This is a genomic window from Pseudomonas viridiflava, assembly GCF_900602065.1.
Classification (GTDB): Bacteria; Pseudomonadota; Gammaproteobacteria; order Pseudomonadales; family Pseudomonadaceae; genus Aquipseudomonas.
Genome location: NZ_UWFN01000116.1, coordinates 57672 through 513194 on the forward strand (window position 1 = coordinate 57672; position 455523 = coordinate 513194).

A 455523-nucleotide genomic window follows, 5' to 3' on the forward strand; every position below is an offset into this window, starting at 1 on the left:
ATGGTCACCGGCTTCCTCGGCGTAATCAGGCTTTTGAGCAGAACACGAAATGGGACATGAAGAAGTACAAGCAAAGAACTCAGTCGTGGCGCGGCCCCTTGAAGCCTTACCGGTGAAGAGTGTCGAAAACCCCGAAGGCGCGTTCGTAAATATCTCACCCATTGACTTATCTCCACCCGTTATTCGGTCGCCCACCGAAGACAGTGCCAGGAGCCAGCGAGCGCCAGGCACTGTAGAGGAAAGGCTACGAGCGTTGAGTGGACAAATGAAACGACCGGCTGGAGCTCAAGCAAAATCCGAGTCCATCCCCCCTGCAAATCCGGCTGACATTGTATGGCGCAGTCTGATGCTCGATCCTTAACAACACATCTTTAGCGCGATCAACTGCCGTATTCGTGGACCCAACTACGAGAGCGCACTCTGTGGAGACAGAAATGAACTACAAAACGTTCGGCAATACCGGGCTCAGTGTTTCAGAGCTGGCCCTCGGCACCGGGAATTTCGGCACTGGCTGGGGCTACGGAGCGGATCCCGACTCCAGCAAGGCGATATTCAATGCCTACGCTGAAGCCGGTGGTAACTTCATCGATACCGCAGACGTTTATCAATTTGGCCAGTCCGAGGAGTTGCTCGGGACGCTGCTTGAGGGACGACGCGACGATTTCGTACTCGCCACAAAATTCACCAACAGCGCGGCTGCCAGTCCCAATCGGCTTGCCACAGGCAACAGTCGCCGGGCTTTAGTGACATCGGTAGAAGCCAGTTTGAAGCGCCTCAAAACAGATCGCATCGACATTTACTGGGCACACCACCCGGACGGCGTGACCCCGGTAGAAGAAATTGTCAGAGGCTTCGAAGATCTGGCACGTGCGGGAAAAATCCTTTACGCAGGTCTCTCCAACTTCCCGGCGTGGCGACTTTCCCGCGCGGTCACATTGGCCGAGCTCACTCACGCACTGCCTATCGCAGCCGCTCAATTTGAGCACAGCCTGGTACATCGTGACCCCGAAGCTGATCTCTTCCAGGCGTCAAACGCTCTGGGCCTTGGCATCGTTACATGGTCCCCGCTGGGAGGCGGCATGCTGACTGGTAAATATCGGCAGGGTGAGAAAGGTCGGGCCGAAGGTTTTGGTGGAAAAGTATTCCAGGCGGAGAACTCGGCACAGCGCACGCTTATTCTGGATACATTGCTGGAGATTGCGAGTGAACTCGGCGTCAGTGCGGGCCAGGTTGCTATTGCATGGGCAAATACCCACGGGGCAGTCCCGATCATAGGGCCGCGCTCTGAGCAACAACTTGCCGATAACCTCGGCGCATTGGCCGTAGACCTTTCATATGAACAGGTGTGCAAGCTGGATGCGGTGAGTCGTCCGGTCGATTGCGCGCCATCGAGACTGTCGGCTTATGAACCGAACAAGCTCAACAGCAGGATCATTGCCTAGCAAGTACAGCAATCACGATCACGGTCTGATGCTGGTCAGTTAAGCTGACTGGCATTTTGATTTGCCTCATGAGGCAGGGGCGCTGTGCTCAGTTGGCCGCTCCGTGACGCCGTGGCGAATTGTGGTCCTCACGCTGTTTCACGTTGGGCGATGCGCGCACCTCACTCGGTGTGCGGCTGTAGTAGGCTTTGAAGGCCTTGGCAAAATGTGCCTGACTGCTGAACCCGTGCCGATAGGCAATCTCGGCAATATCCAGTCCCCTGTCCTCCCCTCTGCTCAACAACTGGAACGCCCGCTGCAAACGCATCTCAAGAATAAAACGATGGGGCTTGGTGTCCTCCAGCGCAAACAGTCTCGCCAGATGCCGTGTGGATATTCCTGTCTGAGCCGCAACACGCTCACAACTCAACGTAGGGTCAGCTAACTGCTTGAGGATGCATTGTTTGGCAGCCAACAAGTAGGACGTACCCAGTGCGTTGATTCGTCGGTTGCCAACCTGTCCCGCAATGATATTGGCCAATAGTTCAAGCGTGTCCTGTTGAAAACAGTCCGCCTCCTCGCTGCGCGGCTGCTCAAAAAAAGCGCTCGCCCGCTCGCTCAGTGTACGCAGAAGTAATCGCTGGGTACCGGTCTGTGCGCTAATCTTCAGAGCTTTATCGAAGCTGCGTAAACAGTGAAGAGCAAAGACATCCTGCGGTATGTCAAAGATAAACTTGTGCATCGCCCCGGAAAAACCAAACAGGTAAGGCTTATCGGTGCGATACACCATCAACTCGCCGGGATCGAGTAAATGACAGGTGCCGTTTTGAAAGAAAAACGAAGCACTGCCCATGACCAGCGACACGAATACCGACTCCTTTGGGGCCAAGCGGATCATTGAAACATCACGCTCGATAACGTGTTGGTTGCCCTTGATATGAGCGACCCGCAGTCGATCCAGACTGAGATTATCTTCCCGCGCACTGAAGCCGGTTTCACTGAAGGAGGAACACTTCAACCCCACCAGCGTCGACGCGTTGTACTGCTCCCAAAAGGCCAGGCGCTGGTCCAGGGGAATATTGTCGGTACTTGCACGCCGGGTACCGAGCAAAGGGCTGGTTCTGGTCATTTTATTATTCTCGTTTTAGTAACTGCGCAACTCCCTCGCAAGGCTGTTCCATGGCATGCCAAGGCCAGTTATCCGTCCGTTCAATCTCTCTGTCAACCCGTGGCAAACACAAAAACGCAGCCAGCAGACAGCGCTTAAATTTTGGTCTGATGCGGACAACAATGACGTCCGTTTCGACCAAACGGCCCAACCGTTCTCACTTTAGAGTGGCCTCTGTATCCCAACGAATGAGAGGCCGAACATGCCCGAATTAGCCCGCACCGAATTTTGGAAAGACCTGCAGCCTATTGCGAACTGCTTCAAGCCCGACGCGAAGCCTGAGGTTTATCTGCCTGATGCCGCCAGTGATGATTTGCGGCTCTATGTCCCTTTCACTGAAACAGTGTCTTCAAGGCCGCTCTGGATATCCCCAAGCGAAAACCGCTGGTGCGACATCCTGATGTCAAGCCGTGCTGGCCTGGTCAATCGGCATTATCACCCGCACGAGGTATTCGCCTACACGCTCTCGGGAAAATGGGGCTACCTGGAACACGACTGGACCGCGACCGCTGGCGATTTCGTCTATGAGACGCCCGGTGAAGGGCACACCCTGGTGGCTTATGAGCACGAGGAGCCCATGCGGGTGTTTTTTATCGTCAAAGGTCCGCTGATCTGGCTCGATGATCAAGGCGAACCCACCGGCTATTTCGATGTGCACTCCTACATCGCCCTGTGCCGCGAACATTACGAAAAAGTCGGCCTGGGGGCTGACACGGTAGATCGTCTGTTCCGCTAACCCGTGCCTCGGAGAACCAACATGGCTCAAAAAAATAATAAAGCCAGTTATGAAAATACCTTGCTGTGCGTGTTGTTCCTGACGTTTGGTTTTGTGTTCTTTGATCGTCTTGCTTTGTCCTTCCTGTTTCCGTTCATGGCCGACGAACTCAAACTGACTAATAGTCACTTGGGCATGCTGTCCTCGATACTGGCGTTGGCCTGGGCGGTTTCAGGCGCGCTGGTTGGGGCCTGGTCCGATCGGCGCGGTGTGCGCAAGCCGCTTCTGATTGTGGCGGTTATCCTGTTTTCCCTTTGCTCCGCCTTGTCTGGTCTGGTTTCCGGTTTTCTGAGCTTATTGCTGTTTCGCGGCATTATGGGGCTGGCCGAGGGGCCAATCCTGCCCTTGTCCCAATCGTTGATGGTCGAAGCTTCATCGCCACACCGGCGCGGCCTCAACATGGGGCTTTTGCAGGGGTCGGCAGCGGGACTTCTGGGCGCAGTGATTGGTCCACCGGTCTTGATTCACCTTGCGGAAGCTTACGGCTGGCGGCACGCATTCATTGTTTCGCTGTTGCCCGGACTCCTTATCGCCTGGTTGATTTGGCGCTATGTGCGCAAAGACGAGCCCCGCCCTGCCCCGATGGTGGGCGCCAAGCCCACAGGCCATCATCGTCTGACATTGCTCAAGAGCCGGAACATCGTGCTGTGCACCTTGATCAGTTGCGTGTTTTTAACGTGGTTCGTCATCCTGATCTCCTTTACGCCCACTTTCCTCGTCAGCGTCCGTGGGTACAGCCCGCCGAGCATGGGCGCGATCATGAGTTGCCTGGGCGCTGCATGGGTAATATGGGGTTTTGTAGTGCCCGGTATTTCCGATCGGATAGGTCGCCGACCGACTCTGGTGCTGTTCTCTTTGATCGCCGCCTGTTGTCCTGTAGCACTTTTATACGCGCCGTCGTCGCTCGTGCTTGGGGTACTGATGGTGCTTACTTACACAGGACTGGGCTGCTTCACGCTGTTCATGGCGACCATTCCCGCAGAGACCGTCCCGCGAGAAGTTATGGCTACCGCCTTGGGCATGATCATGGGTATAGGCGAGCTGATAGGCGGTTTCGTAGCGCCTACTGCCGCAGGGTTTGCCGCCGATAAATTCGGCCTTTCCATTGTGATGTGGATCTCCTGCATCGGCGCTTTACTGGCCGCGACGCTGTCTCTTTTCCTCAAGGAGACGGCACCCGCCGTGCTGCAACGCCGAGCACTGGCAGCAACAACGACCCACGTGCATCCGCTGTAGGTATCCCACTCGATGTAACGCTGTGCAGGCGTGGCTTTCGGTGCAAGTCGCCAGCACGCCGCACCACGGCATTGACTCACCACAACAACAATAAAATGAGTACCGGATCATGAGCGCTCTTATCCGTTTCTGCGTGTGTGTATTCATGACGTTTGCGTACCCACAAGTCTGGGCCCTGGACCGTGAAGGCCCGCTGGCTGGACTAGGCGAACAATTGGCTGGCTATGGCATCCAGCCGCATGTGCAGTTCACGAACCTGTCAATGAAGAATCTGGACACGGGGCCTCGCCCCCATAGCTTCGGTAATAGTGGAAATCTGTACGTCGGCGCGGACCTTGATCTGGCCACACTCATCGGGCTGGATGGCGCTGCACTGCATTTCGAACAGACCCTGTTCATCCTCGATAAAGGCACAGGCCAGCCTACCTCGGGTGAATGGCAAGGTGCTGCGGGCAGCTATTTTGGTGGGGCACCGTTGCACAACGATATCGCCAGCAACCAACTGAGCCTGCTGACCTACGAACAGAAATGGTTCGATGGTCAACTAGACATGCACATCGGGCGTACCAACGGCCGGAGGTACTTCTATATCTACAACTGTGAAACGGCCGTCACTTGCACAGATCCGATCCTGGATGCTTCGAGCGGGATGTTGCCACCGCCTTTCGGTGCCTGGGGCGGCTACTTGAAGTACCAGATGAACCCCTATTTCTACTTACATGCGGGCGCGTTCGAATCCAATCCAGTGGATTACCTGAAGAAGCGTAAAGGTCTGGATCTCAGTACCGATGACGCCAGTGGCACGAGTTTTCTGGTCGGCATCGGCAGCAAGCCCGGTCTGGACACCACCCAATATGAACTCAACGCTTATTTCAATTCGTCCCGGCAGGTCGACCCTCTGACAGGCGCAAGCGACCACGGCACAGCCGGTGGATTTTTCAAATTCCGCCAGACGTTGTGGCGTGAAGGGCAAAAGGGTCTACAGGTATTCGGCTCGCTGTCGGCGGCGGCTGACGAGAAACAACCCTTCAGTCACTTCGCCGAAGCCGGGTTGACCTACCTTGGCCCATTTGATCGAGCTCGAGACAAACTCAACTTCAAAACCAGCTACCTGCAGGTCAACTCTCACCAACTGCAGTTTCAGCAACGCTTGCGCGTTGCTGCCGGTGGCGATCCGCAAATGGGCGAGCGCAATGTCTACGCACTTGAAGCCAACGGCCATTTCGCGTTGACCCGTCATCTGGTTATCGAACCAAGCGTTCAGTACATCATCAACCCAGATAATTTCTATAACCCCGGCGCGCCGCAACTAAGCAACAACGGCTTCGTTATTGGCCTGCAAGTGGCGCTCGATGTGGGCTCATTCCTGGGTCTGTAAGCACCCGACGTCAACGTACGGTAACGAACCACTTATCTGACCTTATGAGGCAATGATCAGTATGTTTATCAGCAACCTGTTTGAAGGAAAGGTGGCACTCGTCAGCGGCGGGACCTCGGGGATCGGTCTCGCGACAGCTGAATATCTGGCCCGGCACGGCGCAACGGTCGTGGCTATCGGGCTAGGCGCAACCACAACCGTCGTGTCTGAGGGCGTTCAGCTCGATCTTCGAGAAGTGAACGTCACCGATGATGAAGCGTTAAGCAACGTCATCAAAAGTCTTGATCGCCTCGATATCCTGGTGCCCGCCGCTGGCGGCACGCTGGGGGAAAAGGAACTGGAATGGGAGGCCTTCAACCAGGTGTTGTCGGTTCAACTCAACGCCGTTTATCGACTCATCAACCTGGCGTATCCGTTGCTGGCAAAGCAAGGCGGATCAATCATTAACATCGCGTCGATGTTTGCTTACTTCGGTGGCGGAAAAATGGTGGCCTACTCGGCAGCCAAGGGGGCAATCGTTCAGATTACCAAGTCCCTTGCGGAGGCCTACGCCCCCGCTAACATTCGGGTCAACGCAGTGGCACCGGGATGGATTACCACACCGTTGCTCGAGAAAATCGATGATCAGCCCCGGATTGACCGACTGCTGTCGCGCACGCCCATGAGGCGCTTTGGAAGTGCAGAAGAAGTCGCCAAAGTGATTGCCTTCCTGGCCAGTGACGCGGCCTCATTTGTAACCGGCGCGGTTCTGCCAGTGGATGGCGGTTACCTGACCACTGCAATTTGATATCACTACTCTCAAACGCATGTCTAAAGGGAGCGCAACCACCCGGCTCCCCTTTATGATCAGCCCGCGTTTACGATGGCCGGACCGCACAATGAACTTGAAGCCACACCCGCACCCCTCCGGTTCGGTGCAAATGCCCCCACGAATGCATGTGGGGATTGCCCACTGGCGCCCACGCTTAACGACCAAGGCAAGCGGTTACGATCTTGCTCGCAATCATTATCGTCATCGATTAGTTAGGACACGTCGCCGCTACTGGCCGCACCCTCTGTCCAGGACCATCAACACTTAAGTACATTCGAAAACTGCTTAGACATGGAGCCCACGGGCCTGCACACTCTGTCGAGACTGCCTCCCGGCAACGAGCATAGCCAAAGGAATTGTGTTTAATGTTTCACCTCATGTTCAGCCTGCCTTGCCTGTACGCCATCATCCGTTTTATCTGGCCAATGCCATGGGCTCTTTCAGCAAGAATTGCAGTCGCACTGCTGTTGATACTTGCCTCGCAATACCATCTCTACAGTCGGCTATCTTCCGGAAGCGTTTTCTCGCCGGAGTTTCCGCGCAGCATCGTGATGCTTTTCAACTGGGGATTTGGCGCAATCCTGTTGATCGCGGTGTTTCAGATACTGGTCGATCTGGGCACGCTGCTGACGATGCTGATTAGACGTCATTGGCTGACCGTCCCGACTGGCCTGCGCTATGGCATTGGCGCTGCTGCGCTATTGCTGTCAGCAATCGGCGTCAATCAGGCAGTCCGCGTGCCGCCGCTCAAAGATATCGACGTCGCAATCCGCAACCTGCCTCCGCAATTTGAGGGTTATCAGATATTGCAGCTCACGGACCTGCATATCAGTCGGCTTTTTGACCAGCCGTGGACACGCGACGTCGTCAGCAAATCAAACGAGCTGGGCGTCAACCTGATCGTCGTAACCGGCGATTTGATCGACGGTTCAGTCAGCGACCGGACGCTGGATATTGATGCCCTGCGTAACCTGCATGCTCCGGACGGGGTGTACGTCATCCCCGGCAATCACGAGTATTTCTTTGATAACGAAGCCTGGATGCAGCACTTTGTCTCGCTAGGCATGATTCCGCTTGCCAACAGTCACACGCTGCTCAAGCGTGACGGCGCGCAGATTGTATTGGCTGGCGTCACCGATGTAACTGCGCCCAAAACCGGCTTCCCCGCGCCAGACCTGCAACAGGCGCTGAAAGGATCACCAAAAGATACACCGATCATTCTGCTTGATCACCAGCCGAGGAATGCTCAGCTCTCAGCCAATCAAGGCGTGGACCTTCAGCTGTCCGGCCATACCCACGGCGGAATGATCCTGGGACTTGAGCGGGTAATCGCCCTCGCGAATGAAGGCTTCGTGTCCGGTTTTTACCAGGTGGGCGACATGCAGCTATACGTCAACAACGGCACGGCCCTGTGGCCCGGCTTCGCCCTTCGGCTGGGCGTACCGTCGGAGCTGACGCGCATTACTCTGCGACGCGCAAGCGGTTCGGACAAGCCATAGATGACTCGTCGGGGCATCCGCCCCGCAGCAGGGGCTGCCCGAAGCCTCCGCAAATAAAGGTAAGCTTCAGGAGCGTAAGCGTAAAAAGGCGACGAGTCATGCATGAAGCGCTAGTGGGCGCCCATGCATTTTGTCCTCGTATAAAAAACAAGAGAGAGAAGTCCTTATGAAAATGAAACAGGCCTGGTTGTCGCTGGCCCTGATCTCCACGCTTTTCGCCGTATCGGCTCAGGCTCAAACTGACAATAAATGGGTATCAGCATGGTTGGGTGCCATTCAGGGGCCCTACCCGGTCGGCAACCCCTCGGCACAGCCGGATCTGAGTCTCGCTTTTCCTGCGCCGAATCAAGGCGCACAGGATCAAACCTTTCGCCTGATGGTTCGGCCAGACATCTGGACGGGACAAACACGGATTCGCCTGTCCAACGAGCTGGGCACCCGGCCCATTACGTTTGACGGTGTGTACGTTGGCTTGCAGCAAGGCAGCTCGGCAGTCATGCGCGGCACTAACCAGGTGGTGTCTTTTGCAGGCAAGCCCAGCATTGAAATTCCGCCGGGTGCATCGGCCTGGAGTGATCCCGTCACACTGCCGTTTGCCCAGGCAAAAGACTTGTCACTCCTTCAAGGTCGCAGGCTGGCTGTCAGCTTCCATGTAAAAGGTCAGAGCGGCCCGATGACATGGCATGCCAAGGCACTGAACACTTCTTATGTAAGCCGGCCTGGCGCGGGCTCGGTAGGCCATTCCGAGGACGAAAACGCCTTCCCGTTCAGTACCACCTCCACCTACTTTCTGGACGCGGTCGACATGATGGCGCCGAAAGACACCAAGGTCGTGGTTGCCTTCGGCGACTCGATCACTGATGGCACCGGTACGACTTTGAACGGCGATGATCGCTGGCCAGATATCCTCGCCAGGAAGTTGCATGCTGTTTATGGCGACAGGGTCTCAGTCGTGAACGCAGGTATTGGAGGCAATCAAATTGCCGGCCCTGCGATCTATTCGCCGCAAACACCTTTTGCTGGCGGCCCGTCAGCAAAAATGCGCGTGGAAAGAGATGTTCTGGGCGTTTCTGGCGTGACGACCGTTATCTGGCTGGAAGGCATCAACGACCTCAGCAAGAACGGCAATGCCTCGGTTGAGACGGTCAAGGCTGCGATGACCGAAACGCTAAGCAAAATAAGATCGCAGCGACCAGAGATCAGAGTCATTGGCGCGACAGTGATTACCGCCCTTGGCAGCACCAGTGCTGCGCACGGTCATGCTGAACAGAATACAAAACGTGAAGAGCTGAATACCTTCATCCGCACATCCGGTCTCTTTGACGATGTGATCGATTTTGAAGCTGCCACGCTCGACCCTGCAACCGGTGGCATGCGTGCTGAATTTGTGCCCGACAGTACGGTGGGCGGGCCTGGCGACAAATTGCATCCCAACCGGGCGGGCTATCAGGCAATGGCTGAGAAGATAGACATTTCACGGCTGTTCAAGGCCGAGCCCAAATAAGGACCGGACAGTAGCGGCTCTTTGGTTGAGCCGCTACTTCTGCGAAAAATCTACGTTGTTCAACAACTCAACGTCGCCGCCGCATTTTCAAAGCTTGAACTTGCCCACCAGCGTATTGAACGAGATCGCCAGACGAGACAGCTCCTGACTCGACGCATTGGTCTGGTTCGCACCTGCCGAGGTTTGAGTCGACAGGTCCTGAATGTTCACCAGGTTGCGATCCACCTCACGTGCAACCTGCGCCTGCTCTTCTGCTGCGCTGGCGATGACCAGGTTGCGTTCGTTGATCTGGCTGACACCCGCGCTGATTCGTTCCAGAGCCAGGCCGGCTTCGGTTGCCAGCGACTGCGTGCTTTGAGCCATCGACTGGCTTTTGCCCATCGACTGCACGGCTTCATCAGCACCGGCGCGTACGACCTTGATCATCGCTTCAATTTCGCCGGTAGAGGCTTGGGTGCGGTGGGCCAGCGCCCGGACTTCATCCGCTACAACGGCGAAGCCTCGGCCCTGTTCGCCAGCACGGGCGGCTTCGATGGCAGCGTTGAGAGCCAGCAGGTTAGTCTGCTCGGCAATGCCGCGGATCACGTCGAGCACTTTGGTGATGTCACGAATCTGACCGGCCAGGGTTTCAACGCGCTGCGTGGAGTCATTGATGTCCACCGCCATGGTGTTCATGGCCGTCACCGCCTGCTGCACTTGATGCTGCCCCTTGATCGCATCTTCGGCGGTCTGGCTGGATACTTCGGACGTGCTGGCTGCGTTACGGGCAACCTCCTCTACCGCTGCGGTCATCTGGTTGACCGCCGTAGCGGCCTGCTGAATCTCATCATTTTGACGAACCAGACCCTGGGTGCTGTCTTCAGTAACTGCCGTCAGTTCTTCAGCGGCTGAGGCCAACTGATGAGATGCATCGGCGATTTGCTGCACGGTGCCTTTAAGGTCTTTCTGCATGTTGGACAGTGCTTTGAGCAGTTGCCCGGTTTCATCCTGGCTGCCTGCTGCTATCTCTTTGCTCAGGTCGCCCTGGGCAATTCGGATTGCGCTTTCTACAGACAGGTAAAGCGGCCTGGTGATCATGCGTGTCACCCACAAGCCGAGGGCCACTGCAGCACCGGCAGCAATGAGCGCCCCGATGATCAGTGCCCACGTCACACGGTGGTTGGTGTCTTCACCTGAGGTCGCCACATCAAGCGCCTGGCGGGCATTGGACTCGATCATGATTTTGACTTCGCCAATGGTCTTGCGATACGCAGGCGTTGCAACGGTATCACCTAGCTTGGCTGCCTGATCGACATCGCCACTTTTTAGCACCGCGAATACGTTTTCTGCGGCTGCGACATACGCTGGCCAGTCGCGCTCGAAATCATTACCTGCGGCACGCTCATCAGCTTCGAGCGGCGTGGCGCGATAGATTTTGAACTGTTGTTCAGCCTCGGCCTGATTGTCCCGGAAAGACAAAACCGCAACGTTTATTTCCTCAGGCGTGGCTTTGCGTAACCCCAGATTGATCGCCCTGAACATGTCACGGTGGGTAGCGATCACGTTTGCCTTGACCGAGTCGGTTTTCTGAATCGACACCAGGTCATTGCTGACTGTGCTCTGCAACTGGCCATAGATCGTTGAGATCCCACTGTATCCCAGCCCCGCAACACCGACCGTGATGACGGCACAAAGACCAAAAGCAGAGAGCAGTTTTGATTTGAGCTTCAGATTCAGGAACTGGGACATGGGAAGCACTCGGGTCTGGAATTGTTAGAGTCGAGAGCTAAACGGACCAACGCCCTCTCTAGCCGCGTTATCGACTGGGAGTGAGCAAACTTTATTGTTGTTGTAATACTAAGTTACAACGCCAATGCCTTGATAAACGTCATGGCCGCGAGGCGATTTCGTCCAGATGCTGAAGCAAGTCTTGTGGGTCTTCATACACCCTCAATGCGCCGGCGCGTTCAAGTTCAGCGATGTCATAGCCGCCCGATAACAAGCCGATGCCGGTGGCCTTGCAGCGTCGGGCGGCAAGCATGTCCCAGATCGCATCGCCGATCACCAGACACTCATCAATGGCCACGTCCATCTTGCGCGCAGCAGCGATGAATAAATCCGGATCAGGTTTGCCGTACTTCACGTCATCGCGGGTGATGATGTCGATGTCATTGATGTCCAGCTTCAGCGCTTTCAGATTGATGGTTGCTGTATCTACTCCACCGCTTGTCGCGATACACCACTTGAGGTTGTCTTTGCTGAGTGCATCCAGCAGTTCAACAGCGCCAGGCAAAGCGATGATCTGCCCCTGAAGCCGTTTGTAAGCCTGCGCATGTTTATCGCTGAGGCGTTGCGCTTGTTCGTCCGAGATATTCAAGCCGGTTTCTCGTGATAAAGACTTGAGCATGAGCCCGCCACTCATGCCGATTTTTCTGTGAATGCGCCACATGGCAAGAGGAATATTTTCTGAGTCCAGCGCTTCTTTCCACGCTGCGACGTTCTGGTAGACGCTGTCGGTCAGCGTGCCATCAAGATCAAAGATAAATGAAGTCTGGGGGCGCATCAGGCGGTTCCTTTAGTTGAGTCATATGGCTACCCATGTTTCGAGTGCCTTGTAGCCCGTGCGTTCGGTATTTCGTCACGCACCCCTGTTCTCCAGACGTGAGGGCATCCCGTCACAAAAAACCTATGAATAAGTTGTACAAGAAACTACATTGGTACAAGAAAATGTGACTGTTTGCCGTACATCACGAGGAAAATTCCGTGAATAGAAGGTTTGGATGAACAAGACCCGCCGACTGTGTCTGATCCTGGGTGACCAGTTATCTGAAGACCTTGCCTCGCTGGCTGAACTGGATGCCGAGCACGATGCTGTCCTGCTGGTCGAGGTCATGGAGGAAGCCAGCCACGTTCCGCATCACCCGCAAAAGATCACGTTGATTTTCAGTGCCATGCGCCATTTCGCCGAGGCATTGAAGGCGCGAGGTGTTTGTGTGCACTACGTCAGGCTCGATGACCCGCAGAACAGCAGCTCGGTACCTGGCGAGTTGCATCGTTGGCACTCGTTGTTGCAGCCAGAAACGTTGCACCTGACCGAGACCGGTGACTGGCGTCTGGAGCAATCGATCAGGCAGTGCGGCTTACCGGTCCAGTGGCACAGCGACACGCGCTTTCTCTGCAGTCGCGCCGAGTTCTCTGACTGGGCTCAAGGTAAAAAACAGCTGCGGATGGAATTCTTCTACCGCGAAATGCGCCGCAAAAGCCGGTTGTTGATCAATGGTGACGGCACACCGGTCGGGGGTGCCTGGAACTTCGACGCAGAAAACCGCAAGGCGCTGCCCAAAAACGTGCGAGCCCCCTACCCGGCTCGTTTCTCTACGGATGCAATCACTCAGGAAGTGATCACGCTGGTTCGGGAAAGGTTCTCCAGTCGCTACGGTGCTTTGGATAATTTTGATTACCCGGTGACTCATGCCGAGGCCCAGTCTCTCTGGGAGTACTTCCTGGACTATGGCCTGGCAGGCTTTGGCGATTATCAGGACGCAATGGCCAGCGATGAACCGTTTCTTTTCCATGCGCGCATCAGTGCGGCCCTGAACATTGGTCTGCTGGATCTGCGCCAGTTGTGCAGCGATGTGGAGTCGGCATATTGGTCGGGCAGGATTGCGCTGAATGCCGCAGAGGGTTTCATTCGTCAATTGATCGGCTGGCGCGAGTATGTCCGCGGCGTGTACTGGTTGCAGATGCCGGATTACGCCAGCGGTAATGCTTTCGGTAACAGCAGGCCGTTGCCAGAGTTTTACTGGACCGGCAAAACCAGAATGAACTGCATGCGCCAGGCCATCGGCCAAAGCCTGGAATATGCCTATGCCCACCATATTCAACGGCTGATGGTGACGGGCAACTTCGCGTTGCTGGCAGGCATTGCGCCGCCTCAGATATGCGAATGGTATCTCGCGATTTATATGGATGCGTTCGACTGGGTCGAATTGCCTAACACGCTGGGCATGGTCATGCACGCCGATGGCGGCTATCTCGGCTCAAAGCCTTATTGCGCCAGTGGTCAGTACATCAAGCGCATGTCCAACTACTGCGGCGATTGTGCCTACAAAGTGAGCGAAAGTACTGCCGACAATGCGTGCCCTTTCAACGCTCTGTATTGGCATTTCCTGATGCGTCACGGCGATGTTTTGCGCGGTAATCAGCGCATGGGCATGATTTATAAAAATCTCGACCGCATGGACGAATCCAAACAGGAAGCACTCTGGCAGCGTGGCGAGATGTTGCTTGCCAAACTGGATGCGGGTGAGTTGGTTTGACACGACTTCTTTGTCCGGGCGGCCTGACAGCGGATCATGGAATTCACGCGTTTCTTCTGTAGGAGTGAGCTTGCTCGCGATAGCGGTAGAACTGTTGAGAAATTATCGCCTGACCAGACGCTATCGCGAGCAAGCTCACTCCTACAGGGCCTAAGTTTCACTGCTCGACAGGCGCACTCCTAAAGAAGTGCATTTCAATGCAAAGGACTGAGATTTTCATGCGAGCAATGCGTTGAAGAAGAGTGAACTGCCAGTAAAAGCCTGCGTTGTCTGTGGCTTGCCCTTTACCTGGCGCAAGAAGTGGGCTCGCTGCTGGGATGAGGTTCGTTACTGTTCGGAGCGTTGCCGGCGGCACAAGCACGCCGCTCATTAATATCGCGTCCATGTCCGAAAGCGTCCTGCATACGGCCGAGCGCTGTCTGTTGCCGCATTTGTCTGGCCCATACCATGACCTCTGAAGCTCACACACCATAGAAGCCAAGAGGACAGACCATGAGCAACAGAGCCCTGATTGTCATTGATGTACAACATTCCTTCCGCCACTCCGCCTATTGGTCCGAAACCGACCTGCCGGGCTACCTGAAAAATCAGCAGGCGTTGATTGACGGCTGTGTCCAGCAAGGCATCCCCGTGGTACAAGTCTTCCACGTTGAGGAGCAGGGACACTTTTCCCTGGCTTCGGGCCATGTGAAAACCCTGGACGAGGTATCAATCAACCCTGACGTGATCATTCACAAGCGTCAGCACAGCGCTTTCGCAGGCACCCCACTGACTAGTTGGCTGAGGGAGAGAAACATCAATTCATTGATCATCAGCGGTATCCGTACCGAGCAGTGTTGTGAAACCACTACGCGGCACGCCTCGGACAGTGGCTTCAATGTCGACTTCGTCAGCGAGGCGACGCTGACGTTCCCCATGACTCACTCACGCACGGGCCGCACTTATAGTCCGGCGGACATTCGTGAGCGTACCGAATTGGTGCTGGAAGACCGCTTTGCCCGGATCACCACCGTCGCCCAGGCACTGGCAGGTTAAACAATGATCGTTCCGGTGCTGTTTGTACTGCTGCCCAATGTACTGATGCTTGATCTCGCAGGCCCGGCGGAAGTACTGCGCCTGGCCTCGCAACTTGAAGGCCCGAACGGGCTGGATTTTGATTTGCAGTACGTCAGCCCGGTGCCCTCACTGCAATCATCAATCGGCCTGCCACTCGCAGGTCTTGCGCCCTTGCCGGAGACCCTGGTGCCGGGGACGATGGTCGTGCTGGTGGGTTCCACAACAAACCTGTCACCTGCTGGCCAACTGGAATTCGAGTCAGCCAGCGCCGCAGTCACTGACTGGTTGCGCCGGGTATTCGAGCCGTCAGCAGAGCGGCTGGTGTGCATTTGCGCCGGGGCGTTAAGTGCCGCAAGAGCGGGTTTGCTGGACGGCCGGCAATGCACCACCCACCACTCCCTTTGCGCGACGTTGCAGGTTCTCGCGCCAACGGCACGAGTCCTGGAAAACCGCCTGTATGTGACTGACGGTCAAATCAGCTGCAGCGCTGGCGTCACGGCGGGCATAGACCTGATGCTGCATCTGCTCGCCGAACTGGCAGGACCACAACTGGCCTGCGCGGTGGCTCGGGACATGGTCGTGTACATGCGGCGTGGCGGCGCAGACCCGCAACTGTCGCCCTGGGTCAGCGGCCGCAACCACTTGCATCCCGCGCTGCACCGGGTGCAGGACGCACTCACCGCAGCACCGTGCGATGACTGGAGCGTGACTCGCATGGCAAGCCTGGCCTGTACCAGCAGCCGACACCTGGCGCGTCTTTTCCATGAGCATGCAGGAGTCAGCCCGCTCGATTACTTACACCGGCTACGGGTAAGCGTCGCCCGCGAACTGCTGGCCCAGTCAAGCCTTGATATGGAAGCGATTGCTGAACGCGCAGGTTTCGGCTCGGCCAGGCATCTACGCCGTATCTGGGGCAAGTACGAAACCGCTCCGCCATCGGAAAGCCGGTGCGTTTAGGCCCCCACTCCGGAGTCAGTTGCAGGACGTATATAACGGGGTGATTGATGTACTCATGAACCTCACTCAGCAGTCTTTGCTGATTTATCAGTCTAGTGCGCGCTACACATGGCTTTTATATTGATGCCCGGATGCATCAGGGTCGCAAGCGCTTGAGTAAGCGCGATATCGCTTTCCTCTTCCCCTCCCCGTCACGGTGCTCCGCTCCCGATCAGGCTCATCTATCTGGAACTGCAGAGAGCGCTATGACCGACACTTATGACCCCACACGCCGCGCAGTGATGATTGCGCTTGCCGCGCTACCGCTTAGTGGAACTGCGTCCGCATATAGCCAGTCGGGCGAAGTCCAGCGCAACGGATCGCGGACCCTCGTGGCGTACTTCTCCCGCTCTGGAAATACGCGTGTCGTCGCAGGCTTGATCCAGCGATCGCTGGCCACTGACGTGTTCGAAATCCGGACCGCCTCGCCCTACCCCGAGGATTATCTAAAGACTGTGGAGCAAGCCCGGCAGGAGCGTGACGCGGGTTACGAGCCGGAACTGGAAGTGAAGATTTCTGACATACAGCACTACGACACCGTGTTACTTGGCTTCCCTGTCTGGGGAGAAACCGCTCCACCAGTGATTCGCGCATTCCTGAGCGCACACGACCTGGCCGGTAAAACACTGATTCCGTTTATCACCCATGGAGGCTATGGCCTGGGTAATAGCTTGAAGGTCCTTTCAAGCCACGCCCCTAAAGCCCGACTGCTGGAAGGTTTCGTGATGCAGGCCGATCAGGAAAGGCAAACCATGAACAGCGTCGAGAGTTGGTTGAGCGAAGCAAAGCTCAAGGGCTGAACGCTTCAGAATTATCACTTTGAGGAAGCAGGCATGGATCAGGTAACCGTCGTTATCGGCGCAGGCTCGATTGGTCAGGCGATTGCCCGACGGGTCAGTGCGGGCAAGCATGTATTGCTGGCCGATTTGAAGCAGGAAAACGCCGACGCCGCAGCTAAAGTATTGAGTGATGCGGGCTTTGAAGTCAGCACTACCCTCGTCGATGTGTCTTCGCGCGCATCGGTGGAAGCCTTGGTAAAAACCGCCACAGGCCTTGGGGAAATCACTGGTGTGATTCACGCGGCCGGGGTCTCTCCTTCCCAGGCGCCTGCGGCCGTCATTCTGCGGGTTGATCTCTACGGCACGGCGCTGGTGCTTGAGCTGTTTGGTGAGGTCATCGCCAAAGGTGGCTCGGCCATCGTCATCGCCTCACAGTCCGGGCACCGTTTGCCTGCGCTCACGGCAGAAGAAGATAAAGCGCTGGCATTGACACCGGTAGAAGAACTGCTTGCGCTGGACATGCTTCAGCCGGACAAAGTGACGGACCCACTCAACGCGTACCAGATATCCAAACGGGCCAATTCATTACGTGTCCGGGCGCAAGCTATTCGCTGGGGTAAACGCGGCGCGCGGGTCAATACCATCAGCCCCGGCATCATCTTCACGCCGCTGGCCAAAGACGAATTATCCGGGCCGCGTGGCGAAGGCTATCGGCGGATGATTGAAACCAGTGCCGCCAAACGCGGCGGCACCCCCGATGAGGTTGGGGCCGTGGGCGCGCTGTTGATGGGGCCGGAAGGCACATTTATCACCGGCAGCGACATCCTCATGGACGGTGGTGTTACAGCGCAGTACTGGTATGGCGAGGATAGGGGCTGAACGAACGCCCAAACCACAGAGTTGCAATACCCCCTGTAGGAGCTGCCGAAGGCTGCGATGGCGGTGTATCAGGCATAACTGATCGCAGCCTTCGGCAGCTCCTACAGAATATGCATTTCAGGCTCCACCTGGGGCCTAGCGGATCTCATTGACGTACATGAAGTGCTCGGTGCTCGCACGCTGGTGGGTCATCATTACCGGCGTGGCCGCCTGATCGAATGACACTGCATCAATGATCATCAGCGCATGGGGCGCAGTCAGTTCCAGCAGACGGCAATCCTCTTCATTGGCAAGGCCAGCGGTCAGTTGCTCGCGCACGGCGGCAACTCGCAGACCGTACTGTTCCAGCAAATAGCGATAGAGCAACTCTGGCAGCTCATCCGGGCCCGGGAAATCCGGTACTTTGCTGGCCACAATCGTGAACTGCTCGTGCATGGCGGCCACGCCGTCGATGCTGCGCAGACGGTGCAATCGATACACCGGGCTGCCTGCTTCGATCAGGAGCTTTTCGGCGTCCTGCGCACTGGCTTCGCCCAACTGATAATCGAGCAATACAGTTCGCGACTTGAGCAGTGCCCCTTCCTTATTGTGCAAACGGAAGTACTGGAAGAAATAGCGCAGGTTGTGCAGTGGCGCCCAGCCAGTCACCACGGTGCCCGTCTTGCGACGGCGCATCAGCATCCCTTCAGACACCAGTTCGGCCAGTGCGCGGCGGATGGTGCCAACTGACACGCCGAAATCAGCGGCCAGCGCGTTTTCGCTGGGTATCACCGTACCGCTGGTCCACTCGCCGAGCAGAATCGCCTCGGATATCTGCCGTTTGACCACTTCATAAAGGGGCGCACTGTCGTTTTCGCTCAGCCGCGAAAAATTCCCGGATGCGGGCGGCGAATTGCTATCTGTCATCTTTTTTCCTTGACGGGCCGTGCGTGGATACTTAACTATAAACTATATAGAAATACATCGAGAGCAAAAATGACGACGAATGCAGCGCTGAAACAGGCACTCCAGTCGATCGAAGCGGATCATGATTCGCTCATCAGCGATCTGCAACGAATGATCGCCGTGGACACCTGTTTTCCTCCAGGAGCAGGCTATGGTGCCTTTGCCGACCTGATGGAAGAATTGGTTACGCCACTGGGCCTGAACACCCGACGCGTCACGGTGCCCGAGGCGCTGTGGCAGACCCGCAGTGGCGAAGCCTATGGTGAGCGGGTCAATCTTGTCGCTCGTCAGCCTGGCGATCAGGAAGTGTGCAGCCTGTATTTCCACGTCGACACGGTACCGCCCGGCGACGGCTGGACCCAGCCGCCACTGCAACTGACCGAGGTTGACGGCAAGCTCATCGGACGCGGCACGGCTGACATGAAAGGCAGTATCGCCTCTACCCTCGCCGCCTTGCGCGCCGCGCAGCGTTTCAATTTGCCGTTGCGCTACTGCCCCTCGCTGCTGCTGTGCACTGATGAAGAAGGCGGGTTGTACCCCGGCATTCGATATCTGGCTGAACAGCAACTGGTCGAAGGTCATATCCTCAGTTTCAACGGCGGCGCGGCTCCGCGCATCTGGGCGGGCTGTTTCGGCAGTATCGATGTGAAGATTACCGTCAAAGGGCGGTCTTCTCATTCGGGTGAGCCGGTCAACGCGATCAACGCCATCGAACAGAGCCTGCCGCTCCTGAATGCGCTGCACAGTCTTAAGCAGCAGGTGCAACAGCGGGCCTGGCCGATGCCTGCACCTCCGCACTACAACGGCGCCCCGCTGATTTCACGCATGACGCTGGCCGCTGCGCACGGTGGCAGCAAGGGATCAACCGTGCCGGCGCAATTCGAGATCCTGATCAATCGCCGCTATGCGCCGCAGGAGCCATTCGAGCAGGTCATGGCGGAACTGCAGCAATGCATCGATGCCGCCATGGCTGACAGCGAAGCGTTGTCCGTTGAACACGAAATCATTGGTCATCTGGCGCCGGTTGCCGACCCTACAGGCCCGCACTGGCCACGCTGGCAGGCGGCACTTGGGGTTGGTTTTGGCTTCACTGAAGAACAATTCCAGTGCTATGGCTCATCGAGCAGTTCGGACATGGGCTGGGTACAGCAAGCCGGCATTCAGGAGATTCTCCTGGGGGGGCTGATCCGTCCGGAAAGCCGGATCCATGCCGCTGACGAATACACCACGCGCGGCGACCTGGTCGCGCTGGCGCAATCGATTCTGGCTTATCTGGCAGCGGACTTCACCCCGCCAGCTCAGCCCGACTGAACACTGTAAGCCCCGAAGACCGGCATCAAGACTGGTTATCGGCTTAGTTTTACCTTGGCTGCCCTACGTCCACTCATTACCCAGTGAAGTATCGCCATGAATACAGTTTTCAGGCTCAACCGCCGTCGTTTCCTGACCACCTCCGCCATTGTTACCGGCGCAGCGATGCTGCCGTTTTCCAGTACGCTCTGGGCAGCCGCCGCTGCACGCAAGGGCGGCACCCTGCGGATCAGCGTCGATCAGGCGGTTGGCATGCTCAATCCGCTGCTGGCGCGGGTCAATCCTGAGTATTTGCTCAGCGAATTGCTTTACAACGGGCTGACGCGTCTGAGCCAGGACATGCAGGCCGAACCCGACCTGGCTCAATCCTGGAGCCATAACGATAGCCTTACGGAGTGGACGTTCACGCTGCGCAGCAACGTGCTCTTCCATGATGGCAGTACTTGTACGGCCAAGGACGTCGCCGCCAGCCTGCAGGCGATCCTTGATCCGAAAACGGCCTCACCCGGCCTGCGCAACATCGGCCCGATCCAGAGCGTAGAGGCGCTGGATGATTTGCGCGTCAAGCTGACCACCAGCGCACCGTACGCCGACCTGCCGGTAAGCCTGGCTTACCCGGACGCCAAGATCGTCCCGGCTGCCATTGTGCAAGGCGATCTGAACCGCCTTTCCCGCGAAGCCGTGGGCACCGGTCCTTTCAAGTTGGTGTCGTTCGAACCTGAGCGCATGGTCGTGGTTGCCCGCAACGAGCGTTTCTACGACCCGCAGCGTCCGCATCTGGACCGTGTCGAAATCCGTGTATACCCCGACCCGTCTTCAGAAAGCTCAGCGGTGATGTCCGGCGACATCGACCTCATGCTTTCCGCGCAGGCCACTGAGTTCAGCCGTCTCAGTGAAGCCAGCGGGGTCAAAGGCCTGCGCGTCGCGTCCGGTCAATTCCTGAACATCAACATGGCCTGCGATCAACCGCCGTTCAACGACGTTCGCGTTCGCCAGGCACTGTCCCTGTGTGTTGACCGCGCAGCGCTGGTGGATTTTGTTGCTGAAGGCTTTGGTACGCCCGGCAACGACACCCCGCTCAATGCCGCGTACCGCTACCACAGCGACATCGCCTTGCGCGAAGCCAACATTGAGCAGGCAAAAAAACTGCTGGCCGATGCCGGTTATCCCAACGGGCTGGACATCACACTGGTTGCCTCGGACAAACCGTCCACACGCACCCAGCTCGGCATTGCGGTACGCGAGATGGCCAAGCCTGCCGGTTTCAACATCAATGTGGCGACCATGGCCAACAGCACCTATCTGGATCAAGTCTGGAAGAAGGGCAACTTCTACGTTGGCTTCTACAACATGCAGCCCTCCGCCGACGCAGTGTTCTCGCTGCTGTACACGTCGAACGCTGCCTGGAACGAAACCCGCTGGAACAACGCCGAGTTCGACGCGGCGGTGGCTGCTGCGCGTGGTACCGACGACCCGGTCAAACGGGCGGCCCTTTACGCCACCGCGCAGCAACTGATGCACGAGCAAGTGCCTTCACTGATCCCGACCTTCTTCGATGTGCTCGCCGCTCAGCGCAATTACGTTCAGGGCTATCAACTGCACCCACGCGGTGCGGTATTCCGCCTTGATCAGGCATGGCTGGATGACAGCGCGCCCAAGCGTGGATGAACCGAGGATAAACCTGTGACTGCTGCTTATCTGACCAAGCGTTTGCTGTTGGTCGTGTACACCCTGCTGATCGTTTCACTGCTGGTCTTTGCCATTACCCAGTTGCTGCCCGCCGATGCCGCGGTGACGCTGCTGGGCCAGAGTGCCACGCCTGAAGCCCTCGCCGCCCTGCGGACAAAACTCGGGCTTGATCAACCTGCCTGGCTGCAATTCAGTCATTGGCTGATGGCTGTGTTGCAGGGGGATCTGGGCGTGTCGATGCGCAATGGCCAGCCGGTGCTCGGTTCGCTGCTTGATGCGCTCGGCCGCTCGCTGCTGTTGGCGGCCTGCTCGCTGCTGTTGATGCTGGCAGTGGCGATTCCATTGGGGATCATTGCCGCGGTGAGGCGTGGCCGTCCGGTCGATCTGATCATCGGCGTGCTCTCCTATATAGGCGTGTCATTGCCGGAGTTCGTCACCGCAACGCTGCTGATCCTGCTCTTTGCCGATGTCTGGCAATGGCTGCCAGCGACCGGTTATGTGCCCCTTGGCGACAACTTCGTCGAAGGCATCCGCCACCTGATTCTGCCGACGCTGACGGTGTCGATGATCATGGTCGCCCACGTCTCGCGCATGGTGCGCTCGGAAATGGTCGATGTACTCGAAACCGACTATATCCGCGCTGCCCGCCTTAAAGGCCTGACACGGCGGCGGGTATTGCTGCGTCACGCGCTGCGCAACGGCTTGCTGCCAACCATCACCATCGTCGCTCTGGACGTGGGTTACCTGCTGGGCGGCATCGTCGTGGTCGAGGAGATTTTCAACATCCCGGGGATCGGCCGCGAACTGCTGGTGGCTGTCGCTGCCCGCGACTTGCCGGCGATTCAGGGCGGGGTACTGATCCTTGCTGCTACTTATTGCGTGGTCAACTTTGTGGCTGACCTGACCTATGCCTATCTCGACCGGCGAATTCAATATGCGTAATGTTTTTTACCGGCTGTTGGCGACGCCTCAGGGCGTGCTGGGCAGTCTTATCCTGCTGCTCGCCGTGGTGCTGGTGGTTGCCGGGCCAGCCCTGGCGCCATTCGACCCGGAAGCCATTTCGATTCTTGCCCGCTACAAAGCGCCGAGCCTGGAGCATTGGCTGGGCACCGACCAGATGGGCCGTGACATCCTCAGCCGTGTGCTGATCGGCGCGCGAGCGACCATTTCGTTATCGGTCTTCGCGACCGCCATGGCGATGCTCATCGGCGCATTGCTCGGCACCGTCAGCGGTTATCTCGGCGGACGCATCGACGAAGCGCTGATGCGCACGCTGGATGCGGTGATGTCGATCCCTACCCTGCTGTTTGCGTTGTTGATTGTCAGCACCCTGGGCAGAAGCGATTTCAACGCGGTACTGGCAATCACCATTGCCTTCGTACCCGGCATGGCAAGGATTGCCCGCAGCGTCGCCCTCGCCGCTCGCCGTCAGGACTATGTGAATGCCGCCATTGCCCGGGGCGAATCCACCGCCTACATCGTCGTGCGGGAGATGCTGCCCAATATCGTGGCGCCGATCATTGTTGAGGCGACCATTCGCGTAGCCTTCGCCATCATGCTGTTCGCGACGCTCAGTTTTCTGGGCCTTGGCGCGCAGCCACCGCAACCCGAATGGGGCTTGATGGTGGCTGAAGCGCGACGCTATTTCTTTCAAGCACCGTGGATGATGCTGATGCCCGGTCTGGCCATCGCCATTATTGCGATCGGTTTCAACTTGCTGGGTGATGGCTTGCGCGATGCCCTTAATCCGAAGGGGCACCGCTCATGAGTACAGTCTTGCAAGTGGCTGACTACAGCCTCGACTATCAATTGCCTGCGGGCGCTCTGCACGTGTTGCAGAACATCGATTTCAGCGTTGCTGCGGGCGAAGTTGTCGGTCTGGTCGGTGAGTCCGGCTCGGGCAAAACCACGTTGGGCTGGGCAATCATGCGTTACCTGGCAGGCAACGCCCGGGAGATTGGCGGAAGCATCAGCCTGCAGGGCGAGAACCTGCTGCAAATGCCCCAGCGCCAGGTGGAAACACTGCATGGCGGGCGGCTGGGGATGATCTTTCAAGACCCCAGTGCCTCTCTGAATCCGACCCTCAGCCTTGGCGAGCAGGTCGTGGAAGTGCTGACCCGCCACCGAAACCTCGGTTACCGCGAAGCCTGGGCCTTGGGCGAGCAATTGCTGGCCGACGTCGACCTTAAAGACCCGGCCGCCATGATGAAGCGCTTTCCCCATGAAGCCTCGGGCGGTGAAAAACAGCGCGTGCTGATTGCTACCGCCTTCGCCTGTCGCCCGCAATGTCTGATTTTTGATGAGCCGACCACGGCGCTCGACGTGATCAGCTCGGCGCAGATCCTGCAGTTGTTCCGCCGTCTGCGCGAAGAAACCGGGGTTGCTTCTTTATATATCTCCCATGATCTGGCGCTGGTATCACGCGTCGCGGACCGGGTTTGTGTGCTCAACCAGGGGCGCATTGTCGAGCAGGCACGCGGCGGGCTTATTTTCAGCGCGCCGGGCGATCCTTACACGCAACGTTTGGTCGCGGCCGTTCCAGCCGCCGACAAACGTCTGCTGGATGAACAACAAGCCACGGGGGCAGCGCTGCTGCAAGTCAGCGACCTCAACGTCCGTTATGGTCGCCCCGGCATGCTCGACAGTCTGTTGCGCCGCAAATCCGTGACCTCCATGGGCGCGCGCGACATGAACCTGAGCATGGCGCGCGGTGAGATCCTCGGCATCATTGGCGAATCAGGCTCGGGCAAATCAACCCTGGCCAAGGCCCTGACCGGTCTGACCCCGTTTACGGGTGCGGTTTATTTCGACGGCACGCCGATCGCCGGCCCCGCACAAATGGATCGCGACTATCGGCGCAAGGTGCAGATCATCTTTCAGCACCCCGATGCGTCCCTCAACCCAAGGCAAACGATCGGTCAGATTCTCTCCCGACCACTGCGCCTGTATGGCTTGAACGAGGGCGAAACCGAAACGGCCGCCATCGCCCGTCTGCTCCGCGAAGTGCGTTTGCCTGAAGACTTTGCCAGCCGCTATCCCCACGAGTTGTCGGGTGGACAAAAGCAGCGTGTGGCCATTGCACGCGCCTTCGCCGCCCGCCCGGAACTGGTCATCTGCGATGAAATCACCGCTGCACTGGACGTTTCGGTGCAAGCAACGGTTATCGAACTGCTGCTGGAGCTGCGACGCCAGCACGGCACTGCGTACCTGTTCATTACCCATGACCTGAACCTGATTCGGCAGATCGCCCACCGGATCGCCGTGATGTACCGCGGCGATTTGCTGGAAATTCTGCCCGCCGTCGACATGGCCGCACAGGCAACTCACCCCTATACCCGCGCCCTGCTCGATGCAGTGCCACAGCCTTTGAATGAATTGGAGCCCCTGCATGACGCCTGAAGCGCTACTCGAACGCATTGACGAGGCGTACTGCCTGGATTTTCTGGCGCGCATGGTGCAGCACAAAAGCTACAGCGCCACCCCCGAAGAAAGGCAATTGGCTGAGTACATGGCGGCACAGATGCAGGCACTGGGTCTGGATTCGCAGTTGATGCCGGTTCCGGGCGAGCGCCTGAACGCTATCGGCACGCTCAAGGGTCAGGGCGGCGGTCACAGCCTGTTGTTCAACGGCCACCTGGACACCAACCCGGTGACCGAGGGCTGGACCGTGGATCCTTGGGCCGGAAAGATTGATGACGAGTTCATTTATGGCATCGGCGTCTCCAATATGAAATCGGGCGACGCTGCCTACTTCTGTGCGCTGAAAACCTTGATCGACGCCGGTATCAAGCTCAAGGGAGATGTCATTCTCACTTATGTGGTTGGCGAACTGCAGGGTGGTATCGGCACCATCGCGGCTATCGAACAAGGCGTGAAAGCGGACTATTTCATCAACTCTGAACCCACTGACTTGCAGGCCGTCACCCTGCATGTGGGCTCGTTGATGTTCGTCATTGAACTGACGGGCGATACCCGTCACCTGTCCAAACGTGAAGAATCCGTAGACGTGATTACCGCTGCGGTGCAATTGATCCCGCAGATCAACGGCATCACCTTCAGCGGTGCCCGCTCGCCGGAACATGAAAAGGTCAACCGCGGGCACATCGGCGTGGTGCGCGGCGCGCTGGGCCGCGACCTTGAAGAATGGCGTCCGCCGCAAGTCGCGGACTTTCTGCGCTTGCGCGGTTCGGCTCGCTACACCCCTGGCCAGACAGTGGAGTCGGTGCTGGCAGACATACAGCGCCTGCTCGATCAGCTATGCGAACAATTCCCGGGGCTGCAGGCAACCTTGATCAACGACAGCGATAACCAGCCGTTGATGCCGCCCTTCGAAGTGTCCCACGACTCGCTGATCGTCAAGGCGGTCAACGCGGCTTATCTGCAGGTACGTGGCGAGCCTCAGCCAACCGGGATCATCACCCCGCCCGCCTATTTCGGCACCGACGCTGCGCACTTTTACCAGCGCCTGGGCATGCAAGGCGTGGTCTGCGGCCCCGGCGGCAAGTTCAACACCATGCCGGATGAACGCGTGCATAAAGTCGACTATCTGGACATGGTGCGCGTCTACATCCTGGCCATCCTCAGTGTGTGTGAGGTTGCCGAATAATATTTAACGCATAACAGGCATTCATAAGTAAAAGGCAAGGACGCCCACAATAAAAACAGCGTTTTTCAACTTCGCATCTGCTGATTATTTTCGATAAGGGTTTAAACCATGCGGTCAGCTTTCATGCTTGGCAGTGCAACGCTGTGCGCGGCTATCTCCGGCGCGGCGTTGGGGGATGATGTTCTCGGCAATCCGTTTTTCAAAGACAGCACCACACAAATCGTGGCGCGAAACTTCTACTTCAATCGCGACTTCCGTAATGCGGCGTCCAATGCACAGAGCTATCGCGAGGAGTGGGCGCAAGGTTTCATCGGCACCTTCACCTCGGGCTTCACCCCCGGGACCGTAGGCTTCGGGGTCGATGCGATTGGCCTTTACGGCATGAAGCTCGACAGCAGCTCGGACCGAATCGGCAGCGGCTTGCTGCCGAGCAGTGGCAACCATGTGGCGGGCGTCGACCACGCGGCAGACGACTACTCGCGTGCCGCCGGGGCAGTGAAGGTGAAGATTTCAAAGACCGTGTTGAAGTACGGTCAGCAGACGCTGAACTTGCCGGTCTACTCCACCGGTGACAGCCGTTTGCTGCCTGAAACAACCGAAGGTTTCTACTTGAGCAGCAAGGAAATCGACAACCTGCGAGTTGATGTTGCACACCTGACCTCGTTGAGTACCTACAGCCAGAGTGCTCACAACGCCAGTGGCATGACCAAGGCCGATGTAGTGGGTGCTACTTACAACTTCACGCCGAATCTGACCGGTGCTATTTACGCGTCGGATGTTGAAGACTTGTGGAAGAAGAAGTATCTGGGCCTCAGCTGGGTTAAACCGATCGACTCCAGACAAGCCTTCACTGCTGATTTTCGCTTCTACAACCAGAAGAGTACCGGTGCAGAAAATGGCGGGGATATCGACAGCAATTCGTTCAGTATCAAGGGCGCTTACGCATATGGCCCACATAAGGTAACGCTGGCTTATCAAGCGATCACTGGCAAAAACGGCTATGTGTTTTACACCGATGGCGGCAACACCGACTACATGGCCAACTATGTGCAATATGCCGAGTTCACCCGCGAAGACGAGCGCTCGTGGCAAGCTCGCTACGACTTCAACTTCGCGGCCTTGGGTGTGCCGGGGCTAGAAGTTTTTGCCCGCTACATCAGCGGTGACAACATCAGCCTGGCTAATGGCTCGCGTAATCAGAACGAGTGGGAGCGCGATCTGGAAGCGTCATACGTGATTCAAAGCGGTCCGCTTAAAGACCTTTCGTTCCGGGTGCGCCAGGCAACCTATCGCAACTCGTTCAGTGGTGACGTCGATGACGTAAGGTTTATCACCCAGTATCCGATCAATCTCTGAGGCAGCGGCTACCTGAAAGGTCTTGCAGCATGATCTTTTGAACTGAAATGTTGCGTTCTGTAGGAGCAGAGCTTGCTCGCGATTCAGGCACCGCGGAGTGCAGGTGAACCAAGTTGTTTTTTATCGCGGGCAAGCACAGCTCACAGACTGACAATAGTCTCAAGCACGACGGCGGCCCCGTTGGACCGACCGGGGTGGCGCTCCACTTCATTCGGGAAAACTGATTGCCAAACGCTTGATATGGATTGTCTGGACCGGCCCCTTCGCGAATAAATTCGCTCCCACAGGGAGTTTGAGTTTGCAGGCTAATATAAAAGCTCTGCCGAAGCGCTCCGAGATCACGATCTGCGAATGATCTTGATCGAGTGTGTCAGTGTCGGTTTACGCGTCACGCTAATGGCTCTGCGGGTCACGGTATCGATGGTGATGTTCCAGTAGCCACTGCTTGGCACAGTGATTTTGGCTGGAAAGGTATCGAAAGCACCGCCGTGATAAGTGTGGCGGCCACCGTTCTTGAAGCTGCGAAAGTTCGCATCGCTCATGAGGCGGATGTTGCAAGTCTGTGAAGCCTGAATGACCACAATGTCGTCTTCATTGAGGTGTTCACGCTGGTGTATGAATTTCATTTACGGCTCCGGCCATATCTTTAAGGCCTTTGTATCGTTGAAAGCTTTTCAGGCTTTTTGGGCAAGGATCGTTGTCAGCAGTCCGGGAAAGCGACTGTCGATGTCGTCGCTGCGCAATGAGTTCATGTGCGTCGTGCCCGCGCTTTGCGTCATGACCAGGCCTGCATCTCGCAATACCCGAAAATGATGGGACATACTCGACTTGGGGCGGCCACCGTCCAGCTCGCCGCAAGTTGCCTGAGGCACGCTGCCCAGATGCCGGACTATCTCCAGACGAACCGGGTCGCTCAACGCATGAAAGATACGTTCAAGTTCGAAGTCGCTGGCTGGGGGATGTTTGAATGGTCGCATGGGGCGAATCATACACGGGGCTTTACCGAACAGCCATTGTTCGAATAGTATCGAACAAACGAAACGCCATCTTCGAGGTACGCTCAATGTCTGCCCTGTTCCAACCCTATACCCTGAAAGACATCACGCTGCGCAACCGTATCGCGGTTCCGCCTATGTGCCAATACAGCGCTACTGACGGCCTGATCAACGAATGGCACCAGGTCCATCTGGCCGCAATAGCCCGTGGTGGCGCCGGTCTGGTGATCGTCGAAGCCACAGCTGTGTCGCCTGAGGGGCGGATCACACCAGGCTGCACCGGGATCTGGAACGATGAGCTGGCGCAAGCGTTTGTGCCTGTGGTCAAGGCCATCAAGGCGGCTGGTTCTGTACCTGGCATTCAGATCGCTCACGCGGGTCGCAAGGCCAGCGCCAATCGTCCGTGGGAAGGCGACGATCATATCGCTGCCGATGATGCGCGTGGCTGGCAGACGATTGCCCCCTCCGCCATCGCCTTTGGCGCCAACCTGCCTAAACAGCCGACGGCCATGACCCTGGATGACATCGCTCGCGTCCGCGAAGACTTTGTTGCCGCAGCCCGTCGGGCACGGGATGCCGGTTTCGAATGGCTGGAACTGCACTTCGCGCATGGTTATCTGGCTCAGTCGTTCTTCTCCGAGCACTCCAATCATCGCGAAGATGCCTACGGCGGCAGCTTTGAAAACCGCAGCCGGTTCCTGCTGGAAACCCTGGCGGCCGTGCGCGAGGTCTGGCCAGAGCATTTGCCGCTGACCGCCCGTTTTGGCGTACTAGAGTTCGACGGCCGCGACGAGCAGACGCTGGTGGAATCCATTGAGCTGACCCGTCAGTTCAAGGCCGCAGGCCTGGACATGCTCAGCGTCAGCATCGGCTTTACCATCGCTGAAACCCAAATCCCATGGGGCCCGGCCTTCATGGGGCCAATTGCCGAGCGAGTACGTCGCGAAGCAGGCATCCCGGTTTCCTCAGCCTGGGGTTTCGGTACTCCAGCTATCGCCGAGCAGGTGGTCAAAGACGGTCAGCTTGATCTGGTCATGGTCGGCCGAGCTCATTTGGCCAACCCGCACTGGGCGTATTACGCAGCCAAAGAACTGGGTGTCGATCGGGCGTCCTGGACCCTGCCTGCGCCTTACGCTCACTGGCTTGAGCGTTACTAAGCACTTGCGTCAACCGCAACAGGCATAAAGCAGAAAGGCGACCCACGTGGTCGCCTTTCTGTTTTCCGTCACTCGTTCGCCAAGCGCTGTTTATCTGGAGTCGTTATCCCAGATCCAGCCCCACATGCCTGGCAAGTGAACGGCGACGGCACTGGTCGGCACCGTTCGTGATGTCGCTGCGCGTAGCAACTCGGCGCGGTCGTCGTAGAAAGGCTTGGGGGCGACCTTGAGCCCGGTTGCCTGAGCGCTGTCCAATAGAATCTGCAGGTACTCGCGGGTGTGCCGTGCCGTATAGCGATTGAGGTCATGAAACGTCACCACAACCGGGATGGCGCCATCTACCGCGTGAAACTCACCGTTGGCAATTCGCTCGCGCACCTCGGACATCTCTCTGAGCATGTGCGCGCGTCGACGCGGGCTGGCATTGAAACCCCAGATCTTGCCGTCATTGGCGCTGATGTCCGTCAACAAAACCTGCATGCCATGACGCTGATAGGCGGCGAATGTACGGCTGTCGTAGTTCCAGAACGGCGGGCGCAACAACGTCGGCGGGCTGCCCATGCTTGTCGCTATGATCGAACTGCCTTGCTGCAGGGAGAGCTCCAGCTCTTCAGGGCTCAATGAACGATGATTGGTATGGGCAGGCGTTGCCGAGTGAAAACCGAGGATATGCCCTGCCTGGCTTTCGCGGCGCATGATCCTGCGGCCACGGTCGCTGTTGCCCGCCCGCGAAACGCCGGTCTGAACGAAAAAGATCGCTTTGATATCGTTTTGCACAGAATTCTGCGCAAGGCTATGCAGCACTTCCAGGGTCGGGTTGGCGAGGCTGGACGCACTAGGGCCGTCGTCGAAAGTCACAACGAAGCGGATGGGCGCTTGCTGGCTCAAACGTTCCGAGGTGTGTTCACTCAGGGGGATGGGCGCTGCAATACAACCCGCAAGCGCTGCCGAAATGGTCAGCCCGGATAAAACGCTACAGATACTTCTCATTACTTGGGTTTTCCGGGTTACAGCCGCAGGGTATGGCGCAGGGTCTCTTGAGGCACCCTTGCGTAGACGCTATTGGACGTTTAACGAGAGAGGCAGCAAGTTCGCCCTATCCCGGTGATTCAAACCCGGATGTGCTGGTTGCTCGCAAAAGCGCGAGTGTATACGCAGGTCATTTAGCTGTGTAGTGCTCGACGCCTTTGCAGTGAGTTATCGCAAGGGCCGCCATCGCGGCCTCGCGTTGCTCGTGCGCTCCTGCACAAACCGATGTTTGACACGAGACAGTGCGGTGTAGGGACACGGTGCACGCCTATAGGGAGTTCATTTAGCGTAAATAATTTTGCCCGATTCTGACCGTGTTCACAGGTCCGCGCGCTTGGGCTTTATTTACTGACTCTGGAACATTCCAATCGTGATAACTTCCCTGCCAGGCTGGCTTTAAGGCATCAATTGTCCTTTTCAAGCATCGCTGAACCTGCCGGTTATCTGCAACTCGTCGTTTTTTATAAAAAAATGAATTTTTTCGGGTTTGTTTTGTTCAGATATCGGGGAGCAACAAAATGGATCCACGTTGCTGTGCTTCCCGATTTTTAATGTATGAGGCTGAGGAAAGGAAAAATGACTCAATCACCGCAGTATGAAGAGTCCTCACAAGACCAGGATCTGATCTTGATCGTCGAAGACGAACCGATGATCCGGGACTTTGTGCAAGAGATTCTGGAGTTTGAGGGCGGCTTCAGGACTGAGTCTGTGGAAAATGCCGATCAAGCGGTTGAGTACCTCGAAAAGCATGCCGGTGATGTTTCGCTACTGCTGACCGACGTGCGTATGCCTGGCAGCATGGATGGCATCGCGCTGGCTAACCTGGTTGCCACCAAATGGGGTATTCCCATTGTGGTTATGTCTGGCCATGGAACACCGGGTAGTGATCAGCTTCCTGCCGATATCCTGTTTATCGCCAAGCCCTGGACTATCTCCCAGTTGCTTGATGGCGTTAACAACACCCTCAGTGCCAGCAAAACACCGTTAAGCGTATCCGCGACCGAGACGCGTTAAGCGTCACTACGACTCCTGAATTGCCTTTTTGATTTCAACTCATCAAGGCTTCTGCGCTACACAGCGATGACAACAGACCGTGCGGTCGGCGTCAGTCGGCAGCAGGGGTCGGTATCCACAGTCGGCTGGTCGGTCATTCAAGCGCTGGATTCCAGAGCTATCTATCCCGGGACTATCTTTCGGGGCTATCTTTCGGGGCTATCTAAAGTCCCGGCTGCGGACATCCAGGCCGGTCAGCAAAGGCGTCAGATCATAGAGCCGTTGTGCAATCAGATGGCGTACGCCACTTTGTGATTCCAGACGGCCAAATACCTGTAGCAGCTGCGAACTCACCAACACTTTGCGTTGCCGCTCGGCAAGGTCACGCCAGACCACCACGTTAACCATTCCAAACTCGTCCTCAAGTGTCACAAAGGTCACGCCGCTGGCCGTTCCTGGACGTTGGCGACCGACCACTAACCCCGCGACGCTCAGAGTCCGGCCATGTTCAAGGTCGAGCAGGTCTTTTGAGCTGCGAAAACGTTTTGCAGCCAGTTGACGGCGCAGCATGGCGAGTGGATGCGGGCCCAGCGTGGTGCCGGTCATGGCGTAATCGGCCATCAAGTCTTGCGCAACAGTGGGCAACGGCAGAGAAACCTGTGTTTCTTCACTGCGCTGCTCGGGACCAAACAAGGGCCGTTGCACTTCAACCCCAGCCACTTCCCAGCGCGCCCGATGACGATGCCCGATCAAACCGCGCAGCGCACCTGAATCAGCCAGTTGCTCCAGCACCCTGCCATCAAGCCCGGCACGCTGACTCAAATCGGTGGCATCGCGCAATGCGCCCCGCTCCCTGGCCATTTCGATACGCCGGCCATCGCCCTCCCGAAAGCCCTTGATCATGCGTAACCCCATGCGCAAGGCCAGCGAGCGATTGCGATCGGTGTGTTCGACAGGCTCAAGCGAACAGTCCCAGTCGCTATAGCGCACATCTACCGGGCGTATTTCGATGTGGTGGCGACGGGCGTCCTGCAGGATTTGATCCGGGCTGTAGAAGCCCATTGGCCAACTGTTGATCAACGCACAGGCAAAGGCTGCGGGTTCATGGCACTTCAGCCAGCAACTGGCATACGTCAGCAAGGCAAAACTGGCGGCATGTGACTCCGGAAATCCGTAGCTGCCAAAGCCCTTGATCTGCTCGAAGATGCGTTGAATGAACGCTGGCTCGTAACCATTGGCTTTCATGCGCTCGGCAAGGCGAACGCGATGCGGCTCCAACCCGCCATGACGCTTCCAGGCCGCCATGGAACGACGCAGTTCATCCGCCTCACCGGGCGTGTAATCAGCGGCAATGATCGCCACTTCCATGACCTGCTCCTGAAACAACGGCACGCCCAGGGTTCGCTTGAATACTTTCTCCAGTCTGGGCGGATAGGTCACTGCCTCCTCTTTATTGCGCCGGCGCAGATAAGGATGAACCATGTCGCCCTGAATAGGCCCCGGCCGGACAATGGCCACCTCGATCACCAGATCGTAAAACTTCTTGGGTTTCATGCGCGGCAGCATGGCCATTTGCGCCCGGGACTCAATCTGGAACACACCCACGGTGTCGGCACGGCCGATCATCTCGTAGGTGAGCGGGTCATCTTCCGGCAGCTTGGCGAGCGTCCATTCATCACCCCGGTAGCGACGCACCAGATCAAAGGTTCTACGCAACGCGCTGAGCATGCCCAGGGCGAGAATATCGACCTTGAGCAAACCGACGGCATCCAGATCGTCCTTGTCCCACTGAATGATGGTCCTGTCAGCCATGGCAGCGTTTTCCACGGGCACCAGGGTGTTGAGCGGGTGCTCGGAAATCACAAAGCCGCCGGGGTGTTGTGACAAATGCCGGGGGAAACCAATCAACTCGCGGGTCAGGGTCAGCACACGATGGAGTATGGGCGTTTGCGGGTCGAATCCACTTTCACGCAGACGCTCCACCGTGGGTAATTCATCACTCCAACTGCTGAAGCAATCCGCCAGGGCGTTGATCTGGTCGGGCGGCAGGCCCAGCACTCTGGCGATATCACGTACAGCCCCCGTGCCGTGATAAGTGCTGGCCACCGCCGTCAGCGCCGCCCTGCCCCGGCCATAGCGCTGAAACACGTACTGCAAGACTTCCTCGCGGCGCTCGTGTTCGAAGTCCACGTCGATATCGGGCGGCTCGTTCCGCTCTTTGGAGATGAAACGTTCGAACAGCAGATTACTTCTTTCCGGGTTCAGCTCAGTAATGCCAAGCGCAAAGCAGACCACCGAGTTAGCCGCAGAGCCACGGCCCTGACAAAGGATGTCCCGCCCGCGAGCGAACTGGACAATGTCGTGAACCGTCAGAAAATAACTGTCGAATTTCATTTCACTGATCAGGCCCAGCTCTTTTTCTATCTGCGCCCTTGTCTCTTGCGTAGGCCCACATGGCCAACGCTTGCGCGCCCCCTCCTCGGTTTTCTCCCGCAACCATGAAGTGGACGTGTGCCCGGATGGCACCAGTTCATGGGGGTACTCGTACCGTAACTGGCTCAGATCGAAGCAGCAGCGCCGGGCAATAAGTACAGTTTCAGCCAGCAGCGTTTCAGGGTAGAGCGCAGCCAAAGCACTGGGTGAGCGCAAATGGCGTTCGCCATTGGGGAACAAGTGATGGCCTGCTTCGGCTACCGTAGTGTGATGGCGGATAGCAGTCATGGTGTCCTGCAAAGCCCGCCGACCTCGGGCATGCATGTGGACATCACCGCTAGCCACGGCTGGAATGTTCAGGGTTTGCGCAAGACCCCGTAGTTTCTCCAGACGATGCTGGTCATCAGGTCCGCGATGCAACTCGACGGCCAGCCACAACACATCAGCAAACTGGCTGGCCAACCAGCGCCCGTGCTCAAGCAGGTCACTGTCCGGGAGCTCGATGTCGGGCACCCACAAGGCCAGCAGTCCTGGCATGGGATGGCTGAAGTCTTCGCGAAACAGTTGATACTGACCTTTTTTAGCTCTGCGCCGGGCGACGGTTATCAACTGGCAGAGCGCTTGATAGCCCTGCAGATTCTCCACCAGCAAAACCACCTTGGGCCCATCGTCGATCTGCATTTCGCTGCCCACGATCAGTGGCAGGCCGGTTTCTTTCGAGGCCTGCCAGGCGCGAACGATCCCTGCCAGCGTGCATTCGTCGGTGATCGCCAGCGCGGCATAGTCGTGGGCTTTAGCCCGTTCAAAGAGTTCAAGGGCGCTGGATGCTCCCCGCTGAAAACTGAAGTTCGTCAGGCAGTGCAGTTCGGCATATTGATCTTTCATGCAAACCAGCCATGCAATAACAGATCACCCTGCTCGCCAACAGGTCGATACGCCCAGCCACGCTGACCGGTCCGGGTCTCGACCAGATAATAGTCACGACGCACATCGCCACCGTCCCACCAGCCGGATTCAATACGCTCGGGCCCGGCAAGAATCCGCGTCCCGACACCCTGCAAAGGCTGTGGCTCAGGCAATAACCAGCCAGGCCTGGGGACTGTCGGTGCACGAGGCCTGGCCTTGATTACAGGATTGCGCTGCCAGGCGCATTCAGGACGATGATCGGCGTGCATCTGCACTGCATTGACCGAATCGTCGCCCAGACGCGCGCGCAAGCGTTCGCGCAGTTGCTCCCAAGGCAATGCCTGTTGTGGACGCTCGTCAAACAACTCTCGAAATACCGGAACAAAAGCGGGCAAGTCGCGCGCCAGCAAACGCACAGCGCGTACCGGTGATGTCACCTGTATCTGTTCAAGCCTGCCTCTGGCCAGTTCAAACAGCATGCCCGCTTCGCGTTCGGCACTGAGCAAGCCAATGGGCACGAGGCTGTCGGGTCCTTCGTTATGTTCCAGATACAGGCCAAAGCGCTGCACGCCGCTGTCGCGTCCAGCCAGGAATGCAGCCAGATCGGCGATCAGTCGCTTGAGGGGGAACAGCAACGCCTGATGTGACTCGACATCGAAGTTCAACTCGATACGCACATCGAAGTAGTCCGGTGGTGCGTAACACTCCAGCGCAACCGGACGCTCGCCCAGCAGGTTATCCAGATGCTGCAACACCTGCGCGGGAAAGCGTCGCGCCAGAGTGTCGCGTGGCAAGCTCAGGACCTGACGCAGGTTGCGCAAGCCCATACGGGAAAGTGCCAGGGCAACCTCACGACTCAGCCCCACCCTGTCCACCGGCATGTGCTCCAGTCTCTGGCGCAACTCGTGGGGACAGGTGACGGCAAGTCCATCATGGGCGTTTGCCAGCATACGCGCAGCCACAGGGTTGGGCGCAACGACAATGCGATGGTTGAAGCCTAACGCACTCAACTCCTGACGCAGGCGCGCTTCGAATACAGGCCATGGCCCGAACAGGCCGAGGCTGGACTCGACTTCCATGAGCAAAACCCGTGGGTACCTGAGGCTGACTTGCGAGCTGAAGCGATACGCCCAGGCAGCCAGCAATCGGTGCAGGCGCTCGGTCTCGGCAGGGTCATATTCGACCGTGGCAAAGTCCCTGACCAACACCTGCGCGCTGGTCAGAGATTGGCCAGCCCGTAACCCCAGAGCTCGGGCCGCCGGGTTAACGGCTTGCAAGATACGTCGTTGCGCGGTGCCGCTCAGCAACGCGAGCGGCTCATCAGGTTCGGCACGACGGCGCATGACGCCGTCCAGTGCCATTTGTGGCAACAGGACACAGGCCCACAGCATAGGAACCTCAGGCGTCAGTTGAAAAAGGGATAGGGGAAACAGGGGCCAGGCCACCACGGCATTTCAGTACCCGTAATTGCTCGGGTCTGGTATCGATTGCAATGCGTAACGCTGCGGGCGATGGATTGTGCATGGCAGTAATGGGGCGGCAGGCGAAAGCCAGGGTCTGCCCCGTTTCAGCGGCCACCTGCAAGCGACGCAATGCCCGATCATCTGCCTGGCGTGGCCAGCACAGCACGGCGCCGCAACTCCCGGAACGCAGGCATTGCTCGGCCGCCCACAATGCATCGCGTTCGCTGGCCTGAACCAGACTGACCTGACGCATGTCTACGCCCGCCGCCAGCCAGGCCTGCGGATATGGAATATAAGGAGGAGCCACCAGCACGACACGCTCACCGCTGTCGGTCAGCCTGGCCAGGGTCGGCCACAGCAGGCGCAGCTCGCCACTGCCATCGGCCGCCACGAGAATTTCGCTGAGTGCGGAGGCTGGCCAGCCACCCGCTGGCAATACCTTGTCCAGCGCAGAATGGCCAGTAGGCTGCAAGCCGACGGGCACTGTGGGCTGCCGGCCTTTCCAGACCCGGCGCTCGTCCAGCAGCGCATCGAGACTGACCACGGCGCCCATCATGCACGCCTCACCAGACCACAGAACACACCTTCAATGGCGAAGTCCTGATCCGGTTCTACAACAATGGGGGCATACGCCGGATTGCGCGGCAGCAGAACAAAGGTATCGCTGCCCTTTTGTAGACGCTTGATGGTCACTTCGCCATCGAGTCGTGCCACCACGATTTGCCCGTCATGGGCATCGCTGCTGCGGTGCACGCCCACCAGATCACCATCGAGGATACCGTCCTCGATCATCGAGTCGCCCTGCACAAGCAGCAGGTAATCGGGTACGCGGGAGAAAGTACTGCGATCCATCAGCAAGGTGTCGTGGTGGTCCACGTCCGGACCGATCGGCACGCCTGCGGCGACACGGCCCATGACCGGAATGGCCAGCATTTCGGGCCGGGGTGCTGCCTGAACCAGACGAATCCCCCGGGCCTGATTGGGCAGCACTTCGATCAGCCCGGCTTCGGTCAGGGCAATGATGTGCTTGCGGGCGACGCTACGCGAAGCAAAACCAAAGGCTTCGGAGATTTCGGCCAGGCTCGGGGATTGACCTTGCTGCGCGATACGATCACGGATGAAGGTCAGGATGGCGCTACGTTTGGGAGATAATGTGCTCATGGAGCACATTTGTACTCCATTGTATTATTTCTGGCTAGAGCATTTGGTCGCCGCGCCGCTCAGCGATCAAAGAACTCAGGACGGGCAACCCTCGGCACCGTCGTTGAGGCCTTGCTTGTAGTTCTCGTATTCAAGCGTCGCCTTGCCATTGACCCACTTGAGGGTCAGTACCAGCACTGAATCGAAGTCATCGCCCGTCCAGTCATCAAGCAAAGTGATTTTCTTACCAGAGGCTTCTTCGGCAACCTTGTTGATCAGTTCCGGCAGGTAGCCGTGGGACCAGGCGGTATAAATAGTCGCGTCGTGGTATTTGTCTCGCATCAACTCATCAGCCAGCGCACCCGTGTCATTGGCGCCATAGTCAATATTGACCGGCAGGCCAAGCTTGATGGCGCTCGGCCCGACCGTCATCAACGGACGGAGGTAGCTGTAAGAGTGATCGCCCTCACCCTCCTCCACATGACGGCTTGGGTTGGCGGCAAAAATGAAATTGGCTTTGCCAAATTGTCGCGGCAGTAACTCGGAGAGATCAATGGCGCGGTTCAGGCCCTGGCAGTTGAGCTGACCAAGCCCCATGGACGGTTTCTCCGCATGGCGCATGAACACTAATGTTTGAGTACCGTTCTTGGGTTCGGCATGTACACCTTTACCCAGGCTGAACAGTGCGATGGACGATGCAACCAATGCCACGGGAACAACAAACCAGGCACAGCGCCGCTGCAGGCGGCTGAGGATAGGGAATCGGAAAATTTTCATGAGTCTCTGATTTTGGCGTGCAGTAGTGAGGTGCGTAGCATGAAATGCTTCCCTGACTGGGTCAGCTACCCCGTACAACTTCCTTTTTCGAGCACTCCGAAGCGTGTCCCTGAAACGCCCCACAGCCTAACGCGCATATATTTCGATCTTGTTGACGTGCCCATAGGAGTCAAAATTGACCTTAAGGTTGCACACGATCAGACCGAAAGTCGGAAAAATCAAAGACTAAGGTGTAATTGGATGTGTGTTTTCTCCTGAATAAAACACTTTGGCCTGCTCACGCCCATTACTTGCGAAGGCCACAAAACACGGCACTGAGCGCGACTGCCAGGCCCGCCAGAGCATACACCCATACGGCAGAAGTAACAGGCAACAATAAGCCAGCCAACAAAGGCCCGATGCCTGCACCTATGTCTCGCCATACCGCATTGGCGGCGAGCGCCTGCACACGCTCAGGACCAGGGTTGCGCTGGGCAACAAGCGTCGTCACCAATGGCAGTTGCACGGCACGCAGAACCAATACTCCTCCGGCGCCTAATATCAACCAGTGAGAGCCGAACGCGATCAGTGCAAGACACGTCAATACAGAGCAGACCACCAGCATGCGAACCGCGCCGAAATAGTCCGCTGCCCGCCCGCCCACAGGGCTCAGAACCATCTCAGAAACATAACGCAAGGCCAGTAGAACGCCGGCCACAATAACGCCATTTCCGCCCATCACCGTCTGCGCCTGTAACGCGAGACTGAAGATAAACAATCCGTCCAGCGCAACGCCTTCGATAAATGACCAGGTGGCGACACTGTCTGGAGCCTTGAAGCGGCGGCCCGTGGGGGCAGGCATGGCATGCGGGCTGTCAGGCAGGCGCCGTGCAAGCCACCAGCCGATCAGTGCAGCAACGGTCAGCAACATGAATATCACACGTGGGCCAAACTCAATGCTGACGAGCGCGCCCAGAGGCAATGCGATCATGGGGCCGATGGCTATAAAAGCCCTTGAACGACCCGAGCGATGTGCGGCACCTGCTGCTTCAGACGTAGCCAGCACTTGCGTTGAGAGGTTCATGGCCGCATAGGCCAATCCCCATCCCAGACGCAGAATCAATAGCCACCAGAAACCTGAAATGAAGGCATTGCCCAACGCGCAGACCGCCGCCGTCGCTGCGGCAAGCATGACGGTAGGACGATCCCCATTACGTGCGTAATAGCGCACCACGTAGCTGTAACCGAAAATTCGCACCAACCGATTTGCCGCCAGCAAGATACCCGCCTGTGTCAGGCTGATACCAAAAGCTTCAACGTGCATGGGTAACAATAGATACAGCAAGACATCGCTGGGTAGACACAGCGCCAGAACTATTGCGGAACGCCGGGAAGCAACATCAGCAGTGCGCGGAGCCGAAGCCATATCCAGAAAAATCCGGTTACAAAGCGGACCCGAAGCATGCCGCGTCAGGGTTGGTCATGACAAGCCTGTGACGGGGAAATAGCCTTTTCGACGTTGCGGCGCGATCGAAAGAGCCTTTAGGAATAACGGGTATGACTCACATCAACAAATCGAAATATTTTCCATTTACGGTAAAAAAATCTCGGCTGATGTGCTGTGGGAGTGCTACTTTTGGTCTTCGTAAGGACTGTTCAGAAATACTGCAGGAAGGCGCCTCGGCTGACGTAGGAATCTACTGATTTCATACCAAGGCCTCTCAGCTTTTGCTGCCGTCTCGACAGCTCCCTTGCCTCCCATTTGAGCTATGGAAGTGCTCGTTTGAAAGAGGTGGGTCTCATGAATAAAGTCACGTTCCCCAATGCTTGTCAGCTAATGCGCTGGTATTTCCATCCGGTAGGCTTTGAAGCCACCATGGACGCTCCCAGCAGCATGGTGGCCCGTCTGTTTGATCGGGCCAGTGGCGAGACGGTCATCGCCGTTGCCGGTCTGCGTTGCGCAACCGTCATGAATGCGACAGAGGTGGAACTGATCATCGAGGCCATTGAGGCGGAGCTTGAATCGTTCGTGCCTCTGCGGGCTGTAGGGCTCTGAAGAGACAATCTCCTGCACGATCGATAGAATCCCCCACATCAGCGTTACTCGGGCTGATAACCTCGCCTATCCTCGAAAAACGGTTTGTCTGCCGGTATCCGGTCTGACGCTCGGGTCGTGTTCACCCCCTCCTTGGCGCTGCCATCGATATACCAGTAGCAGTGCCGCACCGCCCGGGTAATCGCCACGTAAGCGAGACGCAAGACTTCATCTTTTTGCGCATTATCGAAGGCATCGGCGTCTCCTGGACTGCCCAACCCGGCCTGACGATAAAGCTGATTCTTGTACGGTGAATGAGTCAAATGCTGACAGTCGCCCAACAGGAACACCGCGTCCGCTTGCAAGCCCTTGGCGCTGTGGTACGTCAGCTGTTTGAAGCGTCGCGCCTGAGGCGGTAACGCATAATCAGCATTCACTAACGCCTGTAACTTATCGGAAAGCAACGCTTTATCGCTGCTCTTGCGATACAGCAACAGGATCGAATCGCCGTCGTTGTAGTGCTCGATGAGACGTTCCGTCAGCGACTCGTCATTGCGCTCCAGCACTCTGACTGGCAGTAATTCCTGCACAGCGCCGCTGGCCTTGGCTTTCTTGCCTGCGATGGCAGGTGCCGCACGCACGATATGTTCGGCAGCATCAATGATGTGCTGATGACTGCGGTAGTTGTCACTGAGCATGACTTTGGTGGTCGCAGGCGCTGGAAACTCCTTGGGGAACTCCATGAAGAATTTCGGCGAGCTGCCACGCCAGCCATAGATCGATTGCCAGTCATCGCCCACACACAATAACGAGGCGTGCTGGGCGGTATGGCCTATATGCAGATCGGAACCCCGACGACGGATCTCCCGTAAACAGGCGCGCACCCACGAAACGATCTGTGGCGAGACGTCCTGAAACTCATCGATCATCAGGTGCGAAAGCGGCCTGAGCTGATGATCACCCACAAGCTTGAGATTCTCCGGCGAATTTTCGCCAAACAGGGCAAACATCCGGTTATAGGTCATCACTGGCGGTGTTTGAGTGAGCAAGTGATTTTCAAACGCCTTCCAGAACAAGCTCAAGGCTTCAAAGAAGTAACGGTCGGGATCGTTACTGGCGAAACTCATTTCGGCCACCGCGGCCGGTACATCCAGCCCGAGGTTCTCGATAAAACCTGCTGCCGCTACAAAACTGTCCAGTAATGGAGCTGCGCTCAGGTCTCCCTTGACCTTGTAATCAAACCCTGGCCCGGCAACGGCGGCTCCAGACAAAGACTGCAGAACACGGCTACCCGCCTCGTAGCTATCCAGCCATATCAGTGGCTTGCGGCAGAATGCTTGAAACAGTGTGCGTTTGATTACCCATTCAGCCCAGACAGGTAACTTGGCACCCTGGCGCTTCATCTGCTGGTCTTCGGACGGATCGAAACCCAGTACCACCCAGGCGTCGAGCTCTGCAATGTACCCGTGTAGATGGAAGCCAAAGCCATTGATCTCGACAGTCTGTCGCATCGGCTCGATGCCTTTGATGGGCCAGGCTTTGGCACGTATCCACAGATCTTCGATGATGTCGCACAGTTCTTCATCGCGCCGCGCCGACAGTTCGGTAACGGTCACCCGCTTTTGTACATCGGGATGATCACGCTCCAGCTCCTTGAGCTGCAGCGCCTGACGGTAAAGAGGTGCCATGACGTCGCGGAAACGCTCATCGCTGGCGTACAGGTCGCGATAACACAGGTTGAGTTGCTGACGCTGGGCGTCGTTGATGCGCAGATCAAATGGATTACTGTCTGCGCCCTCTTCCAGCCCGGCTATGGATTGAGTTCCGAGGTTTTCGAACGCCGTCAGTTTCTCCAGGCCCGGCATGCTGCGCACCAGCGGCAAAATACGCGAATGGAAGGTGCGTACTACTTCGCGTGCCTGTTTCTGGTCAAGCGAGTGCCCCCAGCAGGCAAACACCTCGACCAGTTTGTTGACAAAGTCCTTGCGAGATTCGCGAGTGAACGTCACCACCGTCATGGAACCCAGCTCGAAGCCCAGGTAGTGGTGAAGCAGCAAAATGCGCAGCACCAGCGACGTCGACTTGCCTGCCCCGGCGCCGGCGATGACATAAGTTGACGGGGTATCGCTGAAGATCATCTTCCATTGCGCAGCGCTGGGCTGTGCATGAGCAGTCAACTTCTGGCCAACGTCGGCTTTCATGCGTTTTTTGATGTCGGCGGTCAGCGGAAGTCGCCAATCATCGAACAGATGGTCATCCACTTTTGGCCCACGATGTTCAATCGGACGGGTATCCCGGATCACCAGGACCTTGCGGCCTTCTTCGATGCCTTCCAGATGGCCCTCTGCGTAGCCCTCTTCCACACCGTGCATATGGCCATTGAGATAGCCGTCGGCATGACCTTGTGTCCAGGACGGCGCATGTTGCGAACCCAGGCGGCTCAAGCCCCGGCCCAGCAGCCGCGAGAGCAGACGTTTGATCAGGGGTAGCTGATTGAGGGGGCGCAAATCGGATTCGGCATCGACGGGAACATCAACAGGCAGTTTGTCTGGCACGCAGGCTCCAGGGCACAGATAAGCAAAAGTGCCCTATGGTCGCCCGATTCAGCCCTGAGCTCCAGTAAATGCTTTGCGATCAGTTGATTAGCCGATCAAGTGCAGGTTGAGTGGAGAATAAGCCCCTCATAAACATCTAACTAATCGATCGGTTAAAGCGATTATTTACGCTTTTTATCGATAATTATTTGATCAATCATAGCTGCCATCAACAACCGAACAACGTTCAGCAGCCCCGGGTAAACATTCACTGCCCGCTTCTGCACAGGAGGCCACACCATGCTGCAATTACGACCTTTCAACACTTTGGGCGGCGCCAACCACGGCTGGCTGGACGCACATCACCATTTCTCGTTCGCTGAGTATTACGACCCGAAACGCATGAACTGGGGTCAACTGCGAGTCTGGAACGACGACGTGATTCAGGCCGGAACAGGCTTCCCGAAACACCCGCACCGGGACATGGAAATCATCACTTACGTTCGTGAAGGCGCTATTACTCACGAAGATAACCTGGGTAACAAAGGCCGTACCGAGGCTGGCGATGTTCAGGTCATGAGTGCCGGGACAGGCGTCGCCCATAGCGAATACAACATGGAGCCAACGGCGACCAAGATCTTCCAGATCTGGATCATGCCCAACGAAACCGGCGCAGCGCCTTCCTGGGGTGCCAAACCGTTTCCAAAAGGCGACCGCGAAGGCTTCGTGACCCTGGCCAGCGGCAAGTCTGGTGATGATGTGAGCCTGCGGATCCGCGCTGATGCACGTCTGGTAGCCGCTAACCTGAAAGCCGGTGAAACCGCCGAATACCACATGGATGCGGGCCGACGCGCTTACCTGGTACCCGCTACCGGCAGCATTGAGGTCAATGGCCTGCAAGCCAACGCCCGAGACGGCGTTGCAGTAGAAGAAGAGCGTGTGCTGCGGGTAACCGCCATCGAAGACAGCGAAATCGTGCTGGTCGACGTGGCTTGAGTCTTGAGTAAACGCTGCACCACGAAAAAGCCCGGACTCTTACGAGTCCGGGCTTTTTTGTACATGCGCTATTGATCAGCAATCACTCAGCCTGCGTCTTGCCCAGATTACCGGTGGGAGCGAATTCATTCGCGAAGAGGCCGGTACATCTGCAGCCGATGTCTCGCCTGAAACACCGCCTTCCCGAATGAATTCGGTCCCACAGGTTCAACGTACATCAGACGATCCATGGACTCCGCGCCCTTCCTGTAGATCACTTATTGCATCAAGCAATCGCTGCATCCACCAACACCTGAGCTTCCGCGACCAGACGCTTGAGGTGGTCCTCACCGACAAAACTCTCGGCGTAGATCTTGTAGATGTCTTCAGTACCTGATGGGCGCGCTGCAAACCAGCCATTCTCTGTCATGACCTTGAGGCCGCCAATCGCCTGGTTATTGCCTGGAGCGTGGCTGAGGACACTTTGAATCGCCTCCCCTGCCAACTCGGTCGACTTGACCTGATCCGGCGACAATTTACCCAGTGCTGCTTTCTGCTCAGGGCTGGCCTTGGCTTCAACGCGCGTGGAGAACGGTTCGCCCAGCTCCTGAGTCAGGGAATGATAGATTTCGCTCGGGTCGCGGCCTTTACGGGCGGTGATTTCTGCGGCCAACAGCGCTGGAATCAGGCCATCCTTGTCGGTGGTCCAGACTGTACCGTCTTTGCGCAAGAACGAAGCACCGGCACTTTCTTCACCGCCAAAGCCCAGCGAGCCATCGAACAGCCCTTCGGCAAAGAACTTGAAGCCCACCGGCACTTCATACAGACGGCGCCCCAAGCGTGCGGTAACCCGATCAATCATGCCGCTGCTGACCACGGTTTTACCGACAGCAGCATCGGCGCGCCAGTCAGGACGATTCTGGAACAGGTAATCAATGGAAACGGCCAGGTAGTTGTTCGGCGCGAGCAAACCACCGCTCGGCGTCACGATGCCATGGCGATCGTGGTCAGGGTCGCAGGCGAACGCGACCTGATACTTGTCCTTCAGGCCAATCAGGCCCTGCATGGCGAAGTTCGACGATGGGTCCATACGAATGCGTCCGTCCCAGTCAACGCTCATGAAGCGGAACGTCGGGTCAACGAACTGGTTCACGACGTCCAGGTTCAGACCGTAGTGTTCACCGATTGCTGACCAGTAACGCACGCCTGCGCCGCCCAGAGGGTCGACGCCAAGACGCAGGCCTGCGCTGCGGATCGCGTCCATGTCGATCACGCTCTTAAGATCGGCAACATACGTGTTGAGGTAGTCATGGCGATGCGTCGTGTCAGCACGCAACGCTTTTTCATGGCTGACGCGGCTGACGCCGAGTACTTTTTCAGCCAGCAGTTCGTTGGCCTTGGCTTCAATCCATTTGGTGATGTGGCTGTCAGCCGGGCCACCGTTTGGAGGGTTGTACTTGAAGCCGCCGCTTTCAGGCGGGTTATGCGACGGGGTAATGACAATACCGTCAGCCAGGCCGGATGTGCGGCCACGGTTGTAGCATATGATCGCGTGGGAAACCGCCGGGGTCGGGGTGTACTCATCACCTTCGGAAATCATCACCTGCACGCCATTGGCGGCAAGGACTTCCAGAGCGCTGGCCGCGGCTGGCGTCGACAAGGCATGCGTGTCGGCACCGAGAAACAATGGGCCGTCAATGCCATTGGCCTGACGGTAAAGGCAAATCGCCTGACTGATTGCCAGAACGTGCCACTCGTTGAAACTCAGTTCGAACGAGCTGCCACGATGGCCGGAAGTACCAAATGCCACGCGCTGGGTCGAGATCGACGCATCAGGCTGACCGGTGTAATAGGCGGTTACCAGTCGCGGAATATCGACCAGCAACTGAGCCGGTGCCAGCTTGCCGGCGAAGGGACTGAGACTCATACAACCTCCATGAAAAACGGAATAGAAATAAAGCTGGCTGCTGTACTGGCTATAAATAATCAGCGGCGCGGCAGTTTACTGGCAGTTTGACCTCGTTGCTTGGCTATCGATCCATAAGCCCTTGTTCAATCACAACTGCCACCAGCCAGGCAGTAACTGTCGGACCCTGGGCTCGGCAAAACGATCATCGATAAGCATGACCACTCCTCTGTCTTGCTGACCACGAATCACTCGCCCCGCCGCCTGCACAACCTTCTGGATGCCCGGATAAAGGTAGGTGTAATCGTAGCCCGCGCCGAACAACACAGCCATGCGTTGTTTGAGTTGTTCATTGACCGGGTTGAGTTGAGCAAGCCCCAGTGTCGCAATGAACGCGCCAATCAGACGCGCGCCGGGCAAATCGATACCTTCGCCAAACGCACCGCCGAGTACCGCAAAGCCGATCCCCTGGCTTTCGAGGGTAAAACGATCCAGAAACCCCTGGCGTTCGCTTTCACTCATGCCTCTGGCCTGGTGCCACAGCGGAATGTGCGGATAGCGTTGCTGCATCAGATCGGCGACTTGTTGCTGATAATCAAAGCTGCTGAAAAACGCCAGATAATTGCCCGGCCGCGCTTGAAACTGCTCAGCCAGCAGTTCGACGATCGGCGCCAAAGACGCCTGACGGTGAGTGAAGCGCGTGGAAATCCGGCTGATAATCTGCACGTCCAGTTGCTCCCGACTGAACGGCGATTCGACATCAACCCACGCGGTATCTGCGGGCAAGCCCAACAGGTCGGCGTAATAGTGACGGGGGTTGAGGGTTGCCGAAAACAACACGCTGCTGCGCGCCGCCGTCAACCTCGGCCGAATGAACCGGGCGGGTACCACATTGCGCAAGCACAACCTGGAGCTGCTGCGTTTGCTGGTCAGCGCCCTTTTGCTGATATCAAACACAAAGTGCTCGTCGAACAACTCGGCAATCCGCACAAACGCGATCACCTCGAAATAAAAACTCTGCAGCGTGCCAGTAAGCGCATGTGGGTGATCGTTGAAATAATCACCCATGGCCGCCACGCACAGGTTCAGGGTGTGCAGAAACTTGCCTGGGGTTTCGGGGTAAGCCTGATAAGGCGCAAGCTGCTTTTTATGCAGCGCGTTCCATTCACGGTTTACCCGCTGCAGCACTTTCTGCAAAGCCTCGGGTGCCGTCTGGCGCAGCGCGCTCAGGTTCTGCTGATCAAGGCTGGCGCTGTACATCTGCCGTGCACGCTCGACCATGTTGTGGGCTTCGTCCACCAACACCGCCACACGCCATTGGTTGAACTGGCTGAGGCCGAACAACAACGCGCTGAGATCAAAGTAATAGTTGTAGTCCGCTATCACCACGTCCGCCCAACGAGCTATCTCCTGGCTCAGGTAGTAAGGGCAAACCTCGTGGGCGAGCGCAGCCTCACGCATCCCTGCCTGATCCAGCCAGGGGGCAGACAGCGCCGCGTCTCGCGCAGCAGGCAAACGGTCGTAGAAACCTTTGGCCAATGGACAGGAGTCTCCATTGCAGGCTTTGTCCGGGTGTTCGCACGCCTTGTCCCGGGCGACCAGTTCCAGCACGCGCAATTTCAGCTCCGGTGCGCTGGTGCGGATGACCGTCAGTGCATCCAGCGCTAACTTGCGGCCCGGGGTTTTAGCCGTCAGAAAGAATACTTTGTCCAACTGCTGGGTCGGCACCGCCTTGAGCATCGGAAACAGCGTGCCAATCGTCTTGCCGATTCCGGTAGGCGCCTGCGCCATAAGACAACGCCCGGTGCTGACGGACTTGTAAACCGACTCGGCCAGATGACGCTGCCCCGTACGAAAGCTGCCATGGGGAAACTTCAGCAGGTTCAATTGCTGATTACGCTCAGCGCGGTGCTGCAGCTCCTGCTGGGCCCAGCGCAAGAACACCCCGCAGTGATGTTGAAAAAACGCCTGCAGGGTGGGCGCGGCGAAGCGCTCCCGAATCAGCGTTTCCTGCTCGGTGTCGACATTGAAATACACCAGCGCCAGGTTCACTTCAGATAACTGCAACTTCTCGCACAACAGCCATCCATAGACCTTCACCTGCGCCCAATGCAGTTGTCGATGGTTGTCCGGCATAGCCGCCAGATCACCGCGATAGGTCTTGACCTCCTCCAGTTGATTAAGCGCGGGGTCGTAGCCGTCTGCCCTGCCGCGAATTCTGAGTTGTTGATACTCACCCGAAAGAGAGACTTCGGTCTGGTACCCAGCGCCGCGTCGAGCAGCCACGCTGCGATGCCCGGCGATGCCTTCGAGGGCGGTAGGCGAAGGAGTAAAGCGCAAATCGAGATCACCGGTTTTGGCGGTGAATTCGCACAGAGCCCGCACAGCAACGAGATAGCAGGCTTGATCAGAGGGATCAGGCGCTAACGAGCGCTGGTCTTCAGCGCTGATCTCAAGCTTCCTTTGGGATTGGTTAGATGAAGAAATGACGGTCACAACCTGAAATACGAATACTGGATGGGCGTACAGATACCAGCACCGTTCATCTCTGGCAAACAGAAATGGATCGGCGGAGCCTTCAGCATCAGATCCGCCTTACCAGAATCTGCCTCGCCTCATACCAGGCAATGACAGGAGAATTAGCGCCCCGAAAGTATCTCCGCGACCGCACCACCAGTTTGCGGGTCAACCGTCATGACGCGGCCCTTGTCAGGGTCAGACGCACGTACGCGGGCAATGATCGATTCCTGATCGTCAAATTCAACCCGGCGTTTGCGATACAGACTTTGCAAACCCTCAAGCGTCAGGCCGCTTATGTCGCCCAGCCATTGCAAAACCTGATCAGGCGCTGCCGAGCCCTGCAAGGCTTTGTGCAAATCGGGCAGCGCCACCAGCATGCCTGGATGCAGCCGTCGCAGAAAAACTTCGAGATCCCGTCCTTCATTGACGAAGGGGGAAAACAGCAGGCAGATCAGCTGTGCTTCGCTGACACCAAAGCCTTCCTGCGCAAAGGTGGCAGCCAGCTCACGACGCGTGGCAATGCCCTCCTCGCTGGCATAGGGCTTCATGGCCTGATCGATCAGGCGCTTGGGCATCCCTTTGCGGCACATCAACGTTTTGGCCAACTGCAGGTATTCAGCAACCCCCTCGGCGTAACTGCGGCCCTGAACGTATTGCACTTTCAGACCGCGCATATGCGCCATCAACAGAGGATTAGCGCAATCGGACTCGCTGAAGCTGAAGGCCAGATCATCAAAGCGGAAGCCCAGAAACTCGGTGAGCAGCTTCCAGTGTTCCTCGGCATTACTGACGATCAAATCGGAGATGGCAATAAACGCAGGCGCACTGGCTTTGCTGGTAACACTCACGGGAGCGCTCATCGGCTCCGCTAAGTCGTCATTCGCTCCATACAACTCCTGATGGTAGGACTCGCTGATGCTGCCAATGACGCTCAGCATGGCATTGAAGCTCTGGCTTGCCCCGTCCTTGAAACGATACGCCGTGCGCGGCGCAAGACGCATCACCCAGGTGACGTACTGTTTCTGCTCTTTGCGAGAGTCGCCACTGACCACGGCATCCACCCCGCTGCCCCAAGTCGTGGCTCGCTCAAAGAAGCCGGCGAGCCTCAGGTAACAGCTGTTGCAGAACGTGGTTCGACCGTCCCCGGCCGAGACATGGCCGCTGACCAGCATGTCGGAACGGTTCTGCTCCCGTCCGGAATAGGAAATCGGCGCATCGGGTTCGAATACCCTGACAACCTCGTGGTCGACCTCCAGTAATTCCACCCTGGGATCGTCGTGCAGGAAAAGTGCGGAATAGGTGCGCTGAATATTCCCCAGAACCGCGGGCGTAACGCCCGCGTGACGCATGGTCGCTACGCGCAGATTAAACGTCGCAGGCGAGCGCCCGGCGATGCTCAACTGGGCTGCGCGCAGGAGTGCCACGGTATAGGCGCTGTCCTTGCCACCGCTGAAGGGGACCATCACGTTGAAACTGGAAATACGCTCAATACCACCAGCCGCAACGATCAAACGCTGGATAAGCAACTGCAACGCTGTGCGCTCTGCCCGACGAAAATAACTCAGCAAGCGTTGCAGGACTTGCTGGTAGACGTAATTCATTGCCTGTTCGTGAATAGAGCTCATGCCGTTTCACCTCCTTGTTTTCCACAACGCCGCACGCTGCAAGCACGGATGTTCAAATCGGGCAGCATTAAAAAATAATTAGCGACCATGACTCATTCCCTGAGTGGTAAGTACCCAACTATTATCGATATTAACAACACAATTACAAGACAGCCGCCCGGAATAAAAATAACGGCGTTAGTGTGTTTAATAGGTATTTTATTAAACGCGTTAGTTTAATGAGATGTTTATACACGCCGCTGTCCGGCGCCGTCCTGAGCGCCGCAAATGCGCGGTGCTGCCTCGCGAACACGCGAGGTATAGCCGTTCATACAGGGTCCAAAGCAGGCAGCCATTAGTTTTCCGAATGCAATGCGTGAGTTCATCTTGCAAATCGCCCTCGAAGGGGACGATGCTGACGGGATGTTTAATAATAGATAGTTCCAGCTGTTTTGGATCCCTGACTGTTTAAGCCGGCAATAGTCTGGCCATCTCCTCTCGTCTAAAACCAAAGCCCGCAACGAAAAATGCCCTCCAGAGTGGAAGGCATTTTGAGTGCAACTGCATTAAAGCGGGTCTATCAGACCTGAGAATCTTCCACTTCAAGGACCGCGCGCCCACCAATTGGACACCCATCCATGTAGCGATGCGCCTGAACCACTTCACTGAGCGGGAAGACACGGGTCTTGAGCGGTGCCAGCACTCGATCGGCCGTCAGTTGGTTAATGTCACGCAGCGCACGTTGCAACGCGGCCTCATCCTGAGTGATACCCAGTTCCGGTTTGCCGGTGAAGTTGCCCAGGCAATGCACGAAAAACTGGATGTTCTTCTGGAAAGCTGCGCAGGCAGGAAATGGCGTCTGATTACCGCCTTGCAGGCCGTAAAGCACCAGACTGCCACGCGGCGCCAGCACATCACCCATGATCGACATTTGCGGGCCACCCAGACCGTCAAGCACCACATCGACACCGCGGTTATCGGTGTACTTGTTAACGGCCATCAGCAAGTCCTGCTCTTCAGTCACCACCACCTTGTCGGCGCCCAGAGAGAGCAAGTACTCACGAGCATCATCCGTTTTGGTCACAGCGATAACCCGTGCACCCAGTGCTTTACCCAGCTGTACGAACGATGGGCCTGCGCAGTGACTGGCATCCGTCACCAGTGCCGTCTGACCTGGCTTGATTCGCGCCAGATCAACATAAGCAAAATAAGCCACCAGCAATGGCGTGTAGTGCACGCTGGCCTCAACCGGCGTCAGGACGTCGGGATAACGCGTCAGAGACGTACGGGGCAGGACGATCAACTCGCCATAAACCGGATGCTGGTTTGGATCGGCCGACGGGAAGCTGGCAACCTTGTCACCAATCTTCAGATCGTCCACGCCGTCGCCGAGTGCGGTGACCACACCGGCCATCTCGTGGCCGAGGCCAGCGGGAAGCCGTGCCTGGGAAGGAGCCAGATTTTGCCGCCAAAGCACGTCGTACCAGCTGATACCGATTGCCTGGACACGTACCTGTACCTCACCGGGTGCTGGCAACGCGACCGGATGCTCTTCGACCTTGAGCACCTCGGCTGGACCAAACTGATGAAAACGAATCGTGCGGGACATTTCGAACCTCGCCTAGAAAACCTTGATGCCATGAACTCTATCCGGGCTCTGCCGGTAACACTATCAGTGGCTATTAATAGTCGACATGTCTGTCATCGATTGTCATAGGTTTCGCAGGGGTATTCCCGATCAATCCTGCGACGCTTATGCATCCATGGGCGGCCATTGTTCGCATGTCAGCCATACAATGCAACCCATAGCGCTGCCGTACACGTCACCTCACAGAGCCTGCCCAGACAAAATCGCTGTACTGATTCTTAGGCGCGTCGGCGAGCCGCTCGTTCCATCGACCTGCCGTGCGGCGCCGACGCTGAAAGCGATGGGTCTGGCTCGAGGTTAAATTTATGAATGCGTAAACGTAGCATTTGCTCGTATTATTCACGCCACAGATGTGTAGGAAAATTGCCGCTGGATTGTCGGCATCATCCGCCCCGCTTCACTTAACGCTGATGAATGTCAGCTGTTTGCACACCATCGCATTGATCAACGGCTGAGATCTCCCGCCATGAACCGCAACGACTTGCGTCGCGTCGACCTCAATTTGCTCATCGTTTTCGAAACCCTGATGCATGAGCGCAGTGTTACGCGGGCGGCCGAAAAGCTGTTTCTCGGGCAGCCGGCAATCAGCGCGGCCCTGTCACGACTGCGTGGCCTGTTCGACGACCCCTTGTTCGTACGCACCGGACGCAGCATGGAGCCAACCGCCAGGGCGACAGAGATTTTTGCCCTGCTTTCACCGGCTCTGGATTCGATTTCAACGGCGGTCAGTCGCGCATCGGAGTTTGATCCGGCGACCAGTACAGCCGTATTCCGGATAGGCCTGTCCGATGACGCGGAGTTCGCCCTGCTGCCGTCATTGCTCAAACGTCTGCGCTCGGAATCGCCGGGTATCGTCCTCGTGGTCCGCCGGGTCAACTACATCCTGATGCCCGCGTTGCTGGCGTCGGGCGAGATATCCATTGGCGTCAGCTACACCAACGACTTGCCCGCAAACGCCAAGCGCAAAGTCTTGCGCAGAAGCAAGGCCATGCTGCTACGAGCCGATACCATGCCCGGCCCGTTAAGCCTGGAAGACTTCTGCTCACGCCCCCATGCACTGGTTTCATTCGCCGGCGACTTGAGTGGCTTTATCGATGAACACCTGGAAAAAATCGGCTGCAAACGCCACGTCGTCCTCGCCGTACCGCAATTCAACGGCCTGGCAACCCTGCTCGCCGGTACCGACATCGTCGCCACCGTGCCGGACTACGCGGCCGCCGTCCTGGCAGCCGCTGGTGGTGTAAGGGCCGAGGCATTACCGATCGAAACCCAGACATTCGAACTGCACATGGCCTGGCGTGGGTCGCAGGATAATGATCCGGGTGAGCGATGGTTGCGGTCGCGGATTCAGATGTTTTTCGGTGACCCTGACAGCCTCTAGACGTCGTCTGGAAGGCTGTTGATCTTCCTTGAAACAAAGCACCATTAAAGGTGCAACGCAGGCTTGGGCTGGCGAACGCCATGAGCAGAAGGTACGCGGACACGTAGCGCAATCAGCAACGCGGCCAGCAGCATCAGCACGGCCGCCGCGACGAATACGCCTGCGCTGCCACCTAGGCTGAACATTGCACCGCCAGCGGCGGCGCCTGTGGCGATGGCTGACTGCACAGACGCCACTACCATGCCTCCGGCGCTTTCCGCCTGATCAGGTACCGCGTTGGCGACCCAGTTTGACCACGCCACCGGCACGCCACCAAAGGCCAGCCCCCAGATCGCCAGGAGTACCGCCTGCCCCGGCACCGATGCCGGCAACAGCACCAAGGCCAGTGCTGCAACACCGACCAGTGCGGGCATCAGCACCAGCGTGGCCAGCGGGTGGCGCTCCAGCAGCTTGCCGGCCAACAGCGTGCCGACGAAATTCGCCACACCGAACCCCAGTAGCATCAGCGACAGGCCTTGCGAGCCAATCCCGGTCGTCCCTTCAAGGAAAGGCCGAACATAGGTGAACATCGCGAAGTGGCCGCTGTGCACCAGCACGCAACCGAACATCCCCATGGCGATGCCCGGGCGCTGCAACACTTCGAGTACGGTGCGCAGTCTTGCCGGCCGGCGCGGCGCGAGGCGCGGCAGAGTGAACGACTGAAAAGCCAAGGTCACCATGCCCACCGCCGCCGCTGCATAGAACGCGCTGCGCCAGCCATATAACCCGCCCAGATAGCTGCCCATCGGCACCGCAACGACCGTGCCGATGGCGATGCCGCTGAAAATGATCGACAGCGCCCGGGGCAGCAGAGCACTCGGCACCAGGCGCATCGCTACTGCGGCCGCCATGCTCCAGAAACCGCCAAGGGCAATGCCGAGCAAGATGCGCATCAACAACAGGACCGCGAAGCTGGAGGAAACGGCGACCAACAGATTGGAGGCGACCATCAACGTGGAAAAGCCCAACAACACCCAACGTCGGTCGATGCCTTGGGTCAGGCCTGGCACCAACAAACCAGCGAACAGCGCCACCACTGCGGTCACCGTTACCGCCTGGCCAGCCAGCGCTTCGGACACTCCCAGGTCGGTAGCCATCAGGGTCAACAAACTCGCCGGAAGGTACTCAGCGGTCAGTAATCCAAACACCCCCATCGCCAACGAGAAGACGGCCATCCACGCGGGCGTCGCAGGCTCTACGTCCGCGTCGATGCCGGAATGGCGCTCGGATATGGCGTTACATACACAGTCAGTCATTGCACGGATCTCCCAATGTTCATTACGAGCCGAAGTCTAGGCGCCGAAAACTGGATGATCTATGATCCAAAGTCTCTACTTTTTGACTGAAACACCTGAACCATGCCTGCTGATCAGTTTGCTCTCTCCTCGGACCTCATCAACGAGCTGTTGCGCGGCATGCGCTTGCGTGGCGTTGAATACCGGCGTATCCAGGCGGGCCCAACCTTTGGTTTGGGTTTCGCGGAAAAACCTGGGCACGCCTGGTTCCACTTCATGGCCGTCGGTAATGCGGTGCTGCAAATGCAAGACGGCAGCACCTACGCGCTGTCTACCGGCAACGCCGTGTTCATTTCCCATGGCGCGGCCCATCAACTTCTTTCCCATCAGGACGCGCCTGTCCAGGACATCGACCGTCTAGACGGCGCGCCCTTGGGTGACACCGTCAGCGCGGTGGATACCGGAACCGATGCGAGCCCCACGCCGAGCACTATTTTGTTCAGTGGTTGTATGGAGTTTGAGCTGGGCAGTATCCATGGCCTTGGCCGACTGATGCCGGGCCTGATGCTGATCGATGCAGGCGGTCAGCGTTACCCCGGGCTGGTACCGATCCTGATCACCATGGAACGCGAGGTCAGCGCTGCCCGTGTCGGCTTCGCCGGTATCCTCGCGCGGTTGGCCGACGTAGTGGCTGCCATGGTCGTTCGCGGCTGGGTCGAGTGCGCCTGCGGCAACGCCTCTGGCCTCGTCGCCGCCTTGCGCGATCCACGCTTGGCCGGCGCACTGCTGGCGCTCCATCAACAACCGGGCCGTGACTGGACCGTTGCCCAGTTGGCAGAGCACTGCAATACCTCGCGTTCAGTCTTCGCAGACCGCTTCCAGTTGACGATTGGCATGGCGCCGCTGCGCTATGTCACCGAACTGCGAATGCGGCTGGCAAGCCAGTGGCTGACCCTCGAAAGGCTACCGATTGAAGAGGTGGCGCAGCGTTTGGGTTACACCTCCCAGGCCGCGTTCAGCCGTGCGTTCAAGCGGATTACGGGCAAGACGCCTGGATTGAGTCGTAAGGTGAGGCAAGCCGAACGCAGCTAGTAGTTGATGCCTGCCCCAGACTCATTTACCCCCCGTGACATCGAGGAATGTACCGGTAACAAATGATGCCTCCGCGCTCGCCAGCCATAGAATCGCGCGTGCGACCTCCTCCGGCTGACCGCCGCGCCCCATGGGGATCGAGTCCTTGACGCGATCGACCCGACCCGGCTCTCCGCCACTCGCGTGCATTTCGGTATAGATATGTCCGGGGCGAATACAGTTGACGCGTATGCCTTCCCGGGCCACCTCCTTTGCAAAGCCAATGGTGAAGGTCTCCAACGCCCCCTTTGACGCCGCATAGTCGACGTACTCATTAGGACTGCCAAGGCGCGCCGAGGCCGATGAGACATTGATTACCACGCCTCCCGGGCCGTTGTGACGGTAAGACATGCGCTTCACCGCCTGTTGGGCACAGAGAATTGGCCCAATGGCGTTGACCGCAAAGATGCGCTGCATCCGCTCGAAGCCGAGGTCTTCCAGACGTGACTGAGGTGATAGCATCCCGGCGTTATTGACCAGAACGTCAATACGTCCGAACGTGCGGTCGATGGCCTCGAACAAATCGGCCACCTGTTGGGGATCCGCACTGTCGGCCCGCATCGCCAACGCCCGGTGCCCCAATGCCTCCACATCCGCAACCACAGCCAGCGCTGCGGGCTCGTTGGCGACGTAGCTGATCGCGACGTCATAACCGCTTGCGGCCGCCAGCCGGGCCGTTGCTGCCCCTACTCCACGACTTCCACCCGTAATCAGAATCAGCGGTGCCTGCGAGACGTTGACCATTAAACATAACTCCTGAGCCGTTGGCTGTATCAGCCGATGATGAGGATGCCGCTGGCGATCACTGCGCACGCCAGTATCCGGCGGGCGGTAAGCGTCTCGCCTAGAAACACGTAGCCGATCAACGCCGCAAACAGCACGCTGGTTTCGCGCAATGCCGATACTGCGCCCAGAGGCGCTTCGTTCATGGCGTAGATGACCATTCCATAGGCCAGCAAGGAGACCAGCCCGCCGACCACAGCGGTCACTGTTCCGGACCGGACGCAGAACAAGCTACGGGCGTCACGCAGGCCGATGTAGACCATCGGCATCAGCACGCCCCACAGGGCGCACATCCACACCGTGTAGGCAAGCGGCGCGCCGGAGAGCCTGGCACCGATGCCGTCGACCACGCTGTAGGCCGCGATAAAGCCGCCCGTTCCCAGCGCATAAGGCAGGCTGGGAACCGACAGACTGCGCCCTCTGAAAGCCAGCGAAATAATCCCGCCTGACACCAGCGCAATACCCAGTAATACGCCAGGCGTGATGCTTTCTCCGGCAAACACGGCGGCCCCCAAAGTGATCAGCACCGGCGACGATCCACGTGAAATCGGATAGATCTGCCCCAGGTCGCCAACCCGGTAACTGCGCACCAGAAACAGGTTGTAGCCGACATGCAGCACCCCCGAAAGCACCGCGTAGCCCCAGCTCTCAATCGCCGGGGGCACCATGAAAACTGCGGCGACGATACTGGTGATAGCGATGGCAATGCACATCACTGTCATGGACCACAGCCGATCGGCACCGCTACGTAACAGCGCATTCCAGCTGGCATGCAGGAGCGCGGCGAAAAGCACGAGGAGGATGATATGAATAGGCATGCGCCACTTTAGGCAATGCGGCACCGGGACTAAAGCGAAGCCTCCTCATCCCAGCATGAACGGATACTCATAACTCACTCATCCAGCCGTTGGACTTTCAGTGCCTCGCTGACCAACCATTGGCGAAAGCTGGCGATGTGCGGCTGTGATTCGATGCCCTTGGGGCAGACGAAGTAGTAAGCCAAAGGCGATGGAAGCGCCACATCAAACAGCCGCACCAAACGGCCATCGCTGATTTCGTTCTCGACATGCCCGCTGCGCACCAATGCAACGCCCTGGCCGAGCAAGGCTGCCTCAACTGTCATGTTGGTATCGCCAAATCTGACGCTCTCCTTGAGCGGCAAATAAGCCAGCCCGACGGCTTGAAACCATACCTCCCATTTTGGCACCAACTCGGCACCATCCCGCGTCAGCAGCGGGAACTGCAACAGTTCTGCAGGGCTCTGCGGAATCCCGACGCGGCGCAACAGTTCAGGGCTGGCCACAGGAAATACCTGCTCCCCAAACAGGAACTCAGAATGCAGACCGGGGTAATTGCCCTTGCCGAGCCTGATCGCAACATCAGCCTGGCCGCGAGAGAAGTGGATGACTTTATCCGTGGTGTCCAGCGAGACCAACAGCTCGGGGTGCTGCCGAGAGAGACGCGGCAAGCGTGGCAGCAGCCATTTGAGCGCGAAGGAATAGGTGGTGCTGACGCTGAGTCGAACCCTGTCTTTTTGCTCGCGCAAATCACCCAGAGTCGCCTCCAGGCTGATGAAAAATTCCCGCACGATGGGCGCCAGCGCAGCCCCCGCCGCTGTGAGGCGTAACGCCTTGCCACGCTCGAATAACTGCACTCCCCAGAGAGCCTCAAGATGCTTTAGCTGATGACTGACCGCGCTTTGAGTTACATGTAGCTCTTGTGCGGCCGACGTAAAGGTCAGGTGCCGGGTGGCAGCTTCAAATGCGCGCAAGGTCGCGGTGGGCGGCAGGTCTCTCATAGGGTGCAGTATCCAGCGAGTTATCAGAAAGGCGCATGCATGAGTGCTGGCTCATGATAGAGCTAACTCACTCGAAGCGTAACTCCGTCACCAAACAACCGCCCCCGTTGCCCCTCCCTGTTCAGGCCTCGGCAACGGCCTCTAGTACGAAGTCTTCGTAGGTGCGCAGCGGATGGCCAATGATCGTTTGCAACTGCTCTACCGTTCCGTCAACGGCTTGCATACCGAATGTCTGGATACCGGACATCATCAGGCGCATGTCGTAGGCCAGCCAGTTGGGGCCGTACGAAGCCAGCTGTGCTTCGAAAGCCGCCACGTCATCACCGCCGTAGGCGACTTGTTGTTTCAGCGCCGTACTCCAAACCTTCGCCACCGCGGTACCGGTAAGTGCTTGCGGCCCAACCAACTCAAGAGTGACCCGATCCAGCGCAGCAGGTGCCTTGTCGCGGCGCAGCAATTCGGCCACCGCAACATCGGCGATGTCGCGCACATCAATCATCGAAACGCCTGCCGAGCCAATGGGCATCGGATACACCGAGTAATCCTGGATAGTCTGCTGAACCATGCGGTCGTTCTGCATGAAGTAAGCCGGACGCAGAATAGTTGTGGGTATGTCGAGGCTGTCGATCATGCGCTCCACGGTGTGTTTGCCGGTGAAGTGCGGAACATTGGTGAACTTGTCGGCGTGAATAACAGACAGGTAAACAATGCGCTCGATACCGGCCTCGCGAGCGAGGTTCAAGGTGATGAGGGCTTGCGTGACCTCATCAGGCGTGACGGCATTGAGCAGGAACAAGGTACGCACTGACGAAAGCGCGAGGCGCATCGAGGCAACATCGGTGAGGTCTGCAACAACTTCAGTCACGCCAGCCGGGAATGCCCGCTTACCTGCCTGGCGCACCAAGGCTTTGACATCAGCGCCTGCCTCAGCGAGGCCCTGAGTGACGAGGGATCCGATAGTGCCCGTGGCACCAGTAACGAGAATACTCATGGTGAAACTCCTGCATGGGGGTTGGGCTAAATCAGCGCGTCATACAACCGGATCAACACAGCGCGTTGAATGTTGCTCATGTCGTCTTGCGATGAGGGGACAGTATTGCGTTGCACTTACAAAACGAAGACCACAATATGTAGACACCTCGTTTCATATTTGGAACACCATGAACCTGAACGCGCTTATCGACTTCATCCTTGTCGCAACCAATGAAGGGCTGGGTAAGGCAAGCCGTGCGAGCGGTATTTCCAAAGCGACGTTGTCGCGGCGGATCAGCGACCTTGAAGAACAACTGGGTGTAAGGCTCATCGAACGCAGCGCCCGCGGCCTGAAGCTCACCGAGGCTGGTGAAAGGCTGATTTCTCGAACTGAAGGGCCGTTGAGTGAGGTGACTGAAGCGATGACTGCCGCCCGTGAGGGCGTGTCCGTTCCTCGCGGGCTTTTGCGAGTTGCCGCTCCGGTCTTGTTCTCCCAGCTCGCGATGGGCAGCATCGGCGCTGAATTCTGTGCGATCTATCCGCAAGTCGAGATCGAGGTCGTGGCTGAGGATCGTCTGGTCGACCTTGTCGAAGAACAATTCGATGTCGCGATCCGGATCAACCCGAGCCCTGACAGCAGCCTTGTGGGTCGCTGCTTCGCCAGGGACCGACTGGTAGTCGTGGCGGCGCCTGAAATCCCCAAGCCGCTGCCCGGCGAAATCCGCCCTGTTCCCGGCATCGTGACCTCCTCATTCCAACCCACGCACTGGAGTTTGGATGGAGGGTTGTTAGTCCTTGAACCCCTCCCTAGGCTAAGGTTCTCTTCGCTGCTGATGGTTCGCGATGCGGCTATCGCCGGTGGCGGTGTTGCCCTCATTCCACAATCCATCGCCTGGAGCCAACTGGAACGTGGCGAGTTGGTGCAGTGGGGCGCCGTATCCGGTGTGGAACCAGCGCTTTGGGTACTTCACACCTCCAGGCGTCTGACGGCACCGAAGGTTCGCGCATTTGTCGACTTCATGTGCGCCAGGTACCCGGACATGTCGCTAACGCTCAGAGGGTAGAACCCCCTACCCTTATTCGTGCAGCCGCTTAAGCCTGCACAACACGTCGACCTTTGGTCCGTCATCCCGATCAGACCGGCAGTAACGAAGTCGAACATCTCACATACCCACTCAGGAGATGCCAATGAAAAGCTTTATAACCCCACTGGCCTTGCTGCTTGGTATGGCGGGCAGTCAGGCGATGGCCGACGCTTCGCCCAATCCCCTGGATAATGAGCGCTGGCAATCCCGGCCGCTGATCGTGGTGGCGCCCAACGCCAGCGATGCAACCTGGCTGCAGTTCAAGCGAGACCTGATGCAGCCAGCCAACCGTGAAGCCTTCATCGAGCGCGAAATGGTGCTATACACCGTGGTCGATGGAGTCGGCAAACGCAACGACCAGGCCCTGGATTCGCGCGCTACCTCAGCACTGCTGAGCACCCTTGGCGTTAATCCCGACGGCCCGACCCGGCTGCTTCTGGTAGGTAAAGACGGCGGCACCAAGATTGACCAACACGCACCGCTGGATGTCAGCGTGGTGTTCGCGACCATCGACAAAATGCCGATGCGTCAGAATCGCTGACTCGGCGATTTCTCGACCTGTCGTACTCTTTTTTTGGGGTGGCCAGGATTGATAGCACAAGCGTCCCGAAGTGACGATCACGTCCGGTTAGAACCGGTAGCAATCACTTCCACTCTCCCGCTACCCCTTACCCGACGACCCATTAACGCCTGCGCAAAAGAGTACCCAATGGATTATGCAATTCGAAAAGCAGTGAGAGCGGACGCCACAGCGATAAGCCTTGTTATCGTGACCACATTGCGCGAATCCAATGCTCAGGATTATTCGCCAGACATCATTGAGTCCGTGCAGCAAAGCTTCTCACCTTCGGCGATCCTTAGCTTTCTAGCCAGCCGTCAGGTGTATGTGGCGAGCATCGACAGCCATGTCATCGCAACGGGCAGCCTCGATCAAGACACTGTCCGGAGTGTATTCGTTGATTCGGCCCATCAGGGGAAAGGCATAGGGACGCAACTGATATCGACACTCGAGGCAGCAGCTGCACTGAACGGAGTGAAACGGTTGCGGGTCCCATCCTCGATCACTGCAGAAGGATTTTATCGCTCGCTGGGTTTTCAGAAAATCAGGGACGAGTTTCACGGTGCCGAGCGCACCATCATCATGGAAAAAGTTCTGACCAGATGATCCACGTCCCCGATCAAAAACCCTCAACTCAGCCTTTAAATGCCAGAATCTGCGCACTGGATCGTTTTGGAGACCACCATGCTTCGCGCGTTTGAACAATGGCTCGACCCCTTCCCGCCCGATGAAGTACCGCCACCGCCTGATGGCCTGGCCCGTTTCCTGTGGGCCTGCACACGGGGCGCACGTGGCTATATCCTTGCCCTTGCGTTACTCAGTGCCGGTGTGTCGATTTACGAAGCCTGGCTCTTTTCGTTTCTCGGCCAGGTCGTGGACCTGCTGTCGACCTGGCAGGCTGGCGGCGATGCGGCCTTACAGGAAAGCCGCGTGCTGTGGGGTATCGGCATCGTATTGCTGACCAGCATCGGCCTCGTAGCGTTGCGCACGATGGTTCAGCATCAGGTATTGGCGATCAACCTGCCCTTGCGCCTGCGCTGGGATTTCCATCGACTGATGTTGCGCCAAAGCCTGTCTTTCTTTTCCGATGAGTTCTCCGGGCGAGTCACTACGAAGGTGATGCAGACTGCCCTGTCTGTGCGCGATGTGCTGTTCACGATCATCGAGATCGCACCGGGGATCGGGGTTTACTTCATCGCGATCATCGCGCTGGCCGGTGCTTTCGATCTGAAGCTGATGCTGCCTTTTATTGCCTGGGTGGCGTTGTTCGGTCTGGCCATGCGTTATTTCGTGCCTCGCCTGGGGAAGGTCGGCCAGGAGCAGGCCAATGCGCGGTCATCGATGACCGGACGTATTTCGGACGCCTACACCAACATCACCACGGTAAAGCTGTTCTCACACTCCAAACGTGAAGCGCACTTCGCCCGCGCCGCCATGGAGGACTTCAAGCTTACCGGCCTACGCCAGATGCGTCTGGTCAGCCAGTTCGAGATCGTCAACCAGGCATTGGTAGTGGCGTTGATCATGGGCGCAGGCGGTTATGCCCTGTGGCTGTGGCATCAAGGCCAGGTCGGTACCGGCGCGGTTGCAGCAATTACTGCCATGGCGCTACGCATCAATGGCATGTCGCACTGGATCATGTGGCAAATGACTTCGCTGTTCGAGAACATCGGCACCGTACAGGACGGCATGGCCACTCTGACCCGCGGCCCCAAGGTACAGGATGCGCCGGACGCGGACGCTCTGGTGACCACCGGTGGCGCGGTCAGCTTCGATAATGTCAGCTTCAACTACAACGGCGAGCGCCAGGTGCTTGATGGCCTGAGCCTGACTATTCGTCCGGGTGAAAAAATCGGTTTGGTGGGTCGTTCCGGCGCTGGTAAATCCACACTGATCAACCTGCTGTTGCGCTTCTACGACGTCGACAAAGGCGAGATTCGTATCGACGGGCAAAACATCGCGCACGTCACTCAGGACAGTCTGCGCAGCGCCATCGGCATGGTCACTCAAGACACGTCCCTGCTGCACCGCTCCATTCGTGACAACATCGCCTATGGCCGTCCCGATGCGACTGACGAGCAAATCCATACGGCGGCGGCCAATGCCCAGGCTGATGGATTTATCAGCCAGCTCAGCGATAAACAAGGTCATAGCGGCTACGACACGCTGGTGGGCGAGCGCGGCATCAAGCTTTCCGGCGGCCAGCGTCAGCGCGTCGCGATTGCCCGGGTGATGCTCAAAAATGCCCCGATCCTGCTGCTTGACGAGGCCACCAGCGCGCTGGACTCGGAAGTCGAGGTGGCCATCCAGGAAAGCCTTGATGAAATGATGCAGGGCAAGACTGTCATCGCCATTGCCCATCGTCTGTCCACAATTGCAGCGATGGACCGGCTCATCGTCATGGATGACGGACGCATCATAGAACAAGGCACCCACGCCGAGCTGCTTGGCAAAAATGGTACCTATGCACGGCTATGGCACCACCAGAGCGGCGGGTTTCTGGGCGAGGATCAGGGCGTGGTTGAACCGATTGAATAGCGCGCCCGTCATTTGATCTTGACCACAACTTTGCCTCTGGCACGCCCTTTGGCCAGGTATTCGAGCGCGTCTTTTGCTTGCTCGAAGGCAAAAACCTTGTCGATCACCGGACGAACCCGTTCGGATTCAAGCAACTTGCCAATCTCGCCGAGTTGATCGCCGTCGGGCCGAACGAAGAGGAAGGAATAGGTCACCCCTCTGCTTCTTGTGAGCCGCATGATCTTGCGGCTCATAAGACCAAAGATGAAGCCAAGCAAGCTATTCAATCCGCGTGTCCGGGCGAATGCTTTATCCAGAGGGCCAACCAGCGAAACGATCTTGCCGCCAGGCTTGAGGATGTCGACAGACTTCTCGATCACATCGCCTCTGAGTGTGCCTAGCACCAAATCATAGTCACGCAGCACGGTCTCAAACGCTTGCTTCTTGTAGTCAATCACCTCATCTGCCCCCAGGGCGCTGACGCTTTCGACATTGGCCGTACTGGTATTGGTCGCCACTTTCGCACCGAGATGTTTCGCAAGCTGGATAGCGAAGCTGCCAATGCCGCCAGATCCGGCCGGAATAAACACCTTCTGGCCCGGTTGAAGATCAGCACGTTCCTTGAACGCTTGCCACGAGGTCAGCCCGACCATCGGAATCGACGCCGCTTGCACAAAGTCCAGGTTGGCTGGTTTTAACGCAGCAGCAGTTTCCGGCACGACCGCAAACTCGGCGATTGAACCGTTGCCGAGGTCGAACAGGCTGGCGAAGATCGCATCCCCAACCTTGAAGCGAGTCACGCCGCTACCGACCTCGGTGATCACGCCAGCCAGGTCACTGCCCTGAACGGCGGGCAGCTGGAACTTCAGGACGGGCTTGAAGAGGCCGGTCGGGATCATGTTGTCGATAGGATTGATCCCGGCAGCATGTACTTCGACCAACACTTCATTGGGTTTCAACGCTGGAAGGGAAACCTGAGCAAAGCCGACATCAGGGGATTTACCGTAGCGTTTAAAAACAAGCGCTCTCATGGTGCTCTGATTCCGAATGGTGTGCGGGGAGTTCCCGGCAGGCTAAGCGCGTCCCCTGTACGCGGTTCTTGAAAGCGCCCTGCCGCGTGCTCCCCGCAAACAACTTCGCAGGGAGCCTGTACGTCACGAAACCAGAACCATCAGGCTTTCGGCTGATAGCGCTCAGCGGCATGGGCCTGGCGGATGTCAGACAGCAAGCCCTGACGCGCTGCATCCAGTGCATCCCAGCGCTCTGCGACGTGCAGCGGTGGAATAGTGACGAGTTCACGGCGGTCGAAACCGACCAGTGCAGCATCGACCAGTTCATCAACCTCCATCACATCGGCGATGGTATTAACGTCGATTCCGGCCCTCTCCCATATCTCAGTGCGCGTCGCGGCAGGCAGAACGGCCTGCACATAAACACCTTTGGGCGACAGTTCCAGGTTCAAGCCTTGGGACAGGAACAGCACGAAGGCCTTGGTAGCACCATAAATCGTCATGCCGAACTCGGGTGCCAAGCCTACTACCGAGCCGATATTGATGATGGAGCCTGTACCTGACTGTGCAAAACGCGGGGCTACTGCGGCGGCCAATCGGGTCAGTGCGGTAATGTTAAGGGTGATCAGGTTCTCGATCGACTCGGCACCCTGCTGAACGAAACCGCCCGACTGAGCCATGCCAGCGTTGTTGATGAGAATGCCGATATCAGCGTCGTCGCGCAGGCGAGCTTCAAGTGCAGAGAGGTCCGCAGCGCGGGTCAAGTCTGCTTGCAGCACGTCTACTGCAACGCCGTTCTCTTCGCGCAAGTGCGCTGCCAGCGCGTCAAGGCGGGCCTTGTCACGTGCCACCAGCACCAGGTTGTGACCACGGCTGGCGAAGCGTTTGGCGTAGGTGGCGCCGATACCGGTAGAGGCGCCGGTGATGAGTACAGTCGCAAGCTTTGTCATGGGGGAATCCTTCAAAAATGGGTGTCGATGTTGGCTGGGTAGATAAGCGCTTCAGCCGGAAATGGTCGGGTAGTCGGTATAACCTGCCGCGCCGCCGCCATAGAGCGTGGCCGGGTTGAGCTGCGCCAGTGCTGCTCCGGTTTTCAATCGCTCAACCAGATCCGGGTTGCTGATGAAAGGACGACCAAAGGCAACGAGGTCAGTCTTGTCAGCGTTCAAATGCTCAGTGGCGAGTTTCAGGTCGTAGCCGTTATTGGCCAGATAGGTCTGCTTGAAGCGGCTGCGCAGTGCGGCATAGTCGAACTCGGCCACATCACGCGGGCCACCCGTTGCGCCTTCAACCACATGCAGAAAAGCCACGCCCAGGGCACTGAGCTGCTCGACGATGTACTCGTACTGCGGTTGCGGGTCGCTGCTGGAAATTGCATTGGCAGGCGAAACCGGCGAGATACGCACGCCCGTGCGCCCTGCCCCGATCTCTTGAACCACGGCCGTAACCACTTCCAGCAACAGGCGTGAGCGATTTTCAATCGAGCCGCCGTAGGCATCAGTACGCTGGTTGGCTCCATCCTTGATGAACTGTTCCAACAGATAGCCGTTGGCCCCATGAATTTCCACACCGTCAAAACCAGCAGCAATGGCGTTGGCCGCTGCCTGACGGAAATCGTTGACGATGCCAGGCAGCTCCGCGAGTTGAAGCGCGCGCGGCTCGGAAACGTCAGCAAATTCATTGTTGACGAAGACCTTGGTCTGCGCCCGGAGCGCTGAAGGCGCGACCGGCGCTGCGCCACCCGGTTGCAAGTCAACGTGAGACACGCGGCCCACATGCCAAAGCTGCACAAAGATCCGTCCGCCTTCGGCATGCACGGCATCGGTAACTTTGCGCCAGCCCACGATTTGCTCAGGCGTATAAAGGCCTGGGGTGTCCTGATAGCCCTGAGCCTGCGCTGAAACTTGTGTGGCCTCGGTGATGATCAGCCCTGCCGAAGCGCGTTGGGCATAGTAAGTGGCAGCCAATTCGCCGGGGACCAGACCCGCACCGGCACGGTTGCGGGTCAATGGCGCCATGACAACACGATTGGCGAGGGTCAGGTCGCCAAGGGCATAGGGTTCGAATAACGTTTTGTCGGACATTTGATTTGGCTTCTGCTGTGTGGATGAAGGCAATGATTACGGTCGCAATCTAAAATGTCAACGGTTTGATGTCGTTCAACATCAATGTATAGTGTCCCACTCATATCGGTACAAACCATGTTGGATAAGCGATGAAAGTCACCAGGCAACAGGCCCAAGCGAATCGCGCGCACATTGTCGAAACCGCATCGGCCCTTTTTCGGGAACGCGGTTATGACGGGGTTGGCATTGCTGATCTGATGGCGGCGGCTGGTTTTACTCAGGGCGGTTTCTACAAACACTTCCGCTCCAAGGCTGATCTGATGGCCGAATCAGCCAGCTGCGGCATCGCCCAGTCCGCAGCGCTGACGGCGGGTGCGTCAGTTCAGGAGTTCATTGAGGTTTATCTTTCCCGCGAGCACCGTGACAACCGCTCCACCGGCTGCACGATGGCAGCGTTATGCGCAGATGCTGCGCGTAAGGAGGAAGAGGTTCGGGCTACGTTTGCGGCCGGAATCGAAACCCAATTGGCGACGCTGCGAGAAGGTGCCGGGCATCCGGACGATACGGACTCTGCCCAATTACGCAAACGCCGTCTTGCCGTAATGGCGCAGGCACTCGGGGCAATCGTCCTGTCTCGCGCCTGCCCGGATGACTCAATACTGGCTGATGAAATTCTCGCCGCCAGCCGCGAAGCCATTCTGGGGTCAGTGACTCCCTCTTCCGCTCCCGACAAGAAAATGTAAACCCTTGAGTTGAAACGCATGGCAAGGAGCTGCCGAAAGCTATTCGCTTGCTGCGCTACGGCGCCGCGTCAAAGCATGAGAGCAACACTGCTGGCGAGGTCCATCACGCCATGCATAGCCGGTCACGACCCGCATGCTTGGCAGCATAGAGCGCAGCGTCGGCGGCACCAATCAACGCTCCGGCACTGACTTCAGGCGCGACTGCAACCGCCAGCCCCAGGCTGATAGTGACTCGGGCACCATCGCCCAGTACGGGGTGGGGAACGTTGAGTTTGGCAACTGCCGCCCGCAGAGCCTCGGCTAACGTGCTGGCTTTGTTGGCATCCGCATTGATCATCAACACCAGAATCTCTTCGCCACCAAAACGGAACGTCAGCGCTCCTGTGTTTTTTGCGGTCTGCTGAATAGTTTCGCTCAGCAATCTTAAGCAGGTATCGCCCTGCGGGTGGCCGTAACTGTCGTTGTAGACTTTGAAGTGATCAATATCCAGCAGGATGACGGCCACCTTGGTGGGCGTCTTCGAGGCGTGCTCCCAGACCGATGTCAGTACTTCGTCCTGATAGCGCCGATTGAACAACTGGGTGAGCGCATCAGTGCGCGCCATTTCCATCAATTGCACCTGTAACAGACGTCCCCGCAGGGCGAACAGGTAGCTCATGCGGCTGCCCCGCTCCAGGAAATAAGACGCCATTAACAACAGCGCCACTGTCGCGACAAATAACAGCGCATTGGCTTGCCAGATCAGGAAGTCCGCGAAATCAGCGATGTAGGTCGTCACCAACTGAATAATCAACATGACGCTCATGGCCAGTGCAGCAAACCGCACCGGTAGCTGCTGGATCATCGTGCAATACACCATGAGCAGCAGCATCCCCAGTTGGTAATGAAGCCGATAGGGGCTGTCGCTGTAGATCATGACCACCAGCGGCATCAACGAAGCCAGTACTGTGCCGGTCGCCGCAACAGTTTCCAGCGCCCAGCGTTGCCTCAGACGCTGAACCAGCAGCAAAAGCACGATGAACAAAGGGGTAATCAAGCACAAGCGTCCGACTGCGACGTAGGTGAATACATCGCGCAGTGTCAGCCAGTCGCTGATCAGGAACAGGTTGTAAACCAGCCCTCCTCCAATACCGACGATTGTGATGAATTGACGCCGCTGCTCAAGTGTTTCTGCTTCGTAGCGTTGCTCAAGATCTTCGCTGAAGCGCAACGCACGCACGCCTGAGACGATGGTCTGTTCGACCTCGATCAGCGTTTGAGGATCTTTGGAGCTGGGGCGATCCAGGAGGGTATTCAGCATGCGGCACCGCAACGGCAAAAAGGAATCGGTTGGGATAGCTCGATTGAAACCTCTTGCTATCCAGATAAAGGCAGCGACCGGCAAAAGCGATCGCTCCGTTTACGCGTTATGAGTGCCAGTGGTCACGTTCTACATCTTGAAACGTGACACCACCATTCGTAGCTCGCCAGCCAACGTCGACAACTCGTTAGCGGTGACCGCGTTATCTTCGATCTCTTCCCTGAGTGCCTCGCTCCCGTTACGAATCTCAGTCACATTGCGGTTGATGTCTTCAGACACAGAATGCTGCTGCACCGCAGCACTGGCGATCTGGGTGTTCATGCCGACAATCCGGTCAACACCGTTATTGATTTCATCAAGGCTGGCCGCCGCCAGGTCAGCAGACGCAATACAATCCTGAGCTCTGTGCCTGCCCGCTTTCATTTGCTCTACTGCCGCCGTCGTTGCAAGTTGCAACTCTTGAATAATCCGACGAATTTCTTCGGTCGAGTTCTGCGTACGCGATGCCAGGGTCCGGACCTCGTCAGCAACCACCGCGAAGCCGCGGCCTTGCTCACCGGCGCGGGCAGCTTCGATGGCAGCATTCAGCGCCAACAGGTTGGTTTGATCAGCGATGTTGCGGATCACCTCGATCACGCCGCCGATTTCCTGGCTGTGCAGGGCAAGCGCAGAGACTTTCTCAGCGCTTGCTTCAACTTCACTGGCCAGCTCTTCAACCGTCAGCCGGGTGTCGCGCATCACCGCTAGACCAGTATTTGAAGCCTGACTGGCTTGCTCCGCTGCCCGAGCGGCGCCCTCGGTATTTTGCGCAACGTCTGCGACGCTTGCGGTCATCTCATTGATAGCAGTGGCCACTTGCTCAGTCTCACCCTGCTGCGAACTCATTGACTGCCTGGCACGATCAATCGACAAGCCAAGGCGCTGAGCGGCATCCGACACCGAATGTGAGCTCTGTTCAACCTGAGCCAGCGAGGTGCTGAACGCTTGCGCCATATGGTTGAGGCCGTTACCGATGTCTGCCATCTCATCTTTACCCTGCACTTTCGCGCGGGCCGTGAGATCGCCTTGGGCAATAAGCTGCGTTGTACTCAGCACACCGTCGATGGCACGACGCATTGAGGTGTAAATACCAGCGAATGAATAGATCAGCAGCAGCCCGATAAGGGCCAACCCACCCAATATGAACGCTCTGTCTACTGATTTTTCGCCGACTCGCTGTTCCAGCAGTTCAGACAGTGACTCCTGAAGCATGTCCTGCGCCTTGTACAAGTCGGCAACAACAGCGTTGCCTTTTGCTGGCAGGTCTTGCACGCCGCTGATAGTGTCGCTCGTCGAGCGTATCAACGCTTCAATGTCGTTGCGAAAACTGTCCAGATTCGACAGCGCGTTGGTCACAGGCTGTTGAATGGCGTCAGCGAGAGCGGGTTCCTTGCGGCGCAACAGAGCGATGCTCTGCTGAAGCTCTGTGCGTATCTGGGCTTCTTGCTTTAGCAGCGACTGCAATGAGGAGCGGGTGCTGTCACTTAATGGTTGCCCATTGCGCAACCCACTGGCCAGGCCTCGTAGCTGCCCGACGATATTGATTTGTCGAGGCAACCTGAGCGTGCTTTGGTCAATCATGAACAGCGACGCGTAATCTTCATCCAGCACCATGCCGGAAGTGGCTGAAACGAAATAGATGAAATTCAACGTCTGAGTCAGTTGATCGTTCCACTCATCGAACGCTTTCACCTGACTGGCATCGGGTTTGGCCTGATCGACGAGTCGCTGAGCCCCCGAGCGCAACCGCTGCACGCGGTCGCCTGTTTCCAGCGTCACATTGTATTGCCGGTCAGTGGATTCAAGCTTTGAAAAAGCGTCCTGAAGTTTCGTCTGGTTGGCTGCGAAATCAGCCTGTGCAGTCGAGTCACCACTGAGCAGTCGGTTGGTCAGCGCACGCTGCATCATCGACAGGCGAAGAACAGGCGTGACATCCATCAAGTAGCGCTGGCCTAGTTGCTCCGAACGAACCCCATCAATGCTGTCATTGATCTGGTGAACTATTCGTGCAGCAAGGAGGGAAAGCGCAATCAGGACTATGAAGGCAAGCAGTGCGAATTTTGCGGGAAAACGGAGGCGGCTAGACAGGTACACGGCAGGTGCAAGGATGTTCATGGAATTCTCACAGCCCTAGTGGGCAATATTTTCTTGATGGGGGTGAGAACAATCCGTTTCTCTAAACAATCAGGGACTTCTTTGGCCCCTTGCAGCACACGTCAAACAATGACTCCACAAGCGCAATCAAATAATGGCTATGCGACATCATCAGAAGTAAAGCTCCGACTCATGGATTCTGCAAAAAGTTGCGCGGCTCATTTATGTTTCGGCAAAATTTCGATTTCTATTGAGTTTAATCGACGAATGGCTATGTGCCACTAGCGCTCGTTCTTATGAAAAACACCTGCCCCCACGCATAAGAACCCAACCTGAAAGGTCATTTCACCCCGCCTAATATCAGGTTAATTCATATACCAACTTCGGGTCATGCCGATAAAGAATAATATCAATATTCCAAAATGGCATTTCCAACGTATTTATTATGCAAATAACATCCAGCGCAGACGACCTCGTTTCAGGCATCACACCCTTCTATCAGGCTAACTAATCTGCACCCTCACCACGGGCCAGTGCCAGTTCAATGGACACCGCCCGACATGACAAAGACGCTTGCAGCAAGCGCTGCCAAAACGTTTCCACTTTCAACACTCACCGCAGCTTTGTTGTTCGGAGCATTCTCGCCGCTCGTCGAGGCCGACACTGACGAATCCAGGCTCAGCACGGTTACGGTGATCTCCACCGGCGTTCGTGGACAACAGCGGACGGTGGCAGACAGTCCTGCGCCCATCGACATCATCAACAGTGATCAATTGCTAAAAACGGGCCGCGCAGAACTCTCTGAGGCGATAGCCAAACTGCTGCCCTCCTTCAATTTCGGCACCAATATCGCGGGCTACAACTCGGTGACCCGGCCGCTGAGTAATCGAAGCCTGGGACCGGCTTACACACTGGTGCTGGTTAACGGCAAGCGGCGGCACAATGGTGCAGTGGGTCAGCGAGGCTCAATCGATAACAGTGGTGCCAACGCAGTGGATATCGATCTGATCCCGGTCAGCGCCGTGGACCACATCGAAGTGCTCAAGGACAGCGCTGCCGCTCAGTACGGTTCTGACGCAGTTGCCGGGGTGATCAACATTATTCTCAAGTCCGGTGATTCCGGCGGGCACTATGAAAGCACCTACGGCAAGCTATTCTCGGGCGCGGGAGAAACCCTGAAGATCGCAGGTGACCAAGGCTTTACTCTGGGCGAAAAAGGCTTCTTCCACTTCTCGGCAGACGCCCGCAAAAGAGGTGAAGCCTCGTGGAACGACAAGGCGGACAGTAGCGTCCGGGCGTTCAGCGACCCGGCAAAAGAAGCGGCCTGGGATCGCGTAGCCATCAAGAACGGCGATCCGGATCTGAAAGCCTTTAACCTCGCTTACAACGCCGAATTGCCGCTGGAAGACCTGACGCTGTATTCCTTCACCACTTATGGCGAGCGGGACGCAGAGGCGGCCAACTATTTTCGCCTGCCCACCGGCACGGCCTCGGTACCCGAAGTGTTCCCCGACGGTTACTACCCGTTGAACAACATCAAGGATACCGATTACCAGTTTCTGTTCGGTGGCAAGGGCGAGGCCGCCGACTGGAACTGGGACCTGAGCACTACCTACGGACGTAACAATGTTCATCACTCCAGCGACCTGAATATCAACCCGTCACTGGGCACGGCGTCGCCGACCAAATTCGACAATCTGGCGACTTTCCGCTTTGAACAATGGGTTAACAACCTGGACTTCACCCGTCGCTACGACAGCCTGTTTCAGTTGACCCCGCCGGTTCAGGTATCAGCAGGGCTGGAACATCGCTGGGAACGTTTCAGCACCTTCGCGGGCGATCCGGAGGCGTACATTACCGGCACCTACCCTGCTGCTTCGGGGGCTCAGGCGGCCGTGACCATACGTCCGGAGGACGAGGTCAACCTGATTCGCAACAACTATGCGGGCTACCTGGACCTTGGCTTTGATTTGACGGATCGCTGGTTTCTCGACGTCGCCGGACGGATTGAGCATTACGACGATGACTCGGGCAATACCTTTGGCCTGAAAGTGAACTCCCGTTACGAACTGACCGATACCGTGGCCGTACGTGGCACCGTCGGCACCGGTTTTCGTGCGCCCTCCCTCACCCAGATCGGCTATACGGTTGCGGACAATCGGGTCGCTGTCGATGTGAACGGCAACGTGGTCCCGGCCGTCACCCGCCTGACCCCGTCAGACAGTAACCTGGCCGCTGCGCTAGGCGGCGATGACCTGAAACCGGAGAAATCGCGCAACCTGGGGCTGGGGTTGACCTGGCAACCGGCACCGCGAACCAGCGTTACAGCGGATGCTTACCTGATCGACATTGATGATCGAATTGCACTGACCAGCAACATCTATGATCAGGGCAACGGGGTTATCAATGGCATCCTTACTGCTCAAGGCGTGCCCAGCGGAACGTGGGTCAACTATTACACCAACGCGTTTGACACCCGCACGCGGGGTCTGGATATCGTTGCCGACCACACTACCCCGCTGGATGCCTGGGGAGAAGTACGCTGGAGCCTGGGGTTCAACTGGAACAAAACCACTATTGAAGGCGTGCGTGATACGCCTGCTGCGCTGGCCAGCTCCGGCGTCACTCTGGTAGGTCGTGATCGCGAAGGCGATCTGACCGAAGCGTCACCCAAAACCAAATGGATACTGGGCGCCAACTGGAAGGTCGACGACCTGGCGGTAAACCTGCAGACCAGCCGTTACGGCGCAGTCAAGACGCTCGCCGTCAACCCCAGTGGCGACCGCAGCTTTGGCGCCAAGTGGATAACCGATCTGGACGTCAGCTACACCTTCATTGATCAACTGACGGTAAGCATCGGCGGGACCAATATCTTTGACGTGCGGCCATCGAAAAACGCGGTCTACAGCAACCTCGGCCTGGCACCGTATGGCAACCCGCCGTTCTACCCCGGTGGCGGTTACTGGTACACCAAGCTGGCTTATGATTTCTGATTTGATGGGCTGATAACAGACTGCGCCATCCTCGTTGTAGCGAGGCTTGCCCGCGAAGAACGATTTCCCGGTAAAGCTGATACACCGCAGCGACTGATTCGCGGGCAAGCCTCGCTCCAACGGAAGAGCCGGTCTATATGGGAGATTCGATGTCTGCCTGCAATCCCGAAGGACCGGCCGGGCCGCGCTCCGCTTTAACCGGTCCTACGCAAGAGCGCAATCTCCTGTGGGAGCTGAGCTTGCTCGCGATGAACGATTACGCGGTGTGGCTACTGGTTGCGTCTCATGCATCGCGAGCAATATCAGCGCCTACAGTGAATGGCTTGCAAATTTCCGCCGTGCAGCGCAATGCTGTGAGCCGCTGGATTATTACTCCCGGCGAGATACTCAATATCATTCCGAATGATATTAACTTTTGTTTCATTCGATTCGTGCAATACCACCCTCAAGAACAGAATCCGCCCATCTTAATATTCCGGCGGACACTCCCATGGCTCAGAAATTCAATCAATTGCGCTTCCCACTCGCCGCGTTGGCGCTGGTGGTGATAAGCGCTTGCGGCGGAGCGCCTGAAGCGACGGTCGCGCCTGCGGCAGCCAAAGTCAGCGTTGCCAAGGTTTTGGAACAACCCGTCAACGAGTGGGATGAGTTCACTGGTCGCCTTGAAGCGCCCGAAACCGTTGAAATCCGTCCTCGGGTATCCGGTCAGATCGATGCCGTAGCCTTCACTGATGGCGCGCTGGTCAAGAAAGGCGATGTGCTGTTCCAGATCGACCCCCGCCCGTTCCAGTCAGAAGTCCGCCGCCTGGAAGCCCAGTTGCAACAAGTTCGCGCCACCGCAACCCGCAGTGACAACGAAGCCCAGCGCGGTGAGCGCCTGCGTACCAACAACGCCATTTCCGCCGAACTGGCTGACTCGCGCACCACCACTGCACAAGAAGCGCGTGCCGGTGTAGCGGCCATTCAGGCCCAGCTGGACCTGGCAAAACTCAACCTGAGCTTCACCCGCGTGACATCGCCTATCAGTGGTCGTGTCAGCCGCGCCGAAATCACTGCCGGTAACATCGTCACCGCCGACGTGACTCCGTTGACCAGCGTGGTTTCCACCGACAAGGTTTACGCCTACTTCGACGCCGATGAGCGTGTCTTCCTTAAATACACCGAGCTGGCTCGCAAAGGCCAACGTGGCCAGACCACTCCGGTGTACCTGGGGCTTTCCAATGAAGTCGGTAACCCGCATCAGGGCCAGATGAACTTCGTCGACAACCAGGTGAACCCGCGTACCGGCACTATCCGCGGTCGCGCCGTGTTCGATAACAGTGATGGCAGCTTCACCCCAGGCCTGTACGCACGGGTCAAGCTGGTTGGCAGCGGCACCTATTCCGCGGTGCTGATCAACGATGAAGCCGTCGGCACTGACCTGGGCAAGAAATTCGTGCTGGTTATGGACAAGGACAACAAGCCCTCTTACCGCCCGGTTGAACTGGGGCCAAAAGTCGAAGGCTTGCGCATCGTGCGTAGCGGCCTGACCAAGGACGACACCATCGTGGTCAAGGGCCTGCAACGTGTGCGTCCAGGCCAACCGGTTACCCCGGAAGTGACCCCGATGGCCAGCGCCGAGACCCTCGCCGCGCTACTCAAACAACGCCAGGCTCTGGAAGCCAGCAACTTGCCGCAAGTGAAGCCTAAAGCACCTGAAAAAGTTGCCGGCATCTCCGCGCCACGCGGTTAAGGGAAACCACTGATGAACTTCTCTCAATTCTTTATCTCGCGTCCGATCTTCGCGGCAGTGCTGTCGCTGTTGATCCTGATCGCCGGGTCGATTTCACTCTTCCAGTTACCGATCAGTGAATACCCTGAAGTCGTACCGCCAACCGTCGTCGTTCGTGCCAACTTCCCCGGCGCCAACCCCAAGGTCATCGGCGAAACCGTAGCCGCCCCACTGGAACAAGCCATCACCGGCGTCGAGAATATGCTGTACATGTCCTCGCAATCCACCGCCGACGGCAAGATTACGCTGACGATCACCTTCGCACTGGGCACCGACCTGGATAACGCGCAGGTGCAGGTTCAGAACCGGGTCACCCGAACCGAGCCGAAGCTTCCCGAAGAAGTGACGCGCATCGGCATTACCGTGGACAAAGCGTCGCCCGATCTGACGATGGTGGTCCACCTGACCTCGCCGGATAAACGCTACGACATGCTTTACCTGTCCAACTACGCCATCCTCAACATCAAGGACGAGCTGGCTCGCCTTGACGGTATCGGTGACGTGCAGTTGTTTGGTATGGGCGATTACTCGTTGCGCGTCTGGCTGGATCCAAACAAGACTGCTTCGCGCAATCTGACCGCGACCGATGTTGTAAACGCTATTCGCGAACAGAACCGTCAGGTCGCTGCGGGTCAGTTGGGCGCACCGCCCTCGCCTAGCGCTACCAGCTTCCAGATGTCAGTGAACACTCAAGGCCGTCTGGTCAGCGAAGAAGAGTTCGAAAACATCGTGATTCGCTCCGGCGCCGATGGCGAAATCACTCGTCTGCGTGATGTGGCGCGTATCGAGTTGGGTTCCAACCAATACGCCTTGCGCTCACTGCTGGATAACCAACCCGCTGTGGCGATCCCAATCTTCCAGCGCCCTGGCTCCAACGCCATTGACATCTCTAACGACGTTCGGGCGAAGATGACCGAGCTGAAACAAAACTTCCCTGAAGGCATGGATTTCAGCATCGTTTACGACCCGACAGTCTTTGTTCGCGGCTCGATTGAAGCGGTTATCCATACCCTGTTCGAAGCATTGATTCTGGTTGTGCTGGTTGTAATCCTGTTCCTGCAGACCTGGCGCGCTTCGATCATCCCGCTGGCTGCGGTGCCGGTATCGCTGATCGGTACGTTCGCCGTCATGCACATGTTCGGCTTTTCACTCAACGCGCTATCGCTGTTCGGACTGGTGCTGGCCATCGGTATCGTGGTGGACGACGCCATCGTGGTAGTGGAAAACGTCGAACGAAACATCGGACTTGGGCTGACCCCGGTCGAAGCCACCAAACGGGCCATGAAAGAAGTGACCGGGCCGATTATCGCCACGGCACTGGTGCTGTGTGCGGTGTTCATCCCGGCTGCGTTCATCTCCGGATTGACGGGGCAGTTCTATAAGCAGTTTGCCCTGACCATTGCGATTTCCACGGTGATTTCCGCCTTCAACTCCCTGACGCTTTCGCCGGCGCTTTCAGCCGTGCTGCTCAAGGCTCACGACGCGCCAAAGGATCGTTTCTCGCGCGGCCTCGACAAAATATTCGGTGGTTGGCTGTTCCGGCCGTTCAACCGCGTGTTCGAACGCGCCAGTAACAGCTATGTGGGAATCGTCGGTCGCGTAATCCGCAGCAGCGGCATTGCCCTGGTGCTTTACGGCGGCCTGATGGTGCTGACCTACTTCGGTTTTGCCACCACACCGACTGGTTTCGTGCCGCCTCAGGATAAACAGTACCTGGTGGCTTTCGCCCAGTTGCCGGACGCCGCCAGCCTGGACCGTACCGAAGACGTCATCAAACGCATGTCCGACATTGCCTTGAAACAGGAAGGTGTTGAAAGTGCGGTGGCGTTCCCTGGCCTGTCCATCAACGGTTTCACGAATAGCCCGAACGCTGGCATCGTGTTCGTGACCCTCAAGCCTTTTGAAGACCGTAAAGACGCCAGCCTCTCGGCAGGTGCCATCGCGGGTGCATTGAACGGCAAGTTCGGCGACATTCAGGACGCCTACATGGCGATCTTCCCGCCACCACCGGTACAAGGTCTGGGCACCATCGGCGGTTTCCGCCTGCAGATCGAGGACCGCGGCAACCTCGGCTACGACGAGCTGTACAAAGAGACGATGAACATCATCGCCAAGAGCCACAGCGTGCCGGAGCTGGCCGGGCTGTTCACCAGCTACACCGTGAACGTGCCGCAAGTCGATGCTGCCATTGACCGTGAAAAAGCCAAGACCCACGGCGTGGCCATCAGCGACATTTTCGACACTCTTCAGGTGTATCTGGGCTCGCTGTATGCAAACGACTTCAACCGTTTCGGTCGTACTTATCAGGTCAACGTTCAGGCTGAACAACAGTTCCGTCAGGATGCCGACCAGATTGGGCAACTCAAGGTACGCAACAATCTGGGCGAAATGATTCCGCTGGCGACCTTCATTAAGGTCAGCGACACCGCAGGTCCGGATCGGGTCATGCACTACAACGGCTTCATTACCGCAGAGATCAACGGCGCTGCGGCTCCGGGCTACAGCTCGGGACAGGCTCAGGCCGCCGTGGAAAAACTGCTCAAGGACGAACTGCCTAACGGCATGACCTACGAGTGGACAGAGATCACGTATCAGCAAATTCTGTCTGGTAATACCGCGCTGCTGGTCTTCCCGTTGTGCGTACTGTTGGCCTTCCTGGTACTGGCAGCCCAGTACGAAAGCTGGAGCCTGCCATTGGCGGTGATCCTGATCGTACCGATGACACTGCTGTCGGCCATCACCGGTGTAATCCTGTCGGGTAGCGACAACAACATCTTTACCCAGATCGGATTGATCGTACTGGTCGGACTGGCCTGTAAGAACGCGATCCTTATCGTCGAGTTCGCCAAGGACAAGCAAACCGAAGGCATGTCGCCGCTGGAAGCCGTACTGGAAGCGTGCCGCCTGCGTCTGCGTCCGATTCTGATGACCTCCTTCGCGTTCATCATGGGGGTTGTGCCTCTGGTGTTCTCCAGCGGTGCCGGTGCAGAAATGCGTCATGCCATGGGTGTAGCGGTGTTCTCGGGCATGCTCGGGGTGACGTTCTTCGGTTTGCTGCTGACACCGGTGTTCTACGTGCTGATTCGTAACTTCGTTGAGCGCAAAGAGGCCCGCAAGGCGGCCAAGGCACAGAGCCTGCAAAACCTGAACCCGGAGGCGCATTGATGAATTCGTTAAAGCTGTTCATGCCGAGCCTGCTGGTTCTCGCGCTGGCGGCCTGTGCTGTCGGCCCTGATTACAAGGCACCTGATACCGCAGCAGCCAAGGTCGCTTCGGCGGAGAAAGGTAATTATGACCGCAGCCATCAGCAAACCGTGTGGTGGCAGCAATTCGACGACCCGACGCTGAATAAGCTGGTGGCAAAGTCGCTCAACGACAACCGCGAACTGCGCGTTGCCTTCGCCCGCCTCAAAGCGGCCCGGGCGATCCGCGATGATGTCAGCAACGACGCCATGCCCGTGGTGACCAGCCGGGTCAGCAGTGATCTCGGTAAAGGTCAGCAACCGGGTATCACAGAGCGTCGGGTCAGCAGCGAACGTTACGATCTGGGCCTGGACATGGCATGGGAACTGGATCTGTTCGGGCGGATCCAGCGTGAACTGGAAGCCAGCGAAGCCGATCAGGACGTTGCCGAGGCCAATCTGTATCAGCTTCAGGTCACCTTGATCGCAGAAGTGGTCGATGCCTATGGCCAGTTACGCGGTGCGCAACTGCGTGAAGGCATTGCCCGGGAAAACCTGAAAAACCAGCAGGAATCCCGTGGCGTTACCGAACAACTGCGCGATGCCGGTGTGGGCAACGAGCTTGATGTCGTGAGAGCGGACGCCCGCCTCGCCGCCGTCGAAGCTTCGGTTCCACAACTACAGGCTGAACAGGTTCGTCAGCGCAACCGCATTGCAACTCTGCTCGGTGAGCGTCCGGAAAGCCTGAGTGTTGATCTCAGCCCGGCGAAACTGCCAGCCATTGCCAAAGCACTGCCGATTGGTGATCCGACTCAACTGCTGCGTCAGCGTCCGGACATTCGCTCAGCCGAACGTCAACTGGCCTCCTCCACTGCGCGTATTGGGGTGGCAACAGCTGATTTGTTCCCTCGCGTCAGCCTGAGTGGCTTTCTGGGCTTCACGGCGGGACGTGGATCACAGATCGGCTCTTCCGCCGCCCGCGCCTGGTCCTTGGGGCCGAGCATTTCCTGGGCAGCGTTTGATCTGGGCAGCGTGCGAGCGCGAATCCGGGGCGCCGATGCCGATGCTGAAGGCGCACTGGCCAACTATGAGCAGCAAGTATTGTTGGCGCTGGAAGAGTCGGAAAATGCGTTCAGCGACTACGACAAACGTCAGCAGCGTCTGGTCTCTCTGATTCGCCAGAGTGAAGCCAGCCGTGCGGCGGCGAATCTGGCGTCGATCCAGTACCGCGAAGGCACAGCGGACTTCCTGGTCTTGCTGGATGCGGAGCGCGAGCGCCTGGCAGCAGAGGACTCGCAGGCTCAGGCAGAAATCGAGCTGTATCACGGCATCGTTTCTATCTACAAGGCATTGGGCGGAGGCTGGCAGCCACAGGCTTGATGGACTGAGCGTTGGCCAAAAAGCCCCGTTACCGGGGCTTTTTGGTGTCCATGGCACCGCGCGGTCTTGTAGCAAACACTGGACCTGTGGGACCGGATTCATCCGGGAAGAGGCCAGCACCATCCGCTACATCATCGTCGCCTGAAATGCAGCCTCCCCGGATGAATCCGGTCCCGCGGGCTCTGCGTAGATTCAGAGAATGCAGTGCTGTTTGATAAGCGTTGTCGGAGATTGCGCCGTGCTGTCCATGGTCCCTCACGGTTTCGCGGCAAACACTGGACCTGTGGGACCGGATTCATCCGGGAAGAAGCCAGCACCATCCGCTACATCATCGTCGTCTGGAATGCAGCCTCCCGGATGAATCCGGTCCCACGGGCTATGCGTAGATTCAGAGAATGAAGCGCTGTTTGATAAGCGTTGTCGGAGATTGCGCCGTGCTGTCCATGGCCCCTCACGGTTTCGCGGCAGACACTGGACCTGTGGGACCGGATTCATCCGGGAAGAGGCCAGCACCATCCGCTGTATCATCGTCGCCTGGAATGCAGCCTTCCCGGATAAATCCGGTCCCACAGGCTATGCGTAGATTCAGAGAATGAAGCGCTGTTTGATAAGAGTTGTCGGAAGTTACGAGCGCGCAGATCGACTTTACGGAACATCTGCCGATACCCACCCACTCAACATCCACTGTTTGACAGCAAGCCATCGGTCCACGAAGCTGCAAGCCGTAAAGAAATGGATATCGGTGTGCTCATGCCTGTTCGAGGCTACTTCTCTAAAACCACTGCCCGTCGCCGTATCGGACTGGTAGCCGCTTTAATTCTGATCGTGCTGGCAGGCGCCGTTTACCTGACACGACAATGGTCAACCCCGCCTGCTCCACCGGTGCTTAGCCAGACCTACGGCGAAGCCCTGGAACTGGCACACAACGGCAAACCTGGCGCTGCGAGGGTTCTCTACCAACACCTGGCCCGCACCGACCTTTCCGATATTCGTCGCGCCAGCCTGTTGGCCGAACTCGCAAACTACCCAAGCCCTCAAGCATTGAAATTGCTGGATGCGGCACTGCAGAATGATTCGGTGCTGGTTCGCGAGGCAGCGATTGGCGTCACGCAAAAAATGCTGCCTGACGGCAAGCGCAGTATTCTGCTGGGGCCTCTGCTTGAGGATCCGGAACCGTCGGTTCGCTTCGACGCCACGCTGGCGCTGCTCGACCTCTCGCCGGACGAGCTGGGCCTGTATTACGCAGCCTTGCAACACAGTGTCGAGCTGTGCGTGACAACCCTGCAAGCACAACCCCCTACGGGCACCAGCCAGGTACAGCTGGCGCGGCTGCTTGCGCATGGCGGCGACAAATCTGCTGCGCTGGCCGCCTTGCAGATTGCGATAGACCTGGAGCCCAAAAATCTCGAAGCGTCCATCGCCTATCTGGAGCTACTCGACCAACAAGGTCAAACCGAACGGGCACGCCAGTTGCTGGCTCGCCTGCTGGCCCAAAATCCTCAGTCTTCCAGGCTACAACATGCCTTGGGCATGTGGCTCCTTGATCACGAACAGAGCGAATATGCTCTGCTTGCACTGGCCAAGGCCGTTGAGCTGGAACCAGACAACACGGGTTATCGCTATGATCTGGCGGTAGCGCTGCACGACCTTGAGCAACTTGAAGCAGCGCAGAAACAACTGGCTGAAATCCTCCAGCGCCAGCCCGCCAATCGCCAGGCCCGAATAATGTTGATTCGATACTGGAAGGAAACCGGGCAACTGCAAAACGTGCAGATACTGCAAGCCGAGCTTGAGCAGCAAAACCCGGATGACCCTGCGCTGCAACAGGGGCTCTAGCCTGAAAAACACTACCGCGTGAACAAAACAGACTGTTTGCGTGAGCCGCTAATATCAGAAATAACTTACAGCCGAGTTCATGTGTTAAGACAAGCCGAGTCGCGCGATCGCCGACTCTAATCATCCTCGCCGCTAGTTAATTGCATCAAAACTATTTTCTAACACAAGAAAAACGTGCATGATTTACACGCTACTGATTAAAACTACCTTTTTTCATCAAAGCGAAGCGACAGGAAAGCGTTAATTCCTCAGGAGAAAACGCGACCTTGGGTTCGGTTACGGCGCCTTCAATACACGCACTCTTCCCAAGCGCTTGTCTTATCGTTTTGTGACGCTGGTAACAGCCAATCACCGTCGGAGTATGTTATTTGTCCAGACTTGCCGAGTTTCGCGCAGCAGAAAAAGCCCTTCAGGAACAGCTGGCTCAGCTGGAGTCCTTGAAGAATGATGCGGGCCTGAAAAAGGAGATCGAGTTCGAACAGAAGCTTCAGGCTTTGATGAGCAGCTATGACAAAGGTCTGCGCGACATCATTACGATCCTTGATCCAAAAGGCTCGTCTTCCCTGCCTGTAGCAGGCGGGCCAAAGCGCCGTCGCGCACGCGTCGTCAAGGTCTATCAAAATCCACACACCGGTGAACTGATCGAGACCAAAGGTGGTAACCACCGCGGCCTGAAGTCCTGGAAAGAGCAATACGGTGTTGAAACCGTGGATTCATGGCTTCGCGCCTGATCAAACTCTGCTTGTTAAAAAGCCCTGCACCTGCAGGGTTTTTTTATAAACGACAACTCTCTGACGCCAGATATAACTCTTTACCAGCAAGCGCTTTTTACGCGTAGCTTCCCCTACCTTCAATATAGTTTCGAAAGAGTTACGACGACCCACGGTGTACTACTGTTCCCTGCTGTCTACCCTACGCATGTATATGCCCGGCGCATAACCCGGACCGACAGGCATATGCCATAAAGGGCATCAGCAATCGCTGCTAATAACAACCAGCATTATCGTTGATACTTGTCAGAATATTCCGATATTTATAAGTACGGACGTTCCAGATTTTTCTCATGAGCTTCACGTTTTTTTCACAGACCCTATTCCACTATAGAGGCTGCTAAAGGATTAGCGCCCCATGCCCGCTTCGGCGGGCCTCTTTTTGCCTGAAATTCGTGCTCGCCGCAGGTTCACTGCGCCCCGCCCAACCGTAACGTATTGCGAATCTGCAGGGCCTCATCTCGGGTAGCCGCGTAACCGGCAGCAGAACCTGCGTATGACAGTGACCATGCAGTATCAGCAGTCGCCGCAGCCACCAGCGTCTGAGTCATGACGTGAACCCCGTTCTGAGTGATCGTACAACTGGTCTCCATTGCTGGAAGCTTGCTGAGCTCTGTTGCATGTATGCGAGTACACACACTCTGGAAGCCGCTTCGCGCAAAATTCATCTGCACAGCCTTGCGCATCTCCAGCAGCACGCCCTCGACGTTCACCTGATGGCCTGACTGCAGGCGCGATTCAGTCAACTCCATGACCATCACCGGGTTACCAGCCTCGTCATTTTTGGCAGCCCGCTGCCGGGACTGTGGCGAAGGCTGCCCGGCAGCGGGCTGAGTAGTGTTCAGTTCCTCAACCTGCCAGCCGCTGGGCCAGATGATGACCGCGTCAGCAGCGTGAGCCGCTCCGACGACCAGCGCCAGACAAAAGCCAATGAATGAATATCTGTATCGCGGGTCAATCATGAAGGCACCACCCAAACACTTAAGCAGCAAAGTCTGAACGCCCGCCGCCTCGCGAACAAGGGTTGTCACGCATCAATTGCGTCGCAGGTTTGGCTTCGACGCGGACGGCCCGTATCATTTGCCCATACCGAAGACCTCAACCGGAGATATCCATGAGTTTGCAAGACCTTAATACCTTCCCTGGCGTAACTGCAGAGCCTGAGGTTGCGACCCGGCAATTCGTGTTCAACCACACCATGCTGAGGGTCAAGGACATTACCGCGTCACTGGACTTCTACACCCGGGTATTGGGTTTCAGCCTGGTTGAAAAGCGTGACTTCCCTGAGGCCGAATTCAGCCTGTACTTCCTGGCACTGGTCGACAAAAGTCAGATCCCTGCAGATGATGCCGCGCGTACAGTGTGGATGAAGTCGATCCCCGGGATTCTGGAGCTGACTCATAACCACGGCACCGAAAAAGATCCGGCCTTCACCTATCACAACGGCAACACTGACCCTCGCGGCTTTGGCCACATCTGCATTTCCGTGCCTGACGTGCATGTTGCTTGCGAACGCTTTGAAACACTGGGCGTGGACTTCCAGAAGCGTCTCGCTGACGGGCGTATGAACAGCCTGGCATTCATCAAGGATCCGGACGGTTACTGGGTAGAGATCATCCAGCCAACGCCACTATAAGCACAAACAAAAAAGGCCTCATGAATAATCATGAGGCCTTTTTTATTGCCTGAACATTATGTGCTTACGCTGGCGCAGAGGTCCGGATCAAGTGATCGAACGCGCTCAGAGAGGCTTTGGCACCCTCCCCCAAAGCAATGATGATCTGCTTGTAAGGCGTAGTGGTCACGTCGCCTGCAGCGAAAATGCCAGGAATCGAAGTTTCACCACGCGCATCGACAATGATCTCGCCACGAGGCGACAGTTCGATGCTGTTCTTGAGCCAGTCGGTGTTAGGCAGCAGACCGATCTGTACGAAGATACCTTCCAGCTGTACCGTGATTTCTTCGCCATTCACGCGGTTCTTGTAGCGCAAGCCGTTAACTTTCTGCTCATCGCCAGTGACCTCTGTGGTCTGCGCGCTGGTGATAACCGTAACGTTAGGCAAGCTGGTCAGCTTGCGCTGCAACACGGCGTCAGCCCGCAATTGCACATCAAACTCCAACAAAGTGACGTGAGCCACGATACCGGCCAGATCAATCGCAGCCTCGACGCCGGAGTTACCGCCGCCAATCACCGCAACACGCTTGCCTTTGAACAACGGGCCATCGCAATGCGGGCAGTAAGCCACGCCTTTGTTGCGATATTGCTGCTCGCCCGGAACGTTCATTTCCCTCCAGCGTGCACCCGTGGCGAGAATAACGGTCTTGGCCTTGAGGCTCGCGCCGCTGGCAAACTTCACTTCGTGCAGAGCGCCGTCCTTGCCGGGAGTCAGTTGGTCTGCACGTTGCAGGTTCATGATGTCCACTTCGTATTGCTTGACGTGCTCTTCAAGCGCTACAGCCAGTTTCGGCCCTTCGGTGTGTTGCACCGAAATGAAGTTCTCGATAGCCATGGTGTCCAGCACCTGACCGCCGAAGCGCTCAGCCGCGACACCGGTACGAATACCTTTACGCGCGGCATACACGGCCGCTGCTGAACCTGCCGGGCCGCCGCCCACTACCAATACATCAAACGCTTCTTTGGCATTGAGTTTCAGTGCCTGACGATCGCCAGCACCGGTGTCGATCTTGGCCAGGATTTCTTCCAGGCCCATACGGCCCTGACCAAACAATTCACCGTTCAGGTAGATGCTTGGCACCGACATGATATGGCGGTCGGTGACTTCGTCCTGGAACAGCGCGCCATCGATAGCGATGTGCTTGATGTTCGGGTTGAGCACTGCCATCAGGTTCAGCGCCTGCACGACGTCCGGGCAGTTCTGGCAAGACTGGGAAAAGTAGGTTTCGAACGTGAATTCGCCTTCAAGCGCGCGAATCTGTTCGACGGTGTCCGCGCTGGCCTTGGATGGGTAGCCGCCAACTTGCAGCAGTGCCAATACCAGCGAAGTGAATTCGTGGCCCATCGGGATACCGGCGAAACGCAGGCTGATGTCTTGTCCCGGGCTGTTGAGCGAGAACGACGGGGTACGCACGTCGGTGCCGCTGTCATTAAGGGTGATGCCTTTCGAAACACTGATCACGTCATTGAGCAACGCCAGCATTTCCTGGGATTTCGCGCCGTCATCGAGGGACGCGACGATCTCGACCGGGCGGGTAAGACGCTCCAGGTACGATTTCAGCTGGGCTTTAAGATTGGCGTCCAACATGCGGGCGATTCCTTTAGCAATTAGAAAAACAGGAAGTAGAAAAAACAACGCCCAGGCGATAGTCGCCCGGGCGTTTTTTGGGGCGATGCGGTTTACGTGCTTAAGAGCTCAACGCCCCTAGCCGATTGACTCGACCGAAATGCATGCGGCTTAGATCTTGCCAACCAGGTCCAAAGATGGAGCCAGAGTGGCTTCGCCTTCTTTCCATTTAGCTGGGCAAACTTCGCCCGGGTGTGCAGCAACGTACTGAGCAGCTTTGACTTTACGCAGCAGTTCGGAAGCGTCGCGGCCTACACCACCGTCGTTCAGCTCAACGATTTTGATCTGACCTTCAGGGTTGATCACGAAAGTACCGCGGTCAGCCAGGCCAGCTTCTTCGATCAGTACGTCGAAGTTGCGGGACAAGATGTGAGTCGGGTCGCCGATCAGTGGGTACTGGATTTTGCCAATGGCTGGCGAAGTGTTGTGCCAGGCAGCGTGTGCGAAATGGGTGTCAGTCGACACGCCGTAGATTTCAACGCCCAGTTTTTTGAAGTCGGCGTAGTTATCAGCAAGGTCTTCCAGTTCGGTCGGGCATACGAAGGTGAAGTCTGCTGGGTAGAAGAAGACGACAGACCATTTGCCTTTGAAGTCAGCTTCAGACACGTCTACGAAAGAGCCGTTCTGGAATGCAGTGGCTTTGAACGGTTTTACCTGGCTGTTGATGATAGGCATCGGTGAATCTCCTAGTGGGTTGTTAATTCGATGAAACAGAGCTTACGCATAATGGCCTATGTAGGCTCATTGGCAAACCTCATGTGCACGATTGGTTTTGACTATAAGGGAGGCTTATTAATAGAAGGAAAGGTAATTTCGCTTTTGAAGGACTACTGCTCCGCCAAGGCTCAAGCTCGGCACTTTGCCTGCCTCCCCCTCCCCTGATCTCATGCCTGGGCGAACTTACGATTCGCGGCCAGCTCGCGAGACGCCGAAAACAATGCCCTGAACCTGAACCTGCCAATAACCTGCTCAAAAAATCAATTCGCCATAGTGACTTAAATAGTATGTAATTACAGGGTACATACCACAGTATGAAATAAAGGATCACGCAATGGCTCGCGGCGGCATTAACAAGGCTTTGGTACAGACAGCAAGACTCGCGCTGCTGGCCCGCGGCGAGCACCCCAGCATTGACGCAGTACGCATTGAAATGGGCAATACGGGCTCAAAAACCACGATCCATCGCTATTTGAGAGAGCTGGACGAAAGCGATCGGGCAGGCACGACACCCTCCGACATCGATGATGAGTTGACCGAGCTGGTCACTCGCCTCGCCCATCGCCTGCAAGGCAAGGCCCAGGAAACTGTCGATGAAGCTCAGTCGCGATTCGACGCAACGTGTCATCAGAAGGATGAAGCGCTGCTCCAGGCAAACAACCAGCTCGCGGAAATTACCGCACGGTTGAATCGCAAGACCGAGCAGCTGAAGGAACAGGCAGCGACACTGCTTGCCACCCGCGAACGACTGCAGACGGAGCAAACCCAGAATGCTCGCCTGACTCAAGCCAATCAGGACCTGACGAATCGACTCGCAGACAAAGACGAGCAGATTCGCTCACTGGAAGAAAAAACCCTGAAGGCCCTCGAATCCGCAAAACAACAACGCGAGCAAGAGCAGCGACGGTATGAGGAACACGCTCAACAGCTGCAGACAGAGTTGCGTCAGACGCAAAGCCTGGCAACGCAACATCAGCAGGACATCACCCGGCTTACGCGGGACAATGAGCGACTATTGGCAGAGAACCGCAGCGCTCAGCAGGAGCTGAATGCTCACAATGACCAGCTAACCAAAGCCTCGGCTCAAGCTGCCAGCACCCTGGAACAGTTACAGCAGACGAAAACCCGCTGCACCGTGCTTGAAGAACGCACGCGCCTCGCGCAACAGGACAGCGCGGAGGCCCGTCAACAGCTGACTGACCAGCTACAGCAGAATCGGGTATTGGAGTTGATACTGATCAAGACCGAACTGGCGCTTGAAGGCTTGCGAAACGAAAAGTCGACTACCACCTCAGCCTCAAAACAGCACCCCGATCAGCGCTGATCGGGGTGTTCAAGCATGGTCCTGACGCGTAAGCCCAGCTCATCCACGGTAAACGGCTTGGTCATCATGTCCATGCCGCACCCCAGGAAATCGCCACGCACCTGAGCCTCTGGCGCGTAACCTGTCATGAACAGCACACGTAAATCGGGTCGGTACTGCCGGGCTATTTCGGCAAGCTGACGACCGTTCAGACCCGGTAGCCCTACATCACTGACCAACAAATCGATTCGTTCCTGACTCTGCAGGTATGGCAATGCAGCCTTGCTATCGCCCGCCTCCAGAGTGGAATAACCCAGCTCGTGCAGCACATCAACCACCAGCATGCGTACGGGCTCTTCGTCTTCAACCACCAACACACATTCACCACTGACCGCACGCGGCGCTTCCAGTCCCGCGACGATTGCGGTGCTGCGCTCGTCAAGGTCTTGATGACAGGACAGGTATAGATGAACAGTCGTGCCTTGCCCCTCAACACTGTCAATCACCACATGCCCACCCGTCTGCTTGACGAAGCCGTAGACCATCGACAAACCAAGACCCGTTCCCTGCCCGATGGGTTTAGTGGTGAAGAACGGATCAAAGGCTCGATCCAGAACATCATCAGACATGCCTGCCCCGGTATCGCGAACGCTCAGACGAACATATTCACCGGGCGAAACCTCTCCCGAACGCCCCTCGACCCTGACGTGCTCACTGGCAACGGTTAACTGACCACCATCAGGCATGGCGTCCCGGGCATTGATGACCAGATTCAACAAGGCGTTTTCCAGCTGATGTTCGTCAGTGCTGGTGCGCTGCAACCCCTCGCTCAGTTCGATGCGCAACTCGATGCTTTCCCCGGTGGTTCGGGCCAGCAGTTCCTGCATGGATGCCACCATCTGATTCACATCGACAGCGCTGTTGTTGAGCGATTGTCGGCGGGCAAAAGCCAGAAGCCGATGGGTCAGAGCTGCAGCACGGTTGGCAGAGGTCATCGCTGCGCTGATGTAGCGATCGATTTCCCCTGTCCGGCCGGCAGCAATGCGTCGCTGCATCAGGTCCAGAGCGCCAAGCACGCCGGTGAGCATGTTGTTGAAGTCGTGAGCGATACCGCCGGTTAGCTGGCCAATGGCGTCCATCTTTTGCGCATGGCGCAGGGTTTCTTCCGCCTGTTCACGCTCAGCCATTTCGATTTGCAGCAGTTCATTGATACTGGCCAGCTCACGGGTACGCTCGGCCACTCGTAACTCAAGGCTCTCATTGAGCTCACGAAGCGCTTCTTCTGCATTGACCTGGGCGGTAATGTCAGTGTGAGTACCGAGCCAGTGGGTGATATGCCCATGCTCATCGCGGATCGGCAAGGCGCGAGCCAGAAACCAGCTGTAGCCACCATCCTTGCCGCGTAGCGGGAACGTGTCTTCCCAGATCGAGCCCGTTGCGAAGCAGTGCACCAGCCGAGCGGTTACCCGATCAACATGCTCCGGGTGATGAACCGAGCGCCAGCCCAGCGCCCGCATGGCTTCCAGAGATGCCCCGGTATAGTCATACCAGCGCTCGTTGTACCAATAAATATTGCCCGCGGAGTCCGCAGTCCATGCCAACTGACTCATGTTGTCGGCCAGGCTGCGGAATTGACGCTCGCTCTCCAGCAACGCGTCAATGTTGCGCATAGGGCCTATATCTTGCTCATCGAAGGTCAATGGCATTGCCGCCCAATAGTATTGACTGCTCATCGCAGGTGTCCTTCCTGGAATATATGATCTACCCGGCCTTCATCCTGAATCCCGGGCATAGCTTCATTTACACAACCGGCGCCTAACGATCAACCGGGGAGCGCATGGTGACAAACTCTTCAGCGAGTGTCGGGTGCACACCGACAGTATCGTCAAACTGACGCTTGGTAGCGCCAGCCTTCAAGGCAATGGCCAGCCCCTGAATGATTTCACCCGCCTCCGGACCAACCATGTGGCAGCCCAGCACAACGTCAGTGTTGGCGTCGACCACCAGCTTCATCAGGGTGCGTTCCTGGTTTTCAGTCAGGGTCAGCTTCATCGGACGGAAGCGACTTTCAAAAATCTGCACGTCATGACCCGCTTTCTTCGCTTCTTCCTCGGTCAACCCAACGGTACCGATATTCGGCAGGCTGAAAACGGCGGTCGGAATGTGCGTGTAGTCCACAGCGCGATAATCTTCCGGCCTGAACAGGCGTCGGGCGACAGCCATACCTTCAGCCAGCGCTACAGGCGTCAACTGGACTCTGCCGATCACATCACCGATAGCCAGAATCGATGGTTCGCTGCTCTGGTAGTTATCGTCGACCTCGACAAAGCCATTCTTGTCCAGTTTGACGTTGACGTGCTCAAGACCGAGATTGTCGAGCATAGGTCGACGTCCGGTGGCATAAAACACGCAATCGGTGTTCACCTCTTCCCCGTTCTTGAGGATGAGTTGCAGGCTGCCATCGGTTAACTTCTCGATGCGTTCGATATCGGAATTGAACCGCACATCCATACCGCGCTTGGTCAGTTCCTCGTGCAAATGGCTGCGCACACTGCCATCAAAACCGCGCAGGAACATTTCGCCGCGGTACATCAGCGTCGTATCCGCTCCCAGACCATGGAAAATCGAGGCGAATTCGACGGCGATGTACCCGCCACCCACGACTACGATGCGCTTTGGAAGCTGTTTGAGATAAAACGCCTCATTGGAGGTGATGGCATGTTCGCGCCCCGGGATATCCGGCACCTGCGGCCAGCCTCCGGTAGCAATCAGAATATGCTCGGCACTGTAAGTCTGGCCATTGACCTCAACTTCATGAGGTCCCTTGAGCGCCGCATGGCCTTCGAGCAACGTAACGCCGCTGTTAACCAGCAAGTTGCGATAAATACCGTTGAGATGCTGGATCTGCCGATCCTTGTTGGCAATCAATGTTGCCCAGTCGAAGTCGGGCTCACCGGTTGACCAACCGAAGCTTTTGGCCTGCTCGAAATCCTCAGCGTAATGGGCGCCATAAACCAATAGTTTTTTTGGCACACAACCTACGTTGACACAGGTCCCCCCCAGGTAACGGCTTTCGGCAACCGCCACCCGAGCACCAAAACCTGCAGCGAAACGCCCGGCGCGCACACCGCCAGAACCGGCACCGATTACAAAGAGGTCGAAGTCGTAAGCCATGTAAATCTCCTAAGCAGAGCTACAGCATATCAGCCAGAAACGACAAAGCCACCCGAAGGTGGCTTTGTCCTACAAGCAAGTCTGAAGAATTCTCAGAGGCTTAGCTGCCTTTCTTGTAGAAATGCTCGAAGCAGAAGTTGGTTGCTTCGATGTAACCTTCAGCGCCACCGCAGTCAAAACGGGTGCCTTTGAATTTGTAGGCCAGCACGTTGCCTTCTGCTGCCTGCTTCATCAAAGCGTCGGTGATCTGGATTTCACCACCCTTGCCAGGCTCAGTGGCTTCGATTTTCGCGAAGATGTCCGGCGTCAGGATGTAACGACCAATGATCGCCAGGTTGGAAGGCGCATCTTCCGGCTTTGGCTTCTCGACCATGTCGGTTACACGGAACAGACCTGGCTTGATTTCTTCGCCAGCGATAACGCCGTATTTCTGCGTTTCGTTCGCAGGTACTTCCTGAATGGCGACAATCGAGCAGCCATAATGCTTGTGCAGCTTGACCATCTGGGCCAGCACGCCTTCGCCTTCAAGGTTCACACACAGGTCATCTGCCAGTACGACGGCAAACGCTTCGTTACCGATCAGTGGACGACCGCTGAGGATTGCGTGGCCCAGGCCTTTCATTTCGGTCTGGCGAGTGTAGGAAAAGCTGCACTCGTCGATCAGTTTGCGGATACCAACTAGGTATTTCTCCTTGTCGGTGCCTTTGATCTGGGTTTCCAGCTCATAGCTGATGTCGAAATGGTCTTCCAGTGCGCGCTTGCCGCGACCGGTGACAATGGAAATTTCGTTAAGGCCCGCAGCAAGAGCTTCTTCCACGCCGTATTGGATCAGTGGCTTGTTGACCACTGGCAGCATCTCTTTAGGCATGGCTTTGGTCGCTGGCAAAAAGCGAGTGCCGTAACCGGCTGCGGGGAACAAGCATTTCTTGATCATAAAAGTCCTTCATGAGGGCTATTGGCGTTAGCGGCGCAGTCTAATCAGGCGGCGATCACCTTACAATGCCCCGCCTCTGGCCTTTCGATGCCATGGTAGAGGAATCCTCGAGCAGATAGTTCCACTCGATTTCAGATTTAAGAACATCAGAGAACCCTTTAACGCTCAATGCCATACCCGCCGAACACACTTCATTCGAGCTAAAGTCCCCGTCCTGGCGGGTTGATTCACCCAGTCGGGACTGCATTCAATGGCCCATGCAAGCGTAGCCCAACACCATGCGGCGCGTAGGACTATTCCTTGACTGATATCACGCAGACTCCCTCCCGACACGACGCAGGAGACAGTTATACAAGCCGGGCTTTATGATGTGCGGCTGCACACACGCCAAAGAGACTGCTGCAATGTCACAAGAAAAAAACGTAAATGGTTACCTGATCAAAAAGCTTCAAGACGGCCAGTGGTGGGCCTGCTCTGCGGAAGGGGAAGCGATAGCAGGCCCATTCGCCAGCGAAGACGCCGCAGTTGAAGTCGCCGCCGTCTTGCAAGACCAGCCCAAAGCCGCACGTCGACGCCCATCAAACAAGGCCTGATCGCAAAGCGTTGAATGATGTCGGAACGATGGCTCTCTTATTCAGTCATAGCACCAGCGACGTTTGACGCAACCTACTCCCCGTCTCCCTCAAGAAGTACGAAAAACATGATCAGAGTCTTGTCCATTATTGCTGTACTGGGCCTTACCGGCTGTGCGACCGCCTCCAATACCTACCTTAAAAACGGCCGACAAGGCCTGAACATCGACTGTTCGGGCGAGGCAATGTCATGGGCAAGCTGCTACGAAAAGGCAGATGCGTCTTGCGCCGGTACTGGCTATGAAATCGTGGGCACCGATGGCACGCCGCGCCCTCCCGAAAGTGACAAGACCCTCGGGGTTGACGTAGGCAACTACAAAAATCGCAGTGTGCTGGTGGTGTGCAAATAAAAGCAGTTAGCCCGAGATGCAGAATGTCGCTGCGTGCTGCACATCCTTGGGCCGGATCGGCACATTGGACAGTCGCTCGTAAACCTTGATGGTGCTGCCGCCTGAACGGTTTTCGACGTCCAGAACTGCAGCAGGATCCTTGCTGAACTTCTGCGCGACAATGACTCGCAAGCCGTCATGATGAGGCTCAATCAAAGGCGGTTTACGGCTGTCGGCAATCTTGCCAACGAAGCACTCGGTGTATTCCTTGGGAGTTTTGCCCGACATCACGTTCATGGTCGCTGGGGTATGTTCGATATCTGCGACGGTGGCACAGCCAGTCATCGCCAGAGCCAAAATTACGACAGCCAATTTCATACAATCCTCCCGGTAAAGGTCCTACGACAAGCCTGGCGGGAATTAAATCCCGGATAAAGTCGTTTTTAGCGCCAAGACTGCATTAAAACCTTAATCGCTGATAAATGCCGACCCTCGTCATGCTATCGTTTTGATTTTTCGAAAAAAGCCTTACGCCGGAGACACCCATGAAATTTGTACACCAGCGCGAGCACCTCAATGAAGACGATCTGGTCGTCATCGAGTGTTCTCAGCTCTGCAACATTCGCCTGATGAATGACTCGAACTTCCGCACCTTTAAAAACGGCGGACGCCATACCTATCACGGCGGTGCGTTTGACAAATTTCCGGCCAAGATCGCCGTCCCCAGTACCGGATTCTGGAACATCACCATCGATACTGCGGGGCGCAAGATGGATTCCAACGGTGGGCGCAAGACCAATTTTACGCACTCAATCAAAATTGTCCGTCGTTCAACGTCTCGACTGAGCTGATCGTCCCCATACTGAAGGAGCCAACGTGAACACGCCTGCCCCAAGAACTACCAAGTTTGCTGTCAGCTACAAACTCAACGGCGAACGCCGTTTCGAGTTCGCTCAATTACAGTCGGCATCCGTAGAAGAAGCAAGAAACGCCCTGCAAAAAATGCACGGTGACAGTGGTGATGTGATTAGCGACGTGAAGGTCAGCAAAGCGCTTTAATTCCAGCCCATCCAGCTGCGCTGGTCGGAATTCGTCGTGGAAGCTGCTTCAACCGTCAGGGCGGTATTTCGGCTGGGAAATATTCAACGTCTGCTCCGCCCTCTTCCCGGCTAAAGCCAGCCCCTCGTCGCACATCAGCGTGTGGGGACGATTGAATTCCTGCAGAAATGGCATTCCGGTTCAGGCAGTGCTGAGTATTGAGGAATCCATAACCCCATGAAACGGGAAAGTACAACGCCGACCACCTTCGACCTGTTCGCCGAGGAGCCTGCGCAAAGCAACGCCACAGAACAGATCGGCCCCTGCTCCTGGGTATTGCGCGGCCTGGCGTTACCTGAAGTCGATACATTGCTGGCAGCACTGGAAGACATTCTGATCAGAGCACCTTTCAGGCATATGGTGACGCCGGGTGGTTTCACCATGTCGGCGGCGCTGAGCAGTTGTGGCAGCTTCGGCTGGATGACTGACCGTACAGGCTACCGCTACACCCCAACCGACCCCCAGAGTGGTTTGCCATGGCCGGACATTCCACAGGCTTTCATGGTGCTGGCCCAGCAGGCCGCGCAGCTGTGCGGCTTCAGTGGCTTCGCTCCGGATGCCTGCCTGATCAACCAGTACATTCCCGGCGCCAAAATGTCCCTGCATCAGGACAAAGACGAAAAGCACTACGAATGGCCGGTGGTATCGGTGTCTCTGGGGCTGCCTGCAATCTTTCTGTTTGGCGGACACCAGCGCAACGAAAAACCTCAACGAATAGCGCTCATGCACGGGGACGTGGTGGTCTGGGGTGGCGAGGACCGACTGCGCTTTCACGGCGTGCTGCCTGTCAAACCCGGTCATCACCCTTTGCTGGGGGAACAGCGCATCAACTTCACCTTCAGGCGGGCGTTTTAACCTCAGCGGCAGCGCGGGACTTCACCGGGCAGACCACCCGGTGCAAGTTGAGCGCAGTATTGATAATGCCAATATGGCTGAACGCCTGAGGGAAGTTGCCCAGCATGCGCTGTTCGCGAGGGTCGTATTGTTCGGCAAGCAGCCCCAGGTCGTTACACAGTCCGCACAGCCGATCAAATAATGCAGCGGCTTCCGGCTCCCGCCCCATGAGCACATAGACATCCGCCAACCAGAACGAACACACCAGAAACGTCCCTTCGTGCCCCGCGACGCCATCAACGCTGTGCTCGGTGTCATAGCGCAACAGCAAGCCGTCCTGAATCAGGCTTCTCTCGATGGCCGCAACAGTACCCACCACGCGCGGGTCGTCGGCCGGCAGAAACCCAGTCAAAGCGATCTGCAGCAGACTGGCATCCAGCGCGGGTGAGCCATACGTTTGGGTAAAGCTGCCGATGACCGGGTCGTAACCGTTAAGGCACACATCAGCATGGATGTCGTCAGCCACCTTGCGGTAATGCTTCGCCAGCGCACGATCCTCATCGCTTTGCGCGGACTCGGCAAGTAGCGTGGCATTTCGATCAAACGCCACCCAGGTCATGACCTTGGAGTGGGTAAAGTGGCGAGGCTCGGAGCGAATTTCCCAGATGCCTTTATCCGGCAAGTGCCAGACTTTTTCGAGAAACGGCATGATCACTCTGGAAATGGCAATGCTGCGGGGCGGTCGCGGCAACCCGCCTTTGATCGCCTGAATCATGGCGTCGGCGACTTCGCCGTAGACGTCCAGTTGCATTTGCGTAGCAGCACCGTTGCCGATGCGTACAGGGCGCGAAGCCTCATAGCCGTCGAGCCAGGGCAACTCGAACTCTGGCAGGCGCCTTTCACCGCCAAGCCCGTACATGATCTGGATCTGCTCGGGATTACCTGCCACCGAGCGCATCAACCATTCACGCCAGGCCGCCGCCTCTTCGAAATAACCGAGATTCATGAACGCCAGTAGCGTCATGGTCGCGTCGCGCAACCAGCAATAGCGGTAATCCCAATTGCGCTCACCTCCCAGTTGCTCAGGCAGCGAGGTGGTGACTGCCGCAACGATGCCGCCTGTGGGCTGATAGGTCATTGCCTTCAACGTGATCAGCGAACGCTTGACCTGTGCGGTCCATGGCCCGACGTCGGGACAGCGGTCGGAGAACTCAAGCCAGAAGTATTCGGTTGCCGCCAGAGCAGACTCGGCGTCGATCCCGTCATGAACAGGTTCATAGGACGCCTGATGACTCAAGACAAACGCCTCGCGCTCGCCCTCGTCAATACGGAAGTGGCAGCCGGTGTGATGGTCCAGCGCCTTCAGGGGTTCTGGTGCCCGCAGCACCAGCATTTCCGGCCCTGCTACTGCACTCAGGGTCTGACCGCCCTTGTTTTCAACCCAAGGCACGCTGCTGCCGTAGTCAAAGCGAATAGCCAGATCCATGTCAAAAAACACATGCCCGCTCAGGCCGACGACGATACGTACAACATGACTCCCCTCGCCTTGCGGCATGAAATCAACCAGCATTGCGCGCCCGGTCGAGGTTTCAAACACGGTCTCGAGAATCAGCGTGCCTTCACGATAGCGCCGCTCGGTATTGATCAATGGTTCGCTTGGGGCTATTTTCCAGCGCCCGTTATCCGTGTCGCCGAGCAAGGCGGCGAAACACGCAGGCGAATCAAATCGAGGGAAGCACAACCAGTCCAGCGAACCATCCCGGGCAACCAGCGCGGCCGTCTTGCAGTTGCCCAGCAGTGCGTAGTCTTCGATCAACGCGGCCATGAACAAGCATCCGTAATCAGTTGAGCATCAACAGCCAATCAGCGTGGCAACAGGTAGCGCTCGATAGCGCTGGCAACTCCATCTTGCAGGTTGCTACCGGTGACGACGTCCGCCTCGCTGCGCACGCTCTCTTCAGCCTGACCCATGGCGATTGAAAGCCCGGCTTTATGGAACATGGCAACATCGTTGCCCCCGTCGCCAATTGCCGCAGTGTGGACCATGTCGACACCCGACTGCCCGGCCAGAATGACCAGAGCATTGCCCTTGTTGGCGTCCAGAGCTGTTACATCGAGGTAATACAACTGTGAACGTGCGGCATGCGCCTGCCCCGCGATCAACGGATTGAGCCGACTTTCAAGTTGCTTCAGCAGTTCGAAATCGGTGCTGGCGGCGACAATTTTGTCGACGCGATCCAGCCACGGCTCGAAACTTTCGACCTGGACCGGCTCATAGCCCAGCGTCGTGCGCTCATGCTCGACGTAAGCACCTTCCGGGTCGATCAAAAACCACTGATCATCAGCAAATACCCATACCGCCACCTCGTACCGGGAAAACAACTCGATACAGGTTCGGGCGGCCACTGGGTCGATACGGTAGGCAAACAGCACACGCCCATCAGGGGCTACGATATTGGCGCCGTTGAACCCCGCAGTAGGTAACTGAACGCCCAACGCTTCAATCTGTTGGCGCATGGCGCGCGGTGGGCGACTGCTTGCCACCGTAAAGTGGATTCCGGCATCACGCAGCCGGGCCACAGCGTCGATAGTCGCTTGGCTCAAACTGTGATCGGGTCGCAGTAATGTGCCGTCGATATCCGACAGTACAAATCGAATGTTTGATTGATGCGCTTCAGGCATTGATATCCCGCCATTCTCGACCGTCTTTGCCCAGCAACGTATCCGCAGCGGCGGGTCCATCCCCTCCCGCAGCATACAGCTCGACCTGAGGGTTGTTCTTCCAGGCATCCAGAAATGGCTGTACGGCACGCCATCCGTTTTCAATGTTGTCAGCACGCTGGAACAGGGTCTGATCTCCGGTCAGGCAGTCGTAGATCAAGGTTTCATAGCCAGTAGATGGCTGCATCTCGAAGAAATCCTTGTACTCGAAGCCCAGTTCGATGTCTTCCATGTGCAGGTTGGGCCCGGGACGCTTGGCGTACAGGTCAAACCACATGCCCTCGTTGGGCTGGATCTGAATGCGCAGATAGTTGGGCTTTATGCGATCAATCTCGGTATCACGAAACTGTGCATACGGCGCAGGCTTGAAGCAGATAGCAATTTCGGTGCTGCGTTTACTCATGCGCTTGCCGGTGCGCAGGTAAAACGGCACCCCGACCCAACGCCAGTTGTCGATCATGACCTTGAGTGCAACAAAGGTTTCAGTGGTGCTGTCAGGATCAACCTTGTTTTCCTGACGATAGCCCGGCACCTCCTCATCACCCTTGCGGCCTTGCGCGTATTGGCCACGGACAGAATTGGCCAGAGCCTCCTCTTCACTCCAGGGCCGAATCGCGCCGACAACCTTGGCTTTCTCACCTCGAACAGCATCTGCACCGAAGGCAGCCGGCGGCTCCATGGCAACCATGGCCAGTAGTTGGAACAGGTGATTGGGCACCATGTCGCGCAGTGCGCCGGTATGTTCGTAGAAACTGCCACGCGTTTCGACCCCGACAGTTTCCGCCGCAGTGATCTGCACGTGGTCGATGTAATGGTTATTCCAGAACGACTCGAACAAGGCGTTGGAAAAACGACTGACCAGAATGTTCTGGACTGTCTCTTTGCCCAGATAGTGGTCAATCCGGTAGATCTGCTTCTCGGTCATGACCTTGAGCAGGCACTCATTGAGTGCGACAGCGCTGGGCAGATCCGAGCCAAATGGCTTTTCGATCACAACCCGGCGAAACGAACCAGACTCCTCGCTCAATAACCCGGAGGAGCCCAGCCGTGTAGCCACTTCGCTGAAAAAACGCGGAGCAGTGGCAAGATAGAAGACGGCGTTGCCGGTACCGGTGCTTTTGATCTTCTCGGCAATATCGCTATAAGTGGAGTCATCGAGAAAGTCGCCCTGTACGTAGCTGATCCGTCCTGCCAGCTTGCGCCAGAGTTCTGGATCGAGAGGATCCTTGCCGTCATCGGCGACCTTGCTGGCGGCCTCCTGACGGATGAAATCCTCAAGCTTCTTCGCAAAATCGACGTCGCTGATCGCGTTATGGTCAACGCCGACGATATACAGGTTTTCATCAACCAGACCGTCCCTGCTCAGGTTGTAGAGCGCCGGCATAAGCAGGCGCTTCACAAGGTCCCCATGGGCACCGAACAGGAACAGCGTGGTTGGTGGCGCAACTTCAGGCTTTTGCCGGGTACTGCTGCGCGATAATCCCATTACTTGGGACCTTCCTTGTGACCACCGAAGCCAAAGCGCATTGCCGACAGCATCTTGTCTGCATAGGAGCTCTTCTGACGGGAGCGGAAACGGGCAAACAAAGCACTGGAAAGGACCGGAACGGGTACCGCCTGCTCCATCGCGGCTTCGATTGTCCAGCGACCTTCGCCACTGTCGGCCACGGCGCCGGAGTACGCATCCAGCTGCGGGTCGGTGGCCAGGGCGTCAGCAGTCAGATCCAGCAGCCATGAGGACACAACGCTGCCCCGACGCCAGACTTCAGCGATATCAGCCATGTTCAAATCGAAACGTTGCTCGGCAGGAAGGTTCTCGGAGTTCTTCTGCTTGAGGATGTCGAAGCCTTCGGCGAAGGCTTGCATCATGCCGTATTCAATACCGTTATGGATCATCTTCACGAAGTGGCCAGAACCTGCCGGGCCTGCGTGAATATAGCCACGCTCGGCACGGTCATCGGCAGAGGTGCGACCTTTGGTGCGTTCTACCGACCCCATGCCTGGGGCCAGCGTGGCGAACAACGGATCGAGGCGCTGAACCACGTCTGCTTCACCGCCGATCATCATGCAGTAGCCACGTTCAAGCCCCCACACGCCGCCGGAGGTACCCACGTCGACGTAATGAAGGCCCTTGGCTGTCAGCGCCTGTGCGCGACGCACATCGTCTTTATAGAAGGTGTTGCCGCCATCGATGATCACATCATCAGCGTCCAGCAATTCACTCAGAACATTGATGGTCTCTTCAGTCGGCTCACCGGCTGGCAGCATGACCCAGACGGCGCGGGGCTTTTCCATGGCCGCTACCAGCGCGGGCAGATCGGCTACGGCAATCGAACCTTCCTTGGCCAGAGCGCTGCGCGAAGCTTCATCACGATCGTAAACCACGGTAGTGTGGCCATTGAGCATCAGGCGTCTTGCAATATTGCCGCCCATGCGGCCCAGTCCGATGATTCCAAGTTGCATGCTGGTGCTCCGTAATTCGCAAAAACAAAAAATGTTACCTCATTGTACAGCTCACTTCGTTGTGAGCCAGCCATGAGCATGATTTTTAAAGCCCTGTTTTGCCGCTAGACCAGAGCCTGCGGGGCCTGTAGGATGGCCAATAGACACCAGCGCGAATGTGACGATTATTGAGATCAAGAAACGTTCGCGACAATTGAAAATAAAAAAGTTCCATTTTCCCGCAAAAGAAATCAGAATTGCTGCCGATAGAGAGGTAAGCAGAGGCGAGTCGGCGCATCGATAGTCATTTGCCAGGACCTTTCATGTTGAATCCGCCATTTGCGAGGTGAGCAATGGGCACTGTACTACCGGCAACTGCACCACAAACTCTCTATGTCACCATCCGTCGTGACGAACTGCGCCAGCTTAAAGAAGAGCGCGAACAATTGCTCAGCAAGGTCGCTCATTTGAGCCTCATGCTGCAACAAGCGCAATTGATGCACTCCGGCACTGCCCTGCAAGCCTGAGCCCCATCCGCTCGTTGCCTCTGCGTAACGTAGCATTACGAATAGTGGCAAGCCCGATCAGCTGGCTTGCCCCTGGCAATACCCTCCTCTGAATTCCTTTCTTATATAGAGCCCACAAAGCGCTTCTCGCTTCGTGTTTTCACGCATTGGCCTCCATCTGCGCTGGTAAACATTGACCACAGGATCTGCCAAAGGCCACAAAGCTTTTGTACAGACACTCCACCATCGCAGCCCTCGGCAAGTCCGACAGGTTCAACGCTCGCTGCGCGACAGCGCATTCGCTGCAGAATGTCAAAAGCTCCGACCCGACACCCTGTCTAACGTTCAAACCTGCCAGTGGTTTAGCGCAAAGGTGATCAGGCCGGCCTTTGCATTAAAGCGCCTTCTGCCAGAACATTGCCTTGCCCATCTGCGGATCCAGCTCGTAACCCGCAAAACCAAGCTTGCGATAGGCGCCCTGGGCAATCAGGTTACCCTCGAGCACTTCAAGCGTCAGTTTGCAGCAGCCACGCTGGCGCGCGATTTCTTCGACCTTGGCCAGCATCTTCTGACTGATACCCAGGCCACGGTACTGACCCAGCACCGCGACATCATGAATATTCACTAGCGGGCGACACTGGAAGGTTGAAAAGCCCTCGAAACAGTTGACCAGCCCGACCGGTTCCCCGGAAATAAAAGCCAGCACGCTGAACGCATGTGGTCGCTTGGCCAATTCAATTGCGACCTGCTGCTGGGTATCAAGTGACAACGATTCACCGCCCCCCATGACATCTTCGGCGTACTGATTGAGCACAAAGCCAATCGCTTGCGCGTGCACCGGGTTGGTGTAACTGGCTTGCAGTACCAAAACTTCAGGGCTATCCATTACGTCCTCTTGCAACTGCGTTGATCACAGGCATTGCTGGCTCGACCGAGCCGGGTCGCTGATTCTATCCCGCCATGCGCGAAAATGTTTCGATCAACTCTCAGGAAAATTCTACGGGCGCCCTACGATCAGGCGACCCATGCACCATGAAATAGCGTTTCCTGTTGTAGGAAGCCATTCTTGCCTCACGTAGTCTCCTTCAACGCACTGACTGGAGGCGTGTACAGGATCATCGTCAAACAATCCGACGATCGGTATTTCTCGTGCTCCACGACAGGTTTTTCGCTCTAACAAAGAGCATTGAGTCACCTGGCCACTCGTTTTTCTGGATTATCACGCGTCGCACTCCCGCCTCTGAAGCCCATTCCAGACATTTCCCACAAAAAAAGTCGAAACTTTCCGTTGCGCGCACAGGTCATCTCTTAAGAGCGCCTATGCTGTTGGCTATGCCCGCATTTTGGCGCTACCAAGCTGTCCGTGAATCACGCAAACAGTAAATGGGTACTGATCTTGCGTAGCGCATGTGTGCTCGGCCATAGGACATGGCCAATAACAAATCTAATGCAGTACCAACACTGTATTGAATGGGAGAAATCGATGATTAGCGCCGCTGTCAAAACCCAGAAGGGAGAGAGTTTTAATCAGCCGGCCAGCGAGCTGACTCATCTGCCGGTCTTCGCTACGACGAGCGTTCCACAGCTGCAGCTACCTGCCGTTTCACAGCCAACAATAGTGTCGAGCAATAGACGCAAAGTCTTGTTTGTCACTTCCGAGCTGGCTGACCTGGTGAAAACCGGTGGTCTTGGTGATGTTTCTGCTGCACTGCCGCGAGCCATGCGTCACCTGCACGACGTCCGAGTGCTGATTCCCGGCTACCCGCAAGTGCTGAATAGTGGCAACCCGATCCATGTGATCAGTCAGTTGGGCGGTCATGCTGCCCTGCCACCCTGCAAGATCGGCCGTATGGACATGAAAGACGGTCTGGTGATTTATGTGCTGATTTGCCCTGAACTGTATGAGCGCGAAGGGACGCCTTATGCGGACAATCAAGGGCGTGACTGGTCCGATAACCATATTCGCTTCGCCCGTCTGGGTCTGGCTGCTGCAGAATTCGCTGCGGGTGCGGTAAAAACCCAATGGTGTCCAGAGCTGGTTCACGCCCACGACTGGCCAGCGGGTCTGGCTCCTGCCTACATGAAGTGGCGCGGGCAGACTACTCCAACCATCTTCACCATCCATAACCTGGCGTATCAAGGCACCGTCAGCACGGCGTCCAGTCGCGAGCTGGGTATTCCGGATGAAGCGCTCAGCGCGGACGGTATGGAGTTTTACGGCAAGCTTTCGTTCATCAAGGCCGGCATGGCCTACTCCAGCCATATCACGACGGTCAGCGCGACTTACGCCAAAGAAATTACCACCCCCGAGTTCGGTTGCGGCCTGGAAGGCTTCCTTCAGCACAAAGCCAATCGCGGCCAGCTCAGCGGTATCCCGAATGGCATCGACGCCAGTTGGGATGCGGCAACTGACGAGCACCTGATTTGCCACTTTGCGCCCAACGAATGGCAGCGCAAGGAGATCAACGCTGATCACGTCCGAGAGTTGTTCGAGCTGGAGCCGTCTACCGGCCCGCTGTTCGCCGTCGTTTCGCGACTGGTTTATCAGAAAGGCCTGGACCTCACCATCGGTGTCGCCGAGCACATCGTCAACAATGGCGGCCAGATCGCAATCATTGGTCGTGGCGAGCCTGAAGAAGAAGACGCCATGCGCGCCTTGGCGGAACGCTTCCCTGGCCAGATTGGCGTGCGTATCGGTTTCAACGAGACCGACGCCCGTCGCATGTTCGCTGGCAGTGACTTCTTGCTGATGCCTTCGCGTTACGAGCCATGCGGGCTGAGCCAGATGTATGCGCAGCGTTTCGGTTCGCTACCGGTCGCCCGCAACACCGGCGGTCTGGCTGACACCATTGAAGATGGCGTAACCGGTTTCCTGTTCGACGAGTCAACCGTCGAAAGCTACACCGAAGCATTGAACCGTGCCTTCAAGGTGTTCTCCAACCCTGCACTGATCAACGCCATGCGTTGCCGGGCAATGGCAGCCCCTTTCAACTGGCATCAAGCGGTAGAGCCCTACGCAGAGCTCTATCAGGACCTGCTGAAGAAAAATGTGGGTACTGCACTTCACTATTGATCAAGGAATAACGGATGCCTCTGCGTACGGACGAGAGCTGGCGCCACGGCGCCGTCTTGCTGGATTCTGGCTATACGCGGTTCGCCCTCTGGGCGCCCGACGCCTACTACGTCAGTGTTGAACTCGAGGGTGGCCAGTCTCTGGCCATGCTCCCCCAGAACGAAGGATGGTTCATTCTCGAGGCCCGCTGCCCAGCCGGCACTCGATACCGCTACAACATCGACGGGGAGCTTGAAGTCCCCGATCCCGCCTCACGCGCTCAATCCTCAGACGTCCACTCGCACAGCGTGGTCGTCGACCCTCTCGCTTACGACTGGCAAAACACTGCCTGGCAGGGTCGTCCCTGGCATGAAGCGGTTATCTATGAGCTCCATGTCGGTGCGCTGGGCGGTTATGCCGGGGTTGAAGCCCATCTGGAGCGTCTCGCCGAACTGGGTGTCACCGCCATCGAGCTCATGCCGATTGCGCAATTCCCCGGCACACGCAACTGGGGATATGACGGTGTTTTGCCTTATGCGCCGCAGTCCTCGTACGGGACGCCGGAGCAACTCAAACACCTGATCGACACCGCGCACGGTTACGGGCTGATGGTGATTCTGGACGTGGTCTATAACCATTTCGGGCCCGACGGCAATTATCTGGGTCGCTACGCCAAAGGCTTCTTCCGCAATGACGTGAAGACGCCGTGGGGCGACGCCATCGACTTCCGCCGTCGTGAAGTACGCGACTTCTTTATCGACAATGCGTTGATGTGGCTGCTGGAGTATCGATTCGACGGCCTGCGTATGGACGCCGTACACGCCATCAATGACGCAACCTTTCTTCAGGAATTTGCCCACAAGATACGTGAGCAGATCGACGCCCCAAGGCACGTCTGGCTGAACCTCGAAAACGAGTTCAACCAGGCCAGCCTCCTCGAACAAGGCTATGACGCGCAGTGGAACGACGACGGGCACAACACGTTGCATGTGCTGTTGACTGGCGAGACGGACGCTTACTATTCGGACTTCGCCCATCAGGCCACTGACAAGCTGGCCCGGCTGCTGAGCCAGGGCTTTGTCTATCAGGGCGAACCCACCCGTCACGGCCACACCCGTGGTGAGTCCAGCAGTCATCTGCCACCCAGTGCTTTCGTGTTGTTCCTGCAGAACCATGATCAGATCGGCAATCGTGCCTTTGGCGAACGCCTGCCACAAATCTGTCATGGCCCTGCGTTACGTGCGGCCACCGCACTATGGCTCCTCTCCCCCATGATCCCGCTGATGTTCATGGGCGATGAATGGGCTGCCAGCGAGCCTTTTCTGTTTTTCACCGATCATCACGGCGGACTGGCTGATGCCGTGCGCGAGGGGCGGCGTGGCGAGTTTGCCGACTTCGCGGCCTTTGCTGACGAAGAAAAACGCCACCACATTCCTGACCCGAATGACCCGGCGACATTCGAAGCGTCCAAACCGGCCTTTGACGCGGTGTACCTGGAAACCGACAAGGGCAGCGATCACCGAAGCTGGCTGGAACTCTATCGCCAGCTGCTGGCAATCCGTCACCAGCAGATCGTGCCCCGTTTGCCCGGCAGTCATGCCCTGGGCGCAGAAGTGCTAAGCGAAGGTGCGGTTTCCGCTCGCTGGCAAATGGGCGACGGCGCGGTCCTGCGCATCGACCTCAACCTGACAGAACATGCGGTCAGCGCCTCCGAGTGGAAAGGCGGCAATGTTCTTTTTGAAACCCTGCCACATGCGGCAGAACTTTCCCGACGAGGCATCCTCAATCCATACACGGCCATTGTCAGCCTGATAGCAACCGATGTTCTGGAGGAACAGGATGAGCAATGAGCAATTGGAGAACCTGGCGACCGAAGCAGGCTTGTCGGTCGACTGGATTGATGCAAACGGCCGCGCGCAACGCGTCAGCCCCGAAGTACTGAGCAAAGTGCTGGGTTGCCTGGGTTTTGCGGCTGATGACAACCTGCAGATCGACGCCAGCCTGCAGCGCCTTAAGAACGCTCATCATCAACCGACACCACCGCCATTGCTGACCGTAGACCATGGTAGCAATCTCGACTTGAGCGCCTGGTTCGAACCCGGCACCCCGTTCGTGCTGCATCTGGAAGACGGTGCAACCATCGACGCCAACCTGACCGCCAACGCCGCACTGCCTGGCCTGGCTCCGGTCGGCTATCAACAACTGAACATTGCTGGCCAGCACCTGACGATTGCCGTAGCACCGGCAAGCTGCTTCAGCCTGGCCCAGGCGAAAGACAGCCGGGTGGCTCGCGCGTGGGGCCTGACGGTGCAGTTATATGGCTTGCGTCGCGAAGGCGACGGCGGCTTCGGGGATACACAAGCCCTCGAAAGCCTGGCCCGCGTGGCGGGTGAACGCGGTGCCGACGCGCTCGCGATCAGCCCGGTGCACGCGATGTTTGCCAATGACCCGCACCGTTACAGCCCCTACTCGCCGTCGAGTCGACTGTTCCTCAACAGCCTGTACTGCTCGCCAGGCACGATTCTGGGCGAGCGCGCCTTGCGCATGGCTATCGATGAATCAGGTCTTGGCGACGAGCTCAAACGCCTTGAAGAGTTGCCGTTGATTGACTGGCCTGCTGCGGCCAGCGCCAAGTGGAAAGTACTGCACAAGCTGTATGACGCTTTTAGCGGCAGTGATCACCCATTGCATGAAGACTTCAACAGCTTCCGCCACAACGGCGGCGAAGCACTTGAAAACCATTGTCGCTTCGAAGCCATTCGTGATGAATGTCCACGTCTGGGCATGAGCGACAACTGGCATGAATGGTCTGAAGAATTCAAGAACCCGCGCAGTGAGGCAATTGCCCGCTTCGCCGCCAACCACAGCGAGCAAATCGGCTTCTATGCCTTTACCCAATGGCTGATGGCCCGCGGCCTGGAGCGAGCGCAGACCGCTGCTCGCAGCAGCGGCATGAGCGTCGGTCTGATTGCTGACCTGGCCGTTGGCGCTGATGGTGCCGGCAGCCAGGCCTGGAGCCGTCAGGATGAATTACTCTCGGCGCTCAGTGTCGGCGCACCGCCAGACATCCTCAACCGTGCAGGCCAGAGCTGGGGGATTTCCGCGTTCTCGCCCGAAGGCCTCAAACGCAATGGCTTCCGAGCCTTTATCGAAATGCTGCGGGCCAACTTCGCTCACGCGGGAGGCCTGCGCATTGACCACATCATGGGCTTGCAGCGCCTCTGGGTGGTGCCGCTGGGCTCACCCGCCAGCGAAGGCGCGTACCTGAACTATCCGCTCGACGACATGCTCCGCCTGTTGAGCCTCGAATCGTGGCGTCACAAAGCAATCGTGCTGGGCGAAGACTTGGGTACGGTTCCTCCAGGACTGCATGAAAAACTGGCCGCCCGGGCAATTCTCGGCATGCGGGTGCTGCTGTTCGAACAACACAACGCACACTTCAAGCCGATTCTCGATTGGTCCGATCAGGCGCTGGCCACCACCAGCACACATGATCTGCCGACACTGGCGGGATGGCTGGCTGAAAACGATATTGACTGGAACCTGCGCCTCGGCATGGTCGACGAGCAGCAGGCGCAACACTGGCGAGAAGACCGGATGCGTGAACGCGACGGGCTGCGTCAGGTATTGAGCCTGAACTCTACTAATTTCAGCGACGGACGTCCGGATGCCGAACAAATGATCGACGCCAGCATCCGCTACATCGGCCACACCCGGGCACCTCTGGTGCTTTTGCCGATGGAAGACGCCATGGGGCTGACCGAACAATTCAACCTGCCCGGTGATACTCCGCAACACCCGAACTGGCGCAGACGTATTCCCGGAAAAAGCGCGACACTTATGGATCATGAAGCTGTGGCTCGACGCGTTGAACTGCTTTCTCAGGCTCGCCTGCAGGCTGCGGAGCGTGACCAATGAACCCGCGTCTGGATACCCTGCGGGCCACACAGCGCCTGCAATTTCACAAAGACTTCACCCTGGATGACGCCGTAGCGCTGGTGCCCTACTTCGCCAGTCTCGGCATCAGCCATATCTATGCGTCGCCGTTGCTCAAGGCTCGCGCTGGCTCCATGCATGGCTACGACGTTGTGGACCCACGCGTGATCAACCCGGAACTGGGTGGCGAACCCGCGCTGCGTCGGCTGGTCAGTGCCCTTCGCGAAAAAGGCATGGGCCTGATTCTGGACATCGTGTCCAACCACATGGCCGTCGGTGGCGCCGACAACCCATGGTGGCTGGATCTGCTGGAATGGGGACGCCGCAGCCCTTATGCGGATTTCTTCGATATCCAGTGGCACTCACCGGATCCGCTGCTTAAAGGCCAGCTACTGCTGCCTTTTCTCAGCACCGATTACGGCACGGTGTTGCAAGCCGGAGAAATCCCGTTGCGTTTCGACCCCGAGCATGGGGTGTTCTACATCGAGCACTATCAACACCACTTCCCGATCAACCCCGGCACCTACGGCCCGCTGCTTGAGTCCGACGAGAATCCTTTGCTGGATGAACTGAGCAAGCGTTTCGCAGCGCTCGATCAGTTCCCTCAGGCGTGGGAACGCGCCAGACAGGCACGTGCCGACCTCGTCGAGCTGGTCAAAGACAAGTCGATTGCCAAGGTCATTGACCAGGCATTGCAGCGCTACGATTCACGTCAACCAGAGGGCTTTGACCGTTTACATCGCTTGCTGGAGGCCCAGCACTATCGCCTCGCGAGTTGGCGTACTGCGGGCGATGACATCAACTGGCGGCGTTTTTTCGACATCAACGAACTGGGCGGCTTGCGGGTCGAACGGCCTAACGTGTTCGAGGCCACCCACGGCAAAATCTTCGAGCTGATCAGCGAAGGTCTGGTGGACGGTTTGCGTATCGACCACATCGACGGCCTGGCGGACCCTCGCGGCTATTGCCGTAAATTGCGTCGACGGGTCAACGGCCTGCTCGCGGCTCGCCCTGCGGGCGCTGAACTCGCGCATTTGCCGATCTTCGTCGAGAAGATTCTCGGCCCTGATGAATCGCTGCGCGAAGACTGGGGTGTCGATGGCACCACCGGTTATGAGTTCATGAATCAGGTGTCGTTGTTGCAGCACGACCCGAAAGGCCAGGAACCCCTGGCTGAACTCTGGAGCCGCATCAGCGAACGCACCGCCGACTTCGACCAGGAAGTACTCGAAGCGCGCGACCTGGTACTGCACGGTACGCTGGCAGGCGACTTTGAAAACGTCGCCCAGTCTTTGCTGCAAGTAGCGCGTAGCGACCTGATGAGCAGGGACCTTACTCTGGGTGCGATTCGCCGGGCCTTGCTTGCACTGGTGGTGAATTTCCCGATCTACCGGACCTACATCAGTGTCTGCGGACGCTCGGCCGAAGATGAGCGCTTCTTCCAGCAAGCCCTGGAAGGCGCGCGCGGCATGCTCAGTGAAGGTGACTGGCCAGTGCTGGATTACCTGCAACGCTGGTTGGGCGGCGAACCGTGGCGCACATTGCCACGAGGCAAACTGCGCAAGCTCAACAAAAATGCTTGTGTGCGCTTCCAGCAATTGACCTCCCCGGTGGCTGCAAAATCGGTAGAAGACACCTCGTTCTATCGCAGCGCGGTGCTTCTCTCGCGCAACGATGTCGGGTTTCATCCGCAGCATTTCAGTGCGCCGGTTCAGGCGTTCCATGACGCCTGTATCGCTCGCAGCGAAGCCTTCCCGGACAACCTGCTGACCACCGCAACCCACGACCACAAACGTGGCGAGGACACCCGTACACGTCTGGCGGTGCTCAGCGAATGTGCAGGATGGTATGCCGAGCAGGTGGAGCGCTGGCGCCAGTTGGCGATTCCGCTCAAGGGCGAAGAAAACCCCATCAGTCCCGGCGATGAGCTGATGCTGTATCAGGCGATGCTCGGCAGCTGGCCGCTGGACATGCAGGAAGATGCGTTCGAGAACTACGCTGAACGTCTCGTCAAATGGCAAGAGAAAGCCCTGCGCGAAGCCAAACTGCAAAGCAGCTGGAGCGCGGCCAATGAACCCTATGAGCGATCCTGCCGTGAGTTTCTGCAGGCTATTTTGCTTAGCCCTCAAGGACTGGCGTTGCGTCAGTCGTTGGGAGCCACGGCCAATCGTATTGCCACCACCGGCGCGCTGAACAGCCTGGCGCAAACCTTGCTTCGTATGACAGCGCCCGGTGTTCCTGATCTGTATCAGGGCACCGAGTACTGGGACTTCAGCCTGGTGGATCCGGATAACCGCCGCCCTGTTGATTACGCGGCCCGCCAACGAACACTGAATCAGACATCCACCGTCAGCGACCTGTTGGGCGCCTGGCAGGATGGCCAGATCAAGCAGGCACTGATCCATCAAGTGCTTGACCTGCGGGCCAGACACTCTGCGCTGTTCAGTCGCGGAGAGTATGTGCCGCTGCAGGTAGTCGGTGATCACGCTGAGCAGGTGATGGCATTTGCCCGTGTCCTTGACGGAGAACAGGCTATCGTTGTTGTGCCACGTTTGTGCAATGAACTATTGGGTACAGCCCAAACTCCATTCATCAATGCTGAAAACTGGGGGGATACGCGGGTCGTTCTACCGTTCGCGGAGGCAAATCGAAGTTGGAAGGGACTTTTTTCAGACGCCGTAGTCACAACAGACAAGGAGTTGCTGCTTAGCGCAGCGCTCGAGGAATTTTCTGTAAATCTGTTTATTCAGTCTAAGTAATTGGGGAGTGTCGAGATGAGTGCCGACGAAAAGCGAATTCGCGAGTTTGCGTATCAGATATGGGAATCCGAAGGGAAACCTTCGGGCCAGGATGCACGCCATTGGGAAATGGCTCGCAAGCTGGCTGAAGCCGAGGCGTTGGCACCCGACAAGTCCACGGCACGCAAGGCTGCCAAGCCGAAGTTGCCCAAGGTTGACGGTGCTAAAGATCCGAAACCGGCTGCCAGCAAGGCTAAGGCGCCAGCGGCCAAATCTGCACCCAAGCCAGCACCGAAGGCTGCAGACAAGCCTGCGGTAAAACCGGCTCCTGTAAAAAGCAAACCGGCAGCTACCCAGGCCGAACAGCCTGCAAAACCTGCTGCCAAGACAGCGCCTGCTAAACCTGCAGCAAAGCCGGCAGCAAAGTCATCACCCAAAAAACCAGGTAAACCACCCGCGCCTTGATTCCTCCAGGACGCTGCTTGAACCCCGTACCGCAGGGATCACCGTCGCATCGAGTGTGACCTGCGGTAATCCAGACTTATTTCTTCGACTTGTTGAAGCGCCTTTGCTTCGACTGCGGTCTCGGCCGCGCCGAAAAAACACCAGCCGTCAGGAACGCACAATGAACACGCAGTCCAAAAACGCAAAAAAAGAAAGTCAAAAAAGTGCATCCGCACAGGCTGATCAGGTCGAAGCCAGCGTTTCCCGTATTCGCGAAGGTCTTCCCTTCCCGCTGGGCGCCAGTTGGGACGGTCTCGGTGTCAACTTCGCGATCTTCTCGGCTAACGCCACCAAAGTTGAGCTGTGCCTGTTTGACCCGAGCGGCGAAGTTGAACTTGAACGTATCGAATTGCCGGAATACACCGACGAGATCTATCACGGTTACTTGCCTGACGCTCACCCTGGGCTGATTTACGGCTACCGTGTTTATGGTCCTTACGACCCGCAGAACGGCCATCGCTTCAACCACAACAAACTGTTGATCGACCCGTACGCCAAGCAACTGGTGGGCGAACTGAAATGGTCCGAAGCGCTATTCGGTTACACCATCGGCCATCCGGATGGCGACCTGAGCTTTGACGAACGCGACAGTGCGCCATTCGTACCCAAGAGCAAAGTCATTGACCCGGCCTATACCTGGGGCCGCGATCAGCGTGTCAGCGTGCCGTGGGACAAAACCATCCTGTATGAAACCCACACCCGCGGTTTCACCATGCGTCACCCGTCGGTGCCTGATGAATTCAAAGGCACTTTTTCCGGGTTGATGGTGGCCGACGTGATCGACCACATTCGCAAGCTGGGTGTGACTTCGGTCGAGTTGCTGCCGATTCATGCGTTCGTCAACGATCAGCATTTGCTGCAGAAAGGCATGACCAACTATTGGGGCTATAACAGTATTGCGTTTTTCGCCCCTGATCCGCGTTACCTCGCACATGGTAAAATTGCCGAGTTCAAGGAAATGGTCGCGCATATGCACCATGCCGGCCTGGAAGTGATTCTCGACGTGGTTTACAACCACACCGCAGAAGGCAACGAGCTAGGTCCGACCCTTTCCATGCGGGGTATCGACAACGCCTCGTACTACCGCTTGATGCCCGATGACAAACGTTTCTACATCAACGATTCCGGGACGGGTAACACCCTCGACCTCAGCCACCCTTGCGTACTGCAGATGGTCACCGACTCCCTGCGTTACTGGGCATCGGAAATGCACGTCGACGGCTTCCGTTTCGACCTGGCGACCATTCTCGGCCGTTACCATGACGGCTTCGACGAGCGTCACAGCTTCCTCGTTGCCTGCCGTCAGGATCCAGTGCTGCGTCAGGTGAAACTGATCGCCGAGCCGTGGGACTGCGGCCCGGGCGGCTATCAAGTGGGTGGTTTCCCACCGGGCTGGATGGAATGGAACGATAAATTCCGTGACACCGTTCGTGCATTCTGGAAAGGCGATGAAGGCCAGTTGGCGGATTTTGCCGGGCGTATGACCGCCTCGGGCAACATGTTCAACCAGCGTGGTCGCAGACCCCAGGCGTCGGTCAACTTCATCACCGCACACGACGGTTTTACCCTGCACGACCTTGTCTCCTACAACGACAAGCACAACGAAGCCAACGACGAGAACAATCAGGACGGCAGCAACAACAATCTGTCCTGGAACCACGGCGTCGAAGGCCCGACTGACGATCCGCAAATCAATGAACTGCGTCTTCGTCAGATGCGTAACTTCTTCGCCACCCTGTTGCTGGCACAAGGCACGCCGATGGTGGTGGCAGGTGACGAGTTCGCACGCACCCAGCACGGCAATAACAATGCCTACTGCCAGGACAGTGAGATTGGCTGGGTCAACTGGGACCTGGACGAAGACGGCAAGTCGTTGCTCAAGTTCGTCAAACGCCTGATCAAGCTTCGTCAGACCTACCCGATCCTGCGTCGTAGCCGTTTCCTTGTGGGCGATTACAACGAAGAGATCGGCGTCAAGGATGTTACCTGGCTGTCCCCGGATGGCAACGAGATGGGCATCGAGCAATGGGAAGATGCTCACGCACGCTGCCTGGGCATGCTGATGGACGGCAGGGCTCAAGAGACCGGCATTCGTCGGCCGGGGGCCGACGCGACCTTGCTGCTGGCAGTCAACTCGCACCACGACGGGGTCAACTTCACCCTGCCGCAAGTACCGGAAGGCGCACACTGGACCTGCCTGATCGATACCAATCAGCCCGACATGAAAGCCAAGGAGCAATTTGGTTTTGGTGAGCACTACACCATCACCGCCCGCTCGCTGTTGCTGTTTGAATTGCAGCACGATGAACAGCCATGAGCCAGGCGCTGAGTGAGTTTCTTGCCTGGCGCAAGCACGGCTATGCCGATACGCGCGCGCTGGGCGAATGCTTACAGGCGTTGATCGACGAAGGGCTGGACCAACTGCCCTCACCTGCCAGCGGCCAGATACTTGAGCGATGGCAGGCGTTGGCGTGTGTTGCCGGGCATGATCTGGGGCTGTGCAAACTGTATGAGGGCCACACCGACGCGCTGGCCATCATGCAGGAAGTCGGCTTTGGAACTCCGCAGGCGGGAACCAGTTGGGGCATGTGGGCGGCTGAGCCGCCCCAGGCTCGGGTCAACCTACAGCGCAAGGGTGATGTGCTGCACGTCAACGGTCGCAAAGCCTGGTGCTCGGGTGCAGCGGTACTCAGCCATGCATTGATGACGGCTTGGGATGAAGATGGCCAACAGCAGTTGGTCGCCGTCGACCTCAGGCAGTCCGGCGTCAATATTACTCAGGAAGGTTGGCGCGCCGTGGGGATGGGCGCTACCGGCAGCGTCGAGGTGGAGTTCAGCCGCGCTGAGGGCATGGCCGTCGGCAAGCCCGGCGATTACCTGGCCAGACCCGGCTTCTGGCAGGGTGGCATCGGTATCGCGGCATGCTGGTACGGCGCTTCCCGAGCCTTGGCGCAGCGCCTTTTAACGCAGGCCTGCAAATCTCCCGAGCCTCATGCCATGGCCCATCTGGGTGCTGTGGACGTCGCGCTCCACAGCGCATGGACGACTCTGCAGCATGCGGCCCGGACCATTAACCAGTCACCGACCGCTGACGCGCAGCTTTTGGCACGTCGCAGCCGGGCGGTGATAGAACACAGCGCCGAGCAAGTCATTCTGCATGTTGGTCATGCACTCGGTGCAGGTCCTTACTGCAAGGATGCGCATTTTGCCCGACTGATTGCCGATCTGCCGGTCTTCCTGCGCCAAAGCCATGCCGAGCGCGATCTGGCAGCGCTTGCAGATCTAACCACTACGCAAGCATTACCTGCGCCATCACGGATGTGGCAACTATGAGCAAAGACAACCCTATCGTTGGCAGAGGCACATCTCTACAGGCCTGGAATGGCTCAAAGAAACTGGCCGGCCTGCCATCAATCAGCGCAGGTGAACTGGTCCCGGTCAATTCCCGGGCGGTGATCATCGCGCCCCATCCGGATGACGAAGTACTCGGTTGCGGGGGCCTGATGCATCAACTGGCACAACTCGGGCGACCGCTGAAACTGATTTCCGTGACTGATGGCAGCGCCAGCCATCCCGGCTCGGCAACGTGGCCGGCCGAACGTTTGAGCGTGGTTCGTCCGCAAGAGAGCGCTGAAGCCTTGCGCCGTCTTGATCTGCCCATGCACAGCCTGAAGTGGATCCGGGGTGGCTTTGCGGATACCACCGTCGCTCAGCAGGAAGATCAACTCACGGCCTTCATCACCCGCTATCTGCAGCCTACTGATGTGGTGTTCACGACCTGGGCGAGTGACGGACACGCTGACCATGAAGCGGTGGGCCGTGCCAGCGCACGGGCCGCTCATTCTGTCGGCGCATGCCTGCATGAGGTGCCCATCTGGGCCTGGCACTGGGCGTCCCCCGAAGATGAGCGCTTGCCTTGGGAGCGGGCACGCAAAATCCCGCTGCCACCTCAGACCATCGCCCGCAAACGACACGCTGCCCACGCCTTCGCCAGCCAGCTGGAAGGTGACCCGCAGATCGGCCTGGAGCCGGTTCTGGCGGCTGATGTCCTTGAGCGTTTGATGCAACCCTTTGAGGTGGTTTTCCTGTGAGTGTCGATGACCGCTATTTCGAACAGCTTTTTCAGGAAAGTGATGACCCTTGGGCGTTCAAGCATCGCTGGTATGAACGCCGCAAAAGGGCGCTAACCCTGGCCGCCCTGCCCCGCGAGCGTTATGCGTGGGTATTCGAGCCCGGCTGCGCCAATGGTGAACTCAGCGCAGATCTTGCCACCCGTTGCGACCGGTTACTGGTCTGCGACACCAACCGCTCAGCGGTTGAACTGGCACGTCATCGGCTCGCAGCGTTCAACCATGTGCAGGTCATGCAGGCTCGCCTGCCTGAGCAATGGCCGAAAGCACGCTTCGACCTGATCGTGTTCAGCGAACTGGGTTATTACCTGGATGAAAACGATCTGGATCGCTGGATTGATCATGCGTTGGCTTCCCTGACAGAAGACGGTCAAGTGCTGGCCTGTCATTGGCGGCCAGCCATCGAAGGTTGCCCGCTCAATGCGGAGAAGGTTCATGCAATGCTTGCAGCCCGTCTGGACATGACCCGGCTTGTCAGCCATCACGAAGCAGACTTTCTCCTGGAGGTATGGAGTCGTGATGGAACATCAGTCGCAGAAAAGGAAAAGCTACGATGATTGGCGTACTCATTCCGGTTCACAACGAAGATCAGTTGCTAGGGCAATGCCTGCAAACCGTATTAAAGGCGGGAGAGCATCCTGCGCTGGCAGCCGAGCAGGTTGTTGTCCTGGTAGTGCTGGACAGTTGCACGGACGAATCCTCCGCGATTGCGCGGCAATACAACGTCCAGACCGTTGAAGTCAGCGTCCGCAACGTCGGTCAGGCGCGCGCTGCCGGAGCCGCGTTATTACTGGAACAAGGTGCCCGCTGGATTGCCTGTACCGATGGCGACAGCACCGTCGCCGAAGACTGGCTGGTGGAGCAATTGGCGCTGGACGCCGACGCCGTGTGCGGCACCGTGACGCCGGGCATCTGGCAGGACAACATTCCGCTTGAGGCGCAGATTCGCTATCAGCAGGGCTATCAACATCGTGACGGCCATCGCCACGTGCACGGCGCCAATCTGGGCATCAGCGCAGCCGCATATCGACTGGCAGGCGGATTCCCACCGCTGGCCTGTCATGAGGACGTGCATTTGATTCGTCAACTGGAACTGAGCGGTGCCCGCATCGCCTGGAGTTGCCGCCCCAGAGTCACCACCAGCACGCGACTTGAAGCACGTGCCACTGGCGGTTTCGCGGACTATCTGCGGGCACTGGTGGCGGAGCCGGGCTAACGCTCACGGGCCAGGACTGATCAGCGCTTGGCGAAACGCGATCAGGGTTCTTGATGGGCAGTCTGCAAACCACTGTTGCGCAATTCAGGCATGCCCAACGCTTCTTCGAAGAAGCGCACGGCCTCTGCACTGAGGTTGCGATGGATATCTTCCCGGTCGACCCCTTCACGGTCATTGCATATCACCGGCGCTGTCGCGCGTAGCTCATCGCTGCACGGCGCCATGAACACGAAGTGCCCTGCCCCGGCCAATAGCTTGTACTCCGGCGTCTGCGGTAATTTACGCGCCAACGCCTCTGCATTTTGATCCACCGCGAGCAGCTCATCCCCGTCACCGCTATACAGCAACACCGGGACATGCACGTCTGCCAGCGTATGGCGGCCGAACATCAATGTCAGCGGTGCCATCAACATTAGCGCGCCCACTCGCGGATCGGCCTGGGGATGCAGATCGTCGCGATCCAGCAGCAACTCGCCTCCGGTCTTGCAGGCATCCCGATCGTCCGGGCGTTCAGTGCAGTAGTTTTTCAGACGCTGGAGGTCAGGCTGCGCGCCAGCGAGAATCAGGGCGGTTTCGCCTCCTGCCGAGTAGCCAATGACGCCGACCTGATCGGCACTGATGTAAGGCGCCAGTGCCGGATCAAGCAGCGCATTGGTAATCGCTTCGGAGATTTGCAGGGGGCGCCCGTACAAATTGCTGACGCTGCCCAGCCTGCTGTGGTCGTTGGTGTTGTCGCCGGGATGGATGACTGCCACGACGACGAACCCTTGCCTTGCCAATGAAGTGGCCAGGTCATGCAGTGCCAAGGGGGTTCCGGTATTGCCATGGGACAGCAGCACGAGCGGAAAACGGCCCAATGCTATGGGTGCTTCGAGCCCTGCCTCTACGGTGTAACCTTGAATGCTGCTCGACTGCTCAACGGCTGTGGAGGGATAGAACGCGATTGCCTGCATCGGCTGGGAGTCGAGCGGATCAGGGAAGCTGAGGCGGTGGTAGCCGACACTCCAGGTGTCGTCGGCCTGAGCCTGCACTGAAATCAGGCTTTGGGTCAGGCACACCAGCAATAGTGCACAAAGACGTACCATCGGGCGATCCAACCTATGCAGGTCCGAAAGGAAACCATCCAGCGGCGTGACCCGGTCTGGAGCGAGCGTCATGCTCTGTCGCCAGCACTGGTAACAACTGCTTACAGGTATCAGAGTCGCGACTTTGAAATTAGTGCACAAGTTGGGCCAAAAATTGGCGGGAAATTTATGGCTTGGCGCACCAGCGGTGATTGGTCTTGCCTATGTGGACATGATAGTCGTGCTTTGTGTTACAGCTGACCTATGTACATATCCGTTTCCGCGGTAACGGCTGCTTTATTGTTCCGCCCTTACGGCGGGTCACTTTCGAAAAGCGCGAAAGTAACCAAAGCGCTCTTGCCCCACCACTCGGTCCCTCGCCTAGGCTCGGAATTCCCGCCCGAAGATCTAAAACCGTGGGCCGCCGCAACGGGCCATCCATGGCCCAATGCGGCTAACCCGGCGTCCTGCCGGGTTACCCACGGTTTCAGATCTGCGTTCGGCCAGCGTGGTTTAACGGGGCGCCTGAGATCAAAATCAAAAGCGCGGCGGCCTGGCAGCCGACCTGATTGTTCGAACTTGCCGGGCTTCTGTAGGAGCTGCCGAAGGCTGCGAAGCAGTTCATCAGACGACGAAAAGCGTTGGCCGTGATGACGTCTCGCGAACAAGTTCGCTCCTACCGGTCCGCGGTGCAACCGCTGCTTTTGATTTTGATCTTGGGCGCCCCGCTAAACCACGCCGGCCGGAATTCGATACTGCTGCGTTTGCTTACTTTTGGCTGGACCGGCTTCCGGAATCAAAAGTGACGCGCTGTAAAAGCGCCAATAGCAGCCATCACTCCAATAACGGATATGCACGCAAAAACCGCTCACCCACCCACCGGCAACCTCTTCAGCACTTCAACCACCTCATTAGCTGCATTGGACAGCAACGACCCCGGCCGGGCGACAACACTGATACTGCGCTCAACCGCAACCGGCAACCGCACGCACTCGTACAAAGCGCTCGGTTCCGGTAACAAACGACTGGGCAAAATAGTCATGCACTGCCCCTTGCCAACCAGATCAAGCAACGTCGCAACGCAACTGAGCTCACCACGGTGACTCAGACGAACCTGAGCAGCCGCCAACTGACCGTGCAAACGCTCCACACCGGCATGACGCCAGGAAACATAACGGACGCTCTCGCACAGCTCATGAAACGGACGCGGCGTCAGCGAACGGCTTCGCGCAGCCACCAACACATAAGCATCTGCCCATCGCACGTGTTCAACATGATGCTCATCCAGCACAGCACTCGGCAAAATAAGGATATCCGCCGCCTCCCTGCGCAGCAGGTCCAGGCCTGGATGCTGTTCGCTGCCATGCACAACGTTCATATGCACACCGGGATGCAAACGGGTCATGGTCTCGATACACCCGGCCAGCGACGTCTCGTCTATATGATTGCAATAACGAATCGTGACGCTGCCGCTGAGCTCATTTTTTTTAGTTGCTCCAGGGTCGCCAGCAGACTGTCCAGCGTCCGGCTGATGACCTGACCTTCAGGGGTCAACGTGCAACCGGCACGGCTGCGGATGAACAGGCGCTTATTGAAATAGTCTTCGACTTCTTTGATGGCATAACTGATGTTCGACTGGCTGCACCCCAGAATCGCCGCAGCTTCCGAAAAGGAACCGTGGACAGCAACGGTCTGGACGACTTTGAAGAAATGGGTATTCATTATTTCCTGCACTCTAGCGTAAGCGTTGAAGGCTCTGGACTGCACGTTGGAGGGAGATAGTGGCGCGCCGCAAGCCTGATGTGCCAGCTTGTTGCGAAAAACGGTGGGAGGTCTGGCGTGTATCACGAAGGTCAGCAGGCAGTCATCTGGCCGACCACGTCAGCCAGATGTTTAACGCAGTCAGCGTCAGTCGTTTTCAGTCCAGTCGAAATCCATCTGCAACGCAGTACGCTCCGCCAGCTCGCGACTGTGCAGACGCTCCACCAGATGCAGGCTCATGTCGATGCCAGCGGAAATACCGGCCGACGTCACGAACGCGCCCTCATCGACCCAACGCAGCGTGCTGAGGACGTCCACCGAAGGAAACATCTCCTTCAAGTCGTCAATGTCCTCCCAGTGAGTGGTCACCTGCTTACCGGCCAGCTTGCCGGTCTTGACCAATAGAAAGGCACCCGTGCAGACTGCCGCCACGACGCGCTCAGGCGCGCATTGGCCGGTGATCCAGCGAATCACGTCAGCCTTTTCCAGTTCGGCATTGACCACGCCTCCCGGAACAATCAGGCAGTCGATCACGGGGTGGTCATTGATCGAGTGGTCCGGGTCGACTTTAAGTCCGGCACGGGCCCGAATCGGGTCGGTTGTGCGACCAATGGTAAATACGTTGAACAACGCCCGGTCATCGCGGCTTTTGCGCAAATGCATGCGGGTCGCGGTGGTGAAGACTTCGTACGGACCTGCGAAGTCAAGAACTTCAACGTCGTCATAGACGTAGATACCGATGTTGATAGACACGAACGTACTCCCTGGATCGCACCGGCGACCGCTGGCAAATGTTGAGGCAACCGCCTGATTTCAGGGCTTCAGGTTAACCAGTACATTTGCACCGCACTACTGGCGGAAATGCCAATATCCGGTAACATCGTGCCATGAAAAATCATCTCGTCGTCGCCCTCATCTACAACCAGCTGTGCACCTTTGAATTTGGCTGCACGGTAGAAGTGTTCGCCCTGAAGAGGCCTGAGCTGGGAGTCACCTGGTACGAGTTCGCCACGTACCCGGTGGATGAAGGCGAGATTACCGCCGCAGGCGGCATTACCATCGTGCCTACTCCGGGCGAAGTGCTGCTGGAGAATGCCGACACGATCATTGTGCCCGGCTGGCGCGGCGTCGAATCGGAGGTCCCAGCCAGGCTGATTACCCAGTTGCAGGCCGCTCATGCCCGAGGTGCACGCATCTGTTCGATCTGTACCGGTGCATTTGTACTGGCCGCGGCAGGTTTGCTGGAAGGTAAACGCGTCACCACCCACTGGCGCTATACCGACCTGCTGGCCAGCATGTACCCAGAGCTGACGATTCAGCCCAATGAGCTGTATGTCGATCAGGGGCAGATCGTCACCGCAGCGGGTTCTGCTGCTGGCCTGGACATGATGCTGCATCTGGTACGCAACGATCATGGTGCCAAGGTCGCGAACATGGTTGCACAGCGAATGGTGATCCCGCCCCATCGCGAAGGTGGTCAGTCGCAATACGCTTCACGCCAGTTGGTGTCGTCCAGCGAAGGGCCAATTTCCAAGCTGATGGACTGGATTCGAAGTGACCTTAAACGCCCGCACAGTATCAAGGAGATGGCCGACCACGCGGCCGTCAGCACCCGCACGCTGCATCGCAGTTTCATGGAAAGTACCGGCCTGACCCCCAATGACTGGCTGCTGGGCGAACGTATCGCTTACGCCAAGGAACTGCTGGAGTCTTCCAACATGCGCCTGACCGAAGTCGTGGACGTCGCGGGGTTCGGTTCCGAGGAGTCATTCCGCCGCCACTTCCGCAACATGGTGGGTATCAGCCCCAGCAGCTATCGCAAGCAATTCACCCGGGCTTGATCAGTCGCGGCGATAAATCGCCGCGACCAGCGCATCCGGAAACTCGCCCCAGGCACCGGCGACGGCGGTGTTGGTCATCGCTATCAAGCTCACCCCAGCCTGCGGGTCGACCCAATAATGACAACCATACACGCCACACCACGACCAGGTTCCAACCCCCTGTAGTTGCCCGGCCTGAGCCGGATCAGTCAATAACAAAGGACCGAGGCCGAATTTCCAGCCGGGTCCCCTGCCCTCGATGAGCACATCGCCAATCGCATTACTGAGCAATCCCGACGTGCTCGCATGGCTCAATAACGGCGCGCCCCCTTGTCGCAAGCACTCCAGCAACCGCAAATAATCATCGGCACTGCCGACCATGCCTGCACCGCCAGACGGCCACGCTTGCGGGTTTGTATGACGGCAGGCCGAAACTCTGGCCCTGCCGTTTTCCAGAAGCAGTTCATCAGTGCGCCCCATACGTGTGGGCAGATCCGCATGATCCTTGTAGGCACTGGCGAGGGCTTGCGGACCTGCGACGTGGAAACCGCTGGCGCTCATACCCAGCGGCCGGGTTACCCAATGGGCAATTGCCTCGGGCAACGTCATGCCGGTGACACGTTCGATGACCACCCCCAGTACATCGGTGGCGACTGAGTAACACCATGCACTGCCTGGCTCGAACAGCAAAGGAACGCTGGCCAGTCGCTTGAGGTTTTCAGCCTGGTCAAAGGCCACGATGTCCAGTCCGTCACTGACTCCGGCCTGCTCGTAGGCGTTGCCGCGAGGCAAGCCGAAGCCGTACGCCAGCCCTGAGGTGTGGGACAACAAATGGCGCAATGTGATGATCGGGGCCACGCCATTGACCAGCCTTGGCACAAAATCCGGCAGCCAGCGTGTTACCGCATCATTCAGGCGCAGCATGCCGTGCTCTTGCAGGCGCAGAACACAAACTGACGTGATCAGTTTGGTCAACGACGCAAGCCTGAAACGGTGCTCACGGGTGACGGCAATCTCTGCCTCGCGATCTGCCCAGCCCCGGGCAGATGCATAACGGACCACCCCATCCTGCGCCAGCAACAACACGCCTCCGACAATCCGCCCCCGCTCGACAGCGCCCTGCCAGACTGTATCGAGGCGTTTGATCGTTGCCTCATCGATGATCAAACGCTGATCAATGGCCATGAACGGCCTTGCAGAATATCTTTGCATACGTCTGCGCTGAGTGGCGGATCGGATTGGTATGCGAGCAGCCGTCGGCAAACGCCATTTCGCCAATCAGTTCCGCGTCACGTTCATCGATACCCAACTCGCCAAGGGTATGCGGGATGCCGATCTGCTCACGCAACGCCAGCAGCCATTCCATCACCCCATTAAACCCGGGCTTGGAAAGACGAAGCGCCAAGGCCAGTTCCTCCATTTGCGGACCGAGCGCGGGCTGATTGGCCTGTAACACATAAGGCAGCAGAATCGCGTTGAGCAACCCGTGGTGGTGGTCATACAACGCGCCGAGTGTCTGGGCAATGGCGTGCACACCACCAAGTCCGCGCTGAAAGGCAGCGGCGCCCAGGCAGGAAGCAACGAGCATTTCCTGCCGCGCCTGTACATCACGGCCGTCAGCCACAACCTGTGGCAAGAACTGCTTGATCATCTGCATGCCCTTGACCGCCACCGCTTCGGCCATCGGGTGATAGACCGGCGAACAGTACGCCTCCATGCAATGAGTCAAGGCATCTACACCGGTTGCAGCGCTCAGGTGAGCCGGCAAACCGAGGGTCAGGTTGGCATCAAGAATGGCCACTCGCGGCATCATCCGGATATGCAGAATGGTGCGCTTGACCCGTGCCTGCTCATCGGTGATTACTGCAGCACGGCCTGTTTCCGAGCCAGTCCCGGCAGTGGTCGGCAGCGCAATAATGGGGGCAATACCGTGCGGGTCAGCACGCAAGTGGTTTTCACCAATGTCTTCAAAATCCCACAGCGGGCGCGTCTGCCCGGACATCAGGGCGATGGCCTTGGCGGCATCCAGCGCAGACCCACCGCCGAAAGCAATCACCCCGTCGTGCCCACCCGCCTTGTAGGCGTGTAGCCCTTCAGCCACGTTAGTGCCGGTTGGATTGCCTTTGACCTGATCAAACAGACCGCAATGCCCAAGTGCTCCGCGGCAGTCGGCCAGCGCCTGTTGAATCATGTCGGTACCACCGAGGAATCGGTCGGTCACCATGAGTGGCCGCCGGATGCCGCTGACTTCGCAAGCCTGAGCCAATTCCCTTACCCGGCCAGGCCCCACCCGAATTGAAGTGGGATAGTGCCAATCATTGCTTTGCATGGTGTTCGTCCTTGTTCAAATGAATGAGAGTCCGGGAAGGCGGCATTCCTGACGGCAAAAAGGCGGCGAATTTAATGGCCTCTTCCCGAATAAATTCGGTCCCACGGGTTCTGTGTGAAATCCGCTGATCAGACCGGCCACAGACCAATCAGCAAGCGCAGACCAAAAGCGACCATGAACAACCCGGTAATGATGTCGATGGTCTTTTTCATGCGCTGATAGCGGGCTTGTACGGCGGGAATGGAAAACAGCGTGGCAAGTAGCACGAACCATGAAATGGCCAGCACCGCGATGATTGATACCCCGGCAACACGCACCCACGTCGGCAACCCAGGCGTCGACACTGTGGTGAAAACGCTGGTGTAAAAGGCCAGCGCCTTGGGGTTGGTCATGTTGGTCAGCAAACCGAAGCGGTAGGCCCTTCCCAGGCTGCCGATGCCCAGTTCGCCAAGGTTGCGCGGCTTGGGTTGTGCGCCAGCATTGCGCAGGCTCTTGCTGCCCAGCCAGATCAGATACGCGCCACCCAGCAACTGCAACGCGGGTTGCGCCCATGGCAATTGCTGGAACACCAGACCCAGGCCGGTACAGGCCAGCAACGCCCAGATAATGCTGCCTGACGCGACGCCCAGCCCGGCACAGATCCCCTGTTGCCTGGACTGGCTGAATGACAGTTGAGTAATGACCAGAAAGTTCGGGCCGGGGCTGATAATCAGCACGATAAAAGCGCCAGCGAGCGCGGTCAGCAAAGTGATCTCGACCATGGAGATAATCCTTTTTTAACGGAGAGTTTCAAGTGATGGCGTTCAACCGCCGGGGCTAATGCACAGCGCAACCGGGGGCTTCGGCATGCAGCGCCCTGAGACAGGCCTGCACCGCAACATGCGCCTCCAGCGGCGCCTTGCAGGCCGGATCGGGTGTCGGCACGTAATGGTTGTAGAAACGGCTGCCTTCGACTGCGGGCCCCAGCACCCAGAGGTGCTGGTTGACGGTCCCGTCACGCCGTATGGCGCGGTTTGAGGTATCAATGGCGACGCCATCCGCCGGGTACGGATGAGCCATCCTGATCAATCCCTGCCTCAGCAAGTCGTCAATCAAGGCGCAACGGTTCTGGCTCAAGCCGCTGTGAGCATTGCGGGCCCGGACCAGGCTATCGACCTCAAGGTTATCGGTCTCATTGATAGCCATCGGCGCTAGCAGCCTGACCACTCCGGCATCGATCAGCGCCAGCAAATCCTCGTAGCGCTCCTTCTGCGGTCCGCCCACCAGACGATTGCCGAGCCTGGCCCACTCACCGTAAAACGCCTGGGTCGAGCAATCACTCAGGCCGTTGTGATCCACCGCCAGGCGCAACAGGTCGCGGCAATCACGCCAGACCTCCAGCGCCTGCGTGAGCGGGCTGTTTTCGATCCCAAGGCGGCTGCGGGCCAGATCATTGGCAATCCATTCGCGAAACCAATGCGGGTAAGTGTGCGGATCGCCCTGCCAGCCTTGGGTATTCAAATAGTCCTGCGGATCGAACCCGCCAAACGCCTCAGCCAGCGTTGCGAATACTTCGGACCGTGCTTCAGCGCTGCTCGCCCCCTGAAGTACCCGGCGAACGTCCTCTGCTCGCTCAGCTTGTTGCAGACGAGCCATGGCGACATAAAAAGCCCCGCGCATTTCATCCTTGATCAGCGGCAGCACATGGTGAACGAAGTCCAGCCGGCCATCGCAGCAGGTTTCACGCTGCACTGCGATGGCCTGAGCGGTGAAGAACATGCGCTGCGGCACAACCGCTGACGGAGTCCATTGCGGTCGGCAATGAAAGGGCAGGCCCGAACGGGAAAACAGCTCAATCTGCGGCTCCAGCCCTGAAGGCGTGTAACGCCAGCCCGCCAGGCTGTCGTCCCGTTCGAAGCGCCCGCCCCGGCCTTCGGTCAGCGCTGCAATGCAGTCCATTGCGCTCAATCCCAGCCCCTCAACCGCGACGCGATCACCCGTACATTGCACGGCAGGTTGCGGCGTATGTCCGGTCGTCACGAAAACCGCATCGGCCTCACAGCGCTGCCCGTCAGCGGTGTGCAGATAAAAGCCCCGATCACCAGGCGTCGGGCAACAGCCAGTCACAATGCCCCGGTGATGGCGGACGTCCACGTGCGCCGGGCATAACCGCAACAGGTAGCGGTAGCAATCACGCAGGTAACGACCGAGCAACTTGCGCGGTACGAAGTCACCAAACCCGATGGGCCTTCCCGCGTGGCTGTTGCTGACATGGCCACGCTCATCCAGTCGTAGCTTCTCAGCGGTGCACCATTGCAAGAACGTCAGGCCAGGAGGATCACCGGCTTTCCACACTGGAAAGGCCGAGGAGAATGCCGACAACTGGCCCGCCATGGTGTTGAGCATCAGGTAGTCAGGCTGCTCGGGCGCATGTAGACCGCTACCGGGCGGCTGCGGGTCGAACAGCTCGATAACCAAAACCTCTTGGGGATTGATTCGGGCCGCACGGATCAATTGCTCCAGCACACTGAGGCCTCGGGACCCCATGCCGATGATAGAGATGCGTTTCGCGTCGATGTTCATTGGCATGGGCATCACCAGCGCTTCGATTCGAAGAAGAAGTTTGCGACCGGCAATGCGCTGCCCTGCTCCAGCGCGCGCTCATAAACGCGCTTGCCCACCGCCAGATCGAGCACGCCCAGCCCGAATGGCGAGAAGATCGTAGGCCTGTCCGGGCTGACCTCCACATCACCGAGCATGAGTTGCGCCAGCGTACCGGTGATAAACGAACGGCTCTGATAACGCTGCACGGCGAGATCCGGCGATGTCCCGGCCTTCAGACAATGCTCGACATCATCAACAATGTTATTGGCCTCGGCGATGATTTCCGGGCCAAGATCGCGCAGGGAAATGTTCAGCAGAATCTGCTCAGGCCGAAATCGCTGTTCGATCACATAAGGACTCGGTGCGGTGGTGGCGAACACCACGACGTCGGCCTGCAATGCCGTATCAAGGTCTACTGCCTGGCAGGCCAGCTCATGCTGCACAGTGGCATGACCGATCAGCGCGGCCGCTGAACCGGCATGCACATCGAAGACGTCAAGCGTATCGATCTGCCAGCCATCGCTGACGAACATGTCGAGGATTGTTCTGGCAATGAATCCCGCCCCCACCACAGACAGGCGAGCGATCTTTCTGTGTTGTCTGCTCAGCCAACGGGTGGCCAGTACTGCCGACGCTGCCGTGCGCATCGCACTGATCCGGGACGCTTCCAGGCAGGCGTAGGCGTATCCGGTACGGGCATGGTTGAGCAGCAAAACCGCCGAGGCGCGTTGCAGGCCGGTGTCGATGTTGCCGGGGAAGCTGGAAATCCACTTGATGCCACTGACCGGCTGCTCCCCGGACAAGCTGGCGGGCAAGGCGATAATTCGATTCGCCGGGGCGTGCGGGAAGCGCAGGAAATAGCTGTCGGGGTTAATGCTGCGCCCGGCGTGATGCTCCAGATAAGCCTGCTGAACGTCGTCGATGCACGCCACCGGATCTTCAGCAAGAATCTGCGCAACGGTTTTGCCGTCGACCACATGAAACGCCGATTGCTTGAGCCGCTCGCTACGCAGATCGGTGGTCAGCGAGGGTTCAATCGACAGGTCGTCCAGCTTCATCTGCAGAACCTGACCGCCGAAGCGTTGCTCCACCCACAAGTCATCGTAGAGCGTGTCGAGATATCGCTCCCCCCAGTCAGGCGACAACGCGACCACTACAGAACCGGGTTCAATACGCTCGCGCCAGGCGTGTACTGCGGCAATGACCGTGGCGGTGGATCCACCCACCAACAGCCCCTTGCTGCGCGCCAGCACACGGCACATGGCGATGGTTCGCTCTTCGGGGACCATCTCCAGATAATCGATGCCCTCGGCATTGAAAATCGGCGGCCGCTGACTGGTGCCCAGACCCGGAATAAAGCGCTTGCCGGGCGGCGTATCGAAGGTCACCGAGCCGACGCTGTCCACTGCAACAATCACCGTGGCCGGGTGATGGCGGCGGAAATACTGCACACAGCCCATCAGCGTGCCTGTGGTGCCTGCGCCGACAAACAGATAGTCCACGTGGCCAAAATGCCGGCCGATGGACTGTGCTGTCGTTCGCGCATGCGCACGAGGGTTGGCAGCGTTTTCGTACTGGTTGAGCCAGACGTAACGCGAGTCAGCCGCAACCTTCTGACGTATCAGCGCGATGCGCGTACCGAGGAATCCCCCGTTGGCATCCGGCTCATCGACTTGAATCACTTCGGCACCGTACGTGCGCATCAAGCGGATGTTGTGATTGGAGCTGTTGGGGTCGACCACACAGGTGAACCTGATCCCGCGCTCAGCGCAGATCATCGCCAGCGCGACACCCAGATTGCCCGACGACGACTCGATCAGAACCGTATCCGGGTTGATCTGGCCACGAGCACACAGATCATCGACCAGGCCAACGGCGGTCTTGAGCTTGATTGAGCCCGCCGGATTGAGAGATTCCAGCTTCAAAAAGAACTCAGGCCCAACGCCTTTGACGTTGAGAAAGGTCTGGTCGTGGACGATATCGGAAATGTTGTTGTAGGTAGGGGTCATGTCATTCAGCCAGAAGCGGTTTGTGGGTTTGCGCCTGTACAGCCCGTTCAAGGCCTTGAGCAATGCGCCCGGCGCGCAATGCCATCAGCGAAAAAGACTGGCTGTCGCTGATGCCATGGCTGCGTTCCGAAAGGCCGTTGACCCACACCCTCACGTTGCATTGCCCTTGAGTGGCCACGCGATAATCGCGATCGATCACCAGCCCGCCATCCAGATCGGCCTTGAGCCAGGGCTGCAGGTTGCTCAACAGCGGCGGCAGCACAGGCTGCTGATAGCCAGTGCCCAGCACGATGACGTCCACCTCCACGACCTGACTGAGCAAACTGAAGGTATCGGTCAGGGTGACCCGGTAACCGTCAGGCGTTTTTTCCAGTTGACTGATTTCGCTGTAGGCATGGGTTCGCAGACGCTGACGCCCGGCAATGCTGTCCTCGTAAATCACGGAAAACAGCTTCTGGCTTTCATCCGGATCAATCCCGGCGTAATTGGTCGAACTGCTCCACTGCAAAAACTGCTGGCGGGCCTCAGGGGCCAGGCTGTGGAAGTAATCGACGTGGTCCGGGGCAAAAACCCGATTGGGGAACTGGCCCAACTGGGTCAATTTGAATCCCGCAGAACGGTGCACCGAATGCACGAGAAGATCGCTGTCACGGGAGATCAGCTCCAGCACCGACTCGCTGGCGCTCTGCCCCGAACCGAGTACCAGCCAGCGCTTGGGCAGGGAGTTACCAAACGCCTGCAAACGGGTCAGAAACTGCGAAGTGTGAAACAGCGTTGCCCCCGGCAAGCCGGAAAACTGCTCGGGTATGCGCGGCGTGCTGCCGCTGGACAGCACGATGTTACGGGTCTCGAAACTGCCCTTCTGCGTCTCGATCCGCACGAGGCTGAGGCGGCCATCGCGGATCACCGGCAGAATTTCCCTGACCGGTGCGTTGAAGTGTGTGTGGCTGTCCACTTGCGCCGAGACCCAGCGCAGATAGTCCGACCACTCATGACGGCTGGCGGGACGCCCGAGCAAGCCGAAATCGAACAGGCGGCCTTTGTCCTTGAGGTACATCGCAAACGAAAACCGACTGCGCGGATTACGCGGTGTCACCAGGTCACGAAAGACGTGGTGGTTGATGTCGGTGCCACTGAGCAACAACTCACGATGCCAGTGAGTCTCGTGAGCCGCTTCGAGAAAACACAGGGAGAGGTCGCCTGGCGGCGTGCCAACTTCCCGTGCGTCTTCAAATACGCACGACAGCGCGATCCCTGCCGGGCCAAAGCCGATGCATACGGCGTCTGCGTGAGCGACTCCGGGTGTTGATGCGTTCATTTGCGTTCCATCCATAGTGTTGAAGGCATGAGGGTTGAGGGCGTTGTCGAATCGCTGGACCCGTTTTCAGCGCACGATCCGGTTACCGCGCGCAGACCGTGGGGACCGACCTGCCATAGCCGGTTACAGGCGCCTCTGAGCTCACCTTGATCGAAGCTGACGTCGCCCAAGGGCGTGCTGAACGTTGTGTGATTGAGGGCCTGAAGCAGATCGGCGCGGCGCCACTCACGGTTCGCCAGCACTCCCAGCACGTGAAACAGCAGCAGGCTCTCCCGGTAGTAGGTTTCGGGGGCCGTCTCGAACAGCGCCTGGTGCTGGACGGTGCCGTGGCAACGATCTGAGTCATCATCGGGATGGCCGAAACCGATAACCCAGGTCGTGGAATCGTCGACGGCGGCGTTACCCAGCCAGCGCGAGGCCGCGTCATCAGTGAAAATCAGCGGCCTCAGGCTGCCGCTGGCGCGACGTTGCCGCCAATGGTCACGGCTGCTGCGCAGGCGTCCGGCAAAAACCTCCACCTGCGCCTGTTCACGCTCATCGGTCTGCGCTACGCCGTAATCGCCTGCCACCTGAGCGATACCCTTGGCAAGCGCCCGCCCATGAGCACTTTGATCGGCGACGACATGAAGGGTTTTCCAGCCTTTGGCCCTGATCCAGCCCACTAAGTCCCTGGCCAGTTGGCGATCCGATGGGCAGAAGCGAAACACGTTGTGGTGGTCACGCGTCAGGCAATCGATGGTCGCCGCAGGGGTCAGCAGTGCAATACCCGCCTGCCGATAAACCGCCGCCGCACTGAGCGCCGCGTCGGATGAAAAATGCCCAACCACCAGATCAACGCTGGCCGCGACCATTTCACGGGCGACCTCTTCGGCACGCACAGGGTCGGCACCGTCATCCAGAAAGTGCCACTGCACGTGCGCGAGGCCCGGAATGAAATTGCGCGCCACACACAGCGCCCGCAGAAAGGTCCGGGCGTGCGGAGTGTCAGCAGGATCGAACAAGGCAGACACGCCGACCTTGAGCCTCTTCATGGCTGCACCCCAACCGCTGCGTCAGGCAGCATGGCTCGCAGTGGCGAGAGTGCCGACCAGTCTTGATCGAGTGGTGTATTCAGCAGATGTCGCTGCACCTGTTCCAACGCAATACAGGCAATGCCCGGAGCAAACTTGAAGCCAAGGCCGGACATGCCCGTGGCCAGAAACAGCGGGCTGTCTTCGCCAATAAATCCAAGCAAAGGCCTGCCATCAGGGCTGTAGCTATCGAACCCCGGCAACACATCCAGCACCTGTGAATGAGTGCAGCCGGTCAGTTGGCGTACTCGCCTCGCCGCATCTTGTTGATTACGCGCGTCAGTGGGCGGCAGCTCACTCGGGGACACTCGAATATCGCGAAAACCGCAACCGGTCTGCGCGATATGCCGCGTCAGCGGGATCAGATAACTCTGGCTGACCGCGTCTATGATCGGCATATCGCAATCTGCGTCGGTCAGCACCCTGGCCAGGGGAATCGAGCGGGTCTCCAGCGTCAACTCCGGCACCCATTGACGACTCCACCCGCCCGCCGCCACCACCAATGCACGGCAGCGCAGCGTACTGGCGCCCAGCCCGATATGAACCTCGTGTCGGGAGTGGCAAGCAATCGATTGCACCTCGCAATGCTCCAGCAACAAGCCGTTGCTGCGCACCACGTCAGCGAGCAGATGCGTCGCCAGCCGTACATGACCGACGCAGGCATGGGGTTCGAAAAGAATGACCCGCTCACCTTCCGGAACCGGCGCGAATGGCATGCCGTTGAGTTCCTGAGTTGCAATCAGGCGCATGGGGTATTCAGCGCTGGCGTGTCGTTCAATTGCGCGCTGAAGCGCGTCCGTCTGCTCGGGCGCAGCGCAGTAAATCGCACCGCTACGCTGCAACGCTCTGGCGTAAGTACTCGCGAAAATACCGTTGTGTATCTGGCCGATGGAAAACGCTGCGAGGTCCATCAACAACGGATCAGGGTCGTACAGGCGCACCAGACCACCCGAAAAGCCACTGGCCCCGCCAGCACCGACCACGCCTTTTTCGATCAGGGCAACCGCCATTCCGGCACTGCTGAGCCGGGCCGCAATACTTGCGCCGATAATCCCGGCGCCAATCACTGCGACGTCATAGTCCATAAACATGAGTGATGAGTCCGTTCAGATGCAGTATTCAGCGGCCGAGCCGGTAAGAATCGTCGCGCTGACTCTGTCCAGCGGCAGCGAAAATGCCTCGGCAACACGCGCCGCCGTGTCGGGAATCAGGGCCTGCCCCGTTACGGCGATGAAGGCAGCGAAGTGGTCGACCTGCCGCCCTTCGCTCAGGCGGGCTGTGGCGATGGCGATCACGTCGAGTAGCACCCCCGCCATGCTTTTCATCGAGAACAGTTCTGGCTGAACGGCCTTGATCCATTGCAGGCGCAACGCTTCAAGCAAGCCTGCGTCAGGGCCACACATCCCGTTCCACCAACTGCTGCCGCCCTGCCGCGCACCGGCCTCCAGCAACGCCGGGAAAAAATCATCGAACACCTCCGCGCGCCACTGCAGGAAATGCTGCAGACGGAAATCGCCTTCACACTCCTCCGGTGCAACGCTGGCCAGATACAGGCGAGCGCTGTCGGCGCATGCCTGAGCGACCAGATCAGCGACCCAGATCGCATGGTTACGGCTGGTGGACAGGTTGAGGCCGTCGAGTTTGAGGAACTGATTGGGCATGAACAGTTGGCGTGCGTCTAACTCATCAAGCACCGATAACAGGGCCGGATAGACCACTGCGTGGCTGAACACGCAGTCGAAACCAAGAAAGTGCACCAGCGTACCCTGCCCTGATTGCCAGTACTGCTGGAACAGGTGTGGCTTGCCGATCTGCGCCGCATGTTCACGAAACGCAGCCATGTAACCGGCCAGCCCCATGAACCAGGTATGGACACGACACGAATCACCCTCGGCCAGGTCCAGTCCGGCATCGCCGGGCCGTGTGACGCCCCAGTCGTGCAAGTGCTCAAGGGTCTCGACCAGCCAGTTATTCAGCGGCTTGCGCCATCTGCGATTAAGCAAACGGTCGCGCAACACCGGTTTGAACAGCGCCAGTTTGAGAAATGCGCGATGGCTGTTGCGCCACTTCACAGGCTGGCTGCAGAGTTTGCAGTGCAGCGCGGTCATGAGTATCGAGTCCGGTGCCTGAGCACAGTTTTCGCACTGACTAGCGTCGGATTCGGCACCGCAGTAATTGCACAGTCCACGGGCAAAGGCTTCGTAGCCCCAGACATCACAGCTCGCGCAGTACGCTTCACTGGCATCACGAAACTCGATGACTCCCGCATCGCGTGCCTTGTCGAACACCTCACGCACTGCGTCAGCGAAGAATGCATTGCCCTGCGGCCGCATCCAGTTATCGGGCCTGATATTGATCGCCGCCAGTGACGCTTCAATTCGGTCCGAATTGCGCACCGCCAGCTCGACAGGGTCAACGCCCTGCTCCAGGCCTTTGCGCAGCATGTAAGACTGGTAGTCATCGGAATAGGAAACCAGTACGCAGTCATGACCTCGCTGGCGTTGCACACGGGTGAACACGTCAGCGCCCAGAAACGGTCCGGCGATATGGCCGATGTGCAAGTCGCCGTTGGGCGTCGGTGGGGTGATGGTGACCACGAACCTAGTCATTCAGGCACCCCGTAGTCTCGTTGTGCTGAGCGACGAAGTCGTTGACGTAATTCATGTCCCACCAGACCACGTATAAATGAAAGTCCTCGGGTGAATCATTGATGATGTAATGATCGGTGTGCTTGGGAATCGCCGCGATATCACCCACGCCAAACTCCAGCTCTCGCTCGCCAATCACCAGCCGTGCGCGGCCCTTGATGGCGATGAATATCTCCTGATCGATCTGGGTATGCGGCTCACTGCGAGTGCCGGGCCGCACCACACACCAACCGCCGGCAAACGGCATCGGGTAGCCTTGCCAAGGGAGCAAACGACTGCCGTCCAGACCGTATTCATGAACCAGATTGTCGAAACGGGTTGAGCGAAGTATTTCGAACTTTTGCATGGCCAGCCTCCGTGGCGAAGTGATGGCCAGGAGCATGCAATCGACGATGGAAGTTGGCTATCTGATCCATTGATAGAATAAATGTTGCGCATCGAATTTTTAGATTTCAGAAGCGTTTTATTACGCCTTTACTTATCGCGCCCGCCAAGTATCAGTTGCAGTGATGGCGTCTATCGACAGCCTCCATTTTTGCATGACCCATAACGCGCCTAGAATTCATTTCAACAGCAAAGCAAACCTTGAAGCTTTGCAGGTATTCCGAATTAATACTCAGTGGAGATTCACATGAAAAACTTTGCCCTGTTCGCCGCCCTTTCGTTTTTCTCGGTGTTTGCTTCGGCTAACGACTCCGTCAATAACAACGCACCAGTGCCCCCTGCAGTGGATTACAACTACTCGCAAAATCTGGATATTGCCAAAGTCCTCAAAGTGACTTCTGCCGAGAGCACCACCTGCGGCCCCGTCCAGGCGCACATGCTGTATCTGGACAGCAAAGGCGTTGAGCACAACCTGCAATACACCCGCATCAGCGGCGGTAACAATTGCCAGAATGGTTGATCTCATGAGCCCTGACTCATGTTTAGCGACGCAAGAAAAGGCCGCTGCAGTTCCCTGCAGTGGCCTTTTTCGTGTTGGGTTTAATTAAGCCACCCACTGCACGTTGTGAACAATAATGGCCCGCCCTTCATAAGCACTCAGATGAAGTTTATTAACCAGGGCCGTCGGCACACTATTCCCTTGCCCGGTATTAGTGGGGCCTGTTTATCTCAACCGGATCAAACCAAGGTATACAAGGAACACACTCAGGCGCTAATCCGCTGACTGCAGGTAGCACAGACCGTGCGAGAACTTTTAATTAATCTGCGTACTTCAGCACTATAAACGCGCAGGAGTTGAGCATGACGAACGCAATGAATCACGAACGCACTCACTGGACCGACTGTCGTGTCAGCGCATACGGCGCACACTTTTCACTGAGTCGAGTCGCCCGTATTGAACTGGTTGATTTGATGCGTCGGCACCTGAGTACGCATGTCGAGTTGCTCGATCAGTTGAAAAATATTCAGCATCATCTGCGTAACCCGGGCTTTACCGTCATGAAGCAGCCGTTTGATCGCTTGGCCGAAGCGACCACCACTCACATTGAGTACCTGTGTGCACGTATCAAGGATTTCGGTGGTATGCCGGAGCGCGTGCTGCTGGCTTCGATGCGGGCACCGATTCAGCATTGTGCTGAGGTGCCCTTTGCAGACGGACTGAATAACATACACAGCCGCGCGCAAGAGCTGGGGTCATTTGCCCGACAGCTTCAGCCTGTGACTCAGCGCGCCAGCCGCTATGGGGACTACGCGACAGCCACCCTGGTCACCGAAATTCTCGCCCAGGCGCAAACGATCATTCACGCCATCAAGCTGAATATTCCCGCCAGCCGCGCGAATGCCGTGCCGCCAGCGCTCTATCAGCAAACGCCGAAGCCTGTAACGCACAGTGCTCGCCGCTGACATGAGTGAAAGACCAGACCGATAAAAACCAGGCAGACGCTACGGCTGCCTGGCGACAGGTACCGGGTATCAGAAGATATTGATCGGGTAGTCAGCGATCAGACGGAATTCATTGTTATCGGTATCGCCCTGATCGGCATTTGCCCGGTGCCAGGACTGACGCAGACGCAATGCGAGGTCCTTGGCAGGTCCGGTCTGGACCACGTACTTGGCTTCGACATCGGTCTCGTGGTGCTTACCATCTTCACCGTAACCGCCATACTGGGTATTGGCGGGCATGTTGGTGCCGTCGATGTCATATCCCTTGACGTAACGGACCATGAAGCCAAGGCCGGGTACACCATAACTCGCCATGTTCAGGTCATAACGCGCCTGCCATGATTTTTCTCCCGGACCGTTGAAGTCCGAGTACTGCACGGAGTTGTTGAGGAAGATCGAATCCGCTGTATCACCGGCCGAATTATCACCGAAAGCAACATAGTCAAATGGCGTATCGCCATTAACTTTTTGGAAGGCCAGTGTCACTGTGTGAGCCGTCAGGAAAGAATAAGCGGCAGCCATCGACCATGTAGTGTTGCTGATATCACCCGCTTTGGATTGGCCCGAATCGGTGGTGCGATAGATATTGAAATCAAGATTCAGCGACTGCTCATCAGCAAGCGGCAGCGTCAAGTTGGTGTTGGCATAGTACTGATGCCATACATCCTTGAGATCCGAACCGTAGAGACTGACCGTCAGATTGTCGTTAATGGTGTACTTGCCACCTGCGTAATCAATGCTACTTGACTCGACATCTGCGTAGGCCGCATGCAAACCGTGATCATTGTTGGTCGTCACCGGGCCGTTACTGCCGGTGAAGTGCCCGACATCCAGATCAAGGCCATCGATTTCACTGCTCAGCAGATTGAAACCGGTTGCTGTTTGCGGGAACAGTCTTGTCCCGCCAGCAGCGAATACCGGCGCTGTTGGCTGCAGGTTGCCGTAGCGCAATTCGGTTTTGGAAATGCGTAATTTCACTGCGCCGCCCGCAGTGCCGTATTCATTCTCTGGTGAATCATTGCGGTTCACCGGCAGGTTCCCGGTACCGCTGGTCCCGGCGCCGCCGTCCAGCTTCAGGCCCCAGTATCCGTAGGCATCGACCCCGAACCCCACAGTGCCTTGAGTAAATCCGGAACTGAAATTACCCAACACGGCCTGGGTCCAGTCCTTCTGATCGCCTACGCGATCGCCATTGCGGTTCTTGCCATCACGATTGAAATAATAGTTTCTGAGATTGAGGTTGAGGCTACTGCCTTCCACAAATCCGGTGGCTTCAGACTGATCGCTGACGGTGGCCGCCGATGCCAGTTGACTCACTCCCAGTGAGACCGCCAGCGTGATGAGATTACACTTCAGAAACTTCATTTCTTTCCCCTGTTTCAATATTGCTTATCGTTTTTCGCGCAACAAGGCTACAGCAAGAATGGCCAGTCTTGGGACATGAGGCCCGATAAGCGATGAGATACGGCAGAAACAAAAATGAGTACAAACATTATTGACATACAGGAATGATCAAGAATTCTGACGATTCTGTTCAAGCTCCAGAGGCCCATTCGAAAGGACAGGTTTGCTCACCTGCCCGCGAGTTTTTAACACCTTTGAAACTTCCGGCGCCTCTTCGTTTGATGATAGTCACTATCAATTATCGTAATAGTCTGAATCTTTCCAGCGATGATAGTGTGGGCGGCGATGAAGAACGTATTCGATCGCTCTCTGAATCCGCATCAGAGGGCGCCAGATTGATGCTCCCACTTCATCATTCCTTTGGTTAAAACTTTATAGCCACCTCACTTTTGTGCGGTGGCTTTTTTTTGATTTTTTATCCTGATGGGGTACTCAACGCTGGAGTCGCCGGGCAGTTTCTGGTCTATTGGGCCCTTGAATGCCGATCAACAGCGCATAATCCAGCTTCCGCAAACAGGTAATTTTTTGATGTCTGCCCAACCGTTCAAGCACCTCCTCTCGACTCTGACCCTTCTCGCTTCCCTGACCGCGGCCTCCAATGCAATGGCTCACGCGCACCTGGAGAGCCAGTTGCCCGCTGCCAGTAGCACCGTCAGCAGCCCCAAGGAGCTACGCCTGCATTTCTCGGAAGGCGTTGAAGAAAAATTCACCAAAGTCAGCATTACCTCAACCACCCCGGGTGGCAAAACTCTGGTTGAGCCGGTCCCTGGTATTGCAACTGATCCCGCCGACAAGAAAACCCTCATCGTCACGCCAACCTCGCCGCTGGCGGCTGGAGACTACAAGGTCGAATGGCACGCAGTATCCGTTGACACGCACAAGAGCGAAGGCAGCTATAGCTTCACCGTAAGCCCCTGATTCATGCAGACCGCACTCATCCTGTGTCGCTTCGTGCACTTCTGGGTGCTGCTGATGCTGTTCGGGATTTATCTTTCACAGCAGCTCCTGTTGCGCACTCACCTGGCTCGCGCAGCTCACCTTCAGCCGATCAAGGTCCTGCGATGGCTTACAGCGCTCGGGTTGGCCAGCGCCATTGCCTGGCTGATGCTGACCGCTGCGAGCATGGCCGGCAGCTGGGCGGATAGCGTGGCCCCGACAACCTTGCTACTGGTCCTTGGCCACACGGCTTTCGGCAAGTTGTGGGTCTGGCACATGGTTTTGAATCTGGCGCTGCTGCTTTTACTGGTCCGCAACCAGCGCTTGCCATGGTTGTATCTGCTGCTCGCTACCTTGCTGCTGGCGACATTGGCCCCCATTGGACACGTGGCGATGTTCGACGGTGTATACGGTCAGTTGCTGATCCTCAACCAGTTCGTTCATCTGTTGGCGGTCGGAGCATGGCTGGGCGGTCTAGGTCTGTTGCTGACGCTGCTGCGTAAACCCTCGGATGTCGATATGCGAGGGGTATTGCTGCGCTTTGGCGGCTTCGGTTATGTCATGGTGGCGCTGATTATCCTGACTGGATTGGTCAACGTGCGGGTCATGAGTGGTGCGCCGTGGCCGACGCCCGCTTTGTCCGGCTTTGGCCTGGTGCTCGGCATCAAAGTGGCCATGGTGTTGTGCATGCTCGCACTCGCACTGTTCAACCGACTGGCGCTCAATCGCGGCACGGTGCGGCTAGACCGGGTGCGTATCAGCGTAGCGTTTGAATGCCTGTTTGGTATGGCCGCACTGGCGGCGGTTTCTCTGCTGGGCACCTTGCCGCCGATGCTTGCCGACTGAATCGAATTTGACCGCAAGACCCGGAGTGCAGGCGGTCCACTCGCCCAATAAGCTGAGGCTCATCGTATCCGTGCAAGGTATCGGCTCATGACACGCAACAAATCATCATCGTCGGCAACCGAAAATGACCCGCGCTGGAAAGCGGTGCTGACCCGCGATGCCTCAGCAGACGAGCAGTTCGTCTACGGCGTACGGACCACTGGCGTCTACTGCCGCCCGAGCAGTCTGTCGCGCCTGCCCAACCCCGATAACGTTGTATTTTTTGACAGCGTCGAGCAAGCCGAAGCGGCCGGGTATCGACCCAGCAAACGTGCCGCAGCAGACCAAAGCCATGTCGCACGGATGCACGCCGCCCTGGTCTCCTGCGCTTGTCGTCGCATCGAAGACGCAGATATTGCTCCCAGTTTGAAAGAGCTTGCCGAGAGTTCGGGGCTCAGCCCCTATCATTTTCATCGGGTGTTCAAGGCGGTGACGGGGTTGACGCCCAAAGCGTATGCCAATGCACACCGGGCCAAAAAGATCCGCCATCAGTTGTATTCGGGAGGCTCGATCACCGACGCCCTGTACGACGCCGGCTTCAACTCCAGCAGTCGTTTCTATGCGGCGTCTGACGGGTTGCTGGGCATGAAACCGGTGCAATATCGAAAGGGTGGCCATGACACCGAGATACATTTCGCGATTGGCGAATGCTCGCTGGGCTCGATTCTGGTTGCCCAGAGTCAGCTCGGCGTGTGCGCCATCCTGCTGGGTGACGATCCGGAGTTGCTGGTGCGTGACTTTCAGGACCAGTTCCGCCACGCAACCCTGGTCGGTGCGGACGACGATTTCGAGCAGATGATCGCTCGGGTGGTGGGTTTTATTGAATCACCAAACCTGGGGCTGGACCTGCCTCTGGATATGCGCGGCACAGCCTTTCAACAGCGGGTCTGGCTGGCACTCAAGGAGATACCGCCGGGCAGTACCGCGAGCTACGCGGAAATTGCCCAACGCATCGGCGCGCCCACCTCCTTTCGAGCAGTAGCCATGGCCTGCGGCGCCAACAAGCTGGCAGTGGCCATTCCCTGCCACCGAGTGGTGCGCAGTGACGGCGGTCTCTCTGGGTATCGGTGGGGCGTAGAGCGCAAGCAACAATTGCTGGATCGGGAGAGTGAGTTGGCTCAAGCCCCCGGTGGCTCCCACAGATGAAACGCGGTTTTCCTGTGGGAGCCGGGCTTGCCCGCGATATCGGCACCTCGGTACATCTGACAGACCGTGTCGCCTATATCGCGAGCAAGCTCGGCTCCTACAGATCGAATGCAGCCAGGCTATGGCTCAGGTACCGCTGATGAAACGCGGTTTTCCTGTGGGAGCCGGGCTTGCCCGCGATACCGGCACCTCGGTACATCTGACAGACCGTGTCGCCTATATCGCGAGCAAGCTCGGCTCCTACAGATCGAATGCAGCCCGACTATGGCTCAGGTGCCGCTGATGAAACGCGGTTTTCCTGTGGGAGCGGTGCTTGCCCGCGATACCGGCACCTCGGTACATCTGACAGACCGCGTCATCTATATCGCGAGCAAGCCTGGCTCCAACAGATCGAATGCAGCCCGACTATGGCTCAGTTGCGGCTAGCGGTTTACATCCACGACTACCCTGCCCCGGACCTCACCCGCCAGTAGTCTGGGCGCGATGTCGATCACGTCGCCCAGGCCGATTTCACGGCTGATCAGCGGCAGTAACGAAAGATCCAGATCTGTCGCGAGCCTGGCCCAGGCAGCCACTCTGTCCTCGCGAGGCCGGGTGACGCTGTCGATGCCCGCGAGGGTAATGCCACGCAAAATGAACGGTGCGACCGACGCGGGAAACTCCATGCCCTGCGCCAGGCCACACGCGGCTACCGTGCCGCGATAACGAGTGGCCGCGCAGATATTGGCCAGTGTATGACTGCCAATCGAATCGATGGCACCCGCCCAGCGCTCTTTGGTCAAGGGCCTCCCGGGTTCCGATAACGTGTGCCGATCAATGATCTCGGCCGCCCCCAGTTGCTCAAGGTAAGAGGTTTCATTCAAGCGCCCGGTGGACGCCACTACCCGGTAGCCCAGTCGGGCAAGGATGGCCACAGCAAAACTTCCCACGCCACCATTGGCTCCAGTGACCAACACTTCGCCTTTGTCCGGCGTCACTCCGTTGTTTTCCAGCGCCATCACCGCCAGCATCGCCGTGTAACCTGCCGTCCCGATCGCCATGGCTTGTGCGGCACTGAATGCCTCAGGCAAAGGGATCAACCATTTGCCTTGCAGGCGGGCTTTCTGCGCCAGCCCACCCCAATGCCCCTCTCCAACACCCCAGCCATTGAGTAGTACCTGATCGCCGACCGCAAAATCCGCATGGCTGCTGACGGTCACCGTTCCGGCCAGATCCACACCGGGCACCATCGGAAAGCTGCGTACGATAGGTCCTTCGCCCGTGATCGCCAGCCCATCCTTGTAGTTCAGGGTGCTGTACGACACGTCAACGGTCACGTCGCCTTCCGGCAGCGATTCCTCGCTGACCTCAGCCAGCGTCGAGCGATAACCCGTGTCGTCTTTTTCGATCAAGATGCCTTTGAACATGCTTGCCTCCAATTTAGACCGATCGTCTTTTAATACTTGAAAAGGTTCATTGCGGCAGCCCGCGAAGAAACCCCGAAATATAGGTGTTAAGCGGTGCATCACTGGCAACCAGACGCGCACGTAGCACGGCACCTTCCCAGCCAATCCAGAAGAACGCCGCCAACTCATCGCAATCAGCATGACGCGCCAGCTCACCTTGCACTTGAGCCGCACGAAAACAAGCGCTCAAGCGCGTTTGCCAATCGCGAAAGATACCCTCCAGAACCTCCCGAAAACCTTCAGGCAGCATGCTGACTTCCTGCCCGAGATTGCCCACCAGACAGCCACGCCGATAATCATGACGCGCCATGCCCGCTTTGGCGTTTTGCACAAATCCCACCAGACGCTCAAGGGGCGTCAGCGTTTCATCGAGCAGCCAGCGATCCAGCTTTTGCGAGAAGTAATCGGCGTAGCTCTCCAGTACGGCGTGGCCGAACGCTTCCTTGCTGGGAAAGTAGTGATAGAAAGAGCCCTTGGGCACCCCCACCCGTTTGAGGATGTAATCGATGCCGGTAGCGGTAAAACCCTGCTCAGTCAGTACTTCAGTGCCGCAGCGGATCAGCACTTCGCGGGTTTCGAAATTTTCCCTGTCGACCTTGGGTGGCCTGCCTGGGCGGCGTTTCAATGCGGGTATAGTCATGGGAGGCAATATTAGACCGATCGTCTCTTATGTCAAATACGCTCAGTGACCGGTTGCCAAATGCCGCTCACACACGCTCAATAGCGTTTCCCCAAAAAACCGCACGGAGCCTTTATGAACGCCTGGCCTGATACGCGCTTCCTTGATTTGTTAGGGATTGAATTGCCCATTCTTCTCGCGCCAATGGCGGGCGCAGGCGGTTCCGCGATGGCCATCGCGGTAGGCAGCGCTGGCGGTCTCGCCTCCCTCCCGTGCGCGATGCTGACCCCACAGCAGATCCGCGACGAGGTCGCGCTCATACGTCAACACACCAAGGCACCGCTGAACCTGAATTTCTTCTGCCATCAACCGCCTCAGGATGATCCGCAAAGTCACGAAAACTGGAAGGAGGCACTGCGGCCTTATTACCTTGAGCTGGGCGCTGACCTTGATGCCCCTACCCCGGCGTCCAGTCGTGCGCCTTTTGATCTCGCCAGTTGCGAACTGGTCGAAACGTTGAAACCCGAGGTCGTCAGTTTCCACTTCGGCCTGCCGGAAACCGGGCTGCTTTCAAGAGTCAAGGCAACCGGTGCCAAGGTCATCTCGTCAGCCACGACGGTTGCTGAAGCCGTCTGGCTAGAGGCAAATGGTTGCGACGCCATCATTGCCATGGGCTACGAAGCTGGCGGGCATCGGGGGATTTTTCTCAGCACGGAACTGACCACACAGATCGGCACCCTGGCGCTGGTGCCGCAGGTCGTGGACGCGGTCAGCGTACCGGTGATTGCTGCGGGTGGCATTGCTGATGGGCGCGGGATCGCCGCGGCATTCATGCTCGGCGCTTGCGCGGTACAGATCGGTACAGCCTATCTGTTCTGTGCCGAAGCCAAGGTCAGCAAGCCTCACTACAAGGCGCTACGCACCGCGGATGGCAGCCAGACGGCGCTGACTAACATTTTTACCGGACGTCCAGCGCGGGGCATCATCAATCGGGTGATGGCCGAACTGGGTCCCATGAGCCCACTGGCACCCGCATTCCCGTCGGCGGGTGGTGCGCTGATACCTTTGCGGGCAATCGCCGAACCTTTGGGCAACGGCGACTTCATGAACCTCTGGGCCGGACAGTCGGTGGGGATCAAACATGAGCATGGTGCTGAACAATTAACCCGGCTGATTGCACGCCAGGCGCTGGAAAAACTCATCCGGGCATAAACTTAGCTTCCCACGGAACAAGGCATCGCTATATATTTCTATATATAGCGAACGACCGGTACCCGGTCGTTTTATGCCCTGCCTTTACATGGAACCTTTCAATGCCCTCGTTCCCTCGTCATCTCGCCTTCAAATCCCTGGCAGGCGTGATCGCCGCAGTGGCGATGAGCTCTGCCTTCGCTGACGAAGTACAGGTCGCCGTTGCCGCGAACTTCACCGCGCCCATTCAGGCCATTGCCAAGGATTTTGAAGCGGACACCGGCCATAAACTGGTCGCGGCATTCGGCTCCACCGGGCAGTTCTACACCCAGATCAAAAACGGCGCACCGTTCGAAGTGTTCCTTGCCGCCGATGACACCACCCCGGCCAAGCTGGAAAGCGAAGGCGACATCGTCAAAGGCTCGCGCTTTACCTACGCCGTCGGCACGCTGGCCCTGTGGTCGGCCAAAGAAGGCTATGTCGACGCTAAAGGCGACGTGCTGAAGAAAAATGAATACCAGCACCTGTCCATCGCGAACCCCAAAGCCGCCCCTTATGGTTTGGCCGCCACCCAGGTACTCGCCAAACTCGGCCTGACGGATGCGACAAAAGCCAAAATTGTCGAAGGTCAAAGCATCACCCAGGCGTATCAGTTCGTGTCCACCGGCAATGCAGAGCTGGGTTTTGTCGCCCTGTCGCAGATTTATAAAGACGGCAAAGTGACTGGCGGCTCGGCCTGGATCGTACCGGCCGAGTTGCACGACCCGATCAAGCAGGACGCCGTGATTCTCAACAAAGGCAAAGACAACGCTGCAGCCAAAGCGCTGGTTGAATACCTCAAAGGTCCAAAAGCAGCCGCTGTGATCAAGTCCTTCGGATACCAACTGTAAATGCCGCTCGACAGTACCGACTTCGCTGCAATCTGGTTGACCCTGAAACTTGCGTCGCTGACTACCTTGATTCTGTTGGTGATCGGCACGCCTATCGCCTTATGGCTGGCCCATACCCGCTCCTGGCTCAAAGGCCCGATCGGGGCCATTGTCGCCTTGCCTCTGGTGCTACCGCCCACGGTCATCGGGTTTTACCTGCTGTTATTGCTCGGCCCTAACGGTACTGTCGGTCAACTGACTCAAAGCCTGGGTTTGGGAACGCTGACGTTCACCTTTCCTGGTTTGGTCATTGGTTCGGTGCTTTATTCCATGCCCTTTGTTGTGCAGCCTTTGCAAAACGCCTTCTCTGCCATTGGTACACGCCCGCTGGAAGTGGCGGCGACGTTGCGCGCCAACCCTTGGGATACCTTTTTCAGTGTGGTATTGCCGCTTGCCAAGCCTGGCTTCATCACCGGCGCGATTCTGGGTTTCGCGCACACGGTCGGCGAGTTTGGCGTGGTGTTGATGATCGGCGGCAATATCCCGGACAAGACCCGCGTGGTTTCCGTACAGATCTTCGATCATGTGGAATCCATGGAGTACCTGCAGGCGCATTGGCTGGCGGGTTCGATGGTAGTGTTTTCTTTCCTGGTTCTTCTGGCGCTTTACTCAAGCGGCAAGACCAAAGCGGCCTGGAGCTGATCCATGACTTCCGAGATCCAGGTGCGGTTGCAGATGGAATACCCGGCCTTCAGCGTAGACGTCGATCTACGCTTACCAGGGCGCGGAGTGACTGCGCTGTATGGCCACTCGGGCTCGGGCAAGACCACTTGCCTGCGCTGCATTGCGGGGCTGGAAAAACCTCGGCAAGGGTTCATTCAAATCAACGATGAGGTCTGGCAGGACACTGCCAAAAGCCTGTTCGTGCCCCCGCACAAACGCGCACTCGGTTATGTTTTTCAGGAAGCGAGCCTGTTCCCGCATTTATCGGTGCGGGGCAATCTGGAGTTTGGCCTGCGCCGTATTGCGGCCGATCAGCGCCATGTCGACCTGCACCACGCCACACAGTTACTGGGCATCGAACACCTGCTGGAGCGACGCCCTGACAAGCTCTCCGGTGGAGAACGACAACGGGTGGGTATCGCCAGAGCGCTGCTGACCAGCCCGCGCCTGCTGTTGCTCGACGAACCTCTCGCGGCGCTGGACGCGAAACGCAAAAGTGAAATTCTGCCGTATCTGGAACGCCTGCACGATGGGCTGGAGATCCCCATGCTCTACGTCAGCCATTCCCAGGACGAGGTGGCGCGTCTGGCCGATCATCTGGTCCTCATGAGCGACGGCAAAGCCTTGGCCAGCGGTCCCATTGGCGAAACCCTGGCGCGACTGGACTTACCCATGGCCATGGGCGACGACGCTGGCGTGGTCATTGAAGGCTCTGTCGTTGCCTACGACGCCGAGTATCAATTGCTCAGCGTCGCCCTGCCCCACAGTGACCTGCGCATGCGCCTTGCCCATACGCCACTGCCGTCAGGCAAGGTTTTGCGCTTCAAGGTGCAGGCCCGGGACGTCAGCCTCAACCTGCACCCGGACGACCAGAGCAGCATCCTCAATCGGCTGCCAGTCACCGTGATCAGCGAGATCCCCGCAGACAATACGGCGCACGTGCTGGTCCGCCTGGACGCGGCAGGCACGCCTTTGTTGGCGCGGATCACCCGATACTCGCGTGATCAATTGCGGCTAGTGCCGGGACAGCAACTCTGGGCACAGATCAAATCGGTGGCGGTCCTGGCCTGATCACAAATACTGGGCACCCCTGAGAACCGCTGCGGTCAATCCACATAACTGCCCTGTGGATTGCTGCCATGCCTGATTCGACTGTCGTTGACCAACTGCCTCCAGACCTGCATTACGTTGAGGATACGCAAGCCGGTTTTACCCGAAAGATCCTGCGAGGCAAGTTTGTCTATTTCGACAGAGACGGCCAACGCATTCGCGACGAAGCGGAAATCAAGCGCATCAATGCACTTGTCATCCCCCCGGCTTATACCGACGTCTGGATTTGCCCTGACCCGCGCGGACATTTACAAGCCACCGGACGCGATGCACGTGGCCGCAAGCAATACCGCTATCACCCACGCTGGCGGGAAGTGCGTGATCAGAACAAATACTCACGCATGATCGAATTCGGCCTGGCGTTGCCCAAGGTCCGGAAGAAAATCGAAGCGCAGCTTGCAGAGCCCGGTATTGGCCGTGACAAGGTAATGGCGACTGTAGTTTCGCTACTCGATGCGACACTGATCCGCATTGGCAACAGCCAGTACGCCCGGGACAACCGTTCCTATGGATTGACCACCTTGCGCAACAAACACGTTGAGGTGCGTGGCAACGATATTCTGTTTGAGTTTCGCGGCAAGAGCGGCGTCGAGCATCAGATCAGCGTCACCGACCGCCGACTGGCGAAGGTCATCAAACGCTGCATGGAGTTGCCTGGCCAGAACCTGTTCCAGTATCTGGACGACAAAGGCGAACGCCATACCGTGAGTTCTTCGGATATCAACGCGTACCTGCATCAGCTCACAGGCGCGGACTTTACGGCCAAAGACTACCGTACCTGGGCGGGCAGCGCGTTGGCATTGGCCACACTGCGCAAGCTGCATTGGGAACCTGAAGCAGACGCAAAAAAACATATCGTCGAGATGGTGAAGGAGGTCGCCCGGCAGTTGGGGAACACCCCTGCGATCTGCCGCAAGTGTTATATCCATCCGGCGGTACTGGAAGGCTTCCTGCTCGGTGAGCTCGCCCTGTTACCGCGAACCCGGCAACGTAAAGGCTTGCGCCTGGAAGAAGTTGCCCTCGCAACTTATCTGCAGAATCTGGCGGAAAAAGTCGCTATTGAGTCATCGGGCAAAGCATGACGCGCAACCGGCGCTTGAAAGGATGCAAGTCAGCGACAGAAGCATGTCGCGTTGTGATCAAGGCTTTAGCTTTTCAACCTCGGTGCGCCTGTCTTCAGTTTCGTAGCCGCTGGACAGCTCCTCCAGGGTCGACACGAAGTGCCGGACGGCATGCTGGACTTCAGCCAACAACAGTTCCGGGCTGGCCGGTCCATCATCAAGTTTGCCTGGCGCGCTGTCTGTCTTGACTCGTGCTGCCCGACGATTAGTCAGGACGTACTGAACATCAACACCAGCCCGGGCCAATGCCGCGAGATAATCCGCTCTGGGTGCACGCTCACCGCCTTCATACTTGCCTTGGGCATTGGCTGCGACGCCCCCCAGCAAACCAAAATCACGCTGGGACAGCCCTAGCCGCCCGCGCTCCTCACGGAGCCTTTTACCTATCTCTTTCATGGATCTGCTTGCTCCACACAAGGTCCGTTAGTTCATCAGACATCACGGAATTAAACCGCCAATACCGAACTCGGCACAACAGGCGAAGAGACTGTAGGACCGGTCCTACATGAAAAACCAACAACTCTGACATATGTAACTGGCTGCAAAACATCTACGCCTGAGCACTCCAGACGACTGCGAGACCACGCCGGCCAAAAGCAAAACCCACACGTCGATGACCCCTCTCAAGCCGACAGGTTGCCTTGTCATTGCGTGCGAACCAGCCGACGAAGTGCGGCTGCGTGCATTGCCACGTACCCGATTGAACGATCCGCAGTCTTGCCTGATCGTATTCTGTAACTGACGGAGATCGAAGATGCCCCATGACAAACGCACTAATCGCGGCAACAATCTCAACGACCCGGAGCAAAGCCCGGCTGACATTGCCGACCATCAGCAGCGCACTCGAGAGTCCAGAACCGAAGAGGCGCAAACGGGCAATCAGCAGGACGATCAGGGCCATGCCCCGAAGGTCCCGACACAGCCCGACACCGACAAGCTCAAACCCTGATCTGCTCCCTCCTGCAACAGGCGCGCGCCCTGCCGTCGCCATTTTGAACGACAAGGCTGGACGATGACTTCACAACACACGCCCCCTGACCAAAAGCCGCTTTCATCCGCTGAACCACTGCAACACAGCGGTTTTGTCAGGGTCCGCGGCGCACGCGAACACAACTTGAAGAACGTCGACGTCGACGTTCCCCGTGATGCCCTGGTTGTATTCACGGGAGTATCGGGTTCGGGCAAATCCTCGCTGGCTTTTTCGACGCTCTATGCCGAAGCCCAGCGCCGCTACTTCGAATCGGTCGCACCGTACGCCAGAAGGCTGATTGATCAGGTCGGTGTACCTGACGTGGACTCCATTGAAGGATTGCCGCCCGCAGTCGCGTTGCAACAACAACGCGGCACACCGAGCACACGCTCTTCAGTAGGCAGTGTCACGACACTGTCGAGCCTGATCCGCATGCTCTACTCACGAGCGGGCAGCTACCCGGCAGGACAGCCCATGCTGTACGCCGAAGACTTTTCGCCCAACACGCCGCAAGGCGCGTGCCCGCAATGTCACGGGCTCGGCAGGGTTTATGAAGTCACCGAGCAGTCGATGGTCCCGGATGACTCGCTGACCATCCGCCAGCGCGCCATTGCTTCATGGCCAACGGCGTGGCAGGGCCAGAACCTGCGGGACATCCTGGTCACTCTGGGCTATGACGTGGACATTCCATGGCGAGACCTGCCCAAGAAGCAGCGCGACTGGATCCTGTTCACTGGTGAACAACCCACCGCCCCGGTGTATGCGGGCCTGACACCTGCGCAAACCCGTAAAGCACTGAAGCAGAAGCTGGAGCCGAGCTACCAGGGCACCTTCACCGGCGCCCGAAAATACGTGCTGCACACCTTCACCCATTCCCAAAGCGCACTGATGAAAAAGCGCGTCGCACAGTTCATGATCGGCAGCCCATGCTCACTCTGTGACGGTAAGCGCCTCACTCAAGCCGCGCTCTCGGTAAAATTCGCCGGTTTCGATATTGGCGAACTGGCGCAAATGTCCCTCCTGCAGCTCGCAGAGGTGCTGCGCCCGGTTGCCGCGTCAGACGCACCGCTCAAAGATGACCTTTCCATTGAAAAGCGTATCGCGGCACAGCGTATTGCTCAGGACCTGTTGGCCAGAGTCAGCACGCTGACAGATCTGGGCCTCGGTTATCTGGCGCTTGAGCGCAGCACACCCACGCTTTCGTCCGGCGAATTGCAACGGCTGCGGCTCGCGACCCAGCTCGGCTCCCAACTGTTTGGCGTCATCTACGTGCTGGACGAACCATCGGCCGGACTGCATCCCGCCGATGGCGAGGCACTCTTCAACGCATTGCAGCGCCTCAAAGATGCGGGCAACTCGCTATTCGTGGTGGAGCACGACCTGGAAACCATGCGGCGCGCCGACTGGCTGATCGACGTCGGCCCTGCTGCTGGCGAACACGGCGGGCGCGTTCTGTATAGCGGGCCGCCCGCTGGCCTGGCCGACGTAGAGGCATCACAAACCCGCCTGCATCTGTTCGCGACGGGCAAAGCCAGCAAACCCAAGCGACGTCAGCCCAGGGACTGGTTAAAACTGGAAGGCGTCACCCGCAATAACCTCAACAATCTGAGCGCCGCATTCCCGCTCGGTTGCTTCACTTCCGTGACCGGCATTTCCGGATCAGGCAAGTCGAGCCTCGTCAGCCACGCCTTGCTGGAGCTGGTAGGCGGCCATCTGGGGCATGCCACTGAAAACAACGACGCAGAAACCCCTAGCCTTGAAGACGATGCGCCACAGTCTGCCAGCGGCAGCGTCATCGCGGGCCTTGACGCCATTCGCCGACTGGTCAAGGTTGATCAGAAGCCTATCGGTCGTACGCCCCGTTCGAACCTTGCGACCTACACCGGGCTCTTCGATCAGGTTCGCAAGCTTTTCGCAGCGACCCCGCAATCCCGCAATGAGGGCTACGATGCAGGACAGTTCTCTTTTAACGTGGCCAAAGGCAGATGCCCGGTGTGCGAAGGCGAGGGTTTTGTCAGCGTTGAGTTGCTGTTCATGCCCAGCGTTTATGCGCCCTGTTCTACCTGCCATGGCGCACGCTATAACCCGCAAACCCTGACCGTCAAATGGCAAGGCTTGAACATCGCCGAGGTACTGCGGCTCACCGTAGATGACGCCGTTGAACGGTTCAAAGACCAACCTGCCGTATTGCGGCCGCTGACCGTGCTCCGCGATATCGGCCTGGGCTACCTGCGTCTTGGACAACCGGCGACCGAACTCTCGGGCGGTGAAGCGCAGCGCATCAAACTGGCCACCGAGCTGCAACGCACCCAGCGGGGCGCCACCTTGTACGTGCTGGATGAGCCAACCACCGGCCTGCACCCCACTGACGTCGACCGTCTGCTTAAACAGCTCAATCACCTGGTGGACGCCGGAAACAGCGTCGTAGTGGTCGAGCACGAAATGCGCGTCGTGGCGCAGAGTGACTGGGTCATCGACATCGGCCCCGGCGCGGGCGATCAGGGCGGCCAGATTGTCGCTGCGGGCACGCCTGAACAGATCATCAAGGTTAAGGCGAGCCGCACAGCGCCATTTTTGAAGCAGGTCGTTAACACGTAATTGATCACCGCCACTGGCGCAACCAGGGGCCTCAACCAACCGCAGAATAGGGCCAGCCGTTTTTTTCCAGCCGCAAAAGCAAGATCTTGTCTTATTTCAATATCTTGCGGGCTTGCTTCAAGGGGGTTGGATGTATATATTCCCTGCTCTTCAGCGCTACCGCCCCGATGGCGAAATTGGTAGACGCAAGGGACTTAAAATCCCTCGTCCTTTGGACGTGCCGGTTCGACCCCGGCTCGGGGCACCACATTTAAAACAAGGGCTTACCGCGATTTTATCGGGTAAGCCCTTGTTGTTTAAATTGCCGCAATTCCAGATTTCCACACCTATCCCGGCGTCCTGCCGACTCGAAAAAACCAGCTCAGCTGCATTTAACGGTCCAGAGCTGATCGAGCCCTGTTGTGAAGCTCTGGCTAATCAGTACTTGGGCTTTACTGATTGAAATCCGGCCGGAACAGCCAGTTGACCGCCTCAGTCACAGCCTTGGCTGTTAACCACACGTCATTGGTGAGGTGCTTGAAGCCCCTCCCATACATTGGGCGAGCTTTTCTCAGCCCACTAATCGTCGGGCTTTTAATCGGAAACAGCCTGGTCCTATTAGCATGTTTCATTTTTTCGTTCTTGTGCGCCGCAGTTTTCAAATCCATGACTGAAGATCAGTTGCTTCAGGGGGCACAGGATTTTCTAAGGGCGGAACATCCATCCGTAGAGTTCTCTCCAGCGCCCCATAGTCTGAGATCTTTACTAAGCGACATCATGCCCCCTGAATATCCCGCATCCGCTCCGCTTTTACTGAAGGTTCAGGAAAGGCTGTTCAATACTTATGGGGTATGGATTGCGGCAGACCATAATCTTCTAGAAAAAACAAGCTCAGTACCGCCCGAGAAACAAGTGCAAGCTTAAAAGCAGACATCTAGTCACCCCGTGACTTCGCTAGTTACAGATAAATCCGCGACACAAAAAAGCCCAGAGGTCAGGCCGGGCTTATTACAAAACTATCGCTAATCGGCTACCTCTGATTCGCGGCAGGTCCACGTGCTAGCCAATACAAAACGCCTGCCGCTGAAATCAGCGAAAGAACGAGTGCAGCGAAGCCAGCCATTGAGTTCAGGGCGTAGGCTGCACTTACCAAAGCGGTCAGACATGCTGACAGTAACAACGGCGAATAACACAGCAGCCGCAGGACTATGTTCTTACCGCTACCCAGTGTCGACTGACGCTCTAATAGCTTGCCGAGGCCAGCCAGACACAGTGAAAAAGTACCCACCGCCATCAACACGACGAAATACATTACAACAGGTGGAAGCCCATAGGCACTTGATGCATCCGCAGGATTATCCCGGAATCCTTCAACGGAGTAGCCCAGTGCGGCCAAGGACAAGGGAAATAAGATAAATACAAGGTTTCTAGCTAGCGCTGGCATTCCTGATTCCGTGCTCGGTCATTGATCTCAGTAAGGTAGCACGCAACGCTAACGCTCTCCGAACGACACAGGGTGTTTAGAGTACCTAAAGACAAAAATAACCGCCCAGATTGCGGGTTTCTTGAAGCAGGTTGCCGCAGGCACGGTCGTTCATGATCGAGTCAATGCCCGGCCCTTACGCGCCGCCGTCATGACACCAGAGCAAGTACGGAGGTAGAGGGTTGTCGAGCATGAAGCTCGACAGTCAGTCAGGTACTTTCGATTCGGCAGCACTGTTCCAGATAAAGGCTCTACGCACCATCTCTCTGGCATTGGGCAGATCTATCGAATAGGTCGACGGACTCGTGAATGAAAGCGAGCTTTTCTTGAAAATCAGTAGAGGTTCACCTGTGCCGTTTTCAGTCACAACTCGCGCCTTAATGGAGGTGAACTCATCCCTCGCATTTAGTTTTTTAGCGCTCACCGTGCGCTGCGTCGTGGGTAGATCAGCCCAGGCAATAAATTCTGCGATGGGTTCTAAGCCCGTCGGAAATGTCTTTCGCTGTAAACGGTTGCCAAAAATAATGTAGCCGCCGCGCTTTTCAGCGGTGAAGTCCATCCATTCATCATTGTCTGCAATCCTCAACGGCAGCATCGCTGGCTGAAAATTCCCGGCCAGGCGGACGCCAGTTTTTTCGTCAAAATATCCGTACTTAATGTCTGTACGGTAGAACTCCCAGGCACGCAGGGTGGCGAATTTATCAATTTTTTGGGCAGTAGAAGCGCTGCACCCTGCCAACACTACCAAAGCTGCCGTTACTACGGTTCCTGCCCAGAAACGCATTGTGATCTCTCTTCGAAAAGCCCGAGGATAGCATCGGGCTGTGCATGTTAGTTTTTGCAGACCACCTGCGGCGGCTCTGCAGGCGTCAGCCTTTTGGGGATGACAATTGAAGTGCCAGGTAAAGGCAAAAGTTCGATAACCCCGAGCATGCAAACAACCGCTTGCCCGCCATTTTTGTTGGGTCTGGTACCCACCCCGACCAACGCTTCGTAGTCTTTACCAGGTTCCAGTTTGTAAACGAGCGCCTGGCCCCCACAGGACGAGTAAGTGCTGCCATAGCTGCCAATGGTTGCGCCCAGAGTTGCGATCTGGAATGGCTTGTCAGCCCTGACGCGGTACTCGGTGACTATCTCTTTGTACACGCCCTCGCCCATCCGTATTGCCGGGACGTATTCAGCAAGAGTGGGCGCAACTCTATTGGGCATGCCAATGTTCGCCGACTTGAGAGGGAACTGCGGATAGTTGATGTTCGCTGTCCCATCCCGTCCGAAACGTCCGGCGTCAGCCATCATATGCCGGGTAGTCGGGGCGCAGCTGCCAGTGATGCTGTCTCCATACACGCTGGAGTTAGTGATAACGCGAACACGCGCCACGCCCTCTGATTGGGCAGGCTCTTCGTATGGAACAGAAGGAATTCCAGAGCAACCAGCAAGTGCTACAGCAAAAAAAGTTACGAACGAGACAACCCGCATGACCATGTCCTTATGCACTCGACAACTAAAAACCCGACGCTATAGCCGGGCTTTTTGTTCACTCCGACCACGCAGGCGCGACATGATGGCGTGATAATGCCAATTGGTCCACTGCCCTAGAGCAGCCAGTACGCCATGCCTGTTCAGCCGCCCTCCTCTTGATCTTCCTTATGAAGATCTACCACTAGATTCGCCGCTTCTTCGTCGGACTCCAGATAATGAAGTGATCCGTCATGACTTTGCACAACGATCAAAGCATCAAGGCCTGGACGGCGATGTTCGGTGGGGATTTCCTCACCCGTGAGCGTTTTCAGTGTGACTGCCATGAGCTTTCCTCCCTAAAAGAAAGCTGACAGGGAGAGCTGCCGACAATTCAAACTGACTGGTCAAATCCTGATAATCAGAACGATGCCGGTCGATCCGTAGAGATGACGGCTGGGACAGATCCCCCCTTTCCTGATTCGATTGGCTAATCACTTATTCCGCTGCTTCCACCCAACGAGCATGAAAACCAGTCCTGGAATCAACAGGCCTGGCGCCATGTATGCAAATGTACGCTCTGCCAGCAATCCATTCAGCCCAAATACGAACCCGCAGATTGTCAGCGGTATTCCAACGATAAACATCGGTTGGCGAAAAGCTTTATCCATGATCACTTACTCCTTCTGAAAAACGGCTCTATTAAATCACAAAGCCTGCCAGAGATTAGCGAAGGCGGTGGAAGGACTATCGCGTCGCCATTTCTCGCGCAGGTCCTTGTTGATTTCCGCTCGGTAACTATCCTGACTATTCGCAATTCCAGTCAGACGGAGTCTTTTCCATTTACACAGGGAAGCAATATGAACACGGTCAAGGACAATCAGGAACTTCGCGAGGCGCTGATTTCAGCGGCATTTCTGCTCAAATGGTCGGCTGCTGATCTGCACGGGAAGGCCAACGCCCTGGCGGAAGCGGGCAATCAGGCAGAGGCGGACGCGATGCAGGAGATCGTGAATAACTATCAGACCTCAGAAGCCAGCTTGCTGGGTTTTGCGGATGAAGTGAAGACTGGGCGAATTGTGCGGGGGCGGTTTGAATAACGCCTGTGGGCACCGGCTCATCGCTATCTGCGCCCTTGAAATAGGGCACAAATAACGACGAATAGCTGATCGATCAGCAGGCGCCGGGCGGGATCCCGCCCTTATTGAAGTCCTTCAGGCGTTCCCGCTCTTCCTGGGTGGAGTGAGCCGGTGTGTCGTCTTTCTTGGTTTCTTCATTAGGTTCTTTCTTTTCTTCAGTCATCACGCTGTCCTCATGGGTGTTCCTGTTTCGGCACCTTGAGGTTGCAGCAGTTCAAATCATCTGCCGCTCATCCTGAAACAGTAATATCAAGCCGAACCACTACTGCACCGGCAGGAAATTCATCAGCAACAAGCTCTGAGCGTAATTGAGACCGATGCGCCGGTAGCGCTCATCGAGAATCTGCGCAAGCAGATCAAGGCGCGCGACGATCTTGCCAAACTCGACAGCAAAACTGAGATTGCTGGATTGGTCCGATATCTCATTGGAAAACAGCAGCAACACGCCATTGGCATCCTGGCGCTGACTGAGTAGCCAGGTGGCTTTCTCGATATTACGCGCGGCGTTGCTGACGAATTGTGGATTGATTGAGTCAGTCACGTAAAACTCGGTGCGTCCGCCATGCGCCGTGATAAGCATGCTGCCGATCGCGTAGATGAAAGCGCCAACACGGTCGCCACGAAACTCTGGACTGAGGGAATAGCTAAGTGCTGCCAGATCACGGCGGTCCCCAAGCGCAGGGAGCGGCTGACGCTGCTCGATGGCCTGACGGATTGCCCGCGCAGCACTGACGGCATCGGTATAACCCGACTGACGCCACTGGCTGGGGTTGCGCAGATAGAGCTTGTTCATAAGCAGATACAGGCTTTGCAGGTTGTCGTGCATGCCTAGCGTAGCCATGCGATCAACACTGGTCTGGAAAATTTCGTCCGGCTTGCCTTTGCTGAACTGACTGGCAATATCGCGGCTCTGTTGCTGGCTGCAACCGCCGACACCCAGTAAAAAAATCGCCGCCAACAACAGTGGTCGGCGCATCCATCGAACGAGAAATACAGGTAACGGGCGATCCATCGGCACCATGTCTTGCAGTTGTCCGCGCAGGAAATCGGCACGGCCGGGACAGACATAGATCGGGAAAACGGGAAAAAGTGCGATATCGGCGGCGAGATTGTCGCGTTATCCGCAGACGGCTCACGCCAGTGCGATGACGTGAGCGTGTTAACCAATGTCAGCCTGGTGCAAACAGCGACCTGATCATATGAAGCTCGGCCGCATGCGTCATGGCCTCAAGGTCTTCAAAAGTCATGGCGTGGCCACAGCCTGCGCACGGCTCACCTACCAAATCCTCAATGCCGTAAAGGCCGCTGAGGGTTCCTTCACTCGGATCAAAGGGTCGACAGTCACAAACAACACACCGGAAGTCCTCGAAATACTGCTCATCCATTCTCATTGTCTGACAATCCTGAAAATTCGACGGCATAAAACACCATATACCCCATCTTTTCCAGACCGTCCCGACGGCCGACACGCCGCCTGGCCCTTTCCTGCCTGAGCAAAGCGTGAGATAGCCTTGTGACTTTAGGCACTGAATTCACTACGCCCGACATGAGATCGTCGCTGTAAGTCAGCTCTCAGTACTGGATGCAGCCCCCGCTTGAGCGCCCGTACCAAATAGCCGGTCAGCTATCTCTCGGCCCCGCTCGCGGCCTTCGGCCGTTAACCAGACCGATTTCTTTTTACCAACAGGATCATCGATGAAACTATGCTCGTGTAGCCGGTTCATGATCTCGTAGTCGAACCCTTTCCATGCATTGCCGTTGTTGAAACTGAAGGTTGCCAACAGTGCGAGCACGGCCTCTTCAATTAATTTTTCGTCGTACTTCATAATCATTTGTCCTCTGACGTTCACCATGATAATTCGCTGTCTCGTCCAGCCCTCTGGCAGTGAGCCAGAGGGCACGCGACTGCAAGACTCATGAACGAGTCAACTCAAAAGCCTAAAAATACAAGGAATGGTTTTATCGTGGGCAATAAAAAACCCGAAGACGTTAATCTTCGGGTTTTTTAATAGTGGAGGCCGAGGTCGGAATCGAACCGGCGTAAGCGGATTTGCAATCCGCGGCATAACCATTTTGCTACTCGGCCTCAAACATTCAGTGCTTAAACCGCAAACACTCAATGTGTACAAACTTGGAGCGGGAAACGAGACTCGAACTCGCGACCCCGACCTTGGCAAGGTCGTGCTCTACCAACTGAGCTATTCCCGCGTCTTGGTGACGGGCGCTATTCTATAGATTCAAACCGCGCCGTCAACCCTTTGTTTTAAAAACTTATTTTTTATCTGCCGTGGTTTTCAAGTGCGGCCACGCGGCCCTCAGGTATTGCAGCATTGACCACAAAGTCAGGCCGGCAGCGAGAATCAACAGGACGTAACCCAGCACCACCCAGAACGTAAACGCGGGCGGATTGGCCAGCAAGATGACCAGCGCCAACATTTGCGCAGCTGTCTTCCATTTGCCAAGGTTCGACACCGCAACCTGCGCCCTGGCACCGAGTTCGGCCATCCATTCGCGCAATGCGGAAATAACGATCTCACGGCCGATAATCACCGCAGCGGGCAATGTCAGCCAGAGATTGGCGTGGGCCTGAACCAGCAAAACCAGTGCAACTGCAACCATCAGCTTGTCCGCTACCGGATCGAGAAACGCGCCAAACGGCGTGCTCTGCTCCAGACGACGGGCCAGATAACCATCGAGCCAGTCGGTCGCCGCTGCGAAAGCGAAGACGCTACTGGCTGCCATGTAGCTCCAATGGTACGGCAAGTAAAACAGCAGAATGAAGATCGGAATCAGGAGGACACGTAGAACGGTGATCAGATTAGGGATATTCATCGGCACAACTTGCTACGAGGTGAGCGGGCATTCTACTCGCTGTGCAGGTTTGCATAAATCGACTCTGCAAGCTTTTTACTGATTCCGGGTGCTTTTGCTATTTCTTCGATGCTCGCACGGGACAATTCCTGCAAGCCACCGAAGTGTTTGAGCAGGTCTCGACGCCTTGTAGGCCCTACCCCAGCGACACCTTCAAGGCTTGAGGTGCGCCGCGTCTTACCGCGTCGCGCCCGATGCCCGGTGATCGCAAAACGGTGAGCTTCGTCACGGATCTGCTGAATGAGGTGCAGCGCCGGAGAATCTCCCGGCAAGGTGAACTCATGGGCAGAGTCATTCAGATAGAGGGTTTCGAACCCGGCCTTGCGGGTCGTGCCTTTGGCGACACCCAACAGAATCAGGTCAGGCACCGCCAGTTCGTTCAACACATCGCGGGCCATCGACATCTGTCCTTTACCGCCGTCGACCAGCAGAATATCCGGCAGCTTGCCCTCGCCGTCCTTGAGCTTGCTGAATCGCCGGGTGAGCGCCTGATGCATGGCGGCATAGTCATCGCCGGCAGTCACACCTTCAATGTTATAGCGGCGGTAGTCCGACTTGATGGGGCCTTCAGGGCCGAATACCACGCAGGATGCAACGGTGGCTTCACCGCTGGAATGGCTGATGTCATAGCACTCAAGGCGCAGCGGCGGCTCATCGAGTTTGAGGACTTTTTGCAATGCATCGAAGCGAGCCGCCACATGCTGACGATTGGCGAGCCGCGCCGACAGCGCCTGCTCCGCGTTAGTCACCGCCATCTGCTGCCAGCGCGCACGGGTGCCGCGCACCCGGTGGCTGATCACCAGCTCGCGACCACGGGACTCTTCGATGGCATCAATTAACGTCGGAAAATCGTCATGCAGCACGTTGACGATGACTTCCGAAGGTAGCTCACGGTCGACACCTCCCAGGAAATACTGCGACAGGAAGGCCGACATGACTTCGCCCACCTCCTCCTCGATCCCGACCTGAGGGAAGAAATTCTTGCTGCCCAGCACCCTGCCACCACGCACGCTGATCAAGTGCACACAAGCGCCGCCTGGATTGACGAACGCCGCCACCACATCAACGTCACCGGTGCCCCCCTCCATGCTTTGCTGATCCTGAACCCGGCGCAGCAATGCAATCTGGTCCCGCAACTCGGCAGCCTGTTCGAAATCCAGACTCATGGCGGCTTTTTCCATCAATGCGTTCAACTCGTCGGTCAGGGTGTTGCTGCGACCTTCGAGGAACATCACCGAGTGGCGCACGTCTTCCGCATAAACCTCTGGCTCGACGAGCCCGACGCAAGGACCTTTGCAGCGCTTGATCTGATATTGCAGGCACGGCCGGGTGCGGTTCTTGTAGAAGCTGTCTTCGCACTGACGAACCAGGAAGGTCTTCTGCATCAGACTCAGACTCTCCCGCACCGCGCCAGCGCTGGGATAAGGCCCGAAGTAACGGCCTTTGGGTTTCTTGGCGCCACGATGAATGCTCAGACGCGGAAAATTGCCTTCCGACAGATAGACATAAGGGTAGGACTTATCATCACGCAGCAGAATGTTGTAAGGCGGACGCCATTCTTTGATCAGCGTCTGCTCTAGCAGCAGTGCCTCGGTTTCGTTGGCAGTGATCGTGGTTTCAATCTGGGCGATCCGCGAAACCAGCGCACTGGTCTTCGGCGCGTGACCGGTCTTGCGAAAGTAACTCGCCAGACGGTTTTTAAGATTTTTGGCTTTGCCCACGTATAACAGACGCGCTTCGGTATCGAACATGCGATACACACCAGGGCGGCCACTACAGGTTGCAAGAAAAGCACTCGGGTCAAACGGTGGGTTCATTTCAGGCGCTGGCATCGACCATGCCGTGACGTACCGCCAGCAAAGCCAGCTCGACATCGCTGCCAATCGACAGCTTCTCAAAGATACGGTAACGGTAGGTATTTACGGTTTTAGGGGACAAACACAGCTTGTCAGAGATGGTCTGGACTTTCTGGCAGCCGACGATCATCAAAGCAATCTGGATCTCACGTTCCGAGAGTAGATCGAAAGGCGAGTTGTTGACTTGAGGCTGGAACGACTTGAGGGCCAGTTGCTGGGCAATCTGCGGGCTGATGTAACGCTGCCCCGCAAATACCAGACGAATGGCCTGCACCATTTCGGCCAGACCGGCACCTTTGGTCATGTAGCCAGCAGCACCGGCCTGCAGCAGACGCGTCGGAAAAGGATCTTCCTCGCACACTGTAACGGCCACTACCTTAATCTCGGGATGACTACGCAACAGCTTGCGTGTGGCTTCAAGACCACCAATGCCCGGCATCTTGACGTCCATCAGCACGACGTCCGGTTTCAGTTCCCGCGCCTTCTTCAGCGACTCCTCACCGGAGTCGGCCTGGCCGACCACCTGAAGCCCATCGATGTCAGCCAACATGCGCGTAATGCCTGTCCGGACAAGATCATGGTCATCAACAACTAGCACCTTAATCAAGCAGACACCTCGCAGAACGGTCATAACGAATACGGGTCACCATAGCAAAAACAAAAGGCCAGACCCAGCTTTACGCAAGGCCTGGCCTACATTGATTCTGCGATGGCACTAAGGACACGCTATCACCGATGCCCATGAATCATGAAATTTTTTACCAGGCGATTCTATGACTTAGTAGAGCGTCAATCTTCCTTGCGGTTAGCGATCTTGCCCTGAATCGCATATGAAGCAGATAGCTCCGCCATGGTCACAGTCAATCGCTTGATAGCGTCTTGATCTTCCTTGCTCAGGGTACGGTAGCTACCCAATACTTTCTCCTCGGCAGTACTCAGATTATCGACAAGGATCGGTGTGGGGGTGGCTGTCAGCACAAAAAGAACATCCACGCCTTTAGCGGCGACGGCTGCCAGGTAATCGGCCTTGGGAGCGCGATCACCACTTTCATATTTGCCCTGAGCGTTAGCTTCCACTCCACCGATTTCTCCAAAAGCACGCTGAGACAAGCCCAGACGCTCTCTTTCTTTTCTTAATCGGGAACCTATTCCACTCATTTGAATGCTTAATCCTGTTGACCCCACCCTTACGAATGGTAGAATCTAGATAAATTTAAACTGATTTGAACGGTTTTGAACTATGCCCGGAATACGCACCGCTGCACAAGCCAAGGCATGGCTTGAACATCAAGGGAAATCTGTTCAAGAGTTTGCCCGAGAGAATTGCATTGATCCGGCTACCACTTACCAGGTGCTGGCCGGGCGCAAGAAGGGTCGTCGTGGAGAAGCGCACAAAGTGGCGGTTTTGCTGGGGATGAAGGATGGCATCATTCCATCCGCACCTTCGCCTGAAGCCGGGACGACGCCTGAGTGATCCCATTCAGCGTCAGCAAAGACGCCGTTGCTTGTAGGACTCACGCACCTTAATAAGCAGGATGGTGCGCGGATCGGTTCGCAACACTAAACATTTGGTTGCGAATTTCCGGTGACAATACGCGCCTATAAACAGCCATCAATACAGACCTGTCTCAGAGGCACCCGTCGCTCGATTTGACGGTTCAGCGCAACGCAGGGAAATGCTGCTTGCGCTCGGCCAATCAGACGGCGCCCCCTTCCCTAAAATGCACTGCGATGCAATAGCCACCTATGGCCTTGATTGATTTTTCTGATTGAATTCGTCCGCGTGGCTGAAGTAAGCTCGCATCACTTAACGGAGACATATCATGTTGCCACTCACCTCACAGCCACTGTTGCAGACCAGCGTTAGTCGCTTGGTTGCGCGTGCAGTCGTGCGTGGTGAATCGGCAATAGTTGCTCCGCAAAACACCGTTTATTTTGGGTATTGGTTTAGCCACTGGCGCGCCTGATACCCATCCGGCGCCCACTTCAAGGGGACGCCAACCAGAGAATTCTCTACCCCCGGTCGGCTTCCCGACCGGGGGTTTTGTTTTTTAACGCCCCTGAAAATTTGAATTCAATCGAGGAACAGAACATGAACTACAGCACCTATTACCGCACCGACATCTGCACTGCCTGGCGATTTAGCAGCCTCCGTACGGGACAGCAAGCCGCCTCCGTTCGGTCACTGACAGGTGGCAAATCACTCCAGAACGCCAACCCGGCAAATTGTCGAACACCCCAGTAGGGCTTGAGCGGGCCAGACCCGCCAGCCCAGGAAGCAGAATCATGAATTCGTCTATCGCCGTAAAACCGTCTGACCTGTCGACCCGCAACCTGACCGTGCTCGACAGCATTCCCGCCCCGCAGCGCCTGCCAGGCAGCTTGCAACTGAAAGCCCAGTTGCCACTGGACCTGACACTCAGCGAACAGGTTGCAGCCCATCGCCGCGCCGTTCGCGCCATTCTTAACGGCGAAGACTCGCGCCTGCTGGTCATTGTCGGCCCCTGCTCTCTTCACGATCCGCAATCAGCGCTTGAATACGCCGAACGTCTGGCGACGCTCGCCGGTGAGGTCAGTGATCAGATGCTGCTGGTCATGCGCGCCTATGTAGAAAAGCCCCGCACCACCGTCGGCTGGAAGGGTCTGGCTTACGATCCGCAACTCGATGGCAGCGACGACATGGCCGCAGGCCTGACGCTCTCGCGCCATCTGATGCGCGAAATGCTGCGTCTCGGCCTGCCCGTTGCGACGGAAATTCTGCAACCGATGGCCGCAGGCTACTTCGACGACCTGCTCAGTTGGGTCGCCATTGGCGCGCGCACGACTGAATCACAAATTCACCGGGAAATGGCCAGCGGATTGCCAATCCCCGTCGGCTTCAAGAACGGCACCGACGGGGGCATTACGGTCGCCAGTGACGCCATGCGGTCAGCCGCTCACGGCCATCGTCATTTTGGACTGGATCGTCAGGGGCATCCGGCAGTTATCGAAACCGCAGGCAATCCCGACACCCATATCGTACTGCGCGGTGGTCACAAAGGCCCCAACTACGACCGTCAACATGTTGCGCAAGTGCGCGAGAGCCTGGCGAAACAACGGATCGCCGAACGCATCATGGTTGATTGCAGTCACGCCAACAGCGGTAAGGACCCTTTGCGCCAGCCTGAGGTGTTCAATGACGTGCTTGCTCAGCGCTTGCAAGGCGATTCATCGCTGGTGGGCATGATGATCGAGAGTCATCTATTTGAAGGCTGCCAGCCGATCAGCGCGTCAATGCGTTACGGCGTGTCGGTGACTGATGGCTGCCTGGGCTGGGATGCGACCGAGCACTTGCTACGCGACGCAGTGAGCAGGCTGCGGTACAGGTAATGAGATCAGAAGAGCGGCGAAAAAGCGCCGCTCGCCCCGTCCATGGGATATCAGCCTGAACTTTATCGGGAAATGCGTTCCTTAATCCGGTAGGCTCTTTCTTTTTTTTGACAGGAGTAATTCCCAATGGCTAAAGCCACTGCCCGCCACATCCTTGTATCCAGCGAAGAGAAATGCAACGAACTCAAAGCTCAGATCGAAGGCGGTGCTGATTTCGCGGAAGTCGCCAAATCCAACTCCAGCTGCCCATCCAGCCGCCAAGGTGGCGATCTGGGTTCGTTCGGCCCAGGCCAAATGGTCAAGGAATTCGACACAGTCGTGTTCAGCGCCCCAATCAATGTGGTGCAAGGCCCGGTGAAAACCCAGTTTGGTTATCACCTGCTGGAAGTGACCAGCCGCCAGGATTGATTTCTCGCTGCTGACATTCAAAACGGCTCGCCTCAGGTGGGCCGTTTTTGTTTGTGGAATACCAACCAGCATCTGCAGGTTCGGTGCCGAGGTCCTGACACCGTCAGCGCAAATCCGGTACAGACTGTGTGAAAACTACTGCAGGCTGGGCACCTTCGGTGCTACGCGCACAATACTGCGTTAAAAACAGGCGAAAAATGCTCATTTAGAACACCTAGAGTCGGACGCGACCCCGGCCGTTTTTCGCCTGTTTTGATTCGCTTCGCTCACCCTCCGGGCCAGCCTGCGGCTGTTACTCGCTCCGCTCGTTGCGCCTTGTCTTGCCGTCGCTCGCTACGTTTTCACACAGTCTGGGTAGGAGCGAATTTATTCGCGAAGAGGTCCGAAGAGTCGACAAACCTGCATCGTCAGAAACACCGCCCTCCCGGCTGAAGCCGGTCCCACCTGTATCTGCGTGCCTCGCGAAGGCGTTTATCAGCAACACAACGCTACAGCGGCAAGCAAATTGCTGTGTTTTGGCACATAACCCGTTTGTGCGCTGCGCATCATCCGGTTACAAACATGCCCGGGTTCCGGTACCTTGTTGAAGCCTGTATTTACCGGTCAAGAACATTGCCTGGCCGTGCCTGTCGTATGACTTTAATCATCGCCACTCTCAACCCTGGTGCCCACCCGAAAGCATCAGTCAGGATTCCAGTAATGCGTTTTGTTTCTTCATCGCTGATCGCGGCAATGCTGGTCCTGTTTTCCGGCCCTCAACTACTGTGTGCTGCACCACAACATGCGCTAACGGTGTATGGCGAAGCCCCACGGTATCCGGCCGATTTCAAACATTTCGATTACGTGAACCCGGATGCGCCAAAAGGGGGCAGCATGCGCCGCTCGGCGCAGGAAATAGGTCAGTTCGATCACCTGATGCCGTATCTGGATAAAGGCACCGGCGTTTCGCAACTCAACGGCATGGTCTATTCACCGTTAGCGGTACGCTCGCTGGACGAGCCCTACACCGTTTACGGTCTGGTAGCCGAACGCATCGAGCGCGGTGAAGACGGCCTGTCCCTTCGATTCTTCATTAATCCCAAGGCCCGCTTTGCCGATGGCGTGCCTATTACCGCTGAAGACGTGCGCTACACCTATGACTTGCTGATGACCCAGGGCAGCCTCTCCTACCGAACCCAGTTTCAGGACATCAAAGGTGTCGAGGTCGAATCACCGACGCAGATCCGTTTTGACTTCAAGACCAACGAAAGCCGGACGCTGCCACTGGACCTCGCTTCGCTGCCGGTTTTTCCCGAGCACTGGTGGAAAAGTCGCGACTTCGCCGGTGGTGGCGGTTTTGAAATACCGGTGGGCAGCGGCCCCTACAAGGTCGCCAAGGTTGACCCGGGGCGCAGCATTACGTTTGCTCGTGATCCGCAATGGTGGGCCAGGGATTTGCCGGTCAATCGTGGCTTCTATAACTTCGACACGTTCAGCGTCGAGTACTTCGGCGATACCGATGTAGCACGCCAGGTCCTCAAGGGCGGCGCTTATGATTACAACCGCGAATACTCGGCCACTGCTTACTCGATTCTGTATGACAGCCCGGCGCTGAGCGAAGGCCGCTTGCAAAAAGCACATCTGGCCAAGGGTGCTGTGCAAAGTTCTCAAGGGTTTGTGTTTAATCTGGACCGGCCGATGTTTCAGGATCGCCGGGTACGCCAGGCGCTGTCGATGCTTTGGGATTTCGAATGGACCAACCGGCAGATGATGCGCAATACGTACATCCGCCAGAACAGCTACTTCTCGAACTCCTCCCTGGCAGCGACCGAACTGCCGACCCCGGCCGAGCTGAAAATCCTCGAACCACTGCGCGAGTCAGTGCCACCGGAGGTCTTCAATCAAGTATTCCACACCCCTAAAACTGACGGCACAGGTTATATCCGCGACAAGCAGCTTGAGGCACTGAAGCTACTCGAAGCAGCAGGATGGACCCCCGAAGGCGACCATCTGGTCAACGCCCAAGGCGAGCCGTTCACCTTCACGTTCCTGAATGGCCAGGCCGGATTTGAAAAAATACTGCTGCCCTACAAGCGCAATCTTGCGCAAATCGGCATCGACTTCGAAATCCGCCGGATCGATGCGGCGCAGTTCCTGAACCGGGTCATGGCCCGGGATTACGACATGATCGTCACCGGCTACACGGTCTCAACCTCACCGGGCATGGAGCTGTACAACAACTTCGGTTCCAGAGGTGCGCGGGACCCAGGCTCCAACAACTATATGGTGCTGCAGAACCCTGCGGTCGATAGCCTGATTGCCGGACTGGTCAGTGCCGACAACAAATCAACCATGGTCGACTACGCTCGCTGCCTCGATCGGGTACTGCAATGGGGCTATTACTGGATCCCCAACTATTACCCGCCCGGCGCCTCGACGCTGTGGTGGAACCGTTTTGGTATTCCGAAAATCCAGGCCAGCAACGCCGAGGCCATCGATACGTGGTGGGAAGTCAGCCCAACCCCGCTGACCAACGAGCAATTCGCAGAAAAACGCGGTGCGTCTGCCATCGCCTCGGAGATGAAGTGAATGCTCGGCTACTTATTGCGGCGCCTGTTACTGATCATCCCGACCCTGCTGTGCATTCTGCTGGTCAACTTTTTCATCGTACAGGCAGCGCCAGGCGGCCCGGTCGAGCAGGCAATTGCTCGCCTGCAAGGCATCGGCGGCGCAAGCGCCAGTGCGGGCAGCGCGGCTGCCGAATCCGTTAATAGCAACCCATCACGCGCCTCTCGGGGCCTTGACCCCAAGTTGATCAAGGAAATCGAACATCAGTATGGCTTTGACAAACCTCTGCATGAACGACTGTGGCTAATGCTGAAAAGCTATGCGCAGCTGGATTTTGGTAAAAGCTTCTTCCGGGGCGCGACGGTCACCGATCTGATTCTGCAGAAAATGCCGGTGTCCATTTCGTTGGGACTATGGGCAACGCTCATCACCTATCTGGTCTCGATCCCGCTAGGGATTCGCAAAGCGGTCAAGCACGGCAGTCATTTCGACATCTGGAGCAGCACTGCAATCATCATTGGCTATGCAATGCCCGCATTTCTGTTCGCGATGCTGCTGGTGGTGCTGTTCGCCGGGGGCACGTCCCTTAACTGGTTCCCGGTACGCGGCCTGGTGTCAGAAGACTTCGAACAGATGACAACGGTAGGCAAAATCGCCGACTACTTCTGGCACCTGGTGCTGCCGGTTTCGTCACTGGTCATTGGCGGTTTCGCCACCCTGACCATTCTGACCAAAAACTCTTTCCTCAATGAAATCACTCGCCAGTACGTTGTGACCGCCAGGGCCAAAGGCTTGAGCGAACGTCGCGTGCTATACGGCCATGTATTTCGCAACGCAATGCTGCTGGTGGTAGCGGGTATCCCTCAGGCATTCATCAGCGTGTTTTTTGCAGGCTCGCTGCTCATCGAGGTGATTTTTTCGCTGGATGGTCTCGGGCGCATGAGCTACGAAGCCGCCGTTTCGCGTGACTACCCCGTAGTGTTCGGCTCGCTGTTTATCTTCACCCTGTTTGGCTTGCTGATAAAACTGGTGGGAGACATCTGCTACACCCTGGTCGATCCGCGAATCGACTTCAGCGCGAGGAATGCCTGATGAGCAGACTTTCTCCGCTGGCCCAACGACGCCTGGACCGCTTTCGTCATAACCGCCGCGGCTGGTGGTCACTGTGGCTGTTCTGCGGTTTGTTCTTGCTGACACTGGGTGGCGAGCTGATCGCCAATGACAAACCATTGGTGCTCAGTTACCAGCATTCGCTGTATTTCCCGGCGCTCAAACGCTACACCGAGCAGGAGTTTGGTGGCCAGCTCCCGTTCCAGCCGGACTACCGCAGTGATTACGTTCGGGACCTGATCGACAAGGGTGATGGCTGGATGCTGTTTCCGCCCATCCCGTTCAGTGACAACACCCCTAACTACGAACTTAACCGCCCTGCCCCAAGCCCGCCAACGGCGCAGAACTGGTTAGGTACGGATGACCAGGCCCGCGACGTGCTCGCCCGGGTGATCTTCGGCGCCAGGGTATCCATTCTGTTTGCCTTGGCGCTGACCGCAATCAGTGCCCTGATTGGTATCGCCGCGGGCGCGCTACAAGGTTACTACGGAGGTTGGGTCGACTTGATTGGTCAGCGCCTGCTGGAAGTCTGGTCAGGTTTGCCGGTGCTTTATTTGCTGATCATCCTGTCCGGCTTCGTTGAACCCAATTTCTGGTGGCTGCTGGGCATCATGGCGCTGTTCTCATGGCTGGCCCTGGTGGATGTGGTGCGTGCGGAGTTCCTTCGCGGGCGTAATCTGGAGTACGTCAAAGCCGCACGCGCGCTGGGCATGAGTGATCGCAAGGTCATCACCCGGCACATCCTGCCTAACGCGATGAACGCAACCCTGAGTTACCTGCCATTTATTCTCACCGGCGCCATCTCGACGCTTACGGCGCTGGATTTTCTTGGCTTCGGCATGCCGGCGGGCAGCGCGTCGCTGGGGGAACTGATTGCCCAGGGCAAACAGAACCTGCAGGCCCCCTGGCTGGGGCTGACAGCCTTCTTCACCCTGGCGCTGATCCTGTCACTGCTGGTGTTTATTGGTGAGGCGCTGCGTGATGCCTTCGACCCGAGGTCTTGATATGTCGGACAACCTGATTGAAATCCGTGACCTCAGCGTCGCCTTCAGCGGGCAGACGGTGGTCAAGAACCTGAGCCTGGACATCCGCGCCGGTGAATGCCTGGCGCTGGTCGGTGAGTCCGGCTCCGGGAAGTCCGTAACCGCGCATTCGATCCTGCAACTGCTGCCCGCCAGCGGCACGGCAAGTACCGGCAGCATTCTCTATCGGGGCCAGCAACTCCTAGGCGCAGACAGCCGCACGTTGCGCCGTTTGCGCGGCAACCAGATCGGGATGATCTTCCAGGAGCCGATGACCTCGCTGAACCCGCTCCACACGCTCTCCAAGCAAATCGGTGAAACCCTTCTGCTGCACAAGGGTTTGACTGGCCGGGCCGCGCAAAAACGCATTGTCGAGCTGCTCGAACTGGTGGGTATACAGCAGCCAGAGAAGCGCCTGAAGGCTTATCCGCACGAGCTATCCGGTGGTCAGCGGCAACGGGTGATGATTGCCATGGCGCTGGCCTGTGAGCCGGAGTTACTGATTGCCGATGAGCCGACCACAGCCCTCGACGTCACTGTCCAGCGTAAGATCCTGCTGCTGCTGAAAGAGCTGCAACAGCGCCTGAACATGTCGCTGTTGCTGATCAGTCATGACCTGAATCTGGTGCACAGCATTGCTCAGCGAGTCTGCGTGATGCGCGCGGGAGAAATCGTCGAACAGTCCAATTGCCACTCTTTGTTCAAGCAGCCGCAGCACCCGTACAGCAAGCTTTTGCTCGATGCCGAGCCAGCGGGCGAACCGCTGCCTCGTGACAGTCGGGAGAAGGTGCTTGAAGTGGACAACTTACGCGTATGGTTCTCGCTGAGCGGCGGTATTTTCCGTCATCACAAGGAATACCTGAAGGCGGTGGATGACATCAGTCTGAGCATTGAGCGTGGCAAAACCCTTGGAATTGTTGGCGAATCAGGCTCGGGGAAATCGACACTTGGTCAGGCAATCCTGCGCCTTCTTGAATCGCGTGGCAGTATCCGGTTTCAGGGGCAGAGCCTGAATGACCTCAATCAGAAGCAGATGCGTCCCTGGCGCAAGCAGATGCAGGTGGTTTTTCAGGACCCTTACGGAAGCCTGAGCCCACGCATGTCAGTGGCACAAATCATCAGCGAAGGGCTTGAAGTCCACAGCGAGATGGACCCGCTGCAGTGTGAAGTTGAAGTCATTCGCGTGCTGGAAGAAGTCGGTATCGACCCTCAAAGTCGACACCGTTACCCCCATGAGTTTTCCGGTGGCCAGCGTCAAAGGATCGCTATTGCCAGGGCACTGGTCCTCAAGCCAGCGTTGATCCTGCTTGACGAGCCTACGTCTGCACTGGATCGGACAGTACAGAAACAAGTCGTGGCCTTGCTGCGCCAGTTACAGGAAAAACATGGCCTGACGTATCTGTTTATCAGTCACGACCTCGCCGTGGTCAAAGCATTGGCCCATGACGTCATCGTGGTCAAAGACGGCAAAGTCGTCGAACGTGGCGCCAGTCACGATCTGTTCGACGCGCCCCAACATCCTTACACCAAGGAATTGCTGGCGGCGGCGCACCCTGGATTCAGTTGAAAAAACGGGCATTCTGTACGGCCAGACGCCGGTGACACACCACGGAACACCCTATGAAAGAGAGCCATAGCCTTAACGACTACCGCAGCGTTCGCCAACTGGCGATTCGTTCGCTGTTCGAAATTATCGAGCAGTCGAGCGAAGGCACAGTGATTGTCGATAAAGACGCGAAGATTGTCTGGATCAATGAACGCTACGCCCGCCGTTTCGGGCTGCAGGACTCAAGCCTGGCGCTGGGCCAGCCCTGTGAAAAGGTAATCCCGGGCAGCCTGCTGCGTCAGGTCGCAACCAACGGTCGCCCTATCCTGCTGGACATGATGGACACCGCAAAAGACCCGCTGGTGGTCATGCGTTTACCCATCCACGATGACTCAGGCGGGTTGATCGGCGCTATTGGCTTCGCGCTATTTGATGAGTTGCAGTCGCTGTCACCGCTGCTCAAACGGTATCTGAGCATGCAGGAAGAGCTTGCCTCGACCCGTTCCTTGCTGCGCGCCCGCCAGGCGAAATACAGCTTTGCGCACTTCATCGGCACCAGCGCCGCCAGCCTGGAAGTCAAACGCCGGGCGCGACGCAGTGCCAGTGCCGAATCACCGGTATTGCTGCTGGGCGAAACCGGTACCGGCAAAGAGTTATTGGCGCATGCCATTCACAATGCTTCTCCACGTGCGCACAAGGCGTTTGTCAGCATCAACAGCGCAGCCATTCCCGAGACGTTGCTGGAGGCCGAGTTTTTCGGCACAGCGCCGGGCGCGTTTACCGGGGCTGATCGCAAAGGGCGCCCCGGGAAATTGCAGATCGCCCAGGGAGGAACTTTGTTTCTCGATGAAATCGGCGACATGCCACTGCCGTTGCAGAGCAAACTGCTGCGCGTCCTGCAGGAAAAAGAGTACGAACCTGTTGGCTCCAACGAAGTACACAAAAGTGATATCCGGCTGATTGCAGCAACGTCCACCGACCTTGAAGCGGCCATCAAGCGCGGCCAGTTTCGCGCGGACCTTTATTACCGTTTGAGCGTGCTGCCCATTCAGGTGCCGCCGTTACGCGAGCGGCTGGACGACCTGCCAGCACTCAGTGAGTCGATCCTCGAAGAGTTGCGCAGTCAGCACGAACTGGAGCCTGGCGCTCAGGCGTTACTGGCACAGCACGCCTGGCCAGGCAATATCCGTGAGTTGCGCAATGTGCTGGAGCGCGCGGCCCTGCTCAGTGATGACCTGATCCTCGACGCCAAGGAGATTCGTGCGGCGATTGGCAGTCTGGTGCCTGTCAACCAGCAGCCCGGTGGGGCTTGCCAACCCGGCCCATGTGAGACTTTCAGTCAGGCACGGCAGCGCTTTGATCGCCAATTGATCGAGCAGGCGCTGGTGCAGTGCGCGGGGAATGTCGTGGAAGCAGCAAGTCAGTTAGGGCTTGGCCGCTCGACCCTGTACAAGAAAATGGCCGCGCTGGGGATTGCCGAGTCTCCATAGTGAGACTTATGTCTCTTGATAGAGACTGCCAGGTTGCCTGCAATTCCCATGGGCAGTCGCGGTCTCTGTGGGAGCGGTGCCCGTTCGCATACGGGATATCAGGAGTGTCATCCGCAAAGGCCTCATGAAAAGTCTCTTTATAGAGACAAAAACCCCTTACCAGCGCACCGAAAAATTTAAAATCCATATAAATCAACCAGTTAAAATCTGGCACGATTCCCGCTAAAGCACTCCTGCGGCACGACCGCAGCCGAAAACAATAACAATATGCCGACAGGATTCAGCGATCCATGCAGAGCGCTTTCGGCGGCCTCTGAGTTCGCCGGATTCCCAGGCCAGGAGACACTCAATGAGTGTGATTATCGCCTTGGCAGCCCTCGCGCTGTTGATGCTCGCAGCCTATCGTGGTTACAGCGTTATCCTCTTCGCCCCCATCGCCGCCCTCGGCGCTGTGTTGCTGACTGATCCATCCGCTGTCGCACCGGCCTTCACCGGTGTGTTCATGGACAAGATGGTCGGCTTCATCAAGCTGTATTTTCCCGTGTTCCTGCTGGGTGCCGTGTTCGGCAAGCTGATCGAATTGTCGGGTTTCTCCCGGGCTATCGTCGCGGCCGCCATTGGCGTGCTCGGTACACGCCAGGCCATGCTGGTGATCGTACTGGTCTGCGCCCTGCTCACCTATGGCGGCGTTTCGTTGTTCGTGGTGGTGTTTGCGGTGTATCCGTTTGCTGCGGAGATGTTCCGCCAGAGCAATATCCCCAAGCGCCTGATACCGGCAACCATTGCGTTAGGTGCGTTTTCTTTCACCATGGACGCCCTGCCCGGCACGCCGCAAATACAAAACATCATCCCGACCACGTTCTTCAACACCACCGCGTGGGCGGCACCATGGCTGGGCGTGATTGGCACGATTTTCGTCTTCTGCGCCGGCATGCTTTACCTGCAGCGGCAACGCAACAAAGCCCAGCGGGCCGGTGAAGGCTATGGCACCGAATTGCGCAACGAGCCGGAGACGCCCGAGGACATCAAGCTTCCCAATCCCTGGATTGCGCTTTCCCCGCTGCTGCTTGTAGGAGTCATGAACTTGCTGTTCACCTGGTGGATTCCCCAGTGGTACGGCAAGACTCACACCCTCGCGCTGCCAGGCATGGCCACACCGGTACAGACTGACATCGCGAAACTGACCGCCATCTGGGCCGTCGAAGCCGCGTTACTGATCGGGATCCTGATGGTTCTGGCGTTTGGCTTTAAAGCGATTCGCAGTCGCCTGGCCGAAGGCAGCAAAAGTGCCGTCAGCGGTGCATTACTGGCGGCAATGAACACAGCCTCGGAATATGGCTTTGGTGCGGTTATCGCGTCGTTGCCGGGCTTTCTGGTCCTGGCAGACTGGCTCAAGAACATCCCGAACCCGCTGGTCAACGAGGCGGTCACCGTGACGTTGCTGGCCGGTATCACCGGCTCAGCGTCCGGAGGGATGAGCATCGCTCTGGCGGCCATGTCGGAAACGTTCATCAGCGCCGCCAATGCCGCCAATATTCCTCTGGAAGTGCTGCACCGAGTAGCCTCGATGGCCAGCGGCGGCATGGACACGCTGCCGCACAACGGCGCGGTGATTACCTTGCTGGCCGTCACCGGCCTGACCCATCGCGAGGCTTACAAGGACATTTTCGGCATCACCATCATCAAGACGCTCGCCGTATTCGTGGTGATCGGCACCTTCTACGCCACCGGCATTGTGTGAGGCAAAAAGTATGAGTCTTAAAGGCAAGACCGCATTAGTCACCGGTTCCACCAGCGGCATCGGGCTGGGTATCGCCCTCTCGCTCGCGCAGGCCGGGGCCGACCTGATCCTCAATGGCTTCGGCGACGCATCAGTGGTGATCGCCGACGTCGCGAAGTTTGGTGGCAAGGTGGGTCATCACCCCGCCGATGTCAGCAAGCCCGAGCAGATCGTCGAAATGATTGAATACGCCGAACGAGAGTTCGGCGGCGTCGACATTCTGGTCAATAACGCGGGCATTCAACACGTCGACGCGGTGGAGGACTTCCCTGTCGAGCGCTGGGACTCGATCATCGCGATCAACCTTTCCTCGGTATTCCACAGCACGCGCCTTTGCCTGCCGGGCATGCGCCGTAAAAACTGGGGGCGCATCGTCAACATTGCTTCGGTACATGGTCTGGTCGGGTCTACCGGCAAGGCGGCTTACGTTGCTGCCAAGCACGGGGTCATCGGGCTGACCAAGGTCGTCGGGCTGGAAACCGCCACGACTAACGTCACCTGCAATGCGATTTGCCCCGGCTGGGTGCTGACACCACTGGTACAACAGCAGATTGATGATCGAGCCGCGGCTGGTGGTAATGCGGATCAAGCCAGGCATGACCTGCTGGCCGAGAAGCAGCCGTCGCTGGAGTTCGTGACACCGTCACAGTTGGGCGAACTGGTGTTGTTTCTGTCCAGCGAGGCTGGCAGCCAGGTGCGCGGCGCGGCGTGGAACGTGGATGGCGGGTGGCTGGCGCGTTAGTACCTGATTAACTCGCGTTTCTGACAGCGCGCTGTCGCGCAGCAAACACAGGACCTGTAGGGGCTGCCGAAGGCTGCGATCGCGGTGTGTCAGGATAAAAGCTTCGCAGCCTTCGGCAGCTCCTACAGTCCATTACATGCTCCCGGTGTACGGGTAAAGACTCAACTCTGCCCGCCACCCTCATCGCGCTCGTCCACCAACCCCCAGTCCGACACATTCACGCTGGAGGTGCCGACAGGGGCACTGGGCGCCGCGGTCGGGTTGGCTGTCACGCCTTCACCGTGCAGCTTGAGCCGCAAGCGCACGTTGTTCTGGGAATCGGCGTACTTGAGCGCTTCTTCTTCGCTGATCACGCCCGACACGGCAAGGTCGAACAGCGCAGTGTCGAACGTCTGCATGCCCAGATTTCCGGATTTTTCCATAATGCCTTTCAGCTCAGTGAGCTCATTGCGCTGAATCAGGTCGCGAATGGTCGGCGTGCCCATCATGACCTCTACGGCGGCCCGGCGTTTGCCGTCCACGGTCTTGACCAGTCGCTGAGAAACGAATGCCTTGAGATTGTTGCCCAGATCCTGCAGCAATTGCTGGCGCCGCTCCTCCGGAAAGAAGTTGATGATCCGGTCCAGCGCCTGGTTTGCATTGTTCGCGTGCAGCGTCGACAGGCATAGATGGCCGGTATCGGCGAAAGCCAGCGCATGTTCCATGGTCTCCCGGTCGCGGATTTCACCGATCAGGATCACGTCCGGCGCCTGGCGCAGGGTGTTCTTCAGCGCAGCGCGGAAACTGCGAGTATCCACGCCGACCTCACGCTGGTTAATGATCGACTTCTTGTGGCGGTGAATGAACTCCACGGGGTCTTCGATGGTGATGATGTGCCCGCTGGCATTGCGATTGCGATGGTCGATCAGCGCCGCCAAGGACGTGGATTTACCGGAACCGGTGGCCCCGACAAACAGCACCAGGCCGTGCTTTTCCATGATCACATCAAGCAGCACCGATGGCAGGTGCAGGTCTTCGAAACGCGGAATATCCAGCTTGATGTTGCGCGCCACAATGGACACTTCGTTGCGCTGCATGAAGATATTGATCCGGAAGCGCCCGATTCCGGCCATCGACACGGCGAGGTTCATTTCCAGCTCGCGGTGAAATTCCAGCTTCTGCTCGGCATCCATCAGCCCGTCGGCGACCAGCGCGACCTGGCCGGGCTTGAGCGACTCAGTGCCCAGCGGTTTGAGCACCCCATTGAACTTGGCGCAGGGCGGTGCTCCGGTAGACAGATAAAGGTCCGATCCATCCTGGCTGGCCAGAATCTTCAACAACGCCGGGAAATCCATAAGCAACACCGCACACATGATTTGACTGAAAGATGCCGCATCGCATGCGACATTCATCCCGGATGACGATTCCCAGGATGAATGTGCATAGCTTGGCGGTAGAACGCCCCGGGAAGCAATGATAGAGATGATTGGTTGTGCCGCAATCTGCGTATTTCTTCCGATGGGATCATGGCCTGAAAACTAAAACGGCGGCTGTGTGATAATGGCCGCCGATTTTTCTTCAGGCTCCTGACTCATGAAAGCCCAAGCCCGCCACATTCTGGTGAAAACCGCCGAAGAGGCCGAACAACTCAAACAACGCATTGCCAAGGGCGAAGCGTTCGACGTTTTGGCCAAGAAGCATTCAACCTGCCCGTCCGGTAAACGCGGTGGTGATCTGGGCGAAGTCCGCCCCGGACAAATGGTCGGTGCGATTGATCAAGTCATCTTCAAAAAACCACTGCGCACGGTGCATGGACCGATCAAGAGCAAGTTTGGCTATCACCTGGTCCAGGTGTTTTATCGGGATTGAAGGTTTCTGTGCACAACTGCGTCTTATGAATGCAATGCAGTCTGCAGGACTGGCTTTAGCCGGGAGGGAGCCAGCACATTCCCCGCATGCTTTGTCAGGGGTATAGCTCTCCCGGCTAAAGCAGGTCCCACTTCGTCTACAAACCCGGCATCACGCTCTTGGGAATCAAAGCCCCCGGGTGCTGAATCACCACGCTGGCCAGCCGATGGCCTGCTTCGGCAGCCTGGACCGGGCTGCCGCCGCGCAAACGTATCGATAAATAAGCCGCACTGAACGAATCCCCCGCCGCCGTGCTGTCGATCACGCGCTCAACCGGTAGCGCAGCAATCTCATGGCGCTCGCCGCCGGAAACCACCAGACAGCTCCGCGACCCGCGCTTTATCACGACCTCACTTATCTCCAACTCACGATAAGCGTCCAGCAATTGCTCACTCTCGGTATAGCCGAATAGAGCCTGCTCGTCGTCCTCGGTGAGCAATGCCACGTCAACATGAGCCAGACACGCACGATACGCCTCACGCGCCTGTTCGACCGAAGCCCACAAACGTGGCCGATAGTTATTGTCGAAGGCGACCCTGGTACCTGAAGCACGCGCCTGAGCCAGGGCCGAAAACAGCCGTAGCCGGCCCTGTTCGCCCAGCACCGCCAGGGTGATACCACTCAGGTAAAGGAGATCATAATCCGCCAATGCGGCGAGAGCCGCGTCGGCATCCGGAGTGTTGAAACAGTCACGCACCGCGGCTTCGTTACGCCAGTACAGGAAACGACGCTCGCCGCTGGCATCAGTCTGAATGCAGTACAAGCCCGGTAAACGTCCCGGCAGGCGCTGCACCTTGCTCAAGCCGACACCCTCATGCGCCCATCCTTGGCACATGGCGTCACTGAAGCTGTCATCGCCCAGCGCGGTGACGTAATCCACCTGAGCGCTGCTGCCTAGCACGCGAGACATGTAAACCGCAGTATTAAGGGTATCGCCACCGAAACTCTGCTGAAGAGCACCGCTGGCGTGCTGCTGCAGTTCGATCATGCATTCGCCGATCAGGGCGATCCGTGGGTGGCTATAACTGATCAGCTCACTCATTGAGCTCGACTCCCGGCGTTAGAAATACGTGTCGAAACTTTCGATAACCTGAAGGTTTTCATCTACCAGGCAACCGCAACGCCATTTGTCGAAGGTCAGACAAGGGTGAGAAGAACCAAAGGCAATGATGTCTCCGACTTTCAGCTCGCAACCCGGCGCCACGGTCATGAACGCATGCTGGTCCATTACCGCCGTGACCTTGCACGCGCTAACATCCACGCCCTGTGCGGGTAAAACACCCGGTTTGTAGCTGAGCAACGGGCTGGGTAAACCTGCGTCATAAGCCACGTCGCGCTTACCCAGAGCGATCACTGCAAAACCTGGCTCTGGCATTGACTGCACATGAGCCCAGACTTCCATTGCAGGGCGCAAACCTTCGTGCAAATCAGTGCGGCGATCCAGCACGCAGCACTGCGCATCTTTGTAGATGCCATGGTCATGCACCACATAACTACCGGGGCGCAGCACGCCAAGAAACCGCTCGCGGACCTGACGTTCGTCAAAGGCTTCAGCGATCAGGTCATACCAGGCCGAGCCCGAGGCGGTGACAATTGGCCGCTCCCGCGCAAATGCACCACGATCCTGCAGCTCTACGGCCAGACGCACCAGTGACGCTGCAAAAGCCCGAATTCCGCTTTCAGCCTGGTCGCCGTGAATCACCCCTTCGTAGCCTTCGATACCGGTCAGTGCCAAGGCAGGTTGAGCTGCAATCGCGTCAGCCAGGTCAAGCACCTGTTGCTCACTGCGACAACCACAGCGGCCTCCCACCACCCCATATTCGATCATCACGTTCAGACGCAGCCCGCGCGCAGCGAAGAACTCGCCCAGGGCCGCCACGTTATCCGGATGATCGACCATGCAGTGGAAGTCGAACATGGAGTCGGCAAGCAGATCAGCGATCAACGCCATGTTAGCGGTGCCTACCAACTGATTAGCCATCAGCACCCGGCGAACGCCATGAGCGTAGGCAGCACGGGTCTGCACGGCTGTGGCCAGGGTCATGCCCCAGGCGCCTTCTTCCAGTTGCCGACGAAACAAGGCCGGCACCATGCTCGTCTTGCCATGCGGCGCCAGCTCGGCACCGCTGTTGGTGACGAACGCCTGCATCCAGCGAATGTTGTGATCCAGCGCCTGACGGTGAATGACCAGGGCTGGCAGGCTTACGTCACGCACCAGATGATCGCCTGGAGCGGCGGCGCCCTTTTCTACTGCTGCAATAGTCATGGTGGTCTCCCGGGTATTATTCGTTGATGCGACGCGCCAGCCCGTTGGCACTGTCAATCAGCACCCTGCGGTAGTCGGCGTAGTGTTTTTTGGCGTCAGCCCGCGGGGCGACGATGCACAGCGTTGCAATGCACACGCCATGTTCATCCCTTACGGGTGCAGCGAAACAATGGGTGAAGGTGTCTGCAACGCTATCAAACGAGAAGAATCCCTCCTCGCCGGCCTGGCGAATTTCACTCAGAAACGTTTCAAGCGGCAGTTGCTGACCATCGGGCAGGATGAAATCTTCAGCGTCAATCAGGTCAACAATCTCCTGGTCGCTCAAATGGCAAAGCAGTAAACGCCCGGAGGCGGTCCACGGAATCGGTGCGTTCTCGCCAATATTGGAAGAGATCCGGAAGTGCCGCTCGCCCTCCTTCATCAGTGCGACGGTGTACTTGCGGCCATTAAGCAGGCACATCTGCGCGGTTTCACGCGTCTGACTGACGATTTCGCCGAGGCTGACCTGCGCCTCGCGGGTAAAGTCGAAGTGGCGCAAATGCGCCTGGCCGAGAAAATACAGCTGCCGTCCCAGATACACCTGGCCGTCGTTGCCAACCGACTCAAGAATGCGCCGTTCCAGCAATGAGCCGACCAATTCATAAACCGTCGACTTGGGACTGCCTATACCACTGGCGATCTCATTAGGCCGCATTGGCGTCCCCTGCTCCTTGAGAAAATCGAGGATATCAAACGCCCGGTCCAACCCACGGGCACGGCGCTTGATGGTGTCTTCGGTCATAGTCGGTTATCCATCGAAAGTTACCCAATGCGATATTTCTTGAAGCACTGCCTTTGCGCCCAAGGCACCGTCTCGCGGCGATCATCGGACTTGTAGGAGCTGCCCAAGGCTGCGATCGCGGTATGTCTGGATAAACGCTTCGCAGCCTTCGGCAGCTCCTACAAATGGTGCTGAAACTCAGGCTTTTTTCTTGTAAGCGATGCAGTCAATCTCGACCTTGCAGTCGACCATCATGCTGGCCTGTACGCAGGCACGAGCAGGAGCGTGTTCGGGTGTGAAGTATTCGCCAAACACCTTGTTGAAACTCCAGAAATCCCGCGGATCTTCCAGCCAGACCCCAACCCGGACCACGTCTTCCAGCCCATAACCCGCTTCGGTAAGGATCGCGACCAGGTTCTGCAGGGTCTTGTGAGTCTGCTCGACGATGCCGCCCACAATGATTTCACCGTTTTCTGCGGGTACCTGCCCCGACACATGCAGCCAACCGTCGGCTTCAACAGCGCGAGCGAACGGACGTGGCTGACCGCCACCTGCGACGCTACCTGCGCCATAACGAGTGATGCTCATGAAGTTCTCCTCTCAAATAGGACTGAATAAACTGTTGGAGCGAGCGGGCGGCGATCTGACTTGCCCGCGAACCAGTCGGCGCGATGACTCGGATATACCGCGTTATCGTTCTTCGCGGGCAAGCCTCGCTCCAACAATCCTATGTTGCCAAAGCGCAATGTCCGAAACGTAAGACAATCTCATACCGCAACAATAATTCCGCTATAGCGGAATACAATCTGAAATAGCGGAATATCGACTCCGAGTGTGCCACAGCACTGGATGGAAAAAAACCAACGAGTATCATCTGTATCAGGCCGTCCGATAACAGGCCCAACCACACTCATCCCGGAGATCCAATGGCTTTGGCTGAACATCCGCATCAATTGGCGCTGCACACCTTCCTGGCCCAGCGCCCCGAACTGCAGCAAGAGCTCGATAAGCTGAACCCCCTGGCCGCTCAAGCCGCCGGGCTTTCCCGCGAGCAATATCGTGAGGAGCGTCTACATGAGGCCTTTGAGGAGGAAGCAGAGCGCCTTGGTCTGTTTGCCTGGGAATTGACCCTGCAACTGACGGCCGAAACACCCGAAGACTACGAAAGTCAGCGCCGTGAGGTTCACAAGGAAGTAGCGCAAATGGCAGGCATGGGCTGGGCGGAATATTGCGAACTGAACAAACTGGAGCCCTGAAGCGCGATAAGCCGGCATGACCGTTCGTCGCCATCAGGGCACTCTTGATGCGTGATGGCTGACCAATATCAGGTAACGCTCATAAATCGGAGACGTACCATGATGAAGTCAAAGACGACTAACCTTCTACTTGCAGGCCTGCTATCTCTTTCATTTGGTTCCGCGTTCGCAGCGTCGGGTACCTCCAGTACTGGTCCGGTGCAACCGGAAACCGGCGGCGTGCAAAGTGGCTCGGCTGTACCACCAGGCACCCATCCTGCACCAGCGTCGGGCAGCACCAAAGCGGCGCCCAACGCAAACGGTCGCGCAACAGGTTCAGGTGCTGGTAAGTCGGTTGACGGCGGCACCACTGGCAGCAGCGTAGGCAAGACAGGCGCTCCCGGCAAAAACGGTCCTAACGGTACCGGCGGCGGCGCAGCAGGTTCTGACGATAATTGATCGTCGCTTATACGCATGAAAAAAAGCCCGGCTCTGTGAGTCGGGCTTTTTTGCGTCGCACTTGCGTAGTTTTGCCAGAACTCACGGTGTGGGACCGGCTTCAGCCGGGAAAGGGCCGACGCATTCACTGCATGACTGTGATCAGGAACATCGCCTTCCCGGCTAAAGCCGGTCCCACAACGAGCAAACTTACAGACAGGTCGCCAGTGCAGCGCCGCGACGTTCTGCTGCCGGATTCGACGCTGGCGCGTAATAACGGATAGCACTTGCGACACCCTGCGGCTGAACGTCGACGAAAAACTCTGCGCCGGTGTTATAGACCGTAAAGCCCTTCTCGGTGGATTGCATGAAAGCATCAGCCTCGGCTCCCATCAGCGCTTCATCCTGCCAGGAGTACTCTATGCACTGCGCCACAACAGCCGCAGCTTTCTGGCTTGAATAGGTTTTGTAAGGGCCGACGGCCCGCGCCTGATTGGACGGCGAAGTACAACCCGCCAGCACTGCCAAGGCCATTACCGGGATTAAAAACTTCATGACAATCCTTGAGGATGAAAAGGCGGATTCTACACCGCCAGACACCGCGCGTGGACGAAGCATGCGCGCTGCTCTGCAGGCTCAGGCTTCAGTGAGTTGTTCTTCGTACTCTTTGACGTACTTGCCAGCCAGGGCTTCTTTCTGTTTTTCATCGAGCAGCTTGCCTGCCATCTGAAAGAACTTTTGCTCTTCTTCCTTCAAGTGATGATGAACCTTCTCGGACAGCTTCTTGGCGGTAGCCAGCCAGGCCGGGCTGGACATTTCAGTCTCGTCCAGCGTTTCCATCATCTCGTCCATCTCATGGTGTTCCGAGATCGCATGACGGCTCAGGTCCACACCGTTGTCGTGCTCCATCAACGGGATATAGAAGAAACGCTCCTCGGCGGTTTCATGAGCCTGAAGCTCGGCTTTCAGCTGCTTGTAGGCCTCGACGCGCTCAGCACTGTCGCCGCTGGTTTTGACCAGAATGTCGGCGTAGCCGCGCTGGCGATCATGACTTTCTCTCAGGGCTTCAAAAATATTCACGGGCTGTACTCCTCGGACAGCTTCCGAATGTGGAAGCGATGGTTACTAGACATCAGCCGCAAAGCGCCAGTTCAGTCCGCGAGTGGTGCACGTTCGCTGTTTGGGCCCTGTGCCCCTGTGGCAGTCACTTTATTGGCAAGTTGGTGTATCAGGGACGGCGCGCACGCGATGGATGATTAATCCTGCCTGCCATACAACTGCCACTCACTCTATGCGACAATGCGCGCCAAATTCGGCATGAATCCCGCATTCATTTCCAGCCATCCACCCCAACGGGGCGCAGATGCTGGCTAGATATGGCCCAAGGAATGGCCCTCGGCCCGTGATAAAAATCGCCAGGGCAAAGACGGAAACGGGCATCACATCGGTACCGGCTGCTACAGCCAAATCCCAAGTTATTGAAAGGTAAGGTAATTGATCTCCACAGCGAATATCACCATGCAGTTTGCATTGGGTATTCCTGAGGGTTGTAGAGCGCAATTACGGGGGTTGTAGCCTGCTCCAACCCCCTACAAAACCCACCATTGGTCCAAATGCTGGTCCAACATCCCCGGCGTCCTGCCGACTTACAAATTCCCCTTTTTCTTGTCCTCCAGCCATTCCTGCGTTTCGAGTTGAGCCTTTACATGCTCAAGGGCCGCATCAGCAAGCTCGACCATTCCCGCCTCCATTAATTGCACTTCACAGTCCAGAGCTGATCGAGCCTCGTTGTGAAGCTTTGGCTCATCATGTCCCGCCGCATTCCCCAATCTGGGTCGGAGGGCACATTCGCGGTGCGCAGCGTCCCACGCCCCCACCTCTGGTTAATTTCGTCGAGGACGCCCATCACCTTCTCCGCCGCTTGCGGTTGGCATGGAGCGAACAGATCATCGGTGAATTCGCCAGGCTGCCGTAGATCCATCAACAGCACTTCGGCTTTGCTGTATTTGAAGCCCGGTCGGAATAGCCGGTTGACCGCCTCAGTCGCAGCCTTGGTCATCAACCGCACGTCATTAGTGGGGTATGGCAACTCGACCAGGGCCCCGTTGGCATACTTCGCCTCTTCGGGGTTAAACATGCCAGTTCGGATGCTGACCCTGATTTTCTTGCACAGGGAGTTCTGCGCCCGCAGCTTTTCTGCCGCACGCTGGACGTAGGTAGCCACCGCCTCTTTTATAGGCTCGATCGTGGTCAGGCGCTTGCCGAACATCCGGCTAGAGCAAATTTCCTGCTTCGGTGGCTCTTCCTCGCCCAGTTCAAGACAGCTGATGCCGGAGAGCTCCCGGACAGTCTTCTCGATGACGACGCTGAATTTCTTGCCAAGCGTTGTCGGGTCGGCCTTGGCCAGGTCCATAGCAGTCAGGATGTTCATCGCCTCAAGGTGAGCCCTCATCTTGCGGCCCACACCCCAAACCTCAGATACGGCGGTGTTGCGCAACACCCAGGCGCGGTTATGCGGGTTACAAATATCCACTACCCCGCCCGTGTAGGACTGAAGCCGTTTAGCCGTGTGGTTGGCCAGCTTGGCCAGTGTTTTGGTGGGACCGATGCCCACACCAACAGGAATACCAGTTGATCGGTGCACCGCGGTGCGGATCGTTCGGCCAAAAGCTGTCAGGTCACCAGGTATGCCGGTCAGATCCGCGAATGCCTCGTCGATGCTGTAGACCTCAACGGCTGGAACCATCGACTCGATGACAGTCATCACGCGTTCGCTAATATCCCCGTACAGCGCGTAGTTACTACTGAAGGCCTGGACGCCGTTCTGCCGGAGCGCATCCTTAATCTGGAAGTACGGCGCGCCCATCTTCACAAAAGGCTTCGCGTCATAGCTGCGAGCGATGACACAGCCATCATTATTACTCAGCACTACGATTGGAGTTTTGGCCAGATCGGGACGAAAGACCCGCTCGCAGCTCGCATAGAAGCTATTGCAGTCGATCAAAGCAAAGACTGGATCACGAGTTGTCATGATCGCGCACGCTGTATTTCACAACGCCCCAGATCACTAACTCGTCGCATTCCAAAACATGGCGTGGTGGATATTTGCTGTTTTCAGAGGTGAGCATGCACACGTTGTCACGCATGTGCAGACGCTTGCACACCGGCTCTGAATTGAGCGCAGCGATGACGATATCGCCATGCTCCGCATACAGGCTACGGTCAACGATCACGATGTCCCCGCTGTAGATGCCCGCCCCTTGCATGCTGTCGCCCTCGATCTTGACCAGGTAGACATGCGGCGCTCGGATTTCGAAAAGCTCATCGAGGGAGAGGTGCTTTTCGATGTGATCGGCGGCCGGCGACGGGAACCCTGCAGGCACATGGAAAGAAAAGAGCGGGAGCTTTTCGCCCCCTGTCGAGACAGGGCCGAGGACGGTAACGGTCATGATGCTAACCTAACGGTGAATACTGTATGAACGTACAGTTAACGATTTCGGACGGCCGTGGTCAATCTCATATGTAGGACATTTCGACGGGTGACATCATGTGCGGACGCTACTCGATCTACGAACCCATGGACCACTACCTGAAAGAGCTGGGGTCAAAGCAGACTGTGATCAATGGCTATGATGAGTGGCCGATTGAACGCTACAACGTGGCGCCGAGCGCTCGTGTTGAAGTAATCCGGGGGTTGGAGGAAGGCCTGAGCGTGGACAAAGTCCGCTGGGGATGGTCGCCGTTCTGGGCGAAGGGGAAAAGGCCCGACCCTATCAATGCGAGGGTCGAGACGGTAACGACGGGAAAGTTCTTCAAGCAGCTTTGGCCTAATGGCCGTGTGCTGGTTCCAGCTAATGGTTGGTTTGAGTGGGTCAAGGATCCTGACGACCCGAAGAGGAAGCAGCCCTACTTCATCAGGCTAAAAAGCCAGGCGCCGATGTTCTACGGTGGGCTGGCTCAAGTGACGCCCGGGCTGGAGCTGCGCGAGGAGGATGGCTTTGTGATTATCACGGCCGCCAGTGACCAGGGCATGGTCGACATCCATGACCGGCGACCGCTTGTGCTGACAGCGGAGTTCGCGAACGAATGGCTTGAGCTGGACTTGTCGCCCGAGCGGGCAGCAGAGATCGCGATGGAGTGTTGCCAACCGGTTGATGATTTCGAGTGGTATCCAGTGAGCAAAGCAGTTGGGAATGTACGGAATCAGGGGCCAGAGCTGATCACCCGCGAGGGTTAATCGGGATACATAGCCCATATGATGATCAGCACGACCGCCACCCAGGCAATGGTCATGCAGATTGAAATCCCAGCTAGCTGGCGATCCATCAGGCGCCTCCGTGCAAATCGCTAAATTATAGTGCTCCCGCTATTTGCGGGTAAGGGCATCATAAGCAGCTTCGCAAGCCTGACCAGCTATTCGGGCTGAGTCATAAGCCTTTGCCATCTCTCCCGCTCGCTTGTCAGCCCTTTGGAACAGGTCGGAGAGCACCATGGCGGCGCGGGTGGCTGTCTTGCCTCGTTCGGCAGCGCCGGTATCGCCGGTGGAGCAACTGGCGGAGGCTGCCAGTTTTCCAGCTTCGATGTGCAGCCGGTCGCCAGCAGCATCAGCGACAGCAGAATCGCTGAGCGCATGGGCTTGTTCTTGTCTCGCATCGTTTGCCACCTGGTTGGCCGCATTCTGGCGGCGCTGTTCCTCGGTTCGATAATCGGCGGTTGTCGCTGCCACTGCCTGCGCCTGGACCTCGCCCTGTTTGTCCCACTTCGCCTGCCAGGCCAGATCAGTAATGGTCACGCCGTGGCTGTAAGCGCCGTAAAGCGAGGCGACGATAACCAGCAGGATCAAAGCTAGGCCGCCAATCTTCAGATACAGCTGACGTGCTGCGCTCATGGCACATCCTTGAAGAAGATGTGGTGGCCGAGCTTCAGAGTTTGCTTGGCCTTCGCTGCCCATGCCGGTGCCTTCGGCATCGTGGTTGCGTAGTAGTGAGTCGCCCCGCCAGTTGGGTCCGGCTGTTTGCCGTCGATTACAATGTCGGCAGCTTTCCGGGCTTGAGCGAATTGCCCAGCGGGGATCGGCTTAGCGCCACTCAGGTACGCGTAGTTCGGGTCGTTCTTGTTCCAGCAGCTGAACTGCCACGGCTTGAGGCAAACATCCGTATAGCCCTCACCCCACCAGTCAGGCTTGCCGTCGTTGTGCAGATCCATGTCTACCCGGTTTCGAATGGTCCAGGCCACGGCGATCTGCCCGGCAAGGCCTTCTCCGCGAGCTTCGCCCCACAGCGTGCGCGCCAATACGTCGCGATCTTTTTCAGTCACGGTCATGCTTTTCTCCAGGCAATAAAAAACCCGCACTGGGCGGGTCGGTAAATTGATAAATCAGAAGTTCGTTATATCGAGCAGAAGTATTCGGGCAGTACCCTGAGAGTTCATGCTACCGGGATTATCTACCCTTGAATTACCCTGCTGGTGAATAACGCTTGCCGAAACGATATTTGTGCCCACCCTGCGATGTATTAGGGATGCGTTCGAGTAGATAAAACTGTACGGAGGCGCCGGCTCCAGCGGGTTGGATCTCTGAAACATCCTGCTCCATCCAGAACTGGAAGCAAGAACGCCATACTTCTTTGCCGGATCCATCCCGGCGTTAATGTTTGAATTCTGGGAGGGGGAGTAAGACCCTGTAATCTTCAGGTATCTTAGATTGCTGTCAAAAACCAGCTTTCCAGAAGCATCGAATAGCTGAAGCAAGCCATTGGCATTCGGCACTGCTGACGGAATGGTCATCACATGATAATTCAGCGTGGATCCATAATCAGAAATCCTGAATGCGATATACCATGTCCATGTATTCCCTGATTTTGACGTGAATATCTGTGCAGCCCTCAGCCCTGAAAGCTCCAGTACCAGTTGCGGATACTCGTTCGCTGCTGCTGTGTACGAAATCGAGTTCATGTCCCCGTCACCCGATCCGTCCGTGTTCCCACTGTTCGTCAGGCGCAGCGAGCTGCTAAGGGCGAGACACATGTTGCTGTAGTTGTCGTCGACAAGAACCGTATTTGCGTCGTTGATTACCTCGATAAGGGCCATTAGTAGACACCGTATGACAGATACATCGCGCGACCGGGCGCTGTCCATCTGAGGGTTTGACCGCTAACGGTCACGGCGGGTGTCCCATCTGTCAGCCCAGCCTCAACCATGTTAACGGTATAGAACATCGCTCCGGTAAGCAGGCCGGGGTCGACGAGCGTGCCAGCAGCAGTAATTACCCTTCCGCCTAAGAACCTTGGAACACGACCCGCCATATCGAACTGGAGGCTGCCGTCGGGGTTGTATAGTTCGAAGACAGGCATTAAACCTCCATCCTGATACGAAGCGTATTGTTTAGGTCGTACATATAAAGGCCGGACTCAATTAGCCTGAACCGACCCTTTCCGCCAGAGCCGTTGATTTGCAACTCACCGTTCTTGTTCAGCCTCCACCCGCTCACGCCGTCAATAAAGTTTGTCGACTGAATGAACTCTCCAATCATCGCACTGGTAATCGTACCCACCCCAATGAAAGCCGAATTCATTATCACCTGGCCGTTTTGAATCACAAACGGGTAGAACACCTCGTCGGAATTCGGATCAACTACCGCAAACCGGCTGGCAGCGATCAACACCTGACTGGTGATCTCGCCCTCGTCGTTCTCAACACCTACGCCGATTCCCGCCATGTATGGCACACCATCGACTGTGAGCTGAGTTTTGATGGTGTACATCGCCGCCAGCTCACTGCGCAGAGCTTCAACCTCAACGATTGCGCCCTCGTCCGCCTCAATCTTTTCCAGCAGCGTCTGGCTAAGCTGCGTTTCGGTGATCTCGCCGTTCAAGTAGTCCAGGATGGGCTTGGCGTCGCTGCTGGCCTGGCCGTTGACCGGGCCATAGAAAGCACCCACGTTGCCGATCTTGTCGACGAGGCGCACCCAGAAGAAAAACGACACGCCATTGGCAAGCCCCATGATGGTGAGGTCTGTCTGTGGATAGGCGTAGTCACCGAACTTGGTTGCCGCCGATAGATCGTTGTTGGTCCCGTACCAGATTTCGGAGCGCTGCAGGTCGGCCGTTCCGAAACCGGACGGGATGGTCCACTTGAGGCCGATACCAAAAACGATTGGCGTTGCCTCAAACGAAGTCACGACCGGCGGCGGCGTCGTCTTGCCGTTAAGTACGGTTTCGGCCGATGTCGCGAAGATCGAGTAGATATTGAGTGAGTTGACCGCTTGGACCTTGGCCACGTAGCGGCCGGCATAAATGCCGCTAACCTCAACGGAATTCGTACCCGTACGCCCGGCATAGATCCAGTCGCCGTCGTTTTTGCGCCAATAGACCTCATAAGCGATCGCACTGGCTGCCGCCGTCCATTGGATTGTCATTACGTTGACTGTGCTGCCCTGATCAACAAAGTTCGCATTGCTCAGAACGATGTCTGTCGGTGGCTGCTGCACGCTCGGCGGAATGATGCTTATCGGTGGAGACTCGATCTTTGTGCCCTTGTCGATCGCGTCAAACTTGCTCGCATTGTGCTTAACAGCGCTGATCGCGAACGTCATGTTTTCGCCCGACATGTCTTCAGCAATGGACATGATGCGGAACTGCTGTGTTACCAGTTGCGCCGAATCAATAGCCCACATCGAATGCATCGGCGGCAGAGCTTCCAGCGGCTCAACCAGAACCACCTGCTGGACATCCGACGGAAAGCCCGTGGTATCCATGGTGATGGTGCCGTTGTCCCAGGTGATGCCGGTGCTGTCCCACGTCAGCGGGTAACCTACTGAGGCAATCTCGCGGGATATGGCTTTGCCGGTCGGCATGATCAGGGTGATGGTGTCGCGTGGGTAGGCAGTCACGTCAGCATCGAGAACCAGCGACTCAAGCGTCGAGGAGCGCAGACGGCCCCCAATACGGCGACCTGCCCGATCATTGTCAGCGACTCGGATGATCTGCCCCGGCCGAGCGATAACCCCGTCCAGACCAACGGAGAACTGAACGCTTTCCGTCTCCAGACGGTTGGTGAGCAATGCCCACTTTCCGATGCGAGTGGCCTGCGCCTGAGATGTACAGCCGGTAGCGGATATCTCAGTCTGCTGAATGCCGTAGCGCTGAATACCGTCCTGGTCGTCAACGTACTGGACTTTCTGCCGGTAGAAGTCGGCCGGGTCGTTCCAGCTGACCAGTGCGACGGTGTAGCGCGTCTTCTTGGCCGAGCCGCTGTAAACGAACTTGCCATCGATCACGTTTGCGTTGGAGTAGGTGTATACCGGGTCCTCAGGCATATCCGAAGACGTGAGCACAGACCCTGCGCCCCAGTACGAGATACCCCGGAACGTGGTCGCAAGATCCTGAAGCACCTTCAGCGCATCCGCGCGAACAGTCAGATACAGGTTGCAGGCAAACCGCGGCTCGGTGCCGCCCTTGCCATCAGGAACCATCTGATCGCAGTACTGTGCGATTCGGTACAGCTCCCATTTATCGACCTGGGATGCGTTAAGCATGTGCCCCAGGCCGTAGCGGTAATGCAGCAGTAGGTCGTAATAAATCCAGGCCGGGTTATCGGTCCATGCTGGCTTGAAGCTGCCATCCCATACGCCAAGGTAAGCGCGGGTGCCTGGATCGTAATTAGAAGGGACGCTAATGATCCGGCCATAGCAATCGAATGAGCGTGTTGGGATCGATGAAAACTGGGAAGCATCAAACTGGATGCCGACGATTGCCGATCCTGGATATCTAAGCTTGGCATCAATGATATCGACATAACCGTCAACGCTTGTCTCATCGCCGATCGAACCTGTCGTGGCATCTGGGGTTGTGCGCAACACGCGAACTGTCCACCCCGATATGGCAGGAGGCAGCTCAATCCGGTGAGATCTTTCGTATTTAGATGTGGTCTTCCCTTTGAATGCAGAGGAAACCTGCTGAACGTATGGCCCTCCATCAGTGGAAAGCTGAATAACGTATCTGACCGTATAACCGTTCGTATCGCCGCTTGTGGTATCAGTTTCGAAAAGGCGACTTACAGCCAGTCGAATGCGAATCGCAGACAGTTCGCGATTACTGATCGCATGCGTCCATGGCTGCTGCTGGGTCAAGGCAACGCCTACCGATGTTTCGCTCTCTACTGAGGGAAACCCCTCGATATAGGTTTGATCCTGGCTTCCAGTGCGCCCGTCGACCTTAACCCCGCTGAAGTTCGGTACCCCGTTAGCATTTGTAATTGGGGTTTCGCTGAGAAAGATCGACTGCTGCCCGTTAGCCAGGCCTCGGATTTCCCCCTCGCTAATAAGGTCGAGTATCTTCGCGCGCGCAATGCTTTGAAGGCTGTCCGGCGCTTCCACTGGCGGGCGAGCTTCAGACTCGCCGCTCTTAAAACCGATGATGGCTTGGGCGGTCATGACTTTCCTTCAGGCGAAAAAAAACCCGCACGTGGCGGGCTATGAATTTGGGGGTGAGGTTACATTTGGTTTTCGGTGTATATGCCAGCGCTGATCACCGCGCTGCCGACGATCATGCGGCCGTAAAGCAGAGGTACCGGGTTGCCCTGGGCGGTGGTATTTACTGGGCCATTGAAGCTGTAGCTGGCTTTATTGTTGGGCGAATCTTGAGAGCCAAGGCCTTTTGCTTGGGGGCTGAGCATTTGGAGAGCGCCACCCAGAGCAAGCGAGGCCCCGAGGGATTGCCCCCACCCTTGCATGCCAGGAATAAAAAACGACGCGACGAATATCACTACGCCGATGATGGTTTGGAGCAGACCCGCTCTCTTTGAGCCAGCAAGAACTGGGACTATACGGATAACATCGCGACCTGAAGGTTTGGCCAGGCCATCTTTAGAGATGTTTTCCTTTCCGTTGAATATGGCGAGCCGCTGACCTTTAGCAGCCGAGTCCATGATGTGCTGCTCCCATCCTGGGAACTGCCGAAAGTAACCGAATACATCACGGTAGTGCCCGCTGGTTGTCATTCTGTGCCTACGACCAAACTTCCTCGCCAATGACCCTGACAACAGGACGGTCTGCATTTTCTCTGCTACTTGGGCCATCACTTTTCTCCGGGCATAAAAAAACCGCCCGTAGGTGGCTTCATAACAGTGCTAATTAGTATTCGACGTAAGGACCAAGATGGATCCCAGACATATCCGAGCTAATCCGATAAATGTTCTCTTTCCCAGCTTCCGACTTAGCTGCGACCGTACGCATCGCCTGCCCAGAACAAAGCCCACTCCCTTCCAATCCGGCGCTCACATTCAATGATCCAGTCGGTACGAAGAACGATGCCTTTTGGCCTGAGCCAAGTTTCGCCGCTTTCTTTCCGTCCAGGTAAACCACGAAATCACAAGCAGAGGAATTGAAGCCGCCGTCTCGGACTACCGTCAATTTCCCAAACTCAACAGATGGCTTTGTTTGAAATGCGAACACCTTATCTGCAGAGGCCTGCTCGGCCTGCTGAACGGTGATTGCATTTGATGAGCACCCTACAAGCAATGCCAAGACTGCAGCGCCGATCAATAACTTCATGTCGCTCCCTCAATTGATTTGGGCCGACTCTATCACCGCTCCCCGACGTATCGCCAATAGCTGACAGTCACCTCCTGCCAGTACCCGCCGAAGTTGTCGCGTTTGCTGTCCCGGCCATACAGGTGGTGCAGGATCGTTCCCGGCGCCGGGTAGTGCTCAGGCTCCGTCTTCAGCACTCCGTCAGCTAGGTAGATAGCCGCATGGTTTGGAACCTTCGACCGGACCTGCATCAACACGATATCGCCATGCTCTGGCGCGCCTACCTTCTCAAATCCCGCCTCGGGCAAGTGCTCCAGATACAGATTGCCGCCCCGCTCCCACCAGCCGTCCTCGCGGTCATAGTTGCCGAGCTCAATACCCATCTCACGTCGATAGAAGTCCAGGATGATGCTGAGGCAGTCGTGCACGCCATGGGCGAACTTGCGGCCGATAAGCGGAGTCAGGTAACCGGTTGGTTCAAGGCTGGCCATCTCGCCAATGCGCACCTGGTCATCGTCGCCCTTACGGACTTCAATGATGTGCCAGGGCAAGCCAGATGCTTCGCACGACGCCCGGTCCGCTTCGCTGGGTTTCGGCGGATAGTCCGGGTGACTGTGGATCACGGCAAGAATGGTCCCGCGATCCTCAGCCGCGGCGTAGTCCTCAGGAGAGAGCCGGAAATGCTCGCTCGGGCTGCTCGCGGTATTCCGGCACGGCACGTAAAGCTGCTTACGATTCTCGCGGATGACCAGGCCGCAGCACTCGCGCGGGTACTCGGCCAGCGCGTGCCGCTCAATTGCGGCGATGGTTGCCTTGTTCATTTGGTTACCTGATCAAGCCGGCCGCCGGGAAGCTGCCATATGGGAGGGGGTTGTTAGCGCCGAAACGCAGCTTGCAACTGGTCAGCCTGCCGCCGCACTTATCGAACGCAGCATCGGTCACGATGATGTCGTCTGCATCCGCAACTGGCGGACCGTTGTACCCGCAGTACGGGCCACGGTATCCGCCACAGCTGAGCCACCAGCAGACGTTCGCCACGATCTGGCGGCGTGGTAGCTGCACGCCCATGAAGTCCAACGCACTGGCCAGCTCAAACTGAACCGTTTCCTTGTCCTCGCCGGACTTGCGTTCGACATACCAAATGTCCACCGGGATCTCTTCGTCCGGGTCCGCTTCGGGCTGGCCGTCGAGGTACTTGCCCAGCGTTCTGTGCCGGATCAGCTTCGCACCCACCAAGTCATCGAAGTACAGGACCAGCGCGGTGATGAACCCGCCGACGTTTCCAACGGAAAGCGTCGGGGAAGGCTGCGTACCCTGCCCGGTCATTTCGAAGCCTTCAGCCTTGATCGGCCATGGCGAGTACTCGTGACCCTGCCAGAAGATCGAGGCTTCTTGCGGGTAGCCGTGGAAGCGGTAGAGCTCGGCGCCCAGCGCGGTGGCATCAAGCTCAAAAAGCTCCACCCACGCGCCCGGCTCCAGGGTCTGGATATCGGCCGTAATCGGCATGGCGCTTCCTCAGTAGGGTTGTATCGGACGCTTGCTCATTTCAGGGAAGTCAGCATGGCCTTCTTTCCATGCTCGAACCTTCCCTCGGTAGCCAAGCCACTGGGTTCTGGTTCCGGGTAACAGATCGTCAGGCGGAACATCTGCCTCGGCTTCCTCCAGCGCTTCGAGCTGGCGATTGATGGTAATTATTTGCTGCTCGCGCCAATCGTCTTCAACGATTACGGCCTTGGCTCGCAAAGTCGATGCCGTAATGGCCCACGTTCCGTCAGCCTGGGCTGTGTAATCGTTAGATTCGTATTGATCATCACCAAGCGGACGTTGGTAATGCATGATCACCCACCCTTCGGGAAGGTCGCCGCCTACCTGCTGGTGGCTTTGCCCGACCACAGCGTAGACAGGCTCTACAACGTTTCGCAATTCGACCTGTAATTCGTTGTTTTCTTGCATGATTAGACCTTGGCCACCAGGACTCGACACGGGAGTGTTGTTTGGATTGCTGGATAAGTTTCGATAGTCGAGAACTGGCCCACACGTGCGGCAGAGTGCACGCCAGCCGATCCGGTTTGCGTAACAATCTGAGAGTTATCACCCCGAGGCGCGGCGATAACTCCATAAGTCGCAGTTGTGCTACCGAAAGCCGTCGGAAATACGGTTTCCCATGCGCCACCTAAGAAAACTTGAGGCAAACAAATTACCGGGGCGAGACCATAGGGGTTGGCGCTCACATAGCGAGAGTTATTCACTACGTTAGCGGGTGCAGCCTGCGTGCCGCCGTTCGGGTAAACGTAAGTGTGAGCGCCTGCTTCGAGAGCCTGGATACGTGCTTGCTGATTCGCATAACTCGTCGCCAAGACGGCAGCGTCAGCTGCTCCGGCGTTGCTAACCGCGCCGAAAAGCACAACGCCCCACACGCCTATACCGTGAGTTGAAAAAGTTTCCGTGCCGGTGCGAGGCGTCCCGTTAACGTCATCGGTCATACGCCGACCCGAGTTAAATACTGGATAGCCGTTTGCGTTACCCGTGCCAGTGGAACTGCCCCACGCAATCGTGTTACCTACAGGGTCTGGGCCTTGTCGCGTATTCCCGCTGTTGCTTGTAGCGATACCTCCGCCAATGGGGCGCGTATCGTTTACAAAGTAGCCCGCCATTTCTACGCGATAACCTTGCGTCTGATCCTGACGAACCTTACCCGGAGCAAAGCCAAGTGTGCCGTCTGGACGGAACATCAGAGGGCCGATTGAGCCTGCCTGCTTACCGTTCCAGTCTGGAACGCGTAACTGTTTAGTTACCGGATCATAGGCCCAGCAAGCCCGCATCGTTGGATCAGATAGCCACAGCACCGGAGTAGTAACGGGCACCGATGGCGTAGAGCTTTGTATGTTGGCAACCGCATCCGGATATAGAACGTCGGCCCCTTCGATTAATTGGCCATCCGCATACGGCACGCCTGCAATCACCATGGATCGGCTAGACAAAGTTCTCATCTCGCCGAATATCGCGCCGCTGCCTCCGCTGCTGGATACCTCGGTAAAAACACCATTCTTGAAACCGTAAGTCTTGCCATCGGTGAGGGATGGAAAGGCAGGCATAAACCCTGCAGTAGTTGCGGAAGATACCGGATGCTGCCCGGTGCCACCTTTACCCACGTGAGCACTGATCTGAGCCTGGAGCTTTCCCAGCCCACTCAGCACAGTATCAGTTGCAGCTATGACCGCCGCGCTATCCAAAACGAGCCCGGCCAGAGCGGTGCCGAGCGTCCGGGCTCCAGTCCAGTACTTGTTTGTCGCGCCTTCGGTTAGGCCGTCGGTCGTCGTAGCCGAAGCTGCCAGCTTGGCCTTTTCGGCATCGGTGAAAGGGTTAGTGTCCGGGTTCGACTCGTAAAGCGATTTGACCTGTGCGGCGGTGATTGGGTCAGCAGAGCCGCCAGCCAGCCACACGCTATCCGTGGCATCCCAGATAAAGCGCACCGCATCGGCGCCGGCGGTATCGACGTCGGCATAGTCACCCGGTACTGCATCGGTAACACCCGCAACCAATGCGGCAAGGTCGGTGAAGGTTCCGCGAAAGTGTGGCGACTCCAGACCGGCAAGCTTGGTCTTCTCTTGCTGGGTGAACGATGCCTCAGAGAGCCCGAGACCTGACACCTTGTCGACCTTGTCGGCCAATCCCGCTGTCGCGGCGTCAGCCGACCCCTGAGCTGTCGAGGTGCGCTGATCCAGCTCGGCGAAGTTGGCATTGATCTTTGCCCCACCTTCGCGCAGCGATTCTCCGCTCCCATCGTTCGCAGTCTGGCCGATATTGATTGGTTGAATGCTCATGGATGGAAGGCCTGTTCAAAGGTTGCGCTGACCGTCCATACGGACGCGCTGACATTGCGGAGCTGGTAGGTTTTGCAGCGAAACAACAATTCCTCACACATCGGCTCGGTCCATTTGAATGCTGCAGCGCCGGCCTGTTTATCGAGGAAGGCTTCAATTTCCTTCGCCCGGGCCTTGTCACCCGTGAAGGTGAGCGGCCAAGACTGGGTTTTGTTGTTGATGCCATCCTTGGCGACCTGCTCGTAACCATCCCCGAACCTGGCAGATTTGTTCCGAAACGAGGTCGTTCCTGTCGGCTCTTTATCAGGCCGCCACGTGAAGGTATCTGCCATGTTCGGTCCTAGCCTTGATTGTTCAGGATTTTCCAGATACGCCCGCCCGGCTGGGTTGAGCGCGATATGGCTTGCTCAGCCTCGGTCTTTGCAACGGACTGAATCGCCTTGCCCATGGCAGCGGAATCGGACTGAGTGGTTTGCGCCTGATCTTCAGGAACCTGCACGGATACAGCGACCGGGAAGTTGTAGGTATTGCTCGACGAACCACCAGACCCGCCGCCCAAAGCACGTACGCCGAGTTGGCCGCCCGCAGTTCGGGTCAGCGGCATGATTGCCTCAGGCCCTGCCTCACCCATGACGCCAGTCTTGCCGCCCGCCATGCCAAAGGCGGTCGGGTTGCTGACGATGCTGTTGGAGAATGCCGCGCCATTGGCGAACATCTGCACGCCACTATTCCAGGCACCGCCTTTTGCCTGAGGAAATGAGACATTTCCGTTGCTAGCGTCGAATTGGCTGCCGAAATCACTTGCACCCTGCTCTGCACCGCCAGCGGTCGCCTCACCAGTAGCGCCGCCACCGCCGCCGGTAAAGTAATTGGTTGCAGCGCCTACCAAAGCCGTCAACAGCGCAGAGCTTGCCTGCCTTGCCGCGATACGCGCCATATCCGCCAGAATCGACTTCGTAAAGTCAGCGAAGGAGGCTTTGCCGGTCAGGGCGAAGTTGACGATCGCGTCTTCCATGCCTGTGAAAGCATTTGTGAACAGGCTTTTCGTCTGCCCAGCAACATCGCGAGCCGACTCCAGATAGTTGCTGAAAGCCGACGTTGCGCCATTGCTCCAACTGCCCTGCGCCTCCGACATCTTGTCGTAGTTTTTGAGCGTGGTTTCAGTGAGGTCGCTTTCGCTTTGGTTGATGGCCTCCAACTTCTTCTGGTACTCCTCGGCGCTCATGTTGCGCGAGGCGTCGGCCTTGTCCCGCGCCAGATCCAGACGTTGCTGGTTGGCCCTGTCTGCGATTCCGTTTATCGAACCGCTCAGCGATGCCTGGCGGTCACCCTGCCCCACGCCAGCGGCCGCACGCTCGCCTGCAAGCTGTAAAGCCTCGTTTTGACGGTTGAGTGCGTCGGTATAGTTGCTGATCGCGAGCTGCTGCTTTGCCAAGCGCCCAGTCTCGGCATTAGCGAGCACTTCAAGCTCGGTGTCAGCTTCCTGCTGGGCCTTGACCATGCTGGCCCGGGCGTCCGCAATCTTCTGATCGAGCTGGATGCGCTGCGCGGCGGATGTACTGGCCTTGCCCTTTGCTGCTTCCAATGCTGCGATTTCAGACTCATAAGCCGCCGCAACCTCGACGCGCTCCTGCTCAACCAAGGCAACCCGCTGGCTGCTGTAAGACTCGGCCGATACCAGACCGGCCTTTTGGGCCGAGTCCAGTTCCTTCTCGATATTTTGGTAGTAGCTGAGGACCGATTTGAGCTGGTTCTGCGCATCGTTGAATCCGGTCAGGTCTACAGCGGTGCTGCCGCCCTTCTTGGTTTCCTTGAACTTGTCGCGGGTCTGCTTCTCAAGCGCCGCTTCCTGCTCGGCCGTGATCTGGAATCCCGCCTTGCGTGCCTGAGCGATCTCGCGCTGGTTGTCCTGTAGCGCCTTGGTCAGCTTCGTCGACTTGGAGGCTGTTGAATCCAGGTTCTTCTGGAGCGTTTCATAGGCCTTGGTCCCTTCACGGATGTTCAGCGCATCGAACATCTGCTGACGGGCCTTGGCTTGGTCGTCGACCTCCTTCTGCAGCAGCGCCGTTACATCGCTTTGAGCACCTGACTCGCCCCGACCAAGCATGCCGAGGTCCGGGTTATCTCCAAGAATGAGTGGATTGCTTTGAGCGTTTCGAAGCGTGGCCATGCGGTCAGCCAGCTTGTCGAACTTCTCGTCGAATGTATCTTCCCGACCAATGTCGAGAATGGCATCCCATGCACCTTTAGCGCCGCTCTTTACTGCAGCCCAGGCAGATTCAATCGCGCCAAGATTGTTGGTGATGGTTCCAGCGCGCTCCACCAGAGCATCAGCGTAGGCACCCTCCGCGACCTGCTGAGCACCCAAAGTATCGCCCTGCTCCTGCAAAGCGCGGATCTGAGTGAATACGGCAGCGGTGAGGAAGTTGTACTTGTCATTCAACGCAACGACGGCTTTGACCGGATCGTCTGCCAGCTTGGCGAACTCTGCGACCGTTTCCGCTGCCGCCTTTCCAGTAGCTTTCTCGAACGCCAGCGCGGCTACGGCGATTTCTTCAAAGCTGCTGCTGACAATCTTGCCGGTACCGGCCAATTGGGCCAGAACTGCGGCGGCAGCACCTGTGGTGCCCACCGTAGCGCTTACCTGCTTCGCCATCCCAGCAAGTGATGCGGTCGTCGTGCCGGCCGAATTGCCGGTCGTGACCAGCGCATCGCGGAATTTTTCCTGCTCTTCGCTGCCCTGGTAGTAAGCCAGCGCCAACACGCCAATCGCTGCAGCGGCGACAGTGAACGGGTTGACCAAACCGAGGACGTAGCCGCCCAAGGCCTTGGCTGCCGGTACAGCGCCGCCGAACATATCCTTGAGCTGCCCGCCCTGTTGCAGGAATACCGTCAGAGGAGCCTGGCCGCCTTGCAGCGAAACAGCGATGTCAGTGAACTGTGCAGGGACGCCACGCAACGCAGCAGCTGTCTGCTTTGCGGTGTTGCCCGTACGGGTCAGGCTGTCATCAAAGCGCCCAAGGTTCGCCCGGGACTGATCGATCTTCGCCTGGTATTCGCTGAACGTTGCGGCATCCAGTCCAACGCCCTTGTGCTTGGCAAGCTTCGTTTCCAGGTCGTCGAGTCGACCGAGGGCTTTAACAGTAGGGTCAATCTCGCCCAACAGGTCAGACAGCTCATCCCGCTGTTTCTTGAAGGACTCGGAAGCCTTGTCAGCGCCCTTCGCTAAACCCTCGGACGCCTTCTCTGCCCGGCCGCCCGCCGCCGTAAGCTTATCGAGGTCAGAGCTCGCCTGCGCGGCATCGGTCGAATCGACCTTGATACCGAGTTCAGCAATGGTTGTCATGCGCGCTCCGTTACTTCGATTCGCTCATAACGAGCATGGCTTCGGCCTCCATGACACGAATGTCCTGGAATGCTTTGGTGGTGTCGGTTGGCTTCATACCAAGCAGTTGGGCGACAGCCGGGATTGCGGTGTAGTCCAGGCCAATAGGCCCACCCATCCCGACGCGCCATTGCGTGGACATTGCTTCGAACAGGAGGAAGGCAGGCCAGATATCAGGCCAGACCTCGAACTCGAGATCGGGAATGTCAGCCTTGGTCATGCCAAAGGCTGCGAGGTCTGCGTCGGACGGCCCAGGCTCATAAAGCGCCCGGGCCGCCTGCGTCAGTTTCCCAGTCGGGCCGGGTTGTACGCGCCCTGATAGGCCTCCAGCACTGCCTGAGGTGCGCCGACGCAAGTAGTGACCAGAGCAGTAACGGACTCATCGTCGAACTTGTCGTCGAAAGCCCAACCAGTGACGATTTCCTTGATCTGGGAAACCTGCAATTCGATCTCGGAGGCCGTTGCCTGCTGCCACGACATGCCCTCTTCCTTGACCTTGGCAGCATGTGCGTCGCGGGCTTGATTCCACTTGTCGAACAACGCCGACAGCTCCAGGCGGTTCAGATAAGCGAAAGTGAACTCCACCTGAACAGGATCGGCCCCAACGCGCGGAATGCCGACCTTCGCCGTGAATGTCGGAGTCTGAGCAATCTTTATCTTCGCCATTGATTACGCCGCCGCCTGATAACGAGTCGGGCGCGAGGCCAACGACAGAGTGATGGTGCGGGTCATGATGTTGTTGCGAGACAGCGACGGCGTCGAAGTGATCGACACATACGCGTTGTAGTATATCTCGGAGCCATTCGGCAGCTTCAGCCGGACCACGCGGGACTCCTTGTCCTCGTCTGCGCTCTCGCAGATCGGCACATAAGGTAGCAGCGGGTCATCCGCTACTGTGATGGTCATGCTGATCGGCGACTTGGTGGTCGGCAGTTGACGGTCGTCATCGTCCTCAAGGAAGCCGAACGTGGTGAACTGCTGATCACCGCCGCTGGTTGCGACTTCGGTGATCTGCGCAATCTGCGCCCAGGCACTCACAGTGCGGACGGAGCCAACACCGGCACCAGCCGTGTAGACATTGGTCTTGGTGGTGTCGATGCCTTCCAGCGCGAACGAGTCTGCCAACGCAGCGTCAACGCGGGCCACACGGTCATTCAGGCGAGTCCAGCCGGAGGTAACGACAATGATGTCGCCGTCTTCCAGGCTGTGACCTGCCGCCTGAACAACGGCAGGCTGCGCATTACTGATGGCAGTAGCCAGCACGGCAGCGCTGAACACAGATGCAATTTCCATGATCGCGCCGTTGGGGAGCTTGAACGCCATTGGTGTTTCCTCTTTTCAGAAATGAAAAAACCCGCTCAATGGCGGGTTCAGGTTTGCCCAACGGGCGAATTAGTTAGTGTCGGAGCGGTACTGGAATGATGCGGATACGGTCAGCGTCGTGTCGCCAATGATTGGCGGGCCCGGCTCAACCGGTGTGAGCACCAGCACCTCGAATTCGTCACGCTTGAGTCTGAGAAAGGCCGGGAACAGATCGGCCAGCTCATCGACCAGGCCCTCTGCATCGCCGGTACCGTTACCGACCGGCGTCACGACGTTGATCTGGAACACGCCGGTGTAAACCCGGTGATCGCCTGACAGCGTGTTGGTGTTGGTTCCGGCCGGAAGCATGAAAGCGCTCAGGTAGGTCTCATCGGATGCGGGGGTGAAGTTCACGCCCTGGTAAGAGACGCGCAGTTCGCGCTCGGCAGCCCACGCGGCGAGGCGCAACTCGAACAGGGAGCGAATGATTTTGTGGCTCATACCTGGTTGTTCCTGATGGCCTCCAGCACGATTTGCTGAAAGCTTGCCTGGGTTATCCTGACCATGCCCTGCGGCGCTTGATCGGAATGGCCATATTCGAGAGGGATCGCGTATGGCAGGTTGTTGACGATGAAAGCAGTCTCGCCTGCCTTGAACAGGATCGAGTCACCCGCAATTCGTGCGGTTGCGTCAGCACCTGTGGGGTCCAACGTGGAAAGCGTGCCAGCGGCCGGAGCTTCAATGCTGAACTGCCAGTTGCCACGAAAGCGGCCAGTATCGACCGGCGACATTCGGATCAGTGAGTTACCCAGTTCGATAACGATCTCGCGCAGACTTGCGTCGACCGCCTCTTTAGCTTGTTCCGCGAACTCGGCGAGCTGCAATGCGAAGCTGCCTTGCTGACCGGCATACTTGTTCATGATCGGACCTGCAGCTCATAGAGCAGCGGCTTCCCGGCTGGGTTGATCTCTTTCAGCGGCGGGATGATTGACCAGGTGCGGCCCTGCACGATGACCTTGCTGAGCAACGTAGGTGGCACTTCAAGGCCTTTCGCGGCGAGCTTCAGCTTTTTGTCGCCGACCTTGATCAGGGTATTGGTTTGGAACTCATCACCCGTGAAGTCGAGCATGATGCCCTGGGCGATGCGTTCGGTGACCGCGTCCGGTGCCGTGCCGCCCTTGCTCGGGTCATAGGCACCCTTCGTAACGTCGCGGATGGTGACCGGCTGGCCGAAATCGGTGATGAGGTCGAGAGCCATCACGGCCATTTCTTCGTAAAAGGACATGAGGGCTCCAGATGTGAAAAGCCCACCTGAAAGGTGGGCTGCTTGTCGGTATTACCTGCTATCCGAACGGAAATGAGCGTCCCGCCTAGCCTTCCTTTCTGCCATCAGTAAATCAGCTAACTGAACCGCTACTGCGACTGCCTGTTCGGGCGACTCAGCATCAGGCATAGCTACAGCAAGCGCTGCTGCTGCATAGGCGTCCCATGATTTGGCGTCTTCTGAGCTCAGCTTCAATGTCATTTTTTTACTTCCTGTAAGTGAGAGCGCAAAACTAGCATTACGCCCTAATAGCAAACAACCCACGCTTGAGCAGATAGTCAGCAAACTGCGTAGCGCTCGGCCGATCCGGCGCAGCGGGTAGCAGACGACTGCTGGTGCTACTGATCACGGCATACTCACGTGTCACAGCGCCTTCGACACGATCCAGCACGACCGCGCCTTTGCGCTGGTCAATCGGATCAATGTCGTCTTTGTGTATCTCGGCAGCCAGAGCCATCTGACCGTATTGAATTCTTGCCGGGATGTAGCCTGACGGCTTGATATCTTCGTCAATGATCACATCCTCGCGCGGCCACGCCAGAGCCTGGTCGCTGCTCTGGCGCTTTCCCTTCCACTTCATGCCATCCATCGCCAAGGCGGCCCGGCGCAGCAGCGCTTCCTGCGCAGGCTCTTCGGCAGGAATGGTCACGCCGTACCGCGCGGCATAGCTGACCAATTCCTCTGCTGTCGAGTAGCTGTCTGCATCCGGCTTGCCGGTGCCGTCCTCGATGATGAGTGCCATCTGTTACTCCTGGTTTGCTGGCTGAGCCTTGAGCAGGTCGAGCAACTCGGCCTTGTTGGCAGTAGACGTGTACTTGATGTCTTTCGCGTCCAACTGCTCTTTGATTTCCGGGATGGTGAGGCTATCACGCGGCTCAGTCACAGCTTCCCGTTTGAGAGCGTCCAGCTCCACCTGCAACGCTTCAGCCTTCTTGAACTCACTGTCACGATCGTCGATCAAGCCTTGAACGCCCGCATTCACTGCCTCGAACACCTGAAACAGGCGCTCTGCAACAGGGCCAAGCTCGCCTTCGGGCCGCACCAACTCCTGATCAGCGAATGACTCGACGATCAGGCCGACCAACTCAAGCTCGGCGCGGATGACTTCGATGTTGGTGCTGTCGTGGACACCCACAATCAAGACCTTCGGCGATTCCTTGATCGTAACTTCAGGCACGTCGCGAGCAGCATCCTCGCGGTCCTCGGTAGCGCTTGCATCAATGATGCGCAAGCCCCGCTCCTTGGCCAGCGCCTTTACATCTTCCTTGTACTGGTGGAATGGACCGGACAGGTACCAAATGTTCTTGCTCATGATCGAGTCCTCGCTAAGCCAGGGACGAAGCCCGGCCCAGCTATCAGATTACTTGGAGGCATCACCGATCACAGCGACACCGGCGGTGTGCTTGATGCTGGTAGCGGTCTTGTCCCAGTTGGTACCGGTCGCCAGTTCGGCGTCGGTTGGAGACTTGCCGCCAGTGGTGGTGTCCCAGGTGTAGCCCTTTAGACCCAGGCCAAAGGTGTAATCGGTTTGGAGGGTGGTTTCGATACGCTCCTTGCCGTTGGTGGTCTGGACGTTGCTGATGATGTCGCGGCCATCGTGGACCAGCGCTGCGCCTTGGACCAGCGACAGGATGATTTCCTTGTTTGGAGTACCAGCCTGCATCAGTGCAGGGGCGTCCGTCACAACGGATATCTTGCCGAGGATGTCCACCACACGAACGTTGCCCGCTTGGAACAGTTGGTTTTGGTTGGCCAGGTTCTGACCGACCAGCTTGTGATAGCTGGTGCCTTGCATGACTTGAGTGATCAGGTTCTGGCTGGCATCGCCGAACTTCGCGTGAGCATTGTTCAGGGCTGCGTAGGTGATACCCGCAGTAGCCGAGATATCGTTAACCGCAGCGGCCTGAGCGGTAATCGCGGCAACCAAGGCAGCAATTGCAGTGTTCAGTTGATCCTTCAGCAGGATTTCTGCGAATGCGCGGCTCGCGACTTCGATGCCTTGGGTGGTTGGGCGCTCCAGCCAAGTCATCTGTGATGGCTCGTAGCGGATCGGACCGAAACCGCCGGCGACTTTCACCGAAGTGTTCTTCAGCTCGGTCAGGTCGGTTGCAGCGACAGTAGCGTTAGCGCTGTAGCGATCAACGCGGCGCTGAGCGGCAGCCAGGGTTTGGAAGAACGACTCTTGCAAGAAGTCGCCAGTGAAGCCGTCCGGGGAAAGCACGATCGCGCCACGGCTGGCAGCGTTGAACGCTACGAGATACTGATCCAGCGTCTCAAGAGTCGCGGGCATGATGTATTCGTTGAAAACCTGCATTTGCGACAGGGACATGAGTTATTCCTTACGATTGAGGGAGATCCGGGAACCGGCTCGCGATCGCGGCCTGTCGTTCCTCTTTGGTGCCGCCGATTTTTCCTTTTGCGGCCCCGCCGCCACCTCCAGCGCCAGCAGCCCCGCCGCCAGATGCCTTACTACCCGCGATCAACGGCGCGAAGGCCGTGTCGTTTGCGAATTCTGCTTTCAGCTCATCCAGCGTTGCCGCTGAGAGCTTTCCCGCCTGATCTAGCACGACCACGACAGGCTTGCCGTCCCGCTGCTCGACGCTCAAACGGCGCTCAATGTGCGGCAGGAGGGCTTTAGCGCTGCCTGGAATTGCCAGAGCAGATGCGATATCAGTAGCGGTACGACCTACAGTCAGATCCCGGATCTGAGTGCTCAGCGTCCCGCGCTCCTGCTCCAGCATGCCGTTCAGCTCAGCTTCTCGGCGGTTGTACTTGTCAGACCAGGACTTTTCGAGCTCTTCGACGTTGCCGGACTTGCGGGCAGCTTCTTCACGCTCCAGTCGGGCCTGCTCTTCGGCGTCCTTGCGAGCCTTCTCAGCGGCTTTCTTCTCGCCGAGCAGCTCTTCCACCTTCGACTTCAGACCGGATACATCTTCTGGTTGCGGCAGGCCTTCAATACCGAGGACAAACTTGCCTTCCTTCTCGGTGTAGAGCGATTTAACGGAGTCATCGAGACCGTCAAGTGTGTCCAGCTGATATTTCAAACCCATTTGCTTGTCTCCCAGAGACGTGTGCAGGCCCTGCCTGCGGACATAAAAAAACCCGCCGAAGCGGGTTTCATGGAGTGAGTGAGCTAGTAATCGAACACTGTTAAATAAGTGACCTGATCCTCGTTATATGCCGGGGCCCAGCCCTGTGCATCGGCTTCGGCAATTGCATTCCAGATTGGAGTGGACTCGACGACTGCTTCGTAGTTAAGAGTTTCTAGTGAGTAGATCTTGCTCATGAACACAGGATCTAGCTGCGGGTTTGTATCTAACCAAGCTACGAAGCGGTCGCGGTGAGCCTTAACTGACGCCCGGATAGACGGCGATCCCGTCAGCTGTTGGACGTATCGCAAAGCATCGCCCTTATTAATCAAGCCTTGGTGAGCCGCCTGATCAATCTTCTCAGAAACCCCTTTCTCCATAACTGCTCTAATCATCTGGTCGTCGTATTCGCACATAACGCTGATCAGATTTTCTCGCAACAGGATCCTATCCCCGATAGGCAGACTGCCGAACATAGTTTCTATCGCCCCTAGTAAATACCGGCGATGTTATCCAAAACCATCCAGACCCGCATTCTCAAAAGCCAAAGGCTCTAGTGTTTTCATCTGGGTAAGAGTCAGCGGCTTGAAGTTGCGATCAAGCTGCAACTCTGTGAAACGCTTCACGCTCAGCCCGCCATTGCGAAACAGTGCGCCACGAGCTTTGCCGATCGCCTGATCCTGAAAGCTCGCTGGCTGCTGCTGAAGCCAGTGGTAGTAATCGAGGTCAGCGCTTACTTGCCCGTTTTGTGATGCCCGGGTTGCGCCCTTCGAGAACATCTCACTGAATCTGGTGACCATCACAAACGTGGTCCGGCAGTTCGGGTGAAACGGGGGCCGAGGCCCCGAATCGACAGGAAACCGGCGCTTATCCAAGCTGCGACAAATAATGCTGGTCTTGCTGTCCAGGGTGGCAACCAGTTCGATCTGCTGCACAACATCACTGTTGGTCTTGGCCGTCTCCATCCGCGCCTGGCTGGCAATGTGCTGGATGGCGGTTCGTACCACTGTCGATGCATTGCGGTCAGTCGTAGCCAGAATGCCGTCGGCGTAATTCAGCGCCTTCGTGCCGCGAATCTTCTGGATGATCTGGAAGTTTGTTTGCCCCTCGAAGAAGCCCTGCCTGATAGCGCCAGTGATGCGCGTGCGCTCGGCCGTCGTCCAGTCCTTGATGAAGGGTTTGAGCAGCTTTCCGCCATCCGTCCCGCGAACGCTCAACGGGTTGCTCAGCACTGCGGTACGAATTGCGGTAGCTGCTGGCAAAGCAGCCTCGAAGCTAACGCCGACCGGTGCCGCCTTGGTCAGGCTGGCAGCCTCGAACTGCGCCTCATATGTAGCCAGATCGATCAGATCTAGGGTGAGCTGGTCAGTGAAGCGGGTGAAAATGCCAAGCAACAGGCTATCCGCCTCATCGAGCAGGCTCTCCAGACGCTTACGCGTGAAGCTGGTCAAGTCGGACTTAGTAAGGCGCTCACGCAGCGACCGGTCGATCTCCTTGAGGAAGGGGGTGAACTTCTTCACCTCCCCTGCTTTCAGCCGCTCCAGAAAGACAGCATGCCGAATGGTGGCATCAAGTAGCGCTTGGTTGGCCGCCATCTGGATCATCCTCGTCGTCGAGGCCTAAGCCCGCTGTGCTCGCCTCAAGTTCGCCGCGAATCTCGTCGTCGGTCTTCTCGGGATCGATAACTCCACGGTCGCGCAGGTATTGCCAGAAGTCCGAATCCGGTAGCCTGCCTCCCTGCACTGCATTGAACAACTGCGCCATGATGTTTGCGTCCAAGCTGACTTGGCTGAAATCTTGGTTGAGTTTGTAGACCGGCTCACCAGCGACGCCAATGAACGCTGTCATCCATATCAGGCACTGGCAGTAAGCCTCGCTGACGTTGCTGACAATCAGAGAAAGCACGCTGTGCTCGGCGGCGCTGTCGTTATCGGCCTGAGTAGCAGTCTTCACCGCGCTACCGCGCTCAATCAGGCGAGCGCCAAGCGAAACCATGTCGTCCTTCTTGGCGTCCATGGCCTCTTTTACAAGCGTATTCGGCTCAGGCTGAGCAAACCCGCAGGATCCGTTAGCCGGAAGCGTCAGCGGCGCCCTGGAGCCGACATAAATACCGTTTTCTTCAAGGTGATCGCGCCAAGCCTCGTCCAGCCCTGCAATCCAGAACTGTGGCTGACCTGAGAACCACACTGAGTCCTCGTAGTCCGCACTGTTGCAGTAATGGCCGATGTTCAGCACGGCCATGTCGTAAAGAGGGGAGTCATCGATACTGGTGTCGTTGTTCTCGCTGCCGAGAAACTGAAATGGGATCACCTTCCAAGGCTGGCCAGCGCCGTCCAGTGGAGTAAAGGGCGGGATGATCATCTCTGTAGCGCTCGATCCCTCCTGCCAAACCTCTTGGGTGTAAACACCGGAGTCATCAAGGCGAAGCACCCGATATTGCACAACCTTTTCGCTGCCGAAGCCGTCATTTGTATCGATGTCCACCGACTCCTGCAGAACTACCAAACTCAGCAAATGCTGACCGCCGACCTTGCGGGTTTTCCAGTTCCGAATCGATTCGGCCGGGTAACTTGCGATGCTCGCTCTGGCGCGACCCGCCTGCTCGTCTGCCTTGCTCACTGAGCCAGCCTTGACGGCGGCGTAGTCCACCAGCAACCCATGGCGACCGACTTCGAGCAGATGCCCGATGACCGATTGCGACTGCTGGTAGATGCTGACGCCCTGCCCGTCGACGTCCTTCGACACATAATCCAGTGCGCCGGGAGCGGTCAGAGTCGGCCAGGTGCGAAATACAGCACCCACCAGACTATTCTTGGTTCTCCCGGTCGCGTTGTAGAAGACAGCACGCTGCTTGTAGCTCTTGTAGCGAGCGATGTTCTCTTTGCTAGTGTCGTGCTCGTTGGGCTTCGGCAGATAGACATCACCTCGGCCTTTTACAGTTTCGGAACCTTTGCATACGTCTCGCACCAGCCGCCAACGGGACTGTGCCGCGTCGTACTCCGGGCGGGTGTAGGTGACGTCTGCCATTAGCGTGCGAATCCCATCTTGATTGATTTGACCGGCTTCTTTGCGCTCTTGGCGACAGCGAAGTACCGGAATGCATCTGCAGCGTGGGATGACCAGTCATGGAGAGGCTTGTCTTTCCAGCAGCCCTTCTTGTCGTCCCATTCCTTGCGGTAATTTTCGAGACAGGTGATGCCCTCTTCGCACTTGGACTCGTCGAAGGCGCAGCGACCGAGAATCTCGCGAGCCTGCTCAATCCCTTCGTCAATGCCCACTTTCGGCACAACCTGGAATGTCATGCGGTACATCTGGCCGTCAATCTCATAGCCTTCGCGGGCAATGTCCTTGCGAGTCTTGCCATCGCTGCCGAACTCGCGGTTCTCAATGTCGTGCGGCCCCCAGTGCTCGCCGTAGGTGTAACCACGATCCTTGAGCACCTTCATGTAATGCCGCAGGCCTTCGCCGCTGTTCTGGTAAAAATCGATGACGTGGTATTCCTCACCTACCATCCGGACAAACCAGATGGATGTTGAGTCGCCCACGCCGATATCCCAGAACGTGTGTACTGGCTGGTGACTGTTGTCAGGCAGCACGCCTATACGCTGGGATGTGTAGAGTTTGGTGAATTGCTTGGCGTAATAAGCACCTTCGACCGACTGCTGGAACGCTTCGGCCGGTATCGACGGGTACTCCCGCTTCATATCGTCGCCGAGTGTCTTCTCTTTGGCCGAATACCAGGCTCTTTGCCCTGGGTTCGCGACTATCCCGTGCTTGGCCTGCAGTTCGTTGAAGTAATCGCTCAGCCGCTGCGGGATAACGACGTCGGCAGGATCGAGCCAATACAGGCCGTTACGCCACCAACTGAAAAAGAAGAACTTCCAGTCCAACTTGCCCAGCGGAACACCAGATAGCTGCTGTTTCTCTGCGCTCTGCGAATAATCGAAGAAGTAGCCCGCCCGGCCCTCGGCCGTCGATTCGATGGTAACGAAGCAGTCGGCGGCAACAGCCTCGAATGCCCCGGTGACGATCTCTCTGGCTTTGTGGGGAAACTTGGCGCAGATCTTCCCGAACTCGGATACGTGCAGATACCGTAGAGTCCCGCCCCGGAAGGATGTGGACACGTAGAGCGATCCGCCCTTGCTGAACACAAGCTCACCAGCAGCATCGTTAGAAGCAGGGTTGGCAGCGCGTATCTCAGCGGGAAGGTTGTCGTACGCATACTTCACCTTCTCTCGGAACAGTCGCTTGGCGTCATTCAGGGTGTGAGCAATCAGCGCGCACTTGGCTGACTCAAACAACGCGGCATCCAACTGCACGATGCAGACCAGCGTCGTGAAGCCAAGCTGCCGAGCCTTGAGGATGATGTTGCGGGTGTGCATCCCTTGGAAGTAATCAATCTGCTCCTGCGTCATCCGGAAGCGGACTTTCTTCCCACCCTTGTCGGTGATGAAGTACAGGTTGTTCAACCGCCAGAATCGATCCCGGAGCAGCTTCAAGTGCTCGGGCTTCATATCAGGCGTCCTTCGATAGCTCGTCCATCAGTTTCGATAATTCGTCGGCGTCGTTTCCGCCAGCTTTGGTGTCGAGGTCGTAGGCCTGGCGCTCAAGAGCAACCAGAGTCTTCAGCGTCTCGGCCAGCTCTCTCATGGTCTTGGTCCGAGATGGAAGAGCGCCCATCTTGTTGGCCAGGGCGAGAATGTCGGACATCGCCTCACCGTCGTCGTGGTCGCCATCCTTGAGCTGAGCAATCAACTCTTTGATGGTGCCCTGCTCATCAGTCAAGGCCTCAAGCTCATCCAGCAGCTTGTTCGTCATTCTCCGACCGCGGGAGATGTCCCCCCGATGAGCCATGCGGATGTTCGCAATGACCTCGGCGTTGAGCTCGATTATCTCTCGCTCGGTTTCCACTGATTTGCTGGCAACCTGAGTGGCAACCTCTCGCTTGGCAACCAGCGAATCAGCCTTAGCCTTGATCTTTGCCTTGAGGTCGCGCTCCCAGCTATTGGCCTTTGCCCGCTTCTGGATAGCGGTGTGAGAGACACCACAGGATGCAGCGATCTCTCGTACAGAAAGCAATCCGGCCCGGTAGGCGCGTTCGATTGCCTCCCAGTCGGGTTGCTTGGTTGTCATGGCGAAATCTCAGGAAACGAAGGTGGTATTGAAATAGTGGCTGGTTGCCGGTATTGGTGAGGATCAATCAGTGCGAGGAGAGCAGCATGTCGGAAGTAGGTAAGCTTGTATTAGCGGCAGGGAAAAAGACCTCGGGCGAAGACGTCTATCGGCTACACGCTGTTGCGGCCGCTCTTGAAGTTATCGCAGCGAGGGCTTCAAGCAGCACTCCGATCGATTTAGGCTCTGAGTTTTCAAGCTTGTCCAGGTATGCGGACCAGATCCAAGCTGCCTTGGTAACAACTGCCAAGTGATCCACCCGTGCCGCACTAACCCTGCGGCACACCTGAAGAGGGGTTACACCATGCCTAAGTATCAAGTCATGCCGCCACAGCAGAAAACTCCGGTTAAGGGTTTCATCGTGAAGGATGAGGACTACAGACCAGCCTATGAAACCATCCACTTCTATATCGTTGACGCTGTTACCGGCGAGCACACTGGTGACCATTTCGAAACAGAGCCGGAAGCGGTCGCGCGTGCAGCAGAGCTAAACAACCTAGCCCACTAGTCACACCGCAACTCAATAATCAACTCGCGCCACGAAATTGAGCCATCTCAAATCGTGGCGCTAGGGGCTAACCCGCTCTACCGCCTTATTGACCTTGTCGGCTGCCTGGCTTGCGGTATCGGCTGCCTGTACCGCATTAGCAGATGCCGCCTCGACCTTGCCCGCAGCCTCTGTCGTCTTATCGGCCAACTTGCTCAGCCGCATATCACGCTGGGCTGTTGCCTCGTCGTAGCCCTGGCGAACCTCGGCGACTCGCTGCACGTACCAGTCACCGAGCTTCCACTGGGCAACCTGAAAGCCCATCGAGGCAGAACCGGCAGCGAGTAGGATTGCAATGACCCAGATCTCGATCCGACGCCACCAGCGGCGGGCGATGAATTCCATTGAGCATCTGTCCATCAGTTGTTACCTCCAAGCTGAGTGCGCAGACGGGAGATCTCTTGGCTCTGCGACGTGACCTTGTCGGTGAGCTGAGATACCTGGCTTGTGAGGGCATCGATACGCCCTTCCATCCGCCCTACTGCTGCAGCGAGCTCGTTACGCTCTTTGGCGAATTGGTCAGCGCGCGCCTCAGCCTCTTTACGGGCCACACGCTCGGAATCGAGCAACTCATTCAGTCGGCGGACAGTGCCGATATCGGCGTTATCCATCGCCCGATCCGCTGCGTCCCGAGAGAGGAACTTGCGTAGCCACAGGAAGCCAGCAAGCAATACGGTGCCAGTACCGCCCAGCCAGGTAGCTGTGCCTGGGCCGAGGTCGGTAGGATCCATCATTACCTCAAAATAAAAGGACCACGGGGATGCGGCCAAGGGAGCGACAGGGTCGAAAGAGGCCCTCGCTGAACGTGACGATCAGAGGTTCCGAGGGAAGTTGAATCAGATACGGCAGCGCTCCCAGCTTGGAGCAATTGGTAAGTAAGCGGAAACGAAAAAGCCCAGGTTTGTGCCTGGGCTTGAGTACGGTGAATCGAATGTCTTGGCCGCGTTATGCGCCGCCGTTTTTGCGACCTGTCTGAGCATCCTGATCCGACCCGGGGTTGCCCGGTGGCGGATTCCAGTCTTCCGGCTTCTCGCCTGTACCCTGTTTCGGCTCGGAGGACGTTTGATCCAGGCCAGAGTCGTGGTCGGCGCCGGTATCAACACCTTTCTCATCTGGACCTGGATAAGCGGCTCCTGGCCCGTTGTTCTCAATCGCCATCATGATTCTCCGAATAGGGCGCAGGTGGTCTGCGCATACAATTGGGAGAGCCTTACCGGCGGCTAAGTGCCGAGCGCCCGACGGGCGGAGATCGGAAACAAAAAAGCCCAGGGCATTGGCCGGGCTTATCACAAAAAAAACGCTAATCAGCTAACCCTGAAACGCGGCAGGTCCGCGTAACAGCCAATACAAAACGCTTGCTGCTGAAGTCAGAGAAAGAACAAGTGCAGCGAAGCCGGCCGACGAGTTCAGGGCGTATGTCGCGCTCACCAAAGCTGTGAGACATGCTGACAGCAACAACGGCGAATAGCACAGCAGCCGCAGCACCACTTTCTTACCGCTACCAAGTGTCGACTGACGCTCCAGTAGCTTGCCAAGCCCAGCAACGCACAGTGAAAAAGTACCAACCGCCATCAGCATGACGAAATACATTACAACTGGCGGGAGCCCGTAAATATTTGAAGCGTCCGCCGGATTATCTCTGAACCCATGAACGGAATAGCCCAGTGCGGCAAGTGACACGGGAAATAAGATAAATACAAGATTTCTGGCTAGCGCTGACATTCCTGAGTCCATGCTCGGTGGTTGAACTCGACACGGTAGCACGCAACGCTAGGGCCCCCGAATCACGAAGGGGCATATGATATTTAATGACACAAAAAAACCCACTCAAATGGCGGGTTTCTTGGAGCAAGTTGCCGTAGGCAAAATACTCAATGTGGCGAAATGATGCCCTCAGCCGTGCGGGAAGTCAACTGATAGATACGCGCTGATATTGATATGGACGAAACGGGACATCAGGCCGCCGCTTTCATCTGATAAATCACCGCTCCGACCGGACTAAGCGCCATTCGATCAAGGTCCTCACAGCACTCAAACGAAAGAGCAATAATCGGTTCCCAGTCCCTAGCCCAGGCACATGATTCAATCCTGCATCCATACTCGGCCCACAGCCAGCTTCGAAACTTTTCGGCACTGGCCAGCGGATCGTCATTAGCCGACTGACCGCCCTGATGCATGTACTGATACCGGCGCATCACCCCTTTAACCACAAACTCCAGCTTTTCCCGCTTTGCTGCCGTCATGCGCTTGGACTTCGACACGACCATGCCGAATACCACCTCCTCGGCAGCCTCACGGATGTTGTCGTCACGGTTTGCGGCGTACATGTACTCACCGAATACACGTACTTGCGGGTGAAGCTTGGCGATCGCCGACTGGATGTGACCGGCCAAAGCACTGTGCATCGCGTGATTTGCCGTGGGGCCGCGCTCCGTTGCCTGTACCACCACGCCCAACTGAACGACGTCCGAGGACTGACCAGGTGCAGGGTTATAGGTGCAGTCATGCCACGCCTGACGTGCTGAGTTGATATTCATGCTGCCTGCCCCTTCTTGAGTTCTCTGGTCAGTGCCCGGTACATGGCCGTAAGGGCCTTCAATTCTTCGACGGTGTATTTCTGGGGCTCATGAGGCCCTTCCAGCCAATCCACTTTCTCGGCTCCGATGCGCAGCACCAGGTTGATCCGGTATTCCACGATGTTCCCGGACTTGTGCTGATTGCACGGCACGCACTGCTTGTGGCAATTCAGCGGCTCGAAGCGCAGCGCGGGGTTACTCCCCACTGTCCGGTAATGCCCAGCGTCGTACTTACCCTGGTGATGACGACCGCAGCTGATGCAGGGCAGCAATGCGTCACGCTCGCGAACCCAAGCGTTGAAAGCCTGCTGAGTGTCCTTGAGGTGATCCGCCCTGCTCTTCAGCTTCTCCTTGCGAACTTTGATCTCCGCGCGCTGGACGTCGGCAAGAGCCTTTCGAGCCTTTGGCGCGTGTCTCGGTGCGTCGATCATTGCGCAGGCTGGACTGCACACCGCTTGGCCGAGCCTCTGCGGGACGAATGAGGCCCCGCAATCAACAACACGGCATTTCTTGGGTTTGCGCTCTTTGATGGCGAGTCTCATGCCGCCACCTCACCCAGCAGATCCGAGAACACAACGCCGTGACGGGTGAAGTACGCGACGATCCGGTCGGTGTAAGCGATGCCCTGAGCGCGATTGAACAGGCTGGTCACCGGAAACCCATCAGGCCCGAACAAATGGCAGCCGCCCATCATGTCCAACTTCGCTTCGTAGGACAGATGACGCATTACCCGATACCAGTCAGCCTGAAACCCGGCGTCCTCGTTCAGCAGGATCTGCACGCCAATGTGCAGCTTGCAGTACTTGCGCGCCTCGGCGGGGTCGCCGATCTGGGTCATCTCGGAGATGCGCTTGTACATCGCGAACCAGAGTGCGTTTTGATCCAGGGTGCGGTCCTTGCCCGGGCGCAGTGACACGACCACGAAGCGCTTGTCGCGGTACATTGTGGTCAGGCTTGTGATGGCCTCGGTGAGCTTGGCCTGGCAGTTGACGCTGATTTTTTCAGTCATCGCGCAGCCCTCTTCAATTCCAAATCCTCGGCCTGCTGCTGCAGCAATGCGAGACGGTCAGCCAAATCATTGGCGGCTTGAATCTTCAGCTCGGTGCGTCTTTCTTCGCTGGCCCGGCTCATCTCAACCATGCTGTCCTTCACTGCCTTGAGCTTTTCCCGGACGTTCGCGCTGGGCCGTGTCACCTGCCCAGTGAGAAGCCCTGCGATGGCTTGGCCGTCTTGGCTGATTGGTACGACGTTGAGGTCAGCCAGATACAACTGCCCGCGCTCCTGAGGAATGCGCTGCATCTGCACGGCCTTGGTGATGGCCTGAACACGACGATTGGCGTCAAAGCCAATAGAGGCGTGCCAGTTCACGGCCTTGTGATCCTCGCGGGCCTGACTGACCAGACGTTCGTAAGCGCTGATGAACGCCATACGCGCGCCGATCTTGTCACCTGCATCGAGCACAGGTTTGGCGGCAGCCAAGGCGAGCTGGATCTCGTCAGTGAGCACCACCGTTTCGAATTCGTCGTTGGTGGTCATGGCGATCGCCCATGCCTCGTCCTTGCCCGGGCGGCCATCCTCAGCTTCGATGCGTTGCAGCACAGCAGCCAGGGTGAAGCGGCCGGTCAGTTCGCGGCGGCACGACTGAAGTGCTTTGCGGATGTCGCCGGGCGGATACACAGACAGGTCTTCGGCCATCAGTTCAGCAGCAGTCGCGCTGATCGTTTGCCCGAGAGTTTCGGCAGTGGCGCAGATCGCACCGGCCAGTTCTGCAACCTTGTCAGAGGAAAGCATTGCGCGGCCCTCCCTCACGAATCTTGCGGCCAGCTTCCTGTGCCGCATTCATGTTGGCTTGTGTGTCTTCCTGCTGACGCGCTGTCCTGCCGTTCATTTGGGTCTGCGTAACCCACTGGGTGTGGTAGCCCTCAGCGTTGGCCAGCAGTTCGTTGAGGCTGTGGCATTTGCGGATCAGTTGGGCGTCGTTGATGCCTAGGTAGTACGCAGCCACGCTGTGAGCCACGTCGATCCCGAGGCGTCCGATGAGCAAGCCGACCTGCCCTCCCACCTTCGCATTCCAGACCGGCCACGCCTTGTAGCGTTTGCGGTAGGACATGGCGTAGTTCGCCCAAGTCTTGAAGGTTTTGCAGGACTGATCTTTGGGGCCGGGCATATCGGCGGGGATTTCAACTCGGGGCGCTTCGATGCCGCCAACCAGCACCAAGCCGCTGGACCGGTTCGGCTTGTCCGAGCCGTCCTGCAAATCCTGATTACTGGTTACCGGATTGGTACCCTGATTATTGGTATCCTGATTTGTCGGAAATTTTTCCGACCTTGGCTCGGATTTTTTTCCGACCTTGCTCGGAGATTTATCCGAGGTAGATCGGATTTTTTTCCGACCATCAATCGCATCTGAGGTCGGATATTTTTCCGACCCATCCAGTTTACGATTCCACTCTTTCGCCTTCTCAGTGAGACGAATCAAAGTGATGCTCGACGTGCTGGAAAGCTCAATCAAGCCCGCGTCTCGCAGGGCTTTCAGAAGTCGGTAAGCGGTGTCAGGCTTATCAGTCAGCAACGGCAATTCGTCAACGATCTTGCTCTTGCTCAACGCGAAGTAGATCCCGGTACCCGTCTTGATTGGATTGGCCCAACTCGGACACTCGTAGACGAAGGCAAACAGCAGGGCTTGCTGAGCATTCAGCCCCCACTCCAACGCCTTCGCCTGGTTAATCGTGACGGTGTATTGCATGTCAGCCCTTCCCGACCATATTGGCCAATTCAAGGCAGCTCGATGACATCGTGCGCACCACGTTTTCGTGATTCGAAAAATGTGGCGCGGGATTCTTCAGGGCCTGTACATCGGTATTAGAGGTATGCATAATCGGCCTCACAGAGTTGCTACGAATGCAGTTGAAAGAGCCCGGTTGCCGCCGGGCTTTTTTGTGCCTGCAATTCGGGGTTTGCTATTGGGAGCCTTCATCAGTCCCTCCTTTTTCAGGGCCTATTAAGTCCTGCGGCGGGTCACGCCGTGTTGTGGGCAGGTGTCGGATTTTTCCGGCTCCCTTGGGCCTGGTTTTTTCGAAGATCCGCTCTGCTCCAAGCTTTGTGGCGTACTCATCCGGGGTCATACCCGCAGCCTTTGCCAGCCTTTCAAGCTTTTCGTAGAGCTTCCCGTCGATCCCGTGGCAGATCGTGTTTTCGGGCACGTTGGCCTCCTTCAGGGACTTCAGGCCATCTGGTGTTTGTCGGTAACATCCTGCTCAACGATGCTTTCCAGCTTCTCTTCCACGCACATGCGTACGAAGACGGCCAATTGCAGTTTGTGAAGACGCGCCACTGCCTTGAGCGCTTCATAGGTCTCATCGTCGTAGCGGGACTTAATCTCCCGGTCTTTCACGTGGCGCGAATCGTCGTATGCCATCGAAGGCTTCCTTGTGTGGTTGGAATGGGGTTAAGCGGCTGTTAACGGCTGTTTTTCTGGAGGAAAGGCTTCGTCGAGAACGCACTTCGCACCGAGTACGTTCAGTGCGTTCACGATCAAGCGCGCCTCGCTAAGCCCTGGGCTGCGAAGGCCTGACTCGTAATTCGCTAGGCGGGACTGATTCCAGCCGAGCGCCCGGCGCAGCGCTGCCTGAGTTACGCCAGCCCTCTCGCGGATCATTCGGACTTGATTCATGTGGTGCTCCTCCATAATTAAACACAGGATAAAACACGTATCGTGTTATTAGCAATCACAATAAGTGAAAGCCGGGTATTTCAATACGTGATTGAATCCCGCGCATGAACGAATTAGCTAAGCGCATCAAGCGCGCCAGACAGAATGCAGGTATGTCCCAGGCTCAGCTGGCAGACGCCTGTGGGTGGAAATCTCAATCGCGAGTCGGCAACTACGAAGCAGGCAGCCGCGAGCCGTCGTTTGCCGATATCGAAGCAATGTCTAAAGCTTTGGGTGTAGACAAGTCCGAGCTGTTGATTGGCTTGCCGGAGCCTGAGAACAGCCTCGAGGAGCCTAATGGTGTTCCAGGCTCCTCTGCCGATCTGGTTCGGCAAATGCTAGCGAAGCATGGAAAGAATTTGCCTGATGAAACGAGGCAGCGCATCTCTGCTGCTGTAGAAGACACTGCCATGGTTGCTGCGAGCAACGTCATCAATGTCGACTTCTCCAGGCCAGGCCAAGTCGGAGATGAAGTGTGGATCGCGCACTACGATGTCCGCGCAGCTATGGGCGGCGGGCAGATACCGCACGAATACCCCGAAATGCTCCAGGACATTAGGGTCAGCCCCAAGCATCTGCGTGAGATGGGCGTCTCGTTCAAGGAGCATTTCCACCTCAAAATGATCACCGGCTGGGGTCAGTCGATGGCCCCGACGATCAAGGACCGCGATCCTCTACTGGTTGACGTCACGATCCGGGAATTCACGGGAGACGGCATCTACCTCTTCTCCCACGACGAAATGCTTTACGTTAAGCGCCTGCAGAAGAAAGGCAAGGATCGCTTCAAAATGATCTCGGACAACAAACACCATGACCCTGAGGACATTCGGGTCGACGATACCCATATCTTGGCTCGTGTGCTGTATGTGTGGAATGGGCAGCCGGTGTGATATGTCAAGACACGCGGTAGCCAGGCTGGAGTCGGGAGGGAGTAGTGGTGGCAGCGAGGATATTGGCGTTGTCGGCGGATATAGGAAGTATTAGTCCGGCAGGCCTCTCAGACCGCCCTCAAAGGATCTTTGCCACAAGCCAAGCTTGAGGCTATCCTTGACCGAGACACACTGGCAGTTAGCCATATTAACGAACTATCTACGAATAAAAGGCGAGCCCCGCCTCTGACAGGCATCAGCGGGACGTACTGAAGGTACAGCCAACACGGTTTACGCTTTCATCATCCCTGCATCCTTTCGTAGGTTTGGTCGTCTTCAGTGAAGACTTGATATTAGAGGGATCTATGCCAAATGCAATATCCGAACTGCTCGCAATCGGAAAAAAAATTGACTTTGAGGGTGTGAATGAGGCTGAGACTAGGCTCAAACTCATCGACAAGGTCCTTTTTGACGTTCTAGGCTGGACTCATAACGATGTCCAAGTGGAGGAACGGGTCTCCGAGGACGGCAATACCACCTATGCTGACTATGTGGTCCGTACTGCAAGCACTGCTTTCATACTGGAAGCCAAAAAAATAGGCGTGGCATTTAAAACGTTTGCGAAAGACAGACGCCTAAAACTTACCAAAACGAATATTCACGGCGAGTTAGAGGAGGCAGTTTTTCAAGCACGAGATTACTGTCGTAAGTTAGGTGTGCAATTCGCAGTAGTGACTAATGGAAACCAATGGGTTATTTTTCCTGCAAATAGAACCGACCAAGTCACCTTTAACAACTCCTACGCCTTAGTATTTAACTCGCTAGAATCTATTCTAAGCAGCGACTATTCTGAGTTCATGGATTTGTTGTCTCGAAATGCAGTCGTAAACTCCAGCTTGGAAAACCTACTCTTGGGTTACAGCGAAGATCAAGTTGAAGGACGCAGATTAAGAAACTTTTTCCAGAGCCCAAACTCGGAGTCTAGGAACTCTATCTACCCTCTTATTGAAACGGCCATAACTACGTCTTTCTCCGACACCATCATCGAGATGGATCCGGAGCTCTTCGAACGATGCTACGTGAATTCGCCGGAAAAAATAAAATTCGACAGGCGTATAAACATGCATATATCCAAAAGCCAGCACCTATTTAGCTCTCAACCTGTACGTCCAATGCAGCGGAAAGACGCAAATTTTCTGAAAGAGAAAATCCGCAATCTTCAAAGTAAATCTAGGCCACTAGCTATAGTCATCTTGGGTAGCGTCGGGGCCGGAAAAACAACGTTCTTGCACTATACGCGCAACGTCTCTGCAGCGTCTTTTTTTGAGAAGAGCAAAGAAAAGGCATATCCTCACTGGATATCCATAAACTTTTTAAAATATACAAACGACAAGATACCAGTAGACTACATCTACGAATGCATAAAAGAGTACATAATCGAAGATACCTTCTTCTCTGATTACTACAACTGCATTGCTAAAGCATACCTTAAAGAGATAGATGCAATTCGCAAGGGCCCTGCTTTTCTTATCGCACAGAACACCGATAAATTCAACGAGCTTATCACCAGCAAGCTAACTGAAGACTATGAGAATATTAAGCCGTATGTAGACAAACTTCTCAGTTATGCGGCTTCACAAGCACCGATTTTTCTCGTAATTGATAACATCGACCAACTAGATGAAAGACTTCAGTCAAGCATTTTCACTGAGGCAGTAGCGTTTGCCTCAAAGCTAAGTCTCAACTTAGTTATAGCACTTAGAAGTTCTACATATGTAGAACATCGCAATTCGCCCGCATTTAATGCGTTCGATTTTGACCCTATATTAATTGAACCTCCAAAAATCGAGGCCGTACTTTCTAAAAGATTCTTCTTGGCTAACAACTTAATTTCAGGCGAGTCCGGGGACTTTATATCTGAAAACGGAATGAAAGTTCATGTTGCAGATTTGGCGGTACTGATCGAACTGATTCAAAGCTCCGTTCTAGGAACCGACGTTGGCAGCTTGCTAGAGGTATTAGCTTCAGGAGATGTCCGTAATGCATTGCGAATGACACGGGAGTTTATCGAGCATGGATATTCAAACCCTGGAAAAGCATACAGCACCCATAAATCTGGTGGAAAGTACACTCTACCTAAACATGAAGCACTCAGAGCAATATTGTTAGGAAATCAATCAGTTTATAATGAAGCTTTCTCAGCAATTGGCAACCCTTATGATTCACATCTTGAGCGCACCACACTCCAGCTCACACGCCTATTCGTGCTATCGGCTCTCGTGCAGTATTCTTCAGACGCATCTTTCCAGTACCTTGACGGCATCGAAATAAATAAACTCCTTCGGTCCGTAGGAATTGGAGACGAAGTTGCATTGAAGGTCCTAAATGACCTTTGCCGCTTTCGATTTTGCTATACAGGTGGCCACGGCGTTGCAGATTTTAAATCAAGCTATTACCCAAGCCGCTTGGGGGGCTACATAGTCCGAGACCTCATATCTAACTTTATGTTCGTAGAAAACATAATGATGGATACATTTGTAGCGGATGACAAAGTATGGGATCAACTAAACACTCTTGGCAGGCAGATCTCTAATAGCTACAATAGCAGAACCCTACGCGTTTATTATCGCATAGAAAGAGTCAAGGCATTTCACGCATACATGACTGATCTTTATTCAGTTCTTTGCGACGAGGCAATCCGTCGAGCGCTGCCTAAAGAGTGGCACGTTAATGTGCTTAAGGAAGTCTACCCAGCACTAGAGCTGAATATGAGAAACGCTCTTGAGTCTGCCGAGCGGAACTATGGCCCTCTCCCATCAACATTCATTAGGCCAGTTTAACGCCTACCCACACTGACGAAGGTGTGAAGCATTAAGGCAAACATCGTCGGATCGCTACGTCAACTCAAGATATAAAGGCCGCTGCCGCCCCACATTGTGGGGCTTTTCTACGCTTGCTATTTGGCACAGGAGTAAGTCACGTGCGCTTGCGGCTGATGGCAAGGTAGAATCACCCTTCATCTATGGAGGGCTGTGCAGTGCGTGGATTTGGGATTGTGGTACTGATTGTTGGAGTTCTCGGGCTACTGGGAGCCATGAGCATGGATGTGTCTGTAGCTTCAGGACTGGGTCGGGTCAATAACCTCGGCCTGATGTCTGAGCGGCAGAACTTCACGATCGTTGCTGGCTTTATTGCCCTTGGCGGCCTGCTAATGATTCTCATGGGTGGAAAGTCTGCCACAGCAGGCGGCGCGTCTGCAGTTAACGCTGAATCTCGCAACTGCCCGTTTTGCGCAGAGCCGATCAAGAAAGCAGCCGTCAAGTGCAAGCACTGCGGATCTGACGTAGAGCCAACATGGAATTCCGCCTCTGGAATTCCTGTCGCGCTGAATGCCAAAGGCGGATGGACTGTTCGCTATGACTGCGGCAGCGATACCGAAATGGATTCCGTAAAAAACAGGATTGCCGAGATGCCTGGCGTGATCCTTCCCGATGACGGCATGACCGTCGTGTCTGGATTCTTCCGAGACAAAGAAGATGCGAAGGAATTTAGGAATCGCTACAGCATGAAGAACGGCGCAGACGGCGATCTGTATTTTCAGCCCGCACCACTTTTCTAACGTTGCCGCAGTGAGTGAGCCCGCCACCTGAGCGGGCTTTTTGTTGCATTTCAGAAAGGCGCGCCCTCTTCTTCTGTCTCATCCACGAACTCAATTGGGCGATGCTCAATAGGCGCTGGCTCCCACCTCACGGTCACGGCACCGTCATCCTCGAAGGTTAAATCCAGCTCGTCCGTAGATGCTAACACTCCGATCACCTCCTCCCATTCACTATCCCCATCTGTATCCAGACGATGGATCGTCACCCAGCGCTGAATCTGCGCGACTGGGTGGTTGATCATTTCCGAAACCCTCAGGCCGAGCCGCTCTATCCCGGACATCTCAACTCGCTGTGCTGCGCTCGCGCTTCCCATTCCCCCCTCCATATTACTGTACATATATCCAGCTATTTGATGAGGATAGCGAACCCTTCGCCAGAGGTAAACAGGCTGTAAGTCAATTTTGGCGGAATCACACCAACCGTGTTTTCTTTCAAAATAAATCACATTACGTGTTGACGCAATAAACACAATGCGTGATAGTTCACCCATCGCAGTAACACAGCGACAGGGACTGAAAGGCCCCGACCGCTCTTTAACAACCTGATGGACGCCGAGCTGGCCGATGCATAGCCAGCGGACGTACCGCGCAACGGTACGCAGCGATTCGACCTCATGTCGGCGCTGGGCATAGGAGACCTCATTCGGAGGGCGCAGCTGGAGAGGCTGCGTGGTGGTGAGTAAGCGTTTGGCCTTGGGACCTTGATCCCGTGTCGCGCTGAAAGGCATCAACGGGAAAGCGACCGTTGGCCTATGCAAGGAACAGAGATTACCGGCCCGCCAGCTGTGGGCCGGATGCTCTCCAGGTGGCCCTACTCAGGACCACGCGGAAAGCAGGAGAGTGAGATGAACGAAGAACAGATTGAACGGTTTCGTCAGATCGTTCAGGAGATTTCGACGGATGAGAAAGTCAGCTTCGACGAGGCTTTCTCAATCGCATCGAACTACTTGGCCTACTGGGTAAGTCAGATGCCGAAGGGTCGGCAATGCTCCGGTGGCGGATCGTCTCAGGCCTCCGGAAGAAATGCTGACCAGGTTTGAGACTCCGACACAAGGATCGACGGGCCAGACGAAGATGAAAGCGGTGTTGCAATTGCTCTTACCTTGTCACGAAGGGTGTGTATTTCAAAGTTGCTGATTCCGAAGTAGGTGCCGATTGGTAGCCTGCGGAGACTTCCATCCTCGAACTTGACCGTCCTTTTCAGGCCGAGCAATTCCATCTTCTCGTGAAGCTCTTTGTACTCGTCGCCTTCAGCCCTAAAAAGCTCAACGCGCACCATAAATTCCGCCATTACTACGTTCCTTGTTTCGACTGTGGAGGACGGAGCATATGGGTGTCCCTCGACTGTGGAAAGCGAGGAAACAGGGAGCCTGCCCCTGTCAAAAACAGGCACCACATATTCACCTAAGCGCCCGCATCGGACGCTTTGTTGAATTCAAGTGGAGTAATACAGCATGACTCGCAACGAATACGAAGATCTGGAAACGATGGCGACTGCCGCCTTTGTAGGACTGATCGCCAGCGGGCAGACATCGCACACCCAGCCACTGGCAACGATGGCCTTTGATCTGGCCGAACAGTTTCAGAAAGAGCGTGAAGCTCGCCTCGGCGAAAAGCCCCCATACGACATGTAAACAACCAGCGCCACGTCAGCCTGACGTTAACTGCCCGATCCTCTCAGAGAGAGCGCATCGGGGTGTGATTTGAATGCGCAGACTGATGCGTAGTTAGCGTCAACGAGTGGCGGATCTGAACATGGGTAACCATCCCCCAACTCGCGCAAATCGCTAAACACTCGTTATGCCGGGATCAGCACCGGCCAAATCACACCCCGATGCGGATGAGTACACACCGCGAAAGCGGCCCCCTGCGTCACCCCAGCAAACCGTGGGTTCATAACGGAAGCATCTGGAGCGTCACGGTACATCCTTTCATGATTGTAGCGCCGGTCAGTTGAGACGGTTGTCTGGGTGCCGCCTTCGCGGATAAGCCTGAGCGATTCGAGTACCTGATGCGTGATCCAGACGACGAGGTAATACGGCGGTGAGAGCCCGCGCCGGAGACGTAACCGGCATCCCTTCCCGAATCCACCCGTCAGTCCTCCCCTCGCGCCCATCGGCAATAGCGAGCGGCCGAGGGCTGAGCGAGTGGATTTGATCTCAACCAACAGAGGCGACCATGCCTGAGTTCGACCTTGAGCGTTATCAGGACAGCGCCCAAGGCCGGGCGTCTGTCCGCAGCCATGATGAGTGGGGCAACGAAAAGCCTCGCTATGACGAGTTCGCGCACGACTACGACAACCCTATCGACCGCACAGCCCGCCGCGAACGCGACCTGAATCGTCGGCTGAAGCTGAAAGCAAACATCCAGGCATGCGTCGCTCAGATGGAGCTGATATGCCCACCAAAAGGAGGTGCCGCTTGACCAAGCACGAAATTGCGGTCGGCATGATCGACTCGCGGATTCAGAAGCTGATTGAAAACGCTGACGACTACAGCTTGCACTGCGAAACGCAGATGGCGGTGGAAATGGCGTATGCACTCAGCGCTATCGAATGCAAAGAGTACACACGCTACACCCAGTGCCTGATGTTTATCCGCGCTCGGTCAAATGAAGAGTTGCTCGCAAGAATGCGGAGGTGCGCATGAGTCAGCCAATTGTGAAGTCGCTGATCGACGAGCAGATCGAAGAGGTCAATGCTCGTGCCCAGCCCACTCAAGTGCGCGGCACCTTCTCCCCGCCCCGCGGCATGCGTGTCGCCGATCTGCCCTACCCGATCAAGGCGGACTGGCTGAAGCGTCGACCAATCAAGGGGTGGGGATGAACGCCAATCAACGCCGACGCCGGTATGTCTTCTGGCGAGGCTCGTTCCCGGTTCTCGCAGGCTTCACCTTTCTGATGCTGGCCCTGTGTCTCGCTGATCGAATCGCCCCGCTGTAATCCCTCTCTATTTTTCAAGGCTGCGAATAGCGCGGCGAGGATTTCGTATGTCTGCACAAAACGTTGCACCCGTCACGCATGAGTCGAAACTCCATGTTCTTCCGCATGCCGCAACCAGCACCAGTGCCTTGGTCCTCGACGGCGACAGCCTCGACAAAATGATGCGCCTGGCTGAAGTCATGGCGCTGGGCCGGGCAACGTTGCCGAAGCACTTCAACGGCAATTCGGCCGACTGCCTCGCGGTTGTGATGCAGTCGATGCAATGGAAGATGAACCCATTCGCTGTGGCCCAGAAAACGCACCTGGTGAATGGCGTGCTCGGCTACGAAGCTCAGTTGGTCAACGCAGTGATCACGACCTGCGCGCCAGTCGTGGATCGCCTTCATTACGAATGGTTTGGTGCCTGGGAAAAGGTTATCGGCAAGTTCGAAATCAAAACGAACTCGGACGGCAAGCAATACCGCCAGCCTGGCTGGAGGCTGGAAGACGAAGACGGCCTCGGCGTGAAGGTGTGGGCAACGTTCCGTGGCGAAGATGAGCCAAGGGTTCTTGAGCTTCTGCTCGCTCAGGCCCGGACGCGCAACAGCACTCTTTGGGCTGACGATCCGCGCCAGCAACTGGCCTACCTCGCAACCAAGCGCTGGTCGCGACTGTATTGCCCTGACGTGATTCTCGGTGTTTACAGCCCTGACGAGCTGGAAGAAAGCGCGCCGCGAGTTCGGGATGTATCGCCGACACGCGGCGCTGAGCCCGGCGACCTTCCACCTTACCCCGACGACAAACTGGCTGAAAACCTGCCGAAGTGGCGGACAGCCGTGGAGGCAGGCAGATCGTCACCTGAACACCTAATCGCAACCGTCAGCAGCAAGTACACGCTGACTGACGAGCAGACCGACGCCATCAATCAACTGAAACCACTCGAAGGTGCCGCAGCATGAAAATCCATAACGTAGCCCAGGGTTCCGCCGAGTGGCTCGCACTTCGCGCCGAACACTTCACCGCCTCAGAAGCGCCAGCGATGATGGGTGCTTCGAAATATCAAAGCCGCACCGAACTGCTGACTCTGAAGAAGACCGGTATTGCGCCAGACGTGACGCCGCAGACGCAGCGGATATTCGATAAGGGGCACGCGACTGAAGCCCTCGCCCGCCCTTTGGTAGAGGTCATGATCGGCGAAGAGCTTTATCCGGTCGTGGGCACCAGCGGAAACCTGCTGGCCTCAATGGACGGCGCAACCATGATGGGCGAGACGCTGTTTGAGCATAAGCTCTGGAACGAATCGCTTGTTGCCCAAGTGCGCGCACAAGACCTGGCTCCCCATTACTACTGGCAGCTCGAACAACAGTTGCTTGTGAGCGGCGCGGAGCGCGTGATCTTCGTTTGCTCGGACGGCACGGAGCAGAACTTCGTCTCGATGGAATACCGGCCGGTGCCGGGCCGAGCTGCGCAGCTTGTTGAAGGCTGGAAACAGTTCGAACACGACTTGGCCAGCTTTGAACTGGCAAACGCCCCCTCGATAGTCGTCGGTAAAGCACCAGATGAACTGCCTGCGCTGAAAATAGAACTGACAGGCATGGTTACCGCCAGCAACCTCAAAGTCTTTGAGGAATCAGCTCTGGCCGTAATCGACTCGGTGAAAACCACGCTGGAAACCGATCAAGACTTCGCGGACGCCAAAAAAGCTGTGAAGTGGTGCGGTGATGTCGAAGAGGCTGTGACCACAGCTAAAAAGCAGGCGCTGTCTCAAACCGCGACGATTGCCGAACTGTTCTCATCGCTGGATCGAATCAGTGGCCATGCCCGGGAGACCCGGCTGAAGGTAGACAAGCTGGTTAAGGCTCAAGAACTGCTGGTCAAAACCAGCATTAAGCAGAAAGCCGAAATTGCCTTGGCTGACCACATCGCCGCAATCAACAAGACCTTGGGGCGGGTGACTCTGCCAGTTACCCCGGTCGATTTCGCAGGCGTAATGAAGAACAAGCGCACTATCGCGAGCCTGCAGGACGCTGTAGACACTGAGCTTTCACGAGCAAAGATCGATGCAAGCCAGCGAGCTGACAGCATCCGCTTAAATCTGACCAGCCTTGCCGAACACGCATCTGACTACAACTTTCTGTTCAACGACATCCAGCAACTGGTGCTGAACGCTAATGACGACCTGGTCGCCCTGATCAAGGTCCGCATTAACGAACACAAGTTGGCTGAGCAAAAGAAAGAGGAAGACCAGCGCGAGCGAATCCGCCAGGAAGAGAAGAAACGTCTGGAGGATGAGGAAGCTCAGCGACAGGCAGCCGCTCAGCGTACCCAGCCAGCGGTAGTTACAAAGCAAGCGCCGGTGCTTGAAAAGTCGCCGCCAGTTGCGCGAGTGACCGCCGTTCCATCCGCCAAGGTTCAGCCCAAGCCTACGCGCCTCGAAGCACGCGTAACTGGCTTGGAGGCACTGGTGAAAGCCGTGGCCGCTGGGCAAGCCCCTATTTCGGTCCTCACGGTCAACTGGCAGAACCTCGACGACCTTGTCGAGTCGCAAGGCGCGGAATTCAACATGCCGGGGGTAACCCTGGAGCAGGTGGCAGCGTGATAGACAACTTCATCCTTGCCGCCAACCAGCGGCAATCTCAACTGGAGGCGGCGAAAGCTGCCTTCTTCGCATCTGGAGGGCAGATGCAGATCGGCCCGGGCGCTCCGGATCATCCATTGCCCCCAGTCCGAAAAAGCACCATCGATCCTAAGACGGTGCTCAAACGGAAGAAGCCAGCGCTTGGCCGCACCGAACGAGCCACGCTGCGCAAGATGGCGGCGTCGATATGAAGCGACGTAAAGCGAATAACTGCTTCGCACGGGCAGAGCGCAGTTGCCGCGCCCTGCTCAACACCAACCACGTCGCCGTCGTGAACATCGATCCCAGCGGCCTGCAGATCATGGTGAACTGGAAGAGCCACAGGCAGATCCGCAGTCTGGCGATCGCCAACGCCCTCTTCGACTTCTCCTACCGCTGGACGATCTACATCAGCGCGATGTGTCGGGATGAACGCGGCGTTGAGTACGTCAAGTCGGTGGAGATATCGCCTGGGGGCATCTACAAGGTCGAGCACCTGACGGATACCATTGAGCATTACTACTTGGAGTTGCGTGGCAGTTGTAACCAGAACCACCTGGTGGCGTCGGGCTGGATCGCTCTACCGGCTCAGGTTTCACTGGAAGAAGCTCAGGCTGCAAGTCTGTTTTACGCGGCCGGGGCTTGGCATCAAGCGAAGGCAGCATGAAGCGGATCAACGCGAAGGTTCACCAGCGTCGCCGCCAACCTCAACTCCACATACCACCAAGCGGGCTAAAAGCCCTTTCGGAGAAATGCCCATGTCCACAGCAATTGATAGCACCGAGTTTCTCGAAGAGCTAAACCGCGACGCCTTCGCCAGTCAAATCGGCCACGCCTTCTCAGAGGTCGCCGCTAGCGATAGACGGTGACCGCATATAGGCCACACGCGCGCCCACTACACATCGTCGGCACTAAACTGCATCAGATAATCTCTAAAGGCCTCATCGCTTTTCTCGCTATTCCTGCCGTAACGAGACTTTAGAAACTTCTCAATTCTGGCTAAGTCCTTAGTGTTCGCTGCGAGAACTTGTGATAGGTAGAAGACTGATATTCCGGGAGACACTATGGATCTATGGTTCGAATCACGATTTTCAGCGACATCACGGGCACGCCTCATAATACCTGCCTCATTCTCAATTAACGCCTCTTTCAGCCGCTCTATCGTAGTAATTCCGTGAAACATTAAAGAATTAAGTTGAATAGCGGTATTTTGCGGCCGTTTGTAAAAATCAAAAAAACACAGATCAGCAATGATCTGGTCCATCTTCTTGCTGAAGTCATCCTCTAGGCAAAAATTCTCAAATGTCACAGCATCTATAAGGACTTTATCAGGATGTTTCTTCACTGCATCTGTGATTGACCCAATATATTTGCTCAAATCGGACCTAATAGATACAAACTCTTGATCAGCAAGCTCCAACAATCCGGCCAATCTTGAGAATTTTCGCCTAATAACTCTGGGAACTTCAGTCTCGCTTTTATACCCAATATCATGTTCGATTTCTGCCCAAGTATGCTGCAGAATCGAACGAACCTGTATCTCGAGCTTCTTCCCTTTAAAAGCTGAATATTCTTGGAGTCTCTCTCTATCTCTTTTAAGAGATACGATATAATGCAAGGATAGATATCCAAACTTTTCAGGATCTAGCGCAGCTCGCTTATCAATGGAGTTATCTCTATCTATTCTGAACTCACGCTCTACAAGAGAGGCCACCACATCGACATCATCGGCATAGTGAGTAATAACACGAACACCCGCCAAGTCGGTAATATCATCCAGGCTATCGTAATGCTGTTTCTTTTCAATTTTCTTTATTAAGCTTTTCGCTGTTTTACACCTGTAAGAAATCGAATGATATGAAATATTCTTCGCATCAAGCAACCTTTCCAAAAGTCCGGTCACTGTTTTAGCATAGGCATCATAGACGTCTTTACACTCATCAAACACCTTAAGGATATGATCTTGGTCCATCAATACACCTTCGCATAAAGCTTTTTCTAAACGCGCTCGAATCAGCTTCGTTCGAGCGAGTGGCTACTTTTTGGCTGCCCGCCAGTGCGTCGAAGATATCCCAACCCTGCCCTCTGCGACATCTTTATTGATCACACCCGCGCATCAGCCGTTACCTCAACAGCAATGAAATCTGAACGACATCATTTGCCTCGAGTAACGTGACGCAAACGCCGATGCACGATGCCGCACGCAAATTCTCGGTACTCATCGATGTGAAAGATTTTCGATAAGGTCCGCTGCAGCTTCGCAGGTTTCCCCTTCGTGCCCCCCCCACCTCAACGAATCCCGCCAGCTATTCCGGTCACGGAGAGCGGCACATGCCTGGAGATCACCATGAGCGATTACTTCTACAAAACAACAGCGCCTTCAGTTCTCGCTGCCGTCCAGGCGTGGGACGCGACACGCGCTGAGTTCGATGCAAAGCGCATGAAGCTGAAGGATGTCTTCGGCGGTCATGGCTCTTCGATGTCCTCGGGCAACGACAGCTATGTCGGTGGCGTGAAGATCAGCGATAACCGTGAGCTGGATGTCTACTGGCGTCGGCCGGACGCCTACGGGTACCGGGCTTTGCGTAACGCCCCGAAGCCTGAGAAAGGCGCATCCAAAGAGGCGCGCGCAGCCTATAAGGTTGAGCACGCCCACCTCGTTGCTCTGTGGGAAGAACACTGCCCGTCACGCATCAGCAAGGACGATGTTTGGAAGTTGCTCGGAGTCGACTGGGGCAGCGTGTGGCTCAGTGGCGGCGTGTTCTTCGAGCACGAAGGAGTCGTGTATCTGCACCTTGGATTTCCTCTGAAGCCCGGCGGCGAATCAGTCGCGGGTGCAGAAGAGATCCTTTCAAGCGAACTCCAGGCAGCGCGGCAAGCAGTATTGGAAATGCGCAAGGCCGCCTGACCCCCTCGACTTACTGAGAGGGCGGCGCACCAACTGGCAACAGATCGCCGAATCCCCATACTGCCGTACCGAGCAATACAAGACCTACCGATAACTTCAGGAATATCGATATTTGTGGAAGGTATTTTGTTCGTGTGGGAGTGAACGAGACCCCAACATATCCTGAAGGCTTGAATACGGCAGCCATATCACGCGCTTTCATATCGGCCAAAAAGGCGAGACCCGCCATGATTGCCCCGCCTCGGCCAATCCAAGTACTTGGCCTCTCGAACACATAACAGATTGCGACTGCAGCAATAGGAGCAAGGATCGCGAGCGCTGCGTACAGCAGAAAGCCTTTCCTTGCTCTAAGCGCCGCCTGCTCGTAATGGCATTGCTCGGCGTTATCCATATGTACCTACATAAACATTGATTGAGCAACACCAATACCCCACTTCAACGAATCACGCCACACCCGAGCAAATCTACGTGTCAGCAAGATCACCTTTCACCAAGTCGCGGCAGTATCGAATCTCATGCACCGCACCTGGCTTGAACTGATCGAACCACCCCGCCTCCTCTTCGTCCAGATCACTCGCCGCCTGCTCTGACAGCTCGTCGATATCGATACCCATGCTCGCTGCTGTTGCGAATACAGCAACCAGCGCCTGCTTCAGTTCCATTGCGTGCTTGTCGGTCATGTCGGAACCCTCGTGGGTTGAGATATGAGCTTAGACCGGCAGTGCGCCTGGCTTTAAACCGCGTGGCTATAACGGTTATTCCGAAGTCGCCGCCTACTACTGGATTTCGATATGAGCCAGCTACACCAGATACTGGTCGGCGACTGCATCGAGATGATGCGGACGCTGCCAGACCAATCAGTGCACACCTGCGTGACCAGCCCGCCCTACTTCGGCCTGCGCGACTACGGTGTCGAGGGCCAGATCGGCCTGGAGGAAACGCCGGCTGAATTCATCGCTCGACTGGTAGAGGTGTTCCGCGAAGTACGCCGAGTACTCCGCGACGACGGCAAGGCCTGGGTGAACATGGGTGACAGCTACGCATCGATATCTGGCGGCTACGCAAAAGGTGACCAGGCTGGCAAGCATGGCGCGGTTTCGACGGCGACTAGAGGTGCTGTGCTACGGGGCGCGAGAGCAACGCCGCCAGAAGGATTCAAGCCAAAAGACTTGATGGGCATGCCGTGGCGCTTAGCATTCGCGCTGCAGGACGACGGCTGGTATCTGCGGGAGGACATTATATGGAACAAGCCAAATCCGATGCCGGAAAGCGTGCGCGACCGTTGCACCAAGTCGCACGAGTACATTTTCCTGCTCAGCAAATCGAAGAAATACTACTTCGACCAGGCCGCGATCCTTGAACCATGTTCGCCCAATACTCACGCCCGGCTATCGCAGGAGGTTCAGGCTCAGATAGGAAGCGAGCGGGCCAACGGCGGCACCAAGAGTAACGGCAACATGAAAGCGGTTGCGCGGAAGTCCAACGGCGTCGGCTGGGGTCATGGCACCGACTCAGATGAGCGCCAGCGCGGGCGGATCAAGGATAATGATTCCATGAATTCAGCATTGGCGATCATGCCTACCGAGCGCAATAAGCGCAGCGTTTGGACTGTGTCCACTCACAGCTTTAAGGGTGCTCACTTTGCAACATTCCCACCTGACCTGATCCGGCCATGCATTTTGGCCGGTTCTCCACGCGGTGGCGTGGTGCTCGACCCATTCGGCGGAGCCGGTACCACGTCACTGGTGTCGATGCAGGAAGGTCGCAGGTCGATAATCTGCGAGCTGAATCCCAAATATGCCGCGCTGGCCCGTGCTCGAATCGACGCCGCTTGGTTGGATGGAGCGACGCAAATGGATGTATTTCACGACGCAGTACCAGCTATTTAGTTAGAAACTGAAAACTAAACAGGCTTCATCTTAGATAGGTCGTCAGCGAAAAACTTTGCATACCCCTTTGTTTTGGCAACCGCATCTTCGTAGCTGCTCCATGTATCCCGAACGGAGCTAGCGTTGAAATACTTACTTCTATCGGCATTTGCGACATCGATGCGAGCCGCGGACGGAATGGAGCCGTCATTGCCCCATGCGAACATGATAAATACGTCGAAAGCACCAATCTTATCTATGACATTCCTTTGGTCCTTTGGATCAAACACATCTTCTAACATTGCTTATCTCCTGTAATCCGGCTCCATGCCGGGCCACCACAAATACCCCACTTCAACGAATCAAGCCAGCCCGAGGTACGCGGCTGGCTGTCGCTCAAAATATTAGCGGGATATCACATACCCATGCGCGGGGTTCGGCTGGGGCGAGTATCTGGATCAAGCTCATCGGCTGCCGCAATCGCATCGCCAAGACTGGAGTACATCCATGTTGAGTCAGCTCCCGGCCCTGTAAGCACATAACCGAGTAGTTCGGTAGTGCCGTCCAAATAGGTCTCGATCAGCTCAACGACACTGATCGCCCCCTTCGTGTACTTCACGCTTCCAAGCTTTTTCATCGGCCCCTCCTTCATAAGTTGGATTCGATCTTACCTAACCCGTCAACTTGAGCAAGGTGCCGTTATGTCTGTCCACAAGAATAAACACCCCTTCGATTTCAAAACCCAGTACGGCCTTGGTTTCAACCTGCAAGACGATGAGATCGTTGTCGACTTCTTCTGTGGAGGCGGCGGTGCTGGCACCGGACTGGAAATTGGTCTGGGTCGTGCGGTTGCCGTGGCAAAGAATCACAGCGCAGCGGCGATCAGCATGCACACCGTCAACCACCCGCACGCCCAGCACTTCACCACGGACGTGTTCGAAGGTGATCCGGATACCGAATGCGGTGGTCGGGCGGTCGGCTGGTTCCACATGTCGCCGGACTGCACGCATCACAGCCAGGCGGCAGGCGGCCAGCCGCGCAAGCGCGAGATTCGTAACCTGTCATGGATCGGATTGAAGTGGGCAGGGATGAAGCGCCCCCGGGTGATCAGCCTGGAAAACGTGAAGCAGATCCTGCAGTGGGGTCGACTGATCGCCAAGCGGGATAAAGCCACCGGGCGTGTCATGAAACTTGGCGGCGAGATCGCCGCACCAGGTGAGGTCGTACCGGTAGGCCAACAGTTTTTGATCCCCGACCCAAAGCAGCGCGGCCGCACATGGCGCCGCTTCGTGGCTCTGCTGGAAGGCATGGGCTACGTCGTTGAGTGGAAAGTGATTAAGGCATGCGACTTCGGCGCGCCCACCAGTCGCGAGCGTCTGTTCATGCTGGCCCGCTGTGACGGTCAGCCGATTGTCTGGCCTGAACCGACACACGCCAAGAAGCCTGCCAAAGGCCAGAAGCCATGGCGGACCGCCGCTGAGTGCATCGATTTCAGCGACCTCGGCAAAAGCATCTTCGGACGCAAGAAGGATCTGGCACCCGCCACCCTGCGCCGCGTAGCCAAGGGCATGAAGAAGTTCGTCATCGACAGCCCTTCCCCATTTATCGTGCCGATCGCCAACTGGTCGGGAGAGTCTGTGCAATCTGCTCATGAGCCACTGCGCACCATTACCTCCTACCCCAAAGGCGGCGCGTTCTCCGTGGTCAGCCCGGTTATTGCGCCAGCGACCCACCAAGGCAGCGATCGCATCAACGACCCACTGGAACCACTGCCGACCATAACCTGCGCCAACCGAGGCGAGCTGACGCTAATCAGTCCGGTGATGGTGGGTGCTGTTGGTCCGGAGTACTCGGGCAAACCGACATCCGTAGGTCAGCCAATGGGCACCCTGCTCGCCCAGAACCATCGCGGCGTTGCTGCTGCGACCTTGATTCAGACCGGGTACGGCGAACGCGAAGGCCAACAGCCAATAGTTCCAGGGCTGGATCAGCCACTGGGCACCGTGGTTGCTGGAGGCGTGAAGCATGCACTGACCAGCGTGTTTATGGCCCAGATGAATGGCGGATTCAGCGCAACGCACGCCAAGGGCGCTGACGAGCCAATGACTACTGTGACCAACACCGGCAGCCAGCAACAGCTGGTAGCAGCGAACCTGGTGCACTTGCGCGGCAATTGTGACGCCCGCGATTTGGAAGACCCGCTACACACCATCAGCGCTGGCGGCAACCACCATGGACTGGTATCAGCTTTCATGGAGCGCCAGTTCGGCGCAAGCGTTGGCCAGGGCCTAGACAAGCCAGCACCAACGGTACCGGCAGGCGGTGGCGGCAAGAGCTCGCTGGTTTCTTTCAAGCTCTCGCCAGAGCATGAAGAAGGTGCGCTGCGCGTTGCGGCGTTCCTGATCAGCTACTACGGCACTGAGAACATGAGCAGTTGCGGACAGCCAGCGCCGACGATTACCACCAAGGATCGCTTGGCCCTGGTCACCGTGATGGTCAAGGGCACGCCGTATGTGATCGTCGACATTTGCCTGCGGATGCTGAAACCGGCCGAGCTCTACAAAGCCCAGGGCTTCCCGGCTGACTACATCATTGATCGGGGCGCCGACGGCAAGCCGTTCACCAAAACCCAACAAGTCCACATGTGCGGCAACAGCGTCAGCCCGCCGCCGATGGCAGCTCTTGCCCGGGCGAACGATCCTTGGAGCAAACACGAAGTTCACGTACAAGTTGCCGCATGAGAATCCCACCTAAACAAGTCTGAAATTGCGATTAGGTGGGCAGACACTCATACGTCCGAGCATGGTAAGCCGTCAGTCACACTGCACATCAGACTTACAAGAACAGCTACCATCGTTGTAGCAGACAGGGCGCTCCCCAGGACAAGATATAACTTGCCCCTGTGCGTCCTTAACTTGACCGTCACAAGGGCCGGTGTAGGTTTCGCTCAAAGCCAAAACAATTGGCTGCTTGTGATTGAAGACTGCAGCAAAGGTTTTTTCCCCGCTGCCCGCACCAGCTGAGTAAGCATTAATAGAAACGAGCAGCAGCGAAGCTAGTATAACGATTTTCATAGGCCACCTCTTATCCACTTGAGGAAATAGCACTAACAAAGAAAGCCGATATAGCTAATTCACCTATACACATTTGTTACAGCAGTGCCAGTTGTACTGTAGACGTTAAAACAGATGAAAGACACAAACTTGATCAGCCTGATTCAATCTGTTTTATTAGCAACCACCGCTATTCCGCTTATCCAGCGAGGATTATTCATGCCTCAAACATAGGAACGCCTCATCCAGTTCGGCGCGCCCTAATCATCGCCAAAGATCAGGACGATCAAGGTCGCGACGACTAATGCGGCGAAGAACAGCATCAAAACAAACCACAAAGCCAGCTCGTGCATGGGATCCCCCAGTTGAACGAGCTTGTACGGCTAGCGGCATCGAAGCCTGGCCACCAAAAGCGACTCGTTTATTACTCGCTCAGCAGCATCGGCAATGAGGCTCCGCGAGTCCTCCTCTTCGCCTAACAACTCCAGCTTCGCCTGAACTGCTAAGGCATATGGATCAAAACCGAGCCTGAATGCCGCACTAAATACCGCCACGAGCGTGTGGCAGTAGATGCATTCCTGTGTGGTGCGCATTACCCCTCCCTGACCATCGACACCGGCCGCCAATAGTCCATGAGCGGCCTCCGTTCTTTAAGTGAAGCTGGCTTTCGCCAGACCCACAAACATACAGCCGATGAACGTCGCGATTTGTGACAGTCGGCTCTACCAGCAATCTAAAGTCAGCCGCTGTGGCGGTAAGGACGAAGTCATGCCTGAAGCAAAAGAACGCCCCATACTGTTCAGCGCTCCTATGGTGCGCGCCATCCTGGAAGATCGGAAGACGGTCACGCGGCGAGAGGTGAAGAAACGCGCAGCACTTGATTGCTTGGCTGCTGGGTTTGAACCTGCCTTTTTGGCACTGCCCGGCAATGCTGATCTTTGCCCCTACGGCAAGCCCGGCAACCGGCTGTGGGTGCGAGAAAGCTGGTGGCAGGCCGGCGACTGGCAGGACACCTACCCCGAGGACGACACCGGCGCCTGGTTCGGCAGCAGGCGCGTGGTTTACTCCTCTGACGGCACTCCCCCGAATGAGCCAAATACCAGCTACCCGAATGGGTTGCGCAACGGTGCTTACTCGGCAGCGGCGCCGAACAAGATCTGGCGGCACCGGCCAAGCATCCACATGCCGCGCTGGGCCTGCCGCATCCTGCTGGAGATCACTGACGTGCGCGTCGAGCGCTTGCGGGATGGCGAAGGTGAAACAGCTTTCGAAAGCCGCTACGTCGCCGAGGGTATCAACCGCATCCATCACGGCGACGGCGAGTACGAGTTCCACCCTTTCAAAACCGAACCAGGCCCGGGAAACTGGACCGACCCTTTCGATGCTTGGCGAGAGTTGTGGGTGTCCATCAACGGTGCTGAACACTAGAACGCCAACCCGTGGGTCTGGGTTGTTGAGTTCAAGCGGGTGGCGGAATGACATCGGGTCTTTATGCGGACGATCAGTCCTGCTTGTTAAGCCAATATTCGAGACGCTTTACTGGGTCAGAAACTGCTTCGCCACAACGATCCGAGTACTCATTTAAGAGAATGGAATAGTTCACGGCGTCATTATCAATGTCTTTCATCATTGACTTTGTGGCCATCTCTACACGCGCTAATGCAAGCTTTTCGCTAGTCAACGCCGCCGAATACTCAATTGCGGTCTCGCCGATCTGTCCAAATTTTTCTGCAAGGTCTGGCTTCTGTGACTTCAAAACTACTGAGCTGAGCATGTAGAAGGCGCTGCACGCCGCAAGTTCATGCGCAAGATTGTTGTTAGCACGAGCCGGCTCGTACGCAAGAGCGTCATTTAGTGGAAATGCGAGTAACAACACAAGATACCTAACCAATGCAGAGTGTCCTTTCACCGCCCCTGGCGCCTTGGCACCAACATACTCATTAAAGCACAGCACTAACCCCTCCCCCTACTTCAAGCCTGCCGGTGATCGGCGGGCGAGGATTCGCTATGCCAAGAGAAGTAACCGAACTCGATTTTCGAAAGCCGGAGTTCCGCAACGAGAAGGTCAAGGACTACGAATTTCGAGCAGACGGCGCAATAGTTCGAAAAGATCGCTGGGTAACCGGTATGCACTTGGTGGCTGCCCTAGTTGGATCAACTCGCGGCGGGTTCGAGATCGACACCGTGATTGAGCAGGTACGCCAGCTCGTAGGCAACTGGTGTCCTCCCGATCCAGACGAAGACCCCATGCTCGAGCGCATAGACATTCGCCTGTCCTGCGGAAGCGTGCTGGCCGGTTGCGAGCGCACTGGCATTTTCACCTACTTCTGGCCGTTCGGAGGCATCCAGTTCACCAGCAAGGATTTCGGCGCAGACGTGATTGAGTGGCAAGAATCCCAGCAGAAAACCGACGCGGAATAACCCCTTCTGCCGCCATGGGGCGGCGCGGAGCATTACGCCTCCAGACCAATCGAGGACGCGATCATGGCCGCCCTACAGAAAATCACCGACTTACCAGAACCGGACAAATTGACTGAGAAGCAAATGGCCGATCGGCTTGGTACGACCGTTAAAGCGCTCCAGGCAAGGCGCGGCCGCGGGCAAATACCCAGCGGCGTCTGGAACAAGATCGGAAATCACATTATTTACAGCGTCAGGAGATATGACGAATGGCTAGAAAGTCTGTGGGTCTCCCCGCCGGGCTTGATCTCAGGGGCGAGACATTCCGTTTCCGGTTCAGTTGGAACGGTAAGCGCTGCTCCGAAACGCTCACGTATCCCCCCACGAAAGCGGGGATCCAGGCTGCCACCCGTTTTAGAGATCAAGTAGTCGGCCTGATTAAGCACGGCCTGATGACGGACCAAAAATACGCCGAGCTGTTCCCTGACTCGGCAATCGCTACCGATGCGACGGTTCTGTTCGGCGAGTATGTCCAGCTCTGGCTCGATGGGAGAGAGATCGAGGAAGGTGCACGTAGCAACTATGTAGGCACCATGAATCTGTACTGGATGCCGCACTTGGTGCTAACTCCGGTCAGCACCATCACCACCATGATGCTCAGGCGCGTCATCGGCAAAATTGATTGGTTCTCGCAAGGAGTGAAGCGGAACGCGATCACCAAACTTAAAACCATTTTGGATGATGCCGTTCGCGAGGATCTACTGGACAAAAACCCGGCAGAGCTTCTGGACATGCCAAAGCGGAAGGCACCTAATCCAGACCCACTGGCCATTGAAGAAGCCAATAGGATCATCGCCTGCTTGTACGCTGCCGAGCATTGGCCGAGCCACATCTATGCGGCGTTCTTCGAGTTTGCCTTTTTTACCGGCATGCGACTGCAGGAAGTCATTGCGCTGCGCTGGGACGAGATTGATTTCGAAAAACGCCAAGCACGCGTATGCAGGGTGATCGTTCGTGGCGAGATCAAGGAGCGCACAAAGACACGAAAAAACCGCTACGTGCTGCTTAACGATCGGGCAATTCACGCCCTTCGCTTTGCGCAATCCTATCTGGACCGGAGAAAACAGGGGAAAGGCAAGCTCAAGGACTTTCCGTACTGCTTCCCGCCGTCCAAGAACACTGTGCACATCCGGCAGACCTCCGACCTTCACAAGCAGTGGATTCCGACTCTGGTCAAGTTAGGGGTGCGACACCGGCCGCCTTACAACTGTCGTCACACTTATGCGACAATATGCATAATGTCTGGAATGAATCCCTCTTTTATCGCCCAACAGCTCGGACACTCAGTCCAGATGCTGCTCTCGACATATGCGCGCTGGCTTAGCTCAAGTGGCGATTGGGGTGAGATGGAAAAGCTTAATATTGGTCCAGAGTTGGTCCAAGGCACAAACCAGAGCCGCGTAACTAATTGAAAGGTAAGGTAATTGATCTCCACAGCGAATATCACCATGCAGTTCGGCGCCAAGCCCTTGTTCGAGAACGTCTCGGTCAAGTTTGGTGCCGGTAACCGTTACGGCCTGATCGGTGCCAACGGCTGCGGTAAATCCACCTTTATGAAGATCCTGGGCGGTGATCTGGAGCCTTCCGGTGGGCAAGTGATGCTCGAACCGAACGTTCGTCTGGGTAAACTGCGCCAGGATCAGTTCGCCTACGAAGAATTCACCGTGATCGATACCGTGATCATGGGTCACGAAGAGCTGTGGAAGGTCAAGGCAGAACGTGACCGCATCTACTCGATGCCGGAAATGACCGAAGAAGACGGTATGGCTGTGGCCGAGCTGGAGACCGAATTCGCAGAGATGGACGGCTACACCGCCGAATCCCGCGCCGGTGAGTTGCTGCTGGGCCTGGGTATCGGCATCGAACAGCACAACGGCCCGATGAGTGAAGTATCGCCAGGCTGGAAACTGCGTGTATTGCTGGCGCAGGCACTGTTCTCCGATCCTGAAGTGCTGTTGCTCGACGAACCGACCAACCACCTGGACATCAACACCATTCGCTGGCTGGAAAACATCCTGACCCAGCGTAACAGCCTGATGATCATCATCTCTCACGACCGTCACTTCCTGAACAGCGTGTGCACCCACATGGCTGACCTGGATTACGGCGAGTTGCGTCTGTTCCCAGGCAACTACGACGAGTACATGACCGTGGCGACCCAGTCCCGCGAGCAACTGCTGTCGGACAACGCCAAGAAGAAAGCGCAGATTTCCGAGCTGCAATCGTTCGTCAGCCGCTTCTCGGCCAACGCCTCGAAAGCCAAACAGGCCACTTCCCGCGCCAAGGCAATCGACAAGATCCAGCTGGCTGAAGTCAAGCCTTCGAGCCGTGTCAGCCCGTTCATCCGCTTCGAGCAGACTAAAAAGCTGCACCGTCAGGCGGTCATCGTCGAGCGCATGGCCAAAGGCTTCGACGGCAAGCCGCTGTTCAAAGACTTCAGCTTCCAGGTTGAAGCCGGCGAGCGCGTTGCGATCATTGGCCCGAACGGTATCGGCAAAACCACCCTCCTGCGCACCCTGGTCAACGAACTGACTCCGGACGCCGGTAGCGTCAAGTGGACCGACGCCGCTGAACTGGGTTACTACGCTCAGGATCACGCCCACGACTTCGAAAACGACGTCACGCTGTTCGACTGGATGGGCCAGTGGACTCAAGGCGAGCAGATGATCCGTGGCACCCTGGGCCGGATGCTGTTCTCCAACGACGAGATCCAGAAGTCGGTCAAGGTCATTTCCGGTGGTGAGCAAGGCCGTATGTTGTTCGGCAAGCTGATCCTGCAAAAGCCGAACGTGTTGATCATGGACGAACCGACCAACCACTTGGACATGGAGTCCATCGAAGCGCTGAACCTTGCACTGGAAAACTACCCGGGCACGCTGATCTTTGTCAGCCACGACCGCGAGTTCGTGTCCTCGCTGGCCACGCGCATCATCGAGCTGACCCCGGACGGCGTAACCGACTTCAGCGGCACCTACGATGATTACCTGCGTAGCCAGGGTGTGGTGTTCTGATAGAGGTCTTGTAGGAGCTGCCGAAGGCTGCGATGGCGATCTTTCAGGCTAAATGCTTCGCAGCCTGCGGCAGCTTCTACAGGAAGTGCATTCCCATTCAAAGGACTGCATTCAGGTTATAAAAGCCTCAAAACGAAAAAGCCCGGTCAATCTGACCGGGCTTTTTTCATTTCCAGACAGGCATTACTTGAGCTGCAACACCTCAATCCACAGCGCTCCCTTGCCGGACTCGGCTTCACTGACACGCTTCAGTGCGCCCTTGTCGCCCACCCCGTAAACCCCCACCTTATCGGCCTTTTCACCGGTTACCAGTAACCACTTGCCATTTGGCGAAAAGGCGATATTGCGTGGCTGCTTCTCTTCCACCGGGTAGTTATCAAGGAAGGTCAGCGCACCGGTTGCGCCGTTGACAGCGAATGCTGATACCGAACTGGTGGTGCGTTCAGTCATGAACAGCAGCTTGCCGTCTGGCGAAAGACGCAGGTCAGCCGCCCAGATACGAGGCGTCGGATCGTCTTTCAAATCGTTGTTGCTCGCATCACGCACTTCGCCGTGGGCCAGCTTCAGACGTTCGGGAATACCGTTGGCTTGTGCGACTTGCGTCAACGCACCGATTTTGTCGTCAATCGAGAACGCAGTGACAGTGCCGCTCATCTCGCCGTCGACAAACAGAAACTTGCCATCACTGGAAAACGCCAAATGCCGTGGCCCGGTTTTGGCCGGCACGCTGACGAAACCACTGCCGATTGGCGTCAGCGCTCCGGTCTTGTCGTCCAGCCGATACTGCAGTACGTGGTCGGCACCGAGATTACCGGCGTAGGCAAAACGGTTGCTCGGGTCGGTGCGTACAGAGTGCGCATGCGGACCGGTTTTGTAGGTCTGGATTTTGTCATCCGGCTTCTTTGCCGCATCGATAGCCTGAACCGTAATGGCGTCAGCCCCGTAGGACGCGCCCATCAGAAAACGACCGCTGCGATCTGTAGACAGGTAAGCCAGGCTCTCGGCCAGTGGCCCACGGGATAATTCGCTCAGGCGCCCGTTTTTGGCGTCGATGCTGAAGCCCAGCACCTGGAAGGGTTTGACCCGCAATGCAGCGTACAAGACCTTGCCGTCCGGACTGATCGCCATTGGGTTGACCATATCCCCCGCCTTGGTCTGTTCCACCAGACTCAGCTTGCCGCTCGCTTCGTCGAGGCTGTACTGCGAAATCAGTCCGTCAACCGGGCTGGAAATGTAAGCGAAAGTCGAGGCACTGGCGTTCATGCTTAATCCGTAGACAACGGCCGCAGCCAGGAGAAGAGGTTTGCTCACAGGAGGATCCTTTGTTTTTATGATTGTGGTCAGTCATCCTATGACCACGAGGGAATTCCGGCAATTACTGTTTTACAAATTGTTGCGGGTTTACATCGTTAGCATGCTTTCATTTGTTTCCCTGCAAGGCCATGATGTGGCCACTCCCTACCGCCTGCCAGCGAAAGAGCCCAATGTCTGCTGCCACCCCACCGCCTGTTGCACAGCCCAGCTCCATGACGATCACCCTGCAGATCGTTTCCGTGGTGTTCTATACCTTCGTTGCGTTCCTGTGCATCGGCCTGCCGATCGCGGTATTGCCAGGTTATGTGCATGATCAGTTGGGTTTCAGCGCGGTAGTCGCAGGTCTTGTAATCGGTTCCCAATACCTGGCCACCCTGCTCAGCCGCCCAACGGCAGGCAAGATCTGCGACACCATCGGCACCAAGCTCGCCGTGGTGTACGGCATGTCGGGTATCGCGATCAGCGGCGTGTTGACCTTGGCCGCAGCGCTGCTCGAACACCTGCCCGAAGTCAGTCTGACCATCCTCATCGTTTCCCGGCTGTTCCTGGGCGTCTCGCAAGGCCTGATCGGCGTGGGCAGCATCAGTTGGTGCATCGGCAAGGTGGGTCCGGAGCATACGGCCCGGGCGATTTCCTGGAACGGTATCGCCTCCTACGGTGCAATCGCGATCGGTGCGCCGTTGGGCTACCTGATGAGCCATGAGCTTGGCTTCTTCACCTTGGGCATCGCCTTGTCGGTGATGGCGTCGCTGTCGCTGCTGGTCATCCGCAATCAATCCGCACCAGCAGTGATCAAGGGCGAGCGCCTGCCCTTCTGGTCGGTGTTCGGGCGCATTGCACCTTACGGCCTGAGCCTGACCCTGGCGTCGATCGGCTACGGGACCATGACCACCTTTATCACCCTGTTTTACGTCAGCCGCGGCTGGGAAGGTGCAGCCTGGTGCCTGAGTGTCTTCGGCGTATGTTTTATTGCCGCACGGCTGTTGTTCATTGGTGCAATCAATCGCCTGGGCGGCTTTACCTCCGCCATTCTGTGCATGGCAGTGGAAACGCTTGGGCTGGTGTTGCTGTGGATTTCGCCCAATACCGCCTTTGCACTCACCGGCGCTGGCCTGACCGGCCTTGGGTTGTCACTGGTGTATCCAGCGCTGGGCGTCGAAGCGATCAAGCAAGTGCCGTCCAGCAGCCGCAGTGCTGGCTTGAGTGCTTACGCAGTGTTCTTCGATCTGGCGCTGGCGATTGCCGGACCGATCATGGGCGCAATCGCATTGGGTTTGGGCTATTCGTGGATTTTCTTCTTCGCGTCGCTGCTGTCGATTGGCGGACTGGGTCTGACGGTACTGTTGTCTCGCCGTGCGAAGGCCCAGGTTAGCAGGGCATAAAAAAGATGAACTGGTGCTTTATGCACCAGTCCGATCTACATATCCCGTTTATAGGAGCGTCCGCGTGCCCCCTGATCCAGCTGGCGTAAATGCCGATGTAGTGGACATGACTGATATCCCTGATATTCATCGCTTGCGCGTGCTGACGGTGAATACGCACAAAGGCTTTACCGCGCTCAATCGCCGTTTCATTTTGCCCGAGCTGCGAGAGGCCGTTCGCAGCACCAGCGCGGACCTGGTTTTCCTTCAGGAAGTATTGGGTAGCCACGAACGGCACGCGTCTCGACACGCTGACTGGCCGACAACCTCTCACTACGAATTTCTCGCCGACAGTATGTGGAGTGACTTCGCCTACGGTCGTAACGCCGTGTATCCCGACGGTCACCACGGTAACGCGATACTGTCCAAATACCCGATCCTGCAACATCGTAATCTGGATATTTCGATCACCGGACCCGAGCGGCGCGGCCTGCTGCATTGCGTTCTACAAGTGCCTGGCCATGATGAGGTCCACGCAATCTGCGTGCATTTGAGCCTGCTTGAAAGTCATCGCCAATTGCAGCTCGATCTGCTCTGCAAGTTGCTGGACTCCTTGCCTGACCATGCGCCAGTGATCATCGGGGGGGATTTCAATGACTGGCAATTGCGCGGCAACAAACGCCTGGCCCGTTGTGAGTATCTACATGAGGTATTCGAGCGCCATCACGGCGCGCCCGCCAAATCCTACCCAGCGCGCTTCCCGATGCTGCGTCTGGACCGGGTCTATCTGCGCAACGCGACCAGCCATGAGCCGCGAATCCTGGGCAACAAACCGTGGACGCACCTCTCGGATCATTTGCCTTTGTCGGTTGAAGTGCATTTGTAATCGCGGTTATGCATAAAAACCATTCATATCCCCATCTGCTGGTCAATTTGTTGACGGAGAAAGGATTGTGCTCTTAACTTTTCTTGTTACCGCTTGAAATAACGTCGTTTCACAGTAACAAGGACTCCGGGTCGACTGCCCTCCAGTGGCCCGGTTGCAGCGCGGTTGCCGGGCACTGATGAAGCAGTGAAAGCCTCCCTGACCTCGCAGCAGGGAGCGCAATAATGAGTAAGAATCTGTTTCATCACAGTGCAGGCGACTGCACTGGCATCGTATTGGCATTGGCCTTCACCCTCCTCCCCGACCCGACCCATGCGGCCTGTGACCTCAATTCCACCATCGGCTCCGACATCCAGATTTGTGACAGCGGCAGCAGTGGCCCGTTGACCAACCCAGGCGGCAACAACACGTTGATTTTTCCCTCACTGGGCACCGGCTCCATCATTGGTAACGTCTCGTTCGGTGCAGGCCAGGACCGTATCGAGATGAATTCCGGCAGCATCGTTGGCGACTTCAATCAAGGCGCCGGGGTGGATACTTTTCGCATTACGGCGGGCGAAATCACTGGTGATGTGAATCAGAGTTTTGATCCTGATGATTTTTTCATGAGTGGCGGGACAATGCGTTCACTCACTCAAGGCGACGGCCTGGACACCTTTCTCATGACAGGCGGCGCGATCAGCAATGCTTTCGAGGACGGCGACATCGCACGTATGACCGGTGGATCCATCGGCCGGGTCGACATGAAGCTGGATAACAACCTGTTCGATATGTCCGGCGGGACCATCATCAATAATCTGGTGGCCGGGTTTGGTCGGGACACAATCATTTTGTCCGGGGGCAGTATTGGTGGCGTGATCAGTGTCAGTGGTGGCGAAGACAACATCACCGTCTCAGGCGGCGAGGCCAAAGGCGGGATTCGCACCAGCTTCGGCGATGACACGTTCAACTGGCGCGATGCCGGGTTTATCCGAGGCGCGGTACTGATGGCGGACGGCGATGATCGCGCCATCTTGACCCGTCTCACCGAAGCGACGCTGGGGTCAAACCCGCTGCTCGATGGTGGCGTCGGCACCGACCTGCTCACGTTCGACGCGGTCAACACATCCGTCCCGGCTCGCTACGCAAATTGGGAGACGGTGAACCTGAACAACGGCAGCCTGTTGGACCTCAATGGCGAAATGGTACTCGGGGATACAGCAAGTGGCACCGGCGTATTGAACGTCGACGCCAGTAGCGCCCTGACGGCGGTTTCCGGTCGCATCCACTCGTTCACGGCCGCGTAATCAGCAACGCTGAACAATGCCGGCACACTGGACTTGAGCCGCAATGACGGCGCGACGGACACCCTCACCGTCAACGGCAACTACACAGGCATCAACGCCAGGTTGTTGCTGCAATCGGTATTGGCTGACGATGCATCCCCCAGCGACAGATTAGTGGTTTCACAAGGCAGCCTGTCCGGTACGACGCAAATCAACGTCAGCAATCTGGGCGGGCTGGGCGCTGCAACTGCGCTAAATGGTATTCGGGTCGTAGAGGCCACTAACGGCGCCACCAGTGAAAACACCGCATTTTCACTGGGCAACTCATTGTCGGTCGGCGCTTACGACTATTACCTGTTCAAAGGCGGCGCCACGGCGGGATCAGAAAACAGCTGGTTCCTGCGCTCAACCGTGCTGGCGCCCCCTCTTGCACTGGCCGTACCCGAACCAGAAGCGCCAGAGCCTTTACCGCCAACTCAACCCTCCCAGCCCGCTATACCACCCACGCCCACGGTACCCGCCAATCCAGGCATATCAATCCCCCCGACAACCGCCCCTGTGCAACCAGCTGCATTTGCGCCAGTGGCAGCCGTCGGCACACCACCGCTACCGACGGCAGTGGCCGGTGCAGCTCCGATCCCCCTTTACCGGCTCGAAGTCCCGAACTACGCCGTAGTACCTCCGGCGGCTGCGGTGCTGACCCTGATGTCGCTGGGCACTTTCCATGACCGTCAGGGTGAGCAGAGCCTGTTAACAGAGTCAGGTTGGGCTCCGGCGGGCTGGGCGCGGGTATTTGGCAGCAGTGTCAGACAAAGCTGGTCCGGTGCAGTTAATCCAAACCTTGACGCTTCGCTCAAAGGCTATCAAGTCGGTCACGACGTTTATGCAGTACAACACGACAATGGCCGCATTCAACGCGGTGGGCTGTTTGCCGGGCATAGCCAACTCGACGGTGACGTAAAGGGCTTCGCGGGCGGGTTTCAGGATCGTAAAACCGGCAAGCTGAAACTCGAAGGTGACAGCCTCGGGCTTTACTGGACACTGACCGACCCCAAGGGCTGGTATGTCGATGCCGTCGCCATGGGCACCCGTCTGGATGGCTACAGCCGTTCGGATCGAGGTGTACGCATCGACACCGAAGGGCATGCCCTGACGTTATCCGTTCAAACGGGTTATCCCCTTCCTGTGAGCGGGAATTGGGTTATCGAACCGCAAGCGCAATTGATCAGTCAGCACATCAAACTCCACAGCCAGAACGACGGTATTTCAGATGTGTCGTTCGACTCTCAGGCCTGGAATACAGCCCGGCTCGGCGCGCGTCTAAAAAGCACTTACAAGGTCAGCGGTTTGCCCGTCGAGCCCTACGTGCGTACGAATCTGTGGCACAACTTCGATGGCACGGACACTGTCACGTTCAATCACACTGACACGATCAAGACCGAGCACCGATCCACCTATGCCGATGTAGGCGCAGGCATCGTCGCCACTCTATCCCCCGGGGTAAGCGTTTATCTCAGCGTGGACTACAGCGGCAATCTGGATGATGAAGATTTGAGCGGGGTGGCGGGCAATGCCGGCGTGCGGGTGAGTTGGTGATCTGCAGACTATCATTATCGGGGTGCTCCCATCGCGGGCAAGCACCGCTCCCACAGGAGATCGAGGTCCATCTGTGGGAGCGGTGCTTGCCCGCGATAAGTGCAGCGCGGTCTTTCAGATTAAGCGATTAGCCCTCACTCGCCCTCGGCTTGAGAATCAACACCGCCAGCGGTGGCAGGTTCAACGACAGAGATACGGGCTGACCATGACTCTTGACCTCGTCAGCATGCACCCCGCCGCCATTGCCCAGGTTTGAGCCTGCGTACATTTCTGCATCGCTGTTAAGCAACTCGACCCAGTTACCGCCATAGGGCACACCCACGCGATAACCCTCGCGTGGTACCGGCGTGAGGTTGGCAACGACCAGCAATGGCTCACCCTCCTTACTCCAGCGCATGTAGGCGAACACGCTGTTAGCGGCGTCGTCACCGATCAGCCACTGGAAGCCCATTGGCTCGGTGTCGCGCTCGTGCAGGGCTTTTTCTTCGCGATAGACACGGTTAAGGTCGCTCACCAGTTTTTTCACGCCGATGTGCTCGGCGTATTGCAACAGGTACCAGTCCAGTTGCTCATCATGGTTCCATTCACGCCACTGCCCAAACTCACAGCCCATGAACAACAGCTTCTTGCCTGGATGGGTCCACATGAACGTCAGATAGGCCCGCAAGTTGGCAAACTTCTGCCAGCGATCACCGGGCATTTTGTCGATCAGCGAATGCTTGCCATGCACCACTTCATCGTGAGAAATCGGCAGGATGAATTTCTCGGACCAGGCGTACATCAGACCGAAACTCAGCTCGCTGTGATGGTGGGCACGATGAATCGGGTCCTGCTGCATATAGTGCAGCGTGTCGTGCATCCAGCCCATGTTCCACTTATAGGCAAAGCCCAGTCCGCCCTGCTGGGTGCTCTGGCTGACACCAGGCCAGGCGGTAGACTCTTCAGCAATGACCAGCGTACCCGGCGCTTCCAGAGCAACGACATCGTTGAGGTGGCGCAAAAAGTCGATTGCCTCAAGGTTTTCACGACCGCCAAAACGGTTCGGCACCCACTCCCCGGCTTTACGCGAATAGTCGCGATAAAGCATTGATGCCACAGCGTCCACTCGCAGACCATCGATATGGTAATGCTTGAGCCAGTGCAGCGCCGAAGCCAGCATGAAGCCGTGTACTTCGGTGCGACCCAGGTTGTAAATCAGCGTGTCCCAGTCCTGGTGAAAGCCTTCCTGAGGGTTGGCATATTCGTACAGGGCGGTGCCATCAAACTGCGCAAGGCCGTGAGTATCGGTAGGAAAGTGCGCAGGCACCCAGTCCAGAATCACGCCGATTTCTGCCTGGTGGCACGCGTTGACGAACGCCGCGAAATCTTCCGGTGAACCATAACGTGCAGTCGGTGCGAATTGGGCGAGAAGCTGATAGCCCCACGACCCGCCAAACGGGTGTTCCATGATCGGCATCAGCTCGATATGGGTGAAACCCAGTTCTTTCACATAAGGAATCAAACGATCAGCCAGCTCACGCCAGTTGTACTGACGCCATTGGCCTTCATCGTTCTGTTCCATCTGCCATGAGCCAGCATGCAGCTCATAGATCGACAGCGGCGCATTGGCCGCATGACGCTCCCCGCGTGATTGCAGCCAGTCGTTGTCGTGCCACTCAAATTGCAGCGGCGCAGAGACTTTCGACGCGGTGTCCGGTGGCAACGTCGTCGCCAATGCCATGGGATCGGACTTGAGTGGCAGAATCCCGTGCGCGCCCAGAATCTCGAACTTGTACAGTTCACCTGGCTGCAAACGCGGGACGAACACTTCCCAGACCCCGGTAGGATGGCGCAAACGCATCGGATGACGGCGCCCGTCCCAGTTGTTGAAGCCGCCAACCACCGAGACGCGGCGGGCGTTGGGTGCCCAGACAGCAAAGCGCACCCCTTGAACACCTTCGACGGTGGTCAACTGTGCACCCAGGCAGCTGCTCAGATCACGATGATTGCCTTCAGCAAACAGATATAGGTCCATTTCGCCCAACAACGGGCCAAAACTGTACGGGTCTTCAGTGATTTGCTCGCCACCGGCCCAGTTAATCTTCAACAGATAAGGTTGAACCTGAGCAAAACGCCCAATAAAGAAACCCGGGACTGCGCTCATTTCCAGCGCGCCCAGCTCATGCCCTCCTTCGCGGGCCAGCACCGTTACGCTCAGCGCGTCGGGCAGGTAAGCACGAATGATCTGCCCATCAGCACCATCGCCATGGGGGCCTAATATCGAAAAGGGATCACGGTGTTCGGCACGGATCAATGCATCCATGTCTACAGCGGCGGGCATCAGTCGCGGGCCCGCGCCGGTTTTGTCAGGCGCATTCATCAAGACTCTCCATCAGACAGGTTGAGCAACCCACGCAAACCTTGCAACGGCACGGACAACCAGGTCGGGCGGTTTTCAGCTTCGTAGACCACTTCATAAGCGGTTTTTTCCAGGGTGAACAGTTCAAGCGCCGCGGCCTCACCCTTGGCGTCTTTCCAGGCATGGGCCAATCCGGCAGTCGCCGAACGATAACCTTCGATAAAGGCTTCACGGGCCTGGTTCAAATAAGTTTCAGCAACTCGCCGACGCGCTGCACCGGCTTCCGGTGATGTGTCGACGCTTTGCGCACTGCGTACCGCCATGGCCGCCGCGTAATCAAACGAGCGCAACACACCACTGACGTCCTTGAACGGGCTGTACTTGGCGCGGCGTTCCTGCACCGAACGCGCAGGTTCGCCTTCAAAGTCGATCAGATAAGCATCGCCTTTGACCACCAATACCTGGCCAAGGTGCAAATCACCGTGAACCCTGATGCGCAAACCACCCACCGAGCGTTTGGCCAATGCTTGCAAATGCGCCAGAACTTTCTTGCGGTTGGCCAGCAAATCACTGACCAACTGCTGATCAACAGGTTCCAGCGCGGCTTTGTTCTGCTCCAGTAATTGCAGCGCATGCTCCATCTGCGCGGCGACGCTTTTGCCGGAAGCCTGGCCGTCTTTGACGCTGGTGACCTCAACCGCGAAATCCGGATTGTCCGTTGAAGCCGCTAACACCTGGTGCATTTCTCCCAGGCGACGCCCCAGATTACCGGCGAAGTCCTTCAGCTCCAGCAAGGCGTTGTAATGCTGCTCCTGGCCAGAAACACTGTGGGACATCTCATCACGCACAGCGCGTTCCAGATTGTTTTGAGTCCATTCCCACGCATCGCCCTGATTGCTCAGATACCCTTGGGCAATCATCAGCAAATGATGCTGGCCGTCATTGCCGACACGCACCACTGAACCCAGCAGCGGCGAGATGTACTGGTAACCGGCATTGGTCAGATAAGCGCCCATTTCCAGTTCCGGATGGATGCCCGGATTGACCCGGCGGATCATCTTCAGCACCAGGCTGCTGCCTACCACCACGGAGCTGTTGGACTGCTCGGCAGACAGGTAACGCACTTCCGACTCATTACTCAAACCCAGCGGCTGCAATTGCGACGTGTGCTCGAAGCGCAACTCCCCTTCACTGCTCTGCAGCACGGTTTGCACTTGCATACCGTGTACCACCGCACGAATAAAAGTTTCCAGGGTGAAAGCGTCGGTGACCAACCCCACCTGACGGCCCCGGCGTACGCGGGCCAAAGCCAGTTGCTGAGGCAAGGCGCTGCTGATGTCGTCCTCGGCGAGCATGCCAAACGGCAGCTGGTAGCGTGCGTGATGATCGCCCGCCGTGACTTCGATTTCGCTGAGCAGAACCGGATGCGCGGCGTCACCGAAACGCACCGCGTAGGCGATGTGCACCTTGTCGATGGCTTTGTCCTTGGCGGCAAACCAGCGACGCTTCGGCAGATAGAGCGCCAGCGAATTCTGTTCCATCACTGTGCGTAAAGGCTCTTCGAGCAATTCTTCGAGGCGTTTTTTCAGGACCATGGTCGGGAAATCCGGGATGCTTTGCGCAGGCTCCACATGCCAGCTGGGCATCTGGTTTTCTGCGGCGAGCAAGAACCAATAAAAGCCATAAGGCGGTAAGGTCAACAAATACGTCAGTTGGCCAATCGGTGGGAAAGCGCTGCCGCCGAGCATTTCAACCGGTACCGTGCCGGCATAGGCTGACAGCTCCAGTTCGGCCGCCTGTGAAGCGCTGGACATGTTGGCGACACACAAAATGATCTCGGTCTTGCCATCCGCCCCTGTGTATTCACGGGTATAAGCCAGGATCCGGCGGTTGCTCGGGGACAGCATTTTCAGCACGCCACGACCGAACGCTTTCTGCTGTTTGCGCACTGCCAACATGCGCCGGTTCCAGTTCAGCAGCGAGTGCGGGTCGTTGTTCTGGGTTTCGACATTGACGGATTGAAAGCCGTACAGCGGGTCCATGATCGGTGGCAGCACCAGGCTCGCCGGGTCGGCGCGCGAGAAACCGCCGTTGCGGTCGATGGTCCACTGCATCGGCGTCCGCACCCCGTCCCGATCACCGAGATAGATGTTATCGCCCATGCCGATTTCGTCACCGTAGTACAAAGTCGGCGTACCCGGCATCGACAAGAGCATGCTATTGAGCAGTTCAACGCGGCGGCGATCACGCTGCATCAACGGCGCCAGACGACGACGAATGCCCAGATTGATCCGAGCGCGACGGTCTGCGGCGTAGTAATTCCACAGGTAATCACGCTCACGATCAGTGACCATTTCAAGGGTCAGCTCATCGTGGTTGCGCAGGAAGATCGCCCACTGACAGTTAGCCGGAATTTCCGGGGTCTGCCGCAGGATATCGGTGATCGGAAAGCGGTCTTCCTGGGCCAGCGCCATGTACATGCGCGGCATTAACGGGAAGTGGAACGCCATGTGACATTCGTCGCCGTTGTCACCCTTGGTGTCACCAAAATACAGCTGGGTGTCTTCCGGCCACTGGTTGGCCTCCGCTAAAAGCATCCGATCTGGATAATTGGCGTCGATTTCAGCACGGATCTGCTTCAGCACCGTGTGGGTTTCAGGAAGGTTTTCGTTGTTAGTGCCGTCGCGCTCGATCAGGTACGGAATCGCGTCGAGACGCAGACCATCGATACCCATGTCCAACCAGTAACGCATCACGTCAAGCACGGCTTCCATGACCAGCGGGTTATCAAAATTCAGATCCGGCTGGTGGGAGTAGAAGCGGTGCCAGAAGTACTGCTCAGCGACTGGATCCCAGGTCCAGTTGGACTTTTCGGTGTCCAGAAAGATGATCCGCGTGCCGTCGTATTTGTCGTCGGTGTCAGACCAGACATAGAAGTCCCGTGCCTTCGACCCCTTCTTCGCCTTACGAGCCTTCTGGAACCAGGGGTGCTGATCCGAGGTGTGATTGATCACCAGTTCAGTGATGACCCGCAAACCGCGTTTGTGCGCCTCGGCGATGAATTTCTTCGCGTCAGCCATGGTCCCGTAGTCGCTGTGCACCCCTTTGTATTCGGCAATGTCATAGCCGTCATCACGACGCGGCGAAGGGTAAAAAGGCAGCAACCAGATGGTGTTCACTCCGAGCTCGGCGATGTAGTCGAGTTTGGAGATCAGACCAGGGAAATCACCGATGCCATCGTTGTTGGAGTCGAAGAATGATTTCACATGGACCTGATAAATCACTGCATCCTTGTACCAGAGCGGGTCCTTGATGAAGGCCGCGCTCTTGGGTTTCTTTGCCATGGGTCATTCCCTGTTAATTGGACTGGATACGCCAGATGCCGAAAGGCTGATACGAAGGATCGATACGCATGAACTGGTTTTTCCCGTACCAGGTCCAGCGGTGTCCGGTCATCAAATCTTCACCGGAAGTCGCTGCATCATCTGGCAACCCCATCTCCCACAAAGGCAACTCGAAATGCGCTTCCTGCGCATTGAATGGATCAAGGCTAACGGCAACCAGAATGAAGTTGCTGCCATCGGCACTGCGCTTACCGAAGTACAGAATGTTGTCATTCCAGGCGGTGTACAGCTTCAGACCCAGGTGTGTCTGCAACGCCGGATTCTGACGCCGGATGCGATTGAGCTGGGCAATCTCGGCAATGATATTGCCGGGCGCCGTGTAGTCCCGAGGGCGAATCTGGTACTTCTCGGAATCCAGATATTCTTCCTTGCCAGGCACGGGCGCGGACTCACACAACTCAAAGCCGGAATACATACCCCAGAGGCCAGAGCCCATGGTCGCCAGCGCCGCCCGGATCAGAAAGCCGGCACGTCCGGATTCATGCAAGAAGTGCGGGTTGATGTCCGGCGTGTTAACAAAGAAATTCGGCCGGTAACAATCGCGCCAAGGCGCTTCGTTGAGCTGAGTGAAATATTCGGACAGCTCGGCTTTAGTGTTACGCCAAGTGAAATAGGTGTAGCTCTGGGAGTAACCGACCTTGCCCAGCCGCGCCATCATCGCGGGTTTGGTGAACGCCTCTGCGAGAAACATCACGTCCGGGTGCTGGCTGCGGATGTCATCGATCATCCACTGCCAGAATGGCAGCGGCTTGGTGTGCGGGTTGTCCACGCGGAAGATCTTGACCCCCTCCTCGACCCAACCCAGCACCACATCCCGCAACTCCAACCACAGGCTCGGGATCGCATCCGGCGCATAGAAATCGACGTTGACGATGTCCTGATATTTCTTCGGCGGGTTCTCCGCGTAACGGATCGTGCCGTCGGGGCGCCAGGTGAACCAGCCCGGATGTTCCTTGAGCCAAGGGTGATCCTGAGAACACTGAATGGCGAAGTCCAGGGCGATCTCCAGGCCATGCTCGGCCGCTGCTGCTACCAGATTGCGGAAATCTTCGCGGCTGCCCAACTGCGGATGAATCGCTTCGTGGCCGCCGTCCTCACTGCCAATAGCGTACGGGCTGCCTGGATCATCCGGGCCTGCCGTCAGGGAGTTGTTCGGACCTTTACGATGTGCGCGTCCAATCGGGTGGATCGGCGGGAAATACAGCACGTCGAAACCCATGTCGCGGATCATGGGCAGCCGGGAATGCACATCCTTGAAGGTGCCGTGGCGATTCGCATCATCGGTGATCGAACGCGGAAACAACTCATACCAACTGGCAAATTGCGCGAGCTCGCGCTCCACATCCAGCGGGAACTCGACACTGCGGCTCAGGAACGCGTGATTGTCAGCCTGACTCATCAAGGCCGACGTTTCGCTGTTCAGCAGCAGGGCCACTCTTGCCTCGGGTTCTGCGCTCTCCAGCTCACCCAGAACGCGGAGTATCTGCGCCTTGAGTTCACCGGAACTGCGCTCTGCGGCGTGTTCAAGATGAATGCGGCCTTCGGTCAACTCCAGTTCGATGGACACGCCTGCGCCGAATTTCTTCTCAAGCTCATAGCGATAACTGGCGAACTGGTCGATCCAGGCTTCAAGCCGGAAGATATATCGACTCACAGCAGTCGGCGTGAATTCACCGACCCAGCTGTCATTGCCCAGATCCTGCATGGGCGCGCTTTGCCAGGTTTCTTCGGTAGCCGCGCGCCAGCGAATCTGCACAGCCAGCTTGTCGTGACCGTCAGCAAATACCTTGCTGGTCACCGTGACGGGCTGGCCAATGATCCCTTTGACAGCAAAAAGCCCGCCCTCGATAACCGGCGTCGTGTCTTCAATCACAATGCGCGGCAGTTGCAAGGCTTGGGTCAAAGGTAGGGGTCGAGTCGGGTGTGGAACATCACTGGCCAGGGAATCCGGGCCGTATGGTTGATCGGCGGTCACATTCATCGAGCATCACTCCTCACGCCCCTGGGGACGCTCCTGTGCAATCCATGCATGAAGATGGTCAGGCCGCCGTACCGCTGGCTACCTGAGCAAGAATTTTCTGGCGGCCACAGTCAAAACACTGAATCCGGCCTACTGGTTTCCGAGCAGTCCCGGACGGGAAAAGTTCAAAGAGGTTTGCAGTCAGCCAACACAAGACGACTGTCAGCTTAGACGCAGATTGATCCCTTGCTTGCCAATCGAGTGAGCCATCCGCGAAAGCGTGCGGTCGAAACAGGCGTGGCCAGAAAAAGGTCATTTCGCGAACGCATTTGCCCTATGCCATCCAGCACGTAGAGGTGACGCCAATGAACATTCCTATTCCGCCGGAAACGCCTGATCCGATGATTGATGACCCGGCACTGCCGGTACCCAAGCCTGAGCAGGACCCGCCATCGACTCCACCCGAGGTGACACCGGACCCTATCGGAGACCCGCCACCCAACGAGCCTCCCGCTATTTTGGGTGAGAATTTTCCCGAGTAAACGCTCGCGTCAGGGCTTTTCCGAGCCGTCCTTTTTATCGGGATTGTCCTCGGCGGGGTCTATTTTGCCGATGACTATTGGCATCAGACTCAGAATCCCCAGGGCGAGCACGGTGCTCAACAGCGCCGTGGCCTCCCGCCCCATACCCGCCGCGATTCCGATCGCGGCGGTCATCCATAGCCCGGCAGAAGTCGTCAGGCCTTTGACCTGATCGGTCCTTTGCGCACGGTCCTTGAGGATTGTCCCGGCGCCGAGAAAACCAATACCGGCAACAATTCCCTGAATAACCCGACTCAGCGCAGCGTCATCAGCCCCGGCCATTCGCGGTGCGAGGACAAATAATGCCGCGCCCATTGCTACCAGCATGTGAGTGCGAACCCCTGCTGCCTTACCTTTATGTTCACGTTCAAACCCCAGAATGCCCCCCAGCACCGCGGCGAGCGTGAGCCTGACCGTGACCTGCGTCAGTTGGGTGGCATCGGTGATATCGGAAAATTCCCCTTGAAGCGCTACCCAGACTTCTTGCCACCATGCATTCATTGCTGCTCCTTAAATATCTGGAAAAGCGCTATCCAATGTTGGCGCGGGACCGGCTTTAGCCGTAAACAGGCCTCTACATCCACGGCATGTTCGTCGTTGCGGACCTGGCCTTCCCGGCTAAAGCCGGTCCCACGACAACTTAAGCCAGTGAGTGCCACGGGTGATCCGCATAAATGGACAGCGACGGACGGCAAGAGTGCGGGCTAACACTCCATTGTCCGCACGGTCGTAAATCAAGCAGCCCCTGTGAAAGGAGATCACCATGCCTCTGCAATTCGATGCAACCTACGCGCACTGTTCGGCCGAGATCGACGGCGTGCGCTACAGCAGCCCTACGGCAGACGTTTCGATTACTACCAACGATGCAACCCACATGTCCGAAGCGGAGATTGATGGCATCAAGGTGCCCATCACTGAAGCGGAAGCCGATGCCCTGACCATTTACAAGGCGCGGGATCTGCGGCATCACACGGTGGACCGGGACGACGAGGATTCGCAGACCGTCATTTGAACCCGTAAATACGAAGACCTGATGGTATCTGATCCGGTTTTTAATCGTTAAGCTGGCGCTGTTTTCAACACGTCGCGTCGCTCACTCTGTTGTTCACTGCCCAGTGATTCAGATGAGCGTCCGACATGATCGAACATAGCCCGCGAGACGTCATGAAGCGTTACGAAAAGTATGCCGATAACATCGCCGAACTGATCCGCACTGGCGTACTGGCGCCGGGGCAGCGCGTGCCGTCAGTCCGCTATGCCAGCCAGACTCACGGCATCAGCCCATCGACGGTGTTCCAGGCTTATTACTTGCTCGAACGCCGCGGGCTGATCCGTGCCCGGCCCCGCTCCGGCTATTTCGTCAACGCCAAGGCACTTGATCAGTCGGGCCTCGCCTTCAGCGAGCCGCTCATTGAGGCTCATGTCGGCGAGTCCACCGAAGTTGATGTCAGCGAACTGGTGTTTTCGGTGCTGGACTCCATCAAGGACCCTAACACTGTGCCCTTCGGCTCAGCGTTCCCCAGCCCGATGTTGTTCCCCATGCAACGTCTCTCTCGCTCACTTGCCAGCGCCAGCCGGGACATGGACCCACGCGTCGTGGTGACCGATATGTCACCGGGACACCCACAGCTACGTCGGCAAATCGCCCTGCGCTACATGGTCGGTGGGCTGGTGCTGCCCATGGAAGAGCTGCTGATCACCAACGGTGCGCTGGAGGCGCTGAATCTTTGCTTGCAGGCCGTCACGCAGCCTGGCGACCTTGTCGCCATCGAAGCGCCCGCCTTTTATGCCTGCCTGCAGGTGCTGGAACGCCTCAAACTCAAGGCCGTGGAAATCCCGGTACATCCCCGGGACGGTATTGACCTGGACATTCTTGCGCAAACGCTGGAACGCCACCCCATCAAGGCGTGCTGGTGCATGACCAGCTTTCAGAATCCGACTGGCGCACTGGTGCCCGAGGCACGCAAACAAGCATTGGTGGCCTTGCTCGCGGAACATCAAGTCCCACTGATCGAAGATGATGTCTACGCAGAACTGTATTACGGCCCCCATGCGCCTAAACCGGCCAAGGCCTTCGACACCCAAGGGCTGGTGATGCACTGCGGGTCTTTCGCCAAGAGCCTGGCCCCCGGTTATCGAATTGGCTGGGTAGCGGCCGGACGCTACGCGCAAAAAATCGAGCGGCTGAAGCTGATGACATCGCTCTGCGCCTCGATGCCCGCTCAGGCGGCAATTGCCGACTATTTACAGCATGGCGGCTACGATCGGCATTTACGCAAACTGCGTTATGCCCTTGAGGATCAACAACGGGCGATGCTGGGCGCCATAGGCCGCTACTTTCCTGCGCAAACCAGGGTCAGCCAGCCCACGGGCGGCTATTTCCTGTGGCTGGAACTCCCGGAACAAGTCGACTCACTGCAGGTTTTCAAGACAGCGCTGGCTCAAGGCATCAGCATCGCGCCAGGGCCGATCTTTTCTCCCACCCGACGCTTCCGCCACTGCATTCGCTTGAATTACGGCGGCGTCTGGAACGATGCATCAGATAAAGCCATGCAGACCCTGGGGCGAATCATTCACTCAATGCTTGCGAACTGAGCGAATCAGCGACCGCCCCCCAGATCAATGAACGTGCCGGTCGCATAGGAAGCCTTCTCCGACAGCAGCCAGACGATGGCTTCAGCGACTTCCTCGGCAACGCCGCCACGGCCCATGGGAATACCGGATTCCAGCTTGCTGACCCGATGCGGGTCGCCGCTCAGGGCATGAAAGTCAGTAAAGATATAGCCCGGCCGGACGGCATTGACGCGAATGCCCTCGCCTGCCACTTCACGAGCCAGGCCTGTGGTGAAGGTGTCGAGCGCGCCCTTGGAAGCCGCGTAGTCAACGTATTCGCCGGGTGAACCGAGACGCGATGCTACCGAGGATACATTGACGATGCTGCCACCTTTGCCGCCATGGCGCGGAGACATGCGCAGCAGCGCGTGCTTGCTGCACAGCATCGGACCGACCACATTGGTCATCATCATTTTCAGCAAGCGAAACTCGGTCAGCTCCTCGACACGGGAAGCGTGAGCGACGGTTGCGGCATTGTTGACCAGATGAGTCACCGGCCCGAACTCGGCATCGACGCGGGCGAACAAACGAATAATTTCATCTTCGTTGCTGACGTCAGCCTGAACGGCAAACACGCTGGCGCCCAAGGCACGGACTTGCTCGCAAACTTCATTGGCGGCGCGGTGATCGGAGAGGTAATTGATGCAGATTCGGTAGCCCTGCGAAGCAGCGAGTAATGCAGTGGCTGCGCCAATACCACGGGAGCCGCCCGTGATGATGAGAACTTTATCCATAAATGTCTCCTGTAAAACGGGGCATGACTTTGATCTAACAAGAATTCAACGTTCGGAAGCGAATTGTATTCTCTGTAAGAGGCTGCGCTATGTTCCAGACACAGCACTGTGGCACAGCAACATTGGATCTGTAGGAGCTGCCGAAGGCTGCGAACGCGGTGTGTCAGGATTAATGCTTCGCAGCCTTCGGCAGCTCCTACAAATGCAATGTTTTCTTCGCGACAGCGCGGTATTAGCAGCGGTTCGAGGTTACCAGTCTAGCCCGCCAATACGGTAGCAGCTCTAGCCGCATGAATATCTGCCATGAAACGCTCCGCAGGGAGCGGATGGCCTAACAGGTAACCCTGTAGTGCGTTACAGCCCAGGCGCGTCAGGAAACTCTGTTGACGATCTGTCTCGATCCCTTCGGCGACAATCCGCAGGTTCAGTGCCTGACCGACCGCAACAATGGCTGAAATGATCGCTGCGTCATCGCTGTCATGCTCCAGATCACGAACGAAGCCGCGATCAATCTTGAGCTCGTTGGCAGGCAGTCGCTTGAGGTACATCAGGCTCGAATAACCGGTGCCGAAGTCATCGATGGACAAATCCACGCCCATTTCCGACAACTGCTGCAGTACCGCCACACTCGCATCGGCGTCGCTCATCGCCGTGGTTTCAGTGATTTCCAGTGTCAGGCTATTGGCGGGTAAACCATGCCGCTCAAGCGACTTGGTCACCGTGTCGACCAGACTGGAGTGACAGAACTGCAAGGTCGACAGGTTCACCGCGACACGCCAATGGCCATACCCCATGTCAGCCCAGATACGCATCTGGCGACAGGCTTCGTCCAGGACCCACTCACCGATACTGACAATCAGGCCGGTCCTTTCAGCGAGGCCAATAAACGAGTCAGGCAACAACAGACCTTTCTGCGGATGATTCCAGCGCAACAGCGCTTCGGCCCCCACCGGCTCGCCGCTGACAGCATCAAACTTGGGTTGATAGAACAGGCAGAAGTGCTTGTACTTGAGGGCAATGCGCAACTCTTGCAGCAGCTCCAGCTGATTGCGCGCATTGGTATTCATGGTGCTATCGAAGAAGCTGTAACCATTTTTACCGGCCGCCTTGGCGTGGTACATCGCGGCGTCGGCATTCATCAACAGCTCTTCCTGGGTCTGCCCGCAGCCCGGGTAAAGAGCGATACCGATGCTGACCGACACTTGCAGCAATTGACCCGCGATATGGAACTGCTGGGCAATAACACTGACCTGGCGGGCAGCGATGCACGCCGTATCCTGAATGTCATCCACTTCAACCAGCAGCACGAACTCATCGCCACCGATGCGCGCCAGGGTATCGCGACGGTGCAGATTGGCCCGTAAACGCAACCCCACCTCCCGCAACAGCTGATCACCCACGTGATGACCAAAAGCATCGTTGACCGGTTTGAAGCCATCCAGATCCATGAACATGAGCGCAAAACAACCGCCTTTGGCGTCAACGCGCTGCATGGCCTGCTCGATTCGTTCAGCCAGCAACACCCGGTTCGGCAGCCCGGTCAATGTGTCGTGCTGGGCCATGTGCATCAGTTCACGATTGACCTGAATAAGGGACTGGGACAGCTCGGCGGTCCTGGCCTCAAGCCTCGCGTCGAGGACTGATATCAGCAACGTGAAGGTCAATACCGCCAGGCTGGCGACCAGCACCAATGAAAACAGGCCGTTGAAGTGAATACCGTCAGCGAGCTCGCCGCAGTAGCTGTCCTCAGAAAAACTCGCCGCCGCCATACCGGTGTAATGCATCCCGACAATTGCCATGCCCATGACCACCGCTGCTGCGCCACGGGCAACGCGTACATGGGGCGTCTGTTGGCGCAAACGAAAGGCAATCCACAGTGCAGCGGCCGAAGCGGCAATCGCTATGGCGAGTGAGGCCAGTACTGTCGCGGGGTCGTAGGTAATTCCCGGATACATTCGCAACGATGCCATGCCGGTGTAATGCATGGCGCTGATGCCCGCCCCCATGAACAACGCACCCAGGCCCAGCACTGGCAAAGGCAATTGCGGCTGGCTGACCAGCCACAGGGCAAACCCTGATGACAGAACCGCAATCAGCAGTGAAAGGCATGTAATGGGCAGGTCAAAAGCCAGCTCGATCGGCAGATCGAAAGCCAGCATGCCAATGAAGTGCATGGACCAGATGCCGACGCCCATGGAACAGGCACCGCCAGACATCCACAGAGCAGTAACCCGTCCTTTGGACGACGCAATGCGGCCAGCCAGATCAAGCGCGGTGTAGGAAGCGAGGATGGCGACGAAGATTGAAACCAGAACCAACGACGAGGTGTAACTGCCAATCAGCATGGATGACCGCGACCTGGATAAATGAGCGTATCCATGCCCAGTCAAAAAAGGCGATTCTACCGGGAGTTCAACAGCTTGTGGCGGTCACTCGTCGAAAATATGGCGCATAGCCATCAATTAGAAATTTTAACCTAACCGATTCTTGTTGGAGCGAGGCTTGCCCGCGAATCAGACGACGAAGTCAGCCAGATAGCCTTCATTATCGTCTTTTCGCGGGCAAGCCTCGCTCCAACAATAAAGCGCTCACTTAGACAGGCTTTCAGCAAAGCCTTCTTTGAAGCACTTGCGCGGAGTCGGTCCTTCAATCCTTATCCGCCTGTATATCCAGACCACGCTGAGCATCCCAGCCACCACCCAATGCAGCGATCAGCTGAACGCTGGCAATCAGCCGGCTTTGCAGCAAGGTCAGCACGTTACGCTCGTTGCTCAGGGCGGTGGCCTGGACGTTGACCACGTCCAGGTAACCGATCAGGCCAGCCTTGTACTGATTACTGGTCAGGCGCAGCGATTCTCGGGCAGCGTCCAGAGCCTCGGCGCGCACGCTGGCTTCGTCTTCGTAGACTTTGAGCTGCACCAGATAATTTTCCACTTCCTGAAAACCGCTCAGGACCGTCTGCCGATACTGCGCCACCGTCTGGTCGTAGACAGCTTCAGTTCGATCCACTTCCGCAGAACGCTGACCTCCATCGAAAAGTGTCATCGCCAGTTGCGGCCCCACTGACCAGAAACGATTGGGTAAACTGACCCAGTTGGAGAAGGTACTGCTGCTGTAACCACCGCTCATGCTCAAGGTCAGGTCCGGGTAATACGCCGCTTTGGCGATACCGATATTGGCATTGGCTGCCATTACCGAACGCTCCGCCGCGGCAATATCCGGGCGGCGCTCAAGCAACTGCGACGGTAACTCCAAAGGAATTGCAGGCAGCGCGGGGATCGACGTGCTGGCGGCCAGATTAAAGTCCGCCGGGGCCTGGCCCATGAGGACGGCAATGGCGTTCTCGAATTGCGCGCGCTGCCAGACCAGATCGATCAGATCAGCCTGAGTACTTTTCAGCTGGGTTTGCGCCTGCGCTACGGAGTCACGCCCGGAAATACCCGCGCGGTATTGATTCTGGGTCAGGGTCAACGAACGCTGATACGCCTCGACAGTTGCCTCCAGCAGACGTTTTTGCTCGTCAATGACCCGCAGCTGCAAATAGTTCTGCACCAACTCCGACTGCAGGCTCAATTGCATGGCGGCAAGGTCCGCGAGGCTTGCCTGGGCGCTGGCAGTATCGGCCTCCAGGCCCCGGCGCAATTTGCCCCAGATATCGGCCTCCCAACTCACGCCCAACTGCGTGTTGTAGGTATCGCGAATGCCGCTGCTCGAACTGCTCAGGCTCGAACTGCTGCTGCCGGTGCCCTGGCTTGAACGGGTTTTGCCAGCAGAGAAATCAAGCGTCGGAAAGAAGGCCCCGCGAGAACTGCGAACCAACGCCTTGGCCTGGCGATACTGTGCCTCGTACTGGGCCACAGTCTGGTTGGAGCTGTTGAGCTTCTCGACCAGGCCGTTCAGTTGCGTGTCGCCGTAAATTTCCCACCAGGCGCCGCGGGCAATCGCATCGCTGGGCGAAGCCTGGGTCCAGCCCTCTGCCGCCTTGAACTGCGCGGGCGTTGCCATCTGCGGCTTTTCATAATCCGGCCCCACCGCACAGCCACTCAGCAGCGCAACAGACAACGCCAGGCACAGCGTGCGCCCATGCCAGTGTTTCAGACGGTTGATCTTCTGTTGTGCGGTCATAGCGGAGTTTCCAAAGCGGCATCGGTACGCACGCCACGCCAGTTGTTGAAGCGGTGGCGCAAACGGTCGAGATAGAGGTAGACCACCGGGGTGGTGTAAAGGGTCAGAACCTGGCTGAAGACCAGCCCGCCTATGATGCACAGACCCAATGGACGACGCATTTCAGCGCCATCAGCCGTGCTCAGCAGCAGCGGCAAGGCGCCGAGAATGGCCGCCATGGTGGTCATCAGAATAGGCCGCAGACGTTGCAGACACGCGGCGCGAATCGATTCGACCGGGGTCATGCCACTGTCACGTTCCAGTTGCAGCGCGAGGTCGATCATCATGATGGCGTTTTTCTTCACCACCCCGATCAACAGGAACAGCCCCAGTAGCGAAATCAGGCTGAACTGTGAACCCAGCACATAGATGCTCAACAAGGCCCCTACCCCGGCTGACGGCAGCGTAGACAGGATCGTCAGCGGGTGAATGTAGCTTTCGTACAGGATACCCAGCACCAGATACACCGCCAGCAAAGCTCCGAGAATCATCCATGGCTGGCTTTTCTGGGTCGCGGCAAAAGCATCGGCAGTGCCAGCCATCTTGGCGATAACGTCCGAAGGCAAACCCACTTCAGCTACAGCACGCTCAATGGCGACCGTGGCCTGATCAAGGCTATAGCCTTCGGCCAGATCGAACGAAATATTTTCCGAAGCGAACTGCCCGTCATGGGAAACCGTGTCGTCTGCCAGGCTGCGCTCATAGCGGGCAATGCTCGACAGCGGTACTCGATTACCGTCAGCAGTGATCACCTGGACCTGCTCAAGGGTCGCCGGATCCTGCGCAAACTTAGGATTGACCTCCATCACCACCTTGTACTGGTTGAGGCTGTCATAAATCGTCGAGACCTGACGCTGGCTATAAGCGTTGTTGAGTACCGCCGTGACCATGTCCATGTCGATACCCAGGCGTTTGGCGGCATCGCGGTCGACCTGCAACGTGACTTGCTGCGCGCCGCGCCCTTCGCGCGCATCGATAGCCGTCAACTCTGGCAGGGATTTGAGCGCCGCCACCACTTTGGGATACCACTCACGCAGCGCATTCAGATCGCCACTTTGCAGGATGTACTGATAGGCCGAAGTCGTCTGCTCGCGCCCGCCACCCAATTGCAGATCCTGGTCAGGCGACAGGAAAACGCGGCCGCCCGGTACCTTGGGCATTTCCTTGCGCAAGCGCTCCACCACCTGTTCGGCAGTGAGCTTGCGCTCCGAGACGGGTTTCAGACGTACCAGCATGAACGCATTGTTGGTGCCGTTGCTACCACCGATAAAGCCCGCCACGGTGTCCACCGCCGGGTCGGCAAGAATCGCGTCGCGAAACTTCTCCATTTTCGGCTGCATGACCGTGAACGACAGCCCGTCATCGCCCCTTACGAAGCCCATCAATTGACCAGTGTCCTGAGTGGGCAGGAAGGTCTTGGGCACCACCACGTACAACGCCACGTTAACCACTACCGTCACCAGCAGGCTGAGCAGCGTCAGCCGCCGATGGCGCATCACCCAGCCCAGACTGCGGTCGTAACCCGCCACCATGCGATCGTTGACCCGGCTGCTCCAGCGCTGCAAAGCATTCTCGCTGCCCGGCACGTGAGGTTTGAGCCAGCGCGCGCAGAGCATCGGGGTCAGCGTCAGCGAAACAACGAGCGACACAATGATCGATGCCGAAAGCGTAATGGAGAACTCGCGGAACAGACTTTCCACCAGACCGCCCATGAACAGGATCGAGATGAACACTGCCACCAGCGATACGTTCATGGCCAGTAGCGTGAAACCGACCTCTTTGGCACCCAGATAGGCTGCTTGCAAGGGGGCCAGCCCCTTGTCGATATGCCGGGAAATGTTTTCCAGCACCACAATCGCATCGTCGACCACCAGCCCGGTGGCAAGAATCAATGCCATCAACGACAGGTTGTTCAGGGAGAACCCGTACAGGTACATGATCGCGAAGGTGCCCACCAATGACACGGGTACGGCCAGTGTCGGGATCAGCGAAGCCCGGAAGTTGCCGAGAAACAGGTACACCACCAGGATCACCAGAATGACGGCGATCAACAGCGTCATCTCGGCCTCATGCAACGTGGCCTTGATCACCGGCGAGCGATCCATCGCAACTTTCAACGTGGCACTGGCGGGCAACACGGCCTCCAGAGCAGGCAACTGCGCCTTGATCTGCGCAACGGTTTCGATGATGTTGGCGCCTGCCTGGCGGTTGATCACCAGCAGCACTGCAGGTTTTTTGTTGAAGAAACCTGAGTTGTAACGGTTTTCCACGCCGTCGCTGACCTTTGCGACATCCTTGAGGCGTAATGCCGCGCCGTCCTGATAGCGAATGATCAGCGACTCATAATCCGATGCTTTTTCCAGTTGATCGTTGGCCTGGACCTGCCAGTTGTATTTGGAGTTTTCCACCGCGCCCTTCGGACGACGAACATTGGCGGCGTTCACCGCTGTGCGCACTTCATCCAGTGACACACCGTACTGATCCAGCAACTGTGGCTCAAGCTCAATACGCACTGCAGGCAGCGAACTGCCGCCGATCTGTACCTCGCCCACGCCACTGACCTGAGACAGGCTCTGGGAAAGGATGGTCGACGCCATATCATAGAGTTCGCCCTTCTCCAGCACCTCGGAGGTCAGCGACAAGACCATGATTGGCGCCTGGGACGGGTTGACCTTTTTGTAGGTCGGCATGCTGCGCATCCCGCTGGGCAGTAAATTGCGCGAAGCATTGATTGCTGCCTGCACCTCTCGCGCCGCGCCATTGATATCGCGGTCCAGGTCGAATTGCAGGATCACCCGTGTGGAGCCCTGGCTTGATCGACTGCTCATGGTGTTAATGCCGGCGATCGAACCCAGTGAGCGCTCCAGCGGCGTGGCAACGCTGGAAGCCATGATCTCCGGGCTGGCCCCCGGCAAACTCGCAGAAACCACGATGACCGGGAAATCCATATTTGGCAGCGGTGCCACCGGCAGCATCCCGAAGCTGACGCCGCCCAGCAGCATGATCGCCAGACTGAGCAGCATGGTTGCCACAGGCCTGCGGATAAAAGGGCCGGACAGGTTCATGCGTCAGCCTGCTCCAGACGTGCACTGGAATCCGGCTTGCGGCTCCAGCGGCGTCCCATCCGGTCAAAATAAAGATAGATAACCGGTGTCGTGAACAGCGTCAGTACCTGACTCAGCATCAGGCCGCCAACCATCACCAGCCCCAATGGCTGGCGCAATTCAGCGCCGGAACCACTCGCCAGCATTAACGGTACCGCGCCGAACAACGCCGCCATGGTGGTCATAAGGATCGGCCGGAAACGCAGCAATGCCGCCTCGTAGATCGCTGTCTCGGGATCTACGCCTCGATTACGCTCAGCATCGAGAGCAAAGTCGATCATCATGATGGCGTTTTTCTTGACGATACCGATCAGCAGGATGATGCCGATAATCGCGATCATGCCCAGATCATTGCCACTGATCAGCAAGGCCAGCAAAGCCCCAACCGCAGCTGACGGCAGTGTCGAAAGAATAGTGATCGGATGAATGTAACTCTCGTACAGCACACCCAGCACGATGTACATGGTCACGACCGCTGCGAGAATCAGCAGCAGGGTGCTGGATAGAGATGCCTGGAAGGCCTGAGCCGCGCCCTGGAACTCAGTCTGCACACCTATTGGCATGCCGATGTCTTTCTCGACCTGTTGAATGACTTCCACAGCGGCGCCCAGAGCGACATCGGGCGCCAGGTTGAAAGACATCATGACCGCCGGAAACTGCCCCAGGTGCGCAATGGCCAGTTGCGCCTGACGCTGTTCGACATGCGCCAGACTCGACAGCTTGACCTGCGCGCCATCGGTAGTCTTGACATGAATCTGCTCCAGCGCTTCCGGCCCCAACTCGCTGGCCGTCGCGGCCTGCAACACCACACGGTACTGGCTGGCCTGGGTGTAGATCGTGGAAATCTGCCGCTGGCCAAACGCGTCATACAACGCATCGGTGATATTGGCCACGGTGACCCCGAGACGGCTTGCCGCATCCCGGTCAATGTTCAGGTAGACCTGCAGCCCCTTGTCCTGCAAGTCACTGGCGACATCGGTCAGTTCGGGACGTTTACTCAACGCATCCACCAAGCGCCCGCTCCACAGACTGAGCAGTTCGGCATCCGGCGACGACATGCTGAATTGATACTGGGTTCGACTGACCCGATCCTCGATGGTCAGGTCTTGCACCGGTTGCAGGAACAGCCGGATACCCGACAACTTGTCCAGTTGCGGCTGCAGACGCTGAATAATCTCGGTCGCGGTGACATCGCGCTCGGCATGCGTCTTGAGGTTGATCAACAGACGACCGCTGTTGAGCGTGGCGTTGTCGCCATCGACACCGATATAGGATGAAAGGCTTGCCACGTCGGGGTCTTGCAGGATGATCTTCGCCAGCGACTGCTGTCGTTCGCTCATTGCCGCGAACGACACAGATTGCGGTGCCTCGGAGATACCCTGGATGACGCCGGTGTCCTGCACGGGAAAGAAGCCCTTGGGCACGACCATGTACAGGAACACGGTCAATGCCAGCGTGCCGATGGCGACCAGCAGCGTCAGAGGCTGATGCTTGAGTACCCAACGTAGCTTGTTGCCGTACGCTTCCACCAACCAGTCCAGCCAGGCACCACTGGCCCGGTAGAAACGGCTTTGCTCTTCCTCCCTGGGCTCACGTTTGAGCAAACGGGCACACATCATCGGCGTCAGGGTCAGCGACACCACCAGCGATATCAGGATGGCGACCGCCAGCGTAATGGCAAATTCGCGGAACAACCGCCCTACTACGTCCGCCATGAACAGCAGCGGGATCAACACGGCAATCAAGGAAATGGTCAGCGATACGAGCGTGAAACCAATCTGCTTGGCGCCCTTGAGCGCCGCCTGCATGGGCGACTCGCCCTCTTCGATATGCCGGGAAATGTTTTCCAGCATGACGATGGCATCGTCGACCACGAACCCGGTGGCGATTGTCATCGCCATCAAGGTCAGGTTGTTGACCGAGAAGCCCGCCAGATACATCACGCCGAATGTGCCCACCAGCGACAGCGGCACAGCAATCGACGGAATGATCGTGGCGCTGAAGCGACGCAGAAACAGAAAGGTAACCAGTACGACGAGCACGATGGCAATCAGCAATTCGTGCTGCACGTCTTTGACCGAGGCACGAATAGTCTGGGTGCGGTCCGTCAGGACCACGACATCCAACCCCGCTGGCAGGTTGTCGGTAATGCTCGGGAGCAGTGCCTTGATCCGGTCCACCACCTCAATGACGTTGGCACCCGGCTGACGCTGGATATTGAGCAACACCGCCTGATTCTCATTGGCCCAGGCCGCCAGACGCTCGTTCTCGGCGCCGTCGACTATTTCTGCAACGTCCTTCAGGCGCAGCGGCGCACCGTTGCTGTAGGCCAGAATCAGATTGGCGTATTCCTCAGGGGATTTGAGCTGGTCATTGGCATCAAGCATCGACACGCGGGTCGGGCCATCGAAGTTGCCCTTGGGCTGATTGACGTTGGAAGCACCAATCAACGTGCGCACATCTGACAGGTTCAGCCCGTTGGCCGCGAGGGCGTCGGGGTTGACCTTGATTCGGACCGCCTGACGCTGACCACCGGCAATACTGACCATGCCGACCCCGCTGATCTGGGAGATCTTCTGCGCCATGCGCGTGTCGACCAGATCGTTGAGCTTGGGCAACAGCATGGTTTTGGAGGTGATAGCCAGTGTCAGGACCGGGGTATCTGCCGGGTTGACCTTGTTATAAACCGGCGGCGCGGGCAAATCCGTCGGCAAAAGATTGGTTGCGGCATTAATGGCGGCCTGCACCGATTGCTCTGCCACATCCATGTTCAGGTCGAGGCTGAACCGCAAGGTAATCACCGACGCGCCACCGGAACTGGTCGACGCCATCTGGCTCAGGCCCGGCATCTGTCCGAACTGGCGTTCAAGTGGCGCGGTTACAGCACTGGTCATCACTTGCGGACTTGCGCCTGGGTACAGCGTCATCACCCGGATGGTCGGGTAATCGACCTGCGGCAATGCAGAAACCGGCAGCAATTTGTAAGCGATCAAACCGGTCAGAACGATGGCAAGCATGCTCAGGGTCGTAGCGACCGGCCGCAGGATGAACAGTCTGGAGATGTTCATGCGCGGGTACTTTCTGCCTTGGCAACCGACGCCGACTCATCACTGCCTTTGCCCGGTTTGCCCTGCAACTGCTGACCTGGCGTAGTCGGCACATCCTTGCTGTCGGTAACCACTTCTACCGTAGCGCCATCGCGCAGACGGTCAGTACCTTCCAGCACCACGCGATCACCGGCTGCCAGCCCCTCACTGACGACGGTCAGTTGCTCATTGTTGGCGCCAGTCTTGAGTGTGCGGATCTTGACCTTGTTGTCACCGTCCATGGCGTAGACGAACGTGCCACTGGTACCAAACTGGATAGCCGCCGTTGGCACCAGAACCGCCTGTTTGAGCGTGTCGGCCAGCAAATGCACATTGACGAACTGGTTAGGGAACAGCACCTCGTCCTGATTATCGAAGCGCGCCTTGAACTTCAGCGTCCCGGTGGCGACATCGATCTGGTTGTCCAGGCTGGCGAGCACGCCCTTGGCCTGTTGTTTCACGTCGCCACGGTCCCAGGCTTCCACCGGCAGCTTGTCGCCGCTGCGATAACGCGCGATCACAGCCGACAGGTCTTTCTCCGGCAGCGTGAATGCGACACTAATAGGCTTGGTTTGAGTGATGATCACCAGCGCGGTCGTGTCGTTGGCCGCGACCAGATTGCCGACGTCCAGCTGTTTGAGGCCGATGCGACCGGCAATCGGTGCACGAATACGGGTGAATTCGAGGTTGAGTTTCGCGTCGCCCACCGCCGCCTGATTGGTTTTGATCGTGCCCTGATACTGGTTGACTAGCGATTCGGCAGTGTCGAGGGTCTGTTTTGCAATGCTGTCTTCAGCGTACAGCCCGCGATAACGCTGCACGTCCAGTTGCGCGTTTTTCAACAGTGCCTGATTGGTCGCCAGGGTGCCCTCAGCCTGCTGCAAGGCAATCTGATAACTGCGCGGGTCGATTTCGGCCAACAAGTCTCCGGCCTTGACCATCTGCCCTTCCTGAAAGTTGATTTTTACCAATTCCCCTGCGACCCGGCTGCGCACGTTGATGGTGTTCATCGCAGTCACCGTGCCCAGTGCCTTGTAGTAAATCGGGAAGTCACCCAACACCGCAGGCGCAACCCGTACCGGTACGGCAACGGTTGAGCCACCAAATCCTGGTCGGGCAATGCCACTTTGAGCCGCCGCACCACCGCCCTTGCGGCTTGCGCCCTCTTTGGTCGGCGCAGATGTCGGCCACAACCACCAGCACAGGCCGACGATAATCAACAGGACCAACAGACTGAGGAGCCAGCGACGGGAACTACGGGGGCCAGACGATTGCATGAATAAATCAACCATTGCGGATGGGGCTTTTCAGGAGGGTGAACAATAAGCACAGATGCGTGACAAGCAAAGCGCCTTTACCGGCAATTTACCTAGTCCTTACTTTTGTTAAGCAGCTGAAGCGTAAACGAAAACGGCCTGAACATATTCAGGCCGTCCAAGTATTGCCAAGTGTTACTTCAGTACGGCCAACGCAGCATCGTAGTCCGGTTCCTGGCCAATTTCAGGAACCAGTTCGCTGTAAAGCACGTTGTCGTTCTCATCCAGTACGACGACTGCACGAGTGGTCAAACCGACCATCGGGCCATCAGCGATGGCAACGCCGTAGTTTTCCTTGAACTCGCCGCCACGCATGGTGGAGAGGTTTTTCACATTTTCCAGACCTTCAGCGCCGCAGAAGCGCGCCTGGGCGAAAGGCAGGTCTGCGGAGATGCACAGAACGACTGCGTTGTTCAGGTCATTGGCCTGGGCATTGAATTTACGCACGGAGGTGGCGCACGTAGGTGTGTCAACGCTTGGGAAGATGTTCAATACTTTGCGCTTGCCGGAAAAGTCGGCCAGGGTCACGTCAGACAGATCTGCACCGACGAGCTTGAAAGCCGGCGCTGCAGCGCCGACTTTCGGCAGTTCGCCATTGATTTGGACAGGGTTGCCTCTGCGAGTCACTTGAGCCATGAGCTGAGTCCTTTTTCCACGGGTTGGTTAGACCCGGAAGTTAACCATGAAAGTGTTGATCGACCTAGAGTGCAGATTGATGAATTCGACCTGGTCCAATGATGCACCGCAGCGTCTGTATCGCGGGCAAGCCTCGCTCCCACAAGGGAGAGCATTCCAGGCTGATAGATCAGAAAAGCCGGCCCCACGTATTCAGCTCAGCATTTCCAACACTCAGAAATCCCGCTTGTAGAAAATATCCAGCGAACTGGCGATCCCGCTTGCTGCCTCTAGATAAACCTTTTTGCTCAGCATGTACCGCAGGGCAATGGTATTGGCCGGTTCAAACACCCCGACGCCGTAGCGCAAACTCAACTTGTCCGTGATCTTGCCGCTGGCGACCACATTGGTTTTGTCACCCGAGCCTGACGTATCCAGTTCGAAATCACGAATGCCCAGATCTTTAGCAAGCTTGCCGGTGGTCGACTCACTGCCAGCCAGCCCCAACGCCAGCGCAGCCTGAGCCATCATATTGCTGTCTTCGCCGGTATTGTTGAGCGGACGACCCAGCACCAGATAAGACAGCGCCTGCTCCTGACTCATTGCTGGCTCCGAGAACACCGTGGTCGTCGGTTGCTCTGCGCTGCCTGATAAGCGAATACCCGCAACAACGTCATCGGTCTGCCGGATGGCTTCAACATCCAGATACGGCTGGTCGATCGGCCCGGCAAACAACAGCCGCGCCTTGCGAATCGTCAACCGTTGCCCATAAGCACGGTATCGACCGTTATTGAGGTTGAGTTCGCCACGGGTATCGAGGTTGTCGCCAATATGCACCCGCCCGGCGAGGTCTGCGGTCAGTCCGAAACCGGTGAAGCTCAGCTTCTCCTGACCCACCTGGACGTCGATGTCCATGGCCATCGCCAAGGGCGGCGCGCCTTCCTCCGTTTGCTGACCGACGATCACCGTGTCGCCTGACAGCTTGACGGTAGAAGGTGGCAGCTCACGAATGGTAATTGCGCCCTTGGGAATCAGCACCTTGCCAGAGACTCCCAGGCGGCCGCCCTGCATGGATATTTTCAGATCAGGCGCAGCTTCAAGACTGGCGTAAGGCTCGACCGTGATTGGCAGACGAGAGCCCTTGAGACTCAAGTCCACCACCAATGCCTGACTCCAGCCGAGCTCGCCGGTCAAACGCCCTTCACCGGCCTCGCCACTTTTCCAGCGGCCATCAAGCTGGACGTTTTCTCCGGCAATCAGCGCCTGTATCTGCAAGTCCTGCAGACTTATCGGCAGCTCCGGGCCGGAAATTTCACCGCCGCTGAGGATCACGCTGCCGTTCACCTGAGGGGCCAGGAGACCGCCCGACAATCGACCGCTGCCGTTCAGACGACCATTGAGCTTCTGCACCATGGGTACGAACGGACGGGCTATGGACAGGTCAAGCCCGTTCAGGCTGAAGTCGCCACTCAACGTCTTGTTTTTTGCCAATGGGTCAATCCGCGCATTAACCTGCAACGCGCCAAGCTTTTCACCACGAAAATCCAGACGACTGTCGATCAGTTTCGGTGTCAACTTGCTGACCAGGACCAGGGTTTCGTAAGGGAAGTCCAGCCACTGATCCTTCTCCTTGACGCGAAGCGTTCCTCCACCGGCATTGACGGTGATTTGTCCGCTCGGCCCGGCAGCCGGCACGTCGAGTTGCACGTCGGCATTGAGCGAACCTTTCCAGGCAAAATCTTTAGGAAGCCATTGGGCCAGACTTTCCAGGGGGAAGTTCTTCAAGTGGTAACGCAGACGCGGCTCGGGCATCAGACGCTGGTCCTCACCACACAGACTGGCAGCACCCGACAGCCAGCAATGGGCACCGAAGTTCAGCTTGCCATCGGCCAACCGCTCCAGTTTCGCCGGTTGCTGCAACTGCCAGCGCTGCCCGCCTGTTTGCACATCACCACTGGCAAGCCGTCCACGCCAGTTGCCCTTGTCCAGGTTGCCGTCCAGGCCCAGCCCCAGCTTGAGCAGCGGCCCTTGCAAATCAAGCTTCAATTGCTGGCGCTTTATATCGCCCTGAGCGTCTACGACCAGCGTGCCCAACTGCTTGTCGCCAAGCTGTATGCCGCTGCCTTTGATATCGACCGTTGCACGCTGACTGTTGTCGAGTCTGGCATTCAGCGCCAGAGCTTTTAGCTGATTGTCCTGAAAGACGAGTTGCGAGCCCTGAAGAGCTAACTGGCCTTGGGGCGCTTGCAGGGTCCCGGCCATATCAAGACGGCCTTTGACCTGCCCTTGCAACCCCGGCCAGAGCTGCCCAAGCCTCGGCAAATTGATGTCCAGTTGCCCCAGCAGGCGCTGCTGCAAGCTGCCTGCCCCCTGAATACGGTTATCACCCAGGCGCACTTCAAGTGCACCCACATTCCATTTGTCACCGCCCCCGTCGGCCTTGACCTGCAAGACAGCAGGCTGACCACGCAGCTTACCCTTGAGATCCAGATCCGCGTTCAGGCTCAACTGTTCGTTTCTGAGCTGACCTTTGCTGCGCAGCGGTCCAGCCAGCGTACCGGGCAATTGCGCCACCCAATAAGCGGGGTCGAGTGCGCTCAGATCCAGGGCAGTATCCCAACTGATGCCATCGGCGAATTGCAGGTTCAAATGCCCGGTCGCCCTGCCCTGACCCGCAACCATTTCCAGTTGTGGCAGGAATACCTGAGTCAAATCCCCGCTAAACGGGCTGACCAGACTGAATGCGCCTGCCGGGCCGTCGAGGTTGGCACTGAAGTTACCCAGGTATTTGCCATCGGTGTAAGACACCTCTCCGGTGAACTTACGCAACGCCACCTGAGGCTCGTCGATCAGTGGATAGAGCCGATGCCAGGGAAAGTCCAGCCAGTCGATTTTTGCCTCGGCACGCAGCGCTTGCTCCCAGTTCAGCCCACCTTCAAGACTCAGGCGATGCTCTGCGTCGGCACTCAGATCAAGCGCCTCGATAACCGCACCTTTTGCATCGACGCGCCCGTTGAGCACCAGAGCGACCGGGCCTTGTTCTGCAGGCAGACTGGCTGTTCCGTGTAACTGGTAACCCTGTTGAAGATCGCCTTGGGCATCAAGCGACAATTGGTTCAGTTGCAGCGTGTCCGGCAACGAATCGGCCGCTTTGAAAGGTTCGGCAATAATTTTCAACCGCGCAGGCAGGTGTTCCGCCAGGGGCTCCAGCTCGCCGTTCAATCGCCCCTGCAGGTAACCACTGCTAATGCCCTTGAGCTGCAAGGTTTCAAGCAGATTGCCCTGAATATCCAGATTGAGGGCCCATGCGCGGCCATCAACGTCTGGTAACTTCAATAGTCCGGTTGCTGCAAGCGGCCATTTCCCGGATGGCTGGAGCAGCCCGGCCAGATCCAGTACCAGATCATCACGGCGCAGATGCACGTCATCCAGTCGCAGGCCATCGGCAGTCCAGTGAGCAGCCAGCCGTACATCGGCTAGTTGCTCGGCGCCATCCAGCAACAGGCTGCCAATGCGCACATCGCTTAAACGAATCGCTAACGGCAACTTCAAATCGGGCAGTTGCAAAGGCCCGCTTTGCCGGGTATCCGAACCCGGAGCCAGCTGCAGGCGAACCTGATCGGCCTGTAAACGATCAATGCACAGGGTCATTTTCAACAGACAACCGGGCGACCAGTCCAGCGCCGGGTTATCGATTTCAATGCGTGTCGCGTCTTGCTGCCAGAGCAGATGATCGGCCTGCCACTGCCCCGCAAGGTGACCGCTGAAGTTTTCTGTCTGCAGGCCCGGCACCCGCGCCAGGGCCCAACGGCTACCTGTCTCGGTCCCAAGCAACAACCACAAGGTAATAAACAGCAGGAGGACAATACTGACGATTACCAGGCCCGCGACTTTCAATGAGCGCCGCCAGTTCAGAGGCTTCATAGCTCCGGCCCCATCGAGAAGTGCAGTCTGATGCCGCCGTCATCATCCAGCGCGTGCGCCAGATCCAGACGCAATGGACCTACCGGTGAAACCCAGCGCACACCGATACCCACACCTGTCTTGAGACTTGGCAATTCAAGCTTGTCAAACGAGTTGCCTTGGTCGACAAACGTCGCGACGCGCCACTTTTCCGCAATCGAGTATTGGTATTCGAGGCTGCCTGCGACCATATATCGACCGCCGATACGGTCACCGTCGGAGTTTTCCGGGGAAAGGGTCTGATAATCGTAACCGCGTACGCTCTGGTCGCCGCCCGCGAAGAAGCGCAGCGATGGCGGTATCGACTTGTAACCATTGGTGGCGTTGCCACCGAACTGTACCCGCGCAAGAAAGCGGTGATTATCCCAAAGGGTGGTCAGGCCCTTGAGCAACACATTGCCGTGCAAAAGGTTCGAATCAGACATCAGCCCTTCCTTGGCCACCTGGGCATCGAACTGCAGGCGATAGCCATTGTGCGGATCAATGCGATTGTCGCTGCGCAGATAGGAATAACTGACGCCTGGCATCAACAGGGTGCTCAGGCCGGAGTCGTCGCCCAGGCGATATTCTTCACGTTGCCATTTAAGAGAAATGACTCGCTCCCAGCCACTGGGCAGCTTGCTGTGCCACTCAGGACCAACCGTCAGCAGTTTGCTGAGAGTGTCGGTGCCCGCGATTTCCTCGTATTGGTAACCACCTGCGAAGCGCAGTTTGTCGGTCAGCGGCGGGTCCAGCGGAACGTCATACCAGAGGCCTACGTTCTGACGCGGTGCAGACAGCTCGCTCTCGATCCCGTAGCTATGGCCCTGGGGGTTGACCCAGTGACGGGTCCAGTTGGCCTTGCCGCGGGGACCGACGTCTGTGGAATAGCCCAGCCCGAGCCCCATCGTGCGCGGCTTGCGTGTTTCCAGCTGAACAGTGACAGGAATTTCCTGCCCCACTGCAGTGGTCGGTGTAGCGTCTACACGGACGCCTTCGAAATAGCCACTGGTCTGCATCGCCTGATTCAGTTCGGCGATCAACTCAGAGTCGTAGGGCGTGTTTTCCTTGAAGGGCACCATGCGCCGCAAGAGGTCATCATCAAAAGGGGCGTCGCCGCTGAAGCTGACCTTGCCCAAGCTGTAACGCGGGCCGCTGTCGTAAACCAGATCGATATCTGCCACACCCGCTGCCGGATCCACCGAAAGCCGCTGCTGAACAAAGCGCCCGGAAAAGAAGCCATAGCGAGACGCCTGATTCTGTATCAGGCGCTTGGCATCTTCGTAATAGCCATGGTTGAGCACCGCTCCGCTTTTCAGCGCATCACCTTGAGGCGTCCGGAATGCCTTGAGGGAGGCCGCCTCCCCTTCGATGCGAACCGTGACATTACGCAAACGAATCGGCTCGCCAGGCTGAACAGTCATCACCAGCCGCGGCTCTTTGTCTTTACCGGTCTTCACTTCACTGGCGATTTTTGCCTGGTAATAGCCGAGTGCCTGGGCTGCCCGTTGCGCCTGCTCTTCAGCGCCAATGCTGAAGTGCTGCAGGCCGTCGGCATCACGCTCGCCCGGGCTGCCCACATAACCTTCGATATTGGCTTTGAGTTCGGAGTTGGCAGGCGAAACCCTCACCTCCAACTGAGCGTCGGCGAACGCCGCAACAGTGGAAATACTGAGTATCAAACCGCTGGTAAACCTTGCAAGAAACTTCATGGCGCGAATGCTAACACGAGCAACGGTTATCACTGGAACCCGCCAAAAAGTAAGAAATTCATACCTTTACGCCATCTCTTGCAGTGAAACCTGAGGATTTGGGCGGAAAAACACGTGTTCGCGGATAGGCCCTACAGCAACTTCACCTATTTCCTCGTATCCCTGTCTTTTATAGAACTCAAGATAACGAGCATTCCCGGTGTCGAGCACGATGCCCTGAGAGCTTTCATCCTCGGCGCACCAGTTATGCACGGCCTGGAGCAGTTGTCCGCCAAGGTGCTCGCCCTGAAACTCGGGATGAACCCCAAGCAATGGCAGAACATGAACGGACTCCGAAGGCAGGCACGCCAGAACGGCGTTGTAATACTCCAGATAGCGTCGAGTGCAGTTAAACCCCGTACTGAGCACCATGCGTAGACGCCAGGCCCAGCTTTCGGTGATACCCAGACGGCGCTGCGGAGGCGCGATCAGCGCGGCACCCACCAAACGGTCTTCGATGAACAGACCTATAGCGGGTAAATCCTGCAGGAAATGCTGCTTGACCAGTTCGCGGACGGTCGCTCGGACGCGCTGATCGAAACCACTGCGTTCGGCATTGAACAGGTAAGCGAAACCCGGCTCGTGGCGATAGGCGTGATACAGCAGCGAGCGGGTTTCCCTCGAGTAACCGCTGTCGAGCTGACGAACTTCAGCCACGATGGCAGACGATTCAGGCATGGAACAACCTCTCTTCAAGGCGCAGCTCGGACGGCAGCGCTCCGGTGGTACAAAGGGTTCGAGTCAGCGCCTGCTGCCACAGTTCCAATATCCTTCGTGAACACACTAAGAGGCTGCCATCGGCAATACCTGGCCCAGACTGACCTAACCGCACTGGTGATGAAGCGACAGGTCAGCTAGCATCGCTTTTTTGTATTTGCCAGGACTGCCCGCCCATGAAAATCGTTTCGTTCAATATCAACGGGCTTCGTGCCCGACCTCATCAGTTGGCGGCGCTGATCGAGAAACACCAGCCTGATGTTATCGGCCTGCAGGAAACCAAAGTCTCGGACGAGCAGTTCCCCCAGGCGGAAATTGAAGCCTTGGGGTATCACGTGCACTTCCACGGACAAAAAGGTCACTACGGTGTTGCTCTGCTTTCGCGCAAAATGCCGCTGGCTATGCACAAAGGCTTCGAGACGGACGACGAAGAGGCACAGAAGCGCTTCATCTGGGGCACATTTGCCGACGATAACGGCCAACCGATTACCGTTATGAATGGCTATTTCCCGCAAGGAGAAAGCCGCGACCATCCGACCAAGTTTCCGGCCAAACAGCGTTTCTACAATGACCTTCAGGCCTTGCTGGAAACCCGTTTCAGCAACGACCAGCCACTCATCGTCATGGGCGACGTGAACATTTCCCCGGAAGACAGTGATATTGGCATCGGCCCGGAAAACGCCAGGCGCTGGCTGAAAACCGGCAAGTGCAGCTTTCTGCCAGAAGAGCGCGAATGGATGGCTCGCCTGAAGAACTGGGGGCTGGTGGACAGTTTCCGACACCTTCACCCGGAAGTGATTGATCAGTTCAGCTGGTTTGACTATCGCAGCCGCGGCTTCGAGGATCAGCCCAAACGCGGGTTGCGCATCGACTTGATCATGGCCTCCAACGGCCTACAGCCACGCATCAAGGCTGGCGGTGTTGATTATGAACTGCGCGGCATGGAAAAACCCTCGGATCATGCGCCGATCTGGCTGGAATTGAGCTGATTTGTAATGAATAAGCCCATGGAGCGGCGTTAGCCGCGAAGACGCCGGGACAGTTGCTGCATGTGTGGCATCTGATCAGCAGCTTTCCCGGCTAAAGTCGGTCCCGCGCCAGCAGTGCCCCGGCCTCCAACACTCATTGGCTTCAGTGAGCACATCGCCATCCCCCTAAATTCAATTGTCACATCACGGTAATCAATCCGACTTAATCTCTCGGCACTTTCCTGATATTCAAGGTGCCGCACATGCTGCGCGCTGTTTCGTTGCTGGCTGTACTCTCTTTACTCGCGCTTGACGCGACCGCCAGCCTGCCTTTGCCCGCCGATCACACCCCGGTTCTGCGTATTCATGGCTCTAATACCATCGACGCCCAGCTCGGCCCTGCCCTTGTCGAGGGGCTGCTGCGCAAACAAGGTGCTCGTGATATTCACACTGGCGCGGGCCCCGTAGCCAACGAACTCCAGGTGACCGGCACTGCGGCTGATGGCAAGCAACTGACTGTCGAAATCGCAGCCCATGGCTCCGGCACAGGCTTCGCTGCATTGAAGGCGGGAAAAGCTGATATCGCCGCGTCGTCACGGCCAATCAAAGATAAGGAAGTCCAGTACCTCGCGGACATCGGCAACCTGAAAAGCCCCGGAGCCGAGCAAGTCATCGCTATTGACGGCGTTGCAGTCATCCTGCATCCAGGCAACCCCATACGCGAACTGACGACAGAACAACTGGCGCGTATATTTTCTGGCGAAATCCGCAACTGGCAGGCATTGGGCGGAAAAGAAGGTGAAATCCATCTTTATGCCCGTGACGAGCAGTCAGGGACTTTCGAAACTTTCAAAGAACTTGTCCTGCTCAAATACCGCAAGACACTTTCCTCAACTGCAAAGCGCTTCGAGTCCAGCGAACAACTGTCCGATGAAGTGAGCACAGACCGCAACGGCATCGGCTTCATTGGCCTGCCCTATGTTCGTCATTCCAAAGCCGTAGCTGTGGCCGATGGCGATTCGCGGCCTATGCTCCCCAGCGTGAGCCTGATCGCTACAGAGGATTACCCGTTATCGCGCCGTCTTTACCTTTACCTCCCAGTGGAAACATATCAACCCTGGGCGGCCGCGCTAGTCAATTTCGCTCAGAGCCCGGACGGCCAGGCCATCGTTGCGCAAAACGGCTTCGTTGCGCAAACCGTGCAAACCATCAAGGTTCAGGCCACTGCGCAGATGCCCGGCAAATATCAGGCGCTGACCCGCGAAGCAGAACGGCTGTCGGTCAACTTCAGATTTGCCCAAGGCAGCGCCACGCTGGATAACAAGGCGCTGCTCGACGTAAAACGAGTTGCAGAGTATCTGAAGCAACACGACAAACTTGATCAGCGGGTCACGCTGGTGGGTTTTGGCGATGTCAAAAGCGACCCCCAACGCGCGCAGCTACTCTCCCGCTTGCGCGCCATGGCGGTGCGACGGGAGTTGCTCAAAAGCAATGTCACGCTGCGAGAGGTTGTCGGCTTTGGTGATGAGATGCCGGTGGCGGCCAATGACCTTGACGACGGTCGCATCAAGAACCGACGTGTCGAAGTCTGGGTGGATTGATGGGGCATTGCCGATAGCCTGACCAGACTCGATTGCTCGGCTATCCTCGTGAATACCCATCAGGAGGCAACATGCACCCCCCAACCGCACCTGAACCGCCAGACTCTGAGGACAGCAAGCCACCGACGTTCTGGCAGATGCTGCACAGCGTTATGGCGGCTGCATTCGGCGTGCAAAGCGGGAAAAACCGTGAGCGGGACTTTACTCGAGGCAAGCCGATTCATTTTGCAATCATCGGGCTGTCGTTCACGCTGTTCTTTGCCGCAGCGCTGTTTGGCGTGGTGCAGCTGATTGTGTACTTCGCCGTAGGCTGAACGCGACCTATGGAACGGTCGGACGCGACAAAAATGAATAGTCAGTTCCCGCTGGCTGGCCTTTCAGGCTCAGGGCACGGAAATCCACACCGTAGTCATCGCGCTCGCTGTCAGCGTGAATCTGTTTCAGATCACCGACGCGGACCTCTTTCATGACACGGGCCTGGCGAGCACCGATAATTGGCCGAGCGGCAGGCTCACTGGTGTCGTAATCATGCAAAAGGACCATGGCCAGGCCACCCAGCATGAAGTGCCCGCCTGCCAGGGCACTGATACGCCCTTCCTGCAGCGCAATCAGGGATTGCGGTGACCAGTTGATAGAGCTGAACAGTACCTCCCTGCCCGGCTCTCTGGCTGTTTCCCGTACGGCATCCATGGCGCCAAATACCATTTGATCATTTGCCGCCCAGATCAGACTGATCTCCGGGTAGCGTTTGAGCAGAACACGGGCTTGCTCAAGCGCACGATCACGTCGCCAGCCGCCCAATACGATTTGCCGCAAACGAACTTGCGGATGCTCAGCCAGCGCCCGACGCATGCCCTGCTCACGCTTCAAAGAGACCGGAGTGGTGTTGGTACCCGAAAAAGCGAGCATCTCAATCACATTGCCAGCCGTTAGTGGCGGATGCAGGCTGATCAAGCGTTTGGCAGTGAGATAGCCACCCTCCTCATCATCCCCCACCAGGCTGCCAATAAAGTTGGGGTAACGTTGCGAAACATCCCCAAGAATTCGCAACTGGTCAGCGGTCAACGTGTTGTTTACGGCAAAGAGCTTTACCTCGCTGTTCTGTGACAAGCGAAGAATCTCGGGTGCAATATTGAGCTCATTGGAAAACACCAGATAGTCCGGACGGCTCGGCCCCTGCAGCGCATCCCTCGCCTGCTCGACCAGTTGCCGTGTGTCACGGTTGCTGTAGAGCACCGTGAGGCTTATGCCGAGCTGGGCCGCCGACGCGTGCATCAATCGCGTATACGCCGACCAGTAGCCATCGGACGCAGGTCCGGGACTCAGAAAAACTACTGAGGCGGCGCTGGCTGCGTTCAGCCAGCACCCTAAAGCGACCACAAGTACGCCGCAGCAAAGTCGAGTCATTCAGACGAGCCTTGATAAATAGCCAAAGATCTTTTCGAAGATCCACTTAGCTATCGGCCGCTAACCCGATTGTCTGCACCGCAAATGTGTTCCGAGAAGTCTTATTGATGGCTGACCCAGAACACTGCGGCCCCCACAACAAGAATGATGATGAAAAAAATGGCCCAGGCATCAACATGACTGTCGTTCTTGGAAACTTTGGGATGATTGCTCATGAACATTGCCTCTTGTCTGTTTTATTAGTGGCGGCACGGATAAAGCGGTGAGTCTCAGGTTCTTTCAGGTCAGACTCGACCCCAGTAAAGCCGAGGGATGTCCATACCACAAGCAGGGTTATGAACGTCAGACCAAATGCTTATCACTTTTAGCTATTTGCATATATGCAAACGCCACTTTTGTGTATATCCGCAAACTGTTATCTTCCCCCGGCTCCGTCAGGAGTGCGCGGCCGTGCGCGCAGATTTGCTGTGGTAATTGCCTGAGAACAGGACCTATATGTACGTATACGACGAGTACGACCAGCGGATCATTGAGGACCGCGTAAAGCAGTTCCGTGATCAGACCCGACGCTATCTTGCGGGAGAACTCAGCGAAGAAGAGTTCCGCCCTTTGCGCCTGCAAAATGGCCTCTATATCCAGCGTTTTGCGCCGATGCTGCGCGTGGCTGTGCCTTATGGCCAGCTGACCTCACGCCAGACACGGATGATGGCCAAGATCGCTCGCGATTATGACAAGGGCTACGCGCACATCAGCACACGGCAGAATGTTCAGTTCAACTGGCCTGCGCTGGAAGATATTCCGGACATCCTTGCCGAGCTGGCAACCGTGCAGATGCACGCCATCCAGACCAGCGGCAACTGCCTGCGCAACGTCACCACTGATCAGTTCGCCGGCGTAGCGGCTGACGAGTTGGTAGACCCGCGTCCATGGTGCGAAATCGTCCGTCAATGGACCACTTTCCACCCGGAATTTGCTTATCTGCCGCGTAAGTTCAAGATCGCGATCAATGGTTCGACCAGCGACCGTGCCGCCATCGAAGTTCACGACATCGGCCTTGAGCCTGTCCTGAATGAAGCTGGCGAACTGGGTTTCCGCGTGTTGGTCGGCGGCGGCCTGGGCCGTACACCGGTCGTTGGCGCCTTTATCAACGAGTTCCTGCCATGGCAGGACCTGTTGAGCTATCTCGATGCGATCCTGCGGGTTTACAACCGTTACGGCCGTCGTGACAACAAGTACAAGGCGCGGATCAAGATTCTGGTCAAGGCATTGACCCCTGAAGTGTTCGCCGAGAAAGTCGAAGCCGAGATGGCCCACCTGCGTGGCGGCCAGACCACGCTGACTGAAGCTGAAGTGCATCGTGTCTCCAAACACTTTGTCGACCCTGAATACAAAGCACTTGAAGACTTCAGCGCCGAACTGGCCAAGCTGGATCAGGAACATCCCGGCTTTGCTCGCTGGCGCACGCGCAACACCCTGGCTCACAAGAAACCGGGCTACGTTGCAGTCACGCTGTCCCTCAAGCCTACCGGTGTTGCACCCGGCGATTTGACCGACAAGCAGCTCGACGGCGTCGCAGACCTCGCCGACCGCTACAGCTTCGGTCAACTGCGCACCTCTCACGAGCAGAACATCATTCTTGCTGACGTGGAAGAGAGCCAACTGTTCACCTTGTGGCATGAACTGCGCGAGCAAGGTTTCGCCACCCCTAACGTGGGTCTGCTGACGGACATTATCTGCTGCCCTGGCGGCGATTTCTGCTCGCTGGCCAACGCCAAGTCGATCCCGATTGCCGAATCCATTCAGCGCCGTTTCGACGACCTGGACTACCTGTTCGACATCGGCGAGCTGGACCTGAACATTTCCGGTTGCATGAACGCATGCGGTCACCACCATGTCGGCCATATCGGCATTCTGGGCGTGGACAAGAAAGGCGAAGAGTTCTACCAGGTCTCCCTGGGTGGCAGCGCAAGCCGCGACGCCAGTCTGGGCAAGATCCTCGGCCCGTCCTTTGCTCAGGACGCCATGCCGGACGTGATCGAGAAGCTGATCGACGTTTACGTTGAAAAACGCAACGAAGACGAGCGCTTCATCGACACCTTCCAGCGTATCGGCATCGACCCTTTCAAGGAGCGCGTCTATGCAGCGAATCATTAAGAACAACGAAGTCATCGATGAAACCTGGCACCTGCTGCCCAAGGAGACATCCTTTGACGAATTGTCGAACTGCGACGACCTGATCGTTCCGCTTTCGCTGTGGCGCGAGCATGGCCACGCACTTGCTGCCCGTGATGGCGGCCTGGGTGTCTGGCTGGACAGCGATGAAGAAGCTGAAGAAATCGGAGCCGATGTCGACAAGTTTCAGGTCATTGCCCTGAACTTCCCGGCCTTCACCGACGGCCGCAGTTACTCTAACGCGCGCCTGCTGCGTGATCGTTATGGTTACAAGGGTGAACTGCGGGCTATCGGCGACGTACTGCGCGATCAACTGTTCTACCTGCATCGCTGCGGCTTCGACGCGTTCGCTATTCGCGCCGACAAAGATCCGTATGAAGCACTTGAGGGATTGAAGGACTTTTCAGTGACGTATCAAGCCGCAACCGACGAGCCGCTGCCGTTGTTCCGCAGACGTTAATTCGTTCGTTGCCTGAAAAAGCCCAGGTCTGGATTTCCAGCCTGGGCTTTTTTCATATCGGGGGACCGGTTTTAGCCGGAAAGGTGGCATTCCTGACGATAAAAATGTGGCGGATGTACTGGCCTCTTCCCGAGTGAATTCGGTCCTACAGGCAATCTTCCGGTCACACCCGCGGGTTCACACCTCATTGGCGGCAGGACCGCCCGCCAGTTCCGCCTGGGTCAATTGCGTCATCAGTTGCTCTTCGTCTACTTGCCGCTGGAGCATGATTGCGTCCGCTTCTCGCTTGTAAACAGCATCGGTCATGGGGCGTACGCTGTGCAAATCATCCAGGGCTTCCATGCGAATTGCCGTTGCCCGCTGGCAGGCCAGGACTTCATCGGCGTATTGACGCTTCAAGTGTTCAATCCAGAAATCACGCTTGATCGCAAAGGCGGTCAGCTCCTCGGGCGTCTCACGACTCAATACGGTCTGTTCGGCCCTGTTCAGCGCATCAGCGGTAACATCTGCAGAAGTGGAAAACTGCATGGTGCGCGACTTGATCGGCAATTCAAGGCGACTGGCAAGGCCCACACGATAGGCCAACTGCACCTCGACATCTTCGGTAAACCCGATGCGTGCGGCGGCATCCATTCTCGCAATGCCATCGACCTCCTCAAGACGAAACAGGCCGCGTAAGAGCTTGAGCAACTGCGGCCCTTCTCTTCCTGCGCCCGCCAATGAACGTGCCTGACTCACCAGTACTTCCAGCTCCATGTTGCTGAAAATGACAGAAGCACCATCAACACAGGTTTCCGGGAACGCCGCCATCGCAATTAACCGGGTACGCAATGCTTCATCCTGCGCTCCGGCTTCGAGTAGATCCCACACTCGTTGCGTGACGGCTGCACGACTGAGGCTGAAATCGGCAGAGCCTTGTAAGCGGGAGATGATTTCGAAGAAATCTGCAGCATGCAGCTGGCTCCAGAACAGCTCCCAAAGCTCGCGACGATGCACGCGCTCCAGTGCTGGCGTCTGAGCCAGCCAGAACTCTACATTGTCAGCCACTTCGGTAAACACCATCGGGCCGCCAACGGTGCCGATACGGATTCGGGTACCAATGGAAAGAGGATTGCCGTCGAGAAGGGTATGGTCGGCAGCGCCAGGCATCTCGAAGAAAGCCTCAGGCAGCGTCGTAATCTGATTGCCGCGCAGGTCCAAAGCCACCAGACCGGGGATTTCGAAGACGCCGACGGGAGCCTCCACAAGGCCGGTGCCGCGCAAAAAAAGATTGAGCAGTTGCGGCATGGCGCTGACGTCAAGCAGTGGCCCGATCGGGTTGCGCTCAAGATTGAGCAAGCGCAGATTACGTAGGCCGCTGAGGGTTTGCATCATGTCGCCAGTGAGCACAATGCGGTTGTTGGCCAGGGTCAGGCGAGTCAGCTGTCGCAGATTACGAATGCCTGCAGGTATCACTGACAGGAAGTTGTTTTCGGCATTCAGCCAGCTCAGTCCAGGGCATTTACTCACAAGGGCGCTCACGGATTGTTGCGACATATAGGTTCGCGCGACATTAATGGCCGTTACATGACTGAAATCACCGGGCAAATAAGGCAGATCGCCAATCACCAGGCCCGACAAATCCAGTGCGTAGCCATTCAGATGTCGGGCCAGCGTGCCGGTTACAGGCGTTTGTCGTTGCCAGCAGCGCTTGATGATTTCAGCCGCTTGACGACGGGACAGACTGGACACCGGTATCGAATGGGTTTCAGTCACTGGTCGCCAGCTCATCGGCCCGTTGACCCAGCGCTCAAGGCTGCGGTCCAGCGACTGAAAATCCATGGACAATCGTGCCAGCTGTATTTCGATTGATGTGCCGTTGGCGCGCATCCCGGCAATAAAGTCAGCGGTCTGCTGCGAGGTGAAGCCTGGGTATAGCGACTCGACCTGTGCATGCAATGAAGGTTGTGCCACGCCAGGCACCGATGCGGGCGCCGTGCCATTATCCATCCCGCCCTTGAGGCCGCCGAGGTCAATATCCCACTGATCGGTATCCAGTTGCTTGATAAACGGCCCAGCTCTACCGGTTCCGTCAGAAGCCGTGATGCGCCATTGACGAGCGGACTCCTCCCAGCACACCTGGTATGCCCTGTCATGAATCGGCACGAAATAATGTCCATCGGAATGGTAGATGTCGAGCATGCCGTTGGGACCGTGAATAGTAGGTTCGCCGTGCACTGATGCGGACGGAGCCTCGAACGTTTTCAAGGACTGACGCAGACCGGAACCGAGTGAGCGCAGGTTGGGAGGCGCCATTTCAAAGCGCATACGCGATCTACTGATAGGCTCTGACCCTTTCCCGGCCACCGGGGCTGGCTCATCAACACCGGTCAGCGGCTCAATTGATGTCGCATCTGACAGGCTGGCAAGCACTTTGACAAAACCTTCCGCGGCCAACGGCAGAGCGTTGAAGAGACCAAATGCGATGCGCTGCTCGGCGTGTTTGCGCTCTTCAAAGGTTTTGCCTTGATGCGCTTGAACCGCTCCAACGCCGACCAGTGTGACGGAAAGACCGATAATGAATGGCACGGCCTCAGGCACCATCAATGCAATCAACCCGGTAAAGACAAGACTGCGAGTCAATCCTTCGGCAAGCCCCTCCAGATGAGCTTCATTGCGGCTGTGGATGACCGACCTGGCATCATCTCTGAAACGTGCCTGCAAGCGGTCACGCACAGCATCAAACGGATCACCGATGATCTGCTTGCCCGCGTGCACGTACTGGCGCGGCGGCCAACTACCCGTTGCCCTGTCAAGCCAGTGCGGATAAGCCGCAACCCCCTCAAGAGCGGTGTGCAAACCACTCAGAAACAACCCGTCGCTGTTGTCGCGCTCCTGAAAGTGCGCGGCCAGCGCCAGCCGCCTGCCGGGATCCCGGCACTGGGTCGCCAGCCATTGCGACAGCTTCCTTTCACTTTCAAAGCCGTGCAGGGGTGAAGAGTTTCCGGGGATGTAAAGCAGCGTGCGCAGACTGCGCCGGTCCTTGATCAGCAGAATGTCAGTGGCACTGTAGTGATGAACTTTCAACGGTGAAACGACCACATGACGTGGGGCGGAAAACGGCTCGGCAAGTTTCGCCGGAGTGAGCGTGTCCCAACGCTGTGCCGCCGAGAGCCCCGCGGATTCAAGTGCCAGTTGCCAGTCGGGCGTGCTCAGTGTTTCTTCATGCAGCTGCAGGAAAGCTGCTTTGACAAAGGCGGCTTTGGCCAGGACCGGGAAATACTGCGCACGAGTGGAGAGCAACTGCTCCAGATAGCTGTTGTAGAGCCTGCGCAGGTCAGTGTCTTTGATGAATTGCTTGAACTGATCAGGACTGACACTGGTGTGTGTTGAGGCGTCATAGCGTTGCGGACTGGTTCGCCTGTAGAGCGCTTCGTAGGTTTGCACGGTGAAGTTCGGCAGCAGCTTCTCGACTCGTCTCAATTCAATGCCTCCGGGCCGCCAGGGCTGGAAGAAGTCGTACCACCTGAGCAGTACCGAACGACGCCGTACGTTGTTCAGCAGCGCCTCAGTCAAGGTCAGTGCCTGCTGCACAACGGCCGGGTAAGGCGCAGTGGCCGGCGGCGAGTTGAAATGAAGTGTCGTCAGGCAAGTGGCATCAGGATCAACATCGAGCGCCCAATGTTTGAGGGCGTACGCTTTGATCAGCGCCCTGGCAAAACTTGCCGGGCTTTTGATGACCGCACCGTGATCGGTAACGAAGGTATCCAGCAGTGGATTGTTCGCAAGGTAGTCGGCTGTTTTAGGCATTTCGGGCAATTTCCTTATTGCAAAGAGATTGCCAGTCTTAGCGATATAGCGAAGCGAAATGACCTGTATAAATACCGCGCATGGATTTATTCGAGGCAATAAAAAGCGTCGCCTGCAAAATTGCAGGCGACGCTCGAAGGTTTTACCAGAAGCGTTGTTGAGTCAGACGACTCCACCAACCCAGCAGGAGCCGGTCCACCGAACCGGTGGCAGCCATGCCCATGCGTTCTTGCAGGCTTTTACGCTGTACGTAATGCAGGTGAAAGACTTCAGCGGTCTTGGCGCGCTCACCAATGTACTCGTCGCTGGTCTTGAGTTCATCGACCAACTGCTTGTCCAGCGCTGCGACACCCAGCCATACCTCGCCGGTAGCCACTTCATCAATCGCCAGTTGCGGACGGTAATTGGCAACGAAGTTTTTGAACAGGTCGTGAGTGATGTCCAGATCCTGCTGAAACTTCTCGCGGCCTTTCTCCGTGTTTTCGCCAAACACCGTCAAGGTACGTTTGTATTCGCCGGCAGTGAGCACCTCAAAATCAATATCGTGCTTTTTCAGCAGACGATTGACGTTAGGCAACTGGGCGACGACGCCAATCGAACCGAGAATGGCAAAAGGCGCACTGATGATCTTGTCACCGATGCAAGCCATCATGTAACCACCGCTGGCCGCCACTTTGTCGATGCAAATGGTCAGCGGAATACCGGCCTGACGAATACGCGCCAGTTGCGATGAAGCCAGGCCGTAGCTGTGCACCATGCCGCCACCGCTTTCGAGGCGCAACACAACCTCGTCCTTCTCGGTAGCCAGCGTCAGCAGCGCAGTAATTTCATGGCGCAAACTTTCAGTCGCGGATGCCTTGATGTCGCCGTCGAAGTCCAGCACATAGACACGCGGCTTGGGGTCGGCCTGCTTCTTGTCTTTCTTGAGGCTTTTAGCCTGCTCTTTACGCAAGGTCTTGAGGCGATCCTTGTCGAGCAGCGACTGTTCGAGGCGCTCGCGCAGAGCCTTGTAGAAATCATTGAGTTTGGTGACTTGCAACTGCCCGGCCGACCGACGGCGGCCTTTGCCGCGCAACGACGCAATCGCCACGAGGACAACAACAATGGCGACAACCAGGGTGACCGTTTTGGCCAGGAAACTGGCGTAATCGGCTAAAAACTCCACAGAGACTCCTCACTTCGATGGCGCCCTTACCATTCAAGGGTCGCGGATGACTCAAGCATACCGGCGCGGCCTGTCGGCGACCAGCCGCCAATCGTTTAGAGATCGACCATTCAAACAAGCGTATGTTTTTTCATTGACACGCCTTCGGCATCCTCATAACCTCGCAAACACTTCAACGTACCGGGATACGGACGTGGGCAGCATCTACTTGATACGACATGGCCAGGCGTCTTTTGGTGCCGACAATTACGACGTACTGTCGCCTGTCGGAGTTCGCCAGTCAGAAGTGCTGGGCGCGTATTTCTCCAGGCTAGGCTCAGGCTTTGATCGCTGTATCGCCGGTGGCTTGCGCCGACAGCAGCACACTGCCGAACTGACGCTGGATCAACTCCGGGCTGCAAGCCTGAAAACCCCGCAGTTGGAGATCGACGAGGCCTTTAACGAATTCGATGCACAAACCACGATCCGTATGTTGCTGCCCGCCATGCTGGGCGACGAGCCTGAAGCGCTGCATGTAATGCGCAACGCCGCCCAGAACCGCGCCGAATTTCAGCGCCTGTTTTCCTTGATCGTCGCACGCTGGCTCAGCGGCGAGCATGACAGTCCCGAGCTGCAAAGCTGGGAAGCGTTCGTGGCTCAGGTTCAAGCCGGTTTGCAACGAATACTGGAACGCGCCCAAAGCGGCGAACGCATTGCGGTGTTTACCTCCGGCGGTACCATTACCGCCCTGCTCCACCTGATGACCCAAATGCCCGCTCAGCAAGCTTTCGAGCTCAACTGGCAAATCGTCAACACCTCGCTCAACCAATTGAAGTTCCGTGGTCGAGAAGTCGCGCTGGCGAGTTTCAACAACCATGCTCACTTGCAACTGATGAATACGCCGGAACTCATCACCTATCGATGACCCTGGCAAAAACCGTTACAGAACAACCACTAAAAAGGATCGAACCATGACCTCCGTAGCCGACGCCGTTCAAGCCATGAAAGCCAAGTTCAACCCAAGTGCCGCTGCTGGCCTGGACCTGGTCTTCGGTTTCCGTATCGATGAAGACAAGCACTTCTCGCTGATCGTCAAAGACAGCACCTGCGAACTGCAGGAAGGCGAAAACCCTGACGCTCAAGTCACTCTGGTCATGGACGGCGAAACCCTGCAGGGCATCGTCAGCGGCGAGACCGACGGTATGCAGGCCTTTATGGGCGGCAAACTGCGCGCCGAAGGCGACATGATGCTGGCGATGAAACTGAGCGAACTGTTCCCGGCCTGATCAATGAGACCGGAAAAGGAAACCGAAGCCTGAGCGCTTCGGTTTTTTTTTGCCCGTTTTTCGTCTGAGCCATAAAAGTGTCCGGGCCATCAAAGGCAATGATCGACGAGCAACACGGCGGCCAATAAGACAGCCAGCACGTTGTTCGCAACATTCGATTAGTCAATGATCTATGCGCACCATAATAAGCAGAAGGGATAAGCATGGCGCTTACTGACCAGTCCACACAGATCCGCGCAGGCGAAGAGCTGGATGCCGCGCTCATAGACCCTTACCTCAAGGCGAATATCCCAGGCCTTGAGGGCAGTCCGGTGATCAGCCAGTTTCCCGGTGGAGCATCCAATCTCACTTACCTGGTGCAGTACCCTGATCAGGAATTCGTACTGCGACGCCCGCCTTTCGGCCATAAGGCCAAATCGGCCCATGACATGGGCCGCGAGTACCGCATCATCAATCAGCTCAAGGACGCGTTCCCGTATTGCCCGAAAGCGTACCTGCACTGCACCGACGAGTCAGTGATCGGCGCCGGCTTTTATGTCATGGAGCGTATCAAGGGGATTATCCTGCGTTCCGACCTGCCAAAGGAGCTGAATCTCACCGCGCCCCAGACCCGGACACTCTGCAAAAGCTTTATTGACCGGCTCGTGGAGCTGCACCGTGTGGACTATCAGGCCTGTGGCCTGGGTGATCTGGGTAAACCGGAAGGCTACGTTGAGCGTCAGGTTCATGGCTGGGCTGACCGCTACGACAAAGCCCGTACGCCGGACGCGCCAGAGTGGACGCATGTCAAAGCGTGGCTGGCAGAGAAGATGCCCGCGGACCACCCGGTGCCGGCAATTGTGCACAACGACTACCGCTTCGATAACGTACTGCTGGACCCGGCAAATCCGCTGCAGATCATCGGCGTGCTGGATTGGGAGATGACCACGCTGGGCGACCCGCTGATGGATCTCGGCAACACCCTTGCCTACTGGATTGAGGCCAACGATCCGGCCCCGGTCCAGTTGATGCGACGCCAGCCCAGCCATGCGCCGGGCATGCTGACTCGCCAGCAATTCGTCGACTACTACGCCGAACGCTCGGGCATCACCATCGAAAATTTCGACTTCTACTACACCTACGGGCTGTTCCGGCTGGCGGGGATCGTGCAGCAAATCTACTACCGTTTTTTCCAGGGCCAGACTCAGGACAAGCGTTTCGCACAGTTCATTCACATGAACAAACTGCTCGAACAAATGAGCCTGCAGGTCATCGATAAATCCAGACTTTGACTGGGACTCAACAAGACAAGGAAAACACTATGTCCAGAACCGAATTGTTCGACCTCGACGGCAAGATTGCTTTTGTGTCCGGGGCCAGCCGCGGCATCGGCGAGGCCATCGCCCGATTGCTGGCGCAGCAAGGCGCGCACGTCATTGTCAGCAGCCGCAAAATCGAAGGCTGCCAGCAAGTCGCCGAGGCAATCATCGCCGAGGGCGGCCAGGCCACCGCCATTGCGTGTCATATCGGTGAAATGGAGCAGATCACAGCGGTTTTCGCACAGATCCGCGAGCAATTCGGCAGACTGGATATTCTGGTCAACAATGCCGCGACCAACCCGCAGTTCTGTAATGTGCTGGACACCGACCTCGGTGCTTTTCAGAAAACCGTCGACGTGAATATTCGTGGCTATTTCTTCATGTCGGTTGAAGCAGGCAAGCTGATGCGCGACAACGGCGGCGGCAGCATTATCAATGTGGCCTCGATCAACGGCGTATCTCCGGGCGTTTTCCAGGGGATCTATTCGGTGACCAAAGCCGCAGTGATCAACATGACCAAAGTGTTCGCCAAGGAATGCGCGCCTTTTGGTATTCGCTGCAACGCCCTGCTACCGGGCCTGACCGATACCAAATTCGCCTCGGCGCTGGTCAAGAACGATGCGATTCTGAAAACCGCTCTTCAGCAAATCCCGCTCAAGCGAGTCGCCGATCCGTCCGAAATGGCCGGTGCCGTGCTGTACCTGGCAAGCTCAGCGTCGAGCTACACCACCGGTGTTGCGTTGAACGTGGATGGCGGGTTTCTGTCCTGACCACCGCGCAAACCCTTCTCGGCAACAAGTTGCCTCCTACCGGACTCAACACAAACCGGTAGGAGCGAACTTGTTCGCGAGGCGGCAGACCTGAATCACAGCGCAAGCCCTCTCGCCAACAAGTTGCCTCCTACCTGATACGGCGCTCCTGCAGTAATATACGCAGCTTCCGGAGCAGCCTTTCTGCCCGATTGCCAAGTAAGCCCTTCCCATGCCAATTGAACTGAGTGTCGAGCTGAGCACCCTTGCGGTGCTTGTTGTCGTTGCCTTTGTTGCCGGTTTCATCGACGCCATTGCCGGGGGCGGTGGATTGCTGACCACCCCGGCTCTGATGACCGCAGGCCTGCCGCCGCATCTGGTGTTGGGCACCAACAAACTCAGTTCTACCTTTGGTTCGGCCACCGCGGGTTTTACCTTTTACCGGCGCAAGCTGTTTCACCCACGGCAATGGACCCATGCGCTGATCGGTACCGCCATCGGTGCGTTGATCGGCGCCGTGATTGCTCAGTACCTGCCGGGCGAATGGATCAACCAGATGCTGCCAGTGATCGTCTTCGGTTGCGGCTTGTACCTGCTGTTCGGCGGCACACCCAAGGCACCGGTAAACAGCGATGCACCGATCAGGAAAAAGTGGCAGTTCCCGCAAGGTCTGGGCCTGGGCTTCTACGATGGCGTGGCGGGTCCGGGAACTGGCGCGTTCTGGACGGTCAGCACCCTGCTGATGTACCCGCTGGATCTGGTGAAAGCCAGTGGCGTGGCACGCACCATGAACTTTGTCAGCAACGCCGCAGCGCTCACGGTGTTCATTGTTTCCGGGCAGGTGGACTGGCTGATTGGTCTGAGCATGGGCATCGCGGTGATGCTCGGGGCGGCCCTTGGCGCCCGCAGCGCTATCAAGGGCGGGGCAAAATTCATTCGCCCGGTGTTCATCACCGTCGTGTTGTGCCTGACCGCCCGCCTAGCCTGGCAACACTGGTTCGGGGGCGCCTGAGCGCTGCGCCAGGTATAACTCGATCAAGTGCCGGGCAATCGAGCGATTGGCTGGCAACGGCGGCAGATCATTGATACTGAACCAGCGGGCATCTTCGATCTCGTCCGCCTGAGGGACAATCTCGCCACTCTCATATTCGGCATGAAAACCCAGCATCATTGAATGGGGAAATGGCCAGCACTGGCTCCCCACGTACTTGATGTTCCTGACCTTGACCTGCACCTCTTCCATCACCTCGCGGCGCACACAGTCTTCGGCAGACTCGCCCGGTTCCACAAACCCGGCCAGTGTGCTGTAGACACCGGTCACGAAACGCGGCGAGCGGGCCAGCAGGATTTCGTCACCACGGGTGATCAAGACGATCATGCTCGGCGAGATACGCGGATAAAAGCGCAGGTTATCGTGCTCGCAATACATCGCCCGCTCGCCCGGGACTTGTACCGTGGGACGTCCGCAACTGCCACAGAACCGGTGCTCACGGGCCCAGGTGCTGATCTGCGCGGCATAGCCCAGTTGCTGGAAGACTTCGTACTCGCCAGACAACATGAACTGCCGCAATCCTTGCCAACTGCAGCCTTCGACCTCTACCGCTTCCTTGAGGACATACAGATAAACCGGTTCGCCATCGAAATGACCGATGCCGTGCTCGCTGATGACATCAAGCTCCTGACGCTTGAGCCATTCCCGGGGGAACATCGCCCCGTTACTGTCCAGCAGGAAACCTTGCTCGCTGTGAACGACAGCCCAACCGCCCGGCATCTGAATATCCAGTACAGCGGTGGTCCAGCGACTGGGGCCCGACATAAAAAACTCCCTGATACGTTGATCTGATGCTCGCTCTGGCTTTCGCTCTAGTTCTCGAAAGCAGGCTTTTGCTTGCTCATCTGAGCAACCATGGCGGTTTTCAAGTCTGCTGATTGCAGCATGGCAGCGTTCCAGATAGCAACGTGTTCCAACCCGTCATCGACGCGGTGATCACGCATATAGCTGATCATTTCCTTGGTACCGGTGATGGCGATTGGCGACTTGGCAGCGATCTCTCCGGCAATGGCCAACACACCCTCAAGCAGACTGGCCGAGTCGGAAAAGACACGATTGACCAGCCCGATCTCCTTTGCCTCTGGAGCTTCAACCGTGCGCCCGGTATACGCCAGCTCGCGCATGATGCCATCGCCGATGATGCGCGGCAGGCGCTGCAGCGTCCCCACATCGGCGGCCATGCCCATGTCGATTTCACGAATCGCGAACTTCGCGTCCTGAGCGCAATAACGCATGTCGCACGCAGACACCAGATCGATGGCACCGCCAAGGCAGTAGCCTTGAATGGCTGCCAGCACCGGCTTGCGGCAACGATCAACCGCAGTGAACGAAGCCTGCAACTGCTGAATTTTGCGCCGCAACGCTCGCGCATTACGCCCCGGGTCCTTGCCCATTTCGTTGGCCACAGAGGCCAACAGTTGCAGATCGATGCCTGAGGAGAAGTGCTTGCCTGCCCCGCTGAGGACCACAACACGCACCTCATCGGTCTCATCGACCCACTGGAAAATATCAATGATTTCAGACCAGAATGCGGCGTCCATCGCATTGACCTTTTCCGGTCGATTGATCTGCACGTGGGCAATGTGATTGTTGAGCTCAACGACAAACGATTGATAGTCAGACACGGCTGATCCTCACTGGATTTTGTTGTTCTGGCGGCAACCCGATTCAAGCGCCAGACTATAACAAGCGAGTCTTTACCGGGGTAAGGCAGCGGTTGTGACATTTGCCGGACCCACCGCGCAATTGCAGCGCTAAAACGGGCTGCAGGCAGCGAAACTATGAACGCTCGTCGCGCCCAGCGGTCCAGTAATGGGTAAGCGATATTTAGCTGCGTCACAGGCATTGACAGCGCAGCAGCCGATTTTAAGGCTATGCCACACCCCTAAGGTCGCAAGAGGGCGATTCTTGACTACATCAAAAGCAGCAACCGGTATTGTGGGCCTCGATGACATTCTGGCAGGCGGTCTATCCCGTCGGCACGTGTTTCTTCTCGAAGGCGAACCCGGCACAGGCAAGACGACTGTAGCTCTGCAATTTCTTCGCGCGGGCGCCCTTGCGGGCGAACGCTGTCTGTATATCACTTTGTCAGAAACCGACATCGAACTGCGCGATGGCGCGGCCTCGCACGGCTGGGAGCTGGACGAGAACATTGTGATTTTCGAGCTGACACCCCCTGAAAGTCTTCTCAACTCCGAAAATCATCAAAGCTTGCTGTACTCGTCAGACCTGGAATTAGGCGAAGCAACGCGGCAGATTTTCGAAGTGGTCGAACGGGTCAAGCCGACCCGTGTAGTGATCGACAGCCTTTCGGAAATCCGTCTGCTGGCACAAAGCTCGCTGCGCTACCGGCGTCAGATTCTGTCCATCAAGCACTACTTCAGTCGCTATGACGCGACGGTACTGCTGCTGGACGACCTGACCACCGAAGCGCTGGATAAAACCGTGCACAGCGTTGCCCACGGCGTGATCCGCCTGGAAGAGCTGAACCCTAACTATGGTGCCGAACGACGTCGTCTTCGGGTCGTGAAGTACCGCGGGCAGAAATATCGCGGCGGTTTTCATGATTTCACGATCATGGCTGACGGCATTCACGTATTCCCGCGCCTTGTTGCTGCGGAGCACCGTAATGACTATGACCGCGGCGTGATTTCCAGCGGCGTAACAGAACTGGACGCGTTGCTGGGTGGCGGCATTGATGGCGGCTCCAGCACGCTGATCCTCGGCCCTGCGGGCACCGGCAAATCGCTGATTTCAATGGTCTTCGCTGCAGCCGCTGTGGCCCGTGGTGAGCGCGTGGCGCTTTTCATTTTCGATGAAGAACTGGGCCTGCTGTTCAATCGCATGCGTAAAGTCGGTATCGACCTTGAAGCGCTGCAGAAAACCGGAAATCTGCTGATTGAGCAGGTTGACGCTGCCGAGCTGTCGCCAGGCGAGTTTGCCCACAGGGTGCGCTCCAGCGTTGACACCAAAGAGATCAAAACAGTGGTTATTGACAGTATCAACGGCTATCAGGCAGCCATGCCCGAAGAAAATGCGTTGATTCTGCACATGCACGAGCTCCTGTTGTATCTCAACCGTAAAGGAGCTTCGACATTCATGACCGTCGCGCAACATGGTCTGGTGGGCGACATGCGGGCCCCCGTCGATATCACCTATCTGGCTGACACCGTCATCCTGTTGCGCTACTTTGAGGCAATGGGCCAGGTTCGCCGTGCGATTTCGATTATCAAGAAGCGCACCGGCACCCATGAATCAACCATCAGGGAGTATCGAATCAGTCATCAAGGCCTGAAAATAGGTGCCCCGCTTGAAGCCTTTCAGGGCGTTTTGCGTGGCGTCCCACACTACTATGGCGAAGACAGCCCGCTCATGCGGGATGAAAAGTAGTGAGTACCCCGGGGCTGTTATCGGAGCGAGCGATTATCCTCGCGCCCAGAGGGCGCGACAGTCAGATTGCGCTGATGATTCTGCAGGAGGCGGGTTTTCCCGCACTTGTCGCGCACAATCTTGCGGAGTTGAACGCCGAGCTGAACCTGGGCGCGGGCGTGGCAATCATTGCCGATGAAGCGTTGCGCCGCACCGAGATCGGGCCGCTGGTGGACAGCCTGGCCCGGCAACCTGCGTGGTCGGACATTCCCATCGTGTTGCTCACCCACCACGGCGGCCCGGAGCAAAACCCGTCGGCCTACCTCGGAACGTTGCTGGGTAACGTCACCTTCCTTGAGCGCCCTTTCCATCCGGCAACACTGGTCAGCCTGGTCACCACCGCAATCCGTGGCCGGCGACGTCAGTACGAAGCCAGGGCGCGCATGGCCGACCTGCTGGAAAGCGAAGAACGCTTGCAGAATGCCCTGAAAGCCGGACGCCTGGGGTCATGGCAACTTGAGGCAGAGTTTCTCAAGCTGGAATGCTCGGAGACCTCCCGCGCGCACTATGGGCGCGATCTGCACGCCCCCTTCGAGTACGAAGACTGGCTGGACTCGGTGTACCCCGAAGACCAGCCGCGCATGCAATCTGCACTGCAGCGCAGCCTGGATACCGGGGAAGACTTCGTCATCGAGTTCCGCAACCTGTGGCCAGATGGCTCGCTGAACTGGGTCGACGTACGCGCACGGGCGATACGCGCCAAGAACGGCAGAGTCAGCTCGCTGACCGGCGTGACGTCGGATATTACCGAGCGCAAGCAGGCGGAAGTCCAGTTACGCCGCCTGAATGAAACCCTTGAACAGCAAGTCGAAGAACGCACCTCACAGCTCAAGCACAACGAGGAAGTCCTGCGCCAATCGCAGAAAATGGAGGCTGTCGGTCAATTGACTGGAGGCATTGCCCACGACTTCAACAACATGCTGACAGGGATCATCGGCAGCCTTGAACTGCTGCGCAGGCGACTGGCACGCGGCAAAATCGAGGATTTGAACAGCCTGATCGACCTGGGCGTGACGTCCGCCAACCGTGCGGCGGCCCTGACGCATCGACTGCTGGCCTTCTCCCGGCGCCAGTCGCTGGACTCCAAGCCGGTGGAAATGAATCAGTTGGTCAATTCCATGGGCGAGCTGTTGCATCGCAGCCTCAATGAAAGCATTCGCCTTGAGCTGCATCTTCACGAAAAGCTGTGGGTCGCAGAAGCGGATCCAAACCAGCTGGAAAGCGCCCTGCTCAATCTGGTGCTCAATGCCCGCGATGCCATGCCGGATGGCGGCTTGCTGGTGGTCGAGTCGTTCAACCAGCGCCTGGACAGGTCTTTCACCAACGCCCACGAGAATCTTCTGCCCGGAGATTATGTGGTGCTCAGCGTCAGCGATACCGGTTGTGGCATGCCGGAAAACGTCATTAGCCGCGCCTTTGACCCCTTCTTCACTACCAAGCCGATTGGTCAGGGGACAGGACTGGGACTGTCGATGATCTACGGCTTCAGCAAACAATCGCATGGCCACGTTTCGATCAAGAGCGTGGTTGGCAGTGGCACGACCGTCCAGCTCTATCTGCCACGCTTCAAAGGCCAGCAAACTCAAGATGAACAGATCTACCAAAGCACGGAAAGACTCGCTAACGAGGGCGAAACAGTACTGATCGTCGAGGATGATGCCGCTGTCAGGGTGTTGGTCAGCGAGGTACTGAGTGAGCTGGGTTATACCTTTTTCGAAGCCAGCACTGGCGCTGAGGCGGTACCGATTCTTGAATCAGGGCAGCGCATTGACCTGCTGATCAGTGATGTGGGCCTGCCGGGCATGAATGGTCGGCAATTAGCCGAGATAGGCCGCCAGCTGCGACCTGGCCTCAAGGTGCTGTTCATCACCGGTTACGCCGAACACGCAGCGGTCAGGGCCGGTTTCCTTGACGATGGCATGCAGATGATTACCAAGCCTTTCGCCTTCGACAATCTGACGTCCAAGGTGAGGGAGATGATTGAGGCGTGACGGTTTCGGCGCCATCTGAAGGTCAGGGATGGCGCGGGAGACGATCGATTCAGGCCAACAGCTTTTCGATCTGGGAATGCAGGGTTTCCATATTGAACGGCTTGGCCAGGATCGGTGCCTTGGCAGCAATAGGGCTGCCCGACTCAACGATTTCTGCCGGATACCCGCTGATGAAAATAACCTTCAATTCAGGTCGGAGCTTGACGGCTGGCTCGGCAATCATCACGCCGGATATCCCGCCTGGCAGACGGTAATCAGTGATCATCAAATCCAGGTGTGGTTTGCTCGCAAGGATCTCGAACGCCTGCTCGCCGTTTTCCGCCTGCAACACTCGATAGCCCTCGCCCGATAGATAATCGGCAAGCAACATCAGGATCAGCGGTTCGTCTTCGACGATGAGGACGACATTTTCTGCATCAGAGCTCATGGGACTGCCTTCGGTCTATAAATAGCTGCCTTTACGACCATGGCGGTTGCCGTAGGTTGCGTAATGATCGGATAAATCTGACGCCTGCAACGCACGTCCTCAGACCGGCAGGCAAACCCTGAACATCGAGCCTTCGCCCTCTGCGCTTTCAACAACGATTTCGCCACCATGGGCTGCGACTATCTGGTCGGAAATAAACAGGCCCAGCCCCAGGCCGTGGACGGCATGATTGGCCGCGACCCGCTCGAATTGCTGGAAAATGCGCCGCTGGTTTTCCGCACTGATACCGATGCCCTGATCACGCACCTCGACCCGCGCCTGCCCTTCAACGGCATAAACCCGGACTTCGATAGGCTTGCGCGCGCCATAGCGCAACGCATTCGTCAGCAGGTTGGCAACCACCTGCTCGATTCGGAACTCGTCCCAAACACCGATCACCGGCTCTTCTGCGGTGAAGGTCACACTGGATTCGGCCGCCGCGATCTGTGCAGAAAAGCTTTCGAGCAGGTTGCTCACCAGCTCGGCAAGATCAAACGCACTGGTACGGATCGACAGCTTGCCCGTGCGAATGCGCGATACATCTAGCATGTCCTCAATAAGGCGGATCAGGCTCTGGATCTGGCGCTCATCGCGATCAACCATGGCCCGCATCTTGTCCATGGTGAATGCTGATGCGTTGTCTTTGGCCAGGTGCAGCTTGCGCAGCTGAGTTTCAAGGATCAGTCCGTTAAGCGGCGTGCGCACTTCGTGGGACACGATTGACATGAAGTCATCACGCATGCGAATGGCGTGCTCAAGCTCGTTCTGCGTCACCTGCAACTTCGCCAGCAACAGCTCTTGCTCGCGGCGGCTTTGCTCCAGTGCCTCGACTTGCAGCTTCATGGCCTTGCGCTGCCGATACAGATCAACGAATACGTTGACCTTGCTCTTGACTGCATGGATATCCAGCGGCTTGTGCAAAAAGTCCACCGCGCCACTTTCATAGCCCTTGAACGCGTAGTTGAGCTCTCTGCCTGCGGCGCTGACAAACACGATCGGGATATTTTTGGTGCGGTCCGTACCGCGCATCATTTCAGCGAGTTCGAAGCCGTTCATGCCCGGCATCTGTACATCCAGAATTGCCATGGCGAATTCGTGCTGCAGCAGCAACGACAAGGCTTCATCGGCGGACAACGCCTTGTACACCTCGCGATCTTCACGCTTGATCAGCGCTTCGAGCGCCAGGAGGTTTTCCGGCAAATCGTCGACGATCAACAGCTTGGCTTGAATGTGATTCAGCATGCAATTCGTTCCAGCTCGACCAGCAATTGGCCTATATCATTTAAAGGCAGAAGGTAATCCGGTTCATGCAACGCAAGCGCAGCTTCAGGCATGGTGCGCGCCTGAGCCTGGTCGGGGTCCTGGATTACCGTCAAACCGCCGGACAGTTTGATACACGACAAACCAAAGGCCCCGTCATTATTGGCCCCGGTCAGTAGAAAGCCGGCCAGACGCGGCCCGTAGGCATCGGCGGCTGACTGGAAAAGGATGTCGATACTGGGCCGCGAATGGAATACACGATCCTCCTGGCTCAGCGACAGGCTGAAATCATTCTCCACCGACAGGTGATAGCCCGGAGCCGCGAAATACAGCGTGCCAGGCACTATGTCCTCTTTGTCATCGGCTTCTTTGACCTTGATCGGCAGTCTGGCCTGAAACACCTGAGCCAGCTGGCTGCGGCGATCTTCAGGCACATGCAACACGGTAAGAATGGGCAGTCGATAGCCGACCCTGAGTCGCGAAAACACCTTGAGCAGCGCCTCGACCCCACCCGCTGAAGCCCCCACGACAATGGCATCAACAACGGGTAACGCTTGATCCCCCGCGGCTTCCCCAGGAAAAGATGTCTTCATGACTTGCGGTAGATCCGTTCCGGTTTGACCAAAGGCACGAACTGGCTGCTGTAATCGGAAAAATCCAGTGTTTCCTTGCTACCCAGTACCAGAAAGCCACGGTGGCAGAGTGAGTCGTGGAACAGACCAAAAGCTCGATTCTGCAGTTTCTTGTTGAAATAGATCAGGACGTTGCGGCAGGAAATCATCTGCGTTTCAGAAAACACACTGTCAGTAGCCAGACTATGGTCGGCAAACGTCACGTTCTCGCGCAGGGTTTTATCGAAAATCGCGTAATCGTAGGCACTGGTGTAGTAATCGGAAAAAGCACACTGACCACCCGCCTTCTGGTAGTTGTCAGTGTAGGTACGCACATTTTCCATCGAGAAAATCCCTTGCTGAGCCTTCTCCAGCGAACTCGGATTGATGTCCGTGGCGTAAATAATCGTACGGTCCAGCAAACCCTCTTCGCGCAGCAGGATAGCCATGGAATAGACCTCCTCGCCCGTGCTGCAACCCGCGATCCATATCTTTATCGACGGGTAGGTGCGCAGCAAGGGGACCACTTCCTGACGAATGGCCAGGAAGTGCGAAGGATCACGAAACATCTCGCTGACCGGAATAGTCAGAAACTGCAGCAGTTGCATGAACGCCTGGGGGTCATGAATCACCCGCTCCTGAAGCGCAGAAACCGTGGTGCAGTCGAACTGGCGCAGCGCGTGACTGATCCGGCGCTTTACCGAAGCGCCGGAATAATCACGAAAATCGTAGCTGTACTTGAGATAAATAGCCTCAATCAACAGACGTATTTCGATGTCCGTGTTTCTGTCTTGAGACATAGCGGAACCTTTAACCTTGGGCTGGATGCTCACCTTGGGCTTGTCCAACTCAAATACGTTCCATTTTTGGCAGCCATACACGAATCAAAGAGAACAACCGATCCAGATCGATAGGCTTGGCCAGGTAGTCGTTGGAGCCCGCCTGCAGGCAACGCTCCTGATCATCCTTCATGGCCTTGGCGGTCACCGCAATGATCGGCAGCTTGCGCCAGCGAGGGTCCTTGCGGATCTCGATGGTCGCTTCATAGCCATCCATCTCGGGCATCATCACGTCCATCAGCACCAGGTCGATATCTTCGACCTCATCCAGCTTGCTGATAGCCTCGATACCATTGCGCGCCACTTCAACAACAGCCCCCTTGTGCTCCAGCGCGCTGGTCAGGGCAAAAATGTTGCGCACATCATCATCGACCACCAGGATCCTGCGCCCTTCGAACACTTTGTCCCGGCTGCGTGCAGTCTTGAGCATCTTCTGCCGCTCATTGGAGAGCTGCGACTCAACCTTGTGAAGAAACAGCGTGACCTCATCCAGCAGACGCTCTGGTGAGCGCGCGCCTTTGATAATGATCGAGCGCGAATACTTCAACAGCTCGGCTTCTTCATCGCGGGTCAGATTGCGTCCGGTGTAGACAATCACCGGCGGGAACGAACAGATCTCGTCGGTGGACATACGCTTGAGCAAGTCGTTGCCGAGCATGTCCGGCAACTTGAGGTCGATGATCATGCAGTCGTAGATATTGTCGCGCAGCAGATCCAGGGCATCCTGGGCAAAACCTACGGCGGTGATTTCAATGTCGTCATCGCCAATCAGCCGCGCAATGCTGTCGCGCTGCAGCGCGTCGTCTTCAACCAGCAGGATGCGCTTGACCTTCTGGGTCAACTTGGCTTCCAGCTTGGCAAACACATCCTTCAGTTCTTCGCGGGTGGTCGGCTTGACCGCATAACCCACCGCGCCCATGTGCATGGCCGCTTCCTGACGGTCTTCTACGGAAATGACATGCACAGGAATGTGTCGCGTAGGCGCCAGCTCTTTCAGGCGCTGCAGAACCGTCAGCCCGGAATGATCCGGCAGACGCATGTCCAGCAGGATTGCGTCAGGCACGAATTGCGCAGCGAGATTGAAACCATCATCGGCCGCATGGGCAACGAGGCAGTGGTAACCCAACTCATGCGCCAGGTCGAAGAGGATCCTGGCGAACGCCACCTCGTCTTCAATGACCAGGATACAGCGCTTGGTCGATGGCAGCTTTTCACGATCGTCGGCAAAAGTCGGCGCAATCGGCCGGGCCGGAGCGACAGGCACCTCGATCGGTGCAGGGGCCGGGCGTGGTACGGGCAGGACCGGCGCGGCAACAGGTGCCGGGACGTCCCCCGACTCTGACAGCAGTGGCTCGACGTACTGCTCCGGCAGGATCAGCGAGAAAATACTGCCCTGCCCCGGCTCGCTGGTCACGCTGATCGAACCGCCGAGCAACCGCGCGAGGTCGCGAGAAATGGACAGCCCGAGCCCGGTACCGCCATAACGACGATTGGTGGTGCCATCCGCCTGACGGAACGCTTCAAAAATACTTTCCTGTTGCTCGGCAGCAATACCGATGCCCGAGTCGCGGACGGTGAACACGATACCCGCACCTGGCTGGCGCGAGACCGTCATGCTGACGGTGCCGGTTTCGGTGAACTTGATCGCGTTCGACAGCAGGTTTTTCAGAATCTGTTCCAGACGCTGGCGGTCGGTGTAGAGCATGGTCGGCGCACCGGCCTGCAGCTCCACATGGAAGTCCAGCTTCTTGTCGGCAGCCAGCGGCTGGAACATATTGCGCAGGCCTTCTACCAGCCGCGATACGCTGCTGTTCTCAGGGCGCATGTCCAGTTTGCCCGCTTCGACCTTGGAGATATCGAGGATGTCGTTGATCAGGTTGAGCAAGTCATTACCTGCCGAATAGATCGATTCGGCGAACTTGACCTGTTCGGAAGTGAGGTTTTCTGCCGGGTTCTCCGCAAGCAATTTGGCCAGAATCAACGAGCTGTTCAGCGGTGTACGCAGCTCGTGGGACATATTGGCCAGGAATTCCGACTTGTACTTGCTCGACCGCTGCAGCTCATCGGCACGAGCTTCAAGCTCCACCTGCGCAATGTTCAGCTCTTCGTTCTTGCGATCCAGCGCATCGCGCTGATCGGCCAGGACTTGCGCCTGATCAGCGAGTTGCTCGTTGGTTTGCTCCAGCTCGGCCTGCTGAGTTTCCAGATGAGCCTGGGACTCTTTGAGAATCCTTGATTGCTCTTCCAGTTCTTCGTTGGCGGTACGCAGTTCTTCCTGTTGAACCTGCAGCTCTTCGTTGAGCTGCTGGGTTTCGGCCAGGACTTCCTGCAGACGCTGTCGATAACGGGCGGCCTCAATAGAAGTGCCCACGTTGTCAGCGATCAGTTCCATGAACTCGACATCGCTTTCGGTCAGCGCCCGCAGGAAACCCAGTTCGATGACGCCATTGACCTGGTCGTCGTTGCTGGTCGGGACCACCAGGATACTGCGCGGATTGCCCTCACCCAGACCGGAAGACACTTTGAAGTAATCACCCGGCACCTCATCAAGGCGAATGATCTGATCTTGCTGCGCGGCCTGACCAATGATGCCTTCGCCGCTGTAAATCGATTGTTCGTACTGTTCCTGCTCACGGGAGAACCCGTAAGACGCCACACGCTTGAGCCCGCCGTGTTCCTGACGTACATAGACGGCGGCAACAACGCTACCCAGATACTGAGCGAAGAACTGCAAAACGTTGCCGCCCAGGGTATTCAGGGTCAATTGCCCCAACACCTGCTCGGCCAACTCGCTCTGGCCGTTGCGCAGCCAGGCAACCTTCTTCAGGCGCTCAGCGTTTTCATCCTGAAGCTTGAGGTTATCGCCATAGGTGCTTGAAAGCGCCAGCAAGTCCCGGCGACCGATGTACGCCAGAAAGCCACTGACGCTCAATACGAAAATCAGGTAGAGGGTTACGCACAGGATGGTCGTGCGGGTGACATCGGCGTTGCGCGCCAGACGCAGTTGCTGCTCAACCGCGACAACTTCCTCGTACTGACTGCGAACCTCGTCGGTCAGACGCTTGCCTCGTCCGGTACGCAAAGGGGCAATATATTCACCCTTGATCCGGCGTTGCTGGATCATTTCCTCAGCGTATTGACCCCAATCCTCCTGTAAAGCCTGAATGCGCTTGAGCCGGTCGACCTGGGGCGGGTTATCACTGACCAGGGTCTCAAGGCCCTTGAGTTCCGCAGCAAGCGCTGGCTTCGCGAGTTCGTACGGATCGAGATAATGCTCATCTCCGGCCAGCAGATAACCACGCATGCCGGTTTCCATGTCGATGGAAAGTTTCAGTGCACGATTGGTATTGTTGATCACCCGGTCGGTATGCTCGACCCACTGAATGACCGACAGCAGATAGCTGATCAAGCCAATGAAAAAGACCGCGCTGATGACGCCCACACTCAAAGGCAGAGTGACGTTGCGGCCAAGCAATTTACGAAAACGTTGCTCATCGACGGTAGACGGACGGATCATGGGTCATCCTTGGTGATCATCAAACCATGAAGTTTGCCGTAAACTTTAGAAAAAGACTCTCATTTCTGACACAGATAGCTGAATTTTCTGACATTTAATCCGACAGAAACCTGCCTATCGCTTCACAATGGTTACAAAATGGCCACTACACCCTCAAATGGGTGTCTTTGTTTGGCTATGGGAACTTCCAGCGTTATTTTGTTTACTCATCAACGGCCGCATGCGTCACTGCTGCCGTTTATTGTCTCTATTTGAAGGAACTCACACATGTCCGCCCCCGCCAGCACCATTCTCGTGGTCGAAGACGACGATATTGTCCGCATGCTTATCGTCGACGTGCTTGAGGAACTGGAATACAACGTGATCGAAGCCGAGGACGGCGAAGAGGCACTGACAGTGCTGCAGAACGGTTCAAGCGTGATTGACCTGATGATGACCGATCTTGGTCTTCCGGGCATGAACGGCAAAGACCTGGCCAACAAGAGCCGCGAGCTTTATCCGTCGCTGCCCATTCTGTTTGCCAGTGGCTATGCCGAAAACATCGATGTACCGGCAGGCATGCACAGCATCGGCAAACCGTTTTCCATCGATCAGCTGCGCGACAAGGTAAAAAGCATCCTTGGATAAGCATGACTCGCAGCAACTGCCGGAACGTCCAGCGTTGAAAGCATCAACTCACGTACTGATTATTGGTTACGTGTGGCCCGAGCCCCGATCGTCGGCGGCCAGCGGGCACGTCATGCAATTGATTCAGTGCTTCCTTGAGCAAGGATGGCGTATCACCTTCGCCAGCCCCGCCACCGAGGGGGAGCACAAGGCGGATCTTGCCGGGTTGGGCATCGATGAGGTGAGCATCGAACTGAACAACAGCAGCTTTGATATTTTCGTCCGTGAACTGCAGCCGGATATCGTCCTTTTCGATCAGTTCATGATTGAAGAACAGTTTGGCTGGCGCGTTGAAAAGCAATGTCCCGGCGCTCTGCGAATTTTGGAGACATCAGACCTGCAAAGCCTGCGTCATGCTCGCCATCACAAGCTCAAGCAACACATCACAAATAGCTCAGAACCCGATGATTTAAATGAATTTTTTGATTCATCAAAGCATGACATCTTCACGCTGATGGCAAGCGGCGATCTGGCCCAGCGTGAAGTTGCAGCGCTGTACCGCTCCGACCTCAGCCTGATGACGTCAGACGTCGAAATGCAGTTGCTGACCAGCCGGTTTGGCGTGCCCGACGCCATTCTGCATTGGTGCCCGCTGATGATCAGCAGCGTACCGACAACTGCCCGGCCTTTCGCTGATCGCGCTCATTTCTTGAGTATCGGCAACTTCCGTCACGCGCCTAACTGGGATGCCGTGCTCTGGATGAAGAGCGCAATATGGCCGTTGATCCGCCAACAATTACCCAAGGCCCAGTTACATATTTACGGCGCCTACACGCCGCCCAAAGCCACCGCATTGCACAACGCCGCTCAGGGGTTCCATGTGATGAACTGGGCCGAAGATGCCTTGCAAGTCATGTCCGAGGCGCGCATATGCCTGGCACCGCTACGTTTCGGCGCCGGCGTCAAAGGCAAGATTGTCGACGCAATGCTCTGCGGCACGCCCACCGTCACCACACCGATCGGCGCCGAAGCCATGAGTGGTGACCAGCCATGGCCGGGAAGCATTGCCAGCAGTGCAGCGGAGATCGCCGATGCGGCCGTGTGCCTCTATCAGGACGAAAGCCTCTGGCATCAGGCCCAGAGCGCGGGCTGGGCGCTGCTTGAAGCGCGATACCGGCATCAGCAGCATTGCGCGAGCCTTATTGCACGTATAGAGGCATTGCGCGAAAACCTTGAAGCCCACCGAACCGCCAATTTCACCGGGGCAATGCTGCGTCATCACCACCACAAGAGCACCCAGTACATGGCGCAGTGGATTGAAGCGAAGAATCGCAATCCCGTGTGACGGTCGACGGCACACCTCAGGGCCCTGTGGAAGTTCCATGGTGGTCTGCAGTCCCGTAGCTTTGGCCGGGACGGCGAAGAAGGTTTGATGGGTGTTCTGACGTCCTCCCGGCTAATGCCAGTCCTACGGATGGCGTAAATCCTGTGGGAGCGAATTCATTCGCGAAAGCGGTGTGTCAGCCTCCGGATACTTCTCAGACAGACCCCTTCGCGAATGAATTCGCTCCCACAGTGAAATCCCGTCCCCACACACCCTTTCGCAAACTTTCGCCAGTAAACGCAGTTGGATTAATTATCTTTAACTATAAAAAACAATAGGTTGGAGATAAAACATAGAATCTACATATCATTTCGCAGTAGATACGTATCCATCATCCAGCCTTTCTCTCGCCTGGCATCAGCTCTCACCACTTTGATCTGTTCACACACCTCGTCCAAAGGTCCCGCAATCAGGATTTCGTACGGGGTGCCCAGGTATGCCCCCCAGTAAATATGCAGCCCCTGATTGAGAAAACGCTCGAATGTGCAATGCGCATCCAGCATGACCACCGTATTCTCGGGCGTATCAACGCCTTCGAGCGCCAGCCTGCGACCTGTGGTGATATGGATTGACTCGCCAATACGATTCAACGGAATACGATGCTGCGCAGCCAGCGCTTGCACACTGCTTATGCCAGGAATCACTTCATAATCAAACAATTGTGGAGCATTCATGAGGACAAGCTCGAAGACACGTAACGTACTGTCATACAGCGTTGGCTCACCCCAGATCAGAAATGCCGCTGTTTGTCCGGGCTCCACCTCATCAATGATCAGGCGTTGAAACAGTGCCGCCCTCTGCTCATGCCACAGGGCCACACCTCGCTGATAGGAATGGGGATCATCTTCCCGTGACGGATCGCTGACCTGCAGAAGGCGGTAGTCATCATGAGTGATGTAGCGCTCACAGATGTCTCTTCTCAGGCGCAGCAAGTCATCATTTGCATAGCCCTTGTCCAGAACGAAAAACACCTTGGCGCGGTTAAGCGCATTGATTGCCTGAACAGTGATCTGCTCCGGATTGCCAGAGCCTATGCCGATGAGGAGGATGGTTTTCATGATTTCATTCCATGCACTGCAAGCCATTGTAGGAAATGCCGTGGGAGCTGAGCTTGAGTCGGCTTGACGGGGTTTGATCGCCCACCCAAATAGTGCACATTAGCAGCCTGGCACCCTGCATACAGGCCATACCATGACAAAAACAACAAGGGTCACAGACCCCTCATACGAATTGATGGACGACCATAACGGGCTGTCTATCATCTACCGCGAACATGGATTCCCCTGCCCGCTGGTGCGCTGGCACTTTCATAAAGAATACGAGTTGCACCTGATCGTAGCCAGTTCAGGCAAGGTTTTTGTGGGCGATTACATCGGTAATTTCTACCCGGAAACGCTGTTCCTCACCGGCCCCAACCTGCCCCACAACTGGATCAGCCAGGTCGCCGAGGACGAGGTGGTCAGCAAACGGGACATGTTGGTGAATTTCACCGATGAACTGCTGGACAGTGGCAGTCAGATATTCGCCGAACTGAAAACCCTGGCGCCCTTGCTGGAGCGGGCTCAGTACGGTATCGAATTTCGCTGTAAACGCACCATCCGCAAAGCCACCCGACTGATGCAGAAGATCGCTGACTCCGAAGGTATCAGCCGCCTTGGGCATTTCCTCATCCTCCTTGAACTGCTGGCCGTGTGCGACGACTACCAGTTGCTGTCAGGCAGTAATTCAGCCCCCATGGCGGATGAGCACAGCGTAGATCGCACCAACCGCGCAGTGGATTACATCTTCGCCAACTACGCCCGCGAGCTGCCACTGGAAGAAGTCGCGGATTATCTGGGCATGAAGCCCACGTACTTTTCCCGGGTCTTCAAACAAGCCACCGGACGTTGTTACGTCGAATTCGTCAACCGCCTGCGGATAAGCAAATCCTGCGAGCTGCTGGCCGACGGAGACAAGCCAGTCACCGATGTCTGCTTTGAATCAGGTTTCAACAATATTTCCAACTTCAATCGGCGCTTTCAACAGCTCAAGGGCATGACGCCTTCGCACTATCGACGCCTGGCCGTTCAGCGCCTGACCGAGCAAAACCTGTACTGATTCACCCCACCTCCTCGCCGAGCGTCTACGCTGAGACTGCGCTGCAGACTGTCGCAGCCCGGTTGCGGCAGTCTCGTATGGATTTTTTTCGCCTGCCGACCAGTGCAGAAAAGTATCAGTCGAAGTGTCACGCAGGATTTGTCATCTGCGTCGGCGCCCGTTGTAATCCATGTACATCTTCCTTGCCTCCGGAAGACACAAAAACAATAACTGACCTTCTGTAGCCCTCCGGGCACTGAAGAGGAGTGATAAATGAAGACCTCTGCAAAAGTTCTGCTTGCCGGTACCTGTCTGACTCTCTGCGCCACAGCCTCTGCGGGCGACGTCACCATCGCTACGGTCAACAACAGCGACATGATCCGTATGCAGCGGCTGTCGAAGACGTTCGAAGAGCAGCATCCCGATATCAAACTGAAGTGGGTCGTACTGGAAGAGAACGTCTTGCGTCAGCGGCTGACCACAGACATCGCCACCAAAGGCGGCCAGTTCGACGTGCTGACCATCGGCATGTACGAAGCATCGCTATGGGGCGCCAAAGGCTGGCTGCAGGAGATGAAAGACCTGCCCGCCAGCTACGCGCTGGACGACGTTTTCCCGTCAGTACGCGATGGCCTGTCGGTAGACGGCAAACTGTTTGCACTGCCCTTCTATGCCGAAAGCTCAATCACTTACTACCGTACCGACCTGTTCAAGGCTGCGGGCTTGACCATGCCGGAACGTCCTACCTGGACACAGATCGCCGAGTTCGCCGACAAGCTGACCGACAAGTCCAAAGAACAGTACGGCATCTGCCTGCGTGGCAAAGCGGGCTGGGGCGAAAACATGGCATTGATCAGCACCGTCGCCAACTCCTTTGGCGGACGCTGGTTTGACGAGCAATGGAAACCGCAATTCGACCAACCCGAATGGAAGGACGCGCTGAACTTCTACGTGAACACCATGAAGAAGTCCGGCCCACCCGGTGCATCGAGTAACGGCTTCAACGAAAACCTTGCGCTGTTCAACAGCGGCAAGTGCGCAATCTGGGTCGATGCCAGCGTCGCCGGCTCATTCGTGACTGACAAGAGCCAGAGCAAGGTCGCTGACAGTGTCGGCTTCACCTATGCGCCTCACGAAGTCACCGACAAAGGTTCGGCATGGCTGTACTCATGGGCACTGGCAATCCCGACCAGTGCGAAAAACCAGACCGACGCCAAAGCCTTTACCGAATGGGCAACCTCAAAAGAGTACGCAGCATTGGTCGCCGAAAAAGACGGTGTATCCAACGTACCGCCTGGGACTCGCGCTTCGACCTACACCGACGCCTACAAGAAAGCCGCGCCTTTCGCCAACATCACTCTGGAGTCGCTGAAGGCTGTGACGCCAAAAGCGCCGACCCTCAAGCCAGTGCCTTATGTGGGCATTCAGCTGGTCACCATTCCTGAGTTTCAGGCTATCGGCACTTCGGTGGGCCAACAGTTCTCCGCCGCGCTGGTGGGCACGGCAACGCCTGATGCCGCGTTGAAAAACGCGCAGACCTCCACCGAACGGGACATGAAGCGAGCGGGTTATCCAAAGAAATAGTCGCTGCTGACTATCCGTCGGGGCGCATGCGCCCTGACACCCCGCTCTCCTTTTGCACCCAGGATCGCAATCATGACAACCTCAACTATCACACCTCAGGCAGCTACGCCTGGCGACAAGCTGTCGACTAAAGGCAGCGTGACCAAGCCAGGCTGGTTTCTGGTCAGCCCATCGGTCCTGCTTCTGCTGGTGTGGATGATCGTCCCGCTGGGCATGACCATTTACTTTTCGCTGATCCGTTACAACCTGCTCAACCCCGGCGAGAACGAATTCGTTGGTCTGGAAAACTTCGAATACTTCGTGACCGACAGCGGATTTATTCCCGGCGCGACCAATACGCTCCTGCTCGTCGGTAGCGTGCTGTTGATCAGCGTGGTGTTGGGTGTGCTGATTTCTGCACTGCTGGAGGCCAGCGAGTTCCTCGGTCGCGGCATTGTGCGGGTATTGCTGATTTCGCCGTTCTTCATCATGCCCACCGTGGGCGCGCTGATCTGGAAGAACCTGATTTTCCATCCGGTGTCCGGCATTCTTGCCGCGGTCTGGAAGCTGTTCGGAGCCCAGCCTGTCGACTGGCTGGCCAATTACCCGCTGCTGTCGATCATCATCATTGTCTCGTGGCAGTGGCTGCCGTTCGCCATTCTAATCCTGATGACCGCCATGCAATCGCTGGATCAGGAGCAAAAAGAAGCCGCGCGTCTCGACGGTGCCGGGCCTATCGCGATTTTCTGGCACCTGACGCTGCCGCATCTGGCCCGGCCGATCGCCGTGGTCGTGATGATTGAAACCATCTTCCTGCTCTCGGTATTCGCCGAAATCTTCACCACCACCAACGGCGGGCCGGGTTTCGCTTCTACCAACCTGGCGTACCTGATCTACAACCAGGCGTTGCTGCAATTCGATGTGGGCATGGCGTCCGCGGGCGGTTTGATCGCCGTGGTTATCGCCAATATTGCCGCAATCATCCTGATCCGGATGATCGGCAAAAACCTCACCGACAAGTCCTGAGGGCCAAACCATGATGACGCTCAAACAATCCCGACGCCTGCAAAGTGTACTGCTCGGGACGTTATGCTGGCTGATCGCGGCGCTGATTTTCTTTCCCATCTTCTGGATGGTTCTGACCAGCTTCAAAACCGAAATCGACGCGTTTGCCACACCGCCGCAGTTCATTTTCACCCCGACCCTGGAAAACTACCTGCATATCCAGGAACGCAGCGACTACTTCCACTTTGCCTGGAACTCGGTCGTTATCTCGTTCAGCGCGACGATTCTGTGCATGCTCATCGCCGTGCCCGCGGCGTACTCCATGGCCTTCTTCGAGACCAAACGGACCAAAAGCACGCTGCTGTGGATGCTCTCGACGAAAATGCTGCCTCCGGTCGGCGTGCTGATGCCGATCTACCTGCTGGCCAAGACCTTCGGCCTGCTGGACAGCCGCGTGGCGCTTATCGTGATTTACACGCTGATCAACCTGCCCATCGTGGTCTGGATGATTTACACCTACTTCAAGGACATCCCCGGAGAAATTCTTGAAGCCTCGCGTCTGGACGGTGCCAGCACCCGCCAGGAGATCTTCAAGGTCCTGATTCCGATCTGCAAAGGCGGCCTGGCGTCAACCGCACTGCTGTCGCTGATCCTGTGCTGGAACGAGGCGTTCTGGTCACTGAACCTCACGTCGTCCAACGCCGCGCCACTGACTGCGCTGATCGCGTCCTACTCCAGCCCCGAAGGGTTGTTCTGGGCCAAGCTCTCGGCCGTCTCGACCCTGGCGTGCGCGCCAATCCTGATCTTCGGCTGGATCAGCCAGAAGCAACTGGTGCGCGGCCTGTCGTTCGGTGCCGTCAAGTGATTAATCCAGAAGACGCTTTACCTGTAGGAGCTGCACTAATGTGCCTGACACCGCGCTATTGCGTGGCAACGGGATCTGTAGGAGCGCGCTTGCCCGCGATTCGGTCTGTCAGTCGATGAATCTATCGCCTGTGCTGACGCTATCGCGGGCAGGCGCGCTCCTACAGGTAAAAAGCATTCCAGGTCAGGTAATTGCATTTGTTTGATAGGCGCGCAATCCGGTCGCTCCCACGAGAATAGAGTCAACCTTTTCTGAAATTCCGAAGAATAAGAACGGAGGCCTCCATGGCTAACCTCAGCATCAGAAATCTGCAAAAAGGCTTCGACGGCCATCAGATCATCAAAGGCATTGATCTGGACGTAAAGGATCGCGAGTTCGTTGTATTCGTGGGCCCGTCGGGCTGTGGTAAGTCCACCCTGCTACGTCTTATCGCCGGGCTGGAAGACGTGACTTCCGGCACCATCGAACTCGATGGCCGTGACATCACCCAGGTCACGCCCGCCAAACGCGACCTGGCCATGGTCTTCCAGACCTACGCCCTGTACCCGCACATGACCGTGGGCAAAAACCTGTCTTTCGCTCTGGACCTGGCCGGCGGTGACAAAGCTGTGATCAAAAAGAAAGTCGATGAGGCGGCGCGCATTCTTGAGCTGGGCCCGTTACTGGAGCGCAAACCCAAGCAACTTTCCGGCGGTCAGCGCCAACGGGTAGCAATCGGCCGCGCCATCGTGCGCAACCCGAAAATCTTCCTGTTCGACGAGCCCTTGTCGAACCTTGACGCTGCGCTGCGCGTGCAGACACGCCTGGAGCTCTCTCGCCTGCATAAAGAACTGCAAGCGACCATGATTTACGTGACCCACGACCAGGTCGAAGCCATGACCCTGGCCGACAAGGTCGTGGTGCTGAATGGCGGCAAGGTCGAGCAAGTCGGTTCCCCGCTTGAGCTGTACCACCACCCGGCCAATCTGTTTGTCGCCGGTTTTCTGGGCACGCCAAAGATGGGCTTTCTCAAAGGCATTATCAGTCGGATCGACGCAAGCGGTTGCGAAGTCACCCTGGATGCAGGGGCCAGGATCAATCTGCCATTCGGCAATGCGCAGCAGAGCGTTGGCGACCCGGTCACCCTTGGCATTCGCCCGGAACATCTGAATATCGCCAAAGAGGGTGACTGCCAGATGGAGGTCATCGCCGACATCAGCGAGCGTCTGGGCAGCGACACCTATTGCCATGTACGGACCCGCTCGGGCGAGGCGTTGACCATGCGTATTCGCGGGGATCTGGCCAGCCAGTACGGCGACACGCTGAAGCTCCATCTCGATAGCGCTCACTGCCACTTGTTCGACGCTCAAGGACTGGTGATTGCCAAAGCCTTGCCGGTCGCAGCCTGAAATCAGGAATTATTGTCATGAAATTGAACAAACAGAATTTGTCTCAGCTCGGTGACAGCATCGCTCTGCCTGCCTACAACCCTGAAGCCACAACTCAGGGCATTGCCCACATCGGCGTGGGCGGATTCCATCGCGCGCATCAGGCGTTTTACACCGACGCGTTGATGAACAGCGGCCAGGGCCTGGACTGGAGCATCTGTGGCATTGGCCTTCGTCCGGAAGACCGAGGCGTGCGCGATGCACTCGCGGGGCAGGATTATCTCTACACACTGTATGAACTGGGCGACACGCCTGATACGGAAACCCGGATCATCGGCTCGATCAGCGCTATGTTGCTGGCCGAAGACGATATCCAGGCGGTTATCGACAAGCTTGCCAGCCCGGAGATTCGCATCGTTTCGCTAACGATCACCGAAGGCGGTTACTGCATCGATGACAGCAACGGCCAGTTCATGATCCACCTGCCGCAAATCCAGCACGACTTGAGCTATCCGCAAGCACCGCGCACGGTGTTCGGGCTGCTTTGCGCGGCGCTGGCAAAACGTCGCGCGGCAGCAATACCGGCGCTCACGGTGATGTCCTGCGATAACCTGCCGCATAACGGCGCGGTCGCGCGCAAAGCCCTGCTGGCCTTCGCTGCGCAGGGTAATCCCGATCTGCACGACTGGATCGCCGAACAGGTGAGTTTCCCCAACGCCATGGTCGACCGCATCACGCCAATGACCAGCACAACCCATCGCCTGAAACTGGCTGACGAGAAAGGCATTGATGATGCCTGGCCGGTAGTCTGCGAACCCTTTGTGCAATGGGTGCTGGAAGACAAATTCGTTGATGGACGCCCGGCCTGGGAACAGGTTGGCGTGCAGTTCACCGACGACGTCACGCCTTACGAAGAGATGAAGATCAAGCTACTCAACGGCAGCCACCTGGCGCTTACCTATCTGGGCGCGCTGAAAGGCTATCGCTTCGTTCATGAAACCATGAACGACCCGCTTTTCGTCAGCTATATCCGCGCGTACATGGACCTGGACGTCACACCGCAACTGGCTTCGGTGCCGGGTATTGATCTGGAAGGCTACAAGGACACGCTGATCGAACGGTTCTCCAATCAGGCGATTGCAGACCAGTTGGAGAGGGTCTGCTCCGATGGCTCCTCGAAATTCCCGAAATTCACCGTCCCGACGATCAATCGCCTGATTGTCGATCAGGGCAATCTGGAGCGTGCATCCCTGGTGGTCGCGGCCTGGGCGCTGTATCTGCAAGGCAGCGAAGGTGAAAACGGGGTTGCCTACAAGGTCGTCGACCCCCGCGCCGAGTTCTGCAAGGCACTGGTGGCCGACGATGTATTGATCGTGCAGCGCTTGCTGGCAGTCGAGGAGATATTTGGCGCGGCCATCCCTCAGTCCGCTGAATTCGTTGCAGCTTTCGAAAAGAACCTGAACAGCCTCAAGCAGTTGGGCGTCAGCAAAACCCTGGAAAACCTGTTGGCTAAAACCGTGTGAGGTGCGCATGTTTCTTGGAATCGACTGCGGCACCCAAGGCACCAAGGCCATCGTACTCGACGCTGCCTCAGGTCAGGTACTGGGCCAGGGATCAGCCGCGCACAGCATGATCAGCGGCCACAATGGCCGGCGTGAACAGGACGTAGAACAATGGCTGTCAGCCTTCGAGCAGGCGACTGCCGAGGCGCTTCTTCAGGCCGGAATATCCGGGCAGCAGATCCTCGGCATTGGCGTATCAGGCCAACAACATGGCCTGGTACTGCTCGACGATGACGGTCAGGTGCTGCGCCCGGCGAAGCTGTGGTGCGACACCGAAAGCGCGCCGCAGAATGATCGATTGCTGGAATATCTGGGCGGCGAAAGCGGCTCGCTGGAGCGCCTGGGTATCGCAATCGCGCCGGGCTACACCGTATCGAAGCTGCTCTGGACCAAGGAGGAGCATCCCTCGATATTTGAGCGGATCGCCAAAATCCTGTTGCCCCATGACTACCTCAACTACTGGCTCACCGGCCGTTGCGCCAGTGAGTATGGCGATGCCTCGGGCACCGGGTATTTCAATGTGCGCAGCCGTCAGTGGGATCTGCCACTACTCGATCATATTGACCCCAGTGGCAACTTGAGCCGCGCGCTGCCCGAGTTGCTTGAAGCGCACCAGCCGGTGGGCACTGTGCAGCCGGATATCGCCAGGCGTCTGGCCATCAACCCGCAGGCGCTGGTCTCCAGCGGTGGCGGCGACAACATGATGGGCGCCATCGGTACCGGAAACATTCATCCGGGTGCGATCACCATGAGCCTTGGCTCGTCGGGTACCGTCTATGCGTTTGCCGACCGGGCAAGTGTCAGTGAGCAGGCGTCAGTCGCAACCTTCTGCTCTTCGTCCGGGGGCTGGCTCCCGCTGATTTGCACCATGAACCTGACCAATGCGACGGGCGCCGTTCGGGAGCTACTGGGACTGGATATCGCGGCCTTTAACCAGGCCGTCAGCCAGGCCCCGATCGGCGCCGACGGCGTGTCGATGCTGCCGTTTCTCAATGGCGAGCGTGTACCCGCCCTGCCCCATGCCACCGGCAGCATACTCGGCCTGGACGCCACCAACCTCACCCAGGCCAACCTCTGCCGGGCGGTCGTCGAAGGCACCACCTTCGGTTTGCGTTATGGCCTGGATCTGTTGCGGGCCAGTGGTATCAGAAGCAGTAACATTCGCTTGATTGGTGGCGGAGCCAAAAGCCCGGTATGGCGGCAAATCGTGGCCGACATCATGGACACTCCCGTGGTCTGTACCGAACAAGCTGAAGCCGCAGCTTTAGGTGCCGCCATCCAGGCAGCCTGGTGTCATGCCAGCGCCGATCCGGCCGGGGAAAGTCTCGACAGCCTGTGCGCCCGCTGCGTGAATCTGGATAACAGCAGCGAAACCCGGCCCGTGGCTCAAAACGTCGTTGCCTATCAGCAGGTCTATCAGCGGTATCGTGACCAGTTGCAGGCCATCTAGGCCGCAACGGTGACATTATTTCAGGGAGCACCTATGTTTCTCGTTTGTGGCGAAGCACTGTTCGACTTCTTCAGCCAGCCCGACGGTGGCGGACAACTCAACAAAATCGGCTTTCAGGCCATTGCGGGCGGCTCGCCATTCAACGTCGCCGTGGGTCTGCGACGCTTGGGTGTAGACGCTGGACTGTTCGCCGGCCTTTCTACCGACTATCTAGGCCAACGGCTGCGCAGTGTGCTGGAACACGAAGGGGTAAGACCCGATTACCTGATCAGCTTCGATGCACCCACGACGCTGGCCATGGTTGCAGTGGACGTCGATGGTTCGCCTCACTACAGTTTTCGCGGCGAAGGCTGTGCTGACCGAAAGTTGCAACTGGAGCATCTGCCGGAGCTTGACCCGCAAGTACGCGGCATTCATGTCGGGTCGTTTTCACTGGTGGTTCAGCCTGTCGCCGACACGCTGCTGGCACTGGTGACCCGAGAGAGCGGGAAACGGCTGATCACCCTCGACCCTAATGTGCGCCTCAACCCTGCACCCGATATCAGCCGTTGGCGCGAGCAGATCAGCGCTTTCGCCGAGCATGCTCACATCATCAAGGTCAGTGACGAGGACCTGAGCCTGCTCTACCCCGATAAAGATCCGCAGACCATCGCCCAAAGCTGGCTGAGCAAGCGCTGCCAGCTCGTGGTGCTGACTCAGGGAACTCAGGGGGCGACGGTCTTCACCCGCCAGCACGGTAGCTGGTCAGTGCCAGCACAAACCGTGAAAACTGCTGATACCGTGGGCGCGGGCGATACCTTTCAGGCGGCCTTGATCACCTTCCTGAGCGAACGCGGGCTGGATGATCCGCTCAGCTTGCCGACCCTGCGCAAGGATACGGTTGATGAGATGCTCAAGTTCGCAGTGCAGGCCGCAGCGCTGACCTGTACCAAAGTCGGGCCGGACTTGCCGTATCGGGATCAGTTGAGGTGAAACAGATGTAGATTGCGCGGCTGCAAGCTACTGGATTGAAATGCATTTCTGTAGGAGCTGCCGAAGGCTGCGAAGCGCCTCTCCTGATGTACCGCAATCGCAGCTTTCGGCAACTCCTACAGGTCCTGTGTGTGCCGCGAGACAGCGCCGTGCCGGGGACACGGTGCGATCACCTGCAGGCAGTCACCGGTACTGGTGGTATCGGGTTTAAACCAGCGCCAGACGAGCCGCGAGGATTTTTCCGTTTACATCAGCAGTCGTCTGTTGCTGCTGCTCTTTCAAGGCTGTTTGAAGCTTGGTATCGACGTCGAGCTTTTGCTCAGGCGTCATGGCTTCATACTCTTCCTTGCTGACCCCGGTCAATTGCTCGCGCATCTTCTCCGCAGGCGTCAAGTCCATGTAGTCCTTGAACTCCTGCTGAGTCGAAGTGAACTTCGATACCGCTTCGGCCACGTCAGCTTCACTGGTGACCGCAGAATCACGGGCCGCGATGTTGCTGTCATTGGCTGCCGAGATAAACGACGGCTCAGCTTCGGTTTCGGCCTTCTGTGTAGCAGTCTTCAGGCTGAGCAGCATTTTGGCGAAAGCTTCGTCATAGGCTCCGTTCTGCTGGCTGCCATTATTTTGCGCGATAGCATCCACGGCCGGGACAGGGCTGGCAGCCCCGACCGGTACCGAAAAGGCATCTGTGGTTACATCCTCTTGAGTCTTGCGACCCACCGCCTGAGAAACCAGGTGATGGAGCGCACTGATACTAGCGGTATTCATTGCTCACCTCCTGTTGCCGATTGTGACGCCCAGCAAGTAGAGCAAGACCGATGCCACTTTGGTTGCAGCGCTGCAAGCCTTGGAACACAAAGGCTGTGACTCGGCGGCTGTCTATTCAAGCGAGAAGAAACGGCAATCTGCGGCCAGCATTGGCCGAGGTTTGCCGGTCCATCAGATATTTAGCTGCAGCTTGTCTTCCGGTAACGGCACGGCGAAGAAATAGCCCTGAGCCTGACCTGCACCGATCTCACGTAGCAAGTCGAGGGTTGCCTGATCTTCAACACCTTCAGCCACTACCGTCAAATCGAGGGACTCGGCCATCCGCACGATTGCACGCACAATCGCCCGGCTACGAGCGCTGGTCGTCAGCTCAAGCGTAAACGACTTGTCGATTTTCAAGCCGCAGAAGTGATATTGATGGACGTAACTGAGGGACGAAAAACCTGCGCCAAAGTCGTCCAGAACCACCGTCATGCCATGGTCGGCGAGCTGCTTCATTGATTGCCTGGCCAATTCAGGCTCTGCAACCAGCGCCCCTTCGGTCAGCTCCAGACAGATTCTGGAAGGTGCCACCTCGTAGTTCGCCAACAGCGTTAACACTTCTCCGGCGAATTCGGGGCGGGTGATGCTGTAGCTGGAGCAGTTCACGTGCACGGTGGGCCAATGCTCATTGCCTGGCCGCGCAAGAATCTCCACCACGCAGCGCAACATGTACAAGTCCAGACGGCCAATCAGGCGCAAGCCTTCCAGAGCCGGTAGGAACTGACCCGGAGCGAGGATTTTGCCGTCGGGTTGACGCCAGCGGATAAGCGCCTCAAGGGCCAGCAGCTTGCCGGTGTTTACACACACAATCGGCTGAAAGTAGGGAATCAATTCGTCCGCACGCTTGAGGGCATTGCGCAAGGCGCCCTCGCGCTCGACCTGATCGGACACTTCGCGACGCAACTCCTGGTTGAAAACCGCGTAGCTGTCACGTCCGCCGTTCTTGACCCGGTACATCGCCATATCAGCATCACGCAGCAAATCCGCCGGCATTTGATGAAACTGGCTGTCGGCGCCGACAACGCCGATGCTGCAGGATGAAAACACCGCATGACCATCGATGAAAAACGGCAAATCGAAAGCGGCAAGAATGCGCTCGGCAATTCCGATAGTGACTTCCAGCGGCGCACCTGCGGCCAGAACGGCAAACTCGTCACCGCCCAGACGTGCCAGCAAATCCGTTTCACGCATGCAACCACGCAGGCGGTCCGCAGCCTGAGTCAGTAGTTGATCGCCAAAATGGTGTCCCAGGCTGTCGTTCACCAGCTTGAAGCGGTCGAGGTCGATAAACATCACCCCCAGTTCGCTGCCATGATTACGAAACTCCAGCCATGCCGACTGCAGGCGTTGCTGCAAATGACTGCGGTTTGGCAAGCCGGTAAGCGAATCATGGGAGTTTTCATGCTGGAGCTTGGCGTTGGCGTAATCCAGCTCACGGGTTCTGTCCTGAACCCGTGCTTCCAGGCGCAGATTGGCGGTATGCACCGCTTCAGCTGCGCTACGCCGAGACAGAGCGGTGTCGATATGCCGCGAGACGAACGTCAGCAGCTCCTGATCGCGTAATGAGTAACGCACCAACGGCGAGTAACTTTGCACAGCCAGCACGCCACGCACGTCATTGCCGTCAAACAATGGGATGCCCAGCCAGGAGGAAGAGCGGATGCCCTCCCTGACCACTTCAATCTCACCACAGCGCTCAAGTCTGAGTGTTTCATCCTGATCGATCAGGCAGGCGCGACGCTCGCGTATGACGTATTCGGTAAGACCGCGCTGGCCCCGGCGTGAAGGCGGACGGGTGGCCTGACGCTCATCCACATAGTAGGGAAAGGTCACTTCTGCAGTGGACGTGTCAAACAGCGCGATATAGAAGTTCAGAGCAACCAGCAATTCCCCTACGATCAAATGCAGACTATGGAAGAGTTCAGCCATGTCCCCCGGCTGACTGGACAGCTCGGCAATCTGAAACAAGGCACTTTGCAAATGCTCGGCCCGCTCACGCTCGGCAACCTGCTGACGCAGCGCGTCATTGAGCGTTGACAGCTCCTGAGTGCGGAGCATGACCGTTCGCTCAAGGTCGGCACGGTGCAGGATACGGTCCAACGCCATGGCCACATGACGAACCACGACCAGAAACAAGGCCCGGTCCTCGGCGCTGTAAACCCGGGATACGTCGTACACCTGCATGGCCAACATGCCGAAGACTTCATCCGAGGCATTCTTCAGGGGCGCTCCCATCCAGAACTCCGGGCGATGTCCGACGCAGTAAAAACGCTTCTGCAGTCGCGCCCGTTCAATACCCGCAGCATCGACAAACAGCGGCTGACCGCTGGTCAGGACATACCCGGTCATCGACAACCTTGACCGATCCAGATATTCGTACGCCTCGGACTCCAACGCCTCTACATCCGTGATGTCGATGTAATACGGGTAGGTGATTTTGTCGTTGCCAGGGTCGTAAAGCGCCAGATAGAAGTTCTCTGCGTCAATCAGCGAGGCAAGCTGATGATGCACCCCCTCCAGGAAAGCGCTGCGATCGCGGGTCGAACTGGCCAGGTAGGTTATTTCGTAAAGAACTCGCTGGGTAATCTGTGCCCGAGCCAGCGCATCGATCTGCAGTCGGTTCCCAAGCCGCAGCGCGAGCGCGGCCAACTCCACATTGGCTGTCTCGCTTTGCGGCGCCACCAGCCACGCAAGTACGCCTTCGCCCCTGCCCGCGGCCCAGCGCTGCAAACCGTATTCGCGACAAAAATCATCAAACCGGTCGTTGGCAACACTCACCGACCAACGCATCTGGCCTTCGCCGCGCCCTAACAGGTGCATGGGGTCACCGACGGCGTAGACCGCCCAAGGTATTTTTCCCATGCACTTCTGGATGGCGGTGAGGACTACTTCGATAGGTTCGCCACCGCAATCAATGGCAGCGCTCTGCCCGACAATGACCGGATAGCCGCGAACAGGATCGTCGCTGACACTCGATTGCGTTCGGTCAGGGGCCAAGGGAGGAACACTCATGAAAGCTCCAAAACCAGAGACAGCAGGCGCTTATCTTCGCGGTGCCCGCAAAACCGTGCAAGTGGCATATTCATATCAACTGCAAGAAAGCCGCCAGATCTATCGGCGCGCACAGTTTAGCCTTGAGCGCGGCTTCAGACACCCTGCCTGTAGCTCAGCATGTCAATAATCAGACAGAAGCTTTGATGAGAGTAAAAAGAAGGGTTATTTGGCGGGAATGAAACGGATATCGGTAATACCCAAGAGCCTGGCCTGAGCCAGCACCTCTTCAGGAGGCGCGGCGGCATTTGGCATAGTCAGACCACTCTCCGCGTCGCCAAAGTGCAGTTGCAGCAGGTGCAAAGCAGCCATGTTCTCGGCGAGCACTTGCTCCGGCAACTCAAAAGAGTGTTCGCGCATGTGCCCTTTGAATCGGTATGAAACGAGGTGGCGAAAAACCATGACCGTTCAAGCCTCTACCCGACAAGAGCCTGGCCATAGATTTCGGAACGTCTGATAAAAGCACTCCAGCGGCCGAATGACAGGCTTTGCCGTGCGGTAGCAGCAACCCATACCGGTCCTGTGGTCTGGTGCGCCCCCACCATTCCCATCATCGCAGTGGTTGCGTCATTCAATTCGAACATCAATACGTTTGCTTGAGTGCTGAAATCATTGTGCATAGTCATGAGGTAACCTTCTGGGCGATGGGACTGTCTGGACAAACAGCCCCTTGCAATGAATGTGACAGCGGGATAACCCAGATAGCCGCCACCTTCCGACAAGCGGTCTTTAATAAAGAATTCCTATCTCCATTCAGGACAAATAGCTGCGCATAGTTTGCCTGAGCGCCATTGACGTGCCCTTTTTTAGAGCGCGGTTTGAAAAAACTTATCAAATGTTCCCTACGCTACCGACGGCCAGCTTTTCAAACTCTTGAATAAATCGCGTCGCCTGAGTTGTGACGAAGGCCAACCCCCTCATCATCAATGTGATAAAGCCCAATTATTTGAAGTCAGGCTTTTTATGCTCAAGCTTTAGCCAACACTCGCCGAAATAGATAAGCAAGCAGAAGAAAATGGCACCATTCGTGCTTAAGACATTTTTGTGAAGTTTTTGTGACAATATGATTACCGAGACGTCTGATTACCTTCACAGATTGAAGTAATGCGCCCGGCGTCAACAGGGGCAGCATTTACATAAGGTGAACAAACGATGAAAGAACGAGCAACTGTGATTTGCAAACGCGACGGCAGGATTCTCTACGTGCGCAAGTCCAAATCCAAATGGGCTCTGCCTGGCGGCAAGATCGAGATGGGTGAAACCCCGGAACAGGCTGCAGTTCGAGAGCTGCGTGAAGAAACGGGGCTGCAGCATCTCGACCTGGTCTATCTGAGTGAATATGAGAAAGACGACGTCACCCACTACATATTCATGGCAATGCTTTCGTCATCAGCCAAACCAGAACCGCACAATGAAATTGCGGCGTGCAAGTGGTCGCCTGTCAAAAATGTCAGCGACCTGAATGCAAGTGCTGCAACCAAATCGATCGTCAAGTCGTTCGCGCGACAAGCCATATGACCGCCCCGCTCGCCGCCAACGGGCAGTGACTATTTAATCAGCACCACAGGCACTGAAACCTCATGGACAACGCGGTTGGCAACCGAACCCAGCATCAGTCCACTGAAGCTGCCAAGGCCCCGGGTTCCCATGACCACAGTGTCGCAGCCCAACTGTTTGATGGCAGCATTGACCTGCTCAGCGACATTACCCAACGCGGCATGAGTCTTGTGCGTCACGTCTGCGGCGCTCAGCATTGCTGCTGCCTCCTTCAGCACCTTGTCGGCCTCATCCAGAAGGCCATTGTTGATTTCCTCAATCATGCTGGCAGTAACGTAGTCGCCATAGACAACGGCGCCATGCTGAGCATTGATTACATGAACCTGAAGCGGACTCGCGCTATCACGGGCACGCTCAATGACGTATTGAAGTGCGCGTTTGGCGGGCTGTGAGCCATCATAAGCGACCAGAACGTTGCGCATGGCGTATCTCCCTTGGTGTGTAAACCAAGACTAGGCAGCCGCTGCTGCCTGCGCCACCGCTAAGAAGACTTGAGTTGATCCAGCTCAATTTCTGAAGGGTTTTATCGAGAGAAATGGATATTCAGCGATGAAAACCCCGGCAAATACCGGGGCCTGATATTCATGAGGAGATTCAGGTTCTCGCCAGCAGACCGATGGTAAAGCCATCAACCGAGGCAATCTTGCCGCGCCACAGAACGCCTTCTGCGCAAATCGGACTCTGGTCACTTGAATAGGTCTTGCAATCCTTCAAATGGATGAAATGGAAGGCCGTGGTTTCGTCCGCCGCCTCTCCGGGAGTGAAAGACAAAATGATCTGCTTCATCGACTCGTCAACGCCGCCTTCGAACTGAGCCAACGGCGCGGCCATGTCATCAGCCAACTGTCTGAAATAAGTGTCATGGGAGATCAACTGACCCGACACAAGGTTGCCGCCTACCGATAGCGTTATGCCGATTTCTACCGGAGTAGTCACAACAAACTTGACCAGAAACTGCAGCAACCAGTCTATTTGCTTGCCTTGATCCTTCAGATGCGCGATCAGCTCATCATACTTCACGTCCGGGGACGTGCCTGTGAGGCCCTGCTGTACTTCCGACATCGACTGCTCCTTGCCATGCAAGTAAATGAGCCTTAGCTATAGCTCAGATTCTTCAAAAGCGAAACCCGGGATTCCTGATCCTTCCTCTGCGGCACGCGTTGAAACGCATGCCCCAAGGCGTTAGCAAGACCGCTCCAAGTAAACGGCTGTCAAGTGAAAGTGATTGATCAGTCTGTGAATGACTTATCAGTACTGTAACATTCGGCATGGACTAGCAATTCGCCACAAAGAAGAAGGATTTATGTTCGCGGTCAAAGAGCTCCCTCAGCAATTCCCCCACACGTTCAAATATCTTGATGCCACATTTTTCCTGATAGAAGCTCCCTCGGACGCCAAGCGTGACGCGCTGTGCAATCTAATACGCGCACGGCGCTTCCCCGGCCTTGAGCGAGTCAGTGCACCACTGCAGGGTGCAGAAGACGAACTGTTCGCCAAGGCCCAACCCCTCGACAGCCTGAAGTCCCGGCTCCGCGTGACACTGGGCCGTGCCAAATCCGACGGCATGTATGACTGGCCTGTTGAGGAAGTCCTGAATACCGCTGAAGCTTATAGTCGCGGCGCACCAATAACCCCTCTTGCAGGGTTTGGCTACAGCAAATCGACCCTCGGGATCACTCAGGAATATTTCATCCTTACTGAACTACTCAATGAACATGTAAACGGTATAACGTGGCTCGAGTCTGCACCCGAACAGATCGAATCTTTCATTGAGCTTTCATTTAGCCTGCTGCGAACCCTGCACGAAAAACAGATAACCCACATGGACTTCTGGGCCAATAACGTCATGGTCAATCTGGCTCCGGAAGGCGAACCGATGGCGATAGACCTGGAAAATTGCTTCCCTCAGACCTCGCTCTACTTCAGCGAAACACTGGCGTTTCAATTTGGCTTTTTTTACAAACGGGACATTTATCGCTTTATCACTGAAGCGCGTTATGACCAATTGGTAGCCGATGAACTGGACATGTACCCGTCCATTGACCATGAAGCGTTTGAAAGCGTTTACAAGCTCAGCAAATATGAAAAGATTGGCAGGAAGGACCGTCGCGAGATATTCCTGAGGGGGACTGTCGTTACCGGTTAACCCCCTCCGCTCGCCTCGTCGCGGCGCACCGACAAGCTGTAACGCCTTCCGCTCATCCTGCCTGCGCGCGCGCGATCTTTTAGAGAGTGCGCGGGCCATGTGAAAAGATCGACTGATTCCTAAGAGTTATTCATTCGAATAGCATTTCTCAGTAAGTGTCCTGAATAGCGATCGCCCCCTTCGCACCGCCAGACAATGGCAATATAGTATTACGCAACCAGAATTTACCGGGACGGATCCTATGAATAAGAAAAAATACGCGATCGTTCCCGTTCCGTTGCTCGAACGCCTGGCAACGCCTCCGCCCTCCTCCATGCCGGAATCTTCCACTGCATTACAGGACCTGCAGGAATTACTTGCCAAACCAACCGAGTTGCCACTGACACCTGATCTACGGTTCATTTTAGGCAGACCCAATTTTGGCTGCCAGCCGACTGCACAGGTCCTACGAAGGCTGGGCCACCACATCGCCGAACGAGCCGAAGACGAGCAGGCGGCGACCATTCACTGGCTGCTTAACCATTACCTGCGAGACCCGCTGAACTGGCGGAAAAATTCGCTTGAAGAGTTTGATGCAGCGGCCCAGTCGCTGAGAAATACAGAAGGCTACCTCTAGCCAGCGCCACCGACACGTCAGGAGCGCGGCCAACCCCCTACCACTCTATCCAATAGCAGATTGAACCCTTGCAGCATGGTCGTGACTAAACAGTAACGACCAAGGGAGAGCAAGGCTATGGGTAATTCAGAGAGTTGGAATGTACTGGCGGCAATTATGAATATGCCCCTGCTGTGGATCATATTCGCGACCGTTCTGGTGATAGTCGAGTTTTTGGTAGTCATGCGGATCGTCAAAAGCGAAGGCAGCCGGGAGAGCAAATGCCTTTGGATTCTGGCGCTGGTCTTCGTTCCTGTTGTAGGGCTGATTGCATGGATCATTGCAGGTCCCAAGACCAAAACAGCACGTTCGGAATCTCGTGGCTAAGTCGATACCCGTCTGGTCCCCGCTCGTCCGAGCGGTCAGCAGACTGGCGCAGCGCTTGCAGCAGGCCTTAGCAACCACAACAGATAGTCGTAATTTTGACGTGGCAGTCAGTCTACTAAAGCTCAAGGACGCAGCGATGCGCCGGGATCAGGAGATGTACCGTGTCAACTCTCAGTGAAATCGCAGCGAACCATGCGAAAGCAGCCAAACCACTGGATGCAGAGTCGGCCGTTTCAAAGGCGTCATGCTCCCAGCCTTCGGACAATAGCAACGACGATCAGGATGAAGTGCCGCCATACGCTATCGCTGCGATCAGCGATTTGGCAGGGCAGCCAATCCGGATTCGAGCGGACAGCGACTTCAATGTTCAGCTCTGCGGTCAACACTGACCGGACCTCACACTGATGCTATCCAAGCGTACCGACAGCGCTTGCCCTGCGCTGAAACGCCCGGACATCTGGGCTGAAGAAGTACGCAGCTAGTGCCAGCAAAAGCCCCGCGAATACGGTCAAGACGGCCGAAGCTTGTAAGTTAGTGCCGAAGATAGCTACGGCTGCTACCAAGGGCATCAGCGCAGTGATGGCAGTAATAATCGCGAGAATATTGCCTGCAATTCTACTGCCCCGGAAAACGAAGAAAAACAACACCACTGTCAACACAAGGCGTACTGCCGCTGCCAGCGTAAAGTCTGGTATTAAAACCCACAACTCGTATGCGAGATAGGCGGCAGCGAAACCAACAAGAAGAATGGGAGGTTTGTTTTCCATCAGGCTCACTGAGGGCTCACAGAGTGGGGGTTTTGCAAAAGTTTTGAAAATGCCTTCTTTCATACCGACAACAAAAAAGGGCCCACCTTGCGGTGGGCCCTTCTGTACCGGCAGCAGGACCGGATTTTGTTTGGTAGGCGCGACTGGACTCGAACCAGCGACCCCCACCATGTCAAGGTGGTGCTCTAACCAACTGAGCTACGCGCCTGCTGTGGGTCGGCATTCTACGGATATTGGAATGTGTGTCAACACCTTTTTTCGCGCTAACTCCATGAATATGCGAATTTTTTCTCTTTCCACCTTTTGCCTCTTTGTTTCACCGCTGGCTGGTGGAGATTTTTTATCTCGGGTAGGATCTGAGCCTTCGTAAAATATATTAAACGGAGGTTGAAGGATGGCGAACACTCCTTATCCACATTCCTATTACGCCGCTTCGGCCAATCCGACCCCGGACCGCCCGCAGTTGCAAGGCGATGTGGAAACTGACGTTTGTATCATTGGCGCGGGCTATACCGGTTTGTCCAGCGCCCTGTTCCTGCTGGAGCATGGATTCAAAGTCACCGTACTGGAGGCTGCCAAGGTCGGCTTTGGCGCTTCCGGGCGCAATGGCGGGCAGATCGTCAACAGTTACAGCCGCGATATCGACGTGATTGAGCGCACCGTAGCCCCCCGAGACGCACAACTGCTGGGGCAAATGGCGTTCGAAGGCGGCGCGATCATCCGTGAGCGTGTTGCGAAGTATCAGATTCAATGCGACCTGAAGGACGGCGGAGTATTCGCGGCCATCACTGACAAGCAGATGGGGCACCTGGAAGCGCAGAAGCGCTTGTGGGAACGCTATGGCCACACCCAGCTGGAACTGCTGGATAAACGTCGCATGCGCGAAGTGGTCGCCTCGGATCAATACATAGGCGGGATGCTGGATATGAGTGGTGGCCATATCCATCCGCTCAATCTAGCGCTCGGTGAGGCCGCCGCGGTGGAGTCGCTGGGTGGCGTCATCCATGAACAATCCGCAGCCGTGCGAATAGAGCGCGGCGCTACCCCGGTTGTTCATACCGACTCAGGCAGGGTCAAAGCACGTTTTGTAATCGTCGCGGGGAATGCCTATCTCGGCAATCTGGTGCCAGAACTGGCAGCCAAGTCCATGCCCTGCGGTACTCAGGTCATTACAACTGAACCCCTGAGTGAAGAGCTGGCGAGAACGCTGCTGCCTCAGGATTACTGCGTCGAAGATTGCAACTACCTGCTGGATTATTACCGACTGTCCGCAGACAAGCGCCTGATTTTCGGGGGTGGCGTGGTGTACGGCGCACGCGATCCGGCGAATATCGAAGCGATCATCCGCCCGAAAATGCTCAAGGCATTTCCGCAGCTCAAGGATGTGAAAGTTGATTACGCCTGGACGGGCAACTTCCTGTTGACTCTGTCGCGACTGCCGCAAGTGGGGCGACTGGGTGACAACATTTACTACTCGCAGGGTTGCAGCGGTCATGGCGTGACGTACACCCATCTGGCTGGCAAGGTATTGGCCGAGGCTTTACGTGGGCAGGCAGAACGCTTCGACGCGTTCGCCGGCTTACCCCACTACCCTTTCCCCGGCGGACAGTTGCTGCGTACGCCACTCACCGCATTGGGCGCCTGGTACTACAGCCTTCGTGACAAGCTTGGCTTCTAAACAGACGCAACGCCTGATCAGCGGGCTTTAAGTGTCTTGATAGCTTCGCCAGCGGCCTGTTCCTGTCCTGCCTGAGCCAGGTCGTTGGCCGCCTTCGACCAGCGCTGCTCATCAAGATTGGCAGGCAGTTGGCGCGGGTTCTGAATCAGCACAGCCCAGCTACCGGTCTTTTCCCAGGCCGAAGTAAAGCTGCTGAAACTCATCAGCAAATGGCGATTCATCCCGGCGTGGAGCAACACGGTCTGTTTGTTGCGGTTATAGCCGACAAGCACGCCGTAACGCGGTTCGGTGAAGACCGTCCCCTCAGCGAAACGCACCATCACCGGGTAACCCGCCGATATTTGCGTCAGCAACGACTGCAACCCTCTGTCCAGCGGGTACACCAGAAATCCGTACTGCCGCGCCACTTGCTGCATGTTTTGTTCGAGCGTGCCCTCGCCGCCGGGCAATTGCAGGGATTTGTCCAGCAACCCGGGGGTTATCTGCACTCGCTGATAAGACAGCATGCTTGCCAGTGCACCAGGACCGCTCTGGTAGGCGTTACCACGGAAGAATGGGACGTTGTTGAGCTCGACGCGGTCCGGGAGGCGCTTTATTTCGGGACTCAAGGCCGAGGCACAACCGCCAAGGGCAAGGACAACCGCAATGGCCGCGCCTAAACGCTTGAGGCCAGCGACACGAGACAGAGGAAATACCGGCGACATTTTTACTCACTTCAACAAGCGCCGGACAACCCACGGCCCGGCTCAGACGACGATAATAGGATGCGTCAGGCGCGGGGTATACCTCAATGTGCAGTCTTCAGCTGCGCATAGATCAAATCGATCATGAAGCTTCGACCATTGGTCAACTAACGGAAACATGCCACGTACTAGACTGTCGATTACAAGGACCGCAAATGAAAAGCAGGGTCCGTGGAGGACGTATGAGCCTGGAAATGACAATCGTGATGCTGATCGCCGCATGGCTGGCTGTTGCCACCGCCATGCTCTGGGGTGTGATGCGTATTTCCCGTCGTCATCATCACCATCGCAGTGTTGAACCCGCAGCAGCCAAACCCCTGAAGCCAATCAAGGGCCGACGGCACGTTCCGGCCCATTGAGCGAGCCTGATTGAGTAATCTCAAATAAAACGGCCGGTATGGACATTGCCCATACCGGCCGCTTGTTTTTCAGGCTGGCAATCGAACCTGGCTATTACGCCTTGGACGCTTGAGCTGCTGCTTCTTTTTTCATCTTGGCCTTGCGCGCCCACAGGTTAAGGACCTCGATCAAGGCCGAGAAAGCCATCGCTGCGTAGATGTAGCCTTTTGGTACGTGAGCACCGAAACCTTCTGCGATCAGCGTCATGCCAATCATGATCAGGAAGCCCAGCGCCAACATCACCACACTCGGGTTGTCGTTGATGAACTTGGCCAACGGCTCGGCAGCCACCAGCATTACGACCACAGCAGACACCACTGCGATAATCATGATTGGCAAGTGTTCGGTCATGCCGACAGCCGTAATAATGCTGTCGATGGAGAACACCAGGTCCAGCACCAGAATCTGACCAATCGCCGCACCCATGCTCAGGGTGATGGTTGAGTCCAGCTTCTGCTCTTCCTCAGTCTTGACATCAACGCTGTGGTGAATCTCGGTTGTAGCCTTCCAGACCAGGAACAGACCACCTGCAATCAGGATCATGTCCTTCCAAGAGAACACCTGCCCCAGAATGTCGATGACTGGTTCAGTAAGCTGCACGATCCAGGCAACGGTACTGAGCAAGCCCAGACGCAGGAACAACGCCATGCCGATACCCAGGCGACGAGCCTTCTGCTGCTGATGGGCCGGTAGCTTGTTGGTCAGGATGGAGATGAAAATCAGGTTATCGATGCCCAGCACGACTTCCATGACCACAAGGGTAGCCAAGGCAATCCAGGCAGCTGGACTTGAAGCGAGTTCTAACAGGTATTCCATGTGTATTGCCCTGATTCAGTCAGTAGATAAGGTCAGATTTCTTGCTTGCTTTCGTCGTCTTTCTGCTCAGCTTTGGGCTGCGCCATGGACAGATCCTGCTTGGCATCATCCAGGGCTTGTGTTGCGGCCTTGTGAGTATCGTCGATCGCTTGCTTGGCTGAATCAGCCGCAGTGCTCAACAGTTGTTTACTGGATGTTTCAATCTGGTCACAGCCTGCCATAACCATGAGGGGTACAGCTAGCAACACTGCGTAAAGAGGTTTGATCATCTGAAGCCTCGAAAATGAACCGGTCAATACTGCTCCGGCGATAGGCCAGCATTCTAGAGAGATCAGATCATCAGGAAAATTCGTATTTTCAAGCTGTATACTTCGGTGATACCGAATCGGGAACAGCCATGCTTAACTATCGACAACTTCATTATTTCTGGGTGGTTGCCAAAACCGGCAGCATCGTGCGGGCTTGCGATCAGTTGAACCTCACCGCACAGACCATCAGCGGCCAGATCAGCCTGCTTGAGCAATCGCTGGGCGTCGATCTGTTTCAAAGGGTCGGTCGGCAGCTTGAGCTTACCGAAGCCGGGCGCCTCACCCTGCCCTACGCCGAACAGATGTTCCAGCTTGGCAACGAATTGGAGTCGGTGTTACGGGCGCAGCCGGATGAGCAGCAGATACTGTTTCGCGTCGGGGTCGCTGACGTGGTGCCCAAGTCGATTGTGTACAGACTTATCGCACCGACAATGGAGTTGAGTGAGCCGCTTCGCATTACCTGCCGCGAAGACAAACTTGAACGACTGCTTGCCGACCTGGCTATTCAGCGCCTCGACCTGGTGATATCCGACAGCCCTATGCCTTCGCATCTGGATATCAAAGGTTACAGCCAGAAACTGGGGGAATGCGGAATCAGCTTTTTCGCCACTGCTGAGCTTTCAGAGCGCTACGGACAGGATTTTCCGTTCGGCATGCAGGGTGCTCCCTTGTTGATTCCAGGCCAGGAAACTGTGGTGCGCAGCCGACTGATGCGCTGGTTCGCGGAGCTTAAAGTCCAGCCAAGGATTGTCGGGGAGTTCGATGACAGTGCGCTGATGAAAGCATTCGGCAAGTCGGGCAGCGGCATATTCGTCGCCCCCAGCGTCATTGCCGATGAAGTCCAGGCGCAATACGGTGTCCAGCTACTCGGCCAGACAGATGCCGTGACCGAGTCTTTTTACGCCATTTCAGTAGAGCGCAAGGTCAAGCACCCGGGCATCGTTGCGATTACCGAAGGTGCCAGACAGAAGCTATTCACCGATGCGGCTTAAACGCGCATCAAGACTTAAACAGTGCCCATGAAGTCGCGCTTGCCGATCTCGATGCCATTGTGGCGCAGCAGATCGTAGGCGGTGGTCACGTGGAAGAAAAACTGCGGCAGGCTATAGCTCAGCAGGTAAGTCTGGCCAGTGAAGCGCTTTTCCTTGGGGGTACCGGGACGCAGGATGATGTCGATCCCTTCGTTGCCGTCGATCTGCTCAGGTTTGATGCTACCGATGAAGGCCAGCGTTTTCGCCAGCAACTCTTGCAGCTCCGCAAAGCTGGTTTCAGTGTCGTCATACTTGGGCATTTCAATCTGAGCCAGGCGCGCTGATGCGCCTTTGGCGAAGTCCACAGCGATCTGAACCTGACGCGTGAAGTTGAGCATGTCCGGGTACAGACGGGCCTGCAGCAAAGCTTCAGGCTGGATATTTTTCTGTGCGGCGTGGGCTTCAGCTTTGGTCAGGATCTGGCTCAACGCAGTGAGCATTTGCTGGAAAACCGGAACGGAAGCAGCGTACAGGGAAATAGTCATGACAACTCCTTTAAAGAAAGTGGCTGATTATAGGCATGTCAGCCCGACCGTGCTGTGCCTGTTTACGGCTAACGTGCGCTGCCTGAAGTTGCTGCTGGAAATATTCCCACGCAGCCCATAGGCTGTCTGCCCGCCATTGCCTATGGAAAGCGCCATGTCCACAGAACAGTCCTCAAGCAATCCGTCCGAGCAACCGGATGCGCTGAACCTGAACAGCACCGAGGTGCGTATTTTGGGCTGTCTGATCGAAAAGCAGGCCACCAGTCCGGAAACCTACCCGCTGACCCTGAATGCACTGGTTACCGCCTGCAATCAGAAAACCAGTCGCGACCCGGTGATGAGCCTCAATCCCGGGCCGGTTGGCCAAAGCCTGCGTGCCCTGGAGGGCCGTGGTCTGGTTCGGCTGGTGATGGGGAGTCGCGCTGATCGCTGGGAGCAACGTGTCGACAAAACCCTGGAGTTGGTGCCAGCGCAAGTGATTCTGACCGGCCTCTTGCTGCTGCGCGGCCCGCAGACGGTCAATGAACTGCTGACCCGCAGCAACCGGATGCATGACTTCGAAGACACCGAGCAAGTCACCCATCAACTGGAGCGGTTAATTGCCAGAAACCTGGCGATCCTCCTGCCACGCCAGTCCGGCCAGCGTGAGGATCGCTACATGCACACGTTGGGCAATGCGGATGACCTGCAGGAAATCCTCACGGCGCGGCAAAACCAGCCTAACCATTCATCCTCTGCGAACACTGCCTCGGCCGAGCGACTGGACGAGCTCGAAGCCCGCATTGCGGCACTGGAAGAGCGTCTGGCCAAGCTCGAATAATACTGCGGATAACGCTCAATCCGGGCAGGATTCAACCTCTATCCCGCTCGGGCAAATGCCGCAGCTTGCTGAAACTGCTCATCGCTCGGACGCATGCCGGTATACAACACAAATTGCTCCAGCGCCTGAATGGCTGCCACTTCATCGCCACTGATAACACGCTTGCCCCTCGCCCGTGCGGCCTCGATAAGTGGCGTATTGGCGGGGTTGGCGACGACATCAAAGACGGTGTCGGCCGCGTCGATAGCGTCGTGACTGAAAGCCAGCTCATCTGATTGAGCACCGACCATCCCCAGCGGGGTGACATTGACCAGTAAAGACGGCCGAAAATCCCCCAGCTCCGCCTGCCAACGCAGTCCACAGGACTCAGCCAGCGCCCGACCTGCTTTCTCATTGCGGGCAATAATTACCCCCTCGGTGAAGCCGGCATCACGCATGGCGAAAGCCACCGCCTTGGCCATCCCGCCACTGCCGCGCAGGGCAAATTCGGTACGCGGCACAGCGTGGCTGTCCATAAGCTGCGCAACCGCAATGTAGTCCGTGTTGTAAGCCTTGAGATGGCCAGCGGTATTGACGATGGTGTTGATCGACGTGATGGCGGCAGCTGAATCATCCATTTCGTCAACCAACGAAATGCTCGCTTCCTTGAAGGGCATGGAAACGGCACAGCCGCGAATGCCTAGTGAGCGCATTCCCGCAATGGCAGCGGGCAGGTCCGAAGGGCAAAAAGCCTTGTAATAGAAGTTGAGACCCAATTGCTGGTAGAGATGGTTATGGAAGCGAACACCGAAGTTACCTGGCCTCGCAGCGAGCGACATGCACAGCACGGTTTCCTTGTCAGGAATAATGGGCATATTTTCTCCTGAACGGTATTAGTCATTGCCTCATTGGAAAGCGTAATATCAGCACCGCAATACGGCCTGATCAAACTCGCCGGATACCTTACACAAAATTTACTTAACGGCTTCGCAGTTTTTTCGCAAAGCGCTGTCTTAAGAGTTATCCCGTGGCAGTGCTTGAGAGTAATGCAGGCCCGCGACAACGGGTTGAAAGTCGAGGAATAGTCATGATTCGTCAAATCCCCAAGGTTGCCTTGTTGTTAGCTGCCCTGGCCATGGCCGGCCAGGCGAACGCCCATGGCGGCGGCGGTGGCTGGGCGGGCCCTGCAGTTGTAGGTGCAATTGTGGGTGGCGTCATTGGTTCGGCGGTCTCTTCCGGCCGTGACAGAACAGTCTATGTTGAGCAACAGCCAGTCTATGTTCAGCAACCCGTTTACGTTCAGGCGCCACCGCAGCCTGTCTATTACCAACCGGCTTACCAGGTAGTAGCACCGCCGCCCGTGCGCGTGTATGGCCCACCACCTGGATATTATGGCCCTCCGCCGGGTTATTACGGACCGCCGCGCGGCTATTACGATCGTGGTCGCTGGTAACCATTGAAAAAGCCCCGCCCTTACCGGCGGGGCTTTTTTTGCTGGATGGCAGATAACCGCTATCTTCAGGCTCAAGATCAGCGAAAAAAAGACGATAGCCTGCTAACAGTCCCGTCTGGCCGCTGGCCGGATGAAAACCTTCCAACGCCATTGCCCCCGTCAGCCATAACAATAAGGAAATCAGGATGCCGACTCAGAACCCACATCGAATGGTCGGACTCTGTACGTCGAACAAGGTCTATAGCGCTCTGACAGAACTCAAGAGCCTTGAAGGCCATCGCACTGCCAAGTTCGTGGCGCTTCTGGCTCAGAATCTGGTGGAAAAAGGCGTGTTGTCCGACGAGGAAGTCATCAACATGCTGGATCAGGTCGTCGACTGACACTCCCCAGCCGCCCCCTTCGGCTTGCCTGTTCATCAATGTCTACTATCGAGAGCGTTGATTTCTGCCGCGTCCCATGACGCCGTAGAGTAGCGCCATAGATTGTTGGAGGCACTTATGAACACACTCAAAATCATGTCAGTGGTAGGCAGCGCAGTCCCGCAAGCCCTTAGAGCCCAAGGCCTTCTGGCCTGCTGGTATCTGGTGCACGACGGCGAGCCCGTCAGCGGCCCCTTCGCCTCGCTGAATGCCGCACAAGCGCGTTCCGATATGTTTGAAAGTGGTCAGTTGAATGGCTGACCACTGCCGATAGGCTGACAGCTCACCCGGTTTCAGTTTCTGAATGAATCGTGCGTTGCTCCGCACATCCTCTTGCCCGCATCGCTCCCCTGATGCGGGCTTTTTTTTGGCCACGAATCCGTAACACAACAATCAGAGACGCTCAGCCATCGCTGCGTTGGCCTGACACCTATGGGTCAGCTTCTGCAGACGCTTCTCCATACTCATGAACACAACCCGATCCGAACGCCCACTTTCCAGCTCATCGATAAGGTCGTTGGCGACCTGACGCAGTTCGTAGGCAATCACTACGCGATCGTCATTCAGGTCATCCTTGTGGGATTCAAACAGGCGGTGCAGATAGTCTTGCAAGACATACTTCAAGCGATGCCGATCAGTTGCGCGCAGATGGTTCAGGCTCAGGCTGATTTTGCCCAACAGTTCACCGAGCTCACCGCACAGGTACTGCATACGCCTGGCATAACCGATCTGCCCGTCGCGCATTGCCTTGTGCTGCACGGCTGCCTCTTGGCTACGCTGGATACCCGGCACTGCAACGGCGACCATCATGCCGATGATCAAGCCCGCGGCCTGAACCCAACCCACCCAGTCTGCCGGCCTTGAAAAGAACCCTGCCCCGATCAAAAGAACGGCTATTACACCGGCAACTATCACTAAAACAACGTAATCCTTGCTGATAAACCCCTTGGGCATTGCGCGACTCCTTCGGTCTGTGTCGGCTGCTATCGATGGCATGGGATGCTAATCGGTGCTGGCGCCGGACACCACGACTATTGTCATCGACGGACGATATTTCAGCCGGTCGATGCAAAGTTAAATATTACGCTTATTAGTGAAACGTCCTACAACACCCATCGACAGTAGTCAGGCCTGCTCATAAAATACCGCGCAGTTTCTTTAACCCTGTGTGATACCACACTCCACTTTTAGTGAGCGTTGCTCTTGAAAATTCGTCTTCCACTTTTGGGCCTTTTATTTGCACTTGCAGGCCCGGCACTATCCACCAGTGCCTATGCGAATGACCCTGCCCCACTTAATCGTGACCCGTCACTTCTTCATCTGGCGTCAGGCAGTGCCATGGTCGTCGACCTGCAAACCGATAAAGTCCTGTATTCAAGCAATCCGGATGTCATCGTACCGATCGCCTCGGTTACCAAACTCATGACCGCGATGGTCGTGCTGGACGCCAAACAGTCCATGGATGAGGTCATTCCGGTCAATATTTCTCAGACGCCGGAAATGAAAGGCGTGTTCTCCCGGGTAAAACTGGGCAGCGAACTACCCCGTCGGGAAATGCTGCTTATTACCTTGATGTCATCCGAGAATCGCGCGGCGGCCAGCCTGGCCCACAGTTATCCAGGCGGCTACGCAGCGTTCATTCTGGCGATGAATGCCAAAGCCAAGGCACTGGGAATGAAGCACACGGTGTATGTCGAGCCTACAGGCCTTTCGATCTATAACGTTTCTACAGCCCGCGATCTGACCAAACTTCTATTGGCATCACGTAAATATCCAGCGCTTAGCGAGTTGAGTACAACGCCGGAAAAAACCGTGACGTTCCGCAAGCCGACTTACAGCCTCGGCTTCAGCAATACCGACCACCTGGTTCGAAAATCCAACTGGGACATTAAATTGACCAAGACGGGTTTTACTAATCAGGCCGGGCACTGCCTGGTGCTGCTGACCAGCATGGCCAACCGTCCTGTCTCGATGGTGATTCTCGATGCATTCGGCAAATACACGCACTTTGCGGACGCTAGCCGGATCCGCCAATGGATGGAAACCGGCAAAAGTAACCCGCCTCCAGCTGTAGCCTTGCAGTACAAGAAAGAGAAGAATCTGGTGATGAAGCAACAAGGGCTGCAAGCCACCGAGTGATTCGCCAGTTAATCGCTTAAACAGAAAGGCCGCCAGCTCATCAAGAAGCTGGCGGCCTTTTGCTTTATTGCGTCGGTGTGGCCAAACGCTTAAAGGTTGAACTGAGTCACCAGCTTGGTATTCAGATAGGCCTCAATCGCTTCGGTCCCCCCTTCGGAGCCGTAACCGGAATCCTTGATGCCACCAAATGGCACCTCCGGCAAACCAATGCCCTGATGATTGATGGACAGCATGCCCGCCTCAATGTAGGTGCTCAATGCATGAGCCGTTTTCATCGACGTGGTAAAGGCATAAGAAGCCAGGCCAAACGGGACTCGATTGGATTCCGCGATGGCCTCTTCCACCGTATCGAACGGCACCAACAGAGCGACCGGCCCGAACGGTTCCTCGTTCATGATGCGCATTTCGCGAGTCAGGCCACTGAGTACGGTCGGCTCGAAGAAGTAGCCCGGGCCATCAATCGCCCGACCGCCAGCATTCAGCGTAGCGCCAGCAGCCTTGGCATCCTCTACCAATGCCACCAAGGCAGGTATGCGGCGCTCATTGGCGACCGGCCCCATGGTTACGGTGGACTCCAGACCGTTACCCACCTTGATTTCCCGAGTCAGACCGACAAACTTCTCGAGGAATGCATCGAACACCCCGCGCTGTACCAGAATGCGAGTCGGTGAAACGCACACCTGACCGGCATTGCGGAACTTTGCCGTAGCCAACACGCGCGCAGCAAGATCAACATCAGCATCATCAAAAACCAGCGCCGGAGCATGACCACCAAGCTCCATTGTGGCGCGTTTCATGTGCTGCCCGGCCAGAGCAGCCAGCTGCTTGCCGACCGGCGTCGAGCCGGTGAATGTCACCTTACGGATGACCGGATGCGGGATGAGATACGAGGAGATTTCCGCCGGGTCACCGTACACCAGACCAATAACGCCTGCTGGAACACCCGCGTCTGCAAACGCACGAATCAGTTCGGCAGGCGATGCGGGTGTTTCTTCAGGAGCCTTGACGATGATTGAACAGCCCGCAGCCAACGCCGAGGAGAGTTTGCGCACGATTTGATTGATCGGGAAGTTCCACGGCGTAAACGCAGCGACGGGCCCAACCGGCTCCTTGACGACCTTCTGCTCAACACTTGCTCCACGGGATGGAACAATGCGGCCATAACTACGACGGCCCTCTTCCGCCAGCCATTCGACGACATCAGCGCCGGACAGCACCTCGGCACGGGCCTCAGCCAAAGGCTTGCCCTGCTCCTGAGTCATAATCCGGGCAATCACATCCGCGCGTTCGCGCAGAAGTTGCGCGGCTTTCTGCATCGTCTTGTAGCGATCGTAAGCCGAGATCTTGCGCCACACCGCAAAACCACGCTCGGCAGCGGCCAGCGCTTCATCGAGGTCAGAAATACTGGCGTGCGCGACGGTGCCCAGTTGCTCGCCTGTGGCAGGTTCGATGACTGGCAGGGTGCGACCTTGTTGGCCTGCACGCCATTGACCGTCGATGAATAGCTGTACATCAGGGTACATAGCGATTTCTCCAGTTGCGTTCGCATAAACAGAAATAAGTTTTTCAAAAGCGCTACGGGTTCAATGGGGGCGTGCCTCTATATATCAAGGCATTTCACCAAATGGACGTCAGGAAGCGCTACCCGTCAGGCCTTGGTGCGCTGTTGCCACGCAGCTGCCAATCCGCTCAGACAGATCACCGCAATGCCTAATTGAGCCATCAGGGACGGCGCATGGCCGAACACCAGATAGCCCAGTAAACCGGCGAATACAATCTGGCAATAACTGAACGGCGCCAGCATCGCGGGGGCGGCGAAGCGAAAGGCCTGGGTCAACAGTAAATGAGCAACCATACCGCACGCGCCGAGTGCCAGCATGAACGGCAGATGCTTGAGCTCCGGCACCGTCCAGAAAAACGGCAGCAATGCGGTCATGACCAGGCTATTGAACAGCCCGGCAAAAAAATTGCTGGTGGTCGGACTGTCATGAGCACTAACCATTCGGGTGAGCAACTGATAGGACGCAAACAGCGTCGCAGAAGCCAACGGCAGTAAAACAGCCGGAGTAAACAACTCGCCTCCGGGATGTACGATGATCAGCACACCCACAAACCCCACCAGTACTGCGGCCCACTGTTTACGCGTGACATGCTCGTGCAGTAACGGCACCGACATGGCGGTTATCAACAAAGGCGCGAGGAAGTTAACCGCGGTTGCCTCGGCCAGCGGGATATACATCAGCCCGGTCGTGAATAACAGGCTGGTACCCAACAGACAAAGCGCTCGTATTATCTGCAGCTTCAAACGTTTGGTACGCAAAACCCGCAGCCCAGCCGACGGCATGAAAATCCCGGCCATGAGCAAGGTATGCACCAGGTAACGCACCCAGACGACCATAAAGACCGGGTAAAAACCGGACAGGTACTTGGAGATCGTGTCATGACTGGCAAACAGAAACGTTGCCAGCACAATAAGCGCAATGCCCTTGAGTGGCTGATTGACGCCAGATAGCGGCGTGCTGACGATGGTCATCTAGTTTCCTTGGCAAGGCAGAAAACAGGCGCATATTCAAAGATCGAATGACAGCGCATCCGATGTCCCTGAAAAGCGGATAGACCAAAGAATATAGAAGCTGTTCCGGTTATCCAAACAAAGCCACGGCTGATGACGAAAATAACTGACTGACCAGTCTGGTCAGGACTCAGGTCCAGAATCGCAGCAAAGCCCCTGTCGTGCCGGTAAGGGGATCGGCCTCGGGCAAAGGCACCTCGACAATGCGCTGCTTTGAAACCGGCAGCGCAGCAGGGTCTGCGCGTTGGATGTCGTAATTGCTCTGGTTGTAGGGATAAGCTCCCACCACCAGGAAGTCATCACTTTGTTCGAGGCAGCAGTGACCGGTTCCGGCTGGCAATACCAGCACATCGCCAGGTGCAACGGTGACTTCCTGCCCCCCTGCGCCCCCGAGCATCACCCGGGCGGCCCCCCTCGCCACTCCAAGTGCCTCATGGGCAGTTGCGTGATAATGGTGGTAGTCGAAAATCCCGTCGCGCCATTTTGCCAGCCAGTGGTTACTGGTAAAGAGCCGCTCAAACGCCTTGGCAGTATCAGCGTTCTCAAACGACACTCCCCGATAGATCAGCACCGGTAATCTGCTATTGGGAATGTAGCGGTTCTCGTCAAAAAACAACTGCTCAGGTACGCGTGAAACCATGATGACGGCTCCTGCCTGAGGACCATTGATTATCCATGTCGACGCTCACACGATGATGGAAGTTGCATGCTGCGGTCAGGCGGGCTATTCGGCCATTACCTCAAGAGAGACCAAAGGCACAGTAAAGCTGAATTCGCTGCCTTGCCCCAACTCACTACTGACCCATAGCTCGCCGCCATGGGCTTTAACGATCCCCATTGAGATGTAAAGTCCCAGGCCAGTACCGCTTGGATTGCCCTCACGGACCCGCCAGTATCGTTCAAATACATGAGGCAACTGGTCAGGGGCTATACCGGCTCCTGTGTCGACAACGCTGAATCTGGCGTAATCACCCTCTCTTACGGCACTGACAGCGACATTCCCCTCTCTTGGAGTGAACTTGATGGCATTACCAATCAGGTTCGACAGCACCTGAAACAAGCGCTCAGGGTCGGCCATAACACGCAGACTGTGTTCGGGACCAAAACTCAGCTCAATGAATTTATTTAGTGCCAACGGTGCAAGCAGCGAATAAGCCTCTTCGAAAGTCTGACTTACATCGCAAGGCTGCGTCGTGATGGAATAGCGCCCGGCCTCGATTTTCGAGGTATCCAGAAGATCCTCCAGCAGATTGGTCATTCGCGTAGTCGCACGCTGCATCGTATCGATGGCTGAGTTGACCCGCTTGGAGGACGGAGTGCTGTCGGCCCCGATCAAACGCTGCATCATTCCGCACTGCATCACGATGACGGTCATCGGGTTGCGCAGGTCATGGGATACCACCGCGACCAATTCATCCCGCGCACGTACCGCTTCCTGCTCACGTAGCACCTGACGAGACAGATCGGCTTCCAGGGCAGAACGTCTGAGGTCAGCGACCGCGAACAGGTCACCACTGTCCCAGCGATGCGCTTTGCCATCGACCTGCTCCTTCCATATCTCGAACGACTTGCGAGGCTCAAGTCGGTTACCGGTATCGGTTTCAGACATTTCCATCGGCTTACTCGGGTCGCCGCTCCAATGAACGCTGTCCTTGACCTCCGGACGAAACCACAGCACGGCATTGTCCACCGGCTTGGGCAACGTGAACGCCAGAACACCGCTGCCGACATCCTGATATTCGTGAGCCTCTGGGAAATCAGCACTCAGATTCGATGATTCATAAATACCTGAAGGTTGCTGCTGAACCCAGGTATAGAGAGAACGGATATGCTCTACCGCCGGACAAGCACCCCACACGTGCAATCGATCCTCTACCAGCACAGCGACGCCCGACGCTCCGGTCAACGTCATCAGCGATTCCGGATCCTGCGCCAGCGCCTCCAATACATCCTTGTCGGTGGACGAGTGCATGGCACGGCCAAGCTCAGCGAGCACCACCTCTTTCTTCTGGCGCTGACGGGTCATCTCGGCTTCTTCAAGAGCGCTGATCTGCATCGACAGCACCTGACCAATCGTCTGGCAGGCGGCCCTCAACTCGTGTGGCACCAGCAATGGCTGGCGATTACCACAACTGATCAGCCCCCAGAGACGATCATCCTTGAGCAACGAAATGCTCATGGAGGACAAAACCCCCATATTTTTCATGTACTGGCAATGAATCGGCGAAACACTGCGTAGCAGCGAATGCGTCATGTCCAGGGGCATCAACGTATCAGGCCTTAACAATGGCACCAGAGGCACAGGCATATAGCGCGCATCGGGGATTATTCGCAACCAGTTGAGCCGGTACAGCTCACGGGCCTGGCTCGGGATGTCGGACGCCGGGAAAAACAAACCGTTATAGATATCCATGCCAGGGCTGGAGGCTTCAGCAATAACCTGGCCATGCCCTTCGGCTTCGAAGCGATAAACGAGCACCCGGTCATAACCGGTCAAAGCCTGAATTTCGCGGACACTTATTTCGTAAAGTTCCGCGAGAGATTTTGCGCCTTGTAGACGGCGCAGCGTACGGCCCAATCCACGGTCCAGGTGGCGCAGACTGGCTGAAGTAAGCTCGCCCGGATTTTCGATCTCCAGCACCAGCAATCCATCATAACGATGCAAGGTACAGTCCATCTGATCCTGCCCATAGGACAACGACAGCGGATTGACCTCGTCCAGTGAAACGGCCGTTGCCGCGGCGCGCACTTGCTGCGCCTGCTGCTCGCCCAGCACGAGTTCAAGGTTTTGCCCGGCCAGCTCTGATGCGGCGCGGTCAAAGAGTTCGTCGGCATTTGCACTGAGTTGCTGCACGACCCAGGTTGCCTCGTTGATAGCCAGCAGCACGCCATGAGGCTGTATAGCGCCCGGAATCTGAATAGGCTCTTGATCACAATTGGCCAGCAATTGATCAAAAACATCACCGTCGTCAACAATCATCGCAAAACCTCCGTACGCTTGAACCAACGTTCAACATAACTAGCGACGCGTCATCCTTGCGCGACGAATTGTTAACCAGCGCCGGTAATTTATTCCGGCGAAAACTTATGATTGGATCCAACTTTGCGGCGCCCGCGGCTGTCCGTTCCAACGAAAAGTACAAATCGCGACAGGCCGGCGTCAAACCACAGTAAAGATTATTGCGATGCCAGACCGGAGCAAGCGAACACCAACACTTCAGGGGAAGGTACTGACCAGCGCGGAGCCCGCCTGGCGCAAGGCGGCTCAGCAAAACGTGCGCATTCGAGCGTATCGACTGCTGCGCAGGGAAATATTCGTTGAGCAACTATCAGTGTCCGTAACCATGGCACACGAACGAGTTCGGCGCACCGCTATATTCTACTTAATATCACTTAAGCAGCTTCGTCTTTAAAGACGCCCGACACATTACAGTATGAACTTGATTGCGCGAAGTCTCCGGATGCGGATCTTTTGGAATAACGATTTAACCCAACTCATTGATGCACGTTAACAGGGATGCCGGACGACTATGCCGTTGCACGGTTAGCCTGACATCCCTTCCCGCTGTCAGCCCGTTAGAAAATGTAGTCAGTGGTCAGGAAGCTGGACTCACGATTACGAATAATGTCGCTGACCAGCTTTTTGTTACCTTCCTGAAATTTGGTCGCAACCAACGTACGGATTGAAAAAACCCGAAGCGCGTCATGAACCGACAAAGTGCCTTCGGCCGAGTTTTTGCGACCGTTGAAGGGAAACTGATCCGGTCCCCGCTGACACTGCGCATTGATGTTGATACGCCCGACCTGGTTGGCAAAGGCGTCCACCAGCCGTCCAACCTGAGCAGAGTCATTACCAAAAATGCTCAGCTGCTGACCGAAGTCCGAGTCCAGTACGTAGTCGATCACCGACTCCAGATCACGGTAAGCCACAACGGGCACTACCGGACCAAACTGCTCTTCGTGGTAAACCCGCATGGCCGAGGTCACTGGATACAACACGGCCGGATAGAAGAATGTTTCATTGACCTCCCCGCCGCCCTCATTCACCACACGGGCGCCTTTACTCACAGCGTCTTCGACCAGCCCCTTGAGGTAGTCGGTCTTGCCTGGCTCAGGTAATGGCGTCAACGACACCCCCACCTCCCATGGCATACCGGCTTTCAACTGGGCAAGTTTGTGCTGAAACTTTTCCAGAAAACTGTCGACCACACTTTCATGCACAAACAGAATCTTGAGCGCGGTGCAACGTTGACCGTTGAAAGACAACGACCCGGTTATCGACTCACTGACCGCGTTGTCCAGATCCACATCCGGCAACACGATGCCCGGATTCTTGGCATCCAGGCCCAGTGCGGCGCGCAGACGGTGCGGCTTGGGGTGAAGTTTCTTCAGGTCGCTGGCCGCTTTGTTAGTGCCGATAAAGGCGAACACATCGACCTTGCCGCTGGCCATCAAGGCACTGACCGTTTCCCGGCCGCTGCCGTAGATAACGTTGATGACGCCCGCCGGGAAGCTATCCCGAAAGGCTTCCAGCAAGGGCCGGATCAACAACACGCCAAACTTGGCGGGTTTGAAGACCACGGTATTACCCATGATCAGAGCTGGAATAAGCGTGGTGAAGGTTTCGTTCAGCGGGTAATTGTAAGGCCCCATACACAGCGTCACGCCTAACGGAACCCGGCGAATCTGCCCCAGGGTGTCCTGCTCCAGCTCGAAACGACTCGAACGCCGATCCAGCTCCTTGAGTGCATTGATGGTGTCGACAATGTAATCGCAGGTGCGATCAAATTCTTTCTCTGAATCCTTGAGATTCTTACCAATTTCCCACATCAGCAGTTTGACCACCGCCTCACGCTGCTCGCGCATGCGCTTGAGAAACGCCTCGACATGCTGAATACGCTCAACCACGCGCATCGTCGGCCAGGCGCCCTGCCCTCTGTCGTAAGCCTGAACCGCCGCCTCCAGAGCCGTCATCGCGGTGGCCGCATCCAGCAAAGGCGTACTGCCAAGAATGACCGAGCGGATACCGTCGGCACCACTGAGGCACACCGGACTGCGCACCGGTGCCAAAGGCCCTTGCCACAGCTGCAACGTGCCATTGACCAGGTACTCGCGCTGCTCGATGGCCTCAACAGGACGATACTGCTCAGGGATCTGTTCCAGCGCAGGAAATAACGATTCAAGACGATTGCTGACGGTCACTTCTTTCACCTCTCTAGGGGGCAGTCACAAAGGGCATGTCATGACACTACGCCAAAGTCCGCTCGTTTTGGAGACGCACCTCGCCAAGCTGCTGAATAGTAAAAATATTTTCGGCACACGCTTGACTAATCCAATTGAAACAGTAACATAGCGCTCATTCCGCGATAGCTCAGTTGGTAGAGCAAGTGACTGTTAATCACTGGGTCCCTGGTTCGAGTCCAGGTCGTGGAGCCACCTTCAAGAAGCTGTAGGTTCAAGGGTTTGAACAGGTAGTGTAGGATTTTTTACCGCGATCACTGATTTTGTCACTGAAACGCTGAAAATCTCCAGAAACACCCAAACCCTCTACTGCTTACCTCTAGATACACTTCAGTTCGTGAGTCAAAGCGCTGTCTCTAATCATTCGACTAGAGGCAAGCATAATGACAATCGCATCGGTCCTTTCGACCAAAGGCGGCCCTGGCAAGACCACGGTAACCGCAAATCTAGGCGCTTTCTGCGCCGACGCTGGCATCCGCACCCTCCTCATAGATCTCGATACGCAACCTTCGCTGTCCTCGTTTTATCGCCTTGAGCATGAAGCGCCCGGCGGCACTTACCAGCTCATATCCCAAAACGACACCCGCGCCGATCAGGTCATTTCACGGACCTGCATCCCCAATCTGTCACTGATCCTCTCCAACGATCCCCATAACCAGCTCAGCAACATGCTGCTTTACGCGGCAGATGGGCGCCTTAACGTTACAGCACGGCATTTATTTCCGCTTTTGGATCAATCCAAATTCTCGGTCCATTGTACCCGTGAAGGCCAGGCAATGCTTTTTGCAAGCGCCTCTCCAGATGAAAAGAAAATCACCGTTTACGCACACATGCAGGCAATTTTCGATGCCGATGGAAGGATCGTGACATCGCTGGCGGAGCTCACAAGGCCGGGCTACGCAACCCTTTCGGACGATAATGTGAGTCGAGGTTGCTTCTGTCTGCCAGGCCTATTCATGGATTGCAATGGAATGAAGGTTCCGATCCACGGGATAGAGTATGAAGTGCCTTTTCAGGTTCATACATCTAGGTCATTAGCTTCTACTACAAGTCCATACCGGCTTGTGATAATGGACGAGAACGATGAGCCCAAACAGGTTTTGACTGATGACGACCTGAAAAGCTATCGCTTTAATGAGCAGAGGAACAAGCTCCCCTAGCCAGATTGACCGAGAATTGGCTGAGATCAGGGACCGTGGCGGCTCTTGGAAAACGTAGAGTAATTGGGGACTTCGTCCTAAAGACTCAAACGGCAGAACCAGCGATGCGCCAGATTCAAATGAGCCTCTTCGCACAACCGACGTTCGGAACGAATGGCGTAGCAGTATCCAACGACCAATAGGCGAATCATCAACTCGGGATCAATCGATGGACGCCCGATTGGGCTATAAAAATCGGCGAGATAATGGCGCAGATCGCTTAAATCGACGCATCGATCAATGCTACGCAGGAGGTGTGATTGGCTGGGATGTGATCTCTAATGTTGAACGAGTAAAACTGTCTCTCTTGTCCGCTCGACAATTGTCCCATCATGCTGCGAATCCTCCCGCTGGCCGACGACCTGATTTTGCCGCAGGCCAAGCAGGATATCTACTTCTTCAACAAAATCGGCCAAAAGCTGCCGGTGAAAACTGGCTCATGACTGATGAAAAACACAGCTCAATTGACGATGCTGTTCGCCCTGTCAAACCTGTGGATGGCTCGAAAAAAACTGATAGGTATACACGCTCTGATGACGCCTATAGCGCTACTCCTCATGACTCAAGGTTGCGATACCGCAGTTGAGCTCAAATCCCTTGCCGGTCGGCCAAACTTCTTTAGTCAGGAAAATCTTGTAGCCCTGAAACTGCTCCTCGAATGGCTTACCCAAGCTGGCTTTTTTTCCAAATCCAACAGGAACGCTACCCGCCAGCTCTCCGATCATTTTTGTACATAGAGCAGCAAGCGCCCTAGTATCTGCAACAGCTCGGCTTGGCACGTTCACATTCAGCATAAGCTTGACGCGCGTAACCTCGTCAGCAGTCCCTCGGCCGTACAACGCTACGTTGTTGGGTAGCTCTTGCGACCCCAGATATTTGTACGGAGTGCCGCAAGAATAGACACCGTCATGCAACTCACTGTAGCCGCTGGGATTGGGTTTGAAGCCGGGAGTTCGTTCCAACACGCTGCAGGCAGTGGATGGAGAGAAGGCTTCGCCATCCGCTGCATAGGAGTTGCCTGTCGCCAAAAAAATCAGCCCGGTCAAAGCCAGAGCTGACCATCCTTTCTTGCTCAGTGATAAATCCATTACCGCGACTCTCATCCGTTGAACAGCTCTGCGTTGCGAGCGGCCAATATGCCTGGGTCGGAGTTCACCGGTCAACAAATGCAGAGCCAGTACATGATCGCATTACTTAGTATGCGTCTGGACAAGTGATCTTAACCTCGTCAGTCAAGCTGATCAGCTTGACTGACTTTGTATTGCGCACCAGCTCAATGCTATGTCAGAGAAATGAAGTCATCGCACGGCCTGTCACTGTGAGCGACAGATCGGTTGCCGTCAGCAGCTATACATGTCATCTACCCAACTTCGAAAAGTTTCCTGGATGCAAAAACTCATCAGGCGCCTACCGGCCTAGTGATGCCTGGAGATTGAGTAGGCCATCTCGCCAAGCCTCGTATTCATCGCTCTCTGCCCAAAGCTCCGCGAGCTCCGAGTTGTCAGCCAGCACACGGTCAATGGCCGTCTGTGCTTTGGTGAGCAGATCTGCGCTTGGTTTGGTCGACTGGCTCTTCACCCACACAGAGATGGCCTCGTCTGGCTCACCGGGAGTTTCCTGGCCATTCACCAACGCGAGCGCTGCAGCAGCTGCGATGCCACGGCCTGCTTCCGGAGCTTCAAGGTACTCCTCCGCTGCAATCACATGTTCCAAGGCTGACTCGATAAGTTCCAGATCTCGAGACTCACTCAGCTCAATGGCGAAGTCAGCTGCCTCATCATTCCCAAATGCATGAATTGACCATGTACCCATTGATAACCCGTCCTTTGGCTTTGGCGCCACCGCAGCGCGTAGTTCTGCGCTGCTAGAAATGGCACGCAGCGACCTTATCACAGCAGACTCGCGCATAGACCATACTGAGTTTTTGCCAATGCCAAGATGCTTTCAATGAGACAAGCACAGCTCATGACCCAACTGATATCGCGGTTGGACACGAATCAGATGGCGCTTCAAGCAGGCTTAGAGAGAAAGTCTCGGTTTGAATATCCCAGTCACGCACGGATATCTCCGCCTCGGAGGAGGCTGTGTATTTGTGCTTAAGGCGCCCAAAATCCAAGCGGCTTACATTCATTTCTAAGCCGCTCACAGCCAATAGTGGGTTGTTCAACAATGCAATTGCATTCATCTGTGCTTCTCCTGTGATTGAAAATTGCAGACCCTTAGGGTCCGCCTTCGCTTCAACTCACGATCAAAGGATTGGCGGCTAACCAGTGCGCAGGGTACGTAACCCACAGTTGTCACGTAGTAAAGCAAGCGCCATTCGCTGCCAAGTTTGAAGCGCAGCAAGTCTCCCCGGCAGCGCATACGCTTCCCGCCCAGTATGGTGAACCTGATGCGTACTACGCCCCCTGACCCTTCGCTTATCTAAATCAGCAATAACGCGGTCATGCCCACACATGACCGCGACACCTACCTCCCGGGGAGCAATCCCTTTGGGGTGCTGTCCGCAAAAAGTCGGAGAGCACCTCATGAAACTGGCCCTGATTGATAAAACCATCAGCGAAATCGAAGCCTCCATCACCACCGCCGAAGACGAACTGATTCAGGAAGTCCTGCTGATCCTCGATCGTCGGCTGTTCTCAACTGAAGCCGCACTTGAATCACCAGGTGCAGTAGCGTCTTACCTGAAACTCAAACTCGCTGCAGAAGAGCACGAAGCTTTTGGCGTGGTTTTTCTGAATGCCAAGCATCAGCCACTGGCTTTTGAAGTTCTGTTTCGGGGCAGCATTGACTGCGCCGCGATCTATCCTCGGCAAGTAGTAAAGCGAGCCTTGGCGCACAATGCCGCTGCGGTGATTATCAGCCACAACCATCCTTCGGGATGCACCGAGCCCAGCTCAGCGGACATCACCCTGACTACGCGCATGAAAGACGCGCTTAGCCTGGTTGACGTTCGGTTGGTTGATCACTTCATCGTAGGTAGCGGGCAACCTCTGTCGTTTGCGGAGAGAGGGTTGATTTGACGGTAAGCGCCCTCGGGCGCTTTTTGACAGTGATGATTAGTTGCGCATGAAGGACGTGCACAGAACAGCTCTTTTCAGCCAACTGTCCAGCTCACTCATCTGGATACTCCACATACGCGATAACCTTGCCAAACGGCGCGCTCGTCATACCGACAGGAACTGTCATTCCGGCGTATCCAGGCACGGGTGTATTCATGGTAAAAACTAGCTCGCCTAGGCTCTGATTATCCGCAGCAACAATCAAAAAATACCTGCAATCTGCTGGCGCAACACCGGACCACTCAATCGTCAATGGATTACGTCCCGGGAGGTGATCAGCAACGACGCTACCCTGCGCGTCGACCACCGCTACTCGAGGCTTCAACACCGTCTTTGAGAAACCGAAACACATGTTGTTGCACATCGAATGGACGTTGATGACGTAGGCCTGCCCCTTGCGAAGCTGAAAGTCGAAAACCCGATAATTAGCGGGCGTTTGCCCAATTTCGATTCGCGGGTCCGTTGCGCCGATCTCCCAGCGCATGGGAAACAGGCCACGATTAACTGGCAGAGAAATCGAGGAGGCCTGCTGAACAGCCTCTCCAAATGAGTGTGCGACAGGTGTGATGGATAAACTAAGCTGTTGTTGGTAGCTAGTCACGGAGTTACTTGCACAACCAAATAGGAGCGAGAGCAGAATGACGAATAATAGGTACCTTAACATCAGCAATCCTTAAATTTTTTATACCATTCGAAAAACCAGCCCCCCATCAAACCAACATTAAAGTCTACAGTTACCTACTCCATGAGTAGCGCCTAGGCATCAATGATGAAATCTGAGGTTTTATATGAAATTTACCCACTTCCTGACGTGAGATCACCCTTCAAAATCGGCAATATCATTTACCACAGCCTGAACATCAAACCCATAATCACCAAGAACTCTCGACCGCAATTCCTCCAAGTAATTTTTAGCGCCTAGAGCAGCACTATCAACAGAAATTTGATAATCCACAGACGCTTCTAACCAGCAAGACTGCACTTGATAAAAATTTGAATTAACGTCGTATGACATTGCAAATATTGGTTCCTCTTCCTCATCCATGGACACATAATAAAAATCCTCTATCTTGCCGTGCTCAATAGCCCGTAACCACCGAGTAAAAAAAACTGCCAACTCGACTAGCAAGCAGCTCTCCACAACCAAAATATCAGAGCCATCTTGAGAAAATGAAACTTCCCCTTCTGTCCCTACAAAGATACTTCGCCCATCTTGCCGAGTAGGAAATGACAAAATCTTGAAATTTACTTTCATTTACTCATCTCTCATTTACCGGAAAGGCAATCATCACTTAGGGAGTTGGGATCAGACCACGATTAAGCACAACCTAATCACTTCAAAAAACCAATAAATAACGATAAAATAATCGTGGTGCGACCCCGCCCACCTGAAGCTTGCAAGAACTTAAAAAAGAGCAAACACTAGAAAATATACAAACAAGGCAAAAGCTGCAAGACCTCCTCTCATTACTGGATCAGCGTCCGCTCCCAGACTTCCGGGCCCGATACCTACACGCCCCCCGCGGAGGTAGTTATATACAGCTTGACCGAACCACAGTTGAATTAACAGCATAGAAAAAAAGCGGTGCCAACTTCCATCAAACCTGATAAAACTTACCAGCAGTGAGACAACCAGCAAGGCAAAACCGATAAAATGGCAGTATGTCTTTAGCACTCTCAACATTCAATCACCTTTAAATATTTCAGTAGATTTCTGAGCAATTGTATTCCATACCCCTGCTGCGCCCAAACCAATCGAGATCTTACTGGCCGTTTTTTTCTGGAACCCCACGTGCAATAGCAAACCTCTCAAAAGAATAACCCAGCGCAGCACTCCCAGTTGCAGTTGGGAGATCATCCTTCAAATAGGAAGACAACAAAGATGCAGCGGTAGACCCGTTGGATAAAAGTGTCGCTGCGGCGCCATTTGTCGGCACCGCAGCTACACCCATCATCCAACCAATATCACTGATAGCTTTGGCATCTACTGCTTTTAGCCATACTAGAGTTTTGACATCAGAAAAATCAATATTAGCGCCATTCGCTATACATTCAGCGCTTCCAAAAGGAAAGTATCGAGAAGTGTAAATAACCCCATCAATCGCGACTGGCACTCTATAGCCTCCATTTCCATCCGGTGATGCACCATTACTGCTACCAGAGCCGGCTGATATGGGTGGATAATTGCTCGAGTCATATACAGCCCATGAATATATATCAACATACTGCTTGATGAAGGCGATAACGTCCTTATCGGCACGTGCAAAATTCTGCACATATTGGCCGCTACCCCCAAGCTCGATCCAATCTCCGCCGGTGTCATAGATACCAGCCTTGTTAGCTACCATATCTTTAGCGGGATGATTCTCAGTACCGGTGATGTAGGAGAGTCTCAGTTGATCCTCAATCTGCTGCGCGGTGAATTTACCGCCACTCTTTTCCGCAAGGGCTTTGGCCAGCTCTCGCTCGGTTGAATGTAGCTGCCGGTTGTACTGATCTGCAACGAGAGCAATCCAGGACGCTTTTTCAACGTCTTTACCGGCGAGACCAGCCACAGTCAATCCAACAATTTGTGAAGCCGCCTCGCGAAATTCTGTATGAGCGCGGAGTACATCATTTAGCACTCCAGCCATCGCTTGGCTAGCCCCTGCGGCAATCGCTCCGGATGCAAAATCACCACCTGTAGCCGTTGAAATGGCTCCGCCCATAAGCGCATGCAAAGCAACTCTTCCTAGACCACCTTCCACCCAGAGTAATTGACCCGCAGAATCTTTGTTAAGCAAGGCTGTTACATACTGCTGCTGAACATAGTTGCCGATGTAATTGAAACCAATAGCGGCAGCGACGTTACCTGCTTGAGACACCAGACCACCAACGATGTTATCGCTTAGACTGCCACTTTTGATTGCGGTTTTGATAGTACCAGACGCGACACCCTCCGCACCTGCATGTAAGGCGAAGCCACCAATATCACTCAAGTCTGACAAATCGAAACCTTTAGTCAGGCCGTTGTAAGGCTGGGTTGTCCCGCCAAACTGAGGTTTTATCAACCCTGCTGTAAACCCAGCAGTAAGTCCAGAAATGGCCAGATTTTTTAAGCTATCGTCGCTTGTTAAGTCCTTAAAAACCACTCCTAAATCGCCTCGATTGTTGATCGTGCTTACCACGGCCTGAGAAGTTAAAGATGTCAAACTTGCGACGACTGCTGCATTGTGGCTGCTGTGACAGTAGTTACTGCAGCAGTCGACAAACCAGCGGCGCTCGCTGCACTTCCTGCTACTGACCCAGCGGCAGCGCCTGTAGTAACGAACGTACCGGCTCCGGCAGTTATTACAGTCACAATGATAATGATCGCCAACATCGCGCCCTGGCCCAGGCTCGAATGACTGTACTTATAGGCGTCGTGTGTCTCTTTGATCAGTTGCCAATCCACATCCCCGCGCTTCTCGGCTTCCTTCAACCATGCCGGCTGCGGATCGGCCTTAACCATCGCATCAATGGTCTGGCTGACCGTTTGTTCGTTGACGTCCTTGATGTCGATTTTAAGGCCGTCAACGGCCCTGATTGCCAGCTCACCCTCGGCGATCATTTGCGTTTGGCGCAGGGTTTCGTCGGTGTTGCCCTTGCCTGACATCGAGGTCCACGCGAGGCTGCTTTTGCTCTTCTCGTGACTCTCTTGATGCAGGTCCTTCACACCCTCAAACGTGATCGCCCCACCACTATCGATAGTCAGGTCGTTCCCGCTGTTGAGCTGGCGACCTGATAGCGCTGATCTCCACCGCTCTTTAGCGTCAGATCACCGCCTGAGGTGACCTGACTGCCGATATTAGTCAGTTGGGTAACCTCGTCGCGCTGGGTCTTTTTACTGCCCCAACTGATTCGTACGCAAAGGTGATCAGAGTCAGCAATCGCTCTGATCACGCGCTCAAATCCTGGTTATGAACCATTGACCAGAGCGCTGAATGCCTGCCCCTGAAATGCAGCACCCTACCCCCAATCAGAAGACGTATCAGGATTGGTCCGCTGTTAAATCCTGATTCTTCTGAACTCTATCGCCAAAGGGCGTTCTAGACCCTTTCGCCGATTTCTGGTTAGCATCGGCGCCGCACTCTTCGTGACCCTTGAGATTTTGACGACGCATGTCTATTCAGCAAACACCCGGGCATGTACTGCCCGCACGCTCGGCCGCCAAAATGGAAGCCGCAATGGCCGTAGGCGCTTTCGCTATCGGTACTGGCGAATTCGCGATTATGGGCCTGATGCCTGACATCGCCAGCAACTTGCAATTAAGCGAACCACAGGTCGGCCATGCCATTAGTGCCTATGCTTTGGGAGTGATGGTCGGGGCACCGCTCTTGGCCATCCTGGGTGCCAGGTTGCTGCGCAAGCACCTGCTTCTACTGCTGATGGCGCTGTACGCTCTGGGCAATCTGGCGACTGCGTTTACTCCGACATTTGGCAGTCTGATTGCCTTTCGGTTTATCAGCGGCCTGCCCCATGGCGCCTATTTCGGTATCGCAGCGGTGGTTGCTTCCAGCATGGTGCCCACCAATAAGCGTGCCGGTGCCGTGGCAAGGGTGATGATGGGCCTGACGCTGGCGATGCTGCTGGGCAACCCGATTGCGACGGTATTGGGTCAGTTTTTCGGCTGGCGATCAGCGTTCGCGCTGGTAGGAGCCATTGCAATCTGCACCATCGCGCTGGTCTGGCGCTTTGTGCCTGACCGCCATGACGAGCCGCGCAGTGATCCGCGCAAGGAACTGCGAGCTTTTACCAAACCGCAGGTCTGGATGGCCCTTGCGATTGGTGCCATTGGCTTTGCCGGGATGTTCTGTGTCTTCAGTTATCTGGCACCCACGATGCTCGAAGTCACCCGCGTAACACCGCAATGGATTCCCTTCGGTCTGGCTGCTTTCGGACTGGGCGGCATCATCGGCAACATCGCCGGAGGCAAACTGTTCGACCGCCTGCAGTTCCGTGCGGTGGGTCTGATACTCGTCTGGTCGATGGCAGTGCTGCTGTTCTTTCCGTTCGCAGCCGGGTCGCTGTGGGGCGTCACGCTAGGCATCGGCCTTGTCGGGACAATGGTGGCTCTGGCGGCTCCACTGCAGATCCGCCTGATGGACATTGCTCACGAAGCACCAAGCCTGGCTGCCGCGTCCAACCATGCAGCATTCAACCTGGCAAATGCGCTTGGTCCATGGTTTGGCGGGATGGCAATTACCGCCGGGCTGGGCTGGACAAGCACCGGGTATATCGGTGCAGCCACTGCACTGGTGGGCTTGGGTATCTACTTGATTGCACGACGCATGAAAGGCGGCGATTGAACCCGCCAGCCTTGCCCCGGGCGGCCCTCGTGACGAACGCCCCTCCACGCCCGGTGACTCTGTAAATGCCCTCACCTGCCGAGATGGACCCATCTCGGCAACCCCCTTGAGCGGATAGCGGAATGTCCGCAACGAGCCAAAAACCTATCAAGGATGCGTATCGAGCGCCTGTCTGAATGCGGCTTGATGGCTGGTACTGGTAAAGATGCTGTAGCGGGTACTGCGCGATACTTTCTTCGTCCGAAAACGCTCGAAGACGGGCTGAAAAACGGCCCGGTCAAGTCCCGGCTGTTCATCAAGCAAATAGCGCCCCTTACAATGAAAAATTCAGCACCTTGCCAAAGTATCTGGCGGACAACTCGTGGCCTGCCCCCAGGATATCGAAAGGCTGACACATGGCACCGGTAGAGATGATTTCCCCGGCCTTCAACGTGATTCCGTACTCCGCAGCATGTTGATAAAGCGCGGTCAGAGAGTTCAGAGGATTTGTCGCCGTGTCATCAAACAGCCCCTTGGCTCTGGGTTCGCCATCCAGATACACGACAACGGTTTCGGCCAACTCACGCAGTGCGTTTTCATCCAGTCCTGCGCAGACTGATTCGCCGATCACCAGCGCCTCAAAACCTACGTTGTCCGCGACAAAGCTCGGCCAGCCGACTGCCTTGCGGTCAGTAAACCGTGAGCGCACCACTTCGAAAGTGACGCAGGTTGAGCGAATGTCCTGAGGCTCGATTTTCCTGCCTGCCAGCGGTGGTAAATCACGGGCCAGGATAAATGCGATTTCGCATTCGATGGTGACCTGAGTGGGCGCAGGCATTTGCAGATGCACCCCACTGCGATGACAGCGGTCTTGCTCCAACTGCCCCACCAGTGGGCGCGACAGGTTACCGGTGCGCATCGCCGCCGGGCTGCCGACACCAAGTTTCCAGCCTGCCCGCGACCCTCCGGCGGCCTTGAACAGCTGGTTCTGCGCGGCATAGCCCTGTTCAAGCGTCGCGGGCCTTAGCGCCGCGGGCAACTCAGGTAGCAATTCACCGCTGCGCCAGGCTTTCAGCAGGACCGAGGCGGTAGCCGATGGGTCGAAAGAAGTACTTTGCATAGTCAGTCCAGTAGTTGATCGTGGATATCCTTGTCGCTATCACGATGGCCCGCAACGACGCCTCATTGATGCGTGCAGCATAAAGCAGGTCACAGCGATGTGCTGCAACTCGGGATTCAAACGCAAAACATCAGCGCCCTTGCCTGAGGGATATGACAGATAGAAACCTTGAGTTTCCTCCTTGTGCAGGCTCCGCGAGCAAATCAATAGCCTCAGGTACCGCACTGTTTCTTCTATTGCCAAAGTGCCGACTGAAAAGACACAAAGCCGCAATGCAGCTGACAAGAAAATGCAGAACAGCTACGCCATCCCCTCTGGCACGCTATCCCCAGAGCAAAACATTATTTTGTGTAAAAATTGACGACAACGGCATTTAGCCATTACTGTTGCCGCCTGCTGAAGCGTCTTCATCAGCCAATGGATTGAATTACAAGGGAATGTTCAGCATGCACGGTGCGCTGCTTCGTACGGGCAAAAGTGACGATTTCATTGCCGTGGGAGAAACAGGGCAACCTGTTTACAAGGCTGCGCTGCAACTCATCGCAGCGCTGACCCGTAAATCGCCTGCATTGGCTCTGTTCCTCGCTGTGCCAAAAAGCAATGAACAAGGCAGCGTCATTGACTGGTATAGCCCGGTTCAGGGTGACGTTGTACCTTGGAGTTCTGCCACAGAAGCAGAGACCGAAGAAGCCCGCTCGCAACTGATTCATTTCAAAAACACCATCGCGGACATGAGTCTGGCACTGGTGCAAGCCGGTAACAAAGGCGGCCAAAGCGATCAGGTTATTTTCGGAAAACTTCTGGGCCTCGTGCCTCATGCACCCTCTGAGAACTATCTGTACCTGGTCCAGGCCAAGCGTACCAACGCCCAAGGTGAGATTGAGCATTACACGCAGCCGGTGTTGAGTTTCTGGGGCTTTGTGCAGCACGAAGGCGATCGCCATCGCGACCCGCTGTATTTCCTGACCCCCGCGCCGATTGTCGCCCCGCCCGCAACGCTGACGGCACCCGCGTCTGTTACCGCGCCTGAAACCCCGATATCTCTGACTAAGAACGTGCGTCCCTGGTGGCGCCGTTTCTGGTGGCTATGGCCATTGTTGCTGTTACTACTGGCCCTGCTGCTATTTGGCCTGCTACGCGGCTGTATACCGACGGTCACGCTGCCGGTGGGAAGCGTGTCCCTGCCTGCCACGACCACGACCACGACCATAGACACTTCGAACCTCAACAACCCGTCCGGAAACGTTGTACCTGGCGGCGCAACATTGCCTGCCAGCGAAATACCGGCGAACGGCCAACTGCCTTCCCTCCCGGCTACGGAGCCCGCTACCACGACGCCAGAGCCGAAGACAGAACCTGTACCAGAGGCCGGCGAACCACAACCCGCCGAGCCACCTGCACCGGAGCCAGCTTCGCCGCCAACCACGGCCGCCGAGCCTGCGCAATCCAGCGCTCCAGTTGCTCCCGGTACACCGCTGAGCATTCCACCGGATATCGCTGAAGGCCCCGCTGATTTTCTCAACGGCAATTACCGTGCGGGCGCGGGAATCATGGACGCTAAAACCTCCAAGCCATTACGCCTGGAATACGCATTCGAGAAAGGCCAGGGCAACGTCACTATCCGCCGCCCGGATGGCGTGTCCTGCACAGGTGCAGTCAATGCTGCGATGAATGCCGGCAACCTGGGCATACACAGCCAGGATCAAGCCAGTTGCACCGACGGTAGCCGTTATGACATGCCTCAAGTGTCCTGCAAGCCAGGCGCCCAAAGCATCGCTGATTGCCAAGGTAACTATGGCAACACCCAATTCCCCATGTCCATGCGGCGCGAATAAAGGCTGGACCCATGCTGCCAGAACTCACGCAATTCGAAGATACCGTTCACCTGATCAATGACAGTGGACTCCAGTTCATGGATTTCGCCGTCAAGCTTGATTTGCGTAACGAACCCGCCGGGCGCTTTGCCAAGATGGGCAATACGCTCATCGCCCGTCTGTTGCAGAATCAGGAAACCAAACAATATTTCCACTTGGGCCCGGTCGGCACTGCCAACCAGTCTGGCGAGCGGCTGATTCAGTCGCAGACTCAGGAACGGCTGATCAGCGAAGTCGATGACGAAGACCTGACGCTGAGCATGCAGGCGAGCCTCAAGCTGCTGGACGGCCTATGGCTGCCCGCGCCATTCTTTCGCTTCCTGCCGCCCGAGCGCTATGACGAAGGCCCGACCAACTGGGCGCGAGTTCGCCTGATTGAACTCGAACAGCCGGATATTGATGGCAATACCCACCGCCTTACACTGGTGTTCGACACACGCTCGATGGCGTCGGCAGCAGGCATGCAATACCTGGCTCCTACACGTGATGACATCAATGCGGGCTCGTCTTTCCGCCTGGCCTGTCACGCACGCCAGAGCCGCTGGTTCCTGGACCAGAAATGGGTGCAGGACTGGCTGACGGAAATCTATCGTGAAGGCAACAAGCATCGCCCCAGCGAAGACATTGATGAAGAGCTGGTTGAGCAGCGCCACATCGGCCACTACCTGAACTTGCTGAGCCTGCTGGCCAAACCGATTCCGGAACAGCGCAGCAGCGAGCCAGCACGTATTGAAGTGCCTGAAATCAAGCTGACCGCCAACGGTGTGGACTCCATTGATCCGCCGATCCCGGTGGACTTGGTACTGGACGTTGGCAACTCACGCACCTGCGGTATTTTGATCGAAAACCACGGGCAATCCGGCGATGGGATGAAGCACAACTACATCCTGCAAATCCGCGATCTCGTGCGCCCAGAGCGGGTTTACAATCAGCCGTTTGAAAGCCGCATCGAGTTCGCGCAGGCATCGTTCGGCAAAGAAAACTTCTCGGTCCAGAGCGGTCGTCATGACGCCTTCCAGTGGCCGACGATTGCCCGGGTTGGCGTCGAAGCCGGGCGCCTGTCTGGCCGGCGTCGTGGCACCGAAGGCTCCACAGGATTGTCGAGTCCCAAGCGCTATCTTTGGGATGAAAACGCTTACACCCACGGTTGGCGTTTTAACAATTCCTATGTGCAGACCGACAGCGAGCCAAAGGCAACCGCTGCGCCGTTTTCGCACAAAATCACCAAGCTCGGTCAGGCGTTCTACAAGCTCAAGAACGAAGATGACCGCCTGCCTGCGTTTTCTCCGCAATATTCGCGCAGCTCGCTGATGACCTTCATGCTTGCCGAGGTGTTGACGCAAACGCTTTCGCAAATCAACAGCCCGGCGCAACGTACTCGCATGGGACACACCCAGCGGCCACGCCAGTTGTCCAGCATCACCCTGACCGTGCCCCCGGGCATGCCGCAAGTTGAACGCAGCCTTCTCAATGATCGCTTGCTGCAAGCTCTGGCGTTGGTCTGGAAATGCATGGGCTGGCACGACGGCGACCTCGACCCAAGCAAAGCCAAGGGCCTTAACTCGCCGGTGCCCGCACCCCGTGTGCCCCTGCCGCGAATTAAAGTCGAATGGGACGAAGCCACCTGCGGGCAACTGGTTTATCTGTATACCGAAATTCGTGAGAACTTTGCCGGCCACGCTCAAGAGTTTTTTGACACATTGGCCCGTCCGGACAAGGCTGACCGCGAGCGTATTACCCTGGCCAGCATCGACATCGGCGGCGGTACGACAGACCTGGTAATCACTGATTACTCGCTGGAGCGCGGTGCCGAAAATGCCAGCGGCAGCAACGTATCGATCATCCCTGAACAACGCTTCCGTGACAGCTTCAAGGTAGCCGGTGACGACATCCTGCTGGACATCATCCAGCGCTTTGTCTTGCCGGGGCTGGAACTGGCGCTGAAAGAGTTTGGCGTGGTTTCGCCCCGCTCGTTGCTGTCAAAGCTGTGCGGCGATGAAAGTACCAGCGCCCAGGACGCAATCCTGCGCCAGCAACTGAACCTGCAAGTCTTCGTGCCGCTGGGCCTGCGCCTGCTCAAAGACTACGAAGCCTACGACCCTGAACTGCCAAGCCCGGTGCACCACTACACCTTCGCCGAGTTACTGGAAAAAGACGCCATCAGCGAGCGCATCCACGAATACGTCGCGGGCGGCGTACGTCGTATCGATGGCGGACGCGATGGCTTCGACTTGCGCAACGTCACGCTGCGCATTGATCTGCCCGCAATTCACCAGGCGTTCCTCAAGGGCCAGATCAACCTGAGCAAGATTCTTGATGCCTTGTGTGAAGTGGTGTTCCAGTACCCTTGCGACGCATTGCTGCTGACGGGACGTCCGTCACGCCTGCCGGGCGTCCAAGCCTACATCCGTCGCAAGGTGCCGCTGCCACCGGGACGTATCGTCCCCATGAACGGTTATCGCACCGGCGGCTGGTACCCGTTCCATCGCAATGGTCAGATCGACGACCCGAAAAGTACTGCCGCCGTCGGGGCGATGCTGTGCCTGCTCAGCGAGCAGCGCAAAGTCTCGAACTTTTACTTCAGCGTCGGGCGCCTCAAGCCCTACTCGACCATGCGCCATATCGGCAAACTGGACGAAAACAATCTGGTTATTGACCACGACATGCTTTACAGCGACGTGATTAAAACCGACGCGAAAGGCAACGAATTCCTGCAACTGCACGAACCACAACTGGACGGCCCGCAACTGCGGGTACTGGGCAAGACCCGTCTTGGCTACCGCCAGTTGAACGCCGAGCGCTGGGTTGCGGCGCCGTTGTATCTGATTGAGCTCACCGAGCGCGGTACGCGCAAACTCGTCGGTAAACCAACCACTGACGGCAAGGAAGCCTGCCTCTTATTGCGTTTTCGCGTAGAGAACGCCGATGCAGACCGCGGCGACGCCGAGATCATCGCCGAGACGCTGGTCATTGATGACAACATCGCCAGCAACGTTCAGGACCAATCCTTCGACCGCAAAGACGTGAGGCTGCAGCTCTACACCATGTTGAGTGCTGAAGGCGGTGCCTCCAACTATTGGCTCGACAGCGGGAGCGTGAGTCCGAAATGACTACTCTGAGCACTGAACAGATGCAACTCGCCCACGCCTGGACCTCTGTCCATAAAGGCGCAGGTCTGGCCCTGGACTGGGTGGCCGAAGTGGCCGAGAACAGCGAAGAAGTAGCGACCAAGGCTCACGCCTTGAACCGCGATTTGTATCGCGCTCGCAACCTGGCGCGCAGCCTTGGGCGTGTGTCTACCACCCCTATGGGCATTGGTTTTTTCGGCTTGTCCCAGGCGGGTAAGAGCTACCTGATTTCGGCATTGGCCGCAGACGGCAAAGGCCAGTTACTGACTCAGTTCGGGCCTCAGCAACTGGATTTCATCAAACACATCAACCCGGTCGGCGGCGGTAAAGAAGCCACCGGGCTGGTCACCCGCTTCACCCGTCGTGCACTGCCGAGTACGGATCCACTGTTCCCGGTGGAACTGCGCTTGTTCCGGGAAGTGGAGATTGCGATTGTCCTCGCCAACGCATGGTTCGAAGACTTCGACCATCAAAAGCTCAATAGCCAGATCACTGATGCGCAGATAGACGCGGTGCTGCACCGCCTTGAAGAAAACGCAACAGCCCCTCCGTCGCCCGGCGTAGGCAGCGACGACGTGGTCCTGCTGTGGGACTACCTGGAGCATAACTACCCCAACGCCGTTCGGCCGTTGAGCGCGCGGTATTGGCCACAGGTGATCAAGCTGGCTCCGCGACTTTCGATTCGCGAACGCGCCCAGTTGTTCTCCTTGCTGTGGGGCGGTGTCGGCAAAATGACCGAAACCTACGAGCAACTGGCGACTGCCCTGCACCGCCTTGGTCTGGCGGAAACGGTTTACGCACCGCTCAGCTCGCTGGTCAGTGAGCGCGACGGACAGATGATCCAGACCAACAGCATCATCAACGTCGATATCCTCAGCCGTCTGGGCGGCATTGGCGACAGCCCGCTGGAAGTCCGCCCGTTCGTTGACGGCAGCTTGCGGCCCGCTGTCTCAGTGGGCAGAGCAGAACTGGCGGCATTGACCAACGAGCTGATTTTTCGACTGGACAACGAACCGGCCAACGCCATCGTCAATAGCGTCGACCTGCTGGACTTCCCGGGCTACCGCAGCCGCCAGAAGCTAATGAGCATCGATGAAGCCAGTGAGGTGGACAGCAACGGCGCCACTAATAACCCGGTCGCCAAACTGTTGCTGCGCGGCAAAGTGGCTTACCTGTTCGAACGCTACACCAACGAACAGGAAATGAATGCGCTGGTGATGTGCACCAGCACCTTCAAGCAGAGCGAAGTGGTCAGCGTTGGCCCAGTACTCAAGAGCTGGATTGACAAGACCCAGGGCACCAGTGCCCAGCAACGGGATGCACGGGCCAGCGGTCTGATCTGGGCCCTGACCATGTGCGACGGCTTTATCGGCGGCGCGCTCAACGGTGAGATCGTGCAGTTCCCTGAAGCCTGCGACAACATGCTCAAACTGACCATGATCGAGCGCTTCGGTAACGAAGAGTGGATGAAGCAATGGGGCAGCACTCCGTTCAGAAACACTTATCTGGTGCGCAAGCCACGCTTTAAGACAACCTTCCTCGACCTGGAATCTAACGGCGAAGAACTACGCTTCAACGAGTTCTACGACGACGCCTTGCAAGCTCTGCAAACCGCATTCAGCAGCAGCGAATTGGTCAAGCGCCATGTCGCTGATCCGCAGGATGCCTGGCAAGCGATGCTCAAACTCAACGATGGCGGCATGAGCCGCTTCAGCAGTGCCTTCACGCCCGTTGCCAATATCGACTTCAAGCTGCAGCGCATCGAAGAACAACTCGATGAGTTAATGGTGCAGCTGCTACCGCGACTCGAGCAGTACTACGAAGCCGGTGGCGAAGACGAGCGCGCCAAGAAGAAAGTCATTGCCAACCTGATCGTCAAACCGTTTGCCACGACCAAGCATGGCAAATACGTGCTCGGCGAACTGCTCGCTTACATGGCTATACCTGAAGATCAACTGCGCGACCTTTACCTGAGCGGCGACTTCGACAGCCCTTCCGTTGAAAGCAGCGAAGCTGTGCAGAACGTTAGCGAGCCGGAAATTGAATACGACATTTTCGGAGAAGCCATTGTTCAGGCAGCTCAGTCAGAAGCGACCGTGACTGCAGCAGTGACCGCACCGCAATATCAAAGCCACGAACATCGGTTCGCACGAGCTGCATTCGATTTGTGGGCAACTCATCTGCGCAACCTGAGCCGTCGCCAGCATCTGCTTGAGCTGCTTGAGCTGCCTGCTGAAGCCATCGCCCTGCTGGTGAAGGAACTGGTGATCTGCGCCGAGCGTCTGGACCTGCCATCCCAGCTCAGCGCAGCCTTGCTCAAGCGTGCCCAGAGCGGTGTGCGCAGAGAGAATCTGGTGCAGCGCCAAGTACTGACAACGCAACTGCTGCTCAACGACTTCGCCGCCTGGTTTGGCCATACTGCCGACCCTGCCGAGCAGCGTCCTAAAGGATTGCTCGGTGCAAAACAGCCACTGTTCGCTTTCTATCAACAGGAAATGCCAGGTCGCTTCCCGCTTCTGGCAGCGCAGGCCGACGACCAGAGCGTGATCTTCGCTGACGACTGGATCTCCGGCATCGCCATCCATACCCAGAACAACGTTGGCCATCGCAAGGGCAAAGAAATCACGCCCGAGCAAAATGAGGCCATGGGCCGCGCCATCCAGGCCTTCAAAGCGAGATAATTCATGTCCATCACGATCAAACTCTCTCCACTTGCCAACCCGATACCGGGGCACGGTTTTCTTCAGGTACGTGGCTGGGAGCATGATGCTGGCAACCTGGAGTTTGCCTTCCAGCGCAATCAGGATGACTACTACCTGCAACACGACCAGCAATGGGGCAATGCGCCTTGCTGGTTTGCTCAGCATTTCGTGGAAGCCGCCGACGGCGACTCCATCAGCCATCAGGTCGGCCCGGAGATCGTAGATCCGCTGTTGCAGAACTCGGCTACCGGGGTTTTTAACTTCCGCCTGCGTAGCCCTGATGGCAGTGGCGAAGATGAAAACCCGATGAAACTGATGGAAGGCCTGGCGTTGTCGGGTGCAGGCAACGCCACCGGACCAGGCGCCGCGCAAACGACAGTTAGCCTTGCTCCAACGCAAACAGCGCCTGAGACAGTGCAGCCCGTCGCTGAGTCCGTGAGCGAGGCAGCAGTCGAACCTGCAACGTTGGCGGAGCCCGTTGTTGAGCCTGCTCCCGCAGCATCCACGAAACCGGCCAAAAGCCGCACGGCGTTGTTGGCCGTTGTCATTCTGGCGTTGCTGGCGATTGCCGCTGGCCTGTGGTTCTGGCTCAAGCAACCCGCCGCTCCGGCTCCGGTCGTAGCGGCCACGCCTCCTCCTGTCGTGGCAGCGCCCGCACCGACAGGTGCTGCGCCGTGCAGCGTTGAAGCATTAAGCACTGAAACCGAATTGAATTTCGTCCAGGGCTGCATCAAGCAATCGCCGGACAGCGCGGCATTGCTCAAAGTCATAGAACTGGCCAAAGCCAACAAGCAATGCGGCGTCGCGCAAAGGCTGTATGCCAACCGTGCACAAGCGGGCAATGTCGACGTTGCCATGGCCTACGCTCGCGAATACGACCCCAAGTATCTGCAAGCCAGTGACTGCTTCAAAACCCCTGACAACGCCACTGCCGCCTACTGGTACGAAACCATTCTGGGCTACCAGGCCGACAACGCCGAAGCAGCGCAACGCCTCAAGGAGCTGAAGCCGTGACCTTGCGCCATTTTTCGCTGACACTCGCCGCCTGTCTGTGCCTGGGTTCAGGTTGGGCGCTAGCCGCTGACAAACCCTTGTTGCAGGACGGCAAAAAAACCCTGTTCCAACGTGTGCTCACCACACCCGGCTGCCATTTGAGCACTGCCGCAGGTGGGCCAGCCGGTGCAGCGCAGCCGCCGTTCAGCCGTTTCTATGTTTACGAGCGGGCCAGTGCAGGCACTGCCCAATGGTTGAAAGTTGGGCCTGACAGTTTTGGCAAGACCAGCGGCTGGCTACCCGCAGACTGCACCGTGGACTGGAAAATGCAGTTGACCCTGGCCTTCACTAACCCGGCCAACCGCGACCGACTGATGTTTTTCAAGGAGCGCGAAACCCTCGAAGGCATCCTCGACGCTCCGGATCCGGTCAGCCGGGTTGCCCCGTTGCGCGCCAAACTCAAGCAAAACTCCACAGCGCCCGGAGTACTGGCTCAAGAGCCGGAATACTTCATTGATATGCAGAAGCAGTTCTACTTGCTGCCAGTGCTGAGTGGCGAAGAGGTCATGACCGAAGCCGGCTTTCGTACACGCATCCTGAATGTCGCGTCAGTGAGCAAAGCTGATGCGGCGGCAGGACAACCTGGCCAGACGGGCGCAACCCCAGGCCAGGCTCAGGGGCAGAGTCCGGCCGGAGCAGATGCGGCCAGCCAACTCAAAGAGTTCAGTGCAGCCGTCGTGTTCGTTATCGACTCCACCATCTCCATGGACCCGTACATTGAGCGCACCCGCGAAGCCATCGCCAAGGTGTACGCGCAGATCGCCAAGGAAAACCTTGATCGCCAGGTGAAATTCGGTCTGGTTGCATTCCGTTCCAGCACCAAAGCCGTACCGGGACTGGAATACGTCACCAAGATGTACGCCGACCCTAATACCGTGAAGGACGGCGCCGACTTTCTGGCAAAAGCCGCTGACCTCAAGCAGGCAAAAGTGTCGAGCAAGAGCTTTGCCGAAGACTCGTATGCAGGTGTGATGCAGGCGATCGACCAGGTTGACTGGAGCCCGTTCGGCGCACGTTATGTCGTGCTGATCACCGACGCTGGCGCTCTGGATGGCGACGACAAACTGTCCAAAACCGGTCTGAATGCCGAGCAGGTCCGTATCGAAGCCAGTAACCCTGGCGTGGCCATCTACACCTTGCACCTGAAAACCGCTGCCGGGGTGAAGGATCACGCCAAAGCCCAGGCCCAGTACGAAGCGCTGTCCACTTACTCCGGAACAAACACCTCCCTTTACTACCCCGTGGATGCCGGTGACGTGAACGCCTTCGGCAGCAAAGTCGATGCGCTGGCTAACGCTATTACCGGCCAGGTCAAAGCCGCCTACATGGGTGACGACGCCATCGGCAGCGCCATGAACGCCACCGCTGCGCCCGCCGAACAGAAAATGCTCGACGATGCCGCGCTGATCGGCCATGCCATGCGCCTGGCCTATCTGGGCGACAAGACCGGGACCCAGGCTCCACCGGTGTTTCAGGCGTGGATTGCCGACCGTGACCCGATCAAGCAGAACGTCCCGACCACTGACGTCAGGGTGCTGCTGACCAAGTCGCAACTGAGTGATCTCAGTGACGTGCTGAAGAAGATTCTGGATGCCGCCAACGAAGGGCTGATTTCACCGAGCGAGATGTTCGAGCGTCTGCGCTCTGTCGCCGCAACAATGGGCACTGACCCTAATCAGCTCAAGCAGAATGGCACGGCCAAGCTGTCCGAACTGGGTGTAATGGGTGAGTACCTGGATGACCTGCCCTACCACAGCGAAGTGTTGAACCTGGATGAGGACACCTGGAAAAGCTGGGATGGCCTGGCGCAGGAAAAATTCATCCGTACGCTGGCGACCAAACTGCGCCACTACCAGGTCTACAACGCAGATGTCGACCGCTGGGTGTCACTGGCCGAAGGGAGTGATGCCCGTGACAACGTTTACCCGGTTCCTCTGGAAATGATGCCCTGACATGCTGCAGATCAAAGGACTGAAGGTACAACGAGGGAGCGGTACACAGGCACACCGGGTGCACCTGCCCGAGTTGACGCTGGGGCGCGGTGCGGTGCTGGCGATAACCGGCGAAAGCGGTTGCGGCAAAAGCACACTGCTCGAAGCGCTGGGTCTGCTGCTGGCGCCTGAGCAGGTTGCGCAGTACCACTTGGGAAACGCGAACATCGCTGCGCTGCTGGCAGCCGATGATCAATCGGCACTGGCTGAAGTGCGTGCTCGTTCGTTGGGTTTTATTCTGCAGAATGGCGGATTACTACCATTTCTTAACGTTCGAGACAACATCAGTCTGCCCATGCGTCTTCTCGGCATGGGCAGTGAAAGCGAACATGTCGAGCGCGCCATCGCGGCCCTGCGCCTGGAGCCGCTGCTGAAAAAGCTGCCTCAGGCCCTGTCCATCGGCGAACGTCAGCGGGTGGCCTGCGTGCGCGCCATTGCCCATCAACCGCTACTGCTTCTGGCCGATGAGCCTACTGCCGCTCTGGACCCCCATAACGCAAGACAACTGTTTGAACTGCTGCTGGGGCTGGTCGATGAATTGGGGCTGAGTGCGCTGATCGTTTCCCACGATTGGGAATTGGTCAACAGCTTTGGTCTAGCGCGCCTGAGTGCTGTCTCCCAGCCTGGGGAGACACGCTTTGAAGCATTCAATTGAACGCCTGAAGCTGCTTGTAAGCCTGGCTATTGCTGACCTCTGGCACGACCGAAAAGTCTCGCTATGCATCGCGGCCTCACTGGTTGCAGTGATTGCCCCGCTGTTGCTGCTGTTCGGTCTCAAGCATGGCGTGGTCAGCCAATTGCAGGAGGAGCTGTTACGCGATCCACGCAACCTGGAAATCAAGTTGCTCAGCAGCGGCAACTATGACGGACAGTGGCTGAGTGAACTGCAACGACAACCACAGACCGGCTTCGCATTGGGCCTGACCCGCTCGCTCAACACACAGGCCGACCTGCTGGGTAATCGCGGACGCTTCATAGACAACGTCGAAATCATGCCCACTGCTGGCGGGGACCCGCTGCTCAACACGCCTGCCAGCGCACTTGCGCCGGGGCAGGTGATTCTCAGCGCTGCGGCGGCTGAACGGCTGACGCTGAAGGTGGGTAAACCGTTGCGCATGCTTGTGCAACGACGCCTGGACGGGAAACCGGAAAGAGGCGAAACCACGCTGACGCTGGTCGGCATTATCCCTGCTGTCAGCTTCGCCCGCCCTGCTGCATTCGTGCACCCCGACGTGCTGCTGCAACTGGAGCGTTTTCGCGACGGCTATGCGGTCAATGCACTCGGCGCCACGAGCGGCCAACCGGAAGTCGAATTGGCCCCCCGCTACGCCCGAGCCCGGCTTTACGCCAAAGACATTGACAGCGTCGCACCACTGGAGCGCTGGTTGAATGCACAGAATATCGAAACCGCCAGCCGGTTGGCCGACATCGAGAACGTCAAAGCCATCAATCATGTACTGGGGGTGATTTTCGGCGTTATTGCCGGGGCGGCCTTATTGGGCTGCATCGCGTCGCTGGTGGGTGCTTTTCTGGCCAATATTGATCGAAAACGTCGCAGCCTGGCTTTGCTGCGTCTGATGGGGTTCACCAGTCAGGCAGTCGCGGGTTACGTCGTCCTGCAAGCCCTGGTGCTGGCAGGAATTGGCTATATCGGTGGCCTGGCGTTTTATCTCGCCGGCAGCCAGGCCTTCAACCAGTTACTGGGCGGCCAACGCATCACTGGCAGTTTTGTATGCCACATCACCCCCTTGCACGGCCTCGCGGCGCTGGCGCTCGCTCTTGCGATTGCGGCACTGGTTGCGCTTGTCGGTGCCACCCGAGCTATCAGAATCCAACCCGCGGAGAGTCTGCGTGAACTGTAAACACTGGCGCCACCTGCTGTTTGTGCCCCTGACCCTGGCCAGCCTTCAGGCATCAGCCGCCTGGGAAGAGAAGTTCTACAACCCGATGCCAGACGCTGACGACGTGGTGCTGCCGATGCCCTGCGACGGCGCCATGGTGTTTCGCAAGGTGTTTATCCCGCTTGCCGGCCCACTGGACGACTACCCCATCAATATTGGCGGTGACAACAACGAATGGGGCTATGTCGAACAGACCCATCCAGCGTTCATTGCCGGTAGCTTCACTGCCGAAAAAACCGCCAAGTCGCGTTATTACCTGCTCGCCAAATATGAGATGAGCGACCTGCAATATCGTGCGCTGACACAGGCCGAGTGCCCTACGGCATCGAACAAGCAACGATTGCCAGCCGTTTCGCTGAGCTGGATGCAGGCAATGGCAGCGGCCGACAAGTACAACCTGTGGTTGCGCCAGAACGCAGCGGACAAGTTGCCCAAAGAAGACGGCGTGGCGGGCTTTGTCCGCTTGCCGACAGAAGTTGAGTGGGAATTTGCTGCACGCGGCGGGCTGAATGTCAGCACCGCGGAGTTCCGCGACCTGCGCTACCCGATGCCGGATGGGCTGAATGCCTATGAATGGTTTGCCGGAGCCCAGTCCTCCAATGGTCAACTGCAACTGACCGGACTGCTCAAACCCAACCCGCTGGGCTTGCACGACATGCTTGGCAACGTCGATGAAATGATGTTTGAGCCGTTTCGCCTGAACAAACTGGATCGCCAGCATGGCCAGGCTGGAGGCTATGTGGTCCGTGGCGGTGACTATCGGACCGCTCAAGGTGAGCTGCGCAGCGCCTTGCGCAAGGAACGCAACTACTACGAAGCCAAAGACGCTGCGACCAGCAAAACCACAGGCGTGAGATTCTCCCTGGTGTCCAGCACGCTCACCTCTCGCGAACGCGTTGCCAGCATCGAAAGCAGCTGGAAAAAACTGGGAACCGGCAACGGCGACACCAGTCAGGACGAAAAAAACACAGCACAGGCACTGGGAACACTGGCCTCTGGCGTCGAAGACGAGGTGTTGAAAGAAAAACTCAAGACCCTGGAAAACCAGCTACGTGCCAGTAACCAGCAGCAGGAAGAGACTCGCGATCAGGCGATCCGCGCAAGTCTCAACCTTGGCGCATTCCTCTGCACCAAGATGCTCGACGACGGCAAATACCTGGACTTCCTGCAGAAGAATTACGAGCTCAATTGCTCGGCAACTGACCAGGACAGCAGTTGCCCTATGCGCAAAGGCAAGCTCGACGAGCAGCGCGATCGACTGCACAAACTCAGCCGTTACTACGCAAGTAGCCTCGTGGACTCCGCAACACTCTACGGCGAGCCGCTGTTGGCCAGGCAAATACCGGTCATAAGCGAAATCATCACGCGCAACGAACAGCTCAAAGAGCTCAAGCCCTACTTGCAGACCCACTGGGTCAATCAGCAGGCATTTCTTAAAACCCAAAAAATCGACACCGATGCCTGGCTCGGCCGCTGCAAAGCAGTCCAGTAACTCGACGTCACGCTTACTTCAAGGAGCTTCAGTATGGAACAAGTACGTAATTATCTGCCCAAGGTCATGCTCGGCCTGCTGCTCTCTGTCAGCCTGGTGTTGGCAGGCTGCGGCACCAACGGCATCGGTAGCAGCATGCTCGATAACTCCAGCACAGCACCCGACCCACGGCTGACCAAAAGCGCCGATGCGTCATTCTTTTCCACCTCCGGCCTCACTGCATGTGCGGGTGCCGCAGGTGTTGGCGTTCTGGCTTGTGCCGTGACCAGCCCTAACGACAAAGTGAAATGCATGGTAGTAGCCGGTATCGCTGCCTGCGGCGTGGCCATGGGCGCCAACTATTACTACGACTACCGTCGCGCCAAGTACTCCGACACCACTCAACGCCTGCAACTGATGAATGACGAAGTGAAAGCGGACACCGAAAAAGTCGCTCAGCGCACCGCCACCCTTCAGCAAGTGATCAACGACGACAAAGAGCGCATCGCAGACATCCAGAAATCGATCAAAAGCAAAACCGTGGATAAAGCCAAGGCACAGCAGGAAATCGCCAGCGTCGACAGCAATCTTGCGCAGATGAAAAAAGACCTGAGCGGCATGCGTGACAAAGTTAACGAATATCAGAAAACCGCCAATCTGGAGCGCGTTAATGGTGGTGGCAAGCAAGTGACCGAGATCGATAACGAAATCACTAAAATGAACAATAAAGTCGCGTCCTTGCAGAAAGAAGTAGACGGTCTGTACAGCCAGCGTCAAGCCATCACTCTGGGTTGAAATGAAAATGATTATTCGAGCACTTGTCGTCAGTTCGGGGCTGCTGCTGTTGAGTGGCTGTGCCACTCCGCCGGGTAGCTGCGACTCAAACAATGCCGAAGCCAGCCTGATCGCAAAAATGAACTGCGATCACTCGGGCGGCTACAGCGAACAGATCCGCCAGCGGGAACAGTCGCTAACGGACGCCCGCGCAGAAAACGCGGCATTCCACGACGTTTACAACGCCTTGCAAGACCAACAGAAAGTCGCCAGTAAAAGCCTTGCCGAGCAACAGCGGCAGCAGGCCACGCTGGACGCGTCGATGAGCAAGCTACTGGGCCAGCTCAAGACCCGTCATGCCAACAAGACGCAGGTTCAACAACAGATCGCCGACCTTGAGAAACAGATGGCCGCCAAAAAGCAGGCCACCGCCAGTACTGATCCGGCGGTTATCGAGGCACGTAAGCAAGAACTGAAAGCCCTGCAGCAAAAAGTTTCTCGGCTGCAACTAAGCCTCGGCTACGAGTAACTCCCTTCCTGGAGGCCCTTCGGGGCCTCGTTTGATTCCGGACCTGTGCCATGCAACGCATCTCCCGCGACGCCACTCCCTATCCACCGGCGCTGTTGCGTGCGTTGGAAAGCAAGGTCGAACTGCTGCACCATTATTTCCCTCCCAGCGTTGCCAGCCTTTACGCTATCCCGCGTACAGGAGGTGAAGACATAGTGCAGTGGTGGTCGGAGCTCGGAGGTCAACCGCTGCAATACCGTAACCTGAACGCCACGGCACAGCAGGCATTGATCGCACGCTACACCCAACGCCAACAGGCCATCAGACTTCTGGTGGATGAATTGCAGTTGCGCGGTAAAGGCGAGGACGCCCAGGCCCTAAGCAGCATGATCGGCGCTCCGGATCTGGATAACCTTTATAGCCTGAACGAAGAGCCCGTCATTATTCGCTGGGGCCTGCCACTTCCTGCAACGCCTGCCGCTCCGGCTCCCGCTGCGCATAAGCAAACGGCCCTGCCCACTGCCAGGCCGCATTCACGACGTTGGTGGTTGCGCATGCCTTTCTGGCTACTCGCGCTGCCTTTACTGTTGTTACTGCTGTGGCTTCTGTGGACCTGGCGCGGCGGATTGTGGCACTTGATCCGTCCGGCTCAGGTAAGCAGCTATGCCTGTGAAGCAGGTGCAACTGCGCCTGATTTCGTGGTTGTACTGGACACATCCGGCTCCATGAATCTGAACATCAATACCTCCGCAGAAGACGAAGCCTGGATGAACAAGATGTCCAGCAAGCTACCGGACAGCAATCCCAGAAAAGCACGCCTGCTTGCCGAACCCACTCGACTGACGGTTGCCAAACAAGCGTTTGGAGCAATGGTTGACCACCTGCACCCTGACATTGATACCCGCCTGATCACTTTTCAGGGCTGTGAGCGGACAGTTGATCATGGCCTGTTCGCGCCCAATGCCAGGCAACAACTGATTACCGGGGTTAACCAACTCGACGCAGACGATGGCACACCGTTGACCGCGAGCCTCATCCAGGCCGCAAGCAAGGTCGACGGGCGCTTCAAGGATGCCGTCGTGGTGATGTTTGTCGACGGTGAAGATGGTTGCGACAAGAACGCTTGCGAAGCCTCCGCGCGTATTGCCAGCCAACAGCCGAGATTGCGGGTCAATCTGGTCAACATCAGTGACGGAAATCTGTCCAACTGTATCGCCGAAAACACCGGCGGCCGGGTTTACGCTGCTCGCGATGCCGTCGAAGTACAACGCATGCTGCGTGAGGCAATGGAAGAAGTTGCCGACACGCCAGCGTGTGCAAGTCCCCCTCCAGGCAAAGAGCCCCTCTGATCAATGCGGTTATGCGTGCGAAACAGGTGGCCGTGAAGGTAAGGAGCAGTACAACCTTGTTGAAAATGCTCCCCAATCGTCCGACGACACATCAACAGCCACAGTATGGATGTCAATAATTTGATACTGTGTCATCGGATTTTTTGAGGCGAATGCAACCCGGCGTTCTTCAGCTCATCACCTGAGTCTGTGCCAACCGTCTCTGAAACCTTCAAGAGGGGAAAATTTTGACCGCTACCGACACTCACGCATCTCTGCAGGCGGCCATCGATAACTGTGCTCGCGAGCCTATTCGCACGCCGGGCAGCATTCAGCCACAAGGGTTTCTGATCGTTATTGACGAACCCGCGATGACGATTGTCCAGATCAGCGAGAACATTGCCCAGTGGTTGAATGTGGATGCAGCCCAGCTGCTGGGCAGCGACCTCGATTCCCTCGTTAAAGATGGCACCGCATTTGTTGGCCAGTTAGGTGAGCTGGACGAAGATGAGGCGCAGCCTTTCCACGTCGGTGACGTCACGTTCCTCAAAGGCGATCGTGCGGGTCAAGCGGTGGCAATGATGCTGCACCGCAACGACGGTGTGCTGATTGCCGAGTTCGAACCGGCCGGTGACACCGCCACGGCTCACGGACAGTTGTACCCACTGGTTCGCGCGTTCATCAGTCAGATGCGTGAGGAAGAAAGCGTTGACGAGCTGTGTGAACGATCGGTGCGTTTTATCAAGCGCATTACCGGATTCGGTCGGGTCAATGCTTACCGTTTCGACAAGGACGGCAATGGCGTGGTCAACGCCGAGCTGGCAGACGCCGGATATCCACGTTATCTGGGGCTGTGCTTTCCGGCATCGGACATTCCTGCGCAAGCGCGCGAATTGTATTGCCTGAATCGCATCCGGATCATTGCGGATGCCAATTACACCCCGTCAGTGATCACGCCTGGCATCAATCCCAAAACACAGCGCCCGCTCGACCTGAGCTACGCGACGCTGCGCAGCGTTTCCCCGGTGCACTTGCAGTACATGCGCAACATGGGCACCGGCGCCTCCATGTCCATCTCGATTGTGGTCGATGGCCAATTGTGGGGCCTGATCTCCTGCCATAACGCTGCACCGCATCCTGTCAGTTTCCAGACCCGTTCGGCCTGCGAATTGCTGGGGCGTGTCCTGTCGTTGCAGGTTGAAACCAAAGAAGCTCATCTGCGTAACCATCGAATGCTGGGGCTGCGCAAAGACATCGTGCACATGCTGGCGGCAATGGCCGACCATGACAGCGTGTTCAAGGGCCTCAAATCCCTTCCCGAAACGTTTATCCGCTTCGTGGGTGCCTGCGGTGCCGCGGTGGTTTCGGATGAAGAATGCGAACTGTTCGGCCAGACGCCGCCTGAGCGCTCCGTTCGCGCATTGGCTGCATGGCTCGCGGAGCGCGGTGGCCCCGATACCTTCCAGACCAACAACGTCAGCGTCGACGTCGCGCAAATACCCGGCCTTGCCCGGGCAGTGAGTGGCGTGCTGGCGGTGTCCATTTCAGAACTGCACTCCAACTACCTTATCTGGTTCAAACCCGAGCAGACCCGAGTGGTTCACTGGGCCGGCAAACCGGAAAAAGCCATTGATCCAAACGGCTCCCTGAGCCCTCGTCAAAGCTTTGAATTGTGGAAGCAGACCGTCGAAGGGTATTCCGCTGCCTGGGAAGAAACCGAACTGGAAGGTGTTGGCGAATTGCGCCTTGCAGTGCTGGGCATCGTGCTGCGCAAGGCCGAGGAAATGGCGCAACTGGCCACTGAACTCAAGCGCAGCAACAAAGAGCTGGAAGCGTTTTCCTATAGCGTCTCCCACGACCTGCGCGCCCCACTGCGGCATATTGCCGGTTATGCAGAGCTGCTCAAGGATATGGAACAAGGAAACCTGTCTGAACGCGGCCAACGCTTTCTGGGCACCATCGGTGATTCGGCGAAGTTCGCCGGCACCCTGGTGGACAACCTGCTGAGTTTTTCGCAGATGGGACGATCCGCCATGCGTCAGTCAGAGGTCAATCTGACAGCCATGGTCGAATGGATCCGGCGAGAAATGCTGCCAGACTACGAAGGCCGGACAATCGAGTGGGTGGTGGGCGAATTGCCTATCATTATTGCCGACCCGGCTTTTTTACATCTGGCGATGCGTAACCTGCTCGCCAACGCAATCAAATATACCCGCAATGAAACCATTGCTGTCATTGAAGTCACTGCGGTTCAGGAACCTCAAGGCGTTGTCGTCAGCGTCAGGGATAACGGTGTTGGCTTCGATATGCAATACGCCGACAAGCTGTTCGGCGTATTCCAGCGTCTGCACCGGATGGAGGAGTTCGAAGGCACCGGCATTGGCCTGGCCAATGTCCGGCGGATCATCGAGCGCCATGGCGGCACCGTTCACGCGCAAGGCGTCCTCAATCAAGGCGCTACGTTCTCCTTCACCCTGCCCTACAAAACCCTGATCCCAGCCGTCTGAGTACGAAGGAAAAAAAATGCTCAAACCCATCTTACTGGTTGAAGACAACCCCAACGATCTGGAGCTGACCCTGGTCGCACTCGAACGCAGCCAGTTGGCCAACGAAGTGATTGTGCTGCGCGACGGCGCGGAAGCGCTCGACTACCTGTTTCGCCGCAATGCTTATGCAGAGCGCACTGGCGGCAATCCAGCAGTCCTGCTGCTGGACCTGAAACTGCCCAAGGTCGACGGGTTACAGGTACTCGACGCGATTCGCCAGTCAGAAGATTTACGCAGCATCCCGGTGGTCATGCTGACCTCCTCCCGTGAAGAACTGGACCTGTCACGCGCCTATCAACTGGGCGTCAATGCGTACGTCGTCAAGCCTGTCGAGTTCAAGGAGTTCGTCAGCGCCATCTCCGACCTGGGAATTTTCTGGGCAGTGCTGAACGAACCACCACCTGGTTCGGTCAGAGCTCAGCGTCGTCCTAGCTCCTGATCCCAATTTGATTAAGCGCAGTCAGACTTAATGCCACTCAAAGAATTGAAGCTCCTCCTTATTGAAGACAGTCCGCAGGATGCGGAATTGACCCTTTTGTCCTTGGAGGCCAGTGGCATCAAAGTTGACTCCACCCTGGTACACAATCACCAGGGTGCCGCACAGGCGCTCACTCAAGAGGTGTTCGATGTAGTTCTGTGTGATTTTCTGCTGCCGGGGTCATCCGGCGCAGATGTTCTGAAAATCGCCCAACAGCTGGCACCTGAAACACCCTTCATATTTCTCTCAGGCATTTTCGGCGAGCAACAGGCCGTGGAAATGATGCGCCTGGGGGCTGTTGATTACGTCCTCAAGCAAAACTTCAAGATGCTGCCCAAAGCCGTCAGGCGTGCGGTGTCGGAAGTCCGCGAACGCACCCAGCGCCGGGCTGCGGAAACCGCGCTGCAAGACGTTGAGGTAAGGGCGCGTCTCGCCATTGAAGCCGCACTGATGGGCGTCTGGGAAATCCAGCCCGCCACCGGCCGGATGCTCTGGGATGAACGCTGCAACACGTTGTACGAAATCTTGCCCCACACCCCGGTGGACTTGTCGTTCCTGCTCGCTCGATGCCATCCGGAAGATCGCGCGCTGCTGGAGTCGAAAATCAACGCCGCTATTGCCCGGGAGTCTGACTACCAGATCGAATACCGGGCACTGATGCCCAACGGCCGTTCACGCTGGCTGTTCTCCAGCGGCCGCTCGGTGTTCGAAGACGGCAGATGCGTGCGCATCACTGGCGTCATGCAGGACATCAGTGAACGCAAGCAGGCGACCCGGGAACTGGTCGAGCTGAACGAAGTGTTGGGGGCACGTATCGAGCAGCGCACACGCGAGCGCGATCGAATCTGGGAGCTGTCCAGAGAACTGCTGGCCGTGCTGCAACTGGACATGACGCCTATCTCTTTCAATCCGGCCTGGGAGGCGACGCTGGGCTGGTCGCATGAGCAAATCAGCCAGATGCGCTTATGGGAACTGATCCACCCGGACGATTTCCGCACGACACTCCACGAAATGGAGAGCATTGCCCAAGGCAATATCTCTACCCGCTTCGTCAACCGCATGAAGCACAAATCCGGTGACTACCGCTGGTTGTCCTGGACCATCGTGCCCGAGGACGGGCTGATGTATGCCGCTGTACGCGACATTACCGAGGAGCGCGCAGTCATTGATGAACTGGCCGCGGCTAATCAGAGGCTGCGGGCGCAAATCAGCGAACGGGAGCGGATCGAAGCGGACCTGCAGCAGATGCAGCGCCTGGAAGTCGTGGGTCAGCTAACCGCTGGCGTGGCTCATGACTTCAACAACCTGCTGACCGTGATCCTGACCAGCACTACCTTTGCGATCAGGGACATCGAGCGCGGCACACTGGACAAGACCGCCAAACGCTTGCAGAACGTCAAGGACGCAGGCGAACGCGGGGCCAAGCTCACGGCTCAACTGCTGTCTTTCTCCCGCCGCCAGCGCCTGCAGCCAACCGCTATCAATCTCAATGACACCATTCGCGGCATGGGCACCCTGCTCGGCCGCGCACTGGGTGGCAGTATCTGGATCGAAACCGATCTGGCCAATGACCTCTGGTATGCCATGGGCGACCCGACCCAGACCGAGATGATCATCCTCAACCTGGCGATCAATGCGCGAGACGCCATGGCCATGGGCGGCTCGCTATGCTTTTCGACGTTCAATGAACACGTCACCCGGCCTGCCATACGCCCCGAGGACCCGGAGCCGGGCAAATATGTGGTGTTGGCTATCCGTGACTCAGGCAGCGGCATGAGCCCCGAGACCCTGCTTCGGGCGTTCGAACCGTTTTACACCACCAAAGACGTGGGTAAGGGCTCGGGCCTCGGCCTGGCTCAGGTATTCGGCTTCGCCAAGCAATCGGGCGGCGGCGTGATGATTGAAAGCGAGTTGGGGGTCGGCACCAAAGTCATGGTCTATCTGCCCAGCGTCGACAAGCCGGTGACACTGCCGGATGAACAGACATCGGCTCAGGCCCCGTCTGAGGTGGGGGGCGCGCACACGATCCTGCTTGTGGACGACGACCCGGAAGTCAGGGCCGTGACGGTACAAATGCTTGAGTCCATGGACTACAAGGTCATACAGGCAAAAGACGGCGCACAGGCGCTGACCTTGCTGGATCAGGACATTGATCTGGTGCTGACTGACTTCGCAATGCCGGGCATGACCGGTGGTGAGCTCGCCAGCCTGATTCATAAGAACCATCCAGCCCTGCCGGTGCTCTTTGTCACAGGCTATGCCGACACCGACGTTCTGGGTCTGAACGGTTCGGCTGTGGTCCAGAAGCCATTCAACGAGTTCGATTTGCGAAACAAGCTGCACGCCATGTTGAGCAACACCGGGCGTCGCTAGCACTCCCCTCTCAGAGAGGCTGCTCCAATCTCGGTCAGCCCGCTGATGATGTGCTGGGTGTAGGGGAACGCAGGATCCTCATCCAGTATCCGTTCTGACACCAACAGCCCCTCCCTCACCAACGCATCAACCGCGTCTACGCACTGAGCAATCGGTGGAATGCGCGTGCGCGTGCGCAGCATCTGCATGTAGATCTGGCCAAAGGTCAGTTTTCTGGACTGGACATGATTGAGTTGCTGGACGGTTTTCAGGACGGCGAGATCGATCGCGTATTTCCTCTCAGCAGTCGCTGGGTGGAGCGTATCGGCGGGAAGTAACTGCATAAATGATGACATCGTTAAAAAGGAAAAGACGATACTTAAACCACTAGCCCACTAATGAGCCAACACCCTCCAGCACTCGCTTCATATAAGCTCGATTAAACCAAACACTGAAACAGCGTCAGTCACTGCTATTCTCAAACAGGTCAAAACCAATAATAAATCTTCTTATTAGGCACCCAACAAAAAGCCTTATAGCGATTAAGTAACCGACTATTAAACCTCGCATAATATCGCCCACTTCAAGCACGACGAACAGCTTACCAGAACACTAAACCTAACGACAGTTAGGTTTATAAGAAAACAATAATAATCTAAAATTGTGATTTATCATGGATCTTGCACCCGAAATCATAGATTTATTAGCAATAATTCACCCAAGATAGGCACAAAATCTAAAAAACCTCCAAACCCAACCCTGCTTAAACCGCTAAAAAACTCTCTCAGGCCATGTGCCATCATTTAATAAAGCCGCGCTTACAAATATCCTTCTTCGCCACTGAACTTTTATTACTCGAACCTGACTTAACGTTCGGCGCATTTAGCCTTGCGCCCACAGTCCTTTCTTTTTCCTCTAAACCATCAATCGAGATGCAATCGATGAGTCGACCCTTGCTGTCTGTAATTAGCGCTGTATTACTCTGCGCGCAAAGTTTGTCTGCCCTGGCGACAGACTCAACTTCTGCGACGAACGCTGCCACGTCCGCCGAGCAGATTCGTGTGCAGGTAGAGGCCAGCCGTGATCAGTTGACTGGCGCTGCCAACGTCAGCACATCCACGGCTAAAGGCCCTTCCACCGTGCTCGACGCACCGGTGGTGACCGATGACGCCCCGGCCCAGGCGCAACGTCCATGAACCAGCCCAACCCTCAGCCGATTGCATCCGCCAAAAGGACGCTTGCCGTGTCAGCCTTCAAACACACCCTGAGCCTGAGCCTGCTGACCTTCAGCGTCCTGCAGGCCAACCTGGCCCTGGCCGCCGTCACGCCAGCCACCGGCAATGAAGTCGAAGCCCGTGTCAGTTCAATCCTGGACAACATGAGCCAGTCCGAAAAGATCAACTTTACCCGGGTCAACGACGGACACATGATCCCGCCGCTGCTCAAGTGGGGCATCAAAGGCACCACGGCCTACGACTCCTCCATGGGTGTGCACGTCAACAACGCGACATTCGGTGCGCAGTACCCTTCCCAGTCCGCGCTCGCTGCGACCTGGAGCATCAATCGCGCCAAGGAGTTCGGCCTGGCCATTGCCTACGAAACCCGTATCTCGGGCGGCCAGCAAATGCTCTCGCCGGGCGTCAACCTCTATCGGACTCCCTACAACGGTCGCTCCGCCGAGTACATGAGTGGTGAGGATCCATTCCTCGGTGCCGTGCTTGCACCGGCCGTGGTCAATGCGATTCAGGTTCAGGGCATTCAGGCCAGTGGCAAGCATTACCTGGCCAACGAACAGGAAGCCAATCGCCAGGCAGTCAACGTTATCGCTGACGAACGCACCCTGCGCGAGCTGTATCTGCCAGGCTTCGAGTCGATGGTGAAAAACGCTAACGTTGCGTCGATCATGTGCGGCTTCAACAAAGTCAACGGCGACTACGCCTGTGAAAACCATCACCTGATCACTGAAGTGCTCAAAGGTGAATGGGGTTATCAGGGCACTGTGATCAGCGACTTCAACGCCATTCACGATGCGTTCAAAGGCGCTTGGGCCGGTACCGATATCGACATGCCGTCGGGCCTGCAATTTACCGAAGCCAACCTGCTGCCGTATCTCTGGAGTGGCCAGCTCACCCAGAACGTTATCGATGACAAGGTCAAACGCAACCTGCGCGCCATCGTCAGCTATGACTTCCAGGAGAACCTCAACACTGCCAGGACGCTGGACCATCCCGAGTATGGCGCGCGTGCGGCGCTGAACACGGCTCGCGAATCCATCGTGCTGCTGCGCAACGAAAACACCACTGATGGTAAGCCGCTGCTGCCACTTGCCAAGACTGCCAAAATCGCAGTGATCGGTGACTGGGCGCACGAGGCCCCGGCATCGCCATTCGGCACCGCCAACTCACCGCCCAACAGCTACGTGACCGAACTGAGCGGTTTGCAGCAACTGGCGTCGAGCAGCTCGAACGTTACCTATCTGCCGGAACTGAGCCTGAACCCGAAATCGTCGGCCTGGTATCAACCGGCAACCAATGACAAAGGCATCAGCAATTCCGGCGTCAAGGCTGAGTACTTCTCCAACACCAGCTTGTCCGGCAGCCCGAGCGTGACTCGCGTCGAGCCAGGCGTGAACCTCAACTGGACCACCGGCACCAACGAAACCAACGCGGGCACTACGGCTGTGTCTGGTTTCAGCCCGACGGCAGGTGCTTTCTCGGCCAGATTCACCGCGACGATCAAGCCAACGGTGTCCGGCGCACACGTGTTCAAAGTCCGCGCAGACGGCCCGTACAAACTGTGGGTCAACGATGAGTTGGTGTTGCAGAGCGACGGCGTGCCGTACTCCGCAGACGTGGTAAACGCCATGACCACCTCTGGCAAAACTCCGGCGCTGGTCGCTGGCAAACCCTACACCGTGAAGCTTGAATACCAGCGCGTGCAGGGTAATTTCATCCCGGCATTGGGCGGGATTACCGGGGTACAGATGAGCTGGGCGTCCCTGCGTCCACCCAAGGACCTGTCGAAATACGATGCGGTCGTGGTGGCCACAGGCTCCAATTACGAGCATGAAGGCGAAGGCTCTGACCATGGCTTCGAGCTGCCCGATCAACAGGCTGAGCTGATCAGTTTCGTGACCCGCGCCAACCCGAACACCATCGAGGTCATGCACGGCGGCGGCGTTGCTGACATGCAGCCTTGGGCGAACAAAGTCGGCGCCACCTTGCAAGCCTGGTTCCCGGGCCAACAAGGCGGTCAGGCACTGGCAGAGATTCTGTACGGCAAGGTCAACCCTTCGGGCAAACTGCCGATCACCATCGACAAGAAAATCGAAGATAACCCAAGCTATGCGTCCTATCCGGACCCGGCGGCTTACCGTGGCAGCAATCCGCTGGCCGAAATGACCTACAGCGAAGGTCTGTACATGGGCTATCGCGGTTATGACAAGAAACACGCCAAACCGCTTTACCCGTTCGGCTACGGTCTGTCGTACACCACTTTCGGCTACAGCGACCTGAAACTGTCGACCAACGTGCTGAGCCCCGGCGCAACCATCGACGTGAAATTCACCCTGACCAACACTGGTAACAAGGCGGGCTTCGAAGTCGCGCAGTTGTATGTGCAACCGGTGAAACCGGCCGTTGATCGTCCTGAGAAGGAACTCAAGGGCTTTACCAAGGTGTATCTGCAACCCGGCGAAAGCAAAACCGTCAGCATCCCGATCGATTCACGCTCCCTGGCCTACTATGTAGACAAGACTGCAAGCTGGGACGTGGACGCTGGCAAGTTCAAGATTCTCGTCGGTTCGGATTCGGAAAATCTGACCCTGAATCGCACCTTGACCACGCTGTTCCCGGAACACCTGACCACCCGCGACAGTAACCCGCTGCCACTGCCACTGCGCAAAGCCGTGCAGGTGAACGCCACACAGGCCTACTAAGCGTCAGCATTCAGGCTCAAGGATGAGCCTGAATGTCCTTCCCGAGACGCCGTAAATAGATGTCGAACACCGCCATGACATCCACTTCTTCCGGGCATCTCAGCCACTGAATCTGCAAGCCGTCCATGACCGAGAAAATCTCCTGAGCCATGGCTTTCACGTCGATATCGGCACGAATTTCCCCCGCCTCTTTCAACGCGTTCAAATGGCTGCGAGCATGCTGGTGGGTAAGGTGAAATCTGTCTTTGTGCCAGGACCATGCCGGATGTGCATGGGAAAGGCTTTCGGTATTCATCACCAGGGACGCCTGACATTCGGCAGCGTCTTCAACACTGAACCCCATGCTCAGCCTCAGAAACTTGAGGAAGCCCTGCACGGTGAGTTCGGTCGTCAGCTCGTGAAACCTTGAAGTCACCCGTTGATCCCTGCGATCCAGCAGTGCAGCCAGCAACGCCTCTTTATTGGGAAAGTGATGTAACAGGCCTACGGTCGTGATACCGGCAAGCGTCGCAACATCGCGCATCGATGCACTGGTATAGCCATCCCGGGCAAAGATCACTGTCGCCGCGTCGAGCAGCGCCGCCCTGCGCATCTCTCCCTTGGGAGCCCGGCGACGCTTTGGCGCGAGCTCTTCGCCTGATTCATTCCCTGATTCGTCAACTGACATAAAAATCCGATAACTGCTTCATTCAAATTATCCCGGCGCTCGCGGGCTGGATCCGTCGTTCAAAAAAACGCGTTGCGGTGATGGACGCAACAGCGGTCGAGATCACTGCAATCAGCGCGTTACCGGCAAACATGCCCGGCATTAATCCGCTACTGCCGAACACATGCATGCCGACAAACACGAACGGCACGGTCCCTGCCGTGGACCTGAGCCAGGCGAACATCGCCACAAACCAAGGCCGCTGCATGGTCACGAACACCGAAATCGAGACGAAATCCAGACCAATGAGGACCCACAAACCACCACCCAACTGACAAAAGGCCAGAAACAGTGCTCGGCCTTCGCCTTCAAGGCCGTAGAAATCGGCGATGGTACCGCAGGAAAGCACCAGCAAACCCCAGACAAACAGCCCGTAAACAACGACAAGCCTGCGCGAAAAGACGATTGCCGCGCTGGCACGCTTATCGAGGTGAGCGCCGATATTCTGTCCGAGAACCGGTGCCAAGGCACTCGGCAACGCAAAAAAAGCGCAGTAGGAAAACTGCAGGACCCGATCAAGGACTGCCATCGCCGCTAACGCTGATGTGCCAAAAGTAGCCACAGACGATACAAGATACGCCAACCCTACGGGCGTCGCCAAATTGCCAACCATTGCAGGCAAGGCCACCCGGAACGTGCGTTTGACGTGCATGTGCAGCAGTTTTGGCCTGACTGACACCCTCATCCCGACATGGCGACGCACCCAGTACAGCCCCAGACTGGCAGAAACGAGTGCCGACAACGCGTAGGAAATGCCGGCCCCCTCCAGCCCCAGGCCCAATACAAATATCAGCAGCGGATCGGCAACCGCCAACGTAACGGCACCTGAAAGCACGACCCACAATGCACGGCGACTGTCCCCGGCAGTACGCAGGATTTGCGCCGACATCTGCATGGCGGACTGCAGCACGCTGAACGGCAATGTCAGCCAGATAAAGACCCGTGCGGCCTCATAGGTCGCAGCATCGGCACCCAGCAAATGAGTGATCGGAACGATCAGCACCAATTGCAAGACCGCTGACAGACCACAGACGATCAGCACCATCAGGATCAGGCTGGTGGTGAAACGTGAAACTGCCTGGCTTGCGCGATGACCGATTCGTTCGGACAGTACCGTCGCAGCCGAAAGAATCAGCCCATTGGCCAGCGCACTGTTGAGGAAGATCAGCACCTTGGCAATGCCGACGGCTGCCAGCAGCAAGGGCTGGTGCAGCATGGAGACATAGACGAGCGTCAATATGTCCACCAGAAACACCGCGAACAAACTCAGAGCACTCGTGCTGCTCATGACCAGAATATGGCGTGCTATGCGCCCTTCAGTAAACGTCGCGCGGGCTACCGCCATTACATTCCCCAAACAGACAATGCCTGGCCAGCAACAGTGGCCAAGCCCATTGAGGCGGCGATTCTAGCGGCGGGCGTGCTCGGGAGCTATCACCGCCGCTCGATATCGGCGACGCGCCGACCAAGGGTTCAGCACGTAAGGTACCTACTCTGGCAATGGCTCGGAAACGGGCCGTCCCATCAACAGGACAGCAAGCAGAATGGAAAGCCCGACAAAGCATGCTGCCGCATAACCCAGGCTCTGTAGCCCATACGAATCGATCATTCGGCCGCCCACGATAGCTCCCAGACCAATCCCCAGATTGGCACCTGAAATATTCAGTGAAGCGCCAAAGGCTGTCGCGCCCTCCGCAGCTTTCATGACTCGCACATGGCTGACCAGGAACAGTGCCGCCTGCGTAATCCCCCAGGTCGCCAGCGCCATGGCCAGAAAAACCGGTGAATGGATGCTCGGGATCAACGCAACCATGCCCGCCACCATGAACGCGCAGAAGACAATCGACGCCATTAGCGGATGCTTGTCTACCGCGCGCCCACCCAGTGAATTGCCGATCAGGCCTACCGCACCAAAGGCCATCAGGCACCAGCCCACCACGGTGCCGTTGAAGCCAGCCAGCCGTTCAAGGATGTCCGCCAGATAGGTGTAGGCCGTGAACATTCCGGAGAACACCAGCACCGACAACAACACATGGCCTTGCAATACGGGGCTGCGCAGAACGCGCATTTGCTCGCGAAGCGAAGCGTCCTGCCGGGTTACGCGAATGCTCGGCAGATACACCCACAGCAGCAGCGCTTTTGCCAGCGCCAGCACCGCGAGCATGCCAAACGCCATGCGCCAGCCCACGGCGTCCGCGACCAGCGTCCCCACCGGAATGCCAAACACCGTGGCGCAGACGATGCCGAAAGTGATCTTCGCCATCGCACGACCGGCGTGCTCAGGCCCGACCAGATCAACCGCTGTCTCGCTGGCCAATGCCCAGAACACCGGCAAACCGAGCGCGGGTATCAGCCGGGCGATGCCCATCACGACGATATTGGGGCTCAGTGCCGCAAGGGTATTGGCGAGCGCAAACAGCACCATGACCGTTACGAACAGTTTCTTGCGCTCGAAGCGCGCGAAATAGGCGGTCAGGAATGGGCCGAGGCAGGCCACCGTGAACGCGAACAAAGTCACCAGCAAACCCGCTTGAGGGATGCTGACCTCAAGGTCCCGGGCAATACCGGGCAACAGGCCAACGATGACGAACTCGGTCGTCAGTACCGTAAAGCCGGCAGCCGACAACAACAGAATGGGTAACAGCATTTGAACTCCAATAGCGAAGCGCCAGGCCGGTGAACACCAGACTGGTTTTACAAGGAAATGATTGAGCTGATATGACTTGAGTACTGACCGATCACTGATGCGTCAGGCGATCGATGCAGGCGGGAATTATTGGCAGGCAAACAGCGGCCGCCATTATGTCCGGGCACCTCGTTGCGGTCTACCGTCGAGACATGCATTGATGCGACGTAAGTGGTCACCAGAGGTGCTACTTCAGTGCCCCGAAATTGTACTGTCGCTGACCTCACACCGTTTGCCTGATTGGCGCTGTTCATTGCACGATCCTGCGAGCGGTGGTGAATACCCACTCCCGTGGGAGCCGGTCTCACGTCGTCAGCGCAAATCCGGTAGGAGCGAATTCATTCGCGAAGGCGCCAGTACAGTCGACAAACCTGCATCGTCACAAACACCGCCCTCCCGTTGCAAACAGCGGCGATCCCACACCCGCAAAGTGTACTGCCCACTCTGTCGCTCTCTGTAGCGCTTGGACAGTGCGCCTCTATGGCTAAATACCGGCCCGCATCCCTGAACGACGAGCCGTTTATGAAATCTCGCGTTAACACCGGCATGGCCCTGGGCCTGCTCGGCGTTATAATTTTCAGCCTGACACTGCCCATGACCCGCATCGTGGTCGAGGAAATTCATCCTTTGCTTAACGGCCTGGGCCGGGCGCTTGTCGCGGCAATTCCTGCTGCCGCGCTGCTGCTCTGGCGACGCGAGCGATGGCCGACGTTGCAGCAATTCAAAGGCCTGTGTTTTGTGATCCTCGGCGTGATTGTCGGCTTCCCCGTCCTGTCATCATGGGCGATGCAAACACTGCCCTCTTCCCACGGCGCACTGGTCAATGGCCTGCAACCGCTGATCGTCGCCATGTACGCCGCATGGCTGCACCATGAGCGGCCTTCCAAAGCATTCTGGGCATGCGCGGCACTGGGCAGCGTGCTGGTGCTGACTTACGCCATGATCCAAGGCGCAGGCAGTGTCAGCAGTGGCGATCTGTTGATGTTGGCAGCCATCGCGCTTGGCGGTCTGGGCTATGCCGAGGGTGGACGTCTGGCTAAAGAAATGGGTGGCTGGCAAGTGATCTGCTGGGCATTGGTGCTGGCTTTTCCCTTACTGCTGGGCCCTGTTCTGTACCTTGCTTCGCAGCATCAAGGCACGATCAGCGCGCCGACTTTGTGGGCGTTCGGCTACGTCACCCTGTTCTCGCAATTTATCGGTTTCTTTGCGTGGTATGCGGGTCTGGCCATGGGCGGCATCGCCCGGGTCGGGCAGGTTCAACTGCTGCAGATCTTCTTCACGATCGCCTTTTCCGCACTGTGGTTCGGTGAGCACATCGACCCTTTGACCTGGGTGTTTGCAGCAGGCGTTGTGGGCACTGTGGTACTGGGGCGCCGGACCACGGTCAAGGCGCCACAGCCGATCAAGATCTGATCACGACTCTTTTGCAGCCCGGGCGTTGACCGCTTCGTCGAGAAACGCCTTTACCGCTCGCCATGATTGCTCGTTGGCTTCGGCATTCGCCGCAGGTGTTCCGTCAACGCTGTAGGTGGCGGGTATGTGCGGCAGCAAGATGGTATGGCCGGCGTGTTCAAAATCCAGATGCTGCACCGGCCAGGGATGACCCGCCTCTTGAAGACGCTGCAACGCCATTCTCGAAAACAGCGCTGAAGGCCATGCAGCGTCGTCGCCAGCAGAGAGCAACAAGACTGGCCCCTGGATTTTCTCTACCGGGATGGCAACCCGCTTCACGGCCTCATGGTCCAGTAGCGCGGTGCTGATCGATTCGGCATTACGTAAACCGGCATCTTTGGCAGCCCAGGAAGCGGTTTTATTGTCGTTCCACAGATGCACCAATGGCTTGCCTCCATAAAGCCAGGCCGGTCCATCACGGCCTACCGCCGGATCTGCCGCCGCCTGCCCGCCATGCACCAAAGCGCTGGGCACATAACCAATGACCGCCGACACCGCTTCAGGAAACAGACTGCCGAGCAACAGTACCAATTCACCACCCCGCGACTGGCCGCTCAGCGCAACAAAATCATGGGCAGGTTGCACCTCTCGACGAACCCAGTTCAAACCCGCCACGAAATACTCCAACGGCGTATTTGAAATGTAAGGCGACAAACCCGGTGCTTTGAAATACCCCAGTGCGAATGCGGCGTAACCTCGTGATGCGTAGAGCGCAGCCCGAGGCTCGTTGATCCCGCCACCCGAGCCATTCAGCACAATAACGGCGGGATGTGGCCCGTTGCCTGACGGCGTAAACAGTGTGCCGACCAGGCCGTCCTCGCGGACCTCTTTACGAGTCACGCCTGGGGCGGCAAGGCGCTGAATCAACGCCACCTCCTGATCACTGCCCTCAACGAAAATCCGCGTCACCAACGGCTGCAATACGTCATCCGGGAACACATCGGCGGCGCCCTCAACTTCAGGCCGCTGACTCCAGAGCAGGCCCAACGCAGAGACACCCTGATAGCTGCCAGACACGGGAGCATCTCGCTCCAGATCCACCCGCCCGCCGGCATCGGCAACGTACGTCGCGGAGCTGACCCAATGCTGCCCATTGCCACGCAACGTGCGAGTAGAGAGCACGACGCTTTGAGCAGGCTTGAGACCTTCGACAGCGATGCGTCGCGGCTCGTCCAGCAAACCCTCTGCCGGTGTGACTGATAGTGTCGTCATGAAATCCCTCGTTCTCCTGTCGAATGCCTCAAGGCGTCACGGGCGCAATCAAGCGTGGAGCATTACGATACCGCTCATGCAGCTCAACGATCATCGGCGATGCCGCCATCTGGTACTTGCGCCCTTCTTCAAGCAGCCAGCCGCTGCCATGCCAGTCGCGCACTATACGGTCCAGAACCTGCTGCGTCTGCGGCTGCTCCTTGCGTAACCAGATGACCGAATCTGCGGGCACCAGATCTTCACCAATCGGGATTTCGAAACCCGCCCATTCAGGTTGGCGCATCAACTCGTGCATGATCGGACTGTTCAGCACCACGCCGTCACAACTTTGCCCACGCAAGGCCAGCAGCACTTCCGACTGAGCCCTGAATGCTTTGAGCTGCACACCATAGTCACGGGTTAGAGGCTGCTGAAAACTGGCGCCCTGAGAAATACAAATGGTTTTGCCACGCAAATCTTCCCAGCGCGTGAAACCGGAGTTCTTTGGTGCGACCAACGCTCCGCCCAACTGCTCGTAAGGGGTTGGCACATAGTCCAGTTGCTGTGCCCGCTCCGGAGTCACCGTCATGTTGGCGATGAGCAGATCTACTTTGCCTTGCTGGAGAAATACCGCTCGATTAGCCGCGACCACGGGCACCACTTCGGTCTTGACCCCAAGCTTCTTGCCAATGTCTTCAGCCAGCTCTACCGCAAAACCGATCGGGCGCTGAGTGCCGGTAGCATAGGTGCCAAACGGTAAACCACTGAGGTTGACGCCGATACGCACCACTCCACGCTCCTGAATGGTCGTCCAGGTCTGATCGGCGAGTGCTGTCTGGGTCATCGCCACGACCAGGCCGATGGCCAGGCCGGTACGTTTAAAGTCAGGAAAAGTCATGGGGCGGGCTCTGCTCTTTGCTCTGATTAAAAGTGTTCTGATTGGAAGTGTTCTGACTGGAAGTATGCTGATTGAAAAACTGTTCAAGGGTCGTTGCGTAGCGCAGTTGACCGGCAGCGCTCTGCCAATCTTCAAATGCCTGAGCATCAGGCGCCAAGGACAGGATCTCCTCGCTGATCACTCGTGGATGCCGCGCATCGTCGCCGGGCAGGATTAACAGAGGTGTCGTACAGGCACTGACAAACTGCCGATCTACGCTGTAGACGAAATCGGTGGAAAACAGGTTGTGCTCCATGGCTCGCAAGACGTTCTGCGCCGGGAAAACGTTTCGCTGATGGAGGGTTTTGACCCAGGTCTGAAATGACGCCCGCCGCAGTTCGAGATTCTCGGCAGTTTTGCCGATCGGCTGCTGCAATACAGCAGACATGAAACGCTGCGGTGCCAGGCTAATCATCTTCAACGCAAACGACGGCCCGATACAGGCACCCAAGACATGGCATCGCTCGATACCCAGAGCGTCCAGCAATTGCAGATTGTCCTGGGCATATTCATCCCAGCCGTCGTGCGCCGTAATGGGCGCGTGAGATCCGCCGGTATTGCGCTGATCAACCGTGATCACTTTGAAGCGTGCTGAAAAGGCGTGCACGGGATCGACCAGCCCCCTCGGTCGTCCATCCTCACGATGAATCCATAACTGCGCCCGGGAAAGCAAACCACCCGGGGCAAGCGCCAATAATGCAGGGCCCTCGCCCGTCACCTCGTAGTGCAAGTGGGTGCCGTTGGGTAAATCAATTGTCGCCATGCTGATGACCTGAAGCTGAACATGCAGCACTCAATGTGAACAAACCGCTCCTGAAAGCCCAATTCACAGATCACATAACTTTATAACCGGACCGGTTATAAGCGCCCCGCACTCATTGCATAAGCAGACAGGCCGGAGCCGCGCGGGCAGACTGTTTCCCCTCCCGCAGGAAACCACAATGAAACGTTATCTATTGCCTGCGCATCGTGATGAAAAATGACTTGAGAGGCGCCATTTTTTAATTACCTGACGCTATATAAATGTACCTATAAGTGATTATTCAGAAATAACCAGAATTGCTACTGTGCGGCGACTGGACCTTTGGTCCCTACTGCCTTCTTCGGCTGCACACATGCCCAACTATCTAGATGCCACGCACCAACAGCGCATATCACAGCTCCGTTCGACATGGACCGCGCGCACCGACTGGCCAACCTGGCTGCTGCTGATCGGGACCTATGCGGCGTGGTTCAGCCTGGTCCATTACTCCGCGCTTCTGGGCCGTGGCCTGACCTTGATGTTGCTGGTACCCGTCATCACATTCTGGATGTCGGTGCAGCACGAATTGCTACACGGCCACCCTACTCGCTGGTTGTGGGTGAACAAGCTGTTGGGCTATGCGCCCTTGGCAATCTGGTATCCCTACACCCTGTATCGCGACAGTCATCTGCTGCATCACCGCGATGAAGAATTGACCCTGCCGCAGCGTGATCCTGAGAGCCGCTACTTCAGCGAACAGCACTGGGAAAAGAACAGCGCAGGCTCGCGCCGCCTGCATTGGCTGAACAAAACCCTCTATGGTCGATTGCTGGTAGGCCCACTGATAGCGCTGATCGGCCTTGCAGTGGTGGAACTGCAACGGTTACGCAAAGGGGAAATACAGGCGTGGCTGATGTGGCTGACTCACATCGCCTGTGCGGTCGGCTTGCTGCTGTTCGTCCAGGCACAAGGCGGTATCGGCGTACTCGAATACTTGCTGGCCAGTGTCCTCGCCTTGGCGTTGTCCATGGTGCGGTCCTTTTATGAACACCGTCCCGCGTCATCGCCAGAGCATCGTTCGGTCATCAACGAAGCAGGCTGGCCGTGGCGCTGGTTGTTCCTGAATCTGAACCTGCACCTGATTCATCACGACCTCCCTGGCTTGCCCTGGTATTACATCCCCCGTGTGTACGAGGAACGCCGCGAAGACTGGCTGCAACGCAGTGGCCAGTTTCTGGTGGGCGGCTATGGCGAGCTGTTTCGTCAGCATGGCTTGCGGCCTATCGATAGCCCGCAGCATCCGTGGCATTGATTGATCACGGCCTGGCTGTCTCCTGCCTGACTCAGAGCAAACCGGTAGGAGCTGCCCTGTGTCCATGGCACACATAGGGCCTGTAGGAGCTGCCGAAGGCTGCGATCGCGGTGTGTCAGGATAAACGCTTCGCAGCCTTCGGCAGCTCCTACAGAAAATGCATTTCGGTCCATTAGCTTGCATGTTGTTCGCGAGGCGGCAGGCCAGACGCAACGAACCGGCACTGGGCCGGTTCGTGTTTGCTACTGACTAAAACCTGAAGATCAAGGCTTCCAGTTACCGCCTTCAACGATCACTGAATTTGGATCGGTACCTTCAGCCAGTTCCGGACGTACGTACTGATCGTACAGTTTGAGCAGGTATTTCTCTTCGCCCAATTTCGCCAGCTCGGCGTTGATCCAGTCACGCAGTTCGATGTTGCCTTTTTTCACCGCTGGCGCAATAGGGGCCTCATCACCCAGCTTTTCCGGGAGCACCCGGTAGCCAGGGTTTTTCTTCGCCCAGCTGAACAGCACCAGATTGTCCTGAGCGTAAGCATCACCACGACCATTGGCCAGCGCTTGCAGCGACTCGGAGTTCTTGTCGAACTTGAGCACTTTCCAGTCAGGGTGGTTCTTGGTCAGCCAGACATCAGCCGTGGTGCCGGTGGTGACGATGGTGGTCTTGGTAGCGAGATCATCAAGGGACTTCACCGGGCTTGCATCAGGCACCAGGGCCTGCACTGCAACGCGCAGGTTCGGGTTGGTGAATTCCACGGCTTCGCGGCGCTCCGGGGTGACAGTCACGTTGGCCAGAATCAGGTCAACCTTGTCGCTTTGCAGGAACGGAATCCGACTGGCAGGCTCCACCACCACGAACTCGATTTTCTTCTCGTCGCCGAGCAAATCCTTGGCAAAACGCTTGGCCAGATCGGTATCGAAACCGACGTATTCACCTTTTTCACTGACGAAGCCAAATGGCGGTTTGTCGCTGAATACGCCAACAATCAACTTGCCACGGGCCTTGATGGTTTCCAGGTAACTACTGGACGGTGACGGTGCAGCCTTGGCGACAGGTTTCTGTTCAGCGGGTTTGTCGCAACCCGCCAGCAGACTCAGGGTAATCAGCGGTATAACGAGGGCAGTTTTAAAACTCACGATGCTTTCCTTTTTGGCATATTTTCCACGTAGGAGAACCTCTCCAGGAACTGCTGCGCGCGTGCGGTCTGCGGGGCGCTGAAGAAAGTTTCGGGGTCGTTCTGTTCCGCGATGCGGCCGCGGTCCATGAACAGGATTCGATCCGCCACGGCACGGGCAAAAGCCATTTCGTGGGTGACGATCAGCATGGTCATGCCGCCTTGCGCGAGGTCGAGGATGACCTCCAGCACCTCCTTGACCATTTCAGGATCAAGAGCAGCGGTGACTTCATCAAACAACATGACTTTGGGGTTCATGCACAGCGCACGAACGATGGCGATGCGTTGCTGCTGCCCTCCGGACAACTCACGCGGGTACGCATTGCGCTTGTCCGCCAGACCAACTCGCTCCAGCAAGGCTTCAGCCTGTTGCCGAGCCTCGCCCACTGCGCGCTTCTGTACTTGCAGCGGGCCAAGCAGAATGTTGTCGAGCACGGTCATGTGCGGGAACAGGTGATAGCTCTGGAATACCATGCCGATCTGCTGGCGGACCTTGCGCCAGTCCGCGTTGGCAGGCAGCGCCTTGCCGGCAAAATGCAGGCTGCCTGCGTGGCCCAGTTCCAGACCGTTGAGGCAGCGCAGCAAAGTACTTTTGCCACAACCGCTTGGCCCGAGGATCACCACCACCTCGCCCTCTCTCACTTGTAGGTCAACGGACTGGAGAACCGGTGTATCACCGAAGCTTTTACTGAAACCGGACAGTTCGATCAATGCAGTCATGCGTGGCTCCAGCGCCGCTCAAGCACGCGGGACGCGGCCGACAACGGATAGCAAACAAAGAAAAAGAACAGAAACAGGAAGCCGTAGATCAGCACCGATTCGTAGGTCCGCTCGATGATCTGCTGACCCACCTTGGTCACATCCACCACACCGATCAGCACCGCCAGCGAGCTGGTCTTGATGACCCGCGTGTAAACGTTGATCACCGGCGGCGTCAGGCGCTTCAAGGCCTGGGGCAGCAGGACACGACCGTAAAGCTGAACCAGCCTCAGCCCGATTGCCAGGCCTGCTTCGCGCTGCCCGCGTGGGATGGAACGCAACCCGCCGCGCACGACCTCACCGACTTCACTGGCGCCCCACAAGGACAACACCAGCACCGCGCACCAGAGTGCAGGGATGCTCAAGCCGAGAAAAATCGGCAAGCCAAAGAAGAACAGATACAGCCAGACCAGTACCGGAATCGCCCGAAACAGCTCCAGATAAATCCGCAGCGGCACATCCAGCCAGCGTTTGCCAAGGCTGCGCAGCACGCCATAGAACAACCCGCCGATGCTGCTGAACAGAATCGCCAGCAGTGAAATACCCAGCGTGCGGCTCGCCCCGGTGACCAGTTGCGGCGCGGACACCCAGAGCAGATCAAGACCCGAACTGGCCATGCTGGAGCCTCCTTTCAAGAAGGCCCAACAACAGCGACAGTGGCAGGAATACCAACAGACACAGCCCGGTCATGACCGCGAGCATCTCGTAGGTTTTGTAGTAAAGCGCGATGTAGCTTTTGGTGGTGTATAGAATTTCCGGTACCGCGACCGCCGAAACCACGGTGGTTTCCTTGAGCAAAAAGACGAAGTTGGCGAACAGCGCTGGCAAGCTGAGGATGCCGGCTTGCGGCAGAATCACATACCGCAATAATTGCCAGCGCGACAAGCCAATAGACAACCCGGACTCGATCTGTGCCTTGGGCACCGCTTCGATCCCTGCACGCAGAATCTCGGTGAGATAGGCTCCGCCGAGAAACGTCATGGCGATAACTGCCGAGGCGAATCCGGAAATCCTGATCCCGATACTCGGCAAGGCAAAGTAGATGAAAAACAGCTGAATCAGCAGCGGCGTATTACGCGCCAGCTCCACGTAAACCGGTACCAGCCGATGCAATACCGGCACCTTGAAGGTGGCAATCGCTGCATTGATGATCGCGACTGTCAACGAAGTGAGAATGGCGATCAGCCCCACCTGCAACGTGACGCCAACAGCTTTGAGAAAGGCAGGTAACGTGGATAACGCGAATGCATAGTCGAAGGTCATTGCGGACCTTCCAGAGCAGATCTAACGGGGCAGAGATACATCGAATACGGCCTTGAATGGGCTTGTTGATATATAGCTTAACCTTCTGTTTTATTTAAATTTAATACCTGATTCGCATAAGCATAGAGCTAATCGCTGATGGCCTGCGCCAGCTTTCATCAACGACATTCCAATGATGGATTGAAACTCAGACGTTGTAGGAGCCAGCTTGTTGGTGAAGCGGAATTCCGACTATGCAGGTCTGACGTCTCGCCAACAAGTTGGCTCCTACAGCGGCACGCGTTTGCTTCGCGACAGCTGTGCGTCGTGGGCACGGCGCGCGCTCCAACAGAATCAAACAGCCAGCAATCTTTACTATTCGTCAATTACTGGATACTTTGTCTTAATAATTTATCAAGACACTCTTAGCCATGCCCAACCCATCAGCAGAAACCCGCAACCTGCTCGAACAACTCAAACAGGTCGCTCAAGGCCTGGGCGAAACCTTCGGGCCGTTTTGCGAAGTGGTCGTGCACGACTTGCAAACCCCGGATCACGCGATCTACGCCATTCATAACAACCTGTCGGGGCGCAAAGTCGGCGACCCGGCCACCGAGCTTGGCCTGGCGCGAATTGCTGACCCGGCCTATCCGCAAGTCATCGCCAGCTACGCCAATCATTTCCCTGATGGACGACAGGCTAAAAGTACCTCGATCGGCATTCGCAACCTCAAGGGTCAGTACGTTGCAGCGCTGTGCATGAACGTCGATCTGACATTGTTTCAGGGCGTACAGACGGCCATGGCGCAGTTCACGCGGGTGGACTGCAGCGTGGACGAGAGCCTCGAAGTGGACAGCGCCCAGAGCATTCGCAAACGAATCGACGAATTCGCCGGCCGCTCGGCAAGCACGCCCCGCTCACTCAAGGCCGATGAGCGTCGTGTGTTGCTCAGAGAGTTGAAGGCATCGGGGGTGCTGGAGATGCGCAAGTCCATGGAAGTGGTTGCGCAACACCTCGGCGTATCCCGGGCTGCCGCCTATAGCTACCTGAAGTAGCCACACTGCCGACACTCAAATCTGTCTTTCCACGAGAGAACGCCATGCCCCAGCCAATCCTCTGCAAGAACAGCGAAACCATCAGCCCACCCGCAGGGCACTACTCGCACGTGTCCATCGCCAACGGCTTCGTGATGATCAGCGGGCAATTGCCAATCACTGCCGACGGCGCGCATCTGGCAAATGCCTCGTTTGAAGATCAGACCCGGCAAGTCTTGCTCAATCTGGACAGCTGTCTGGGTGCAGCAGGCATCGGTAAACAGCAGTTGGTGCAGGTCCGGGTCTACGTCACGGATATCGAGCAATGGCCGCTGTTCAATCGCCTCTACAGCCAATGGCTGGGGGAGCACCGTCCAGCCAGAGCCGTTGCGGGCGTAGCCCAGTTGCATTACGGCTGCGCGGTGGAAGTCGAAGCCATGGCCATTGCGGCCTGATACTTTTCATTTCGAGAAGGATTACCAGCATGAACACATTTGCCCTTCCCACTTATCAGGATGTTGAAGACGCCGCCACACGCCTGGTCGGTCAGGCCAACCGCACGCCAGTACTGACTTCCCGCACAGTGGACAGCCTGTTTGACGCACAGGTGTTCTTCAAATGCGAAAACCTGCAGCGAGTCGGTGCCTTCAAGTTTCGCGGCGCATTCAATGCCTTGGCCAAATTTGACGAGCAGCAGCGCAAGCGGGGTGTCGTAGCGTTTTCCTCCGGCAATCATGCTCAGGGCATCGCCCTCGCCGCCCGGCTGTTGGGCATTCCGGCCACCATCGTCATGCCCCACGACGCGCCGCCGGCAAAAATTGCTGCGACCCGGGAATACGGTGCGAACGTGGTGATTTACAACCGCCAGACCGAAGACCGCGAAGCCATTGGCCGCGAGCACTCCGAACGTTTGGGCATGACCCTGATTCCACCGTACGACCACCCGGACGTGATTGCAGGGCAAGGCACCGCCGCCAAGGAACTGTTTGAAGAAGTCGGCCCGCTGGATACGCTGCTGGTCTGCCTGGGCGGCGGCGGACTGTTGGCAGGTTCAGCCTTGTCTACCCGCGCCCTGTCCCCTGCCTGCAAGCTATATGGCGTGGAACCGGAAGCTGGCAATGACGGGCAGCGCTCGTTCCGCTCGGGTGAAATCGTGCGCATCGCAGTTCCCGATACCATCGCCGATGGCGCGCAAACGCAATACCTGGGCAACCACACCTTTCCGATCATCCGCCGTGACGTCGACGACATCCTTACAGTCTCGGATGCACAGTTGATCGAATCCATGCGCTTTTATGCCGAGCGAATGAAAATGGTCGTCGAGCCCACCGGCTGCCTGAGTTTTGCTGCGGCCTTGCAGATCAAAGACCAGCTCAAAGGCCAGAAAGTCGGAATTCTGATCAGCGGCGGCAATGTGGATCTCCAGCGTTATGCCGCATTGTTAGCCCGCTAGAGGAGCAAAGGGCCGGTCGATTTGCTCTCCGGAGTGACCGCAATATCAGCCAGCCCTTTACGCGACAAAATGCCACACCACAAATTCAACTAGTTGTCTGACAACCGCCGAACGGTCATGGATCGGAAAAACCATTTGTTCTAAAATGTTGCAATACCGGTAAGCGGACGCGGAATCGAACCTCAACGACATCAATTGTCATGGAATTCGAAGCCCGGCGACTTGACCAGATTTATAAAAAGAAAAGCCCGTCATAGACGGGCTTTTTTCGTTTTCGGCATTTGTAGCCGAGCGCGCCCTGAGCGCCAACGACGATTTCGGGCCAGCCCGCTGGGCGCCCTACTGCACACTTTTAAAACTTGAGGCTAATCCCATGCTGCGACTCGTCATGATCTACCTGTTCCAATGGTTCAAACGCCTGGCTGCCAACGCTGTATCGCGTAACGGCAACGACACCTACACCGAGAACTTCTCCTCCCGTGAAGAGAGCGACGGCGGCCGCTGGACGTTTGTGACCATCTTCATCGTGTTCACCCTGAGCCTCTACTCCCTGGCCGGCCTGGGCTACTACGCCAAGGTGCATGTATGGGACGGTTTCACTGAGGCGGAAAAAACCAACATCGCCCAAGCCATGGTTGTCGCCAGCCAGAACCTGAACTAAGCCGCTATCGCACCTAGCCGCGACCAACGAACGGCATGTTGGTGGCCATGACGGTCATATTCAGCACGTTGGTCGACAGCGGCAAACTCGCCATATAACGCACCGCATCGGCAACTTCCTTGACGTCCATCATGGGCTCAACGGCGGTCTGCCCATTGGCCTGCCGTACCCCGGTGGTCATGCGTGCAGCGAGTTCGGTCAACGCATTGCCGATATCGATCTGCCCGCAAGCGATGTTGTATTCCCGACCGTCCAGCGCAAACGTCTTGGTCAACCCGAGCACTGCATGTTTGCTGGCGGTGTAAGGCGAACTGAACGGTCGTGGCGTGTGAGCGGATATAGAACCGTTGTTGATGATCCGGCCACCCTGCGGTACCTGCCTGCGCATCAGGCCAAACGCGGCACGGGCACAGAGAAATACGCCAGTCACGTTGGTGTTGATCACGTTCAGCCACTTCTCGACGTCCAGCTCATCCACCGGAACGGCCGGAGCGCCAACACCTGCGTTATTGAACAAGACGTCCAGGCGTCCATAAGCCTCTTCGATTCTGGCAAACAGCGCATCGACACTCGCCGGATCGCGGACATCGGTGGACACGGCAATGGCCTTGCCACCCGCCTCGCCGATAATAGATGCCAGCTCGTCCAACGGCGCCTGACGACGCCCGGCCAGTACCAGGCTGTAGCCATCCTCCAGCAAACCCAACGCAACAGCACGCCCAATGCCGCTGCCTGCGCCCGTGACCAGTGCGACTTTTGAAGCGGTGGCGTTGGTCATTCTATTACTCCCTTCTGATTCGAAAAAATGCGGAATAGCACAGGAGATTACCCGGCCTTGCCAACCCTGCGCTACAGAGTTGCAGACACGCTTAATTGTAGGAGCGCGCTTGCCCGCGATGCGATTTTAGAGTCGACAGAATTTTCGCCTGTACCGACGCCATCGCGGGCAAGCGCGCTCCTACAATCAACCCAGCTTTAGCAGGGCTGGCGATAGATCGCCTCATCAAACCCCTTGCACCACTGACGCTTTCCTGAGAAAAAGCCGCCCTTGTCGCCTTATTAGAGAAAGCACCATGAGCAACGAATTGCTGGTCACAGACATCCGCACCGGTGACGGCAAGGCAGTCGTCAAAGGCGCGCTGATCACCACCCACTACACCGGGAAGCTTGAAGACGGCACCGTGTTCGATTCCTCCCATGAGCGCGGCAAGCCGTTCCAGTGTGTGATCGGCACCGGGCGTGTGATCAAGGGCTGGGATCAAGGCCTGATGGGCATGAAAGTCGGTGGTATTCGCACCTTGTTCGTGCCTGCACATCTGGCCTACGGCGATCGGCAGATGGGCGCACATATCAAGCCTGGGTCTGATTTGCATTTCGAGATTGAATTGCTGGAAGTTTTGACTCGGGATGATTGATCCGCCCTTGAAGCTATTTACGGGCTGCCTCCTACCAGCCCCAGCGCGAACCGGTAGGAGCGAACTTGTTCGCGAGGCGTCAGGCCTGAATCAACGCGTCAAGCCTCTCGCCAACAAGTTGCCTGCTACGGATTTTGTACCGTTTCAGAGCCCTTCATCATTAGGTCTGATTGCTTGTTCCCCCAGAAAAAGCGATGCTCCACCGCATAGAAATCGACGGTACTTAATAAGAAGGAACAATCATGGCCCTGAACAAGCCAACCCAGGAACTCAAGCGCCACCTGAAAGGGACGGCCGCTAATCTTGAAAGCACTGCCAACGAAATACTCAAGCTTGCCGAACAAATGACTGATGTCGACGTCACAGCGATCCTGCAACTGGTCAACCGGTTGTATGGCGATGCCGATCAGCTCAAAGCCTATGCCGATGAAATTAAAGCCAAGCGGATCGTTCGCGCCAAAGCGCTTTAAGCGTCGCACTGCTCGTGTCTGAACCAGTGATCAATGCAGGGACCTTCGATGCTTCCTTCTACCGTCAGTGCCAGCGCTAACCTGAAGCATCTGCACATGCAGAAATGGCGCGGCCGTGTGGGCATGTCATTGGCGGCCTGCCTCTCGATCCTTGCGGGCATGACCGACGCCATAGGGTTTATGGCGACCGGTGACTACGTCTCTTTCATGAGCGGCAACACTACGCGCCTTGCAGTGGCGATCAGCGATGGCGACCTGAACACCACGTCCCGCCTGTTGCTGGCAATCATCACCTTTGTGGCGGGCAACGCACTGGGTGTCATTGTCGCCCGACTCGCCGGTCGACGCGCCCTGCCCTTGCTGCTGAGTATCGGCATGCTGCTGTGTGCTGCTGCGGCATGGCCGATGGGCTCGCAACTTCTTACTGTGATGGCGGCCATTCTGGCCATGGGCATGCTCAATGCGGCCGTCGAACAGGTTAACGGGCTGCCGGTGGGGCTGACGTATGTGACAGGCGCCCTGTCACGTTTCGGGCGCGGCCTCGGGCGCTGGATGCTGGGCGAACGCCGTGACGGCTGGCGGATACAGTTGGTGCCTTGGGCGGGCATGTGCATGGGCGCCGTCATCGGTGCATTGCTGGAAAACCGCCTGGGAGCCAATGCCCTGCTGATCAGTGGCGCATTTGCCGCATTGCTCGGGCTTTTGACGCTGTTTATCCCCCACCGCTGGCAACGTCGTTATATGCCACGCTAAGTCTTCAAACTGTCACCTTTGCGTCATGTAGCCTGATTAACATCTGAGGACTTTTCCTACAGGTGAGCGCCCGACATGTCTCCTTCCCACGAAAATCTCGCGCGTCGCATCCACCGTGAACTGCTCGATCACAACGACGAAGAGCTGGAACTCGAACTGGCTGAAGACGAGTACAGCCTCGACAAGCTTTTCGAAAGCGACATCAGTGACAGCGACGAGAAACAGGCCCGCCACCTGTATTTCAGCGAGCTGTTTCGTCTGCAGGGCGAACTGGTCAAGTTGCAAAGCTGGGTGGTGAAGACCGGTCACAAAGTAGTGATCCTTTTCGAGGGCCGCGATGCTGCCGGTAAAGGTGGGGTGATCAAGCGTATTACCCAGCGGCTTAACCCTCGGGTCTGCCGTGTCGCCGCGCTGCCCGCGCCCAACGATCGTGAACGCACTCAGTGGTATTTCCAGCGCTACGTCTCTCATCTGCCTGCCGCCGGAGAAATCGTTCTGTTCGACCGCAGCTGGTACAACCGTGCCGGTGTCGAAAAGGTCATGGGTTTTTGCGATGACGATCAGTACGAAGAGTTCTTCCGTACCGTCCCCGAGTTTGAACGCATGCTCGCTCGCTCCGGTATACAACTGATCAAATACTGGTTCTCGATTTCCGATCAGGAGCAGCACCTGCGCTTTCTTAGCCGCATCCATGACCCGCTCAAGCAATGGAAGCTAAGCCCAATGGACCTGGAGTCTCGTCGGCGTTGGGAGGATTACACCAAAGCCAAGGAAATCATGCTTGAACGTACCCACATCGCCGAAGCGCCTTGGTGGGTCGTGCAGGCTGACGACAAGAAGACTGCGCGCCTGAACTGCATTCATCACCTGCTCGGGCAGATGCCCTACGAAGAAGTCGAGCAACCCGCCATTGAGCTGCCTGAGCGGCAGCGCCGCGAAGACTACAGCCGTGTGCCAACGCCAAGTGAGCTGATCATCCCGCAGGTGTATTGAACGCACGGCGACGGAAAATAGATTGGACGCTAACGATTTTCGTGCTTAACCTTGCCAGCCTGTTTGTGCGCAACGGGTCTGGCCTGAATGTTTGCTGTTCTCAACGTATTACTGCCGATTTTTGCCTTGATCCTGCTGGGGTTCATTTGCCGTCGTACGAACCGGCTAGGCCCCAACGCTGCATCGGAAATCAACCGGATGGTGGTCTGGCTGTGTTTGCCAGCACTGCTGTTCAGCGTGACGGCAACCTCCACCTGGGAGCAGATCTGGCACCCGGGGTTCGTGATCGGTTTCACCTTGAGCACCTTGTCGGTATTCGTCATCACGCTGCTGCTGCGCTGGAAGAAAGGCACTAATCTGACCGACGCCAGCATCGACGCGCTCGGTGGTTCCTATGCCAATGCCGGTTATATCGGTATCCCGCTGTGCGTGATGGTGCTTGGCCAGGATGGACTGGAACCGGCGCTGGTCGGGGCGCTTCTGGTGGTATGCGTATTATTTGGCCTGGCGCTGGTCTGCGTGGAAGTCGGGCTGCAAACCGAACGCAGGCCGCACCGTATTGCCTTCAAAGTGTTCCTGGCGCTGGCGAAAAACCCTCTTGTGGTGTCTCCGCTCCTTGGCGCGTTATGGGCCAGCACCGGCGCGCCGCTTCCCGGTGCCCTGGAAAAACTGCTCAGCCTCTTGGGTGCGGCGACCAGCCCCTGCGCACTAGTCGCGCTTGGCCTGTTCCTCGCCGAAAAACAGCAAGGGACACGCGAGGGGACATCGCTACTGGTTCTGATCAAACTCATCGGCCACCCGCTGCTGACCTGGGTGCTGGTGTTTCATGTCTTCGACGTGCCGCTCCTGTGGGCCAATGCCGCCCTGTTGCTCAGTGCCCTGCCCACCGGCACCGGCCCGTTCATGCTGGCTGAGTATTACAAGCGCGAGGCGTCACTGGTTTCAAGCACGATTCTGGTTTCTACCCTCGGCTCGCTGGTGACGCTGTCGATCTGCCTGTACCTGATCAGCCACCCGGCTTGACGCCGCTGCCCGTCAGGCATCGATAACGTTTAACATGTCGCGCCCTTTCGCCACTGATCGCCTGTCATGACCCCAGAAGCACTCGCCATCCTTAACCAGCATCTGCTTGATGCCCTGCAAACCGCGCCCAATGAAACCCGGCGTTTGTTTCATGGCCGAGGCCGCGTCTGGCCAGGACTTGAGCAGGTCACCGTCGACTGGATGCAGGGCGTGGTCCTGGTTTCGCTGTTCCGCGAGCCCGCAAAGGCCGAGCTTGAAGCGCTGACTGAATTGCTGCTGGAACTGACCCGCACGCCCCAATGGCTGAACAGCCAGGCACATACCTTGTTGCTACAACACCGCTACTTGCCGGAAAGCACTACTGAGTGGCTGTTGGGTGAGCGAGTGGAAGAATGGCAAATCACTGAAAGCGGACTGCACTTTAAGGTCGATCTGGGCAGGAAGCAGAACTGCGGTCTGTTCCTGGACATGCGTTACGGGCGCGACTGGGTACGCGCTCATTCGCAAGGCAAGCGGGTACTGAACCTGTTTGCCTACACCTGTGGCTTTTCGGTCGCGGCCATCGCAGGCGGCGCTGAACATGTGGTTAACCTGGACATGTCCCGGGCGGCCCTCACCCGCGGCCGCGACAACCATCGCCTTAATCATCACGACTTGCGCAACGTCAGCTTTCTGGATCATGAGCTGTTCAAGTCGTGGGGCAAGGTCAAAAAATCCGGTCCTTACGACCTGATTATTATCGACCCGCCGTCCTTCCAGCGCGGCAGCTTCCTGCTCGACAAGGATTACCAGAAAGTACTGCGGCGTATGCCCGAGCTGCTAGTGCCGGGCGGTCAGGTACTGGCCTGCATGAACGAACCCAGCGTGGGCTCCAGTTTCCTGATAGACCACACCGCCATCGAAGCTCCGGCCCTACGCTTCGAGCAACGCCTGGCGAACCCGCCGGAGTTCCCGGATGCCGAAGTCGAAGGTGGACTCAAGGCATTACTCTTTACTGATACATCGCAAGGCGCAACAGATATAACATAACACCAATAGTTAGTTAGCTTCGCAACTTTAAAGTTAGCCAAGTGGATCCAATTAATATTTAATGGCGTCAAATAAACCGCTTCTTGAGGCCCTTAAAGTTTCAGTTATAAATGCCGATGGACTTGAATAACCCGCCCTGTGTAAACAACAAAACTTTTTTACACAGGCGATGGTTTTTTCACATCGTGACGACTACATTGATGGCAAGTCGCCACGAGATAGATCAGTTGAATCTCAGCTATCGCAGTGTGGCGATTCGAGGTATCTCGGCATGAAAACAAGAAATATAAAACTGACCACCAGAGCCCTGTTCAGCTTCGGCATCATCTGTTCGTTATTGATCGGCCTTGGCGCTGCCTCGCTGCTCAAAATGGACGACATACATGACTCCGCGTCCGACCTGCAAAATAACTGGCTGCCCAGCGTCAGACAGGCCAGCAGGATAGAGACCGCGATGCTCCTTTATCGGCTGGATGCCAGGCGATTCGTCATGGACGACGCGCGCCTGGCCGAAGCGTCGATCAAAAAAATCAATCAGTTGAAAGCTAACCTGAGTAAAGCCACTCAAGACTATGCGCCGATGGTTTCCGATGCGGCAGAGAAAGAGCTATTCAATAAAGTAGCGGCCAATGTCAGCGCCTATCAAAACAAAATTGACGAACTCATGGAGCTTAGTAAGACACGTTCTTATCAGGAAATGTCCGTCTTTATCCAGGACACCACAAAGCCGCAAGCCGTCGCACTGCAAACATCCATTGAAGAGTTGATTGGCATTAATGAGAAAGGCGCAGTCCAGTCCGGCGCGATCGCTGATGAAAGTTTTACCAGCGGGCGCTACATATCAATGATATTCATTGTTATCGCGGTATTTGTAACGGTATTCGTTGCCGTGGCCTTTACCCGGAGTATTACCCAGCCGATTCAAACCTTGTTGATCACCACCCGCAAGATTGCCGACGGCGACTTACGCACCACGGTCGAAATCAGCGGCGCAGATGAAATGACCGAGCTGCAGACTGCCACGGCAACGATGCTGGCGAGTCTCAAAGGCACAATCCAGCACATCTCGGACTCATCGGGGCAGCTTGCCTCCGCTGCCGAGGAAATGAGCTCGATCACCAAAGAATCCAATGCCGGTATCCAGCGTCAGAGTATGGAAACCGAGCAAGCGGCCACGGCCGTCAACGAGATGACCGCTGCTGTCGAAGAGGTCGCACGCAATGCGGTTGCTGCCTCGCAATCAACCCAGGCATCAGAACGCTCGGCCCGGACCGGACAGGAGCGCGTCAGCCAGACCATCGCCTCGCTGGAAAAACTCAGTACAACGGTTGAGCGCACCGGCGCTGAAGTGGAAGGCCTGGCCAACCAGGCACAGCACATTGCCAAGGTGCTGGATGTGATTGGCTCCATCGCCGAACAAACCAACCTCCTCGCCTTGAACGCCGCCATCGAAGCAGCACGTGCCGGTGAACAAGGTCGCGGGTTTGCCGTGGTAGCCGATGAAGTCCGTGCACTGGCCCACAGAACCCAGACGTCTACCCGGGAAATCGAGCAGATGATTCAGGGCATCCAGAAAGACTCGACGCTGGCGGTGCAGTCGATGAAACAAAGCACGCTTGAAGCCGGGTCAACCTTGCAGATTGCCCATGAGGCCGGTATCGCGATCAAAGAAATCACCGCGGCTATCTCCGACATCAATGAGAGAAACATGCTGATTGCCACTGCCTCAGAGCAGCAAGCGCAAGTCGCGCGCTCGGTTGACCAGAACCTGGTGAGCATCCGCGATCTGTCTTCACAAAGCTCATCAGCGGCCAGCCAGACCTCTCTGGCCAGCAACGAGCTGTCGCAATTGGCCGTAGGCCTTAATCGTCTGGTAGCGAGGTTTTCGGTGTAGCAAATGCGGGAAAAGCCCGATCAGCTCAGACTGCGCTGATCGTGAAATTCAGCCATAACAAAAAGCGAGCAACTATCGTGCTGAAACATATCTCTGTGGCCGAGCTGCGGCTTGGCATGTATGTACACGAATTCTGTGGCTCAGGGATAGAGCAGTCATTCTGGAAACACGGATTCATGCTCTCTAACGAGCATGATCTACAACGCATCCTTGATGCCAGAGTCGCTGAGCTCTGGATTGATGACAGCAGAGGTGTCAGCCCGCCCCCCGCCAACGCTCTCAAGCCAGACCCAACGCTGCCCACCAGCCTGCAGAACATCGCCAGCCGACCGATTCCGCACCGTGTTGCACTCAATCAGGAAATCTCCAGATCTCTCAAGCTCTGCGCCCATTCCAGGGCAGCAGTCGAGAAGATGTTCAGCGATTTGCGCATGGGCCGGATCATTGAAATGGAGCAGGTCAGCGAACTGGTCGAAGAAATCTCCGACTCGATTTCACGGCATCCTGATGCGTTGATCAGTCTGGCGCGCCTGAAAACCTGCGATGAATACACCTACATGCACTCGGTTGCGGTTTGCGCGCTGATGATCGCCCTTGCCCGTCAGCTTGGGCTGCCGCCTGCATTGGTTCATGAGGCGGGTATCGCCGGGCTGATGCATGACATTGGCAAAGTGGTGATCCCGCTGACCATCCTCAACAAGCCGGGCGCGCTCAGCGATGAGGAATTCGCGACCATGCGCAGCCATTCCGAGTGTGGCGCCAATATGCTGATGCAGAGCCAGCATTTCAGCCCGCGCGTCATGGACGTCTGCCTGCATCACCATGAAAAGATCGATGGCACCGGTTACCCGCACAGACTGGCTGGCAGCCAGATTAGCCTGTTCGCCCGGATGGGCGCGGTATGCGATGTCTATGACGCCGTCACATCGGACCGCCCCTACAAAGAAGCGTGGGGGCCTGCCGAAGCCATACACCGCATGGCTCAATGGCAAGGCCACTTTGATGAAAAGGTCTTTCAGGCGTTCGTCAAATGCGTCGGTATCTATCCGGTCGGCGCGCTGGTTCGCCTGCAAAGCGGACGCATTGGCGTGGTCACCGAGCAGCATGAAAAGTCGTTGCTCACACCCAAGGTCCGGGTGTTCTTTTGTGCCAACAGCCATCAACACATCCCGCAGACCACCCTCAACCTCGCGGCGTTAGTGGGTCAGGAGCGCATCGTGGGTCGTGAATCAGCGAAGGAATGGGGGTTCGGTAATCTGGACGAATTGTGGTCGGAATCGAGCGTAGGGACCAAGTCGCATGTTGGCTAGTGCACAGACCTTGTAGGCGCTGCCGAAGGCTGCGAAGCCATTTTCCTGCATAACCGCCCTGTGGGACCGGATTCATCCGGGAAGAGGCCAGTACAGCCGACACATCCGCATCGTCATGAACATCGCCTTCCCGGATGAATCCGGTCCTACAGGATTTTTGTCGCACATCAACTCGTGGGCAGCCGTAAAAGCTGCCCATAGGGTTCTGCATTTACATCAGAACTTGAACGCCTGACGCCCGATCAGCAGCCATTTCCCGCCCTGCTTCTGCCAGATCTGGAAGTTTTCGATTTCGGTAGGAACCACCTTGCCACTGTTCACTGCATCGGCGGAAAAGTGGTTGCGAACCAGTGCGGTATCACCCGACAGGGTGACGTGCTGCTTCTGCATCTCAAGCCTGTTGAAAGCGCTCTTGCCCGTTTCGATATCGGCAATAAACGCTTTCTTGTCCTGAATGTTTCCGCTGGAATGCCCGTAAGTGAGGTTCTCAGCGGTCAACGCCTGCAGTTGCGCAATATCTTTGTGCCACATGGCTTGGGTAAGTTGATCGACAGCCTTTTCTACATCAGCCTGATCCGACGCCTGGGCAGTTGCAACGTAGCCACTGAACAGGCAGAGAAATGCAGCGAGCAGTTTGAAACTCTTGGTCATGGTTGTTCCTTGTTATTGTTAATTGGTGACGCGTACAAGGTCGAGTTGTCTTATACGACGTCTTACAACATAGCTTATTTATCAAGCCAGGCAAACGTGATTTTCAAGCCTGAGGTTTTAGCCGATTAAACCCATACTTATTTGTGGTTATTAAACAGTCGCTTTTTTAAAAACGTCGGGACCTGAAACGCAAAAACCCGGCATTGCCATTAAGGCAGTGCCGGGTTTCTGGTTCGGGTTTCAAGTGGCCATTGCTGACCGCTTCACCCGTTACCGCTGAAGATAAGGCGTGTTACAGAGCCATATCAGCAGCTGGGTTGCTTGGCTGCGGTTTGGCCGGCTTGGCCGGTGCAGCGCTGGCAGCAGGGTATGCAGCCGGGTCGATCACTGGAGGCTTGGTCAGTTGCAGCACTTCAGCAGTGTAATCCCACGACTGCTGAACACGCTCAGGCGAGCCATTCAGCTTGGTGCCGTAGCTCGGAACGATCTGGCGCATACGGGCTTGCCACTCAGGAGTAGCAACCTTGTCCTTGAAAGCCTTTTCAAGCACGTCGATCATGATCGGAGGAGCAGTCGAGGCACCTGGGGAGGCGCCCAGCAGACCAGCGATAGAACGGTCCTGGGAGAAAACAACTTCAGTACCCAGTTTCAACACACCGCCTTTCTCGGCATCGCGCTTGATGATCTGCACGCGTTGACCGGCCTGCCACAAGCGCCAGTCTTCTTTCTTGGCGTGAGGGAAGTACTCTTTCAGCGCGTTGAAGCGATCGTCATCCGACATCATCAACTGACCTGCCAGGTACTCGATCAGCGGGTATTGCTCAACGCCAACCTTGGTCATCGGCCACACGTTATGAGTCGTGGTGGTCGACAGCAGGTCAAGGTAGGAACCTTCCTTGAGGAACTTGGTGGAGAAGGTTGCGAACGGGCCAAACAGAATCATGCGCTTGCCGTCCAGGACACGGGTGTCCAGGTGCGGTACGGACATGGGTGGCGCGCCAGTCGAGGCGATACCGTAGGCCTTGGCCATATGCTGAAGGGCGATGTCCTGGTTCTCGGTGACCAGGAACGAGCCGCCTACCGGGAAGCCACCGTATTCGCGGGCTTCAGGGATGTCAGCTTTCTGCAGCAGCTTCAACGCGCCGCCGCCAGCACCGACAAACACGAACTTCGCGTCTGTACCGTGGCTGGTACCGTCTTTCAGGTTTTTGTATTCAACGTGCCAGCTGCCGTCCTTGTTGCGAGTGATTTCCTGGACTTCGCTCGACAACTTCAGGTCGAAGACAGGCTTGGTCTGCAGGTTGGCAACGTATTGGCGAGTGACTTCGCCCCAGTTCGCATCGGTGCCGAGCGGCGACCAGGTAGCGGCGATTTTCTGGCTTGGATCACGGCCTTCCATCATCAGTGGAACCCACTGCTTGATCTGAGCCTGATCTTCGCTGTACTGCATGCCGGCGAACAACGGGCTGGTTTTCAGCGCTTCGTAGCGGGCCTTGAGGAATTTCACGTTATCGTCACCCCACATGAAGCTCATGTGCGGAGTCGAGTTGATGAAGGAATGCGGGTTTTTCAGGACGCCGTTCTTGACCTGCCACGCCATGAATTGACGAGTGACCTGAAACGCTTCGTTGATCTCGATGGCCTTGGCGATCTCGATCTTGCCGTCTTTACCGTACGGGGTGTAGTTCGACTCAGCCAGGGCGGAGTGACCGGTACCGGCGTTGTTCCAGCCGTTGGAGCTTTCTTCGGCAACCTTGTCGAGACGCTCGACCATTTCCATGGTCCAGGTCGGCTCCAGCTCGTTGAGCCATGTGCCCAGCGTGGCGCTCATGATGCCGCCGCCGATCAACAGGACGTCAACTTTTTTTGCTTCAGCTGCATGCAAGGGCGAAAGTCCCATCGACATCGCCAGGCCCAGAAGGGCCGTGTTCACTTTTTTTAACATACTGTGATTTCCAGGATAGAACGTCATCCCTTCGTCAGTCTGAGCAATAGCTGCCCGGTTACACGCATGCGACATGGCATTTCGTGAACCCCGGCAATCGGCAGGACCAACGACTGGACATACAAGGCTGATTTACTGCTACCAACCTCACTCTCTTGTCTCTCCTGAGCTGACTTCTTGTTTGCCATTGTTTTCAGCTGCTGAGTGACATTGTATCTCTTGGTACATCGTCGGAATAAACAGCCCGACAACCTTGTTACAACCAGCACCCTGGCCTTTCACGGAACAACTTCTGATACTTGCGGCATCAGACGATCATGCGATGTTAAGCACATATGTACACGTGTTTCGGGAACCGCGAACGGTAATTGTAATCCGATACAGGTTGCGGAGCGAACTTTTACCGATAATCAAACGTGCGTATTAATCAATAGTGTCATTGGACGCGGGTCTTTGACGCGCATCGACAAGCGCTTTGGCTTGTCGCGTCAACTGATCCAGATGCCGATCACGCTGTTTCTCAGCCTCTATCATCGGCCGTTTTCCGTGCTGCTGAAGTAGATAAGAATGAATTTGCCGAATCTCCAGCGAATTGTAGATCGGCGCAACGTCCAGTACCGCCACCAGCCCATCAATACCGTGATCCCGGGTGTTCATCAGCACCTGCGGGCCGCGGGCTGCCAGGACCTGAAAACCCATGGCCTCGAAGCGCGGCACAGCTGCAGCGCGACAGGCAAGTTCGGCGTGCGGGTAGCGTCCGGTCATCTCCTGGAGCATGCTGCGCGCCACGCCTTTGCGGCGCTGGGTGGCCTGCACGGCCATAAACGCTACCGCGCAGGCATCCGGATCATCCTTGGCCGGCAAATACAGGAGAAAGCCGATAACTGTGTCCGGCTCTTCAGCATCCAGCGCGACGATCAATTCCACAGGGATCCCTTTGGACCCGTCCATAGCCTCGATATAAAGGTGAACCTCGAAGCCGACGCCGTATTGATAGAGGCTGTACAACGGATTGCTGGGCGCGATGTTGACCATGCTGATGTCGGTGACGTAATCCACCACCAACTGCATGATCTGGCTTTTGATGGACTCGGGTGGCGGGTTTTCAAAGCGGGTGACGGTGAACATCGGGGTAGCGGCTCCAGACTTCAAGGCATGTCCGGGCCGATGCGATCCACCCGAAGCGCAACAATCATACGCGCTCTTGGTCGATAAACCGAACGCGCAACGCACAATGTACTTGCGGGCAGCGCCCATCAAAAAACTGCAAACCACTGAATTGAAATGCGCTTTCTGTAGGAGCTGCCGAAGGCTGCGAAGCATTTATCCTGACATACCGCCATCGCAGCCTTCGGCAACTCCTGCAAGTCCAGTGCTTGCTGCAAGACAGGATCCGTTTGCCTCACTCGCAAAGACTGCTTTAATCAGCCGACTGACCGAAGAAGGAGCGAGCAGATGGAGCGTCTCACCGCGAAAGATTTTTCCCCGGAACTGCTTGAGTTGTACGACTACTACGCCCACGGCAAGATCAACCGACGTGAGTTTCTTGATCGCGCCGCTGCGTTCACCGTATTCGGCCTGACGGCCAGCGCAGTACTGGCCTCGTTAAGCCCAAACTATGCGCTGGCCCAACAGGTAGAATTCACCGACCCGGATATCGTCGCCGAGTACGTCACCTACCCATCGCCCAAAGGTCATGGGCAGGTCCGCGCGTATCTGGTGCGCCCGGCAAAGGCCACCGGCAAGCTACCTGCAGTGGTCGTTGCACATGAAAATCGCGGGCTCAACCCCTATATCGAAGACGTCGCTCGCCGCGTGGCGAAAGCCGGCTTCATCGCCCTCGCCCCCGATGGCCTGAGCTCAGTGGGCGGCTACCCGGGTAACGATGACAAAGGTCGCGAGCTGCAGCAGACCGTCAACCCGGAAAAACTGATGAACGACTTCTTCGCTGCCATCGAGTGGATGATGAAGCACGACGCAAGCACCGGCAAAGTCGGCATCACCGGCTTTTGTTACGGCGGCGGTGTTGCCAACGCCGCAGCCGTCGCATACCCCGAACTGGCCGCCGCCGTACCCTTCTACGGACGCCAGGCCAACACCGAAGACGTGCCGCGAATCAAGGCACCGCTATTGATCCACTACGGCGAACTGGACACCCGCATCAATGAAGGCGCAGCGGCTTATGAGCAGGCATTGAAAGCGGCCGGCAAAACGTATCAGGCCTATGTTTATCCGGGCGCCAACCATGGTTTCCATAACGACTCCACTCCGCGCTACGACGACGCGGCCGCCAGGCTGGCCTGGGACCGGACGCTGGAGTGGTTTAACAAGTACCTGGTTTGAGATAAATCGCTGCGGTCTGCCGGCCGATCCCCGGCTTGAACACTTGGGAGTCTGGCCGACTGCCAGCCAGTCAGAATGACCGCAGACCGCAGGCGTCAGTAATAACGGTCTTCAGCCTTCAAAATCCCGATGCGTCTGATCGTCCACAGCGAGATCAATAGCGTCAGCAACGCCAGCGACAAGCAGCCAGTCATGATGAAAAAACCTGGGCGATGACTGTTGAGCTTGCCTGAAAAAGAGTTTTTCGACGGGAACCAGCGCGAGTACAGAACCGGCACCGTCTGCCCCACCTCGTACGACTCGCTCTTCTCGGGCCAGTCACGAACGTAAGCGTCCTCATGGGTTTGCTCGTTCTGATCGACGTAACGGTAGTGGATCAGCTTCATGTCGGAGGTTCTCGAAATATCCTCCACTTGCGTTACGGTCGCGTTGACTTCGACCGCGCCTGTTTTGATCGCGGCATAAATCAAACCACTGCTTCGCGCCATGGCGGCGAGCACCAACATCACGCAACAAGCGATGATCAACAGAATGACCCGATTGTAGAGATGGTCTTTTTCAGCCTCACGCGGGTAATACATTTAACGGTCCTTCGTATAGAAACAGTGATGGGTCAGGCAGCGGACGGCACCGTACCAGCGGGCAGAATGCGTGTCAAAAAGCCATCAACGCAGCAGGTATCTGACGAGAACTCGGCCCTTCTGCGTTGCGATAAAAGCAACAGAGCTATTCCGTCACAAGGATTGATGGCATCCCCTTTGCCTGCCCATACTCGGTCGACCCCAAAAAGGAGAAGGCCATGGATTCCCTTTGGCAGCGCCTGCAGGATCAAGCCCGTCAGTTAGCCGAGCGCAATCCCGTATTGAGCCAATATGTGCAGCAAGGGATTGTGTCGCAGCCCTCCTTCGAAACAGCGCTGGCAGCGAATCTTGCCCGGCAGCTCAAAGGCCAGGCCAACAATGCCGACCTGACGAGCTGGTTCACCGACATCATTCGCGCCCATCCCGATATCGCATCAGCCGCAGCGGCAGACATCAACCACCTGGTGATCGTCAACCCGGCCTGCCCCGATCACCTGACCGCATTTCTGACCTTTCGGGGCATCCAGGCGGTGCAGGCCTATCGCATCGGCCACACGCTGTGGAATGAGGGTGATATCCAGAGCGCAGTGCTGGTCCAGAACTGGGCAGCCAACACCTGGAGCATTGATATTCACCCGGCGGCCAGGCTAGGCAAAGCGCTGTTCGTGGATCACGGCATCGGTCTGGTCATCGGCGAGACTGCTGTGGTTGAAGACGAAGTCAGCCTCTGGCATGGCGTGACACTGGGCAGCACACTCGCGGAAGTCGGCGACCGTCATCCCAAGATCCGCCGAGGCGCATTGATCTGCGCAGGCGCCACGGTACTGGGCAACATAGAAGTCGGCGCCAAAGCCATCGTGGCTGCCAATGCCGTGGTGCTCAAGCCGGTACCCGCGGGCGCAGTAGTCGCAGGCACACCGGCAAAAATCGTCGGTAGCGCACCGTATTCGCTGGCGACCCTGACCTCGAAAACCATCACCGAACGGGAGCAATGATCATGGCCGCAGCCGCTCAATCCCCACAAGGCGTTGACCACCCGCTGGTTACCGTCCGCAATCACCCGCAAGCCCTGGAGCGGTACCGCAAGATGGGTTTTGCGCCCTCGCCCGTCAGCTATCACCCATGGGGCACCGTCACCACGCTAGTGATGTTCCCGAGCAACTTCATCGAGATCATCGCCGTGGATGACGCCTCGAAATTTGGCACTAATTCGGTGAACGGCTTTTGCTTTGGTCGCCAGTTGGGCAAGTTTCTCGATCGCGGCGAAGAAGGTGTTTCGCTGGTGGCGCTGCACAGCAAGGACGCCGATGCTGACTACTCGCGCCTCACAGAAGCGGGGTTGGCGAGTCAGGGCCGTATCGATTTCCGGCGCAAAATGACCTTGCCCGATGGCAGCCCGGATGAAGCCGTCGTCTCGCTAGGACTGTTCATGGATGAAGAGCATCCAGACGTGTCCAACTTCATCTGCCATCAACACCGCCCGGAATTGATCTGGGTGCCGGAATGGCAAAATCATCCCAACGGTGCCAATGGCATCCTTGCAGTGACTTACCTTGCAGAACCGGCGCAACTGGAGTCTCGCTGGAAGGCACTGTATGGCGATGCCGTTCGCTATAACGGCGATGTACTGGAGGCTGACACCGGCTGTGGCGTATTGCGCGCGATGTCGCTGAGCACGGCTAAAACCGAGTTTGCCGGGGTCAGCTTGCCTGAGGCCGCGAACGAGCGGCCCCACGCGATTGCCCTGCGGATCAATAGCAAAAATCTGCACGCAGCGCGGACGATTATCGAGAGCAATCAGGTGCCCCATCATGCTGACTCAACGCGCCTGCTCATTGAGCCATCGGCCGCAGGGAATGTGATTCTGGAGCTGGTTCAGACGCGTTGAGAATTGCAAGCAGCCCTCAGGCGTCTTCGCTACCCGGGACGTCCAGCGCGTCACCGATCGCATAAAAATGTCCACCCGCGATGTAGTGCAAGCTGCGCCACGCAGGATCGGCAGTTTCGAAATGCCAGTGCCCGTCCTTGAACACACGCGTGTCAGCCCATGCCCCGACGACTTCACCAATGAACAAGTCGTAACTCGACTGATTGTGCGGTTCAGGGATCAGGCGGCACGCCAGCCAGGCGGAACACCCGGCCACAAATGGCAGGTCATGGCCGGGAACGTCAAACAGCTCCACGCCAGAACGCTGCAGTTTGTCCGCCTCATTGAACAAGCTCCGCGTGCCCACTTCATGGGTCAGTTGCAATTGCGCAGCCGTCGGCACCTGAATCACAAACAGGCCGCTTTTCTCAACCAGTTCTCGGGTTTTGGCAATTTTGTCGAGGACTACAGTGAGTTTGGCAGGCATAAAATCCAGCGCACAGGCCCAAGCGGCCGCCATGACGTTGTCGACCCCTTCGTGCCTGGCAGAGACGAGCACTGTCGGCCCGTGATTGAGCAAACGGTAGGCCTTGGCCGGATCAACGGGGGCAATAAATTCGTTCACAGAAATACCTTATTCAAGACTTGTCGAGCGTCATCACGAACGACTTGATTCGCACACAAGCGCGGGCGAGCTGCTCATCGCTTACGGTGAACGACAGCCGCACAAAACCTTGGGCGGGCTCCCCGAATGCGGCGGCGTCCAGCACCGACACACCGGCCTCGCGAAACAGGCGCCAGGCAAAGTCCAGTGAACTCAGGCCCGTACCGCGCACATCCAGCAGGACGAACATGCCGGCATCGGGGCTGCGCACCTCGATACCGGGGCAATCACTCAAACCGCTCACCACCAGATCGCGTCTGCGTTGATAAATATCGCGCATGCCCACCGTCACTTCCTCATGGGCAAGCACCGCTGCCAGCGCCCCCGCCATGACGAAACCGGGCAAGCCGTAGAGCATGCTCAACGAGAGATTTTCCGCATGCCGCACTAACTGTGGGTCGGCGATGATCCAGCCAAAGCGCCAGCCGGTCATTGCATGGGATTTAGACAGGCTGCCAACAATCACGCAGCGCTCAGCCATGCCCGGCAAGCTGGCCAGACTGGTGTGTTCACGCTCGTAGCAGAGGCTCTCGTAGACCTCATCGACGACAACCCACAGATCATGGGCGATGGCCAGCTCGGCAATCCCCTGCAGCTCTTCGGCAGTGAGCACAACGCCGGTTGGATTATTGGGATTGGAGAAAAAAATAGCGCGAGTACGTGGAGTAATAGCCGCCTTGAGACGCGCGATATCCGGGCGAAAACCGGCATCGGCTTCGCACGTCACCCGCACGGGCGTTGCCCCACTTGCCTTGAGGGTTGCCTCATAAGTGACGTACATCGGGTCAAGGACAATGACTTCGTCACCGGTTTGCAACAAACACATGGCGCTAACAAACAAAGCATTTTGCGCACCGGCCAAGGTGATCACGTTCTCGGCTTCTACCGACCGTCCAAGACGCCTGGAGTAACGCTCGGCAATAGCCTCACGCAATGCAGGACGACCCGCTATGTCGGTGTAATGGGTGTCCCCGGCGTGCAGTGCGCCGACGGCTGCCTCGGTAATGAAGTCCGGGGTCGCGAAATCAGGGTCACCGACACTGAGAATGATCACATCCTCCCCATTACGCTGGGCTTGCCAGGCAGCGAAGTGAATATCCCAGGCGGCAACGCCCTGCCCGGCTATCCGTTCGACAAAGGGGGAAAAGCGCATGCCACGGCCTCTTGAATACGAATTGAAGAAACCACCACCTTACCGCGACGCTCTTCACAAAGGCCAGTGTGGATCGAAGCACGGGCCATGTGCGGTATGTGGCGTCAGCCCATGAGTTTTTGACATCAGCCAGACGCTGGACATGTGGGGAGACTCTAAGCTGGCCTGAAAACACAATTCCCGTGGGAGCGAATTCATTCGCGAAGAGGTCAGTACATCCGCAGCCTGTGTATCGTCTGGAATGCCGCCTTCCCGAATAAATTCGGTCCCACAGGTTTCACGGTGAGCCAAGCCAGTCCCACGTCATGACCCCCACGGGAAAGCATTTCAACTCTGAAACGGCGGATTAATCCAGTAGCCAGTCAAGCCTTGGCAATCTCCGGCACCAGCAACCACTCGGCGCTGTCATTCCAGACGTCCATATGAGTGATCTTGCCGTTGCGGACTTCGAAGCGATCCAGATAACGATTGCCCGAAAAACTGCGACCGTCCGGCCACTCGCCGTAAAGCGTACCGTTGGAATACACCACGGTATGATCACCGCGATCCATCCAGTCGAAGTTGCCCAACGCCTTTTTGACCCAGGCGTAGCGCGAGCCATTGAATGCAGTGATGTCCTGCGGGGTGGGCATCACGCGGCCCCCTGTGAAGGTGATCTTCACGTCCTCACTCATGAACGTTGCGGCCCGAACCGGATCCGGCGCCATGGACGCCTCGAGAAAATTGCTAACAATCTGTACATCCTTATTAACTTCTGACATCGCTTTATCTCCTGCCATTGGACTTGGTTAAAATTGCCATCACGCATCTCCATGGTGCATGCAGCTTTAATTTGGCGCGTAATTGTTGAAGATCCGCTGAAAAACCCGACGTTTTGCGGGCCGTTACGACTGGCATCCTACTTGCTAGCAATAAATATGCAACTGCTAGCAATCAGGAGAACGACTTATGGCCATCCGGCTTCCAAACCTGCAACGTCTGCTGTTTCCCGTGGCTGCGGCAGTCACGCTCAACATGGCTATGTTCGGTGGCGCGCAAGCCGCTGAGCCGCCGATCAAAGTCGGCCTGGTGGCAGCCCTGTCAGGGCAGTCAGCCAAATCCGGCGAAGCCCTGACCCGGGGCCTGACCATGGCCATTAATGAAGTCAACGCCAAGGGCGGCGTACTCGGACGTCAACTGGAGCTGGTGCGCCGCGACGATGAAAGCAACCCGTCCAAGGGCATGCTGGCCGCTCGCGAGCTGGTCCAGCGTGAAAAGGTCACCGTGCTGTTTGGCGGCCTGGATACCCCGGTGTCTCTGGCCATTGTGCCGCTTGCCAATCAGATGAAAGTGCCGTTCATGGGCATCTGGGCAGCGGGCACCAAAATCACCGAGAACGGCGCTGCCGATAACTACGTGTTCCGGGTCTCGGCGGTGGACGAGCTGGTAGACGAAGCACTGGTTAAATACGGCGTCGATAACGGCATGAAAAAGCCGGGCATGATCCTGATCAACAACCCGTGGGGCGAATCCAACGAAGCCGGCTTCAAACGTGCGCTGGAAAAACGCGGCATGGCCAACGCCGGTGTTGAACGTATTCAGGACAGCGACCTTGATGTAGTACCGCAACTGACCCGCCTGAAAAACGCCGGCGCTGACACCCTGCTGATGGTGGGCAACGTCGGCCCTTCGGCGCAGGTCGTCAAATCGCTGGATCGCATGGGCTGGGATGTACCGGTGGTGTCGCACTGGGGTCCGGCGGGCGGTCGTTTCGGTGAGCTGGCCGGGCCGAATGCTTCCCGCGTGCACTTCATTCAGACCTACGTGTTCACCGAAAACAACAGTGCCAAGGGCGATGCGCTGCTGAGCGCGCTGAAAAGCGCTTATCCGCAAATCAAGACCCTGGCTGACGTAACGCCTGCGGTGGGTATCGCCAACGCCTACGACGCGCTGCATCTGGCCGCACTGGCCATCGAAAAAGCTGGCAGCACCGACGGCAAAGCGGTCCGCGACGGCTTCTACGCCATCAGCGAATACGACGGTTTGATCAAGCACTACAAACAACCGTTCACCGTGCAGAAACACGATGCACTGGGGCCGGACGACTATCTGTTCACCCACTTCGTCAACGACCAGATCGTACCGTTGAAGCCTTAAAGGAGTCGCCATGTTCACCGCCGCCATCGTCACCGGCCTCGGCCTGGGCAGCATGTACGCGCTACTGGCGTTAGGTTTTCACCTGACCTACATCGTTTCGCGCACCGTCAACTTTGCCCAAGGCAGCGCCATGATGGTCGGCGCGGTACTGGGCTACACCTTTTGCATCAACTGGGGCTGGTCGCTGTGGCTGGCCTTGCCACTGACGCTGATCCTCTGCGCGCTTTACGGGCTGGTGATCGAGCGCTGGCTGGTGCGGCCATTCCACAGCCGGGGGTCACAAGCCTGGCTGATGGCGACGGTGGCAGGCGGCATTCTGGTGGACAATCTGGCGCTGTTCACATTCGGCAAGGAGCCTCGCCAGTTCGAGAGCAACCTGGTCAACCTCAACGTCGAGCTGTTTGGCAGCAGCGTTGGCGCGCTGCAGCTGTTGATCCCGCTGGTCGGCGCAGCAATTGCCCTGGCCTTGTATCTGGTGCGGCGCTACACCCGATTGGGCAAGGTGCTCGAAGCCTGCGTGCAAAACCCGCGTGCGGCGATGCTGATGGGCATCAACGTCAATCGGGTGGTGGCGATCGCTTTTGCGATTTCCACGGTGTTCGCGGCCGTAGCAGGCTTGTTGATTGCGCCGCTGTTCAGCGTAAACGCCGAGATGGGCATGTTGTTTGGCCTGAAGGCTTTTGCGGTGGCGATTCTGGGCGGCATCACCAGTGCCGGTGGCGTATTCGCGGCGGGGCTGCTGTTCGGTCTGGCTGAGGCCTTGATCACCCTGTATTTCGGCTCGGCGTTTACCCAGATATTCACCTTTGCGCTGGTGATTCTCGCCTTGGCGATTCGTCCCAACGGTCTGTTCGGCAGCAAGGCTCTGGTGAAAGTATGAAAGACATCAAAACCCTGGCGGCTCCGGTTTTCATCGGCTTGCTCGCAGTCGCGTGCGGCGTTATGGCCTTCACGCTGGACAGTTACTCCTTGCTGGTCTTCACCCTTTGCGCCCTGGCGGCCGTAGTCGGTGTCGGCCTGAATATTCTGATTGGTCTGAGTGGGCAAATCTCGTTTGGCCATATCGCGTTCTACGCCATTGGCGCTTATGTATCGGCACTGCTGACCATGGCGGGCTGGCCGCTCTGGCTGGCGTTGCCGCTGGCGGGTATTGTCTGTGGCCTGATCGGCGCATTGCTGGCCATTCCGGCGTTGCGGGTCAGCGGCCCTTATCTGGCGATGATTACCATTGCGTTCGCGTTCGTGGTGCATCACAGCCTCATTGAATGGCGTGACGTAACCGGTGGTTCGAATGGCCTGATGGGTATTCCCCTGCCTGAATTTGCCGGCCTTGATCCGGCTATTCTGCTCGCGCTACTGGCGGGTGCACTGATGATTGGCGCATTGCTCTTCTATCAGCGCTTGAGCCACAGCACCTGGGGCAAAGCCATGCGCGCCGTGAAGGCGTCTGAAATTGCCGCGCGCTCGCTGGGCTTCAATCCGGTCTTGAGCAAGACCCTGGCATTCGCCTTGTCAGCGGCATTGACGGGCCTGGCAGGCGGTCTGCTTGCGCCCCTGCTGATGTTCATAAACCCGGAATCCTTTCCGTTTTCGCAGTCGATCCTGTTTGTGCTGGCGGTGATTGTCGGCGGCGCAGGCATGCTGTTCGGGCCGCTGATCGGTGCATTACTGATTGTGCTGGTGCCGGAGTTGCTGTCGGACTTTGCTGAATACCGCCTGTTGATTTTCTCGGTACTGCTGTTGCTGGTGTTGTGGGTTGCGCCGAACGGCTTGCTGGGCGCCCTCGCCCGTCGCTGGATCAAGCCGACGCGCCTGCTGCCTCCGACCTCAATCAACACCCAACGTATCGCCGCGCACCTGCAAAGCCGTGGCCCGTCCACCGGTTTGCGGGTGACCGATATCGGTATTCGCTTCGGCGGTGTGCAGGCGGCGCAACACGTCAGCCTGCATGCACCTGCCGGAAGTATCACCAGCATCATCGGCCCCAATGGCGCGGGCAAAACCACGGTGCTGAACATGATCAGCGGCTTCTATGCCCCGGACAGCGGTCAGATAGAACTGCAACAGCCATTGGCTGGCCTGCCTGCGTGGAAAAGCGCCCGTGCCGGTATCGCCCGAACCTATCAGACCACGCTGTTATTCGGCGAGATGTCGGTGCTGGATAACCTCTTGGTGGCGATGCAGAAAGGTCGCCTCGGCCTGCCTTTCAACCTGTCGACCTCCGAGCAACGCAGCCTCGCGCTGGACCTGCTGGCGCTGGTGGGTTACCGCGGGGAAGTGAATATCGCCGCCGAAGACTTGCCCCACGTTGACCGACGCCTGGTGGAAATCGCACGGGCCTTGGCCACCGCGCCTGCGGTATTGCTACTGGATGAACCGGCTGCCGGCCTGAGCCGCCGCGACACCGACGACCTGGCGGTGCTGCTGCGCAAGCTGGCGGACTTTGGCCTGACGGTGATTCTTGTCGAACATGACATGTCGCTGGTGATGTCAGTGTCTGAGCACTTGCTGGTGCTGGATGCGGGCAAGCCCATCGCGTCGGGGCCTCCTGCCGAAGTTCGCCAGAACCAGCAGGTGATCGCGGCGTATCTGGGCGGCACCGATTATCAGGCAACGCCACGCGATCAAGCCTGGGATGGAAGTCGCGATGCGCGGCTTTATGTCAAGGATCTGGTCATCGACTACGGCGCCGCAGCAGTGGTCAACAAAGTCAATTTACTGGTTAATCCCGGCGAGCTGGTGGCGATTCTGGGTGCCAACGGGGCGGGCAAATCCAGCATCCTGCAATGTCTCGCGGGCCTGCATCGCGCAACCGATGGCAGCATCCTGCTGGACAACGAAAGCATCGAACAGGCCAGCGCCAGCACCATCGCAGGCAAAGGTCTGGCATTGGTGCCGGAAGGCCGTCAGGTGTTCCCGTACCTGAGCGTGCGCGATAACTTGCTACTGGGCAGTTACTCGCGACGCGAAGCCTTTGATGCCGAAGCTGAAATCGAGGCGATCCTCAAGCGCTTCCCGCGCCTACGCGACCGTATCGATAACCCGGCGGGCATGCTCTCAGGTGGCGAGCAACAGATGGTCGCGGTAGGTCGCGGCCTGATGGCCAAACCGAAAATCCTGTTGCTGGATGAACCGTCGCTAGGCCTCTCTCCCGCCATGATCGGTGAACTTTACGACGCGCTGGCAGCGCTTCGCGACGAAGGCGTGACGATTTTGCTGGTGGATCAAATGGCCAACCTGGCCTTGCAAGTCGCTGACCGCGCCTACGTGCTGGAAACCGGTTGCATTGTGAAATCTGCCAGTGCCGCCGAGTTACGCGACGATAAAGAACTGGCGGCGGCTTATCTGGGTGAAAGCGCCAGCAGCGAAAACGCCAACAGCATTCAAGGAATGAGCGTATGACCGCCCTGAAAATCATCAATGCCCGACTCGGCGACGGCGGTGCGCAAAGCGTGCTGTACGTGGAAGACGGCTATTTTGTCGAGTGTTTCAGCGAGGCGGCAGTCAACCGGCAGACTCTGGATCTTGAGGGCCGATTACTGTTGCCGGGGCTGATCGAGACCCACATCCATCTGGACAAGGCCTGCATCATGCAGCGCTGTCATCTGCATGAAGGCACTCTCGCGGAAGCGGTGGCGCAAACCCGCGCGGCCAAAGCTGAATTCACCGAAGAAGATGTCTATCGCCGCGGCGCGCTGGTGCTCGATAAAGCCATTCTTCAGGGCACAACGCACATGCGCACCCATGTGGAGCTTGACCCGCAGATCGGCCTGACTGGTTTCAATGCCATTCGCCGCTTGCAGGCGGATTATGCCTGGGCAATCAGTCTGGAAATCTGCGTGTTCCCCCAGGAAGGCTTGCTGAACAATCCGGGCACCGAAGCACTGCTGTGTCAGGCGCTGGAAAACGGCGCAACGGTTCTGGGTGGCTGCCCCTACATGGATAGCGATCCGAACGGACAGATACAGCGCCTCTTTGAACTGGCCGTGAAATACGACTGTGATCTGGACCTGCACCTGGACTTCGATCTGAATCCTGAAGGCATGACGGTCATGGAGGTGGCGCGCTGCACACAACAGCATGGCTGGGCCGGGCGTGTCACCATCGGCCATGTGACCAAGCTGTCGACATTACCTAAAGAGCAAATGACCGTGCTTGGCCTTCATCTGGCGAAAGTCGGTGTTCAGGTAACCTGTCTGCCGTCTACCGATCTGTTTCTGATGGGCCGCGAGGCGTTCCACAACAAGCCCCGCGGGCTCGCGCCGCTGGAGCACTTGCATGCCTGCGGCGTAACCTGCTCGGTGTCGACCAACAACATCGGCAACCCGTTTACGCCCTATGGAGATGCCTCGCTGATCCGCCAGGCCAACCTGTTCGCCAACGTCAGTCAGATGGGCACGGTGCCGCAATTGCTGCAATGCCTGGCGTGGGTGTCCAGCGAATCTGCGCGAATGCTGCGCTTGCCCGACTACGGCCTGCTGCCCGGTTGCCGCGCCGACTTCATCGTCTTCGACGCGCCTTCGCCTGCTGCAGTAGTCGCCGAGATCAGCGCGCCGTTGATGGGGTTCAAGGGTGGACGCCAGACGTTCAGCCGCCCGGTTGGGGTATTACTGAAGCCTGAGTAGATATCTGCTACTTGCCTGGACCTGTAGGAGCTGCCGAAGGCTGCGATGGCAGTGTGTCAGGATGAATGCTTCGCAGCCTTCGGCAGCTCCTACAGAAAAATCTGTTTCAGCAATGCTGCTGGCTCTCAATCACTCAACGCCTGCCGCAGGTTGAACTCTTCCGGAGCGCTTTCTTCAAGGGCAAGCTGCGCCTCCAGCTCATCCAGATGTTCAAGCATCACCGCAACGGCACGTTCGTTGTTGCCATTCTCCAGTGCCGTAATGATTTCCTGATGCTCGTCCGACGCGCAGGAAGGGACGTCATTACGCTGATACAACGCCACAATCAGCGAACTGCGCACCATCAGATTGGCAAGAATGTCACTGAGTACGGTGTTGCCACTGATCTGCCCCAGCATCAGATGAAACTCGCTCAGTTCACGCACGATGGCCCGACGATCAGTATCGCTGGTGGCTTTGCGCTCGTTATTCATGTGCGCCGCAATGCGCTGGCGCTGCTTGCGCATGACCGCAGGCGTAATGCCTTCGACAATGGCCCGCTCAATGGCACGTCGGGCGCTGAAAATATCCCGGGCCTCCTTGGCGGTAGGCTGCGCAACCATGGCTCCGCGATTGGCCTCGATGGTCACCACCTTCTGCATTGCCAGGCGCTGCAACGCCACCTGCACATGATTACGATTGGCTTGCAGGGTTTCGACGATTTGCGCTTCGATCAGTCGCGTGCCGGGCGGCAAACGATGTTGGGCGATAGCCTTGAACAACGCATCGGCGATGCGCTGTACCTCAAGCTGTTTGGCAGTGACAGTGCTCAAGCCCATTCTTTCCTCTATTTTCCGTAAAGCCAGGTGCCGCCGCGCAAACGGACTGCGTGCGGCGGACAATCGGCGGCATTATCCGCCAGCCGTCCGGCACCGGCAAACCCCCTGTACAAAGGCTTTTCCGATCAGTTCGGCTGCCCCAGTGCGAGACCTTCGCCGCGAGGATCATGCATGGCGCTGCGACGCTCGTCAGCATCAATGGCGATGATTCCAGCATGCCCGGTCATGGGACTGCGTGTGGGAATGATTTCCACCTCATGCCCCATGGCAGCCAGCCCTTCGAGGGTCGCTGCACTCATGTCAGCTTCAAGCTTGAGGTTATCGGTGCTGTCGAAGAAACTGCGGCCCAGCAAAAAGCGCGGGGTTTCCAGCGCTACATCGATGGGCTGCTGATAGTCCACCAGTTGTGTAGCCAGCACCATCTGCGTTTGAGGCTGACCATCGCCCCCTTGAGTACCAAAGAACCAGCGGCGGCCGTCATCGGCCAGATAGCAGGATGGGTTCAAGGTATGCGCAGGCCGCTTGCCGGGAGCCCAGCCGTTAACGTGAGCAGGATCGGCATTGAAACCCGCAGCACGGTTCTGCCACAGCACGCCGGTATCACCCAGGATGCAGCCCGAGCCGAAATCGTGAAACAGGCTCTGGATCAGGCACGCGGTTCGACCCTGTGCATCGGTGGCCGCCATCCAGACGGTATCGGCAGGTCGACCCGGTTCATTCCATGGCGCGGCACGCTGACCGTCGATGGCATCGGCATAGGCCTTGATTTGCGCATCCTCCAGGCTGGCAGCGAAATCCCACGCCGAGCTCAGCGGATCGCACAGCTGCGCATTACGTCGCAGCAACCCCTGCTTAATGGCTTCCACCAAATAGTGATAGTACTGCGCGCTGCCGTTATCCACTTGCGCCAATGGCTTGTGCTGCAGTGCGGCCATCGCCTGCAAGGTGTAGAGACCCTGACAGGGCGGCGCCACGTTGTAGAGTCGACCCTGACGATAGCGCACCGAAATCGGCGCGACTTCAAGCGCACGAGTATTGGCGAGATCCGCCGTTGTCAGGCCACAACCGAGTTGGTCAAATGCCGCCCCGAAAGCCTCGGCCAACTCGCCACGATAGAAATCCTCAACGCCGTGCCTGGCCAGATGCCGTAACGTATTGGCCAGCTCGGGCTGGCGCAAGGTATCGCCCTCGCCCAGCCAGCGCCCGTCGGTCTTGCACAGGCGATGCAGGTCAGGCAATTGCTCGATCAGCGGCTGACGCATCGTCTGCCAGAACAATTGCGACTGGGACACCGGCGCACCATGATCAGCCATCACAGCGGCGTCTTCCAGCAAGTCCCGCCAACCCAGCCTGGAGCCCCACTCAAGACGACTGATGTTCGCTGCGGTCTGCCAACTGGCCAACGCACCCGCGGTGCTAGCAACCGAAGCAGGTCCGCGAACGGTGATTTTTCCACCTTCAGGCAAGTGCTGACCGGCGTGACCAATCCCCACGATGGTGCGCACCTTGCTGTCATGGATCATCCATAGGGCATCGCCGCCTAACCCGGTCATGTGCGGAAAAACCGCAGCAAGCATGGCACTGGCAGCCAGCATTGCGTCGATAGCCGTGCCTCCGGCGTCGAGAATACGCAGGCCGGCGGCACTGGCTTCGGCATGAGGTGTGCAAATGACGGCGCGAGTGGAGGTAGCGATCATGATCAAAGGCTCTCTATTTTTGCTAGCTATCAATAGTTTTATTGTTAGCAGAGCAAGATATGTGCCTCCTACTCCATGACCTGAATAGACGCGATCGTGGGACCGGCTTTAGCCGGGAAAGCTGCCTCCCAAACGACGCAGATGTAGCGACTGTACCGGCCTCTTCCCGGCTGAAGCCGGTCCCACGTCTTTCACAGGCAGCTCCTGCGCAAACAGGCGTTACCCTCGCTTCACGGCCTCAAATATCTGCGCGACCACTGCCGCACCCTCTCCTACTGCTGCAGCCACCCGCTTGGTCGACTGCGCCCGCACATCGCCGATGGCAAAGACACCCTTGCGGTTGGTCTCCAGCGGCAAAGGAATCCAGTCGTCCACCGCGACACTGCACACCGAGCGCCCAGTGATGACGAAGCCCTTAGGGTCGGTTTCCACGCAGTCACGCAACCAGTCGGTATTGGGGTCTGCGCCAATGAACAGAAACAGGTGCCGCAATGGGCGTGTGTCGCGCTGCAACGTGTCGCGATTCTGGAATACGGCGCCTTGCAGGCCGCTGACCTCATCACCTTGTAGCTCAACGATTTCAGTGCGGGTATGGATCACTACGTTGGGTAACAAGGCAATGCGCTCGATCAGGTACTGAGACATCGACGCTTCCAGCCCTGCGCCGCGCACCACCAAGTGCAAACGCTTGACCTGCGGAGCCAGAAACGCCACTGCCTGCCCTGCGGAATTTCCTGCGCCCACCAGGGCAACTTCCGCGCCCTGACAGATCTTCGCTTCTATGGGGGAGGCCCAGTAAGAAACACCTTTTCCCTCGAACAGATCGATATTCGCCACGGGCAACTTGCGATAGCGCGCACCGGATGCGATCACCACCGCCTTTGCATGGATACTTGCGCCCGTGGTCAGTTCGACACGCGGCAGGTCCGGCACCGTGCAATCGAGATGGGAAACCTGCAACGGGATGGCCATCTTCGCACCGAACTTCTGCGCCTGGGTGAACGCGCGACCGGCCAGTGCCTGGCCGGAAATGCCGGTCGGGAACCCCAGATAGTTTTCAATCCGCGCCGACGCGCCGGCCTGACCGCCATACGCCCGCTGATCCAGCACCAGCACCGACAAACCTTCTGAGGCGGCATACACCGCAGTGGCCAATCCCGCTGGCCCGGCCCCCACGACAGCGATGTCGTAGATCACATCAGGGTCCAGCTGCGGGGTAATCCCCAGGCAAACCGCAGCCTCGGCGTTATCGGGATTTTTCAGAACGGTGCCGTTGGGACAGATCATCAGCGGCAGGTCGGCCTCGGCAACACCCAGACGAGCAATCAGCAGCTTTGTTTCTTCATCGTCCGAGGAGATGTCGAGCACCGTATTCGGGTAACCATTGCGAGTCAGAAAACCCTGCAATCCGGCCAGCCGCCCCTCTCCGGAATGGCCCACCAGAATCGAACCGACCCGGTCAGACTGGATCATCCCGACCCGACGCAAAATGAACGCACGCATGACCATTTCACCCAACTCTGCCGAGCCGATGATCAACGCCCGTATGTGCGCGACGTCGTAAGGCAGCGCCACACAGCCGTCCAGCCCGGCACGACCTTCCACCAGCGAAGCACGATCCCCCAAGAGGCCCGACTCGCCGGTGATCTCCCCCGCTCCCCCCTGACTAATAACCGCCTCACGACCCAGCCCGTCACGCCGAATCAAGTCCACCGTACCTTCCAGCACCAGCCAGATGGCAATCCCGCGTTCGCCCACGTTGAACATGATCGCTCCCGGCTCGAAGCGCTGCGCCGGACCACTGGCAAAGCGCCGGGCAAGCTCGATCTGGGCGGGAGTGAAAACCGGGAACATTTGCGGGCGACGGGTATCAAGCAAGCTCATGGCTAGTCCTTGGGCGGCTGTGCCGCGCGCATGTGAAAGTCCTGACCTTCTTGTTAGTCCTTTTTTTACCCGCGCGGATAGCAGGTTTGTGCTGCGCACGACGAACTGACAAGCCTTGACTCAACCTGCACAGGGCAAAAAGCCCCGCATCGCGAGGCTTTTTTGTTCTCTATATCCCGTCAGGCCGCCACAGCCTGCGCCCTTTTCATGCTCCACATCGCGACCACTGCGATCAACGCAACAATAGCGCTGAACAGCTCGCCGACATGGCGCAAGCCAAAGACCGGCACGCTGACGCCTACAGCAATCACCGGCAGCGACATGGACAGGTACAACACCACAAACAGCGCCGAGGCAACTGCGGCTTTCTGATGAGCAGGACTGGCGGCAGTCACCGCCCCCATGCCGGCGCGGAACACCATACCCTGGCCGATCCCTGCCGTGATGCCGGCAATGATCAGCAGCAGGATTTGCTCGGTGGCAATACTCAAGCCCAAGGTCAGCATGCCAAGGATCAGCGCGACGCAACCCAGAGTCATGTGCTGACGGGACGGCAACCATTGCAGCAGGGCCTGGCCCACCACTGATGCCGCGAAGAATGAGCCGACCACCGCGCCGATCACGATACCGCTGGACTGTTCCATGACCTGGCGCATGATCGACGGGACCATGCTGGTAAAAAGACCGGCGACGCTGAACCCCGCCAACCCGGCAATGGCCGCCGGTATGAACAGGCTACGGACTTCGGCAGGAATCGATGGACGCATGACCCGCAGACGTGGCACTGCCGGGCGCGTAACGGTCTCCCGAGCGACTATGACGCCCACCAGCGCGAGAGCCAGAAAACCCAGGTGCAACCAGAACACCAATTGCAGAGGGTGCGGTAAATGCTGGGAGGTCAGGCCCGCGAGCAAAGGCCCCAGCCCAAGGCCAAACATGTTGGCGGCCGTCGCGACAAGCGTTGAGCGCTTGCTCCAGGACTTGGGAGCCAATTCGATAACGGCCACGGTCGCGGTCCCGGTCATGATCCCCGCAGAAAACCCGGAAAACAGTCGCCCCAGCAACAGACCGCCGATGGAGTCGCAATACAGGAAAATCACTGCACTGATCGCCCCCATGACCAGACCTGCACACAGCATCGGACGACGCCCAACCTGATCCGACCAACTGCCCACTGCCAGCAACGCGGCAATAACCCCGGCCGCATAGATCGAGAAGATCAGCGTCACCCAGGTTTCACCGAAACCCATTTGCTGTTGGTAATAGACATACAGCGGCGTCGGCAATGTAGTACCGACCATTACGATAAGCAGCGCGCAGGCCACCAGAATGAAATCTCTGCTGGAGGTTGAAACAGGCTTGGTCATGCAGGGCGTCCGGTGGGGAGATTCGTGGTCATGCGCCAGGCATCAAAGGCCGGGGTAGCCATAATACAGAGGGGTGGTCACGATCGGCAGAGAAGGTTCCAAGAAATTTCAGAAAGACAGGCGAACAACTCAAACTCCGACACCTGTCGCGCGGTAAATGAAGTATCTGTGGGTTGCCTGCAAACCCAATTCCGGTGGGAGCGAATTCATTCGCGAATGGGCCGGTACAGACAATAGGTATTCAGCGTCAGACAATCAGTCTTCCCGAATGAATTCGGTCCCACAGGGAAAGTGGCGCCTAAAAAATTGCGGGCCAATACAGAGTCTGGCAGTTGCTGCCCCTCTCGCCATTATTCCTTACGAAAGAAAAACGTCACTTGCCCCAACTCCACGCCCAGCTTGCTCATGTACGAACGATTGGCCAGGGTCTTGTCGTCGAGCAGCCACATCCAGTCATCGAAGTGCACTTTGTAGGTCGTGCCATCCACCGGCAGGTTCAGCACATAGCGCCAATGGAAGGCATTGCCGGAAACCTCTCCGAAAGCTTCGCCATCAACGTCTCCGGCCGTGCCCTTCCAGCGGCCTGGGCCATCAGGACGAAGCGTCCATATGCGAGTTTCTTTTTTACCGTCGCTATAGGTGAAGTCCTCGTGCAGGATCAGCGCTTCTCCTTCGCTACGGCCGTTAATCACAACGTCCATGCGTTTGGTGACCTCTCCCGAGCGCTTCTGGAAGATGCCCCGAGCAACGACGCGTCCGTTGAAATACTCTCGCAGATCCAGCTTGGGGGTCTCCTGACTGTATTGCTTCACGTCCACGCCGCTGCAGGCAGTCAAACCGATACACGCAGCGATGATCAAGGCCTTCCACATGTCGCAGCTCCCCACAAAATAAATTACTTTCCGGCGCTCCCCATCAGTTGCTCGCGCAGCTCGGGGTTACGGGTTTTCGGGCTTAACCAGATATCAAAGAACGCTTTTGCAAACTGCGGATCCTGTACAACGTGCTGCAGTTTGTCACCGACGTAAAAGCGCGCTTCGCGGCCCGGGAAGTAAACCCCGGTAATTTTCATGCCCTCTTCAACATCGACAAACGCCTGGGCCATTTGCTCACGCCAGGCGACCAACTGCGCTTCAGGGACTGCCTTCGGTGAGGTGCGCTTGATCTCTACGATGCTGGCCTCAACCAGATCATCCCGAGAAATCGTGCGGTGATAGGTCAGCTCCAGCGCCAGCGGCTGGTCAGCCTTGAAAGGCTTGCCAGCACTCAGCAATCGCGCGGTGTAGACACGGAAGCCGAACACGCGCAGATCGCCGCCGCCGATGACCTGAGCATTGGGCAACGCTTCTTGCCACGAAGCACTTGCCACTTGGCTGAACACCTGACTAAACAGCAGAAAAACCACTAACCAAAGCCGTGCCATTCGACGCCTCCCGTCCGGGTCTTCAAAGGCAGACCAAAAAGGGCCAGCATCGGGGTGCAAGGTCAAAGACCACAACAACACCGGGATGCTGACCCCTCAAACCTAAAAGCTATACGACGAATAGGAGTTTGTACAATTTTTATCGAGGTTTTTATTCAAACGCTCGATTGGCTGGAAAGCCGCGCCTACTCGCCTTTGTAGACGGGTTCGCCAAGGTTGAGCATCAGACGGTTAGCCCAGGCAAATATCGAGATCGCGTGAATCAGGTCCAGTATCTGTGCATCGTCCAGCCCTTGGTCACGCAGTGGCTGAATGTGTTGAGCCCCCACCGCCGCCGGATCCAGGGTCAAGTCGATGGAAAAGCGCACGATGGCTTTTTCCCTGTCGGTAGTCCCGGCCGTTTCAGGGTTCGTAAAGATCTCGGCAATCACATCATTGCGCTTGGCCAGTTGCTCAAAGCGCTGGGCATGCACCGAGGCGCAGTACACGCACTGATTGATCCGGGAAACGACCGTGCTCGCCAGCTCGCGCTCAGCCCGCGACAAACCGCCAGGGGCGTACATGATCGCGTTGAATGCAGCTGATCGCTGGCGCAACACTTCAGGCTGGTGTGCCAGGGTCAGGTAGTAATCGGAGACTTTGGCCTGAGGATGGCTCTCTTCCAGCACCGCCACTTGCTCAGGCGTCGCGCTGTCGAGCTTGATGGTTGGCAGCCAGGCTTTCCAGCCCAGTACTTCGCTGGTGAAGCCATTGATGCGGATCGGTTCACTCATCATGCGGCTCCTGCGGCTGACAATGCGGCAAGGCCCGCGGCCAGCCGGACCTGATAAGACAGATAGGCAATCAACTGCGCTAACACAACGATCTCCGCAGTGGACAATCCGGCTTGCTGGAGTACCTTCAAAGCTTGCCGATCACCTTCCACCGGGCGCTCGATCAAGGTCCGGGTAAAACCGAGAATAGCCTGCAAGCGTGCGTCTTCAAGCTGATCAAGCGAACCTGCTTCACGCGCGGCAATCGTCGACGGGCTGACATCCAGCGCCTGTAATTGCTCAAGATAGTAATCCGCCAACAACTGATTGGGGGTCAGCCTGGCAGCGTAATACGCCACCAGCAGCCGCTCGCTCAACGACAGATTGTCTGCAAGCTGCGGATCGAAAAACTGCTCATGGCTGCCCTGAGTAGCGGCCAGTACCTTGTCACGAGCGTGGCGAACCTGATGCAAATGAGTGCCGGGCGCGAGGCCCAGCAACTCATCCAGCACATCAGGCGATTGAACCGTGGAATTCATCACACATCCTCTGAATACATCGTGCTGAGCCTGTCGCCAGCAAGGCGTCAGGCTCAGGGTTTTAAGTCTTCAAAGCTCAAGGCAGTTTGGTCACCATGCTTGCGGCGGTGCGGTCGCTGACCAAAGGCTCAACCTTCAGGTCTTTACGCGCAGCCCAGATGTTCTGGTAATGGAACAGCGGGATGATGCCTACGTCGTCCGTCACGACTTTGGCGGACTCTTCCAGAATGGCCCGGCGCTTGGCTTCGTCGAACTCGGCGGTGGCTTTGGTCAGCGCCTGATCCACCAACGGGTTGCTGTAGTGCCCCCAGTTCGAAGCGCCCAGGCCCTTGGTGCTGTCGACGGTGGTCAAAATGTTGGTCAGCGCATAAGCCGCTTCGCCAGTGCCGTTGCCCCAGCCAATCACACTGATTGCCAATTCGTTCTTGTTCGCCTTACCGGCGTAAACCGCCCACGGCAGCACTTCCAGCTGCACCTTGACGCCGATCCGCGACCAGAACTGCGCTACGGCCTGCATGGTTTCCGGGGCTTGCGGGTAGCGGTCGCCCGGAACGTGCACGGTCAACTGGAAGCCATCCGGGAAGCCGGCTTCTTTGAGCAGCTCCTTGGCCTGTTTCGGGTCGTACGGGATGTTTTTCAGATTCGCGTTGTAGCCAAAGGTATTGGCTGGCATCCACTGGTTGGCCTCGGTCACGGTGCCTTGCATGATGCGCTCGACAATTGCCTGACGATTGATCGCCAGCGACAACGCCTTGCGCACCTTCACGTCACGCAGCGGGTTCTGTTCCAGCGGCTTGCCAGAATTGTCACGGATAAACTCGTTCGGGCCTTCGCGGAAGCTCGGCTGAACAATCAGCGCACGCAGCCCGGAGTAAGCGTAAACCTTCACATTCGGGCTTTGACGCAAGCGGGCCACGTCAGTTGGCGAAACCTTGTCGATCACGTCCACATCACCCGCCAGCAAGGCTGCGGTGCGACTCGCGGCATTGGCGATGTAACGATAATCAACGCTGTCCCACAGCGGCTTCTCGCCCCAGTACTCGTTGTTGCGCTCGAAAATCGTGCGGTCGCCCGGCACGAAGGAAACAAAACGATAAGGCCCGGTGCCGACCATTGCTTTGCCGGAGTTGTAATCGGCGCTCGCAGCGCCTGCCCCGACATGGCGGCTGACGATGTAGATCGAATCGACGTCCGGCAGCAGGTTAGCGTTAGGCGTGCGGGTCTTGATGATCAGCGTGTGATCATCCTTGGCCTGGATTGACTCGACAGTACGCATGGCTCCGGCGTAGGACGCCACGGAGCCTGGCACAGCGCGGGCACGCTCAAAGGAGAACACGAAGTCATCGGCGGTCAGCGGCTTGCCGTCCTGCCATTTGACGTCGTCGCGCAGGCTGAACTCCCAGGTCTTGTCGTCCAGCACTTTCCAGCTTTTGGCCAGGCCCGGCAGGGTCTTGTCGTCGTGGCGATTGACCAGCGATTCGAACGCATGCAGCGCCACCGAGCGGTCACCGGCATAGTTGTTCAGTTGAGGATCAAGGGACGAGACCGGGTCGGCGTAACCGATACGCAAGGCTTCAGCCGAGGCACTGCCGCCAGCCAGAATCAGGGCCGAGGCCAACAGTGAACGAACAAGAGGTTTCATGTGTTGTTTCCTTGTACGCAATGGCAATGAGAAAGACGGACGATCAAGCGCCCGTTCAGGCTGTTTCGTTGAGGTGGCAAGCGCTCAGGTGGTTCGGCGAAACCTCCCTGAGCGGTGGAACTTCCACGCGACAGCGCGCCATGGCGTGCGGGCAACGAGGATGGAAATGACACCCGGCGGGCGGGTTCAGCGGGCTGGGGATTTCCCCTTTGATCGCGTCATAACGGGCACTGCGAATATCGAAACGCGGGATCTGCGCGAGCAGCGCCTGGGTGTAGGGGTGATTGGCGCGACTGAACAGGTCATCAACGTCAGCGCTTTCCACAACCCGGCCCAGGTACATCACCACCACGCGATCGCACAGATGCTCGACCACACCAAGGTCATGACTGATGAACAGATAGGTCAGGCCAAGCTCGTCGCGCAGGTCCATGAACAGGTTGAGAATCTGCGCCTGAATCGACACGTCCAGCGCCGCCACCGACTCATCGCAGACCAACAATTCAGGCTGTACCGCCAACGCACGAGCGATACCGATTCGCTGCCGCTGACCGCCGCTGAACTGATGCGGATAGCGCTGGCGCAACTGCGGGCTAAGCCCGGCACGTTGCAGTTGAGCGCTCACGTAATCGTCGAACCCGGCCTTGTCGGTCAGGCCATGCAGCAACGCGCCCTCCCCGACGATTCGATCCACTCGCAAGCGCGGATTGAGGCTCGCGGACGGGTCCTGAAAAATCATCTGGATTTTAAGCCGCGCCGCCTGACGCTCTTCATGGGTGAAATCCTCAATGGACTTGCCGTCAATGGAAGCCGTGCCGGAAGACACCGACAGCAAACCGGCGACCATTCGGCCAAGGGTCGACTTGCCACAGCCGGACTCGCCCACCAGCCCGACCACTTCGCCCCGCACGATGCGCAGGTCTACCCGGTCAACAGCGTGAGTCACCGAGGTCGGCCGAGTCAGTTGCAGGCGCTGCAACATATGCTGCAGCCCGGTTTCAGGACTGGCTTTGCCGAATGTCTTGCTGACATCGCGCAGCTCGATGATTGGCGTCGATTCATTGCTCATCGGCGGCTCCCGGATGAAAACAGCGGACCAGTCGGCCCGGCTCTATCGCTTGACTGGGCGGTTCCTGTTCGCACACCGAAGTCGCTCGGGAGCAACGGGCAGAGAAGGCACAGCCCGCTGGCATCGACAGCAAGTCCGGCGCCATGCCCGGAATCTGCCGCAGACGCTGGCCGCGTTTGTTGCGGCTTGGCAGGCTGTCGATCAGGCCTTGGGTATACGGATGTTGCGGGCGATCCAGCACGGCGGCGACACTGCCTTGCTCAACGATCCGTCCGGCATACATCACGGCGATGTCGTCGGCCAAACCGGCGACGACCGACAGATCGTGGGTGATCCAGATCAGTGAGGTGCCTTGCTGACGGACCAGCTTCTGCACTTCACTGAGGATCTGCGCCTGAATGGTCACGTCCAGCGCTGTGGTGGGTTCATCGGCAATGATCAGATCCGGCGAATGCAGCAGCGCAATGGCAATCGCTACCCTCTGACGCATGCCGCCAGACAACTGGTGTGGATAGGCGCGCAAACGCTCATCCGGGCTGGCGATGCCCAGCAGCCCCAAGGTGCGGCTGGCATGTTCACGAGCCTCGGCACGGCTAAGCGGCTGATGGGCTTGCACCGCCTCGATCATTTGCGTGTCGACGCGCAGCACCGGGTTGAGGGTCATCATCGGGTCCTGAAAGATCATCGCTATCCGATTACCTTGCAGGTGACGCAGCTCTTTTGCCGACAAACGCGTCAGGTCACGGCCTTGAAAAAGCACTTCCCCGCCGCTGATCCGCCCCGGCTCATCGACCAGACCGAGGATGGAGAAACCAGTGACTGACTTGCCGGAACCGGACTCGCCCACCAGGCCAAGGATTCGCCCCGGCTGAATGCTCAGCGATACATCACGCACCGCAGGCAAGACCCCGGCGCGGGTGTAGAAAGACGTGCACAGCCCACGCACATCCAGAGTCGGCTGCACGTTTGCCAGCGGCTCGGCAGAGAGGTCGGGCAGGCTCATCGTTGCAACCTCGGGTTCAGCACATCACGTAAACGGTCACCCACCAGGTTGATGGCGACGATGGTTATCAGCAGCGCCAGCCCCGGGTAGAAACTGATCCAGTACTCATCACTGAGCATGTACTGAAAGCCGTTGGCGATCAGCAGACCCAGCGACGGTTCGGTAATCGGCACGCCAAGGCCCAGGAACGAAAGCGTGGCTTCCAGGGTGATCGCCCGGGCGATCTGCAATGCACCAATGACGATCAGCGGCGGCAGGCAATTGGGCAGAATGTGCCCGACCACGATGCGCCACGAACCAATGCCCTGCCCCCGCGCCGCATCGACGTACTCGCGGCGGCTCTCGGTCAGTGCCTGACCACGGGCGGTACGGGCGTAGTAAGCCCATTCCAGCACCACCAGCGTCAGCATCACATTACCGACGCCCTTGCCCAGCCAGGCGAGAATCATCAACGCCATGAGAATGACCGGGAACGACAGCAGCAGATCCACCAGACGCATCAACAAGGCATCGACCCAACCGCCCGCATAGGCAGAGAGCAACCCGAGCATGGTGCCGAGTACCGCCGCGATCAACGCAGAACCGATACCCACCCAGAGACTGATACGCAGGCCGTAAATAATCGCTGAAAGCAGATCGCGCCCCTGACCATCAGTCCCCAGCCAATAGGTGTAGCCGCCGTCTACGTTCTCTGTGCCTGGCGGGAGGCGCGCATCAAGCACGTTGAGCTGCATCAGGTCATAAGGGTTCTGATAGACAATCCACGGTGCCAGCGCCGCGACCCCGACGATGAAAACCAACACCAGCAACCCGAGCATGGCCGTGGGCGAGGTTTTGAATTCCGAGACACCGCGACGCCACGGAGACTGCGCCTTGAAGGTCGCTACAGGAGCCTGACTCATCGTTTTGCCTCCACACGCACACGCGGGTCGAGGAAGTAATACAAGGCATCGACAATCAGGTTGAGCACCACAAAAATCACCACGACCACCATCAGATAAGCCACCACCACCGGGCGGTCGAGCATGTTGATGCTGTCCAGAATCAGCTTGCCTGCGCCCGGCCAGGCGAAAATGCTTTCGGTCACCACGGCGTACGCGATAGTCGAACCCAGCTCCATGGCCAACACCGTAACCAGCGGGATCATGGTGTTGCGCATCACATGCATGCACATCACCCGGACCGGTGACAGCCCCTTGGCCCGGGCAAACTTCACGTACTCCTGTGGCAGCACTTCACGCACACCGGCGCGAGTCAGACGCAACACCAGAGATATCTTGAACAACGCCAGATTCAGCGCAGGCAAGATCAGATGCTGCAGGCCATCCAGGGTCAGGAATGACCACTGAATGCCGAACAGCTCAAGCGTCTCGCCGCGGCCACTGGCAGGCAACCAGCCGAGCTTGATGGAGAACAGCATGATCATCATCAGCGCGACCCAGAACGCGGGCAGCGAGAAACCGACGATGCTTGAAGCCATCAGCACGCGTGACAGAGGATGATCGGGATAACGGCCCGCGAACATGCCCAGCGGTACGCCAAGGACAACCGCCAGAAACATCGCGCTGAACGCCAGTTCAAACGTTGCAGGCAGGCGCTGCACGATCAGGCGCATGGCGTCTTCGTGATACACAAAACTCTGCCCGAGATTGCCTTGCACCGCGCCCTTGAGAAACAGCAGGTATTGCTGCCACAACGGCTTGTCCAGGCCCAGATGCGCGATGGCCGCGAGCCGTTCGGCCTGGTTCAGGTCTTCGCCGACCAGAATATCCATGGGATTGCCTATGGCGTTCAGGCCAATGAACACCACCAGCGTCATCAGCAGCACCACCAGCAGCGACTGACTCAGACGCCGCACCAGCCAGCCGATCATCCGCGCAACTCTTGAGCCGTGGGCTCGCTGGCAACCCATTCGTCACCGAGCAATTCAGGCTCGGCATAATTCTGCATAGCGGCGAAATGCAGCTCGATATCTTCATTGAACAACTGCCCGGCCAGACCTTGAGCGAGACGCTTGGCGCCTTCGCTGATGGCTGGAATATCACCCGACACCGCGCCGTAGCTCAGGGCTGCGGGGTAATTGAAACAGTGGATCTGACCGATGCCAGGGCATGCGCCAGGGGTCTTCTCCTGAAACTCGAAGCACAGGCCCAGGTCCGGCAAGTCCTCCAGCTCGTTATCCGGCTCGCTGCCCGGAGGCGTGAAACTGTCGCTCCAGGCGCGCACATGCTGGGCGAAGCTGGCGAACTCGGGACGCAACTGGAAGTTGGTGCGGAAGCCTGTGGCGAAGACCAGAAAATCCACCTCGATCCGCGCTTTCGGCGTATCCAGCCATAGGCCTCCGGCCGGGTTTTGCTGAACGGCGACAACCGGGCTGTTCAACAGAAAGCGTGAGTTGGGTGAGCGCGAGACGCGTTGAGTGCTGCCACGTGGCGGCGGGACTTGCTGAGTGTTGAGGTATTTGCGGATTCGCCATTTCCAGGCATCCGGCAAACGCCAGTAACCGTGGGTCATGCCCGGATTACCGGCGCCCTTGCCTTTGTTGACCCGTGGCAGCTCGGCGCGACGAATCAGCAGATCGACACGTTGCGCACCGGCTTCAAGCGCCGTGGCCGCGCTGTCCATCGCCGAAGCGCCACCGCCGATGACCGCGACGCGTTTGCCGACGAACCAGTCATCCTGCAGACCATCGGCTGAATGCGCCCAGACATCCCGAGGCAGGCTATGTGCGAAATCGGGCACCCAAGGGCCGCCCAGTCCATCGCGACCGGTGGCCAATACCACGTGACGAGCCAGGATAGTTTGACGCTGCCCGGCATGTTCGATATCCAGCTCAACCAGCCCGTCAGCCCTGGGCTGTACGCGGCTGACGCGATGCTCGTTGCGCACGTCGAGGTTCAATGCCTTGCGATACCAACGCAGGTAATCAGCCCATTGCAGACGCGGGATCTTGTCCAGCGCATTCCACGCCTCAAGACCGAACTGGGCCTCGAACCAGGCACGGAAGGTCAGCGCGGGCAACCCCAGTGCAGGCCCGGTCAGTTGCTTGGGCGAGCGCAGGGTTTCCATGCGCGCGGTGGTCGCCCAGGGGCCTTCGAAGCCGGTTGGCGATTGGTCATAGATTCGTGTAATCACACCCATGTGGCGTAACTCTGCTGCCAGCGCCAGCCCTGCCATTCCGCCGCCGATGATAGCCACGTCCAATACTGCCTGGCCGTCATTGACCCGTGGTTTTACCCAGGGTGCGGCGGGCAGATCCAGCCATTGCAGATCCTGCTGCAGACGAGCTTCGAGCGCAGCAAGACCGCTGACGGTGTTCATATCGGACATTTTCAATACTCGGCGTTCGAGAAAAGGTGGTCACTTGCCATACAAGAAGCGTTCCACACTCATACATTTACGAATTCATAGGCCTCATGAATTCGAATAACGCATGGTAAGAGTCGGCGAATATTCCTTCAACGACGATTATTGAATATTGATATTCCAGAAAAGCATTAAAAGATCAGCAGCGCTATATCCAGCGCAACGCCTTGGAACCGGCTTTAGCCGGGAAAGAGGCCGTTACAGTCACTAAGCTCCACATCAGCTTGCAGGCAAACATGAAATCTCCAGGCAGCACCATCACCGTGACAATTCGCGATATTCATTGAATGGGCCAGCAAGACAAATCCCACACGCAGCTTGAGCGTTACAGCCTGTAACTGATAGCTTGGCGCCACAACGCTAAAAGCCATTCCGGATCGCGAGCCCAATGAACCGAAACGAACTGCGCAAGGCCGACATCAATCTGATGGTGGTTTTCGAAACCTTGATGCAAGAACGCAACGTCACTCGCGCCGCCGAAAAACTGTTTCTCGGTCAACCGACCATCAGCGCCGCGCTCAACCGCCTGAGGGCGCTATTCAATGACCCGCTGTTCATCCGCGTCGGTCACCGGATGGAACCGACCGCAAGGGCACAGGAAATCATTCATCACCTGTCCCCGGCACTCGATGCAATGTCGGTCGCCCTGAGCCTGACCCGGGATTTCGACCCGGCCAGCAGCGACATGACCTTTCGCATCGGACTCTCGGATGACGTCGAATACAGCCTGATGCCAGCCCTTTTGCGGGCCATCCGCGAAGAAGCGCCCGGTGTTGTGCTGGTCATCAAGCAGGTCAACTACTGGAATATCTCCGAGTTGCTCATGTCCGGCGAAATCACCGTGGGGGTATGCCTGACTCAGGAGCTGCCCGCCAACGCCAAACGCAAACTGCTGCGCTCGATACAGCCGATGGTGGTACGCGCCGACAAATCAGCAACGCCGATGACGCTGGATGAATACTGCGCACGCCCGCATGTGGTGGTCTCTCACGTGGCCAATATCAGCAGCTTCGCCGATGAATGGCTGGACGCGATTGGTCGCAAACGCAAGGCCGTGCTGTCAGTACCGCAATACAGCACATTGCCCGCACTGATGGCGGGCACTGATTTGTTGTGCAATCTGCCGGATCACCTGACTCAGGCAATGATCAATACCGGCCAGTTGTATGGCGAACCCCTGCCCTTCATCACACCGAATCTGGAACTGTCCATGACCTGGCTGAGCATCATGGACACCGACCCGGCAGAGCGGTGGTTACGCAAAAGGCTGGAAGAATTCATGGGAGACCGCGACAAGGTCTCCCCGATTCTCTGAGAAGGGAAATCAGCCGAAACGGCCGGTGATGTAGTCTTCAGTCTGGCTTTTGGATGGCTTGGTGAAGATCGTGTCAGTGTCGCCGTGCTCGATCAGTTCACCCATGAACATGAACGCGGTGTAATCCGAGCAACGCGCAGCCTGCTGCATGTTGTGAGTCACGATGATCACCGTGAACTGCTCTTTGAGTTCAGTGATCAGTTGCTCGATACGCCCGGTAGAGATCGGGTCCAGCGCTGAAGTCGGCTCGTCGAGCAGCAGGACTTGCGGACGCAGCGCGATGGTGCGGGCAATGCACAGACGCTGCTGTTGACCGCCAGACAGACCGGTCGCGCTCTTGTTGAGTTTGTCTTTGACTTCGTCCCACAGCGCAGCACCACGCAGGGCCTCTTCCACGCGGTCTTCCATTTCACGGCGCGACAGCTTTTCATGGTGCTTGATGGCGTAGGAAATGTTGTCGAAGATCGACATCGGGAACGGCACAGGCTTCTGAAACACCATGCCCACGTGGCTACGCAGGCGGTTCATCGAATAACCCGGCGCCAGGATGTTCTCACCGTTCAGCAGTACTTCACCCTTGGCTTCCTGCTTGGGGTACATCGCGTAGATACGGTTGAACACGCGCAGCAGGGTCGACTTGCCGCAACCCGAAGGACCGATGATCGCGGTGATGCGTTTCTCCGGGATGATCATGTCGATGGATTTCAGCGACTTCTGTTCGTTGTAGAAAAACTCCAGACCACGAACTTGAATCTTGGTTTTTTCATTGGCAAGGGAAAGGTTATTCATCAAGACGCCCTATTGCGCAAAAGAATTAAGCGGGAAGCGAGGCTGAGGATCAGCACGAACAGTGTCATGACCAGAGCGCCTGCCCAAGCCAGAGAGTGCCAATCGTCGAATGGGCTCATGGCGTACTGGAACACCACGACCGGTACGCTGGCCATCGGCTTGAGCAGATCGCTGCTCCAGAACTGGTTGCCGAACGCAGTAAACAACAAAGGCGCGGTTTCGCCAGTGATGCGGGCCAGCGCCAGCAAGACACCAGTCACCACACCCGCTTTGGCGGCACGCAGTACGATCTGCAGGGTCAACTTCCACTGCGGCACACCCAGCGCCAGCGCGGCTTCGCGCATGGTTGAAGGCTGCAACTGAAGCATTTCATCGGTGGTACGCACCACCACGGGGATCACCAGCAACGCCAACGCCAGCGCACCGGCAATCGCCGAAAAGCCGACCTTGTGATCCGTCCATTCGTTGAGGGGCAGAATCACCGCGGTGTACACAAACAGGCCCAGCACGATGGACGGAGCGGACAACAGGATGTCGTTGACGAAGCGCACCGCGTTGCCGAGCTTCGAGTACCGGGCGAACTCTGCCAGCCAGACGCCAGCCATCAGGCCAATCGGCGTGCCGATCAACAGACCGATGCCTGACATCAGCACGCTGCCGTAAAAGGCGTTGGCCAGACCGCCTTCAACACCCGGCGGCGGAGTCATGCCGCTGAACAGTCGAAAGTTTAATGCGTCCACACCATTGATGATGGTGGTCAGCAGGATCCACACCAGCCACAACAGGCCAAAAGCCGTCGCCGCGCAGCTAAGGACCATTGCTGCCTTGTTCTTTAGGTCGCGAACCCGGTACAGGCTCTCGTTGCCAGTCACATCCTTACTCATAACCCCTCCTTGCGGGACAGACGCGACAGCATGATGCGAGCCAGGGCCAGCACGATGAAGGTCACTACGAACAGCAGGAAGCCCAGGGCAATCAACGACGAGCGATGCAGGTCGGTGTAAGCCTCGTTGAACTCGTTGGCGATTACCGAAGCAATCGAGCTGCTTGGCATCATCAGCGACGCCGAGAACTGGTGGGAGTTGCCCAGTACGAAGGTCACCGCCATGGTTTCACCCAGCGCACGGCCCAGTCCGAGGAAGATGCCGCCGACAACAGCGGAACGGGTGTAAGGCAGAACGATGTCCCAGACCACTTCCCAAGTCGTGCCGCCCAGTGCGTAGGCAGACTCTTTAAGGGTGGTAGGTACACTTTTGAATACTTCGACCATCACCGAGGTAATGAACGGCGTGATCATGATCGCCAGCACGATACCGGCGGTGAGCATGCCGATACCCAATGGCGGCCCTTGGAACATCGGGCCGATAAAGGGCAGTTCGCCCAGGTTCTCATTGATCCATGGCGCGATATGTTCAGCCATGTAAGGACCGAACACGAACAGGCCCCACATGCCGTAGATGATCGAAGGAATACCCGCCAGCAGTTCGATAGCCGAAGAGATCGGCAGGCGCAACCAGGGCGGCGCAACTTCAGTCAGAAAAATCGCAATGCCGAAGCTCACCGGAACGGCGATCAGCAAAGCCAGAAAAGAGGTCACCAAAGTACCGTAGATCGGCACCAGTGCGCCAAACTTGCCACCGACCACGTCCCACTCGGTGCTGGTCAGAAAACCGAAACCGAACGTCTGGAATGCAAGGCTGCCGCCCCACAAGGTCGAAAGTGCGATACAGCCGAGCAATGCCAGAACCAGCATCGCCGAACCGCCCATGACGCGTTTGAACCAGCGATCATGACGCTGATCACGGGCCGCGCGGCGTTCACCTTCAGTGACAGAAGCAGGGATCGCAGCGGACAAATATTGGGTGTTTTCAGTCATCTTGGGTCCACTCGCAAAGAAACCCTGTCATCGGGCAGCGATGACAGGGGTGAGCCGGAGAAACGTCGAATTACTTGGTGAACTCGGTTTTCCAGTAGTCCTCAACCTTGGTAACCAGGGCTTTCGGCAGTGCCACGTAGGACAGGTCTTCAGCTTGTTTCTGACCGTTTTCCAGCGACCACTTGAAGAAGTCGAAAGCAGCAGCGCTTTGCTCTGCGTTCTTGGCCTTCTTGTACATGATGATCCAGGTGGTAGCGGTGATCGGCCAGGCGGTTTCACCCGGAGCGTTGGTCATGATCAGGTTGAAGTCTTTAACGCTGTTCCAGTCAGCAGTGTCAGCTGCGGCAGCGAAGGCTTTGGCGTCTGGCTTGATGAACTTGCCAGCGGCATTCTTCAACTGGGTGTAAGACAGTTTGTTGGTTTCAGCGTAGGAGTGCTCAACGTAGCCGATCGAACCCTTGATCTGCTTGACGTAGGCCGAAACGCCTTCGCTACCCTTGCCGCCTACACCGGCTGGCCATTGAACGGTCGAACCAAACTTCAACTTCTCGTTCCACTCCGGGCTGACTTTGCTCAGGTAGTTGGTGAAGTTATACGAAGTGCCCGAACCGTCCGAACGGTGAACAACGGTGATGTTCTGGTCTTTCAGTTTGTCTTTGAGCTCTGGGTTCAAAGCAACGATCGCTGGATCGTTCCACTTCTTGATTTCACCCATGAAGATTTTGGCCAGTACTGGACCATCAAGCTTCAGTTGACCAGGCTCGATGCCTTCAACGTTGATGATTGGCACGATACCGCCGATCACGCTCGGGAACTGACCCAGACCGCCGGCAGCCAGGTCTTCTGCCGACAGAGGAGCGTCGGAAGCGCCGAAGTCTACAGTTGCAGCCTTGATCTGAGCGATACCACCGCCAGAACCGATCGACTGATAGTTGATGCGGTTGTCGGCAGACTTGCTGTAATTCTGCGACCACGCGGAGATAACCGGGAAGACGAAACTCGAACCAGCGCCTGTTACGTCTACCGCATGGGCCATGCCACTCAGGCACATCGAAGCGAGCAGAACCGACAAGCGTTTTTTAGTCAGCAGAATCACGGCGATACCTCAACAAGGGAAATTTGGTGGCCCATCCATGGGAAGGCCCGATGCGGATTTAATCCTCGGAATGTTGCGGTTTCATGACAATCAGTCGAGTTGTGTCACAAAGGGGCTTTTTTGTAGGTGTTTTCTGATGGAGAGCGAATGCGTAACTTGGTGTTTCGCCCAATAAACACAGGGGGCTTACCGATATGCGCAAGAAATTTTCCGAATACTAGCTTTAAGCCATCGATATACACCGGACGCAGCATGGCGGAAGGCGTTGCGACCACCCATGTTGCAATTTGAAGACAAGGACTTGTCAGGCTGCGAACGTCATACCCCGCCATTGGTCGGCATGCAGGGCACCTATGGAACGATTTCCGTCACAAAAAGATGTATCGCCCCTAACCATGGAGATTCATCAAATGAACAAAAATAAACTGACTGCCCTGACGCTCGCAGCTCTACTGACTGCGGCCACAGGCTCGGCGTATGCAGGCTCAACCGGACCGACCAACCCGGTCGATACCACACCTAAAACGCCTGCCAGCGGCATGGAGAAAAACACCGATGGCACCACTACCAACCCACCGGGTACATCCCCTGGCGTCAAGGGCATGGACCCGGAACCCAAAATCGATGGTGCTACCGGTACAGGCAACGGGATACCCGATGGTCAGAACAAGGGCGACGGTAGCAAAGGCAATTCGGGCGGCGCTGGCGGGTCGAGCAGTGGTGGCTGATTTCTGACGCATTCCTGCTGGGGCGAGGCTTGCCCGCGAACCCGTTGACGCGGTATGTCAGACAACACGCGTTATCGCTCTTCGCGGGCAAGCCTCGCTCCAACAGCAGCCGCTCACAGGCCACTATGGAACGTTAAACCTGTTAGTTGATGTGGCTGTGAATCTCTTCGCAAGGGTATTGCATCGCACTGGCTGCCCACTGCACATAACACACCACTACCGGCATACCGTGCTCGGCGCAGAAGTCCAGCCAGCGCAGCTGGTTGTCCTGCAACCGGTCACCCGGCCCTTTGACCTCTATCATTCGATAACGCTGTTGCGCCGGAAAGAATTGAATCAGGTCCGGCATACCGGTCCGGTTGGCCTTGATATCCAGTAACAACCGCCTGAACCATTGCCGTAAATGCTCGACCGGCAGGCAGTGCAACGCGTGCTCAAGCAAATCGGGCGTCAAAGCGCCCCAGAACACGAAAGGCGACTGCAGGCCGAACTTACTCTGGTAGCACTCACGAACGGTGTCCTGCCAGGTACCGGAATCAAGCTGCGCCAGGCAAGCATCGAACAGCCCGGCACGTCTCGCGTAGAAATCCGGGCTGTGCAAATCGCTCGGCCCGCTGTGAAAGGGATGGAAAAACGCACCCGGCAACGGGGCGAAGATGGCTGGCCAGCAGAGCAGACCAAACAGCGAGTTAATCAAGGTATTCTCGACGTAGTAAACCTCGCTGCCCTCCTCCGCAAGATGTCGCTGGATCATCTGCTCCACCGTCAGGTCAGAACGCTGCGGCACGCTGACATCCAGACGTTCGACTGTACGGGTGACCCTTCGAACCTTATCGATAAGCCCAAGTTTGCGCTGCAGGCGCGGCAATACCCGACGTGCATGCTGCAGCTCGGCATCGCTTCGCGGCGCGGCTTGCACCTGCTTGAGCAACACCATGGCGGCGCTATAGTCCTCGCAGCGTTCCAGCACCCGGATGCGCCGGGAGCGAGCGCCGGGGTAATCACTGCACTCGTACACGCTCAACGCCAACGGCCAGTCCTGCTCGCGCTCGGCGTACTGGCCGATCTGAAACAGGGTCTTGCTGCGGCGCATCTCAAGCCAGGGGTTGCGGGTATTGATAGCCATGGCGCGCGAAGCCAGGGGTTCCAGCTCTACGCCCTCATCCAGCGCCTGACGGCAGGCGTGCAGCTCAAGGCAGATATCGATATCCGCCCGGTCACTGATGGCCCGGGAATCCAGCGAGAACTCGACCTTCTCATAGCGATACACGCCCAGATCCGCCAGAACAAACTCGGACCACTCCTGGTAAAGATTTCCGAAATACAGCAAGCGCAAACGATCACACAGCGGCATCACACGCAGAGCGAAAATCGTTTCGTCCAGATCAGCGTGCCAGCTGTCCAGGGGTTGCGCGATCTGATGGTGGGGTTGTAACAGCTCCAACAGTTCGTGCTTTCGCTCCGTGCCGCGAACACCGTGCGCCTTGAAGCAGGCCGCCAGTTCGGCCTTGCGCAACAGAACAAACAATTGTTCGAGGCTGAGCGCCGGGCGCGGGTCAACCCAGCCGTTGATCAGCAGCGGTTGCACCGCCTCACGCGTGTCACCCAGCTCGGGGTAATCCAGTTTGCTGGAGCGGAACAGCTCGCCCTTGCGCATGACCATGCGCACCAGCAGACCTTGAGCCGGTTGCGGCAATTGCGCAAAACAGTGAATGAATTCCTGTTCCTGCTCATCCAGCAGATCAGCGTAGCGCTGCCCGATCCAGGCCAGCACCTGACGGAAGTTCTCAAGGTAGTAAAACGGATTTTCCAGGGGCGACGTGTTCACAGCAGGGTTCGCAACAAGTCAGACATGCCGGTAAGGATACTGTTTATCCATACAGATTCCAGTATTGAATCAGCCCCCCCGATAAATGGCTTACGGTTTGCCGACGCGTGAAGCGCTAGAATTGCCATTCCTCACTGTGACGCGGGAGATCGAACATGCAGATCACCACTGCACCCCGGATTTATCTGGCCGGCTTCGATGTATTTCGGGCAGATGCCATTGAGCATGGTCAATACCTCAAGGCCTTGTGCACCGCTCACAGCCTTGAAGGCTTGTACCCCTTCGACAACGAAGTACCCCCCGGGCTCTCTGCTCAGGAAACCGCGCAACTGATCTGCTCGATGAATATCGCCATGATCCAGCGCAGCACGGCGGTGTTGGCCAACCTCAATGTGTTTCGAGGGTTTGAGCCCGACTCTGGCACCGCATTTGAAGTGGGCATGGCCGTCGCGCTGAACAAACCGGTTTGGGTTTATTTCGACCCGGTGGCGTCACTTCGGGATCTGGTGCCTCACGACGCGAACGGTCATGACGAACAAGGATATGAGGTTGAGGATTTCGGCCTGCCGAGAAACCTGATGCTGGCTTGCACCTGGGCCGGTTCGAGTTCGACCGTTGAATTGGCGGTCGAGGCGTTGTCGCTGTATCTGGCAAGACAGACCCGATATCTGTAGGAGCGAATTCATTCGCGAAGGGGCCGTGCCAGTCACCCCATCTTCAGCGCCAGCACCATTGCCTTCCCGGATGAATCCGGTCCCACGGGGTTTTGCGTGCGCAGTGGGATAGCGCAATACATATCCACCTGAACGCCCCCTATCCTGTTGAAGCTCACCGAGGTTACGAGGCCCGAAGGCGGTCTGTCTGATACTCCGCCTTCGCTGGCCTCGTAACCTCGGTGAGCATCTACAGGACAGGATTCAATCCGGGACATTGCTGTTTGTTTGATGAAAGCTGCCGAACCGCAGCCATAACACTCAGTTCACCGATGAAGAACCCACGTCGCTGCTGAAGATCGGATCCAGCTTGTCCGAGTCGCTGAATTCGTCCAGCCCCAGCACATCCAGATCCAGATACCCTTCCGGGTCGGTGTCTTCATCCGCATCGGCGTCGTTCAACGGCGATTGATCACCACCAAAATGATGCTCTACACGTGCATAAAAATGCGAGGGAGCGACCTGCATGTGAAACGGTGAAAGTGTCTGCATCTATTGTTCTCCTGATCATTTTCCGGTGCCAACGCGACTAAGACGTCTGCATGACCACAGGCTAACCCAGCCTGTAGGAAAATGGAGCTAGCTGTGTCAGCTCCAGCTCAAAAATTCTCCGCTGCTGTCACGTAACATCTGCACCATGGCTTGCGCCGCGGGCGATAGATATCCGCCTTTACGGACTGTGCAGCCGATGGTTCGCTTCATGGTGGTTTCCTTCACCACCACTTCGCGCAAATGTTGCATGTTATTGCCGAACTCGAGGGTTTCACGCGCAGTGAAGCTCAGCAGGCTGGTGCGCTCGATCAGCCCCGGTAAAAGTGGAATCGAGTTGGCTTCAATCTGAGCGACAGGTAGCGGCAATTGTTGGGCGCTGAACGCCTGATCCAGCCATTTGCGCGATGAGACGCTGGCGGGCGGCAGTACCCATCGATATGCGCAAAGGTCAGCCATCGTATAGCGAGTCTTGAAGATCGGATGATCCTTGCTGGCGATGACAACCGCTTCGTCTTTGAGAATTGCAAAGCTCTCGAACTGCTCATCGTCAGTGATCAGCGTACAAATGATCATGTCCAGTTGCCCGGAGCGCAAGGATTCACGTAACAGATCGTCCTGACCAATGACCATCTTCAAGGTGATATCCGGGGCTCGCTGCAACAACGCCGACGTCAACTTCGGCAGCAAGTATTCGGCCATGGTCGACGCGCAGCCCACGCGGATGTTTCCCACCGCCCCACTGGCAAAATCGCGCACCTCGCGCTGGGTCTGGGCGATGCTCTGCTGCAGGACCTTGCCCCTTGCCTGCAGCAGCTCCCCGACCGGGGTCAGCTTGATCCGGCGACCGTCGCGCTGAAACAAGCGGGTACCGAACGACTCTTCCAGACGCTGAATGCTTTTCGTCAGCGCAGGCTGGCTGCGGTTGAGTTTCTGCGCAGCACGTCCGAGGTGGCCCAGCTCAGCAATAGTTTCAAAGTAGGCAAGATCGCGCAGATCCATAATTCATCAACCAAAGTTATCAATTCATGATTATTAGAAAATAGACTTGATCGATTCAAGTGTCGATACTTTCGTCGTACGAGCGTCCTGTCTCGCTCGCCTTGCGGAGCCCCACCCCTTGTCATGCGCCTCTGGCTTTTCGCTGCATACCCTTCCAAAACCGGTTCAGTGGTTGGGCCTGATCTTGCTTGCAGGTGCTGCTGGACAACTTCTCAAATATTGGCAAATGCCCGCGGCACTGTTCCTTGGCCCCATGTTGGTGGCGATAGGCTTCGGGGTCATGGGCGCGAACATCCGCCTGCATAAAAACCTGTTCCGCCTGGGTCAGGGCACGGTCGGCGTACTGATTGCACACTCGATGACCATGGCAGTACTGATCACCGCGTTACATTCCTGGCACGTCATGCTGTTTGCGACCGCACTGACAGTACTCCTCAGTGCCGGGGTCGGCCTTTGCCTGGTTCGTTATGCCGGAATCGCGGGCAGCACCGCCGCCTGGGGCACATCGCCCGGCGCAGCCTCTGCGATGGTTGCGATGTCGGAAGACTATGGCGCCGACTCGCGCGTGGTAGCCACCATGCAATATGTGCGGGTGGTCTGCGTGGTCATGGTGGGTGCCGTCGTCAGCCGGATGATTGGCGTGGAAGGCGGCGGTACCGAAGCACACAGCGCCCAGGTGGAGCTGCAAGGCATCAATCTGCTGAACTTTGCCTTGAGCCTCGCAGTGATTGTGTTCGGCATCGTCGTCGCCAGTAAAATCCCTGCGGGTGCGTTGATGGGGCCGCTGTTGATTGGTGGCGCTCTGCAACTGAGCGGGCTGCTACAAATCACCTTGCCCACCTGGATGCTGACGCTGGCTTACGGCGCCATTGGCAGCTACGTCGGATTGCGCTTCGACCGCCCGACCATCCGCTATGTCTGGCGCCGCATGCCGGCCATGATTCTTGGCTCAATGCTGCTGATTGTGCTTTGCGCACTTTCGGCCTGGTTGATTGCGGTCATGCTCGACAAGGATTTTCTCTCGGTTTACCTGGCCACCAGCCCCGGCGGCCTGGATGCCATGGCGATCATAGCCATTGATACCCATTCGGATGTTGGCTTCGTGCTGGCCATGCAGACACTGCGTTTGATCGGCGTCATCCTCACCGGCGCATTCCTTGCGCGGCAGATCATCCGCCTGACTGACAAGGGAGTGCATTCGCACTGATCGCCCTTGATCCATTGAATCTATCGCGCGCGGACCTCTCAAACAGCTCATCACTGCGTCTTTTGAGAGGACTACCGTGAGCACTGTAAAAATCGCCACCTTCAACATCAATGGCATCCGCAGCCGTTTGCCGATCCTGCTGGACTGGCTGCGGCGCGAGAGTCCCGACGTGGTATGCCTGCAGGAATTGAAAGCCGCCGACCTCGCCTTTCCGATCAATGAAATTCGTGACGCCGGTTACGGTGCGATCTGGCAAGGTCAGCCTTCGTGGAACGGCGTGGCCATTCTGGCCAGGGACATGGAGCCGCTGGAGGTACGTCGCGGCCTGCCAGGCTTCGAGAAAGACAGCCAGAGCCGCTACATAGAAGCGGCTGCACATGGCGTGATTGTCGGCTGCCTGTACCTGCCCAACGGCAATCCGCAGCCAGGACCCAAGTTCGATTACAAACTGGCCTGGTTTGAAAAGCTCATTGAACATGCCGGGTCGCTGTATGAAAGCGGACATCCGGTGGTGCTGGCAGGTGACTACAACGTGGTACCCACCGACGAAGACATCTACAACACACGGTCATGGCTCAAGGATGCGCTGTTGCAGCCAGAAAGCCGTGAGTGCTTTCAGCGCCTTCTCAGTCAGGGCTGGACTGATGCATTACGCACCTGTTTCCCGGACGAGCGGATTTACACCTTCTGGGATTACTTTCGCAAGCACTGGGAAAGCAACTCCGGTTTGCGGATTGACCATTTGCTGCTCAATGCGCAAACCAGTGCCCGGCTCGAACGCGCCGGGGTGGATCACTGGCCGAGAAACGAACCGCACCCCAGTGACCATGCGCCGACATGGGTTGAGCTGGAGATGGGGGATTAGTATGCGGGGGTGGCGAACTGCCGACGCCTCCCCCTGTAGGACCGAATTTATTCGGGAAGGCGCTATTTCAGACAACGCAGAAGCTGCGGATGTACCGGCCCTCTTCGCGAATGAATTCGCAGGGACTGAATCGACTCACCCTATCCCCGCCAGCGCACTCGCCAGACTCGGGGCCAACGGCAATACCGGCAACAAGGTCGCCTGATAGGCGTGATACAGATCCGGTTTGCCCGCCCAGATATCCGCACTGGGCTGATTGAGTTCGTTGAGCTCATGACGCCAACTGCCCAATTCGCGATCAATGAATAACGTTTCGTTGAACTCCCAAAAGCAGCGATACCAATCTTCGTACTGCTTTTCATCGGTGCGCTGCAATAACGCTGCAGCGGCAGCGGCGGCTTCGCAATGGACCCAATGCAGGCGATGACGAACCACCGGTTTCTTCTGCCAATCCAGGGTGTAGACAATGCCCGGCAAGCCGTCGACATTCCACGCATCGCGGCAGGCATTGGCAAACAACTGGCGCGCATCGGCAAGCAACCAGGCCGGAGTCGGTAGTTTCAGACGCTGGCGCGCAGCTTCCAGATGCAATAACAGCCGTGCCCACTCGAAAGCATGACCCGGCGTCGTGCCGTACGGGCGGAAACCATCAGCCCGGTTATCGTGGTTGTAATCCGGTAAAGGCTGCCAGAACTGGCTGAAGTGCTCGACCACCTGATGATCATTGTCAGCAGCATGACCATGAATAACCCGTTCGACAATCCGCAATGCCCGATCCAGCCACTGGGCATCACCGGTGACATCGGCGAGCGCGAGAAAGGCCTCGGTGCTGTGCATATTGCTGTTCGCACCGCGATACGCTTCCTCTTGAGTCCAGTCGCGAGCAAAGGATTCACGCATGGCCCCTTCGTCTTCACTCCAGAAGCGACGCTGAATGACCTCGATGACATCCGACAGCAACGCCTGCGCGCCGGGACGCCCCGCCACCACTGCTGAACTGGCCGCCAGCGCCACAAAGGCATGCAGATAAGCCTGCTTGTCAGCCTTGCTCTGCTCAGTCAACGGACCGCTGAACCAGCCACCATGTTCTGGATCACGCAACGGCCCACGCAATGATGCAACGCCATGATCCACCAGCGCTGCACAGCCAGGTATGCCTCGCACATGCGCCATGGCAAAACTGTGGGTCATACGCGCGGTGTTCATGGTTTCGGCTTGAGCGTTTGCAGGCAGGACGCCGCGCTCATCGAGGTTGCCAAACCCTTGGGGCAGCCGTGAGGCCTTGGCGAAAGTCAGCAGCCGATCACCTTCACGGGCCAGCCACTCATGATGTCCGGGCGCACGAAGCCAACTGCTGAAAAGATTGTTCTTATTGTCCATGAAGCTGTCTCGCCTCTGTCATTGAGCAGAGGCGAATCATGCCCGGCACGACCCGCCATGGGCAAGCGCGCCGACCAGACAGCAGCGAATCAGACCTTGAAGCGCGCCACCACCTGATTCAGGTCACCCGCCAGACGCGACAGCTCGTTGCTGGACGCGCTGATCTGGTTGGCACCCTGAGTCGACTGCATGGACAGATCGCGGATGTTGACGATGTTGCGATCCACTTCCCGCGCCACTTGAGCCTGCTCTTCCGCGGCACTGGCGATGACCAGGTTGCGCTCGGAGATCTGATTGATGGACGAAGTGATGTCAGTCAGCGATTCACCAGCACCCTGGGCCAGGGTCAGCGTTTCGTTGGCGCGCTCGCTACTGGTCAACATCGACTCAAGTGCCTGAGCGGAGCCGCTGCGCATGGCGCTGACCATCTTGTCGATTTCCAGGGTGGACTGCTGAGTGCGATGTGCCAATGCACGAACCTCGTCGGCCACTACAGCGAAACCACGACCGGACTCGCCCGCCCGTGCTGCTTCAATGGCAGCATTGAGGGCCAGCAGGTTGGTCTGTTCAGCAATGGAGCGAATAACGTCGAGTACCTTGCCAATGTCCTGAGACTGATCCGCCAGGCTCTGGACCAGCGCCGAAGTGGCCTGGACGTTATCAGTCAGGGTCTGGATCGACTGCACGGTTTCCACTACTCGCGCCTGCCCTGCCTGAGCCGAACGATTGGAATGGTTCGATGCATCAGAGGTGGATACAGCGTTACGCGCCACTTCTTCCACGGCCGAGGTCATCTCGTTGATCGCGGTCGCGGCCTGATCGATTTCGGCGTTCTGCTGATGCAGGCCGCGGTAGCTGTCTTCGGTGACCGAGTTCAGCTCGGTGGCGGCTGAAGCCAGCTGTGTTGCCGAACTGCCGATGTGTTGCATGGCCGAGCGCAGATTGCCCTGCATTTTGTCCAGCGCCACCAGCAGGCGCGTTACTTCATCGCTGCCATCCACTGTGATGCGTTGGGTCAGATCGCCGTTGGCTACATGTTCAGCAGCGGTTACTGCAACTTCCAGCGGACGCACGATGCTGCGGGTCAGCAGCAAGGCCAGAGCGACTGTGCCCAGACCGGCAAGGATCACGAAGATGAAGACGATGTTGCGCGACTTTTCGTACTGCTCTTCGGCAGCCTTGCCTTCAGCGTCCACGTGCTGGGCATAGAAATCGCCCAGGTCGGCCAGTTGCTTGCCGGAGCCATCAACGATGGTTTTCATGTCTACCAGCAGCAGCTTGTTCAGCGCCTCCCGGTCATTTTGTGCGGCAATCACAAACGACTTATCCAGCGCTTTCTGGTACTCGGCCAGTGTCACCCGGAACTGGTCGCTGAGTACTTTTTCTTCCGGGGTATCCACGAAGGAAGCAAATACATCGAGCTTCTTGTTCAAATCCTGATTTCGCACGTCGAGCTGGCTGCGATAAGTCGGGATGTTTTTTGGATCCGGATCCAGCGCCATGCGTAGAGAGATCGTGCGAATGCGCAGCATGTTTTCACGGATATCGCTAATGACACGCATGCTGGGCAGCCAGTTGGTTTCAACGGCGACTTCACTCTGCCGAATCGTCGACATCTGAACCATGGCAAACCAGCCGAGCAAGGCGACCAACAACGAGATGAGCGTGAAGCCAAGACCGGCTCGGCGGGCGATAGTCAAATTGCGTAGGTTCATGACGAGAGCTCTTTTTATTGGCAGGAAGGTCAAACTGGGCAGCAAAAAGTTGTAGGACAACTCTACCTATCGACTGGAAAATCGCCTTCTTGAGGACCCTTGAGACTAACGACAACAATTATTTTCGGGTCTGTCCCAAATCAGCTTTTCGCTATCCGACGAATGTCTTAGAGCAAACCGCCAACCTGTGTGTCTAGACCATAACGGCCTCAAAAATGACACGGTGACCCGTGTCTCTTCTAAAGGAGATTCAGTCATGCATCTGGAAGGTTCATGCCATTGCGGCGAAGTCGAATTCAGTCTGAGCAGCGCCCATCCATATCCCTATCAGCGCTGCTATTGCTCCATCTGCCGCAAGACCCAAGGCGGTGGCGGTTACGCCATCAACCTGGGCGGCGATGCCAAAACGCTAAAAATCAAAGGCCGCGAGCACATCACGATTTACCACGCAAAAATGCGAGAAGACCATCACGTCAGCACCAGCAGTGCCGAGCGGCATTTCTGCAAATTGTGCGGCAGCGGTCTCTGGTTGTTCAGCCCCGAATGGCCCGAGCTGATCCATCCGTTTGCATCAGCCATCGACACCCCGCTGCCCACGCCACCTGAACACACTCACCTGCTTCTGGACTCCAAAGCGTCCTGGGTCGAAGTGGATGCGCATGAAAAAGACCAACAGTTCGACAAATACCCCGAGGAATCAATTGCCGAGTGGCATGAACGATTGGGATTGGCGCGCTAGGAGCGTCCTTAACAGTTGCTAGCCGAGAGGGATATTCATGGCAATGCATCACGTTGCGCAATTTGCCGACTTGAAGGAGGACCGTCCGACACCGGTCACGATCGGCGACCTGAAACTTGTCCTGATTCGTTTCGCGGATCAGGTTAGGGCATACCAAGGAGAATGCCCCCACGCCGGTGCGCCACTGGCCGACGGCGCGGTGTGCTCGGGCAGCCTGATCTGCCCTTGGCACAAGGCGGCATTTGCTATCAGTGACGGGAGTCTTCGCGAGCCCCCGGCACTTGACTCACTTCAACGCTACCCGGCCAGTGTGGAGGGAGGTCGGGTGGTCGTCGACGACCAACCGTTGCCGATATCGCGTCCGACTGCCCTGCCAGACCGGCGCTACTTCGTCATAGTCGGCGGCGGTGCTGCGGGAACGGCCGCCGCCTCGGCACTGCGCGAGCAAGGCTTTGCCGGGCGGCTGGCATTGATCGACCCGCAGCAAGAACCGGGTTATGACCGAACCGCCCTCAGCAAATTCGTCATTGCTGGAGACATGCAGCCGCACGAAATACCCACCTTGCGAGACGCAAGTTTTTATCTTGATGAAAACATTCAACGCATCCAGGCAGCCGTCACAAAGCTGGACGCACAGAGCAAGCAAATAACCCTCAACACCGGCGAGCGCATTGATTACGACGCGGCCTTGATCGCCACCGGAGGCATACCGAAACAGCTCACTTTGCCAGGTGCCGGTTTGCCGCAAGTCCTGACCCTGCGCTCCCGTGAAGATGCGGCAGCTGTACTCGATGCCGCGCAGCCAGACGCAAACGCGGTGATCATTGGTGACAGCTTTATCGGTCTGGAGGCGGCATCGGCGTTGCGCAAGCGAGGGCTGGCGGTGACAGTGCTTGCCCGCCATGAGACGCCTTTCCTGGCGCAATTCGGTGAGCGTATCGGCACCGCAATCCGCCGATTGCATGAGCAAAACGGCGTACTGTTTCGCACCCATGTCGAAGCCATCCGCTTCACGGGCGAACACGCTTTGGAAGATGTGGTGCTCGATAGCAGTGAACGCCTGCCCGCCGATCTGGTTCTGGTAGGTACCGGTGTTCGCCCGGCTACGGATTTCGTCCAGGGTCTGGAGCGTCACGAAGACGGCTCTCTGATTGCTGATTCAGGTATGCAGGTGTACGACAGCCTGTGGGCAGCGGGCGACATGGCAACGTTCCCGATGGCAGGCTCCGCCGTGCGAATCGAGCATTGGCGGCTCGCGCAGCAACAGGCGCGAATCGCCGCGCACAATATGCTCGGCGGTCATGAACAGTTTGCGGATGTACCGTTCTTCTGGACCTTCCACTTTGGCAAACGCATCGACTATCTGGGCCGCGCCGAGCAGTGGGATAACATCGTTTATCACGGCGAACCAGAGCGCTTTGAGTTCATCGCGCTGATCTGCAAAGACGGCCTGGTCGCAGCCGCAGTTGCCTGCCAGTACGAACGTCCAATGGCACTCCTTGCACAGCGGATGAAGCAGCCGCTGGGCGTTGATCAAGCACTCGATTTGATTAAAAAGTCTGAGTGATCAAACGCCGTGAGGACCGGCCTTAGCCGGCAAAGCAGCGAAGCTTGCGCTTCAGACCCGCTCTGAAATCTCGATCAGATTCAAATCCGGATCGCGCACGTACACGGAACGTATCGGCCCGGTCGCGCCAGTGCGCATGACGGGCCCTTCGATGATCGGCCAGTCAGCCTGCTTCAGACGCTCGATCACCTGCTCCAGCGGTACCGATGCGATAAAGCACAAGTCCAGAGCGCCCGGCACGGGTAAATGCGCCTTGGGCTCGAACTCTGCGCCACGAACATGCAGATTGATCTTCTGCTCGCCAAACCGGAACGCCATGCGTCCGGCACCGAAGGTCTCCAGTTGCATGCCCAGTACACGGACGTAAAAGTCTTTGGTCGCGTCGGCGTTTACGGCGGTCAGGACCAAGTGGTCAAGGTGATCGATCATTGCGGATGCTCTTAAGGGACACATCAGCCAATGAAACGTAAACCGGGGAATAAAGTCCAGTACTGCGTAATCGCGGAAGACTATTGAGCGGGAGTCGCCCATGGTTATTTATGCGAGATCTGCTCTGTAGAAAATGATTCAGACGCGAACTGCGGACGACACGTGACTCCGACAAACCAGTCAGACATTTCTTTTAAGTATTCATAATAATTACTGTAGGAAACTTCTGATTTTAAACGCAGTGAGTTGACGCTCTGTTTAAATCTCTATTACGTCAATTTTGACAGTGGCATGTTGCCCTGCATAATCGACTAGAGAATCCCCATGAACAAACTCAAAAAGAAAAATATTAAACGTTGGCTAATCCCGGCTTTCATCTCGGCCAGCTTGACCTATGGAGCCCATGCGAATACTGAGCAGACGGACGCGATCAGTACTTCGACCCGTGAAACTACTGTGGCTGAACCGGCAGTTGACCAACAACTTTCAGAGCCGAAATTTTCCGTCCTTGAAGATAAACTGCACAGCTTGAATGACGCGCTGACCAGCAGGTACCCGGTCCACTATTACGGATTTGTTTCGCAGCGCGGGCAAGACGTGATCCTCATGTTTCCTGGCAGCAATCCAACCACACAAGCCTGGAAGGTTGAGTACTACGAGAACGGCAACTGGGTGGCGCATAACCTGCCGAGCAAAGTATTTTCAAATCTCGAGCCCGGCGCCGAGCTTATCATTCGCGTGACGCCTGGAAATCAGCAGCATGGAGCGAGTATTCCCTACTCACTGAGTTTTGGATCGTATCCGGTTCTCAAAAAATACGATCTGCATGACGAACCGGGGGTGATCAGAATTCCTAGCGGGTATTCGGAGCCGGGGTGGTTAGCCACCCAACTTTATAAGGAGGCGCTTTTAGAGGTTAAGTTCACGGATACTAAAGATGCTCCTCTGGAGGGCGGCGAGGCTGTTTTCGTCCTCAAGTTCGAGGCAGAAGAGGCTATTATGCTGCGTCTGTTCAGCAACGCTGATGGCGCCGCCAGCGGACAAATCAAACTTGGACGTTGCTACGGCGGCGCACAAGCTCAAGACTTTGTTGATAAGCAAAGGGGTTTTAACACCTGGCGGAGCTTTTACAAAGCCGGTGGCTATTTTGTGCATAACCAATCTTTAGGCAATACAACCGCTACGCCTCACTGGTTTAATTTAGGGCACATTTGCACACAGACGGTTGTGCGGACAATCCCTCCTCGCAATTGATTCAAGCGTCAGTCTGGCAGACATTGCCAGACTGACGTGCTCATACGGACAGGGAAATGCGCGAAACATCCTGCCTCTCAGCATTCAGACTAACTTGCCTGACCCATTCAGTGTGAATTTGCTTAACACCGACGCTCAGAATTTTGCCAAAATCAATAACGCGTTCAAAATCGTTGATATCCAGTTTGAACCGACCACCGAAAGTTTCATGATCGTGGTCAACCATTGTCATCATGGCTTTGGCTCTGGCCTGCAACTGAAGCTTGAAATCATCAAAACCATTGATACGTTCGGTCAATAGCGCTTTTTCAGCTTCGGTAAGACTTTCCTTGTAATCTAGAATTTTTATGGAGACACTGCTACTCAGGGTAAAGCCGAATGACTTATCAGCAAGCTCGGGATGCGTATCAGCCAAATCTTTCATAAAACGCGAGTAGGTAGCTTGCGTTAGCGCAAAATCAATTTCGTTGCACGCCTTTTTCATCCATACATATTCTTCTCGATTGGTGAAGTGCTCATAGCCGGGATCGGTCAACCAAGGCTTCTCTTGATATTCATAAAACGGGCTTTCTTTAGCCACCAAGGGAGGAGATTCAACCGTCTCGTCCAGTAGCAGCTCTCCGCTTGTCCTTGCTGAGTGCTGATTAAGCACTGTCGCGACCTGCTGCAGGCCGACCAGACTATTTGATATATCGTTAATATTCACCACACTGCCCTCCATTTGGCGTCTTATTCAATAACGGCAGCGCCTGAAAAACCTTGGCCTGATAACACAGTAGGAAATTTCCGATGAACCCACGAATGTGACGCCTCTCTCAAAGTTTCCACCCAAACAGCCAACTCAAATCCACCAAACATCTCTGTAGGAAACTTCTGTTTTTAAACGCAGTGAGTTGACGCTCTGTTTAAATCTCTATTACGTCAATTTTGACAGTGGCATGTTGCCCTGCATAATCGACTAGAGAATCCCCATGAACAAACTCAAAAAGAAAAATATTAAACGATGGCTAGTTCCGGCTTTCATCTCGGCCAGCTTGACCTATGGAGCCCATGCGAATAGCGAGCAGACGGACACGATCAATACTACGGGCAGCGAAACTACTGCGGCTGAACCAGCAGTTGACCAGCAACTTTCAGAGCCGAAATTTTCCGTCCTTGAAGATAAACTGCACAGCTTGAATGACGCGCTGACCAGCAGGTACCCGGTCCACTATTACGGATTTGTTTCGCAGCGCGGGCAAGACG

The 455523-nt window shown here is 57.1% G+C and carries 413 protein-coding genes, 5 tRNA genes and 9 pseudogenes; 198 read left to right on the top strand and 229 right to left on the bottom strand.

Annotation, left to right across the window (positions count from 1 at the left end):
• The first annotated feature begins 434 nt into the window (after window positions 1-434).
• Window positions 435-1442: an aldo/keto reductase gene (locus tag EE949_RS05485; RefSeq protein WP_122663343.1), complete on the top strand. Its 1008-nt coding sequence runs from the start codon at window positions 435-437 to the stop codon at window positions 1440-1442.
• Window positions 1443-1530: 88 nt separating this feature from the next.
• Here EE949_RS05485 and EE949_RS05490 read toward each other — a convergent pair whose 3' ends face one another.
• Window positions 1531-2550 (bottom strand): helix-turn-helix domain-containing protein, encoded by a 1020-nt coding sequence (locus EE949_RS05490; protein WP_122663344.1) that lies wholly within the window; start codon window positions 2548-2550, stop codon window positions 1531-1533.
• Window positions 2551-2791: 241 nt separating this feature from the next.
• Here EE949_RS05490 and EE949_RS05495 point away from each other — a divergent pair, with 241 nt between their 5' ends.
• From EE949_RS05495 to EE949_RS05520, 6 genes are all read left to right on the top strand, one after another.
• On the top strand, window positions 2792-3325 hold the full coding sequence (locus tag EE949_RS05495) for a 2,4'-dihydroxyacetophenone dioxygenase family protein (RefSeq protein WP_122663345.1): 534 nt from the start codon (window positions 2792-2794) through the stop codon (window positions 3323-3325).
• A gap of 21 nt (window positions 3326-3346) precedes the next feature.
• Entirely contained in the window at window positions 3347-4600 is a 1254-nt protein-coding gene (locus tag EE949_RS05500; protein ID WP_122663346.1) for an MFS transporter, read from the top strand.
• Between the two features lie 145 nt (window positions 4601-4745).
• Window positions 4746-5978 (top strand): carbohydrate porin, encoded by a 1233-nt coding sequence (locus tag EE949_RS05505; protein WP_240350349.1) that lies wholly within the window; start codon window positions 4746-4748, stop codon window positions 5976-5978.
• Between the two features lie 61 nt (window positions 5979-6039).
• Entirely contained in the window at window positions 6040-6765 is a 726-nt protein-coding gene (locus EE949_RS05510; RefSeq protein WP_162873810.1) for an SDR family NAD(P)-dependent oxidoreductase, read from the top strand.
• 389 nt (window positions 6766-7154) lie between these two features.
• Window positions 7155-8288, top strand: coding sequence for a metallophosphoesterase (locus tag EE949_RS05515; RefSeq protein ID WP_122663348.1), 1134 nt, complete (start codon window positions 7155-7157; stop codon window positions 8286-8288).
• Window positions 8289-8784: 496 nt separating this feature from the next.
• Complete coding sequence (locus tag EE949_RS05520) at window positions 8785-9792, top strand: GDSL-type esterase/lipase family protein (RefSeq protein WP_205504710.1); 1008 nt, start codon at window positions 8785-8787, stop codon at window positions 9790-9792.
• Between the two features lie 87 nt (window positions 9793-9879).
• On the opposite strand, the gene EE949_RS05525 is transcribed toward EE949_RS05520, so the two are convergent.
• Together EE949_RS05525 and EE949_RS05530 are read right to left on the bottom strand one after the other, a co-directional pair.
• On the bottom strand, window positions 9880-11520 hold the full coding sequence (locus EE949_RS05525; RefSeq protein WP_122663349.1) for a methyl-accepting chemotaxis protein: 1641 nt from the start codon (window positions 11518-11520) through the stop codon (window positions 9880-9882).
• Window positions 11521-11659: 139 nt separating this feature from the next.
• On the bottom strand, window positions 11660-12334 hold the full coding sequence (locus tag EE949_RS05530; RefSeq protein ID WP_122663350.1) for an HAD family hydrolase: 675 nt from the start codon (window positions 12332-12334) through the stop codon (window positions 11660-11662).
• Between the two features lie 217 nt (window positions 12335-12551).
• On the opposite strand from EE949_RS05530, the gene EE949_RS05535 reads away from it, so the two are divergent.
• The 6 genes from EE949_RS05535 (at window position 12552) to EE949_RS05560 (ending at window position 17800) form a co-directional block, all read left to right on the top strand.
• Window positions 12552-14090 (top strand): cryptochrome/photolyase family protein, encoded by a 1539-nt coding sequence (locus EE949_RS05535; protein WP_122663351.1) that lies wholly within the window; start codon window positions 12552-12554, stop codon window positions 14088-14090.
• A 232-nt stretch (window positions 14091-14322) separates the two neighbouring features.
• The gene (locus EE949_RS05540; protein ID WP_122663352.1) at window positions 14323-14463 is read left to right on the top strand and encodes a DUF2256 domain-containing protein; all 141 of its coding nucleotides are present in this window, start codon (window positions 14323-14325) and stop codon (window positions 14461-14463) included.
• Window positions 14464-14582: 119 nt separating this feature from the next.
• The gene (locus EE949_RS05545) at window positions 14583-15125 is read left to right on the top strand and encodes a cysteine hydrolase family protein (protein ID WP_122663353.1); all 543 of its coding nucleotides are present in this window, start codon (window positions 14583-14585) and stop codon (window positions 15123-15125) included.
• A gap of 3 nt (window positions 15126-15128) precedes the next feature.
• Window positions 15129-16103, top strand: coding sequence for a GlxA family transcriptional regulator (locus tag EE949_RS05550; RefSeq protein WP_122663354.1), 975 nt, complete (start codon window positions 15129-15131; stop codon window positions 16101-16103).
• A 245-nt stretch (window positions 16104-16348) separates the two neighbouring features.
• A complete protein-coding gene (locus tag EE949_RS05555) occupies window positions 16349-16942 on the top strand; it encodes a flavodoxin (RefSeq protein WP_122663726.1) in 594 nt (197 codons plus the stop codon).
• Window positions 16943-16975: 33 nt separating this feature from the next.
• Window positions 16976-17800, top strand: a complete 825-nt coding sequence (locus tag EE949_RS05560) for an SDR family oxidoreductase (RefSeq protein WP_122663355.1) — start codon at window positions 16976-16978, stop codon at window positions 17798-17800.
• Window positions 17801-17935: 135 nt separating this feature from the next.
• On the opposite strand, the gene EE949_RS05565 is transcribed toward EE949_RS05560, so the two are convergent.
• Window positions 17936-18706 carry a GntR family transcriptional regulator gene (locus EE949_RS05565; protein WP_122663356.1) on the bottom strand — a complete coding sequence of 257 codons (771 nt, stop codon included), beginning with the start codon at window positions 18704-18706 and terminating at the stop codon, window positions 17936-17938.
• Window positions 18707-18775: 69 nt separating this feature from the next.
• Between EE949_RS05565 and EE949_RS05570 the strand changes: the two genes are divergently transcribed.
• The 7 genes from EE949_RS05570 to EE949_RS05600 all read left to right on the top strand — a co-directional run bounded on the left by EE949_RS05570 (window position 18776) and on the right by EE949_RS05600 (window position 27707).
• Entirely contained in the window at window positions 18776-20056 is a 1281-nt protein-coding gene (locus tag EE949_RS05570) for a M20 family metallopeptidase (RefSeq protein ID WP_122663357.1), read from the top strand.
• 96 nt (window positions 20057-20152) lie between these two features.
• Window positions 20153-21724 (top strand): ABC transporter substrate-binding protein, encoded by a 1572-nt coding sequence (locus tag EE949_RS05575; protein ID WP_122663358.1) that lies wholly within the window; start codon window positions 20153-20155, stop codon window positions 21722-21724.
• 15 nt (window positions 21725-21739) lie between these two features.
• Complete coding sequence (locus EE949_RS05580; RefSeq protein WP_122663359.1) at window positions 21740-22687, top strand: ABC transporter permease; 948 nt, start codon at window positions 21740-21742, stop codon at window positions 22685-22687.
• Window positions 22680-23513 carry an ABC transporter permease gene (locus tag EE949_RS05585; protein WP_122663360.1) on the top strand — a complete coding sequence of 278 codons (834 nt, stop codon included), beginning with the start codon at window positions 22680-22682 and terminating at the stop codon, window positions 23511-23513. The genes EE949_RS05580 and EE949_RS05585 overlap by 8 nt, the downstream gene beginning before the upstream one ends.
• Window positions 23510-25144 carry a nickel ABC transporter ATP-binding protein NikE gene (nikE, locus tag EE949_RS05590; protein WP_122663361.1) on the top strand — a complete coding sequence of 545 codons (1635 nt, stop codon included), beginning with the start codon at window positions 23510-23512 and terminating at the stop codon, window positions 25142-25144. The genes EE949_RS05585 and nikE overlap by 4 nt, the downstream gene beginning before the upstream one ends.
• Window positions 25134-26351 carry a M20 family metallopeptidase gene (locus EE949_RS05595; RefSeq protein ID WP_122663362.1) on the top strand — a complete coding sequence of 406 codons (1218 nt, stop codon included), beginning with the start codon at window positions 25134-25136 and terminating at the stop codon, window positions 26349-26351. The genes nikE and EE949_RS05595 overlap by 11 nt, the downstream gene beginning before the upstream one ends.
• Before the next feature lie 108 nt (window positions 26352-26459).
• On the top strand, window positions 26460-27707 hold the full coding sequence (locus EE949_RS05600; protein ID WP_240350345.1) for an OprD family porin: 1248 nt from the start codon (window positions 26460-26462) through the stop codon (window positions 27705-27707).
• Window positions 27708-28045: 338 nt separating this feature from the next.
• Here EE949_RS05600 and EE949_RS05605 read toward each other — a convergent pair whose 3' ends face one another.
• On the bottom strand, window positions 28046-28333 hold the full coding sequence (locus EE949_RS05605) for a DUF1883 domain-containing protein (protein ID WP_122663364.1): 288 nt from the start codon (window positions 28331-28333) through the stop codon (window positions 28046-28048).
• A 48-nt stretch (window positions 28334-28381) separates the two neighbouring features.
• A complete protein-coding gene (locus tag EE949_RS05610) occupies window positions 28382-28684 on the bottom strand; it encodes an ArsR/SmtB family transcription factor (RefSeq protein ID WP_122663365.1) in 303 nt (100 codons plus the stop codon).
• Between the two features lie 86 nt (window positions 28685-28770).
• On the opposite strand from EE949_RS05610, the gene EE949_RS05615 reads away from it, so the two are divergent.
• Window positions 28771-29859 carry an NADH:flavin oxidoreductase/NADH oxidase gene (locus EE949_RS05615; protein WP_122663366.1) on the top strand — a complete coding sequence of 363 codons (1089 nt, stop codon included), beginning with the start codon at window positions 28771-28773 and terminating at the stop codon, window positions 29857-29859.
• Window positions 29860-29949: 90 nt separating this feature from the next.
• On the opposite strand, the gene EE949_RS05620 is transcribed toward EE949_RS05615, so the two are convergent.
• Entirely contained in the window at window positions 29950-30849 is a 900-nt protein-coding gene (locus EE949_RS05620; protein ID WP_122663367.1) for a polysaccharide deacetylase family protein, read from the bottom strand.
• Window positions 30850-31464: 615 nt separating this feature from the next.
• Between EE949_RS05620 and EE949_RS05625 the strand changes: the two genes are divergently transcribed.
• Window positions 31465-31902 carry a response regulator gene (locus EE949_RS05625; protein ID WP_122663368.1) on the top strand — a complete coding sequence of 146 codons (438 nt, stop codon included), beginning with the start codon at window positions 31465-31467 and terminating at the stop codon, window positions 31900-31902.
• A 198-nt stretch (window positions 31903-32100) separates the two neighbouring features.
• Here the strand turns inward: EE949_RS05625 and EE949_RS05630 are convergent, their stop codons facing one another.
• The 6 genes from EE949_RS05630 to EE949_RS05655 all read right to left on the bottom strand — a co-directional run bounded on the left by EE949_RS05630 (window position 32101) and on the right by EE949_RS05655 (window position 40005).
• Entirely contained in the window at window positions 32101-35199 is a 3099-nt protein-coding gene (locus EE949_RS05630) for an error-prone DNA polymerase (protein ID WP_122663369.1), read from the bottom strand.
• Window positions 35196-36611 (bottom strand): Y-family DNA polymerase, encoded by a 1416-nt coding sequence (locus tag EE949_RS05635; protein WP_122663370.1) that lies wholly within the window; start codon window positions 36609-36611, stop codon window positions 35196-35198. The genes EE949_RS05630 and EE949_RS05635 overlap by 4 nt, the downstream gene beginning before the upstream one ends.
• A 7-nt stretch (window positions 36612-36618) precedes the next feature.
• Entirely contained in the window at window positions 36619-37236 is a 618-nt protein-coding gene (gene imuA / locus EE949_RS05640; RefSeq protein ID WP_122663371.1) for a translesion DNA synthesis-associated protein ImuA, read from the bottom strand.
• The gene (lexA, locus tag EE949_RS05645) at window positions 37236-37853 is read right to left on the bottom strand and encodes a transcriptional repressor LexA (protein WP_122663372.1); all 618 of its coding nucleotides are present in this window, start codon (window positions 37851-37853) and stop codon (window positions 37236-37238) included. The genes imuA and lexA overlap by 1 nt, the downstream gene beginning before the upstream one ends.
• Before the next feature lie 66 nt (window positions 37854-37919).
• Window positions 37920-38600, bottom strand: coding sequence for a hypothetical protein (locus tag EE949_RS05650; protein ID WP_122663373.1), 681 nt, complete (start codon window positions 38598-38600; stop codon window positions 37920-37922).
• Window positions 38601-38886: 286 nt separating this feature from the next.
• Window positions 38887-40005, bottom strand: coding sequence for an MFS transporter (locus tag EE949_RS05655; RefSeq protein WP_122663374.1), 1119 nt, complete (start codon window positions 40003-40005; stop codon window positions 38887-38889).
• A gap of 357 nt (window positions 40006-40362) precedes the next feature.
• Here EE949_RS05655 and EE949_RS05660 point away from each other — a divergent pair, with 357 nt between their 5' ends.
• Window positions 40363-40635: a DUF1652 domain-containing protein gene (locus tag EE949_RS05660; RefSeq protein ID WP_162873809.1), complete on the top strand. Its 273-nt coding sequence runs from the start codon at window positions 40363-40365 to the stop codon at window positions 40633-40635.
• A 44-nt stretch (window positions 40636-40679) separates the two neighbouring features.
• Here EE949_RS05660 and EE949_RS05665 read toward each other — a convergent pair whose 3' ends face one another.
• Window positions 40680-43169, bottom strand: a complete 2490-nt coding sequence (locus EE949_RS05665) for a UvrD-helicase domain-containing protein (RefSeq protein ID WP_162873808.1) — start codon at window positions 43167-43169, stop codon at window positions 40680-40682.
• 279 nt (window positions 43170-43448) lie between these two features.
• Between EE949_RS05665 and EE949_RS05670 the strand changes: the two genes are divergently transcribed.
• Window positions 43449-44144 carry a pirin family protein gene (locus EE949_RS05670; protein WP_122663376.1) on the top strand — a complete coding sequence of 232 codons (696 nt, stop codon included), beginning with the start codon at window positions 43449-43451 and terminating at the stop codon, window positions 44142-44144.
• Window positions 44145-44409: 265 nt separating this feature from the next.
• Here EE949_RS05670 and pgm read toward each other — a convergent pair whose 3' ends face one another.
• The 4 genes from pgm to EE949_RS05690 form a co-directional block, all read right to left on the bottom strand.
• The gene (gene pgm / locus EE949_RS05675) at window positions 44410-46050 is read right to left on the bottom strand and encodes a phosphoglucomutase (alpha-D-glucose-1,6-bisphosphate-dependent) (protein ID WP_122663377.1); all 1641 of its coding nucleotides are present in this window, start codon (window positions 46048-46050) and stop codon (window positions 44410-44412) included.
• A gap of 129 nt (window positions 46051-46179) precedes the next feature.
• Window positions 46180-48480, bottom strand: coding sequence for an ATP-dependent DNA helicase (locus EE949_RS05680; protein WP_122663728.1), 2301 nt, complete (start codon window positions 48478-48480; stop codon window positions 46180-46182).
• Between the two features lie 188 nt (window positions 48481-48668).
• Complete coding sequence (locus EE949_RS05685; protein ID WP_122663378.1) at window positions 48669-50174, bottom strand: hypothetical protein; 1506 nt, start codon at window positions 50172-50174, stop codon at window positions 48669-48671.
• A gap of 559 nt (window positions 50175-50733) precedes the next feature.
• Entirely contained in the window at window positions 50734-51762 is a 1029-nt protein-coding gene (locus tag EE949_RS05690) for a zinc-dependent alcohol dehydrogenase family protein (protein ID WP_122663379.1), read from the bottom strand.
• A gap of 505 nt (window positions 51763-52267) precedes the next feature.
• Between EE949_RS05690 and EE949_RS05695 the strand changes: the two genes are divergently transcribed.
• Window positions 52268-53182, top strand: a complete 915-nt coding sequence (locus tag EE949_RS05695) for a LysR family transcriptional regulator (protein WP_122663380.1) — start codon at window positions 52268-52270, stop codon at window positions 53180-53182.
• A 44-nt stretch (window positions 53183-53226) separates the two neighbouring features.
• On the opposite strand, the gene EE949_RS05700 is transcribed toward EE949_RS05695, so the two are convergent.
• Window positions 53227-54477: an MFS transporter gene (locus tag EE949_RS05700; protein ID WP_122663381.1), complete on the bottom strand. Its 1251-nt coding sequence runs from the start codon at window positions 54475-54477 to the stop codon at window positions 53227-53229.
• A 102-nt stretch (window positions 54478-54579) separates the two neighbouring features.
• Between EE949_RS05700 and EE949_RS05705 the strand changes: the two genes are divergently transcribed.
• Entirely contained in the window at window positions 54580-55548 is a 969-nt protein-coding gene (locus EE949_RS05705) for an AraC family transcriptional regulator (protein WP_122663382.1), read from the top strand.
• Window positions 55549-55569: 21 nt separating this feature from the next.
• Here EE949_RS05705 and EE949_RS05710 read toward each other — a convergent pair whose 3' ends face one another.
• The 4 genes from EE949_RS05710 to EE949_RS05725 form a co-directional block, all read right to left on the bottom strand.
• Entirely contained in the window at window positions 55570-56331 is a 762-nt protein-coding gene (locus EE949_RS05710; protein WP_122663383.1) for an SDR family oxidoreductase, read from the bottom strand.
• A gap of 29 nt (window positions 56332-56360) precedes the next feature.
• Window positions 56361-57188 (bottom strand): DMT family transporter, encoded by an 828-nt coding sequence (locus tag EE949_RS05715; RefSeq protein WP_122663384.1) that lies wholly within the window; start codon window positions 57186-57188, stop codon window positions 56361-56363.
• 74 nt (window positions 57189-57262) lie between these two features.
• Window positions 57263-58168: a transcriptional regulator GcvA gene (gene gcvA, locus EE949_RS05720; RefSeq protein WP_122663385.1), complete on the bottom strand. Its 906-nt coding sequence runs from the start codon at window positions 58166-58168 to the stop codon at window positions 57263-57265.
• A gap of 121 nt (window positions 58169-58289) precedes the next feature.
• A complete protein-coding gene (locus EE949_RS05725; protein WP_122663386.1) occupies window positions 58290-59159 on the bottom strand; it encodes an NmrA/HSCARG family protein in 870 nt (289 codons plus the stop codon).
• A gap of 169 nt (window positions 59160-59328) precedes the next feature.
• Here EE949_RS05725 and EE949_RS05730 point away from each other — a divergent pair, with 169 nt between their 5' ends.
• The 4 genes from EE949_RS05730 (at window position 59329) to EE949_RS05745 (ending at window position 63322) form a co-directional block, all read left to right on the top strand.
• A complete protein-coding gene (locus tag EE949_RS05730) occupies window positions 59329-60204 on the top strand; it encodes a LysR family transcriptional regulator (protein ID WP_122663387.1) in 876 nt (291 codons plus the stop codon).
• Window positions 60205-60328: 124 nt separating this feature from the next.
• Window positions 60329-60766 (top strand): DUF4174 domain-containing protein, encoded by a 438-nt coding sequence (locus EE949_RS05735; protein WP_122663388.1) that lies wholly within the window; start codon window positions 60329-60331, stop codon window positions 60764-60766.
• Between the two features lie 168 nt (window positions 60767-60934).
• The gene (locus EE949_RS05740; protein ID WP_122663389.1) at window positions 60935-61390 is read left to right on the top strand and encodes a GNAT family N-acetyltransferase; all 456 of its coding nucleotides are present in this window, start codon (window positions 60935-60937) and stop codon (window positions 61388-61390) included.
• A gap of 78 nt (window positions 61391-61468) precedes the next feature.
• Window positions 61469-63322 carry an ABC transporter ATP-binding protein gene (locus EE949_RS05745; protein WP_122663390.1) on the top strand — a complete coding sequence of 618 codons (1854 nt, stop codon included), beginning with the start codon at window positions 61469-61471 and terminating at the stop codon, window positions 63320-63322.
• 8 nt (window positions 63323-63330) lie between these two features.
• Here EE949_RS05745 and EE949_RS05750 read toward each other — a convergent pair whose 3' ends face one another.
• From EE949_RS05750 to EE949_RS05760, 3 genes are all read right to left on the bottom strand, one after another.
• Window positions 63331-64332, bottom strand: a complete 1002-nt coding sequence (locus EE949_RS05750) for an NADP-dependent oxidoreductase (protein WP_122663391.1) — start codon at window positions 64330-64332, stop codon at window positions 63331-63333.
• A gap of 140 nt (window positions 64333-64472) precedes the next feature.
• On the bottom strand, window positions 64473-65261 hold the full coding sequence (locus EE949_RS05755; protein WP_122663392.1) for an SDR family NAD(P)-dependent oxidoreductase: 789 nt from the start codon (window positions 65259-65261) through the stop codon (window positions 64473-64475).
• A gap of 51 nt (window positions 65262-65312) precedes the next feature.
• A complete protein-coding gene (locus EE949_RS05760) occupies window positions 65313-66395 on the bottom strand; it encodes an alkene reductase (RefSeq protein WP_122663393.1) in 1083 nt (360 codons plus the stop codon).
• Window positions 66396-66526: 131 nt separating this feature from the next.
• On the opposite strand from EE949_RS05760, the gene EE949_RS05765 reads away from it, so the two are divergent.
• Window positions 66527-67120: a TetR/AcrR family transcriptional regulator gene (locus EE949_RS05765; RefSeq protein WP_122663394.1), complete on the top strand. Its 594-nt coding sequence runs from the start codon at window positions 66527-66529 to the stop codon at window positions 67118-67120.
• Between the two features lie 103 nt (window positions 67121-67223).
• Here EE949_RS05765 and EE949_RS05770 read toward each other — a convergent pair whose 3' ends face one another.
• From EE949_RS05770 to EE949_RS30180, 3 genes and pseudogenes are all read right to left on the bottom strand, one after another.
• Window positions 67224-68420, bottom strand: a complete 1197-nt coding sequence (locus EE949_RS05770) for a GGDEF domain-containing protein (RefSeq protein ID WP_122663395.1) — start codon at window positions 68418-68420, stop codon at window positions 67224-67226.
• A 129-nt stretch (window positions 68421-68549) separates the two neighbouring features.
• Window positions 68550-69413, bottom strand: coding sequence for a methyl-accepting chemotaxis protein (locus EE949_RS30175; protein WP_431194216.1), 864 nt, complete (start codon window positions 69411-69413; stop codon window positions 68550-68552).
• Window positions 69414-70574 (bottom strand): annotated as a pseudogene (locus EE949_RS30180) (methyl-accepting chemotaxis protein); the annotation flags it as partial.
• 539 nt (window positions 70575-71113) lie between these two features.
• Between EE949_RS30180 and EE949_RS05780 the strand changes: the two are divergent.
• The 6 genes from EE949_RS05780 to EE949_RS05805 all read left to right on the top strand — a co-directional run bounded on the left by EE949_RS05780 (window position 71114) and on the right by EE949_RS05805 (window position 82446).
• Window positions 71114-73546 (top strand): TonB-dependent receptor plug domain-containing protein, encoded by a 2433-nt coding sequence (locus EE949_RS05780; RefSeq protein ID WP_122663397.1) that lies wholly within the window; start codon window positions 71114-71116, stop codon window positions 73544-73546.
• A gap of 490 nt (window positions 73547-74036) precedes the next feature.
• On the top strand, window positions 74037-75278 hold the full coding sequence (gene mexE, locus EE949_RS05785) for a multidrug efflux RND transporter periplasmic adaptor subunit MexE (protein WP_122663398.1): 1242 nt from the start codon (window positions 74037-74039) through the stop codon (window positions 75276-75278).
• A 12-nt stretch (window positions 75279-75290) separates the two neighbouring features.
• Window positions 75291-78482, top strand: a complete 3192-nt coding sequence (locus tag EE949_RS05790) for an efflux RND transporter permease subunit (protein ID WP_122663399.1) — start codon at window positions 75291-75293, stop codon at window positions 78480-78482.
• Window positions 78482-79879 carry an efflux transporter outer membrane subunit gene (locus tag EE949_RS05795; protein WP_122663400.1) on the top strand — a complete coding sequence of 466 codons (1398 nt, stop codon included), beginning with the start codon at window positions 78482-78484 and terminating at the stop codon, window positions 79877-79879. The genes EE949_RS05790 and EE949_RS05795 overlap by 1 nt, the downstream gene beginning before the upstream one ends.
• A 750-nt stretch (window positions 79880-80629) precedes the next feature.
• Window positions 80630-81715, top strand: coding sequence for a HEAT repeat domain-containing protein (locus tag EE949_RS05800; protein ID WP_122663729.1), 1086 nt, complete (start codon window positions 80630-80632; stop codon window positions 81713-81715).
• Window positions 81716-82083: 368 nt separating this feature from the next.
• Window positions 82084-82446 (top strand): histone-like nucleoid-structuring protein, MvaT/MvaU family, encoded by a 363-nt coding sequence (locus EE949_RS05805; protein WP_122663401.1) that lies wholly within the window; start codon window positions 82084-82086, stop codon window positions 82444-82446.
• Window positions 82447-82895: 449 nt separating this feature from the next.
• Here the strand turns inward: EE949_RS05805 and EE949_RS05810 are convergent, their stop codons facing one another.
• Window positions 82896-83447 carry a DUF4946 domain-containing protein gene (locus tag EE949_RS05810; protein WP_122663402.1) on the bottom strand — a complete coding sequence of 184 codons (552 nt, stop codon included), beginning with the start codon at window positions 83445-83447 and terminating at the stop codon, window positions 82896-82898.
• Window positions 83448-83599: 152 nt separating this feature from the next.
• On the opposite strand from EE949_RS05810, the gene gloA reads away from it, so the two are divergent.
• Window positions 83600-84121 (top strand): lactoylglutathione lyase, encoded by a 522-nt coding sequence (gene gloA / locus EE949_RS05815; RefSeq protein ID WP_122663403.1) that lies wholly within the window; start codon window positions 83600-83602, stop codon window positions 84119-84121.
• Window positions 84122-84185: 64 nt separating this feature from the next.
• Here gloA and ahpF read toward each other — a convergent pair whose 3' ends face one another.
• Together ahpF and ahpC are read right to left on the bottom strand one after the other, a co-directional pair.
• Entirely contained in the window at window positions 84186-85748 is a 1563-nt protein-coding gene (gene ahpF / locus EE949_RS05820; protein WP_122663404.1) for an alkyl hydroperoxide reductase subunit F, read from the bottom strand.
• A gap of 150 nt (window positions 85749-85898) precedes the next feature.
• Window positions 85899-86462: an alkyl hydroperoxide reductase subunit C gene (ahpC, locus tag EE949_RS05825; RefSeq protein WP_027902690.1), complete on the bottom strand. Its 564-nt coding sequence runs from the start codon at window positions 86460-86462 to the stop codon at window positions 85899-85901.
• Window positions 86463-86838: 376 nt separating this feature from the next.
• Between ahpC and EE949_RS05830 the strand changes: the two genes are divergently transcribed.
• Window positions 86839-87828 carry a DNA-binding protein gene (locus EE949_RS05830; RefSeq protein WP_122663405.1) on the top strand — a complete coding sequence of 330 codons (990 nt, stop codon included), beginning with the start codon at window positions 86839-86841 and terminating at the stop codon, window positions 87826-87828.
• Here the strand turns inward: EE949_RS05830 and EE949_RS05835 are convergent.
• The 3 genes and pseudogenes from EE949_RS05835 to galU form a co-directional block, all read right to left on the bottom strand.
• Window positions 87819-89477: pseudogene (locus EE949_RS05835) on the bottom strand (ATP-binding protein); the annotation flags it as partial. The gene EE949_RS05830 and the pseudogene EE949_RS05835 sit on opposite strands and share 10 nt — an antisense overlap.
• A gap of 145 nt (window positions 89478-89622) precedes the next feature.
• Complete coding sequence (gene gorA / locus EE949_RS05840) at window positions 89623-90981, bottom strand: glutathione-disulfide reductase (RefSeq protein WP_122663406.1); 1359 nt, start codon at window positions 90979-90981, stop codon at window positions 89623-89625.
• A 100-nt stretch (window positions 90982-91081) separates the two neighbouring features.
• Window positions 91082-91915, bottom strand: coding sequence for a UTP--glucose-1-phosphate uridylyltransferase GalU (gene galU, locus EE949_RS05845; protein ID WP_087264076.1), 834 nt, complete (start codon window positions 91913-91915; stop codon window positions 91082-91084).
• 404 nt (window positions 91916-92319) lie between these two features.
• Between galU and EE949_RS05850 the strand changes: the two genes are divergently transcribed.
• Together EE949_RS05850 and EE949_RS05855 are read left to right on the top strand one after the other, a co-directional pair.
• Entirely contained in the window at window positions 92320-92508 is a 189-nt protein-coding gene (locus EE949_RS05850; RefSeq protein ID WP_122663407.1) for a hypothetical protein, read from the top strand.
• Window positions 92509-92615: 107 nt separating this feature from the next.
• Window positions 92616-92897 (top strand): hypothetical protein, encoded by a 282-nt coding sequence (locus EE949_RS05855; protein WP_122663408.1) that lies wholly within the window; start codon window positions 92616-92618, stop codon window positions 92895-92897.
• A 6-nt stretch (window positions 92898-92903) separates the two neighbouring features.
• Here EE949_RS05855 and EE949_RS05860 read toward each other — a convergent pair whose 3' ends face one another.
• Window positions 92904-93254, bottom strand: a complete 351-nt coding sequence (locus EE949_RS05860) for a hypothetical protein (protein ID WP_122663409.1) — start codon at window positions 93252-93254, stop codon at window positions 92904-92906.
• Window positions 93255-93421: 167 nt separating this feature from the next.
• Here EE949_RS05860 and EE949_RS05865 point away from each other — a divergent pair, with 167 nt between their 5' ends.
• The 3 genes from EE949_RS05865 (at window position 93422) to alkB (ending at window position 94829) form a co-directional block, all read left to right on the top strand.
• Window positions 93422-93727: a DUF1883 domain-containing protein gene (locus EE949_RS05865; RefSeq protein WP_087264070.1), complete on the top strand. Its 306-nt coding sequence runs from the start codon at window positions 93422-93424 to the stop codon at window positions 93725-93727.
• Window positions 93728-93752: 25 nt separating this feature from the next.
• Window positions 93753-93935 (top strand): hypothetical protein, encoded by a 183-nt coding sequence (locus EE949_RS05870; protein ID WP_122663410.1) that lies wholly within the window; start codon window positions 93753-93755, stop codon window positions 93933-93935.
• Between the two features lie 216 nt (window positions 93936-94151).
• On the top strand, window positions 94152-94829 hold the full coding sequence (gene alkB / locus EE949_RS05875; protein WP_122663411.1) for a DNA oxidative demethylase AlkB: 678 nt from the start codon (window positions 94152-94154) through the stop codon (window positions 94827-94829).
• Here the strand turns inward: alkB and EE949_RS05880 are convergent.
• Genes EE949_RS05880 through gnd form a run of 4 tightly spaced genes read right to left on the bottom strand, consistent with a single transcriptional unit; the run spans window position 94813 to window position 99992 of the window.
• The gene (locus tag EE949_RS05880) at window positions 94813-96633 is read right to left on the bottom strand and encodes a glycoside hydrolase family 15 protein (RefSeq protein ID WP_122663412.1); all 1821 of its coding nucleotides are present in this window, start codon (window positions 96631-96633) and stop codon (window positions 94813-94815) included. The genes alkB and EE949_RS05880 overlap by 17 nt on opposite strands.
• 38 nt (window positions 96634-96671) lie before the next feature.
• Window positions 96672-97490, bottom strand: a complete 819-nt coding sequence (locus EE949_RS05885; protein WP_122663413.1) for an HAD family hydrolase — start codon at window positions 97488-97490, stop codon at window positions 96672-96674.
• On the bottom strand, window positions 97483-99015 hold the full coding sequence (gene zwf / locus EE949_RS05890) for a glucose-6-phosphate dehydrogenase (protein ID WP_122663414.1): 1533 nt from the start codon (window positions 99013-99015) through the stop codon (window positions 97483-97485). Before zwf ends, EE949_RS05885 begins: the two co-directional genes overlap by 8 nt.
• Window positions 99015-99992, bottom strand: a complete 978-nt coding sequence (gene gnd / locus EE949_RS05895) for a phosphogluconate dehydrogenase (NAD(+)-dependent, decarboxylating) (protein WP_122663415.1) — start codon at window positions 99990-99992, stop codon at window positions 99015-99017. The genes zwf and gnd overlap by 1 nt, the downstream gene beginning before the upstream one ends.
• Window positions 99993-100324: 332 nt before the next feature.
• Here gnd and EE949_RS05900 point away from each other — a divergent pair, with 332 nt between their 5' ends.
• Window positions 100325-100498 (top strand): DUF6026 family protein, encoded by a 174-nt coding sequence (locus tag EE949_RS05900; RefSeq protein ID WP_122663416.1) that lies wholly within the window; start codon window positions 100325-100327, stop codon window positions 100496-100498.
• 373 nt (window positions 100499-100871) lie between these two features.
• Here EE949_RS05900 and EE949_RS05905 read toward each other — a convergent pair whose 3' ends face one another.
• The gene (locus EE949_RS05905; protein WP_122663417.1) at window positions 100872-101363 is read right to left on the bottom strand and encodes a GNAT family N-acetyltransferase; all 492 of its coding nucleotides are present in this window, start codon (window positions 101361-101363) and stop codon (window positions 100872-100874) included.
• Window positions 101364-101960: 597 nt separating this feature from the next.
• Here EE949_RS05905 and glgA point away from each other — a divergent pair.
• From glgA to EE949_RS05955, 10 genes are all read left to right on the top strand, one after another.
• Window positions 101961-103550, top strand: coding sequence for a glycogen synthase GlgA (gene glgA, locus EE949_RS05910; protein WP_122663418.1), 1590 nt, complete (start codon window positions 101961-101963; stop codon window positions 103548-103550).
• 14 nt (window positions 103551-103564) lie between these two features.
• Window positions 103565-105379 (top strand): malto-oligosyltrehalose trehalohydrolase, encoded by a 1815-nt coding sequence (treZ, locus tag EE949_RS05915; protein ID WP_122663419.1) that lies wholly within the window; start codon window positions 103565-103567, stop codon window positions 105377-105379.
• Window positions 105369-107447, top strand: a complete 2079-nt coding sequence (malQ, locus tag EE949_RS05920) for a 4-alpha-glucanotransferase (protein WP_122663420.1) — start codon at window positions 105369-105371, stop codon at window positions 107445-107447. Before treZ ends, malQ begins: the two co-directional genes overlap by 11 nt.
• The gene (locus EE949_RS05925; RefSeq protein ID WP_122663421.1) at window positions 107444-110224 is read left to right on the top strand and encodes a malto-oligosyltrehalose synthase; all 2781 of its coding nucleotides are present in this window, start codon (window positions 107444-107446) and stop codon (window positions 110222-110224) included. Before malQ ends, EE949_RS05925 begins: the two co-directional genes overlap by 4 nt.
• A gap of 15 nt (window positions 110225-110239) precedes the next feature.
• Window positions 110240-110668 (top strand): DUF2934 domain-containing protein, encoded by a 429-nt coding sequence (locus tag EE949_RS05930; protein ID WP_122663422.1) that lies wholly within the window; start codon window positions 110240-110242, stop codon window positions 110666-110668.
• Between the two features lie 160 nt (window positions 110669-110828).
• Window positions 110829-113024 (top strand): glycogen debranching protein GlgX, encoded by a 2196-nt coding sequence (glgX, locus tag EE949_RS05935; protein ID WP_122663423.1) that lies wholly within the window; start codon window positions 110829-110831, stop codon window positions 113022-113024.
• Window positions 113021-114040 (top strand): acyl-CoA dehydrogenase family protein, encoded by a 1020-nt coding sequence (locus EE949_RS05940; protein ID WP_122663424.1) that lies wholly within the window; start codon window positions 113021-113023, stop codon window positions 114038-114040. The genes glgX and EE949_RS05940 overlap by 4 nt, the downstream gene beginning before the upstream one ends.
• On the top strand, window positions 114037-114798 hold the full coding sequence (locus tag EE949_RS05945; RefSeq protein WP_122663425.1) for a PIG-L deacetylase family protein: 762 nt from the start codon (window positions 114037-114039) through the stop codon (window positions 114796-114798). The genes EE949_RS05940 and EE949_RS05945 overlap by 4 nt, the downstream gene beginning before the upstream one ends.
• Window positions 114795-115394: an SAM-dependent methyltransferase gene (locus EE949_RS05950; RefSeq protein WP_122663426.1), complete on the top strand. Its 600-nt coding sequence runs from the start codon at window positions 114795-114797 to the stop codon at window positions 115392-115394. The genes EE949_RS05945 and EE949_RS05950 overlap by 4 nt, the downstream gene beginning before the upstream one ends.
• A complete protein-coding gene (locus tag EE949_RS05955; protein ID WP_122663427.1) occupies window positions 115391-116053 on the top strand; it encodes a glycosyltransferase in 663 nt (220 codons plus the stop codon). Before EE949_RS05950 ends, EE949_RS05955 begins: the two co-directional genes overlap by 4 nt.
• Before the next feature lie 41 nt (window positions 116054-116094).
• On the opposite strand, the gene EE949_RS05960 is transcribed toward EE949_RS05955, so the two are convergent.
• The 4 genes from EE949_RS05960 to EE949_RS05980 form a co-directional block, all read right to left on the bottom strand.
• Window positions 116095-117138 (bottom strand): alpha/beta hydrolase family protein, encoded by a 1044-nt coding sequence (locus EE949_RS05960; RefSeq protein WP_122663731.1) that lies wholly within the window; start codon window positions 117136-117138, stop codon window positions 116095-116097.
• A gap of 847 nt (window positions 117139-117985) precedes the next feature.
• Complete coding sequence (locus tag EE949_RS05970; RefSeq protein WP_240350346.1) at window positions 117986-118543, bottom strand: LysR substrate-binding domain-containing protein; 558 nt, start codon at window positions 118541-118543, stop codon at window positions 117986-117988.
• 11 nt (window positions 118544-118554) lie between these two features.
• Entirely contained in the window at window positions 118555-118839 is a 285-nt protein-coding gene (locus tag EE949_RS05975) for a LysR family transcriptional regulator (RefSeq protein WP_122663429.1), read from the bottom strand.
• A 186-nt stretch (window positions 118840-119025) separates the two neighbouring features.
• Complete coding sequence (locus EE949_RS05980) at window positions 119026-119631, bottom strand: DJ-1/PfpI family protein (RefSeq protein WP_122663430.1); 606 nt, start codon at window positions 119629-119631, stop codon at window positions 119026-119028.
• Window positions 119632-119765: 134 nt separating this feature from the next.
• Here EE949_RS05980 and ftrA point away from each other — a divergent pair, with 134 nt between their 5' ends.
• A complete protein-coding gene (gene ftrA, locus EE949_RS05985) occupies window positions 119766-120719 on the top strand; it encodes a transcriptional regulator FtrA (protein WP_122663431.1) in 954 nt (317 codons plus the stop codon).
• On the opposite strand, the gene EE949_RS05990 is transcribed toward ftrA, so the two are convergent.
• The 10 genes from EE949_RS05990 to EE949_RS06035 all read right to left on the bottom strand — a co-directional run bounded on the left by EE949_RS05990 (window position 120720) and on the right by EE949_RS06035 (window position 133001).
• Entirely contained in the window at window positions 120720-121883 is a 1164-nt protein-coding gene (locus EE949_RS05990; RefSeq protein ID WP_122663432.1) for a serine hydrolase domain-containing protein, read from the bottom strand.
• A complete protein-coding gene (locus EE949_RS05995; protein ID WP_122663433.1) occupies window positions 121873-123027 on the bottom strand; it encodes an iron-containing alcohol dehydrogenase in 1155 nt (384 codons plus the stop codon). Before EE949_RS05995 ends, EE949_RS05990 begins: the two co-directional genes overlap by 11 nt.
• Before the next feature lie 128 nt (window positions 123028-123155).
• Window positions 123156-123788: a LysE family transporter gene (locus tag EE949_RS06000; RefSeq protein WP_122663434.1), complete on the bottom strand. Its 633-nt coding sequence runs from the start codon at window positions 123786-123788 to the stop codon at window positions 123156-123158.
• 55 nt (window positions 123789-123843) lie between these two features.
• Complete coding sequence (locus EE949_RS06005; RefSeq protein ID WP_122663732.1) at window positions 123844-125589, bottom strand: FAD/NAD(P)-binding protein; 1746 nt, start codon at window positions 125587-125589, stop codon at window positions 123844-123846.
• Between the two features lie 11 nt (window positions 125590-125600).
• On the bottom strand, window positions 125601-127619 hold the full coding sequence (gene sbnB, locus EE949_RS06010; RefSeq protein ID WP_122663435.1) for a 2,3-diaminopropionate biosynthesis protein SbnB: 2019 nt from the start codon (window positions 127617-127619) through the stop codon (window positions 125601-125603).
• Window position 127620: 1 nt separating this feature from the next.
• Entirely contained in the window at window positions 127621-128937 is a 1317-nt protein-coding gene (locus tag EE949_RS06015; protein WP_122663436.1) for a SidA/IucD/PvdA family monooxygenase, read from the bottom strand.
• Window positions 128934-129968, bottom strand: coding sequence for an ABC transporter substrate-binding protein (locus tag EE949_RS06020; RefSeq protein ID WP_122663437.1), 1035 nt, complete (start codon window positions 129966-129968; stop codon window positions 128934-128936). The genes EE949_RS06015 and EE949_RS06020 overlap by 4 nt, the downstream gene beginning before the upstream one ends.
• Entirely contained in the window at window positions 129965-131098 is a 1134-nt protein-coding gene (locus tag EE949_RS06025) for an NAD(P)/FAD-dependent oxidoreductase (protein ID WP_122663438.1), read from the bottom strand. Before EE949_RS06025 ends, EE949_RS06020 begins: the two co-directional genes overlap by 4 nt.
• A gap of 15 nt (window positions 131099-131113) precedes the next feature.
• Window positions 131114-132616 (bottom strand): methionine--tRNA ligase, encoded by a 1503-nt coding sequence (locus tag EE949_RS06030; RefSeq protein WP_122663439.1) that lies wholly within the window; start codon window positions 132614-132616, stop codon window positions 131114-131116.
• Window positions 132609-133001 (bottom strand): cupin domain-containing protein, encoded by a 393-nt coding sequence (locus tag EE949_RS06035; RefSeq protein ID WP_122663440.1) that lies wholly within the window; start codon window positions 132999-133001, stop codon window positions 132609-132611. The genes EE949_RS06030 and EE949_RS06035 overlap by 8 nt, the downstream gene beginning before the upstream one ends.
• A 285-nt stretch (window positions 133002-133286) precedes the next feature.
• Between EE949_RS06035 and EE949_RS06040 the strand changes: the two genes are divergently transcribed.
• Together EE949_RS06040 and EE949_RS06045 are read left to right on the top strand one after the other, a co-directional pair.
• A complete protein-coding gene (locus EE949_RS06040) occupies window positions 133287-133559 on the top strand; it encodes a DUF2790 domain-containing protein (RefSeq protein ID WP_122663441.1) in 273 nt (90 codons plus the stop codon).
• A 341-nt stretch (window positions 133560-133900) separates the two neighbouring features.
• Window positions 133901-134503: a ferritin-like domain-containing protein gene (locus tag EE949_RS06045; RefSeq protein ID WP_122663442.1), complete on the top strand. Its 603-nt coding sequence runs from the start codon at window positions 133901-133903 to the stop codon at window positions 134501-134503.
• A 69-nt stretch (window positions 134504-134572) separates the two neighbouring features.
• Here EE949_RS06045 and EE949_RS06050 read toward each other — a convergent pair whose 3' ends face one another.
• Entirely contained in the window at window positions 134573-135907 is a 1335-nt protein-coding gene (locus EE949_RS06050) for an OprD family porin (RefSeq protein WP_122663443.1), read from the bottom strand.
• A 143-nt stretch (window positions 135908-136050) separates the two neighbouring features.
• On the opposite strand from EE949_RS06050, the gene EE949_RS29400 reads away from it, so the two are divergent.
• From EE949_RS29400 to ada, 4 genes are all read left to right on the top strand, one after another.
• On the top strand, window positions 136051-136314 hold the full coding sequence (locus tag EE949_RS29400) for a hypothetical protein (RefSeq protein ID WP_164666706.1): 264 nt from the start codon (window positions 136051-136053) through the stop codon (window positions 136312-136314).
• A 160-nt stretch (window positions 136315-136474) separates the two neighbouring features.
• Window positions 136475-136864 (top strand): copper homeostasis periplasmic binding protein CopC, encoded by a 390-nt coding sequence (gene copC, locus EE949_RS06055; RefSeq protein ID WP_122663444.1) that lies wholly within the window; start codon window positions 136475-136477, stop codon window positions 136862-136864.
• A 3-nt stretch (window positions 136865-136867) separates the two neighbouring features.
• Complete coding sequence (gene copD, locus EE949_RS06060) at window positions 136868-137728, top strand: copper homeostasis membrane protein CopD (RefSeq protein ID WP_122663445.1); 861 nt, start codon at window positions 136868-136870, stop codon at window positions 137726-137728.
• 87 nt (window positions 137729-137815) lie between these two features.
• Window positions 137816-138913: a bifunctional DNA-binding transcriptional regulator/O6-methylguanine-DNA methyltransferase Ada gene (gene ada / locus EE949_RS06065; RefSeq protein ID WP_122663446.1), complete on the top strand. Its 1098-nt coding sequence runs from the start codon at window positions 137816-137818 to the stop codon at window positions 138911-138913.
• 422 nt (window positions 138914-139335) lie between these two features.
• On the opposite strand, the gene EE949_RS06070 is transcribed toward ada, so the two are convergent.
• Window positions 139336-140319: an MDR family oxidoreductase gene (locus EE949_RS06070; RefSeq protein ID WP_122663447.1), complete on the bottom strand. Its 984-nt coding sequence runs from the start codon at window positions 140317-140319 to the stop codon at window positions 139336-139338.
• A gap of 46 nt (window positions 140320-140365) precedes the next feature.
• Window positions 140366-140998, bottom strand: coding sequence for a TetR/AcrR family transcriptional regulator (locus EE949_RS06075; RefSeq protein WP_122663448.1), 633 nt, complete (start codon window positions 140996-140998; stop codon window positions 140366-140368).
• A gap of 114 nt (window positions 140999-141112) precedes the next feature.
• On the opposite strand from EE949_RS06075, the gene EE949_RS06080 reads away from it, so the two are divergent.
• From EE949_RS06080 to EE949_RS06100, 5 genes are all read left to right on the top strand, one after another.
• The gene (locus EE949_RS06080) at window positions 141113-142189 is read left to right on the top strand and encodes an NAD(P)H-dependent flavin oxidoreductase (RefSeq protein ID WP_122663449.1); all 1077 of its coding nucleotides are present in this window, start codon (window positions 141113-141115) and stop codon (window positions 142187-142189) included.
• A gap of 164 nt (window positions 142190-142353) precedes the next feature.
• Window positions 142354-143058, top strand: a complete 705-nt coding sequence (gene modA, locus EE949_RS06085) for a molybdate ABC transporter substrate-binding protein (RefSeq protein WP_122663733.1) — start codon at window positions 142354-142356, stop codon at window positions 143056-143058.
• The gene (gene modB, locus EE949_RS06090; protein WP_122663450.1) at window positions 143059-143739 is read left to right on the top strand and encodes a molybdate ABC transporter permease subunit; all 681 of its coding nucleotides are present in this window, start codon (window positions 143059-143061) and stop codon (window positions 143737-143739) included.
• A 3-nt stretch (window positions 143740-143742) separates the two neighbouring features.
• Window positions 143743-144831, top strand: a complete 1089-nt coding sequence (gene modC / locus EE949_RS06095; RefSeq protein WP_122663451.1) for a molybdenum ABC transporter ATP-binding protein — start codon at window positions 143743-143745, stop codon at window positions 144829-144831.
• Between the two features lie 68 nt (window positions 144832-144899).
• Complete coding sequence (locus EE949_RS06100) at window positions 144900-145952, top strand: DNA topoisomerase IB (protein WP_122663452.1); 1053 nt, start codon at window positions 144900-144902, stop codon at window positions 145950-145952.
• A gap of 57 nt (window positions 145953-146009) precedes the next feature.
• Here EE949_RS06100 and EE949_RS06105 read toward each other — a convergent pair whose 3' ends face one another.
• Window positions 146010-146387 (bottom strand): helix-turn-helix domain-containing protein, encoded by a 378-nt coding sequence (locus EE949_RS06105; protein WP_122663453.1) that lies wholly within the window; start codon window positions 146385-146387, stop codon window positions 146010-146012.
• Window positions 146388-146745: 358 nt separating this feature from the next.
• Between EE949_RS06105 and EE949_RS06110 the strand changes: the two genes are divergently transcribed.
• The 3 genes from EE949_RS06110 (at window position 146746) to EE949_RS06120 (ending at window position 149806) form a co-directional block, all read left to right on the top strand.
• The gene (locus EE949_RS06110) at window positions 146746-146940 is read left to right on the top strand and encodes a hypothetical protein (RefSeq protein WP_122663454.1); all 195 of its coding nucleotides are present in this window, start codon (window positions 146746-146748) and stop codon (window positions 146938-146940) included.
• Window positions 146941-147003: 63 nt separating this feature from the next.
• Window positions 147004-149559, top strand: coding sequence for an excinuclease ABC subunit UvrA (gene uvrA / locus EE949_RS06115; protein WP_122663455.1), 2556 nt, complete (start codon window positions 147004-147006; stop codon window positions 149557-149559).
• A gap of 161 nt (window positions 149560-149720) precedes the next feature.
• Window positions 149721-149806 (top strand) — tRNA-Leu (locus tag EE949_RS06120).
• A gap of 762 nt (window positions 149807-150568) precedes the next feature.
• On the opposite strand, the gene EE949_RS06130 is transcribed toward EE949_RS06120, so the two are convergent.
• The 5 genes from EE949_RS06130 to EE949_RS29405 form a co-directional block, all read right to left on the bottom strand.
• Window positions 150569-150982: a hypothetical protein gene (locus EE949_RS06130; RefSeq protein WP_122663457.1), complete on the bottom strand. Its 414-nt coding sequence runs from the start codon at window positions 150980-150982 to the stop codon at window positions 150569-150571.
• A gap of 244 nt (window positions 150983-151226) precedes the next feature.
• The gene (locus tag EE949_RS06135; protein WP_122663458.1) at window positions 151227-151805 is read right to left on the bottom strand and encodes a hypothetical protein; all 579 of its coding nucleotides are present in this window, start codon (window positions 151803-151805) and stop codon (window positions 151227-151229) included.
• A 47-nt stretch (window positions 151806-151852) separates the two neighbouring features.
• Window positions 151853-152497 (bottom strand): hypothetical protein, encoded by a 645-nt coding sequence (locus tag EE949_RS06140; protein WP_122663459.1) that lies wholly within the window; start codon window positions 152495-152497, stop codon window positions 151853-151855.
• A gap of 143 nt (window positions 152498-152640) precedes the next feature.
• A complete protein-coding gene (locus tag EE949_RS06145; protein WP_122663460.1) occupies window positions 152641-152823 on the bottom strand; it encodes a hypothetical protein in 183 nt (60 codons plus the stop codon).
• 147 nt (window positions 152824-152970) lie between these two features.
• Window positions 152971-153147, bottom strand: a complete 177-nt coding sequence (locus tag EE949_RS29405) for a hypothetical protein (RefSeq protein WP_162873806.1) — start codon at window positions 153145-153147, stop codon at window positions 152971-152973.
• 189 nt (window positions 153148-153336) lie between these two features.
• On the opposite strand from EE949_RS29405, the gene EE949_RS06150 reads away from it, so the two are divergent.
• Window positions 153337-153576 (top strand): hypothetical protein, encoded by a 240-nt coding sequence (locus EE949_RS06150; protein WP_122663461.1) that lies wholly within the window; start codon window positions 153337-153339, stop codon window positions 153574-153576.
• A 73-nt stretch (window positions 153577-153649) separates the two neighbouring features.
• Here EE949_RS06150 and EE949_RS29945 read toward each other — a convergent pair whose 3' ends face one another.
• From EE949_RS29945 to EE949_RS06195, 9 genes are all read right to left on the bottom strand, one after another.
• A complete protein-coding gene (locus EE949_RS29945) occupies window positions 153650-153778 on the bottom strand; it encodes a hypothetical protein (protein WP_275898952.1) in 129 nt (42 codons plus the stop codon).
• A 99-nt stretch (window positions 153779-153877) separates the two neighbouring features.
• Complete coding sequence (locus tag EE949_RS06155) at window positions 153878-154591, bottom strand: hypothetical protein (protein ID WP_430735885.1); 714 nt, start codon at window positions 154589-154591, stop codon at window positions 153878-153880.
• A 589-nt stretch (window positions 154592-155180) separates the two neighbouring features.
• Complete coding sequence (locus EE949_RS06165; protein ID WP_122663734.1) at window positions 155181-155441, bottom strand: DUF6429 family protein; 261 nt, start codon at window positions 155439-155441, stop codon at window positions 155181-155183.
• A gap of 186 nt (window positions 155442-155627) precedes the next feature.
• Window positions 155628-155701: transfer RNA gene (locus tag EE949_RS06170), tRNA-Cys, on the bottom strand.
• A gap of 46 nt (window positions 155702-155747) precedes the next feature.
• Window positions 155748-155823 (bottom strand) — tRNA-Gly (locus tag EE949_RS06175).
• Between the two features lie 63 nt (window positions 155824-155886).
• Window positions 155887-156447, bottom strand: coding sequence for a CDP-diacylglycerol--glycerol-3-phosphate 3-phosphatidyltransferase (pgsA, locus tag EE949_RS06180; protein ID WP_027898587.1), 561 nt, complete (start codon window positions 156445-156447; stop codon window positions 155887-155889).
• Between the two features lie 32 nt (window positions 156448-156479).
• On the bottom strand, window positions 156480-158303 hold the full coding sequence (gene uvrC / locus EE949_RS06185) for an excinuclease ABC subunit UvrC (RefSeq protein WP_122663735.1): 1824 nt from the start codon (window positions 158301-158303) through the stop codon (window positions 156480-156482).
• Between the two features lies 1 nt (window position 158304).
• Entirely contained in the window at window positions 158305-158949 is a 645-nt protein-coding gene (gene gacA, locus EE949_RS06190; protein WP_162873805.1) for a response regulator transcription factor GacA, read from the bottom strand.
• A gap of 182 nt (window positions 158950-159131) precedes the next feature.
• A complete protein-coding gene (locus EE949_RS06195; protein WP_122663465.1) occupies window positions 159132-159500 on the bottom strand; it encodes a helix-turn-helix domain-containing protein in 369 nt (122 codons plus the stop codon).
• Between the two features lie 82 nt (window positions 159501-159582).
• Here EE949_RS06195 and EE949_RS06200 point away from each other — a divergent pair, with 82 nt between their 5' ends.
• The 10 genes from EE949_RS06200 to EE949_RS06245 all read left to right on the top strand — a co-directional run bounded on the left by EE949_RS06200 (window position 159583) and on the right by EE949_RS06245 (window position 172356).
• Window positions 159583-159816: a DNA-binding protein gene (locus tag EE949_RS06200; RefSeq protein WP_122663466.1), complete on the top strand. Its 234-nt coding sequence runs from the start codon at window positions 159583-159585 to the stop codon at window positions 159814-159816.
• An 812-nt stretch (window positions 159817-160628) separates the two neighbouring features.
• Complete coding sequence (locus EE949_RS06205; RefSeq protein WP_122663467.1) at window positions 160629-161711, top strand: 3-deoxy-7-phosphoheptulonate synthase; 1083 nt, start codon at window positions 160629-160631, stop codon at window positions 161709-161711.
• Between the two features lie 126 nt (window positions 161712-161837).
• Complete coding sequence (locus tag EE949_RS06210) at window positions 161838-162119, top strand: peptidylprolyl isomerase (protein WP_122663468.1); 282 nt, start codon at window positions 161838-161840, stop codon at window positions 162117-162119.
• A 699-nt stretch (window positions 162120-162818) separates the two neighbouring features.
• On the top strand, window positions 162819-164687 hold the full coding sequence (locus EE949_RS06215; RefSeq protein WP_122663469.1) for an extracellular solute-binding protein: 1869 nt from the start codon (window positions 162819-162821) through the stop codon (window positions 164685-164687).
• The gene (locus EE949_RS06220) at window positions 164688-165758 is read left to right on the top strand and encodes a microcin C ABC transporter permease YejB (protein WP_122663470.1); all 1071 of its coding nucleotides are present in this window, start codon (window positions 164688-164690) and stop codon (window positions 165756-165758) included. It begins immediately after the preceding gene.
• The gene (locus EE949_RS06225) at window positions 165758-166780 is read left to right on the top strand and encodes an ABC transporter permease (protein WP_122663471.1); all 1023 of its coding nucleotides are present in this window, start codon (window positions 165758-165760) and stop codon (window positions 166778-166780) included. Before EE949_RS06220 ends, EE949_RS06225 begins: the two co-directional genes overlap by 1 nt.
• Window position 166781: 1 nt before the next feature.
• Entirely contained in the window at window positions 166782-168365 is a 1584-nt protein-coding gene (locus EE949_RS06230; protein ID WP_122663472.1) for an ABC transporter ATP-binding protein, read from the top strand.
• A 53-nt stretch (window positions 168366-168418) separates the two neighbouring features.
• Window positions 168419-169834 carry a sigma-54 interaction domain-containing protein gene (locus EE949_RS06235; protein WP_122663473.1) on the top strand — a complete coding sequence of 472 codons (1416 nt, stop codon included), beginning with the start codon at window positions 168419-168421 and terminating at the stop codon, window positions 169832-169834.
• Window positions 169835-170183: 349 nt separating this feature from the next.
• Window positions 170184-171575 (top strand): GntP family permease, encoded by a 1392-nt coding sequence (locus tag EE949_RS06240; RefSeq protein WP_122663474.1) that lies wholly within the window; start codon window positions 170184-170186, stop codon window positions 171573-171575.
• A 10-nt stretch (window positions 171576-171585) separates the two neighbouring features.
• Entirely contained in the window at window positions 171586-172356 is a 771-nt protein-coding gene (locus tag EE949_RS06245) for a 3-hydroxybutyrate dehydrogenase (protein ID WP_122663475.1), read from the top strand.
• 161 nt (window positions 172357-172517) lie between these two features.
• Here the strand turns inward: EE949_RS06245 and EE949_RS06250 are convergent, their stop codons facing one another.
• Complete coding sequence (locus EE949_RS06250; RefSeq protein ID WP_122663736.1) at window positions 172518-173690, bottom strand: PilT/PilU family type 4a pilus ATPase; 1173 nt, start codon at window positions 173688-173690, stop codon at window positions 172518-172520.
• A 238-nt stretch (window positions 173691-173928) separates the two neighbouring features.
• Between EE949_RS06250 and EE949_RS06255 the strand changes: the two genes are divergently transcribed.
• Entirely contained in the window at window positions 173929-174204 is a 276-nt protein-coding gene (locus EE949_RS06255) for a peptidylprolyl isomerase (RefSeq protein ID WP_017133756.1), read from the top strand.
• Window positions 174205-174340: 136 nt separating this feature from the next.
• Here the strand turns inward: EE949_RS06255 and EE949_RS06260 are convergent, their stop codons facing one another.
• The 4 genes from EE949_RS06260 to EE949_RS06275 form a co-directional block, all read right to left on the bottom strand.
• A complete protein-coding gene (locus EE949_RS06260; protein ID WP_122663476.1) occupies window positions 174341-175285 on the bottom strand; it encodes a sugar kinase in 945 nt (314 codons plus the stop codon).
• Window positions 175286-175303: 18 nt separating this feature from the next.
• The gene (locus EE949_RS06265; RefSeq protein WP_122663477.1) at window positions 175304-176509 is read right to left on the bottom strand and encodes an amino acid deaminase; all 1206 of its coding nucleotides are present in this window, start codon (window positions 176507-176509) and stop codon (window positions 175304-175306) included.
• Window positions 176510-176525: 16 nt separating this feature from the next.
• Window positions 176526-177290: an IclR family transcriptional regulator gene (locus EE949_RS06270; protein ID WP_122663478.1), complete on the bottom strand. Its 765-nt coding sequence runs from the start codon at window positions 177288-177290 to the stop codon at window positions 176526-176528.
• Between the two features lie 177 nt (window positions 177291-177467).
• Window positions 177468-177857, bottom strand: a complete 390-nt coding sequence (locus EE949_RS06275) for a RidA family protein (RefSeq protein WP_122663479.1) — start codon at window positions 177855-177857, stop codon at window positions 177468-177470.
• A gap of 338 nt (window positions 177858-178195) precedes the next feature.
• Here EE949_RS06275 and EE949_RS06280 point away from each other — a divergent pair, with 338 nt between their 5' ends.
• Both EE949_RS06280 and EE949_RS06285 read left to right on the top strand, forming a co-directional pair.
• Complete coding sequence (locus EE949_RS06280) at window positions 178196-178525, top strand: DUF6388 family protein (protein ID WP_122663480.1); 330 nt, start codon at window positions 178196-178198, stop codon at window positions 178523-178525.
• A 99-nt stretch (window positions 178526-178624) separates the two neighbouring features.
• On the top strand, window positions 178625-178963 hold the full coding sequence (locus EE949_RS06285; RefSeq protein WP_122663481.1) for a hypothetical protein: 339 nt from the start codon (window positions 178625-178627) through the stop codon (window positions 178961-178963).
• A 189-nt stretch (window positions 178964-179152) separates the two neighbouring features.
• On the opposite strand, the gene EE949_RS06290 is transcribed toward EE949_RS06285, so the two are convergent.
• The 4 genes from EE949_RS06290 to EE949_RS06305 all read right to left on the bottom strand — a co-directional run bounded on the left by EE949_RS06290 (window position 179153) and on the right by EE949_RS06305 (window position 182391).
• Window positions 179153-179497, bottom strand: a complete 345-nt coding sequence (locus EE949_RS06290; RefSeq protein WP_122663482.1) for a 2-oxoacid ferredoxin oxidoreductase — start codon at window positions 179495-179497, stop codon at window positions 179153-179155.
• A gap of 81 nt (window positions 179498-179578) precedes the next feature.
• Window positions 179579-180022, bottom strand: coding sequence for a hemerythrin domain-containing protein (locus EE949_RS06295; protein ID WP_122663483.1), 444 nt, complete (start codon window positions 180020-180022; stop codon window positions 179579-179581).
• A gap of 670 nt (window positions 180023-180692) precedes the next feature.
• On the bottom strand, window positions 180693-181973 hold the full coding sequence (locus EE949_RS06300; protein WP_122663484.1) for a Y-family DNA polymerase: 1281 nt from the start codon (window positions 181971-181973) through the stop codon (window positions 180693-180695).
• On the bottom strand, window positions 181960-182391 hold the full coding sequence (locus EE949_RS06305; RefSeq protein ID WP_122663485.1) for a LexA family protein: 432 nt from the start codon (window positions 182389-182391) through the stop codon (window positions 181960-181962). The genes EE949_RS06300 and EE949_RS06305 overlap by 14 nt, the downstream gene beginning before the upstream one ends.
• Before the next feature lie 98 nt (window positions 182392-182489).
• On the opposite strand from EE949_RS06305, the gene EE949_RS06310 reads away from it, so the two are divergent.
• Window positions 182490-183179: an SOS response-associated peptidase gene (locus EE949_RS06310; protein ID WP_122663486.1), complete on the top strand. Its 690-nt coding sequence runs from the start codon at window positions 182490-182492 to the stop codon at window positions 183177-183179.
• A 129-nt stretch (window positions 183180-183308) separates the two neighbouring features.
• Here EE949_RS06310 and EE949_RS06315 read toward each other — a convergent pair whose 3' ends face one another.
• The 27 genes from EE949_RS06315 to EE949_RS06455 form a co-directional block, all read right to left on the bottom strand.
• Window positions 183309-183830, bottom strand: coding sequence for a DUF2514 domain-containing protein (locus EE949_RS06315; protein ID WP_122663487.1), 522 nt, complete (start codon window positions 183828-183830; stop codon window positions 183309-183311).
• The gene (locus tag EE949_RS06320) at window positions 183827-184264 is read right to left on the bottom strand and encodes a cell wall hydrolase (protein ID WP_122663488.1); all 438 of its coding nucleotides are present in this window, start codon (window positions 184262-184264) and stop codon (window positions 183827-183829) included. Before EE949_RS06320 ends, EE949_RS06315 begins: the two co-directional genes overlap by 4 nt.
• A gap of 54 nt (window positions 184265-184318) precedes the next feature.
• Window positions 184319-185029 carry a hypothetical protein gene (locus EE949_RS06325; RefSeq protein ID WP_122663489.1) on the bottom strand — a complete coding sequence of 237 codons (711 nt, stop codon included), beginning with the start codon at window positions 185027-185029 and terminating at the stop codon, window positions 184319-184321.
• A gap of 262 nt (window positions 185030-185291) precedes the next feature.
• Entirely contained in the window at window positions 185292-188372 is a 3081-nt protein-coding gene (locus EE949_RS06335) for a phage tail protein (RefSeq protein WP_122663491.1), read from the bottom strand.
• Window positions 188373-188431: 59 nt separating this feature from the next.
• Complete coding sequence (locus EE949_RS06340; protein WP_122663492.1) at window positions 188432-189016, bottom strand: tail assembly protein; 585 nt, start codon at window positions 189014-189016, stop codon at window positions 188432-188434.
• 55 nt (window positions 189017-189071) lie between these two features.
• Window positions 189072-189491 carry a hypothetical protein gene (locus EE949_RS06345; RefSeq protein ID WP_122663493.1) on the bottom strand — a complete coding sequence of 140 codons (420 nt, stop codon included), beginning with the start codon at window positions 189489-189491 and terminating at the stop codon, window positions 189072-189074.
• A gap of 32 nt (window positions 189492-189523) precedes the next feature.
• On the bottom strand, window positions 189524-190291 hold the full coding sequence (locus EE949_RS06350; RefSeq protein WP_122663494.1) for a C40 family peptidase: 768 nt from the start codon (window positions 190289-190291) through the stop codon (window positions 189524-189526).
• A gap of 4 nt (window positions 190292-190295) precedes the next feature.
• Window positions 190296-190976 (bottom strand): phage minor tail protein L, encoded by a 681-nt coding sequence (locus EE949_RS06355; protein WP_122663495.1) that lies wholly within the window; start codon window positions 190974-190976, stop codon window positions 190296-190298.
• Window positions 190977-190985: 9 nt separating this feature from the next.
• A complete protein-coding gene (locus EE949_RS06360) occupies window positions 190986-191423 on the bottom strand; it encodes a hypothetical protein (protein WP_122663496.1) in 438 nt (145 codons plus the stop codon).
• 2 nt (window positions 191424-191425) lie between these two features.
• Window positions 191426-193294 (bottom strand): hypothetical protein, encoded by a 1869-nt coding sequence (locus EE949_RS06365; protein ID WP_122663497.1) that lies wholly within the window; start codon window positions 193292-193294, stop codon window positions 191426-191428.
• Window positions 193291-193626: a phage tail protein gene (locus EE949_RS06370; protein ID WP_122663498.1), complete on the bottom strand. Its 336-nt coding sequence runs from the start codon at window positions 193624-193626 to the stop codon at window positions 193291-193293. The genes EE949_RS06365 and EE949_RS06370 overlap by 4 nt, the downstream gene beginning before the upstream one ends.
• An 8-nt stretch (window positions 193627-193634) precedes the next feature.
• On the bottom strand, window positions 193635-196640 hold the full coding sequence (locus EE949_RS06375) for a phage tail tape measure protein (RefSeq protein WP_122663499.1): 3006 nt from the start codon (window positions 196638-196640) through the stop codon (window positions 193635-193637).
• A 10-nt stretch (window positions 196641-196650) separates the two neighbouring features.
• The gene (locus EE949_RS06380; protein ID WP_122663500.1) at window positions 196651-196899 is read right to left on the bottom strand and encodes a DUF1799 domain-containing protein; all 249 of its coding nucleotides are present in this window, start codon (window positions 196897-196899) and stop codon (window positions 196651-196653) included.
• Window positions 196900-196961: 62 nt separating this feature from the next.
• Window positions 196962-197345 carry a phage tail assembly chaperone gene (locus tag EE949_RS06385; protein WP_122663501.1) on the bottom strand — a complete coding sequence of 128 codons (384 nt, stop codon included), beginning with the start codon at window positions 197343-197345 and terminating at the stop codon, window positions 196962-196964.
• A gap of 3 nt (window positions 197346-197348) precedes the next feature.
• Complete coding sequence (locus EE949_RS06390) at window positions 197349-198002, bottom strand: phage tail protein (RefSeq protein ID WP_122663502.1); 654 nt, start codon at window positions 198000-198002, stop codon at window positions 197349-197351.
• A 69-nt stretch (window positions 198003-198071) separates the two neighbouring features.
• Window positions 198072-198482 (bottom strand): phage tail terminator-like protein, encoded by a 411-nt coding sequence (locus tag EE949_RS06395; protein WP_122663503.1) that lies wholly within the window; start codon window positions 198480-198482, stop codon window positions 198072-198074.
• On the bottom strand, window positions 198479-198901 hold the full coding sequence (locus EE949_RS06400) for an HK97 gp10 family phage protein (protein ID WP_122663504.1): 423 nt from the start codon (window positions 198899-198901) through the stop codon (window positions 198479-198481). Before EE949_RS06400 ends, EE949_RS06395 begins: the two co-directional genes overlap by 4 nt.
• Window positions 198898-199266 (bottom strand): hypothetical protein, encoded by a 369-nt coding sequence (locus EE949_RS06405; RefSeq protein ID WP_122663505.1) that lies wholly within the window; start codon window positions 199264-199266, stop codon window positions 198898-198900. Before EE949_RS06405 ends, EE949_RS06400 begins: the two co-directional genes overlap by 4 nt.
• A gap of 277 nt (window positions 199267-199543) precedes the next feature.
• Window positions 199544-200047 (bottom strand): DnaT-like ssDNA-binding protein, encoded by a 504-nt coding sequence (locus tag EE949_RS06415; protein ID WP_122663507.1) that lies wholly within the window; start codon window positions 200045-200047, stop codon window positions 199544-199546.
• 3 nt (window positions 200048-200050) lie between these two features.
• The gene (locus EE949_RS06420) at window positions 200051-200617 is read right to left on the bottom strand and encodes a HeH/LEM domain-containing protein (RefSeq protein ID WP_346010008.1); all 567 of its coding nucleotides are present in this window, start codon (window positions 200615-200617) and stop codon (window positions 200051-200053) included.
• A 48-nt stretch (window positions 200618-200665) separates the two neighbouring features.
• Window positions 200666-201634, bottom strand: a complete 969-nt coding sequence (locus EE949_RS06425) for a major capsid protein (protein WP_122663509.1) — start codon at window positions 201632-201634, stop codon at window positions 200666-200668.
• Between the two features lie 10 nt (window positions 201635-201644).
• Window positions 201645-202355, bottom strand: coding sequence for a hypothetical protein (locus EE949_RS06430; protein ID WP_122663510.1), 711 nt, complete (start codon window positions 202353-202355; stop codon window positions 201645-201647).
• Between the two features lie 83 nt (window positions 202356-202438).
• Window positions 202439-202870, bottom strand: a complete 432-nt coding sequence (locus tag EE949_RS06435) for a hypothetical protein (RefSeq protein WP_122663511.1) — start codon at window positions 202868-202870, stop codon at window positions 202439-202441.
• Between the two features lie 33 nt (window positions 202871-202903).
• The gene (locus tag EE949_RS06440; RefSeq protein ID WP_122663512.1) at window positions 202904-203989 is read right to left on the bottom strand and encodes a minor capsid protein; all 1086 of its coding nucleotides are present in this window, start codon (window positions 203987-203989) and stop codon (window positions 202904-202906) included.
• On the bottom strand, window positions 203964-205421 hold the full coding sequence (locus EE949_RS06445; RefSeq protein WP_122663513.1) for a DUF4055 domain-containing protein: 1458 nt from the start codon (window positions 205419-205421) through the stop codon (window positions 203964-203966). Before EE949_RS06445 ends, EE949_RS06440 begins: the two co-directional genes overlap by 26 nt.
• Window positions 205421-206908: a terminase gene (locus EE949_RS06450; RefSeq protein ID WP_122663514.1), complete on the bottom strand. Its 1488-nt coding sequence runs from the start codon at window positions 206906-206908 to the stop codon at window positions 205421-205423. Before EE949_RS06450 ends, EE949_RS06445 begins: the two co-directional genes overlap by 1 nt.
• A gap of 1 nt (window position 206909) precedes the next feature.
• Window positions 206910-207527, bottom strand: coding sequence for a hypothetical protein (locus EE949_RS06455; protein ID WP_122663515.1), 618 nt, complete (start codon window positions 207525-207527; stop codon window positions 206910-206912).
• Window positions 207528-207613: 86 nt separating this feature from the next.
• On the opposite strand from EE949_RS06455, the gene EE949_RS06460 reads away from it, so the two are divergent.
• Window positions 207614-207820, top strand: a complete 207-nt coding sequence (locus EE949_RS06460) for a hypothetical protein (RefSeq protein WP_122663516.1) — start codon at window positions 207614-207616, stop codon at window positions 207818-207820.
• A gap of 50 nt (window positions 207821-207870) precedes the next feature.
• Window positions 207871-208074, top strand: a complete 204-nt coding sequence (locus EE949_RS06465) for a hypothetical protein (protein WP_122663517.1) — start codon at window positions 207871-207873, stop codon at window positions 208072-208074.
• Window positions 208075-208134: 60 nt separating this feature from the next.
• Here EE949_RS06465 and EE949_RS06470 read toward each other — a convergent pair whose 3' ends face one another.
• From EE949_RS06470 to EE949_RS06525, 12 genes are all read right to left on the bottom strand, one after another.
• The gene (locus EE949_RS06470) at window positions 208135-208473 is read right to left on the bottom strand and encodes a hypothetical protein (protein WP_122663518.1); all 339 of its coding nucleotides are present in this window, start codon (window positions 208471-208473) and stop codon (window positions 208135-208137) included.
• Window positions 208473-208844 carry a chemotaxis protein gene (locus EE949_RS06475; RefSeq protein ID WP_122663519.1) on the bottom strand — a complete coding sequence of 124 codons (372 nt, stop codon included), beginning with the start codon at window positions 208842-208844 and terminating at the stop codon, window positions 208473-208475. Before EE949_RS06475 ends, EE949_RS06470 begins: the two co-directional genes overlap by 1 nt.
• A 214-nt stretch (window positions 208845-209058) precedes the next feature.
• Complete coding sequence (locus EE949_RS06480; RefSeq protein WP_240350343.1) at window positions 209059-209274, bottom strand: hypothetical protein; 216 nt, start codon at window positions 209272-209274, stop codon at window positions 209059-209061.
• 147 nt (window positions 209275-209421) lie between these two features.
• The gene (locus tag EE949_RS06485; RefSeq protein WP_162873804.1) at window positions 209422-209835 is read right to left on the bottom strand and encodes a hypothetical protein; all 414 of its coding nucleotides are present in this window, start codon (window positions 209833-209835) and stop codon (window positions 209422-209424) included.
• A 233-nt stretch (window positions 209836-210068) separates the two neighbouring features.
• Window positions 210069-210650, bottom strand: a complete 582-nt coding sequence (locus tag EE949_RS06490; RefSeq protein WP_122663522.1) for a hypothetical protein — start codon at window positions 210648-210650, stop codon at window positions 210069-210071.
• Complete coding sequence (locus EE949_RS06495) at window positions 210647-211231, bottom strand: recombination protein NinG (RefSeq protein ID WP_122663523.1); 585 nt, start codon at window positions 211229-211231, stop codon at window positions 210647-210649. Before EE949_RS06495 ends, EE949_RS06490 begins: the two co-directional genes overlap by 4 nt.
• Window positions 211228-211698, bottom strand: coding sequence for a hypothetical protein (locus tag EE949_RS06500; protein WP_122663524.1), 471 nt, complete (start codon window positions 211696-211698; stop codon window positions 211228-211230). The genes EE949_RS06495 and EE949_RS06500 overlap by 4 nt, the downstream gene beginning before the upstream one ends.
• Window positions 211695-212480 (bottom strand): hypothetical protein, encoded by a 786-nt coding sequence (locus EE949_RS06505; RefSeq protein ID WP_122663525.1) that lies wholly within the window; start codon window positions 212478-212480, stop codon window positions 211695-211697. Before EE949_RS06505 ends, EE949_RS06500 begins: the two co-directional genes overlap by 4 nt.
• Window positions 212467-213435 carry a phage replication protein gene (locus EE949_RS06510; protein WP_122663526.1) on the bottom strand — a complete coding sequence of 323 codons (969 nt, stop codon included), beginning with the start codon at window positions 213433-213435 and terminating at the stop codon, window positions 212467-212469. Before EE949_RS06510 ends, EE949_RS06505 begins: the two co-directional genes overlap by 14 nt.
• 214 nt (window positions 213436-213649) lie before the next feature.
• Window positions 213650-213892 (bottom strand): hypothetical protein, encoded by a 243-nt coding sequence (locus tag EE949_RS06515; protein WP_099268875.1) that lies wholly within the window; start codon window positions 213890-213892, stop codon window positions 213650-213652.
• A 20-nt stretch (window positions 213893-213912) separates the two neighbouring features.
• A complete protein-coding gene (locus EE949_RS06520; protein ID WP_095093870.1) occupies window positions 213913-214107 on the bottom strand; it encodes a hypothetical protein in 195 nt (64 codons plus the stop codon).
• A gap of 30 nt (window positions 214108-214137) precedes the next feature.
• Window positions 214138-214362 carry a helix-turn-helix transcriptional regulator gene (locus EE949_RS06525; RefSeq protein ID WP_095093871.1) on the bottom strand — a complete coding sequence of 75 codons (225 nt, stop codon included), beginning with the start codon at window positions 214360-214362 and terminating at the stop codon, window positions 214138-214140.
• A gap of 104 nt (window positions 214363-214466) precedes the next feature.
• On the opposite strand from EE949_RS06525, the gene EE949_RS06530 reads away from it, so the two are divergent.
• The 3 genes from EE949_RS06530 (at window position 214467) to EE949_RS06540 (ending at window position 218889) form a co-directional block, all read left to right on the top strand.
• Window positions 214467-215291 carry an XRE family transcriptional regulator gene (locus EE949_RS06530; protein ID WP_122663527.1) on the top strand — a complete coding sequence of 275 codons (825 nt, stop codon included), beginning with the start codon at window positions 214467-214469 and terminating at the stop codon, window positions 215289-215291.
• Between the two features lie 344 nt (window positions 215292-215635).
• Window positions 215636-218110, top strand: coding sequence for a P-loop NTPase fold protein (locus EE949_RS06535; RefSeq protein WP_122663528.1), 2475 nt, complete (start codon window positions 215636-215638; stop codon window positions 218108-218110).
• 260 nt (window positions 218111-218370) lie between these two features.
• The gene (locus EE949_RS06540; protein ID WP_240350342.1) at window positions 218371-218889 is read left to right on the top strand and encodes a zinc ribbon domain-containing protein; all 519 of its coding nucleotides are present in this window, start codon (window positions 218371-218373) and stop codon (window positions 218887-218889) included.
• Between the two features lie 50 nt (window positions 218890-218939).
• Here EE949_RS06540 and EE949_RS06545 read toward each other — a convergent pair whose 3' ends face one another.
• Window positions 218940-219242 carry a DUF1654 domain-containing protein gene (locus tag EE949_RS06545; RefSeq protein ID WP_122663529.1) on the bottom strand — a complete coding sequence of 101 codons (303 nt, stop codon included), beginning with the start codon at window positions 219240-219242 and terminating at the stop codon, window positions 218940-218942.
• Window positions 219243-219773: 531 nt separating this feature from the next.
• Here EE949_RS06545 and EE949_RS06550 point away from each other — a divergent pair.
• On the top strand, window positions 219774-219968 hold the full coding sequence (locus EE949_RS06550; RefSeq protein ID WP_122663530.1) for a hypothetical protein: 195 nt from the start codon (window positions 219774-219776) through the stop codon (window positions 219966-219968).
• Here EE949_RS06550 and EE949_RS06555 read toward each other — a convergent pair.
• Complete coding sequence (locus tag EE949_RS06555) at window positions 219935-220219, bottom strand: hypothetical protein (RefSeq protein WP_122663531.1); 285 nt, start codon at window positions 220217-220219, stop codon at window positions 219935-219937. The genes EE949_RS06550 and EE949_RS06555 overlap by 34 nt on opposite strands.
• A 163-nt stretch (window positions 220220-220382) precedes the next feature.
• On the opposite strand from EE949_RS06555, the gene EE949_RS06560 reads away from it, so the two are divergent.
• From EE949_RS06560 to EE949_RS06595, 8 genes are all read left to right on the top strand, one after another.
• On the top strand, window positions 220383-220562 hold the full coding sequence (locus EE949_RS06560) for a hypothetical protein (RefSeq protein WP_122663532.1): 180 nt from the start codon (window positions 220383-220385) through the stop codon (window positions 220560-220562).
• Between the two features lie 544 nt (window positions 220563-221106).
• The gene (locus EE949_RS06565; protein ID WP_122663533.1) at window positions 221107-221352 is read left to right on the top strand and encodes a hypothetical protein; all 246 of its coding nucleotides are present in this window, start codon (window positions 221107-221109) and stop codon (window positions 221350-221352) included.
• A complete protein-coding gene (locus EE949_RS06570; RefSeq protein ID WP_095093880.1) occupies window positions 221349-221576 on the top strand; it encodes a hypothetical protein in 228 nt (75 codons plus the stop codon). Before EE949_RS06565 ends, EE949_RS06570 begins: the two co-directional genes overlap by 4 nt.
• A complete protein-coding gene (locus tag EE949_RS06575) occupies window positions 221573-221752 on the top strand; it encodes a hypothetical protein (RefSeq protein WP_122663534.1) in 180 nt (59 codons plus the stop codon). The genes EE949_RS06570 and EE949_RS06575 overlap by 4 nt, the downstream gene beginning before the upstream one ends.
• A gap of 163 nt (window positions 221753-221915) precedes the next feature.
• Window positions 221916-222806, top strand: coding sequence for a RecT family recombinase (locus EE949_RS06580; RefSeq protein WP_122663535.1), 891 nt, complete (start codon window positions 221916-221918; stop codon window positions 222804-222806).
• Window positions 222803-224446, top strand: a complete 1644-nt coding sequence (locus EE949_RS06585) for a YqaJ viral recombinase family protein (protein ID WP_122663536.1) — start codon at window positions 222803-222805, stop codon at window positions 224444-224446. The genes EE949_RS06580 and EE949_RS06585 overlap by 4 nt, the downstream gene beginning before the upstream one ends.
• Window positions 224443-224676, top strand: coding sequence for a hypothetical protein (locus tag EE949_RS06590; protein ID WP_122663537.1), 234 nt, complete (start codon window positions 224443-224445; stop codon window positions 224674-224676). Before EE949_RS06585 ends, EE949_RS06590 begins: the two co-directional genes overlap by 4 nt.
• A complete protein-coding gene (locus EE949_RS06595; protein ID WP_122663538.1) occupies window positions 224673-225131 on the top strand; it encodes a hypothetical protein in 459 nt (152 codons plus the stop codon). The genes EE949_RS06590 and EE949_RS06595 overlap by 4 nt, the downstream gene beginning before the upstream one ends.
• 228 nt (window positions 225132-225359) lie before the next feature.
• Here the strand turns inward: EE949_RS06595 and EE949_RS06600 are convergent, their stop codons facing one another.
• Window positions 225360-226436, bottom strand: a complete 1077-nt coding sequence (locus tag EE949_RS06600; protein ID WP_122663539.1) for a GTP pyrophosphokinase — start codon at window positions 226434-226436, stop codon at window positions 225360-225362.
• A gap of 375 nt (window positions 226437-226811) precedes the next feature.
• Between EE949_RS06600 and EE949_RS06605 the strand changes: the two genes are divergently transcribed.
• Window positions 226812-227372: a hypothetical protein gene (locus tag EE949_RS06605; RefSeq protein ID WP_122663540.1), complete on the top strand. Its 561-nt coding sequence runs from the start codon at window positions 226812-226814 to the stop codon at window positions 227370-227372.
• A 10-nt stretch (window positions 227373-227382) separates the two neighbouring features.
• Here EE949_RS06605 and EE949_RS06610 read toward each other — a convergent pair whose 3' ends face one another.
• Together EE949_RS06610 and EE949_RS06615 are read right to left on the bottom strand one after the other, a co-directional pair.
• Complete coding sequence (locus EE949_RS06610) at window positions 227383-227763, bottom strand: hypothetical protein (RefSeq protein ID WP_122663541.1); 381 nt, start codon at window positions 227761-227763, stop codon at window positions 227383-227385.
• 73 nt (window positions 227764-227836) lie between these two features.
• Window positions 227837-228052, bottom strand: coding sequence for a hypothetical protein (locus tag EE949_RS06615; RefSeq protein ID WP_122663542.1), 216 nt, complete (start codon window positions 228050-228052; stop codon window positions 227837-227839).
• A gap of 111 nt (window positions 228053-228163) precedes the next feature.
• On the opposite strand from EE949_RS06615, the gene EE949_RS06620 reads away from it, so the two are divergent.
• Window positions 228164-229261, top strand: coding sequence for a DNA-methyltransferase (locus EE949_RS06620; protein WP_122663543.1), 1098 nt, complete (start codon window positions 228164-228166; stop codon window positions 229259-229261).
• Between the two features lie 14 nt (window positions 229262-229275).
• On the opposite strand, the gene EE949_RS06625 is transcribed toward EE949_RS06620, so the two are convergent.
• Together EE949_RS06625 and EE949_RS06630 are read right to left on the bottom strand one after the other, a co-directional pair.
• Window positions 229276-229542 carry a hypothetical protein gene (locus tag EE949_RS06625; RefSeq protein WP_122663544.1) on the bottom strand — a complete coding sequence of 89 codons (267 nt, stop codon included), beginning with the start codon at window positions 229540-229542 and terminating at the stop codon, window positions 229276-229278.
• A 113-nt stretch (window positions 229543-229655) separates the two neighbouring features.
• Window positions 229656-229877, bottom strand: a complete 222-nt coding sequence (locus tag EE949_RS06630; protein ID WP_122663545.1) for a hypothetical protein — start codon at window positions 229875-229877, stop codon at window positions 229656-229658.
• Window positions 229878-229941: 64 nt separating this feature from the next.
• Between EE949_RS06630 and EE949_RS06635 the strand changes: the two genes are divergently transcribed.
• The gene (locus EE949_RS06635) at window positions 229942-231981 is read left to right on the top strand and encodes a DNA cytosine methyltransferase (protein WP_122663546.1); all 2040 of its coding nucleotides are present in this window, start codon (window positions 229942-229944) and stop codon (window positions 231979-231981) included.
• A 72-nt stretch (window positions 231982-232053) separates the two neighbouring features.
• Here the strand turns inward: EE949_RS06635 and EE949_RS29410 are convergent, their stop codons facing one another.
• On the bottom strand, window positions 232054-232314 hold the full coding sequence (locus EE949_RS29410) for a hypothetical protein (RefSeq protein WP_162873803.1): 261 nt from the start codon (window positions 232312-232314) through the stop codon (window positions 232054-232056).
• Window positions 232315-233061: 747 nt separating this feature from the next.
• Between EE949_RS29410 and EE949_RS06645 the strand changes: the two are divergent.
• Window positions 233062-233718: pseudogene (locus tag EE949_RS06645) on the top strand (hypothetical protein); the annotation flags it as partial.
• A gap of 76 nt (window positions 233719-233794) precedes the next feature.
• On the opposite strand, the gene EE949_RS06650 reads toward EE949_RS06645, so the two are convergent.
• Window positions 233795-234247: a hypothetical protein gene (locus EE949_RS06650; protein ID WP_240350341.1), complete on the bottom strand. Its 453-nt coding sequence runs from the start codon at window positions 234245-234247 to the stop codon at window positions 233795-233797.
• Between the two features lie 53 nt (window positions 234248-234300).
• Between EE949_RS06650 and EE949_RS06655 the strand changes: the two genes are divergently transcribed.
• The 3 genes from EE949_RS06655 (at window position 234301) to EE949_RS06665 (ending at window position 237764) form a co-directional block, all read left to right on the top strand.
• A complete protein-coding gene (locus EE949_RS06655) occupies window positions 234301-234714 on the top strand; it encodes a hypothetical protein (RefSeq protein WP_122663549.1) in 414 nt (137 codons plus the stop codon).
• A gap of 248 nt (window positions 234715-234962) precedes the next feature.
• Entirely contained in the window at window positions 234963-236165 is a 1203-nt protein-coding gene (locus EE949_RS06660) for a tyrosine-type recombinase/integrase (RefSeq protein WP_122663550.1), read from the top strand.
• A gap of 12 nt (window positions 236166-236177) precedes the next feature.
• Window positions 236178-237764 (top strand): ABC-F family ATPase, encoded by a 1587-nt coding sequence (locus EE949_RS06665; RefSeq protein WP_122663551.1) that lies wholly within the window; start codon window positions 236178-236180, stop codon window positions 237762-237764.
• Between the two features lie 183 nt (window positions 237765-237947).
• Here EE949_RS06665 and EE949_RS06670 read toward each other — a convergent pair whose 3' ends face one another.
• Window positions 237948-239075: a lactonase family protein gene (locus EE949_RS06670; RefSeq protein WP_162873802.1), complete on the bottom strand. Its 1128-nt coding sequence runs from the start codon at window positions 239073-239075 to the stop codon at window positions 237948-237950.
• A 173-nt stretch (window positions 239076-239248) separates the two neighbouring features.
• Between EE949_RS06670 and EE949_RS06675 the strand changes: the two genes are divergently transcribed.
• From EE949_RS06675 to EE949_RS06685, 3 genes and pseudogenes are all read left to right on the top strand, one after another.
• Window positions 239249-240460, top strand: coding sequence for an MFS transporter (locus EE949_RS06675; protein ID WP_122663553.1), 1212 nt, complete (start codon window positions 239249-239251; stop codon window positions 240458-240460).
• Between the two features lie 106 nt (window positions 240461-240566).
• Complete coding sequence (locus EE949_RS06680) at window positions 240567-241325, top strand: endonuclease/exonuclease/phosphatase family protein (protein ID WP_122663739.1); 759 nt, start codon at window positions 240567-240569, stop codon at window positions 241323-241325.
• 224 nt (window positions 241326-241549) lie between these two features.
• Window positions 241550-244186 (top strand): annotated as a pseudogene (locus tag EE949_RS06685) (autotransporter outer membrane beta-barrel domain-containing protein).
• Window positions 244187-244313: 127 nt separating this feature from the next.
• Here EE949_RS06685 and glgB read toward each other — a convergent pair.
• The 3 genes from glgB to EE949_RS06700 are packed head-to-tail and all read right to left on the bottom strand — an operon-like array spanning window position 244314 to window position 251909.
• Window positions 244314-246545 carry a 1,4-alpha-glucan branching protein GlgB gene (gene glgB / locus EE949_RS06690; RefSeq protein WP_122663554.1) on the bottom strand — a complete coding sequence of 744 codons (2232 nt, stop codon included), beginning with the start codon at window positions 246543-246545 and terminating at the stop codon, window positions 244314-244316.
• On the bottom strand, window positions 246545-249868 hold the full coding sequence (treS, locus tag EE949_RS06695) for a maltose alpha-D-glucosyltransferase (RefSeq protein WP_122663555.1): 3324 nt from the start codon (window positions 249866-249868) through the stop codon (window positions 246545-246547). Before treS ends, glgB begins: the two co-directional genes overlap by 1 nt.
• Window positions 249869-249881: 13 nt before the next feature.
• On the bottom strand, window positions 249882-251909 hold the full coding sequence (locus tag EE949_RS06700) for an alpha-1,4-glucan--maltose-1-phosphate maltosyltransferase (protein WP_122663556.1): 2028 nt from the start codon (window positions 251907-251909) through the stop codon (window positions 249882-249884).
• A 344-nt stretch (window positions 251910-252253) separates the two neighbouring features.
• Between EE949_RS06700 and EE949_RS29415 the strand changes: the two genes are divergently transcribed.
• On the top strand, window positions 252254-252430 hold the full coding sequence (locus EE949_RS29415; protein WP_162873801.1) for a hypothetical protein: 177 nt from the start codon (window positions 252254-252256) through the stop codon (window positions 252428-252430).
• Window positions 252431-252439: 9 nt separating this feature from the next.
• Here the strand turns inward: EE949_RS29415 and EE949_RS06705 are convergent, their stop codons facing one another.
• A complete protein-coding gene (locus EE949_RS06705) occupies window positions 252440-252970 on the bottom strand; it encodes an MgtC/SapB family protein (protein ID WP_122663557.1) in 531 nt (176 codons plus the stop codon).
• A gap of 262 nt (window positions 252971-253232) precedes the next feature.
• Here EE949_RS06705 and EE949_RS06710 point away from each other — a divergent pair, with 262 nt between their 5' ends.
• Window positions 253233-253481, top strand: a complete 249-nt coding sequence (locus EE949_RS06710; protein ID WP_122663558.1) for a DUF3203 family protein — start codon at window positions 253233-253235, stop codon at window positions 253479-253481.
• 152 nt (window positions 253482-253633) lie between these two features.
• The gene (mapR, locus tag EE949_RS06715; RefSeq protein ID WP_122663740.1) at window positions 253634-255064 is read left to right on the top strand and encodes a GntR family transcriptional regulator MpaR; all 1431 of its coding nucleotides are present in this window, start codon (window positions 253634-253636) and stop codon (window positions 255062-255064) included.
• 5 nt (window positions 255065-255069) lie between these two features.
• Here mapR and EE949_RS06720 read toward each other — a convergent pair whose 3' ends face one another.
• The 10 genes from EE949_RS06720 to EE949_RS06765 all read right to left on the bottom strand — a co-directional run bounded on the left by EE949_RS06720 (window position 255070) and on the right by EE949_RS06765 (window position 274472).
• Complete coding sequence (locus EE949_RS06720; protein WP_122663559.1) at window positions 255070-255816, bottom strand: SDR family oxidoreductase; 747 nt, start codon at window positions 255814-255816, stop codon at window positions 255070-255072.
• Window positions 255817-256073: 257 nt separating this feature from the next.
• Window positions 256074-258161 carry a putative bifunctional diguanylate cyclase/phosphodiesterase gene (locus EE949_RS06725; protein WP_122663560.1) on the bottom strand — a complete coding sequence of 696 codons (2088 nt, stop codon included), beginning with the start codon at window positions 258159-258161 and terminating at the stop codon, window positions 256074-256076.
• Between the two features lie 301 nt (window positions 258162-258462).
• Window positions 258463-259941, bottom strand: a complete 1479-nt coding sequence (locus EE949_RS06730) for an efflux transporter outer membrane subunit (RefSeq protein ID WP_122663561.1) — start codon at window positions 259939-259941, stop codon at window positions 258463-258465.
• Window positions 259938-263045 (bottom strand): multidrug efflux RND transporter permease subunit, encoded by a 3108-nt coding sequence (locus EE949_RS06735; protein WP_122663562.1) that lies wholly within the window; start codon window positions 263043-263045, stop codon window positions 259938-259940. The genes EE949_RS06730 and EE949_RS06735 overlap by 4 nt, the downstream gene beginning before the upstream one ends.
• Window positions 263042-266152: an MdtB/MuxB family multidrug efflux RND transporter permease subunit gene (locus tag EE949_RS06740; RefSeq protein ID WP_122663563.1), complete on the bottom strand. Its 3111-nt coding sequence runs from the start codon at window positions 266150-266152 to the stop codon at window positions 263042-263044. The genes EE949_RS06735 and EE949_RS06740 overlap by 4 nt, the downstream gene beginning before the upstream one ends.
• The gene (locus EE949_RS06745) at window positions 266149-267462 is read right to left on the bottom strand and encodes an MdtA/MuxA family multidrug efflux RND transporter periplasmic adaptor subunit (protein WP_122663564.1); all 1314 of its coding nucleotides are present in this window, start codon (window positions 267460-267462) and stop codon (window positions 266149-266151) included. The genes EE949_RS06740 and EE949_RS06745 overlap by 4 nt, the downstream gene beginning before the upstream one ends.
• A gap of 159 nt (window positions 267463-267621) precedes the next feature.
• Window positions 267622-268122 carry a thiol peroxidase gene (gene tpx, locus EE949_RS06750; protein WP_122663565.1) on the bottom strand — a complete coding sequence of 167 codons (501 nt, stop codon included), beginning with the start codon at window positions 268120-268122 and terminating at the stop codon, window positions 267622-267624.
• Between the two features lie 213 nt (window positions 268123-268335).
• Complete coding sequence (locus tag EE949_RS06755; protein WP_122663566.1) at window positions 268336-272025, bottom strand: translocation/assembly module TamB domain-containing protein; 3690 nt, start codon at window positions 272023-272025, stop codon at window positions 268336-268338.
• A complete protein-coding gene (locus EE949_RS06760) occupies window positions 272022-273755 on the bottom strand; it encodes an autotransporter assembly complex protein TamA (RefSeq protein ID WP_122663567.1) in 1734 nt (577 codons plus the stop codon). The genes EE949_RS06755 and EE949_RS06760 overlap by 4 nt, the downstream gene beginning before the upstream one ends.
• Window positions 273756-273821: 66 nt before the next feature.
• Window positions 273822-274472, bottom strand: coding sequence for a GNAT family N-acetyltransferase (locus EE949_RS06765; protein ID WP_122663568.1), 651 nt, complete (start codon window positions 274470-274472; stop codon window positions 273822-273824).
• A gap of 215 nt (window positions 274473-274687) precedes the next feature.
• Between EE949_RS06765 and xthA the strand changes: the two genes are divergently transcribed.
• The 3 genes from xthA (at window position 274688) to EE949_RS06780 (ending at window position 277394) form a co-directional block, all read left to right on the top strand.
• Window positions 274688-275500 (top strand): exodeoxyribonuclease III, encoded by an 813-nt coding sequence (gene xthA / locus EE949_RS06770; protein WP_122663569.1) that lies wholly within the window; start codon window positions 274688-274690, stop codon window positions 275498-275500.
• Window positions 275501-275742: 242 nt separating this feature from the next.
• The gene (locus tag EE949_RS06775) at window positions 275743-277080 is read left to right on the top strand and encodes a substrate-binding domain-containing protein (protein WP_122663570.1); all 1338 of its coding nucleotides are present in this window, start codon (window positions 275743-275745) and stop codon (window positions 277078-277080) included.
• Window positions 277081-277151: 71 nt separating this feature from the next.
• Window positions 277152-277394: a DUF2970 domain-containing protein gene (locus EE949_RS06780; protein WP_122663571.1), complete on the top strand. Its 243-nt coding sequence runs from the start codon at window positions 277152-277154 to the stop codon at window positions 277392-277394.
• Between the two features lie 7 nt (window positions 277395-277401).
• On the opposite strand, the gene EE949_RS06785 is transcribed toward EE949_RS06780, so the two are convergent.
• Complete coding sequence (locus tag EE949_RS06785) at window positions 277402-278487, bottom strand: ABC transporter substrate-binding protein (protein WP_122663572.1); 1086 nt, start codon at window positions 278485-278487, stop codon at window positions 277402-277404.
• Between the two features lie 495 nt (window positions 278488-278982).
• Here EE949_RS06785 and EE949_RS06790 point away from each other — a divergent pair, with 495 nt between their 5' ends.
• Window positions 278983-280641, top strand: a complete 1659-nt coding sequence (locus tag EE949_RS06790) for a nitrite/sulfite reductase (RefSeq protein WP_122663573.1) — start codon at window positions 278983-278985, stop codon at window positions 280639-280641.
• Window positions 280625-281119, top strand: coding sequence for a DUF934 domain-containing protein (locus tag EE949_RS06795; protein ID WP_027902228.1), 495 nt, complete (start codon window positions 280625-280627; stop codon window positions 281117-281119). Before EE949_RS06790 ends, EE949_RS06795 begins: the two co-directional genes overlap by 17 nt.
• Window positions 281120-281296: 177 nt before the next feature.
• Here EE949_RS06795 and EE949_RS06800 read toward each other — a convergent pair whose 3' ends face one another.
• Both EE949_RS06800 and sohB read right to left on the bottom strand, forming a co-directional pair.
• Complete coding sequence (locus EE949_RS06800) at window positions 281297-284908, bottom strand: NEL-type E3 ubiquitin ligase domain-containing protein (RefSeq protein WP_122663574.1); 3612 nt, start codon at window positions 284906-284908, stop codon at window positions 281297-281299.
• A 142-nt stretch (window positions 284909-285050) separates the two neighbouring features.
• Entirely contained in the window at window positions 285051-286073 is a 1023-nt protein-coding gene (gene sohB, locus EE949_RS06805; protein ID WP_122663575.1) for a protease SohB, read from the bottom strand.
• Window positions 286074-286266: 193 nt separating this feature from the next.
• Here sohB and EE949_RS06810 point away from each other — a divergent pair, with 193 nt between their 5' ends.
• From EE949_RS06810 to EE949_RS06830, 5 genes are all read left to right on the top strand, one after another.
• On the top strand, window positions 286267-286977 hold the full coding sequence (locus tag EE949_RS06810; RefSeq protein WP_122663576.1) for a histidine phosphatase family protein: 711 nt from the start codon (window positions 286267-286269) through the stop codon (window positions 286975-286977).
• 46 nt (window positions 286978-287023) lie between these two features.
• Window positions 287024-287338 (top strand): SCP2 sterol-binding domain-containing protein, encoded by a 315-nt coding sequence (locus EE949_RS06815; protein WP_122663577.1) that lies wholly within the window; start codon window positions 287024-287026, stop codon window positions 287336-287338.
• A 203-nt stretch (window positions 287339-287541) separates the two neighbouring features.
• A complete protein-coding gene (locus EE949_RS06820; RefSeq protein ID WP_122663578.1) occupies window positions 287542-288609 on the top strand; it encodes a phosphotransferase family protein in 1068 nt (355 codons plus the stop codon).
• Between the two features lie 29 nt (window positions 288610-288638).
• A complete protein-coding gene (locus tag EE949_RS06825; protein WP_122663579.1) occupies window positions 288639-289406 on the top strand; it encodes an SDR family oxidoreductase in 768 nt (255 codons plus the stop codon).
• Between the two features lie 211 nt (window positions 289407-289617).
• On the top strand, window positions 289618-290397 hold the full coding sequence (locus tag EE949_RS06830) for a TSUP family transporter (RefSeq protein WP_122663580.1): 780 nt from the start codon (window positions 289618-289620) through the stop codon (window positions 290395-290397).
• Here the strand turns inward: EE949_RS06830 and nudC are convergent.
• Together nudC and EE949_RS06840 are read right to left on the bottom strand one after the other, a co-directional pair.
• Complete coding sequence (gene nudC, locus EE949_RS06835) at window positions 290365-291201, bottom strand: NAD(+) diphosphatase (protein WP_122663581.1); 837 nt, start codon at window positions 291199-291201, stop codon at window positions 290365-290367. The genes EE949_RS06830 and nudC overlap by 33 nt on opposite strands.
• A gap of 47 nt (window positions 291202-291248) precedes the next feature.
• Window positions 291249-292061, bottom strand: a complete 813-nt coding sequence (locus EE949_RS06840; protein ID WP_122663582.1) for a crotonase/enoyl-CoA hydratase family protein — start codon at window positions 292059-292061, stop codon at window positions 291249-291251.
• Window positions 292062-292344: 283 nt separating this feature from the next.
• Here EE949_RS06840 and EE949_RS06845 point away from each other — a divergent pair, with 283 nt between their 5' ends.
• Together EE949_RS06845 and EE949_RS06850 are read left to right on the top strand one after the other, a co-directional pair.
• Window positions 292345-293826, top strand: coding sequence for an ATPase domain-containing protein (locus tag EE949_RS06845; protein ID WP_122663583.1), 1482 nt, complete (start codon window positions 292345-292347; stop codon window positions 293824-293826).
• On the top strand, window positions 293826-295856 hold the full coding sequence (locus EE949_RS06850) for a response regulator (RefSeq protein WP_122663584.1): 2031 nt from the start codon (window positions 293826-293828) through the stop codon (window positions 295854-295856). Before EE949_RS06845 ends, EE949_RS06850 begins: the two co-directional genes overlap by 1 nt.
• Window positions 295857-295905: 49 nt before the next feature.
• Here EE949_RS06850 and EE949_RS06855 read toward each other — a convergent pair whose 3' ends face one another.
• The 5 genes from EE949_RS06855 to EE949_RS06875 all read right to left on the bottom strand — a co-directional run bounded on the left by EE949_RS06855 (window position 295906) and on the right by EE949_RS06875 (window position 302549).
• A complete protein-coding gene (locus EE949_RS06855; protein ID WP_122663585.1) occupies window positions 295906-296283 on the bottom strand; it encodes a response regulator in 378 nt (125 codons plus the stop codon).
• Between the two features lie 99 nt (window positions 296284-296382).
• The gene (locus tag EE949_RS06860) at window positions 296383-297564 is read right to left on the bottom strand and encodes a hybrid sensor histidine kinase/response regulator (RefSeq protein ID WP_122663586.1); all 1182 of its coding nucleotides are present in this window, start codon (window positions 297562-297564) and stop codon (window positions 296383-296385) included.
• Window positions 297558-298175 carry a chemotaxis protein CheB gene (locus tag EE949_RS06865; RefSeq protein ID WP_122663587.1) on the bottom strand — a complete coding sequence of 206 codons (618 nt, stop codon included), beginning with the start codon at window positions 298173-298175 and terminating at the stop codon, window positions 297558-297560. The genes EE949_RS06860 and EE949_RS06865 overlap by 7 nt, the downstream gene beginning before the upstream one ends.
• Window positions 298172-298993 (bottom strand): CheR family methyltransferase, encoded by an 822-nt coding sequence (locus EE949_RS06870; RefSeq protein WP_122663741.1) that lies wholly within the window; start codon window positions 298991-298993, stop codon window positions 298172-298174. The genes EE949_RS06865 and EE949_RS06870 overlap by 4 nt, the downstream gene beginning before the upstream one ends.
• 49 nt (window positions 298994-299042) lie before the next feature.
• Window positions 299043-302549, bottom strand: coding sequence for a response regulator (locus tag EE949_RS06875; protein ID WP_122663588.1), 3507 nt, complete (start codon window positions 302547-302549; stop codon window positions 299043-299045).
• A gap of 267 nt (window positions 302550-302816) precedes the next feature.
• Between EE949_RS06875 and EE949_RS06880 the strand changes: the two genes are divergently transcribed.
• Both EE949_RS06880 and EE949_RS06885 read left to right on the top strand, forming a co-directional pair.
• Window positions 302817-303176 (top strand): response regulator, encoded by a 360-nt coding sequence (locus EE949_RS06880; protein WP_122663589.1) that lies wholly within the window; start codon window positions 302817-302819, stop codon window positions 303174-303176.
• A complete protein-coding gene (locus EE949_RS06885; protein ID WP_430735884.1) occupies window positions 303169-304500 on the top strand; it encodes a glycosyltransferase in 1332 nt (443 codons plus the stop codon). Before EE949_RS06880 ends, EE949_RS06885 begins: the two co-directional genes overlap by 8 nt.
• Window positions 304501-304838: 338 nt before the next feature.
• Here the strand turns inward: EE949_RS06885 and cobF are convergent, their stop codons facing one another.
• Window positions 304839-305597 carry a precorrin-6A synthase (deacetylating) gene (gene cobF, locus EE949_RS06890; RefSeq protein WP_122663590.1) on the bottom strand — a complete coding sequence of 253 codons (759 nt, stop codon included), beginning with the start codon at window positions 305595-305597 and terminating at the stop codon, window positions 304839-304841.
• A gap of 133 nt (window positions 305598-305730) precedes the next feature.
• On the opposite strand from cobF, the gene EE949_RS06895 reads away from it, so the two are divergent.
• The 8 genes from EE949_RS06895 to EE949_RS06930 all read left to right on the top strand — a co-directional run bounded on the left by EE949_RS06895 (window position 305731) and on the right by EE949_RS06930 (window position 315399).
• Complete coding sequence (locus tag EE949_RS06895; RefSeq protein ID WP_122663591.1) at window positions 305731-306636, top strand: AraC family transcriptional regulator; 906 nt, start codon at window positions 305731-305733, stop codon at window positions 306634-306636.
• Window positions 306637-306888: 252 nt separating this feature from the next.
• Window positions 306889-308199 (top strand): ABC transporter substrate-binding protein, encoded by a 1311-nt coding sequence (locus tag EE949_RS06900; protein ID WP_122663592.1) that lies wholly within the window; start codon window positions 306889-306891, stop codon window positions 308197-308199.
• A 72-nt stretch (window positions 308200-308271) separates the two neighbouring features.
• A complete protein-coding gene (locus EE949_RS06905) occupies window positions 308272-309204 on the top strand; it encodes a carbohydrate ABC transporter permease (protein WP_122663593.1) in 933 nt (310 codons plus the stop codon).
• A 10-nt stretch (window positions 309205-309214) separates the two neighbouring features.
• Window positions 309215-310048 carry a carbohydrate ABC transporter permease gene (locus EE949_RS06910; protein WP_122663594.1) on the top strand — a complete coding sequence of 278 codons (834 nt, stop codon included), beginning with the start codon at window positions 309215-309217 and terminating at the stop codon, window positions 310046-310048.
• 284 nt (window positions 310049-310332) lie between these two features.
• A complete protein-coding gene (locus EE949_RS06915) occupies window positions 310333-311436 on the top strand; it encodes an ABC transporter ATP-binding protein (RefSeq protein WP_122663595.1) in 1104 nt (367 codons plus the stop codon).
• 17 nt (window positions 311437-311453) lie between these two features.
• Window positions 311454-312938 (top strand): mannitol dehydrogenase family protein, encoded by a 1485-nt coding sequence (locus EE949_RS06920; RefSeq protein WP_122663596.1) that lies wholly within the window; start codon window positions 311454-311456, stop codon window positions 312936-312938.
• A gap of 7 nt (window positions 312939-312945) precedes the next feature.
• On the top strand, window positions 312946-314427 hold the full coding sequence (gene xylB / locus EE949_RS06925) for a xylulokinase (RefSeq protein WP_122663597.1): 1482 nt from the start codon (window positions 312946-312948) through the stop codon (window positions 314425-314427).
• Window positions 314428-314460: 33 nt separating this feature from the next.
• Window positions 314461-315399, top strand: a complete 939-nt coding sequence (locus tag EE949_RS06930) for a carbohydrate kinase family protein (RefSeq protein ID WP_122663598.1) — start codon at window positions 314461-314463, stop codon at window positions 315397-315399.
• A gap of 207 nt (window positions 315400-315606) precedes the next feature.
• Here the strand turns inward: EE949_RS06930 and EE949_RS06935 are convergent, their stop codons facing one another.
• From EE949_RS06935 to EE949_RS06950, 4 genes are all read right to left on the bottom strand, one after another.
• On the bottom strand, window positions 315607-316167 hold the full coding sequence (locus EE949_RS06935) for a hypothetical protein (RefSeq protein WP_122663599.1): 561 nt from the start codon (window positions 316165-316167) through the stop codon (window positions 315607-315609).
• Window positions 316168-316338: 171 nt separating this feature from the next.
• Window positions 316339-319221 carry a sensor domain-containing phosphodiesterase gene (locus tag EE949_RS06940; protein WP_162873799.1) on the bottom strand — a complete coding sequence of 961 codons (2883 nt, stop codon included), beginning with the start codon at window positions 319219-319221 and terminating at the stop codon, window positions 316339-316341.
• A 204-nt stretch (window positions 319222-319425) separates the two neighbouring features.
• Window positions 319426-319620, bottom strand: a complete 195-nt coding sequence (locus EE949_RS06945; RefSeq protein WP_240350339.1) for a hypothetical protein — start codon at window positions 319618-319620, stop codon at window positions 319426-319428.
• 56 nt (window positions 319621-319676) lie between these two features.
• Complete coding sequence (locus tag EE949_RS06950) at window positions 319677-319886, bottom strand: hypothetical protein (RefSeq protein WP_122663601.1); 210 nt, start codon at window positions 319884-319886, stop codon at window positions 319677-319679.
• Window positions 319887-320412: 526 nt separating this feature from the next.
• Here EE949_RS06950 and EE949_RS06955 point away from each other — a divergent pair.
• Entirely contained in the window at window positions 320413-320778 is a 366-nt protein-coding gene (locus tag EE949_RS06955) for an NUDIX hydrolase (protein ID WP_122663602.1), read from the top strand.
• Between the two features lie 29 nt (window positions 320779-320807).
• Here EE949_RS06955 and EE949_RS06960 read toward each other — a convergent pair whose 3' ends face one another.
• Together EE949_RS06960 and gvpU are read right to left on the bottom strand one after the other, a co-directional pair.
• Window positions 320808-321239, bottom strand: a complete 432-nt coding sequence (locus EE949_RS06960; RefSeq protein WP_122663603.1) for a universal stress protein — start codon at window positions 321237-321239, stop codon at window positions 320808-320810.
• A gap of 172 nt (window positions 321240-321411) precedes the next feature.
• Window positions 321412-321879, bottom strand: a complete 468-nt coding sequence (gene gvpU / locus EE949_RS06965; protein WP_122663604.1) for a gas vesicle accessory protein GvpU — start codon at window positions 321877-321879, stop codon at window positions 321412-321414.
• A gap of 178 nt (window positions 321880-322057) precedes the next feature.
• Between gvpU and EE949_RS06970 the strand changes: the two genes are divergently transcribed.
• The 4 genes from EE949_RS06970 (at window position 322058) to EE949_RS06985 (ending at window position 324334) form a co-directional block, all read left to right on the top strand.
• Entirely contained in the window at window positions 322058-322963 is a 906-nt protein-coding gene (locus tag EE949_RS06970; protein ID WP_240350337.1) for a hypothetical protein, read from the top strand.
• 241 nt (window positions 322964-323204) lie between these two features.
• Window positions 323205-323579: a hypothetical protein gene (locus EE949_RS06975; protein ID WP_122663606.1), complete on the top strand. Its 375-nt coding sequence runs from the start codon at window positions 323205-323207 to the stop codon at window positions 323577-323579.
• Between the two features lie 117 nt (window positions 323580-323696).
• Window positions 323697-323945, top strand: coding sequence for a PLD nuclease N-terminal domain-containing protein (locus EE949_RS06980; protein WP_122663607.1), 249 nt, complete (start codon window positions 323697-323699; stop codon window positions 323943-323945).
• Window positions 323946-324106: 161 nt separating this feature from the next.
• Window positions 324107-324334, top strand: a complete 228-nt coding sequence (locus EE949_RS06985) for a hypothetical protein (protein ID WP_122663608.1) — start codon at window positions 324107-324109, stop codon at window positions 324332-324334.
• Between the two features lie 18 nt (window positions 324335-324352).
• Here the strand turns inward: EE949_RS06985 and EE949_RS06990 are convergent, their stop codons facing one another.
• Window positions 324353-324775: a hypothetical protein gene (locus tag EE949_RS06990; protein ID WP_122663609.1), complete on the bottom strand. Its 423-nt coding sequence runs from the start codon at window positions 324773-324775 to the stop codon at window positions 324353-324355.
• Window positions 324776-324843: 68 nt separating this feature from the next.
• Window positions 324844-324920: transfer RNA gene (locus EE949_RS06995), tRNA-Val, on the bottom strand.
• A 186-nt stretch (window positions 324921-325106) separates the two neighbouring features.
• Between EE949_RS06995 and EE949_RS07000 the strand changes: the two genes are divergently transcribed.
• On the top strand, window positions 325107-326390 hold the full coding sequence (locus EE949_RS07000; RefSeq protein WP_122663610.1) for an NAD(P)/FAD-dependent oxidoreductase: 1284 nt from the start codon (window positions 325107-325109) through the stop codon (window positions 326388-326390).
• A gap of 17 nt (window positions 326391-326407) precedes the next feature.
• Here EE949_RS07000 and EE949_RS07005 read toward each other — a convergent pair whose 3' ends face one another.
• Window positions 326408-327094, bottom strand: a complete 687-nt coding sequence (locus EE949_RS07005; protein WP_122663611.1) for a PA2778 family cysteine peptidase — start codon at window positions 327092-327094, stop codon at window positions 326408-326410.
• A 194-nt stretch (window positions 327095-327288) separates the two neighbouring features.
• Between EE949_RS07005 and EE949_RS29420 the strand changes: the two genes are divergently transcribed.
• Window positions 327289-327492 carry a hypothetical protein gene (locus tag EE949_RS29420; protein WP_164666702.1) on the top strand — a complete coding sequence of 68 codons (204 nt, stop codon included), beginning with the start codon at window positions 327289-327291 and terminating at the stop codon, window positions 327490-327492.
• A 94-nt stretch (window positions 327493-327586) separates the two neighbouring features.
• On the opposite strand, the gene EE949_RS07010 is transcribed toward EE949_RS29420, so the two are convergent.
• Both EE949_RS07010 and EE949_RS07015 read right to left on the bottom strand, forming a co-directional pair.
• Complete coding sequence (locus tag EE949_RS07010) at window positions 327587-328348, bottom strand: TerC family protein (RefSeq protein WP_122663612.1); 762 nt, start codon at window positions 328346-328348, stop codon at window positions 327587-327589.
• A gap of 32 nt (window positions 328349-328380) precedes the next feature.
• Window positions 328381-328617, bottom strand: coding sequence for a hypothetical protein (locus EE949_RS07015; protein ID WP_122663613.1), 237 nt, complete (start codon window positions 328615-328617; stop codon window positions 328381-328383).
• A gap of 128 nt (window positions 328618-328745) precedes the next feature.
• Between EE949_RS07015 and nhaR the strand changes: the two genes are divergently transcribed.
• A complete protein-coding gene (nhaR, locus tag EE949_RS07020; protein WP_122663614.1) occupies window positions 328746-329648 on the top strand; it encodes a transcriptional activator NhaR in 903 nt (300 codons plus the stop codon).
• A 14-nt stretch (window positions 329649-329662) separates the two neighbouring features.
• Here nhaR and EE949_RS07025 read toward each other — a convergent pair whose 3' ends face one another.
• Entirely contained in the window at window positions 329663-330172 is a 510-nt protein-coding gene (locus tag EE949_RS07025) for a DUF1993 domain-containing protein (protein ID WP_122663615.1), read from the bottom strand.
• Between EE949_RS07025 and EE949_RS29950 the strand changes: the two genes are divergently transcribed.
• Together EE949_RS29950 and EE949_RS07030 are read left to right on the top strand one after the other, a co-directional pair.
• On the top strand, window positions 330171-330293 hold the full coding sequence (locus tag EE949_RS29950; RefSeq protein ID WP_275898951.1) for a hypothetical protein: 123 nt from the start codon (window positions 330171-330173) through the stop codon (window positions 330291-330293). The genes EE949_RS07025 and EE949_RS29950 overlap by 2 nt on opposite strands.
• Before the next feature lie 33 nt (window positions 330294-330326).
• The gene (locus EE949_RS07030; RefSeq protein WP_122663616.1) at window positions 330327-330992 is read left to right on the top strand and encodes a YceH family protein; all 666 of its coding nucleotides are present in this window, start codon (window positions 330327-330329) and stop codon (window positions 330990-330992) included.
• 38 nt (window positions 330993-331030) lie between these two features.
• Here EE949_RS07030 and EE949_RS07035 read toward each other — a convergent pair whose 3' ends face one another.
• Entirely contained in the window at window positions 331031-331846 is an 816-nt protein-coding gene (locus tag EE949_RS07035; RefSeq protein ID WP_122663617.1) for a shikimate 5-dehydrogenase, read from the bottom strand.
• A 212-nt stretch (window positions 331847-332058) separates the two neighbouring features.
• Here EE949_RS07035 and EE949_RS07040 point away from each other — a divergent pair, with 212 nt between their 5' ends.
• The 3 genes from EE949_RS07040 (at window position 332059) to EE949_RS07050 (ending at window position 333104) form a co-directional block, all read left to right on the top strand.
• Complete coding sequence (locus EE949_RS07040) at window positions 332059-332424, top strand: hypothetical protein (protein WP_122663618.1); 366 nt, start codon at window positions 332059-332061, stop codon at window positions 332422-332424.
• 185 nt (window positions 332425-332609) lie between these two features.
• Complete coding sequence (locus EE949_RS07045; protein ID WP_122663619.1) at window positions 332610-332804, top strand: hypothetical protein; 195 nt, start codon at window positions 332610-332612, stop codon at window positions 332802-332804.
• A 117-nt stretch (window positions 332805-332921) separates the two neighbouring features.
• Window positions 332922-333104: a hypothetical protein gene (locus EE949_RS07050; protein WP_122663620.1), complete on the top strand. Its 183-nt coding sequence runs from the start codon at window positions 332922-332924 to the stop codon at window positions 333102-333104.
• Between the two features lie 132 nt (window positions 333105-333236).
• On the opposite strand, the gene EE949_RS07055 is transcribed toward EE949_RS07050, so the two are convergent.
• A complete protein-coding gene (locus EE949_RS07055) occupies window positions 333237-333797 on the bottom strand; it encodes a hypothetical protein (protein WP_122663621.1) in 561 nt (186 codons plus the stop codon).
• Window positions 333798-334040: 243 nt separating this feature from the next.
• Here EE949_RS07055 and pbpG point away from each other — a divergent pair, with 243 nt between their 5' ends.
• Window positions 334041-334982, top strand: a complete 942-nt coding sequence (gene pbpG, locus EE949_RS07060; RefSeq protein ID WP_122663622.1) for a D-alanyl-D-alanine endopeptidase — start codon at window positions 334041-334043, stop codon at window positions 334980-334982.
• 89 nt (window positions 334983-335071) lie between these two features.
• Here the strand turns inward: pbpG and EE949_RS07065 are convergent, their stop codons facing one another.
• The 5 genes from EE949_RS07065 to EE949_RS07085 form a co-directional block, all read right to left on the bottom strand.
• Entirely contained in the window at window positions 335072-336505 is a 1434-nt protein-coding gene (locus tag EE949_RS07065; RefSeq protein WP_122663623.1) for an NAD-dependent succinate-semialdehyde dehydrogenase, read from the bottom strand.
• A gap of 125 nt (window positions 336506-336630) precedes the next feature.
• Window positions 336631-337515, bottom strand: a complete 885-nt coding sequence (locus tag EE949_RS07070; RefSeq protein ID WP_122663624.1) for a DMT family transporter — start codon at window positions 337513-337515, stop codon at window positions 336631-336633.
• A gap of 169 nt (window positions 337516-337684) precedes the next feature.
• Entirely contained in the window at window positions 337685-338194 is a 510-nt protein-coding gene (locus tag EE949_RS07075) for a cupin domain-containing protein (protein WP_122663625.1), read from the bottom strand.
• A gap of 84 nt (window positions 338195-338278) precedes the next feature.
• Window positions 338279-340534 (bottom strand): ATP-binding protein, encoded by a 2256-nt coding sequence (locus tag EE949_RS07080; RefSeq protein WP_122663626.1) that lies wholly within the window; start codon window positions 340532-340534, stop codon window positions 338279-338281.
• 596 nt (window positions 340535-341130) lie between these two features.
• Complete coding sequence (locus tag EE949_RS07085) at window positions 341131-342756, bottom strand: NADP-dependent glyceraldehyde-3-phosphate dehydrogenase (RefSeq protein WP_122663744.1); 1626 nt, start codon at window positions 342754-342756, stop codon at window positions 341131-341133.
• A gap of 158 nt (window positions 342757-342914) precedes the next feature.
• On the opposite strand from EE949_RS07085, the gene EE949_RS07090 reads away from it, so the two are divergent.
• A tRNA-Asn gene (locus EE949_RS07090) sits at window positions 342915-342990 on the top strand.
• A gap of 188 nt (window positions 342991-343178) precedes the next feature.
• Complete coding sequence (locus EE949_RS30185) at window positions 343179-343955, top strand: ParA family protein (RefSeq protein ID WP_430735883.1); 777 nt, start codon at window positions 343179-343181, stop codon at window positions 343953-343955.
• An 80-nt stretch (window positions 343956-344035) separates the two neighbouring features.
• Here EE949_RS30185 and EE949_RS07100 read toward each other — a convergent pair.
• From EE949_RS07100 to EE949_RS30190, 5 genes and pseudogenes are all read right to left on the bottom strand, one after another.
• Window positions 344036-344328 (bottom strand): annotated as a pseudogene (locus EE949_RS07100) (transposase); the annotation flags it as partial.
• A gap of 214 nt (window positions 344329-344542) precedes the next feature.
• Complete coding sequence (locus EE949_RS07105) at window positions 344543-345082, bottom strand: hypothetical protein (protein ID WP_240350335.1); 540 nt, start codon at window positions 345080-345082, stop codon at window positions 344543-344545.
• Between the two features lie 319 nt (window positions 345083-345401).
• A complete protein-coding gene (locus EE949_RS07110) occupies window positions 345402-345806 on the bottom strand; it encodes a DUF4259 domain-containing protein (protein ID WP_162873796.1) in 405 nt (134 codons plus the stop codon).
• A gap of 151 nt (window positions 345807-345957) precedes the next feature.
• Window positions 345958-346179, bottom strand: coding sequence for a hypothetical protein (locus tag EE949_RS07115; RefSeq protein ID WP_122663629.1), 222 nt, complete (start codon window positions 346177-346179; stop codon window positions 345958-345960).
• Window positions 346176-346418: a hypothetical protein gene (locus EE949_RS30190; RefSeq protein WP_431194217.1), complete on the bottom strand. Its 243-nt coding sequence runs from the start codon at window positions 346416-346418 to the stop codon at window positions 346176-346178. The genes EE949_RS07115 and EE949_RS30190 overlap by 4 nt, the downstream gene beginning before the upstream one ends.
• A gap of 104 nt (window positions 346419-346522) precedes the next feature.
• On the opposite strand from EE949_RS30190, the gene radC reads away from it, so the two are divergent.
• Window positions 346523-347017, top strand: coding sequence for a RadC family protein (gene radC / locus EE949_RS07120; protein WP_122663630.1), 495 nt, complete (start codon window positions 346523-346525; stop codon window positions 347015-347017).
• Between the two features lie 91 nt (window positions 347018-347108).
• On the opposite strand, the gene EE949_RS07125 is transcribed toward radC, so the two are convergent.
• From EE949_RS07125 to EE949_RS30025, 3 genes and pseudogenes are all read right to left on the bottom strand, one after another.
• Entirely contained in the window at window positions 347109-347657 is a 549-nt protein-coding gene (locus EE949_RS07125; RefSeq protein ID WP_240350333.1) for a hypothetical protein, read from the bottom strand.
• Between the two features lie 216 nt (window positions 347658-347873).
• Window positions 347874-348311, bottom strand: coding sequence for a hypothetical protein (locus EE949_RS07130; protein ID WP_122663632.1), 438 nt, complete (start codon window positions 348309-348311; stop codon window positions 347874-347876).
• Window positions 348312-348819: 508 nt separating this feature from the next.
• Window positions 348820-350932 (bottom strand): annotated as a pseudogene (locus EE949_RS30025) (DUF637 domain-containing protein); the annotation flags it as partial.
• Window positions 350933-351195: 263 nt separating this feature from the next.
• On the opposite strand from EE949_RS30025, the gene EE949_RS07145 reads away from it, so the two are divergent.
• Window positions 351196-352383, top strand: a complete 1188-nt coding sequence (locus EE949_RS07145; protein WP_122663634.1) for an MFS transporter — start codon at window positions 351196-351198, stop codon at window positions 352381-352383.
• A 313-nt stretch (window positions 352384-352696) separates the two neighbouring features.
• On the opposite strand, the gene EE949_RS07150 is transcribed toward EE949_RS07145, so the two are convergent.
• A complete protein-coding gene (locus tag EE949_RS07150) occupies window positions 352697-353482 on the bottom strand; it encodes a 2-keto-4-pentenoate hydratase (protein ID WP_122663635.1) in 786 nt (261 codons plus the stop codon).
• Between the two features lie 446 nt (window positions 353483-353928).
• Between EE949_RS07150 and EE949_RS07155 the strand changes: the two genes are divergently transcribed.
• The 14 genes from EE949_RS07155 (at window position 353929) to EE949_RS07220 (ending at window position 375609) form a co-directional block, all read left to right on the top strand.
• A complete protein-coding gene (locus EE949_RS07155) occupies window positions 353929-355317 on the top strand; it encodes an SrfA family protein (protein WP_122663745.1) in 1389 nt (462 codons plus the stop codon).
• An 11-nt stretch (window positions 355318-355328) separates the two neighbouring features.
• Window positions 355329-358466, top strand: a complete 3138-nt coding sequence (locus EE949_RS07160; RefSeq protein ID WP_122663636.1) for a virulence factor SrfB — start codon at window positions 355329-355331, stop codon at window positions 358464-358466.
• On the top strand, window positions 358463-361165 hold the full coding sequence (locus tag EE949_RS07165; protein ID WP_122663637.1) for a putative virulence factor: 2703 nt from the start codon (window positions 358463-358465) through the stop codon (window positions 361163-361165). Before EE949_RS07160 ends, EE949_RS07165 begins: the two co-directional genes overlap by 4 nt.
• Window positions 361166-361168: 3 nt before the next feature.
• Complete coding sequence (locus EE949_RS07170) at window positions 361169-362200, top strand: hypothetical protein (protein ID WP_122663638.1); 1032 nt, start codon at window positions 361169-361171, stop codon at window positions 362198-362200.
• Window positions 362197-364191, top strand: coding sequence for a vWA domain-containing protein (locus EE949_RS07175; protein WP_122663639.1), 1995 nt, complete (start codon window positions 362197-362199; stop codon window positions 364189-364191). Before EE949_RS07170 ends, EE949_RS07175 begins: the two co-directional genes overlap by 4 nt.
• 1 nt (window position 364192) lies before the next feature.
• Window positions 364193-364885 carry an ABC transporter ATP-binding protein gene (locus EE949_RS07180; protein ID WP_122663640.1) on the top strand — a complete coding sequence of 231 codons (693 nt, stop codon included), beginning with the start codon at window positions 364193-364195 and terminating at the stop codon, window positions 364883-364885.
• Entirely contained in the window at window positions 364869-366092 is a 1224-nt protein-coding gene (locus EE949_RS07185; protein WP_122663641.1) for an ABC transporter permease, read from the top strand. Before EE949_RS07180 ends, EE949_RS07185 begins: the two co-directional genes overlap by 17 nt.
• Before the next feature lie 28 nt (window positions 366093-366120).
• A complete protein-coding gene (locus EE949_RS07190) occupies window positions 366121-367623 on the top strand; it encodes an SUMF1/EgtB/PvdO family nonheme iron enzyme (protein WP_122663746.1) in 1503 nt (500 codons plus the stop codon).
• A gap of 33 nt (window positions 367624-367656) precedes the next feature.
• Window positions 367657-368397, top strand: coding sequence for a hypothetical protein (locus EE949_RS07195; protein ID WP_122663642.1), 741 nt, complete (start codon window positions 367657-367659; stop codon window positions 368395-368397).
• Between the two features lie 7 nt (window positions 368398-368404).
• Complete coding sequence (locus EE949_RS07200) at window positions 368405-368905, top strand: hypothetical protein (protein ID WP_122663643.1); 501 nt, start codon at window positions 368405-368407, stop codon at window positions 368903-368905.
• A 50-nt stretch (window positions 368906-368955) separates the two neighbouring features.
• A complete protein-coding gene (locus EE949_RS07205) occupies window positions 368956-370233 on the top strand; it encodes a vWA domain-containing protein (protein ID WP_122663644.1) in 1278 nt (425 codons plus the stop codon).
• Between the two features lie 227 nt (window positions 370234-370460).
• Entirely contained in the window at window positions 370461-372719 is a 2259-nt protein-coding gene (locus EE949_RS07210) for an ATP-binding protein (RefSeq protein ID WP_122663645.1), read from the top strand.
• 16 nt (window positions 372720-372735) lie between these two features.
• Window positions 372736-373197 carry a response regulator gene (locus EE949_RS07215; protein ID WP_122663646.1) on the top strand — a complete coding sequence of 154 codons (462 nt, stop codon included), beginning with the start codon at window positions 372736-372738 and terminating at the stop codon, window positions 373195-373197.
• A gap of 30 nt (window positions 373198-373227) precedes the next feature.
• The gene (locus tag EE949_RS07220) at window positions 373228-375609 is read left to right on the top strand and encodes a hybrid sensor histidine kinase/response regulator (RefSeq protein WP_122663647.1); all 2382 of its coding nucleotides are present in this window, start codon (window positions 373228-373230) and stop codon (window positions 375607-375609) included.
• Here the strand turns inward: EE949_RS07220 and EE949_RS07225 are convergent.
• Window positions 375606-375932, bottom strand: a complete 327-nt coding sequence (locus tag EE949_RS07225; protein ID WP_122663648.1) for a hypothetical protein — start codon at window positions 375930-375932, stop codon at window positions 375606-375608. The two genes, EE949_RS07220 and EE949_RS07225, sit on opposite strands and share 4 nt — an antisense overlap.
• A gap of 609 nt (window positions 375933-376541) precedes the next feature.
• Here EE949_RS07225 and EE949_RS07230 point away from each other — a divergent pair.
• Together EE949_RS07230 and EE949_RS07235 are read left to right on the top strand one after the other, a co-directional pair.
• A complete protein-coding gene (locus tag EE949_RS07230; protein ID WP_122663649.1) occupies window positions 376542-376784 on the top strand; it encodes a hypothetical protein in 243 nt (80 codons plus the stop codon).
• Window positions 376781-379525: a beta-glucosidase gene (locus EE949_RS07235; protein ID WP_205504708.1), complete on the top strand. Its 2745-nt coding sequence runs from the start codon at window positions 376781-376783 to the stop codon at window positions 379523-379525. The genes EE949_RS07230 and EE949_RS07235 overlap by 4 nt, the downstream gene beginning before the upstream one ends.
• 16 nt (window positions 379526-379541) lie before the next feature.
• Here the strand turns inward: EE949_RS07235 and EE949_RS07240 are convergent, their stop codons facing one another.
• The 3 genes from EE949_RS07240 to EE949_RS07250 all read right to left on the bottom strand — a co-directional run bounded on the left by EE949_RS07240 (window position 379542) and on the right by EE949_RS07250 (window position 382878).
• The gene (locus EE949_RS07240) at window positions 379542-380192 is read right to left on the bottom strand and encodes a TetR/AcrR family transcriptional regulator (RefSeq protein ID WP_122663650.1); all 651 of its coding nucleotides are present in this window, start codon (window positions 380190-380192) and stop codon (window positions 379542-379544) included.
• 22 nt (window positions 380193-380214) lie between these two features.
• Complete coding sequence (locus tag EE949_RS07245) at window positions 380215-381576, bottom strand: MATE family efflux transporter (RefSeq protein WP_122663651.1); 1362 nt, start codon at window positions 381574-381576, stop codon at window positions 380215-380217.
• Between the two features lie 144 nt (window positions 381577-381720).
• Complete coding sequence (locus EE949_RS07250; protein ID WP_122663652.1) at window positions 381721-382878, bottom strand: MFS transporter; 1158 nt, start codon at window positions 382876-382878, stop codon at window positions 381721-381723.
• A gap of 561 nt (window positions 382879-383439) precedes the next feature.
• Here EE949_RS07250 and EE949_RS07255 point away from each other — a divergent pair.
• Window positions 383440-384330 (top strand): DMT family transporter, encoded by an 891-nt coding sequence (locus EE949_RS07255; RefSeq protein ID WP_122663653.1) that lies wholly within the window; start codon window positions 383440-383442, stop codon window positions 384328-384330.
• Here the strand turns inward: EE949_RS07255 and EE949_RS07260 are convergent, their stop codons facing one another.
• The 3 genes from EE949_RS07260 to EE949_RS07270 are packed head-to-tail and all read right to left on the bottom strand — an operon-like array spanning window position 384331 to window position 387260.
• The gene (locus EE949_RS07260; protein WP_122663654.1) at window positions 384331-385581 is read right to left on the bottom strand and encodes an acyl-CoA thioesterase/BAAT N-terminal domain-containing protein; all 1251 of its coding nucleotides are present in this window, start codon (window positions 385579-385581) and stop codon (window positions 384331-384333) included.
• A gap of 28 nt (window positions 385582-385609) precedes the next feature.
• Window positions 385610-386458, bottom strand: a complete 849-nt coding sequence (locus EE949_RS07265) for a transporter substrate-binding domain-containing protein (RefSeq protein WP_240350331.1) — start codon at window positions 386456-386458, stop codon at window positions 385610-385612.
• Complete coding sequence (locus EE949_RS07270; RefSeq protein WP_122663749.1) at window positions 386445-387260, bottom strand: alpha/beta fold hydrolase; 816 nt, start codon at window positions 387258-387260, stop codon at window positions 386445-386447. The genes EE949_RS07265 and EE949_RS07270 overlap by 14 nt, the downstream gene beginning before the upstream one ends.
• 352 nt (window positions 387261-387612) lie before the next feature.
• On the opposite strand from EE949_RS07270, the gene EE949_RS07275 reads away from it, so the two are divergent.
• Window positions 387613-388551 carry a fatty acid desaturase gene (locus tag EE949_RS07275; protein WP_122663655.1) on the top strand — a complete coding sequence of 313 codons (939 nt, stop codon included), beginning with the start codon at window positions 387613-387615 and terminating at the stop codon, window positions 388549-388551.
• A 263-nt stretch (window positions 388552-388814) separates the two neighbouring features.
• Here EE949_RS07275 and EE949_RS07280 read toward each other — a convergent pair whose 3' ends face one another.
• Genes EE949_RS07280 through EE949_RS07295 form a run of 4 tightly spaced genes read right to left on the bottom strand, consistent with a single transcriptional unit; the run spans window position 388815 to window position 391747 of the window.
• Window positions 388815-389687, bottom strand: coding sequence for a transporter substrate-binding domain-containing protein (locus tag EE949_RS07280; protein ID WP_122663656.1), 873 nt, complete (start codon window positions 389685-389687; stop codon window positions 388815-388817).
• Window positions 389684-390445 (bottom strand): amino acid ABC transporter ATP-binding protein, encoded by a 762-nt coding sequence (locus EE949_RS07285; protein WP_122663657.1) that lies wholly within the window; start codon window positions 390443-390445, stop codon window positions 389684-389686. Before EE949_RS07285 ends, EE949_RS07280 begins: the two co-directional genes overlap by 4 nt.
• Entirely contained in the window at window positions 390442-391101 is a 660-nt protein-coding gene (locus tag EE949_RS07290) for an amino acid ABC transporter permease (RefSeq protein WP_122663658.1), read from the bottom strand. The genes EE949_RS07285 and EE949_RS07290 overlap by 4 nt, the downstream gene beginning before the upstream one ends.
• Window positions 391082-391747, bottom strand: a complete 666-nt coding sequence (locus EE949_RS07295) for an amino acid ABC transporter permease (RefSeq protein ID WP_122663659.1) — start codon at window positions 391745-391747, stop codon at window positions 391082-391084. Before EE949_RS07295 ends, EE949_RS07290 begins: the two co-directional genes overlap by 20 nt.
• 410 nt (window positions 391748-392157) lie before the next feature.
• Between EE949_RS07295 and EE949_RS07300 the strand changes: the two genes are divergently transcribed.
• From EE949_RS07300 to EE949_RS07315, 4 genes are all read left to right on the top strand, one after another.
• Window positions 392158-392781, top strand: a complete 624-nt coding sequence (locus EE949_RS07300; protein ID WP_122663660.1) for a helix-turn-helix transcriptional regulator — start codon at window positions 392158-392160, stop codon at window positions 392779-392781.
• Window positions 392782-392825: 44 nt separating this feature from the next.
• Window positions 392826-393215: a RidA family protein gene (locus EE949_RS07305; RefSeq protein WP_122663661.1), complete on the top strand. Its 390-nt coding sequence runs from the start codon at window positions 392826-392828 to the stop codon at window positions 393213-393215.
• Between the two features lie 29 nt (window positions 393216-393244).
• Window positions 393245-394213 (top strand): threo-3-hydroxy-L-aspartate ammonia-lyase, encoded by a 969-nt coding sequence (locus EE949_RS07310; RefSeq protein ID WP_122663662.1) that lies wholly within the window; start codon window positions 393245-393247, stop codon window positions 394211-394213.
• 373 nt (window positions 394214-394586) lie between these two features.
• Window positions 394587-394874, top strand: coding sequence for a hypothetical protein (locus EE949_RS07315; RefSeq protein ID WP_122663663.1), 288 nt, complete (start codon window positions 394587-394589; stop codon window positions 394872-394874).
• 13 nt (window positions 394875-394887) lie between these two features.
• On the opposite strand, the gene EE949_RS07320 is transcribed toward EE949_RS07315, so the two are convergent.
• Window positions 394888-395652, bottom strand: coding sequence for an SDR family oxidoreductase (locus tag EE949_RS07320; protein WP_122663664.1), 765 nt, complete (start codon window positions 395650-395652; stop codon window positions 394888-394890).
• Window positions 395653-395947: 295 nt separating this feature from the next.
• On the opposite strand from EE949_RS07320, the gene EE949_RS07325 reads away from it, so the two are divergent.
• From EE949_RS07325 to EE949_RS07360, 8 genes are all read left to right on the top strand, one after another.
• Entirely contained in the window at window positions 395948-396289 is a 342-nt protein-coding gene (locus EE949_RS07325; protein ID WP_122663665.1) for an FKBP-type peptidyl-prolyl cis-trans isomerase, read from the top strand.
• A 242-nt stretch (window positions 396290-396531) separates the two neighbouring features.
• Window positions 396532-396759, top strand: a complete 228-nt coding sequence (locus EE949_RS07330) for a hypothetical protein (RefSeq protein WP_122663666.1) — start codon at window positions 396532-396534, stop codon at window positions 396757-396759.
• A gap of 48 nt (window positions 396760-396807) precedes the next feature.
• The gene (locus tag EE949_RS07335) at window positions 396808-397512 is read left to right on the top strand and encodes a YoaK family protein (RefSeq protein ID WP_122663667.1); all 705 of its coding nucleotides are present in this window, start codon (window positions 396808-396810) and stop codon (window positions 397510-397512) included.
• A gap of 75 nt (window positions 397513-397587) precedes the next feature.
• Entirely contained in the window at window positions 397588-398505 is a 918-nt protein-coding gene (gene ppk2, locus EE949_RS07340) for a polyphosphate kinase 2 (RefSeq protein WP_122663668.1), read from the top strand.
• 87 nt (window positions 398506-398592) lie between these two features.
• Window positions 398593-399528, top strand: coding sequence for an AEC family transporter (locus EE949_RS07345; protein ID WP_122663669.1), 936 nt, complete (start codon window positions 398593-398595; stop codon window positions 399526-399528).
• A 66-nt stretch (window positions 399529-399594) separates the two neighbouring features.
• The gene (locus EE949_RS07350) at window positions 399595-400557 is read left to right on the top strand and encodes a class I SAM-dependent methyltransferase (protein WP_122663670.1); all 963 of its coding nucleotides are present in this window, start codon (window positions 399595-399597) and stop codon (window positions 400555-400557) included.
• Between the two features lie 271 nt (window positions 400558-400828).
• The gene (locus EE949_RS07355) at window positions 400829-402451 is read left to right on the top strand and encodes a methyl-accepting chemotaxis protein (RefSeq protein WP_122663671.1); all 1623 of its coding nucleotides are present in this window, start codon (window positions 400829-400831) and stop codon (window positions 402449-402451) included.
• A gap of 77 nt (window positions 402452-402528) precedes the next feature.
• Window positions 402529-403761, top strand: coding sequence for an HD-GYP domain-containing protein (locus EE949_RS07360; RefSeq protein WP_122663750.1), 1233 nt, complete (start codon window positions 402529-402531; stop codon window positions 403759-403761).
• 216 nt (window positions 403762-403977) lie between these two features.
• Here EE949_RS07360 and EE949_RS07365 read toward each other — a convergent pair whose 3' ends face one another.
• The 3 genes from EE949_RS07365 to EE949_RS07375 form a co-directional block, all read right to left on the bottom strand.
• Entirely contained in the window at window positions 403978-404412 is a 435-nt protein-coding gene (locus EE949_RS07365; protein ID WP_122663672.1) for a nuclear transport factor 2 family protein, read from the bottom strand.
• A 292-nt stretch (window positions 404413-404704) separates the two neighbouring features.
• Window positions 404705-406357, bottom strand: a complete 1653-nt coding sequence (gene mqo, locus EE949_RS07370) for a malate dehydrogenase (quinone) (protein WP_122663673.1) — start codon at window positions 406355-406357, stop codon at window positions 404705-404707.
• A gap of 423 nt (window positions 406358-406780) precedes the next feature.
• Window positions 406781-407485: a GNAT family N-acetyltransferase gene (locus EE949_RS07375; RefSeq protein WP_122663674.1), complete on the bottom strand. Its 705-nt coding sequence runs from the start codon at window positions 407483-407485 to the stop codon at window positions 406781-406783.
• Between the two features lie 327 nt (window positions 407486-407812).
• On the opposite strand from EE949_RS07375, the gene yghX reads away from it, so the two are divergent.
• Entirely contained in the window at window positions 407813-408700 is an 888-nt protein-coding gene (gene yghX, locus EE949_RS07380) for a YghX family hydrolase (RefSeq protein ID WP_122663675.1), read from the top strand.
• Between the two features lie 95 nt (window positions 408701-408795).
• On the opposite strand, the gene EE949_RS07385 is transcribed toward yghX, so the two are convergent.
• A complete protein-coding gene (locus EE949_RS07385; RefSeq protein ID WP_122663676.1) occupies window positions 408796-409281 on the bottom strand; it encodes a DUF3592 domain-containing protein in 486 nt (161 codons plus the stop codon).
• A gap of 218 nt (window positions 409282-409499) precedes the next feature.
• On the opposite strand from EE949_RS07385, the gene epsC reads away from it, so the two are divergent.
• Together epsC and EE949_RS07395 are read left to right on the top strand one after the other, a co-directional pair.
• Complete coding sequence (gene epsC, locus EE949_RS07390; protein ID WP_122663677.1) at window positions 409500-410276, top strand: serine O-acetyltransferase EpsC; 777 nt, start codon at window positions 409500-409502, stop codon at window positions 410274-410276.
• Window positions 410277-410278: 2 nt separating this feature from the next.
• Window positions 410279-411169: a VOC family protein gene (locus EE949_RS07395; RefSeq protein ID WP_122663678.1), complete on the top strand. Its 891-nt coding sequence runs from the start codon at window positions 410279-410281 to the stop codon at window positions 411167-411169.
• 16 nt (window positions 411170-411185) lie between these two features.
• On the opposite strand, the gene EE949_RS07400 is transcribed toward EE949_RS07395, so the two are convergent.
• The 3 genes and pseudogenes from EE949_RS07400 to EE949_RS07410 all read right to left on the bottom strand — a co-directional run bounded on the left by EE949_RS07400 (window position 411186) and on the right by EE949_RS07410 (window position 413726).
• Complete coding sequence (locus EE949_RS07400; protein WP_122663679.1) at window positions 411186-411773, bottom strand: flavin reductase family protein; 588 nt, start codon at window positions 411771-411773, stop codon at window positions 411186-411188.
• A 25-nt stretch (window positions 411774-411798) separates the two neighbouring features.
• Window positions 411799-412965 (bottom strand): annotated as a pseudogene (locus tag EE949_RS07405) (pyridoxal phosphate-dependent aminotransferase); the annotation flags it as partial.
• A gap of 362 nt (window positions 412966-413327) precedes the next feature.
• On the bottom strand, window positions 413328-413726 hold the full coding sequence (locus tag EE949_RS07410) for a nuclear transport factor 2 family protein (protein WP_122663681.1): 399 nt from the start codon (window positions 413724-413726) through the stop codon (window positions 413328-413330).
• A 187-nt stretch (window positions 413727-413913) separates the two neighbouring features.
• On the opposite strand from EE949_RS07410, the gene EE949_RS07415 reads away from it, so the two are divergent.
• The 4 genes from EE949_RS07415 to EE949_RS07430 all read left to right on the top strand — a co-directional run bounded on the left by EE949_RS07415 (window position 413914) and on the right by EE949_RS07430 (window position 419726).
• Window positions 413914-415101 (top strand): ABC transporter substrate-binding protein, encoded by a 1188-nt coding sequence (locus EE949_RS07415; RefSeq protein WP_122663682.1) that lies wholly within the window; start codon window positions 413914-413916, stop codon window positions 415099-415101.
• A 10-nt stretch (window positions 415102-415111) separates the two neighbouring features.
• Window positions 415112-415981 (top strand): branched-chain amino acid ABC transporter permease, encoded by an 870-nt coding sequence (locus tag EE949_RS07420; protein ID WP_122663683.1) that lies wholly within the window; start codon window positions 415112-415114, stop codon window positions 415979-415981.
• A gap of 62 nt (window positions 415982-416043) precedes the next feature.
• The gene (locus tag EE949_RS07425) at window positions 416044-418503 is read left to right on the top strand and encodes an ATP-binding cassette domain-containing protein (RefSeq protein ID WP_430735887.1); all 2460 of its coding nucleotides are present in this window, start codon (window positions 416044-416046) and stop codon (window positions 418501-418503) included.
• On the top strand, window positions 418500-419726 hold the full coding sequence (locus tag EE949_RS07430) for an amidohydrolase family protein (protein ID WP_122663685.1): 1227 nt from the start codon (window positions 418500-418502) through the stop codon (window positions 419724-419726). The genes EE949_RS07425 and EE949_RS07430 overlap by 4 nt, the downstream gene beginning before the upstream one ends.
• A 125-nt stretch (window positions 419727-419851) precedes the next feature.
• Here EE949_RS07430 and EE949_RS07435 read toward each other — a convergent pair whose 3' ends face one another.
• The 14 genes from EE949_RS07435 to EE949_RS07500 form a co-directional block, all read right to left on the bottom strand.
• Window positions 419852-420544, bottom strand: a complete 693-nt coding sequence (locus EE949_RS07435; protein WP_122663686.1) for a GntR family transcriptional regulator — start codon at window positions 420542-420544, stop codon at window positions 419852-419854.
• A 125-nt stretch (window positions 420545-420669) separates the two neighbouring features.
• Window positions 420670-422241 (bottom strand): gamma-glutamyltransferase family protein, encoded by a 1572-nt coding sequence (locus EE949_RS07440; RefSeq protein WP_122663687.1) that lies wholly within the window; start codon window positions 422239-422241, stop codon window positions 420670-420672.
• Window positions 422242-422460: 219 nt separating this feature from the next.
• Window positions 422461-424125, bottom strand: coding sequence for an FAD-dependent oxidoreductase (locus EE949_RS07445; protein WP_122663688.1), 1665 nt, complete (start codon window positions 424123-424125; stop codon window positions 422461-422463).
• Between the two features lie 179 nt (window positions 424126-424304).
• On the bottom strand, window positions 424305-425492 hold the full coding sequence (locus EE949_RS07450; protein ID WP_122663689.1) for an MFS transporter: 1188 nt from the start codon (window positions 425490-425492) through the stop codon (window positions 424305-424307).
• A gap of 350 nt (window positions 425493-425842) precedes the next feature.
• The gene (locus EE949_RS07455; protein ID WP_122663690.1) at window positions 425843-426364 is read right to left on the bottom strand and encodes a DUF3833 domain-containing protein; all 522 of its coding nucleotides are present in this window, start codon (window positions 426362-426364) and stop codon (window positions 425843-425845) included.
• A 23-nt stretch (window positions 426365-426387) separates the two neighbouring features.
• Window positions 426388-426915, bottom strand: coding sequence for a chalcone isomerase family protein (locus EE949_RS07460; protein WP_122663691.1), 528 nt, complete (start codon window positions 426913-426915; stop codon window positions 426388-426390).
• Between the two features lie 185 nt (window positions 426916-427100).
• Window positions 427101-427688: a peroxidase-related enzyme gene (locus EE949_RS07465; protein WP_122663692.1), complete on the bottom strand. Its 588-nt coding sequence runs from the start codon at window positions 427686-427688 to the stop codon at window positions 427101-427103.
• Window positions 427688-428206, bottom strand: a complete 519-nt coding sequence (locus EE949_RS07470; RefSeq protein ID WP_122663693.1) for a CMD domain protein — start codon at window positions 428204-428206, stop codon at window positions 427688-427690. The genes EE949_RS07465 and EE949_RS07470 overlap by 1 nt, the downstream gene beginning before the upstream one ends.
• A gap of 76 nt (window positions 428207-428282) precedes the next feature.
• Window positions 428283-429848, bottom strand: coding sequence for an ABC transporter substrate-binding protein (locus EE949_RS07475; protein WP_122663694.1), 1566 nt, complete (start codon window positions 429846-429848; stop codon window positions 428283-428285).
• 55 nt (window positions 429849-429903) lie between these two features.
• Complete coding sequence (locus tag EE949_RS07480; RefSeq protein WP_122663695.1) at window positions 429904-430917, bottom strand: ABC transporter ATP-binding protein; 1014 nt, start codon at window positions 430915-430917, stop codon at window positions 429904-429906.
• Complete coding sequence (locus EE949_RS07485; protein WP_122663696.1) at window positions 430907-431920, bottom strand: ABC transporter ATP-binding protein; 1014 nt, start codon at window positions 431918-431920, stop codon at window positions 430907-430909. The genes EE949_RS07480 and EE949_RS07485 overlap by 11 nt, the downstream gene beginning before the upstream one ends.
• Window positions 431917-432822 carry an ABC transporter permease gene (locus EE949_RS07490; protein WP_122663697.1) on the bottom strand — a complete coding sequence of 302 codons (906 nt, stop codon included), beginning with the start codon at window positions 432820-432822 and terminating at the stop codon, window positions 431917-431919. The genes EE949_RS07485 and EE949_RS07490 overlap by 4 nt, the downstream gene beginning before the upstream one ends.
• A complete protein-coding gene (locus EE949_RS07495) occupies window positions 432819-433793 on the bottom strand; it encodes an ABC transporter permease (protein WP_122663698.1) in 975 nt (324 codons plus the stop codon). Before EE949_RS07495 ends, EE949_RS07490 begins: the two co-directional genes overlap by 4 nt.
• Entirely contained in the window at window positions 433790-435250 is a 1461-nt protein-coding gene (locus tag EE949_RS07500; RefSeq protein ID WP_122663699.1) for an FAD-dependent oxidoreductase, read from the bottom strand. Before EE949_RS07500 ends, EE949_RS07495 begins: the two co-directional genes overlap by 4 nt.
• A gap of 424 nt (window positions 435251-435674) precedes the next feature.
• On the opposite strand from EE949_RS07500, the gene EE949_RS07505 reads away from it, so the two are divergent.
• Window positions 435675-436601, top strand: a complete 927-nt coding sequence (locus EE949_RS07505) for a LysR family transcriptional regulator (protein WP_122663700.1) — start codon at window positions 435675-435677, stop codon at window positions 436599-436601.
• 9 nt (window positions 436602-436610) lie between these two features.
• Here EE949_RS07505 and pstB read toward each other — a convergent pair whose 3' ends face one another.
• The 4 genes from pstB to pstS form a co-directional block, all read right to left on the bottom strand.
• Window positions 436611-437390, bottom strand: coding sequence for a phosphate ABC transporter ATP-binding protein PstB (gene pstB, locus EE949_RS07510; RefSeq protein WP_087263883.1), 780 nt, complete (start codon window positions 437388-437390; stop codon window positions 436611-436613).
• The gene (gene pstA / locus EE949_RS07515) at window positions 437390-438274 is read right to left on the bottom strand and encodes a phosphate ABC transporter permease PstA (RefSeq protein ID WP_122663701.1); all 885 of its coding nucleotides are present in this window, start codon (window positions 438272-438274) and stop codon (window positions 437390-437392) included. Before pstA ends, pstB begins: the two co-directional genes overlap by 1 nt.
• Window positions 438271-439266: a phosphate ABC transporter permease subunit PstC gene (gene pstC / locus EE949_RS07520; protein ID WP_122663702.1), complete on the bottom strand. Its 996-nt coding sequence runs from the start codon at window positions 439264-439266 to the stop codon at window positions 438271-438273. Before pstC ends, pstA begins: the two co-directional genes overlap by 4 nt.
• 70 nt (window positions 439267-439336) lie before the next feature.
• Entirely contained in the window at window positions 439337-440362 is a 1026-nt protein-coding gene (pstS, locus tag EE949_RS07525; RefSeq protein ID WP_122663703.1) for a phosphate ABC transporter substrate-binding protein PstS, read from the bottom strand.
• A 410-nt stretch (window positions 440363-440772) separates the two neighbouring features.
• Between pstS and EE949_RS07530 the strand changes: the two genes are divergently transcribed.
• Window positions 440773-441090 carry a hypothetical protein gene (locus tag EE949_RS07530; protein WP_122663704.1) on the top strand — a complete coding sequence of 106 codons (318 nt, stop codon included), beginning with the start codon at window positions 440773-440775 and terminating at the stop codon, window positions 441088-441090.
• A 142-nt stretch (window positions 441091-441232) separates the two neighbouring features.
• Here the strand turns inward: EE949_RS07530 and EE949_RS07540 are convergent, their stop codons facing one another.
• Window positions 441233-442918 carry a VRR-NUC domain-containing protein gene (locus tag EE949_RS07540; RefSeq protein WP_122663705.1) on the bottom strand — a complete coding sequence of 562 codons (1686 nt, stop codon included), beginning with the start codon at window positions 442916-442918 and terminating at the stop codon, window positions 441233-441235.
• 155 nt (window positions 442919-443073) lie between these two features.
• Between EE949_RS07540 and EE949_RS07545 the strand changes: the two genes are divergently transcribed.
• A complete protein-coding gene (locus EE949_RS07545; protein WP_122663706.1) occupies window positions 443074-443592 on the top strand; it encodes a nucleoside 2-deoxyribosyltransferase in 519 nt (172 codons plus the stop codon).
• Between the two features lie 300 nt (window positions 443593-443892).
• Here EE949_RS07545 and EE949_RS07550 read toward each other — a convergent pair whose 3' ends face one another.
• Window positions 443893-444123, bottom strand: a complete 231-nt coding sequence (locus EE949_RS07550) for a hypothetical protein (protein WP_122663707.1) — start codon at window positions 444121-444123, stop codon at window positions 443893-443895.
• Between the two features lie 96 nt (window positions 444124-444219).
• On the bottom strand, window positions 444220-445122 hold the full coding sequence (locus tag EE949_RS07555) for a LysR family transcriptional regulator (RefSeq protein WP_122663708.1): 903 nt from the start codon (window positions 445120-445122) through the stop codon (window positions 444220-444222).
• A 118-nt stretch (window positions 445123-445240) separates the two neighbouring features.
• On the opposite strand from EE949_RS07555, the gene EE949_RS07560 reads away from it, so the two are divergent.
• Window positions 445241-446329: an AbrB family transcriptional regulator gene (locus EE949_RS07560; RefSeq protein ID WP_162873795.1), complete on the top strand. Its 1089-nt coding sequence runs from the start codon at window positions 445241-445243 to the stop codon at window positions 446327-446329.
• Between the two features lie 76 nt (window positions 446330-446405).
• The gene (gene xth / locus EE949_RS07565) at window positions 446406-447194 is read left to right on the top strand and encodes an exodeoxyribonuclease III (protein WP_122663709.1); all 789 of its coding nucleotides are present in this window, start codon (window positions 446406-446408) and stop codon (window positions 447192-447194) included.
• 135 nt (window positions 447195-447329) lie between these two features.
• On the opposite strand, the gene EE949_RS07570 is transcribed toward xth, so the two are convergent.
• The 3 genes and pseudogenes from EE949_RS07570 to EE949_RS30200 all read right to left on the bottom strand — a co-directional run.
• On the bottom strand, window positions 447330-448574 hold the full coding sequence (locus EE949_RS07570) for an AGE family epimerase/isomerase (RefSeq protein WP_122663710.1): 1245 nt from the start codon (window positions 448572-448574) through the stop codon (window positions 447330-447332).
• Between the two features lie 89 nt (window positions 448575-448663).
• Window positions 448664-449527 (bottom strand): methyl-accepting chemotaxis protein, encoded by an 864-nt coding sequence (locus tag EE949_RS30195; RefSeq protein WP_431194218.1) that lies wholly within the window; start codon window positions 449525-449527, stop codon window positions 448664-448666.
• Window positions 449522-450289: pseudogene (locus EE949_RS30200) on the bottom strand (MCP four helix bundle domain-containing protein); the annotation flags it as partial. The gene EE949_RS30195 and the pseudogene EE949_RS30200, both read right to left, overlap by 6 nt.
• Before the next feature lie 256 nt (window positions 450290-450545).
• Between EE949_RS30200 and EE949_RS07580 the strand changes: the two are divergent.
• Both EE949_RS07580 and EE949_RS07585 read left to right on the top strand, forming a co-directional pair.
• Window positions 450546-451028, top strand: coding sequence for a GFA family protein (locus EE949_RS07580; RefSeq protein ID WP_122663712.1), 483 nt, complete (start codon window positions 450546-450548; stop codon window positions 451026-451028).
• 37 nt (window positions 451029-451065) lie between these two features.
• Entirely contained in the window at window positions 451066-452595 is a 1530-nt protein-coding gene (locus EE949_RS07585; protein ID WP_122663713.1) for an FAD-dependent oxidoreductase, read from the top strand.
• Between the two features lie 51 nt (window positions 452596-452646).
• Here EE949_RS07585 and EE949_RS07590 read toward each other — a convergent pair whose 3' ends face one another.
• On the bottom strand, window positions 452647-453024 hold the full coding sequence (locus EE949_RS07590; protein WP_122663714.1) for a VOC family protein: 378 nt from the start codon (window positions 453022-453024) through the stop codon (window positions 452647-452649).
• A 324-nt stretch (window positions 453025-453348) separates the two neighbouring features.
• Between EE949_RS07590 and EE949_RS07595 the strand changes: the two genes are divergently transcribed.
• Window positions 453349-454278, top strand: coding sequence for a hypothetical protein (locus EE949_RS07595; RefSeq protein ID WP_122663715.1), 930 nt, complete (start codon window positions 453349-453351; stop codon window positions 454276-454278).
• A 40-nt stretch (window positions 454279-454318) separates the two neighbouring features.
• On the opposite strand, the gene EE949_RS07600 is transcribed toward EE949_RS07595, so the two are convergent.
• A complete protein-coding gene (locus EE949_RS07600) occupies window positions 454319-454984 on the bottom strand; it encodes a hypothetical protein (protein ID WP_240350666.1) in 666 nt (221 codons plus the stop codon).
• A gap of 265 nt (window positions 454985-455249) precedes the next feature.
• On the opposite strand from EE949_RS07600, the pseudogene EE949_RS07605 reads away from it, so the two are divergent.
• Window positions 455250-455523 (top strand): annotated as a pseudogene (locus EE949_RS07605) (hypothetical protein); the annotation flags it as partial.

Excerpts from the sequence above, each read along its gene's own strand:
- EE949_RS06530 (WP_122663527.1), top strand. The coding sequence starts at position 214,467 with ATGAACGAATTAGCTAAGCGCATCAAGCGCGCCAGACAGAATGCAGGT.
- EE949_RS06720 (WP_122663559.1), bottom strand. The coding sequence starts at position 255,816 with ATGGATAAAGTTCTCATCATCACGGGCGGCTCCCGTGGTATTGGCGCA.
- EE949_RS07035 (WP_122663617.1), bottom strand. The coding sequence starts at position 331,846 with ATGCCCATTATTCCTGACAAGGAAACCGTGCTGTGCATGTCGCTCGCT.
- EE949_RS05755 (WP_122663392.1), bottom strand. The coding sequence starts at position 65,261 with ATGACAAAGCTTGCGACTGTACTCATCACCGGCGCCTCTACCGGTATC.
- gorA (WP_122663406.1), bottom strand. The coding sequence starts at position 90,981 with ATGGCTTACGACTTCGACCTCTTTGTAATCGGTGCCGGTTCTGGCGGT.
- EE949_RS06480 (WP_240350343.1), bottom strand. The coding sequence starts at position 209,274 with ATGATGGCGATTGAGAACAACGGGCCAGGAGCCGCTTATCCAGGTCCA.
- EE949_RS06880 (WP_122663589.1), top strand. The coding sequence starts at position 302,817 with ATGTCCGCCCCCGCCAGCACCATTCTCGTGGTCGAAGACGACGATATT.
- EE949_RS06030 (WP_122663439.1), bottom strand. The coding sequence starts at position 132,616 with ATGACTAGGTTCGTGGTCACCATCACCCCACCGACGCCCAACGGCGAC.
- EE949_RS06555 (WP_122663531.1), bottom strand. The coding sequence starts at position 220,219 with ATGGCGGAATTTATGGTGCGCGTTGAGCTTTTTAGGGCTGAAGGCGAC.
- EE949_RS07595 (WP_122663715.1), top strand. The coding sequence starts at position 453,349 with ATGAACAAACTCAAAAAGAAAAATATTAAACGTTGGCTAATCCCGGCT.
- EE949_RS06360 (WP_122663496.1), bottom strand. The coding sequence starts at position 191,423 with ATGCAAGAAAACAACGAATTACAGGTCGAATTGCGAAACGTTGTAGAG.
- EE949_RS30175 (WP_431194216.1), bottom strand. The coding sequence starts at position 69,413 with ATGGCGCAAGCGTTCAGCACCTCGCTGGCTCAGGTTGAACAGAGCTCA.
- imuA (WP_122663371.1), bottom strand. The coding sequence starts at position 37,236 with ATGGGCGCCGTGGTCAGTCTCGATGCGCTGCTGGACGAGCGCCGGGTC.
- EE949_RS06200 (WP_122663466.1), top strand. The coding sequence starts at position 159,583 with ATGCCCGGAATACGCACCGCTGCACAAGCCAAGGCATGGCTTGAACAT.
- EE949_RS06290 (WP_122663482.1), bottom strand. The coding sequence starts at position 179,497 with ATGAAGTTTTTAATCCCGGTAATGGCCTTGGCAGTGCTGGCGGGTTGT.
- EE949_RS05975 (WP_122663429.1), bottom strand. The coding sequence starts at position 118,839 with ATGAATACCCATTTCTTCAAAGTCGTCCAGACCGTTGCTGTCCACGGT.
- EE949_RS29950 (WP_275898951.1), top strand. The coding sequence starts at position 330,171 with ATGACAACTCCTTTAAAGAAAGTGGCTGATTATAGGCATGTCAGCCCG.
- modC (WP_122663451.1), top strand. The coding sequence starts at position 143,743 with ATGACTTCCGAGATCCAGGTGCGGTTGCAGATGGAATACCCGGCCTTC.
- mexE (WP_122663398.1), top strand. The coding sequence starts at position 74,037 with ATGGCTCAGAAATTCAATCAATTGCGCTTCCCACTCGCCGCGTTGGCG.
- EE949_RS06260 (WP_122663476.1), bottom strand. The coding sequence starts at position 175,285 with ATGAGTGAGCTGATCAGTTATAGCCACCCACGGATCGCCCTGATCGGC.
- EE949_RS06760 (WP_122663567.1), bottom strand. The coding sequence starts at position 273,755 with ATGAAGTTTCTTGCAAGGTTTACCAGCGGTTTGATACTCAGTATTTCC.
- modA (WP_122663733.1), top strand. The coding sequence starts at position 142,354 with ATGAGCTCTGCCTTCGCTGACGAAGTACAGGTCGCCGTTGCCGCGAAC.
- EE949_RS07000 (WP_122663610.1), top strand. The coding sequence starts at position 325,107 with ATGGCGAACACTCCTTATCCACATTCCTATTACGCCGCTTCGGCCAAT.
- EE949_RS06610 (WP_122663541.1), bottom strand. The coding sequence starts at position 227,763 with ATGGATAACGCCGAGCAATGCCATTACGAGCAGGCGGCGCTTAGAGCA.
- gcvA (WP_122663385.1), bottom strand. The coding sequence starts at position 58,168 with ATGAGAGACCTGCCGCCCACCGCGACCTTGCGCGCATTTGAAGCTGCC.
- EE949_RS07415 (WP_122663682.1), top strand. The coding sequence starts at position 413,914 with ATGGCCATCCGGCTTCCAAACCTGCAACGTCTGCTGTTTCCCGTGGCT.
- EE949_RS06910 (WP_122663594.1), top strand. The coding sequence starts at position 309,215 with ATGATGACGCTCAAACAATCCCGACGCCTGCAAAGTGTACTGCTCGGG.
- lexA (WP_122663372.1), bottom strand. The coding sequence starts at position 37,853 with ATGTGCTCCATGAGCACATTATCTCCCAAACGTAGCGCCATCCTGACC.
- EE949_RS06490 (WP_122663522.1), bottom strand. The coding sequence starts at position 210,650 with ATGAATATCAACTCAGCACGTCAGGCGTGGCATGACTGCACCTATAAC.
- nhaR (WP_122663614.1), top strand. The coding sequence starts at position 328,746 with ATGCTTAACTATCGACAACTTCATTATTTCTGGGTGGTTGCCAAAACC.
- EE949_RS07335 (WP_122663667.1), top strand. The coding sequence starts at position 396,808 with ATGCTTCCTTCTACCGTCAGTGCCAGCGCTAACCTGAAGCATCTGCAC.
- EE949_RS06525 (WP_095093871.1), bottom strand. The coding sequence starts at position 214,362 with ATGAATCAAGTCCGAATGATCCGCGAGAGGGCTGGCGTAACTCAGGCA.
- nudC (WP_122663581.1), bottom strand. The coding sequence starts at position 291,201 with ATGTCGGGCCCCAGTCGCTGGACCACCGCTGTACTGGATATTCAGATG.
- EE949_RS06560 (WP_122663532.1), top strand. The coding sequence starts at position 220,383 with ATGACTCGCAACGAATACGAAGATCTGGAAACGATGGCGACTGCCGCC.
- EE949_RS05515 (WP_122663348.1), top strand. The coding sequence starts at position 7,155 with ATGTTTCACCTCATGTTCAGCCTGCCTTGCCTGTACGCCATCATCCGT.
- EE949_RS06385 (WP_122663501.1), bottom strand. The coding sequence starts at position 197,345 with ATGGCGAAGATAAAGATTGCTCAGACTCCGACATTCACGGCGAAGGTC.
- EE949_RS05565 (WP_122663356.1), bottom strand. The coding sequence starts at position 18,706 with ATGACAGATAGCAATTCGCCGCCCGCATCCGGGAATTTTTCGCGGCTG.
- EE949_RS07165 (WP_122663637.1), top strand. The coding sequence starts at position 358,463 with ATGACTACTCTGAGCACTGAACAGATGCAACTCGCCCACGCCTGGACC.
- gvpU (WP_122663604.1), bottom strand. The coding sequence starts at position 321,879 with ATGTCGGAAGTACAGCAGGGCCTCACAGGCACGTCCCCGGACGTGAAG.
- EE949_RS07530 (WP_122663704.1), top strand. The coding sequence starts at position 440,773 with ATGAACAAAAATAAACTGACTGCCCTGACGCTCGCAGCTCTACTGACT.
- EE949_RS06545 (WP_122663529.1), bottom strand. The coding sequence starts at position 219,242 with ATGGGAAGCGCGAGCGCAGCACAGCGAGTTGAGATGTCCGGGATAGAG.
- EE949_RS05740 (WP_122663389.1), top strand. The coding sequence starts at position 60,935 with ATGGATTATGCAATTCGAAAAGCAGTGAGAGCGGACGCCACAGCGATA.
- EE949_RS06040 (WP_122663441.1), top strand. The coding sequence starts at position 133,287 with ATGAAAAACTTTGCCCTGTTCGCCGCCCTTTCGTTTTTCTCGGTGTTT.
- EE949_RS06860 (WP_122663586.1), bottom strand. The coding sequence starts at position 297,564 with ATGCTGAATCACATTCAAGCCAAGCTGTTGATCGTCGACGATTTGCCG.
- EE949_RS05505 (WP_240350349.1), top strand. The coding sequence starts at position 4,746 with ATGACGTTTGCGTACCCACAAGTCTGGGCCCTGGACCGTGAAGGCCCG.
- EE949_RS07245 (WP_122663651.1), bottom strand. The coding sequence starts at position 381,576 with ATGGCGGTAGCCCGCGCGACGTTTACTGAAGGGCGCATAGCACGCCAT.
- EE949_RS07205 (WP_122663644.1), top strand. The coding sequence starts at position 368,956 with ATGCAACGCATCTCCCGCGACGCCACTCCCTATCCACCGGCGCTGTTG.
- EE949_RS07350 (WP_122663670.1), top strand. The coding sequence starts at position 399,595 with ATGACCCCAGAAGCACTCGCCATCCTTAACCAGCATCTGCTTGATGCC.
- EE949_RS06470 (WP_122663518.1), bottom strand. The coding sequence starts at position 208,473 with ATGGACAGATGCTCAATGGAATTCATCGCCCGCCGCTGGTGGCGTCGG.
- EE949_RS05945 (WP_122663425.1), top strand. The coding sequence starts at position 114,037 with ATGAGCAAAGACAACCCTATCGTTGGCAGAGGCACATCTCTACAGGCC.
- EE949_RS06475 (WP_122663519.1), bottom strand. The coding sequence starts at position 208,844 with ATGGATCCTACCGACCTCGGCCCAGGCACAGCTACCTGGCTGGGCGGT.
- EE949_RS06915 (WP_122663595.1), top strand. The coding sequence starts at position 310,333 with ATGGCTAACCTCAGCATCAGAAATCTGCAAAAAGGCTTCGACGGCCAT.
- cobF (WP_122663590.1), bottom strand. The coding sequence starts at position 305,597 with ATGAAAACCATCCTCCTCATCGGCATAGGCTCTGGCAATCCGGAGCAG.
- EE949_RS05810 (WP_122663402.1), bottom strand. The coding sequence starts at position 83,447 with ATGATTGACCCGCGATACAGATATTCATTCATTGGCTTTTGTCTGGCG.
- EE949_RS05830 (WP_122663405.1), top strand. The coding sequence starts at position 86,839 with ATGGCTCGCGGCGGCATTAACAAGGCTTTGGTACAGACAGCAAGACTC.
- EE949_RS06135 (WP_122663458.1), bottom strand. The coding sequence starts at position 151,805 with ATGCGTTTCTGGGCAGGAACCGTAGTAACGGCAGCTTTGGTAGTGTTG.
- EE949_RS05485 (WP_122663343.1), top strand. The coding sequence starts at position 435 with ATGAACTACAAAACGTTCGGCAATACCGGGCTCAGTGTTTCAGAGCTG.
- EE949_RS06550 (WP_122663530.1), top strand. The coding sequence starts at position 219,774 with ATGAACGAAGAACAGATTGAACGGTTTCGTCAGATCGTTCAGGAGATT.
- EE949_RS06265 (WP_122663477.1), bottom strand. The coding sequence starts at position 176,509 with ATGACTATTGCAGCAGTAGAAAAGGGCGCCGCCGCTCCAGGCGATCAT.
- EE949_RS06875 (WP_122663588.1), bottom strand. The coding sequence starts at position 302,549 with ATGATCCGTCCGTCTACCGTCGATGAGCAACGTTTTCGTAAATTGCTT.
- EE949_RS05795 (WP_122663400.1), top strand. The coding sequence starts at position 78,482 with ATGAATTCGTTAAAGCTGTTCATGCCGAGCCTGCTGGTTCTCGCGCTG.
- EE949_RS05990 (WP_122663432.1), bottom strand. The coding sequence starts at position 121,883 with ATGGCCATTGATCAGCGTTTGATCATCGATGAGGCAACGATCAAACGC.
- EE949_RS06630 (WP_122663545.1), bottom strand. The coding sequence starts at position 229,877 with ATGAAAAAGCTTGGAAGCGTGAAGTACACGAAGGGGGCGATCAGTGTC.
- EE949_RS05600 (WP_240350345.1), top strand. The coding sequence starts at position 26,460 with ATGCGGTCAGCTTTCATGCTTGGCAGTGCAACGCTGTGCGCGGCTATC.
- EE949_RS07025 (WP_122663615.1), bottom strand. The coding sequence starts at position 330,172 with ATGACTATTTCCCTGTACGCTGCTTCCGTTCCGGTTTTCCAGCAAATG.
- EE949_RS06425 (WP_122663509.1), bottom strand. The coding sequence starts at position 201,634 with ATGTCCCTGTCGCAAATGCAGGTTTTCAACGAATACATCATGCCCGCG.
- EE949_RS05690 (WP_122663379.1), bottom strand. The coding sequence starts at position 51,762 with ATGTCCCGCACGATTCGTTTTCATCAGTTTGGTCCAGCCGAGGTGCTC.
- EE949_RS06275 (WP_122663479.1), bottom strand. The coding sequence starts at position 177,857 with ATGAGCATCACTCGTTATGGCGCAGGTAGCGTCGCAGGTGGCGGTCAG.
- EE949_RS05525 (WP_122663349.1), bottom strand. The coding sequence starts at position 11,520 with ATGTCCCAGTTCCTGAATCTGAAGCTCAAATCAAAACTGCTCTCTGCT.
- EE949_RS30185 (WP_430735883.1), top strand. The coding sequence starts at position 343,179 with ATGACAATCGCATCGGTCCTTTCGACCAAAGGCGGCCCTGGCAAGACC.
- EE949_RS07220 (WP_122663647.1), top strand. The coding sequence starts at position 373,228 with ATGCCACTCAAAGAATTGAAGCTCCTCCTTATTGAAGACAGTCCGCAG.
- EE949_RS06315 (WP_122663487.1), bottom strand. The coding sequence starts at position 183,830 with ATGAGCGCAGCACGTCAGCTGTATCTGAAGATTGGCGGCCTAGCTTTG.
- EE949_RS07010 (WP_122663612.1), bottom strand. The coding sequence starts at position 328,348 with ATGGAATACCTGTTAGAACTCGCTTCAAGTCCAGCTGCCTGGATTGCC.
- EE949_RS05490 (WP_122663344.1), bottom strand. The coding sequence starts at position 2,550 with ATGACCAGAACCAGCCCTTTGCTCGGTACCCGGCGTGCAAGTACCGAC.
- EE949_RS07225 (WP_122663648.1), bottom strand. The coding sequence starts at position 375,932 with ATGCAGTTACTTCCCGCCGATACGCTCCACCCAGCGACTGCTGAGAGG.
- EE949_RS07270 (WP_122663749.1), bottom strand. The coding sequence starts at position 387,260 with ATGGCGACAATTGATTTACCCAACGGCACCCACTTGCACTACGAGGTG.
- EE949_RS06540 (WP_240350342.1), top strand. The coding sequence starts at position 218,371 with ATGGATGTGTCTGTAGCTTCAGGACTGGGTCGGGTCAATAACCTCGGC.
- EE949_RS07040 (WP_122663618.1), top strand. The coding sequence starts at position 332,059 with ATGATTCGTCAAATCCCCAAGGTTGCCTTGTTGTTAGCTGCCCTGGCC.
- EE949_RS07480 (WP_122663695.1), bottom strand. The coding sequence starts at position 430,917 with ATGAGCAATGAATCGACGCCAATCATCGAGCTGCGCGATGTCAGCAAG.
- EE949_RS07075 (WP_122663625.1), bottom strand. The coding sequence starts at position 338,194 with ATGGTTTCACGCGTACCTGAGCAGTTGTTTTTTGACGAGAACCGCTAC.
- EE949_RS06390 (WP_122663502.1), bottom strand. The coding sequence starts at position 198,002 with ATGGCGTTCAAGCTCCCCAACGGCGCGATCATGGAAATTGCATCTGTG.
- EE949_RS07425 (WP_430735887.1), top strand. The coding sequence starts at position 416,044 with ATGGCCTTCACGCTGGACAGTTACTCCTTGCTGGTCTTCACCCTTTGC.
- ftrA (WP_122663431.1), top strand. The coding sequence starts at position 119,766 with ATGAAAAATCATCTCGTCGTCGCCCTCATCTACAACCAGCTGTGCACC.
- EE949_RS07260 (WP_122663654.1), bottom strand. The coding sequence starts at position 385,581 with ATGACGACACTATCAGTCACACCGGCAGAGGGTTTGCTGGACGAGCCG.
- EE949_RS06745 (WP_122663564.1), bottom strand. The coding sequence starts at position 267,462 with ATGGTTGATTTATTCATGCAATCGTCTGGCCCCCGTAGTTCCCGTCGC.
- EE949_RS07155 (WP_122663745.1), top strand. The coding sequence starts at position 353,929 with ATGCACGGTGCGCTGCTTCGTACGGGCAAAAGTGACGATTTCATTGCC.
- ada (WP_122663446.1), top strand. The coding sequence starts at position 137,816 with ATGACACGCAACAAATCATCATCGTCGGCAACCGAAAATGACCCGCGC.
- EE949_RS06510 (WP_122663526.1), bottom strand. The coding sequence starts at position 213,435 with ATGCAATACACCGTCACGATTAACCAGGCGAAGGCGTTGGAGTGGGGG.
- EE949_RS05790 (WP_122663399.1), top strand. The coding sequence starts at position 75,291 with ATGAACTTCTCTCAATTCTTTATCTCGCGTCCGATCTTCGCGGCAGTG.
- EE949_RS06920 (WP_122663596.1), top strand. The coding sequence starts at position 311,454 with ATGAAATTGAACAAACAGAATTTGTCTCAGCTCGGTGACAGCATCGCT.
- EE949_RS06400 (WP_122663504.1), bottom strand. The coding sequence starts at position 198,901 with ATGAACAAGTATGCCGGTCAGCAAGGCAGCTTCGCATTGCAGCTCGCC.
- EE949_RS07475 (WP_122663694.1), bottom strand. The coding sequence starts at position 429,848 with ATGAAACCTCTTGTTCGTTCACTGTTGGCCTCGGCCCTGATTCTGGCT.
- EE949_RS06660 (WP_122663550.1), top strand. The coding sequence starts at position 234,963 with ATGGCTAGAAAGTCTGTGGGTCTCCCCGCCGGGCTTGATCTCAGGGGC.
- EE949_RS07015 (WP_122663613.1), bottom strand. The coding sequence starts at position 328,617 with ATGATCAAACCTCTTTACGCAGTGTTGCTAGCTGTACCCCTCATGGTT.
- EE949_RS05545 (WP_122663353.1), top strand. The coding sequence starts at position 14,583 with ATGAGCAACAGAGCCCTGATTGTCATTGATGTACAACATTCCTTCCGC.
- EE949_RS06165 (WP_122663734.1), bottom strand. The coding sequence starts at position 155,441 with ATGAAGTACGACGAAAAATTAATTGAAGAGGCCGTGCTCGCACTGTTG.
- EE949_RS06210 (WP_122663468.1), top strand. The coding sequence starts at position 161,838 with ATGGCTAAAGCCACTGCCCGCCACATCCTTGTATCCAGCGAAGAGAAA.
- EE949_RS06375 (WP_122663499.1), bottom strand. The coding sequence starts at position 196,640 with ATGACAACCATTGCTGAACTCGGTATCAAGGTCGATTCGACCGATGCC.
- EE949_RS07585 (WP_122663713.1), top strand. The coding sequence starts at position 451,066 with ATGGCAATGCATCACGTTGCGCAATTTGCCGACTTGAAGGAGGACCGT.
- copC (WP_122663444.1), top strand. The coding sequence starts at position 136,475 with ATGTCTGCCCAACCGTTCAAGCACCTCCTCTCGACTCTGACCCTTCTC.
- uvrC (WP_122663735.1), bottom strand. The coding sequence starts at position 158,303 with ATGAACCCACCGTTTGACCCGAGTGCTTTTCTTGCAACCTGTAGTGGC.
- EE949_RS07325 (WP_122663665.1), top strand. The coding sequence starts at position 395,948 with ATGAGCAACGAATTGCTGGTCACAGACATCCGCACCGGTGACGGCAAG.
- EE949_RS07110 (WP_162873796.1), bottom strand. The coding sequence starts at position 345,806 with ATGGGTACATGGTCAATTCATGCATTTGGGAATGATGAGGCAGCTGAC.
- EE949_RS05510 (WP_162873810.1), top strand. The coding sequence starts at position 6,040 with ATGTTTATCAGCAACCTGTTTGAAGGAAAGGTGGCACTCGTCAGCGGC.
- EE949_RS05745 (WP_122663390.1), top strand. The coding sequence starts at position 61,469 with ATGCTTCGCGCGTTTGAACAATGGCTCGACCCCTTCCCGCCCGATGAA.
- EE949_RS07200 (WP_122663643.1), top strand. The coding sequence starts at position 368,405 with ATGATTATTCGAGCACTTGTCGTCAGTTCGGGGCTGCTGCTGTTGAGT.
- EE949_RS06105 (WP_122663453.1), bottom strand. The coding sequence starts at position 146,387 with ATGAAAGAGATAGGTAAAAGGCTCCGTGAGGAGCGCGGGCGGCTAGGG.
- EE949_RS06215 (WP_122663469.1), top strand. The coding sequence starts at position 162,819 with ATGCGTTTTGTTTCTTCATCGCTGATCGCGGCAATGCTGGTCCTGTTT.
- EE949_RS06270 (WP_122663478.1), bottom strand. The coding sequence starts at position 177,290 with ATGACCGAAGACACCATCAAGCGCCGTGCCCGTGGGTTGGACCGGGCG.
- EE949_RS06230 (WP_122663472.1), top strand. The coding sequence starts at position 166,782 with ATGTCGGACAACCTGATTGAAATCCGTGACCTCAGCGTCGCCTTCAGC.
- EE949_RS07500 (WP_122663699.1), bottom strand. The coding sequence starts at position 435,250 with ATGTCCGATATGAACACCGTCAGCGGTCTTGCTGCGCTCGAAGCTCGT.
- galU (WP_087264076.1), bottom strand. The coding sequence starts at position 91,915 with ATGATCAAGAAATGCTTGTTCCCCGCAGCCGGTTACGGCACTCGCTTT.
- EE949_RS06565 (WP_122663533.1), top strand. The coding sequence starts at position 221,107 with ATGCCTGAGTTCGACCTTGAGCGTTATCAGGACAGCGCCCAAGGCCGG.
- EE949_RS05900 (WP_122663416.1), top strand. The coding sequence starts at position 100,325 with ATGGGCACTGTACTACCGGCAACTGCACCACAAACTCTCTATGTCACC.
- EE949_RS06340 (WP_122663492.1), bottom strand. The coding sequence starts at position 189,016 with ATGGCCCAAGTAGCAGAGAAAATGCAGACCGTCCTGTTGTCAGGGTCA.
- EE949_RS07395 (WP_122663678.1), top strand. The coding sequence starts at position 410,279 with ATGGCCGCAGCCGCTCAATCCCCACAAGGCGTTGACCACCCGCTGGTT.
- EE949_RS07295 (WP_122663659.1), bottom strand. The coding sequence starts at position 391,747 with ATGACCTTCGACTATGCATTCGCGTTATCCACGTTACCTGCCTTTCTC.
- EE949_RS05495 (WP_122663345.1), top strand. The coding sequence starts at position 2,792 with ATGCCCGAATTAGCCCGCACCGAATTTTGGAAAGACCTGCAGCCTATT.
- treZ (WP_122663419.1), top strand. The coding sequence starts at position 103,565 with ATGCCTCTGCGTACGGACGAGAGCTGGCGCCACGGCGCCGTCTTGCTG.
- EE949_RS05555 (WP_122663726.1), top strand. The coding sequence starts at position 16,349 with ATGACCGACACTTATGACCCCACACGCCGCGCAGTGATGATTGCGCTT.
- EE949_RS05770 (WP_122663395.1), bottom strand. The coding sequence starts at position 68,420 with ATGCTGAATACCCTCCTGGATCGCCCCAGCTCCAAAGATCCTCAAACG.
- EE949_RS05780 (WP_122663397.1), top strand. The coding sequence starts at position 71,114 with ATGACAAAGACGCTTGCAGCAAGCGCTGCCAAAACGTTTCCACTTTCA.
- EE949_RS07555 (WP_122663708.1), bottom strand. The coding sequence starts at position 445,122 with ATGGATCTGCGCGATCTTGCCTACTTTGAAACTATTGCTGAGCTGGGC.
- EE949_RS06225 (WP_122663471.1), top strand. The coding sequence starts at position 165,758 with ATGAGCAGACTTTCTCCGCTGGCCCAACGACGCCTGGACCGCTTTCGT.
- EE949_RS06325 (WP_122663489.1), bottom strand. The coding sequence starts at position 185,029 with ATGGCCCTTATCGAGGTAATCAACGACGCAAATACGGTTCTTGTCGAC.
- EE949_RS06635 (WP_122663546.1), top strand. The coding sequence starts at position 229,942 with ATGTCTGTCCACAAGAATAAACACCCCTTCGATTTCAAAACCCAGTAC.
- EE949_RS05855 (WP_122663408.1), top strand. The coding sequence starts at position 92,616 with ATGATCAGAGTCTTGTCCATTATTGCTGTACTGGGCCTTACCGGCTGT.
- gnd (WP_122663415.1), bottom strand. The coding sequence starts at position 99,992 with ATGCAACTTGGAATCATCGGACTGGGCCGCATGGGCGGCAATATTGCA.
- EE949_RS06080 (WP_122663449.1), top strand. The coding sequence starts at position 141,113 with ATGAACGCCTGGCCTGATACGCGCTTCCTTGATTTGTTAGGGATTGAA.
- EE949_RS07365 (WP_122663672.1), bottom strand. The coding sequence starts at position 404,412 with ATGACCAAGAGTTTCAAACTGCTCGCTGCATTTCTCTGCCTGTTCAGT.
- EE949_RS06895 (WP_122663591.1), top strand. The coding sequence starts at position 305,731 with ATGACAAAAACAACAAGGGTCACAGACCCCTCATACGAATTGATGGAC.
- EE949_RS07470 (WP_122663693.1), bottom strand. The coding sequence starts at position 428,206 with ATGAATTCCACGGTTCAATCGCCTGATGTGCTGGATGAGTTGCTGGGC.
- pstA (WP_122663701.1), bottom strand. The coding sequence starts at position 438,274 with ATGAGTAAGGATGTGACTGGCAACGAGAGCCTGTACCGGGTTCGCGAC.
- EE949_RS07250 (WP_122663652.1), bottom strand. The coding sequence starts at position 382,878 with ATGCTGTTACCCATTCTGTTGTTGTCGGCTGCCGGCTTTACGGTACTG.
- EE949_RS06580 (WP_122663535.1), top strand. The coding sequence starts at position 221,916 with ATGTCTGCACAAAACGTTGCACCCGTCACGCATGAGTCGAAACTCCAT.
- EE949_RS07050 (WP_122663620.1), top strand. The coding sequence starts at position 332,922 with ATGAACACACTCAAAATCATGTCAGTGGTAGGCAGCGCAGTCCCGCAA.
- EE949_RS06350 (WP_122663494.1), bottom strand. The coding sequence starts at position 190,291 with ATGAACAAGGCAACCATCGCCGCAATTGAGCGGCACGCGCTGGCCGAG.
- EE949_RS06420 (WP_346010008.1), bottom strand. The coding sequence starts at position 200,617 with ATGAGCAAGAACATTTGGTACCTGTCCGGTCCATTCCACCAGTACAAG.
- EE949_RS07070 (WP_122663624.1), bottom strand. The coding sequence starts at position 337,515 with ATGACCATCGTCAGCACGCCGCTATCTGGCGTCAATCAGCCACTCAAG.
- EE949_RS06070 (WP_122663447.1), bottom strand. The coding sequence starts at position 140,319 with ATGTTCAAAGGCATCTTGATCGAAAAAGACGACACGGGTTATCGCTCG.
- malQ (WP_122663420.1), top strand. The coding sequence starts at position 105,369 with ATGAGCAATGAGCAATTGGAGAACCTGGCGACCGAAGCAGGCTTGTCG.
- EE949_RS06710 (WP_122663558.1), top strand. The coding sequence starts at position 253,233 with ATGCCTCTGCAATTCGATGCAACCTACGCGCACTGTTCGGCCGAGATC.
- EE949_RS06980 (WP_122663607.1), top strand. The coding sequence starts at position 323,697 with ATGGGTAATTCAGAGAGTTGGAATGTACTGGCGGCAATTATGAATATG.
- xthA (WP_122663569.1), top strand. The coding sequence starts at position 274,688 with ATGAAAATCGTTTCGTTCAATATCAACGGGCTTCGTGCCCGACCTCAT.
- EE949_RS06255 (WP_017133756.1), top strand. The coding sequence starts at position 173,929 with ATGAAAGCCCAAGCCCGCCACATTCTGGTGAAAACCGCCGAAGAGGCC.
- EE949_RS05885 (WP_122663413.1), bottom strand. The coding sequence starts at position 97,490 with ATGCCTGAAGCGCATCAATCAAACATTCGATTTGTACTGTCGGATATC.
- EE949_RS07305 (WP_122663661.1), top strand. The coding sequence starts at position 392,826 with ATGCCCCAGCCAATCCTCTGCAAGAACAGCGAAACCATCAGCCCACCC.
- EE949_RS06045 (WP_122663442.1), top strand. The coding sequence starts at position 133,901 with ATGACGAACGCAATGAATCACGAACGCACTCACTGGACCGACTGTCGT.
- EE949_RS07450 (WP_122663689.1), bottom strand. The coding sequence starts at position 425,492 with ATGACCAAGCCTGTTTCAACCTCCAGCAGAGATTTCATTCTGGTGGCC.
- EE949_RS07445 (WP_122663688.1), bottom strand. The coding sequence starts at position 424,125 with ATGAGCTTGCTTGATACCCGTCGCCCGCAAATGTTCCCGGTTTTCACT.
- EE949_RS06415 (WP_122663507.1), bottom strand. The coding sequence starts at position 200,047 with ATGGCACTCATCATCGAGGACGGCACCGGCAAGCCGGATGCAGACAGC.
- EE949_RS05905 (WP_122663417.1), bottom strand. The coding sequence starts at position 101,363 with ATGGATAGCCCTGAAGTTTTGGTACTGCAAGCCAGTTACACCAACCCG.
- EE949_RS06250 (WP_122663736.1), bottom strand. The coding sequence starts at position 173,690 with ATGGATTTCCCGGCGTTGTTGAAGATTCTGGCCAGCCAGGATGGATCG.
- EE949_RS05570 (WP_122663357.1), top strand. The coding sequence starts at position 18,776 with ATGACGACGAATGCAGCGCTGAAACAGGCACTCCAGTCGATCGAAGCG.
- EE949_RS06345 (WP_122663493.1), bottom strand. The coding sequence starts at position 189,491 with ATGAAGTTATTGATCGGCGCTGCAGTCTTGGCATTGCTTGTAGGGTGC.
- EE949_RS06455 (WP_122663515.1), bottom strand. The coding sequence starts at position 207,527 with ATGACAACCAAGCAACCCGACTGGGAGGCAATCGAACGCGCCTACCGG.
- EE949_RS05685 (WP_122663378.1), bottom strand. The coding sequence starts at position 50,174 with ATGAGCTCTATTCACGAACAGGCAATGAATTACGTCTACCAGCAAGTC.
- EE949_RS06620 (WP_122663543.1), top strand. The coding sequence starts at position 228,164 with ATGAGCCAGCTACACCAGATACTGGTCGGCGACTGCATCGAGATGATG.
- EE949_RS05750 (WP_122663391.1), bottom strand. The coding sequence starts at position 64,332 with ATGAGAGCGCTTGTTTTTAAACGCTACGGTAAATCCCCTGATGTCGGC.
- EE949_RS06150 (WP_122663461.1), top strand. The coding sequence starts at position 153,337 with ATGAACACGGTCAAGGACAATCAGGAACTTCGCGAGGCGCTGATTTCA.
- EE949_RS07505 (WP_122663700.1), top strand. The coding sequence starts at position 435,675 with ATGAACCGAAACGAACTGCGCAAGGCCGACATCAATCTGATGGTGGTT.
- EE949_RS05880 (WP_122663412.1), bottom strand. The coding sequence starts at position 96,633 with ATGGCCGCGTTGATCGAAGACTACGCACTGCTGGGCAACTGCAAGACG.
- EE949_RS06130 (WP_122663457.1), bottom strand. The coding sequence starts at position 150,982 with ATGCCAGCGCTAGCTAGAAACCTTGTATTTATCTTATTTCCCTTGTCC.
- EE949_RS06460 (WP_122663516.1), top strand. The coding sequence starts at position 207,614 with ATGTCGGAAGTAGGTAAGCTTGTATTAGCGGCAGGGAAAAAGACCTCG.
- EE949_RS05700 (WP_122663381.1), bottom strand. The coding sequence starts at position 54,477 with ATGACTGACTGTGTATGTAACGCCATATCCGAGCGCCATTCCGGCATC.
- EE949_RS07045 (WP_122663619.1), top strand. The coding sequence starts at position 332,610 with ATGCCGACTCAGAACCCACATCGAATGGTCGGACTCTGTACGTCGAAC.
- EE949_RS06740 (WP_122663563.1), bottom strand. The coding sequence starts at position 266,152 with ATGAACATCTCCAGACTGTTCATCCTGCGGCCGGTCGCTACGACCCTG.
- EE949_RS05940 (WP_122663424.1), top strand. The coding sequence starts at position 113,021 with ATGAGCCAGGCGCTGAGTGAGTTTCTTGCCTGGCGCAAGCACGGCTAT.
- EE949_RS07275 (WP_122663655.1), top strand. The coding sequence starts at position 387,613 with ATGCCCAACTATCTAGATGCCACGCACCAACAGCGCATATCACAGCTC.
- nikE (WP_122663361.1), top strand. The coding sequence starts at position 23,510 with ATGAGTACAGTCTTGCAAGTGGCTGACTACAGCCTCGACTATCAATTG.
- pgm (WP_122663377.1), bottom strand. The coding sequence starts at position 46,050 with ATGAGTCTCAGTCCCTTCGCCGGCAAGCTGGCACCGGCTCAGTTGCTG.
- uvrA (WP_122663455.1), top strand. The coding sequence starts at position 147,004 with ATGACTTCACAACACACGCCCCCTGACCAAAAGCCGCTTTCATCCGCT.
- EE949_RS05860 (WP_122663409.1), bottom strand. The coding sequence starts at position 93,254 with ATGAAATTGGCTGTCGTAATTTTGGCTCTGGCGATGACTGGCTGTGCC.
- EE949_RS07285 (WP_122663657.1), bottom strand. The coding sequence starts at position 390,445 with ATGACTGCATTGATCGAACTGTCCGGTTTCAGTAAAAGCTTCGGTGAT.
- EE949_RS06495 (WP_122663523.1), bottom strand. The coding sequence starts at position 211,231 with ATGAGACTCGCCATCAAAGAGCGCAAACCCAAGAAATGCCGTGTTGTT.
- EE949_RS05630 (WP_122663369.1), bottom strand. The coding sequence starts at position 35,199 with ATGAAAGATCAATATGCCGAACTGCACTGCCTGACGAACTTCAGTTTT.
- EE949_RS06240 (WP_122663474.1), top strand. The coding sequence starts at position 170,184 with ATGAGTGTGATTATCGCCTTGGCAGCCCTCGCGCTGTTGATGCTCGCA.
- EE949_RS07490 (WP_122663697.1), bottom strand. The coding sequence starts at position 432,822 with ATGAGTCAGGCTCCTGTAGCGACCTTCAAGGCGCAGTCTCCGTGGCGT.
- EE949_RS06035 (WP_122663440.1), bottom strand. The coding sequence starts at position 133,001 with ATGCAAAAGTTCGAAATACTTCGCTCAACCCGTTTCGACAATCTGGTT.
- EE949_RS06305 (WP_122663485.1), bottom strand. The coding sequence starts at position 182,391 with ATGACCGTTACCGTCCTCGGCCCTGTCTCGACAGGGGGCGAAAAGCTC.
- EE949_RS05960 (WP_122663731.1), bottom strand. The coding sequence starts at position 117,138 with ATGGTACGTCTTTGTGCACTATTGCTGGTGTGCCTGACCCAAAGCCTG.
- EE949_RS06020 (WP_122663437.1), bottom strand. The coding sequence starts at position 129,968 with ATGAAGAGGCTCAAGGTCGGCGTGTCTGCCTTGTTCGATCCTGCTGAC.
- EE949_RS05760 (WP_122663393.1), bottom strand. The coding sequence starts at position 66,395 with ATGTCCGACAAAACGTTATTCGAACCCTATGCCCTTGGCGACCTGACC.
- EE949_RS07465 (WP_122663692.1), bottom strand. The coding sequence starts at position 427,688 with ATGAGTGAACCGATCCGCATCAATGGCTTCACCAGCGAAGTACTGGGC.
- ahpC (WP_027902690.1), bottom strand. The coding sequence starts at position 86,462 with ATGCCTATCATCAACAGCCAGGTAAAACCGTTCAAAGCCACTGCATTC.
- EE949_RS07240 (WP_122663650.1), bottom strand. The coding sequence starts at position 380,192 with ATGTCAGTTGACGAATCAGGGAATGAATCAGGCGAAGAGCTCGCGCCA.
- EE949_RS06075 (WP_122663448.1), bottom strand. The coding sequence starts at position 140,998 with ATGACTATACCCGCATTGAAACGCCGCCCAGGCAGGCCACCCAAGGTC.
- EE949_RS06310 (WP_122663486.1), top strand. The coding sequence starts at position 182,490 with ATGTGCGGACGCTACTCGATCTACGAACCCATGGACCACTACCTGAAA.
- EE949_RS06235 (WP_122663473.1), top strand. The coding sequence starts at position 168,419 with ATGAAAGAGAGCCATAGCCTTAACGACTACCGCAGCGTTCGCCAACTG.
- zwf (WP_122663414.1), bottom strand. The coding sequence starts at position 99,015 with ATGGGATTATCGCGCAGCAGTACCCGGCAAAAGCCTGAAGTTGCGCCA.
- copD (WP_122663445.1), top strand. The coding sequence starts at position 136,868 with ATGCAGACCGCACTCATCCTGTGTCGCTTCGTGCACTTCTGGGTGCTG.
- EE949_RS06905 (WP_122663593.1), top strand. The coding sequence starts at position 308,272 with ATGACAACCTCAACTATCACACCTCAGGCAGCTACGCCTGGCGACAAG.
- EE949_RS07410 (WP_122663681.1), bottom strand. The coding sequence starts at position 413,726 with ATGTCAGAAGTTAATAAGGATGTACAGATTGTTAGCAATTTTCTCGAG.
- EE949_RS05765 (WP_122663394.1), top strand. The coding sequence starts at position 66,527 with ATGAAAGTCACCAGGCAACAGGCCCAAGCGAATCGCGCGCACATTGTC.
- alkB (WP_122663411.1), top strand. The coding sequence starts at position 94,152 with ATGAAACGGGAAAGTACAACGCCGACCACCTTCGACCTGTTCGCCGAG.
- EE949_RS06730 (WP_122663561.1), bottom strand. The coding sequence starts at position 259,941 with ATGACCGCACAACAGAAGATCAACCGTCTGAAACACTGGCATGGGCGC.
- EE949_RS05730 (WP_122663387.1), top strand. The coding sequence starts at position 59,329 with ATGAACCTGAACGCGCTTATCGACTTCATCCTTGTCGCAACCAATGAA.
- EE949_RS06945 (WP_240350339.1), bottom strand. The coding sequence starts at position 319,620 with ATGCGCGAACACTCTTTTGAGTTGCCGGAGCAAGTGCTCGCCGAGAAC.
- EE949_RS07265 (WP_240350331.1), bottom strand. The coding sequence starts at position 386,458 with ATGACTTTTCCTGACTTTAAACGTACCGGCCTGGCCATCGGCCTGGTC.
- EE949_RS05930 (WP_122663422.1), top strand. The coding sequence starts at position 110,240 with ATGAGTGCCGACGAAAAGCGAATTCGCGAGTTTGCGTATCAGATATGG.
- EE949_RS06825 (WP_122663579.1), top strand. The coding sequence starts at position 288,639 with ATGTCCAGAACCGAATTGTTCGACCTCGACGGCAAGATTGCTTTTGTG.
- EE949_RS06485 (WP_162873804.1), bottom strand. The coding sequence starts at position 209,835 with ATGTCAGCGCTAGCCAGAAATCTTGTATTTATCTTATTTCCCGTGTCA.
- EE949_RS06005 (WP_122663732.1), bottom strand. The coding sequence starts at position 125,589 with ATGAACATCGACGCGAAACGCATCTCTATCATCGGCATGGGGTCCCGA.
- modB (WP_122663450.1), top strand. The coding sequence starts at position 143,059 with ATGCCGCTCGACAGTACCGACTTCGCTGCAATCTGGTTGACCCTGAAA.
- EE949_RS06585 (WP_122663536.1), top strand. The coding sequence starts at position 222,803 with ATGAAAATCCATAACGTAGCCCAGGGTTCCGCCGAGTGGCTCGCACTT.
- EE949_RS05800 (WP_122663729.1), top strand. The coding sequence starts at position 80,630 with ATGCCTGTTCGAGGCTACTTCTCTAAAACCACTGCCCGTCGCCGTATC.
- EE949_RS06365 (WP_122663497.1), bottom strand. The coding sequence starts at position 193,294 with ATGAGCATTCAACCAATCAATATCGGCCAGACTGCGAACGATGGGAGC.
- EE949_RS06440 (WP_122663512.1), bottom strand. The coding sequence starts at position 203,989 with ATGGCGGCCAACCAAGCGCTACTTGATGCCACCATTCGGCATGCTGTC.
- EE949_RS05585 (WP_122663360.1), top strand. The coding sequence starts at position 22,680 with ATGCGTAATGTTTTTTACCGGCTGTTGGCGACGCCTCAGGGCGTGCTG.
- EE949_RS30195 (WP_431194218.1), bottom strand. The coding sequence starts at position 449,527 with ATGCAGGGCAATCTGCGCTCGGCCATGCAACACATCGGCAGTTCGGCA.
- EE949_RS06755 (WP_122663566.1), bottom strand. The coding sequence starts at position 272,025 with ATGAAGCCTCTGAACTGGCGGCGCTCATTGAAAGTCGCGGGCCTGGTA.
- EE949_RS06245 (WP_122663475.1), top strand. The coding sequence starts at position 171,586 with ATGAGTCTTAAAGGCAAGACCGCATTAGTCACCGGTTCCACCAGCGGC.
- EE949_RS07180 (WP_122663640.1), top strand. The coding sequence starts at position 364,193 with ATGCTGCAGATCAAAGGACTGAAGGTACAACGAGGGAGCGGTACACAG.
- EE949_RS05650 (WP_122663373.1), bottom strand. The coding sequence starts at position 38,600 with ATGAAAATTTTCCGATTCCCTATCCTCAGCCGCCTGCAGCGGCGCTGT.
- EE949_RS06445 (WP_122663513.1), bottom strand. The coding sequence starts at position 205,421 with ATGGCAGACGTCACCTACACCCGCCCGGAGTACGACGCGGCACAGTCC.
- yghX (WP_122663675.1), top strand. The coding sequence starts at position 407,813 with ATGGAGCGTCTCACCGCGAAAGATTTTTCCCCGGAACTGCTTGAGTTG.
- EE949_RS06930 (WP_122663598.1), top strand. The coding sequence starts at position 314,461 with ATGTTTCTCGTTTGTGGCGAAGCACTGTTCGACTTCTTCAGCCAGCCC.
- EE949_RS06735 (WP_122663562.1), bottom strand. The coding sequence starts at position 263,045 with ATGAACCTGTCCGGCCCTTTTATCCGCAGGCCTGTGGCAACCATGCTG.
- EE949_RS06300 (WP_122663484.1), bottom strand. The coding sequence starts at position 181,973 with ATGACAACTCGTGATCCAGTCTTTGCTTTGATCGACTGCAATAGCTTC.
- ahpF (WP_122663404.1), bottom strand. The coding sequence starts at position 85,748 with ATGTTGGACGCCAATCTTAAAGCCCAGCTGAAATCGTACCTGGAGCGT.
- EE949_RS05615 (WP_122663366.1), top strand. The coding sequence starts at position 28,771 with ATGTCTGCCCTGTTCCAACCCTATACCCTGAAAGACATCACGCTGCGC.
- EE949_RS06205 (WP_122663467.1), top strand. The coding sequence starts at position 160,629 with ATGAATTCGTCTATCGCCGTAAAACCGTCTGACCTGTCGACCCGCAAC.
- EE949_RS06050 (WP_122663443.1), bottom strand. The coding sequence starts at position 135,907 with ATGAAGTTTCTGAAGTGTAATCTCATCACGCTGGCGGTCTCACTGGGA.
- EE949_RS05955 (WP_122663427.1), top strand. The coding sequence starts at position 115,391 with ATGATTGGCGTACTCATTCCGGTTCACAACGAAGATCAGTTGCTAGGG.
- EE949_RS06600 (WP_122663539.1), bottom strand. The coding sequence starts at position 226,436 with ATGGACCAAGATCATATCCTTAAGGTGTTTGATGAGTGTAAAGACGTC.
- EE949_RS06220 (WP_122663470.1), top strand. The coding sequence starts at position 164,688 with ATGCTCGGCTACTTATTGCGGCGCCTGTTACTGATCATCCCGACCCTG.
- EE949_RS06380 (WP_122663500.1), bottom strand. The coding sequence starts at position 196,899 with ATGACCAAGGCTGACATTCCCGATCTCGAGTTCGAGGTCTGGCCTGAT.
- EE949_RS05725 (WP_122663386.1), bottom strand. The coding sequence starts at position 59,159 with ATGAGTATTCTCGTTACTGGTGCCACGGGCACTATCGGATCCCTCGTC.
- EE949_RS06015 (WP_122663436.1), bottom strand. The coding sequence starts at position 128,937 with ATGAACGCATCAACACCCGGAGTCGCTCACGCAGACGCCGTATGCATC.
- EE949_RS05605 (WP_122663364.1), bottom strand. The coding sequence starts at position 28,333 with ATGAAATTCATACACCAGCGTGAACACCTCAATGAAGACGACATTGTG.
- EE949_RS05850 (WP_122663407.1), top strand. The coding sequence starts at position 92,320 with ATGTCACAAGAAAAAAACGTAAATGGTTACCTGATCAAAAAGCTTCAA.
- EE949_RS07550 (WP_122663707.1), bottom strand. The coding sequence starts at position 444,123 with ATGCAGACACTTTCACCGTTTCACATGCAGGTCGCTCCCTCGCATTTT.
- EE949_RS05560 (WP_122663355.1), top strand. The coding sequence starts at position 16,976 with ATGGATCAGGTAACCGTCGTTATCGGCGCAGGCTCGATTGGTCAGGCG.
- EE949_RS06430 (WP_122663510.1), bottom strand. The coding sequence starts at position 202,355 with ATGGGTTTGAAATATCAGCTGGACACACTTGACGGTCTCGATGACTCC.
- pstC (WP_122663702.1), bottom strand. The coding sequence starts at position 439,266 with ATGACTGAAAACACCCAATATTTGTCCGCTGCGATCCCTGCTTCTGTC.
- EE949_RS07345 (WP_122663669.1), top strand. The coding sequence starts at position 398,593 with ATGTTTGCTGTTCTCAACGTATTACTGCCGATTTTTGCCTTGATCCTG.
- EE949_RS06990 (WP_122663609.1), bottom strand. The coding sequence starts at position 324,775 with ATGAAAGAAGGCATTTTCAAAACTTTTGCAAAACCCCCACTCTGTGAG.
- glgX (WP_122663423.1), top strand. The coding sequence starts at position 110,829 with ATGAACACGCAGTCCAAAAACGCAAAAAAAGAAAGTCAAAAAAGTGCA.
- EE949_RS06830 (WP_122663580.1), top strand. The coding sequence starts at position 289,618 with ATGCCAATTGAACTGAGTGTCGAGCTGAGCACCCTTGCGGTGCTTGTT.
- EE949_RS05535 (WP_122663351.1), top strand. The coding sequence starts at position 12,552 with ATGAACAAGACCCGCCGACTGTGTCTGATCCTGGGTGACCAGTTATCT.
- EE949_RS06725 (WP_122663560.1), bottom strand. The coding sequence starts at position 258,161 with ATGCTGATTGGCAGTTACACCTCGTCGTTGGTTCTGGTTTCAATCTTC.
- EE949_RS07170 (WP_122663638.1), top strand. The coding sequence starts at position 361,169 with ATGTCCATCACGATCAAACTCTCTCCACTTGCCAACCCGATACCGGGG.
- gloA (WP_122663403.1), top strand. The coding sequence starts at position 83,600 with ATGAGTTTGCAAGACCTTAATACCTTCCCTGGCGTAACTGCAGAGCCT.
- EE949_RS07320 (WP_122663664.1), bottom strand. The coding sequence starts at position 395,652 with ATGACCAACGCCACCGCTTCAAAAGTCGCACTGGTCACGGGCGCAGGC.
- EE949_RS05925 (WP_122663421.1), top strand. The coding sequence starts at position 107,444 with ATGAACCCGCGTCTGGATACCCTGCGGGCCACACAGCGCCTGCAATTT.
- pstB (WP_087263883.1), bottom strand. The coding sequence starts at position 437,390 with ATGAATAACCTTTCCCTTGCCAATGAAAAAACCAAGATTCAAGTTCGT.
- mqo (WP_122663673.1), bottom strand. The coding sequence starts at position 406,357 with ATGTTAAAAAAAGTGAACACGGCCCTTCTGGGCCTGGCGATGTCGATG.
- EE949_RS06595 (WP_122663538.1), top strand. The coding sequence starts at position 224,673 with ATGAAGCGACGTAAAGCGAATAACTGCTTCGCACGGGCAGAGCGCAGT.
- xylB (WP_122663597.1), top strand. The coding sequence starts at position 312,946 with ATGTTTCTTGGAATCGACTGCGGCACCCAAGGCACCAAGGCCATCGTA.
- EE949_RS06780 (WP_122663571.1), top strand. The coding sequence starts at position 277,152 with ATGCACCCCCCAACCGCACCTGAACCGCCAGACTCTGAGGACAGCAAG.
- EE949_RS06865 (WP_122663587.1), bottom strand. The coding sequence starts at position 298,175 with ATGAAGACATCTTTTCCTGGGGAAGCCGCGGGGGATCAAGCGTTACCC.
- EE949_RS07130 (WP_122663632.1), bottom strand. The coding sequence starts at position 348,311 with ATGAAAGTAAATTTCAAGATTTTGTCATTTCCTACTCGGCAAGATGGG.
- EE949_RS07255 (WP_122663653.1), top strand. The coding sequence starts at position 383,440 with ATGAAATCTCGCGTTAACACCGGCATGGCCCTGGGCCTGCTCGGCGTT.
- EE949_RS06395 (WP_122663503.1), bottom strand. The coding sequence starts at position 198,482 with ATGAGCCACAAAATCATTCGCTCCCTGTTCGAGTTGCGCCTCGCCGCG.
- EE949_RS07580 (WP_122663712.1), top strand. The coding sequence starts at position 450,546 with ATGCATCTGGAAGGTTCATGCCATTGCGGCGAAGTCGAATTCAGTCTG.
- mapR (WP_122663740.1), top strand. The coding sequence starts at position 253,634 with ATGAAGCGTTACGAAAAGTATGCCGATAACATCGCCGAACTGATCCGC.
- EE949_RS07590 (WP_122663714.1), bottom strand. The coding sequence starts at position 453,024 with ATGATCGATCACCTTGACCACTTGGTCCTGACCGCCGTAAACGCCGAC.
- EE949_RS29420 (WP_164666702.1), top strand. The coding sequence starts at position 327,289 with ATGAAAAGCAGGGTCCGTGGAGGACGTATGAGCCTGGAAATGACAATC.
- EE949_RS07160 (WP_122663636.1), top strand. The coding sequence starts at position 355,329 with ATGCTGCCAGAACTCACGCAATTCGAAGATACCGTTCACCTGATCAAT.
- EE949_RS06655 (WP_122663549.1), top strand. The coding sequence starts at position 234,301 with ATGCCAAGAGAAGTAACCGAACTCGATTTTCGAAAGCCGGAGTTCCGC.
- EE949_RS05865 (WP_087264070.1), top strand. The coding sequence starts at position 93,422 with ATGAAATTTGTACACCAGCGCGAGCACCTCAATGAAGACGATCTGGTC.
- EE949_RS07030 (WP_122663616.1), top strand. The coding sequence starts at position 330,327 with ATGTCCACAGAACAGTCCTCAAGCAATCCGTCCGAGCAACCGGATGCG.
- EE949_RS05655 (WP_122663374.1), bottom strand. The coding sequence starts at position 40,005 with ATGGCTTCGGCTCCGCGCACTGCTGATGTTGCTTCCCGGCGTTCCGCA.
- EE949_RS29945 (WP_275898952.1), bottom strand. The coding sequence starts at position 153,778 with ATGACTGAAGAAAAGAAAGAACCTAATGAAGAAACCAAGAAAGACGAC.
- EE949_RS07290 (WP_122663658.1), bottom strand. The coding sequence starts at position 391,101 with ATGGCCAGTTCGGGTCTTGATCTGCTCTGGGTGTCCGCGCCGCAACTG.
- EE949_RS05575 (WP_122663358.1), top strand. The coding sequence starts at position 20,153 with ATGAATACAGTTTTCAGGCTCAACCGCCGTCGTTTCCTGACCACCTCC.
- EE949_RS07440 (WP_122663687.1), bottom strand. The coding sequence starts at position 422,241 with ATGATCGCTACCTCCACTCGCGCCGTCATTTGCACACCTCATGCCGAA.
- EE949_RS06795 (WP_027902228.1), top strand. The coding sequence starts at position 280,625 with ATGCAGCGAATCATTAAGAACAACGAAGTCATCGATGAAACCTGGCAC.
- EE949_RS05735 (WP_122663388.1), top strand. The coding sequence starts at position 60,329 with ATGAAAAGCTTTATAACCCCACTGGCCTTGCTGCTTGGTATGGCGGGC.
- EE949_RS06975 (WP_122663606.1), top strand. The coding sequence starts at position 323,205 with ATGAATAAGAAAAAATACGCGATCGTTCCCGTTCCGTTGCTCGAACGC.
- EE949_RS07065 (WP_122663623.1), bottom strand. The coding sequence starts at position 336,505 with ATGTACCCTGATGTACAGCTATTCATCGACGGTCAATGGCGTGCAGGC.
- EE949_RS06320 (WP_122663488.1), bottom strand. The coding sequence starts at position 184,264 with ATGACCGTGACTGAAAAAGATCGCGACGTATTGGCGCGCACGCTGTGG.
- EE949_RS06785 (WP_122663572.1), bottom strand. The coding sequence starts at position 278,487 with ATGACTCGACTTTGCTGCGGCGTACTTGTGGTCGCTTTAGGGTGCTGG.
- glgA (WP_122663418.1), top strand. The coding sequence starts at position 101,961 with ATGATTAGCGCCGCTGTCAAAACCCAGAAGGGAGAGAGTTTTAATCAG.
- pgsA (WP_027898587.1), bottom strand. The coding sequence starts at position 156,447 with ATGAATATCCCTAATCTGATCACCGTTCTACGTGTCCTCCTGATTCCG.
- EE949_RS06285 (WP_122663481.1), top strand. The coding sequence starts at position 178,625 with ATGATGAAGTCAAAGACGACTAACCTTCTACTTGCAGGCCTGCTATCT.
- EE949_RS06025 (WP_122663438.1), bottom strand. The coding sequence starts at position 131,098 with ATGTTTATGGACTATGACGTCGCAGTGATTGGCGCCGGGATTATCGGC.
- EE949_RS06940 (WP_162873799.1), bottom strand. The coding sequence starts at position 319,221 with ATGAGTGTTCCTCCCTTGGCCCCTGACCGAACGCAATCGAGTGTCAGC.
- EE949_RS06605 (WP_122663540.1), top strand. The coding sequence starts at position 226,812 with ATGAGCGATTACTTCTACAAAACAACAGCGCCTTCAGTTCTCGCTGCC.
- EE949_RS29405 (WP_162873806.1), bottom strand. The coding sequence starts at position 153,147 with ATGGATAAAGCTTTTCGCCAACCGATGTTTATCGTTGGAATACCGCTG.
- EE949_RS06705 (WP_122663557.1), bottom strand. The coding sequence starts at position 252,970 with ATGAATGCATGGTGGCAAGAAGTCTGGGTAGCGCTTCAAGGGGAATTT.
- EE949_RS29400 (WP_164666706.1), top strand. The coding sequence starts at position 136,051 with ATGATCAAGAATTCTGACGATTCTGTTCAAGCTCCAGAGGCCCATTCG.
- EE949_RS06500 (WP_122663524.1), bottom strand. The coding sequence starts at position 211,698 with ATGACTGAAAAAATCAGCGTCAACTGCCAGGCCAAGCTCACCGAGGCC.
- sbnB (WP_122663435.1), bottom strand. The coding sequence starts at position 127,619 with ATGACCCCTACCTACAACAACATTTCCGATATCGTCCACGACCAGACC.
- EE949_RS06615 (WP_122663542.1), bottom strand. The coding sequence starts at position 228,052 with ATGACCGACAAGCACGCAATGGAACTGAAGCAGGCGCTGGTTGCTGTA.
- EE949_RS06950 (WP_122663601.1), bottom strand. The coding sequence starts at position 319,886 with ATGACTATGCACAATGATTTCAGCACTCAAGCAAACGTATTGATGTTC.
- EE949_RS05625 (WP_122663368.1), top strand. The coding sequence starts at position 31,465 with ATGACTCAATCACCGCAGTATGAAGAGTCCTCACAAGACCAGGATCTG.
- EE949_RS05995 (WP_122663433.1), bottom strand. The coding sequence starts at position 123,027 with ATGCAAAGCAATGATTGGCACTATCCCACTTCAATTCGGGTGGGGCCT.
- tpx (WP_122663565.1), bottom strand. The coding sequence starts at position 268,122 with ATGGCTCAAGTGACTCGCAGAGGCAACCCTGTCCAAATCAATGGCGAA.
- EE949_RS05670 (WP_122663376.1), top strand. The coding sequence starts at position 43,449 with ATGCTGCAATTACGACCTTTCAACACTTTGGGCGGCGCCAACCACGGC.
- EE949_RS07215 (WP_122663646.1), top strand. The coding sequence starts at position 372,736 with ATGCTCAAACCCATCTTACTGGTTGAAGACAACCCCAACGATCTGGAG.
- EE949_RS05620 (WP_122663367.1), bottom strand. The coding sequence starts at position 30,849 with ATGAGAAGTATCTGTAGCGTTTTATCCGGGCTGACCATTTCGGCAGCG.
- EE949_RS06505 (WP_122663525.1), bottom strand. The coding sequence starts at position 212,480 with ATGCTTTCCTCTGACAAGGTTGCAGAACTGGCCGGTGCGATCTGCGCC.
- EE949_RS06435 (WP_122663511.1), bottom strand. The coding sequence starts at position 202,870 with ATGTTCGGCAGTCTGCCTATCGGGGATAGGATCCTGTTGCGAGAAAAT.
- EE949_RS07115 (WP_122663629.1), bottom strand. The coding sequence starts at position 346,179 with ATGAATGCAATTGCATTGTTGAACAACCCACTATTGGCTGTGAGCGGC.
- EE949_RS05520 (WP_205504710.1), top strand. The coding sequence starts at position 8,785 with ATGCGCGGCACTAACCAGGTGGTGTCTTTTGCAGGCAAGCCCAGCATT.
- EE949_RS06775 (WP_122663570.1), top strand. The coding sequence starts at position 275,743 with ATGCTGCGCGCTGTTTCGTTGCTGGCTGTACTCTCTTTACTCGCGCTT.
- EE949_RS06960 (WP_122663603.1), bottom strand. The coding sequence starts at position 321,239 with ATGCGCAACGTTCTGGTCGCTTATGATGGCTCACAGCCCGCCAAACGC.
- EE949_RS06955 (WP_122663602.1), top strand. The coding sequence starts at position 320,413 with ATGAAAGAACGAGCAACTGTGATTTGCAAACGCGACGGCAGGATTCTC.
- EE949_RS05710 (WP_122663383.1), bottom strand. The coding sequence starts at position 56,331 with ATGGTCAACGTCTCGCAGGCACCGCTGATTCTGATTACGGGTGGAAGT.
- EE949_RS07430 (WP_122663685.1), top strand. The coding sequence starts at position 418,500 with ATGACCGCCCTGAAAATCATCAATGCCCGACTCGGCGACGGCGGTGCG.
- EE949_RS05550 (WP_122663354.1), top strand. The coding sequence starts at position 15,129 with ATGATCGTTCCGGTGCTGTTTGTACTGCTGCCCAATGTACTGATGCTT.
- EE949_RS07195 (WP_122663642.1), top strand. The coding sequence starts at position 367,657 with ATGGAACAAGTACGTAATTATCTGCCCAAGGTCATGCTCGGCCTGCTG.
- EE949_RS06355 (WP_122663495.1), bottom strand. The coding sequence starts at position 190,976 with ATGCCGATTACGGCCGATATCCAGACCCTGGAGCCGGGCGCGTGGGTG.
- EE949_RS07420 (WP_122663683.1), top strand. The coding sequence starts at position 415,112 with ATGTTCACCGCCGCCATCGTCACCGGCCTCGGCCTGGGCAGCATGTAC.
- EE949_RS05595 (WP_122663362.1), top strand. The coding sequence starts at position 25,134 with ATGACGCCTGAAGCGCTACTCGAACGCATTGACGAGGCGTACTGCCTG.
- EE949_RS06970 (WP_240350337.1), top strand. The coding sequence starts at position 322,058 with ATGACTTATCAGTACTGTAACATTCGGCATGGACTAGCAATTCGCCAC.
- EE949_RS06575 (WP_122663534.1), top strand. The coding sequence starts at position 221,573 with ATGAGTCAGCCAATTGTGAAGTCGCTGATCGACGAGCAGATCGAAGAG.
- EE949_RS07435 (WP_122663686.1), bottom strand. The coding sequence starts at position 420,544 with ATGGGCTTGAGCACTGTCACTGCCAAACAGCTTGAGGTACAGCGCATC.
- ppk2 (WP_122663668.1), top strand. The coding sequence starts at position 397,588 with ATGTCTCCTTCCCACGAAAATCTCGCGCGTCGCATCCACCGTGAACTG.
- EE949_RS06405 (WP_122663505.1), bottom strand. The coding sequence starts at position 199,266 with ATGTCCTTTTACGAAGAAATGGCCGTGATGGCTCTCGACCTCATCACC.
- EE949_RS06450 (WP_122663514.1), bottom strand. The coding sequence starts at position 206,908 with ATGAAGCCCGAGCACTTGAAGCTGCTCCGGGATCGATTCTGGCGGTTG.
- EE949_RS06535 (WP_122663528.1), top strand. The coding sequence starts at position 215,636 with ATGCCAAATGCAATATCCGAACTGCTCGCAATCGGAAAAAAAATTGAC.
- EE949_RS06815 (WP_122663577.1), top strand. The coding sequence starts at position 287,024 with ATGACCTCCGTAGCCGACGCCGTTCAAGCCATGAAAGCCAAGTTCAAC.
- EE949_RS07145 (WP_122663634.1), top strand. The coding sequence starts at position 351,196 with ATGTCTATTCAGCAAACACCCGGGCATGTACTGCCCGCACGCTCGGCC.
- EE949_RS07385 (WP_122663676.1), bottom strand. The coding sequence starts at position 409,281 with ATGTATTACCCGCGTGAGGCTGAAAAAGACCATCTCTACAATCGGGTC.
- EE949_RS07055 (WP_122663621.1), bottom strand. The coding sequence starts at position 333,797 with ATGCCCAAGGGGTTTATCAGCAAGGATTACGTTGTTTTAGTGATAGTT.
- EE949_RS07330 (WP_122663666.1), top strand. The coding sequence starts at position 396,532 with ATGGCCCTGAACAAGCCAACCCAGGAACTCAAGCGCCACCTGAAAGGG.
- EE949_RS07310 (WP_122663662.1), top strand. The coding sequence starts at position 393,245 with ATGAACACATTTGCCCTTCCCACTTATCAGGATGTTGAAGACGCCGCC.
- EE949_RS06465 (WP_122663517.1), top strand. The coding sequence starts at position 207,871 with ATGCCTAAGTATCAAGTCATGCCGCCACAGCAGAAAACTCCGGTTAAG.
- EE949_RS05705 (WP_122663382.1), top strand. The coding sequence starts at position 54,580 with ATGCCTGCTGATCAGTTTGCTCTCTCCTCGGACCTCATCAACGAGCTG.
- EE949_RS29415 (WP_162873801.1), top strand. The coding sequence starts at position 252,254 with ATGAACATTCCTATTCCGCCGGAAACGCCTGATCCGATGATTGATGAC.
- EE949_RS06280 (WP_122663480.1), top strand. The coding sequence starts at position 178,196 with ATGGCTTTGGCTGAACATCCGCATCAATTGGCGCTGCACACCTTCCTG.
- EE949_RS06935 (WP_122663599.1), bottom strand. The coding sequence starts at position 316,167 with ATGAATACCGCTAGTATCAGTGCGCTCCATCACCTGGTTTCTCAGGCG.
- EE949_RS29410 (WP_162873803.1), bottom strand. The coding sequence starts at position 232,314 with ATGAAAATCGTTATACTAGCTTCGCTGCTGCTCGTTTCTATTAATGCT.
- EE949_RS05610 (WP_122663365.1), bottom strand. The coding sequence starts at position 28,684 with ATGCGACCATTCAAACATCCCCCAGCCAGCGACTTCGAACTTGAACGT.
- EE949_RS06110 (WP_122663454.1), top strand. The coding sequence starts at position 146,746 with ATGCCCCATGACAAACGCACTAATCGCGGCAACAATCTCAACGACCCG.
- EE949_RS06140 (WP_122663459.1), bottom strand. The coding sequence starts at position 152,497 with ATGCGGGTTGTCTCGTTCGTAACTTTTTTTGCTGTAGCACTTGCTGGT.
- EE949_RS06100 (WP_122663452.1), top strand. The coding sequence starts at position 144,900 with ATGCCTGATTCGACTGTCGTTGACCAACTGCCTCCAGACCTGCATTAC.
- EE949_RS07080 (WP_122663626.1), bottom strand. The coding sequence starts at position 340,534 with ATGATTGTTGACGACGGTGATGTTTTTGATCAATTGCTGGCCAATTGT.
- EE949_RS06765 (WP_122663568.1), bottom strand. The coding sequence starts at position 274,472 with ATGCCTGAATCGTCTGCCATCGTGGCTGAAGTTCGTCAGCTCGACAGC.
- EE949_RS06195 (WP_122663465.1), bottom strand. The coding sequence starts at position 159,500 with ATGAGTGGAATAGGTTCCCGATTAAGAAAAGAAAGAGAGCGTCTGGGC.
- EE949_RS07570 (WP_122663710.1), bottom strand. The coding sequence starts at position 448,574 with ATGGACAATAAGAACAATCTTTTCAGCAGTTGGCTTCGTGCGCCCGGA.
- EE949_RS07300 (WP_122663660.1), top strand. The coding sequence starts at position 392,158 with ATGCCCAACCCATCAGCAGAAACCCGCAACCTGCTCGAACAACTCAAA.
- EE949_RS07105 (WP_240350335.1), bottom strand. The coding sequence starts at position 345,082 with ATGGATTTATCACTGAGCAAGAAAGGATGGTCAGCTCTGGCTTTGACC.
- EE949_RS06820 (WP_122663578.1), top strand. The coding sequence starts at position 287,542 with ATGGCGCTTACTGACCAGTCCACACAGATCCGCGCAGGCGAAGAGCTG.
- EE949_RS06000 (WP_122663434.1), bottom strand. The coding sequence starts at position 123,788 with ATGGTCGAGATCACTTTGCTGACCGCGCTCGCTGGCGCTTTTATCGTG.
- EE949_RS05635 (WP_122663370.1), bottom strand. The coding sequence starts at position 36,611 with ATGCTGTGGGCCTGTGTCCTGTTGCCACAAATGGCACTGGACGGCGTC.
- EE949_RS07460 (WP_122663691.1), bottom strand. The coding sequence starts at position 426,915 with ATGGCACGGCTTTGGTTAGTGGTTTTTCTGCTGTTTAGTCAGGTGTTC.
- EE949_RS06855 (WP_122663585.1), bottom strand. The coding sequence starts at position 296,283 with ATGAGCTCTGATGCAGAAAATGTCGTCCTCATCGTCGAAGACGAACCG.
- EE949_RS07315 (WP_122663663.1), top strand. The coding sequence starts at position 394,587 with ATGCTGCGACTCGTCATGATCTACCTGTTCCAATGGTTCAAACGCCTG.
- EE949_RS06520 (WP_095093870.1), bottom strand. The coding sequence starts at position 214,107 with ATGGCATACGACGATTCGCGCCACGTGAAAGACCGGGAGATTAAGTCC.
- EE949_RS07005 (WP_122663611.1), bottom strand. The coding sequence starts at position 327,094 with ATGTCGCCGGTATTTCCTCTGTCTCGTGTCGCTGGCCTCAAGCGTTTA.
- epsC (WP_122663677.1), top strand. The coding sequence starts at position 409,500 with ATGGATTCCCTTTGGCAGCGCCTGCAGGATCAAGCCCGTCAGTTAGCC.
- glgB (WP_122663554.1), bottom strand. The coding sequence starts at position 246,545 with ATGAATGCGCCTGACAAAACCGGCGCGGGCCCGCGACTGATGCCCGCC.
- EE949_RS07235 (WP_205504708.1), top strand. The coding sequence starts at position 376,781 with ATGAACCAGCCCAACCCTCAGCCGATTGCATCCGCCAAAAGGACGCTT.
- EE949_RS05500 (WP_122663346.1), top strand. The coding sequence starts at position 3,347 with ATGGCTCAAAAAAATAATAAAGCCAGTTATGAAAATACCTTGCTGTGC.
- EE949_RS06335 (WP_122663491.1), bottom strand. The coding sequence starts at position 188,372 with ATGACCGCCCAAGCCATCATCGGTTTTAAGAGCGGCGAGTCTGAAGCT.
- EE949_RS07150 (WP_122663635.1), bottom strand. The coding sequence starts at position 353,482 with ATGCAAAGTACTTCTTTCGACCCATCGGCTACCGCCTCGGTCCTGCTG.
- EE949_RS07545 (WP_122663706.1), top strand. The coding sequence starts at position 443,074 with ATGCAGATCACCACTGCACCCCGGATTTATCTGGCCGGCTTCGATGTA.
- EE949_RS06870 (WP_122663741.1), bottom strand. The coding sequence starts at position 298,993 with ATGTCTCAAGACAGAAACACGGACATCGAAATACGTCTGTTGATTGAG.
- EE949_RS06145 (WP_122663460.1), bottom strand. The coding sequence starts at position 152,823 with ATGGCAGTCACACTGAAAACGCTCACGGGTGAGGAAATCCCCACCGAA.
- EE949_RS07485 (WP_122663696.1), bottom strand. The coding sequence starts at position 431,920 with ATGAGCCTGCCCGACCTCTCTGCCGAGCCGCTGGCAAACGTGCAGCCG.
- EE949_RS06675 (WP_122663553.1), top strand. The coding sequence starts at position 239,249 with ATGTCTGCTGCCACCCCACCGCCTGTTGCACAGCCCAGCTCCATGACG.
- EE949_RS06680 (WP_122663739.1), top strand. The coding sequence starts at position 240,567 with ATGACTGATATCCCTGATATTCATCGCTTGCGCGTGCTGACGGTGAAT.
- EE949_RS06155 (WP_430735885.1), bottom strand. The coding sequence starts at position 154,591 with ATGCGCCGACCACTGTTGTTGGCGGCGATTTTTTTACTGGGTGTCGGC.
- treS (WP_122663555.1), bottom strand. The coding sequence starts at position 249,868 with ATGGCAAAGAAACCCAAGAGCGCGGCCTTCATCAAGGACCCGCTCTGG.
- radC (WP_122663630.1), top strand. The coding sequence starts at position 346,523 with ATGAAACTGGCCCTGATTGATAAAACCATCAGCGAAATCGAAGCCTCC.
- EE949_RS06700 (WP_122663556.1), bottom strand. The coding sequence starts at position 251,909 with ATGAATGTGACCGCCGATCAACCATACGGCCCGGATTCCCTGGCCAGT.
- EE949_RS05715 (WP_122663384.1), bottom strand. The coding sequence starts at position 57,188 with ATGCCTATTCATATCATCCTCCTCGTGCTTTTCGCCGCGCTCCTGCAT.
- EE949_RS07355 (WP_122663671.1), top strand. The coding sequence starts at position 400,829 with ATGAAAACAAGAAATATAAAACTGACCACCAGAGCCCTGTTCAGCTTC.
- EE949_RS05695 (WP_122663380.1), top strand. The coding sequence starts at position 52,268 with ATGAACCGCAACGACTTGCGTCGCGTCGACCTCAATTTGCTCATCGTT.
- EE949_RS07495 (WP_122663698.1), bottom strand. The coding sequence starts at position 433,793 with ATGATCGGCTGGCTGGTGCGGCGTCTGAGTCAGTCGCTGCTGGTGGTG.
- EE949_RS07455 (WP_122663690.1), bottom strand. The coding sequence starts at position 426,364 with ATGTGGAAGGCCTTGATCATCGCTGCGTGTATCGGTTTGACTGCCTGC.
- EE949_RS05530 (WP_122663350.1), bottom strand. The coding sequence starts at position 12,334 with ATGCGCCCCCAGACTTCATTTATCTTTGATCTTGATGGCACGCTGACC.
- EE949_RS06370 (WP_122663498.1), bottom strand. The coding sequence starts at position 193,626 with ATGGCAGATACCTTCACGTGGCGGCCTGATAAAGAGCCGACAGGAACG.
- EE949_RS06900 (WP_122663592.1), top strand. The coding sequence starts at position 306,889 with ATGAAGACCTCTGCAAAAGTTCTGCTTGCCGGTACCTGTCTGACTCTC.
- EE949_RS06625 (WP_122663544.1), bottom strand. The coding sequence starts at position 229,542 with ATGTTAGAAGATGTGTTTGATCCAAAGGACCAAAGGAATGTCATAGAT.
- EE949_RS07375 (WP_122663674.1), bottom strand. The coding sequence starts at position 407,485 with ATGTTCACCGTCACCCGCTTTGAAAACCCGCCACCCGAGTCCATCAAA.
- EE949_RS06790 (WP_122663573.1), top strand. The coding sequence starts at position 278,983 with ATGTACGTATACGACGAGTACGACCAGCGGATCATTGAGGACCGCGTA.
- EE949_RS06800 (WP_122663574.1), bottom strand. The coding sequence starts at position 284,908 with ATGCCTAAAACAGCCGACTACCTTGCGAACAATCCACTGCTGGATACC.